Raw genomic sequence first — 461,373 nt, 5'->3', positions numbered from 1 at the left:
TTCACACGCTTTATCAGATGCAGCAGCTATTAACTTAGTGCCTTGAGAGATCCCTGTTACATCCGATGCTTGTTTATTTATCAAGCCTAGTAGTTCACCAGGTTTTACAAGTTCTGGTAGCATGGATGGTTTTATATCTAATGCATGCCATTTCCAATCTTTTTTGTTCGCCCATTGTTGTTTTTTATAATCAAATGGTAAGTAACCAACAATAGAACCGATAGAATCTTTAAATTCTCCAGTTAATTTATGTGTTAAATATCCAGATAATAATAAATACTTGTCTGTTTTATGCCAAATATCAGCTTGGTTTTGTTTAATCCAATTTATTTGTGCTTTTTGTCTAAAATAGTCAATTGCTTTTGACTGTCTAATACATTTGAAAGCGGCAGACCAATACCATGGCATTTTTTTATTTAAATTTGCTAGACGTTGATCTAACCATAAAATACAAGGTCTTAAAGGTTTATTATATTTATCTAAGTTAATAACAGAACCACGTTGTGTGGTGAGTGATACTGCACTGATCTTCTTTTGATAGTTATGCTTTATTACATCAGCTTGTTGCCATAGCTGCTGGCAACAGAGCGCTAAGTTTTGCCAAAAAGATTCTACTTTTTGCTCAGCCCAACCAGGTTTATCCGAGAAATAAGGTTCAAATTCAATTTTACTTTTAGCTAATAGATTTCCTTTTAAATCAAATATTAAAGCACGAACACTTTGCGTACCATTATCTATTGTGAGAATATACTTGTCATCATGCTGGTTCATCTAGTTTAATCCCTTTATCATAAATTAAGTGATTAAAACTATAATGTGAGTTGTAAATATCTATGTATCGGTTTAATTCTTCAAGCCACTTATTATCATCCCAATTTAGATATTTCATACACCAAGGCTTGATTGTTTCTAAATGTTCAATTGCGCCATTTGGTAATACATTACCGATGCGTGTACGTCTTAATAATAAGTCATCTAAGTGCACCACTTGTTCGTGCTTAATTGACCACAAAAGTTCAGCCCATAAAGTTAGGCTATAAGATATTGGTTTTACAAGCTCAGAATTTGACTCAATAATAAATTGATTAACTAAACGACCATAAACCCCTGTTAAACGATCAGAGATTTGTTTTGATAAGTTATTTTCAATTAATGAAATTTGTTCATCAAAAGCTAAAAAATTATAATTATTAAAGCGCCGATTTAATAATCCACAGGCAGTTTCTATTACTTGCCTTGCTATCACTCTAAATGTAGTTAATTTACCACCAGCAATATTAATGTAGTTAATTTACCACCAGCAATATTTATGACACCTTTTTCATGCCATATACTATGATCTCTTTTCTCTTTTGAGGGATCAATTCCTCCCCCTTTAGTAACCACAGGTCGAACACCTGAAAATGTTGAAATCAAATCGAGATCATTTAATTTGATACCCTCAAATTGATGTTTTACACACTCAATTAGATAATCGAATTCATTTTGACTTATATTGGGTTCAACATTTAAATCATATTTATGTTCAACATCTGTTGTGCCAACAATTGTGGTATTTTGCCAAGGATATATTTGTACAGGTCGTTTATCTTTTGGATGCCTGACAGAGATTGCACTGGCAACCGGTAAACTCCAATTTGATACCACTAAGTGACTACCGCGTAATGCTCTGAGTTTAACTATTGGCTTTGATAAGTTAAATTGACTCGCTTGGGCACCAGTCGCATTAATAACAACTTTTGATTTTATAGGTATATTTTGCCCATCAAGTTGAACTTGAACGCCTTTAACACCATTATGCTGATAATTGACCTTTGTTACCTTTGTATAATTAATAGCTAAGGTTTTATTGTTATCTGTTTGTGCTTCTTGTAGTAATCTCAATACTAATCTGCAGTCATCTGTCATCGCATCAACAAATTGACTGCCTCCCTTTGAATATTTTGTTTTTACTTTAGGAACGTAATAGCTGTATTGCGCTTTAGGTAAATAATTGTGTTGTTTTATACCAGCGATAAAATCATAAACCGATAGTAAGCTATTAAATATCCAAGGCTGTGGGAATTGTTTTTTATAGTGACTCATTAAAAAACTTTGATTAAAAACCAAACCATTAGAATGTTCTACCAAATGTTGACGCTCTTTTACAGATTCAACAGTTAATTTTATTTGGCCGTCAGCAATATAGCGTAAACCACCATGTACCATTTTTGAAGAACGACTAGAACTGCCCCACGAAAAATCCCTTTGCTCAACTAATAATGCCCTTAAACCTAATTGACTCGCCAGTTTTAATATTCCAGCACCGGTGATCCCACCGCCAATAATGATAATATCCCAATTATCTTGTTGGCGTATTATATTGATTCTTTGGCTGCGAGATAAATTAAAGTTATCAATCATTTATTAAAGTGCCCGGATTAAGCTGTTTGTCGGGATCAAAGTGCTCACATAAGCTTTTGATGACTTTTATACCCAAACGCCCCTTTTCTACTTCTAAATATGGCGCATGATCTTTACCTACACCGTGTTGATGGCTGATAGTGCCTTTATTATTGACGATTTTGTTACTGGTGCTATTTTTCAGTAATTGCCAACTTTTATATGTTTCATCAAAAGTAGTGTCATTAGCAAATACATACGTGGTATATAAACTACAACCTTGACCATAAACGTGGGAAAGATGGGTAAATACATGTACTTTTTTACCATCGATGCCTGTAAGTAAGTTGTTTTCTACTTTATCCAATAATGAATCCACATTTTGCCAATCTGTAGCTGTTTCTAATGTATCTACACTATAACCTTGTTGCCAAAGAGCATCTCTTAGATATGGAAATTTAAAACGGTTTTGAGCCCACCGATTACCTAAGAAAGTACCTGTAGATATACCTTTATATTTTTTAACGAGAGATTTTATTTGAGATTGCGTCGCTTTAACTTGTTTTTTACTTCCTGTAATACCAAAGGTAAGCATGCATTTATCATTTTTGCAGTGCCTTAAACTTAAATATTGTTCTAAATAGGCTATGGATTTTTCATGCCCAGCTAGTTTCAGCTGTGTTTGTGTTTCTATAGCGTTACTTACTCTTAGCATAGATAGGGAAATTTTTTCTTGAACTGCTTGTTGGCAAAACTCAGTAGCTAATTGCCAGTTTGGGAAAAAGATAACGGAGAATTTTTCTTTATCAGGAAGCTTTGTAACACGTACTTTAACTTCGCTAATGATGCCGAAACGTCCTTCACTACCAAGAATTATCTCTCGTAGATCTGGGCCTGCCGACGATGCTGGAAATGTTGGTATTTCAAGCGTACCATTGAAAGTTTCAATGCTACCGCCTGCAAACATTTGTTCTATGCGGCCATATCTAAGAGATTGTTGACCACTTGAGCGACTGGCAACCCAACCACCTACCGTTGATAATTCGAATGATTGTGGGAAGTGTCCTAATGTATATCCCTTAGCACGTAATTGGGCTTCTACCATAGGTCCAGGAGTACCAGCACCAAAAGTGGCGATATGACTTTTAACATCTAAGTCAACTAAGCGGTTCATGCGAGACATATCGACAGTGATCACCGCGCGTTTAGAGTCTTTTACATTAATATGCCCAGCGACACTCGTGCCGCCTCCATACGGAATTAGTTCAAGATTATGTAATTTAGCTAATGCTAAAATATCTTTAACCTCCTGATTATTTGTTGGATAACAAACACCATCAGGAAAGTATTTGATATTACCACTGCGGGTAGATAAATAATCAGCTAGAGATTGACCTTTAGCATGACGTACGCGATCTTCTAGATCTATACAAATAAGTTTATGATTTGGTGCTTTTGATTTTGGTACTTTTGCGATCACCTCTTTAAGGCTCGCATCTATAAGTTTTTGACCTGAACCGAGTATATTTTGTAAAAATACACCAGCTGAATCAGGTAAATCCATACTATTACTTTCATCACCCCAACCATTCCAACGTCTCATTCTATAACCAAATATTAAAAACAATATCTATAGCTTAATTAGATTGAGATGTTAATAGTATGTCATTAAAAGACATTTACAGGGTCATAAATGGACATAATTACAATTAAATGCCCTTTTTTAGTTCAACTGTATATACATACAGTACCTTGCAATTTTTACCATTTGCACCATGTAATTTAACAAAATCGCTTTATTAATGGTAACTGATTTGTAACTATATTAATCAATTAAACGAATAGCTAAACAATTGTATTGGAACATAGCTTTAAGGATTTTTATGATTGATGGTTTAAGCTTGATAGCAGTTAAAATAAAATGGGCTAAGCCACTTATTAATACAATTTTATTAATCTCGTTGTGCATATTTGTTTTTATCATTTTTGGCAACACTTCATTTGCAGCTGATGATACCTATCTGATACCCAGCTTAACTGCCTTAATTTGGTCTCTTTTTGCATGTTCTTTTCTCTATACTTTTCCATATGTACCAAATAAAACAACAAAAAATGATAGTTTTATTAGACGTTTGAAAAATAGATTCATGAGAAGTTATTATTATGTATTAGCAATTATTGCAGCTTCATCCTGCTTTGCAGTGTTGATATTATCATTTCGAATGATCACAATATGGCTCAGAACCTACCTTTAGTATCATTCAACTAAAATAATTGGCTTATCGTGTTAACCCCTCCGACTATTTCATATAATCGGTAGCGGAAACAAATTTAGGTAATCTAAATGTAGGATAGATTGCCTGTTAATAATGTTCTTATATTATTTTTACTATTGCAGTGATGTTCTTTAGGATCTAAATCAGGTTCAGATACACGAATATTGTTAAAATCTACGTTTTTGAAATTATCAGTTATTGAATTTGAAAATTCTCGGCTAATTTATCAATTTTTAGCCCTTGCTGTCCTACAGCATCAAAGTCTTTCTGATGAGTCGATATTAGTTGGTTTAATTTTGTTACCGCTTACTTTTGTTGATTAATATGTTTTTTATTTATATGGAAGGTATCATCTTTATACTGACAAGCGAGTTCTGAAGGTTGTAAATTTAATAAGATCTTTAGAAATGAATTTAAATAATAAGTTTTAACCTCAGTTAAAACTTATTAATAGTAAGGGGACTAATTATTTAACCTGAACAGCCTTAAATCTAGGATTTAATTTACAGATCACATTCATTATTTATTTCCTAATTGACCAAATCGTTTATTAAATTGTGCGACACGGCCATCACTTTGACTAACTCTTTGTTTACCAGTATAAAAAGGGTGAGATTCACTTGAAATATCGATCGTGACATAAGGCATCTTTTTACCTTGGTATTCGATTGTTCTTGATGTTTTTATGGTTGAACCAACAACAAAATAACTATCAGCTGCTGTATCGTGAAATACGACTTTTTGATATGGAGGGTGTATATTTGCTTTCATGGATAATTCACATTGTTATAATATAACACAACTTTTACTGTTATATTATAACATTGCAAGTTTAATTGGTAATTATTATCATTTCGATAGTTGAATTTTAATAATTGATGTTTTCCCTCTCTAACTTTTCAATTCTTAATAGTTTTTGTAAAACATGATTATTAAGTAATAAATGGTCGCTGGCTGTAAAGGAAACAATCGGCACGGTAGCATACACTTCAAGTAATCAGCTAGATTCATACTCTTGCCTTAATTGCTTTGCGGTTTTTAACCGCTTTGTTTAATAATAAAGTATATTTATCTAGTGCTCTGTCTGGATATGATAAATCATCTATGCTTTCCATGACTTCATATAATTCTTGTAAACTATAATTATCTCTTGAAAATTTATTCTCTGACATAACTTTCCTTAATTTATACTTTTCATAAAAATATTTAGATCTGAAATAGTCTTGATATTTATTTAATTCTGTTTTTTATCCTCTTACTCAAGAGGATAAGTTATTTTTTATAATATGTGCACACAAAGTTCTTAACCACTGCTGTGCAGGATCTTTATGTACTGTAGGTGGCCAAACTAAAACATACTTTAGTTTTTCTTGTGAAAATGGTAACGGTTTGCTTATGATATTGAAAAGGTTACTAAACCTTTTTGGTACAAATGAACTTGATGTAAATAACATAGGTGTTTTACTCATTACCTCCAATGCACCTAAGTAATGTGGTACACGCATGCCTACTTTACGTACGCGCCCTAATTTACTCAGTTTATTTTCAATTGGGACATTAGGTCCGCCTCCAAGAGACACCATGATATGAGAGTAAGATAAATAATTATCTAAGGTTAACTCTTGATTATGCAAAGGATGGTTGCTAGACATAAAACAGACCATCTGCTCAGTGCCAACTGCGATAGTATGATAGTACTCAGGGATCCTCATTGCTTGACTACAAATAGCAATATCTATGTTTTGCGCACTTTCTTGTAATAAGGATTTTTCACTAAGATTTACTATCTCTAATTGTGCATGAGGAGCTGCTTTGTAAAATGCTTCAGCAATATCAGGTAAATGCGCTTGTGTAATGTAGCTGCTCATATGCAATCGAAAATTTCTTTGACAAGTCTCTGGTGCAAAAGCCTTATTTGTAAGTAATAAGTTTAACTGATTAAGGGTATTTTCTAGCGGTTGGACTAAAGACAACGCTCTATTGGTCGGCTCCATGCCTTTTGCTGTTCGTACAAATAAAGGATCATTAAAAATATTTCTTAACTTTGATAAATTACGGCTCATGGCAGGTTGTGTCATATTCATATCATCTGCAGCTAAGCTCACATTTTTATACTTTATTAGGCTACTTAAACATTGAAGTAATTTAAAATCGACTTGTGAAATAGATGACATAGCTATATACATTTATTGCATAATGATTAAACCAATTATGCATTGGTTTAAATAATATTAAAAGCGCACACTATAGGTAATTCAAAATAGTTATGTGGTTTTAAAGTGGTTTTAAATTTCAGGTTAGGTTTATTTTTTATATCAATAGCAGTGCTATCTTGGGGGGTATTACCAATTGCGTTAAAATTATCAGCTAATTTTATCGACCCGGTTACACTAACTTGGTTCAGATTTCTTGTTGCTTTAATAGTAAGCTTGGCGATTCAATTCTTTGGCAATAAATTATCTCAGTTTCTCAAGCTTACAAAGTGTGATTGGTTTAAACTCAGTATCGCTGCAGTATTTTCTATTTTTAATTATGTGTCCTTTGTTTACTGTTTAGATTATTTGACTCCTGGCCAAGCACAACTTAACTTTCAAACAGCCCCGTTTTTTTTAGCATTTGGCGGTTTGTTATTCTTTAAAGAAAAATTAAGACCTATTCAAATGATGTGTTTTGCCACATTAGCTTTAGGTATGATGTTATTTTTTAATCCCTATTTAGATTTATCAAGTTCAAAAAATGCAGATATTTGGTTAGGCATACTAATTGTTCAGTTCTCCGCATTATCATGGACAACTTATGCATTAATCCAAAAGTCATTAATTAATAAATTATCTCCAAATAATATCTTATTATTTATATACGGTTTTGGCTTATTTGCGATGTTACCTTTTAGCAATTTTGAATACTTTGAAGTAATGAAAATGAATGATTGGTGGGTGGCATTATTTTGTGCTGTAAATACCTTAGTTGCCTACGGTTGTTTTGCACAATCTATGAAGTATTGGCCAACATCTCAAGTTGGACCTATGGTAGCACTTACTCCAGTACTAAGTTTATCAAGTACAGCCTTCGTTGCTTATCTAGGTTGGTGGCCAGATCAAATATCAAGTACACCATTAGACTTGATATCTATTATTGGCATTGTACTTGTGATTTCATCTGTATTTGGTATTCAAGCTTTACCGCGTATAATAGATAAACGTAAATATAAAAAAGCTTTATTATCTTGATTTTATTGGATTGGTAAATTTATGTAATTTACCAATCCAGTGTGGAGAGAATAATTAACTTTAGGAATAAATATTAAATCCTAATACCACCATCAATCTCAATCATGCGGCCAGTGAAAAAATCATTTTCAATAATATATTGTGCCGTATGTGCGATTTCATTTACTGAACCAAAGCGCCCTACTGAAGTACCTTGTATCATACGCTCTTGGGCTTGTGGTTTCATCGCTCTGGTCATTTGTGTATCTATCACACCTGGTGCGATTGCGCCGACACGAATATTAAATCTGCCTAGCTCTTTAGCCCAAGTCGTAGTTAAAGCAACAACGCCCGCTTTTGATGCCGCATAATTTGTTTGCCCAACATTACCTACATGACAAATACTCGACATATTTATTATGAGACCCTCTGACGTATGCTCATTTTCTATCATATAGGTTGACGCTTCGCGTCCACATAAAAATACACCGGTTAAGTTAACATCAATAACGGACTGAAATTGTTTTAATGACATACGTTCAACTACGTTTTTATCTTTTACTTTAACTAACATCGCATCTTGGGTAATGCCTGCGTTATTAATTAAAATATCTATAGAGCCAAAGTCATTATTAATCATTTTAAAGGTTTCAATGACTTGGTCTTCATTAGTGACATCTGCGATGTAAGATATTATTTTATTTGTATCTGAGGTTAAATCGCTTACTGCTTCATGAAGTTGTTGGGCACACATATCGATCAGAGCAATGTTTGCTCCATGTTTAACAAATGACTTTGCCATAGCAAAACCTAAACCTTGTGCACCGCCTGTAATTACAATCGTTTTATTTTTTATATACATGTTTATGCTTTTACTATTACTTTTTAGTTATATATTCAATGTATCTTTTTGTTGATTTTAATGCAAAAAAGCCTTATAAAAATATAAGGCTTTTAAACTTAACAATTTGTTTAACTGGTAATTAATTGATGAATTGTTTAGATACTTTTAAGTCTTTCATACCGTTTGACCAATCGTAAAAACCATTACCTGATTTAGCACCCATATGCCCTGCTGTTACCATATTAACAAGTAAGGGTGCCGGTGCATATTTATCATCACCTAAGCCATCTTGTAATACACGCATTATGTATAAACACACATCTAATCCAATAAAGTCGGCTAGCTGTAATGGCCCCATAGGATGTGCCATACCTAGCTTCATTATTTGGTCTATTTCATTAACACCAGCAACGCCATTTTGAAGTGATAAAATCGCTTCATTGATCATTGGCATTAATATACGGTTAGCAACAAAACCAGGGTAATCATTAGCAGGTACTGCCTTTTTATTTAACTGTGCACACAATGCAATAATGCAATCTGTTGTTTCTTTCGAAGTTAAGTAACCATTGATCACTTCAACTAATTTCATTACTGGTACTGGATTCATAAAGTGCATGCCAATCACTTTTTCTGGGCGATTAGTGACACTGGCAATTTTTGTAATTGAAATAGAAGATGTATTAGATGCTAAAATTGCTCCCTCTTTACAATAAGTATCTAGGTCTTTAAAAATGTTTAGCTTAATTTCTGGGTTTTCTGTTGCAGCTTCAACAACCAAATCAGCAGATTTAACACCTTCTTCCATTTGTGTGAAAGTAGTAATATTATTTAAGGTATCTAGTTTAATTTGTGCGGTTATTGCTTCTTTTTTAACTTGGCGGTCTAAATTTTTACCAATAGTTAATAGCGCTTTATCAAGTGCGTCTTGTGAAATATCAACTAAGTTAACTTGAAAACCATTTTGAGCAAATACATGAGCAATGCCATTGCCCATAGTGCCTGAACCGATTACTGAGATTTGTTTCATTTTATTCTGCTTTTGAAAAAAGTTTAAAAATCGAAGAGAAGTCTTGTGAGCCCATATCTTGATTTTGCATTAAGTTGTAAAGGTTTTTAGCCAGTGCGCCCATAGGTGTACTTGAATTACTATGATTTGCTGCATCCATCGCGAGACCTAAATCTTTAGCCATTAAGTCAACCATAAAACCACCTTGGTAATCATTAGATGAAGGTACATTTTCTAATACATCAGGACATGGATTATATAGCTCTAATGTCCAGTTACGACCAGAACTTTGTAACATAATTTCTGATAGTACTTTAGGATCTAAGCCATTATCTATGCCCATTTGAAGCGCTTCACTAGTACCTGCCATTAATACACTTAACAACATGTTATTACAGATTTTAGCGACTTGGCCTGCACCAATATCACCTGCATGGAAGATATTTTTACCCATGTCTTTTAAAACACTTTCAGCTTTTGAAAAATGGTCTTTATGTGCTCCTACAATAAAAGTTAACGTGCCATTTGTTGCGCCCGCTGTACCACCTGAAACAGGTGCATCTACAAAACTAATGCCCGCTTTGCTTAAGCCTTCACCAACAATTCGAGCAGATTGGGCGTCAATTGTACTACAATCAATTACTTGAGTTTGTTTATCTAATACAGAAATTAATCCTGACTCACCTAGGTATAAACCTTTCACATGTTTGCCAGCAGGTAACATGCTAATCACATAATCTTTATCAATCGCACAATCATTTACATGCTTAGCAATTATAGCGCCTGCATCAGCTAAAGTATTCATAGCATCAGCACTTAAATCAAAAACAGTGACTGTATGACCCGCTTTAACTAAATTCGCAGCCATAGGGCCGCCCATATTACCTAAACCAATAAATCCGATATTTGCCATGTGATTATTCCTTTCCTAATTTTGCTAATGGATGTGCTTCTGTATCCCACAAAGATTCAAAAAATGGTGCTATGCTCTCTTGTGGTACAGAGTTTAAATCTGAGAATTGCCAATTTGGTTTGCCATCTTTATCAATTAATAAAGCGCGTACACCCTCTTTAAATTCACCGAAACGTCCACATTGCACAGACATAGATAATTCTTGTCTGAAACAATCACCTAAACTGAAACCTTGCGCGTGTTTTAATTGTTGAAATACAAGATGAGCACTTAATGGACTACCATGACTTAAACCTTTTTGAGCACGATTAAACCATTTATCTTCAATTTCAATATTTAATAAATAATTTACTTTATCTGTTAAACTTTCAAAATCAGACATGTTTGATATAGATTCAATATGATTTTTAACTTCTGAAACAGGAGGTTTGCCTGAAGTATTCTGAAAACCTTGTATAACTTCACTTAATTTATCATGATTAAGTGACTTGGTTTTACCCCATTTAGTAATAAGCAGTTTTTCAATTATGTCAGCTTTAAAGCTCTGTTTAACATAATAGTCCGCCAAACCGACATAACGTGCATCTTCACAATTCATTGAAGCGCCGGTTAATCCTAAAAATAAACCAACTTGATCTGGCATTTTATTTAAGAAAAAACTACCGCCAACATCTGGGTATAATCCAATTGTGATTTCAGGCATTGCAATACGGGCTGTTTCAGTCACCACTTTATGACTAGCACCTGCCATTAACCCTAAACCACCGCCCATTATGATCCCATTACCCCATAATAAGATTGGCTTTTCAAAGCGGTGAATTAAATAATCTAATTTATATTCCGCTGTAAAAAAGCTTTCTATATAATTAGTTGGATCGCTTTTACCATCTACTTCAGTTGCCATTGCTTTATACAAGCTAACGACATCTCCTCCGGCACAAAATGATTTTTCTCCTGCGCCTTCTAATAATACTAACGCAATTGAATCATCTTCTTTCCAAGCCTGAAGCTGAGGCGTTAATAACTCAATCATTTCCATATTTAACGCATTAAGGGATTTTTCAGAATTTAGCGTGGCTATACCTATCTTTTGACCTGATATTGACTCAAGTTCTTTAAATAAAACGCAGCTCATTAGCCATTCACCCAATTTGCTTTACGTTTTTCTAAAAATGCTTGTACGCCTTCTTTTTGATCTTTGGTATCAAATAAAGTTACAAACATTTCACGCTCAAGTGGGAGTGCACCACGTGTTGAACCTGTGCGACCTTGTTGTATTAATGTTTTACAAGCAGATACAGCTACAGGGCTTTGATCTTCAACTTTTTTAGCCAGTGCTAAAGCATGTTCTAGTGCAGTACCTGTCTCTACTACTTCTTCAACTAAGCCGATTTGCAATGCTTTATCAGCTTTTAATCTTTCACCACATAAAATCATGCGCTTAGCCCAACCTTCGCCAACTAGCGTTGCTAGGTTTTGTGTTCCGCCAGCACATGGTAATAAACCAACTTTTGCTTCTGGTAATGCAACTTGGGCTTGGTGTTCTAAAATTCGAATATCACAGGCCAAAGCAACTTCTAAACCACCGCCCATTGCAAAGCCATTAATAGCAGCAATTGAAACACCTCTAAAATCAGATAAAGTTTCAAATGCTTGGCCAAATACAAACGACATATCTGCTGCTACACCTTTATCACCAGAAGCAAAAACATTTAAATCAGCACCGGCACTGAAAAACTTTTCGCCTTCACCTGTTATAACCAGAGAATATATATTTTTATCTGCGTTTAGTTCTAATACTAATTCTTTTAAAGCAACTAAAGTATCGCGCGTCCAAGTATTTGCTGGTGGGTTAGACATCGTTAAAATTGCGATATGATCTTGTTTTTCTAATTTGATTTGAGCTGACATACTTTTATCCTTAATCTTATCTAGGCATTGATGATATCAATGCCAAATGGGCACAATTAATTGACCTATAAATAGTTATAAAATATCACCTGCACCATCAGCCAATAAGCGACGGGCAATGATCAAACGCATGATTTCATTAGTACCTTCTAGAATCTTATGCACTCGTACATCTCGAACATGGCGCTCTAATGGATATTCTTTAATGTAACCATAACCACCGTGCAGCTGTAATGCTTCATCACATACTGTAAAACCGATATCTGTAGCAAAGCGTTTAGCCATAGCACAATAAGCTGTTTTTTCAGGGTCTTGTGTATCTAATTTAAATGCTGCTAAGCGCACCATTTGGCGTGCAGCTACAAGCTCCGTTGCCATATCAGCAAGTTTAAATTGTAGCGCTTGGAATGCAGCAAGCGGTTTACCAAATTGTTCTCGCTCTTTCATATATTCAGTTGCTGTATTTAAAGCTTGCTGAGCGGTACCAATTGAACAGGTTGCGATATTGATTCTGCCACCGTCTAAACCTTGCATTGCAAACGTAAAACCGTCACCCTCATTGCCTAATAGGTGTGATTTTGGAATTCTGACATTTTCAAAAGTAACTAATCGTGTAGGTTGTGCATTCCATCCCATTTTTTCTTCTGCTTTACCGTAAATGATACCTTCAGCATCAGCAGGTACAACAATCGCTGATATACCTTTAGGGCCAGCTTCGCCTGTGCGTACCATAACAACTAATACTTCTGTCTCGCCTGCACCAGAAATAAACATTTTTGAACCATTAATAATGTAATCATCACCATCAGATACTGCTTTTGTTCTTAAAGATGCAGCATCTGAACCTGAGCCTGGTTCTGTTAAACAATATGAAGCTAGTTTCGTACCCATCACAAGGTCATCACATAGCTGAGCTTTTATTTCTTGTGTGCCAAAACTTGCAATCATCCACGTAGCCATATTGTGAATTGTTAACATTGCCGTAGTACCTGTACATCCCATTGCAAGTTGTTCAAATATGATGCTTGAATCTAAACGAGATAAACCTAGGCCACCTGCTTCCTCAGGTGTATAAAGGCCACAAAACCCAAGTTCACCTGCAGCTTGAATCACATCTTTTGGAAAAATATGTTCCGCGTCCCATTTTGCTGCATTTGGTAGCATTTCAGTTAATGCAAATTGGCGTGCTGTTTCTGCAAATGCAATTTGATCTTCAGATAAGTTGAAATTCATAAGGTTCTCATTTTTTTATACTTTTAAAACTAATATGTTTTACAATTAGTGAATACGGCCAATTTAAGTTTGTTATTATTGCTTAAATTGGTTTCCCCAAATATCTATATGTAAATATTGATTACTTACATATAGAAACTAATAAGTACACAAAATAAAAGGCGCTAAAAAGCGCCTTTTAAAAATTAAATTACTTCAACTGCCATTGCGACAGCTTCACCGCCACCAATGCATAAAGTAGCTACACCTTTGCTTAAACCTTTATTACGTAAAGCATGGATCAGCGTAACTAAAATACGCGCACCACTGGCACCAATTGGATGACCTAATGCACAAGCGCCACCGTTTACATTAACTTTGCTTTCGTCAAGTTTAAGTTCATTAATTGCAAGCATAGTTACCATGGCAAATGCTTCGTTTATTTCCCATAAATCAACGTCATTTAACTCCCAACCGGATTTTTCAAGTACAGTATTTATCGCGCCAATTGGTGCAACCGTAAATTCTGCTGGTGCTTGAGAATGCGTTGAATGTGCTTTAATGCGACATAAAGGTATTAACCCTTTAGCTTTTGCAGTTGATTCTTTCATTAATATTAAAGCTGCAGCACCATCTGAAATTGATGATGAATTAGCTGCAGTAATAGTACCGTCTTTTGCAAATGCAGCTCTTAGGCTAGGAATTTTATCAATACGTGCACTACCTGGGCCTTCATCTGTTGTTACTGTTGTATCTCCACGACGGCTTTTAAGAATAAAAGGTTCTATTTCTTCGTCAAAACTACCAGCATCAATCGCTGCTTGTGCTTTTTTAAGGGAAGAGATAGCAAATGTATCCATATCTTCACGAGTTAATTTATAGTCATTAGCTGTTTTTTGTGCAAAAACACCCATGGCTTTGTTTTCATACGCATCTTCTAGACCATCAGCCATCATGTGATCTTTAATTTCACCGTGGCCCATTCTAAAACCACCACGTGCTTTAGGTAAAAAGTATGGTGCATTTGACATGCTTTCCATGCCGCCAGCGATTGCAACCTCAATACTGCCTGCTTTTATGAGGTCATGCGCTAACATCGTAGCTTTTATACCTGAACCACACACTTTATTAATAGTTGTTGCGCCAGTTTTTTGTTCTAAGCCTGCTTTTAAAGTTGCTTGGCGTGCAGGCGCTTGGCCTAACCCAGCGGGAAGAACACAGCCCATAACAACTTCATCTATATCATTTGATGCTAATCCAGAATTTGCAAAAGCACTTTTAATCGCAGTCGCACCTAGATCAGTCGCATCTGCGCCACTTAAAGCACCCATAAAGCCACCCATAGGGGTACGTTTAGCACTTACAATAACAATAGGATCTTCAAAAGACATATATTCGCTCTCTATAAATCGAGTTTAATAAAATTAATATTCTATGAGCATACACAAAATTGACGTTTACGCCAACGTCAACTAAATAATTCTTTAATCATTATTTTTTAAAATGTAAATTTTACTGACAACTTATGTTTCCAGTTTTCTTTGATTTTAGAAAACCCCTTACCTGTCACTTATGTCAAACTAGCAATAACAAATATATTTTACTTTCTATAATAAATTCTAGAACAGTAATAATTATGCGTATATAGAGATATCTTTAGCTTACTTTTTTACATTTACATAACACCACAGCTTTACCTTTACGTAAACTTCACTTATATTGTATTGAAATACAAGGTGCTAAATCAGGGTACATTTAATGAACGAAGACATCTACGAACAGAACTCAGAAGAAACATATAGCATCAGTGATCTCTCAAAAGAATTTGATATTACAACTCGTAGTATTCGTTTTTATGAAGACCAAGGCCTTATCTCTCCGACCAGAAATGGTCAAACCCGAATTTATACTAAAAGAGACAAAGTACGTCTTAAATTAATATTACGCGGTAAAAGACTTGGTTTCACATTGGCTGAAACTGGCCGTTTATTTGAGTTATATGATGCGGATAAATCGAGCGCAAAGCAGCTAAACATAATGCTTGAACTGATACAAGATAAAAAAGTACACCTTACACAGCAAATGGATGACATTAAAGTTGTACTTATGGAATTAGTTACAGCCGAAAAACGCTGTCACGATACTTTAAAGAATTTAGAAGACTAAACCAAATACTTAATATTTTAAGCTATTAATACATTACAGGACATATCATGAGCACTATATCTCTATATAAAGAACTTAACTTTGGTTTAGGCGAAACCGCGGACATGATCAAAGATCACGTTAACTCATTCGCTGCTACTGAAATCGCCCCTATAGCTGAAAAAACAGATTTAGATAATGCGTTTCCAAATGAACTTTGGCCGAAACTTGGTGAAATGGGTCTATTAGGTATAACAGTAAGTGAAGAGTTTGGTGGTTCAGGTTTAGGTTATTTAGAGCATGTTTTAGCTGTAGAAGAAATCAGCCGTGCAAGTGCGTCTATTGGTTTAAGCTACGGTGCACATTCTAATTTATGTGTAAACCAAATTTTCCGTAATGGTAACCAAGCACAAAAAGAGCAGTATTTACCAAAATTAATTAGTGGCGAACATATTGGTGCACTTGCTATGAGTGAACCAAATGCAGGCTCAGATGTCGTATCAATGAAACTTAAAGCTGAGAAAAAAGGCGATAAGTACATTTTAAACGGTAATAAAATGTGGATCACCAATGGTCCAGATGCAAGTACGTATGTTGTGTATGCTAAAACAGATATGGAAGCACATTCTAAAGGTATTACTGCATTTATTGTTGAACGTGACTTCCCAGGTTTCACTCAAGCACAAAAACTAGATAAATTAGGTATGCGTGGTTCAAATACATGTGAACTTGTTTTTGTTGATTGTGAAGTACCAGAAGAAAATATTTTAGGTGAACTAAACCAAGGCGTTAAAGTATTAATGAGTGGTTTAGATTACGAACGTGTTGTTCTGTCAGGTGGGTGTTTAGGCATAATGCAAGCATGTATGGACTTAGTAGTACCTTATATACATGAGCGTAAGCAGTTTGATACAGAAATTGGTAAGTTCCAACTTATCCAAGGAAAAATTGCTGACATGTATTCACAAATGAATGCTGCACGTAGTTATGTATACACAGTTGCAAAATCATGTGATCGTGGTGAAACCACACGTAAAGATGCTGCGGGTGTTATTTTATATGCTGCAGAACTTGCGACAAAAATGGCATTAGACGCCATTCAAATCCTAGGTGGCAATGGTTACATCAATGAATTTGCAGCAGGTCGTTTATTACGTGATGCAAAATTATATGAAATTGGCGCTGGTACTTCTGAAATCCGTCGTATGCTAATTGGTCGTGAATTATTTAGTGAAAGTTGTTAGAGAATACATTCACATAACTAATAAAAGCGTATAAGTTCAGGGGGAAATATGACAATTTTAAAATCTCAAATTAACAGTCACGATCCAGCTTTTGTTGAAAAACAAGCTGCAATGAATGAATTAGTAAAAGATTTGCACAAACAAACAGCAAAATTTATTAAAGGTGGCGGTGATGCATTAATCGAAAGGCATCAAGGTCGAGGTAAAATGTTTGTGCGTGATCGCATTGATACATTAATTGATGAAGGCTCACCATTTTTAGAGATCTCACAATTTGCAGCACACGGCGTATATGAACAAGATATTGCATGTGCAGGCATTGTAGCGGGTATTGGTCGTGTTAAAGGCATTGAATGTATGATCATAGCCAATGATGCAACTGTTAAAGGTGGGACATATTTTCCGCTAACTGTTAAGAAACATTTAAGAGCACAAGATATTGCAGAGCAATGTCATTTGCCTTGTATTTATCTTGTTGATTCAGGTGGTGCAAATTTACCTGAGCAAGATGAAGTTTTCCCTGATAAATTACATTTTGGTCGCATTTTTTATAACCAAGCACGTATGTCAGGCAAAGGTATTCCCCAAATTGCTGTGGTAATGGGTTTATGTACTGCAGGTGGTGCATATGTACCTGCTATGGCTGACGAAAGTATCATAGTAAAAGATCAAGGAACTATCTTTTTAGCTGGTCCACCATTAGTTAAAGCTGCAACAGGTGAAGTTGTATCTGCAGAAGATTTAGGTGGTGCTGATGTGCATTGTAAAGTATCGGGTGTGGCCGATCATTATGCAGACAATGACGAACATGCATTATCAATTGCACGCCAATGTATTGAACGTGTTAATCATAACCGCCCTACTGCACCTTTATTAGATGAGGTAAAACCACCAAGATATGACGCTTCAGAAATATATGGTATTGTGGGAACAGACCTTAAAAAACCTTTTGATGTTCGTGATGTCATCGCCCGTACTGTTGATGACTCTGCATTTGATGAATTCAAAAAATATTTTGGCGAAACATTAGTATGTGGTTTTGCTAAAATTTATGGCATGCCTGTAGGTATAGTTGCAAATAATGGCATTTTATTTTCAGAATCAGCACAAAAAGGTGCGCATTTTATTCAGTTATGTGCTCAAAGAAAAATTCCATTAGTGTTTTTACAAAATATTACTGGCTTTATGGTTGGTCAAAAATATGAAGCTGAAGGCATCGCAAAGCATGGCGCAAAAATGGTAATGGCTGTGTCATGTGCTGATGTACCTAAATTTACAGTCCTTATTGGTGGCTCTTACGGTGCTGGTAACTATGGTATGTGTGGTCGTGCATTCGAACCGACTATGATGTGGATGTGGCCAAACTCTCGTATCTCAGTAATGGGTGGGGAGCAAGCAGCAGGCGTATTAACACAAGTTAAACAAGACGGTTTAGCACGTAAAGGTGCTTCTATGTCAGGTGAAGAAGTGGCTGACTTTAAAAAACCAATTATTGATCAATATGAAGAACAAGGTCACCCTTATTATGCCAGCGCCCGTTTATGGGATGACGGTATAATCGACCCTGCCCAAACACGGCATGTATTAGGTTTAGCTTTAAGTGCCTCTAAAAACGCACCTGAAAAAGAATCTAACTTTGGTGTATTTCGTATGTAAGTAAAACTGCAATACAGTTTTACTTAAACCACGATGTGGTTATCAATTTTAGCCACTTTGTGGCATTAAAATAGAGGTTGTAACACCTCTAAAACTGACAGGAAATCTCATGTCTGTAAATTTAACGATTTCAAACAAAGTTGCTACAGTCACTTTAAATCGCGCCCAAGTTCACAATGCATTTGATGACATCACAATAATACAACTAATAGATGTTATTACACAGGCATGTGAGCATGATGTACGTGTTTTAGTGTTAAAAAGTGAAGGCCGCCATTTCTCTGCTGGTGCAGATTTAGGCTGGATGAAATCAATGGCTGATAATGACTTTGATGATAATTTTGCTGACTCTCAACAATTAGCAAAATTAATGCATACACTTGCAAGCTGCCCTATGCCAACGATTTGTCAAGTTCAAGGTGCTGCATTTGGTGGTGCTCTAGGCTTAATTGCCTGTTGTGACATCGCTTTTGCAAGCCCAGATGCTAAGTTTTGTTTAAGTGAAGTTAAGCTTGGTTTAATTCCTGCTGTGATCAGCCCTTATGTGATTAAAGCGATTGGTGAAAGACAATCACGTCGTTATTTTTTAACAGCTGAAATATTTAAAGCAGATAAAGCGTTAGAACTGGGTTTGATCCACGATATTACTGACGAACTAGAGTCAACAGTTAATGATGCAATAAAAAACATACTTAATAACAGCCCAAAAGCAGTGATTGCTGCAAAAGAGTTAATTGAAGATGTTGCAAACAAAGAAATTAATCAAACATTACAAGATTTAACAGCTGAACGTATTGCGTCAATTCGTGTATCAGTTGAAGGCCAAGAAGGCTTAAGTGCTTTTTTTGAAAAACGCGCGCCAAATTGGCAACAATAATACTTAAACGATTGAGCATAAAGGGTAATAAACAATGTTAAAAAAAATACTTATTGCAAACCGTGGTGAGATTGCTTGCCGCGTAATGAAAACAGCCAAGCGTTTAGGTTTAAAAACAGTTGCTGTTTACTCAGATGCAGATAAAAACTCTCTTCACGTGCAACAAGCTGATGAAGCGTATCATATTGGTCCAGCACCAAGTAAAGATTCTTATTTAGTTGCAAGTAAAATAATTGAAGTAGCAAAACGTGCCGGTGCTGATTGCATTCATCCAGGTTACGGATTTTTATCTGAAAACTGTGAGTTTTCTCGTTTATGTAAAGATAATGATATCGCTTTTGTCGGACCTCCTGAGTCTGCCATTGAAGCAATGGGCTCTAAATCTCGTTCTAAAGAAATCATGGCAGAGGCGAATGTACCATTAGTGCCAGGTTATTATGGCCATAACCAAGATGAGTCATTCTTATTTGATGAAGCAAATAAGATGGGTTATCCAATTTTACTTAAAGCGGCATTTGGCGGTGGCGGTAAAGGCATGCGTATTGTAAATTCTGAAGATGAATTTATGACTATGTTATCATCAGCAAAACGTGAAGCGATTTCTGGTTTTGGTAACGATCAAATGTTGCTTGAAAGATACGTTACTAAGCCACGTCATGTTGAAGTGCAAGTTTTTGCAGATAATCATGGTAACTGTGTTTATTTAGGCGATAGAGATTGTTCTTTACAACGCCGTCATCAAAAAGTAATTGAAGAAGCTCCTGCACCGCAACTATCAGATGCACTTAGAAAAGAAATGGGTGAAGCTGCAGTAAGGTGTGCACAAGCAATTAATTACCAAGGTGCTGGTACAGTTGAGTTTTTATTGTGTGGTGATGAATTCTTCTTTATGGAAATGAATACACGTCTTCAAGTTGAACATCCAGTAACAGAAATGGTAACAGGTGTTGACTTAGTTGAGTGGCAAATTCGAGTTGCATCAAATGAAACTTTAGCTTTAGCGCAAAATGACATTACTTTGACAGGTCATTCTTTAGAAGCACGAATATATGCAGAAGACCCATCAGCTGATTTTATGCCATGCTCAGGTATAATTAAATTACTTGCCACACCAGAAAATTCAAAGCACATCCGTATAGATACTGGTGTAAATACTGGCAGTGAGATCAGTAGTTTCTACGACCCTATGATTGCTAAATTAATTGTATGGGATGAAACTCGTGATTTAGCAATTAAAAGATTACAGTCTTCCTTAGAAGAATTTCATTTAGCTGGTTTTCATTGTAATGTTGCTTTTTTACATAACTTAGCCAGCCATGATGGGTTTGTTAAAACGCAACCCGATACACATTTTATAGATGAAAACCAAGATGAGCTAGTAAAAGTAGACAATGCTGATTTAAAAATCTGTAATATCCTTGCAAGTCTTGTATACCTAGATTCAATCAAAAATCAAAAATGTGGTTCTGCTTGGAACAAGCAACAAGGTTTTAGATTAAACCAAGCTAACAACATCAAAATACCGTTTACTGAATTATCTGATATATCAGCAGTATGTAATGGTTCAAGCTACAGTTTAATTCTTGATGGTCAAACTATAACAGCTGATATATTTATCGATAATACACATATCAACGCTAATATTGACGGTATTAAATACACAGCTGATTTTGTATTAGATCAAAATCAAATTGAATTAATGTATTTAGCAACGACACACAGATATCAGTTAAAAGACAAACATTATGTCAGTGATGTCGAAAATGATGATGCATCACTAGCTGCACCATTAAATGGCACAGTTGTTAAACATTTATTAGCGCTTGGCAGTAAAGTCGAAAAAGGTGATGCGATTGTTGTGATTGAAGCCATGAAAATGGAATATACACTCACAGCGCCTTATGATGGCACTCTAACTAGCTTCTGCTTTGATGAAGGTGAATTAGTATCACACGGCGACCTACTCGCCATAGTTGAGCAAGAAGGCGCTTAATCATGACAGACTCCTTATTGCCTTCTTTTGTTAAGGTCGTTGAAGTGGGTGCACGTGATGGCCTACAGAATGAATCTAAGGTTACAACTGAAGACAAAGTAACTTTAATACAAAACTTAGTAGACGCAGGTGTAAAACACATCGAAGCAGGTGCATTTGTATCACCCAAGTGGGTGCCTCAAATGGCAGACTCTAAGCTTGTTATTGAGTCATTAAATCATAATAGTGCTGAATTTAGCGCTTTAACACCTAACTTAAAAGGCGCACATCTGGCTTTTGAAGCAGGTATTAAAGAGTTTGCTATTTTCACAGCTGCCAGTGAAGCGTTTTGCCAAAAGAATATTAATTGCTCTATTGACGAAAGCATAGAACGTTTTAAAGAAATCATGTCTTTTGCCAATGAACATAACATCAAAGTACGTGGTTATGTCAGTTGCGTAATGGGTTGTCCATATCAAGGTGATGTTGAAGTATCTGAAGTAGTTCGTGTATCTAAAATGCTGCTAGATATGGGCTGTTATGAGATCAGCCTAGGTGATACTGTAGGTGTTGGTACACCAGGCAAAACAGAAGCATTAATATCGTCACTACTTCAGGAAATTCCAGCAAATAAGCTAGCTGTACATTTTCATGACACTTATGGGCAAGCGTTGACAAATATTTACGCTGCTCTAAAACTCGGTATCGCCACTGTTGACGCGGCTGTAGCAGGTTTAGGAGGCTGTCCTTACGCTAAAGGTGCGTCAGGAAATGTTGCCACTGAAGACTTAATTTATATGCTTGATGGACTTGGCATTGATACTAATATTGATATAAAAAGGCTTTCGAAAGCGGGTTGGCAAATATCTAATGCACTCAATAAAGTACCAGCCAGTAAAGTATCCCTTGCCATGCAAGCGGATCTGAGCGAGTAAATTGAGTATTTACTATGCTCAAAATTCGAATTTAAGTATTATTTTTTAGAAGTATTTAGCTGTATTTTTTAAGTACAAGTAAAACATCAAACAATTAAGGGAGCAAGCCCAAATGGCAGGTTTCGATAAAGTAGTTTCGAGTTATGCAGAGGCCATGAAAGGTCTAAAAGATGGCGATACAGTAATTGCCGGTGGTTTTGGTTTATGTGGTATTCCTGAAGGTTTAATTGCAGAAATTAAAAAACAAGGCACACAGGATTTAACTGTTGTTTCAAATAACTGTGGCGTTGATGATTTTGGTTTAGGTATTTTATTACAAGACAAACAAATCAAAAAAATTATTGCTTCTTATGTAGGTGAAAATGCCCTTTTTGAACAGCAATTATTAAGTGGTGAAATTGATGTTGAATTGACACCTCAAGGTACTTTAGCCGAGAAAATGCGGGCCGGTGGTGCTGGTATTCCTGGTTTCTATACTGCAACGGGTTATGGTACGCCTATTGCGGAAGGTAAAGAAGTAAAAGAGTTTAATGGCCGCCCTTATATTCTAGAAGAGTCGATTACAGGCGAATTCGCAATTGTTAAAGCATGGAAAGCTGACACATACGGTAATTTAGTTTTTCGTCATACTGCAATGAACTTTAACCCGATGGCAGCAACAGCAGGTAAAATTACAGTTGTAGAAGTCGAAGAAATTGTAGAGCCTGGTGAATTATCACCAAGTGAAATACATACACCGGGTATTTATGTAAACCGTGTTATCAAAGGCACATTTGAAAAACGTATCGAGCGTGTTACTACACGTCCATCTGAATAAGCAATACGGAGAATTATAATGTCTTTATCAAGAGAACAAGTTGCTAAACGTGTTGCACAAGAGCTACAAGATGGTTATTACGTTAATTTAGGAATAGGGATCCCTACCCTAGTTGCTAATTACGTACCTGATGATATAGAAGTAATGTTACAGTCAGAAAACGGACTTTTAGGTATGGGTCAATTCCCTACTGAAAACGAAGTTGATGCAGATATGATCAACGCGGGTAAAGAAACCGTTACAGCAGCCACAGGTGCGGCAATATTTAATAGTGCCGAAAGCTTTGCAATGATACGGGGTGGTCACGTAGACTTAACAGTACTAGGTGCTTTTGAAGTTGACCAAAATGGGTCTATTGCTTCCTGGATGATCCCAAAAAAGTTAATTAAAGGTATGGGCGGCGCAATGGACTTAGTTGCAGGCGCACAAAATATCATAGTAACGATGACTCACGCCAATAAACATGGTGAATCTAAATTATTAGAATCTTGTACTTTACCTCTAACGGGTGTTAATTGTGTAAAGAAGATAGTGACTGATTTAGCTGTATTAGAAGTAAAAAATGGCGCATTTCATTTATTAGAGCGTGCACCAGGTGTACCTGTTGATGAAATCATCGCAAAAACTGCTGGTAAGTTAATTGTTGAGGGCGAGATCCCTGAAATGACTTTTGAGTAAACCCTAAACAGAATTTATTGATCTGTTGATAACAGTTTAATATACCGACCTCATTCCCAACGTCAAAGATGTTGAGAAACCCCCAAAATCCCTCTAGCGAGGGATTTTTTATTCGCTCTTATTATACCACTTGTGTTAATTAACTGATCACGCAGTGGAAATTGCTATTACTCAAAACTCAAGCAAATTGAATTGATACAATATCTAGTCCCTTCAGGTGTCGGACCATCATCAAAAACATGGCCTAGATGTGAATCACATTTATTACAGCGCACTTCAGTGCGTTTCATACCATGCGATTCATCATGTAAGTACCTCACAGCATTATCAAAGGGTTTTATAAAAGCAGGCCAACCACAACCCGTTTGAAACTTGTTACTACCATCAAATAATGGCTGCGCACAGCATACACACTTATAAACACCATTTTCAAAATGGTTATTATATTCACCTGTATGTGGGTATTCAGTACCGCCATATTCGCACACCGCTTTTTGTTCATCAGTTAAATGTTTAGTCCAACATGTTTTCATCGGCTTCTCTTTATAGATATTTTTGCATGTCGATTACGACCATGAATTGGCAATAATTGAAAATGGAATATTAGGATAGAATAATAGAATGTAATGAGTGAGAAGTTAATAAATATTTGATCCTATAAGCAGATAGAATCAAATATTCTAATAAGATAAAGTGGGGTTAATTTTTTACTACACACCTTGTTTATTAAACTGTGTAGTAATTTAATTATCTTACTTTTGCGTCGATATCCACAAGATCAGTTAAGTGACATGTGCCATCGTTATGCGTTTTGATACCATGCTCACCAAAGTAATCTCTTTGAGCTTGCACTAAGTGACCATTACTTTGTGTTGTTAATGTTGCAAGATAAGTTTGACTCGCTGTTAATACAGGAAAAGCTAAACCTGAAGCGATTGCTAAACCAGACACTTTGCGTAATGCATCTGACTCACTTGTTAACGTATCAATAAAGTCAACACCTTGTGCTATTTGATCTAGGTAATCTGCACGTATGATACAACCAGCACGCCAAGTTTGTAGCGTTTTGCCAAGGTCAACTTTCCACTGATGTGAACGAGATGCACCTTTGATTAATGCCAAACCTTGGCGATAAGCTAATAAACTCGCTAAATGGAATGCTTGTTTCAACTCTTCTAAATCGATTTTAACTTTAGCAGTTGTTTTTGATGCGTAAGTCATCTCTTTAGCTGCATGCGTTTCTTTAGTATTAGTCAGATGACGCGCTTGTACTGCGGCTACTAAAGATGGTACTGCAATACCAAGCTCTAACGCATTTTGCGCTGTCCAAAGTCCTGTTCCTTTAGCGCCTACTCTATTATCAATTAAATCAACTAAAGATTCGTTGTTGTTTGTCTCTAATTTAAGAATATGGCTAGAAATTGATAATAAGTAACTCTGTAATTCGCCTTCTGACCAAGTATCAAATATTTCTGATATTTCTTTAGGTGATTTACCACAGCCATCACGCAATAATTGGTACATTTCAGCAATTAACTGCATTAATGCATACTCAATACCGTTGTGAACCATTTTTACAAAGTGACCGCTTGCAGAGTGACCTACGCGTGCGAAACAAGATTCATTGTTAAAGTTGGCAGCAATTTTTTCAAAAGAAGGTTCTATGCGTTCCCAGCCACCTTCTGAGCCACTTGCCATCATTGCAGGGCCGTGACGTGCGCCTTCAGCACCGCCTGATATACCCATAGTGGCAAATTCAAATTTGTTTTGGTATTTAAGTTTACGAGAAATTCCATCTTTATAATTACTGTTACCACAATCAATGATCATATCATTGATTTCAACACCTGCCTCCACAAGCTCTAGACATACACGATCTACTAACTCGCCAGCTGGTACTAATAATAAAATAGAACGCGGTGCTTCTAGTCTGCGAACCATATCACCGATATCTGAAACGATATGTAAACGCTCAGCAGTACCTTCAGATTTTGCTAAACGTAATAAATCTTCTCCTGCATCTGGATTTTTGTCATATGCAACTAAAGTGACACCTTTTTCTATTAAATTTAGAGCAAGGTTTTTACCCATAACGCCTAAACCAATTAATGCAACCTGCATGTATTTCTCCCGAAGAGCGAAAGTATTAATTTATATAAGTGTATTTCAAAATTAAAATATCATTCATAAAAATTTGAATGATAAAGTCGCGCATTATAGGGTATTATATATACCTTTCAATGCTTGATTAAAATTAACCTAAATTTATCGTTCTTTTTACCCAAATTTTCACAGTTTTTACAAATCTATTGACGAAGCATGACACCGGTGTCATACTTTTGTCACAATCGTCATTCAGTATGATAATATGACTAGCCATTAGTCAGCATTATAATTTTATACATTCAGGAGCATAAGATGCCTAGACGCACTAAAATCGTTGCAACACTTGGACCCGCTACAGATAGAGATAATAACCTAGAAAAAATTATCAAAGCTGGTGCAAATGTTGTTCGTTTGAATTTTTCCCATGGTGTAGCTCAAGATCATAAAGACCGCGCAGAACAAACCCGTACAATCGCTAAAAAATTAGGTTGCCATGTTGCTATTCTTGCCGATTTACAAGGCCCTAAAATCCGAGTTTCTACTTTTAAAGACTCTAAAGTTACTTTAGAAGTTGGTGCTAAATTTATTCTAGATGCTGATTTAGGTTTAGGCGAAGGCGATATCAATGGCGTTGGTATTGACTATAAAGAATTACCAAATGATGTTTCACCATCAGACTTATTATTATTAAACGATGGTTTAATTCAATTGGTTGTTGATTCTATTGAAGGTAACAAGGTTTTCACAACAGTTACTGTTGGCGGTGTGTTATCTAACAATAAAGGCATTAATCGTTTAGGTGGCGGTTTAACTGCCCCTGCTTTTACTGAAAAAGATGAAGCTGATTTAATAACGGCTGCTGAAATTGAAGTTGACTATATTGCAGTATCTTTCCCGCGTAGCGGTGATGATATGCGTCACGTACGTAATTTAGCAAACCAAGCTGGCAGCAAAGCACAGCTTTTAGCTAAAATTGAACGTGCTGAAGCTGTTGAGTCAGTAGAAGCTATCGATGATATTGTACTTGCATCAGATGCAGTTATGGTAGCACGTGGTGATTTAGGTGTAGAAATCGGTGATGCTGAATTAGTGGGTAAACAAAAACTGATTATACAACGTGCTCGCACATTAAACCGCATTGTAGTTACTGCGACACAAATGATGGAATCTATGATCGATAACCCTATGCCAACTCGTGCAGAGGTTATGGATGTTGCTAATGCAGTACTAGATGGTACTGATGCGGTAATGCTTTCAGCAGAAACAGCTGCGGGTGACTACCCAGAAGAAACAGTTGCAACGATGGCACGTGTTTGTAAAGGTGCAGAATCACAACCAGAAACACAAGTTTCTAAGCACAGACTTGAGTGCATGTTTGAAAACGCATCAGAGACTGTAGCACTAGCAGCTATGTATGCAGCTAACCATTTAGACAGCATTAAAGCGATTGTTGCATTAACTGAGTCAGGTAGTACTGCTAAGCTAATGTCACGTATTACGTCTTCATTACCAATTTACTCTTTATCTCGTCATTCAATGACTTTAGGTCAAACAGCACTTTACCGTGGTGTTTACCCAGTTGAGTTTGATTCAACGCAGTTTGAAGCAAATGATTTAACTAAAGAAGCATTAAATACGCTTGTCGAAAAAGGGATTTTAGAGTCAGGTGATAAAGTGATTTTAACTCACGGTGACGCAATGGAAACTGTTGGCGCGAGTAATACAATGAAGATTCTAACAGTCGCTTAATAACTAGTTAAGTTTATTTCATTTTAAAGACCAGATCTTTGATCTGGTTTTTTTACTTCTTTTTTCATCCTTACCACACCTGCTTTCTACTAATCATAAGAGTCAATGAACAATAGATATAATGTTGTCCATCAAACAATAAAATGAGCTCAATTGAATATCTATTTTCTATAAGTAAACATATAACCTAAAAATAACTTAATAAGTGTTGAGGTTTAAGTGATATATCGATACAGATTAGCTCTTTGATAAATTTGAATGATAAGAAAAAACTAAATGACAAAAAGAAAGAAAGCCACACAAGGTGGCTTTAGGGAATGAGGTGGCGGAGAGATAGGGATTTGAACCCTAGATGGGCTATAAACCCATGCCGGTTTTCAAGACCGGTGCATTCGACCACTCTGCCATCTCTCCGTCATTAACTCGTGCATATTAGCAAAAATTTATATATATGCAAAAAAATCACATAATAAAAAATGTAATAATTCAACGTCATCCCATCTCTTTTGTATTGTTATCTTTACAAAATTTAGATTCAATAATTATTTTTTCTTACTAGGTGTAATTTCTTTAAAATAAACAACATTGTCGCATTTATGCCTATTTTTCATAAAAGGAACTGAATTTGTATAGTTAAAATGTAATATGTCTTCAATTTGTTCTGGTTGTTCTAGTTTATCTAAATTTACAACACAAACGGTACATTTATTTTTGGAGATTTTCACTTCGAAACTATCAGTTTCTGACTCTTTAACTAGCTTTGTTTTCATATCTATAAAGTCGACATATTTACCAGAACTACCTGTAATGTGAGAGACAAAATAATCATCACCAAACTCTTTTAGCATTACTTTTCCAGCATTTTCAGTTTCATGCACTAAGTTTTTATACATGGAAAGTATGGCCCCAAATTAAAACTTTTTTACCTGGGTATTGGTTTGCTATCCGCCCAAGATTATTACCTATTTCTTTACTACGTAAATCTTCTATTTGCCATTGTCGATATGTCTGGGCTTTAATTCCCGCTATAATTCGAAGCCAAAAAGGCCGCTTTCAATTATAAATGCATCGAAATTATGTTTTTGATGCATATACTGTACAAATTGAGCCTTAAAATCAAAAACATTGCCTGCTCCATGGCTTTTCTCACCTAATGCGACATAACTTTTATCAGATATTTGTTTTGATAATTTATTGAATTGTACTTTATAGTTTACTGCTCCAATAGCTTTACCTGAGAAAACTACGACCAGAAATACGACGCAAGCAACTACTTTTATTATTGTCATTGTTATAGTTCCTAAAATATAGTCAAAGGAACTTATAATAAAAACATTTCTGCTTGCATTATACCTAAGTATAAAAAACTTCAATCAATTAGTAATTATGTTTAAACCCTTTAAATCCGGTTGTAATGTATTATTTTTAGGCATAAAAAAACCTCTAAATAGAGGTTTTTAATTTACTTGCATATCTATTAAACAGTTACTTGGCTTTGCCAATCTTTTCTGCCCAAAAATCATTTAATTCTTTTGATTTATCAATATTAATTTCTACACCTAAGCCATTTTTATAACATAGCGCTAAAGTTAAGGCAGTGTATGGTGCTTCTAAATAAATAGATTCAAGTAAAGGTACAGCTGCTTCGTAGTCTTTATTTTCAAAATAATGCATTGCTAATGCTGAAATAGCCAGTTCAGACCCTTTAACTGCACTTTCTTGAGCGGCTTGCCAATATTTAATGACTTCTTGCCAGTCAGTATTATCTTCTCCGCCAATTAACTTGGTTAATAGCCCGACTCTAAAATTTGATAAACATCTAAGCTCTGCATCTATATCATCTCTGTCTAATAAAGATAAATACCAAGTTTTAGCTTGTTTATAATTAGCAAAAACAACTGTACTGCCAAATGGACCTGGCGTAACACGAGTTGAAAAGTGCATATCAGCAGCTTCAATTAAACTAGCTAAATGGCCTTTTTCAGCGCCTGTTATGATACAATCTTCAGCATCTTTTTTTAATTTATCTTTGGCTTCCTTTTTCTTCATCCCTTCTGGGATAGGTGCTTTATATGCATCATTAAATACAAGTTTTGCGGCAAATAGACCAGCATCAAAATCACCATCATTATACAAAGCGAATAACTCTTCACCTTTACGCTTGGTATATAATTCTTGTAAATCCATTGGTATTCCTAAGTTTACTGGTTTTTATTTTATAACACCGTAATTTAACACAAAATACAGTAACGATATTAGTTTTTAATCTGTTATTTTTGCCAGTTTTAATTTGTTTATCGTTTTCTGGGCAAGCTTGAAAGCCCCTGTTGATGAAAGCCTTTGACGACATCGTAATTTAAATTCGGGTTCATCTATGATGTCTGCTTCAAAAATATATTCTAGCTCACTAATAATGTTTGCTTCATATACTGCTTGTGCAATTTCACACGTTGCTGATTTAACTTTTGTTTGATTAGCAATAGCATTTATTATTTCCGTTGGTAATTGCCAGTGCTTAGCAATTGCATATGTTAATCTTGTTGAAAATGTAGAAATTAAGTTTTTAAATGCTTGTGAGTTAGGTGGTACATTTGGGTCTACATGACTAAATGCTTCGATCATTATTTGGAAAATAACCATTTTTCCTAAATTTCTTATAAGACCTACTAAATATGCAGTAGAACCATCTTTATTATCATTTGAGTTTATATATATATCTTTAGAATAAATTGCTGTTTTAAGGCTATGTTGCCATATTTTCTCACCAAATTTTTTAAAATATATACTACTACTAGGTGATAATTTCTTGGTATAACTTATCAAAACACTTTCGTATAAACCTTGAGAACCCAGGTTCATAAATGCAGATTTAAGATCCGTAACTTGCTTTTCACACCGTTTATAAAAAGCACTGTTTGCCGTTTTTATAACATCAGCTGCAATACTAGGCTCTTGTTCGATAATCTTTAATATTTCATTAAGATTAAAATCATCTTCTTTCATTGTAGACATCAAAATGGTGACTGTAGATGGGAGAACAGGCAGTTGAGCTATCAATGTTTTAGGTGAAAGTAATAATAGCTCAATTTTTGATGAGACAAATACACTAAATGGGTCTAGTTTATTTTGCTTTTCGGATTGACCAAATAAATAATGATGAAAATCAGCATCGTGTTGGTTGATTGGTTTTATAGTAATACCAGTAGAAGTAACAGATGAGGATTGGGTAAAATCGATGGTTTGGGGCTGGATTTTTGAATCTACACTATTACGTGTTCTTTCAAAATACTCTAAATCTGGCGTATTTTTTACTTTTTTTGAAAATAACGCTTTTAATAATTTTTTAAACAACTGATGGACCTCAAGCAAATAACATAAATATCCTTATCAGTATGGTTCTACTTCCATGTGTTTAAATACTCCTTACAAAGATAAGGGATATTTAAAGGTCGCGAGTATATCAGGTTTAGTTTTCAGTTATAGACTTTTAGGTCTAATACCAATTGTATTAATTAACTTCCAATTCAGCGGGAGTTAAAAGCGCTTTAGACAAGGCAAATAATTGAAGCCATAGTTATTCTATTTCAAAATTATTTAACGCAGTATAAAACGCTTTTAAACCCGCCTTAAAGGAGCCTCTGGGGATTTACACTTCGTTGTTATGTTATCTTTTAAGGGAATGACCATTACTGCGATAACATGCCTAGAAATGAAAACCCCCAAAGGCTCTGAGTGGGAACTTACTTGATACAATTGGTATAAAAACCCATAATTAGCTATATACGGGGCAAGATGAAAACAGTTTAGAAACAGATCCTAGTATCCCATTTATATTTTTATACCATATCTTTTCATAAGGAATTTTTTGATGTGCAAATACAGACCCTTTATTATCGTAAATACTAAATGTAATATCAGTAGAACATTCAGTATCTTTTGCAGCCGATGATAAACCAAAGCTCAGCATCGCTGTTCCTCTGCCCTTTTTCACACCAGAAGGTCTACAAGACCAGTCACCTCTTTTTCCTTCAAAAGATACGCCACCGCATGTAGTTGCAACATCTCCATGATCGCCAGAATACAAATATTCAATTTTTAAGATAAGTCGGTCATCAATATCGGATACAACCTGAGCCTTAATAACTGACATCGTTTCCCAATTACGGATGAATTGTTCGACTGGAATATCATTTTGAGGCTGATTATAAATGATCAACCCTTCATTTTTTGAAGTTGCAGGTTTAAGGCTAATTAAAAGGATTATTATTAACAATACTGAGTAAACGATGATCCTTGTTTTCATTTTAGTTCCTTAATACTGTTAATTATAACCGCTTTATAAATGTGACTTTATTTCTTCTAGTGTCGTGTTAAAGTTTTTGTAATCTATTCTTATTGGATAATATTGTTCATCGAGATGTAAAACAAGGGAAGGAAAGCCTTGTATTGGCATTTTTTGTATCAAATTAATTTCTGATATCAATTTATTATTAATCTCATCACTTTTTAACTTTTGTTCGAATTCAATCTTATCTATTCCCAAGCATTTCGCTAACTGGATTAGGACGTCATTATTTGATGGGTTTTGTGCTTCTAGGTAATAAGCTTTTTGAATAGCTTCAAGCATTTGGGTTTCTAGCTGATAGTCTCTTGCAATGATCACTGCACGACATGATGGATAAGTTGAACGTTTCGGAGTGCTATTACGCCAAAAATCATGATTGAACTCAGTACCTAGATCTTTTTCTATTTTTTGCCATGTAGATTGTAAAAACCCTTGCATAGGCATTGGCATAGCCGCATCAGAATCGGGCGCCAATCCGCCAACTTTATATTCGATATCAACTAATGGGTCTAAAAACTGTTGTAATTTTTGCCATGTAATCTTATACCCCCAGCACCAGCTACACATAGGATCATATATATAAAATAAAGTAGGTCTATTCATAATAGTTACAACATCAAAAAGGTAAATCTGTACACTAAAGATTTACCTATAAATGTCTACTATTTTCTATGTTATTAAAGCTTATAACTCAATTGCATGCCAACTAAATATACATCGCCACTGGCTTCACCAGAAAAGTCAACTTGTGCTATATCCATTAAGTTGAGTGATTCATCTATTTCAGCATCACCATGGGCTTTTATATAAGTAACTGAGAAATCTAAAGTAAGATCTTCACTTGCTTGATAACCTAAACCAGAGCTAAACCATAAACGATCTGAGTCTGGAATACTTAATGTACGATGTTCATTATCAACTGCAGTTTGATCTAGCGCGATACCCGCTCTATATAACAAATCATCATTAATTTGATAGGTAGAACCAATTGCAAAACGCCAGTTATCTTTAAAGTTTTCTTCTTTAACTAAATCTGAGTCAATACCACCTATTGGTTTTGTTTCACCTGGGAAATAAGCAACGAGTTCGTCAAATACACTCCACTGTGTCCAGTTTATACTGGCATGCATAGCAAAGTTATCTGATAGTTGATGGTATGATGAAAGTTCTGCAAAAGCTGGTAATTCAATAGGTAGATTCCCTTCTACACTTATATTTTCACTACCTGTGTACAATAATCCAGATGCAGCCCCATCTAGTTTTAATTTAACTTTACTGTGATAGGCAAAACCAAGTCTGTGAATGGATGATAGCTGCCAAGTCGTTCCTATATTCCAACCATGGCTAATATCATCGCCTTCCATACTTTTCAGTTCTGTACCACCATCAGGTAATTTTCCTGCGATTGGCTCAGGTAACTTAGTCTTTAAACCATCTATCCAACTAGGTACCGATGCACTAATACTACCTTCACCATATACAAGTCTTAATCCAACGCCTACACTAAACTTAGAATTGATTTTATAAGCAATATTTGGGTTAAATTCAACAGTTGTAATTGACGTATGGTTACCAAAAATGGCAGCGGTATGCGTATCTGAAATATTGGTTTCTAAACCAAAATTTGAATTAATGCCCAATCCCCATGTCCATCTATCATTTAATTGTTCAGCAAAAAACATATTAGGCACAATCGCATTAGGTGCAACATCTTTCATGTCAGCATTCATGACAATGGCCTCAGGACCAAATAAGGGTGAAGATAATGAAACATCACCTAAAACATCAACATTAGGCATAACGTATACTGCACCACCGCTAAAATGAGTCCCTTCAAGGTAAGTCAACATAGCAGGGTTTCGCGCTTGAGTTGCTGCATTATCAGCTATCGCTGCTTCACCTGCATAAGCACGACCTAAACCTGTTGCTGAAGATTCTGCTAGTTTAAAACTTGCCGCTGATACTTGAGATGCACAGCCAAATAATGCTGTAGATACAGCAATAGTTAAAATACCTTTGTTCATTAATTCTCTCTTAATCTTAAAAAACCACAAATAGAGTTATCACTCTATTTTTTTTGTTCGAGAGTTTACTCAGGCAATAACGCATTGCAAGTAAATGAAGGTGAATTTAAAGATTAATCAGTCAAACTGGAGATTTCCTTTAAAAATGATAAACTCATCAGACCAGATAATAAAAACAATAAAATTATGAATACAGTAAAGCCTACAAAATTGATGTCTATTTATGAAAAAATTTCTAAATTCCCCTTCGGCAATAAGATTTTTTCTATGATAGTTGCTAAGAAAGCCCCCTATTTTGGTACCATAAATCCAAAAATCACAGAACTTAAAACAAACTATTGTGAATGTTTAATTAAAAAAAAGAATGCAGTTCATAACCATATTAAAACGGTTCATGTTATCGCTATATGTAATGGTTTAGAGATGGCGATGGGCGTGATGGCAGAGTCTTCAATACCAAATCATTTAAGATGGATCCCTAAAGGTATGTCTCTAGACTATACTGCCAAAGCAGGAACTGACATATTATGTACCGCACAAGTCACACCTGAACAATGGCAACCAGGAGATATGAACGTAGCCGTTACAGCTTACGATACAAATGGTGTAGTAGTCGTAAAAGGGGAAATTAAGTTGTGGATCTCACAAAAGAAATAGTCCGCTAAATTCATGTTCAAATTTAACACACTTTTTAATTTATAATTATTTTATTTCAGATAGAAGCTTAGGGTTCATAACTAAGTTTCTCACACCATGTGCATGATCTTCGTTAAACGTATTCCCTTTAAGCCATTTACCTACTTTACGAATATCTACTTTTGCTACTTTAGGACGTACACTCCAGTTAACTTGAAATGGTGAACCTTTTTCATTGTAGCTAGGCCCTGTTGTAGAACCTTCATATTGAACAGGTGCACCCGTGTTTGTTGGAGTTTTAATCGCTTGATGATAACCATCTACGACTTTATGTCGTGTCAATGTATTAAAATCTCGCATTTTTGTCATTAACAATAACATATGCTTGAGTTTAAACTCTCAATTGTGGATTCCCAATCGCATCACTTAAACATGCTCCAAGAGTTGGACCTGGTTTAATTTTCGCAGTTGCATGCACATAATCTACTTCAATTGTATCGCCTGGATATAAGTTACCGTGTGTACTAGCATCAGTTTGTTTACCAAAAGGTTTTAATTCAGATTGAGATAATTCACCAGAATATTCAAAACCAGTTTCAAAACACTTAGCATCACCATGTCCGGCATATTCAGTAAATTCACCACCTTTATGTTCAGCATTTTTATGAAAATGAATGTTACATAAATTCATTTCTTTTAAAGCAGGAGATTCACTGAAAGCACGATTATTTTCACCTAATAAAGAATCAATATCACGTGGCGATTGTGGACCTAAGCCTTGCCCTTTAGTAGATTTAGCAAGTGCAGATTTTTGCTTAGCAATTACCTTGTCAAATACAGTTTTATGCGCATCTTTATGACTGCTATCAGCACTTGCACATAAAGGTAACAAAGCAGCTGAAGCAAACAACATAATTTTATTTGTTTTCATGGTTAAACTCTCATCAATAAATCAAACAATATGGTAATTTAAATTTACATTGTAGATAAAATGAATAGAGGTATATTTAGATAAACAAAGCGGGTTTATTTATTACTGTTGTTTATCACCCAACTATGGCAGGATTTGAATTATAATTAACAGCATATTTTAGATAAAAATGAACCTTAAATTTAGCGAGTTTTCTCCAAGCCAACGTTATCACTTAATGACACAAACCTTAATACCCCGTCCTATCGCTTGGGCGTTAACCGACTCAGGAAATGATTCTTTTAATTTAGCGCCTTTCTCATATTTCACCGCAGTATCGAGTGATCCAGCACTGATCATGATTTCTGTTGGTTTAAAGCCAAATGGCGATAAAAAAGATACTTTAGTTAATGTTCTAAAAAACAGACAAATGGTGATACATATTGCATCAGAACAAGATGCACCTTTAGTGACACAAACAGCTGCAAGCCTAGAACATGGGATCTCTGAATTAGAGGCATCTAAATTGAAGACTACAAAATTTGAAGGGTTTTCATTACCACGTTTGACACAATGTGATGTCGCTTATGCATGTGAGCTTTATGAAATAAAAGAACTCGGAGATATACCACAAACTTTAATATTTTTAGAAATAAAACAGTTATATGTCAATGATAAAGTTTCTGAATTGGATGGTAAAAAAAGAATAAAAGTGCACTCAGATCGCATAAATCCACTGGCACGACTTGGAGGCGGAGAATACACTGCAATTACAACCCCATTTAGCATGCAAAGACCGAAATAGTTATATTCAGCAACTTAGTATTGTACTTTAAATAAAAAAGCACAACTAATAAAGTTGTGCTTTTAAATGGATAGCATAATCAAAATTAAACTATGTCGTTATAAAGAAGACTCTAACTCAGGTAATACATCAAATAAATCTGAAACTAAACCATAATCTGCAACTTGGAAGATTGGTGCATCAGGGTCTTTATTGATAGCAACAATCACTTTAGAATCTTTCATGCCTGCTAAGTGTTGAATTGCACCACTTACACCAACAGCGATATATAAGTTTGGTGCAACAATTTTACCTGTTTGGCCAACCTGCATATCATTTGGAACGAAACCAGCATCAACAGCGGCACGTGAAGCACCGATTGCAGCTCCAAGTTTATCAGCTATACCTTCTAGTAATTTGAAGTTTTCACCGTTTTGCATACCACGACCACCAGAAATGATAACTTCTGCAGCAGTGAGTTCAGGGCGCTCAGATTCAGCTTGTTCTTTAGAAACGAACTCACTTCCAGTAGCTGCAGTGTCTGTTGCGTTATTGATAATATCAACACCGGCTTGTTCACCTTGCAAATCAAACGCACTTGCACGTACAGTGATAAGTTTTTTATCTTCTAATGACTTAACTGTAGCGATTGCATTACCTGCATAAATAGGACGTTTAAATGTATCAGCGTCAACTACAGTTACAATTTCAGATATTTGGTTTTTGTCTAAAAGCGCAGCAACACGTGGCATAAAGTTTTTGCCTGTCGTTGTTGCAGCAGCTAAGATATGACTGTAATCATTACTTAAAGAAATAACTAGATCAGCCATGTTTTCAGCTTGTTGATGCTCAAATGCAGCATTATCTACTAGTATTACTTGATTAACACCTTCAATACTTGCAACTGTAGTAGCAGCATCACTTACATTTAAACCTGCAACTAAAACATCAATTGAATTACCTAGTTTAGAAGCTGCATTAATCGTTTTTGATGTTTCAGGTTTTAAAACACCGTATTCGTGGTCTGCTATGATCAATGTTTTCATTTAAATCACCTTCGCTTCATTTTTTAATTTTTCAATTAGCTGAGCAACGTCATCAACAATGATCCCTGCTTCTCTTACAGCTGGTTCTTCAACTTTTACAAGTTCAATACGCGGCGCTAAATCAACACCTAAAGAATCTGCAGAAATAACAGCTAATGGTTTACGCTTAGCTTTCATAATATTTGGTAAAGATGCGTAGCGTGGTTCGTTCAAGCGTAAATCTGTCGTTACGATTGCTGGTAAATTTAGTGCAACTGTTTGCAATCCACCATCAACTTCACGTGTTACATTTACTTTTGAATCATTTAATTCTACTTTTGAAGCGAATGTACCTTGAGGTCGATTAGACAATGCAGCTAGCATTTGACCTGTTTGGTTATTGTCTGAGTCAATCGCTTGTTTACCTAAAATAACTAATTCTGCAGGCTCTTGCTCTAAAAGCTTATTTAACAGTTTAGCAATTTGAAGAGATTCTAGTTTTTCTTCAGTTTCAATATGAATAGCACGATCAGCACCTAGCGCCAGTGCCGTTCTTAATTGCTCTTGTACTGCTTTAACACCAATAGATACAACAATAACTTCTTCTGCATTACCCGCCTCTTTTATACGGATAGCTTCTTCTACAGCAATTTCACAAAACGGGTTTAAAGCCATTTTTACATTGGCTAGATCAACATCAGTCTGATCTGCTTTAACTCTAGCCTTTACATTATAATCAATTACTCTCTTGACCGGCACGAGGATTTTCATAGTCGCTCCATTATTGTTGACCTAAACGTCAATTTACGATTTTTATTTGTAATTAAGGCTACTTCCTGTTGACGTAAACGTCAACCTAAAATACTCTTAACGACATATTAACTTAATATTTTTTGATTTATGCCTAAAATAAGGTGTAATTAATCACAAACCGTCACAGAAAAAGGGGTAGTTATGGTTGAACGTGAAACCATGGAGTTTGATGTTGTTATTGTTGGTGCAGGTCCTTCTGGGCTTAGTGCAGCAATAAAACTGGCACAGCAAGCCCAAGAAAAACAAAAAGAACTTATGATCTGTGTAGTTGAAAAAGGCTCTGAGGTGGGTGCACACATTCTATCTGGTGCAGTATTTGAAACCAAAGCGCTAGATGAACTTATTCCTGATTGGGCTAATAAAGGTGCACCTGTCACCACAGCAGTAAAGCAAGATGATATTTATTGGCTTAACAATGAATCTAAAGGTACTAAGGTGCCTAACTTTGCAGTACCAAAAACATTCCACAATGACGGTAATTATATTGTCTCAATGGGTAATGTATGTCGCTGGTTAAGTGAACAAGCAGAGCAATTAGGAATAGAAATTTTCCCAGGTTTCAGTGCACACTCACTTATTATTGAAGATGATGCTGTAAAAGGTATTATCACTGGCGATATGGGTGTAGATGAAAATGGTAATAAAAAAGATGGTTATATGCCAGGTATGGAACTTCGCGCAAAATACACTATTTTTGCAGAAGGCTGTCGTGGACATTTAGGTAAAGAAATCATCAACAGCTTTAATTTAGATGAAGGTAAATCTCCACAACACTATGGTTTAGGTTTTAAAGAAATCTGGCAAATAGACGAAGATAAACATGTTGAAGGTACAGTGGTACATACAACAGGTTGGCCTTTAACGGGTGATACGAATGGAGGTTCATTTATGTATCATAGTGGTGATAACCAAATTGTCGTTGGCCTAATTATCGACCTTAATTACGCTAATCCACACCTCAGTCCATATGATGAATTTCAAAGAATGAAACATCACCCTGTTTTTGCTGAAACTTTAAAAGGTGGTAAACGTATTTCTTATGGTGCAAGAGCAATCGCAAAAGGCGGATTAAACTCTTTACCGAAAATGAGTTTTCCTGGTGGTATTTTAGCAGGTTGTGATGCAGGTACTTTAAACTTTGCTAAAATCAAGGGCAATCATACAGCAATGAAGTCAGGCATGTTGGCTGCTGAAGCTGTTTTTGAAGCAATAGAACAAGAACAAGCTAATACTGATATCACAAGTTACCAAAGTAAATTTGAGGCTTCTTGGTTGTATGATGAGTTATACAGCTCTAGGAATTTTGGTCCAGCAATGCATAAACTCGGTAAATTTTTTGGTGGAGCATACAATACTTTAGATCAAAACTTCTTTGGTGGTAAGTTACCTATTCAATTTAAAGACAACACACCAGATCATGCCACTTTATTGCCGGCAAGTAGTTGCGATAAAATTGAATACCCTAAATATGATAATGAAATAAGCTTTGATAAATTATCATCAGTATTTTTATCTAACACTAATCATGAAGAGTCTCAGCCTTGTCATTTAAAATTAACTGATGCGAGTATTCCTGTGAAAGTGAACTTAACTGATTTTGATGAACCTGCGCAACGTTACTGTCCTGCAGGTGTTTATGAGATAGACAATACTGATGAACAACCTAAGTTTGTAATTAATTCGCAAAACTGTGTACACTGTAAAACATGTGATATAAAAGATCCAAGCCAAAATATCACTTGGGTTACACCTGAAGGTGCCGGTGGCCCAAATTATCCAAATATGTAATATCCTTACTTTATATACAAAAGCCCTCAAATTGAGGGCTTTTTGCATTTTGATAAACGCTAGTTAGTCGCTAACAACGTCTCTTCAACATATATAGGGAGTGATATCTTAAATTTTGTACCATCAGAGTTTGATTCTACTGTAAGCAAACCTTGATGCTCTTCTTTAATAATTTGGTAACTAATTGATAAACCAAGTCCAGTGCCCTGTCCTACAGGTTTTGTTGTAAAAAATGGCAAGAAGATATCTGATAGATGCTCTTTTGGTATACCTTTGCCATTATCTGATATTTCAATGCAAACTGATCCATTAGTATCATAGGTATCTATTTCAATCACACCATTATCATCACATGCTTGACTAGCATTAAGAATAATGTTCATAAATACCTGATTTAACTTACCAATATTTCCATGTACTTCGGGTAACGGGTTTAAATTTAGCTTTATTTTACAATGATTTTTTAATTGGCTATTTACAACATTAAGGGTTGTTTTTATGCCTTCGTTTATATCTAATGCACAAAACTCTCCATCTTTTGAATGCGCAAAGCCACGTAAATCTGCCACAATATTTTTAGCGACTTTCAAACCATTTAGAGTAACACTGGTTAAATCATTTAAATCCTCTAAAACATAGGAATAATCTGTATCTGTTAAGCACGATTTTGTATGATCAGATATATTTGGATCACTTAATATTTTATCATTACAAGTTTTTATATCTTTCACATATTCTTGAAGCATACAAAGATTGCTTATTGAATACCCTAGGGGATTATTAATTTCATGCGCTATTCCAGCTGCTAATGTGCCAACAGATGCCATTTTCTCAGATTGAATTAAAGATTGTTGATTGTGCTTTAAATCTTCCATGCGTTCATGTAATTGATGATTCGCACGTTTCAACTTAATTTGAGCTGTTTGTAAGCTTCTTTCATATAAAGCGCTTGCGATGCGGGGAGAGACGATATTTGCGATTACTTGTAAAAGCTCTTTGTCTGAGTTTGTATAATGGTTTTTAAAAGCTGATTCAGAATCTATAACAGCTATCGTTTCGCCTTCATAAACAACTGGAACAGCAAGCTCTGAGCGACCAGAAAATTGGTCAAATATGTATCTTTTGTCAACATGCGTATCAGTCACAATTTCTGCATTTTTTGTTTTAGCGACAGTACCAACAATGCCCTTACCCACAGGTATCTCTAATCTTTCAAATACTTGCCTATCTTTTTGGTTTTTAATCCCATAAGCAGCCATTTGAACAAGCTTCTCATCTACTCTAAGGTAAATAACGCAGTCTTCAAAATCCATAATTTCGCCTACACCTTGAGCAGCAGACCAGAGCAGATCGTCTAAACTTGCTTGTTCTAGCATCGCCAAAGCAAAATCATTAATTTTTTTAACATCTACGAACAAAATTAAACCTCCAAAACGTATTTAGAGTTCATATTATTTTAGAATACAACTCTAGAACTCGCCAATAAGGCTCCGTATAATTAAAAACGATATTTGGGATTTATGAGTTGGTAATATTTTGCGGTAATATCACCAATGCAAATATAGTCTAAATGTTTACGTGATAGTTGTGTAAGCAATTCATTTTCTGACTTATTTTCAACTTTAACAATTTTTCTTTTACCAAAATGATCATCAAGCATTTGATAACGATAGCCTCTGACGACACCTACCATGTTACCGTATAAATCAGAGGCAGTAATAATGTCTTTGTTCTTGAGCCCCAAAAGCACTTCAACAGAAGATGCATACGGTATTGTGTAAAGTCCAACTTCATTTTGATATAACCGCCATTTTTTGTTTATACTTGGCTCTATATCAATATTTCCTAAATCAAACTCCATTAACCCTCGAGCAACTGGTAATTGAATAAAATTATATTCATACCCAGCCAATTGAGATAACCTTTTGAAAATATAAATAAAAAACCTGATTCCTCATTATCTTAAATCATGCTGTGTGGTGGATTTGCGCCATTGTAAAGTACGACATTAAAGGTTGAAGCTAAACTGGCGGATAAGAATAGTGACAGAATTAAAGAACATAAAATATATTTAATTTTAGATAAAGTTATTAGCATATCTAATACTCAGATTATTTACCTAATTACAATAACCGTTCGTTTTAATGCTTTTTACAATATTTATTAGTACTTTTTGCACCCAATAAGGGTAAGTATGTCTAAGTTATGTCAAAAGTAGGCCTAATCATTTCAACCTACTTTTGATAATAAACCAATATAAACTTATTCTGTTAAAATTTTATATTTGTTAATTTCTGACTCTGTCATCCAATGAATACTATCGGCATCAGCTGAATCTAATGTGTACCAATAAAACTCAGTATCTATTCCCATTTCATTGTAATACTCAATATATTTAGCATGTACTTCGTGATCTCGAGGGTATTCATTACCACCCTTTTCACCATCACTCCAAGAATGAACACCTAATTTGGCACCAATCTCTATTGTACGTTTCGCTCCTGCAAGAAACATATCTGTTCCACCCGATGCTACCATGCCATCTTTTGCTATATGTGTTGCTATACCACGATTTCGTATTTCTCTTGACGCTAATAAATTTACATCATCATCCATAGAACCAGGTACATTTTGCATTACCACTAATTTAATTTGAGGATGTTCATTAAACAACTTTCTCATAACATCTAGTGTGTCAGAGCCAATTACGCCATTCATATAAATAGTATCAGAACTTGCATCATTATCTTTAAAAGTAAACTTTGCCGACTGCTCTACTTCACCCTCATCTCCTGCGAATATTTCATTTAATACAGCATAACCTAATGGGTTTTCATTTATTAACTCTTCTGTCGTTGTTAAAGTGAATTCACCCGCAATGCTATTTTGATCACCAAATGCAACCTTAGCTAAGTTATATAAATAACTACCATATTTAAGTGCATTCTTATCAGAAGCATTTTGATGTATTTCATCAATATAACCGTCTTGATATGCATCGTCAGGATCAAATAATCCTTTACTATTTGCCTCTTGATACGCATTTTGTAATGCTGAATATTTTTCTGATAGCTCTGGTTGAGTTAAAAGGGAGTAATAAACAATAAGATACATCATTTCTAATTTTGTATTAGATAATCCAGCACGTTCATCGCTGGTCAAAGTCTCATCTTCGCCATCAATATTGGTAAATACTGCTTCTAAAGGTAAAAACGACATAAAGTAGTCTAAATTTGACTCCAATTCATCTTCATTTTCAACCACCAGCATTTTTACGCCTGAGTTAAATAGTCCTTGGCGTACATCTTCGTTCAAAAACTCTATAACATCTTTTACATCTGATAAAGCACGTTGGTAAGAAGCTTCATCTATTAATTTTGAACCATAAACAGCAATTGACTCTCCGCTTTGCTCTGTTATGTAGCTAAATGTATCTGTTTTTGTTGTATCAACAACAGCACCTGCCACTTCAAAATCAAGTGCGTCATATTGTCCATCGGGTAAAATAGTTGCTAAACCATAGCTTTCATTAGTTAGAATATTAAATACCGAAGGATCAGTAGTTTGTACTTTGTCTTTAGTATTAAGTAACCATTCATGTTTAATTTCATCTAATCGGCTATCTGACTTTTGTGCCCCAAGTATCGATGTTAAAGCCCAGTAGGTGTATTCGGTTACCATACAATCATATTCACAAGTTTCGTCATCATATTTATACCATGCAGACTCAGGATAATGTGTTGGGATTGTTTCAAAGTATCCCCCTCGTGCAATGTCCATAGCATTAGCAATAGATGACCCTTTAAATTCACCAAATACTTCCGGATAGACATCCGCATACCCTTCATGAGTAATCAAATGTAAAACTTCTTCTAAAGTCGCATCAAAGTTCCCAGTTGCATAACCATTTGGGTGTATTTCACTAATATATAAATCCTGTAATGCCGCATCTGCTATCAGGCTTTCAGATAAATGTTCATTAATGACCTGTTCTATGTCTTGCTCTGTAGACCCAATAACCAGTGTTGCATTTTTTGATACTAGCTTATCAACTATGGCTTGGTTATCAGGCATGCCATCTTCATCATTATCTAAATATTGAGCCATTATATTGGCTGCATGTGTGATCCCCATAACTGTCGCATTCGATGTACCTCGAATACTAATGCCAAACACTGTAGTCGATTGTGGGAATGCTATTTTCAGCTTAGCTTGAATATCAGTTACTTCTGGGGTTGTTGGTTTAGTTGGCTCTGTTACTTTCTTTTTATCACTGCTACCACAGCCTGATAAAATTACACTGATCACAAGTGCAATCGCACCTACCTTAAAGTTTTTAATACGTGCTAAGTTCATACATTCTCCAATATCGTTACATCAATTTTACTAAGAATGTATTATCCCTGAATTGGATTATATTTAGGGTAAGCCAAAGTAAGGCTATGTAAGTAAATGTAAGTGCAACAACACAAATAAAAACACCTCAAAATTTTTAATTGTAGGTGTTTTTATTTAGATAGGAAGGTTTAATAATCTGAAGTTTTAAGAACTGAATCAGTGAATTTTAAATTTTCTATACCTGTAACTGTATTTGTTCCATCTCTATCATCTTGCAAGTCTTGAATTGTCAAAACACCGTCATTTTTGAATATATTATAATGTGTTGATGGACCAGAAAATATAACAGTATTAGTCCCAGTACTTCCCGTAATATCATTATCCATTTGATTAACAATGACATTGCTATTATTACTGCCAGTTAGGGTGATATCTTTGAGATATTGAGCATGATACGTATAAGATAAACTACTATTGAATTTCAGACTAAAATTCCCCTCAAAGCTGTCATCAATACGTGCGTTATACGTAAGGTATGAGTGAAAAAATTGATTGTTCATCAAAGCTGCGGCTTGTGGATCTTTTACTACTAAATCTTCTCGAGTTTTCGCAATGTACATGCCCCACATGCCATATTCACTATCAAATGCGCCCCAAAGACCATAATAACTATCTATTACAGAAGCTAAATACTCTTGTGATAAACTATTTTCGGCTGTCAATTCAGTTATCCAACTTGCTTGTTCTTGTGGCCATGCCCATAATTTATATGCTAAGCCATTAACCTGTGCTGCTCTTATTTCAGCTTGAAAATTTGGTAGAGCACCTTCGAATTGCACATTCTGCTCTACACCTATGCCATAGTCATGCACTAAATGAAGAATTTCTTCAAAGCTTGCATCTCTATGTTCATAGTTTTGATTAATATACCAAGAATGACCTTCAACTTGCATTTCGCCATAATATAAAGGCTGACCATCTAATTCTGCTCCTGCATTACTTCCATCATCAACACCATTCAGTAACAAAAGAATTGCGCCGTTCTCTGCCATTTTATTTGCAACTTCACTTTTGTCTTCTCCATAAATAGAATCAGGTAAGTTTTTCAAATAATGCTCAAGTATGCCCCGTGACCGTATTATTTGATTATCCATAATATCTGTTTGTGCAATGATATGTATGGCATTCCCATTTGGGGTCTCAACTTTTGTATACCGATTAAACTTTAATGCTGTTGTATATGTTTTTTTAAGTTCGACCGGAATATCTGAAATACCTAACCCGCTTACTTCTGGGTTAGTCGTTGAGGTATTTCCCGTTGTTTGAGTTGAACCCGCTGTTTGTGTGCTATCAGTCGAACTTGCATTATTTGAGTTACCACCACACCCAGTAAGCAAAACCGCTAATAATATTAAATTGATGTTCTTAACCTGGTTATTGTATTTATTTAAATTCATTATTTCTCCAAGATACATATTTGTTTGTAAACTTGAAAATAATAATGCGCTAAAACTGACGTACAGTTTGTAAGGTCCTGTAAGCTAGGTGAGTCTAAAGTAAATAAATAAATCTAAACAGAACTTCAATAAACTGTATTTTCTCACTTTTTTAGAAGTTTAATATCGCTTACATAGGCTTACTTATTTGTGTTTATTCATTCTTTATATTTCACAGAAAATTATTATTCTCATGAAGTATTTAACAGATAAGCAGATATATAACTCTATGAAATTAATACGTTAGTATTTTCAATATTTAATGATAAAAAACCTCCCTTTAATGAACTAAATAAAACACAAAGACTTTTATCATTATCAAATGAGATTATGATCACATTATATTTGATTTATCTTATGTAAGCGTTTGTAAGCCTCACTTATATTTTTAAAAAGATACAAGTAAACTAAACTTATAGTTGGAGGACTAATGAACAAAACAAAAATATTAATCATTGAAGATGACGCTGAAATTTCTCGTTTAACGTCTTTATATTTACAAGCTGAAGGATACGATACTTATATTATTTCTGACGGCTTGGAAGCGATAGATGGAATCAAAACATTTCAACCTGATTTAATGATCTTAGATTTAATGTTGCCAGGTTTAAGTGGCATTGAAGTATGTAAACAATCTAGAGAATTTTATCAGAATCCTATACTTGTTTTAACCGCATGTGATGATGATGTCAGTGAAGTAAGTTTATTAAAACTAGGCGCCGACGATTTTTTAACAAAACCTCTAAAACCACTTGTTTTAGTTGCAAGAATTGAAGCGTTACTTAGAAGAGTTCAAAACCAAAAAACTCCTTCTCGATCAAAACATAGTAAACTTAAAATAGATGAAAATAAACAAGTCGCTTTTTTCAATGACAAACAGCTAGCCTTAACAGGTGCAGAGTTAGAGTTGTTAATATTGCTTGAACAAAATATTGGTAGTCCGGTTTCAAGGGATGGTTGTAGTAAGGCTTTCAGAGGTATAGATCATGACTTTAATGATAGATCTATCGATATGAGAATATGCGGTTTAAGAAAAAAATTAAATGATGACCAATTGCCCTACAAAATAATTACAACCGTCAGAAATAAAGGTTACATGCTACTCCATGGTTAATATGTCAAGAGTCTCTTTATTTACCCGTTTATATATTAGTATTGCAATGGCCGTTGTAATTAGTGCAACAGTTACCTTTATTGTCATTGATGATTACTTTATTCAGAGTGATATTGAAGAGTTTGTAAAGCATACAGATTCAGTTTATCAAGACTTATTAAGCGCGTTTGAAGCTGCACCTAATAAAGAAAATCAAAGCTTATCAAATTATCAATATAACTCTCAAGAAATAGAGGTTCACTGGCTTCCACTATCTGAAGATTTTGCATGTACTACGTGCGAGTATCTAGGTTCTGTAGATTCAGTCCTTATTTATACGAGTGATATGTATGAATTTATTGCTGTTTATACATTAGAGGAATATAAATTAATCATCAAATTTATTGATAATGAAAATGATGCAGATCACCAACCAAAAATAATAGCAAATTATGACTTAGATGATCTTGCCCCATTTATATTACTGTTCACCGTTTTAACCAGCATAGGTTTCACTATCTACTGGCCTGTAAGATCAATGCAAAAACAAATAAATCAACTTATCCAAACCCAAAAGGATTTTGGTGATGGCAATATGAAAGTAAGATCAAATCATAAATTAACAAAACCATTAAATAAGTTAGCTGACAGTTTTAATACAATGGCAGACTCTATCACTGACACTGTCAATGAAAACCAAATATTTGCGCAAGCTGTACCACATGAAGTAAGAACACCACTCAGTCGGATTCAATTAGCAACAGGACTTTTAAGGCAAAACAGTGCAAATTATTTTCAACATGATCTTCTACACAATATAGATACTTATATCGATGATATAGATGAACTCATAAGTCAAATGGTAGAATTTTCGAAACTGAACAATGTTACAAGAGATGAAGACTATGATTATTACCAAACAATAAATTTTGTTGCATTTATACATTCTCGCGTCAAAGTACTAAAACCAAATAAGAAGCTCGATTTTTCTCTCAATGTTGATGACAATCTTGAAATTACAACAAACCCGGTATATTTAAGATTACTAATAGACAATTTAGTCAAAAATGCAATGGCATACGCAAAATACGAAATAATAATCTCGTTAAAGCTAAATAACAATGGTAGTACTATTTTCTCTGTTGAAGATGATGGTCCAGGCATTCCAAATCAAGATTACAAAACTATTTTTATACCATTCTCCCGATTAGATAAAAGTCGCAGTAGAAAAACAGGGGGCCTTGGATTAGGACTAGCAATATCTAAAGCTGCATGTAAAAAGATGAATGGCGATATTTCCGTTATAAATAATCATATTGGAGGTGCAAAGTTTACATGCATTTTAACAAAAAAAGTGACGTGATTTATAAACTCCTTCATTGAATTATAAGATTCTTGTTATGATATTCCTTATTATATAAAACTCTTAAATAAGAGACTAAGATATGAATAACAATAAAAAGAGTCCATGGAATCAATCACAATTTGATAATTGGTATCAACAACGTCCAGTACTACCTTCTCGTGATTATAAAAAAACAATTGAGCCAAGAATTGTTTCAATTAATGGCCTGCCTGATTATAGAGTCGAGAAATACGGTAACGTTGATTACAAAACCAATGATTCAAATAATACAGCCATTCGAACAACACATAATCTTTACCGAATATTAATCGGAGATTTTACACAAGATAAGCCCTGTTATATTGTGATCGGTGGCACACATGGATACGAAAAAAGCGGGCCTTTAGCATGTTTAAAATTTGCTGAAGAAGATGCGAAAAAATTAAAAACTAAGTTTAATATTGTTGTTTACCCTTGTCTGAGCCCAGGCCCTTATGAAAAAGAGTTACGATTTAGTGAAGGTAGAATTGACATTAATAGAGATGCATTTTTAGAAGGCGCTAAAACACAAGAAATGCAAGCATTTGCAGCATCTTTAAAAGAGTTACATGCACGTGTATTCAAGGATGACCTATCTCAAAAATTTACTGCGGCAATTGATTTACACGAAACACCTTTTATGGATATCGCGATAGATAAAGAAAGTGCCCAAGCTGGCGGCGAACTATTTGAACTTGATATATTCCCTAGAGGTATGTTCTTAATTGCATTCGATGAAGACCAAGCGTTAGGCAATAAAATCATACAACAAGTGCGAGCCGAAGGTCATCATGTTGTAGATGATAATACTTTATATGGCTCTCCAAACCATGATGGCATTTTACTTATGAGTGAAATGGGTGCTGTAACGGGTCGTGTGCGTCAATTAGTTAAGCATTATACAACTGCCAGTTTTACAACTGAATACTGTGATGAGAAATTAACTGACAATACTCCTGATAATGAACGCGTAGATCCACAAATGGCTGCAATTCGTGGCATGTTTTTGTAATTTATATCAATTTCATTTAAATAAATCCATAAGCGCTATCTCAAACTTTCAAATATGTGTTCAACATGCGCGGATAAATCTTCGCTTATATTAAATTTGCGTATTATATTTAAAATTAAACGCCTCTAAAACGTGACTGCTCACATGGATGTAAGCAGTAGAGCTGAACAATACAAGGACCCTGTAAATAACTCAGTCCCGTTTACTTAAATCAAATACCCATCGATTTCTTTTTTATATTTTTCAAAAGCGATTAACTGTTTACCTTTTAATTTTATGCTACTAGCTTGCTTTAATTTTAAAGGGTCGATTGCCCTACCATTTTTATGTATCTCATAATGCAAATGGCGCGCTTGTGATAAGCCAGTATTGCCTAAATAACCGATGATCTGACCTTGTTTTACCTTTACTCCTTTTTTAATTCCTTTCGCAAAACCGTTTAAATGTGCATAAAGGGATTGATAGCCATTTTTATGTTTTATACGTATTAAATTACCAAATGAACCACCCCAGCCTGATTTTTCAATAATGCCATTACCTGCCGCCAATATTGGAGTTCCTTTAGGTGCGCCAAAATCGATTCCTTTGTGAATTCTGGTATAACCCAATACAGGATGTTTTCTTTTACCAAAGTGTGATGATAACCGTGCTCCCTCAAGTGGCGTTTTTAATAAAAAACTATTGGCTAACTTGCCTTCATTATCATAAAAATAAGCACCTTTATCGATACTTTCAAATCGATATAAACGTGTCGTTTTGTTTGATAATGTTAATTCTGCATATTTAAGTTTATCGACCTGTTTTATTTCTGAGTCATTTTTTAAAAACTTCTCAGTGTAGATGAGCCTGAAACTATCTCCTTTTCTTATCGACCTTTGAAAATCTACATTATGAGAATACGCTAGCATAAAACGATTAATTACAGACAGAGGTGCGTGTGTTTCTAATGCGCTTTGATAAAAACTTCCCTCTATCCGCCCTGCAACCAGTTTATATTGAGTCTCTGTTTCAAGGTTTGATTTTTGTGCTTGCCAAATGTTTTTAATTTTATTTAAAGTGATCTCTTGATTAAACGCTATAGGAATTATAATACGCTTAATATTATTTCCGTTCATAATGAGATTAATACTCTGACCGACATTCATTTTATTTACTGAAATGTAAGGATTAAGTTTATTACTGATATCTAATATATCAACAGCATTTAAACCATAGGGTTTAAGTAAATGTGCAAGAGTCTCTCCTTGTTTTAATTTTAATACTTTTTGGTTCTCTGAAGTTGCTTTAAAGTCAGCAAAATCAATTTGGTTTTTTTTAATTTTAGATGCTTGTGCGAGCACTTGATTATGTTCATTAAAGTTACAGTCTTTTTTTACTGTTGGGCATCCGAATAAAAAAAGACCACTTAATATTATTATTTTTTTCATACTTTACTCAAATTTTAGACATAAAGATCCCCAAGCAATAATGCCTGTAAATTTACTTAGGGATTGTGATTAAAAGAATTTAAAGATTTAAATATTTATTAGGATTTAAACGTTTATTATGTTTAATCAATTCAAAGTGCAAATGTGGGCCTGTTGCACGACCACTATTACCAACAGTACCTATGAAATCACCCTCTTTTACTCTTTGGCCAGCTATAACATTAAAGCTGTCTAAATGTGCATATAAAGATTGCATCTCGTTATCAGCATGTCTTATTAGAATAACTTTTCCATAGTTTTTGTGTAGACTAGTATCGTTTGCAATCAGTACGACACCACTAAAGCTTGCTGTAATTTCTGTTCCCTTCTTTGCCGCAAAATCAATACCTTGATGAAGTTTCTCACCTCTAAATACATTCACTTCCTCATAGTTAGAGCTGATCCAAGCCTCTTTAACAGGTTTTAATCCTTTAATTTGTAAATCTAATGAAACTAAATCTACCGATTCTTGATTTACATTAGAATAATTTGAAATAGTGAGGGCTTCTTTTATCGGCTTTAAACCTTTTAGATCATTTAAGCCATTAACATCATGTGCTATTTGTTCGATATTTAATGTTGCCTTAGTAATAAAAGAGCTAACACCTAACAATATAAATACCGTCAACAATAAAAGCTTTTGCAATATTTCAAACTTATTTGTGTTATTCGTTGCCATCGCAGCTCGGATCCGAGTCTCGAATATAGACTTATCGTGTTTAGGATCTGAAAAATGCGTCAATGTACTCATATTTAATTGTGTTTGGTATAACTTTAAACTTAAAAGTAAAGCACGTGCATAATCAGATTTTTTATTAGGCAAGGTTTTAAGTACATCAGCATCACAGCTGATCTCCATTGCATTGGTAAATCCTTTTTCAATACCTTTTAAAAAAGGGTTAAACCAAAAGATTGAGCAGCAAAAGCGATATATAAATACAGCAATAGGATCATGTCTTTTCGCATGTGTTAATTCATGTGCTAGTAATAACTTTTGTTGTTCTAATGGCATAGCTGCAAAGTTTTTTGGAATTACTACGGTGTAGCTTAATATTCCAAAAATAAAGGGAGAATGAGATAACTGACTTTGTATTAATTTAATATGATTATTATTTATCCGTTTTAGTTCTTGTGTAGTAAACCAATCAGATACACACACCTTAGTGCATCTATTTGAAAACTGTTTTAGAGTTAAACAGGAGTAAATAAATTTTTGTAGGCTTAAAATGCATCCTAAACCTATAAAAATACTTAGTAATATAAGTCCATACTGACTAAAGTCATGGCTAGTTACCTTCTTAGAAATCGCGTAAGAATTTTCAATAATTTGATTAGAATGCGCAAAATCATTAAGTAATACACTGGGAATAATTGGTTCTGACGACAAATTATTAACGGGTAATAATGGTACCAGTGATAAAAATAATATCCCATGCCAAAACAATGAAAAATTAGATAATTTAGGCGCTGTTTTTTTAAACAAATTTGTTATTGAAACAAGCGCACCAGTAAAAATAACAAATGCGATCAAAGACATCATTAAAGAATATAACATGACGATTTCCTACCCTTTAGATGACTTTTCTAAATCGTTTAATAATTTTTCTAAATCATCGATTTCACCATCATCTATCAGCTTACTATCTGTAAACATTGCTACCGGTAATGGTCCATCAATTTCAAATACACGTTTTGCAAAATCCTGAGCAAAGTTTGCTAAAGTTTTCATTTTATCTAATTTTGCTAAATATATTTTTTTGTTACCTTGAGTTTGAATTTCTATAAACTCCTTATCACCCATTCTCTCTAAAGTTTTACGGGTAGATGAATAACTCCAATCAAAAACTTTCTCAATTTCATCATGGATCTCACGCGCAGTGCGCGGTTCTTCATGCCAAAGTAGTTTCAATATCTCTAACTCTGGTGCTGTAGGCTGTGTTGCAGGTTGCATTATTTTTCTTCTTAAGTGGAAATTATGACTATAGTGCGACAAGAGTCACAGTAATACAAGAATTAATGCGACAATTGTCACAATAAAATAATTTAAAATAAAAACCTGCTTTATGACAGAAATAACATTTATATTTAAAAAAAACTTAATAAAACCCATATTAATCGGTCATTTAATATGTACATCAAGAAAAAACTGTTGTATGTTTAAACTGTCAAATTCACCGAGGTAATATTCGGTATTCACCAAATAAATATAGTGATAAATAAGATTTATAATGGTGTATTTAGATTTGACCAAACGACAACACACTAAATTTTATCTAAAGTACGGCAGGAAATATTATGAAGTTAAATACGACAGTGAATGAAAAAAACCAAAACCAAGACGATGATTGTTTTGAAAGAGGTTATAACTAGACAGTTATTAAATATAAACAATTAGGTTTATATTTAACCTACGTGATCTTTAAGAGTCGCATAGACTCTGATCGCTTCAACTATATTTAATAAATCAATTTCCCAAGTTATCCCTCTTATAAAACCAACTAATTCTCAAACAATACATTAAAATATATAGACACTTTAAATACACCTCGTAAAAACATCAAACAAATAAAATTTAAGACCTTGATTTAATTAAATTTAATTCTATTATTTTTCTATTTAAATAAATAATAGAATTTTAATAAGATCTGATTTACTGCAATTGCTAGATTTGACTTAAAACTAACTAAACTTAACAAATGACGTACCGTCTAGTCAAAATAGAGTTAATAAGGACATATCATATGAAATCAATTAAGCGTCGTAATTTTATAAAGACAGCAATATTAGGTTCTTTAGCAAGTGTAATTACCGCTAAAGCACAAGCGAATATGGCAACGCCGAAAGATGCGCAAGGCCCTTTTTACCCAATCACACCTCAAAAAGATAAAGATGCAGACTTAACACGGGTTAAAGGAAAGAATGGTACAGCCAAAGGCCAAATAATAGAAATTTATGGTCAAGTATTAGATCAAGATTTAAACCCAATCGAAGATGTAACAATTGATTTATGGCAAGCAAATACATTTGGCAAGTATCATCATCCCCATGATGATAGTGAGGCACCTATTGATGAGCACTTTCAATCATGGGCAATTCTACAAAGTGGCAATAAAGGTAAATATCGATTTAAAACCGTCATGCCTGGTGCTTATCCTTTAAATAGCCCAGATCAAAGAACACCGCATATCCACTTTAAAATCAGTAAGCTTGGATATGAATCTCTGCTCACGCAATTGTACTTCCCCGATCAAGCTCTAAACAAAACAGATGGTTTGTACACTAGAAAAAATAAAGAACAACAAGCATTGATGACGGCAAAAAAGACTGAAGTAGAGAATGTACTACAATACGATATTATTTTAGCCAAAGTGTGATTTATTAAAAACAAATAACAAAAATACCGCCCCCTTATTTCTTATCGGGGGCCAAATTTAATGTGTATCGTTCTAATTTCTGATAGTAATTCAATCAAATCATAGTCAATATCTGAACATGATGTAATAATGCAAAAATAACAAACTAACTTTTGTAATTTAGCAATGAATACGAATAACACAAACAACATAAATTCAAAATTACCTAATGTTGGAGTAAGCATATTTAGTGAAATGTCAGGACTCGCGAACCAATATAAAGCAATAAACTTATCACAAGGTTTTCCTGAGTTTGATACACCCGAGTTTATTAAAAATAAGATAAACCATTATATTAGTGATGGGTTAAATCAATATGCGCCCTCTTCTGGTTTACCAAAATTACAAAGCGCCATTGCAGATTTAGCAAATAATAAATATAACGCAAAAATTGACCCTACAAACCAAGTGACTATCACTTCGGGCGCCACTGAAGCATTATTTGTCGCTATTGAGACCTTGGTACAAACCGGTGATGAAGTTATCGTTTTTGATCCGGCTTATGATTCATACGAGCCGGCAATAGAATTAGCAGGTGGTAAAGCGATACATTTACAACTCAAAGCACCGACTTATAGGGTTAACTGGGATGATGTGATTGGAGCCATAACACCTAACACAAAGGCTATAATTGTTAATACTCCGCATAACCCCACTGGCTCGATATTAACTGAATCAGATATTAACAATCTAAGTAAAATTATAACCGAACACAACTTATATTTGATCAGTGATGAAGTATACGAACATATTGTTTTTGATGAACAAACCCATTTAAGTGCTTTAAGTTTTGAAGAATTAAAAAAACGTGCTTTTGTGATCAGTAGCTTTGGTAAAACATTTCACTGTACGGGGTGGAAACTTGGTTATTGTATTGCACCAACAAATCTCACTAAAGAATTTAGAAAAATACATCAATATGTCACCTTTTCTTCTTTTACACCAGCACAAGCTGCCATCGCTGATATGATAAATGAAAATAGCACTCATGTTTATGCACTCAATGATTTCTATCAGCAAAAACGTAATGTATTAATTAATGCACTACAAGATTCTCGTTTTAAATTATTGCCTTGTAACGGTACTTACTTTTTATTATTAGATTACAGTGCAATAAGTGATGCAAATGATGTTGAATTTTGTCACTGGTTAACAAAAGAGCATGGTGTTGCTGCCATCCCATTAAGTGTATTTAATCAATCAGGTCATTGCGATAAAATAATTAGACTATGTTTTGCTAAAAACGATAATACATTAATTAATGCTGCGGAGCGTTTATGTCAACTTTAACAATCACAACGGTTCAAACAGATATAAATTGGTTAAATGTCTCTGAAAATTTATTATCACTCGAAAACAAACTCAAAAATATTAAAAATACAGATTTAATTTTATTACCTGAAACATTCGCAACAGGTTTTGCGATTAACCTTGATGTTGCAGAAGATACAACCGACGGGCCTATAATTACGTGGTTAATAAAGCAATCCTCGATATTAAATACAGTCATTGCAGGCAGTGTTTTAGTAAAACATAACAATAAGAAAATGAACCGTTTTTATTGGGTTTGGCCTGATGGCACGATTAAATTTTATGATAAACGTCACCTATTCCGACTTGGTAATGAAGGTGCTCATGTAATAGCGGGTGAAAAACGAGAAATATTTAAAATTAAGGGTGTAAGAATATTGCCTTTAGTCTGTTATGACTTACGTTTCCCAGTTTGGGCTCGAAGTACAAATGATTATGATGTAATGGTAAATGTCGCTAATTGGCCAGCCGCAAGACGCAATGTTTGGGATACATTATTACAAGCACGCGCGATGGAAAATCAAAGTTATGTTGTAGGTATAAATAGAGTTGGAGATGATGGAAATGGAACTGCTCACACAGGCGGTACTGCAATATATGACTTTACAGGTGAACCATTATTTCAAGCCAAAGACAATGTGTGCGATATTACAACTACAACAATAAATATTGAAAAGCTTGAAGAATTTAAAAAAGCATTTCCTGCTTATTTAGATGCCGATAACTTCAATATAACCTAGCTATCATATGAAGTATCACCTTTTAGCTGTAAACTCTGTATGCGCTTTGCAGTAATTGATAGTTATTACTAAATTTAAACTAATAACTATCTATCTTAACAATCAATAAAAATTAAAGAGTTATGGCCAAAATCACCTTTACCCCTGAGTTACTTGAAGATCATTTTACCAACAACGAATGGCACAAAGGAACCAGAATATTTGACGCTAAAGGCGTAAAGTCCTGCACACTTAACGGTGACACAATTAATGGTGATGTTAAGAGTGAACGCGCGAACCACAAAGGCTATGCAACACGTTTAGTTTACAATAATCAATATAATAGTATTAAAGCATATTGTGATTGCTACGTTGGTCGTGATTGCAAACATAGCGCAGCTTTAGCAATATATTATATAAATGTGCAATTTAACCATAGTATTTTAGCCTCTCCAGAAAGAGAGGTAAATAAATGGCTTGAAAACTTTAAAGTGCAGCCTAGTAGATATCAAATCAATAGCCTACAAAAATCCTTGTTATACTTTCTAAAACCCAATAGTTATGATGAAGATGGTTATTTAACATTAAACATAAAATCTACCCGCTCTAAAAAAAATGGCGGCTGGAGCCGTTCACTCAATAGTGAATATTCATCAAGCGCATTAATAAATAGCCCCTATGCGACTAATGATGATGTTGCGATATTGACTGAACTTATGCGTACAAATCAATATGGCGATTATATAAAGTATTTTGATATCTATGAGCTTGTTATTAAAACTAACCGTTGCTTTTGGCATACTGACGATAACTTAAATACGCCAATTACTTTAGGCGAACCACTAGAAGCACAATGGCAGTGGTTAGCATTAGAGAACAATTTACATACCCTACAACTTGTTTTATTACAGCCATCAGACAGTATTAAAATAATCAAATCACAACCACTTTGTTATTATGATGAACAACAAAACTGTTTTGGTAAAATAAATACTAATACACGATGTGATTTTGAAGCTGATTTACTCAATTCACCAGTATTTGAAGAAGATAAGTTACCATGGATAATGAATAGACTATCATTATCGTTAGGTGAAGCTGTGCAACGGTTTCCAAAACCAAAAACAAAATTCGTACAAGAATTAACTAAGCCGGAAGTATATTTACATTTCACTACGCCTATAAATACAGATCCTCAAGCAGGTCTAGTCAAAGTCGATTTTTCGTATCAAGGAAACTTAGTTAACCCACATGATGAAAATACGAAAATTATACTCTCGAAACAAGATGAAAATGATATAAAACTATATCGCGACTTGGCATACGAGAAAATTGTGATAGATAAACTTACGGATCTAAACTTTTCAGTTCAACCTAAGCGATACAGTTATAATAATTTAGGCTATTTTGATACCGATAAATCAGCTAAATTCACCATGATGATGCCTAGTCGAAAATTATGGTATCACTTTTTAGATAAAGAGTTACCACAACTAATTGCGCGAGGTTGGCATATTAGCTTTGCTGAGGACTTTTATTACAAGTCTCTACCAACAGATAGCGTATTTGATGCAGAAGTTATAGAGACTGATGATCATGACTTCTTCTCTTTAGGGTTGAATTTAAGCATAGATGGTAAAAAAATGCCTGCGTTTCCTATTTTACTCAGTGCAATTGATCAACTGCCAAAATCTGCATTGCTTGACCGAGACAAAGATCAACTAATAGCACCTGATTCTCCAATTTATGTTGATCTAGAAAATGGAAAATTTATCGCGTTACGCTATAAAAGTGTACAGCCAATCTTAAAACAGTTTATTGAACTCTTTATGCCAAATGCTTTAAATAAAGACGGCACACTCGAAGTATCGCGCTTCCAAGCTCATCAAACATTATCAATATTAGATGACGAAGGACTTGTATCAAAGGGTACCAGTAAACTAAGAGCACTGGCTAATAAACTTAAAAACTTTCAACAGGTTGCTTCTGTTAATGTACCAAAAGGTTTAAATGCAAACTTAAGAACATATCAACAACAAGGCTTAAACTGGCTACAGTTTTTAAGAGAATATCAATTAAATGGTATTTTGGCAGACGATATGGGGTTAGGAAAAACCATTCAAACTTTGGCTCACCTATTAATAGAGAAACAACAAGGCAGACTTAATGAACCTGTATTAATAGTCGCGCCTACTAGTGTCATATTTAATTGGGCTAATGAAATAGACAAATTTACGCCTGAGCTTTCATATCAAGTACTACATGGCAGTAAGCGTAAACAGTATTTTGATTGTTTTGAACAAAATGAAAATCAGGTAGATATCATTATCACAAGTTATGCGCTCATTACCAAAGATTTAGCGCATTATAGTGAACAAGACTTTTATTATTTGATACTAGATGAAGCACACTATATTAAAAACTCAAAAACAAAGTTATACCAAGCCTTTTTAACCCTAAAATCTGAGCATAAATTATGTTTGACCGGCACGCCAATGGAAAACCATTTAGGTGAATTTTGGGCGCAATTCAATTTTTTAATGCCTGGATTTTTAGGCGGTCAAAAACAGTTTACTAAACTTTTTAGAACGCCTATTGAAAAACATGGCGACCATGAGCGTAAAACATTATTAAATCAGCGTATAAAGCCGTTTATTCTACGTAGGACCAAAGACAATATCGCCCTTGAGCTCCCGCCGAAAACAGAAATAATACAAACCTTACGGATTGAAGGTAAACAAGCCGAGCTTTACGAATCAGTGCGTTTAGCAATGGATACACGCTTAAAAGATATCATTGCAGATAAAGGATTAAATCGCAGTCAAATAGAAGTATTAGACGCATTGTTAAAGCTTAGGCAAGTATGTAATCACCCCAAATTATTATCACTTAAAGGTACTAAAAAGGTAAATCAGTCGGCCAAACTTAATCATTTAATGGAAACATTACCTGAACAGATTCTTGAAGGACGTAAAATAATAATATTTTCGCAATTTACCAGTATGCTAGCCTTAATTGATGAAGCCCTAACCGCTGCCAGTATTGATTTCGCTAAATTAACGGGGACAACAATCAAAAGACAGCATGAGATTGATAAATTTCAACAAGGCGAAGTGCCTGTATTTCTAATTAGCTTAAAAGCAGGCGGCGTAGGTTTAAACTTAACGGTGGCCGATACAGTTATTCACTTTGATCCTTGGTGGAATCCTGCCGTAGAAAACCAAGCAACAGATAGAGCATATCGTATTGGCCAAGATAAGCCCGTTTTTGTTTACAAGTATATTATTGAAAATTCGATCGAAGAAAAGATTCAAAAAATACAACAAAATAAAGCCGAACTTGCAAATGCCTTATTATCTGAAGAAGTCAGTGAAAACAAACTAAGTTTAACCGATGATGTATTAGGAGCACTACTGGCTCCACTTGAATAAGTCTTACTTTTTGTAAGACTTTACTATAATCGTTAGCTTAAAGGCCGACCTACAAAACAGACATTATTACATGTATGTAATTCATTCACTCTCTAGGCGGGGATTTATCCGCGCTAATTTTATTAAAAAATAAAGTCGATCAAAATTGTTATGAATACTCATACTGTTTAATTTTTAAACAAAACACTTTACTTCACAATCCCATTGTATATAATACGCACAGATTGAAAGCACGCAGTATATTTATGTTATATCATTTCGAAGATACATTTTATGTTCCTCGTTCTGTTTTTTATAAGTAACAGTAAGACTTCCAGCATCATCGCCCTAGGGCAAAATTACTTTTAAAGAATAGGATTATTATTATGTCTAATACAACTACTGGTACAGTAAAATGGTTTAACGAAGCTAAAGGTTTTGGTTTTATCGAACAAGCTTCAGGCCCAGATGTTTTTGCTCACTTTAGTGCAATTCAAGGTGACGGTTTCAAAACGTTAGCTGAAGGTCAAAAAGTAGAGTTTGTAGTTACTGATGGTCAAAAAGGCCCTCAAGCTGAAAATATCGTTGCTCTATAACTGTTAAGTTATACAGTAATATCCCATTAAGATTTAACTAAATGGCCAAAAGGTAAGACTGATGTCTTACCTTTTTTGTTTTTAAAAGTGAAATTTAACTCGAACCACACAGACATTAAATATGTTCATCTTATCTTTATTTTCTACCATAGTTCTATCTGACATCAACATCTAACATAGTTATTTATATTTAACCTATTAAACAAATATTTTTATACATACGTATGCAGTCTATAGCTTTTATTAATCGATTAATTTATCGTCAATACATCGGTGTTGCAAAAATGTAATCACAGGATTGTACTTTATTCAACACCATAATACCGGTTTTAAAACCAACTTACTAAAAAGAGATAATAATTATGAAATGTAAGTATCTATGGCTGAAGTACAATAAATTTTTGTTGGATAACTCTATATTTAAACCATTACTATTAAGTATCAGTTTAATATTTTCTATATCAATTAAAGCTGATGTAATACTGCATGCTTTTAATTGGAACTATTCGCATATCACTGATAAAGCTGATGAAATTTCATCTATTGGATATAAAAAAGTTTTAGTGTCGCCTGCATATAAATCTACTGGAAATCAATGGTGGGCAAGATACCAACCTCAAGATTTAAGATTAATTGATAATCCGTTAGGGAATACTAATGATTTTAGAATCATGGTACAGACTCTTAAAAACAAAGGTATAGAAGTTTATGCCGATATTGTCTTCAACCATATGGCAAATGAGTCATATAAAAGAGCTGATTTAAACTATCCTGGAGATACAATACTGTCACAATATTCCAGTAATTTGAGCTACTATAATAGTATTAAACTGTTCGGTAATTTATCAAATAACTACATTAATGAAAGCGACTTTAATCCAGCAGGATGTATTACAGACTGGGGAAACCCCGGACATGTTCAATATTGGCGTTTATGTGGTGGAAATGGTGATACCGGATTACCAGATTTAGATCCAAACAACAAAATTGTAGAACAACAGAAGTCTTACCTTAAAGCTTTAAAACAAATTGGTGTATCCGGTTTTAGAGTTGACGCTGCAAAACACATGAGCAACTATCATATAAATTCTGTATTTACAGATGAAATTACAAAAAATATGCACATATTCGGTGAAATTATCACTTCTAGTGGTGCTGGTGATGACAGTTATGATAATTTTTTAGCACCATACCTGTCTCAAACTGATCACAGCGCATATGATTTCCCATTATTTGCATCATTAAGAAATGCTTTAGGTTTTGGTGGTTCAATGAATTTATTAGTTGACCCAATTGCTTATGGCCAAGCTTTACCTAAAAACAGATCTATCACTTTTTCAATAACACATGATATACCGACTAACGTTGGATTTAGATATCAAATTTTAGATCCCGTTGATGAAATGCTTGCTAATGCGTACATTCTTGGTAGAGACGGTGGTGTACCGATGATGTATTCAGATCATAATGAAAGTAATGATGGTAATCGCTGGTTAGATTTATATAAACGCGAAGATATTAAAGCTATGGTTAAATTTCATAATGAAGTTAAAGATCATGACATGCAGATAATCGCTTTTAATGACTGTATGATTTTATTTAAACGAGATCATGCTGGAATTGTAGGTATTAATAAATGTGGTTCAGGTCAAGACGTATGGGTAGACACAGCAAACCATAATTTATATTGGTATCGTAATTATATAAATGTGCTAAACCCTACTGAAGTGCAATATGTGACATCGCAATGGCACAAGTTTTACTTACCACCTCGACAAGCTAAAATGTGGTTGATGCAATAGTAATGAATGCAGCCAAAACTAAATTCTAGTTTTGGCTCTAACCAACTAATTTTTTTGTATACCAACTTGGGTAATATCAAAAGCCTTAACAGTTAAACTACTAAAACTTATTTGTGTTGCTAATAAAGAAAGCAAACAATAACCTACAAAATAATAAAACCCTTGCCCTACTGCTGATAAGGTTCGACTAGAGATCATAAGTTCCATCTGAAATCCAAATATAACTAATGCTTGATTGTTAGCCGTTTCAGCATGATTTGTAGAAAGCACAGCTAAAAATATCGCAACAATGAATACATCAGCCATAGACCATTTACCAATTTTACTCACAAATTCATAAATTTTAGCTTCAAGTACTGTATTACGTTTAAAGTAAGCAAAACTCACTAACAAGGTTTTAATTAATGGAATACAAATAGAAAATAACAGAATCAATAACGCTACGAACATTCTGTCGTCTTGATATAACTCTTGAATGGTTTCAATTAATGAGAGTTGTTTATTCACCAAATCTGAAGTTAAGCTCGTATTTGCAACATTAACAGCCATATCCATATTTAATGAGAACATAGGAAAATATATGCCAGGAATAAAAAGTGCTATCGCTAAAATATTAAGTGCAAAGCCAATATGTTTTTTTATCATTGTATTAAATTATCGTTTTTAAATATGCGAGTATTATCTGTTATTTCATAATCAAACTGCAAATCATCATTGCTGAGCTGAACACTAATCACCATATTTAACCCGATGTCATCAATATTTACCGCACATCATAAACTTTAAAACATAACTGTAATACTGCCCTATTATTCATTCAACAGCTAGTTACAACAACGACTAGCATACTGAAAAACATGAAATTTAAGGGATATATTATGAACACTTCAAGCAATAGCGAATTATTAGTAACAAGCGTTTTAGGCGGCATGGTAATGAGCGTTTTAACATTTAATGGTATGGCGTCAGCTGTAGCAATTGGTTCTGTCATCGCAGTTACTATAATGAGTGCAACTTATGCTCTAACAGCAAAATAAAGAAGGCTGAAAATTTGATAAAACTTAATACCAAACTTCAACCATGAAACATCGCGAAATAGCGGTGTTTTTGTTTTTAGCAAATAAATTAATTTATATTTTAGAGTACGCTAATGAACCATTTTTCAACGTAACATTATCTTCTGCATAAATGTGTTGAGTAGGCCAACCTTTATCATTTTTGTAATTCCCTAATAAACAGTCAGGTAAATTTGTAACTGATACTATTTTTAAATTCTCAGGAGCGTCAGCTAAGTGACTGCTAATTGATTTAGTATGTCAGGCAACCATAAATTGTCTATCTAATTTTATAGGTTCACCTGAAGCAGAATATGCTTCAAACATTGCTAATCCATTTTCATCTACAATCGCTACAAATTGGCTTCCCTTTAACTTATTTAAGTCCGTTAACTGCTTTAAAGCTGATTTAACTTCTGATTTTTGTTCTGAAGTAATGGCACTTGTTTTGTAAATCATCAATGACAATAAACATGTTGTTATTTATATTTTTTTATTCATGACTTTTCTCTGTATGTTTTTATTTGTTCGTAAAACTGAAAAAAATAAAACAGAAATCGTGTCAATCAATCTCTATCTGTTAATTATAGATTTATTATAAATGTATACATATGTTTTGATGTGAATAACCAATAAGTGATTAAAAACGTAATAATTAGCAACGTTTGATATTTAAAGGAATCGTTAATTTATAGAATTTCGAACATAAAAAAACCGAGTTCAATGAACTCGGTTTTTAACTTAAATTAAGCTATAAAGCTAATTTAAGATTTATTCTGCTGACTGTACTTCTTCTTGAACTTCTTCAGTCGCTGGGCGATCAATTAGTTCAATGTAAGCCATTGGTGCTTTATCACCTGTACGGAAACCACACTTAAGAATACGAGTGTAGCCACCTGGACGGTTTGCAAAACGAGGACCAAGCTCGTTAAATAAAATACCAACAACTTCTTTATCACGTGTACGAGCAAATGCTAAACGACGATTTGCAACACTGTCAGTTTTAGCTAGCGTGATTAAAGGTTCAATTACACTACGTAACTCTTTTGCTTTAGGCAAAGTTGTTCTGATGATTTGGTGCTTCACCAGTGAACCCGCCATATTGCTGAACATCGCTTTACGATGACTGCTGTTACGGTTTAATTGACGACCACTCTTACGATGGCGCATGACCTATCCTTATATATAAATTTATCCAGTGATTTGGATTATTCAGCTAGACTTGCAGGTGGCCAGTTTTCTAGGCGCATACCTAGAGAAAGACCACGTGAAGCTAATACATCTTTGATTTCAGTTAGAGACTTCTTACCTAAATTAGGCGCTTTAAGAAGTGCAACTTCAGTACATTGTACCAAATCACCAATATATTGAATTTGTTCGGCTTTCAAACAGTTCGCAGAACGAACAGTTAGCTCAAGATCATCAACAGGACGAAGAAGAATTGGATCGAATTCAGGCTTCTCATCTTTCTCTTCTGGTGCAGCTATTTCACGTGCATCAACAAATGCATCTAGCTGATCAGCCATAATGGCTGAAGCACGGCGGATCGCTTCTTCTGGATCCAAAGTACCATTAGTTTCCATGTCGATAATTAACTTATCTAAATCTGTACGCTGTTCTACACGCGCTGATTCAACCGAGTACGCAATACGCTCAACTGGGCTATATGATGCATCAAGCAACAATACACCAGCTGGGCGCTCATCGCCTTCAGAGGATAAACGGCTTGCCGCTGGTACATAACCACGACCACGTTCAACATGAATTCTCATGTTAACCGAACTGCTATCTGTTGTTAAATTACAAATAACATGATCAGGATTAGCAATAACTACTGTACCATCGTGCTGAATATCTGCCGCAGTTACAGGACCTTTGCCTGATTTAGTCAACGTAATAAACACATCATTTACTTCATCTTCTAAAGTAACCGCTAGGCCTTTTAGATTAAGTAAAATGTCGATGATGTCTTCTTGAACGTCTTCTTTTGTACTGTTTTCGTGCAATACGCCATCAATTTCAACTTCAGTAGCTGCACATCCTGGCATGGATGATAACAATATACGACGTAAAGCATTACCAAGTGTATGACCAAAGCCACGCTCTAATGGCTCTAATGCTACTTTAGAACGCGTTGGGCTAACTGCTTCAATAGCAACTAGTTTTGGCTTTAGAAATTCGGTTACAGAACCCTGCATTTTTATCCTCTCTTAACTCTTAACTTTACTTCGAGTAAAGTTCGACGATTAGCTGTTCATTTATTTCTGCAGACAGATCAGAACGCTCAGGTAGACGTTTAAATACGCCTTCAAGTGCTTTATTGTCTACTTCAACCCAAGTTGGTTTTTCACGTTGTGAAGCCAACTCTAGCGCAGCGATGATACGTGATTGTTTTTTCGACTTCTCACGGATCACAACAGTGTCTTCTGCAGTGATACGAAATGAAGGAATGTTAACAACACGACCATTAACCATAATCGCTTTGTGAGATACAAGTTGACGTGCTTCAGCGCGTGTACTTGCAAAACCCATGCGATATACAACATTATCAAGACGTTGCTCAAGAAGTTGTAACAAGTTTTCACCTGTATTACCCTTGATACGTGCAGCATCTTTGTAGTAATTACGGAATTGCTTTTCTAATACACCGTACATACGACGTACTTTTTGCTTTTCACGTAATTGTAAACCGTAATCAGATAGACGACCCTTACGAGCGCCATGCTGACCAGGTGCAGTCTCTAATTTACACTTAGAGTCGATAGCTCTAACGCCGCTCTTAAGGAACAGGTCAGTACCTTCACGACGACTTAGCTTGAGCGTAGGGCCCAAATATCTAGCCATGTTCTTTCTCCTAACCTATTGTTATACGCGACGTTTCTTCGGTGGACGACAACCATTGTGTGGTATCGGCGTCACGTCAGTAATGTTTGTAATTCTAAAACCAGCAGCATTTAATGCACGAACAGCAGACTCACGGCCTGGACCTGGACCTTTAATAAATACTTCAAGGTTTTTCAAACCGTATTCTTTAGCGGCATTACCTGCACGCTCAGCAGCAACCTGTGCAGCGAATGGCGTAGATTTACGTGAACCACGGAAACCTGAACCACCTGCAGTTGCCCAAGATAAAGCATTACCTTGACGATCTGAAATAGTTACAATAGTGTTGTTGAAAGAAGCATGAACATGAGCCATACCATCAGCAACTTGTTTTTTTACCTTCTTACGACGAACTGGTGCTTTAGCCATAATCTATATCCCTTATCGCTTGATAGGCTTACGTGGACCCTTACGAGTACGCGCGTTAGTCTTAGTTCTTTGACCACGTAGTGGTAAAGAGCGACGGTGACGAAGACCACGATAACAACCAAGGTCCATAAGACGTTTGATATTTAAAGTAACTTCACGGCGAAGATCACCTTCAACAGTGTACTTACCTACTTCTTCACGAAGTTGATCAAGTGTTTCTTCATTTAGTTCACTGATCTTTGTAGATTCAGCGATTCCTGTCGCAGCTAAAATTGATTTAGCGCGAGTTGTACCAACACCATAAATGGCAGTAATAGCTACTACTGCGTGTTTATGATCAGGAACGTTAATGCCAGCAATACGGGCCACTAACACATCTCCTAATTTGGATCTGGTAATCAATTTGTTGGAAAGCCCGTTAGGATACCCAACTAATGACCAAATCATCTAAATAAACAGACCAAGCTACTTATATATAAATAGTTAGCTTAGACTGCACGATTTCTTAATTAACCTTGCCTTTGCTTATGCTTAGGCTCTATGCAAATTACACGTACAACACCGGCACGTTTAATAACTTTACAATTACGGCAAATCTTTTTAACGGATGCACGTACTTTCATGAGTCATCTCCGTAGCTATCTAAAAGTGCCAGTTGGCTATACTTTTAGATTAACTTTTTTAAATATAGAATCATATTGATGAGCCTACCGATTTGTTCCAGCGATATTAAAACAGTTTGAATTAAATCAGTGTTTTTAGTTCGACCTAGAAAAATCAGCCCTGTATTCTACTCGGTAATAGTTCAACTCCACTACTAAAAATTGGTGGAATAACACTATATAAGATGATTTTATATGATTTAAGTGAGCTTTACACTACAAAAATAACTAAGCTGCACATTTAAAATACTGATTTGTATATATATCATTCAAAATAAAAGTTATCCCTATCAAAAATAATCATAGATTCAGCCTCGCTTGTAAAAAAATCAGCCTAAAGGCCAACCTACAAATAAATCTCAAAACCTGTAGGAGAAGCTTTAGCTTTTCAGAGGCCATCAAAATTCACCCAGTCAGCCTAAAGGCCAACCTACAAATAAATCTCAAAACCTGTAGGAGAAGCTTTAGCTTTTCAAGGGCCATCAAAATTCACCCAGTCAGCCTAAAGGCCAACCTACAAATAAACCTCAAAACCTGTAGGAGAAGCTTTAGCTTTTCAAGGGCCATCAAAATTCGCCCAGTCAGCCTAAAGGTCAACCTACAAATAAACAAAAACAATATTTAACCGGAAACACTAAACTTGTAGGAGAGGCTTTAGCCTTTCAAAAGTAAACATAAAAACAAAATATTGTAAGCAAGGCTAAAAAGTATATATTTCATTACAATAACAACGTAGGAGCAGTTATCGGTAGCTTTTCAAGGGCAATCAAAATTCACCCAGTCAGCCTAAAGGCCAACCTACAAATAAACAAAAACAATATTTAACCGGAAACACTAAACTTGTAGGAGAGGCTTTAGCCTTTCAAAAGTAAACATAAAAACAAAATATTGTAAGCAAGGCTAAAAAGTATATATTTCATTACAATAACAACGTAGGAGCAGTTATCGGTAGCTTTTCAAGGGCCATCAAAATTCACCCAGTCAGCCTAAAGGCCAACCTACAAATAAATCTCAAAACCTGTAGGAGAAGCTTTAGCTTTTCAAGGGCCATCAAAATTCGCCCAGTCAGCCTAAAGGCCAACCAACAAAACTTCACTATTTAACTATTAACTCATAACCCTAATTATTCCGACATATAAAAAAATGTAACTGCCAAACGCTTATCTCTTTTATCGGTTCCAAAATAACTACTCGCGCTATGTACCATATTACCTTTAAACAAAATTAATCTATTAAATTTATTTTCAATACTGTGATCTACATACCAGGCATCAGATGGTAATGCTTGAGTATGTAAAGCATCAACTAAATTTTTATAGGGATCTTGTACTAAATTTCCACCAGCAGCACCATTTGCATATTTTAATCTATAAAATGAAGTGCCAGAATCTGGTGCGGGATTTTGATTCAAATATAAAACAGCGCCATATTTACATAACTTACGATTATCTACGTGTGGCCGCGATTTCCCCTCTTTCGCACCTACTAAAATTGCAGTGTTTGAATCAACAATAACATCGTCACTTTCGACTACCCATATTTTGTCTTTATTGATTTTACTTTTTATCCAAGCCTCTACTTTTTCTAGTTGTGCCTTTTTAAGTGCTTTAGCTGCACGCATACCAGGCCAAAGTTCATTGGTATATGGGCTGCCTAACTTCCATTTCTTTTTATCTTTGTTTAAACATTGATTCGCAATTGCAATGGCATCTTTATGACTAAAGAAATCATCAATAATCCAATAGTTTTTATTAAGTTCAGGTGTTTCATGAGTTAATGTAGGTACATTATAAGGAACGGGGATGTCTAATAAATCTTCTGTAAACAGTGTATGACGCATATACAACACTCAAAAAAGGTATATGTATTAAATAAAAGCATTTATTTCGTCAAAATCAAATTCAACTCGAAAGTTATAGTCATTTATTACAAACAACAAATTCAACTAAAGCAATTTTATGACTTTACTTATAGCTGGTTGTTTATGTGGAAACTAAAAAGCACAATCCAATTTTAATACTTATTCATACATATGTTTTAGATCAATAAACAACCAATTATTTTATAAAATTAAACATATCGGTATAAAAAGTAATTTTAAAATTGCATTTATTGTCCTTTAATTCACTCTTTTGCTAAAATTTACCAATAAGCTTAATTTAATCAGGTGAGAGTTAATGCAGGTAAATCCATTAAGCGTTGTTTTAATACTCTATATAACCTCATTAACAAGCTCGCATGTTAGCGCTACTATCAATGACCCTTTAATAACTAACCAAACTCAACCAATTCAAGTTCGCTATTATCAAAGAACAGTAAAAAATAAATTATCTGCCGATGAAGATTATTGGATAGGGTTATTAAAACTAGCTTTAAATAAAAGTGGCTATCCATATAAAATGAATGCAGTTATTGAAAAAGATATGTCTCATGCGCGATTAATTAACAGTTTAAATAAAAATGGCCCTGTTAATTTAGCATTTATGGGCACTTCAAAATACAAAGAGGACCAATTGTTAGCGATTTACATCCCGGTATTTCGTGGTTTAATGGGCTATAGAGTAATGATGACAACTAAAACTTCTATGTTGTCGTTCGCAAATGTAACTAAAGTACAGCAATTAACAAACATTAACTTTGGGCTAGGTTTTGATTGGGCAGATGAACCTATAATGAGAGATGCTGATCTTAGAGTAATTACAGCTGCTTATCATGACCTATTTACAATGTTAGCAGGTGGCCGTTTTGATGCGATATCGCGTGCAGCACACGAAATACAAGCAGAGCATGACATAGTAGTAAAATCACACCCCTCACTTATCATTGAACCAAATTTATTATTTTCTTATCGATTACCTTCGTTTTTCTTTGTTGGACAACATAATACAAAACTTGCCAAGATTATTAATTTGGGATTAGAAAACGCATATAATGATGGCAGTTTTTTAAACTATTTTAATCATCACCCTGTAATTATTAGTGGATTAAAATTTATTAACCAACCAAATAGAAATTGGATTAACTTAGAAAACAATCATTTATCCGAAAAATCAAACCAGATTGAATCTAAGTACTGGTTAAAATAAATATTAATAAAATAGTCACGTTATAAAATACATTTAGTTTTATAAAAATATTAGCCTAAGGCAAATCTTCAACCCTCTCCTCTATTAATAATATTGTTTAAATTAAACCAGGTTTTAAAACAAAAAAATCCGGCATATAGCCGGATTTTGACGGGAACCTTAATCTAAAAATTACTCAACAATATCCATTTCTTCAATTAGGTTAGTTGCGCCATCAATGTGCTCCATAACCCAAAGCATATAACGAACATCAACATGAATTGAACGGTTTAACTTAGGATCGTAATCCCAATCACCAATAATACTTTCGTAAACACCATCAAAAACCAGACCAACAAATTCAGCTTTGTCGTTAAGTGTTGGTGAACCAGAGTTACCACCTGTAATATCTAAAGTACCTAGGTAGTTAACTGGTACTGAACCAATTGCAGGTTTAGCGTACTCACCGTACTGTTTTTTGTTGATTAAGTCTAATTGCTTTTTAGGTGCATCAAATGGAGCGATGCCCGTATCTTTAGCAACAATACCTTCAAGCGTTGTATAAGGTGTAGCAGTTAAACCATCTTGTGGAGAATACCCTTTAACATTACCGTATGTGATACGTAGTGTGCTGTTTGCATCAGCGTATACTGGTAGGTTTTTATCATTAAAGTAAGCAATTAATGCTTCCATATATTTAGGACGGTAAGCTTGAATATTACCCGCTAACTCTTTTGAAGCATCTTCAATCGCTTTACGCTCTTTAAAGCTAGATACAGCTAACTGAACAAATGGGTCATTACTGTTTTTGAAATCAGAAACAGAGTTACCCATCAATGCTAAACGTTGCTCTTGAGAATTAAGTGTCGTTTTCTTATAAATTTTGCTTAACTTTTTGCGAAGCTTTTTCTCGTTAAAGTTTTCAGCTGTAACATTATTTAAACCAAAGAATTTATCGTAAGACTTAAGGCGATCTGCTTTAGGTAAAGTAACATAGTGCTTTAACATAGCCACAAGGATTTCTTGGTCGATATTTTCGTCATAACGACGGTCAACTGATTTCATGCCTTGCTCAAAACGGGCTAAATCACGCTCTTGATAACCACGTTCACGCTCAAGATTTGGTTTTTGTTTTTCAATAGCTAAACGGTGTAACTTATTAGCAGTAGATAACATTTTGCTATAACGCATGTAACCTAAGATTAAGTCGCGAGCTTGTTGCTTGTCATCTTGTTTAATAAGTTTATTTAAACCAGATAAAGCTTCACCATATTGTGCATTACGTTTAGAGCTACTCTTTAACCACTTAGCTAGATTTTCTTCTAAGTCTTGCTTACGTTGTAAAAAAGTACCTTTGTTATAACTGTGGATCATAGAGCCATAGTTTTTTGCATAGTTAGCAAGGCTTGCTAATGTACTTTCGTACTTAATGCGTGCTTCACTACCTACTTCAGAATGTGTATGAATTAAATCAATAATTTCTTCACGGTATGCTTTAGCTTGCGGGTAAGTCCACGAAAAAGTATTTTCTACTTCATAAGCTGTGCGGTAACGGTTTGTTCTACCAGGGTAACCAAGTACCATGATGTAATCACCGTCATCAACACTGCTCTTATTTACTTTTAAGTGGTGTTTTGGTTCGTAAGGTACATTGTCTTTATGAAAATCTGCCGGTTGACCATCTTTTCCAACGTAAGCACGGTAAAAACCGTAATCACCCGTATGACGTGGCCACATCCAGTTATCAATATCACCGCCGTATTTACCAACACTGCTTGCTGGCGCATGTACTAAACGTACATCACGAATAGTTAATTGTTTAAATAAGTAATACTCTAAACCACCATGAAAGTTAACAACACTACAACGGTATCTGTCATCATTTTCACATTCAGCTACTAGTTTTTTAGAATTTGTATCAATTGCTTTATAACGATCGCTACCTGGCATATTGTCAGTAATACCAGCTTTTACCGACTTAGTTACTTCAGTAATTTCTTCAGTAACATAAATACGGCTACCAGGTGTTGCAGGTAATTCTTCGTTAAAACTTTTAGCTAAAAAACCATTTTTAAGTAAGTTATTTTCAGCAGTTGAGTTGTATTGAACTGAGCCATAAACACAGTGATGGTTACTGGCAACTAATCCTTTATCTGAAACAAAAGAAGCAGTACAACCACCAAGGCTAACAATTGCGCCCATAGGAAAGCCAGTTAAGTCTGTTAAATCATTTGGATTTAACTTTAAACCTGCGTTAGTTAACTCTTTTGCAATTGTAGGTAATTGGTTTGGTTGCCACATACCTTCATCGGCTAATACAGCCGTACTGCTTAATGCCACAACTGGCAACATTAAGAGTTTTTTAAATTTATTCATAGTATCCCTAATAAAATATTCTTGTTTTTAATGTGACTCATAAAAATGTTATAATGTATCAAAACGCGGCTATTCTGCGCTACTAAAGCATCTTAGTCAAAAAAAATAGCCAAAATAAAATTTTCGTAGATGTAAAACGGCAGGACTATCGTACATTAGCTTTTACAATTATGACATTATAATGAAACTAATTGTCTAAATAGGTATAAACCTAAAGGAAAACTACAAAACCAAATGCAATATTAACCTGTCAACACCGAACTTGCAGGAGAAGCTTTGCATGCATAGATGCCGATACTAGAGTAATATAGAAACAGTTATCGGAAAATTATTTACAGGCTCAAGCACACTTAAAACGGTGTTGAATCAAACGCCATGCTTTCAAACATTTCCATCTCATATTTCTGCCTACGTAATCTTAGTGTATGTTTAATATCTTTAACTGTTCGATAACTTGCTATATCAGCGCTTATTTGTGTGCATTCATCTTCTAGCACCTGTATATGTTGCTGAATATTTTTAGCTATTATTGCCTTACTTCGGCCATTAAACTTATGCCATACAACGGTTTGTATATCTTCTTGCTCTTTAATATCAGTATACTCTTCATTAAGTTCAGCCACTTTAGCACGTAATAAAGGCAATAAATTGTCTAAAGTAACACTGTCAAAAACAACATCGTCATCAAAATTCTGTAAATATATCTGCACAATAGTAAACCCGTCTTTATCTTTACGAGCTTGTGACAATTGCTGCATTAATTGATGCTTAAACTGTTTTTTATCAGGATCTTGTTCTTTGTCTGGGTGAAGTTTAGCTGCTAGCCGTTTATACATTTTACTTAATTGGCTACCTTTAAATAATCGTTCTAGTGTGGCTTGATGCTGATTATTTTTTTCGTTTTCTTGCGTAAAATACTCTTGCTGTTGGTTATAAAAATCATTAAAAAAAGACGATTCAAATTCATCTTCATCATCAAAAAGCTCATCATTATCATCAAAAAACTCATCATTATCATTTTCTGATTGCGTATCTAGCTTTTCTAAAAAATCCATTAGTTTTTCTGGGTCGGCTGCAATTGCGCGTAAGTCGTCATCAGACAACTCTAAATCAGGAGACACATTAAAGGATATCGTTTGGCGTAAATCATCAAGGTCTTCAGCTGTTAACTTATTAATTTTGTGGTTATTGATTACCCCTATTTCTTTATCTAAATTAATCTCTAACAACCTAATATCAATATCAGCAGAAAAAGGATTTTGGCTTAAATAATCAAGGTCTTGATGTAGCCAATTGATCAACTCTTCTCTTTCATAACCTGAAAGGGTTTTACGGCTAACAAAAGGCGTTAAAACACGGATCTGCTCTGCGATTGCTAATGATTGCTTTTGTTCAACTGGCGTAACCTCAAGGGAAAACTGTTCGTACAATTTTTTAATTTTAGTTTTTAAGTTAGCATTGCGCTTTTGATGTTTTTCAATTTTTTGCCACAATTTAAATAAAGGATCTTTATCTTTTGCGTCAGACGAAGCCATCTTCACACTTTTTAGAAATTGATTATCTGACATAATATTTGTTAGTTAATAATTGACTGCATTAATTATTACTTTTAATTAGCGATAAATAAATAGTATTGACTAATAATTTTTTACGATCATACATTTAGAATTCTCATTAAATTTTCGAATTTTAAATGTGTCACCAAAACCATATAAAACAATAAGCACAGCAAAAACTTAGTCAGCCTAAAGGCCAACATACAACAATCAAATGTTGAATTACAATTAAACACTCAACTTGTAGGTGAGGCTTTAGCCTTTCTTTTGTTATCAAAAATTTATCAACCTAGTCAGCCTAAAGGCCAACCTACAACAATCAAATGTTGAATTACAATTAAACACTCAACTTGTAGGAGAGGCTTTAGCCTTTCTTTTGTTATGAAAAATTTATCAATCTAGTCTGCCTAAAGGCCAACCTACAACAATCAAATGTTGAATTACATTAAACACTCAACTTGTAGGTGAGGCTTTAGCCTTTCTTTTGTTTTGAAAAATTTATCAATCTAGTCTGCCTAAAGGCCAACCTACAACAATCAAATGTTGAATTACATTAAACAATCAACTTGTAGGAGAGGCTTTAGCCTTTCTTTTGTTATCAAAAATTTATCAACATAGTCAGCCTAAAGGCCAACCTACAACAATCAAATGTTGAATTACATTAAACACTCAACTTGTAGGTGAGGCTTTAGCCTTTCTTTTGTTATCAAAAATTTATCAACCTAGTCTGCCTAAAGGTCAACCTACAACAATCAAATGTTGAATTACATTAAACACTCAACTTGTAGGTGAGGCTTTAGTATTTCTTTTGTTATGAAAAATTTATCAATCTAGTCTGCCTAAAGGCCAACCTACAACAATCAAATGTTGAATTACATTAAACACCCAACTTGTAGGTGAGGCTTTAGCCTTTCTTTTGTTATCAAAAATTTATCACCCTAGTCAGTCTAAAGGCCAACCTACAACAATCAAATGTTGAATTACATTAAACACTCAACTTGTAGGTGAGGCTTTAGCCTTTCTTTTGTTATCAAAAATTTATCAATCTAGTCTGCCTAAAGGCCAACATACAACAATCAAATGTTGAATTACATTAAACACTCAACTTGTAGGAGAGGCTTTAGCCTTTCTTTTTGTTATGAAAAATTTATCAATCTAGTCAGCCTAAAGGCCAACCTAAAACAATCAAATGTTGAATTACATTAAACACTCAACTTGTAGGAGAGGCTTTAGCCTTTCTTTTTGTTATGAAAAATTTATCAATCTAGTCAGCCTAAAGGCCAACCTAAAACAATCAAATGTTGAATTACATTAAACACTCAACTTGTAGGTGAGGCTTTAGCCTTTCTTTTTGTTATGAAAAATTTATCAATGTAGTCAGCCTAAAGGCCAACCTACAAAAATCAAATGTTGAATTACATTAAACACTGAACTTGTAGGAGAGGCTTTAGCCTTTCTTTTGTTATCAAAAATTTATCACCCTAGTCAGTCTAAAGGCCAACCTACAACAATCAAATGTTGAATTACATTAAACACTCAACTTGTAGGTGAGGCTTTAGCCTTTCTTTTGTTATCAAAAATTTATCAACCTAGTCAGCCTAAAGGCCAACCTGCAAAACTGCACCTGCAGGAGGCACGATCAAATTAGATTTAATTATCTAGCACATCTATTGAAAGGTAATCATTGCCATAAATTTAAAACTCAAAAGACAGTTTCATCAGCTGACATAGATTAATTTTACCTTATGAATTTTTTTGAATCACCTGAATGCCAGATAATCACATCGATCATGTTAATAACTTTTTGTGAACTTTACCCTGTAATTAAATTAGTTATAAATAAATCCTGTGAATGTAACCTATCACCTGCTTTAAAGTCTAAAAACACATGTGGATCTGGTATATCAATCGGCATATTAGGAAAATTCCGTGATTAGTTTAACTGAACTACATGCACCTCAAGAAATAGACTATCCATCTTAGGGAAAAAATAATGACCGTTCTCATCAATCATTTTCCAATCCAAACGACAAGAACCGGGAATTTTAGGAGTTATAAATGTCGCAGAAATATTAACCATATTACCTGGGAGTGTTTCGGCTATTTTAATTTTGTCTTGTGATTGACATCCATTAGTAGAGCCTGGCGTAATGCGTTTTAAATATCGATTAACCCAAGGAACACTGCCTGTATTTTTAATTTTCCATATTTTATGATATTCAAAATTAGGACTTACCAACATACCATCTGGAATAGTCACATCCATAATAAAAGTCGAATTATCCCCCTTCAGCAATGGTTGCTTTGGTTTTTCTCTTTCACTATCTAAAATATTTATCTGATTGATATCTGTTAAATTACCCCAAAAACGCATACTCACAATAATTCCAATTAAGCAGATTAGAATAAAAGAATATGAGGCAAACTTTAAACGTTGCTTTGTTAACTTATGAGTTTTAATTTTGTCATTTTTATGTGCAAGATCTAATTCCATATAGGTTTTTATGTGTTCATAAGACTCCTGAAATCCTTCAGCAAACAATGGAATTTTTTTTGTCGGTAAATTTTTATGTTTTACGTTAAGCACATCGTAAAAAGAGGAATCACCTTTAGTACCAATTACATTCATAATGATATTTTTTTTAGGAACTTTTAACTTTTCTTGAGCACGCTCAAATGCTTTCCACATATGTGTATTTTTCTCCATCAACAACCTCACTCCCTGAAAAATCAATAAAACAAAAAAAATAAACATGGATTTTACATCAAAATCCTCTGATTTGGACTTTTTCGGAGTGACTTCATGTTTTTAGTAACAAAATCACAATGTAATAACCACTCTTGAAAAAGATACTTAATGACAAATTAATCCGGTCACTCAGTGAGAGATAAAATTGAAATCAATGAAATACCTTTATCTATCTATATTTTTTATCATTGCGAATCAAATTAAGGCAAGCCCATTACTGCAATGTCCCAGTTTATATTATCAATCAGATGGTTCATCTGTATGCAAATATCACGGGACAACAGCTATGATTTATTCCGCAATTAATTATGATGTCGAAAATTTAAATGATGGTACTTTTGCAAGATACGATCATAACTGTACTCATTTTGCTAGCCAAGTGATCCTTGCTGGGTTTACTGAGAGAACCACCAGATCTGAACTTTATGCCCTAAAAGAACAATATTCAGCCGATAAAGATGATATTTATTCTTGGTTTTATCAAACAAAATGGCAAACCGGTAATGCCTGGAAAGAAGCCCACAGCTTATATCTTTATGCTAAATATAGCGCTGAGTATGATCCAGGTCCTGTATACCTAGAGGCTGGTCCTAAATTTAAATATGTCACTGAAGATTCCCAAACTACTTACATGGATCATGAAAAAATTAAGGTGGGAGACATTATATTTGCCGATTATGAACAGCCGCAATATGCAAAAACAATCGATGGCCATATGGATCATGTTTATATCGTTACCAAGCTGCAGCTTTGGCGAAGTGGATACAGTGCGATACGAGTAAGTGCAAATTCAGAAGATCACTTTGATAAAAGTCTGGGTGAAATCAACCTTAAATATAAAACAAAAATTAATTTCACTGTTTTTAGGCCTTTGGCGTATGTCAGTAAAGTACCAAATTAATCCCCATTTAAATATAAAGGAAATATAATGATAAAATCTAAATTAACAAAAAATTTAACCCTACTTTCACTTTCAGTCATTTCATCCTTGGCTCTGGCCAATAATGAACTTAGCTTATTGGCTGAAATTAATGACCAAAAATCAACTCAACTGACAATAGATACACAGGTGGCACAACTCAATAGTATATCAACGCTAAGTGCACCTTATGTTGGCCAAATGAATAAAACTCTGTCTGCCAATAGCTGGAAATATTATTATATTAAAGTTCCAAAAGGTCGAAAATCTTTAAGCATTGATATTAGTCATTTAAGTGGAGATCTCAATTTATATTTACGAAAAGGGATCAAACCAAGTGATGGTGTCTATGATAGTAGTTCAAATAATTTAGCTACCAATGCGGATGCCGTATCCGTAACAACACAAGATAATGAGCGTTGGTATATCGGCATTCATAATACGACTGATAGATCTCAAAACTATAAATTAACCTTAGTATTACGTGATAACAGTATTGCAGGCTGGAGTTCCGATACCCACTTTAGAAAAGCCGATACCATTTTAAGAGAAAATATTACTTCGCGTGCCACACGAGCGATAGGTCAATCTTCCGGCAGTTCAACTTTAAATAGTGCCAGTGATGTTTATTATACTGATGTATTTGGGGGAGACGGCAGCAGAATGAGAAGTGCCATGAGTATATTTGTAAACTCAGGTAAAAGCGCTTCTGTAACCACAAAAGAAAATATGAGAACAGCTTTAACAGGCAGTGGTTATTCATATCAAACTGTCACTTTATTAATTAATAAAATAATAGATGTCTTTACTGATAGCTCTACAACCGTTCCAACAACTGAACAGGCGACATTAGATATCTTAAATATCAGAAAACAATGCTTAGAATGGGTGGTGTCAGTAGTGACAGATTCTGGTGGCAATAAATCTGTCGGTTATATACTTGAGGAACAAGACAAACAACTCGCCAGACCAGGAATGGGTTTTTATAAAAATAATAGAGGTCATTCTGCCATTATAATCGATGTAAAATCTGATGAAACTGGCAAAGTTACAGATGTTAAATTAGCTTCAGCCAATAATGGTAGTGGTTGGACAAAACCTATCGGTGAAGTTGCTTGGTCACGTATGGTAAGTCAAAATAACCTTTCACTGAATGACTGGCAATATAAGTTAGTCGACCTCTCTCAAAACTAAATAGATGATTGAACATAAAAACAATTTAACATGGGTTTAATATTAATTTTTTCTATAGTGCTTTATATGAAATGAATTATCTTTGTGCCCATAACAATACTCGGTATCTTTTATTAATTAAGCGAAGTTTATAATGAAAATGTTTAAAGTGTTAACTTATAGTTCTTTACTGTGTTCAATGGCTGCTTCTATGCCACTGCTAGCAGATAATCAATGTGGAGATCAAATCACAACAGCTTCAGGTGGAAATCCTAATTTATGTTGCGATAATTCAGGAACTTGGAATGGTAGAAAATATACAGGAAATGGGAGTAAAATTGATAGTGTAGATGGTAACTGCGTTTGGTTCGCGTGGGAGCAAGCAAATCGAAACTGGAATGGTCATCGACTCCCCATGATAAACAATGCAAATACATGGGCAGAAAATAGGTTCAAAGCAATAAATAAGAAATCAGGTTATATTTACTCTAATAACCCTAGAGTTGACTCAATTGCCATAAAAAAAACTGGAACATATGGTCATGTAGCTTATGTTGAAAACGTATTAGCAAATAATGTTGAAGTATCAGAACAAAATTGCTACATACCTAACGAACAAAACCCTAATGGTGGGGCTGAGTATTCCCACAATAGCTTCCAAAAATACATGATAGGGATGACTGTAGAAAACTTTGAAGTAGTTAAAAATGTAACCGCTTCAGAAACTTCTACTTCAAAACGACCAAATTTTTTAGCTCGCTTTAAATTAAAAAATATATCAGAACAAGATATACGAGTTAGAGCTGTAAAAATGCACATAAGAGCGAATCAGAGCAATGGAGATGTTTTAAATGATTCTATGGGAAAAGTACTCAATGGTGCTATTCAAAGTGGCTCGGCTAATTACTCATATACAGATTTAGGACTTATTGATGGCTATTTATTAGCTGGTGAGGAAACTGATCGAATTTTCGGAACTTACAGTTTTAAAAACCCTAGAACTGATGATACTGAAGCCTATATTGAATTAGTAATGTGGGACAATGAAGTGATAGAAATCGGATATCATGATTTTACAGTTCAATAAATACAGCGATATTATTGTTTAAACTCCATAGCTACCTAATGCCGTTCACTTAAGGTGAGCGGCATATATTTTTTGAATATCAATTTTAGAACTCTTAAATTCTTATGAATAACTGAGTTTTTACAATTTAAGTAATTTAAACTTTGACACTGTTTATATCGATTAAATCTAAGAACGTTACATGATGAGAAAATTTGCAACATATTCAGTTGATAAATAATATGCTTGTAGTTACTCATTACTGAATAAGCACACACATCAATACAAAATATACTTGCTAGGTCCAGTGATTTATCTTCAACCCAAGCCCTAGTATATTCATAAAACTTACCTGACACATTATCTTCAGCACATAAATACAGTAACAAAACCCCCAATAGATACACCAGGTAGCGCTAATAATAACTGGCTATCATTTAAGCCATTAGCTAGCGCAGCACCTATTCCCATGCAAATGCCTGCCAGTAAATGTTTAAAGCACACTTGCCATTTATCTATTATTAATTTGAATGTTTTAGCCCTTAATGCAGCTAATAACATACCTAATATTAAAAAACAGATTAAAATATAACGCGACATATTTGGCCAAAGAGAATAATCATTTAACCAATAGCTATAGCTCATATCTTTTAATAATGAGCTTGGCGTCCATTTCGGCTCAATCAAAAAAACCAAGCTGCCTAATAAACCAATGCCAAGCATAGTAAAAAATATTTTTTTATTTTCAGAGCTTATTCTTAAAGTAAAGCCAACGACAATTAGGCTTAATAGAAATAAGACAGTAAAGTGATATATTGGTTTAATAATAAAGCCAATTAAAGGCGGTTCAAATCTAAATTTGGTTAAAAGTAACCAACCTATAAACCAGCCCAAAACTGTAATTAACATAGTTAAATGACCGCGAGATAATTTACTTATTGTAGATACCCCACATCTATTATTAAAAGCAGCACCTAAACCAAATAAAAAACCACCAATCATCGATAAAACAGTTACTTGATAATTAACTAAAGCAATTTGAATATTAAAAATATATGAAAATACGCCCGCCACCCAAGCAGTACAACCACTCAACAAAATGGATTTAAAAATAGAGGTTTACCTGCTTTAGCCTCATTAACCCCACGAACTAAACACAAACCGAACGATTGAGATAAATAGCCTATGATACAAATCAATATTAAAAATGTTAACTCTACAATCATACGCCTTCACAAAATATAAGTAATTAATCTGACTATAGTTCATACTCAACTTTTTTAACTACTACTAAACCTTTATCATGACATATTTCAAAAGAACCAAGAGCGTTTACCTTTGATAACGCAGTGGCAGTAGCTTTTCTTTTGTTGTGGTACAGACATCAACTGAGTCAGCCTAAAGGCAACCTACAACAACCAAATGCGATATTACATTGAACATCTAACCTGTAGGAGAAGCTTTAGCTTTTCATGGTTCAGCACGCAGAAGCAGTTGTTGGTAGTTTTTTGGTTATGGAACAGTCGTCAACTCAGTCAGCCTCTTATTTACACAGTTTGAGTTTTACCAATATTTAAATGTAGCTATCAATCTGGATTATTAGAATAATTACAAGTAAGGCAAATTTATAATGATTTTTCACTTTAAATACCCCTCATTGAATAATGCTAGAACAACATTCATTTGGCTATTGTGCTGCATTGGTGTTTTGTTATTTATAACAAGTTCCATAATTCCTTATTTTCTAAATTTGAATCTTGTTTCAAAAAAACTTAAAGGATCTTCAGCATATTTTTTATTATCAACTGAACTTGTATATTTACCTTTAGCAACCCCTTTTACTGTACCTAGTTCACATAAACCTAAAAATGCAGATTTAGGGCAGCCTTTTACTCTAGAGCTTGATTGAGTTGGAAATACAGTCAACGCTTCACTTGCCCATGCATATTGTGGAGTTGTTTCTGTTTGTTGCTCAACTGCAAAAGCATAGTTACTAAAAAAAAATACTAAAAAAATCCATTTCATATTGATTCAATCACTAATAACTTAAACAGTCATATCATCAGGCCATATAAAGTATGCGCCAAAGCGTTTACTATACTTTGCCTCACCACCAATGTTTTCGCCTTTACTTGTTAACGTATGCTTATTATCAGATAAGTCTAATACACCATCTTTAGTTAACTTATCAATAAAGTCGGCTGTTTTTAAACCAAGTTTTTTAGCGATTTTAGATGAACTTAATTTTTGACTACCTTCAGTCGATTTCTGCTCAACTTTTTCTTCAACTACTGTTGTTTCAACTTTCTCCATTGAAATTCGTACTTCATCACTGATTCGTATAATTCGTTGAGCTTCTTCATAAGCGTCACGGTACATTTGAGGGTCGTCATCACGAGTCATGAATACGCCCATTTCATTATTATTAACTTGGCTGAATTCATACAGATTCAAACTGCTTATAATACAACTAGATTCATTCATGTAACATTTAGCGTGTAGGTTTTTGCAAAAACTTGTACGAACAAAACTTAATTCTTTTAACCAATTGATTTCTTCAGGTTGAAGTTCGCTTTTACCATAAACAATACGTACATCAATTTTAAGACGATCTTTGTCTTCAAGTAATTCTTTAATACGGTCGTTTAATTTTAAGAAAGGGCTAATAAGGATTAGACGATCAGAAGCATTTTTAATTAATTCTTCTAAATAATAATTAGTGGCACTGGTATTTAAAAATTTAGCCATTTTCATTCCTTGATGATATTTATAGCAATATTATATTCTGTGATTAAATAGATGGTTGCTCTTCCCACCTTGTAACTATTTAAAATAACTAATGTTAGTAAGGTTATTTATTTTTAAATTGCGCTATAAACTGGTTATAGCATTTTTGATCTTTCATATGTGCATGGTTTGGTTGTTCCGCATGGCAGCTAATACACAATACCCGACAATTTGCCGGAGTATTCCAGTAATGGCTATGATTAATATGATGAACATGCAAAAACTGTCTGTATTTAAAAAGGTTAATACCACACTCTTCACAAGTCCAATTGTTTTTAGCTCTCAGATCTCTACTAAATTGATACCAATCTCTTTCACCCACAAAACGATTCAATGCTCCATATTCATTAAATGCAATGTTGCTTAACAATCTTCCTTCAACAACAAAATCTGAAAAATTAAAACTATTTGCCAATTCAGTGCTTTTTATTGCGTCTTGTCCTACTGGCGGTAAAAAATCAGGAAATAATTCCCTTATACAATATTGGCAGGCACCCATGGGTAGTAATATATCATCACTACCAATAACCTTATTGCTTGACCTAATATTTACGTTAAAAAAACCGTCTGCACGGCTCGTAACATGATATTTACCAGGTGACTCTTGAATTTTTTTACAATATGTTAAATGCACTTTGTGTGTTTTCGCTATCGCATTGTTGTGTGTTATTTCATCATAAACTGCTTTATCTAACACTTTTTGGTACGCAAACACGGGAGTACCTTTTATTGCAAAGCCATTGGGACTTATATGTTTGTGTAATATTTTATGCTCAAAATCTCTTTCAATATTATAAAGTTGAAACAACCACGAAGCACGAAACCCTGTAAATGTGACCAAAATAATTAATCCGAATTGTGTTTATAGTTAAATAATATCTCGACACGTCGCTGTAAATCCCCTTTTCCCTGAGTAATTTCATTATTGGCCTGTGAGAAAGAAAATCCCTGAGCAACAAACTTAGTAGCTACAGCTGTTTCATTCTTACCTAACGATTGTAAACAATGATCCATTGTATTCATCGCACGCTCATATGAAACCCGCATATTGCCAACAAATGCGTTGCCTTTACCACTCCAACTAGTATCGGTATGACCACGAATCACAATATTATAAATTTTGTTTTTTTCACGCCTAACCATCTCAATTAATTTTGGACAAATACTGTTTAATGTGTTTTTTGCTTCAATTGATAGCGTGGCCTTAGCGCTTTCAAACTTAAACCACGTTGTTAATATATTACGTTCTTCATCCCATTGCAGACTAGAATCTTGTTTGGCTAAATCATATAAATGCGAAAACAATACATTTTCAACTTTAGAGTACTTATGAGGTGTATTAACTTGTGAGTTACCTATGTGCTGACTAATAAAATCACGCTTTTCAAGTGCTAATAAAGTACCCAGTAAAAATAGCGCCATGAGTGCAGTCATTAAATCAGAAATTGCTAGTCCAGATTCTTCATCATCTTGTATATTGAACAACATTGTTAGCTCACTTCATCTAATTTAGCTTCAGATGTATGCTTTTTAGCTAACAACAGCTCTTTTTGTTTATCTTCTAAGATACTTGCCAACCCAGATGTATAAACTGTTGCAACTTCCTGCAAACCTTGCTCAACCGATAAATCTAACTTTTCAAAAAAAGTATGCGCTTGTTTAATTTGCGATTGATTCAATTCATCAAACGCTTTACTGACATTTTGATATTGTACTTTGAAGTCAACAACAGCTGCCACAATATTGCTTTTATGGTCTTTCTCTAAAGTTTGTTGAATAACTTGCAAGTCACTTACTAATTTTGACAACGATTTCATTGAAGGTTGAACCTGTTTAATATCATTAATCAAAGATTGATAAAGTTGCTGAGTGCTTGCAAAGTCATTTACAATTGAATTTGAAGTACTAGCTAAGCTTTTATTCAAAGATTCACTGTGTGATTTAAGGTCAACTATCGAGCTATTTGAATTTTCTAATATTGAATTAACATGCTTAACACATTTATGTAAAAGATTTGAAATGTCTCGCATCGCATCAATATTACTATTATTGAGACCTTGTGATGTAGTAACCATTGACGTCAATAATGTTTGGTTTTTATTGACAGATTCATTTGCATCTTTCAATAACGATTTAGACTGTTTTATTAATGTACTAATACTATTAGCAAACTGATTTAGCACCTGATCCGTTTTTTCATTAAATTGTTCACTAATATTTTTAGAGTCTTTTAGTAATTGCTCTGACAACAGCCTTGCAACTGTTTTACTATTATTATTTACCGCACTCACCACGCTGTTACTATTTTCACGAACAGCTACAACTATATTATTAGTCTGTTTAGCATATTCATCATAAGGATCAGGTAGCCGCTTAGCAAGGCGTTTCTTGCATAATATAGAACCAGCTAGACCAAATACACTTGACCAAAAAGCACTTTTTAAACCCATTAATAATGCATCAAAAGCGTGTTGACTGGTCGCAGTTGAATCTAAAGAATTGAGTGAAAGCGCAATACCTAAAAAAGTAAAAAAAATACCAACCGTCACACATAAAGACGGTGTTATATTTGACACACCCACTTCAGGCTTACCTGAAACATATACATAATAAACAATAATAATCAACGAAATAGGAATTAAAAAAAATGTCACCCCTGATATATCCTTATAATATTCAATTATGTATATTGTACTTAAAATGGATACATATATACAGCACATTACCCCTCATAAATGCTAAAAATACAACACAAGGTAGAGTTATTTGTCGTTTTTATTAATGGGAGAAATTTAGTTAACCATGCTCCTTTACCACTACTATTTAAAAAGCTCACAAAATAGTAAAACAGGCCGAACCATAGACCTGTGGTTTTGGTGACTTTGCATATTTATGACTACTAAAGTTCAAATCCATTATCTACTCAAAATAAAGATTATTTTAATTCGTAAATCGCATTAATGGTTGCAGTTAACTTTATTGTTTCAGGTACAGTCATTACTAAATTTTTAGAAGGCATTCCAAATGACAAACTACGTCGATCTTTTAAAGCAAAACGTGCATAAAATGCCTGTAGATCAGCATCTAAGCTCATACCATAGACATTCAAAACCTCACGACCTTGAGCCAGGGCTAATAAATCAGCTGTTTTACGAGCTTTATCACTTACAAGCTTAACTAACTGACTTTTATATTTATCTTCTTTTGTTATTTTAAAATCAGGATAAATATCAGATACATAATCAAGGGAATTGAGTGTTGCCACTATATAAGAGTACTTTTTCAACTGTTTGAGTTTTATAGAAAATCTTGAGTTATTTCATAACCCTGAATTCCAAATTTTTCATTCTTATTATGAAAGTTTCTTATAATGTTTTTATCTATACGATATGACTCTAATTGTGAATTAGGTACTTTAAATAAAGCTAGGGCGTCTAATATTTTAATTCTTGTATCTGATAATGCTGCTTGAGCCATTACAGATTGAGCATTAAATACTTTAATTGAAAAGCTTAGGACAGCTAAATCCGGTTTTACATCTATCTCATGTTTTTCATATACAGCAACAAATGGAAATTGAGGTAAAGGATTAGCAATAGCTAACGAAGATAGACACATAAAAACAATGACAAAAAAACTACTTTTCATACTTTCCACTAAATAATTATTTAAAACATTAGTTTATATAATTTCTAGTATAAATATAGTTAAATCAGAAAATTAGTTTACTATAGGTTCATATATAAATTACTTCATGAAGCAGTAATATCCCCATTTCAATTTAAAGGTATTTTATACCATATAATTCTTCCTTACCATCTGATATATTTATAAAAAATGGATTTACTCTGATTTAATAAAATCAGCAAGGCATAACAAAAACATGCAACAAATTGGCATTTACGAGCAGTTAATAACTCAGTATATTATCGCCAACTAACATCAGCTGATTCTTTGGCTAAAGATCAGACTTTTCTATTAAAATCATCGATTTCGGTCATAAAATGTCATATAAGAATAATTAACAAGCAATCAATCATAAATAAAAAAATATACATTGACGAATACATAAGTCGTAAGCATAATGCGCTCAACTTAATGAGAGTGAAAACTTTCTTTATGTTAATAGTTGGAATATCGCCAAGCGGTAAGGCACCGGGTTTTGATCTCGGCATTCCCAGGTTCAAATCCTGGTATTCCAGCCATTTTTTAAAGAATGAAAAAATATATATGCGGAAGTGGCGGAATTGGTAGACGCGCTGGATTTAGGTTCCAGTATCGCAAGATGTGAGAGTTCAAGTCTCTCTTTCCGCACCATATATTAAAGTTGGGATATCGCCAAGCGGTAAGGCACCGGGTTTTGATCTAGGCATTCCCAGGTTCAAATCCCGTAGTAGCCATCATTTAATAAAATCTCATGACCTCTTTTAATCCAATTATTTTATTTCTGATATAAACTAACTGTATAACTATTGATTTTAACTAAGGTACTGCTCTAATTTTTTATAAAATTAAAATCATTATCTGCAATGTCCCTGTTACCGAATTGATACGTGGCCAATAACTTTATCGCCAATCTAACAACCAGCTTGTATTTTTACACCTATAAAGTTGTGATATTGAAAATATGCAGTACATTATTTGAACTTTCAACCTAAATCGCCTAAGTTCAAATAATTTACACGAATACATTTCATCACTAAATCAGAGTAACCTCTTTATACGGTTTGAATTCATATGTAAGAAGCTCGTTGTATACAAATATAATCTCGCCCTACTACACTCTTAGGCGTTATTTGGGCACCTCAGCACCCAACTAAACAACACAATTTAAATAAACACGTTCTAAAGCATTAAAATCACTAGTACACTTTAGCATAGGAAGAGTTGTTAACTTTAATGATTGTCTGAAACCTCCAGTATTTGGATTGATTAATTTGTGGGGGAGCGTAAGTACCTCTCCTAATTCAAATAGCCAGTATTCATCGTCTCCAACCTGCGTTTCCATAACACCAGCTTGAATTCCACTAATTTCACTACGGGATTTAAGTTTTACACTTCTAACTCTGTAAGCTTTGTCTGTCTTCAATACGCCTGAGTCTTCATAGCTTATTGCGATATAACAAATTTCAGCAGCTATATGATGACCGAATTGAACATCAAAAACAGGCATTGGCATGTGATACCATTTTGCATGGCCACTTTTAAAACCCTCAATATATTCATGAGTTCTATTTTCGCCTAGCTTAGCTGTTAACACTAAATCACTGTGTAGAACTTGTTTCATACCATAATAAGGGATGCGTGAAGCTTCATTAACATATAAAGAGTCACTAATACTTGATACTGGGAAAGTGGTTGTTAGTGAGCCTAGTTGCTCAATAAGAAAACTTTCAAGCCAATTATTATTATCGCCGTTATCACTAGGTAATAAGGCAAATGCACCAATACCAACTTCTTTTATTGTCTCATCGTAAGGGTTTATCTCTACTTTTTGATCATAAAAGCCAGGATACAATGCAAAAGCACCAAAAACAGGTCGACTCTTAGTTGTTTTTTCATCTGCCAAATTAATATGGATTAACGCATCACGGTAGCGATGCATCTGATTAATGGCGTCATCAGGAACAAAATCCTTACGTTCAATATCATCATCATCATAACGGTTATTTATGGTCTTAATACGATACTTGGCATCAAACAACCAAATACACTTTTTACCATCAGGAAAGGTTATTTCAAGTAATATATCAGGTTTTTGAGTCACCCCAAATGAACGGATATTTTTACCATTTTTCCGAAAAATAGGCTCGTGAGCTAAACGAGCTTTTAAGCCGTCAGTACGTTTAAAGGTAAAAGCCCCAGCTCCACTTAAGCCATCTTCAAGCTGCAACTCAAAATAATCATTCAATTTCAGTTTTGATTTTTCACTTTGGACCTCTTCAAAACCAAGGTTCGTAATTAACATCTGCCTCACGGTTAAAAAACACCAAACTTCGTAAGTTTCAGCAACAGACTTCATTGATATAGTTGAATGCCGAGAAAAAATATCTAAATAATATTTAAGCTCTTGCCACGTTTTATAGACCGCGCTATATCCCGTTTTTTGTTGCAATACCAAGGACTCGCGATGTAAGCCAACGTACTCACCAACTTCTTTTAGAAAACTTTGCTTTTGTACTCTTGCAAGAGGCTTTTGCCAATCTCTAAGTTCGGTTATAAAGTGCACGGATAGGCGTTGACTAGTGTCTCTGCTTTCATTATTTTTTTTCTCTAACTTCTGTGTTAATTGCTCTAATTGCTGCTTGCATTTTATCACCACCATTTTAATAAAACGGTTTTCAGGGGTATCTACGCTTAAATATTTTTTATCTTGCTGATAACGTTTATCATATTGCTTATTCTTAATGTCTTCCCTTACTCGCTCAGCTAATTTATTACCTAACTTCCCTTTTAATCTGTCGGCTTTTATATGGCTTTCTTGACGCTTTAAGCGGCTATGGGGTGAATTTGAAATTACCTTTAAAGCAGATTCTAGTTGCTCGCGTAGCACTTTAAATTGCGCCAACCACAACAATGGAAAATTACCTCTATGCTGGCTTTTGGCTGCATCTTGTTCTGTTTTTTCAGCTAAGCTAAAGCGCCACAATGGAAAAGACTTATCTATACACCGATACATTGCGGGTAAATCGCTATGTAATTGCATTTTAGTCGGTAGCACTTCTAATATAAGGTGCGCTGATTTTGTTTCGCTTTCAACTTGGTAGGTTAATGGCAAACTTAACTTGCCTATATCGTTACCGGTATTAATGGTACCTATTAAACTGGCTGCACTGTGTTTTCGCTTTGCCGCAAAGCGAAAAGAGTTTGCTATGGTTTTTAACGGATGTGCAATAGAGGCTTGGTCAACGTTATCATTGAAAAATACCCACTCAAATTGATATTGCGTATTTTCAAAAAATATTGGTCGAGGTAACGACAGCTCTTCAACTAGAGGGGTGGCAATATTTTCACTTTCTTGAATAAAAATACTATTAGGTCTTACACTTTGTAAATTTATTTCAGGCTTGAAGTACAGAGCATTAGGGATATGTTTATCCCCTCTGCGCTTTAACATTTCGAAATAAGTTTTCTGTCGTATGTCTAAATTTTGACAACTTATAGTCAACTCCCAATCGGAAGTCTCTATACAGATAAGCTCTTGCATCCTTTCTACCTACTCTTTTTAGGGCCAGAAACTGGTGAATCCATTATCTAACTGTCCACTCATCCACTTAAGTTTAGCTTTGCTGCGACATTCAATGTCAATAGCCTCCTCTTTATCAAGATATTTTCGATAAAGATCTGGGCGAATTTTACCATCCCAAATATTGTTCAGTTGTTTACTTAACACTACATTGAGCTGTTCAATAATATGCGTATTTTCACCACCTTTGGTCAGCTTATCAATGTCGCCTTCAATACGTGGCAACACCTTACACATTAAAAAGTCATCCCATACAGCTTGTAACTCAATTTCAGTCGTTGGCTTATTGGTCATCACACTTAGCAACAATTCATTCAGGGCACGGTAGGCTAATTTAAATGGGGTGTTAATTAAAATAGCATTAATACTTTTTAATAATTCAATGGATAAAGAGCCCTCTGAATCGAAAGTATCATTTAATTCGACGGTATTACGTCCATCAGACCATACCGGGTAACTAAGTACTTTAGGCTCTTTAGTCGGTTTGAAAAACTCGTCTAAGTCATTAGGAAAAAACTCACCAAAATCGAAAGTTAATGCGCGGTCAATTACCTTACGAGAAAAGCCATGTGTGGTTTCATCCATATTTACAGTGCCGGCTACAATCAAGTTGAACGGAATGCTTATGCCATTTGTAACAAAGTGCTGCCACAGATCATCATGATCCGCTAATCCTAGCGTTTTTTTGAGCTTATCTTGGTCAATACTATCAAAAAGTGATGGCTTTAAGAGAGGTTCACACTTGTATTCAAATTCGTTATTTTCCCAAAGCCACTCACGTGTTTCTAGCACTGAAAGATAATCAGCAAAATACTGCTCAACAGGTGCTAAATTCATCTCATCTAAACAAAGCCAAAAAGTTCTAACTTGCTGTTGTTGATCTTGATTACCTGTCGCTAAATTACCATTGAGGGTAATACCAAACTTTTCTATTTCAAGCCAAGCTTTAACAATAAAGGCAAGTACATCAGTAACTACATATTCAGCTTGTCCACTTAAGCGTGATACATAACCCAACAAATCAGAAGGCTCATGCCAATCAGGGCGAACAGAAGTTAAACAATAGGTTACCTCACCACGACATTCAGCTTGCTTTTTAACAAAGCGAGTTTTACCTGTACCAGAGATACCGGCTAATAATAAAAATGGTTTAGATAGCCCTAATTCTGCCACTTTTTTTGCAGACGTTAGCACATATAATCCATCTAACGAAAGAATCTGATATTCTGTATATATACTATTAAAAATTGAGCATAACGTTTGAATATCTAATCTTGATGAGGTGCCATCAGTCCATTGATTCGATAGATAGTGGTATTGAGATCCAACGAGAAATGGCTCTTTAAAAAATCTAATTTTTTCACCACTTGTTAAGCCTTGAATTTCAATCTCTTTATCAGATATTTTGAAAAAAGTAGTTAAACGATGAGCTTCATACTCAAGGTTATAATTACCATGTTCACTACTTTTTTCAATCAAGCATTCAAACAAGGGCGTTTGCTTTTTTTCTTTAATTAAAAATGAGATTAAGCTAAAAACAAACTGAGATCGTGAAGACTCTTCCAAAATGTGGCTAGTTTTATGACTGTCTGCTTCTTTAACCTTTTTTGTAACAAATTCAGGATGAAATAGATTCCTTAAGGTTACCTCTTCTGAAAATTGCTTAGCTAGTTCAGCTACAGCTCCTTGAGTTTCAGCTAAAAGGTTACCTGCTTTCAGAAGAGGAGAGACATAAAAATCGCCACGGTCAATCGTTTTACCACCTCCCCAGCTATCATAATCAGAAATAAAGGAAGAAAAATAGTCGTAGTCTTGGTGTGAAAACCCGTTAGTTTCAAGGTACCTCTTGATACGAGTCTCGTTATCATTGCTAATTTCTTTTCTTAGTGTAGTCGCTACCTCATTCAGAACTTCACCTTTAAATATATTTTCAAACAGTTCTTTTTGCTTATTTAAGCCTTCTAAATATCCAGCTAATTCAAGTGCTATATAAAACCAATAATTGGTTAAAAATATGGATTTCCCCGTAGAAGTTATAATCTTTGTAGAAAATTCCGCCCATTCGACCTCTGAATAACCATTAGCTTTATTATTAGCAATGTACTTTTCATATTCTGATTTGAAGTTTTGAGGCAAACTCACATCAGTGAATTCAGCCTTAGCCATAGCAGTTTTTATAGCCAAAAACTTCTCTGATAAGTTAACCAATTCCATTTAATTTTCCTTCTACTTTTTCCGCCAAGGCTTCAATTACTGACACTGACACACTGTTACCAAACTGTTTATATGCCTGAGTATTGGATTTGTTAGGCATAAATTCTTTTGGAAAACCTTGTAATCGAGCGGCTTCCCTAGTACTTATTTTTCTTGGGTTTTTACCGTCCTGCGCCAGTAATATTTCACTACCATCTTTGTAATATCGCGCAGAAAGAGTATTCGTATATTGACTCTCCGGCGTAACTAATCCGTAACCAAAACCTTTACCATTTATCTTGTTTTGAATCTTTCGGCGTTGATGCCCAGCCCAAAGTCGATCTGATATTGTGAGTTTTTCACATGGATTATCCTCCAATATATCACTGACTTTTGTTTCTTTGCCCAATGCAGTAGGGTAATCAAAATGTTCTATAAGACCATCTTTCCATAAAACAATGTAAATGCGCTGCCTATTTTGTGGTACGCCAAAATCAATTGACTTCATCACCATTTTTTTAGCTTCGGTCTGAATGGCTTTGGCACTACCATTTTCAATAAGATCTTTTGATATATTACAGCTATAACCTATATCAGTTAGCGTTTTTAGAATAACTTTTAATGTATGCCCTTTATCATGACTTACCAGCCCTTTTACATTTTCAAGCATTGCTATTTTAGGTTTTTTTTCTTCGATAATACGAGCGATATTATGAAATAAAGTACCTCGGGTATCTGCAATTCCCAGCTTTAACCCAGCATGTGAGAACGGTTGGCATGGAAACCCTGCTAGTAGCACATCATGTTCTGGTATATGAGTAGGGTTTATGAATGTAATATCACCAAATGGAAACTCACCATGGTTACTTTTATAAGTCGCTTGGGCATGCTTATCGAATTCTGATGAAAAAACACAGCTTCCATTATTATTTTGAAAGCCTAAACGAACACCACCTATACCAGCAAACAGATCAATAAATTTAAAAGTACCATCTTTAACTGGCTTCAAAGGCATACTGTCAAAAACTAAATTGTAGAAAATATCTCGATCACTGAACAGCTGCTTATCTATAAGCAGATCGAGTACTTCTTTTTTAAGCTCATTAGCTGATTTTAAGTCTGTATTACAAAAAAACTGACTGTCAGTCGCGATTGCATGCACCCATTGATCAACCACGGCGATACTCTCTGTCCCATCAGGCTTATGCTGCTCTGCAATTGGGGATAATAACTCTTCAATTTCTACTAACAATTTACTGTACATATATTTCAATTAAAACCTAATATTTATTAATGCTATTCATATAAATTAAACCTTGAGAGCCAATATTTTGTTACTAAAGAAAGGCTCTTCTTTGAAGTTTTATTATATTTCTACTGCTTACCTGAGAGGGTATTTGAAAACGAAGAGAGCAGCAATGTTTTAAAGTATATTTATTGAAATTACAGTAGTAAATAGAGCCATAATAATTCTAACGCTTAACAACCCCTTAATTGCTTCAATTATTTAAATCGACACAGTTTCATAACCATTACTACAAATAAAACATCAACAAATGTGTTTTTTCGAACTTAATCTAGCTAAAACAACATTCATTTAAACAAAAAAATATTCTTATTCGTTTAGTATGGGATTTTCTACTAGTCTTTCTAGTTCAGCTCTTAGAAAAAGGCTTAAAGATCTGATTTAACGTTGCATCTTCAATCCAAGCTGTCTGTCACCAGACTAACCCTATATTCGAGCTCTTTTAGTTTCTATTCTGATTACAATATTTTAAGTACATTCCTAATTATCTTAAAACCGAAATAACTCAACCCCAAACTTCCCAAAATAATCCTTCCCATCCTGCTTCATTTGCTTTTTGATCAGCTCAAAACAATCAGGTGTTAGCTTTTCCCAAAGTACAGGATCAAATGCGACTAAGTTGAGGTCTTTTGCATGATAAACAAAGCGTTTGCGCTCAAATTTTTCGAACGGATTAGCGAGTAAGCTTCTGGTGATATAGGCAGTATCGTTTAGGCGATCTAAATCGTTTAATGGGTTGTTTGGTTTTTCAGCTTTACCGTGTTTTTGGTGTAGCTGCTGGTAAAAGTTTTGATACTTTGTAGCAAGCTTGGTTAGTTCAACTTCGCCTTGGGCATTACATTCGCTAATAAAACTCAGTAAAAATACAATTTTGTATGAAAAGGCGTAATCGCGTTTTTCTAAAAATTCAAAAAAGTCATCGCGGCGGGTATCGTCTGTTCGCTCTTTTATGTTTTTACTTTTTTTTATTTCACTTAATTGATTTTGGCTAAAGTAATGTAGCTTTTGTTTACCAAAGTCGTGGCTTTTTGCGGGTATCATATCGCCTTTTTTCACCCAGTTTTTAACAGTACTGGTTGATATAAATAGCTCGCGGGCAAGTTGTTCTTCATTTAGTAAGTCACCAAATTCTTTTTCGAAATTGAATATGTTTATTTTTTCTATTCGGCGCTCTCCTTCCCATAAATGATCTAGTGCGAGTATTTCGTGTGCAGGTGCTGCAAATTCGGTTTTGACTAAATTGGCAAAAGGCTGGTAACTGGTAAAGTTAAATAAACCGTGTACTGACCAAGGTTGCAGTGCTGCACCATAGCTGTCGACTACGTCAATTACGATTAATGCTTCTTTACCTTGGTATTGTCGTGTGCCACGGCCTAATTGTTGGGTATACAGTACCTTTGACATGGTTGGCCGTGCCATTACCAAAATTTCGGTTTGCGGTGCATCCCAACCTTCGTTTAATAAATCACAGGCACATAAAAAACGTATTTTACCTTGCTGGTAGGCATCGAGTCCTTTTCGGTCGGTACCGTGTACGGCTTGTGCACTTATGCCATGCTGATTCATTAATTTTGCCATACGTTTTGCATGTTTTACGTCAGTACAAAAAATAACACCTTGTTTTAAGTTTTGCCCGCTAATGAGCGGCTCTGCAAAGTATTTATTAAGTAAATCTACAATAAGTTGATCGCGCGATGGCACTAATATTGTTTTGTTTAAATCAGCTTTTACAAAGTCTTTACCGTTAAAGCGCACTTTTGATAAATCGAGATTCGATTCAAGCCGATAAGCACGTATTTGTGGTGCTAAGCCTTTGTTAATTGCTTGCTCTAGTGTTAAGTCAACTTGATAACTGCCAAAAATATTTTGTAGTTTTTGCTCGTCTAGGCGCTCATCGGTTGCAGTTAACCCTAATAAAGTTTTAGGTGCAAAATGTTCTATCACTTTGCGTAAACCAACAGCAGCGGCGCGATGTGCTTCGTCTACTAAAATATAGTCAAACTGATTGGTTGTTAATGTATGGTAATGGCGTAACAAATAGGCACTGGTTTGTACTACTACATTGTAATTTTTATTATGTATTGCCTCACCCACACTTAAGTTTGGCAATCTTTGGGTCAAGCGTGTTTGTAACTGATCTTTTAATGCGGTGCTTGGCACAATGGCTAAGGCATTTTGGCATTCGCCCTGCGCTATTTGTGCTGCTAAGTCTTGAATAAATACTTCGGTTTTGCCTGTGCCTGTGGGTAATACCACTAAAAAAGTATTTTTACCGATTTGGCGTTGCTGATTTATTTTATTTACGGCATCTTCTTGATGAAGCATTGGCTGATACGATACGGCACGTTGGGCTAGGTAGTTAGGTGAAGCTGCAAAGTTTTTTGCATCACCAAAGTAATTACGTATTTGGTCGCTAAATTTGTATTCGTCTTGCATGCCCCTGAGTGACCAGCGATAAACTAAATAGCCGTCGTAAATCAGTGAATTTTGTTTAAATAGCTGTGAGCGGTATTGTTTTATACCTGTTATTAATGGGTGATGGTAGCGTTCACCGTTTAGTTCTATGGCAATATTATTGGTCGCTTGGCTGTTTTCGCCTTGGCATGCACGCTTATGGCGACTAAGCATAAAATCGATATAACGTAAGTGCCCTTTGCTATCTATATATTTACTTTCGGCTTGAAGTGCGTATAAATATTTAGAGCCAAATACTTGTTCAAACAAAGTTGAGAAATTGTATTCAGGTTTTGTTGGTTCGCTATGTGTTTCGCTGCGATCACTACCAAAACGTTTTATGTTATCACTGTGGTGTTCTTCTGAGCCTAAAAATATTTCGATATCTTGTTTAAATTGGTTTTGTGCAACTACAACTGATGCATTGGTTTCATATACAAATCGATATAAACCTTGGTATTTATGCATTTGTTGATTTTGATAGCTCGTATAATCAACATATTGATAAGTATCAGCACTTAAATCGAACAATGTGAGGTCTACAAATACGGCTGGACTACCTTGTTTTATATACAAACGCCCTGCATTTGTTTGATCAACAAATATATAGTTGTATTGATTTAATTGTGCATCGCAAAACGCTTCTGGGTTGAGTTGCGTGAGAGTGTTTAGACTCATGGTTATTTATTTTGTAAGACTGAAGTCTCACCTACAAGATTTGTGTTTTGCTGTTTTGGTTTTTTAACAATTATCGCATTTACCCACTGTTCGCCTTCTCGCTCTGCTCGTCTATCGCCTGTGATCCACGTTTTATTGAGTTGTAGGCTTTGTTGATTGACTAATAAATTTTTTAAGCTTGTCTCATTAAGATCAGTGAATTGACGGCCATTGTGTTCGCGGGGTGTTGTTTTCGGCTCTCCATATTTAAACGATACATATAAAACACCGTTAGATTTTAATGCAGTGGAAAGTTTGGTAAATACAGAACCTAATTCATCAAAAGGAACATGTAATAAACTAGCGCAACACCAAATGCCGTCAAAAAGATTTATATCGTTAATTTGCTGAAAGGTTTTCAGCTCTACTGGCTGACCTAGATATTGGGTTGCTATTTTTACAAGTTCACTACTTGCATCTGTTGCGGTTATTTCAAAACCTTTGTCTTTAAATGCTTTAGCATCGCGAGCACTACCGCAACCCGCATCTAAAATATGGCCATTGGCTGGAATTAAAGGTAAAAACTCATCGTATATAGGTTGCATATCAATGCTAAAGGTTAAATCGCAAAAAGCTTGGGCGTTTTGGTTGTAATATGTATTGTTGGTATTCAAGCTTTATCCTTTAACTACGGTCAGCAATTTAATTCTGCTGAGTTTAATTCCATTTTACACTTTGGTGTATTTACTCAAGAATCTAATTTATCACATCATTAAATTTATAACTAGCCGTTTTTATTAGAGTTATTATAAAAAACATTAAATTGCATACAAAAAGTAATATTTTATTGCGTTAGATCATGTTTTTAAAATGATTACAGAACTTAATTCTACATATAAGGTTGTTAGTTATATATGCTGATGATGTTATTGGGTATTTTAAATTGTTATTTTATTTAACTTAATTTAGAAAGGATCAGATTTTACAAAGTGATTATTTATATATAAGGTTAAAAACAACTTATCGTCATAAAGATAAAGGACTATCTATGAACATAATACATCATGGTGCAGTTAATGGCGTTACAGGTTCTTGTCATCAATTAAACATAAATGATGATTCTGCTGTTTTAATAGATTGCGGGCTTTTTCAAGGAGATGAAAAGGCATCAAGTAGTGATGGTAACTCTTTAGAAATAGAATTTGATATTACTAATGTAACCGCTTTAATTGTTACCCATTGCCACATTGACCACGTTGGTCGCATTCCTTATTTATTAGCTGCTGGTTTTAAAGGCCCTATATTTTGTACAACTGCTACTGCCAGTTTATTGCCTATGGTGATTGAAGATGCCTTAAAGGTGGGTGTTACGCGCAATAGCCAAATGATTAACGCGTGTTTAAAATTGTTAAAACGCCAAATAGTCGCTGTAGATTATAAAAAGTGGTTTGAACTTCCTGTTAAACATTCAAAAAATAACGCTGATGGTTTTAAAAGTGCTAAAGCTAAGTTTCAGGTTGCAGGGCATATTTTAGGTAGTGCTTATGTTGAAATAGAGCTAGGTAAACGCCCACATAATCATCGTGTAGTGTTTAGTGGAGATTTAGGTGCGCCCTACGCGCCTTTATTACCTGCACCCAAAGCGCCCTATCGCGCTGATACGTTAGTGATTGAATCTACCTATGGCGATAAAAACCATGCAAAACGTAAAGAGCGTAGTAAACAGTTAAAGCAACTGATTGAAAAAGCAGTAAGCGATAATGGTGTGGTGCTTATACCTGCTTTTAGTATTGGCAGAACCCAAGAGTTACTATACGAGTTAGAGCAAATTATATATGCACAACGTAATGTGAGTTCTGTTTGGCAATCAATTGAGGTGATTGTTGATTCGCCTATGGCAGCTAATTTTACTGAGTCGTATTTAAAATTTAAGGATTTATGGGATAAAGAGGCCCGTCGTAAAGTGCATTCTGGGCGTCACCCTTTAGACTTTAGTCAGCTTTATACAATAGATGGCCACCAGCAACATATTCAAACCATTGAATATTTGGCTAAGCGGAATAAACCAGCCATAATTTTAGCTGCAAGTGGCATGTGTGCAGGTGGGCGAATTGTTAATTATCTTGAGGCATTTTTACCAGATAAAACAGCAGATGTTATTTTTGTAGGTTATCAGGCCAAAGGCACACCTGGTCGTGATATTCAAAAGTACGGACCTCGTGGTGGTTATGTGTTTTTAAATCATGAAAAAATTAAAATTAATGCGGGTGTACATACAATATCGGGCTATTCAGCCCATGCAGATCAAGCTGGGTTAATTAATTTTGTAAAACGCATGCGCCATAAACCACAACATATTCGTATTGTGCATGGTGATGATTATGCAAAACAGGCGTTGCAGCGTGAGTATTTAAAATTATTGCCTGAATGTGATGTGGTGATTGGGTAGGTTTAATCATGAAGAAATATGTTTGTGAGGGTATTGCGAATTGCGTAAGGCTAAAGCCTCACCTACAGGAGTTAGGGTTTTATTGTAGGTTGGCCTTTAGGTTGACGGTTTTAATATTTTCATGTCAGGTTGTTGCTAAAAATAGAAAGGCTAAAGCCTCTCCTACAGGAGTTTGTATTTAAACTTTAAAAGCTACCGATAATTGTTCCTGCATTTCTTTATTATCATCATTTACAAAGATTTATGCTTGTGAAAACGCGGCTGAAGCCCCGCCTACTGGCATTAACATACGCATTTATGAAAGCAAAGCCCCTTTGTAAGGCTAAAGCCTCTCCTACAGGAGTTAGGGTTTTATTGTAGGTTGGCCTTTAGGCTGACGGTTTTAACATTTTCATGTCAGGTTGTTGTTAAAAAAGAAAGGCTAACGGCAATTGCTCCCTGCATTGCTCTAGTCCCTGCATCCATGCAGACAAAGCCTCACCCACAGGACTTAGTTTTTTTATGTAGGTTGGCCTTTAGGCTGACGATTTAAATTTTTTCTTTCAGGTTGTTGCTAAAAATAGAAAGGCTACCGGCAATTGCTCCCTGCATTGCTCTAGTAGCTGCATCCATGCAGGCAAAGCGTCACCTACAGGAGTTAGGGTTTAATTGTAGGTTGGCCTTCAGGCTTACAGTTTTTTGTTGTGAGTTATGACGTAATTAAATAAAACCGTATTCATTTGGCTGAACACGGTTTTTTTAGTTTTAAAGGTTATTATTTTCTAAAAAGTGATCTATTGCTTGTTTGATTACCATAGGGTTTTCAAATGGTACTAAGTGTTTAGCATTAGGTAGTGGTATGTATTGACCACCTGTTTGTTGTGCAACTTTTTTAGACCATTCAGTGCCTTCTTGTTGCCATTTAATGAGATTTTCTACGTTCTCTTCTGCATTATCGATATCAGTTTGTTCAAAATCAGAATCTATTACGGTTATTGGAATGTTGGTATTAATCGCAATATCACGCACTGAATCTAAATCGGCTGAATAATTTGCAATTTCCGTCGCCCTTATTTTTTGGCCAGTAATGGTCAACCTTCGATTTGCAATATTGTGGTAAAACTCCCAATCCATTTTATCTGCAAGTTCTGGTGGTATCATTTCTTCTATTTCTACGATTTCAGCTGCTATTTTTGTCGTTGAACGTTCAGTAAAATAATTTTCTTCGTAATAAGGCATTAAATCCACTATATATTCTTTATACCAATCAACCGGATAACCTTTATAATGTTCAATTGAGTGCGGTAATAAAATATCAGGATCTACCCACACCATGTTATTAATTTTTATATCTTCAATACTATATTTATCTTGAAATAACTGAGCAGTAATATTGCTACTAGCAAAAGACACTAAGCTTATATCAGTTTCGTTGAGGGATTTTAAAATAGCGTATAAATCATCAACAAAATATTGATACGATGCTTTTTCGTTATAGTCTCCCCATGCATTTCCTGCTCTATCTATGCTGTAAACCCGGTAGTTTTCTGCAAGTAAAGGTTGCAGTAACGCATACCATGCAGAATCACTGTGAAAGTTTTTATTAAATCCAGATATTAACACAACTGCAGGGCCGTTATTATTCAACCCCATAGCACGTACATGATTTAAACCACTTGGTGTTTTTATCATAAAAGAGTGTTTGGGTAATTGTACACTGGTAGCTTGATCAAAAAAATTAAGAATATATTGTGAGGTATCTAAATTATTTAAAGACCAAGTATGGCCACCATTTACCGCAGTTAATAATTGCGTGGTATTTGTATCATTTTTATATTGGGTTTCAATTAAACCTTCTTTTACTGTCGTGCTTGTTGGTTCAGTGTTTATTTGGTTAAGATCGGCTATAAGAGAAATCGCATCAGGGCTTGATATCAAACCCCAATTATTATGATATCGACCTAGATAGGGTAAAACTTTATCATTTTTTCCATGAATAGATAAATAATCAGTTGGATCACTGATATTACACGCCTCTGAAAGTTGAACTGACATAGGGGCCGCAACTGATGCTATCGCTTTAAATTTATCGCTTCTATTACATAATAAATTTTGGCTAAATAACGCGCCTTGTGAATATCCAGTTCCATAAATTTCGTCTTCTAAAATATGATGTTCAGATTGTATTTGTTCAATAATTTGATCTACAAATTCTAAATCATTAATCCCAAGCCTGTTTGGTTTATTACAATTACACCCTTCATTCCATTCTTCTACTTTTGACTGAGGGTAAGCAATTAAATAATCATCGCTATATTGTTCGAATCTCGCTAAGTTTCTCATTTGTTCTGAGCTACCACCTGAACCATGAAAAGCTAATAGTAACTTATATGCTTTATCGGCTTTATAATTATCTGGTTTTATTAAATAATATTCACGGTCATCAATTACTTTTTTATTTTGTTCAAAGGCTGGTTGTTTTTCGAGTGTCTGTCCTGGTGAATCGGTATTATTACATGCCATCAATGAAAGCATCGCTGTAACTGCAAAAGTTTTATATACGTTTAAGTCTATTTTTGTCATTGTTTTCTCCTGTTAACACCTCTAGGTTAAACAACAACTTGTTAACTAAAACACTTTAGGTACGAAATTACCTTATTTTTAGCTTATGTTTTTGTTATCATGATTTTAAGTATTAAAATACAGTGAGTTACACATTGAAAGTTCAAGTACACTTGATGAATATTTTTGTTGATATAACAAATCGTCAACTCATTTTAGGTGAGAACACACGTCAACTTGAACCAAAAGTGAGTCTTTTACTGCAAACTTTAATTAATGTTGATGGCGATGTGATTAGTCGTGAACAGTTAATAGAACAAGTATGGCAAGGGCGTATCGTAGGCGATGGTGCGATTAACAGAACCGTATCTCTGTTAAGACAACATTTAGCTGCCTTAGATTCTGAAAATAATTATGTTGTTACTGTGTCAAAAGCTGGATATAAATTATTACATATTAATAAGTCACACTCAGCGCCTACTATAAACCTTAACCCTTTAGATGTTAAAAAATTACCGCTAATTTATATTTTTAGCATTATTAGTGTTATTTTTTTGGCTGTTTTGTTTTATTGGTTAAATGTACAATCAGCATTGGTTAGTTTTAAAAAAAAATCTCGTATAACAGCACAATTTGGGGCTGAGTATGGTTTATCTGTTGATAACAAAGCTAACAATTTGTTGTATCAGCAATTTGATAATAATTCGCTATCAAAACACCTTTATTTAGTTACAAAAGGCGTAAATACACAAAAATTAAACATAGATCATCAAATATATAACGCGGCAATTAGTCCAAATAGCGAATTAGTTGCAATGAGTTATAAAGTTGATGAACAATGCTATTTAGGGTTTTATGAGTTTTCAACACAGTTAATTCATAATATTCAAAAGTGCGCATCAGATAGCTTTTCAAAATTTACTTGGCATTGGAATTCCGAAACGATTTATTTTAGAGATCGCGTAGATAAAACCCAAGCTTATATTATTAATAAATATAATATTAAAACTAAACGTAAGTCGGTAATTAGTTTACCGCCAAGCCATAGTAATTTAAAAGGTGATTATTTGCTTGATCATCATCCTAATAAAAATTGGTTACTCATAGCACGATATATTGACGAAAATAATACACAGCTATTAATTTTAGATAGTTTTACAAATGAAACTAAATTTAGCCATAAACTCAATTACCATATTGATTCTTTTGCATGGTTAGATAAGCAATATGCAAGCTTTGCTGATAATGGCGCTGTTTATTTAATTAATGTACTTACAGGTGAACTGCAACTTAAATTTGAAAATAGGCACGCTATTAACTCTATGGACAGCACAGTTAATCAATTATTTTTTAGCACTTTAGAGCATTCAAGCCATATATTTTCACAAAATATCGTAACTAGATCTCGTATTGCAATTAATACTGACAATGCAATCAACCAATTACCAAAGACTAAACCCAATGGCCAATTGTCTTATCTTTCAAATAAGCAATCTGTATTCCAATGGCAAATAAGTGATGATAATAATATATCTTCACTCTCTATTAATTTACCATTTAAACTCGGGTTTGATCGTTATGAATGGTCTCACGATGGCCGCTATATTTTATTAACTAAGCAAGGGGCTATTTATCAGATAGATGTAAATAATGATAAACCCCAACAATTAACTAATAATGAAATAGGTGCGTTTGTTGTTAATTATGATCCAAATAGCAATATAATTTATAGCAGTAGTCGCTCTGGGCAATGGCAACTATGGTTATATAAAGTAAAAGATAAAACACATGAACAATTAACGCAGTTCGGTGGTTATAGCGGAAGAATAAAAGGCAATTATTTATATTTTACAAAATTCAATACAAACGGATTATGGCAACTTGATTTAATAACCGGTGAAGAACAACTTTTGATAGCTGATGTTGATATAATTAACTGGCTAAACTGGCAGTTAATCAATAACAACATATATTTTTATCGTCCTGAATCTGGTGTTTGGAAATATGAATTAGATACTGAGGAACAATCACTTATTTTATCGCCTGAAAAACGATTTTTACATCAGTTTTCGGTTTCAGCAGATGAAAAAATAATTTATTTTGTTGAAAATCAAAATATTGAAGGTGATATTTACAAAGTACCCTATTCTATCACCAACTAGTTATTGTGAGCTTCATAAAATAGACAACCACTTTCAATATATTCACACAATTATTTTGCCATCGGGTAGGTAAATAATAATAAGTGGTCAATATTTAAAATGAAGTGACTGCTATTGCTGCACTTAATCTGCCTGTATATAAATAAGTAAAGCCATATAACGCACCCGCTATTGTTGCTACAAATATGTAAGCTAGGCCTCCTGAAAAATGTGCAACACCAAACAAACAACTTGTTATTATAACGGCCCAAATTGGGTTAAGTTTTTTAGTTAACTTTTTTTGTATAAAGCCTCTAAAAAATGCTTCTTCTATTACACAGGTGATTATTAAGTTGTTTAATGCAAATACCCATAGCCATGTTGGTACACTTGCCTCAAATTTTAATAGCCCAAAACCATAAGCAAGTGCATATACACTTAATATGGTTGAGGTAATGCTAGTTTTAGTTTACCTTGAGTTAATGCTTGTTGCTTTGCAACAGCCAAGCCCGCGCAAATAATAACCCCACCAATAATAGTGATGTGATCTAACCAAAATGCCATTGATAAACTTATTGAGAGTAGCACAAAGCTTATTTTTGAGTGATAAAATGCACTGATAATTGCAGCAGCGAGTAAAAGCCAAATTATGCCACTGTTTTGAAGTTGCTCTAAATAAAACATTGTTTGTCATCATTATTATTTTTGCGCAGCATGCTGTAATTTGTACCTTAATGCAATGAGATTTGTACCTTTTTAAATTAAAATCACTAATTGCGCGGCTGAAGCCTCATCTACAAGATTACATACTTATTTGTAGGTTGGCCTTTAGGCTGACATTTTTTATTGATGTAAAATTTCAAGTGATTAATAGATAGCTTTTCCAATAGGTGGGCACCATGAAAAGCTAAAGCATCTCCTACAGGTACACTATACATCATGTTATGTAGGTTGGCCTTTAGGCTGACATTTTTTATTGATGTAAAATTTCAAGTGATTAATAGATAGCTTTTCCAATAGGTGGGCACCATGAAAAGCTAAAGCATCTCCTACAGGTACACTATACATCATGTTATGTAGGTTGGCCTTTAGGCTGACTAGGTTGATAAATTTATGATAACAAAAGAAAAGCTAAAGCTTCTCCTACAAGTGCAAGTTTAGATTTTAGTTCTCTGCTTTATACACCATGTCGGAAAATCTTCTCTCACAGGTTTAACATTCATTTTTGTAGGTTGGCCTTTAGGCTGACTCGGTTGATAAATTTTTGATAACAAAAGAAAGGCTAAAGCCTCTCCTACAATTCGAGTGTTTAATGTAATTCAACATTTGATTGTTGTAGGTTGGCCTTTAGGCTGAATTTTTTAAATGATAAGCTAGCCGCAATCGCTCCCTACATTGATCTAGTACCTGCATGCAGGCAAAGCTTCTCCCACAAGTGCGGCGTTGAATTGAATTTTGTAGATCGGCCTTTAGGCTGAATTTTAATGTTCTGTTACTTGTTAGGTTACCCCTCGCCCACACAGACTGTGCCGATAGGAGCTATTGAACATTTTTTGTAGGTTTGTTTAAAATTATCGGTGTATAATTATATCTATAAAAGAATTACTTGGCTTTTTAATGCATCAAAAAATAGTTAATTTAATTACGCAACATTATCCAAACACAAAGTTGATTTATTTATTTGGCTCACAAGCCAATGGTCAATCAATAAAAAGTAGTGATTGGGATATTGCGGTTTTAAATAATGAAAAGCTAAAACCTTTATCTCGTTGGGATTTAAGCGAGTCATTATGCAATTTAATAAATTCAGAAGTAGATTTAGTTGATTTACTGCAAGCCTCAACTGTTTTACAAATGCAAATTGTATCTACTGGCAAGCTACTTTTTGACGCTGAAAATTATGCAGACTCATTTGAAATGCAAGTATTCAGTATGTATGGCCATTTACAAGAAAGCCGTAGTGAAATTATAGAATCATTTATAAGTGAAGCAAAAAATGCATGATGTTGTTTTAAATAAAATAGCTACAATAAAACGCTGTTTATCTCGGATCAATGAAGAATATACAGACGAGGCCTCTTTTAAGAATAGTTATACAAAACAAGACTCAGTGATTTTAAATATTCAGCGAGCATGTGAAGCCTCTATAGATTTAGCGAATCACCTTATTAAAAAAAATAATCTAGGGATCCCACAATCTTCAAGAGACAGCTTTGAATTGATAGCCCGTGAAAAGATTATTACGTTACATATCGCCAATAACTTAAAAAAAATGGTTGGTTTAAGGAATATTGCCGTACACGATTATCAATCGTTAAATATTGATATTTTAATTGCAGTGATCCAGAAACACTTAACCGATTTTGATGATTATTGTGCTCAACTGGTTGCATATTTAAAAATTTAAATTAGATGATAAATTTTTCATATAAAAAAAACACCGCTATTTAGCGGTGTTAAATACTAAAGCTTATTTATTGTTTGTGTAATTTGTTTATGTTTCTTTTATTAGATTGATGCCATTTTAAATAAAAATACTGCAAAAGCTGTATATAGAGCAAGCCATGCTATAACCAAACATACTAATGTTTTAGATTTTTCCATAGAACTTATTAAAGCAAACTCAGGTTTCATTTTTATTACATCTTTCCATTCATGTTGATCATTTAATTTATATGCTGATTTATTTTTAGATTTAGCCATAAATTCCTCGCTTTCAAACCTGTTTCCCATCTTTGATGTTTAAACTATTTATTAGATAAAAAGTATGTTGCTGCAACTACTGATACTGCAATGGCAGTACCTATAACTACTGCCGATGCCATACCATTTATCGCCAATACACTTAATACCATAGCGCCAAATACTGACGTTGAAATTAGTTCGCTATTGCTAGATACATTCATAATTTTCACCTTACTATTTAAATTCGTTTGCTGTTTATCAGCTGTTGAAATAGATAATAGGTCAGGTTTTGTTTTTTAATTTCTGTTTAGTGATGTGTGGTAGTGTTTGGTGATTTTTGGTTAATATTAGTGATGAGTGATTTTGGGTCTTTACCCTACCTCTTGTAAGTTGGCCTTTAGGCTGACAAAATTGAAAGGCTAAAGCCTCACCTACTGAAATTGAGGCTACTTAAGACTATAAGTTAGTATTTTGTAGGTCGGCCTTTAGGCTGACAAGGTTGTTGATTATGCTACAACAAAAGAAAAGCTGAAGCTTCTCCTACAAGCCTGGTGTCATACAATGCTACCGTAAATTACTCCCTGCATTGTGGTATAACATTGATATTGTGGATATTTTGTAGGTCGGCCTTTAGGCTGACTTTTAAAATCCTCATAACCATACAGCATCCCAATGTGAGTAATTGCCAATATGTGTTACTAATTTCGCTCTTAATGGATTTGCAACGATATACCTGGCGATTTGTTTGCGATCATCTTCACATCTTAAACCCCGTTCATAATAACCTCTTTGCCAAACCTTACCTTTGGTTCCCATTCTAAGATTAATATTTTTTGATACTCTTCCTTTAATATCTCTCATCAAGGTACTTAATGATGCGTTTTTTAACGAGATTAATATATGAAAGTGATCTGGCATTATTACCCATGTTAACCAATGTGCATTATTATTTAAATGTTGATATTTAAATTCATTAACTAAAATTCTAGCGTTGTAAAAATCGTTAAATATTGGTCTTCTATTATAGGTGGTAGCCGTTATTAAATATTCATAATTTTCACCAGAGTAGCGACCCTTTGTAAGGTTTGAATATGGCATAATTAAAATCTGTTAAATTACTATCATTTTAGTTTAGTACCTATTTAGTATTGTGGGTTTAATGTAGAACAAATTTAATAATTTTATGTTTTGAAAAGCTAAAAGTTATATGTCATGAAAAGCTAAAGCATCTCCTACAGGTGTGTTCATGAAAGCTACCGGAAATTGCTCCCTATATTGTGGTATAACATTGATATTGTGAATATTTTGTAGGTCGGCCTTCAGGCTGACAAGGTTGTTGATTATGCTACAACAAAAGAAAAGCTGAAGCTTCTCCTACAAGCCTGGTGTCATACAATGCTACCGTAAATTATTCCCTGCATTGTGGTATAACATTGATATTGTGGATATTTTGTAGGTCGGCCTTTAGGCTGACAAGGTTGTTGATTATGCTACAACAAAAGAAAAGCTGAAGCTTCTCCTACAAGCCTGGTGTCATACAATGCTACCGTAAATTATTCCCTGCATTGTGGTATAACATTGATATTGTAGATATTTTGTAGGTCGGCCTTTAGGCTGACAAGGTTGTTGATTATGCTACAACAAAAGAAAAGCTGAAGCTTCTCCTACAAGCCTGGTGTCATACAATGCTACCGTAAATTATTCCCTGCATTGTGGTATAACATTGATATTGTAGATATTTTGTAGGTCGGCCTTTAGGCTGACTAGGTTGTTGATTATGCTACAACAAAAGAAAGGCTGAAGCCTCTCCTAAAGTTTAATATACATTCATATTGACCATTTATTTGTAGGTTAAGCTTCAGAAAATTTAAATTAACTCACTTCAATCACAATGTTACCTATTGCGCATGCACTTTCGCTTTTGATCATATCTTGTTTTGCGTAATCTAAGCCATATACCGAATCTATTGTTACTTTTAATTGACTTGATTCAACTAAGTCGGTTATTTGGTTTAACCCTGCTTTTGATGGCTCAACTAACATACGTGCATAATTGACGTTTTTATCTTTTGCAAACTGCTCATCAATTTCATCTAATAGAGAAATTAATCTGCCGTTTGGTTTTATTACTGCTAAAGAGCGTTCTACTATATTGTTACCACTGACTGCTGCAAATACTAAATCAACATCTTTAACATGCTGCTCAAAGTAGTTTTGTGTATATAACAAAAAACACCGTTATATAACGGTGTTTCAGGGTTGTAACTTTGTATTTAGCTTAATCAAATTATAGTCCTTTTACTTACTTGTTAGTGCATATGTTGCGCTCATTACTGTTACAGCAATTACAGAGCCAACTGCAACGGCTGACGCCATGCCATTAAATGTTAAAACGCTCATTACCATACCGCCAAAAATGCTTGTTACTAATAATTCACCGTTGCTTGAAGTATTCATAATTTATCCCTTTGTATCTATTAAGTTGTTGATTTAGTTTTGCTAGTGGTTGTTGTCACTAGCTGTTGATATGAATAATAGAAGAGTAATTAGATATTTTTGTTACCTTTGTGATATTTGGCAAAATTCGGTGATTTTAGGTTAATTTTAGTGATAAATGATTTTGCAGATTTGTTGTTGGGAGATTCATTATTATATTTACATTACTTTGCGCGGCTAAAGCCCCCCTTACAAGTTGAGTGTTTAATGTAATTCAACATTTCATTGTTGTAGGTTGGCCTTTAGGCTGACTAGGTTGATAAATTTTTGATAACAAAAGAAAGGCTGTAGCCTCTCCTACAAGTTGAGTGTTTAATGTAATTCAACATTTGATTGTTTTAGGTTGGCCTTTAGGCTGACTAGATTGATAAATTTTTCATAACAAAAAGAAAGGCTAAAGCCTCTCCTACAAGTTGAGTGTTTAATGTAATTCAACATTTGATTGTTTTAGGTTGGCCTTTAGGCTGACTAGATTGATAAATTTTTCATAACAAAAAGAAAGGCTAAAGCCTCTCCTACAATTCAAGTGTTTAATGTAATTCAACATTTGATTGTTGTAGGTTGGCCTTTAGGCTAACTAGATTGATAAATTTTTGATAACAAAAGAAAGGCTAAAGCCTCAGCTACAAGTTGAGTGTTTAATGTAATTCAACATTTGATTGTTGTAGGTTGGCCTTTAGGCTGACTAGATTGATAAATTTTTGATAACAAAAGAAAGGCTAAAGCCTCAGCTACAAGTTGAGTGTTTAATGTAATTCAACATTTGATTGTTGTAGGTTGGCCTTTAGGCTGACTTATTTGATGACTGTGCCACAATTAAAATATGATTGTTATATTCAAGAATTGGTTTACATCAAACATTCTTATTTTGATTAAAATCAATCATAAACCCTACAAATAAGCTATATATTAATTATGTGATTATTGCTGTAGTAAATACATGTTTCTATTATGTCTTTATCTTTTTATTGCTTTGTTTTTCTCCTTTTTATGCTCAATTGCAGAATCTGTTTTGCTGAGTATTACTTGGGTGCATATTGCCTTTATGGAAAACAATAAAAAGAAATCAGGTAAGATCTTTAGGATTTTAAAAGAAGATATAAACAAACCGCTTGCTGCTATTTTAACGTTAAATACCATAGCACATACTGTTGGTGCGGCAGGTGTTGGCGCACAAGCGAGTATTGTGTTCGGAGAATCATATTTAGGATTAATTTCAGCAGTTTTAACCCTCTTAATTTTATTTTTTTCTGAGATCATACCTAAAACACTCGGTGCAACGCATTGGAAGGCCCTCGCACCTATAACAGCTTATGTACTTAAATTTTTAGTGTGGGCTTTATATCCCATGATAAAAATATCTGAATTAATGACACAACGCATGGTTAAAAAAAGCGAACCCATTGGTTTTAACCGCAACGAATTTTTTGTCATGGCACAATTGAGTGCACGTAATGGTCATTTGTCTGAAGAAGAAGCCACTATTTTACAAAACTTGTTATTACTGCAAGGTATTAAAATTGAAGATGCTATGACACCTAGCACTGTGATGTTTGCTCATGCACAATCTATGAAAGTAGAAGCATTTTTTCATAAACATCATAAAAATCGATTTTCAAGGATCCCCGTATACGACAATAATCCAGATGAAATTATAGGTTTTGTATTGAGAACTGATTTATTGCTCGCACAAGCGCGTGGTAATAAACAGTCGCCTTTATTCAATTATGTTAGGTTAATGCCAACCTTGCTTGATGTGATGACCATATCACACGCTATGAAAGAGTTACTGAGAGTTAAATCTCATATCGCGCTCATCGTTAACGAATACGGTACTGTGCGAGGCATCTTAACCTTAGAAGATATTTTAGAAACCTTGATTGGTCATGAAATTGTAGATGAAGGTGATAAAGAAATTGATATGCAAAAATTAGCTAAACGTTTATGGAAATCTAAAGCTAAAAAATATGGCATAGATATTAAATCCGATGAATAAGCCTCTCAATTAAAAAGGCTTAAATCACATCACACAATCACTTTTTCAATTAAGCGTTGTGCATTAGGTAATACACTTTTAAGCTGATTAGGTGTTAAACCCCAATGTTGTTCTAATACATTTGCTATCCACGAAAATGTATTTGATGTGGGCATTAAGTCTCTTTGTTCAAATAACTGCTCTGATTTTAATCCTGGCCACTTACCTAATACTTGACCACCATTTACTGCGCCACCAGCTAAAAATAATGCACTGCCAGTACCATGATCAGTGCCCGAAGTACCATTTTGTTCCACTGTTCTGCCAAATTCTGATGCTACTATCACGACTGTATCTTGCCATTGCTTGCCTAAAGCTGTTTTTAATTCAGATAACCCATCATCTAATAATGTCAGTTGTCTTGCTAACCTCGCATTTTGATTATTATGTGTGTCCCAACCACCAAGCTCTAACATGGCACAATCAATTGAATTATCTTTGACCATTAAATTTGCACACGATTTAGCTAAATCACTAAAACGGCCTCTTTTACTATTAGATTTACCAACTTTATTTTGTAACTCAATGCCACTTTGTAAGCGAGACATCAGTAATTCATCATATTGATACAATTTTAGTAATGCATCATAGGTATCTGCATGGCTTTCTTTAAATTTAGTAGGAAACCATGTATTAACTTTATTTGATGATCTTAAGCTGATGGGAGTTGAACGTGCAATTGCTAAGGCCTGTGTGTGTTTTGCATCTATTGCTCTGGCTAACCAACCTGAATCAGCGTCAGTCGTATTAAGTCCACTTTCTAAAAAGTCCTGACCATCAAAGTGAGAGCGGTTTGTAAAACCTGTGCCTACACACGTTATTGGTAATAGCTCTTTATTTTTATACCACTGATGCATGTTTTTAAGAGATGGATGTAAACCAAATTCATTATTAAGTACTAATAAGTGGTTTTTAATATGATTGTATAGATTAGGCCTTAACTTAGTTAAATCTGCATTTTTCCTTGGTACTAAAGTATGCAACGAATCATAAGCACCTCTTAAAACAATCCAAATTATTTTTTTATTCGAATGATTAGATTTAATGTTCGCATATGATGCAGATTGAAATAATACTAAACTACCCGCTAAGGATTTTATAAATTCTCTACGTAGCATATTTATCTCCTTATAAACTCAGGGCTTAATATCAATAATGTAGCAGCTTGTTTTTTACTTTCGGCACGAGTAACCATTTGTTTAGTGTGCTCAGATATACTCTCTCCTAATGCTGATTTCATAATGCTTTTAGTATCACCATTAAACTTAGCTGATATTTTTGACGCCCAATCTATTCTTGTCATTAACGCACTGGCACCATTCCAATCTTGTTGAAAATCACTATAACCTGTTGGTGAGCCCGCATTTAGGGGTTTATGCCCTAAGTTAAATAACGAAGAATATAATGATCGGTCATTAAATTTATTTTTTCCTAATGCCCGATAGGTAGATACTAAATGTTCTCTTGGAGTTTTAAATTTTTGAGGTGTGTTTTGCCATGACTCTGGCGCATTTATCATGCTAATAATAACCTGCTTAATATCACCTTGGGTTTTCATCCAAGTCTTTACCATTTTATCAACCAGCTTTGGTTCTGGTATATCTTGTATAAAATGAGATACTAGCTTATTACACAAATGAGCGGCTGTTTCTGGTCTACGCGCTAAATCTAACAACATGGCTTCGCCTTGCTCTAAACCATTATTTTTATAGGTTTTATTTAACAATTTTCTAGCACCTGGTTCATGGCCATAAGCGCGGAATTTAAAACCCGAATGCTTATCTTTTTTAGGTCTTGCAACACTCCATCCAGTTATCCCTTTTGCTAATTCAATAACATCTGTTTGGCTATATCCAGAATTGATCCCCATAGTATGAAGTTCTAAAATTTCACGAGCGAGGTTTTCATTAAGTCCTTTGCCTTTTTTACCTGCTCGAGAGTTTTCTCCAAATGACTTTTCATTATTTAAATAAATTATCATTGCAGGATGTTTAACTACAGCCAATAACATATCTTCAAATTTACCAAGCAAATTATCTGCAATTGCTTCGCGCTCAAGTGTTGGCCCTATTGCTGCCATTATTGGGCTTTTAGTACTCACACTAAAGTGATTAGAGAAAAAGTCTAATAAACGCCAATTTAAGCTGTTATCGGATAGTATTGACTGTTTTAGCGTATCTGTTGTGAGCTTACGCATAATTTGTCTATGATATTTTTTACCCGCTGGTTGGCTTTGTGTTTTAGATAAATTAGTTTTTGATTGTTTTTTTAATGCTCTTTTTTCTTTTCTTAATTCTTCTAATTTAAAGCCGATTTTTTCTGAGTTAGGTAAGCTGTTGTCGAATTCTAAAAGTGGTTTAGTATTAAGTTGTGCTAATAACCAGTTTTTAGGATCTAATGTCGCATGTGCGATTTCATTAGGTTTTGCCCCCAAACCAAAACGATTTGTTGCTATGCTTGCTTGAATTGACATGTACAGGATCCACTTTTGATTATTATTTAAAACATTGTTTAAAATTAAGCGATAATTATCAATAATACGATTTTATTTACCGAACTTTACAAAACGCAGTTATTTCCTTGCGCTTTCACTATTTGAGATAAAAGTATGAAACAGCCTATTGTTGGTTATCACCAAGATGATGAAAATCATTGGGTCGCTAAATTGGCTTGCGGACATAATCAACATGTTCGTCATAATCCACCTTGGACCCTAAGACCTTGGGTTATCACTACTGATGGACGAAAAGAAATGCTGGGTTATAAATTAGGTTGCGTAAAATGTGATGATAATGCACCCCGTGATTGGTTTAAACTCTATAATTGTGCTCTGCAATAAAGTCGGGCACATAAGCTAAAGCAAGGTTTTGCTTAACTAAAGACATTAAAACAGAAAAATCATTACATCTAAACCCAATCGTTCTCGGATACTGAGCATCTTGCCATCCATCTGAACCTTCTCCTCGTTTAAATAACGCCATAGCTATTTTTCTCATGACGCTAAAAACAAGTGGCCCTTGCTTCTTACGTATTCTTGATTCATCACACAGTGGTTACTTTTAAGCGCGAGAATATAATCCGCTTTGTGCTTAATTATTTGTTTAGCGATTTCTTGTTGGCACCCCAGAGCATCAAGCGTAATAATGCTATTTTCTATATCCAACAAAGTGAGTAATTCTGGTATCGCTGTGATTTCATTAGTTTTACTATCAACAGTTGTTTGTCCTAGCACTAATTGATGCTGGCAACTCCATGCATTAACGGTATGCAAGGCACTTTTTCTATCTTTTGTTGTAATCGAACGACGTGCAGTTTTTCCATCAATAGCAATGATATCAGCACCTGTGGTTTCAATAAGTGATGATATCCAAGATTGAAAGGCATGCTCTATTTCATCTGCTTTTAACCGAAAAATAACACGAGCAATAGTGTCATTTTTTGGGATTACTGCATTGAAAGTACCGTCTTTTTTAACCTATCAAGTTTTAAGCGCCCAAAGTCTTCAATGTCCTCCCATCCTTCTGCACCAGATAATACAGCGCTAATAGCTAGCAAAAGAATATCGATAAGTGCATGCTGTTTACAGCGTTCAATGCAAGGGTCGGTAATTGAATTAAAGTGTTTCAGAAAAGTTGTGCTCATATTAAGTGACCAAGGTGATTATTATGCCTTGATCTGATCGCAACTTGTTCTATAAGTTCAATTTATAATGATCTTGCCGTGTTTTGAACAGCCTCATTAATATGCCTTTCTTGACCAAAGAAGAAAACGGCGATAAATGGTATTTTACAACCCAAAATATTCAGGGAAATCTCGCCACGGACAACCAACACGTAAACGATAAAGTATTCATTCTAGCGTTTGTCGATGTTCAAGCTTGTTATAAACTCTATATTTAAGCAATATAACTTTTAGTTTCGACCACAGTTCATCAGTGAGCATTAATTGTTACTTACGCTCAAAATTCAAACAAAGATCAACAGCCCCTAAGTATTTAATCTCAATTGCTAGCGAATTAATCCTTATTTTAATTAAGCAATTTGGTCGAGTAAGAGCAAAATCTTCCCAATTTCTTATATTAAAATTTATGAATAACTCTAACATTATCTGGAATGTCTTTAGCATTGATATAACCTATTGTGTTGAGGTTAGAAGACACTATTGAGATGACTTTTTTGTTATTACTTAACTCTTTAGGGGATGTTCCTTGACCCGTGAAGACTAATTTTGACCAGTAAGCTTGAACTTGACTATATGTTTTTTTGAGTACTTTTTTAGTAAATTCATTGGCTATGGGAGTTTTTGATTTTTGTACCAAAGGAATCGCTTCCAGACCATTTGGAAACGTGTTGATTTTACCTAAGAAAATACCTTTAATTTCTTCTGCATTAATCGTCACTGAATTATTTTTGTTTACTATCACAGCAATTTCAGCTTGCGATAAAACGGGGCTTAAAGTCATTATAAAACAAAACGCCGGTATTAATTTATTCATCATTATCTCCCTAAAATACAAAATCTAATGAAATACTTGCTGTTGTTACATCACCGTCATCTGTTGCTTTGTGATATACCGGATTACTTTGACCTGTAAATGGATTAAAGCCATTATCGTTCATAGTACTAATATCAAATTTAATAGCGTAACTACTAAAATCATATCTTAGACCGACACTTATGGTGTCATGTTCTTCAAAAGGCGTGTCCAGATCAAACTTAGACAAAGAAAGGTAATAACTTATATCGTCAACTTGATAAATAATAGAGCCAAAATAAGATTCATAAAATGGCTTATATTTGTTGTATTCAGCCATAACAGAAATACCTGTTTCGAAGTCATATTTTAAAAATATATCGTAAAATTCTATGTCAAATTTAACATCAGCATCACTGCCATCTCCATATGTTTGTGTTTCTATCATATCTGACTGTGTGTAAGTTGCTCTAAGTGTCACATTATTGATACTAGTGTCTAATACTACGCCAAATATATTATCAAACTGGCGATCTATATTTGTTGTAAAACTTTCAAACAAATAGCTCATTAACTCGTTATTTTGATTTTTTTCTTGGCCTGTATATAAGGTCGTTTTTACAAACAAATCACCAAATTTTGTTTTGGTGTTAATCTTAATACCGTTAAAGTTCGTGATGTCAAGAGAGTAAGTATCAGCGGGTATTCTAAGCCAAGGATAGGCATAACCAACATCCATAAAATCGGAGTAGTAGTAGACCGGCATTCTCATTCGACCTATTTGAAAGTAATTATCACTGTTAATTTTATACGAAGCATATAACCATTCAACTTCTGGATCATAGTCATTTGCTGACCGAGTCATAACTTGTACTGTCGCAGCTAATTTGTCATCTATTTGAGCTTTTGCTTGAAGCCCTAATCTTGTTTCTTGAGAAACATCAAATTTATTTTCGTATACTCCTAAGTTAGGGTAATCTGCAATATAGCCATCTCCTTTTATAACAGATCCGGCAACGATTGAACCAAAACCTTTAATTTGAAGATCAGCGAGCGCCTCATTGGTAGTTAAACTGATTATAAAAAATGTGAGTAGCAAACTTTTTTTCATTTTTATTCCTTAACATTAGAAGCAAAATTTTGAAATTATCTTTATTTACTAAATCATCGAAGTACTGGCATTACATATTTTTTAATCATAGTGCGACTTTTAGGTATATCAAGGTTGTTTTTAAACTTAGTTGGTGTGAGAGATGTTCTGCTTTAATTAAATTGGACTCTTTAAGAATTGAAAATTAATACAGAATTCCTTCTTAAAGAGTGAGTAAAAAGGGACAGACACAAATCTGTAAATTATTTAAAATTTCTTATCTTTTTTAAATTGGCAGCAGTCTTAACCATGAATCCTTATATTAATTATTTATAATTTCAATAAGTATTTATTCAATGTTATTTTGTGTGGTTAAATCACACTCAAACATTCATCAACTGCCCTCTGGTAGCCGCATAGGAATTCATGGCATGGTGTTTTTTTAATGTTAAAAAGAGTCTGTGGCAGCAATTAAATATTGGCTTAGCTCAAGATAAACTCTATGTTCATATCATAAAATCAGCCCCTTCATTTGATGGCATTATTTTAGCTAATGATTGTGGTTTAACCACGAAAAAAATTTATTATTTACCCCATAGATTAAACTCTGATAAAAATGGCGTTTTAAACATAAGTTTTTTATAAAAGCACATTTAACAATGTGCTTTTTAATGCTTAGATTTATTTAGCTGCGTCTAAAATCCCCCCTACAATGTGACATAATTGGTAAGGGGTTATTAAGAGAGATATATTTTCATATGTTAACTGGCCCTCAAGCGGCACCTTTATTTGCTTTGGTCTCTCATAATACCTATCTGTCTAAAATGGAACGTATTCTAAAACACCTACATAATAACTTTAATAGTCGTTTAGATGTAGAGCAACTTGCAGATATGGCTAATATGAGTTCATCTACTTTTCACCGAAACTTTAAACAAATCACAGCATCATCTCCTATTCAATACGTTAAAAAAATACGTTTAAGTCGTGCAAGAGAATTACTTCAAGATCAAGGTTTAAAAGTAAAACAAGCCGCAGCGCAAGTTGGCTATGAAAGTCCGACACAGTTTAGTAGAGAGTTTACGCGATATTATGGCTTAAGCCCTAGTGAATCCGCTAAATCAGCCGTATAGCATTTGGATTAATAAACAACAAAAGCAGCTACTCACATAGCTGCTTTTTGGTTATTAACTGATACTAATCACGTTATTTTAAAACTGTGATTGATGAATCTGTATGGTCCCATTTAATTTTTATTGTGAGAGTATTATTGTTTACGTTATAAACAAGCCCTTCATCTACCAGTGATAGTGATTTTAATGTAGCCTGCTGTTTTAGCATGTTTTCATTAAATAAAACTTTATTATTATCTTTACGCCAATTGTGTATCACCAACTCAACACTACGTTGCTGTGGCATTGTGCTATAACCAGTGCCTTTTTCACTTCGACTTAAAGCTATGGTCAATTGATCAGTATGAAATAACGTACTAGCTTCAAAATTTAGTAATTCAAATTGTTTATTTTTTATTGGATCAGCACTATTGCCATCATCTTCATACATATGACCTTTAGATGATTTAATTGTTTTATCAAAGTAATAATCTAGTTTTAACACTTCACTTGAATAATATTGTGTGCTGGATACTGCTTTAACTGATGGAATAATTGAACCTGCCTTTACCAATACAGGAATAGTATTTAAAGTTAACGGATAAGATATTGTTTGATTACCTTGATATATATTATCACTAAAATAATCAAACCAATTTCCTTTTGGTAAATCTACTTCAATTGAATTAATAGCAGCTTCTGTAACTGGTTTTACTAAAAAGCTATCTCCCCAAAAATATTGTTCTTTTTCATCGATCAATGCTGAGTTTCTTTCATCATTAAAAAACATAGGACGCATTAATGGCATACCAGTGATTGCGTTTTCATAAGCTAACGTATAATTATATGGCAACATTTTATAACGCAGCTTTATAAATTTACGTATGATATTTTTGGTTTCTGCATCATGAAAAATTGGCTCTGGGGCAATATTATCTTGCCCATGAGGACGATAAATTGGCTGAAATACGCCATACTGCAACCAACGAATATACATCTCTTTATCAAATGACTCACCACCGGCAAAACCACCTAAATCAGAATGGGTATAGGCCATACCAAGTAAACTCATTTGCAGCGATAACTCTACTTGTGGTTTTAATCCATCCCACGAACGACTTACATCACCGGTCCAAGGGATCATGCCGTATTTTTGTGATCCAGCAAAACCAGAACGCATTATCATAAAAGGTCTTTGCTCTGGCGCATGTGCAGTTAAAGTATTTTTTACAAGTTTTGCCCACTCATGACCATATGTATTATGGATTTCATCACCAGTAGAAATTAAATCGTTATGATCTGATAATTTATGTTGTATATCTGCAGGGTGTACTTCAGGCTCTCCTAAATCCCCCCATACACCTGCCACACCTTGATCAGCTAATCTTTTATAAACTGATGCGAACCAGTGTTTAGCATCATTATTAAATACATCGATTAAAGCTGTATGACCAAAATAAAAATCATATGTTTTTGCTTCACCTGTTATCGCGTCTATGGCTAACACACCATTACCAACGGCTGATTGCCACATTTTTGACCCTTTTAAAATAAATGGCTCGGTGATCAGCACCGTATTTACTCCATTTGACTTCAGATCTTTGATCATTTTTTCAGGGTCAGGAAAAGTATTGTGATCCCAATCTAAATTGCCCATATGGCCTTTAATGTCTTTACCAAACCAATAAAGGTCTAAAATAATTGAATCAACTGGGATATCTTCTTCTTGGTATTTATTAATTGTGTCTATGACTTCTGCTTGAGATTTATAACCAAAACGCGAGGCATGATTACCTAAAGCCCATCGCGGTGGTAATGGCTGTTTACCGGTTATATTTACATAATTATTAATGAGTTTTGGGTATGTTTCTCCGGCGATAATCAAATAAGCGTTTCGACCACCCATAGCCTCGAACTGTAGCGTATTTGCTTGCGTTTTTCCGGTATCAACCCAACCATTTGCTGTGTTATCAAATAAAATAAGGTATTTTTTATCTGATATAACAGCAGGAATTGAAAAGTTCATTTGCTCAGAATATGTTGTATAACCATAATGTGCCCGATTGTATAAAGGTAAACGTTGACCACGTCTATCCATACCAAGTACACGTTCACCTGTACCTAATAACTTTTCAGTGTCTGTTAATGTAAACCTAAAGTCAGGTGTTGATTTTTTGTTTTTAAAAGTGCTTTTCTCACTAGTAAGTAATTGATCTTTATTAAAGTATGAAATATCAAACGGTACTTTATTAATAACAGCAGTTAAATTTCCATTTTTAAATGTCAGCTTATTTAATGAGTTTGATACAGTTACAAAATTTTGTTTATTTTTACTAATAGACTGCATATCAATTGCGAAGGAAGGAAATGGTTTTTTATCTTGGTTAAAATATAAAACCTCAAAAGCGTGTTCTGAAATTGCCCAAAGTCTTACTTTGCCTTCAGTTGTGGTTATATTTAATTCCTGACCATTGAGCTGGTGGCTTATATAATCTCTTGCATTAACTTGCCAACTTAAAATGCTGATTAAAACAAGCACCATCGCTGGCAACTTAAAGATAAAAACTGTTTTGAGCATAACTTTAAATTCTATTTATTATATGAAATTTAAAGTTAACTTATGGCTATGGTGAATAAAAGTTAATTGGTATTGAATACGTATTCATAAGTTTTCTCTGCTAACGTTCACATTTTAAAATTAAAACTTATTCTACTATTTAAACTCCTTTTCATCTCTCGCTTACATACGCTTACATACGCTTACATACGCAATTATTTTTTTTGTTTAAAGTATATAATGGTTGACAAGGAGTAATTACCAATAACTTTTATAAGATTAGTAATTTTTTAATCTAATCGTTCTTCTATTTTCCTCTAATTTAATAACTTATATAGGCCCAAGCATAATGCCAATAGACATAAAAGAAACACTCAAAAAAGGCCCTGCTATTCCAAGTGTGATTGGAGACCCAATCGGTGCAGAGCTAGATAGCATAGTAATTAGCAAATTAGAACAAACTATGATTTTTAAAAACGCAAAAACAAAGTTTGCTTCTTCTATTAGCCAAGTTGTCGCACAAAAAATAAATGCGAGGGTAATTCCAAAAATGAATTTTGAAAATTCATTTGAATCTTCTTTAAAGTTTGATGCGAAAACCAATCAAATGACGCAACGCTCCTTCATGGAAACGTCTAAATCTACTTATGATGCGACTACTAGGACCACAGGATACAAAATAAAGAAAAAATTATTACATCTTGTAAGGGAACAAAAGAAAAGGCCTTTAAAAATTATTACATTACCTTTTAACCTTATTCCTTATGGAAAGTTAGTTTCCAATAGTGTGAATGCAATTGCCAACGGCGTTGATAAAGCAAGAAAAGAACGTAAAAAGAAGAAATACGGACATGATCAATTATCAAGTTTAGCAATCGATTTAGGACAAGCTGAAGCTCTTAGAAAAGTTGCTAAATGGCAAGCCAAAGATATAGCTGAATTGGGCCCTAAAATTCAAAGAAACTTACAAAAATTAAAACACGCTTCTTCATTACTAAATCAGCGTCAGAATAAATTACAGTTGTTGGTAGAAAGGCAATTTTCTATTAATGATTCGACTCAATCTAATGCGAGTTCGTTTGATAGAATGATTCAATCAGCAAGAAATGATCTTGCCATGAGCTATCATGAAGTTAGACATTATAACGATAAAATTAAAGATATGAGTAAAACAATGCAAACAACTATGGTCGATATTAATGCGCACTTATCGTATTTAGATACATTAGTAGATGAATGCGAAGAGGTAATTGAATGGTCGCTTGATTATTAACAGATGAGGTTAAAACTTGCCTTATAAAAAAGAACCAAATGTACAAGATTTAAATAACAAAGCGGCCACATTTTATAGTGATATTTCAAAGATACATGGAAGATAAATATCAAGCCAGTAGGTGTATAAAAATAGCGATGTAATGATGAGTAAAACCAACCTTATTTTTAGTAAAAATACAGAAACACAACAAATAAATAATATAATAATTCAATATCTGACTTTTGAACAAATGAGTGAATTATTTGATATCAATACATCTTTACATAATATATTAAGTAACAATCCAACTTATATCGAATTAAAAAATGCACAATGCCTTTTATCAAGCTCTAATAAGATATTAGGCCTAGCACTACAAAAGGTATCATTAAAGGAAAAGTTAAAAATTGATATGGTTTTACTAGCACAGTTTAATAAATTAGACACATCAAAAAAATATAAGTATATGAATTCTTTTATTTAATAATTTTATATAAAGACGTAAATCTTATTATTCTTAATGATTACTTGATAGGTTACTTAGATCTTCTGGTCGGTCGATATCAAACTTAGCTTCTGGCATTTCAATGATAATAAGATTTTCTTTATGTGTAATTAATACTTTTTTACCACCTTTATCTCCCTCTAGCCCTAACAAGTCTTTATAATATTTCTTAGGAAAAATACTTGGTATTGTTATTTCATTATCAAATTTTGCGGTTATTAATTTTGTTGGTTGATTTTGCCAACTTTGTATTAATTCGGTTAACTGAAAATGCTCAATAAGCACTTGATCGGCCGCGAGGAACATTATTGAATCATAGTGTTTCGCTAATTTTTGCGTTGCTATGATAATTGAACTGGCCATGCCTGATTTCCAAGCTGTATTGTGAATTATTTTGCTTGTTTTAAATTCAGTTGATTTAATAATATCTTGATAAGCAGCACCTAACACCACATAAGTATCAAATTCATTAAACTCGCAGCAGGTGTCTATTTTTTGTTGTAATAGCGTTTTATTTTTATAAATTGCTAACTGCTTAGCAGATCCAAAACGTGTTGCAGCGCCCGCAGCGAGTATAACGATAGCTAATGATTTGTTTACCTGTTGATTCATATATTTTATTGATTGATCTACATTAGCAAAATAATACGTCAAAAACTTAGATAAACAAACATACAACGTTAGCTGTTTATTGTTAAACAATAACATCTGAGGGTTTAATTATTACAAAATTCAATGCCATTAACATTAGAAAAACCTTCATTTTTTTCTACAGGCTCATAAATAGATAACATACTTTTAATAACATGCTCATCGATTAGCTTACCATGTTGCTTAAAACGTAGCTTGTTACGTTCAAGTATCGCTTTTTCATGACCTATAAAGTTAAAAACAACGGCTTGGAAGTTAGCGCCTGGGTAATGTTTGAATATTGTCTTTCTCGCTTTCTTGGTTAAATTTGTTAAATCCCAAACAACATGAGCGAAACTCTTACTTTCGACTATTAAATGGTTAAATATCTGGTTATGTTGTTTTCTTATTTTACTATTCATTGGTAACTTAAAAAATTGATGATATTGAATTTCAGCCTGAGAGCTTAGTAAATCAACAATATCGTCAGACGAAATTACAAAGTCATAATCAATGTTTTTAAGGTAGGTTGATTTTCCAACACATGGTGGACCAACTAAAATAGTGACAAGCTCAGTAATCAAAATAATTCCTCATTTTATTTAGCATGCTTCCAGCTAATCAGGGACTTAAGGGTTTTAATATATAGAGATTTAAACCCTTGAATTCGACCTGTGCTATAAACCCATTACCAATATTAAATTTCAGGCAATAAAAAAGCCTAATCTAATGATTAGGCTCTTAAATGTAAATAGTGGCACAGGGTAGACATTTAAACCCTTGAATTTTACCTGTGCTATAAATACGATATTCTTTAAATTTCAGATATAAAAAAAGCTTAGTATAAACCAAGCTTTTTTTAAGAATTAAGTGGCGGAGAGATAGGGATTTGAACCCTAGATGGGCTATAAACCCATGCCGGTTTTCAAGACCGGTGCATTCGACCACTCTGCCATCTCTCCGCATTGTTCTTTATTTGTTTTATATCAGTTAAATCTGATAGCACTTCCATTACAATAAAGTAAAGAAGTGGCGGAGAGATAGGGATTTGAACCCTAGATGGGCTATAAACCCATGCCGGTTTTCAAGACCGGTGCATTCGACCACTCTGCCATCTCTCCGCAGCGGCGCGAATATTATTAAACTAATGGCTGTTTGTGAAGTCTTTTTTTTACTTTTTTGTTTAAGTGCCTAAAAAATAGTTAATTCGTTTAAATATCTATCGTTTGTGATGTTTTTTCATTCGATTAAATAATCTAGGTTTTGCTGTTCGCTTAAGAAGTATTTAATTAAATAATTAACATTTACAAATAAAAAAGCCGACTTATTACAGTCGGCTCTAAAAGTTTATTTTTCATTAAACTTTAAATTTACTTATAATGGCAGTTAATCGGTGGTTTATATCATCAATGCTATTAATTTCTTCTACCGCTTGTTTACCATTTGAATCTAATTTTCCAACTATTGAGTTAATGGCAACCATGTTTTTACTCACTTCATGTGTTACATTGCTTTGCTCATCTCACTCACACTTTGCACTGAATTTTCAACGTCAGATACTAATTCTGATATAGTGCCCTGCGCCTGAATTGCTGTACCTTTTGAGTCTCGCCCGGCATTGTTAGTGCTATCGGTAAGCTGCGCGGCATTAGCAATGTCTTGTGCCATAGATTCAGCTGTTGCATTCATTTCTTCTATTGCTGTTACAACCTGCTCGGTTTCTTGCACATGGCCATCAAGAATTATTGTATTAGCTTCAGATTGCTCTTTTAATTTATAAACATTACCGTTTAACGCTTCAGTTTAACGTTTAATTTCTAATATCATTGTTTGTAAACTGGCTATAAATTGATTTACACCTTCGGAAATTTCGCCTAGATCATCATTTGTTTCTATTTTAAGCCTTTGTGTTAAATCACCATTCCCTTGCGAAAGTGCCATTATTGTTTCTTTTAACACTAATATTGGACGATAAAGCATTTGTAATAAAATAAAAACAAAGCCAACGCTAATAAGTGTAGCAACAAGCGTACTAATAAATGCGCTTGTTTTAGCTTTTGCAAGACTGGCATAGGCTACTTCTGTATCTAGGCTTAAAGTGTAATACCAATTTTTATCTGCTATTTTTACTCTATGTGAAAATAATAATTTTTCTACACCATCTACTTGATATGTTTGTATACTATTATTTTTGGTGACTGCATTTAACACAGCACCTTTAAACCAATGATAGTCAGATGCTAATTTCTTTGTTTCAACATTTGCACTTGTTGAAGCAAGAACGGTTGTATCATGATTTAAAATCAATGCGACAGCACCTGGGATTTGAGATGACTCACTTACGAGCTCATTCAAAAAATCCAATTTCATATCAACAGTAATTATACCGTTTTTAATACTATGAACGATACTGATCTAATAATCGATTGAATCAAAGTATGGCTCAGTTACTGCAGCACCTGAGCTATTACGCGCTAATTTATAATATGACTCCTTACGTACATCTCCTGCAAAGATATGATCAGGCCATACCTCACTACTTTGATTCCAATAACCTACACCACTTTCAAACCCAATTGCAGAACTGTTCAATTCATTGCAAAAGCAATTGTATTTGTCAGTTTAATAAAATCTTCAGTTGCGCCTATTTCTCGTTGTTCATTATATAAAGATGCGATCCTTGATAATCCAAGTGCCTTTTCATTTAATTGCTTTTCTATAATTTTTGCTTGTTGTTGAACAAATTCAGTATTTTCTCTGATGACAAGGGCTGTTAATACTTCCTCTTCTTTAACATAAGAAAAGTAGCTCGTTAAAGATACCGACATTCCGACCAAAATAGCGATCGAAATAAGTAATAGTTTTTTAAATCCAAACTGCATCATAAGTAAAAATACCCTTTCATTGTAGCTAGATAAGCCATTCGTTTATGAGTTTAAATAAGTGATAAGGTTTCAGAGTACGTTTTATCTAAATATATGTATGGTATTAGCGGTCCATCATACAGTTATCTATATTAAGGAATGTAAAATGAAACAGATATGTAATTTAGGCAAAATAAATTGAAACTGTGTTTTTAAACCTAAAAAATAAATTTGTTATTTAAGTGTAAAAATACCCCTTTATTAATTAAACTTTTCATAAACTTAGGTTAAATTCACATATTTATCTTTAAAAGTCATTAGAAGACTGAACGAAAGCTTTAAAATCGTATCTAACCTGTTATCATCTATATTGTTATAATTTAATTTTTAGTTATTTTGGGGAAGTTATTATGAATCAATCATATACTAATAGCGCTTCAGCAAGCAGCGTATTAGAAACAAACAAAGTATTAAGAAATACTTACATGCTTTTAGGAATGACACTATTAGCAAGCGCCGTTACTGCCGGCATTTCTATGGCTTTAGCATTTCCACGTATTATGGGATTAGTTTTCACTTTAATTTCATTTGGCTTAATTTTTGTTGTAAACAAAAAAGCTGACTCTTCATCAGGTATCTTTTGGATATTCGCTTTTACTGGTTGTATGGGTTTAGGTTTAGGTCCAATGCTTAATCATTATGCTGGTATGCCGGGCGGCCCTATGCTTATTATGCAAGCATTAGGTTCTACTGCACTAGTATTCTTTGGTTTATCAGCTTATGCACTTACAACTAAAAAAGACTTCTCGTTTATGGGTGGTTTTTTAACTGTTGGTTTATTAGTGGTAATCGTTGCTAGTATCGTAAATATCTTTATCGGTAGCTCTGTTACTTTTATGGTGATTAATGCTGCTGTAGTATTGATTATGTCTGGTTTTATCTTGTTTGATACTAGCCGTATCATCAACGGTGGCGAAACTAACTATATACGTGCAACAGTAGGTTTATACTTAAACATCTATAACTTATTCACGTCTATTTTGGCTTTATTAGGTATGTCAGACGATTAATAACATGCTTTAAGTACGTTATTTCACGTATAATAAAAGCCTCGCTAATTAGCGAGGCTTTTTTATAACTAAAATTCATGAGGATAATGTGGCTAAATTTGTTTTATCTTTACATGCATCACCTAGCGACAGCGATGCGTGTTTGTCTTTATTAAACTTTGCTAAAGCGGCACTCAGAGGTGGGCATACTATAGATGCTATTTTTTTGTATCAAGAAGCAATTTGGCATGCAAGCGAGCATTTTGTAATTGCAAAAGATGAAGTGCAACTCAATGATCAATGGCAATCCTTTGTAGATGATGAAAAAACACCTTTATTATTGTGTATAACAGCAGCAGAAAAACGTGGTTTAGATATAAAAAATACAGGTCCGTTTACTGTTGCTGGCTTAGCTGAGTTTGCTATGTCGGTGGCAAAAGCTGATAAGTGGCTTCAGTTTAAATAAGGAAATGGATATGAAAAATATTTTAGTAATGCAAACCTCTAGTCCATTTGACGGGGTTAAATGTAGAGAAGCACTTGATACTGCACTTATTTTTGCTGCTATTGATCAAAATGTCAGTATATTGTTTAAAGATGATGCTGTATTTTGCCTACATGAAAATCAAAACCCTGCTTTAGTAAGTTTAAAAGATTACTTTAAAACGTTAAAAATGCTTGAGCTATACGACGTTGAAAACATTTATGCTTGTAAGCAGTCTCTCGAAGTAAGAGGCATTGATATAAATAGCTTACATTTAGAGTGTGAGCTTGTAGATAATAACCAAATAAAAACTCTTTTAAATGCTAACGAGCATTTGGTGACGATGTAATGACTGATTTAACACATACGAATGCAACTTTACATATTTTATCTAAGCCTGTTACACAAACCCAATTCCAAGAGTTACTAGATTTAAAAAACGAATCTGATAGCGTTCTATTCACGCGTGACGCTTGTTACTCTTTATTAGCGCCTTATATAGATTTAGATATAGTTATAGCCATACAAGCTGATTGTGAAGCTCGAGGAATAAACAACAAAGCGATAAATGGCATTAGTTATGAGAAATGGGTTGAATTAGCCTTAGAATATAAGAATACATTAAGTTGGTAATATGATTGAATTTAATCAAAAAGAAATTGAAACAGACAAACAAGGTTATTTACTTAACCCAAGTGATTGGAGCAAAGAGCTAGCCCTAGTAATTGCTCAAGAAGAAAATATTGAATTAAGTGAATCACATTGGGAAGTTGTTCATTTTGTTCGTGATTTTTATGTAGAGTTTAATACTAGCCCTGCTATCAGAATGCTAGTTAAAGCGATGGCTAAAAAGTTAGGTGAAGATAAAGGCAATAGTATTTATCTTTATACTTTATTTCCTAAAGGTCCTGCTAAGCAAGCAACTAAAATTGCGGGTTTGCCAAAACCAGCTAGGTGTATTTAATATTTATTCTCCACTTTAGCTCTGCTGAACCTGATGTGTATTACTATAAACTGTTGTAAAAGCTTCAAAACCAACATAAGCTGCCACTAACAATAGTGATACCATTAACAACCTATAAAACCAACGCAGCGCAAGGTTGATTCCATTAACCCTTGTTTTTTTCTTTGTCATTTTTAATTCCTATTAATACATTTTGCAATATTGATTCTTTTTATTTCCCGATAAATGTTTCGGGCTGACGTCCTGTTGTTTTTACGCGTTATTGCTTATGTGTTTATACTGCGAGGATTAACCCCTCGCCTACAATTAAATTATGAAAATGTTTAAATCATCTTTGTAGACCGGACTTCAGTACCGTTTTTTATTAAATTACTCTGTGGCAACAGTGTTTATCACTGCGAGAATTAACCTCGCCTACATAAATCAATCTAACAGAGCTTATTTCTGGGTGATGTTTTTATTATAGGGCCATTTTTTATAAATGGATTTTGTAATCGACAAAGTAACAAAATTTAGCGATAAATTTATATTTCGGGTACAAAAAAAGGCCTCAGTGGCCTTTTTATAATAAGGTGATTGTCCTAAATAAGTTTGACTATTTACCTAATACTTCAATACCAGCCATGTATGACTTAAGTACTTCTGGTACTACAACTGAACCATCTGCTTGTTGGTAGTTTTCAAGTACGGCAACAAGTGTACGCCCTACTGCTAAACCAGAACCATTTAGTGTATGTAATAATTCTGGCTTTTTGCTGCCTTTACGTTTAAAACGCGCTTGCATACGACGTGCTTGGAAATCATTCATTGTTGAACAAGATGAGATCTCACGATATGTATCTTGTGCTGGTAACCATACTTCTAAGTCGTATGTTTTGCTTGAACCGAAACCCATATCGCCAGTACATAAAATTACTTTACGGTAAGGTAATTCTAATGCTTGTAAGATTTGCTCTGCGTGACCAGTTAACTCTTCTAATGCTCCAATTGAATCTTCAGGCTTAACAAGTTGTACTAATTCTACTTTATCAAATTGATGCTGGCGAATAAGACCACGTGTATCACGACCATAACTACCTGCTTCACTTCTAAAACACGGTGTATGCGCAGTTAATTTAACTGGTAGCTCTGCTTCTTCAAAAATCTCGTCACGCGCAAGATTTGTAAGGGGTACTTCAGCAGTAGGGATTAAGCTAAATGTATTTTGATCTTCTTCCAATGCTTCAGTATGGAATAAATCAGCAGCAAATTTAGGTAATTGTCCTGTGCCGTATAAACTGTCTCTGTTTACTAAATAAGGCACATACATTTCTGTATAACCATTTTTTAGTGTATGTGTATCTAACATAAACTGCGCTAGTGCACGGTGTAAACGTGCCATTTGACCACGCATAACAGTGAAACGTGCGCCACTTAATTTAACGCCAGCTTCAAAGTCTAAGCCTTTATCTAGACCTTCACCTAAATCAACATGATCTTTTACTTCAAAGTCATATGCTTTTGGCTCGCCCCATTTTAAGATTTCAACATTTTCGTCTTCATCTTTACCTTGAGGTACAGACTCATCATGTAAGTTAGGTAACGTTAGTGCAATATCTTTTAACTTAGCCAGAACTTCATCTTGCTCAGCTTTTATTGCATCAAGTTCTGCACCTAATTGACCAACAGACTCAAGTAATGGCTGAATGTCTTCGCCACGTGCTTTTGCTTGGCCAATTGACTTGGAACGTGAATTACGCTCACTTTGTAATTCTTGGGTTTTTACTTGTAGTGCTTTACGGCTTTCTTCTAAAGCATTAATTGTATCAACATCAAGCGTAAAACCTCTTTGTGCTAAACGCTCTGCTGTTTCGTTTATGTCCTGACGTAAATATTTTGAATCTAACATATTCTTCTTTTAACCTTTTGGGCACTACAAGTGCTATTTTTGTACAAACTGTATTACTAATTGCATCCCTAACCAAGTAACAAAGATACAACAGACTAAATTTAATGTGATATTTAACGCTACCTTTAGCCAATCTCCCTGCTGCATAAGCAATAAGGTATCTAAAGAAAAGGTAGAAAATGTTGTTAGCGCACCTAAAAAACCAATACCTAAAATGGTTTTAGCTGGGCTGCCAACTAAGAATTCTTTTTCTAATAAGGCAAATAAAATACCCATTAATAACGAACCCAGAATATTAACCGCCAAAGTGCCAAAAGGGAATCCCCTACCCAGTAGTTTTACCATGGTTTCGCTAATAAAAAACCTTAAGCAAGCACCACTGGCCCCGCCTAAGGCTACAAAAAGGTATAATTTGAATGAACTCATACTATTTTATTCATATCTTTTAAGTGTGCTTTGTTGATCAAGCGCTGTTAAATAATCCAGTTTTTCTTTTATTTTCTTCTCTAATCCACGATCTACTGGATGGTAATATTGCGTATCTTTTAATGCTTCTGGAAAATAATTTTCGCCTGCTGCAAAAGCGCCCGCCTCATCATGTGCATATCGGTATTCACTGCCATAACCTAAATCTTTCATTAAATCAGTAGGTGCATTTCTTAAATGCTCTGGCACTGGGAAGCTAGGTAATTCACTCGCTTGCTGTTTAGCTTGATTAAAAGCAGTATAAACCGCATTACTTTTTGCTGCACTAGCTAAATATAATGTGGCTTGTGCAATGGCGCGTTCGCCTTCACCTGGCCCAACTCTTTGATATATATCCCATGCATTTAATGCGACTTGCATTGCACGAGGATCAGCATTGCCTATGTCTTCAGTTGCAATTGCAAGTAAACGTCGCGCAACATAAAGTGCATCTCCGCCGCCTGCTAATATTCTACAATACCAATAAAGTGCAGCATCAGGTGCTGAACCACGCACTGATTTATGAAACGCAGAGATTAAATCGTAGTATTCATCTCCGCCATTATCATATTTTGCAATATGACTAGGTAATATTTGCTCTAAGACTGATTTATCGATTAAAGATACATCCCCTTTTTCAATCGCTAAATCGGCTGCTTGTTCTAGCAAATTTAAGAGTTTTCGAGCATCGCCATCGGCCGCTAAACATAATGCTTTTTTAGCGTTATCCGGAATATCAAACGCTTGCTTACCTAAGCCTTTATCACTTGAAAGCGCTTGCGCTAATACGTCGGTTAAATCTGTCTCAGTTAAAGATTTAAGCACGTATACTCGCGCACGAGATAGTATTGCGTTATTAAGTGCAAACGAGGGATTTTCTGTGGTTGCACCAACAAATATAAATGTGCCATCTTCTATATGCGGTAAAAAAGCATCTTGCTGAGATTTATTAAATCTGTGTACTTCATCAACAAATAATAATGTGCGTTGACCGTTAGACGCTAAATGATTTTTAGCATCTTGTACTGACTGTCTTATTTCTTTAACACCCGCAGATACTGCTGATATGCGAATTAAATTAGCATTGGCATGATGTGCTATGATTTCTGCTAACGTTGTTTTACCAACACCTGGCGGACCCCATAATATTAAAGAGTGGCATCGCCCTTCAATAATTGCGCGATAAAGTGGTTTATCAGGTGCCAATAAATGACCTTGTCCGAAATAATCATCCAAGGTCTCAGGGCGCATTCTTGCAGCGAGAGGTCGCACATCTGGTGCAAAATCTAAATTAAAATTTGACACTTATATTTAGTTACCCGTTTGGTCGTCTACTTCAATGTCAGCAGGGATATCAAATTTGAACACCTCTGCTTTAAGTTCTGGATTTACAGTTGCATTGCTAAAATTAAAGTAGGATGTTTGCCCTGAAATATCTTTTATCTCTAGTCCTTTTAAGCCCTTGGTTTTATCTTCAAAACGAATTACAAGGGCACTTACTTGTGCGTTTTCTAAAGACTTAGGGCTTACTGTATAAGCACCTTTACTCATTTTAACTGTGTATTTCTGCCAAAGGTTTTCATCATTACTGGTAAGTAAGATAAAAGGCGTACTTTGAATTAATTTTTCTGACTTAAATATAGAAACCTGCTCAGCAAAACTATCAAAATAATAGGTTTTATCTCCATCCGAGATTAATAGTGTATCTTCTTGTTGCCAGCTGATTTTATTTGGCTGTTGTAAGGCTATCTCGCCTTGACCTTGTTGTAATATATCACCTTGATCATCTTTTACTACTTGATCAAATTTCGCAGTAAAGCTATTTAATAGATTTAACTGACTACGTAATTGTTCTAAATCACCGGCTAATGTTGAAAAGCTCATAGTGAACATTAAACTTAAAATGCTTTTTTTTATCATTCTTTTAATACCTAAATTCTTTTATTTATCTTGTTATAACGAAACAAAACTGAACCTGAGTTTAACAAACAGATCAATTTAAATAAATTTACCTGTCTAAGTGCTGTATTAAGCGCGTCATCTACAAAGTGTTTTATCAAAGTTCTATCTTTTTATGCATTTATAGATTCCCGATATAAACAATTCGGGCATGACGATATAAAATGCACAAATTAATCTTAATAACCAAAGCTGTTAGCATATAAATTAATTGGCATTGGCGTTTGGTACTAATAATTCGCGAGCACCATTATGACCAGGAGCACTAACAATACCTGATGTTTCCATTTGCTCAACTAAACGTGCGGCTCTGTTATAACCGACTCTTAATTTACGCTGTACGCTTGATATTGATACTCTCCCTCCTTCTATTACAAAGCTAACCGCTTCATCGTATAATGGGTCTTGCTCAGTATCTTCGCCTTCAGGCGCTTCACCAGGTAATAATATATCTTCTGTCGCATCACCATTTAAGATTTCATCAATATAATTTGGTTTACCGCGTTTTTTCCAATCATCAACGACAGCATGCACTTCATGATCGTCAATGAATGCGCCATGAACACGTACTGATACACTTGTGCCAGGTGGTAGGTATAACATATCACCCATACCGAGTAAGTTTTCAGCACCTTGTTGATCTAATATGGTGCGTGAATCTATTTTTGATGATACTTGGAAAGCCATTCGTGTTGGGATGTTCGCTTTAATTAAACCTGTAATGACATCGACTGAAGGTCTTTGTGTTGCTAATACTAAATGAATACCCGCTGCACGTGCTTTTTGTGCGATACGTGCAATTAACTCTTCAACTTTTTTACCTACTATCATCATCATGTCGGCGAATTCATCTATCACAACCACGATATTTGGTAATTTATCTAAGTCTTCAGGCTCATTAGCCATACCATCAGTATCTTTAAATAAAGGATCCTTTATCGGCATGCCTAACTCTTTTGCCGCTAGTACTTTTTGGTTATAACCATTTAGGTTACGTACACCCAGAGCCGACATTAATTTATAACGACGTTCCATTTCACCCACACACCAACGCAATGCGTTTGATGCTTCTTTCATATCGGTGACTACTTCACATAATAAATGTGGAATGCCTTCGTAAACAGAAAGTTCAAGCATTTTTGGATCTATCATGATTAAGCGCACATCATCAGGACCTGATTTATACAGTAAACTGATGATCATTACATTCACACCAACAGACTTACCAGAACCTGTCGTACCTGCCACTAATAAATGCGGCATTTTACCAAGATCAACCACAACTGGTTGCCCTGCAATATCTTTACCTAACACCATAGCTAATGGAGATGCACTTTGTCTGAATTTTTCTGCATCAATTACTTCAGATAAACGTACTATTTCACGGTGTTTATTTGGTAATTCTAAACCAATATAAGTTTTGCCCGGTATAACCTCTACCACACGCACACTCACTGCTGATAAAGCACGAGCTAAATCTTTTGCCAAACCTGTTATTTTAGCGACTTTGATACCTGGCGCTAAATCAAGCTCAAAACGCGTTACTACAGGGCCTGGATACACACCTACAACTGTTGCTTGTATGCCAAAATCTAATAGTTTTACTTCTACTAAACGAGATACTGCTTCAAGTTCATCTTTAGAAATTGGATTTTTTTGTTTGTCTGGGCGATCCAATAAATCTAAAGTCGGTAATGGTGGCATATTGGCGCTATTTGTTTTTTCAGCCAACAGGTCTTCAAATTTTTCTTTTGCTGTTTGTGGTTGCAAATGCATAGGTATAACTGGCTTTGCCACTTCTTGAGGTACCAAAGGTGCACTAATTTCACTTTCTAGCGGTTCGCTTATGTCTTGTGTTTGCGAATAAGCATTTTGATCTAAAGAGTTTAACGCACTAGCAGTATCAATTGGCTCATCTTCAATGGCACTAAAGCTCATATCTTGATCTAAAATACTGTTAATATCATCAAATTCTGAACCTACTGGAGCAAAGTTCTCTTCAATATGATGGTCTAATACAGGCTCATTAATTGGTTCAAAATCATTATCAGTATTATGTATCGGCTCTGTAGATTCTATTTCTATATTAAATTCTGTTTCGTCTATTTGAGGAGACTCAGTTTCAGCAAATTTAGCCTCAGACACTTTTGATTCAGCCCCTGATGGTTCTGCCAATAAGGGATCATTTAACAATTCATCTGGCTCAATTTGAACTGCAGTGCTTTTAGTCATATTAAGTGCTGGTTTTGCTTGTCGACTATCAACCCATTTTTGCGGTAACTGGTGCAGGTATGTGCCAAATTTTACGGCATATTCACCTAACACATCAACAAATTGAACCCAAGACACACCGGTTAATAAAGTAAGACCTGCAAAAAAGAAACACAATAAAAATATTGAAGTACCCGTAAAGTTAAATGCCGGCATCATGGCATTTGCAATGACATCCCCTACTACCCCGCCTGAAGGAAAATAAAATATATCGTCAAAATTGATACTACTGATAGCTGCTGCTGTTGTTACAAAGAACACTAAACCAACTACACGTAGGCCTAATGTTAAATAATCTAGTTGTAAGATCTTGTGTGGTTTTTTAAAAAAGATATAACCAAAAGCCTGAATGGCAACAGGTATAAAAAATGCTAGCCAGCCAAAACTAAATAATAAAATGTCAGCTATCCAAGCACCTGTTGAGCCAGTTATATTTTTTACATGTAAAAACTCACCTGTTTGAGACCATGAAGGATCTGCTGGATGAAAACTAACTAAAGCACATAAAATGAAAATAGCAGAAAAGGTACTAATTATTAGACCGGTTTCAAGTAAGCGTTGCACACCATTTAGGCGCATATTAATAAATCCTTTGCTTATTATATAAATATTTATTCATGTTGAACTTTATCAGGAATTTACTTTTAGTGGTAACATTTCATCACTTTTGACCTCTTCCATTACAACATATGTACGACTTTCACTCACTGAAGGTAATCTTAAGAGTACATCTCCAAGAACGAGTCTATATGCAGACATATCTGCTACACGTGTTTTAAGTAAAAAATCAAAATTACCTGATACTAGATGGCACTCTAATATTTCATCGTGAAGCTTTACAGCTTGGCTAAAGTCTTCAAATACATCTGGAGAGGTTTTTGTTAAGGTGATTTCAACATAAACTAATAAAGCAGCTCCAACTTTAGCAGGGTCAATCACCGCTCTATAACCCATTATGAAACCATCCCTTTCAAGTTTTTTAACTCTTTCTAGACAAGGAGTAGCACTTAAACCAATTCTTCTGGCAAGTTCTACATTAGAAATGCGACCATCTTTTTGTAATTCGACTAAAATCTTATGATCAATTCTATCTAATGTGTAAGATGCTTTATTATGAACCATATAAATCACTACCAATTAAAATAATCTAGTTTAATAAACTTAATTATACACAAACTTTAGTGAGTAAAACTACAAATTTACACATACAATAGAATAAAACATAACCTCGTTCAAAAAGGCTAATTATTATGATTATCGGTGTTCCTAAAGAAATTAAAAACCATGAGTATCGTGTAGGTATGGTACCAGGTAGTGTTCGTGAACTTATTAACCACGGCCACCAAGTATTTGTAGAAACTAATGCTGGTATTGGCATCGGTTTTTCTGATGCAGATTATGTAACTGCTGGTGCAGAGATTTTAAATACTGCTGCTGACGTTTTTGCTCAAGCTGATATGATCGTTAAAGTAAAAGAGCCACAAGCTGTTGAACGTGCAATGTTACGTGAAGATCAAATTTTATTCACTTACCTTCACTTAGCACCTGATCTTCCACAAACTGAAGACCTAGTTAAAAGTAAAGCAATTTGTATTGCATACGAAACTGTTATTGACGGCCGTGGTGGTTTACCACTTCTTGCGCCTATGTCTGAAGTTGCTGGTCGTATGTCTATTCAAGCAGGCGCACAAGCACTTGAGAAATCAAATGCAGGTCGTGGCATGTTATTAGGTGGCGTACCAGGTGTTGAGCCAGCTAAAGTAGTTGTTATTGGTGGTGGTATGGTTGGTAACAACGCTGCACAAATGGCAATTGGTATGGGTGCTGAAGTTGTAATTTTAGACCGTAACATTGACGTACTACGTCGTTTAGACGCTCAGTTTGGTAATAAAGTTAAAGCTATCTACTCAACTGCTGATGCATTAGAAAAGCATGTTTTAGAAGCTGATTTAGTGATCGGTGGTGTATTAATTCCAGGTGCAGCAGCGCCTAAATTAGTAACTGCAGATCATATTAAACGCATGAAGCCTGGTTCTGCAATTGTTGATGTTGCAATTGACCAAGGTGGTTGTATTGAAACTTCTAAAGCAACAACGCACGCTGAACCAACTTACATTGTTGATGACGTTGTACATTACTGTGTTGCAAACATGCCAGGTGCTGTGCCACTTACTTCTACATTTGCACTTAACAATGCAACATTGCCTTATATCATTAACCTTGCAAACAAAGGTTACAAGCAAGCATTATTAGATGATGCTAACTTCCTTGAAGGCTTAAATGTTTATAAAGGTAAAGTAACTTATAAAGAAGTTGCTGAAGGTTTCAACATGGAATATGTTGCACCAATTGATGCTTTAAACGCATAGTTTATCGCTAAAATAAAAAAAGCAGCTAATTAGCTGCTTTTTTTATGCTTATATTTTAACTAGTCTAACATGTTCATTAACTTTAAAGGATTAACATTATTACTTATCCTTTTTATTCATAATTACAATCATCGCTAGAAACATTCCTAAAATTATAGCAGCCTCAAAATAAGCCATAATCTACAGCATTTTATTAGATAAAACGTTTAAGAATGACATCACCCTTCACTCTTTTTATTTTACCTAATATTTTTTGTACTGGCGCAGGATAATCAGGCATAGTTTCAAGTTCATCGTAATTCATAATTTGAGTACAATGCTTTAAAACTTGTGCTTTTTCATCTTCGATTCTTTGCTTTAATGTTTTATTAGGATCATCTAACAAAATGCCATTTTCAATATCTAAACTCCATGCTCTAGGGTTTAAATTATGGCCCGATAATAAATGACGCTTTCCATCTGAACATACACCTTTCAAATGAAATGAGTTGTCGTTATCTTTCCAAAGGTAAACTTTAAGTAGACCTTGCTCTAGATACTTATTTTGACTTTTAAGAAATTTTTGTAAAATCGTTTCATAAAGGTAAGGCAAACCACCGATTGTATTAAACGGTTTTTCTGGAGAAATATAAAAGTCATTAGCAGTTTTATCGCCAACAACGATTGTTACCTTTTTACCATGTTTTAATAATTTTCTTAAGGAGCGCATTAAAGGTGCTGGAAAATTAAAATATGGCGTATATAGCACTAACTCTTCTTTAGTTTGATCAAATAAGTTTTTAATTAATTTATTAAGATCATTGCCTCTGCGACCAAAACCTAAAAACATTCTCGCATTAAGTGAGTTTTTATTAATACCACTTGGCTCTTTGTATTTAGTTTTCTTCAAAGTTCGCATTAACTGCTTATGCGCTAATTTAATTTCATTGTAATCTGCAATAGGTCTACTATCAATTCGAGGTGTTGCTTCAGAAACTAGCATAATTTCATTCATAAATGATTCAATACTGTCACAAATACCCTTTTGATTTAAAACAAAATAGCGATCCAACCTATATCTGTCGTGTTGCTGTAAATACACGTCATTAATGCTTGCGCCTGTATAAAGTAAAATATCGTCAAACACTAAACCTTTTAAATGTAAAACACCAAAGATCTCTCTTGCCTTAATCGGCACGCCAAATACTTTTACATTTGAATTGTATTTTTCATTATATTCGCAATAAAGTTTTGCGTTGCCTTCACTTTTACTTTCGCCAATGCGTCCTCGACGAGCTCTATGATAATCAACCAAAACGGTTACTTTTAGATTTGGCTTATTTAGAGAGGCTTGGTGTAATGCGGCTAAAATCTCGCGTCCAGCGTCATCATCTTCAAGGTAAAGTGCTGTAATAACAATTCTGTTTTCTGCTTTTGCGATCTGCTCTAAAACTTGAGTCTTATAATCTGCTGCATTAGATAATATGTTTACTTCATTATCTTTAAGTCCAAAAGCAGCTGTATTTTTCCAAAAATCCGTACGCACTAACTGTACCCTTTTATCAGGATTAATATATTTATCCTTAGAACATATCAAAAAATAACACTAAGGTCATGGATTTAAGTCAAACTATCATGACAAATGAGTGATTTTAACGCTGTTTGTGCATTATACATGCAATACTGACCAATAATTTATATAAGACTTTTTGCTAAAATTGAAGCAAAAAAGGCTTTCTGTTTAAAGAAAGCCTTTTATAAATTCGGATTTACACTAGTTTAAAGTCTTACGCCTTCAATATGTAGAGCCATTTCTACATGCGTAGATGCCGGACCTAAATTATAGTTAATACCATAATCAGTTAATTTTAAACTGGTATTACCCGAAAAGCCCACACGATAACCGCCCCATGGGTCTTGTCCTTCGCCAATTTTGCTGATCGGGAATGAAATTGTTTTGGTAATACCCTTTAAAGTTAAGTCTCCTGTGACTATCGCATTTGTTTCATCAGAGAATTTAATCTCTTTACTTTTGAAGTTTGCTTTAGGAAACTTATCAACATTTAAAAAATCATTTCCCTTTAAGTGCTTATCACGCTCTGCATGATTTGAATCTAAACTTTTTGTATCTATTTCGATATTTATTTTAGCTTGATTTGGTTGCTTTGAATCATAATCAAAATTACCATCAAAAGTATTAAATTCACCCAATAACCAACTGTAACCTAGATGTTTTATTTTAAATTGTACTGGCTCTAATATGCCACTTTAAAATAGGAAACTATCAAAACGTAAATTGCAAGAAAGCTTTAAGTACAAAAAAGTTACCATCAGATTTTTCACTTAAAACACCTATAGGTAACAATTTAAGTCTTACGTTTGTACCAGTACCATTCTGATCAAAGCTTTATAATAAAACATGGAAGGTAACTTTTAATATCTGAAATTGCCTACTCATCAATTCTATTATTTAGTAGTAAAGGACAAGAAACTAGAAAACCTAGCTTTAGACTCTACTGTAACGGTAATAACTTAAAGTGACTGATAGTGATTTGTTAGACGCAGATCGCCGGACGTTTACAATGATTTAGTATCAGTGCCCTCACCAAGATTCAATGCTTTTAAATAACGCCTGAGTGCATAAGCTTGATAGTTATTTGATTGGTTCTTTTTCAGCTTGAACGGCTCATCTTTATTATTCAGAAAAAACGACTTTCTGGTTCTAAACCACAATAAAAACCTGTGTTTTTGATAACACCAAATCCGTTCGCTTTTCTATGTTCAATAATATTGTTGATCACATCAATAATAAAACCACGTTTACCAATGCTAACTAACTGACCTTTGCCGCCAGTGATGCGTTTAGGCATAACAAAGTCAGTAACTAACTTGCCACGTTATGTTATTAAATCCTCTACATAAGCAATGATAATTCAACTATTTTTGTTTAATATAATTGGACTAATACAGTGCAACTTTAAAGTTACCTTAAATGTTTTACTAAAACTTAAGGTAACTAGCAACTTTTTATCTACAAACTGAAGAATTGACTTTATTCAAACTTAAACCCAAAGTCATCACAGTAGTAACCATGACTTTTAATGAGTTGACAAGCCAAAAACTGCTTAACTTCTTTAGCTTCTTGTAAGTTAATTATAGCCTGATACTGATTATCAAAATCTTCAAGTTTACGAAGGTTAGCAATGTTATAAATGCCTATATCTGCATTTGATGTTAAAACTCTATTAGCTGGCATATACTTGGTAAACTCTTTGTTATAATAATAAATAGTTTCAATTCCTGAACAATTGAAACCTTCATCATGACATAACTGATATGTAAATCTACAGTTATCCGAAATACTAAAGCTTTCAGAGGCTGAAATTAACATAGATGAATCATACTCAGTATTTTCACATGCTGTTTTGATACTAAAAAAGGCCCCATCAACACTTTCGTAAAGATAGTCCTGAACTTTCATATCAACATATGTACTGCTATGTTGTATCAATTCGAAAGGCCAAATCTTCTTACTTTCACCTAAAGCTTGTAAAAATAATGCATACGCACTTAAATTACTATTTTGGCTTAATTTATTAAGGATCATAGAACCTTTGGGAGACGAATGGAATCCAGAATCAAACAAACCAATATCGGCTTCAGTTACTTTAGTATCATTGTTTAAATCAGACAGGTCTAAATAATTTAAATACTCAGTTACAATTTCACTTTTTATAGATGAATTTTCATATATGCTTTCAACAACCTGAGAAAATACACTAGTATACTGATTCACATAAACAAACCTCTTATTGTTATCATTCCTTGTAAAAATACTTTTCAGTACACGCTCACCATATGCTGTTAGCTTTAATGGTAATGAACTAAGTTTTTCAGTTTGAAAGCTATCTAATTTAGATATATCCACTTTAATAATTGGATAAGTCTCACTACGAACAAAGTCTAGTCCATTAATTTTCTCCCACCTTTGATCAAAGTAAGATAGCTGATAATCATTTAAGTTATTGTCCGCCAACTCTTTAGAATCAAGATAAAAGTAAACATATTCTGGCGGTTTTTCATCGACTACAGGTGTGGGTAGAGGTTCTGAAGAACGTTTGCCGTCACTCCCTCCACATCCTGAAAAAAGTAACATCGTCAAGATAATAGGTAATAGCGCTTTCATAATCATTCCTTATTACTTTTGCTTGGAAAATAGTTGCGGGCATGTTCATTATATTTGTTCAAAAAGTTAACTAAGCTTTTCGCATTGCGTCCGAACCTTGATTTCTTAAGGTCTATCTTATCATTCTCATGTTTAGGTAAATCGTGTGATTTCTCTAACGGAAACAACCCATTACCTTTAGATAGCAATACTCTTAAGGTATTAATCAAATACATATATTTTTCCGGTTTCAATCCACTTTGACCAGCTAACCACTCAGACAAAACAGCTTTAACAAATTTGTTATATACTCGATGCGGCCCTCTATGAAGTGCTGCTCGTTCATTATTCGAACAGTACTTATTATTGTTTTTTTCTGGCAAAACAATAAGGTTAGATTGATCGTGAGCAAAATATTGGTAATTAGTATCCTCCTTTAATATTCCGTTCTGGAAAAACAAACTCTTAGGTAGTATGTGATGAACCTGACATTGACTTTTTGAAGGCAGGTTTATTACTTTTTCAATATAGCTTCGCTGGGTATTTTTTTGACCTCCCGTTGGCACTACATTATTTTTAAGAAGTGAGTATTTATAACTAAGCTTTCTGCCAAAACGGTTATTCTCGTTAAATACATGGCATTTATCACTATAAATAGCTGGTGTAGGCCACTGATCAAAAAGTTTACATTCAGTTAGAAATTTTTGACTCGATTGATTGAAAGCATATTCTCTATCGGTATTAATTTTCGCATCATTCGTTGATTTTAGCCCCTCCAATACACGTCTCAAAGCCAAGAATTTGTTTATTCCACTATCTTTTAGCCGCGCGATGCCCTCTACTTCCACTCCGTTTGAAAGTCGGTCTAATACTTTAGCAGCTTTAAAAATCGACTTTGCAGCATTTTTAGCAACACTTTTTGCCATTCCATGAACTAACTTATTCTTCAGGTTTTTTAACTTTATAAGGTGAACTGTTTCAGTTATTAATTGCCCGCCGTAAAAACCTATTAAATAACCAAATTCATCTGAGTTAACTAACTCTGTATCCGCTATGTCATGTAGTCCTAGCCCTTTAATGAATATCGACTTAAAAGCTTTGTTTTTAACCAGGTCATTTAGTTTTGTACTCGCAACCCAAAGGCCTTCTGGATCAATCTCAGCTTGCTGCACAAGTTCATCCAATAATAACTCAAAATTCTTGAAATCATTATCCGTTAAAGACATTGACCCTTTTAATGCATTAAGCTTTTCAACAGCTACATCAAGATGCATTATTGTTTCATCAATATTGATTATTTCAGCAGCATCATTTATAAAAAAGTCGCTAAAGCTTCTGCGGATCGCATAATTTAAAGTATCTCGAGTTTTCATAATAGTATTGATGTGCTCTAATTCATCAGCAAGTGCAGCACTCAATCCTATAGAAATATTGCTTTTAAATTTATTATCACCAAGCTGTAGCTCTTTCTCTAGCTCTTGTACTTGAGCATTGTTCCTAGAAACAGTCTCTTTATAAGCACTTTCATAGACTTTACTCAGCAAATTCATTTTCACTTGAGCGGTACATGCAAACTTAGCTGGGTTTACACCTTCACTTGGGTCATACAATGTATACTCGGGCAAATAATGAACAACATTATTTAACTCACTAACAAACCTTTTAACATCATCATTCAAAGACTCAGTAAGCAGTGACGATTTAAACTGTGGTTGCAGTAACCATCTATTATTTGGCAATTTTTCTATGTTAAAATCGATTTCATTATGTGCGACCACGGTAAGATTTTTAAGCTTAAAGTTAATATTAGAATCTGTAACAGCTTCACATAGTTTAATACCTTCATTATATGATTCACTTATTATAAATACAGCTTCATCTGTACAATTTAATGATGTACTTTCTTTACACACTTCCTCAGCAATATCTCTAGCTTTAACCACATAATCCACCCAAATATGCTCTAGATTTAGCTGATTTGTCACTAATACATCATTACTGTCAAAAAGCCTAAAGTATTTTCTATAATTACCTTCAGCTTTATCAGCAGTAATACTGACATCGAGACGCTTTCTCTCACCTTGCTTCGCACTTATAGAGGTAATTACTTCCTCACAAATATTTCCTTGTTGGTCACATGCTTTTAATTTAAACTGCTCCCAATTATAATCCCCTACATTAGTTAACCAATACGTTTTAACAAACTTCTCTTGTGGTCTAAGCTCAACACCATCATCATAGTTTTCATCAATACCATCTTGCATAAACCAATAATTTGCATAAGCTTTAATTTCTTTCTTTAATAGTATTTTATCGTTAGCTTTTAATTCAAATAACTTTGATTTATTGTCAGCTAATCCGTTTGATAACTCTCCACTCCAATTCACTCCATCAACAGAACTAAGCCCTAGAATCTCATCTGAAGCTGGGAGTTCAATTTGTAAAGCGCTTTCTGTTCGTTGCTTTAATTGAATATTAAACTCAATTTTTTCATTAATCTTTGGTTCTAATGGCTTCCAATATAACGATTTAACAACTGGCAAATTTGGGTCTAATATAGCTGTTAGAGATTGACTATATGATGCACTAGATTGATCATTCACATATAATTTAAAGCTTGTTTCTTCTAATGATTGCAACCCCTCATCTAAAGTATATTCCCAGGCAATTAAATTAGTTGAATGCGCCATTGTAATTTTTTCAGCCTCACCGACAGACATAGACACATTCAGCGCTGGTTTATTCATAACCACCTTTAACGTTAAAGGCTGATACAGTAATGGAATTTCTGGCGTTAAACGAACAGACAATACATTTGCTGGTTCAGAGTTATCTACAGATTGCTCAAATTGAACAAATTCAGTATTTACTGACTCAGTACCATTAGATGCATAAAACATCACATAATAAGTACCTTTAGGTAATTGATTAATATCTATTTCCCATTCAGATAATTCAACATTCGTCGCCGGTGAATAACCCCAAGAAAAAACATCTTTATTTGCATTGTAATTCACATTCGCCGGACTATTTACTGTAATTAATGAAGATGTATCAATGACTGTTTTATCTTCTTTAAATATTGCAAATGAAACTCGCTCCAACGCCACATCATCTGTACTTCTTACTTTTGCACTGAGCACATTATCATTGACTGCAACTGACTCTGTAACTGCAACGACAGGTGCAGAATCCGCTGGTATTGTTTTTGTGAAAGCAATATGGCTTGTATCAACAACCGTTGTGCCGTCCGATCCATAGAAAACAATGTAGTAGTTACCTGCATCTAAACCTGATATGTCAATTAACCACGCTGTTTCTTCATCTTTGCCTGCCGGTTGATACCCCCAAGATAGTGCGGACGGGTCGCTATTAAATGTGACGTCTTTTGGTTGTGTTACGACCACAGAGTCTTGTATATCTAATTTCGTACCATCTTTGTCATGCAATGTGAATGAAACTCGCTCCAACGCCACATCATCTGTACTTCTTACTTTTGCACTGAGCACATTATCATTGACTGCAACTGACTCTGTAACTGCAACGACAGGTGCAGAATCCGCTGGTATTGTTTTTGTGAAAGCAATATGGCTTGTATCAACAACCGTTGTGCCGTCCGATCCATAGAAAACAATGTAGTAGTTACCTGCATCTAAACCTGATATGTCAATTAACCACGCTGTTTCTTCATCTTTGCCTGCCGGTTGATACCCCCAAGATAGTGCGGACGGGTCGCTATTAAATGTGACGTCTTTTGGTTGTGTTACCACAACAGAGTCTTGTATATCTAATTTCGTACCATCTTTGTCATGCAATGTGAATGAAACTCGCTCCAGCGCCACATCATCTGTACTTCTTACTTTTGCACTGAGCACATTATCATTGACTGCAACTGACTCTGTAACTGCAACGACAGGTGCTGAGTCCGCTGGTATTGTTTTTGTGAAAGCAATATGGCTTGTATCAACAACCGTTGTGCCGTCCGATCCATAGAAAACAATGTAGTAGTTACCTGCATCTAAACCTGATATGTCAATTAACCACGCTGTTTCTTCATCTTTGCCTGCCGGTTGATACCCCCAAGATAGTGCGGACGGGTCGCTATTAAATGTGACGTCTTTTGGTTGTGTTACGACCACAGAGTCTTGTATATCTAATTTCGTACCATCTTTGTCATGCAATGTGAATGAAACTCGCTCCAGCGCCACATCATCTGTACTTCTTACTTTTGCACTGAGCACATTATCATTGACTGCAACTGACTCTGTAACTGCAACGACAGGTGCTGAGTCCGCTGGTATTGTTTTTGTGAAAGCAATATGGCTTGTATCAACAACCGTTGTGCCGTCCGATCCATAGAAAACAATGTAGTAGTTACCTGCATCTAAACCTGATATGTCAATTAACCACGCTGTTTCTTCATCTTTGCCTGCCGGTTGATACCCCCAAGATAGTGCGGACGGGTCGCTATTAAATCTGACGTCTTTTGGTTGTGTTACGACCACAGAGTCTTGTATATCTAATTTCGTACCATCTTTGTCATGCAATGTGAATGAAACTCGCTCCAACGTCACATCATCTGTACTTCTTACTTTTGCACTGAGCACATTATCATTGACTGCAACTGACTCTGTAACTGCAACGACAGGTGCTGAGTCCGCTGGTATTGTTTTTGTGAAAGCAATATGGCTTGTATCAACAACCGTTGTGCCGTCCGATCCATAGAAAACAATGTAGTAGTTACCTGCATCTAAACCTGATATGTCAATTAACCACGCTGTTTCTTCATCTTTGCCTGCCGGTTGATACCCCCAAGATAGTGCGGACGGGTCGCTATTAAATCTGACGTCTTTTGGTTGTGTTACGACCACAGAGTCTTGTATATCTAATTTCGTACCATCTTTGTCATGCAATGTGAATGAAACTCGCTCCAACGTCACATCATCTGTACTTCTTACTTTTGCACTGAGCACATTATCATTGACTGCAACTGACTCTGTAACTGCAACGACAGGTGCAGAATCCGCTGGTATTGTTTTTGTGAAAGCAATATGGCTTGTATCAACAACCGTTGTGCCGTCCGATCCATAGAAAACAATGTAGTAGTTACCTGCATCTAAACCTGATATGTCAATTAACCACGCTGTTTCTTCATCTTTGCCTGCCGGTTGATACCCCCAAGATAGTGCGGACGGGTCGCTATTAAATGTGACGTCTTTTGGTTGTGTTACGACCACAGAGTCTTGTATATCTAATTTCGTACCATCTTTGTCATGCAATGTGAATGAAACTCGCTCCAACGCCACATCATCTGTACTTCTTACTTTTGCACTGAGCACATTATCATTGACTGCAACTGACTCTGTAACTGCAACGACAGGTGCAGAATCCGCTGGTATTGTTTTTGTGAAAGCAATATGGCTTGTATCAACAACCGTTGTGCCGTCCGATCCATAGAAAACAATGTAGTAGTTACCTGCATCTAAACCTGATATGTCAATTAACCACGCTGTTTCTTCATCTTTGCCTGCCGGTTGATACCCCCAAGATAGTGCGGACGGGTCGCTATTAAATGTGACGTCTTTTGGTTGTGTTACCACAACAGAGTCTTGTATATCTAATTTCGTACCATCTTTGTCATGCAATGTGAATGAAACTCGCTCCAGCGCCACATCATCTGTACTTCTTACTTTTGCACTGAGCACATTGTCATTTACAGCAACTGATTCTACGAACGTTACTTCTGGCGCTTCATTTCTAAATACATTTATAAACCAGTCCTCTGAACCAGGTAGACGCTCACCACCAGACTGCGCTTTTACATTAAACTGTTTCTCGCCCGTAGTATTTGCCGTACATGCAAAGGTAACCTGTGAAGCGGTATAACTTTTTCTTGTGCAAAGCTCTTCCATACCTTCTATATTCGCAATCACACTACTTGGGATATTGCTGCCGATTATCGTAAAGGTGGTGGATTTTCCTTTTATTGTTGAGTCTGGGCTAAAAGATGAAAGACTTGCAGTCTTAACTTTGTAACTGCCAAAATACTCTTTGGACACAGCTACCTCATCTTGAAATGCTTGATATTTAAAGACGCGATCACCTGGTTGAGAGATGACTCTGTCATAATAGAACTCAGTTCTCTTAGCATTAGGAGTCATTAGTTCAAAATCAAGCCAATTTCCCTCCCCATTGCCAAGAGATATTTTTAACTCATACTCACTATTTAGCGAACCTCCTAAATCAACTACAAAATTATACCTATCATATTGAAGACCAGGGTTTGGGGATACACTAGGTACATTTGGATACACATTTATCGAAGCTAATAAGCATGTCCCCCATAAAACAGAGTGAAATTTTTTCATTATATTCAGCCTCTTAAATTAATATCCAGGGTAGATTTGTGAGCGAGTATCAAAAAGCAATTTTCATTTAAGTTTATAAAAACTGACTTATCAGCCAGTATAAAAAGGGGTTCAAAAGCAAATATCTTACTTATGGAGCTCATTACTATAAATATTGTCTTCGTAGCTTTGTTCAATTGAAAAATTTGCATAATAACTCCTTTAAGTTCTATGCCAATTTATAGCAACTAATTTTATTCAAATGAATTAAAGCCTTGGTTTGCCCCCCAGAGTAAAATTAGCTCGATAGATAACCCAAATAAAAATAAGAAGTTGAATTGAATCGCAGCAGCGCTCATACAGCTCGCCTAAAAAGTAAGAAGACTGCAGGCATGAACAAAGTAGTTGAGTTAATCACTGATGAAAATGACTTTTGTAAAGTGACTATTTCGTAATGGTTTAACATAAAACAAGAAAGGCATTATTAAGAAAATAAGCCATCAACTGATATTGAAAAAATGATGGCTTAAACCGAACACAAATCTATTAATACAAACTTCACCCATAAAGTATTTTGGGTAATTAAAGTCCTAAGCATAAAGCGAATATCAATGACTGATAAATCTAAGTCATCACTTGCAAACATTCGTCTTTTGCACAACAGATTTACAATTTTTTGGTAACTCAGGGGGAGTCACATAACAGTGACGGTTGCTTTCCTTATAAACTAGACTGCAGCTATATCTTGGAATAGCATCATCTGCATTATTATCAGAGTTGAACTTTTGAGTCATTCTTGTAAATTGTTTCAATAATGTACTAAAAAACTCTTTTTGAGAGCCAGTATCAATACCAAATTTATTAGCCAGTATTTCCTCAAATTCATGTTTTTTCATAAAATAAGGTGCTATAAATACAGCTGAATCAAAGTCAAGGGTTTTGTTCCCCCCCTGTTTAGAGTCATTTCCATATAATAAATAATCACCATTGTTAGAGAAATTAATAAACTTGTCTTCATCACCCTTCGAGGTTAGTTTCACCATGTTCCCTAGATTAGAGCTATAAACAAAACTATCAGAGACAAAATTATTATGCAGGTAATCTAATAAGAATCTCTTATTATCAAGGTTATATGATAAATTCACCGTCCCTCCGATTATATTAATGCCACTCGGTTTATCAATTTTTAATTGATTCATTTCAACAAAATAATAAGGACTTAAGTATCCATAATTTCCATAGACTGCAAATTTACTATCTGAAGTTAAACCAATGAAAAATAATCTGTCACCATCTTGTTTTATTGACTTGTTAGATTTCAAATTATAAAAAATGATGCCTGTTTTTAATTCCAGGACAATTTTGTCAAAGTCCGATGATAAATGTATCGCTTTAAAGTCTTCTAATCTAAATTCGGGTAAAGTAATGCTTTTTCTTATTAAGTTTTTCCTATCGAGCAAGTTAAATTTAGCAGCTCCACCTATGGATGGGCTAACTTGTTCAAGTGAAAACCTTTTAGACCTAATTTTTAAGAGACTTTCAGATTCATTGAAAAAATTGACCTTAAATGATGGGGCTAAATTTAATCCATGCGAATTTCTATGTTCTAATACAACACTTGGCTTATCAAGCTTATATTGAGTTATTGTTTGATTCAGAACACCAAACGCGCTATTTTCATTAATAAAGTCATAGTTACTGGAGTCTAAAGAGTTGTTGTAAAACTTATCATCTGCGATGCTCCAATAAAATACATTCTTAGGTGTTAATTTTCTTTGTTTTTCATCAACCTTAACCTTGTGACTTGAATAGCCATTTAAGCCATAAATGACTTTATCGTTAGCACTAAAATGGAAAGCAGTGATTATCTTCTTAGGTATGTTAATACTAGTTATTTTCTTTAATGGTAATTCACAACATTCATATACTATTAATTGTTTGCTATCTTGCGTTTCTTCTGTCGCTAGAAGCCTCTTTCTACTTGGAGATAAGGTGAAGCCTCTTTTGTTATCACTGTTATCACTGTTATCACTGTTATCACTGTTATCACTGTTATCACTGTTATCACTGTTATCACTGTTATCACTGTTATCAAGTATGATCTTCATTTTTCCTGTATCTAATGAAATTTTAACTAAGCGACTGAAGTTCGAACTTATTTCGACAAAGCTTTCTTTTCCACCCGAGTCTAGCAATAAGTTATCATCTGATTTAACTTTTTGTTCTAGCTTTTTAGTAAACAACTCACCATTATTTAAATTTTTTACAAATAGTTCTGACTGATTGTGTATTAAAACATAATATTTTCCATCATCACTAAAATAATGAAAACCCTTCGGTAAATCATGATTGTCTATTCTTTGCTTTTCCCCTGTGACAATATTATAAATAAAAGCATCTCTTGATTGATAAAGAGCAATCAACCGATTGTCTTTAAGATCTTTAATTTTTCTGATTTCATCACCTTTACCTCTTAGTACAGTAACTAATTGCCCCTTTGTACTGTATACCTCAACCTCTGTACCCGCTTTAATTGCGAAATACTTTTCATTTTTTGATAACAATCGAAGGCTGCTCTTTGTAATATAAGCGCTTGAAATAATTCCATTGTTATATTCATAGCGCAATTCCCCGTCTAGTTTGCTATAAAGTGGGCTCGCTATGTTTTCAATTGTATCTTGCCTATATATACTGAAGCCTGTTTTCTCATCACTGGTTTCATTTTTTATTGCAAAACCCCCACTATGGTGAAAAATACGTTGACTTATATCATTCAGAATATATGTCTGTTTACTAATTTTTCCCTTATATTCTTGTTCTTCATTATTAAGGTAGTTATAAATCTTAGGGATCAAATCCCTTGTAAAAACAATGCTTTCATTTGATAAGAAAATAGGTGCTATTGAGCTATTGGTAGACCATTTTGTATTTAGTCTGTTTTGCGAAGATATAGAGTAGACAATAGGAAAGTTATTTTTGTCTCGCCCAGCGAGGTAATTGCCATTATCTGAAATCGCGCTCACTTCAGTTAATAGTGGTGTTGTTATAGCTTTAGACTCAATAATTTGATTTGACAGGTTTATTAATTGACTAGATTCTTCATTATCTAAAATCAAAAGTTTTGTTTTATCATTTGATACAATCAGCCTCTTACTAAAATCAGTTAACTGAGCACGACTTTGATATTTGAGTTGTTTATCATCGAGTAAGTAAATCGCATACTCTGAATTATTATACTCAACTAATAAGTACCTATTTTTATCACCTAATAATCTTAGACCTATAATCTGATCTTTTACTGTTATTTGAAATGGTTTAAAAGCGCTATAGTTATGCTCTATTTGAATGATATTTTCTGATTTTAAATAAGCAATGGCATCATTATTTACATCGAAGACATTATTATAGGTCAAAAACTTTTTTCCGCCTCGAGTCGGAATATTATCACGTTCAATTGGATTAACCCCTAATCGAGAAAGAACTTGCTGGGCGTACTTATTTATGCTATTCAGCGGGTTCTCTGCTGTAGCTAAAGAGATAAGTGCACTTTTTCTCGCTTGTTCCTCATCCCTTAGGTCTAAAGAGTTTTTAGACAACATTTGGGATAAATTTGAGATTAACAAGCTTGCTAGTTTATTTGCCTGTTTTTCTGCTGTTAAAGCCTGTTTAGCTTTAACTATGGCTTGGTCTCTTTCGGATAATAAAGACCAAGTGTAAAGGCCCCATAAGACTACAGCTATAAGTGACGCAGCTCCACCGTAAACCATCCATTGAAGTCGTTTAGCTTTCTTGTTTTGATTTTCAATTTTCTTTTTTTGATTTTCAATTTTCTTTTTGTCATAAAAGTTTACAGATAAGCTCACTATAGTTTTTATCCGCTCTTCTCTAATACTATTTTGGCTAAGTAACGATTCACCTTCTATAGCTGCATGTTCAGCTAATATAGGCTGCTCATTATCTCCTCGATATTTTAAGCATTCAAAGTTTTTCATCCTCCACAACAAAAAAGGCTTAGATTGTTCAAACCACTTTTTATAATTAACACTCCAAAGGGACTCAGTGATCTGCTTGGACTCTTTGCTTTTATTGATATCCACCAGAAAATCATGGACGATTTTATAAGCTTTTTCGCCTGTTGCATTTATCGTTTCAGTTACGAGTTTAACCTCTACTAAATCCGTAATTAATTCGACTAAGTTATTTTGTTCAACTATTGCCAAATTAATGGTGGTGGTTAGTAAGAAGTCTTTTAAATCTTGACCGTGCAGTTCCTGAGAATAGTGAACAAATAAATCCCAAAATAAAAAAAGTTGTTGTTCAGAATATTTATTTACGATTTTATCAGCTTTAGATGTTATATATGTTGAAAGGTCACCACCGTTTAACACTTCATTAAAAATATCTTGATTAAGCTGTCTTTTTTCCTCTAACTTATTGCCATCTCCATCTGTGCTAGCAATGTGCACCATTTCCTTTAACACGCTTCCCAAATGACAAAGCGCAGCATGTTTACTATAAGTTTGATCAATTAAACTTGTTTTTAAACTCGGTTCAATGGAAATATTGAAATATTCAAGTTGCTTAGTAATCATCTCTTCGATATCAGTAGGGTTCGGAGCATTCAAAGAAATTGATAATTCACTTAAACCTCTAAAGACCGCAACAACCTCAGTTCTCAAAACGAGAACAACCTTAAGTTGAGGAATAGAGTTACATAGATCATCTAACAATTTGGCAAAATTAACAGCTTTATTTTGATCACTTAAAAACACTTCATATTGATCAATAACCCAAATAACTTTATCTAACTTTGTTTTATTAAAGGCTTCGATGAATCCATTCTTGTCTGTTGTAACTGATTCAGGAACGTCAAATTTATTGTCAGCTTTTAATTTTGAGAAAAAGTGAGATAACAAGCCGTAAGGTGTATTTATTTTTTCATCATCAACTTTTGAAATAGAGTAACCAAGCTTTTTATTTGAACCTTCAGTCAAATAAAAGTGATTTATTAAAGCACAACGGGCTAAACTCGATTTACCTACACCGGTGCGCCCCTCTAATATAGTTAACCTCTTGCTGTCGATAATTTTAGGATACTTTTCTTTTATGAAATCATCTCGGCCAAAATAAAAATTTCGATGTTCAAACTCGAATACTTCACTACCTCGAAGACTTGCAGGTTTATATTTGTTGTTGCAAATACCTAAATGCTCTAAAGCCTCATTCAATGAGTTGACAGCAACAAGTTCCCCTCCTAAATCTTCGAATTTCTTGATTAAACTTTCATTCAAGTCATCAATGTTATCTTTAGGGTAAAAGACAACGAATTTAGGATTCGTATGAGTTTGAGTTTGAGTTTGAGTTTCCTGATAAGCTAACACTCCTTTTAATTTTTGATCTAAAGCATTTATTTTTATTATTTCATTATTGTGAATTTCACCGGTAGCATAAATCTTAGGAAGTTGACCCGCTGCTATGCCAAAAACCTCGTTTCTTATTTTTAGATAGATGGCGATACTATAGGCTAAGCCTGAGCTTTTACCTTTAATTGGAGTTAAAAAATTGTTTTCTTCAGGTGTATAAACTACTTTCAAAGAAAACTTAGCAAGTGTCACATCCTGTTTTTTACTTAGTTCTGCGGCATTAAAACATGACCATGCACTTTCGTAGGCATGCTTAAATACCTCTTTTTGAACCTTAATAGATTCCTGCAACCCCTCTTGTGTCGATAAATCGGTTTTAAGTTTATACTTAATTGGAAAGTCAGGTGTAATTACTAAAATTATCTCAATTGAACATATGCTTCCATCTGAGAGTAAAATATGCATTTTTAATTCCTTATCACGCTTATACCAGTATGAACATCACCGACTAGTACTTAATTTCTGACAGTTTAAGAAAGGAAGTAAGATCATTACTACATTCTGGCTGTGGCAGTTGAACTGTTACAATTTCACTTTCACCATCTGCATCACCTGTAAATTTATTAAAAGTTATTTTTCCTTGAATAAGCTCAGATTGATTTTTACCTTGGACAGACCTGTAATAGGTCAATTGATAGCTTTTTCCTACACGCTCATTAAAGAACTGTAGATATTCTTCTTCATGATTGGCTATGGGACTGAGTATGTAGTCGAAGCGTTGTTCTGTAATCTTGTAAAACGTAATTTGGAAACTGCCATTAGGTACTGATGCAGAAAATACATTTTGAGGATGTTGGTTTTTCTTGGTTGACGAGGCTGCTCTGTCAATTAACTCAAAAATTTCTTCATTTGCAGATACTTTATCTTTTAATAGTTCACTTTGTTTGATTAACTTTTCAAAATGCGCAAAAACAAGCTGTTTGTCGCTACTGAGATCTTCATTATAGTAGGTATATAACTTGTTAACTTTTACTAAAAAACACTCTTTAAAGTCATAACCCCCATTAGGGCTCAACAATATTTGCACTAACATATCCATCGTTTTTGCATCAAATAATTCTACATATCTTCCCGCAGCTTTTATGTTCACAGAGCCACCTTTATCGAATTTAATTAAAAAGTGATCTTCAATTGGATGAAACTCAAAATCAGGATACAACTTAAAAGCGTTCTGCTTTTTCAAGTATGAAGACTCAAATTGCTTTTGTGCTGAATTGATCTTTTCTAGAGGTATAGTTTGATAATCTAATTGTGCCTTTTGAGTATCTACCATAAGTTCAAAATCAGAAAAGATCGTGTTTATCTGGCTGAATTTAGATATCTCAACTTCATGCATATTTTTAATCTTTGATAACTCACGCCTTAAATCAAACAGAGCTAAGTGTTTTTTTATCTTTCGCATCAAACTATCTTGAAATTGCGAATAAGATAAAGAGATATAATAAATAGCGTATCTGTCAGCCGGAAAACCATCAAGAAGAAGCAGGCTATCTTGAGCGTCTTCTTCATCTACACCAAAGATAAGCATTTCATTTGAAACAGCAGTTTCTTCATTTGAAGTTTCCTCAAAATATTGTAAGAGTACTTCGCTTAATTCAACATTTTGCTTTGCTATAAACTCAGCAACAAATAATTCTGAAAAAGTAAATTTCAAAAAGTTATATTTATAAATAGGCATTAATTATTCACCTCAATCAAATCACACCAGTCTTTATACAAATGCTCTACAAAATATCTATTTAGAAATTGCGCGCTCTGCTTTTTCGATTCACTTGAAATCTCTTGCAATTTAAGGTCTTCACAGAAAAAGGTATTTATAGTCTTTCCTGTAATGGATTTTGTTGAAGCCAATAAAACAATTCCCTTAGTTATGAGCCGCTCAAAGGCTCTGCGCATTGTTTTTTCCTCATTTTCAGCTAATGATTTTAAAGGAATGTCATTTTTTAAATAATCTCGATAAAGTGAATATGCATTTTTGGAAGGCGCGTAATGGCACGTAACTAACGCTTTTTTGTTACCTTGTTGATCCTTTACTTTAAAAAGCCAATCATCAATTACTCGATTAAAATCATATTTACTACCAATAGATGGTATACGGGATATAACCCTTTCAATTATCGCTGAATTTTCCTTATGCTGTAGCAGGATTTTATTCAATAAATTTTCACTTTTATGTTTTTCACCAGTCGTTGCATAAAAATGATTGTTATCTGATTGATAACTACCTTCTGAGTCTACTAATCCGATCTTATAAGATGCGGCTAAGGCAGAGAATATATATATCTGTTGGAGTAGTTCGTTATACCTTTCAACACTATGTTTTTCCAAAAATACGGACTCGTCTAGTTTTGTTTTAAACAATACTGTACCTAATGATTTTGCTGTTTTTTTTGCTTCGTCATTGATTCTATTTGCTTGTTCACCATGAGGTAACGTTACACCCATAATATTTAATTGTGTTAAGCCGAGGCTCTTTTTAGACAGGTAATAAAGAATAAATAAAAATAAAATTGAAAAAAGAGGTGACTTTATATTACTAAAATTGTCACGATGCGTTTTCCCTACACTAGTATCACAAGATAAAATAAAACGGTCCAAGTAAACCTTTAAAATGTTGCTTCTGTTTATATCCCTTATTTTCAATAATGCTGTTAAGTCTATATCTTCAGTGGTTGCTAACTCTTTATTCAAACGTTTAAAAACACCTTGAATATCATTATTTTTTTTCATACTTTGATAAATATTTATAAGGTTTTGGCACACATCCTTCTTATTCATTTTTATACCATTACTTATCAATATAAAATACAAGGTATCAAAGCTATATACTTCTGACTCATTCATTATATTTCCTCGTGAAAAAACTTTATGCCAACTATATATCTACGTATTACGCTATGACGTTATGCAAGCCTTAGTAATTTATCTTGAGTAAAGACCAAATAATCTCCTTCTATAGCAATACCTTTGTCTTCAGCTAAAACAAGTAATAAAGGTTTAAGAGCACCCAAACCAAAATAGCCCTTACTTTTTATATCGAAGTACTTAATTAAAATTGCACCAACAGTCGCTAGATTAACCTTTTTATCTTTATTAACATACTGAAAAATAGAAAATTTTAATATAGCTTTAGTATGTTCATCAAAAATAAATTTATCCGTATAGAGTGAGTTCAAATTTTGGATAAAAGGTTCAATAGATATTTCAGAGCAAAAAACCTCTTTCAAAGTTTTCGCATTAGCAGTAGGTGAAATAAGCTGACTCGTTATACCATGGGTTCGTAAACGTTGTGGAACAATAGAAAAGTCAGAATCAGCACTAATTATAACGACATTTGTAATACGTACTTTGAATAGCAACTCATCAAAAAGAAATGACACCAACTCAAGATCTGCTCCATTTTTTCCTAGTTTTCCTACTGTATGAACTTGCGCCTCTAAATGAATATTGTCTAATCCTAACTTTGATAGAACTTGTTTATCGCCAAAAATTATATGCTCATGTTGTCCAGTAACTTGTTCTTTTATCCAACTATTAAACAGGTCGTTTCGTCGGTTTAACAGATAACCTAACCCACTTTGATTGGTGTTCAAGTGTTTTACCAAATTCTCTCGATCGTCTAAGACTAATGTTAATTGAAGCTGAGGAAACCATTGTTTAATAATTTGACGAATCAAGGAAGTAATTCTTTTAATCATTTGCAACCCTCTTTTTAAATAAATAATGAAATTTGATTGGTTTAAAAAATTAAAGTTTCACTTTGCTCTTTGTTAATCATTAAATCAGATAATTTGATAGGTTTACCACTTAGTTAAAAATTTGCCCCCCTAAACATTAAAATGATCTTCATTCAATTTTAACATTGGTGGTAAACCATAAATCGTTTATCTGATTTTTGGCTGACAGATTTTATTTTTTAAAATTGAAGCAAGAGTGTTCTGCTTTTCTAAATCAAGACACTTTGTTAGACCCAGATCGCCGGACGTTTACAATATATTTAACCGATTCGCTTTCGTGCTCAAAAAGACCTAAATACCCAATTAGAATGTAGTTCCCTTTACCATCTAAGAAATAATTACCTTTCAAGTAATAAATATTCACCTGGCTTATAAGTTTAATGACGAGGGGATTAAGAGACAGATTCAATAAGTGGATCATAAAAAGTTAGCTGGTTTTGAGTGAAAATTAAAAAATTTCCAATTTAAAGTACCTAGTAGTTATAAATAAACGAACATTGACAGTAAAGTATGCTTTTATAAACGACTACCTGTACTAGTTTTAACATGTGTATTTTGAAAGGAATATTAATTAATGCTGCAGTAAGCAAATGGTAAATGAACACCCTTTTAACAGTAAAAGCTAAAACTCAATTACACTAAAAACTAAAACTCAGTTACATTAAAAGCTAACTTTCAGCCTTATTCATTAATTGCTGTACATTTCTGTATTGACGGCAGATCCACACTCATTGATTCGTGTAATTTTCATGCAAACAACCATGAATAATCATAGTATTGGCACTCTCATTCAGATTGGTTATTCTAATCACTTTTCTTATTTATTAGAGATTTTAATGATATTGTGAAAGTAAGTTGTGAATAGTCATAATTATCATTTTTATGTCAATATAGACATAATTGTATTTTTTAGCTGATTTTATATCAATATAGACATAATTTAGGTGGCTTATACATTCAAAACGACATGTTGCTATTAAGCATATGTTTACAGCGGATGTTACAAAACAAAAAGCGATACTGATTTTAAGGGAGGATCACACCATCTGTGTCAGGATAGCAAGTTTACCTTCATTAGTTACCTCAAGTGGATTCTGCTTATTTAAAGTGTACCATTACATAAATTGAAAATTTAGCTGTAACAAGCGCAAGGCAGTCCACATATAATTAGTTAAAAATTCAGGCTAGGGACTTAAATTTACAATTTATGCTAAAAAACTCTAGCAAGCATCTTACAGTCTGTAAGCTTCCTCAAACAAATTAATAATCCCAGCATAGTAGGATTATTGTTTAATTTTGATTTAATCTGTATATTAATCCTAACATAATAGGATTTAATATCATGGCAAAAAGAGTTATACCAACAAAAGCTCCAAATTTAGACCTTCCAGTAAACATGATACGACTAGGGGAACTTGTGCGCTCTAAAAGAACCTCTCTCGACTTAACAATTGAGAATGCAGCAAGTCTTTGTGGGGTATCTAAGCAAGCTCTTAGCAATATTGAGTTAGGCTTTGAATCAGTAAAGATGGAAACTATGTTCAAAGTCATTAAACAATTAGGTATATCACTATGGTTTGAAAATAAAAAGAAGGAGGCAGACGATGACTGGTTCTAATTCCTTGTATGTAAATTTTGTTGTTAATCAGTAACTTTAGAGCTTTTAAGTCTTGGAACTATATCTTTTTATATAGTGAATTTTGAAGGGTAAATAGATTTATAGCTTCTTCTAATGGTACTTTTTATGAGTTTATTCCATAACTAATTGGTACTTTTTATGAGTTAATTTCATAACTATTTGGTACTTTTTATGAGTTTATTCCATAACTAATTGGTACTTTTTATGAGTTTATTCCATAACTAATTGGTACTTTTTATGTGTTTATTTCATAACTAATTGGTATTTTTATGGGTTTATTCCATAGCTAATTGGTATTTATTTTTGTTCACTCAAACCCACCCAGTTCTTTATGCTCAATATACTCAAGCAAAGTATCTATGCCTTTGCCGTTAAATTTTTTAATCACATCTGACGGTGTTATTTCACCCAACGCAGGGATTTTTTCACTAGTAAACCACTCCCATATTTGGTGTTTATTTTCAAACCTATTTTCCAGTTTTTTTAATAATCTTTTAATACGCTTTATATCATGACTATTAAGCTCAAGCCCTTCTTTGCTAGTTTTCAATAGCATGGACGGTTTGAAGCCTAATGACAAAACTAGACTTTCAACACTGATGTTTAATTCTTCAGCCCAAGTTTCTATAACTTTTTCAAGATCTTTATTTTCAAGATTTTTTTGCATAATCAACCTATTTATTTAAACTATATTCAGATCTAAAAATATATTAACCCTATCAGCTTTGGAAACTAAAAATAGACTCGCTAAACTAAGCTTTCGCATTTGGGACATTTTATATTTAATGGTTCCATTGGCATCTGTGAATGATAAGACCAATAATCACCGTTTTTTATCAATCGAGTATCACATCGATGACAGTGGTTGTAGGTTGCAAAGTGCTTGCAGTTATTACATTCATACCAACTAGATCTTGGGTTACTATTACTTTTAGGGACATGTTTAAGGTCATGAGATCCGCAGGCTATACAAAAGTTTATTGACTCAACATCATCAGGCCTACCCTGTAAGTTATTATCCTCTATTCCATATTGTAAAAACATTCCAAGTAATCGCTGAAGTTCATCTAAATAACTAAGTCTTAGTACTGGATTCGCGCATACAGCACCATACTGGTGAAACTTATCACTTCTCATTGGTTGATCCCACTCAAACATTTTCAGCTCACCAAGATACGTATTGCTCCCCCAAGCTTGAGGTGATACTTTCTCAGGAATTGAATTCTTTGCTGGATGTAACATAAATACAGCATTTCTCTCTCCTTCACTATAACCTTTAGTATGATAGAGCTCAGTAATAACTTTAGAAATCCCACCAATTCTCCTTAATAGATCATCAGAATAAAATTTAGCATCCATTACTAGTCGTTTTGTATATTGATTCCCTTGTTTTTGTTGAAAAAATACATCTAAAACAAAGTCTGGCGTACGACCATTTTCAAGAGTTGGCTCATACCAAATTTTAATATTTCGTTTTAGATCATTATTTACAAATTCTATGCTTTTGTTGTGTTTACCAGTCTCGACAATTCTTAAAAGCTTACGTTTCCAATCTTCGGTTGGGACATAATTATAATTATGTACTAGCACTTTGATAATTTGCAATAAACACCAACGCTCATACAAAAGTGGCATATTAATCAAACCGATCTCCTCTATCTTTTCTAAAGATAATAAAAGGTCATCGTCACTAAGATTTGCAAATACACGTACTTTTTTATATCCCGAGTGGATAGCTTGATAATCGGGGTTTTGAACAAAAGTCATAGAGTTAGGGAAAGTAGACAATGGCTTAACGCCCATTTGTTTTAGGTCTGCCAGAAGAGATTTATACTTTGTAAGCTTTGGTGATAATAAACCAGAAACATGTATCGCTTTTTCATAACTATTTTGATAAAAATTAATTTGATTTTGTACTGAAACTTTTTCTCGTTGCTGCTCAGTTAATTCTTTAGGTGTTAACCTCTTAACCCAACCTTCTGCTTTAAGTGACAATGCTTTATCTCTTTCTCGCATAAACTTAACTTGTAAGTCTTGAATCCCTTTACCACCAATAATTTTAACATTTGTTATTTTGTGCAACTTATACGTATACCAAGCGGTGCCATAATCAAGATTTCCTGATAAACAGCTAATTTCAGCTTCAACTTCATATTCAAAGTCTTTTTTAAATAAGTCTTTATGGCATTCATCTTGAAACTTAAGGAATACATTTTGAACATTTTTCAGTCCTTCAAACCATTGATCCGAAAATTGTGTTTTTATCCCTACAAAATTAGAATCACCATTGCGAGTTAGCCCACCAAATTTAATATACCATATTGGTAATTCTTCAAGCTTATGTATATCCGTATCTAAAGCTTTAACCTGCTGTGTTAATGACCGATTCAATTTTTCTAAATTATATGAATGCTTAAGTTTTTCTAGATCCTTACGAACTAAGTTTTTATCAATCAACCGCTCTTGACTAAAAGACTCATAACGTTCATTCAGTTTTTGAACTGTATTCTCAAATCGATTTATTTTACTATTTGAGATTTTTATTAACTGGTTTAATATCTTATAAATCTTTTCTAGTGCGAAGTGCAGTGGTACAGTAGTTTTGGCCACCTAATAAGAAATGTTATGATTATTTCATAACCAATTTAGGTGACATATGACAAAGAAAAACCGTGTAACATATTCTGCAGCGATCAAACTTGAAACAGCTCAGTTAGTAATTGACCAAGGCTACACTCAAGAAGAAGCAGCAAAAGCTATGAATGTGGGTAAATCAACTGTGAGTAAATGGGTTGCCCAGTTAAAGGTTGAGCGAAGCGGAAAATCACCTTCAGCATCACCTATGACGCCTGAAAAAATTGAAATTCGAGAACTGAAAAAGCGTATACAGCGAATTGAATTAGAAAAGGATATATTAAAAAAGGCTACAGCTCTATTGATGTCGGACTCTCTGAACAATTCTCGATAATCGAGAAACTCAATAAGAGCAATAGTCACCCAGTTAAAACATTATGTGATGTATTTGGCGTACATCGCAGTAGTTATAAATATTGGGTTAACAGAGATAAATCAGTATCAACTGATGATTTAAGGTTATCTATTGAAATCAAAGCAATACATAAAAAAAGTAATGGCTCTGCGGGTGCCAGAACTATCTCTGATATTGCATCTTATCGTGGTTTTAATTTAAGTCGGTATCGAGCGGCTAAATTTATGAAAAAATTAGGACTGGTTAGCTCTCAACCGCCAAATCATAAGTACAAAAAAGCAAAGAAAGAGCATATTTCAATACCCAATTTATTAAACAGACAGTTTGATGTAATTGAACCCAATCAGTATTGGTGTGGTGATGTGACCTATGTTTGGATTGGTCACAGGTGGGCATATTTAGCCGTTGTAATTGATTTATTTGCAAGGAAGCCAATTGGTTGGGCTATCTCCTTGTCTCCAGATAGTGAATTAACAATAGCCGCTTTAGATATGGCTTATGAAAGCAGAGGAAAACCTAAAGGTATCATGTTTCACTCAGATCAAGGCTGTCATTACACAAGCTTAAAGTATCGTCAGAGGCTATGGAAATATCAAATAAAGCAAAGTATGAGTCGACGAGGAAATTGTTGGGATAATGCGCCAATGGAAAGGTTTTTTAGGAGCTTTAAAACTGAATGGATGCCGAAAAAGGGTTACATCGATTTTAAAGAAGCCAAAGGTGCAATTACTGATTACGTAATAGGTTATTACAGCGAGATCAGGCCTCATCACTATAATGCAGGCTTAAGTCCAAATGAATCAGAGCGAAGGTTCTGGTTAAATTCTAAAACTGTGGCCAAATTTAGTTGACCACTACAAATTTGATATAAAAACAAAAAGACGTTTAATTAATATGGAAATTCTTGCGATTCTTGATTTTATTGCTGGGTATTGTTTTATTATCATACGAGCAAAGGTTTTTGCAAACTCTTCACCAACCAACTTTTTGCCATCCGATACAATTTTAAATGTTTTGTTTAAACCACAATAATTTGTTTTTTTATGTTGGTCATCCTCAGGCGTTTTATTTTCAAAAAAAAAGTAAAAATTTTCAGCTTTTAATATTCGCTGATACGGAGGCAGGCTTTCTTTTGAGTGTGCAGTCGAAACATTTGATGTGTTCGCTGCTTTAGAGGAGGTTACTCGTTGTGATTTTTTCTTTGCCATTAAACTTATCTTTTTTAAAAGTGACCACTTAAAACATAGATAAGGATACTGTTTTCGTCAAAGAAGAATGTTACCTTTTTTGAAAAGTGTCGTATTTAAAGGCATGCGCACCTTCTACATCTACTTTATACTGAGCTGCTTGTGTCGGTAATACTGATGAAGCTAAAGCAATGCTTGATGCTAATATTAATTTTGAAATCATATTATTTTTCATTTTTAAACCTTAATAATTCTTATCAAATGTAACTAATTAACTATTTGAGTGAGATACTTTCAACATACGCTTTAAAGTATCGTTTTTGTTTATGAAGTGATGTTTTATTGCAGCAGCTCCATGAGCCAAAGCTAAAAGTACTAAACTCCAAGCTAAAATATTGTGTATGCTACCAGCTATGTCTTCTTGATTTTGAATAGCGATTGAAGATGCAGGAATAGAAACCAAGCCAAATACACTGATATCTCTGCCATCAGCTGTTGATATTAAATAACCACTGAGCATTAAAGCTGTCATTAATATATACAAAGCGATATGTGCAAAGTGTGCTGAGTTAACCTCTAATTTACTTGCATTATTCACTGCTGATTTAGGTTTAATATTAAATACAGTCCAACATACTCGTGCAAATAACAGTGCCACCAGCACCATGCCGATACTTTTATGTAAATCTAGTGAACCTTTGTACCAAGCATCGTAATAGCTTAATTCAACCATATATAATCCTAAGCCAAATAATCCAAAAATGATGAGTGCCATTAACCAATGCATTATGATTGAAATATAGCCATAAGCTGTTTCTGTATTCTTTAACATTTTCTATTCCTCATTTCGTTGAAAGAATATTAGAGTAATTCTATCTATTAAAAAACATCAATAAATGCGAAACTATTGTGCAAATATGAACAACTGGTAAGTTAATAATGAAAGGAATATCTTGGGATGACTATAAAGTTGCTTATCAAGTTGCTTTAGATGGCAGTTTAAGCCAGGCGGGGAAAACTTTAGAAATAAACCATGCGACTGTTTTAAGGCATGTAAATAGGCTAGAGCAAGCGTTAGAAGTTAAGTTATTTATCAGACACCAAAGGGGTTATCAGCTCACTGATGCTGGCAGTGTTTTAATGGATGAGTTACCTGATTTAATCGCGCATTTTGCAAGATTAGAAAATAAACTTCATAATGTTGAAGGTCAGATATCTGGTGAGCTTAGGATCACAAGCTTAAGTTCATTTTCTTCACAACTAACACCTGCCTTAAAGACTTTTAGGGATGAATATCCTGGGATCAGAATCAAGTTACTCTCTACAGATGATATTGTACCTTTAGAATCTGGCGCGGCTCATATCTCATTACGTGCGGGACCAAAACCAAACGGACCAGATTTAATCGTTAAAAATTTAACAAAGTTGGCAACGCAATATTATGTAGCGCAATCTTATATAGATAAATTTGGCATGCCACAATCATCGAATGAATTAAATGATCATTATTGGGCGCTACCTACATCAGATAAATATAGGATCCCGTTTATTCGTCATATTGTAGATAAAATCGATAAAGATAAAATCATCTTTCAAAGCTCACATTTTCCTGATGTTAACCAAGCAGTAATTGAAGGTATGGGAATTGGCCCTGTAAGTGTATTTCAAGCGAGTCAGATTAAAAACTTAGTAAAAGTACCAATAGACTTGCCCCAATCTCAAGAAGCTATGTGGTTTGTGTATCACAAAGATTTAAAGCACAGTGCTCGTGTTCAATGCTTTTATGAATGTTTAAGTGAACATTTATCTGATTTATAGACTTTTCGGTGCCGTAACTTCACTTATAGTTAAGTATTTCTATTAAGAAGTAATATATTAAAATAAATTACAACAAGTTCTTAGCTGGGGGAAAAATTACATAAACTTTAAATTAAACTATACTTTTTAGATAATTATATCATTTGTGTTAGTTAACTAGTCACACATTGAGAATTGATTTTATTATAAAAAAGTTACCTTTTGATTTAACTTTCCTAAAATTCAGTTTGCATTAAGTTACTGATGATTATACTGAACAGCATAAAATATATTTTTAGTCATATGGTAAATACATGGTATATTTTTTTATTTGCTTTTTATTAGTGAACATTATTTGTGCTTTTGTAAAAGGAGCCAAATCTGAAAAAAGACTAAAGTTATAATAAACTTTATTTCCTATTTCCTATTTCCTATTTCCTATTTCCTATTTCCTATTTCCTATTTCCTATTTCCTATTTCCTATTTCCTATTTCCTATTTCCTATTTCCTATTTCCTATCAGTTAAGACCAAAACAAATAAATCATTTCATTATTTATTATCTACTCAACAGGTTAGAGTCATTATGACATGAAAGTGTCTTTTTATTACTTGCACATACTGGAGTCTAAATGACTCAATCATTCCATTAAAAACTATAAGTCATTGTATTATATTGATTATAAATACTGGCACTGCTATTGCTATATAGAAGTTATATATAAATAAAAATAAGTAGTGATTATGTACTCTCAATTTTTCATCAATAATCGTTATAAGTTTGATCAATCACAGATTAATTTTCAAAAATGCATCATTGGCGGAAACTGGTTAATGCTTGTCTCTCTCATTATTACCCTACTTTGTCTAACAATGACCTTTGGTTTTGATCATTTGTTTAATATGTATTTGCAGATCGCAGGTCACATTTTAACAATTGTATTTGCTGGAATTTTCAAGCTTGGTTACGTAATTCGTTGCGTAGGTGTACACGGCTTAGGTTATAAGGTTTTTTAATATGATGGAAATAAACGACCCAGAGTTAATGATGTTGAAATATAAACAAGATAATCAATATCAGTTAAATAGCCCAAACAAATATTCTTTGTCTAAGCTTTTTAAACATGATTTTTTTGAGTTAGCGTTTAGACCATTTTTTATTTTAGGCACAGTTGCATCAGTTATAAGTATGCTCCTTTGGTCTTTACAGTTAAATTCATTAATTGAACTTAACAATTCAGGACTTAGCCCAACTATATGGCACATTCATGAAATGATATTTGGTTTCGCTGCAACGATAGCTGTAGGTTTTATATTAACAGCAGGCAAGACCTGGACAAAACAATCTAGTATTACAGGGAAATACCTTTGTATATTAACTCTAATTTGGCTAACCGTTAGATTTTCAATTTATATAAATTCAAATTTATCAATTAAAGTTGCACTAATATTTCAAACAATTTGGTGGTTAATTGTTATTTCCTGTTTTTTTAACATGGTATATCAGGCTAAAAATAAACGTAATTACTTATTTGTACCTTTACTTAGCATCATGATGCTCATCAATATCAGTATTATTTTAACCGATATGCTCAGTAATACTGCGCTTGCCATGCATTTAGCCCGAGCGAGTATTTTATTATTCACAATATTAATGTCGATAATTGGTGGTCGAGTGATCCCATTTTTCACACAAAACGGTGCTAAAACTGACACAATTAATACCCCATTTTGGATTGAAACATTAATTTTACCTATTGGTATAGCTGGTATAGCGATATTTATTTTAGGTTACTTCATACAGTTACCTTTTACACCCGCAGCTATCATGATTTTGTCTGGATTTTTACATTTATTAAGGTTCAGCTTTTGGAAAACCATAAAAACCTACAAAGTGCCATTACTTTGGTCATTACATATCTCTTATCTTTTTATGGGGCTAGGTTTAATTCTATTAGGTTTAAGTTATTTTGATTTATCAGTAATCAATATCAGCATTCCCTTTAGTAATGCACTTCATATGATCACGATTGGTGCGATTGGGTTGATGATTTTTGCAATGATGAGCCGCGTTTCTCTTGGTCATACAGGACGTGTACTTGTGTTAAATAAGGCATTGGTTTTATCTTTTATTTTAATAATTTTAACTGTTTTTATACGGGTTCTTTTACCTTTATTCAATTTTACCCAACTCGCTTGGGATCTCAGTGCCCTACTTTGGGTCTGTTCAAGTCTGATTTTTATTTTTGTCTATTCACCGATCTTATTTGCAAAGCGCATTGATCAATAATTATTTATTAGGAAATTTTATGTTAACTGAAAAAGATATCTCTTTAGTAAAAAGCACCATCCCATTATTAGAGCAAGCAGGTTCAGCGATCACTGAATATTTTTATAATCGTATGTTTAAACATAACCCTGAACTTAAAGATATATTCAATATGAGTAATCAAAAAACAGGAAAACAAAAAGTCGCTTTATTTGAAGCTATTGCGGCTTATGCTAAGAATATTGAAAACCTAGCTGCTTTAACTACTGCAGTTGAGCGCATTGCACAAAAACATACTAGTTTTAATATCCAACCAGCCCATTATCAAATTGTTGGCCATCATTTACTTGCTACTCTACGCGAGTTAGCACCAGATGCATTTACGACTGAAATTGAAGAAGCATGGGCAAATGCTTATCAATTTTTAGCTCAAATATTTATTGCCCGAGAAGAAGAGCTATACACACAAAGAGCTAGCACAAAAGGAGGTTGGCGTGGTAAACGTCGATTCAAAGTTGTTAATAAAGTAAAAGAATCAGCATTAGTAACAAGCTTTACATTTGCACCAGTTGATAATGAACCTGTTATTGATTTCAATGTTGGACAATACCTAGGGGTAGAAGTACAGCCTAACGGTTCAGATAACGTAGAAATTAGACAATATTCATTATCGGATCTACCAAATACTGAAACTTACCGCATTTCAGTTAAGCGAGAGCAAGGTGAATACCCTGGCTTAGTATCTAATTATTTACATGATCATGTAGAAATAGGTGGTCTAGTAGATTTATATGCCCCTGCAGGTGATTTTTTCTTTATAGATAGACAAGCCCCTGTTGTTTTAATTTCAGCAGGTGTGGGTGTCACGCCTATGCAAGCAATGCTTGAGAAACTATCAAACGATCGATATAAAGATAATGTTCACTATATTCATGCATGTGAAAATAACGAACAGCATTCATTTAAAAATCGCGTAGTTGACTTATGTCATACCAACTCTTGGCAACATAATACTTGGTATAATGAAAAGCATGACAATGATGATAATGATGATAATGATGACAATATTCACCAAGGTTTTATTAACTTCAGTCAATTAGAACTGCCTAAAGATAATGGCAATTTTTATATGTGTGGTCCAGTCGGATTTATGCAATTTGCTAAATCTGCTTTATTAGATATGGGCGTATGTGAATCACGTATTCATTATGAAGTATTTGGTCCTCACGCTAATTTATAAAACACTAAAATATTACAGCCCTTAATTAAGTAAAGCTTTTTATTTACTTAATTAAGAGCAAATGAGATATTAGCTGTATTCTTAATCGATAACAGTTTTTATGAGCAATCTTTCTAGTAACAAGCTCGACATAATTAACTCGCCTTTAGTTGAAGACGAAAATAAAGCTAAGCAAATTTTATACATTACTTTGCTTGTTACATTAATTAGTGTCGCGGGCATTGCTTTACCTTACCCTGTTTTAGCACCTTTATTTTCTGAAGGCGAATCAGCATTAACACAATTCATGAATTTACCTTCTGAGATATTATTAGGAGTTGTACTTGGTATATATCCCTTAGGTATTATTTTAGGTAGTAGTGTTATTGGTGCAATTTCAGATAATTATGGTCGAAAAAAATTACTTAGTATTACGCTCTTTGGCAGCGCCATCGGTTATAGTTTAACTGCAATAGCTGCTATCAATGAAAACTTTTTATTATTTGCAATATCTAGACTGTTAACAGGTTTATGTGAAGGTAATATTGCAATTGCACGCGCTATTGCAGCCGATTTACACCCTGTAATAGATAAAACACGTAGCTTTTCATTAGTCAGCTCCATGGGGTATGGCGGTTATTTGTTAGGTCCTCTTGCCGGTGGTTATTTGATTTTTTATGGGATTGATTCTGTCTTTTGGGCTGCAGCAATTGCTTGTTTAATATGTGCTTTTTTAAGTCATACACTTTTACCTAACGCACTCAATAAAAAAGATGACAATGCAGAAACTGGTTCAAGTTTAACTTTATTAAAACAGCCTGATTTAAGACGGTTTTTTGTACTTTATTTATTTTTAACTATGGGTGTAAATTTGTATTATGAATATTACCCGTTACATCTAGTACGCCAATTTGATTACGTACCCGTTGATATTAGCTGGGCAACGGTATATTTAACAGCGTGTATGATCTGTACAAGCATATTTATCAATCCTCACATTCAAAAACGACTTTCTCATGCCTCAGCTGGAATTTTAGGAATAATATTATATGGACTTTCTTTAGCAGTCCTTCCTTGGCTCACTGACAATTCATACTTAATCACTTTTGCGTTAATGGGAGCCGGTATTGCAATTTATAATGGATTTCTTCCCTCTTATTTATCTCATTGCTATGAAAATAGGCCGCAAGGTAAGTTAATGGGTATGCTTGTTACTATTTTTTGTTTAGGTAATTTATTTGCCGCGTTAATTGGTGGCGTTTTATCTATGTTTGATGTTTCTTGGGCATTATTGTTAGGTTCAGCAATGAGCTTTGTAGCAGGTTTAATATTCTATCATGGTCATTATATAAAAAATATTTGGCCACAATCTTCTAACGAATAAAAGCCAAGTACTCTCACTTTGGCTTTCGTATTAATACTTTCTTACAGATTATAAAAGTTTCTGACATTTACTTATGTAAAATATATGTATATTAAATTAATCATATAGATTAGTGAGAAAGAGATGTTCAAAATTAATAAAAAAATAATAATTTACTCAGTTGCACTTGCTGCTGTTTTTAATACATCCTATTTATCTGCTGCTAGCAAAAATACAAAACACACTAAAGTTGATTTTAACGAAATGTTAATTGATGCGCCTTATAAGTTGATCCAACCAGTTTTAGTTGCTGACATAATTGAAAATAATGCAAAAGAACTCATTGTATTGGGCGTTGATGAAAATAAAGATAAATGGCTGATCACATATCTTTATAACGATAAAGAAAATGAATATGCCATCGCTAATAAGATACCGATCCCCAAGAAATTTTATAGTTATGATTTAAGTGATGATAAATCAGGCTTATTACAAAGCTTGTATTTTATGTCTAGTAACGAACTAGTCAAATACGATGCTACAAAAAATCAATTTGATACCATATCAGCTATAAATACGATTTTCTTAAAAGATAAACCAGAACATATTAATAGAGCGCATTTTATTAAAGACTTTAATCAAGATAATATTGATGATGTACTACTGAGTGACTTTTCATCAACGCATATTTTAATTGGGCAAAATGATGGGAAATTTAAGACTCAAACACTGCCTATTCCAGCTGAAGTAAACTTACTTTCTGATGGCGCCACTTATAAACAAGCAAAGCTATATTTCGAAGATGTCAATTTTGATAGTGCGATTGATATAATTCAAGTGGGTGAGGGAGAAATGCAAGTCTACCATCAATCTAAAAATAGCATATTTAATACACAATCAAATAAGGTTGAAATTAATAAAGCCATCAGTGGCACTGAGTGGTGGGATAAAAGAGATGAAACTGGAGAGAGCTTAGATCAAAGTGAACTGGTATATAGAAAACTAGAAGAATTACGAGATTTAAACTCTGATGGTATAACAGATATGATAGTTCGTTACACACAGGTTTCAGGTGTATTAGACCGCGTTAACGATTATGAAATATACTTAGGAACAAATATCAAAGGACAACTCTCCTACCCTGAAAAGCCCAATAGTACGATACGTGCAGATGGAACATTAACCGGTTTAGAATTTGTAGATATAGATAATGATGATAAATCAGAAGTACTGCTTGCAGGATTTGATATTGGCATGTCTCAGATTATTGGAGCGCTTTTAGCGGGAAGCATAGATCAAGATGTTTATTTGTTTAAAATGAACGATGAAGATAATTATCAAAAAGCACAGGTTACTAAAGAAGTAGATCTAAACTTTAGCCTCTCGTCAGGTCAATCTGGCAGTGCGGTAGTTAAACTTGCTGATTTAAACGGTGACGGCTTAAAAGATTTAATATTATCGGATGGCGATGATGAGCTTAAAATTTATTTAGGTGATACCAGTAAACGTTTATTTAAAAGACGCGCTCAAGATTATGATACCCAATTACCACAAGATGGAAACTTAGTTTATATAAATGATTTAAACCACGATGGTAAAGATGATCTACTTATTAAATTCAGTAAAAAGGATGAAAACTCTACTGGTAAAAACTTTAAAGTATTAATGTCTTTATAAGCTATCTTGTTTTGCGGCTTATTTGATTTTAAGCCGCTCATATCCTACCTCAAGCGCCTCACCTTACTTTTAATTTACAATTACAAAGTTATCATTTTTAAATATAAGGTATATAAATCAAACTTTGTATGCAATTCGTATATTTTAAGCAAAGTTAACCTTGTTATTTAACCTTTTTGTAGAATATATGCATATTTTGTTAAATTTAAGTGTGACTTAAATGGTTTTATTTGGTACATATAGAAGTTCATTATTTTTAAAACTTATTATCGAATTGGGGAATGAGGTATGTGTTCTATTTTTGGCGTGCTGGATATAAAAACAGATCCAAAGCAGTTGCGCAGCCAAGCAATTGAGATGTCTAAATTACTAAGACATCGTGGTCCAGATTGGTCAGGGGTTTATTCATCAGATAAAGCTATTTTGGTGCATGAACGTTTAGCTATTGTAGGTGTATCGAGTGGTGCTCAGCCATTATATAATCCTGAAAAAACACATTTTTTAGCTGTAAATGGTGAGATTTATAATCATAAACAACTCGCAAAAGAGCTTAATACAGATTTTGAATTTCAAACAGAGTCAGACTGTGAAGTTATCCTAGCACTGTATAAAGAAAAAGGTGCTGCATTTTTAGATGATTTAAACGGTATTTTTGCTTTTTGTTTATATGATGAAGAAAAAGATTCTTATCTTATTGGACGTGATCACATTGGTATCATTCCACTTTATACTGGTACGGATGAACATGGTAACTTTTATGTTGCTTCTGAGTTAAAAGCGCTTGCTCCTATTTGTAAAACAATTGAAGAATTTCCGCCAGGTCATTACCTAGATAGTAATGATGGTGAACTAAAACCATATTATAAGCGTGATTGGCAAGCTTTTGATGCCGTAAAAGACAATGCTTCAAATGTGATAGATGTTAAAAATGGCCTTGAAGATGCTGTAAAACGTCAACTTATGTGTGATGTACCTTATGGAGTATTATTATCAGGCGGTTTAGACTCCTCTGTTATATCAGCAATAGTACAAAAATTTGCCGCAAAACGAATCGAAGACAATGACGAATCAAATGCTTGGTGGCCACAACTTCATTCATTTTCGGTCGGTCTTGAAGGCTCACCAGATTTAGCCGCTGCGCAAAAAGTTGCGGATATGATTGGCACTGTTCATCACCCTATTCACTTTACAGTTCAACAGGGTATCGATGCGTTACGTGAAGTAATTTATCATTTAGAAACCTATGATGTAACCACTATTCGTGCATCAACCCCTATGTATTTAATGTCTCGTCAAATCAAAGCGATGGGGATAAAAATGGTGTTATCTGGTGAAGGTGCTGATGAACTATTTGGCGGTTATTTATATTTCCATAAAGCACCAAACGCACAAGAATTTCATGAAGAACTAAATCGTAAAGTATCTAAACTACATATGTTTGATTGTTTACGTGCAAATAAGTCTATGGCTGCTTGGGGTGTAGAAGCACGTGTACCCTTCCTTGATAAAGAATTTGTTGATATCGCGATGCGTATTAACCCTATTGCCAAAGAGTGTAAAGACGGCAAGATTGAAAAACATATTTTAAGAGAAGCGTTTGAAGGCTATTTACCAGAAGAAGTATTATGGCGTCAAAAAGAGCAATTCTCTGATGGTGTGGGTTATAACTGGATAGATTCATTAAAAGAATTTGTTAATGAGCAAGTATCAGATTCTATGCTTGAAAATGCGCAGTTTAAATTTCCAATTAATACGCCAGATTCAAAAGAAGCTTATTTTTATCGTAGTATTTTTGAAGAGCACTTCCCTGGTGATGCAGTTGCTAAGTGTGTTCCACATGGAAAATCTGTAGCCTGCTCTACACCAGAGGCACTGGCATGGGATGAAGCATTTATGAAAAATGCAGATCCATCAGGCCGCGCTGCTGGCAGCCACAATGAAGCTTACATACAAAAATAGTATTTCGAACTAAATACTTTAATAGCGCACTAAGTTTAATCTTAGTGCGACTTCCCTACCGTTTGTTATTCTTTTCTAAAATACGTCTAAATTTCCGTTATTTGATTAATATTTCTATCTGCATACAGCCAGATATTGTATAATGCTGCGCTTTTTTTAATTATTTATACTATTTTTATGTGATGGTTTAATACATCAGGTAATTACCTCCGGAGAATCAATTTGCAATTTGAAACACTAGGTATTGATATACGTTTAGCTAAACAGCTGGCTCATCAAGCAATCACTGAACCAACTGAAATTCAACAAAAATCAATTCCTGTTGTTATTGCAGGCAAAGATTTATTTGCCCAATCAAAAACCGGTTCAGGTAAAACACTTGCGTTTTTATTACCTGCTTTACAGCGCGTACTTAAACAAAAGCCGTTAAGTAAACGTGATCCTCGCGTTTTAATTATTACGCCAACTCGAGAACTTGCTAATCAAGTTTTCACGCAATTGCGCATGCTGATTGCAGGTACTAATTTATTAGCAACAAAAGTACTTGGCGGTGATAACTTTAACGATCAAATTAAAGCGCTTAGAAAAGAGCCTCAATTTATTGTTGCAACTCCAGGACGCCTTGCTGATCACTTAAAACAAAAATCATTTTATTTAAGTGGACTTGAGATGCTTATCCTCGATGAAGCTGATCGTATGATGGATCTTGGTTTTAAAGATGAAATCAATTTAATCAATGAAAGTGCCGATCATAGATTACGTCAAACTTTAATGTTTTCTGCAACGCTTGAACATGCTGAGCTTGATACGCTTTCTAGTAATCTACTAACTAAACCTAAAAAGGTTATAGTTGGTTCTGCTATTGAAAAACATGAAGATATTACACAGAGCTTATTTTTAGCAGATCATTTAGATCATAAAGAATCGCTATTAAATCACTTTGTTTCTCAAAAAAGTGTTGGCCAGTGCATTATATTTACTGCAACACGTCACGATGCACAAAGATTAAGTGAAATCCTGATAAATAAAGGTATTAATTCAGCAGCCCTTTCAGGTGATATGAGTCAAAATAAACGACTTAAAATCATGGATGCTTTTAGTAAAGAACAATATCAGATATTGGTTACTACTGATGTTGCTTCTCGTGGTTTAGATTTATTAAGTGTTACCCATGTTATTAATTTTGACTTACCTAAGAATTCTGAAGAATATGTTCACCGAATAGGCAGAACAGGTCGTGCTGGATTTAAAGGACAAGCAATTTCATTTGTTGGCCCTAAAGACTGGGATAATTTCATAGCGCTTAAAAAATATTTACAACAAGAACTCACATTTTTGACTGTAGACGGTTTAAAAGGCAAATTTAAAGGCCTTAAAGATAAAACAGCTAAAAAGCCAAGTTTCAAAGGTAAAAAACCAGTTAAAAAATCGATTAAAAAGCCAGTTAAGTCAGCTAAAAAGCTTGTTAAAAAACCAATTCCGGCACCATTTGATATAGATGGTCAAAGCCCGCTTAAACGTAAACCAAGAGTCAATAAAGAGACTCCAATACAGGATATTGATGAATGATCACTTTAGGACGCTTCCATACACTGACGATCACAGAACGCTCGGGCGAAGGCGCTTACTTAGATGGTAAAAATCTAGGTGAAGTATTTTTACCATCTAATGAGCTTGAAGAGCAAGATGTTGCAGATTCACAGATCAGTGTTTTTGTATATTTAGACTCTGATGGTCTTACAACTGCAACAAAAAAAACACCTAATGCACAACTTGGTGACTTTGCTTTAATGCGTGTAAAAGAAATAAATAACATAGGTGCATTTTTAGATTGGGGTATTGATAAAGATTTATTAGTACCTTATGGCGAACAAAACCCTAAAATGGAACAAGGTATGTCATACCTTGTAGGTGTTTACTTAGATAACGCAAGTGAAAGGCTGTGTGCTTCAAACAGGTATAATAAGTTTGTAGGTAAAGCACAAGCAAATTATAACTTTAAAGATAAAGTAGAGTTAATTGTCGCTGGTCGTACAGATCTTGGCTATAAAGTAATTGTAGATAAATTACATTGGGGTATTGTCTATTATGATACCGCTTTTAAATCATTATTTGTTGGCCAAACTATGCCTGGTTATATCAAGAAAGTACGCGAAGATAATAAGTTAGATATCGTATTAGAACCAATCGGCATGGCTAAAGTACATACTTTAGCTGATAAAATTGTTGAAGAACTTAATAAGAATAATGGCTTTTTACCATTAGGCGATAAATCAGATCCTGAACTGATTAAAAAGACGTTTTCTTGTAGTAAAGCTAATTTCAAAAAAGCGATTGGCGGCTTATTCAAAAAAGGCATAATTGCAATTGAAGCAAAAAGTATAAAACTTAATTAACGATTAATTATGCTATAGAAAAGGCGTTTTATTAAGCGCCTTTTTAATGTCTATTGTGATGTTAATTAAGTATTTATAAATACTGTTTTAGCTCTATTTGAGAAAAACCCGTAGGCATAATACATCTGTGAAATCTTTTAGAATAATCTAATAACTCTTCAGTATCACTGAACTCAATTGGTGCAAGTCTAAATATTTTTTCATCACACTGAGATTTGAACGATTCTTGATATTCTAAACATTCAGAAACAGACGAACCTCTCGCTTCTAACCTTTCTTTAGATTCTTGACAACTCAGTTGTACTAATAGCATGATAGCCTTTTTAACATCAAATAAGCTGACATTACTTTGTGAGATTTCTTTTACAAGATCAGGAAAAGCGGCTCTTTTATTTTCAATATCTAACCAATTATTATAATAAACGCCAAGTGCTATAACGGCGATCAAAATTACTGCGTACTTCATTTGTTACTCTTCATTATTTTTATTTTGTTACATTAATTGTGACATAAATATCACTAATGAAAAGTTAAATATAATAAAACTAGAGAAATAAATGAAAAGGCATTGTTAATACAATGCCTTGAATTGAAGTAAATTGAAAGCTATACCGCTAACGACTGATTAATTTCAGCTAAAGTATTAACTGGGTCCGTAGACTGCGTAATTGGTCTGCCTATTACTAAATAATCACTGCCACTGTCAATTGCTTTTTTAGGCGTCATGATACGTTTTTGATCTCCTGCATCACTTCCCTCAGGGCGAATACCTGGTGTTATTAATTTGAAATCTTCACCAAGTTGTTGCTTTAAACCTTCAGCTTCCTGCGCAGAACAAACAACACCATCTAATCCTGATTCTCTAGCCAATGCTGCTAAATATGATACCTGCTCTGCAGGTGTTTTGTTTACACCTAGACGTGACAACTCTTGTGCATCCATACTGGTCAATACAGTCACAGCAATTAGTAAAGGTGCTTTATCACCAAATTGTACTAAAGCTTCTTTTGCTTTAGCCATCATTTGTGGACCACCACTGGCATGAACATTTACCATCCATACGCCCATTTTAGCTGCTGCTGTTACCGCTTTTGCTACTGTATTTGGGATATCATGAAATTTTAAATCTAAGAAAACATCAAAGCCTAAATCAATTAGTTTTTTTACAAATTGCGGACCAAAATAAGTAAACATTTCTTTACCTACTTTTAATCTACACTGGCTCGGAGATAGCTGTTTAACAAAATTAATTGCATCGTCTTCGCAAGCGTAATCTAAAGCAATTAATACCTTAGGATCGTTTAATTGATTCATTATTTTTACTCTATATAAATCTGATATTAATGGGATAAACCCTAAACACAGAAAACTTAATATGTAAGCTATTAAATTATCTGTTCGTAACGGTAATTACCAAAGTGTGGTATTACGCTATTTTATGTACTTTATTATATTTAAAATTAACTTTGCTTTAATAATCAATTTTAAAAACCATCTAATCCACGGCTTGGGATGATAGTTTCCCAATGTTTACATGAAGGACAAGACCAATAAATTGTATGGCTATTGAACCCACAGTGAGTACATTGAAACTCTGATTTTGTAGCGATATAGGATTGTACTAATTCATTTACCTGGTGAATTATAGTTTTAATATCAGTATTTTGAGAAGTGATCAACTCAAGTAAATAACTAAAACCTCGAATATTGGGCTCTTTCTTTAAACTTTTAGTTAAAAATTTAACGGCTTCATCTAAACGATTGTTTTTAACTAAAATGCGGCAATATTTTATTTTAATTAAAACACCGCCTCTCGACACCTCTTGCTCTAATAAAGCTTCATATTGGTCGTTTAAACCTAACTGATAATAGCATAATTCTAGATTGTCGATAAATAGAGGCACATAGTTTGGTGATTGAATAAGCAAATCACGCCAATAAGAAATTGCTTTCACATAATCTTCGCGATTAAATGCTGCTTTGCCAAGTTCATATAATGGCCTTATTACACCGCTTTCTAAACCGAGCACTTTACGCATCAATTTAGGTTTTTCGATTATTATTGATTGTTCACAATAAAAATTTGCAACAGCAACTTTTAATTTATGTTTAGTAAATAGACTGCCATTTTGTTCATAAAGCGAGATGCCTTTTTGCCATTCTTTAGTTTGTAAATATAAGTCAAAAAGGAGTTCTATGGCTTTTGGTTCTGCACGAACAACGAGTTCTAATAAATGTTTTTCTGCGCAATCAAGTAAACCCGCCATAATATAATCTTGTGCTAACTCAATTAGTATAGAAGTTGTGACTTTTGGATTTAAATTTGCTTGTTCAAGTAGTAACTCATGAATTTTGATTGCACGGTCAAACTCACCTCTGCGTCTAAACATGATGGCTAATGTGAGATAATGCTCTACTGAATCAGCTGAAACTTCGAGTAAATTTATTAAATGTTCTAAACCTTGATCTTCTTCACGATCAAGTAAGAACTTTAAACCTTTACTATATTCGGAGGTTATTTGTCGGTTTTGTTCATGGGCTTTAGATCTGGCACTATTTTTACCCATAATATAACCGTAGCCTGCAGCAACGGGCAAGAGTAAAAATAATAGCTCTATCATATTAAATTTCTTTTTCTGAGATGAGCTTTTTATTGCTAGATTTCAAACGGAAATTTTGCCATTTTAAAGTTGTAAACAACTTAAAGCTGATAAGTGTACCAGCAGCAACGCCTGTTATAAAACAAATACTAATTACAACGGCTAAAGGCAGTTTAGCACTAGCTAGAATATAATTTATCTTTATTAATTGTGGATTTTGGGAACCCAGTACAAATGCTAAAAACAAAAAGCTTAATAAAGAGAGTATTTTTACTACTCGAAACAATTAACTACTCCAGCTATAATTTACTACTATACTAAGACGCAATGCTTGCATTAACACGGTCTCTTAATTCTTTACCCGGTTTAAAATGGGGTACGTACTTTCCATCTAAATCTACAGTATCACCCGTTTTAGGATTACGTCCTAAGCGAGGTGCACGGTAATGAAGAGAAAAACTACCAAAGCCACGGATTTCAATTCTATCAGACTCAGCTAATGAATCAGCCATAAGCTCTAAAATTTCTTTAACTGAATTTTCTACGTCTTTTACAGGTAAATGTGCATGCTGCTCTGACAATTGCTCAATAAGTTCAGACTTAGTCATATTAATTCCTTAGTTAAATTAAGGAAGGGCTTTCACCCTTCCTTGAGATATATTTTAGAAATATATACTAATTAAGATTTAGCATTTTTAAATGCTGCAGCCATAGCGTTTTCGAACTCTGGCTCTTCTTTCTTAAGTTTTTCTAAAACTTCTTTCTCTTCAGCTTGAGTAAGCGCTTTAACTGAAAGGCTGATTGTACGGTTCTTACGATCAACGCCCATTAGTTTAGTTTCTAACTCAGCGCCTACAGAAACAACTGTAGTTGCATCTTCAACACGCTCAACAGCGATATCAGCAACACGTACATAACCTTCTACGCCTTCAACAAGCTCAACAGTAGCACCTTTAGCGTCTACAGCTGTTACTTTACCAGTAAGGATAGCACCTTTCTTGTTTAGATCCAGGAAGTTATTGAACGGGTCAGCATCAATTTGCTTAACGCCTAATGAAATACGCTCACGCTCAGGGTCAACTTGTAGTACTACAGCTGAAATCTCATCGCCTTTCTTGTAATCACGAACTGCTTCTTCACCAGGTACATTCCAAGAAATGTCAGATAAGTGAACAAGACCGTCGATGCCACCGTCAAGACCGATAAAGATACCGAAATCAGTGATAGATTTGATCTTACCAGTAACTTGATCGCCTTTAACTTGTAGACGAGCAAATTCTTGCCAAGGGTTAGCTTTACACTGTTTAAGGCCTAAAGAAATACGACGACGTTCTTCGTCAATTTCAAGAACCATAACTTCAACAACGTCTTCTAAGCTTACAACTTTAGAAGGGTGGATGTTTTTGTTAGTCCAATCCATTTCAGAAACGTGTACTAAACCTTCAACGCCTTCTTGGATTTCAACGAAACAACCGTAATCAGTTAGGTTAGTTACACGACCAGTAAGTTTAGAACCTTCTGGGTAACGACCAGCGATTGCTGACCATGGATCTTCGCCAAGTTGCTTAAGACCTAGAGAAACACGAGTTTTCTCTTTATCAAACTTAAGTACTTTAACTAAGATTTCATCACCAACGTTAACGATTTCTGATGGGTGTTTAACACGTTTCCAAGCCATATCTGTGATATGTAAAAGACCGTCAACACCACCAAGATCTACGAATGCACCGTAATCTGTAAGGTTCTTAACGATACCTTTAACTTCTTGGCCTTCAACAAGGTTAGCTAGAAGCTCTTCACGCTCATGAGAATTTTCAGACTCAATAACTGCGCGACGAGATACAACAACGTTATTACGTTTTTGATCAAGTTTGATAACTTTAAATTCTAGTTCTTTATGCTCAAGGTGAGTAGTATCACGTACTGGACGCACATCAACTAATGAACCAGGTAGGAATGCACGAATAGTGTCAACTTCAACAGTGAAACCACCTTTAACTTTACCGTTGATAATACCAGTAACAGTTTCTTGCTCTTCACATGCTTTTTCTAGACGGATCCAAGCTTCATGACGTTTCGCTTTCTCACGAGAAAGGATTGTCTCACCGAAGCCATCTTCAATTGCGTCTAACGCTACATCTACTTCGTCGCCAACAGCAACTTCTAATTCACCAGCATTGTTTTTGAATTGCTCGGCAGGAATTGCGCTTTCAGATTTAAGACCAGCGTCAACAAGTACGATGTTATTTTCAATTGAAATAACTGTACCTTTAACGATAGAACCCTGTTGAGCTTCAAAACCTTGTAAGCTTTCTTCAAATAACTGTGCAAAATTTTCTGACATACTTAATACGTCTCTAATGTTTATATCACCAATTGGCTTGCCTGCCGCATGGGGTTATTAATTTAGCGAATAACATCCATATTTTTCGCTCTTTAGACGAAAATACAAAATTGTATTTCCTATCCGGAATTATTTTAGTCTAAACAACCTAAAAATGCACTAAAAAACAACTAACTTAATCGTTAATTGTTATCGTGCAATAAGTGCTTGAGTATATAAATCATATACATGTTCGAATACTTGTTTTGCATTCATTTTAGTTGTATCAACTACAATTGCATCTTCAGATGGAACCAAAGGTGCAATACTGCGATTCATATCGCGCTCATCACGTGCTTTGATATCGGCTAATATAGCATCAATTTTAACACTATCATCAGTTCGCTTCAACTCTAGAAAACGGCGATTTGCACGTTCTTCGGCTGAAGCTGTGATATAAAGTTTAAATTGTGCATCTGGAAACACAACAGTGCCCATATCTCGACCATCAGCGATTAAACCATTTTCAGTTTTAAAAGCGCGTTGACGTCTTAATAGTGCTTCTCTTACACGAGGCAATGCTGCTATTTTAGAGGCGACAGCCCCTACTTCTTCATTTCTGATACGTTTAGTAACATCTTCGCCTTCTAGTACGATTTTACTAGAACTCGTTTCACTATCAATTAAAAATTGTACATCTAAATTTGCAGCTAATGGTACTAATGCATCTTCGTTATCTTCTGAAATTTGATGATGAATTGCAGCAAGTGCTAAAACACGATAAATCGCACCACTATCCAATACATCCCAACCAAGTTTTTCCGCTAACAAACGGCAAACTGTTCCTTTTCCTGCGCCACTTGGACCATCTACTGTGACGACTGGTGAGACTGGTTGCATTTCAACCTCCATCTATGCATACAAAATAATCGGCGCATTATAAGCGAAAATTAATAAGTTTTCGCTTTTTTATATCAATTATTTTAGTGTTTCATATCGAGTTTACGTTAACTGATGCTCGATAATGTTTGAAAATAGCTTGGAAAAGTTTTATCAACACACTTAGGGTCGTTGATTATTATAGGGTGTCCCCCTACCGCAACCATAGAGAAACACATTGCGATTCTGTGGTCATTATAGGTGTCTATGTCGGTTAAATTAATTGTAACCGGAGGTGTAATTTCGATAAAATCTTCCCCTTCGACTACTTCTGCACCCACTTTTCTAAGTTCAGTTGCCATAGCATAAAGACGATCTGTTTCTTTTACACGCCAATTGTAGATGTTTCTAATAGCCGTTTTGCCTTTAGCAAACAAGGCAACAGTGGCTAATGTCATGGCAGCATCAGGAATTTCATTAGCGTCAATATCAACGCCTTTAATTTCACCTTTACTAACCACTATTTTTTCGTCAAACCACTGTACATTTGCACCAACTTGTTCCATCACATTGGCAAAACCAATATCACCTTGAACACTCTTGCTACCAACACCTTTTATTTCAATTGTGCCGCCATTAATTGCAGCTGCAGCCATAAAGTAAGACGCTGAAGAAGCATCACCTTCAACCATAATACGACCAGGTGAGGCATATTGCTGCCCAGCTTTGATCACAAAACTTTCATAATTATTATTAACAACACTGATACCAAATCGAGACATCACATCTAATGTAATATCAATATAAGGTTTAGAAACAAGCTCACCAATTATTGTAATAGTTGTATCATTTTTAAATAAAGGCGCAGACATTAATAGCGCAGTTAAAAACTGGCTAGAGATACTGCCATCAATACTCACCTCGCCACCATCAAGTTTTTTTCCTGAAATATTGAGCGGTGGGTACCCTGCATTTTTCAAACAAGTCACATCTGCGTTTAAATCTGATAGTGCATCAACTAAATGCCCGATAGGACGCTCTTCCATTCTAGGCTCACCGGTTAACTCAAAGTTACCTTCTACTGCTGCAAGGGCTGCTGTTAAAGGCCTAAATGCAGTCCCAGCGTTACCTAAAAATAAAGACTTAGTAGGTTGAGCAAATTGCCCATTAACACCATGAACTATCGCAGTTGTTTTATCATCACTTAGCTCTACTTCTACGCCTAATTCATTTAAAGCACCTAACATATAACGAATATCATCGCTATCAAGTAGGTTTTCAACTTGAGTCGTGCCTTTAGAAAGTGCAGCTAATAATAAAATTCGATTAGATAGGCTTTTTGAACCTGGTAGTACGACCGTGCCATTGACTTGTGAAATTGGATCTAGTTTTAGCTGCTGCATTACTTGTGCTCCTTTGAGAACTTATGCATAAAATCAACTAAGGCTTCAACGCCCGCTTTTGGCATCGCATTGTATATGCTTGCTCTCATGCCACCCACACTACGATGACCTTCTAAAGCTAATAAACCTGCGTTTTGTGATTGTGCCAAAAATGCTTTATTTAAAGACTCATCTTTTAATAAAAAAGGCACATTCATTAATGAACGACAATTTGTATTAATATTATTTTGATAAAAGTCATTGTTATCAATGAAATCATATAAGAGCGCTGCTTTATCTCTATTGTGTGCTTCCATTGCCGCTACACCACCATTTGCTTCTAACCAAGCAAATACTTCAGCAGCTAAATACCATGCAAATGTAGGCGGGGTATTAAACATGCTTTGTTGTTTTGATTCTAATGCATAATCAAAAACCCCTGGCTTAGCAAGGCCTGGACGAGCCAATAAGTCTTTTTTCACAATAACGATGGCAAGGCCTGACGGACCAATATTTTTTTGCGCACCAGCATAAATTAAATCAAATTGATTTACGTCGATCTCTCTCGATAATATATTTGATGACATATCGGCAACGATTGGCGCACTGGCATGTTTAGGCACATCAAATAACTCAATGCCATCTACGGTTTCATTTGTACAGTAATGAATGTATGACGCTTCTTTAGGAAGCTGCCATTGTTCCACAGGGATCACAGATGCTACTGAGTTTTGATCATTTCTAATTTGAAAAGTCTGTGTCTGTGTAAATTTATTTGCTTCATCTAAGGCACTAGAAGACCAAGTGCCTGTTTGGCAATAAACAGCTTGTTTGCCCTCTTGGTGCAAATTTAAAGGCACAGCTGAAAACTGACCACGACCACCGCCATGCATAAATAATACAGAATACTCATCAGAGATATTCATTAAGCGACGTAAACTTTCTTCACTTTTTTGAGCCAGCTCAAGAAATGGCGGACTTCTATGACTTATTTCCATTACAGAAACGCCCAAGTTTTGCCAATCGATAAATTCTTTTTGTGCTTTTTTCATCACATCTGGTGGGAGCATTGCCGGCCCAGCACAAAAATTGTAAACACTCATTCTCGTTAATCCTCATTCCAAGATAAAACTTTCTGACAGAAGTTTTAATAGTCACAGCTTTGCTGTTAAAAATATTTTGCTAATAATAATTGAATCAAAAAATGCGTCTAAGTCACTTCGCACTTTTCAATCTAATATAATTCGGTCCTATAACATACCACACAGCGGTTTTAATAAGTTACATTGGAGGTTTATTAATTTACCTAATTTTCAAAGTAAAAAAAAGCGGCCTATGGCCGCTTTTTATGATTATTCTTCGTCTTGAGGTGAAGAATTTTCAGGTTCAACTACATCCGGCGAATTCGCCTCAGTGCTAGCCTCTCTTGAAGTATCAGTTTGCTCAGTAGTTTCCGCATCTGCTTCAGGGTAAACAATAGCTTCTTCTATTTCGTCTATTCGTTGTAAACCAACAACTAGTTCATCTTCTGCTGTACGGATCAATATAACACCTTGGGTATTACGACCTACAGTTGAAACCTCATGAACACGTGTACGTACTAAAGTACTGCGGTTAGTGATTAGCATGATTTCATCGTTATCAAGTACCTGTACAGCACCAACAACTTTACCATTTCTTTCACTTACCTTGATTGATACAACACCTTGCGTTGCACGACTCTTAGATGGGTAATCTTCAAGTATTGTACGCTTACCGTAACCATTTTCAGTTACTGTTAAAATGTCACCATCAGTTTTTGGTACGATAAGTGAAATTACTTTATCATCTTCTTTAAGTTTAATACCACGAACACCCGTAGCAGTACGCCCCATAGGTCTTACACCTTTAAACTTAATTTCTTGCTCGCCGTTTTCATCTAAAACAGGGTTGCCATCTTCATCAATTGCTGAAATTTCTTCCGCTTCTTTGAATCTTACAACTTTACCCGCATCCGAGAACAACATGATTTCATTGCTGCCGTCTGTGATATCAACACCAATTAAGCTATCGCCATCATTTAGGTTGATTGCAATAATACCGCTTGCGCGTTGTCTGCTATATGCTGTTAAAGGTGTTTTCTTAACGGTACCATTTGATGTTGCCATGAATATGTATTTATCTTCTTCATATTCACGTACAGGTAGAATAGCGGTAATACGCTCATCTTCTTCAAGAGGTAGTAAGTTTACAATTGGCTTACCACGAGCAGCACGACTCGCTAATGGTAATTGGTATACTTTCAACCAATATAAGCGACCTGCAGTAGAGAAACATAAAATTGTATCGTGTGTATTGGCAACTAATAAACGTTCAATGAAATCTTCATCTTTCATTTTAGTTGCTGACTTACCTTTACCACCACGACGCTGTGCTTCGTAGTCGCTTAATGGCTGGTACTTCACATAACCTTCATGAGATAATGTTACAACAACATCTTCTTCATTGATTAAATCTTCAAGGTTAATATCATGCGCTGAAGCACTTATTACTGTTCGACGCTCATCGCCGTATTGCTCTTTAATTTCAAGTAATTCTTCACGAATAACTTCTAATAAACGCGCAGGGCTTGAAAGAATAAATAATAATTCGGCGATAACTTCTAATAAACCTTGGTATTCAGCAATGATTTTCTCATGCTCAAGACCAGTTAGTTTATGTAGACGTAAATCTAAGATAGCTTGTGCTTGTTGTAATGATAAGTAATATTCACCATCACGTATGCCAAGACCTTCTTCTAACCATTCAGGGCGAGCAACATCATCTTCACCGGCTTTTTCAAGCATAGCTTGTACATTACCTAGCTGCCATGGGCGTGCTAGTAAAGCTTCTTTCGCTTCTGCAGGTGTAGGTGAATTACGTATCAATTCAATGATAGGGTCTATATTTGCTAATGCAATTGCTAAACCTTCTAGCATATGTGCACGATCACGCGCTTTGCGTAATTCAAATACTGTACGACGTGTTACTACTTCACGACGGTGAACAATAAAGGCTTCAAGCATTTCTTTAAGTGTTAAACACTTAGGCTGGCCATTATCTAGTGCAACCATATTCATACCGAATACAGTTTGCATTTGTGTTTGTGAGTAAAGGTTATTTAATACAACCTCACCCACTTCACCACGTTTGATTTCAATTACAATACGCATGCCGTCTTTATCCGACTCATCACGTAATGCACTGATCCCTTCAATTTTTTTGTCTTTAACTAACTCAGCAATTTTTTCGATTAATCGTGCTTTATTAACTTGGTACGGTAACTCATCAACAATGATAGTTTCGCGACCTGTTTTTTCGTTAGTTTGTACTTCAGCTTTAGCACGGATATGAACTTTACCACGGCCAGTGCTATAGGCAGATTCAATTCCTTTAATACCGCTGATAATACCTGCAGTTGGGAAATCTGGCCCAGGAATGTATTCCATTAATTGCTCAACAGATAAATCTGAATCAGCCATTAATGCTAAACAACCATTAATTACTTCAGTAAGGTTATGAGGCGGTATATTTGTTGCCATACCTACTGCGATACCTGATGAACCGTTAACTAATAGCGCTGGAATTCTTGTTGGCATAACAGCTGGAATTAATTCAGTACCGTCATAGTTTTCTACAAAATCAACAGTTTCTTTATCAAGATCTGATAATAACTCATGAGATAGTTTAGTCATACGGATTTCGGTATAACGCATTGCTGCTGCCGAGTCACCATCAACAGAACCAAAGTTACCTTGTCCATCTACTAATAAATAACGCATTGAAAATGGTTGTGCCATACGTACGATAGTATCGTATACAGCTGTATCACCGTGAGGGTGATATTTACCAATTACATCGCCCACAACACGGGCTGATTTTTTATAAGGCTTGTTCCAGTCATTTTTAAGTTCATTCATCGCAAATAAAACACGACGGTGAACAGGCTTAAGACCATCACGTACATCTGGTAATGCACGACCTACGATTACGCTCATTGCATAATCTAGGTATGAGTTCTTAAGTTCATCCTCAATATTAACTGGAACGATTTGATTATTGGTATCAGTCATTCGTTGCCATTTCCTTCAGTCTACTTAACTTAAATAACATATTCTTTTTATTAACCAGACGATACTATCATACATTTTATTAATGTACATGATGTAAACCTGTGTGATTTTATAAAATTACCCTTTATAATGCCCTCAGATTAATCAGGAGGCTTTTTATGACCGAACATCAAAATGTAGATCCATCAGAAATAGCAAAATTTGAATCAATTGCTCAAAGATGGTGGGATCTCGATGGTGAGTTCAAACCTTTACACGAAATAAATCCACTGAGATTAGATTTCATTAATAATAGATGTAGTGGCTTATTTAATATGACAACATTAGATCTAGGCTGTGGTGGCGGTATTCTAACTGAAAGCATGGCGAAGTTAGGCGCTAATGTGACTGGCATTGATATGGGTGCTGAACCGCTCAATGTAGCTAAATTACATAGTTTAGAATCTGGTATTAAAGTTGATTATATTCAATCAACTGCTGAAGAGTTTGCACAAAACAACCCTGAATCATTTGATGTTGTTACTTGTATGGAAATGCTTGAACATGTACCAGATCCTGCTTCAGTAATAGCAGCGGTATCAAAATTAGTTAAACCAGGCGGAAAAGTATTCTTTTCAACTTTAAACAAAACTGTTAAGTCTTATTTATTTGCCATATTAGGTGCTGAGCACTTATTAAAATTAGTTCCAAAAGGCACACATGATCATAAAAAATTTATTAAACCTTCTACCTTAATCAATTGGGCAGAGCAAAATGGCTTAAAAGTAAAATCTAGCGCAGGTTTAAATTACAACCCACTTTCAGGTCAATATACCCTGGATCAAGATGTCAGCGTAAATTACATATTATACTTTGAAAAAATTGATTAATTTCTAGTGATACTTATATAGTTTGTTCAAATATCTTTGGGCAAACTATTTTCATACCCGACCGGTATCAATCTACTTTACTTATATAGGCAGTTTTATAAAGGTTTAATACCAAAGTTATAATAGAAACCCCTTATTTCCAGCTTAATCATTTCTTTAAATTAAGATGCTAGTTAAGATCTGTTCAATTTACGTCTACAAAGCAGTCAACTATATGTAGTAACAAGTTTGAATAATGAACACTATATATTGTGTTAATTACCATTTTCAACACGAGCGTGCTCAGTTTGCAGACAAACAGTTTAAAAAAATAAAATAATTTATTTTATGTAAATCTTAGTTGATTTTTAGATATTTCTAATAAATCAAAAGATAAAAGGTTAATGAGCACTAACCAGTTAAAGCTATACCCTAGTTATCCACATTTACAGCTAATTCTGTCCCTTGCAAATCATGCCGTAGACCTCTATCTTGTTCCTTATACTTTATCAGCCAACAGTATTTTTAAGCGCCAGCGCTATGCATTGCTGATAATTTTAACCTAATAATAAAGCTTTCAATATTTAATTTTTGTTGAGAATTTTTCGGCAACAATCAAGGAACTCAGGCAAACTATGAACCAACAGCTATCTGTGAGCAAACGTGACGGTATAAAGGAATCTCTTGATCTCGATAAGATCCATCGTGTTATAGAATGGGCCGCAGAGGGTCTTGACAATGTTTCGGTATCTCAAGTTGAGTTAAAGTCACATATTCAATTTTATGATGGTATTCGCACATCTGATATTCATGAAACGATTATTAAATCAGCTGCTGATTTAATATCTAAAGAAACTCCTGACTATCAATACCTTGCAGCACGTTTAGCAGTCTTCCATCTTCGTAAAAAAGCATATGGAAAATTTGAACCACCACGCTTATACGATCATATTGTAAAACTTGTTTCTGAAAACCGTTACGATGAACATCTATTAGCTGACTATACGAAAAACGAAATCGAGCAGTTAGATGAATTTTTAGATCACAGCCGTGATATGAATTTCAGCTATGCTGCAGTAAAACAGCTTGAAGGTAAGTATTTAGTTCAAAACCGTGTAACAGGCGAAATTTATGAAAGTGCTCAGTTTTTATATATCTTAGTAGCTGCAAGTTTATTTGCTAAATACCCTGTTGAAACACGCCTTGATTACATTAAACGTTTTTATGATGCAGTTTCTACATTTAAGATTTCTTTACCTACGCCAATTATGGCTGGTGTTCGTACACCAACAAGACAGTTCAGCTCTTGTGTATTAATTGAATGTGGTGATAGCTTAGATTCAATTAATGCAACTTCTTCAAGTATCGTTAAATATGTAAGCCAACGTGCAGGTATTGGTATTAATGCAGGCAGAATTCGTGCTTTAGGTAGCTCAATTAGAAACGGTGAAGCATTCCATACTGGCTGTATTCCTTTTTACAAACATTTCCAAACAGCTGTTAAAAGCTGTTCTCAAGGCGGTGTTCGTGGTGGTGCAGCAACTTTATTCTACCCGCTTTGGCATTTAGAAGTTGAAAACTTACTCGTACTTAAAAATAACCGTGGTGTTGAAGATAACCGTGTTAGACATTTAGATTATGGTGTTCAATTTAACAAAGTAATGTATAGCCGATTAATCAAAGATGATTACATTACATTATTTAGCCCGTCAGATGTACCTGGTCTTTATGATGCTTTCTTTGAAGATCAAGAAAAGTTTGACAAGCTGTATACTCAGTATGAGCAAGATGACTCTATTCGTAAAAAGCGTATTAAAGCAATTGAATTGTTCTCTGTATTTGCTCAAGAACGAGCAAGCACAGGTCGTATCTATTTACAAAATGTAGACCATTGTAATACCCATAGCCCATTTATTTCAACTGTGGCACCAATTCGTCAATCTAACTTATGTTTGGAAATTGCATTACCGACTAAGCCATTACAACATGTAATGGATGAAGAAGGTGAAATCGCTTTATGTACATTATCAGCGCTAAATCTTGGTGCAATTGATTCTTTAGATGAATTAGAAGAACTTGCTGAATTAGCTGTTCGTGCTTTAGATGATTTATTAGATTATCAAGACTATCCTGTTCCTGCTGCTAAAAATGCATCAATGGGTCGTCGTACGTTAGGTATAGGTGTAATAAACTACGCATATTACTTGGCTAAAAACGGTGTTAAATATTCTGACGGTAGTGCAAATGCCCTTACCCATAGAACGTTTGAAGCATTACAATTCTACTTGATGAAAGCGTCAAATGTATTAGCCAAAGAGAAAGGTGCTTGTCCTAAGTTTAATGAAACAACTTATTCTCAAGGTATCATGCCAATTGATACTTACAAAAAAGATCTTGATAAAGTATGCGATGAAGCACTGCATTTAGATTGGGATGGTTTACGTGAAAGCATCAAAACACACGGTATGCGTAACTCAACTGTTTCTGCATTGATGCCGTCTGAAACATCATCACAAATATCAAATGCAACAAATGGTATAGAGCCGCCACGTGGACATATCAGTATCAAAGCAAGTAAAGATGGTATATTGAAACAAGTTGTTCCTGAATATAAACGTCTTAAAAATAACTATGAATTATTATGGGATATTTCATCTAATGATGGTTATTTACAACTTGTAGGTATTATGCAGAAGTTTATTGACCAGACTATCTCAGCAAATACAAACTATGATCCAAATAAATTTGATGGTGGTAAAGTACCTCTTAAATTACTATTAAAAGATTTATTAACGGCTTATAAATTAGGTGTTAAAACACTTTATTATCACAATACCCGTGATGGTGCAGCTGATGCACAAGAAGATATAATCGAAGAAGAAGATGATGGTTGTGCAGGCGGTGCTTGTAAAATATAGCCATTACGTTTAAGCTGCATTATTTGCGGCTTTTACCTATCCATTGACCGTTAAATATTAAAAGTACCTTTAAAATGACTTATACAACTTTTAACCAAACCCCAAATAATGCCCTTCTTGAGCCTATGTTTATGGGAAACAGCGTTAATGTTTCTAGATATGACATACAAAAACATGCTTCTTTTGAAAAGCTAATAGAAAAACAATTATCATTTTTCTGGCGCCCAGAAGAAATTGATGTTTCAAAAGACAGATCTGATTGGCAAGGGCTATCAGATCCAGAAAAGCATATTTTCATATCTAATTTAAAGTATCAAACGTTATTAGATAGTATGGCTGCACGTTCAGTTAATGCTGTACTATTGCCGTTAGTATCTTTACCAGAGATTGAAACTTGGGTTGAAACTTGGGCATTCAGTGAAACGATTCACTCTCGCTCTTATACACATATTTTAAGAAACTTGTTCACTGAACCAGGTGAAGTTTTTGATGATATTGTTGTAAACCCGGCCATTTTAAAGCGTGCAAGTAGTATTGCTAGGTATTTTGATGACGTGATTTTAACAACACAGTTATTACAATCTCAAGGTGAAGGTACTTACGAAGTTGAAGGTAAATCAATTGAAGTCAGTAGACGTAAATTAAAAGAGCGTTTATTTTTAGCGATTTGTTCGGTAAATGCGCTTGAAGCGATTAGATTCTATGTAAGTTTTGCATGTAGCTTTGCATTTGCAGAACGTGAATTACTCGAAGGTAATGCTAAAATTATAAAATTAATTGCACGTGATGAAGCATTACACCTTACTGGCACACAACATATTTTAAATAACTGGATGAACGGCAACGATGATCCGGAAATGACTGAAATATGTAAAGAGTTACACAGTGAAGGCCGCCAAATTTTCTTAGATGTTGTAGAACAAGAAAAAGAATGGGCTGACTATTTATTTAAAGGTGGCTCAATGATTGGCTTGAATGCTCAGATCTTAAAGCAATATGTTGAATACATCAGTAACCACCGTATGCAAGCGATTGGCTACGATGCACCTTTTGAAGTTAAAAGTAATCCATTACCTTGGATCAACTCTTATTTATCAAGTGATAATGTTCAGGTTGCGCCACAAGAATCTGAAATTACGAGTTACCTTGTTGGGCAAGTAGACGCTGCCGTTGACGTATCTGATTTTGATGATTTTGATTTATAAGGCTTCATATATAAATGACAGATAAAGTATCTGTTAATGGAAAGCTTATTGGTTCGCACTTTGATAAGCTTTCTGACAACACCCTACTAGATTACCTAGAAAAACAAAAAGTTGAAGTACACTATCATTGCCGCGAAGGTTATTGCGGTGCATGTCGTTGTAAGCTTGTAAAAGGTAAAACTGATTATAAAATAGAGCCGATTGCCTTCATACGCCCAGGTGAAATTTTGCTATGTTGTGCAACACCAGACGGTGATGTTGAATTAGAACTCGATTAATTATCTTCATGCTATGTATATTTGATATATTTATGACATAGCATATACAATATTCAAGTTGATTTGCAAATTCCCTTTTTAAAAACCTTAAATATTATATTAATGCCATTTCGTTTAAGTTTGTCTCATAAAACCCGTTATTATCTGAAATAGAAATTTTTTTATTGTCTAATATGACAGACCAATCAAGTTTTCTTTCAATGTTGTCTTCTATTTCATTGATAAAACAATTATCTAAAGAAATAAGCTTTAAGTTTTCAATCAAACGTAATTTACTTATATTTTCATCCAACCATTCACTGTAAGTCGGTGTTAATATAATTACCTGCTCTGCCTTATGGGACGCTTTATCGATTCGTTTTATTGATGGAAAACCCGCATCTAACCATATTTCAAAATGTTCGTCTAATGATTGGATCCCTACATCTGGATTAAAAGAGTGCGCTTTTGGGCTATAAATATTGGCCTCATTTAGTGGTAATAAACTATAACCTATTAATTTTAACAAAAAATGTGTCGTGTCTTCATTTGGTAATAAAGCCAAAGTAAAATCTTTGTGTTCATATCGATTGTGATCAATATCTGAAACATCAATATGTGCTTTAAATAATCTGCTTTTATCAGCCATCTTTGCGCTCCAAATAATAAATTATACTTAATATTATAGACAATGGATCACTATTAAAATTGCAGTAACAATTGTTGATATATTATCACGTAACAATTAAAATAGACCCTGCGTTACAATATAACAAAACATTAAGGTTTTAAATTCAATGAAAAAGTCATTATTAGCCAGTGCTGTTTTAACTTCTTTAGTAAGTAGTTATGCAATTGCTGAACCAGTTTCAGGTGTAGTTTTAGATAATAATAACCAACCTATTAGTAATGCACGGATTCATTACCATGGCAAAAAACAAAGTGTATTAACAAATAACAATGGCGAATTCACCATTGATGTTGATGCCAGTGGCCAACTGCATATCAGCAAAGATAATTATTTAGACAAAAGAATAAATGTTGACCCAAAACAATCTAATTTAAATGTAATTTTAGACGCCTCTGCTATCGAATCAGTTGTGGTTTATGCCTCTGGATTACATAAAAATAATATGGAAATGGCTTCACCTGTTTCTGTACTAACAGGTGATCACCTTAAAAATAAAGCCCAAGCTACTTTAGGTGAAACGCTAAAAGGCATACCTGGCGTAAACTCTAGTTATTTTGGCCCAGTATCCTCTTCTCCAATTATTCGTGGAATGGACGGCCCACGAGTAAGAATTATGCAAAATGGTCTTGATACCAGTGATGCCTCTCGAATCGGTCCTGATCATGCGACAACTACTGAGTCGTTAACTGCAGAACAAATTGAAGTTCTTAGAGGTCCAGTCACATTATTATATGGTTCAGGTGCGATTGGCGGTGTGGTTAATGTTGTAGATGAGCGTATTCCTTCAACTCAACTAGAAGATATTTCTGGTGGCTTTGATGTGAGATATGATTCAGCTTCTAATGCTCAATCACAAGCTTTTGTTTTAAAAGGCGGACAATCAGGCTTTAATGTTCATTTGGATGCATCAAATCGAAATAGCGACAATACTCAAACACCTGATTTTAATTTTGAACATGAAGATGGTGATAATGAAGTTTTAACTGAAATCGAAAATACTTTTTTAGAAGCAACTACTTTCAATTTTGGCACTAGCTATATTAGTGATCATTTCACAGCCGGATTCTCTTACAGTAAATTAGATTCTGACTATGGTATTCCTGGCCACGACCACGATCATGGCCACGAAGATGATCATGATGATGAACATGATCACGAAGACGAGCACGATCATGAAGATGAGCACGAAGAAGAAGAACATGAAGAGCACAATGTTTTTGCTAGATTAAAACAAGAACGTACTCAAGCAATGTTTATTTGGACTCCACATCACAATATTATCGAGAAAGTAGAAGCTAAATTTGGTTATACCAATTATGAACATGGCGAAATTGAAGGTGATGAAGTAGGCACATTATTCAAAAATGACAGCCTTGAATCACGTATTACAGTTGAGCACAATATTAACAAATGGCATGGTGTTTTAGGTTTCCATAGTTTACATTCTGATTATGAGGCGCAAGGCGCAGAAGCATTTACGCCAGCTTCTGAGACTGAGCAATATGCATTATTCCTGCTTGAAGAACGCAAGTTTAATGATGTGACAATTGAACTTGGTGCCCGTTTTGAAGATTATAGTTTAACAGCTGGTGATTTAGAAACTGGACATGACGATCATGACCATGAAGAACACGATCATGACGAAGATCACGGTGAAGAAGCACATCATGGAGAAGAAAGTTTCTCTGACTCATTTACCAATTTCAGCTTTTCAGCTGGCGCAGTATATAATTTTGCCGATGGATATTCTGCCTCAGTGAGTTTAACACATTCCAAAAGAGCCCCCTCTTCTGCTGAGCTGCTATCTAATGGTATTCATATCGCAACTGGCACTTATGATTTAGGCGCTGCATATGAAATCGAAACAGAAGATGATGGTCATACTGAGATCCATTTTGAGCCTGAAGATTTACAGCAAGAAACGGCAAACAATATTGATATCACTTTCAGAAAATTTAAAGGTGATTTTGGTTTTACAGCTAATATCTTTTATAACGACATAAATGACTATTATCATCAACAAAATACTGGTTTTGTTTTTGATGAGCATACTCATGAACTAGTTAAAGATGAGCACGAAGATTATGAGGAACATGACGATCATGAAGGCCATGAAGATGAGCATGAGGAAGGTCTAAAGGTTTATCAGTTTAATACTGCTGATGCTAAATTATATGGTTTCGAAATTGACTCACATTATCAGTTTAATAATAATATGATGATAAAAGTATTTGCTGATTCAATCACAGCAAAGTTAGACGATGATTCATATATCCCTAGAATTCCAGCAAATAAAATTGGATCAAGTTTTGAATTTCAAAATCAAAACTGGGATTTTGATATGACAGTTACTCATCATTTAGCGCAAGATAAGCTAGCACAATTTGAAACTAAAACAGATTCATATACTTTAGTCGATTTTGGCTTTAGCTACTATTTAGAAGCTCTAGGCACTGATAGTACTTTATTTATCAGGGCAAATAACCTAACTGATGAATTAGGCTTTGTACATAATTCATTTATTAAGGAGCAAGCACCGCTTCCAGGTCGAAACTTTACTTTAGGCATTAGGGGTTATTTCTAAGGTCTTATAAAGCACAGTAGATACAAAAAACCCCGCATTTAGCGGGGTTTTTATTATCTTTGCAATAAAAAGATAATTATACGATTTCAAGTAACTCGATATCGAAGATAAGCGTAGAGTAAGGAGCAATTGAAGCACCTGCGCCACGTTCACCATATGCTAAATCTTGTGGAATGTGTAAACGCCACTTTGAACCAACTGGCATGATTTGTAATGCTTCAGTCCAACCTTTGATAACACCGCTTACTGGGAACTCAGCAGGTTCGCCACGCTCAACAGAACTATCAAAAACAGTACCATTGATTAAAGAACCGTGGTAATGCGTACGTACTGTAGACTCAGCAGTTGGGATCTCACCTTCACCAGCAGTTAAAATTTCGTACTGTAAACCAGACTCAGTAACTGTGATTTCTGAACGCTTAGCATTATCTTCTAAGTAAGCATTACCTTCAGCTGCTAATTCTTTAGCTTCGCTATCGCGACGCTTTTGAATTTCAGCATTGATTTCTTCGAAAGCAGCTTGAATTTCAGGAATTTCAACTTGGAATTCACCACCAGTGAAAGCATCTTTCATGCCTTCAAAAACAAGATTAAGATTTAAACCTTCGAATGGGTTACCTTTAAGTTGCTCACCCATTTGTAAACCAATACCGTAGCTTGCTTTATCAGCATTTACTTTAAATTTTTCAGACATAACTTTTCAAATAACCTTTAAAAGTATTTATAAAAAAATAATGTAATCACGTTACATTATTTCAGGATTTTATCATTTTTATTTCTTTTGTTCAGAATTAATCGGCATTTTTTTAGCTAAGAAACGAATTAACTCATAACAGATAGGCAATGCGACATATAGAGATAAATAAAAGAATGAGTAAACAGTATCTAATGGCTGATTTTGTTTAAGTAATACAATAATACTCATTAAACCTAAGCCTAATATTGATACAAACCAACTACATATTCTTGGATATTGCTTTTCATACTTATTTATTAAATGCGCTATTAGTGCGATATAAATTAAACTATAAAATTGAGCACCTGGATTTTGTGCAATTGAATCATCTATCATTTTAAAAACATTGGTAAAACCCAAATAATAAAAGACGCTAAAAGCAGTCCAAAGCAATAATTTAACACTCATTTTATTTTGCATTTAACTCTGTTGACCCTAGAACATAAAAATAGGGATTTTACGCTAGACTTTACATGCGCTCAAATACTTTATGTAATTATTATTTATCAGTAGATTATGGCAATCATTAACTCTAGTTAATGATTTTTCTTAAAATGCGATTTAAAATTAGCAAAAAATACAACGATTTCCTTTAAAAATTCCAATTGTCATCAATAATAAATATTCAAATGATATATGTAGCACGTGACTTAATATTTTTATATATTACACTAGATACTGTATAAAAATACAGTATAATAAGAGCCTTATTTATATATTTAAAAAATCACTAAAAGGGATTCGAAATGGATACAAATGATGAGCTAAAAGATCTAATGGCATACGTTCCTTTAACACAATTAACAGTTGCAAATTACACAGAATCTTCAATTGATGTCGTTAAAGATTGGTGCTCTCCTAAACAAGCTAAAAGGTATAACAATATGCCATTAAATAAACTTAAATTATTAAAGTTTGAAATCATAAATAGGAGGTAGTATTTAAATTTTAAAATACTACCGTTTAAAAACATTGATTTTCATTTCTAACCTAGTAATTAACTCATTTAAAAAATACCTGCATTTCTTCGCCGATTTGTTTTCGCATTTCCATTAATTTTATTGTTGCTTCGTGCTGCTGTTTATCAATATCATTTTGAGGCTTCCATTGAGGTACACTTTCAGATTGCCCATTTTGATCAACTGCAGCCATGATTACGATGCAATGAGTTGTTAACCTATGATTTAATGATTTTGGATCGCTCGCATTAACTTCTAAGGCAATATGCATTGAAGAATTACGAGTATAAATAACTTTAGCAACTACTTCGACTGAACTACCAACATGTATTGGAGCTACAAAAAGAATTCCTCCGGCATAGGCTGTCACACAATACCAACTACTCCAGCCAGCAGCACAGGCATAAGCGGCTAAATCAATCCACTTCATAACAGCACCGCCATCTACTTTGCCACCATAATTAACATATTGGGGCTAAGATAAAAATCTCAGGGTGATTTCTCTATTTCACTTATCCATTCTCTCTCTAATCATGTTTGATTTAATTCTAAAGCAACTCTTAGTAGCAGATAACATTACAAAATAAATATTACCGAATTATCAGTGAGTTAATTATTAACAAGAGAGCTTTTATGGTTAAAATGAGTGCAGAGTACATTTTGTAATAGGCTTTAGGGAAAAGGGAGCAATAATTATATTGATTCTGGCTAATCTAAATAAACATTAGCACTAAAAATTTTCCATCCCAAATCAGTTAAGTGACAAATATATAAACATTTAAACTCTATGTTTGATGCTGTCGTGTGAACTAACCAAGAGATATCAACAGCTGTAGCACCTTCTCCCATTGGCATAGTTTTTATGATTTTGTATTTTGCGGATTGGTATCCTAAAGTTTTTAAAGATTCCATGTTAACGGTGAATTTTTCTTTTAAATACTCATAGGATGTATACACTTGTTTGCCATCAGAATCATTTATGGCACAAGGAATGACATAATTATCAGCTATTGCGGTACTATCTAAGTGATTAAATGCACTAGTATAATTATCGAATAAATTTTTCAATATAACCTCTGTTAAATTTAATTATTTTTAATACGTAAATCAGGATGTTCTTTAATAAAGTTTATAAGAGGCAGAAATAATGGTTTAGGTAGCTCATTTAATTCAAACCATTGCCATTGTTTGCATTTATTTGGTTCTTTAACTTCAACTTCGCCACTAAAGTCGTAAGCACAAACGAAAATCGTTACATAATGCTTATTTTCATTTGCAAATATATCATTTGTAAAACCAAGTTTTTTAATAGACTTTAAATTTAAACCCGTTTCTTCCAATCCTTCTCTTTTTGCACATTCCTCTATACTTTCACCTACTTCTAAATGGCCTCCTGGTGTGGCCCAAGTATTAGCACCATGTGCACCAATTCTTTCACCTAAAAGTATTTTATTTTCTTTAAAAATAATGACACCAACACCGATCCGTACAGTTTGTTCCATTTAAAGTTAATCTCCTACTAATTTTAATATAATAAGCTTATATGTCTTCACATATAAAAATAAAGGGCGCTAATAGCGCCCTTATTTAATTGATATTATTAAATTTTATTCAATTGATTCTAACTCTTCAATTCTTTTATCGTATGTTTGTGCTTCATTGATAAACCTTTCATATTCTTCATTATTTTCCAATGCGACACGGGCTCTTTCATAATACTCGGCACTTTTCTTTTTATAATAGTCGATCATATATCCCTCGTTTTCTTCCTGATAACAAGCCAACAAATTACAGAAAAATTAGATGCTTTACAATAGAAAATATTACAAAAATGAAATAAAAATATGAGTAGTATAAAATGAAAATTATGCATTATTTTTAGACATAAAAGTGAAATTAAATAATTAACTTCTTATCTATTAAAGTTGTGTATAAATAAGCGCTACATAAATCAGAATATTAGATTTACTCTTTAAGAGTGCGGTACAAACTTGGCTTTATGATTTATTATTCAAATGATAAAAATTAAATGGCAGAAAGATTGAAATATGAACTGTACTATAAACACGTTCTAAGTATTTAGTTTCATGCAATAAAAAAGCCTAATCAATGATTAGGCTTTTTTATATAAATTAAGTGGCGGAGAGATAGGGATTTGAACCCTAGATGGGCTATAAACCCATGCCGGTTTTCAAGACCGGTGCATTCGACCACTCTGCCATCTCTCCGCTATGAGGCGCATAATAGTCAGTTAATAAATTATTGTAAAGCACTAATTTATCATTTTATTTTAACTGCTGTTTTTTACATCATTAAGTCTATAAAAAACAGCTGTTAATAATATTGTTTTGGGGATTTAGCAATTAATGAACTTACTAAACTCAAAATTATTCCTGCTACTGCAGCAAACAATAAACCAAAAGCTAAATCAACGTCACCAAAGATAATTTGTTTTATTGGTTTAGTTAATATTAATGGCATGCTGCTAAAGCTAAATACAAAAAAACTAATTTTAAACGCGCGTATAAAACTAAACCTTTTTGTAAAATGCATTCGCCAAGTTAATAAAGTTATTACGCCAAATAAAGAGCCAAAAATATACTCTTCACTCTGTGTCGTTGTAGCAATGTAGTAAGTTACTAAAGCACCTAATACACCCCAAATTAACCATTGCCACCAAGTTTCTTTTTCGCGATAAAATAAATGATTCACTTTCGCGGGCCTCTTTTTTATTCTTATTATTGTTTTAGTTTAAATTATGTCAAAGCTATTTTGCTTTGTACTTAATAACCATACCAAAAATAACAAGAATAAAAAACCATCAAACTGGTGTTTTTTTGTATGTTCCTTTATTTATTTTCCTAATAAATAGAAACACACTAAGCTAATGATAATAGCTAATAAAACATTTAATATTGCACCTTGTTTTACCATGTCAATCACCTTTATTTCGCCTGTAGCAAAAACGATTGAATTAGGTGCAGTAGCGACAGGTAAACAAAACGCACAAGAACAGCTTATTACCACAGGGATCATTAATAATTCGATGGGTAAACCTAAGGCGATTGCTGCTGATGCGATCACTGGCATAAGCAATGTTGCAGTTGCTGTATTAGATGTGATTTCAGTTAAAAAGGAAACTGATATACATAATGCAAACAACATAAGCAATAAAGGTAATGTACCTAGACTTACTAAGAATTGACCTAGCATTTCACTTAAACCACTGCTTACAAATGCTTTAGCAATACAAATACCACCCGCAAACAGTAATAACATCCCCCACGGGATATCTTTTGCTTTTTCCCACTCAAGTAATTTCTTGCCTTTACCATTTGGTGTTAAAGCCATCGCTATCACACCTAAAAGTGCAATGCTCGAATCACCAATGGTAGTATTACCTATAATGCCAGACCATCCACCAAAAGGTTCTTTTCTAAAAATCCAAGCAAGTGCCACTAATCCGAAGATTATTAATACACGTTTTTCAGCTACTTGCCACTTTCCCATTTCTGGTAATTCTATTACTGCATTTAGTTTAATATTGCGCCCAAGCCAAAGCGCAGCGAGTGGGATTGAAATTACAACAATTGGCACAGCTATTTTCATCCAACTTATAAAGCCATATTCTTTTTGTGCAAACTGCTCATATACAGATGCAAATATTAAGTTTGGCGGTGTGCCTATAATTGTGCCTATACCGCCTATAGATGCTGAATAAGCTAATCCTAATAATAATGCGATTTTAAACTTGGTATTATCTGTGTTGGCACACAGCGCTATAACTACAGGTAATAACGCAACGACAGTTGCTGTATTTGAAATCCACATTGATAACACTGCACTTGTTGCCATAATTGCAAATAAAATCTTAGATGCACTACCCCCTCCTATTTTATTAATGATCATAAATGCAATTCGTTTATGGACTTGTGATTGTTCTATCGCAACCGCAAGCATAAATGCGCCCATTAATAATAAAATAACATGACTACCAATCGAGCTAGCCGCTTGTTTATGTGTTAACACCCCTACCAATGGAAACGATGCTATTGGTAGAAGTGACGTTAAAGGGATGGGCAAGGCTTCTGTTATCCACCAATAACCGGTCAAACTCGTGATTGTGAGTGTTAAAGTAATTTCATGGGCTAGTTCAAATATACTACCAAGTGAATAAACGATGGCAGCAAAAATAAGTCCCATTAAAATATGAGATTTAATAATTTTCATTATATGCTTCTTCTTTTTGTTATTTTTTGACTTAATATCAAAGCCTTTGATCACACTGAATTTAAATATTCATTTGAAGGTGTGACCAAAGAATAGATAGTTTTGCAAAAAGTATTTAGCGCTATTTCAATAATGTGATCTTACATGACAAATATGGATAAATTGTGAAGTTAAATTAAACCCTATTCTGTTTTTTATCAGTAAATGCTTTATTTTAGTTCTGAGAAAAATGCGTTAACGTCATGCCTATGAGGTTTGACAAAATCACTTGCCGCTGTACCTAAATACAAATAACCCACAATTTCATCTAGTTCATTTAAACCAAGCGCTGTTTTTACATGCTCACAACTGGCATATGATCCTGTTCTCCAAACACCCGCAAGGCCTTGCGCATATGCAGCTTGTTGCATTGCCATTACAGCACAGCCTGCTGACTGAACTTGTTCAATACGAGGGACTTTTGCATGTTCGATGTATTTAGCGATGGCGATGATGATCATAGGCGCACGTAATGGCATTTCTTTTGACCTTTGTATCGCTTTAGCGTCAACTGGATTTTCAGGGTTTAAATTTTTAATAGCTGATTGGTAGTATATTTCACCCAATTTATGGCGTTTTTCACCTTCAACAATGATAAATTCCCATGGTTTTAATGCAGCATGATCAGGCACTTTTAATGCAGCTTGTTGAATAATGCTTAATTGTTCTTTTGTAGGACCTGGTGCTTGTAGTTTACTATCTGATTGGCGGTTTAAAAGGAGATCTATTGCATTCATAACTTTGTTATTTCACACTAATTTTATTTGAATTAATATGAGAATAACAAAGTTAAACTAAATTATGCAGTTATTTCGCTGCTTTGTTATTACGAGTAAGCCAATAATCAACACTCGTTATGCGACCACCACCTGTAAAAAATAAACTTAATAACATCACAAAGTAAGTGAAAGAAAATTCTATACCGTTATTTAAAATGACCGGTCTGCCAGTTTCATATAAATATTCAGTGAAACCATTTTCCTCAACAATTTCTTTAATTTTATCTAAACGCTCTTTTGTATCTATACTATTTTGTAAGCTTTTCTGAGCCCCAGGGATCTCAAACCAAGTTAATACTTTAGCTGCACTGGTATCTGGATTAGTAGGCGTTACAGCAAACCAACCATTATTCCAATGAACTGTTGTTGCAGCGATGAACATGGTAAACATTAATGGAATTGCCGCAACCCTGGTAAATAAACCTATCAGTAAAAACCAACCTCCTAAAAACTCACTCCATCCGGCTAAAAGTGCTAATAAATCAGGAAAGGGTAATCCCAAACCCCACTCACTATTACCAAACCATGCAACGACATTTGCATCAGCTGAGATTGCATTAATTAATCCGTTCCATTCGCCGCTTAATCCTAATTTATTAAAACCTGCAATGATCATCACTGGCGCTAAAATCAATCTGAAAAGCAGCGGCGCTAGACCCGATGCAATTTGTGTTTTATCTATACTGGCGTTATAAAATTGAAATAGTTTTTGAAGCATATTAGAAACCTTATTTTTTCTCTTAATGATGTAACGACTATTTATCAAGACCAAGGTTATTCATTATTTATTTCAAATTATAAATGAAAGAAGCCCACTAAATATTAGTGGGCTTTGAGTGTAAAATACATTTTTATAAAGAATTAAATGCGCCGTGCAAGTTCTAATGCTTCAAAGATAGCGCGTTTTGCGTCTATTGCTTGTGCTAATTTAGCACCGCCTATCACATGTACGTTTGAACTTTCTTTTTCTGCATCATAATTTTTTGTATTTGATACTTGGCCAATACACGCAATCACAGTATCAACATCAAGAAAACGGGTTGTTTCATTTTCTTTTATTTCTAAGCCTTTATTACTAAAGCTGACATATGAACATCCTGATATTTGTTCAACTTTTTGCTGTTTGGCAACACTACGGTGGATCCAACCTGTTGTTTTGCCCAGATCAGAACCAAAACGACCAGGGCTACGTTTTAACATATACAGTTTATCTTGCGCTTGATGATTTGATTGTTCAACTTCTATGCCCCATTGGGTTTGAAACTCATCAATTGATTTATTTGTAGATTCAGCTAAAAAAGCCACCATATCAAAGCCAATACCACCAGCACCCAGTATCGCAACACGTTTGCCTATTTTTACTTCACCACGAATGACTTCATCGTAAGCTAATACACGTTTATCATCGCTACATGTTATATTTGCAAGTCTAGGGCTAACGCCTGTAGAAAAAACGATATCATCATAATTTGATTTCATATCTGATGCGAAAGCAGTATTGAGTTCAATATTAACGTTTAGTCTAGCAAGTTCACTTTTAAAGTAAGTTAAAGTGTAATTAAAGTCTTCTTTACCAGGTACACGCATTGCCAAGTTAAATTGCCCCCCCATACCTGATGACTTTTCAATTAAAGTTACTTTATGGCCTCGCTGTGCTAAGTAACACGCACATGCCATACCAGCAGGTCCTGCACCAACAACTAATACGTTTTTAGATTTAGGTGCTTTTTCTATTGCGTATTCTAATTCATATCCAGCTTGTGGATTAACTAAACAAGTGGCTCTTTTACCTTTAAATACGTTATCTAAACAGCCCTGATTACAAGCTATACATATATTAATATTATCGCTTTGTTTTTGTTGGTATTTAATAAAAAAATCTGGATCGGCTAATAATGGCCTTGCCATAGAAATTAAGTCAGCTTGATTATCATTTAATATTTGGTTTGCGATATCAGGGGTATTTATCCGGTTGACTGCAATAACAGGAACAGACACCATATTTTTTAGTTGTTCTGATGAGCGCTTAAATGCACCTTGCGGTACCATACTCGCTATTGTTGGAACGCGTGCTTCATGCCAACCTATACCAGTATTAAATATATCAACGCCCGCTTTTTCAAGTGACTTAGCTTGTTGTTCGACCTCATCTATGTTTGAGCCATCATCCACTAAATCTAACATTGAAAGTCTAAAAACTATCATAAATTTTTTAGAAACCACACTGCGGACTGATTTTACAACTTCACATGCAAATCGCATTCGATTTTCTGGTGTACCACCCCATTCATCTTTTCTTTTATTTGTACGAGGTGCCATAAATTCATTAATCAAATATCCTTCTGAACCCATTATTTCTACACCATCATATCCCGCTTTTTCGGCTAATAAAGCTGAGCGTGCAAATGATTTAATCGTAGACTTTATCGCACTATGGGACATTTCTTTTGGTTTAAATGGATTGATTGGCGCCTTTATAGCACTTGGTGCAGTATTTAACGGATGGTATGCATAACGACCTGCATGTAATAACTGCAAACAAATTTTACCATCGTGTTTATGAACAGCTTGTGTAATAGATTTATGTTTTAGTACATCTATCCAAGAATTGAAAGATGATGAAAACGGAGTTAACTTGCCTCTCAAGTTCGGGCTATAACCCCCAGTGATTATAAGTCCAACACCACCTTTTGCACGGGCTTCGTAAAAGGCACGTAATTTACTGTGGTTACGCAAACCTTCTTCTAATCCGGTGTGCATAGACCCCATTACTAAACGATTCTTAAGCTCATTATTTTTTAATTTTAGTTTTTGTTCTAACATTTCGCTTCTTCTAACTGGTCATACCTGATTGCACATTAACGATTTTTATCACTTTTTTCAAGATAAACAATTCGTAACTATTTTAATTTAAGTTTGTCTAAGAAATACGGTACTATATGAAATATAGCTTTACATTTTGTAAATACTCACCATTTAAGGATTTAATTTTGATTAAGAAGTTTTTTATTGGGCTGTGGGATACATTAAATTTTTCCAGAAGACTCATAGTAAATTTTTTATTTTTATTTATCGTAATTGCACTCATAGTTGCAGCAGGATCAGATGAAGATGAAATTATTGTTGAGCCAGGCTCTGCATTGGTATTAAACATCTCTGGTTTAATAGTTGAACAAAAAACATATGTAGACCCATTTGAGGCTGCTGTTAGTGACTCTATGGGTAAAAGTGATGAGCCACCAGAAATTCTACTAGACGATATCATAGACGTAATAGATAGCGCTGCAAAAGACGATCGTATTAAAGTAATGGTGCTTGATTTACGTAACATGCGTAACGCCCATTTAAATAAATTAAAAGAAGTCAGTAATGCTCTAAACAGATTTAAAGCAACTGAAAAGCAAATCATCGCTGCAGGCGATTATTACTCTCAAGCTCAGTATTATTTAGCTGCACACGCAAATGAAGTGTCTATGCACCCTTACGGTTGGATGGGTGTTGAAGGTTACGCTATGTATCCAATGTACTTCAAAGATGCAATTGAAAAATTGTCTGTTACTCAACATATTTTCCGTGTAGGTACTTATAAGTCAGCAGTAGAACCTTTTATTAGAAATGATATGTCAGAGCCTGCAAAATCTTCAGCACAAGCTTGGTTGGGTGCGTTATGGTCTGAATATAAAACAGATATCGCGACACTGCGTGGATTTGATGTTGAAAACTTTGATGAGAAGATGGATGACTTTTTAGTTAAATTTAAAACAGCCAAAGGTGACTCAGGTCAATACGCATTAGATAACGGTTGGGTTGATTCTTTAAAAACGAAAGAGGAAGTTCGTCAACAACTTATCTCCTTAGTTGGTAAAGATGTAAAAGGTAAAAGCTTTAAACGCATCTCACTTAAAGATTACTTATCAATAATTAAGCCTCCTATCCCTTTTGTTAACCCATTAACTGAAAAAGTAGCGGTTGTTGTTGCTAAAGGCAATATTGTCGATGGTAAACGTAAAGCTGGTCAAATTGGTGGCGACTCTACTGCTGCGCTACTTCGCAAAGCTCGCCTAGACGAAAAAGTTAAAGCGGTTGTATTACGCATCGACTCTGGTGGCGGTAGTATGTTTGCGTCTGAAGTGATTCGTGCTGAAGTTTTAGCATTAAAAGATTCAGGTAAGCCAGTTATCGCGTCAATGAGTTCAGTTGCAGCATCTGGCGGTTATTGGATTGCATCTGCTGCCAATGAAATTTGGGCAGCACCAAGTACCATCACAGGCTCTATTGGTATTTTTGGTACAGTAATGACATTTGATAAATCACTGGCTAAATTAGGTGTTTACTCTGATGGCGTTTCAACAACTGAAATGGCTGGCTTTTCTCCTATGAGAGAATTAAACCCACAACTTGGTGAAATGATTCAGATGAGCATCGAACGTGGTTACGAAAGGTTTTTAACTATCGTAGCAGAAGCACGCGGTTTAACAATTGAAGAAGTTGATGCAATCGCACAAGGCCGAGTATGGATTGCCAGTAAAGCTAAAGAGCTTGGATTGGTTGATAAGCTAGGTAACAAAAAAGATGCAATTGAAGCTGCAGCAAAACTTGCTAGCCTTGAATATTACGATGTAATCACAGTTGAGCAAGATTTATCAACTAAAGATAAATTCATTCAAGAGTTATTAAGCAATGCACATGTTCAAAGCTTTTTAGAAATAGATCAAAATAACGATGTATTTGAAGCGGGCCTGCAAAGCCAAATTAATTCTGTTATTTACAAACTTCAGTCTGAAGTAAGTTCTCTAAAAGACTACAACGATCCTAATGCAGTATATGCACGTTGTTTAGTTTGTAATATTCAGTAATATTTTAGCTCATTTACTTGAGCTAATAGGATATTAAGTATATAAAGAGCCCAGTAATTTACTGGGCTTTTTGTTTCAATAAATAACTTAGAAAAAATCAAATCCAACATTTATTTTTGAGCAATCTATGAAAAGAAAACGTATTTATATTGCCTATACAGGCGGTACTATCGGTATGAAGAAGTCAGCAAGGGGATATATTCCTGCTGATGGTTACCTCACTGAAACTGTTAAAGCTAGTGCAGAGTTTAATCGTGATGAAATGCCTTTATTTGATATTCATGAATACCAGCCATTGATTGACTCATCAGATATGTCTCCTGCTCATTGGCAAATGATAGCTGACGATATTAAAAGTAAATATCAAGATTATGATGGTTTTGTTGTATTACATGGTACAGATACCATGGCGTATACCGCAGCTGCATTATCTTTTATGTTCGAGAATTTAACTAAGCCAGTAATTGTAACAGGTTCACAAATACCACTTTCACAATTACGATCTGATGGTCAAGTTAACCTGCTCAATGCAATGTTTTTAGCAGCTAACTACCCTATTGCCGAAGTCAGCTTATTTTTTAACAATCAGTTATTTAGGGGTAATCGTGCAACTAAAGTTCATGCTGATGGCTTTAATGCCTTTGGTTCACCCAATTTAGAGCCGCTTGCACTATCTGGTATTAACATCGAATTGGTCAAAGGCACTTTAAGCCCTTATATCGAAAATGAACTTGAAGTATGTTCGATTACACCACAAAATATTGGTGTTTTACATTTATATCCTGGGATCAGTAATGATGTTATTCAAAGCATATTAAATGGCAAGCTAAAAGCATTAGTACTATTAAGTTTTGGTGTAGGTAATGCACCACAAGAACCTGAATTTTTAAAGCTTTTAGAAGACGCGAGCAACCGTGGCGTGGTGATTGTTAACCTAACGCAATGTTTAAAAGGCAGTGTCAACATGGGCGGTTATGCAACAGGTAATGCATTATTAAATGTAGGTGTGATCAGTGGTTATGATATGACACTAGAAGCGTGTTTAACTAAACTTCACTATTTATTAAGTCAGAAGCTTGAAACAGAAACTATTAGACACTTAATGCAAGATAACCTAAGAGGTGAGTTAGAAAGATAGGTGCTAAGTGCTAAGTGCTAAGTGCTAAGTGCTAAGTGCTAAGTGCTAAGTGCTAAGTGCTAAGTGCTAAGTGCTAAGTGCTAACAAAAATAATAAAGGCTTAATGTTTTACATCAAGCCTTTATTTTATATTAAAACCAAAATTAAGCAGACTGGTTTAATATACATTTTTTAAGGCAGTCATCCCCGAAGTCTTTTATCGGGGATCTTGTTTAAAAGCTTAATATCAGTGTATGAGATCTGGGATAAAACAACTCGAAGATGACATTTGTGAGTCACTGAAGTATCACTAAAACAATATTAAGTTATTCAATACCTGTACTGCCCAAAACAAGTTAAACCCAGTCATCCCGGAAGTCTTTTATCGGGGATCTTGTTTAAAAGCTTAATATCAGTGTATGAGATCTGGGATAAAACAACTCGAAGATGACACCTGATTACTACGAAGTTATCGCTAATTAATTTTTAGATATAACGAACTCTAAAATTTATCGCTAAAGACTAATTACTTATGCTTTTTAGTGCTATTTTTCCACACATCTTGTGAAGCACTTTTGTTATCTGTACTTTTCTTAGATTGGGATTTATGCCCAGAAGAACGTTTTTTTGTTGCTTGTGGCGCTTTATTACTATGTCGACGCTTTGCTTTTTGTTCGCCTTGATTATCACCCGGTTTGTTTTGCTTTTGCTTTGGCTTTTTAAGTTTTTTTGCCTTGATAGGTTTCATATTTAAAGTTGTTTCAGGCACTTTATTAATTGGTTCAAACCCTTCAACAATTTCACGGCGTAATAATTTTTGCGTTAAGCACTCAATATCAGATAATTCTTTAAGGTCATCAGCAGTAACTAATGAGATGGCTTCACCACTTGCGCCAGCACGCCCAGTACGCCCTATTCTATGAACATAATCTTCTGATACATTAGGTAAATCGTAATTAACAACTTGTGGTAGTTGATCGATATCTAAACCACGCGCAACAATATCTGTCGCCACTAAAATACGGATCTCACCACTTTTAAATCCAGCAAGCGCTTTTGTACGTGCACTTTGGCTCTTATTACCATGAATCGCTGCAGCTTCAATTTTACTTTTGTCTAACTGCTTAACTAATCGATTCGCACCATGCTTCGTTCTCGTGAAAACTAATACTTGTCGCCAATTATTTTTTTCAATCAAGTGTGTTAGTAATGCAGGCTTTTTAGTTTTATCTACTGGATGAATCCAATGTTCAATTGTTTTAGCTGCTTTATTAGATTCTACTGATACTTCAACAGGATTGTGGATCAAACCTTTTGCTAATTGACGAATATCATCAGAAAAAGTCGCTGAAAACATTAAATTCTGGCGTTTAGCAGGCAGCGTTTTAAGGATGCGTTTAATATCATGAATAAAGCCCATATCTAACATACGGTCTGCTTCATCTAATACTAATACTTCAAGGTTTTTAAATTTAACAGCACCTTGGCCCATTAAATCAATTAATCGACCCGGTGTTGCTACTAATACATCTACGCCTTTACGAAGTCGCATCATTTGTGGGTTAATTTTAACGCCACCAAAAACAACGGTTGAAGTTAAAGGCAAGTTTTTGCTGTACAGCTCAACACTCTCAGCAACCTGAGCAGCAAGCTCTCTTGTTGGTGCTAAGATAAGTGCCCTAGCCTGATTTGGGCCAGCTTTTTGACCTTTTGATAATTTTTCTAATAAGGGTAAAGTGAATCCTGCAGTTTTACCTGTACCTGTTTGTGCTGCGGCCATGATGTCTCGGCCTTCAATTATTGCAGGTATTGCTTTTTCCTGAATGGGTGTTGGGGTGTCATAACCTTGTTCACTGACCGCTGTTAAAATAGGGGCAGATAAACCCAATTTGGTAAAGCTCATAAATTCACTCTTATCATAATAAAATACGCCAAAGCGTTAAGGAGGAGCACCTTACAATATAAGCACTAATCAAGCAAGAATACAGGCTATATAGGAGATACATTTCAATTAAAATGGGGCTTTACTTTGTTATTTTAAGCTTTGCATTTACAATACGAACATAGAAATTTGTATGAATGAGATAAACAATGAACAGACAGAAAAAAATTAACGGCATTTTTAAGAAAAAACTGAAGAAATTCAAATCTAAACTACACACAAGCAACAAACCAGCTTATGTATCTAAAGCAGAACGTGAAAAGATTGCAGCTCAAGAAACTGAAGAATACAAAGTAGAAGATTAATTTATAACTACCATTTTAAATGGCTGTTATACCAATTCTATAAAGTTAATGATCTAATATTTTTGAAATTGGTATTTTTAAAGCAAAAAAAAAGCGACTCAATGAGTCGCCTTTTTGATCTAATTGGTTGAATTAGAATTTAACATTTACACTTGCATGTAAGTAACGACCTAATACGTCATAAGTATAAGGGCTAGTGTTTGAATCTTGGTTACCAGTGAAGTACGGCGGCTCTTTATCAAACAAGTTATTGATTCCAGCTGCAACAGTCACCGTTTCGCTCATCATGTAAGAACCACTGATGTCATGGTAAACCATAGATGGCACTGTTGGTGCGTAACAATCACTTGGGTTTTCTAAACAAGTGAAGCTATCCATACCAGCAATGTAGCGTATTTTGTAGCTAGCATCCCAATCATTTCCACGAACAGAAACAGTTAGGTTAGATTTAACATCAGCATAACCACCCGAGTTTGCAGTGATAGTACCTGAATAATCAGTTTCGTTACCTTCAACATCAACAATAGAAGACTCTGTTAGGAAACTTGTATCTAATGCAGTTGACCAATCAAGACCTGCAGCTTCAAATTTGTAAGTTAGGTTTAAATCAATACCTTTAGTTGTTTCAGAACCAACATTTTGTAGTTGGTTATTGAACGCAATACGACCCGTCGATTGGTTGAATTCAATATCCGCTGATTTACAAATAGCAGTATTTTCATTTATCTTATTACCAGTATTAGCATCTAAACAGTTATCAACGATGTACTGATTGTCAATTGTGCCAATTGAGTTTGTGATAGCAATATCATAGTAATCAACTGTCATTGAAAGACCGTCAAACCAGCTTGGCTCATATACTAAACCAGCAGTTAAAGTATCCGCTTCTTCTGGTGTAAGTTGATCATTACCACCAACTGTTACTTCAGCCTGATCTTGAGCACCAGGGAAAGTAATTTGGTTATAAGATGGTGAGTCACCTGAGTAAAGCTCGTTTACTGTTGGTGCGCGGAAAGCTGTAGATGCAACACCGCGGAACATGATTTCATCATTCATTTTCCAAGTTAAACCAAGTTTCCAAGTTGTATCGCTACCAAATGTACTGTAATCAAATGCACGGATAGCTGCACTTAAATCTACTTGCTCAGCAAGGAATTTATCAGCTAATAATGGTACTGCGATTTCAACAAATGCTTCGTTTACGTCAAAAGAGCCGCCAGTTGCTTCAACTTTAGGATCATTTGCAAGACCTTGAGAAGTCAATGAATCTGGAACAAACCAAGCTTTTTCTGAACGTGATTCAACACCTGCAGCAATACCTACGAAACCAGCTGGTACTTCCATTATCTCACCTGCAACCGATGCAGAGATCATAAACAATTGGCTACCACCCGTGTTTTGTTCTGTGTAGATGTAGTCGTTCATGTTCACTGATACCCAAGAGTCTTGGTCTAGCGGGTTAAAGCTACCGTTTTCGATATCATCTTGAATAGAACCCATGTTATGTAGGTTTGATAAACGGTCAACTGAATCATTACGACCAAAGTTTACTGCTGCATCCCAAGACCAATCGTTATCAAATATACCTTCAGCACCGATAACTGTTCTTACTGTATCAACGACTTGTGAGTAATCACGAGTACCAGTATCTGTCATACGACGACCGTAAGAGATAGCATCACCAGTCTCATAACCATGCTCAACTAAAGAATCACCCATAGTTTCTTCATCATAAGTGAAGTCAAACCATACTGGTTGTGGTGCCATTTGCTGACCAGACCAACGTTTTGAATAAGTAAACTCAGAGAAAAGGTTTGTATCATCTGAGTATTCAAAGTTTGCTAAACCTGTTAGGTTTAAACGTTTCATAGGTGTGAAAAGGTAGCTATCCGTTGAGTAATTGAATTTATCTTCATCAGTAAATTCATCAAAAGAACTATCTGGATTACCTTGAAGACTTTCACCTGGAGTATAAGTGTTATTATCACCATCTAAATCACCCCAAACATGACCACCAGCTGAGTAGCTAGAACCACCACAGTAAAGCTCTATGTCACCATTTGCAGTTTTACGTTCAGAAATAGGACAGCTTGAAAAGTCACGATCTGCTTGGCTTGCTTCACCACGGTCAGTATATTGCACACCTAAAACAATGTTACCACGGTCAAAAGAAGTACCTACTGTAAAATCGATAGATGACTCTTCTGCATCGCCTTGACCAGAAATACCAGACTGAAAATTCATGTCTAGGCCTTCAAAGTCTTTCTTAAGAATGATGTTAACAACACCCGCTACTGCATCTGTACCATATACAGCTGAAGCACCATCTTTAAGCACTTCGATTTGCTTGATCATAGATACAGGTATTGTATTTAAATCTACTGTTGAAGCAGCACCCGTACCTGAGTTGATCATACGACGACCATTTAACAGTACTAAAGTACGTTGTGAACCTAAACCACGTAAGTTGATGCTAGCATTACCGCCAGAACCATTGTTTACGCCCGGGTTAGTCATCGCACCACCAGTCGCAGTCATTTTTTGTAAAACACCATCGATGCTTGTTGCACCAGATGCTTTAATATCGTCAGCACCAATAATAGTTACTGGGCTAGCTGTTTCCATGTCAGCACGCTTAATACGAGAACCAGTGATTTCGATTTTTTCGATTTCATTAGCTGAAGTGTCAGCAGCAACGGCTTGCATACTTGAGAATAATGGAACGGCAGCAATGATTGCTAAACCTAGTTGTGTTTTTTTCATTTTATAACCCTACTTGTTGTAATTATTTACCAATTTGAACGGAGGCAAACAGTTATTAGCTGTCTTGCTGCTCCCCGGCTGAGATGCAACTTAGAGCTTTGAAACTGAACGGTAACTGAACATCTGAACAACTAATATTCAAATGATAATTCCAAGCACAAGGTGAGTTTGAGTTGTGAAGAATTGTTATAGTAGTTAAGGGTTATTACATTTTAAAAACAGTGAGTTAAACACACTCAACAACAAAAAAAAAACAGATGCAATTGTTTGTGCGCAAAATGTTATCATATGTAACCGAACGCATATAAACAAGTATTTATCTCATATTTACAAATACCTAACAGGGTTAACCTTATTAACCAAGATGCTAGCTAGGTTATTTACCAAGCAATAAAAATTTAATATGTTTCTGAGCTTAAATTTTATTTTCTGTAATACAAATTTAACTTTAACTTGCTAGCATCTTGAGATACTAGCCTAATGTTGTAAGTAATTATTACACGTCATGCTTATAGGTATAAAAAAGGCAGCTAACGCTGCCTTGGTTTAGTTTGTTAAACTTTTATACATTTAGAACTTAACATTTACACCTGCTGCTAATGTAACAGTTTCGCTCATCATGTATGAACAGCTGATATCATGGTAAACTATAGATGGTACTGTTGGTGCGTAACAATCACTTGGGTCGCTTAAACATGTAAAGCTATCCATTCCTCAGATATAACGAATTTTGTAATTAGCATCCCAGTTATTTCAGATTGGTCTTGTGCGTCTGGAAACGTAATCTACTGGTAAGATTCTGATTTTCATGAATGTATCTCTGAAACTGTTGGTGCACGGAATGCTGTTGATGCCACACTACGTAACATAATTTCATCATTCATTTTCCATGTTAAACCTAGCTTCCAAGTTGTATCACTACCAAAAGTGCTGTAATCAAATGCACGAACTGCTGCACTTAAATCTACTTGTTCAGCTAAAAACTTATCAGCAAGTAAAGATACTGCTACTTCTACAAAAACTTCATTTAGATCAAAAGAACCTGCTGTAGGTTAGATAAACGTGATACTGAGTCATTACGACAAAAGTTTAACGCTGCATCCCAAGACCAATCGTTATCAAATACACCTCAGCACCAATAACTGTAAGTACTGTATCTACTACTTGTGAGAAATCACGAGTACCCGTATCTGACATACGACGACCGTAAGAAACGCTATCACGATAATTAATGCCATGCTCTACTAATGAATCACCCATAGATTCTTCATAAGTAAAATCAAACCATACTGGTTGTAGTGCCATTTGTTGACCTGAGCAACGCTTAGCGTATGTAAATTCAGAAAAAAGGTTAGTATCATCTGAGTATTCAAAGTTAGCGATACCTTTTAGGTTTAAACGCTTCATTGGTGTAGAAAGGTAGCTTTCTTCTGAGTAGTTGTATTTATCTTCATCTATGAAGTCATCAAATGAATTATCTCGGTTACTTTGTAAAGACTCTCCATTTGGACCCCATACATGACCACCTGGTGTATAGCTAGAACCACCACAGTAAAGTTCAATAGAACCATCTTCTAATTTACGTTCTGAAACTGAACAATTAAAGAAGTCACGATCAGATCTCAATATAATACATTGAGATAATTAACATGAGCGCGACTTTTTTGACACACTTTGATTCGATTTCAGATCCACGCATAGAGCGTTGTAAAAAGCATAACCTGATGGACATCTTATCACTCGCGATAAGTACTGTTATGTCTGGCTCTGAAGGCTGGGAAGACATTGAAAATTTTGGACATGTAAAGCTTGATTGGCTGCGACAATATGGTTCTTTTGAGGCGGGCATTCCGCGTCATGACACCATCGCTCGTGTAATGTGCAGATTAAAAAGTGATGAAATTGAGAACGCATTTCAGTCTTAGATATCCTCACTTGCAAAAAATACTGGCTGCAATGTGATTGCAATTGACGGTAAAACGGCTAGAGGTTCTTTTTCCGCCAAAGATAGAAAAAGTGCCCTTCATACAGTTAGCGCCTGGAGCTGTCAGCATCAGCTAGTTTTAGGGCAGTGGCTGTAGGTAATAAAACAAATGAAATTACAGCAATCCCAGAGCTATTAACGATGTTAGATATTGAAAATAGTATAATTACACTTGATGCCATGGGCTGCCAAAAAGAAAAGGCAGGGCTAGACGATGAATATCGCTCAACCCAGTTAGAGTCTGGGATTAAAATGTGCTAGCCGTGGCTCTATCCCAATATATTGACTCTTGAGTTAATTGATATAATTGAGTATTAAAATCTTCAAAACTGTTTAGTTTTACTATTCTACCTATAATGCATGACAAAGTATGGGTATAACAATTACATTCAAATATGTGATAATCATAATATTTATAGGCCTCTTGCTGCGCTCTTTCTATCGCATCATAAAATGTAAATGCTTCCCCTACTTTGTTACAGGCTATAAAAATAGTTTCACCGCTTCTGCTAGATAAAAATCGTTTGGCTGATACAGCTTTAACCAAACCTGAACCATGTAGCTCAATAATTAAGTTATCATCAATAACGATACCTGTATGCTCAAAACCGCCATAAACATGGCAACAAACAATAGTACCAGGGGTCATTTTTTGGCTTTTACTACTTGGTAGTAAATCAGAGGGCGATCTGGCTATTATGTTATTTTTAGTTATGTATTCTAATCTATCACTATCTAGTTTTTTCAGATATTTTTTATGTTGATCATTTATCAGTAATCCACCTACGATACTGGCTCCAATTATAAATATAGGTAAAGGCATTGTTACCTCCTTATGATTTGCATACACTAAGTTTATGATATAAATCTTGAAAACGTAAAATGTTAATTGTTACAAATAAATATGGAATATTGTGATGAACTCTTGGTTTCAAAGACGTAGTACAGAAGATAAAAATAGACCAAATGATCATCGAACTGCTTTTCAAAAAGATAGGTCACGGATCATTCACGCTGCTGCATTTAGGCGTTTGCAGGCTAAAACTCAAATAATGGGAATAGGAGTTGATGATTTTTATCGCACAAGACTTACCCACTCTTTAGAAGTTGCTCAAATTGGTAGTGGCATCTTAGGACAACTTAGAAGCACACTTCAAAATACAGATTTTCTACCATGTCGTAGTCAAATAGAAACATTATGTTTAGCGCATGATATTGGTCATCCACCCTTCGGACATGGCGGAGAAATTGCGTTAAACTACATGATGAGAAACAGTGGCGGTTTTGAGGGCAATGCCCAAACACTTAGAATTGTTTCTAAACTTGAGCCTTATACGCAAGATTTTGGCATGAACTTGACCAGAAGAACTTTATTAGGATTTATTAAATATCCTGAGTTCATTGATAAATTATGGATCAAGCAGCCTGAAATTGATCCGAACTTACCTTACATTAAAGCTGATTTATGGAAGCCTGCTAAAGGGTTATATACAGCTGATACAGCTGTTTTTGATTGGATCCTAGCGCCTTTTAACGATTCTGACCAAGCCTTAATTAGACAATATAAGCCACAGGATGAATTTCGTAATAAAACAATTCACAAGTCTTTAGATGCTTCTATCATGGAACTTGCTGATGATATTGCTTATGCAGTCCATGATTTAGAAGATGCTATTGCGACAGGCATTATTAGTTTGTCTCAATGGCAAGATGTGGCATTAAATGAATTTAAAATAATATCGAGCCCTTGGATCAAAAAGAATATCTCAAGGATCACACAAAAGTTATTTTCTAAACACCATTGTGACCGTAAAGACGCCATTGGTGAGTTCGTTAATTTATTTATTACCAAAAATAAGATAGCAAAAAATAACCATGGTTTTTCATCTCCATTATTATCTTATAGTTTATATTTACCTGAAGAATATAAGGAGATTTTACAAGTGCTCAAACGATTCATAAATAAACTTTTAATACGTCAATCACAAATGCAGCAAATTGAATTTAAAGGTCAAAAGCTTATTATAGAAATGTTTGGTGCCTTTGCTAGTGATCCTATGAGGTTATTACCTGAAAATACCCAAGTTAGATGGCAGGAATTATACGAATCTACTGGCTGTGGTAATAGAGTAATATGTGATTATATTGCTGGTATGTCAGATGAATATGCTTATAAAGTACATAACAGATTATTTTCATCGCAAGTTGAATAATTTAAAAAGTATATTCAACCTAAACGTTCAAATAAAAAAGCCAGCTTTATTATCAGCTGGCTTTTATCTATAAAGATGGTTTATTAATTAAGCTGTGAATATTGGCTTAATACGCGCGATAAACGTAACATCATTTTCAGTAAACTCAGATACATTTAACCACTGTGCTAGTAAGTCATTCAATTGATTCTGCTCACCTAACATTTTTTCACTTAACATCGCTATTTGTTCATCCATTTTTAACTTAGCATCACAAACTGGTGTTTCAACTTGAGCTAAAATTTCCATACGAACCGTTAGCTGTGCTCTTGATAACTTAATACCTTTAACTGTTTTAAGCCAATTATCAGGCACAGTATATTCATTTATTAAAGAATCAAATAATGAAGTATATTGCGCGATTTGAGCATCACTTTCCAGTTGTGATAATTTAGAGACGATATTACTTATTAATTCATTCGTTTGAGATTTAATCTCTTTTAATGGATGTGGTATTAATAGTGCAAAAGTATTAACTTCTTTTAATAAAGCATTTATAGCTTGTACGTTAACTGCTTGGGGTAACTGTGATGTTAGTAGTGATAAAGTCTCTTCAAGTGCGATACTCTGTGCATTCATTTGCTTTTCTTGCTGCTGTTTAACCGTTTCTCTTTGAGAAAAAACATCATCATTGCACTTTCTAAAGGCTTGCCATAAATCATTTTCTGCTTTATTTCCGGCAAAACCAATTTGTTTCCACTGATCTTGCAATTGCTTTAATTGATCACATGCTTGAACAATATCCTCACTAGAAGTCAGTTCAGTTGCTTGCTCTAATAAAACGGTTTTAAGTTCAGCATTAGATTTATGTTTTGATCTGATTTGAGATACTATCGATTTTTCAGCATTTTTGTAATTGCTCAATAACCCTTGATAAACTTGAGAATCAACTGATCCAGCTTGACGCCAAGATTTTGATAGTTTGTTATACTCAGTTTCAAGCGCTTTAAATTCAATAATACTGTCAGTAGGTAAAGAATTTAATGCGATCATTTTTTCGATTATTTGTTCACGTTCGATCAAATGTGTTTTTCTTTGTGCTTCTTGTTCTGCAAAAAATGCTCTACAAGGGCTAAAAGCTTGCTCAAGTAATAAGTCAAATTCATTCGCTTTTAACTTAGCATCATCACTATTTACACGGCCTAACTCATTCCAACGTTTTCTAAATAATTTAACCAAAGTTGAGCGCGATATTGCATCATCACACTCTTGGGCAATCAATTCTTTTAATTCAGTGATAATTTCATCACGTTTTGGTTCAGCAACATATTGCTGCCACTCTTGTGCTTTTGCTAATGCTTTTTCAATTTGCTCATAATCATTAACTAAACTCACCTTATAGTTTTCAGTTAAAGTTTGGTAGATTTCATCCATACCTTTAAATACACCAAATGCGATATTATATCGACCTTGATCAAGCAGCCTTTTTAAATCTCTCAATTTCTTTTTAGACTGCTTACGTGTATTTTCTAGTGTGTTTTTTAACTCTTTAGTTGCATCTTGCCACTGCGTTACTAACTCATTAAATGCATTGGTATTGGCTTGTTTAACAGAAGCAGGCATTTTAGGGAGTAATGCTTTGATGTCTTTTTTCCAAACAGTAAAAGCAGATAAAGCGTCGTCAAATTGCGCTATCTCTGTCGGAATAGTCAGTGTACTAAAGCGAGCAAGGACTTCATTAAATGCTTCTGTGCAACGAATTAACTCTGGTAAAGTATTAATTTGTTTTGAGAAGTTATCTAATGATTTTTGTAAGCCGCTATGCTCCGCTAGTTTTGGTGTATGATCATTAATTTCTTTTCGAGCGTTATTTACTTGAGCTGTTAACTCAGCTGTACTCTCTGATGATGGTGTTAATAAACTGACCGTCAGTTGTTCGTCAATTTTATGTATTAAACCATTAAAATGTGCCAAAGCAGCTTTTGCTTTTTCTTGTGCAGCTCTTATAGCTAACTTTTCATTATGCTCATACTCAAGTTTCGCTAAAGCAGTTTCTAGCTTTGTTTCTAATGCCAAGTATTTTACGCTTGCTGTATTTAATTTATCTTCCGATAACCATTTTAGCTCTAGGGCTTGCCAGCTTTTAGATAATGCCTCTGATTGAGATTTAACAAGTGCATAATCTGTTTTTTCACGCAGGGCATTAAGCTTGGCTAAAATAAGTTTTACTTCTTTTTCTACAACTATCGGCATTTCTTTAGCTAGTTTTTGCTGTGCTAAGATATCTGCAATTTTAGTTGTTACTTCACCTAGAGCTTTGCTTTGACAAATTTTTAATAACTTATACTGTTCAACTAAATCAAGGATCGCCAACTGAAATGATTCATCACCTTGTTTAAATGCAGTTTCTATTAAAGTTGCTTTTGCTAAGCGTTTTAGCAATTTAATCCTTAAACTCTGGCATTTATCACCCAATGCGAGTTTCTCTAATAAAGAATTCTTATTACAAGTATCAATATATTCTGACTTGATTTGTGATGGTAGACTTTCGTCACTTCTTAATACAGCTTTAGAAACATGCTGCTCAGCCAAATCTTTTATGCCATTTGACTGATCTTTTTTAAATGCTTTATACCAAATGCTAATATCATTAAGCTTATTTAGTGCTTCTTTTCTTACTTCTACAGCTTCATCAGAAAATGCGAGCGTATCTAATATTTTTGCGTCTTTTTCATCGCTAATATTTAATTTATCTACAGCACCTAATCTTACTGAAAGTTTAGGGTGTTTCCATTTAGGGGTGAATAACTGCTTAAATATCATTTTCATTAAACCTTGCTATCTCTTTTTGTTCTGCAAATTGTGACTTTAGTTCGCGTTTTGATTTCATAACCATTTCACCATCACTTGAAATAGTAAACTGTTCGTTTGATTGTTCTACTTTTGCTTGATAAAGCATGACTAACTGCACTGTTTGTTCTTTTTGTGCATCGGATAAAGCAACACCATCAGGCCAACGCCCTGTTGCAGCACCATATTTTAAACGCTCGAATAATTCTGGGGTGATATTACTAATCAGGTGTTCTAAATTCATTTATTTAGTCTTCTTTACAAATAAAAGGCGAATGCGATTAATCAAATACCAAATAAAACCAATTGCGATGGCTGATTGACTGATCAATAACTCTACTGAATCTTGCTCTGGGGCACGCGTATATAAAACTAAAAAACCTGATAAAAAGATAATCAAAGCAAGAAAAGAATGATTCATAATTTGCTGTTTTTTCTTAAGTTTAACTTCTGAAGCAATTCTTTTTTTCTCTTCGTTATCTAAGTTATTTATATTAATTTCACAATGTGGGCACTGCTGATGTTTATCTGAAATTTGCTTAGCACAACTTGGGCAGGCGATAATTGCCATCTATAAAGCTCCTTTATATGCATATCAGCACTTGAATAAAATAAAAAGAATAAAAAAGCGCTCTATTGAGCGCTGTTTATTCTATCAGGCTTAGTCGCCTTTGTCTTTTAAACTAGTGCATTTAAATGCAAGGTCTTTATCTTAGCTCATCAACAACATTTACGATTGCAGCTAATGTATCTTGACCAAATGAATATGAACGTCTATCAGACCAACCGTAATCTGCATCTGGTAAATTGATATTATCTTTAAAAGGCATCTCAATTGTGTAAGATAAACATTTAAATTCTTCTGCAACCCAACAAGAACCCACAGTTAAATTTGCTTTACCAGGCTCGTCTTTATCGTAACCAAACTCATCCTGAAATTCTGGGGTAATTGTAAGCAATGCAGACTTAAATGACTCTTCTAATGACTTCATTTTATCATCATAACTAGGGATCCCTTCAGAGCCAGCTACGAAATTATATGGTAATGCTTCATCACCATGAATATCTAAGAACATATCAACTCCCGTAGAAAACATTTTTTCACGTACTAAAAATACTTCTGGGCTGTTTTCCATCGTAGGTGTTTGCCATTCACGGTTTAAGTTAACACCTTTGGCATTAGTACGTAAATGACCACGAACACTGCCATCAGGGTTCATATTTGGTACTATATAAAACACAGCTTTAGATAACAGTGCAGCAGCATGGCTATCTTCATCATCTAATAATTTATGTAATAACCCTTCTGCGAACCATTCAGCCATCGTCTCACCTGGATGTTGACGTGCAGTGATCCAAATGTTCTTTTTATCTTCAGCAGGCTCACCAATACGTAAAACTGTCATATCGCGATTATCTAATGTTTGACCCAGTGTTTCTATCTCACAAATCTCATGTCCTTGTGCCCAGTAAACAAGATCTAAATGACGCTCATAACTGTAAGGTGCGAAATAAGCAATATATAAATGTGAACATTCTGGCTGACATTCAATTGTTAATGTGCCGTTTTCATATGAAGTCGGTAATCTAAACCAGGTTTGACGATCGTATGACGCAACTGCTTGGTAGTTATCCCAACCCTCTGGGTAAGCAGAGTTTTCTAGGTTACTGATATTTATTTTATGAAGTTGGTCTTGTTGTGTCTCTAAACGAAAATGAAACCATTGAAAAAAATCTGACTCATGGTCTTTTTGTATCTCTAATTGAATATCTAACGGATTCTGGGCCGCTTTAACAACAATGTTACCACTATCAAATTGACTTGATATTTTCATTTTAAATAACCTTTAACTGTTCTTTTATAATGTGTGAAAATCGATTTTAGCATAAATAGGAAATTAAAAAGCCATCTTACGATGGCTTTTAAAAGAATTATTGCTCGTTCTATTTATTTTTAATTCGTTCTTCCCAGAAATCTGCTTTTTCTATTCCTAAAGCTTTAGGATCGAATGTATAAGTTTCTACACCTGCTTTTCTTTGTGCTTCATAATCCTTAAGCGCTTTAATTGCAGGCTTTGCCATAAAGAAGATAATTAGAATACCGATTATATTTAACCATGCCATCATACCTACGCCAATATCGCCTAGTGCCCAAGCTAAATCAGCTGCTTTAACCGTACCGTAGAAAGTAGCAAGCATAATTAAAACTTTTAAAGCAAACGTTAAGCCCGGAAGTTTTAAAGTGCGTTTAATATAATAAACATTGTTTTCTGCAATAAAGTAATAAGCCAATATTGTAGTGAAAGCAAAGAAGAATAGCGCTAGTGCGATAAATGGCTTACCCACACCTGTAAAGACACTTTCAACGGCAATTTGTGTATAAGCGGGGCTATTTGCAGCAACATCAGCTGCTACATTTTGAATAATAAATGTTTCTTCAGCGCCTGGCACATGCACGTTATACATACCTGTGATAAGGATCATAAATGCTGTCGCTGAACAGACAAAAATTGTATCTATATATACAGAGAAAGCTTGAACTAAACCTTGTTGTGCTGGGTGCTCTACTTCTGCGGCAGCAGCTGCGTGAGGGCCTGTCCCTTGACCTGCTTCATTAGAGTAAACACCGCGTTTTACACCCCAACCAATCGCAGCACCAACACCAGCCATAGGCGTAAATGCATCTCCAATTATTAACATAAAGATTTCTGGAACTCGGTCTATATTTAATACAATAATTACAACTGAAATAATGATGTAAGCCAAAGCCATAAATGGTACAACTACTTGTGTAAAGTTTGCAATACGTTTAACACCACCAAAAATGATAAAACCTAGTAACATTACAATACCAGTAGCGACATATACTTTTACCATGCTCACTGAACCTAGCGCGGTGTCTATTGTGCTACCTTGACCAAAGACTTGAACAACAGCTTCACCAATACCATTAGACTGTACCATAGGCAAAAGCAATCCAGTTGCTATAATAGTTGCGATTGCAAAGAACCAAGCATACCATTTTTGCCCCATCGCTTTTTCAATATAATAAGCTGGACCACCACGGTATTGACCGTCTGTTTCTTCTTTATAAATTTGGGCAAGTGTTGATTCGATGTATGCAGTAGAAGATCCTAAAAACGCAACCACCCACATCCAAAATACGGCACCTGGGCCACCAAAACCAATTGCTGCTGCAACACCTGCAATGTTACCCGTACCAACACGGCCAGATAATGAGACCGCTAAAGCTTGAAAAGAAGAGATCCCCTTTTCTGAACTTTTACCAGACAATAACAAGCGGAACATTTCTTTGAATAATCTCAATTGCACAAAACGTGTCATAACAGAGAAAAATAAACCAGTGCCTAGGCATAGATAAATTAAAACCGGGCTCCAGATAATACTATTTAAAAAAGTGACTATTTCTTGCACTTGTATACTCCGTTTTTATTATAATTATGTTAATTGCGGGTAAAGTATCACACCCAGTTAGGTGTGATCAATAAACGAGATGACATCTCTGATAAATGAGATAAATTAAAATTTAGATAAAAAAAAAGCTGTTCAATTAATTGAACAGCATTTATATCTTATTTACTATCTATCTTGGTAAGCTTGGGTGAGTAACTTCAGCCATATCACGCATTACACGTACTACCTGACAGCTATAACCAAACTCATTATCATACCAAACGTAAAGTACTACACGTTTACCATCAACAATTGTTGCTTGTGAATCTACAACTCCTGCGTAACGGCTGCCAACTAAATCTGTAGAAACGATTTCAGTTGAAGCAGTGTAATCAATCTGATCACGTAGATCAGAGTAAAGTGCTGTTTCACGTAAATATTCATTTAGCTCTTCAACCGTTGTTTCATTTTTAAGGTTGATGTTTAAAATAGCCATTGAAACATTAGGTGTAGGTACACGGATAGCATTACCCGTTAATTTACCTTCTAATTCAGGTAAAGCTTTTGATACTGCTTTTGCAGCACCGGTAGATGTAATTACCATATTTAATGCAGCAGCACGTCCTCGACGCTCAGCTGAATGATAATTATCAATTAGGTTTTGATCATTTGTGTAAGAGTGAACCGTTTCAACATGACCGTTTTCAATACCAAACTTGTCATTTAATGCTTTTAAAGTTGGAGTGATAGCATTTGTTGTACAGCTTGCTGCTGATACTATTTTATCTTCATTTAAGATATCTTTGTTATTTACGCCGTAAACAACATTTTTAATAGCGCCTTTAGCAGGAGCTGTTAATAATACTTTTGAAGTACCTTTAGATTTAAGGTGTAGACCTAGGCCATCTTCATCTTTCCAGATACCTGTATTATCAACAACTAATGCGTTTTCAATACCGTATGCGGTGTAATCCACTTCACCTGGTGAATTTGCATAAATTACTTGAATGTAAGCGCCGTTAGCTTTGATTACTTTTAATTCTTCATCAACAGTTATTGAACCATTAAAAGGACCGTGGATTGAATCACGACGCAGTAAACTTGCACGTTTTTCTAAATCACCTTTACGGCCACCACGTACAACAATTGCACGTAAATTTAAGTTAGCGTGAGGACCACCTTGCTCAATTAATAAACGCGCTAATAAGCGACCAATACGGCCAAAACCATAAAGTACAACGTCACGTGGTTTTTCGTTGTGAGAAGTTTCATTGATTTCAGTTAATTCGTCAGTTAGGTATTGTTCAATAGAGCGTCCTGCCGCTACATTTTTATAAATATATGCATAAGCTAATTTACCGATATCGATTCTAGCTGATGCTAAATCCATTTTGCTGATAGCTTCTAGGAATGGAAAGCTTTCACGTAAACGAAGCTTATTTTCTTCAAACTGAGCAACTGTTTTATGTGCTTTAATCACGTCAATTGTACTAGCGCTAACTAGTGGACGACCATATACGGCAATTTCTATGCCTGATTTACGGTAAAGTTTACCTATGATTGGCTGCATGCTTTCAGCGTAATCTTGGCGTTCCTGCCAACTATTCTGATAATCTTGTTCGTGAGATGAAGTCATTTTTTCTGCCTAATATAAACAAATTTTGAACGGATTGCCCCTATGGGCGCGCATATTATAATTGAAAATTCATTTTTTCTCTAGCCCTGTCATCATTGATTTGATTACGCTAAACTAAATGCATAAAACAAATAAGGGAATTACAATTAGGATGAAGATCAAATACGCATTAATTTTTGCACCGTTATTGCTAATTGGTTGCGAAAGGCAAATAACAGTGCGTGAAGTATGTGATGTAAATGAAAGCTTTTGTAGTGACTTAAATACTGATGGACACTGTAATGCAATTCGCTCTGAAGTCATTGTTAAACGCCATTTAGAAAATAAAGACCCATCAGATGAAAACAAATATAATTTGTTGCTAGATTTTGAAGAATACTCCAGTTGTATACATTTAGCGTCCCAAATTGAACATATTAAATTAAAAGAAAAGAAAAACTCGCGAATAAAAGGCTATATGACCAGCTTAAGAGAAATAAAGCGCCTTATTGCTGAAACAAAAGATACCTCCCATCCGGGCATACTCTATTATCAATGGTCTCAAACAAATGATGAAGCAGCTTTAAATAAGTTTTTGAGTTTAGAAAACACTGAGTCAATGAAAAATACCCAAATGCAATTTTTATTAGCGACCTATTATATTAAATTTGATTTAGAAAAAACCGTAAATTTATTATACCGTGCTTTAGAACTAAATCCCGAACATGGCACTCCAAACAATGAAATTTATAAAACGCTAGTGAATATATTTTATAAACAAAAAAAGTATAAACATGCTTATATTTGGGCCTTGATAGCAAAAGAGTCCTGTATTGAAAATATTGAGATTACACCGTTAGAACATATGTTGGAGACACAAGGAAAGTCTTTAGGCAATTTAGAGAAACTAGCCAATAAGACACTAGAGCAAATAGAGAGTGGTACTTTTTTCTCTCCTAGGTAATTTTAACTTTAAGAATTTAACCCAATAAAAAAGGTAGCTAATAGCTACCTTTTTTACTTTTGAAACACACAATTACTTATTGCTAGTTCCAACTTCTACCCTTGTTTTGAGCTTTTGCCCAGGGCGGAAGGTTACAACACGACGAGCCGCAATAGGAATATCTTCACCCGTTTTAGGGTTTCTACCCGGTCGTTCACTTTTATCACGAAGATCAAAGTTGCCGAAACCTGAAAGCTTAATTTGTTCACCATTCTCTAGAGCAGAGCGAATTTTCTCAAAAAAAGTTTCAACTATTTCTTTGGCATCTTTCTTATTGATCCCCAATTTTACAAAAAGGTGTTCTGCTATGTCGGCTTTTGTAAGCGCCATATTTAGTCCCTCAAGGAAGCATTAAATTTTTCGGCCAATGAGGCCACCACTTGGTCAACCACTAAGTTGATATCTTTCTCTTCAAGAGTCCGCTCAACATTTTGTAGTGTTAGGGCAATTGCAAGACTCTTATAACCAGAGTCAATTCCTTTCCCCTTGTACACATCGAACAAGTTTAGCTCAACCAGTTGATTTCCGCCAACATTTTCTATCATTGTTAGAATTTCACCTGAATTTACCTCTTCTTTGACTACAATTGCGATATCTCGGCGGTTCGCAGGGAACTTTGAGATGTCTTGAGCCAATGGTAATTTACGCGTTTCTAACCCTAACATTTCGATTTCAAAGACAAAAGTTTGGTTATTGATATCTAGTTTAGTTTGAATTTGTGGATGTAGGGCACCTAAAAATCCAACTTTTTTATTATTTCTGTAAATCGCTGCTGATTGGCCTGGATGTAACCCTTCAACTTGCTCAGCTTTGATCTCAAACGATGATTTATCCGCTGTTAATGCTAATAGCGATTCAACATCACCTTTAAGGTCAAAAAAGTCAACTGAACGTGTTGCAATATCCCAATGTTCACCAACTGTTGAACCTGAGATAACACCACTGATCACCGGCGTTTGCAATACGCCATTTTCAGCACTTACATCTTTTATAAATTTTAAGCCATGTTCAAACAAACGAATACGCGCTTGTTGACGATTTTGGTTATAAACTTGAGATGATAATAAGCCAGGAAGCATACTGACACGCATCACTGACATTTCGATTGAAATTGGATGTGGTAATACAAGCGGATCTGCACTTGGGTGTAAGATACTTTGTACCTTAGGATCTACAAAGCTATATGTGATTGCTTCTTGATAACCTAATGTTACTAAAGTGTTTCTTACTTTATTCGTACTTAAATCAGCTTCATTATGACGTGTCATTTTTAATGCTGCTTTTGGTGCAACATTTGGGATATTATTATATCCGTAAACACGTGCTACTTCTTCTATTAAGTCTTCTTCTATGCTTATATCGAATCTGTAACTCGGAATATCCGCTTGCCACTGTTCATTATCAAATGAAACAGTTAAACCTAAACGAGTTAGGATATCAGTTACTTGCTCTTGAGAAATAACATGACCAATTACTTTATTTAAACGTGATTGACGTAAAGTAACTGTTTTTGACTTTGGTAGTTTTTCATTTGCAACAGCTTCAACAACTGGCCCTGCAGCACCACCAACAACATCTAATAAAAGCGCTGTTGCACGTTCTATAGCGTCATGCTGCAATTGATGATCAACACCACGTTCGTAGCGATGTGATGCATCAGTGTGCAAACCGTACTTACGTGCTTGACCAGCTATTGCAAGCGGGCTGAAAAATGCACTTTCTAATAAGATATCTTTAGTTTCTGTTGTTACACCAGATTTTTCGCCACCAAAAATGCCAGCCATAGCTAATGATTTTTCGTGATCCGCGATCACTAAAGTAGATACATCTAACTTAACTGTATTACCATCTAGTAATACTAGTTCTTCGTTTTGCTCAGCACTGCGAACTTTGATACCGCCTTTAATTGATGCTAAGTCAAACGCGTGCATAGGATGACCAAGTTCTAGCAATACGTAATTTGTTACATCTACGATTGCATCAATTGAACGAATGCCACTTCTACGTAATTTTTCAACCATCCATAATGGTGTTTGCGCATCTAGATTAACATTCTTAATCACACGACCTAAATAACGTGGACAAGCATCAGAATTTACAAGTTCAATATCAATTATATCGTCTATTGTTGGTACAACCGGTTCGATAACTAATTCTTGAACGTCAAGGCTATTTAATACACCGACTTCTCGGGCAATACCTTTAAGCCCAAGACAATCACTTCTGTTAGCCGTTAAATCAACATCAATAATTTTATCATCAAGGTCGAAGTATTCACGGATATCTTGGCCGATAGCAACATCTTGTGGTAATTCAAGAATTCCATCTGAACTTTCGCTCATACCTAATTCTTCAAAAGCACATAACATGCCCATAGAAGGTTGACCACGTAGTTTCGCTTTTTTGATTTTAAAGTTACCAGGAAGGATTGCGCCTACTTTTGCTACAGCTACTTTAAGACCAACACGACAATTTGCTGCACCACATACGATATCTAAAGGTTCCGCTTCACCAACATTTACTTTTGTAACTTTTAACTTATCAGCATCTGGGTGCTGCTCAGCTGAAATCACTTCACCGATAACAACACCAGTGAAATCACCTGCAACAGGATCAATACCATCAACTTCTAGTCCAGCCATTGAAAGTTGTTCCGATAGAGCATTGGTATCCATATTTGGACTAACCCATTCTCTTAACCACTTTTCACTAAATTTCATCTATTTTTCTCTCTTTTTGGTTAAGAAATTCTAACGGAATTGATTTAAGAATTTTAAATCGTTTTCAAAGAATGCACGTAAATCATTTACGCCATAACGCAGCATAGTTAAACGCTCAACACCCATGCCAAAAGCAAAACCGGTGTATTTTTCTGGATCGATACCAACTGAACGTAAAACATTTGGGTGAACCATGCCACAACCCAATACTTCTAACCACTTACCATTTTTGCCCATTACATCAACTTCAGCCGATGGTTCTGTAAATGGGAAGTAAGAAGGTCTAAAACGAATTTCCATGTCTTCTTCGAAAAAGTTTCTTAAGAAGTCATGTAAAATACCTTTTAATTCGGTAAAACTCACATCAGTATCAACCATCAAACCTTCAACTTGATGGAACATAGGAGTATGTGTTTGGTCGTAATCATTACGGTAAACTTTACCTGGAGAAATAATACGTAAAGGTGGTTTTTCATTTTCCATAGTACGGATCTGAACACCACTTGTTTGTGTACGTAATACTAATTTAGGGTTAAAATAAAAAGTATCATGATCAGCACGCGCCGGATGGTGCTCTGGAATATTCAAAGCATCAAAGTTATGAAAATCATCTTCAATTTCAGGGCCTGACTTCACTTCAAAACCAAGCTCACCAAAAAAGCTTTCAATACGTTGTATTGTACGTGTTACTGGATGCAGACCTGCTATAGGCATTGCTCTACCAGGTAGCGTCACATCAATCGTTTCAGCAGCTAGTTTAGCTTCTAAAGCAGCTGAAACTAATTGCTCACGTTTTTCATTAATTTTTTCCTGAACTTCTTGTTTTGCTTGGTTAATAACTTGACCAGCATTTTTACGTTCAGCAGGGTCCATTTTACCTAAACTTTTAAGTAAACTGGTGATATCACCTTTTTTACCTAGGTAATTTACGCGCGCATCTTCTAAATGGGCGATTTCACTTGCATTCTCAACCGCACTCAGCGCTTGAGATAAGATATTTTCTAAATTCATTAGACTTTGATCTCTTTAAAGAGGCAGATATTTTTTCAGGGCAATATGATAACTGATATTAGCAAGAAGATGCTAGCTTAGAGCATAAAAACTATAAGTTAAGTGTTGTTTTTATAAAAGGAATGGTAATTTTTCGTTGTTGAACGATTGAGGCATGATCTAATTTATTTAAAACTTCTACTAAAGCACGCATATCCCGACTTAATCTTGTTAATAGAAATCTCGCACATTCTAAAGATAATTCAAGTCCACGCATTTTGGCTCTTTTAACAAGAGCTTCAGCTTTATCATCATCACTCATAGATCGGATTTGAAATGTGGTGCCCCATTTTAGACGAGACTCTAAATCAGGCAATGCAATATTTAGCATGTCTGGCAGTAAATCTGCAGCAAAAATTAAAACTTTGCCACTTTCATTAAAACGATTATAAAAATTAAAAAGTGCTTTTTCCCATTTTGGTTTTTGAGCAACAAGCTGTAAGTCATCGATACATAAAACATCCATGGACTCTAGACCAAAAAGAAGATCTGGCGATAGATCAATTATATCACTCATTGTCAGTAAAATAGTTGATAGACCAAGTTCCTGCGCTTTAACACAACTAGCATACAATAAATGTGATTTACCTGATTCAGCTAAGCCACATAAATAAGTAAATTGAAATTTATTATCTTGCTTTGATTTTTCAAGAACAGATTCTAAATGTATTACTACCTGTGAGTTTTCCCCCCCAAAGTAACTCGAGAAAGTTTCATCGTCGGGTAAAGTAACGGGTAAGGCCATTTGCATTGGTTCAATAGTCATTATTGTAAACCAACCCAGCGATAAGAATTTTTAGGGTTTTCTTTAACAGAAGCCAAAGGATCAAATAATTTAACAAATGAGCTATCTAGCTCAAGTGCTTTAGCGAGATCTAAAGGGCTCCCTGAGAGCCTTAGTTGCATATGAAACTTGTTATCTTTGACAACTTTAAGTAATACAGAGTCAACGACAGAAAAACTTAATAATTGTCTTTTAGCTAACTCAACATTTGTGAAACTATTTAACCCAGTTAATGTTATATCAAAAAGGCCATTTACATTAAAACTCAAAGCTTCTACTGCATATTGAATTGCGATTTTGTCTGAAACATCATCAATCATTTGACCAACGATGTGTTGTTTGTCACCTACAAGTTCATTTAAGGAAAACTGAGACGCATCACTAAAACGCCAGTCGAGTTTCCATAAATTATTATCAACATCTTGATATAGTCTTGCTGTTACAATTCTTTCTGAATTATATTTTTCTGATGCTTTAATAATAGGATCGGAGAAGTTTGCCCAAACATCTGTAACAGATACCAATTGTCTGTCTTCTAGGTCAAGTAAAGGTATGACAATTGGCAGTCCACGCCTTGATGCCTTATCAATCAGTAACTGCTCTAATTGAGGATAACTCTCTTGTGTAACTAATTCGCGTCGATATTCATCTTCTGTGGCGAGCCACAATGCAACTAAAGGTCTTCGATTACCCCAAATTGGTAACTTTTCAGATTCTAGCAGTTTATCTACCTTGCTCGCTTCAAATTGCACAACCAAAAATTGTTGATCATTATTCCCGTCAAAATATTCATATTTAAGCATATAAGAAGGAATATTTCGCTTTGCTTTCCTAATTGAACTGCTTGTCATATCAATATTTTGACCACTGACCTTTAAAAGTACCTTGCCTAAAGCATCTTTACTTGCAGCTAAACGAGATGTTCTTGTTTTGTCGTTAACTAAGATTTTATATTGATACAGATCTTGTACTTCTACCCCTTTAGAGATAGAAGTAAAAAATATTAGAAATATAATTAGTAGAGTTTTATACACAGAAATCAAAGTTATAATTCAAAGACAATTAGATCCTAAAGCAAACAAACCAACAAATCAAAAGTATTTTTAAAGGCAATACTTTGAAGGAACAGCAAATGCTGAAAGCTTTAGGAAAGCTTTAGGAAAGCTCAGGGTATATGATGATTAAAATGACTGTTTTATAAAAATGACAATTCTTAAAATATAAAAGATACATTTCTGTATCGGCTTTCTTGTGATTATGAGAGTGGAGCCTGATGTATTGGCATCTTTAGCCTGAATAATATTAGACGCTAAAACGCAAAAATCCCAACTCAATGAGTTGGGATTTTTACTGAAATTATGAGGGTAAGCCTGGCGATGCCAGCTAACACAATATTTATAAATTATAAAAAGCAAAAAAGCCGATACATTTCTGTATCGGCTTTCTTGTGATTATGAGAGTGGAGCCTGATGTATTGGCATCTTTAGACTGAATAATATTAGACGCTAAAACGCAAAAATCCCAACTCAATGAGTTGGGATTTTTACTAATTAGGAGCCTGGCGATGTCCTACTTTCACATGGGAAACCCCACACTATCATCGGCGCTGTTTCGTTTCACTTCTGAGTTCGGCATGGGATCAGGTGGGTCCAAAACGCTATTGTCACCAAGCAAAATTTGTCTGGAACAATTTTTAACGCACTTTAGTGCGCCCCGCTAGGGTAAATTACATGGATGTAATTTATAAAATCATTCCTAATTCGCTTTGTTCTTGTTTTATTTAATAAATTCGGTCTGCTGATACAGATATCATAAAAGTATTCTACTTTAGTTAACACCAACTTCTTGCTTGTTTCTATCACACACAAAACCACTTTGGCGTTGTATGGTTAAGCCTCACGGGTAATTAGTACAAGTTAGCTCAAGGCCTCACAACCCTTACACACCTTGCCTATCAACGTTGTAGTCTCCAACGGCCCTTCAGAGTGCTTATAGCACTAGTGAGAAATCATCTCGAGGCCTGCTTCGCGCTTAGATGCTTTCAGCGCTTATCAGTTCCGAACGTAGCTACCGGGCAATGCCATTGGCATGACAACCCGAACACCAGCGGTTCGTTCACTCCGGTCCTCTCGTACTAGGAGCAACCCCTCTCAATTCTCAAACGCCCACGGCAGATAGGGACCGAACTGTCTCACGACGTTCTAAACCCAGCTCGCGTACCACTTTAAATGGCGAACAGCCATACCCTTGGGACCGACTTCAGCCCCAGGATGTGATGAGCCGACATCGAGGTGCCAAACACCGCCGTCGATATGAACTCTTGGGCGGTATCAGCCTGTTATCCCCGGAGTACCTTTTATCCGTTGAGCGATGGCCCTTCCATTCAGAACCACCGGATCACTATGACCTACTTTCGTACCTGCTCGACGTGTCTGTCTCGCAGTTAAGCTTGCTTCTACCATTACACTAACCGTACGATGTCCGACCGTACTTAGCAAACCTTCGTGCTCCTCCGTTACTCTTTGGGAGGAGACCGCCCCAGTCAAACTACCCACCAGGCACTGTCCGCAATCCCGCTTAGGGACCTACGTTAGAACATCAAAACTACAAGGGTGGTATTTCAAGGACGACTCCATAACATCTAGCGACGCTACTTCAAAGTCTCCCACCTATCCTACACATGTAGGTTCAATGTTCAGTGCCAAGCTGTAGTAAAGGTTCACGGGGTCTTTCCGTCTAGCCGCGGGTACACAGCATCTTCACTGCGATTTCAATTTCACTGAGTCTCGGGTGGAGACAGCGTGGCCATGGTTACACCATTCGTGCAGGTCGGAACTTACCCGACAAGGAATTTCGCTACCTTAGGACCGTTATAGTTACGGCCGCCGTTTACCGGGGCTTCGATCAAGAGCTTCTCCGAAGATAACCCCATCAATTAACCTTCCGGCACCGGGCAGGTGTCACACCGTATACGTCATCTTTCGATTTTGCACAGTGCTGTGTTTTTAATAAACAGTCCCAGCCACCTAGTTTCTGAGACCAACTTCAGCTCCACACGTAAAGCGCTTCACCTAATGTTGGCGTACCTTCTCCCGAAGTTACGGTACAATTTTGCCTAGTTCCTTCACCCGAGTTCTCTCAAGCGCCTTAGTATTCTCTACCTGACCACCTGTGTCGGTTTGGGGTACGATTCATTATGAACTGAAGCTTAGAGGCTTTTCCTGGAAGTATGGCACCAACAACTTCATCACCGTAGTGACTCGTCTCGTGTCTCAGCCTTAATGACAACCCGGATTTACCTAAGTCATCAGCCTACGCACTTTCACATGGACAACCAACGCCATGCTTGTTTAGCCTGCTCCGTCCCCCCTTCGCATTCATAATAAGTACGGGAATATTAACCCGTTTCCCATCGACTACGCCTTTCGGCCTCGCCTTAGGAGTCGACTCACCCTACCCTGATTAACATGGGATAGGAACCCTTGGTCTTCCGGCGTGGGGGTTTTTCACCCCCATTATCGTTACTCATGTCAGCATTCGCACTTCTGATACCTCCAGCATACCTCCCGGTACACCTTCAACGGCTTACAGAACGCTCCCCTACCCCGCATACAAAGTACGCAGGCGCATCTTCGGTGGTATGTTTAGCCCCGTTACATCTTCCGCGCAGACCGACTCGACCAGTGAGCTATTACGCTTTCTTTAAAGGGTGGCTGCTTCTAAGCCAACCTCCTGGCTGTCTGGGCCTTTCCACATCGTTTCCCACTTAACATACACTTTGGGACCTTAGATGGCGCTCTGGGTTGTTTCCCTCTTCACGACGGACGTTAGCACCCGCCGTGTGTCTCCCGGATATTACTTAACGGTATTCGGAGTTTGCATGGGGTTGGTAAGTCGGGATGACCCCCTAGCCCAAACAGTGCTCTACCCCCGTCAGTATTCATCCGAGGCTCTACCTAAATAGATTTCGGGGAGAACCAGCTATCTCCCGGTTTGATTAGCCTTTCACTCCTAGCCACAAGTCATCCCCTCACTTTTCAACGTAAGTGGGTTCGGTCCTCCAGTTGATGTTACTCAACCTTCAACCTGCCCATGGCTAGATCACCGGGTTTCGGGTCTATACCCTGCAACTAGTCGCCCAGTTAAGACTCGGTTTCCCTACGGCTCCCCTATTCGGTTAACCTCGCTACAAAATATAAGTCGCTGACCCATTATACAAAAGGTACGCAGTCACAAAGCAAAGCTTTGCTCCTACTGCTTGTACGTACACGGTTTCAGGTTCTATTTCACTCCCCTCACAGGGGTTCTTTTCGCCTTTCCCTCACGGTACTGGTTCACTATCGGTCAGTTGGGAGTATTTAGCCTTGGAGGATGGTCCCCCCATATTCAGTCAGGATATCACGTGTCCCGACCTACTCGATTTCACTTTATATAAGTTTTCATATACAGGACTATCACCTTGTATCGTTGCACTTTCCAGAGCATTCTACTAACTACAATAAAGCTTAAGGGCTGTTTCGATTTCGCTCGCCGCTACTTTCGAAATCTCGGTTGATTTCTGTTCCTACGGGTACTTAGATGTTTCAGTTCTCCGCGTTCGCCTCGTTAACCTATGTATTCAGTTAACGATACCTATAAATAGGTGGGTTTCCCCATTCGGAAATCTAAGTCTCAAGTGCTTTTTACTAGCTCGACTTAGCTTATCGCAAGTTAATACGTCCTTCATCGCCTCCAACTGCCAAGGCATCCACCGTGTACGCTTATTCACTTAACCATACAACCCAAAATAGTCTTACAACTACAATGTGCTGTATTATTTCGTGACAGTTAACTTCGCCAGAAGTTAATGTTTTGAATACTAAAGTAGATGCCAATCACTAATTACTTATAAATAAGTAAACAATAAATTGGCAAGAATGCATCACCATATAACATGGCTATCATTCGTTTCTTTTACTTTTTGAAAACTCTTAATAAATGTTTAATAAACATTTATTAGAATTTTTATATCAGCTTTCCAAATTTTTAAAGAGCATGAGAAAAACTTCTCATAAGTAACCAAGCTTGTAAAAGCATGTTTATTTATGAAAAGTACTTAGAAGTGGTGGAGCTATGCGGGATCGAACCGCAGACCTCCTGCGTGCAAGGCAGGCGCTCTCCCAGCTGAGCTATAACCCCACTAAAAGATCTCAATATTGTGTGCCACTTCGTTGCGAAGAAGTGGTGGGTCTGAGTAGATTTGAACTACCGACCTCACCCTTATCAGGGGTGCGCTCTAACCAGCTGAGCTACAGACCCACAATATTTTTATACATTCTCATTTACGTAATCATCTGTGTGGACACTGGCATGCAAACCAGTTCTTTCGTATAAGGAGGTGATCCAGCCCCAGGTTCCCCTAGGGCTACCTTGTTACGACTTCACCCCAGTCATGAATCACTCCGTGGTGACCGTCCTCTGCAAGCAGTTAGACTAGCCACTTCTGGAGCAACCCACTCCCATGGTGTGACGGGCGGTGTGTACAAGGCCCGGGAACGTATTCACCGCGGCATTCTGATCCGCGATTACTAGCGATTCCGACTTCATGGAGTCGAGTTGCAGACTCCAATCCGGACTACGACAGGCTTTAAGTGATTCGCTTACCCTCGCGAGCTCGCAGCACTCTGTACCTGCCATTGTAGCACGTGTGTAGCCCTACACGTAAGGGCCATGATGACTTGACGTCGTCCCCACCTTCCTCCGGTTTATCACCGGCAGTCTCCCTAGAGTTCTCAGCATTACCTGCTAGCAACTAAGGATAGGGGTTGCGCTCGTTGCGGGACTTAACCCAACATCTCACAACACGAGCTGACGACAGCCATGCAGCACCTGTCTCAGAGTTCCCGAAGGCACAAGTCTATCTCTAGTCTCTTCTCTGGATGTCAAGTGTAGGTAAGGTTCTTCGCGTTGCATCGAATTAAACCACATGCTCCACCGCTTGTGCGGGCCCCCGTCAATTCATTTGAGTTTTAACCTTGCGGCCGTACTCCCCAGGCGGTCTACTTAATGCGTTAGCTTTGGAAAAGTCATCCGAAGATTCCAGCTCCTAGTAGACATCGTTTACGGCGTGGACTACCGGGGTATCTAATCCCGTTTGCTCCCCACGCTTTCGTACATGAGCGTCAGTATTGACCCAGGTGGCTGCCTTCGCCATCGGTATTCCTTCAGATCTCTACGCATTTCACCGCTACACCTGAAATTCTACCACCCTCTATCATACTCTAGTCTGCCAGTTCGAAATGCAGTTCCCAGGTTGAGCCCGGGGCTTTCACATCTCGCTTAACAAACCGCCTGCGTACGCTTTACGCCCAGTAATTCCGATTAACGCTTGCACCCCTCGTATTACCGCGGCTGCTGGCACGAAGTTAGCCGGTGCTTCTTCTGCGAGTAACGTCACAGCTATAGTCTATTAAACTATAACCTTTCCTCCTCGCTGAAAGTGCTTTACAACCCTAGGGCCTTCTTCACACACGCGGCATGGCTGCATCAGGCTTGCGCCCATTGTGCAATATTCCCCACTGCTGCCTCCCGTAGGAGTCTGGACCGTGTCTCAGTTCCAGTGTGGCTGATCATCCTCTCAAACCAGCTAGGGATCGTTGCCTTGGTGAGCCTTTACCTCAACCAACTAGCTAATCCCACTTGGGCTAATCTTTAGGCGTGAGGCCCGAAGGTCCCCCACTTTGGTCCGTAGACATCATGCGGTATTAGCAGTCGTTTCCAACTGTTGTCCCCCACCTAAAGGCATATTCCCAAGCATTACTCACCCGTCCGCCGCTCGTCAGCAGATAGCAAGCTATCTCTGTTACCGCTCGACTTGCATGTGTTAGGCCTGCCGCCAGCGTTCAATCTGAGCCATGATCAAACTCTTCAATTAAAAAGTTTTTTGTCTTTGTCTATAAAATAGATGAGACAGCTCAATGAATTCTGTTTTTGATATTAAATTTAACAAAGTTAAACTTAACGTCGCATATGACTGTGTAGTCACTCGCTCTTTCCTAAAAGGATTAAGTGAACAGATTTTAATGAGACTCTAATTTTGTGTCACTTCAAAAAGTGACTTTAGAACTCAATCTGCAAGAGTGCCCACACAGATGATTACTTATTGTTAAAGAACGTTGCTTTGAAGCTATGCTTCGAAGCGGAGGTGCATAATACACCTTAAAAATTTTGAGTCAATGGTTAATTTAAAATTAATATTTAACTTTAAATCTGATTCAAAATTTTTTGAGATAAATCTCAATCAAACATCATTCGATATCGCTACATCCCTTTAGTCTCTAACTTAAAGTCTGTTGCTTGCCGTCTGTGTCGGTGGAGGCGCAGTATAGAGAGATTCTATTTCAGCGCAAGTGTTTTTTTATCTTTTTTCAATTTAAAACTTCACAGCTCCTTTAACTACAAATTACATACAAGATACTCACAAAATCCTGTGCATAATTTAGTGTAAATGTCTTTCAATAAGGTATTTGCTTCATATAATCATAATTTCTATTTCCTCTACTCTATATAATGCTAATATTCTCTTGATATAAATGTACTCAATATTCAAGAATTAGCTAATTGCTTATTTAAATTTTCTAAATAATGAATTCACGGAATTAATATAAGATGAAAATCATCAGTTTTAATATAAACGGCTTGCGTGCTCGCCTTCATCAATTACAAGCAATCATAGATAAACATCAACCAGACATCATCGGTTTGCAAGAAATAAAGGTTCATAATGCTGCTTTTCCCGTAGCTGACGTTGAAGCTATGGGCTATCACGTTTATTTTCATGGTCAAAAAGCGCATTACGGTGTTGCTATGTTATGTAAAAAAGAAGCTGATGTAGTTCAAATGGGCTTCCCGACTGATGACGACGAAGCTCAAAAACGTATGATCATGGTTACCACAACAAACAATGCAGGTGAAAAAGTTACTGTATTAAATGGCTATTTCCCTCAAGGAGATAATATTAGCCATGAAACTAAGTTTCCATATAAGAGACAATTTTATACAGATCTGATGGGCTATTTAAATGAACATCATACTAGTGATGAAAATATTGTTGTTATGGGCGATATTAATATCTCTCCTACAGACTTAGATATCGGTATTGGTGAACCAAACGCAAAACGTTGGTTAAAAACAGGTAAGTGTTCATTCCAACCTGAAGAAAGGCAGTGGTTAGCAACATTGATGGATTGGGGCTTCAAAGATACTTTTAGAGAGCAAAATCCTGATGTATCTGACCGCTACTCTTGGTTTGATTATCGTTCAAAAGGTTTTGTTGATAATCGGGGTTTAAGAATTGATGTTGTATTGGCTACTAATTCATTAGCACAACAGTGTATTGATACAGGTATTGATTATGAATTAAGAGGTATTGAAAAGCCATCTGATCACGCACCAATTTGGTCAGAGTTTAAATAATATGTCTTTAGATTATATTTGCCCTATTTGCTCTTTGGCGCTGACATTAAACGATCGTACTCTCAAGTGTGGTAAAAATCATAGTTTTGACTTTGCTAAAGAGGGATATGTAAACCTGTTACCTGTACAAAATAAAAAAAGTAAAGATCCTGGCGATAATCTTGAGATGGTACAAGCACGTCGCAACTTTTTAGCTAAAGGTCACTATGCTTTTTTACAAAGTGCAGTTGCACAAAAAGTTAAAGACTTAGGCACTGAAAAGACAATCATCGATTTTGGCTGCGGTGAAGGATTTTATACGCATGCTCTACAGAAGTCAGCACTCAATAGTAAAGTTTATGGCATAGATATCTCAAAACCTGCTGTAAAATATGCAGCAAAACGCTACCCTGACTGCCACTTTAGTGTTGCTTCCATCGCACAAGCTCCTTTTAATGATTTGCAAGCTGATGCCATAGTCAGTATTTTTGCACCATTATTTGATGATGAATTATCGCGTTTATGTAAAGATAAACTCATTGTTGCTAGCCCTGGACCGAAACATCTTTTTGAACTTAAACAGCAAATATACCAAGATGTTAATTTACATACGCCAGTTCCGTGCCCAAATGGATTTGAAAGTTTTAGTGAAGAGATTTTAACGGCAACTGTAATACTTGATATTCCTACAGCAAATGATTTAGTTATGATGACACCCTTTGCATGGAAGTTTAGACCTGAGCATTGGCAGGCTTTAGAGCAAAAAAAGAATATTGAAGTCACATTAGAATTTTACTTATCAACATTTAAAAAAATCATTTAGTTTATTTTCATTTTTAACAAAAAGGGCTTCCCTGGGTAAATCAGGAAAGCCTTTTTTAATTGTTAATAGTTGCTTAACTATTTAATAATAAATGAGCATAAATACTTGCTGCATATCCTAGTGCAATAACAGGTGTCCATTTTAAATGACTAAAGAATGTATAATACCCTCTTGCCTGCCCCATTAATGCAACACCTGCAGCTGAGCCAATCGAAAGTAAACTACCGCCAACACCTGCAGTTAAAGTCACAAGTAACCATTGTGAGTGTGGCATTTCTGGTTGCATTGTTAATACCGCAAACATGACCGGAATGTTATCTACAATAGCCGAAAGAATTCCAACCAAAATATTAGCATTGGTAGCACCAAGTTCTCCGTACATAAATTCTGAAATTAAACCTAAGTAACCAATATAACCTAAACCACCAACTGCTAAAATCACACCATAGAAAAAGAATAAGGTGTCCCACTCTGCTTTGGCTATTTTATCAAAGATATCAAAATCATCTGTTCTTGTTCTACCAGCAGGAACGTCTGATGTATTCAACTTACCTTGACCAGATTTTTTAATATAGAAACCAAACAGTTTTAAATAAGCTAAACCTAACATCATGCCAAATACAGGCGGTAAATGTAGGAAGTTATGGAATGATACTGCAGTGATGATAGTTAAAATAAATAAGCCAACTATGGTTAAGCCGCCATTTTTAATTTGAGTCACGTCACCTGTTCCAGTTTTAGGGCTGCCTTTAGGAAGGAAAAATTGCATTATAAACGCAGGGATCACATAGTTAACGATTGATGGAATAAATAACGCGAAAAACTCCGTGAATTGTACTATCCCTTTTTGCCATACCATTAAGGTTGTTATATCGCCAAACGGACTAAATGCACCACCGGCATTAGCACCAACAACAATATTTACACAACTCATGGCAACAAATTTAGGTTCATCTTTACCGACTGCAAGTACAACAGCACACATGATCAGGGCTGTTGTTAAATTATCTGCAATTGGAGAAATAAAGAAAGCAAGGATACCTGTAAGCCAAAACAACGCTCTATAGCTATAACCTTTTAATATTAAAACATCACGTAGCGCATCAAATACATTACGTTCAAGCATTGCATTTATATAAGTCATCGCAACTAATAGGAAAAAGAAAAGTTCAGCGTACTCTAGGAAGTTATGACGAATTGCTACTTCTGCTGAGTGCGGCATACCTTGAGAGTTATAGAAGGCAGCTATCAGAATCCATATAAGACCTGCGGCTAATAAAACTGGCTTTGATTTACGTAAGTGTAGTTTTTCTTCAAGAATTACTAAAGCATATGAAAGTACAAAGATTGCTAGGGCTGTATACCCTATCCAATGTGATGTTAAATCTATGCTATCGCCTCCTCCTGAAGCAAAAGTTGAACCTGAAAAGACAAGTGCGACCAGAGTGATTAAAAGATGTTTCATGTAGTTTAGCGTCCCCAAATGTTGCGATTATAATATCGAGCGATAGCACCAATAATTATGCCCACAGTAGATTGAATCTATGCGGGGTAAAGTAGCACTATTTAACTTATTTTTATTGATTTAAAACAAAAAAACGATACACAGAATGATTATTACGATTTTAAGTTTGTTTTATGATTTAAATTTCACCAATGTTAATTATTTTTCTCTTCTCGTATGTTCGAGTCTCGAAAGTAAGCTTGATGTATCATGGCGACCGCCACCTAATGATTGTACTTCGCTATAGAACTGATCAACTAATGAAGTAACAGGTAAGCTTGATTGATTACTTCTTGCTTCGTTTAATGCTATGCCTAAATCTTTTCTCATCCAATCTACAGCAAATCCGAAATCATACTCACCTTGACACATCGTTTTGTAACGGTTTTCCATTTGCCAAGATCCAGCGGCTCCTTTTGAAATAGTTTCAATCACTTTTTCAGCATCCAGACCTGCGTTGCGTGCAAAGTGTAAGCCTTCTGCTAATCCCTGTACTAAACCTGCAATACAAATTTGATTCACCATCTTGGTTAATTGACCTGAACCAATTGGACCTAATAATTGACTAAATCTCGAGTAGCAGTCCATTACAGGTTGCACTTTATCAAAAATGGCTTGTTCACCACCTGTCATCACAGTTAAAACGCCATTTTCGGCGCCAGCTTGGCCTCCTGAAACAGGTGCATCTAAAAATGAGATCCCTTTGTTTTGTGCCGCTTGTGCAACTTCTCTGGCAACTTCGGCTGATGTCGTAGTATGATCAACTAAAATACTCCCTTGCGCCAAACCCGCAAGCACGCCTGATGATCCCAATGTTACTTCCCGTAAATCATCATCATTACCAACACATACAAAAACAAACTCCGCTTCAAGCGCAGCTTCTGATGGTGTAGATGCCATAGCGCCACCATATTGTTCAACCCACTTTTTTGCTTTGGTTTCAGTTCTATTAAATACAGTTACGTCAAAACCTGCATTTTTCAAATGGCCAGCCATAGGATATCCCATAACACCTAAACCGATAAAAGCGACTTTAGTTGACATTTTTTTACCTTTTTATTAAGCACTTATACGAAAAACCATTTATCTGTTGAAAAAGACAAACGGTTTTAGAATTTCATTAATTAATATTTATTATTTGAATGCTACATTAGCAAAAACTGCGGTCATTAATATTGGACAAACGTAGCGTACATACTGTGCAAACCAATAATGAAGCCCTTTTGAAACCGCTAATAACTTATTACCTTTTTTCCATAACCAGCCAACAGTTATAAAATAAAACAGTCCCATTAATGGCAGCTGATACTGGGTAAATACTTGGATCACTAAACCAAATAGCCAATCAAAATTTAAAATGATGATGCTAGATGCTAAAATAATTATAAGTGTCACTAACCATGTTGCTTTTTTTCTAGAAACGTTTTTATTTTCAACTAAAAAGGCTACTGGGATTTCAGTTGAAGAAATAGTTGAGGTGATAGATGCAATTGACATTAAAACAAAAAAGATAAAACCAATATACAAACCAACTTGGCCCATAGAGCTGAATAATTCTGGTAAAACAGCAAAAATCAACTGCCCTTCACCAATTAGCTTTCCATTTTGAAATACATCTACGCCATGATTTTGAGCCACATATAACGCAGGGATTATTAATAGGCCAGCAAGAAAGGCCACACTGGTATCCAATAAAGCGACCGATAAAGTGAGTTTAGGTAAATTAGCATCAGGTTTGAGATATGAACCATAAATCATCATACAGCCAACACCAAGTGATAACGAGAAAAACGCTTGGCCCATAGCTGCGATTATAAGTTCAGGATCAGTGATCTGATTAAAATCAGGCTTTAAATAGGCACTAAAACCGGCCATCGCACCATCTAACGTAGCAATATAAGCAATAAGTAAAACCAGCAATATTAACAGTAAAGGCATTAATCTGCGCGACCAAGTTTCAATACCCGACTTCACTCCTTTTAGAATGATACTGGCACTTAATACCAGCATGAAAGGTGTGAAAATAAAGTTACGTAGCGTTGAGTCACCTTTTAAAAACTCACTCACTCGCGTAAAGTTAAGTAAAGTTGCTATTGGTTCTAAACTATATGCAAGCATCCAACCAGCTACAATTGAATAAAAACTCAACATAACAATTGCACCTGATAAACCGATATATCCAGCTGCAGCGCCCATGTTTTCTGATTTTTCTTTACATGCTTGTTTTAAGGCCTCGACTGGGTTGGCTTGCGCACTGTGCCCTAAATATAATTCGGTATACAGTGCTGGTAAGGCAAGTAGAAAAATAACAAGAAAATATACCAGTAGAAAAGCACCACCACCATGATTTGCAGCTTGAGTAGGGAAACCCCAAATATTGCCAAGTCCAACAGCTGCGCCGGCCGCTGCCAGTACAAAACCTAAACGACTTTGAAAGCCATCACGTAATTCTGCCATTTTATTATTATCTCTTATTATTATTATGTATCATGCACCCCACCAGTATCGAATTTTACAGGCTTATCGGCCTATATAGCAAGTAACATAAGACAGGAACCATGATATTTAGTCCCTTTTTTAAAAATGAACTTAAAATAGAAAATAAACAAGGTAAAAAGGTCCTAATCTCAGGAATAAACCTATTCATTTTATCATCACAACAAGTTGAGATTGATAAGTTTCCCTATGAAAAAATATTTTCAGAATTTGAAATTTCCACTATCGATAAACGAAAAAAGTATTCTGCAAAACAAGAGTACTTAGCTAGCCGTTATATTATAAAAAAATTAATAAGTACTTTGATAAACTGTGAATTTACTCAAATAGAAACTAAGTTCAATCAAAAACACAGTCGTTTAGAAGCACTTTATAATAATAAACCTTTACCGATATCTATCTCCATTTCACATAGTAAAGGCATGGTTTGTGTTGCGCTAAGTCAGATGTGTCTATCATTTGGCGTTGATTTAGAACATATCAATCAAAAGCGGTCTTTTATAAAATTAGCGAATCATTTTTATCATGAACATGAAGTGCAGTTTATTTCAACTGCACAGCAGCCCCATAACATTTTTTATAGAATTTGGACTTTAAAAGAGGCGCTTGCCAAAACGATTCGATTACCCATATCGCAATTATTAAGTAAAAACGTTTTTGAAGAAATCCAAAAACGGCAATTATATACAGCATCATGTCATTATGATGGTTTTGATATTACCTTGATAAATAACACGCCATTAAATAATGTTGTTCTCAAAACCATAAATATGCCTTTAAGCCTCTAACAATCTACTATGGATTGATTGAACAATATGATCTGAACGAGATTGCTCAACTAAAAAACATAGATTATGTTTACTTGCACCGTGGCAGATCATACGAATATCAAAATCAGATAATACTTGCATCAAATTAACTTCCTGTTGCTGTAATTGAATTTGGGAACCAATTAAAGCAATAAGCGTTAGGTTATTTTCAACTGTCACATGACAAAATTCAGAAAGTAAGTCTAAACATGCTTGCTCTAATTCAGGTCGACTGGCATTTGGCGCATTATCTAGTGTAAGTGCAACACTTATTTCCGAAGTCGTTACTAAATCAACTGAAATATTATATTGCGCTAAAATCGTAAATACTTTTGCTAAAAAACCGCTAGCCAATAACATTTCAGGGCTTTTTAACGTTAATAAAATTTGATTTTTACGTTGTGTAACAGCACGAATGCCACTGTGTCTTGATTTTTCTTTTTCAATCCAAGTACCACCTTCATTAGGCTCACGACTAGAGCCTACAAATACAGGTATACCCGCCCGACTTGCCGGTAAAATAGTTGCAGGATGAAGTACTTTAGCACCAAAAGTTGCCATTTCCGCAGCTTCATCAAAACTCAATTTAGCGATCGGCGTTGCTTTAGTACACAATCTAGGATCTGTAGAGAAAATACCGACAACATCTGTCCAAATATGAATTGCCGATGCATCAATTGCTTCAGCAAATAAAGCAGCACTATAATCAGAACCGCCACGCCCTAAAGTTGTGGTATTGCCCTCGAGATCAGATCCTATGAATCCTTGTGTTACAACTACATTTGATTCTAATAATGGGTATAATTCTGTTAATGCCGCATCTTTTGTTGCTGAAATATTCGGTGTAGCTTTACCATGTTGACTGTCGGTTTTAAGTACGTCTCTTGCGTCAAAACGCACCGCATTTATATCCATGCCTCGTAAAACTTGAGTAAATAAATATGATGATAACCTTTCACCAAAGCTCAATAAAGCATCTTTGTTTTTTTCACTTGGGTTATCATTTTTAGCAAGCTCTTTAAATTGATTAAGCGTTTGATTAAAACCATCAGTTAAATCTAAATCTAAAGTGATATTTTTCAATATCGTATTTTGAATGTCACATACTTGTGCAATATTTTGATTTCGCTCAACCTGAGTTAAATCATTTTGACATAATGCAACTAAATGATTGGTCACACCAGCACTGGCACTAACTGCAACTAAGCGCACTTGTGTGTTATTTTGAATAATTTGAGCGCAACGTCTCATAGCGTCGAAATCGGCAACACTTGTGCCACCAAACTTTGCTACAACATAAGATGAATTCATGGGATCTCCTAATACTTATAAGGAGAACTTGGCAGGACTAAAATCTAGATACTAAAAGTATTAAGGCTATAAAATGTCTCAGCCAGAAGCTCTCCACCTTATTAAAACTTAAATTTAAGCTTTAATACTCGGTGACAATTTTTGAGGATTCAGCCTCAAAAACCGAAAAGCAATTTCACGGCGAAATCATTTCTCTCGGCGAAAGTCCCCCTCATTAGTGATCTCTGGATACCGCTCCTCACACTAATATACCTGGCTTCCGCTCCTCTTCTGTTATTTGAAGTATTAAATGCTTCAAATAAAACCCTACTAAATAGTAGGGACTTGAAATTTACATTTTAGACGTCTAGCTGTCAATAATTAATTTGGCTGAAATTAAATTAAACGTTTGGCATTAAGAATCCGGCTAAATATGCACCAGTGTAACCTACTGTATATGCGATTAATAAATGGAAGCTCATTTTCAAATAACTTAGGAATGTAAGCTCTTTAATCTTGCTCATAGCAATAATTCCAGCCGCTGAGCCAATTATCAGCATAGAGCCACCTACACCTGTAGCATAAGTAAATGCAAGCCACTGTCTTGGATCCATCGCGATATCAGCTTTTAATAGTGCAGCGGTTAATGGCACATTATCTACTGCTGCAGATAAAATTCCCATTAAGTAGTTTGCATACTCAGGTGCTAAGATTTCATATAAATGCGTAAACTGATTTAATACCCCAACTTCTTTCATTGCGCCAACAAGTAATAAAACACCTACAAAAAACAGTAAAGTATCGTATTCAATTTCACGTATATAATCGATAATTTTTTTATTCACATCTTTCTTGCGCATTAAAAATTGTGCAACTAAAAACATTAAAGATAAACCAAATAAGAAAGTCAGAACAGGCGGTACTTGATACATTACGCTTAAAAGCAAAGTTGCTGTAATCGTAGATAAGAATATTACCGCAATTGTAATATCTGTTTTTTCGATTCTTCTATGTGATTGCGCCTCAAATGTTAAAGTGCCATTCATGTTCAATGACAGTAATCCCGCTAAGATCAGCACACTGAAAGCTGATGGCACGACTAATAAAAGTAAATGCCCTATTGTTACTTTGTCAGCTAAAAATATCATTAACGTTGTTACATCACCTGTGATCAATGATACTCCACCCGAATTTACAGCAAAGATAATTAAAGTTGCGTATTTGATGCGTTTTTTAGCTTCTAATTTGAGTGAAAGAACAACAGCAAGAGAAATAAGTGTTGCAGTAATATTATCTGATATAGAAGAGAATAAAAAAGCTGCTAAACCAATTAAAAACATCAGCTTTCTTTCTGTGATCTGTTTTGGCATCACTCTATGTACTAAGTTTTGTATAAACCCTTTCGAGTTTAAATACGCGACAAATGTCATCGCTGACATTAAAAATAGCCATAAAGTCGCTATTTCTAAGATGTTATGATCTAACTGGTGCTGTACTGCTTCAGTAGTTTGACCGTTAATAGGTGAGATAAAGGCAATAATCCAACATAAAGTACCAAAAAATAATGTTGTTTTTGCTTTATTTACATGAATGATATCTTCAATCACAATCAAAATAAATGCGATTGCGACCAGAGCCAATATAATGCCAGTTACCATTGGATTTTTAACCTTTTTCTATAAATGAAATAATTACGGTACAAATTTGGCGCGCAGTCTAACACTTAAATTCAGATAAAACTATGCGCCTTTTTGATCTAGATTAAGGTTAAAAATTTATAAAAGATACATATGAAATTAAGGTGAATATTTATTAAATATTTAAGTTAAGTTTAATGCTAGTCCTATAGGATTCGGCTAATTAATCAATTAAAAGAACTGTAAAAACAGACAAATAGGAAGTTAATGCACGTCAAACACGTCAGGGGGAAAATATTTCAGTTATATATATCAAATTTAATTGTGTTATAACTATATAAAAAACCAACCTAATAAACTTAGATTGGTTTTTTCAATTATAATGTTTGAATCATGAAATGATTATTTTTGAGTATGTTTTTTCATCCAATCAAAAACTTCACCGTACCAATGAACTCTATTATCTTTATTTAAGATCCAATGGTTTTCATCTGGGTAAATAACCAACTTAGATTCTATGCCCATACGTTGCAGTGTTGTATAAGCACCTAAACCTTGCGCATATGGTACACGGTAATCTTTCAAACCGTGGATCACTAACATAGGTGTTTTCCAATTTTTAGTAAAAGAAGCAGGATTGAATTTCTTATAATCATGGGTATCAGCCCAAAACGCACCGCCCATATCATGCTCTGGGAACCAAAGTTCTTCTGTGCTTTGATAAAAGCTATCCATATCAAATAAGCCTGCATGATTGATCAAACAGTTAAAACCTTCAGTCCAGTTACCTGCTATCCAATTCATCATATAACCGCCGTAAGAAGCCCCTAATGCACAGGCATTGTCTGCATCTAACCAAGCTTGTTGTTTTGTGATGAACTCAAATCCTTTTTGTAAGTCTTCTAGCGGTTTGCCACCCCAATCTCTTGAGATTGAATCTGTAAAATCTTGTCCATAACCCGTTGAACCATGAAAATCTATCATCACAACGCCATAACCTTGCGCTGCCCATAATTGTGCATTCCAACGAGAGCTAAACAAATTACCAAATGAACCTTGAGGTCCACCGTGTACTAAAAATGCAATTGGATATTTTTCACCTTGTTGAACTTTATCAGCATCATAGTTCCATGGTTTAACAAAATAACCATGTACTTTTTCATCATTCCAACCCGGGAAGTTAAACTGTTCAAACTCACCAAATTGAACATTAGCTAATTTATCTTTATTAATATCAGTTAACTGATGTAAATCTGAACCATCTCGGTTAATTGAGAATATATTTTTTGGTGAATTTAAAGCATGGCGACTAAATATTATTTTACTGCCTGCTAAATGTAAGTCTCCAACACTACCATCTGAATATATTTTTCTCACATCGCCAAAATTAGTACTGATCTCATAAATACTTTTTTGACCTATATCTTGTGCAACAACATATACAGCACGATTATTTGGTGCAAAAGTAAAGCTAGAAACACTACGATCCCAAAGAGGCGCGATTTCTTTTAATTCAGAGGTTTTTAAATCTTTTAGCATTAAAGAGAATTTATCAGCTTCAAAACCTTGTTTTTTCATGGCGAGATAAACCATAAAACGACCATCAGCAGAAAATGCAGGTTGAGAATCCCATGCTTTATTCTCTGGAGTCAAATTTTCAACTTCACCACCTTCAATCGATACTTTGAATAAATCATAGTTTGTTGTCCAAGCTTGATCTTTACTGGGTGCTTTAGCAGAAAATACAACATTCAGACTGTCTTGTGTAAAAGTGACCTCTTCCATACCCGCAAAAGGTTTGGCTGGAATATCGGTATCCCAGTCAGGTGTTAAGTCTATTGCTTGAACTGCTGCTTTAGCTGATATATCGGTAACAAATATATGACTTCTAAATTCAGTTTTCCAAGTGTCCCAATGACGTACAGGTAATTGTTTATACACTTTTGCTGTATGTTTTACATTTTCAAGTTCGTGCTTTTTATCAACAGAACACTTGATTGTTTTACAAGTTGGGAATACTTCTAATGCCAATGCTAACTTTTTATTATCAGGTGACAGCTTATAGCCATTTACACTTAAAGCTAAATCAGTCAAAGCTTGTGCTTCGCCACCATTTAATTTTAATTGCCAAACCTGAGTCGACTCAGCTCTATTAGCTAAAAATATAATACTATTATTGTCATTAGTCCAAATGACATCTGATTCTGTTGCAGGATGCGATGTTAGCTTTTTATCTTTTGTACTGGATACTAAGTCTTTTAAATATAAATCACTGCCTGATTGTGTTTTTAAAGCATAAACTAGCTTAGAACCATCAGGAGAAACACTCATACTATGAACAGAATTTAATGAGTTTAACTTTTCAACTGTGAATGCTTCTTTTGTTGTCTCTTGTGCCTGAGCAACAGTGATAACTGTGCCAGTAAGCAGTGATAAAGCGAATACTTTTTTCATTTTTATCCCTTTTTTATTTCGCATAAAATAAAAGCGCCGTAGCGCTTTTATTTTTCATATATTAAATCTTTAATTAAGACTTAAGTTTAGAGTCTAACTCTTCAATTTTAGCCTTCCAAATTGCAGGGCCTTGGGTATGCGCATTAGAGCCTTCACTATCTACAGCCACTGTAACTGGCATGTCTTCAACTTCAAACTCATAAATAGCTTCCATACCTAAGTCTTCAAATGCAACAACACGCGCTTTTTTGATTGCTTTAGATACTAAGTAAGCAGCGCCGCCTACAGCCATTAAGTAAACTGATTTATTTTGCTTAATAGACTCAACTGTCGCAGGACCACGTTCTGCTTTACCTATCATGCCAACAATGCCGGTTTTTTCTAGCATTAAGTCAGTAAATTTATCCATACGTGTTGCAGTTGTAGGGCCCGCAGGACCTACTGCTTCATCACCAACAGCATCTACTGGGCCTACGTAATAAATAAATTTATTATCAAAGTCTACGCCTTCAGGTAAACCTTTACCTGAATTGATCATATCTTGTAAACGCTTATGTGCTGCATCACGACCTGTTAAAATAGTACCTGATAACAATACTGTTTCACCCATTTTCCATTCTTGGGTATCTTCTTTGGTCAATGTATTTAAATTAACACGGCGCGTATCTTCACCTACTTCAAAAGTCACTTCAGGCCAATCTTCTAACTTAGGCGCTTTTAAATCAGCGGCACCTGAACCGTCTAATGTGAAATGCACATGACGCGTCGCAGCACAGTTAGGGATCATCACAACTGGTTTTGAAGCAGCATGTGTTGGTGCTGTTTTGATTTTAATATCAACAACTGTCGTTAAACCACCAAGACCTTGAGCGCCTATACCTAGTTTATTAGCACGTTCAAAAATGTCTAAACGCATTTCTTCTTCCGTTGTTTGTGCACCACGTTCCATAAGCTCATGAATATCAACAGGATCCATTAATGACTCTTTTGCCAATACAGCTGCTTTTTCAGCAGTACCGCCAATGCCTATACCTAACATACCTGGTGGACACCAACCTGCGCCCATCGTTGGTAATGTTTTTTCAACCCAAGCAGCAACATCATCTGAAGGGTTAAGCATAACCATTTTTGTTTTATTTTCTGAACCGCCGCCTTTAGCAGCGATCATAACTTCTACTTCAGAACCAGCAACTAAATCTACATGCACAACAGATGGTGTATTATCTTTTGTATTTTTACGTGCGCCAGCAGGATCTGCAACAATAGAAGCACGTAAAGGGTTATCAGGATTTAAATATGCGCGACGTGTACCTTCATCAACCATTTGCTGAACTGTTAAATCAGTTTTATCCCACTTAACATCCATACCAACTTTAACAAAACACGTTACTATGCCAGTATCTTGACATAATGGACGTTTACCTTCAGCTGACATACGAGAGTTAATCAAAATTTGTGCTATCGCATCTTTTGCCGCTTTACTTTCTTCACGGTGATATGCTTTTTCAAGTGCTTGAACAAAATCTAAAGGGTGGTAAAAAGAGATATATTGTAAAGCGTCTTCAATACTATCGATTAAATCTTGCTGACGAATAATGGTCATACTGTATCCTTTGTTGGCCAGTGACGGTGGCTTGTTTTTCAATTTTCTATATTTTAACTTAACTTAGGCCAAGGTGTAATAAATTTTAGAAAAATCTCTTTGAAATTAATTAATGACAAAAGCGCAAGAGACTAAACTCGCATCTTTTACTTCTATCAGTATAATACCCCTCCATCTTATTTACGCTATATATTTAAAGTAAAAGACTGTTAATGAATAAAGAACAATTAATCTGTAGAGAATTACACATCTCAGATACAAGCTGTGAAGTTTTTTCAAAATTTAGTGCACAGCCTTGGGCCGTTTTTTTAGATTCAGCCAATCCTAACCACATTAACAATCGATTTGATGTGATTGCTTTCAGTCCGCTGAAAACAATTGAAGCGCGTAATGGTCAATGTTTTGTCAATAATGAATTATGCCAGTCTTCGCCTTTTAAATTACTTAAAACACAATTACAAAGCTTCTCAGCACTGAAGGCGCCTTTTGATTTACCTTTTAGTGGTGGTTTATTAGGTCATTTTTCTTATGACTTAGGTCGATACATCGAAAATATTGACAATGATGCAATTAATGACATTTCATTACCAGATATGGCTGTTGGTCTATATCCTGATGCACTTATCTTTGACCACAAAACTAATAAATGGTTTTTTATATCCCAGCCTGATTTTAATCGCTTTGCTTTATATGAATCATTTTTATCAACAACTGTTCCGGTTAAGAGTTTTAAATTAGCGTCACAATGGCAAGCTAATATGAGTAAAAGCCAATACACAAAAAACTTTGACTGCGTACAAAATTACCTAAAATCAGGTGATTGCTATCAAATTAATTTAGCGCAAAGGTTCAGTGCTCAGTATCAAGGTGAGCCTTGGGATGCATACTTAAAACTAAGGGAAGAAAACAAAGCGCCTTTTTCTGCCTATTTAAATCACCCTAAAGGCAGTATTTTGTCAGTATCTCCTGAGCGTTTTATTCAAATCAAAGATAGATTAATTGAAACTAAACCGATTAAAGGCACATTGCCAAGAAGTAATGATCCTGTTATTGATCACAATAATGCACTTCAGCTTGAAAACTCTGAAAAAGATCGCGCAGAGAATGTGATGATAGTTGACTTATTGCGTAATGATTTAGGAAAGGTCGCCTCCCCTGGCAGCGTGAAGGTTCCGGCTATTTTTCAAATAGAAAGTTTTGCTGCAGTTCATCATTTAGTAAGCACAGTTACTGCAAAATTAGCCGAAGACAAAACCGCTATAGATCAATTAGAAGCTGCATTTCCTGGTGGTTCAATTACAGGCGCCCCTAAAATACGCGCTATGCAGATTATTGAAGAACTCGAACCTCATAGACGTTCAATATACTGTGGGTCGATCGGATATATAAGTGCCTGTGGCAACATGGATACCAGTATTACCATACGTACTTTAATATGCGATAAAGAATCTAATCAAATTCACTGTTGGGCTGGCGGCGGCATAGTTGCTGATTCTACCGCTGATGCTGAATATCAAGAAACCTTTGATAAAGTGCATAAAATATTACCTGTATTAAGTAGCATAAACGCTTAAATTACTTTGAATTAACTCTTGTTATATAGATAACCGCATTACATTTAGCTTACTAATATGTGATACTGATTATTAAAAGCAACGGTTTAATGCTCAAAAATTTAAGGCTAAATGTGAATATTCAGAAGTTTATACCCCAGTTTCAACTAAACGCGTTAGTGGGCGATCATGGATATCCACATAATGCAGTTAAAAGCTCAGTACTTGTTCCCCTTTGTGATATTGATGGAAAACTACATGTATTATTATGTAAGCGCCCAAGTTATTTAAAACATCACCCAGGGCAAATTTGTTTTCCTGGCGGTAAATTTGAGCAACAAGATACTTCACTTAAAGCCACGGCATTTAGAGAAACCAAAGAAGAACTCGGGATCCCTGAACATGAAATTAATTTAATTGGTCAAATGAATAGCTATTGGACATTAACAGGTTTTGAGATAAAACCTTATGTTGGACAGATAGACTCTAACTTCTCTTTGAAACCACAGTTAACTGAGGTGTCCGATACTTTTTTCTTACCTTTTCATAAACTCACCCAAAGAGCTAATTGGGTTGACCTTAATTTCACAAGAAACCAACAACCCATTGTTTTAAAAGGCTATATGACTGAGTATGGCCTTTTATGGGGTGCTACAGCTCAAATCATATTAAACCTTATAGAACAAGTATCCTCTACAAATACTGACTTCTATTCCTCTGTTGTATAGTAAAGCCCAAATTATTTCTTTAATATTTTTTATGATATTGATAAATAAATACAATCGGTTTATATGAATATAATTCAATTTAATACGTTATAATTATTAATCCGTTCTAGGTATTAAGAGAATTTTTATGATCAGTGCATTCGATATGTTTAGCATTGGAATAGGTCCGTCATCTTCTCACACAGTGGGACCTATGCGTGCATCACGCTTATTTGTGAAGTCATTACAACAACAAGATTTAATTAGCAAAGTAACAGAAGTAAAAGTAGAGTTATTTGGCTCTTTAGGACAAACAGGTATTGGCCATGGCTCTGGTAAAGCAGTCATTTTAGGTCTAGCAGGTTTTGATCCTGATACAATTGATACAGATAAAGTATCTGAAATATTATCTAAAATTGAACAAGATGAAGTAATTCATCTTGATCAAACATTCCCTGTAAAGTTCCCTAAAAAAGGTGCAGTGATATTTCATAGAAGAAAAACGTTACCTAAGCACTCTAATGCGATGAAGCTACTTGCTTTTGATGGAGAAACTCAGATCCATAGCCAAGTCTACTACTCTATTGGCGGTGGGTTTATTGTTTTAGAAGAAGATTTCGATAATCAAAAACAACTTGAATTAGCAAAACGTGAAGAACAACCTGCTCCATTTCTATTTGATTCAGCTGATCAACTTGTTTCTTTATGTAAAGAGCAAGGCTATAGCGTATCGACACTGATGATGGCTAATGAGAAAACACTTAGATCCGTAGATGAGATAAAAGATGAGCTTTATAATATCTGGCTAGTGATGGAAGCTTGTATCACTAAAGGTATTGAGACTGAAGGTATTTTACCTGGTGGCTTAAAAGTTAAACGTCGTGCACCAAGTTTATATCTACAAATAAATGTAGAAAGTAATGATGATCCGCTGCGGGCTATGGACTGGGTTGATTTATTTGCAATGGCTGTCAATGAAGAAAATGCTGCAGGGGGTCGTGTTGTAACAGCTCCGACTAACGGCGCAGCCGGAATTCTACCTGCTGTTTTGATGTATTATAATAAATTTATTAAAACCGTTGATCGTGATATTGCAACCCGTTATTTATTAACAGCAGCTGCTATTGGCATTTTATATAAAAAGAATGCTTCAATCTCTGGCGCTGAAGTAGGATGTCAGGGTGAAGTCGGTGTTGCATGTTCAATGGCAGCTGGTGCACTTGCTGAAATCATGGGCGGCAATGTAGAGCATGTTGAAAACGCTGCTGAAATTGGTATGGAACATAATTTAGGTTTAACCTGCGACCCTGTTGGCGGCCTTGTACAGGTTCCTTGTATCGAAAGAAATGCAATGGGTTCAGTGAAAGCGATTAATGCAGCACGTTTAGCGCTTCGTGGTTCTGGAGAGCAAAAGGTATCCTTAGATAAAGTTATCAAAACCATGTTAGATACTGGTAATGATATGAAAACTAAATATAAAGAAACCGCTCGAGGTGGACTGGCAGTAAATATTATTGAGTGTTAGCTTTTCATTGCTAGTCAGTACATAAATTAAAAAAGGCTTGATAATTCAAGCCTTTTTTATTGGTTTTGACCTCAATAATAAGTTATCTGACAGGTAATTCTATATTTTTAAACAAGGCATCCACTTCATCTTGATTTCTTAGTAAACTCGCTCTTTCAACTAACTCTTTTGTTAGATGTGGTGCAAATCGCTCAATAAAATCATACATATAAGTACGTAAGAAAGTACCTTTTCTAAATCCTATTTTTGTTGTACTAGCAGCAAATAAATGGCTTGCATTAATACATACTAAATCAGTATCTGTCACTTGGTCTATCGCCATAGATGCTACAACACCCACTCCGAGGCCTAGACGCACATAAGTTTTAATTACATCCGCATCTGTTGCTGTGAATACAATATGAGGTTCTAAACCTTGCTCATTAAAGGCTTTATCGAGCTCAGAGCGGCCGGTAAAGCCAAAAACATAAGTGATCAAAGGATATTGTGCGATATCTTCAATCGTTAAATTATGGCGTTTTTTAGCTAATGGATGAGTTTTAGCTACAACAATACTTCGTGTCCAGTGATAACATGGCAACATTACTAAGTCAGAATAAAGATGAAGAGCTTCAGTTGCAATTGCAAAGTCTGCATCGCCCCTGGCTGCTGCTTCTGATATCTGTGTTGGCGTTCCTTGATGCATATGCAAAGATACTTTTGGAAATTTTTGCATAAAACCCTGAATCACTTGAGGCAGTGCATATCTTGCTTGCGTATGTGTCGTAGCAATATTTAACTTACCTTGATCTGGTAAAGTATGCTCATTAGCAACCGCTTTAATGCTTTCAACTTTTGAGTGGATTTCTCGAGCTAAATTAATAATCTCTTTACCGGCAGAAGTGACGTGCGTTAAGTGCTTGCCGCTTCTTCCAAAAATTTGTACACCTAATTCATCTTCAAGCATACGTACTTGTTTAGAGATCCCAGGTTGAGATGTATACAAATTTTCAGCTGTTGCTGAAACATTTAGGTTATTATTTAGTACTTCAACGATGTATTTTAATTGCTGTAATTTCATTATATTTAATTCTCTTATTATTGCTTACAGTTATAATCCTTTGTGCTTATTATTCCAAGTTCTAAATTGATTATTTTGCAATTATTTATGCATTCCCTTTAAACTTTAACTAAATACACCTAAATTTAAACTATGTTAAGATTTTATACGACAATATGAACAATTCACTCAACAGATATTCTGACATTTCTTTTTTAATAATCGATGACTTCTCAGAGTTTAGGTTATCACTTAAAAATATGGTAGAAAGCTTTGACGCACGCGATGTAGATACCTGTACAAATGCTGAGGATGCGCTTGAAATATACGCCGAACATTATCATAAAATTATACTTGTTGATTATAACTAAGGCGAAGGTTTGAGCGGGTTGCAATTGCTAGAAGAATTAAATCATAGAAATTTACTTAAAGCTGATACTATTTTGGTATTGATCACCGGCGAAACCGCAATGGACTTGGTTATGGGAGGACTTGAATACAGACCTGATGATTATTTAGCAAAACCTTTTACGCGTAATTCGTTAAAAGCACAATTAGATAAATTAATGAAACAAAATCAATTATTACAGCCTATCTATGCTAGTATAAATGAAAACAAACCAAATCAAGTCCTCTCTTTATGTGATGTGCTGCCATTAAAAAATAAACGCGCAGCAATGCCTTGTATCAAAATAAAAGGCGATATTATATTAAAGTCGGGTAAGTATGCAAAAGCGGCTAATATTTATAACAGTGTTATTGAACAAAAGAAACTGAACTGGGCACTTATGGGCTTAGCAAAATCTTACGCCGGTTTAGATATGTTACCAAAAGTAAAAGACTTATCAGAGCGGATTATTTGTAAAAATAAATACGCGCCCGCTGCATATGATTTGTTGTGGGAAACTTATTGTAATTTGGGTGATTATGAACAAGCTTTTAATTTATTAAAAACAGCCATAGAAATCTCCCCGAACTCATTAATAAGGCAAATGCAATTAGGTTATTTAGCTCTCAGGTATCTAGATATTGAAAATAATGAAATAAAAAACATTATCGAGCAGACGATAGGTATAGAACAATCAGAACTATTTACCCAAGAAAATGCAAAGAAGTCTCAGAATTATAATAAACTAGGCATGCTTAAATTTAAGAAAAAAGACTATGTAACAGCTAATAATGCATTTAGAACCGCTTTATTGAATGCGCCAAGCAACGCAAATATCGCATTAAACTTACTACAATGTTTATACAATCTTGCTTTATGTGTACAATCTTTAGAAAACTTAGAGCCATCAGATCACAGATATACCCATAGCCAAAATTTATTCAATCATATACAAGCACAGTTAGCGACACAAACTGGAAAAGTACAATAATGAAAGAAACCGAAATTGATTTTTCTACCGTACTAGGTGCTAGCATGCATGATATGAAAAACTCATTATGTATGCTGCTACAATCCATTGATTTAATAAATGAAAAAATTGATCACGATAATCAAACCCGTGCAGAACTTGCTCAAATACATTATGAGATAGCCAAAGTAAATTCCAACCTATTACAATTACTGGCGTTATATAAAAACAATAATAAAAATTTTCCTCTCAATGTTGAAGAGCATTATATTGATGAATTAGTCGATGAGCTTTGGGCAAAAAATGAAATGTACATAGATAATAAACAAGTAACATGTACCTGTGATGTTGAAGAAGAGCTTGCTTGGTTTTTTGATTTAGATTTAGTCAGCAATTTACTCAATGATATTTTAGTTAATGCTTTAAGGTATACAAAATCAAAAATATTAATCACAGCTAAAATCGTAGATAAAGTACTCGAAATTAATATTTATGATGATGGTAATGGTTATCCTGATCTAATGCTAAACTCACCAACTGATAAAATGAGTTCAACCAATTTAATTAATAACCGCACAGGTTTAGGGTTATATTTTGCAAATTTAATTGCAAATGCCCATGAAACAAACAATTTAAGAGGCAGTATCGAACTCAACAATGGTGGTTTATTAGGTGGTAGTATTTTCACTTTAAAAATACCTTAGAATTAAATTAAAAATTTATCGTCATAATTGGTATAAGTTACTATATTTATGTAAGATTAAGTTTGAATATCCGTTTTAATTAAAGAGATGCACTTATGATAGTTTCTATCATCATTGTTTTGATTGTTGCTTTAGTGGTAGTTGCCGTTTGGGTAAATGCTATGCAACAGTACAAAGTAAAACAAGAAGTTGAACGTAGACAAGACTTGGCAAAACACAAAAGAATAATTGAAGAAACTGAATCTGTGTTAATGAATTCTTCAAATATACCAATGTCAAAGTCAATCATTGCTGTGATGCAAAAGAGAATTTATGATTCTTTGAAATCAATGTCTGAGCTATCTCCTACGTCTAAAGAGATAAAAAATCGCTTAAGTGAAGCGACAGAAAGAGTTTCTAATCCACAGACGGGTGACAGCCCTAGTTCAGAAAAAATTGTAATACCTGATAACGAAAAACAAATAATAGGCCTAGTGCAAGGCATTAAAAAGTTACGGAACTTGCTTCGTTCTGAGCACTCTAAGGCTAGAGTCGATACGCAAATCTTCTTATCAGAGGATAAAAGATTGGAAAAAATACAGTTAAAAATAAATATAGATAGCCAAGTTAAGCGTGGTAATGCAGCACGCGCTGCAAATATGCTAGGCTCAGCTCGACAATATTTTGAAAAAGCACTTAATACTCTTAATTCCGTCTCCTATACAGATGAATACATAAGTGCAAAAAAAGCTGAATTAGAAGGTTTTCTTTCAGAAATAACAACAGATTTAAAAGCAACTAATGCAACTGATGCTAAGAAAAAGGCAGAGCAAGAGAAAGATGATCTAGATGTATTATTTGCACCTAAAAAGAAATGGTAGTTTGAGTATTTAAATTTTCATTATCCTACTAGGAACCTGATTATTTATACAATAAAAATAATTTAACTTAAAGACCGTGAGTTCTGCTTTTGGTCTTTTTTATGTGAATGATGAACACATCTATAAATTTTTGCCACTGAACACCCTAAAAATCAATTTTTAAGCGCACCATTAAAAACAAAGTACACCTCATAAATATCCAACTACGGTAAACCTGTACGCCCTATATTTTAATCCTCAATTAATTGTTAATACCTGATATCTCACTTATACAAATCTTGGATTAACTATTAAGTTAGTGATCTAATATAAATTAGAATAAATTTTCAAGAGCACAGGTTATATCTCCAGGCTAAAACTAAGTACCTGCATCCATTGAGGCACAACACAGCTATTGTATATTTAGACCATTTAGATTGCTCACATATTTATTGGAATTGGTATTATAAAAAACTCCGATATTTCACCATTAGAATAGAGCGTAATCCATATTAGTCGATTTAGATTGTGATCAAAAAAGCCATATTGATTTAAGCAATATGGCTTTTATACAACAAAGTTAAAGGTATTTTAACTCTCTTTTTTAGCAGCTTCTTTTTTCTTAGCCGGTGCTTTTTTCTTTGCTGAGGTTTTCTTTTTAGCCGGAGCTTTTTTAGCTTTGGCTTCTTCTACCCATTTATCATCAACAAATTTGGCAGTCCATCCTGTCGCTTTACCATCAATTTCAGTCATTACATACTGAGATTTAGCTTTACGACTAAAGCGTACTACAGCTTCATTTCCATCAGGATCTTTAGCTGGCGCATCAGCCAAATAATAGAATTTAGGAGAAATACGATCTCTAAACCTTTGAAGTTCACAAACTTTTGGAGCTCTTGTTTCTCTTGATTTAGGGAAGCTAGATGCTGCCATAAATATACCTGCGGCACCATCTCGTAAAACAAAATAAGCATCTGATTTTTCACATGGTAATTCAGTTAAATGAACAGGATCTTCTTTAGGTGGCGCTGCTTCACCACTTTTAAGCAATTTACGAGTATTTTTACACTCTTCATTAGTACAACCGAAATACTTACCAAATCGACCTGATTTCAATTGCATATCATTGCCACATTTATCACATTCAATTAAAGGGCCATCATAGCCTTTAATCTTAAATGTACCTAGCTCTACAATAACACCATCACATCCTGGGTTATTACCACAAACGTGTAACTTTCGAGTCTCATCTATTAAATATGAGTCCATTGCAGTTCCACATTTAGGACAACGCTTCATTTGACGTAAACTTTCAGTTTCAGCTTCATCAGAGTCGACAGCAATTGCCTCATCACCAGAAACTAAATTCATGGTTTGTGTACAGCGTTCTTTTGGTGGCAAACTATAACCCGTACAACCTAAAAATACACCTGTTGAAGCGGTACGTATGCCCATTTTACGTTCACAAGTTGGACAGTCGATATCGGTTTCAACCATTTCATTCAATCTCATGCCACCTTCATCCTCTTCTTTTGAAGCGACTGAAAGTTGCTCTGAGAAATTAGCATAAAACTTATCAAGTACTTGAGTCCAAATACGCTCACCCTCAGCGATGTCATCAAGTCTACCTTCCATTTTAGCTGTGAAATCAAAGTTAAGTAAATCAGTGAAATTCTCAACTAATCTATCATTAACAATCTCACCCATTTTCTCAGCAAAGAAACGTTTGTTCTCTACTCGAACATAACCACGGTCTTGAATTGTAGAGATGATAGCAGCGTAAGTTGAAGGACGTCCAATCCCACGTTTTTCAAGTTCTTTAACTAAACTTGCTTCACCAAATCTGGCAGTAGGTTTAGTGAAATGTTGAACAGGATCAAGTTCAGTTAAATTTAACTTATCTCCAATCTCAACTGCAGGTAAGGCTTGTTCTTCTTCATTCTTTTTACGTACTGAAGGCTGAACTTGTGTCCACCCAGCAAATTTAAGTACGCGACCTTTTACTTTCAGCTCATATCCTGCAGCTTCTACTGTAATAGTCGTTAAATCATATTGTGCAGGTGTCATTTGACAAGCTACAAATTGTCGCCAGATCAGTTCATAAAGTCTTTTTGCATCGGCTTCCATACCATCTAAATGTCCAGAAAGTACTTCAACATTTGACGGACGAACAGCTTCATGCGCTTCTTGTGCATTGCCTTTAGAGCTATAATTAATTGCATCTTCAGGTAAGTAATTAGAACCAAAATTCGATTCTATATATTCACGACACTTACCAACTGCTTCTTGAGATAAATTTGTAGAGTCGGTACGCATATAGGTAATATGGCCCGCTTCGTATAATCTCTGAGCCATCATCATGGTCTTTTTAACACCAAAGCCTAAGCGTGTACTTGCAGCTTGTTGCATAGTAGATGTAATAAATGGCGCGCTTGGTTTACTTTTGCTAGGCTTTTTATCATTAGCTTTAACAATAAAGTCAGCTTTTTTAAGTGCATCAACTGCGATTTGCGTTTGTGCTTCTGTTACTGGTTTAAATGCTTTTGCATTAAATTTAGTAACAGCTAAACGTAATGCATCTTCTTTTGCTGTTACATCAGCATGTAAATCCCAAAACTCCTCAGGAATAAAAGCTTTAATTTCACGCTCTCGCTCTACCAATAAACGCACTGCTACTGATTGCACACGACCTGCTGATAATCCTCGAGCTACTTTCTGCCAAAGTAAAGGAGATACCATAAAACCAACCACACGGTCTAAAAACCTTCTGGCTTGTTGAGCGTATACCATATCGGTATTGAGCTCTCCAGGGGCTTCAAAAGCTTGTTGTATGGCATTTTTTGTTATTTCATTAAATACAACACGTTTATATTTTTCTGGCTCACCACCAATAATTTCTTGCAGATGCCATGCAATAGCTTCCCCTTCTCTATCCAAATCGGTTGCGAGATAGATAGTGTCGGCGGTTTCAGCTAGTTTTTGTAATTCTTGTACTACTTTTTCTTTACCTGGTAATACTTCGTAATGCGGCTTCCATCCTTTTTCAGGATCAATCCCCATTCTTGCTACCAAGTTTTTATAATCTCTTTTCTTTTTATAGGCTGCTTTTTCTTCTGCACCCATTTTGCGAACCTCAGCAGGCGTTTTTGTAGCAGTAGTTTTCTTTTTGCCTGAACCTGAAGTAGGAAGATCGCGAACATGCCCAACACTGGACTTAACAACAAAGTTCTTGCCTAAATATTTATTTATTGTTTTAGCCTTTGCTGGAGACTCTACAATTACTAACGATTTGCCCATGAGAACCTATATGTGAACAATAATTATTCAAAAGTTAAATTAATACCCTATTAGGGCTGTATTATTAAAGGTATATCCATAAAGTGCCAGTGTTACAAGAAAAAAATTAAAAAAAATTGAATAAGCCCCTTAATTTGTTAGTTTTTTAAGCAATTAATCGATAAACGCTCATACTTCTGCTGACAAGGAATTTTCAATACAAACAAAAATGCCGCTTTAATAAGCGGCATTTCTTAATCTATAAATTGATTAATTAATATTTATTGTAAATGGAGAAAATGATATCCCAACGCCTGAAGGTGTGGTAATTTCTACAGTTAACGGGCCTGATTTAGCTTCTTTTTCACCTTTAATTGTTACAGGGAAAAGCAAACCGCCATTGTGGTTATCATTGGGCCAAGTATAAGTGCTGCCGGCTATTACAGAACCAACAGCAGCTGTAAATGTTATTGTAGTACCCGCAGGCATAGGTTGATTATGTAAATCACTGATAATTACACTTGCGCTTGCAGAACCTTCGCCAGATATATTTATTTGACCATCAGCTGGTGCAACTCTCGTTAGCTGTGGATGACTACCAGACATAACAAGAGTAAGTTGTGCTCGAACATTAGTCGACTTTTTATTATCTGTACCATTTGCACAACCATCATGTGCAGGTATTGAACATAAAACACCATTGTATTTACCATCCTCAGCACTAAATTCACCATCGTTATTAAAATCAGCAAATGTTTCTAGTGCACCACTGTCGTTTACATCGCTTCCTTCTGCTGGGTTGTATAAACCATCTTCATTATGATCAACAAATGCTTCTTTTTGATCATAAGGTCTACCACTAATGTCATTACCTAAAAAGGCATCCATTTCACTAGCATCAAACCTTGCATTACCATTTAAATCAGGGAATGACTCTTCACCAATTACTGTGGCTAAAATATTTGCACGCCCACCAAACTTTTGACCCATAGTATTAATCTCTTCAGGCAAATGAGTCTCATCTGGCGAATCACTCCAATTATAATCATCTCCCGTTTTGTGCTGTAACACATGTCCTTCAGGACGAGGGTTTTGGCTGGTCCAAATAACTTGGCATACGCCATTAACAGTAGTACACGAAGGTTCAATCGAGCCACCTTCAGTTGTAAAACTTACTGCTGTGCCATCTGGAGCAGGGTTATTAAAAGCATCTGCTAATCTTGCAGTTACTTTAACTTCAGTACCATCAATATCCCAACCTTCAGGATTTAAGATATCAGCTGATAAACTAAAACTATCCTGATCTGGTATACCTGTTGATACAACTAATAAACTTGATTGCGAAGATATTTGAGGAGAACTGCCGTCAATCGTAGCTTGAACTCTAACACTAGTCGCAACAGTACCCGAGTTGATTACTGTTTGAACTAAGCCGTTATTATCAGTTGTACCTGAAGTAGGAATGATTTTAATACCACCCACATCCGTATTTAGTTCAAAGTTAACCAATTGATTATTTACAGGGTTATTATTTGTATCTAATACTTTGAACACAACTGTAGAACTTTCGCCACCACCTTGACTACCAGTACCTAGAATATTGATTCTATCAGGCGAGGCAGAGACAAATTCAATACTACCCACATCAGCAGGCAATACATTAACAGTACCAGAAGCTGATAGGTTAATGCCACCAGCATTAGCAGTCACATTAATCGGATCATCGCCAACACATCCTTTCGCTAAATATGTACTAGTAGCAATACCATTTGATGTTGTGATTGGCGAACTTAATGTTGCACTTGGTGTTGGTAAACTACTACAACCTGATGAAAAGTTTACTGTAACAGCTTCTTTAAAAAAGTTATTTTGATCATCAAGTATTTGTACTGATACAACTGTCGTCCCACCTGCCGAGATTTATTCTAAACTAATATCAGCTTTCCCTTCTACAAATGGTTCACCACTACCCATAATTACAGTCGAAGAACCTACTACTAATAATATTTCGCCTGTTTCACCGCTAACAATGGACGCAGTTATTGTTCCTGCGCCTAAACTGCCCCCAGCTAAGATATCAACTGTTGCTTTATTACTTTCATCTGTGATTGCTGTCGCAATTGGAATTTCACCTACAGTATTTGTAAAAGTGACTATAACTGGCGAGCTGATACCATTTACCGTTGCAATGACTTTGCCAGGTTTTGACGCAGTAATGGTATCTGTTTCATTACCGTCAGCACTAACTAATTGCATTTCGATATTAATATCACCTACAACACCTGTGTCATCACCAGCTGTATTAAAGCTAACGAAACTAGATTCGCCCGTCGAAAGGCTCGCAGTTACTTCACCAGCTCCTCGAACAGTGCCGGCTGTTAAAATAATACTTGCAATACCATCGGCGTTAGTAAGTGCAGTACCACTTACAGGAGAGAAAACACCTAGAGTAGAGCTAAAAGTCACTACTTTATTAGCAACTTTAGTTCCGTCTTGCGTTAACGTCGCTATGATTGTTGCTGGGTTTTCTTTTGATATTTCAGTGTTTGAAATTGCAAGGGATATATCAATGACGCCAATGGTATCCTCTTCTTCATCACCTTTGCTGGAAAATACATGTGTCACAGTAACGGTATCGTTATCTGCAGTTGTATAACTTGCTGAAACAGTGCCACCACCTGCAACTGTACCTGCTAGTAGAGCAATTTCAGCATTACCATTGTTATTTGTTTGGGCTGTACCTGATGTTGGATTTAGTACACCTATGCCTTGCTCACCGATAGTAAAAGTGATTAATTGATTGCCAAATACGCTGCCATTTTTGGTTAAGTTAGCAATAAGCTTCCCTGGTACCGCTTTTGATACCTCACTAATACCGTCACCGCCATCCGCACTGACTAAGGTCACTACCAATTCATATTTATCTGAAGAACCGCCTCCTGGACTTTCTAGACTACCACCACCGCCACATGCGGTTATTGCAATGCTTATCAGCATGATGCAAAAAAATCGGATTAAAGGCATTTACCTCTCCCTAGCTTGTTATAATTAGAATTATTCACCATATATTAACCTATAAATTACAGATTTCCATTAAGTAATTGGTGCAAAACACATATTAATTACATATTTTAAAAAAAATTATCTATATTAACTGTAATAAATCTCATTGACTGGTAGTCTATAAGGCTTTTAACACGATTGAGTTTTCACGACATGACAAATGAGTTACAAAATAATAAGTCACTCTCTCTCACCTCTCGTATTCTAATAGGCTTAGTCCTAGGTTTACTCGTTGGTTCCATTTTTAAATGGATCATTGGTGATCAAGATGATGTATATATTTCTTTAGGCTTTTTTGATTTAGCAATTAAAGGGTTCTTTGTTGATGGTTTATTAACCATAGGCGGAGCGATATTCGTTGCAAGTTTAAAAATGTTAGTTGTACCTTTAGTTTTTGTATCCTTAGTATGTGGTACTTGTAACTTAAGCGACCCTAGCAAATTAGGACGATTAGGCGGTAAATCAATTGGGCTTTATTTATTAACAACTGCAATTGCTATTACGATTGCAATTAGCTTAGCTAGCTTAGCTAGCTTAGTAAATTTTGATAAAATACCTGGCCTTCAAACATCTGCTGAATATACAGCAAAAGAAGCGCCTTCATTGGCTAATGTAATTATTAATATGTTTCCAACCAATCCTATTTCAGCAATGGCTGAAGGCAATATGCTTCAAGTAATTGTATTTGCATTATTGTTTGGTATTGCTATGACATTAAGTGGTGAACCGGGAAAACGTTTAACAAATACATTTAATGATTTAAACGATGTAATTTTAAAATTAGTCACGATTTTAATGAACTTAGCGCCTATTGGTGTTTTCTGTCTGATTGCTAAACTATTTTCATCTATTGATTACGATGCTATTTATGAGCTTGTAAAATATTTCTTTGTTGTACTGATTGCCTTATTTATTCATGCACTTGTTGTATACCCTACTTTGTTAAAATCAATTACAGGGTTAAGCCCGATCACTTTCCTAACAAAAATGAAAGCGAATGCTTTATTTGCATTTAGTACTTCTAGCTCAAGTGCCACTATGCCAGTTACTTTAGAAACGGCGACTAAAAAACTAGGCGCTAAAAATTCAGTTGCTTCATTTACGGTACCTTTAGGTGCCACTATCAATATGGACGGTACTGCAATTATGCAAGGTGTTGCTACAGTATTTATTGCACAAATATTCGCAGTAGATTTAACAACTTCTGATTATTTAATGGTAATACTCACAGCGACGTTAGCATCTGTAGGCACAGCAGGTGTGCCAGGTGTTGGTTTGATCATGCTAGCTATGGTACTTAATCAAGTTGGTTTACCAGTTGAAGGCATAGCGATCATTATGGGTGTTGATAGATTATTAGATATGACAAGAACCGCAGTTAATGTAACGGGTGATTGTATGGTAACTTGTGTTGTCGCAAAAACAGAAGGTGAACTTGATGAAGACATTTTCTACGATAAACACGCTGGTGAAAAGCTTGAAGAAATGAACTTTCAGAAGAAGTAATTCTTTTTAGAGACAAGTAAATTATCTTCATAAATAAAGGCCTAGTTAAAAAACTAGGCTTTTTTTATATCTAGAATCTGCATCTTATTTTGCAATAAAAGAGGTTCTAACTTTTGAATAAATTGCAATAAAAGCGCGCTCTAATGAACTACTTAATCCAATTGCAAGCTTTTCACTTAATGGTTTTTTGATTGCAAATTTCACTTTATAAATTTGGTTATCTTTATTGTGTGATAATAGAATATCATCACTAGTCGATAGCTCATCAACTAAACCTTTTTCAAGTGCCGTAGTACCAAACCAATGTTCACCTGTCGCTACTGATGGTAAATCAAGGCTCGGTCTTTGAACATTTATAAAGTCTTTAAATAACTCATGAGTCTCTTCAATTTCTTCGGAAAACTTCTCTCTGGCTTTATCTGTATTTTCACCAAATAGTGTGAGTGTACGTTTAAATTCTCCAGCTGTGATTTGCTCAAAATCAATATCATTTTTCTTTAATATTTTATTAAAGTTAGGTATTTGTGCAATCACGCCAATAGAGCCTATAATCGCAAATGGTGCACTAACGAGCCTATCTGCAATACATGCCATCATATAACCACCACTGGCAGCAATTTTATCAACACAGATTGTTAAATTTAAATTAGCATCTTTTATTCTTTGTAATTGTGATGCAGCTAAACCATAGCCGTGAACAACGCCACCGCCACTCTCAAGTCTGAGTAACACTTTGTCTTCTTTTGGCTTAGCTATCATTAAAATAGCGGTAATTTCTTCTCTTAAGCTATCAACTTCATGGGCATCCATACTGCCATTAAAATCTAAAACATATAAATTAGGCTTATTAGCATCTTCATTTTCTTTAGCGAGTTTTTTTTGTTCTTTGTTGTATTTCTTTAAATCATCTTTATTTAATGTATCTTGTAAAAATTGATCTTTAAAAGTATCTAATTGCTCTGATAAATCATCTAATTCAATTTCACCACGCTTAGCTTTCGGCTTATGAGCTGCACCTGCAATTAATGCGATAATCGCACCAACAGCGACAACAAATGTTGAAGCTTTGGCAAAAAACAAACCGTATTCGTATAAAAATTCCAAAATTAAAATCCTACTTTTTTAAATTACCGTGAATTTATCATGTTATTCAAAGATAACAAATAGTAAGGCTTATATATTAAATTTCAGGCATAAAAAAACCCGGATAAATCCGAGTTTTTTACTAAAACTAAATATTAGTCTTGTTTTACTATTTCAGTGTCTTTTATGTAAATCATATGACCATTAGATGAAATGTAATTAACCATTTGAGATTGCATCTCACTGAATGCTCTTAGTGCTGTCATTGCATCTGGTGAATCACTTTGACCTGGGTTTATTAAAGATGAATGATGACCTGCTGTCATACGTACAACACCAGATACCGGCATTTGTTGATCAACAAGTGTTGAACTAACTCCTTCTAAGCCTAATAAAGCAATTAAAGGCTCTGTACCAGAAACAGGAGAAGATGGTACAACATTAGGTAAAACTTGGTCTGGTAAGTTATCACCACCATCACCTACCACTTCTTGTAAAAGTAATGGCGTTTGAGTCGCTTTTAAAATCGCAGCATAATTCATTGGATCACCATCATCTACAGCCATTTGGAATGCAGTAGCGGCTTCTACCATTAGACCAGCTAACGCAGCTGCATCTTCAGGAGATAAAGTTGTTTGATAAGTACCATAAGTTTGAATTAAGAAGCCTAAGAAAACAGCACCGTTAGCAGGTGTTAGTTCACCCGCATTTTGTTCTGCAAAATAAGCTTGGAAACCAGCGTCACCGCCATAGGCTAATACGGATTGTAATAATGGTGCAAAGGTATTAGATTCAATAATTGCACCAAAACCTAAACCTTGCATTGGCACAGACAAAGTCGCAGCTTGCACTTTGAACATATCGTTGACTTGATCTGGCTGACCTGCAACAGGAGAGTTTGCCATTGCTAAGAATGGTGCCCCACCGATAGAGCCTAATGAAATACCTGTAAAGTAAACCTTAGATTTGTCGATATCTGCGCCATTTAAGAAATTTAAACCAAAACGTAAACCTAATAAGTCAATAATTGCTTGCTTACCATTTGATGACGTAGTCGTATAACTTTGAAGATTTATATAATCTAATGGGTTAACAGATGCATCAATATCTTTAGTTCCATCATTATCGTAATCAAATCCACGAGAATTAAACAACGGATAATCAATAGCTACACTTGCAATACCAAATAAAGAAAGCATTGCAGTCGTAGTTAACATATCTTCTTTTTTAGATGGAATCCCATGCTGTAAAATAACAACAGGCCAACCACCTTCTGGTTTAACTAAAGGCGGTAAACCTAACCCGGGTCTAATAGCATTGGCAACATTAACATCTGGTGTTGTCATCTGAACATCAATGTCTTGAAAGGTATTTATTTTTGGAATTGGATTAAATTTAGTTAAATTACGTTCAGTATCTAAGTTTGCCAATACCGGGTTTTCAGAAGTACTGAAATCACGTAAACCAAAAGACATACAAATCGCATCATTAGTATTAATTGGTGCTTCAGGAATTAATTCTGGATAAGCAGCAGTTAACCCTGCAAGCGCAGCTCCTGAATCACATAATGCATTCATCCAAGTATTTAATGGAGCTAACTTATTCTCAGGACTAGGTGTATGCAAGTAATACGGTAAACTTACACTGCCTCGTAAATAATTAGCAGAGCTGTATAAAGCAATACTTTGAGCATCATTCGGATCAAGCGCTCCAGCATCCACTAATACATCAGCAACTGACATAGTCGTATCTTGTACATTTATCACAGGCATTGGCACAATCGGAGTAGCTGAAAGGCCAGATAGTAAAAGTTGCTTAGCAACACTTGTCACTTGACCTACAGATTGCGTTGTCATTGCCATAGAATAAATGATGTTTTCTTTAGCAATTCCTTGAGTCGAAATCACTGATTCAAAGCTGTTAATTAACCCTTGTAACTGTAATTGCGCATCTGTAATTAAAGGTAAAGTATTGATATCTTGCTTAACTAAATTATAACTTGATGAACCGTCTACCGAACTACCCGTACTATCTTTTAAATTATTTGTAAGCGTCAATAAGTACGTTGTAGCTGCTTTAAGTGGTTTAAGCGGAATAACAGCAACATTGTCACCACTTACTTTAGTGACATAATCAACACCAAATGTTAACTCACCAACAATTTTACAACCAGCCCCTTGTGGTAAAGGGTTACAATCAGCATCTTTTAAGTCTCCACCCATGATAGCTTCGTAAATATGTATAGAATCAGGGCTCTGTACACTTGCAGCATCTAAAGTCACACCTTGTGGTAAATCAATAGCAAGTGTAAAAGCTGTATTTGTTGACCAACCATCTAAACGACTTATTGCAGTTAAAGGATCCGCAATATTAGCAGGATCTTTTACTGGGATATTTAAAGTGCCATCAGTAGTACCCTGAAACAATAAATCATTTGGGATTGATAATGCACCAGCTGATGGATCAAAAATAACAGTAGATGCGGGAATGACAACTACAGCGTCTTTTTTAACTTCTTCTAGACTTTCTCCACCACACCCTAACAATGCAGCTGAGATAGCCATTCCGAGTAGCATTTTTTTCATTTTTAGCTCCGTTTTCACTTTTTTCTTTTTATTTGAATTCTTGCAATTACACTTGTAAATAAGTTGTATAAATTCATTAATGAGACATTAGACCAGTTAAATTTAACGTAAACAATCTTTTTTCGCTACTTAAATTTGAATAAAAACTTCAACTTCACGTTTTATCAACAAATTCCTATGGTAAAATAGCCATAATTTAATATTTTATGTCCAGTAATGGCTCAGTTGTATCAAGGATTTTTCAATGAAAGACTACCAAGCAAATGTAAACGCACTAAAAGATAAAGTAATTTTAGTTACTGGAGCGGGCGATGGTATTGGCCGTGTTGCAGCCATCAACTATGCAAAACATGGTGCTACAGTTATTTTACTTGGTAAAACAGTTGCTAAACTAGAATGTGTTTATGATGAAATCGTTTCATTAGGCGGCCCGAAACCTGCAATCGTACCGCTTGACTTAAAAGGTGCAATTAAGCAAAACTACCGTGACTTAGCATCTACAATCGAAAATGAATTTGGTCAATTAGATGGTTTATTAAATAATGCTGGCGTTTTAGGTTCGCTAGGTCCACTAGAGTTTTTCTGTGTATCAACATTTGAAAAAATAATGAAAGTAAATGTCACTGCACAAGCTGTACTGACTAAATACATGTTCCCTATATTACGTAAATCAGATAATGCTTCTATCATCTTCACAACATCAAGTGTTGGACGCAAAGGTCGTGCACATTGGGGGCCATATGCAATATCAAAATTTGCAGTTGAAGGCATGATGCAAACTTGGGCTGATGAAGTTGAAAAAACAAATATTAGAGTAAATTGCATTAATCCTGGTGCAACATTAACGCAAATGCGTGATGCTGCTTATCCAGGTGAAGATAAATCAAAATTAGCCACGCCAGAATCATTAATGCCAACATACCTATATATGATGAGCGATGATTCGGTAGGTACTAATGGTCAATCGGTAGATGCCCAGTAATTCTAATCCCATTTATTAATAGCAAAAAGCCCGAACAATGTCGGGCTTTAAAATAACTCATATTCAATACTTAAAATATATTATTTCTTTCTTTTCTTCTGTACTTGCTTAGCACGTGTTTGATGTTTTTTAACTGCTTTTCTAATACGCTGATTTTTAGCACGCTTTTCGCTGCGTTTTTCAGGCATTACAGATAATTTAGTTTCAGTTTCGTTTGGTAATTGAACTGACTTTCTAAAATAGTTTACATCTTCTAACGCTAACTCTTCCCAACCACCTTGTGGTAACTTAGGGTTAAGAGACAAACTACCGTAACGAACACGGATCAATCGTGATACGTCAACGCCTTGAGATTGCCATAAGCGTCTTACTTCACGGTTACGACCTTCTGTTAGTAATACATTATACCAACGGTTTATGCCTTCACCTGGACGAGGCGTAATTTTTAAAAACTTCGCCATGCCATCTTCAAGTTCAACACCCGTTGTTAATGTTTTTAATGTCGTTGTTTCAACTTCACCAAATACACGCACCGCATATTCACGTTCAATTTCATAGCTTGGGCGCATTAAACGATTAGCTAATTCTCCATCATTAGTGAACAATAATAAACCCGATGTATTTACATCTAATCGACCAACTGCAATCCAACGTTCGCCATCTAATCGTGGTAAACGATCAAATACAGTTGGACGCCCTTCAGGATCTTTGCGCGTACATAACTCACCTTCAGGTTTGTTATACATTAAAACACGGCAAACACGGTTTTCTTCAGCTTCAATTTTTACGACATGACCATCAAGTCTAATTTGTTGATTAGGACCAACACGATCACCTAATTTTGAAACTTTACCATCAACACTTACACGGCCCGCTTCAATTACTTTTTCCATCTCGCGTCGTGAGCCTTTTCCGGCACGGGCTAATACTTTTTGTAACTTTTCATCGCTTACGATTGATTCACTCATTTACTATTCGCTCTTTATTTAATAGGGTTTACCCTATTGGTTGTATCTTCTCAGATAGATTTATACGTTTATTATATCAGGTAACAGATTAAGATATCATTTGATTTATTTTACTTTCTTGCTACTCAGGCAACGATGGCAAATTATCTAAGCCCTCAAGAGAGAAATAATCTAAAAATGCAGCTGTTGTTGCATATAACGCCGGACGGCCAGGCACTTCTTTATGACCAACGCCCTTAACCCAGCCCCGCTCTAATAATGTTTTAATAATATGACTGCTAACTGCCACGCCTCTCACCTGCTCAATTTCTCCACGGGTAATAGGTTGCCTATAAGCAATTAAACTTAACGTCTCTAACAATGCCCTTGAATATTTAGGCGTTTTATCTTGAAATAACTTACCTAACCAGGGACTTAAATTTTTACTTGCTTGAAACCGATATCCAGAACCCACTTTTATAAGCTGAATACCTCTGGTTGAGTAATGTTCCTCTATCACCTCCAAGCATTCTTTAATTCTTTTCAGAGAAACATTAAACTCTTCTAAAACTGTTTCTTTTAATACCATGCGCGATACAGGTTTTCCTGCAACAAATATAGCAGCTTCAATAATTTCGACCAATTGCTCATCAGAAATTCTTTTCTCACCCAATTTAAGCTACTCATTCATGACATAATTATAGCGGCGTATTATGCCTGCTTTATCTTAGATAATCGAAATATTTATATTAATTTTATCTGATCAATTGCACATGAATATGTGCTCTAGGTTCTGACTGTATACATTCAATTAAACGTTCTTTAATTAACTCTAAAATAGCGATAAAACTCACAACAACGCCACTACGCCCTTCACTCAACTCAAACAGTTCACTAAACTCCACAAACTCAGTTGTTTCAGTTAGTTGCTGCAAAATTTTACTCATTCTTTCACGCGTTGATAACGTTTCAGCTGATATATGATGATGCGTATAGTTTTTAGCCCTAGCCATAATATCCCCTAATGCCAGTAATATATCTTTCATATCAACATTGGGTAATAAAGTGTCAGGTATCTTTTTTTGAGGTATTAAAGCTTTAGCAACAAAAATATCACGCTCTAATCTGGGAATTTCATCAAGGTTTTCTGCTGCGGTTTTAAATTGCTTATATTCTTTTAAGCGTTTTATAAGCTCAACTCTTGGATCAACATCTTCATCTTCAAGTTCTTTATGAACAGGTAACAGTAATCTAGATTTAATTTGTGTGAGCAAAGCTGCCATTACTAAATATTCTGCCGCCAGCTCCAGTTTCAAATCTTTCATTAGCTCAACATAGGCAACATATTGCTTAGTGATGGTATGAACCGATAACTCTAAAATATCTAGTTTATGTTTTTTGATCAAATACAATAATAAATCTAACGGGCCCTCAAAAGTTTCTAAAATCACTTCAAGGGCATCAGGAGGAATATATAAATCGGCTGGTTTTTTAACCATAGCCTTACCATTTAATAAGGCTAATGGTTGGATTTGTACTTCAGATGTCACTCAAAAACACTCACATCACCTGAGCCTTCACGGATAATATTCACCGTATCTTCAGAAAAATCAATCACACTTGTTGGGTGCTCAGATAAAAAGCCACCATGAATAATCAAATCCACATGCTTTTCTAATTTAAAACGTATCTCTTCAGGGTCTGACTCAGTATGATCTTGTCCAGGTAAAATAAGTGAACAAGACATCAAAGGCTCACCTAACTCTTCAAGCAAAGCTAGCGTTATTTCACATTGTGGAACACGTATACCAATTGTTTTTTTCTTATCATTTAATAAACGTTTAGGGACCTCTTTAGTGCCTTTAAAAATAAAGGTATAAGGCCCTGGTGTATTGTTTTTGATGACTCTAAACAATGAATTATCTACTCTTGCATAGCTTGCAAGTTCTGATAAATCACGACACATCAAAGTAAAGTTATGATGCTTTTCTAATGCACGAATTTTTTCAATTCGTTCCATTGATTTTTTATTACCTATACAACACCCTATTGCATAGCCAGAATCGGTTGGGTAAATAATAACCCCACCTTGGTGTATTATTTCAATTGCTTGACGTATCAATCTAGCTTGCGGATTTTCTGGATGTATATGAAAAAACTGACTCATAATATTCCTTATTTTTACTAACAAAGCGTCATAAAACGCTGCTATATTATACTGCCCAGTCTTGCCATACTGGTGTACAATCCTTTGGTAAATATAGGTTCTTTCCAAGCTCAAGCCAAGTCATAGGGAAATGAAAATCAGATCCTTGTGAACATAACAGGCCATACTCTCGGCTTAAAGCACCTAAAAACTGGCGTTCTGTTGGCGCTTGTTGCGGTTGAGCGACTTCCATACCATCGCCACCATCAGCTTTAAAATCAGATAATAACTGTCGTAACCATTTATTAGACATTTTGTATCGCCCAGGATGTGCAACAACAGCCTCACCACCAGCTGCTTGTATAGCTTCAATTGCAGTTTTCATATCACACCAAGTACTTGGTGTGTAACCTGTCTTACCTCGAGCTAAATACTTTTTAAATACCCCTTGGATATTTTTAGCCTTACCCTGATTAACTAAATACTGAGCAAAGTGCGCTCTGGTAATGTGTGCATCACCTGCTAAATCTTTTGCGCCTTGGTAGGCATCAACAATACCTGCTTTTTCTAGACGTCGCCCTATTTCAAGTGCTCTGGCGTCTCTTTTTTGCTTTTGTTCATTGACTATGTTTAATAACTCAGACGATTGAACATTCAAATTAAGACCCACAATATGGATCTCGAAACTGTGCCAGCGAGTTGATATTTCAATACCATTAATAAGTTTTATATCTAAGTTATTTTGATTAATATGTTCATGAGCAATAGGTAGTGCATCTAATGTATCGTGATCTGTGATCGCAAATATATCGATTCCTTTTTCTACGGCTCTGTCTATTAATTCTTCTGGAGATAGTCGGCCATCAGAACATGTTGTATGGCTATGTAAATCGTACTTCATTTGAGCTACTTTAAATTTAGCGCTGGGATATGCCCAAAGTATAACAATTTCAGCATTATAAAACGAACATACATATGATATTTACAGCATTTATAACAATATATTTTTGTTATCTACAATCGGTTATATAAATTCAAGATAAAATTCTTGACAAGAATATACAATTTGAGCTTTACTATAGCTACTCAAATAAAGGTACATATTAATGACAAACTCAGTTCATACATTTAAAGTAAATACACTAAATATCATTTGGTGGTGGCACTCGTAATTTTCGGGTGATGAACTGTTGTACCTAACAGATTCTAAGACCCGCAGCTAGCGGGTTTTTTTATGTCCAAACCCGCATTCAAAATGCGGGTTTTTTGTTTTCTAAATAAATTACTAATACAAAATACTAGAGGAATGAGGTTTTGATATTTAGGCATATAACAAAAGCGCCAGGTGCTGTTTCAAGCATCACTTTGGCTCGGGAATATATCCAAAGTCCACTTTCGCTTTATGCGAAATTAGATAAAGAAAATAGCTTATTATTAGAGTCGGCTGAAGTTGATTCTAAAGACTGTTTAAAAAGTCTTATTTTAGTAGATGCAGCTATTCGAATCGAATGTAATGGTCAGCAGGTTAAGTTAGTTGCTTTATCAAATAATGGCATGCAGTTGCTGCCTTATTTAAAAGAAAAAGTCGCTAATTGTGATGCTGTTTTACATGACAATACGCTCACTTTAACTTATCAGCCATACCAAGCTGATTTAGATGAGTTCTCTCGATTAAAAGCAGATAACGCATTTAGTGCGCTGCGTAATTGCATTAACAATATAAAATCAACTGCTGATAACGCTTTTTCATTATTTTTAGGCGGTGTATTTGCTTATGACATGGTTGCTAACTTTGAGCAATTACCTGATGTCGAAAATAAAGATAATACCTGTCCAGATTATGTTTTTTACTTAGCTGAAACATTAGTAGTTATTGACCATAAAGAAAAAACAACTGATTTAATTGGTAATGTATTTAACGGTCCTGATGTGCATGCTAATTGTTTTGAAGTTGGACAAAAACTAGAAGAACTTAATCAGTTATGTGAACAAGTAACACCTTACACAGGTAAAGACAGTAAAATAACTAAAGCGCCTGATGTCAGTGTTGATATTAGTGATGAAGCATACTGCAAACAGGTTTTAGCACTTAAAAAGAATATAGTTGATGGTGATATTTTCCAAGTAGTGCCTTCGCGTAGCTTTAGTTTACCTTGCCCAGATGCGCTTTCTGCTTATCAGCATTTAAAACAGCAAAACCCTAGTCCATATATGTTTTATATGAAAGATCAAGATTTCACCTTATTTGGCGCTTCGCCTGAGTCTGCATTAAAGTTTTGTGCACTAAGCCGTCAAGTAGAAGTTTATCCAATTGCAGGCACACGCCAGCGAGGTAAACATCAAGATGGCAGTATAAATCCAGATTTAGATAGCCGGATTGAACTCAATTTACGAAATGATCAAAAAGAACGTGCTGAACATTTAATGTTGGTTGATTTAGCACGTAATGATGTTGCGCGTATTTCTATTGCAGGTACTCGCCATGTTAAAGAGCTGCTAAAAGTAGACAGGTATTCTCAAGTTATGCATTTGGTCTCTCGTGTTGTTGGGCAATTAAAACCAGAGCTTGATGCCCTACACGCATATCAAGCCTGTATGAACATGGGCACCTTAGTTGGCGCGCCAAAAGTAAAAGCCGCACAACTGGTACGTGAAGTAGAACAAAAACGCCGTGGTAGTTATGGCGGTGCAGTGGGTTATTTAACTGGTGACGGCACTATGGATAGTTGTATTGTGATCCGCAGCGCATTCGTAAAAAATAATATCGCTTATGTTCAATCTGGTGCAGGCGTAGTTCATGATTCTGAACCGCAATTAGAAGCCGATGAAACTCGTGCAAAAGCACAAGCGGTGATCAAAGCGATTACTTCTAGTTTCGAGGAGCAAAATCATGTCTAATAAAACTGATTATAAAATCTACTTTTTAGATAACTTTGACTCTTTTAGTTATAACTTAGTAGATGAATTTGAACAAATGGGCGCTGACTTAGTTGTATATCGTAACAACTTAGATGCACAGGCCATATTTGAGCAAATGTCATCAGAAACTAAACCTGTGATCCTTGTTCTATCTCCAGGTCCTGGTACGCCTCAAAGCGCAGGGTGTTTAATGGATTTAACACAGCTATGTAAAGGTAAGTTTCCGATTCTTGGTATTTGTTTAGGACATCAAGCCCTTACTCAAAGCTACGGTGGCACGGTAGGCCATGCAGGCGAAACTGTACATGGAAAATCATCAACCATTGAACTTGCACAACATGCAATATTTGAAGGGTTAGGTACCCGTATGCCCGTTGCTCGCTATCATTCTTTAATGGCAACTAAGGTCCCTGATTCACTTGCTATTATTGCCCATTACCAAGATATCCCAATGGCGATATTAAATGAGCAAGATAAAATACTCGGTTTTCAATTTCACCCAGAATCTATTTTAACACCTGATGGCGCCCAGTTATTAAGACAAAGCCTTGCCTATTTAAGCAATTCAACTGTAAAAGGAATTTCGTAATGAAAGACATAATCAATACTCTAATTGCACAAAAAGACTTAGACAAAACGCAATCAGAACAATTATTCAGTACAGTGATGCAAGGTGAATTATCTGAAATCGAATTAACCGCAGCTTTAATTGCACTCAAAATTAAAGGTGAAACGGCTTCTGAAATTGCAGGTGCTGCTGCGGCCATGCGCAAACATGCAGTCCCTTTTAATACTGTTCTTGATATTACAGCTGATAGCTGTGGCACAGGAGGCGACGGGTCAAACACAATCAATGTATCAACAACTGCAGCTATTGTAGCTGCAGCCTGTGGCATTAATATGGTTAAACATGGCAATAAAAGCGTATCGAGTAATTCAGGCTCTGCTGATTTATTAGTGGCGCTTGGTATTAATATCAATATGCCTGTATCACTTGCCCAGCAATGCCTAGAGCAAACTGGATTTACTTTTATGTTTGCACCTAATTACCATAAGGGCGTAAAACATGCGATGCCAGTACGCACAACATTAAAAACCAGAACCTTATTTAATATTTTAGGCCCATTAGCAAATCCGGCTGCACCAAAAGTACAATTACTTGGCGTATATGATCCTGATTTATGTATGCCTATGGCACAAACGCTTAATATGCTTGGAACCCAACGCGCATTAGTGGTACATGGTTCTGGTACAGATGAAATTGCCTTACATGGCTCAACAAAGGTAGTTGAATTAAATAATGGTGAAATTACTGAATCAACACTCACTCCGAGCGACTTTGGTTTAGTTGAGTATCCGCTTGAAGCAATTGCAGGTGAAGGCCCAGAATATAACGCACAAGCGACTTTGGCTATTTTAAAAGGCGAAGGCAAACCAGCCCACAATGCCGCTATTATCGCAAATGTTGCGGGCCTTTTATATTTAACAAACAAAGCTGATAACTTTAAGCAAGCCGCTAAAATAGTCGCTGATAAACTAGCATCAGGTACTGTGATGCAAACACTTGAAAAAATAGTCACATTAAGTAATTCAGAGGTTTAACATGGCTAACGTATTAGAAAAAATAGTTGCAGATAAAGCCATTGAGCTAAAACAACGTAAAATTGAACGTCCGTTATCAGGCTTTATTGATGACGTTAAACCTTCGACACGTAATTTTTATGAAGCATTAAAAAGCACTGATAATGGCGGCACACATTTTATTTTAGAATGTAAAAAAGCATCGCCGTCTAAAGGTTTAATACGTCCTAATTTTGATTTAGATGAAATTACGTCAGTTTATAAAAACTATGCAACGTGTATTAGTGTACTTACCGACGAAAAATACTTTCAAGGCAATTTTGATTACTTACAAACAGTGAGAAATAAAGTAGAACAACCACTAATAGGTAAAGATTTTTATATCGATGAATATCAAGTCTATTTCGCCCGTTTGCATGGTGCCGATGCTATTTTATTAATGCTTTCGGTATTAGACAATCAAGAATACAAAGCGTTAGAATCAGTAGCAAAATCATTAAATATGAGCATATTAACTGAAGTCAGCAACGAAGAAGAAGTACATCGTGCACTTGAGCTAAACGCCGAACTTATTGGTATTAATAACCGTAACTTACGAGATTTGAGTACTGATTTAGCAACGACAGAAACATTACGTAAATTAATACCTGATAATAAAGTGGTTATCTCTGAGTCTGGCATTTATACCTATGATGATGTTAAACGTCTATCACCATTATGTAATGGCTTTTTAGTAGGTAGTTCTATCATGGCGCAAGATGATATGGAACTCGCCTGTCGAAAAATGACATTAGGTGAAAATAAAGTATGTGGATTAATGCGTTGTGATGATGCCTTAGCAGCATATAATGCCGGTGCGATTTATGGTGGTTTAATATTTTATCCTAAATCTCCACGCTTTGTTGATTTAGACTGTGCGAAAGCAATTGTAGATAGCGCGCCACTTTCTTTTGTAGGTGTATTTGTAAATGCTGATATTGACCATATAGCAGAATACGCGCATCAATTAAAACTTAGCGTTGTTCAACTACACGGCTCTGAAGATGCACAATTTATTTGTGCATTAAAAGCTAAGCTACCTAAAACATGTAAAGTATGGAAAGCTGTCGCGATTAAAGATGAAATCCCTGAGCTTACACTAAAAGTAGATCGTTACTTATTTGATACCCATAGCGATAATTTACTCGGTGGTACTGGCAAAGCATTTAATTGGTCAGTATTAAAAAGTTGCAACGATGAGTTTATGCTTGCAGGTGGGTTAAGTAGCGATAACATTAAACAAGCAAGTAATTTAGGCGCTACAGGTTTAGATATCAATTCAGGTGTGGAAATTGAATCTGGCAAAAAATGTCAAACTAAAATCAATGATGTTTTCACCAAGCTAAGACAGTACTAATTTTGGGGTTTTCAAGCCCCAGATACCAAAACAGAATTAATGAATGAGGAATGAACAGTGGAATCTTTTAACAATAATACAGATAACAAACCCGGTTATTTTGGTCAATTTGGTGGCATGTTTGTACCAGAGCTATTAGTACCGGCACTAAAACAACTTGAGCAAGAATTTAACAATGCACAGCTAGATCCTGAATTTCAGACTGAATTTACGACCTTGTTAAATGAATATGCAGGTCGCCCTACTCCATTAACATTAACCCGAAACATGGTTAAAAACCCTAAAGTAAAACTTTACTTAAAGCGTGAAGATTTATTACATGGCGGTGCTCACAAAACTAACCAAGTTTTAGGCCAAGCTTTATTAACTAAACGCATGGGTAAAAAAGAAGTTATCGCTGAAACTGGCGCTGGTCAACATGGTGTTGCAACTGCGCTTGCATGTGCTTTATTAGGTTTGAAATGTAAAATTTACATGGGTGCAAAAGATGTTGAACGTCAGCAACCAAATGTATTTAGAATGAAATTAATGGGCGCTGAAGTGATACCTGTAACCGCTGGTTCTGGCACATTAAAAGATGCCGTAAACGAAGCATTAAGAGACTGGTCTGCAAACTATAAAACAGCGCATTATTTATTAGGCACGGCAGCAGGCCCTCACCCATTCCCGACAATAGTACGTGAATTTCAAAAAATGATTGGTGAAGAAGCTAAAATTCAAATCCAAGAAGCTGAAGGTAGATTACCAGATGCAGTGATTGCCTGTGTAGGAGGTGGTTCAAATGCCATTGGTATGTTTAATGATTTCATTAAAGAAGAGTCAGTTAAATTAATCGGTGTAGAACCAGCAGGTAAAGGCCTCGATAGTAAAGAACATGGTGCCACTTTATGTAAAGGTACTAAAGGCTTATTACACGGTGCTTATACTTATATTATGCAAGATGAAAGCGGCCAAATTGAAGAGTCTTACTCTGTTTCAGCTGGCCTTGATTACCCTGCCGTTGGTCCGCAACATGCACATTTACATGAAACAGGTCGTGCACAATATGTCGGTATTGAAGATGATGAAGCACTTGAGGCATTTCAAACTCTTGCAAAAAATGAAGGTATTATTCCAGCATTAGAATCAAGCCATGCACTTGCATACGCTTTAAAATATGCAGAAGAACAAACTGAAGAAACCGTAGTAGTTGTCAACTTAAGCGGCCGTGGCGATAAGGATTTAGCGCACGTTCAAGACGTATTGGCAGAAAAGACAGCTAAAAAAGGAGCTAAATAATGACAACTCAAAATAGATACCAAGCAAAATTCGAAACTTTAGCTGCTAATAATCAAGGTGCATTTGTACCATTTGTAACCATTGGGGATCCAAATAAAGAATTGAGCTTTGATATCATTAAAAGCTTAATTGATGGTGGTGCAGATGCACTAGAATTAGGCATTCCTTTTTCAGATCCAGTTGCCGATGGCCCAGTTATTCAAAAGGCTAATATTCGTGCACTTGAAGCGAATTCAAATACAGATGTGTGTTTTGAAATTCTAAAAAAAGTACGTGAGTATAATGCCGATATTCCAATTGGCTTACTTTTATATTCTAATTTAGTGTTTGCACGCGGTTTAGATAAGTTTTATCAAGACGCTAAAGGTGCTGGCGTAGACTCTATTTTAGTTGCAGATGTACCTTTGCACGAATCTCAGTTATTTAGAGTTTCAGCTAAAAAAGCAGGTGTAGATCCTATCTTTATCGCAACACCGAATGCTGACGACCATACATTAAAAACCTGTGCATCTTATGGCCGAGGGTATACTTATTTATTATCAAGGGCAGGTGTTACGGGTACTGAAACTAAAGTAACAATGCCAGCAAGTTCAATTGTCAGTAAGCTTCGCGAATATAACGCAGCGCCATCTTTATTAGGTTTTGGTATTTCTAAGCCTGAACATGTTAAAGAAGCACTTGATTCTGGTGCCGCCGGTGCAATATCTGGCTCAGCTGTTGTAAAAATCATTGAAGATAACTTAAATGATTCAAGTACTATGCTAAGCCAATTAAAGGCTTTTACTGAGAATATGAAAGCAGCAACTTTATAGTTCGTTTAATCTCTATTCGTAAATGTTAAAGGTATGGCTGACTTATTATTAGTTTCTGAAAAACACTTTAATATAAGAAGGTTTATACCTGCTCTATAGCAAAGTGTTTATTTCATAGAGAATGGTCGATTTTATCAGTAACTATTTAAATTAACTGAAGCTACTTATCATACTTACGTTGGTAACGAGGCAGCATGGTTTCGTTACCTAACAAACCGCCTTGATGAATATATAAAATAGGATAATCGGTTGGGATATTTTGAGATTCAATATAATCAATTAATGTTAGCCAACCTAATGGGTCGTAAAGTAGCTCAAACTCAATGCTTGCCTGGGCATTTAAATCCTGCCAAATATCATAAAACTTTCGATACAGCTTACCAAAATGATATTTTTTGGCGCTTGGTATAATTGTAGGGTGAAAACTTTCATCTGCACACAATTCAAAAAACTGCTTTTTTAAATATGAGTCACCACCAACACAAGCGCACGTAAGCACTTCAACGTTACTGCCCTGCTGTATAAAAGATTGCTGTAAAAATAAAGCAGTTGTGCCCGTACCTGCGGGTAAAGCAACTTTAAATGCTGTTATATTGTTAACTTCTGCCCAAGAGATGATTTCTTGAGCTAAAAGCTCTATACCCTTTTTAGCATACTGGCAGCGTCCGCCTTCAGGCACAAATAAGTGTTCTTTCTCATTGGGTAATATTTCACTATCAAGATAGTGTTCAAGTGTTTCATCAGATTCAACTTCAATAATATTTGCGCCATTTTTAAGTGCTGCGTGATAATTCCCCTTAGGATTTTGTTTCATAAAATCAGATATATGAGACACATAAAAATCAAATTTCCAACCTTTCAACTTTGCTAATGCTGATAATGAAAATAAAGAGTTTGCTTGTGCGGAGCCGTAACTAATCAACTTTTCACACTCACTAAAATCATTTTCTAAAAAAGAATAAAATTTTCGCGCTTTATTTCCCGAAAAAGACGCATGTAATAAATCATCTCTTTTAATAAAAAAAGTACGATTATTGAATGTAACTTTATCAACAGGAGATGAGTTTAATAACATAGTATGAAGTTAGATTTAAATAATAAATTAACTATTATTTTATCAACCTTAAAGATCATTTGATAATACTAATCAATTTTTCAAAGATTAATTCATTCATTTTATCTTGTCGTACTTGTGCCTCTCATAACTTACTGGTAAAAAACGCATCTTCCATTTAAAAAGTTAATTATGAAGGGTTTAATAGAATATATTCCTCTGTTCTTATTTTTCGCGACATTTAAACTAGTCGATATTTTTTGGGCAACAGGTGTCTTAATTGGCACATCTATATTACAAGTTGCTTATTTCTAGATACGCTTTAAACAAAAATTTGATGCAAAAAATGCTGACATCAATTTTAAAAGGTGCTTCTGATACAGATCAAGAGATTGATATTTCTAAAGCTGTTTGGGATAAAATAAATTTAATGTGCAGTGCAATCACACTTTTCATTGCAGGTTTAAATATTTATATCGCTTACAATTTCCCTTTGAATTTTTTGGGTTAACTTTAAAGTATTTGGTTTAACCGGTATGACCTTTGTATTTATCTTCATTACTATCATGATGCTATTTAAATACATACCAGACGAAGAGCAAAAAGATTAAGCTCTTGCAGAGATAGTATGCCATAGAAAGTAAAAAGGGAGCCCATAGGCTCCCTTTTTGTTATCTGCTTATTTAAATTAAAAACCTAACAAGCTATATGCGAAAAACTTACTTGAAACCGTATTTACAAATATTAGTAATAAGATCACAGGAATAAATGTAGATAAAGAGAAGTTAACGTATTTCTCAGTCCAACTACCAATATAAGAGTCACAACCTTGGCTTAGCTCTTCAGACAGTTTGGCTTTTTTCCATCGATACATAACAAATAAACATACCATCAAACCATTTAATGGCAGAATCGTATCATAAAAAACATCATATACTAGGTCAAATAAGCTCTTGCTACCGCCACCATAATTCATGAATGACGTTAACCATTCCACCATGCCAAATGATAATGTACATAACACGGTTAATAAGCCCATAGTAAATGACATCATTATAAGTGCTTTTTTACGACTTACTTTCTTTTCTTCAATATATGTCGCTGTGGGTACTTCTATGATAGATACAAGTGACGTAATCGCAGCAAAAAATACTAATAAAAAGAAGATAAAGGCGATAGCAGATGCACCGAAGTAACCAATATCCGCCTGCATCGCTAAAAAGATTTTAGGTAAATAAACAAAAATCATTGATACTGATGAAGATGAAAGCTCATCGATTTTCACATCTGGATTAAAGCTGAATATTGCTGGTATAACCATAAGGCCGGCAATTAATGCAACTAGTGAATCTGCAAGTGCGACCATTTTTGAAGCGCCAACAATATCTTCTTTTTTAGATATATAAGATGCATAAGTCATTAATATGCCCATACCTAAAGAAAGCGAGAAGAAAGCTTGAGATAGGGCAATATTTAATACTTTACCTGTGATCTGTGAAAAATCTGGAACCAAGTAATACTCTACACCTACCATTGCATTATCTAAAGTCAGTACATAGATCACTAATCCCACTAATAATACAAACAAGGTTGGCATTAATACTTTAGCCGCCTTTTCAATGCCTTTTTTAACACCACCTAATAGAATTAAATTTACAATTATGGCTACAACGCCCATATAAACAAATAAACTATTTTGATTAATAAAAGTGCCAAAATTATCTGCATCAGCTAATTGCTCTAAATTACCAAAAGCTGTTTGCGCCAAATAACCGAATATCCAAACTGTGATCACCATGTAAAATACAGCAATCATAAAAGGAGTGAAAACCCCAAGTAAACCAGCGAAACTCCATTTACCGTCATTACCTGACAGCTTTTTATACGCACCTAATGGATCTTTTTGTGCGTTACGGCCCATTGCCATTTCAGCCATCATCACGGGTAAACATAAAAAGATAACAAACAAAGCATAAATGACTAAAAAAGCACCGCCACCACTTTTTGCGGCAGAAACAGGAAAACCAACTAAATTACCGATACCAACAGCTGAGCCTGCTGCTGCAAGAATAAATCCTAAACGTGAACTAAAATGCTCGCGACTTGCACTCATATACAACCTTACTTTTATTATTATAACTTTCGACTGATGCTAGCAGCCTTGCAGTGCCCCTTTCAAGCTTTTAGGTTAATTCTTCTATAACAATTCTATAAAAGTGTCACAATAATGTTACTATTTAGCTTTATTATTTAATTTTGTGGAATTTTTATGTGGTACATGATCTGCTCAACAGATGTTGAAAATAGTTTAGAATTGAGAAAGCAAGTTCGCCCTGCACATATTGCACGATTAGAAGCCTTAAAAAATGAAGACAGGCTATTTGCAGCAGGCCCTTTACCAGCAATCGACTCTGAAGATCCTGGTGAAGCAGGTTTTACAGGTTCATTAGTGATTGCAAAATTCGACTCGTTAGAAGATGCACGCGAATGGGCTGCTGCCGATCCATATGTTGAGACCAACATATACAAAGACTCAATTGTTAAGCCTTTCAAAAAAGTTTTACCTTAATTAAAGTGGCGGCTCCACTGTCGCCCCATTCAGTTTAAATTCACCCTTAACTGTTATTCTAAGTGATAAAATTTGAATCATGCTTTAAACTTAAACAATGCGGTATTAATTTCAAATTTAATAATCGTTAAGACCTTAAAAGCACTTGGTTTCATTAAGACTCTTTATTAAACTGTTGTTCTGGAGATTTAGGCATGCGCCACATAATTTATACATTTTTAGCTTTCACTTTTATTTTTTCTACAGTAGCAGATGCTAAAGATAGAAGTGTTAAAAAGTCAATTGGAAAAAACCGAGCAGCGCATCTCGTTAAAAAGCAGTATCCAGGTAAAGTATTAAAAGTTAAAGACGCCAACAAGCATTATAAAGTACGAGTATTACAGCCAAAAGGCCGCGTGCTAGATGTGACAGTTAATAAAAAAAGTGGTTTAGTTAAAAAAGGTAAAAATTAATGCGAATTTTAGTAATAGAAGATGATTTACATTTAGCTGATAATTTAAGAGGGGCATTAGAAAAAGAGCGTTACAGTGTAGATTTAGTTCACGATGGTGAAACTGGATTATTTCACTTAACTGAATACCCGTTAGATTTAGCTGTTGTAGATTTAGGCCTCCCAAAACTGGATGGCATTTCCGTTATTAAAAAAGCACGTGAAGCAGGCTTAGATATCCCTATTTTAATTTTAACTGCGCGTGATCGCTGGCAAGATAAAGTGGAAGGTTTAGATGCAGGTGCAGATGACTACTTAACAAAACCATTTCATGGTGAAGAGCTAATAGCACGCTGTAACGCCCTTATTCGTCGTAGTGCAGGACAAGCTAATCCAGAAATGATGGCTGGACCTATTCGTATTCATACGCGCTCACAACAAGTTTGGGTAAACGATAAAGAGCTAACGCTAACAGCATACGAATATAAAGTACTTGAGTACTTAATGGTAAACCCGCAAAAAGTAATTTCAAAGTCAGAATTAACTGAACACATTTACGATCAAGACTTTGACTTAGATTCAAATGTAATTGAAGTTTTTGTATTACGTTTACGTAAAAAACTAGACCCTGAAAATATATTTAAACCAATTGAAACGCTACGTGGCCGAGGATACAGGTTACAAAGTCAATGGTAACAGGTGAAATATCACTAAAAATTAGGCAAGGGTTTATACTTATATTTTTATTAGTAGTTGCCTTGCCAATTTTATTCTTTTCAATAGGTAAAGCCTACTACTCTTCACTGGTTGAAGCCACTGAAAACACACTAGAAGCACACTTATACTCAATTTTAGCAGAAGTAGACTTTCAAGAAGACGGCATCGGCATGCCAGCCGTATTATTAACACCTGAGCTTAATCGTTTAAACTCTGATACGGTTGCCTTTATTTATTTAAATGAAGATAAGCAGTGGCAATCTGAATCTGCAATCAGCAAAGAAATTCTGCCTAACATCATGCCGCTTCATGCTGGTGAAACCCAATTTAAAAAAATCACTTACCAAGATAGGGATTATTGGCAACTGAGCTTTTCTGTTATTAGTGAAATAAATAATACCTCACATAATGTTGCCTTTTATTTATTAAAAGATGATTTAGCCCTACGAGACATGATGCTAGGTTTTAGGCATACGTTACGAGATTGGCTGATCATAATGGCATTTGCGATAACTGTCTTATTAATCTTAGGGTTTATATGGAGTGCAAGACCATTACAAAGATTAGACAAAGAAATTATCGCAATCGAATCAGGTAATAGTGATGAAATAAAGGGAACCTACCCTGTAGAACTTCAAAAAATCACGCAAGATTTAAATCTGTTATTAAACTCACAACAAAGACAAAAAGATCGATATCGTTCATCATTGAGTGATTTAGCCCATGCGTTAAAAACACCGTTAGCAGTTTTAAAATCAAGCCCTTTAGCCACTGATGCCGATGCAAGTGAACAATTAGATCGCATTAATGTCATGATTGAGCATCAACTAAAACGCGCAGCAACTGGCGGCACAGATACTTGGAAAAAACAAACACCAATCAAACCTGTGGTAGATTCTATACTTAACGCAATGAAAAAAGTATATCGGGATAAAGATATTCACTTTATCGCTAACGTATCGAACAAAAGTTACTTTTTAGGCGATAAAACAGATTTAATGGAATTAATTGGCAACATAATAGATAATGCATGTAAAGCCTGTGATGCAATTGTACAAATTGAAGTAACTGAAAAACAAAATACATCTATGCATATGCTCTCAATTAAAGTTTCAGATGATGGGTCTGGCATTCCAGAAGAGTCAATCAAATTACTGACTCAAAGAGGCGCCAGACTAGACACTTATGAAAAAGGTCATGGTGTTGGCATGGCAATTGTTAATGATTTAGTACAATCGTATCAAGGTATGCTAAAAATATCAGATAGTGACCTAGGGGGCGCTCTGTTTAATGTTCAATTTAATTACAAGCAAAACTAAAGCCTGCTGTATTTTAGTGTTAGGATTTACAAGTTTTGTAAGCCAAGCACAATTTAATGATGGCTGCGATAATGAAAAAACAACTAATTTAAGCTATTTACGCTGTTTAGATAGTAAAATTGTATTAGAAAAGCGCACAGTAGAAATGTGGACAAATAAAATACTGATAGATTTAGAAAAAAAACAAAATGAAACTGGAAACTTACAGTTATTAAGAGTATTTAAGCGTGCAGAGCAAGAGTTCGATAAATATGTTGAAGACAATTGTAGATGGCGTTATTTAAATCGGTTACCAGATACCATAGCCGCAGCGATTGCATTTAAACGATGTGAGGTGTATTCAGTGCAAAAGCATATTGAGATATTACAGCTTCAGTAACAAAAAGTGTAATATAAAAACGGAAGCCTGCCCCGTTTTTTTAATACAATCTATAGCCATTAAAATTAGCTTTAATTTATGCGTTTTTTGTAGGTTTAGCTTCAGCCTTACTTTGTTATGACTTTTGATTGACACAGTACGCCAGAAGGCGAACCTACAAGCGTTTTGGCTTAACACAAGCACGATGTTATCACCTGTTTTACTCTACTACTTACATCCATGCTAACAAAATTTCGCCTACGAGCATCTACATAAGCACGATTCAGCCACCGGACACACATATTACAGCAGTCATTCCCGAGGTGTTTTATCGGGGATCTTGTTAGTTTATATTTTACAATCTTCGCGGATGGCTCCCCGCCTACGAAACATCTAAAATTATTAAAGGTTAATTCGTCTTTTTTTCTTCAATATTTCCTAACAATACAGCTAACCAAAGCCCTTCATCACTGGCTTCTAGTGCAATTTTTACTATCATTGTCAAAGGTACTGATAACAACATACCAACAGTTCCTAGCAACCAACCCCAAAAAATTAATGATAAAAACACCACTAAGGTAGATAATCCTAAGCCTTTACCCATAAACTTTGGTTCAACAACATTACCCATAACAGTATTTATTGTCATATAACCCATGACAACAATACCGGCTATTGCTGGGCCTTGTAATACTAAAGCTAGTAATACCGCAGGAATAGCGGCAATCATAGAACCGATATTTGGAATATAATTCAGTATAAAAGCTAAAACGCCCCACAATACAAAATAATCAACATCTAAAATCCAAAGGAATATACCGGCTAAAACACCTGTTCCTAAACTTACTAATGTTTTGATGGCTAAATAAGAATTCACTGAATCTAAAAATCTGTCTATATGTTTCATTTTCATTTGTGGATCAGCCAATGCTAAATGCACTTTTTTGCTTACGACAGGTGCTTCAAACAGCATAAAAATAGCAGTTAATACAATCAGAAATAAATTTGCCATTACAGAGCCTAACCCTGATAGCGTATTAGCTGCAACATCAATTACTTTTGATGGATCAAAGAAAGATAAAATCTGCTCTTTATCTATCAAAATATTATATTTAGCTGCGATATCAACTAACCATACAAATTTTGCTTGTAGCAAAACTTTATATTCTGGCAAACTTTGCGAAAAATCGTTAAGAGACTGGCCCACTAAACCTGCGACAGACATACCTACTAATAAAATAAGTATAAAAACAACAACAATAGCCAAAGACTTTGGTACTTTAAACTTCGCTAAATAATTAATAAGCGGATTACAAATAATCGCAACAAATAATGCTAACAACATAGGCACTATTATATCGCTAGACATTTTTATCCCAGCTAATATCACAACCAATGCTGCAAACATCACAAATGCTTTATTAGCACCCAACAGCTTAGACATTCTATTTCCTTATACTTAAAATTTGATAAAAGTGATTTCTAGCTATACTTATACCCGTAGCCTATGCCTAATACAATCTATTTATTAGGCATAAAGTTAACTATCAATTAACTACATTTAAAACAGAGGACCTAATGAACATATTAATTACGGGTGGCACGGGGCTCATTGGCAGTGCATTGATCCCATTTTTAGATAATCATCATAAAGTAACTGTATTGTCACGAAATGCAACTAAAGTATATCTAAATATTGGCTCTCATATTCATGCAATTCATAAATTATCTGAAATAGACTTTAATCAACTAGATGTTGTAATTAATCTTGCAGGCGAAGCCATAGTAGAAAAACGCTGGAGCAAAAAACAAAAACAAAAAATTGAACAAAGCCGTTGGCAATTAACCCAAGATATCGTTGATAGCATGAATAATGCAAACTCTCCTCCTCATACTTTTATTTCTGGTAGCGCAATTGGCTTTTATGGCCGACAAAACAACCAACCAATTGATGAATCTTTTGATCAATGTAACCAAGAGTTTAGCCATACATTATGTAAAGAATGGGAATCTATTGCGCTAAATGCACAATCAGATACAACCCGTGTGTGTATAATACGAACCGGAATTGTTTTATCTTCTCATGGTGGTGCTTTATGTAAAATGATACCCGCTTATAAATTTGCTTTAGGTGGGCCCATTACTGATGGTAGCCAAATGATGTCTTGGATACATATTGACGATATTATTGGCATGATAATGTATTTAGTTGAAGAGCAATCTTTAAAAGGTGTATTTAATGCAACTGCACCTAACCCTGTTTCAAATGCAGAGTTTTCAAGTATGTTGGCAGAATCACTAAACAGACCTAATTTTTTTAGAGTGCCTGCAAAAATTCTCACATTATTACTTGGGGAAATGGCCGAACTTTTAATTTATGGTCAAAATGTACGGCCAAACAATATTACTAAAGCAGGTTACCGCTTCCATTATCCTGAGCTAAAAGAAGCGTTTAACCACTTATTAAGACATCACTCGAAGTAAGTCTGAGGTATTTTTCTTTAACGTTTTAGCTATCATAAAATAACCTAATATTGATACAAAACTGGCACCAACAACAGGCCCTACAAGCCAAATGAATGGGTGTAGTTTACCACTTAGTTCAAATAACTGTTGCTGTACTAATAACAAGGCAATATCACTAAATATTGCAGCAACTAACCCCGCAACTAAGCCAAGTAAAAAGAACTCATATAAAGTCGCTAACTTAATTAAGCGCCCTTTAGCGCCTAAGGTACGTAATATAACTACTTCTTGCATTCTTTCTTGTAGGCTTGCTTGTACTTGAGAAATAAGCACTAAACCACCACAAAACATCACGATAATTAATACAAAGCCAATCGCAATAGATACTTGCTCTATGGTAGAACGTATTTGCTTAATAAAACTATCTACATCTATCATAGTGATAGTTGAATAAGTTTTCAATAGCGCATTAAGTGACTTTTTACTTTCTTTGGGTACATGTAACGCAGTGATATACGTTGAAGGAAAGCGACTTAACAGATCAGGACTTAATATCACAAAAAAGTTAGGTTTTAAGCTAGACCAGTTTACTTTTCTAAAGCTGGTGACTTTAGCATTAAACTTTTCTGAGCCAATTAATATACCAATTGTATCACCTAATTTAATTTCTAAACGCTCTGCCATGCCTTCTTCAATAGATGCTTCGCCTTTAACATCTTTATCAAACCATTTACCTTGCGTAATTTCATTTTGAGAAGGCACTTCCATTAACCAAGTTAGATTGAGTTCTCGGCCAATTCCTGCTTTCGCTTCTTCATCTTTTTTCTCATTATCTTGTTCAGAAAAATCTCGGGCTAACAACTCATTATTAATTTCATTTAAACGCCCTCTTACTGTTGGGTAAAAACCAGTTGTTGAGATCCCCTCTTTTGCTAACATGGTTTCAATTGGGTTTAATTGATCTTCTGTTACATTAACTAAAAATGCATTTGGTGCATCAACAGGTAACTGCGACTGCCAATCATTAATAATGTCGTTTTTTAGTACCAGTAAAAACAATAATAATTTAATAGCTAATGCAAAGCTCACAAGCTGTACTGAATTAGCGCTCGCACGTTTTTGTAATGATGCAATTGCCAAAGACCAACTAGAGCCGGGGCTTAAACCTACACCTCTACCCGCTTTAAATAATAAGCGACTTATGCCATACAAAATACCAACCAAAGCAGCAGATGATAAAAACAAAATACTAGATATCATTAACTGACCACTAAATAGCAACATTAAGCCAAAAATAGTTATTGCTGAAACTAACAAGTGAATACGGCTTACTGCAATTGAATCACCTAAATTGCGTCTTAAAACTCTTAAAGGAGGAATATCAAATAAATCTAGTAGCGGCTTTAACGAAAACATAAACGCACAAGTTGCACCTGTTACAATTGAAATCAACCAAGGTCGCATTGACGCTTCTGGTAAAGCTTGATCCATATTTTGTGCTAAATAATCTATCGCTATAAGTTGCAAACCAAAGCCAAAAATTAGTCCAAGTGCAATTGCAAAAATAGTCACTAAAGATAAATGCAGCATAAATATTTTACGAACACTTGAGCGGCTTCCGCCTAAAGTTTTAATCATGGCAACTGGATCATATTGGTTTTCACAATAACGTTTTGCCGATACAGCAATAGCAACTGCTGCTAGCATAATACCTAATAGACCCGCTAATAATAAAAACTTTTCAGCGCGGTTTACAGAACCAGATAACCAAGATTGCCTATCTTTTACGCCCCACCAGCTTTGGTTTTCAGATAAATTGGGTTTTAACCATTCGTAATAAGAAACAATATCAGCTTCTGCACCGGCAAATAACATTGCATAATAAACTCGGCTACCAGGTTGTACCACTTGTGTAGCAGGCACATCATTAATATTAATTAGCACACGTTTACTGGCTGAAAAAATATTAAAAGGTGCATCGGGTTCTTCAACCAATACTTTTTCTGCAATTAAATTAATCGCACCGACTTCTACTGATTCACCAATTTCAATATCTAAAGCGTAAAGTACAGATTCACTTAGCCAAATATTGCCAGGTGTTGGCCCTGTATTAACAGAGTAATCACTGACTGATCCTGTTAGTGCATCTTTAATAACGATTTCGCCACGTAATGGATATTCTTTTGATACAGCCTTTACGGAGCTTAATTGCATTTCATCATTAGCAAACAACATGGTATCAAAATATAATTGTTCCGCTGTTTTTAAAGAATATTTTAAAGATTCTTCTTTGTATTCTTGAGGTAATGGATGTGCACTGCCAAGCTTACGATCGGCTGCAATAAAAGTGTTACTTTTTTGCTCAATAGATTGCCCAATACGATCAGTAACTGAAGACAGCGTTAAAACGGTTAATACCGCCAGCGCAATTGCCGCAGATATTATGGTTAACTCACCTCTTTTTAGCTCTCTAAAAAAAAGCCTAAAAGCAAGTTTTACCCATAGCGCATTATTATTTTCACTTTTATCCTGCATGGGCACGCGCCCCATTACTATCGTTAATAAGATTGCCGCCATCAATATGTAAAATACGATTACAGCGTTCAGCTAGGTGTTCATCATGGGTTACCAATAATAAAGTTGTTCCTTGCTCTTGGTTTAATTCAAATAATAGTGATTCTATTAATTGACCGTTTTTAGTATCTAAGTTTGCAGAAGGTTCATCGGCAAATAATATTTTTGGTGAACCAACAAATGCTCTGGCAATTGCAACTCTTTGTTGCTCACCACCAGATAACTGCGATGGGTAATGGTCTAATCTATGCTCTAACCCCACTTTTGTTAGTAAGTCCATGGCTTGTTGTTTAGCATCTTTATGCCCAGCTAATTCTGATGGCAGCATTACATTTTCAATGGCAGTTAAACTTTGTACCAGCATAAAAGACTGGAAAACAAAACCGATAGATTTTGCTCTAAGGGCTGCTCTTTGCTCTTCATCTAAATCGTGTAAAGGTTCAGAGTCTAGGTAGATTTCCCCTTCGTTGGTGGCATCAAGTCCTGCAAGTAAACCAAGCAAAGTTGATTTACCAGAACCAGATGCACCAACAATCGCAACTGATTCACCGGGCTTGACATTGAAGCTAATGTCGCTAAGGATAGGTAACTCGCCAGCAAGGGTATTTACCTTTTTAGATAATGCCCTTACCTGAATAATATTTAATTGTGAAAGTTCAGTCATATGATTTACTCAAAATTCCATCGTACTTATAGTCGTATTTTAGTTCGTTTTTTATGTTTATTCTGTCTTGGGACGCTTAGCACTCAAGCTACTTCAGCATCAAAAGTACTTATTCTAGGTGATAGCTTAAGTGCAGGCTATGGTCTAAAGCAAGAGCAAGGTTGGGTGCATTTGTTACAATATACGTATGAAAACAAAAAACAGCCCATAAAATTAATAAATGCCAGTATTAGTGGCGAAACCAGTGGCGGCGCATTACGCCGTTTAGACACTATTTTAAAGGCGCAACAACCAGATTTCGTACTCATTGAAATTGGCGGCAATGATGGCTTACGTGGTTTCCCAATTAAAGCGCTAGAAAATAATTTATTACAATTAATTGAAAAAACCCGAAACTTTGGTGCTATTCCTGCTGTAATGACCATTCAAATCCCCCCAAATTATGGTCCTAGATACAGTAAAATGTTTATAAATTCATTTAAAAAAGTAACAGATCAAAGTAATACAACTCTACTTCCATTTTTTATGAATGATATCGCCATTGAAAAAAAGTTTATGCAACAAGATGGTATACACCCAAATAAAGAAGCTCAGCCTTTTATTCGAGATAAAATGGAAAAAGAAATTAATAACTGGATTAATTCATCCAAAAGTTAAACAATTTCGGTATATGAGTACGCTAATCGACAACCAGTTAACCCTTGTTTAGATTAGCTTTATATCAAAAAGTGAATAAATGCTTATATTATCGGCAAACAAATTGATTAATAAGTTAATGTGTTGATTTTCAGTATAAGGTAAGTAATATAACAGCCAGATGTCAGCATCACCCAATGCTAAGGTAGTATAAAACATCTAATCTAAAGTCGGGGTATAGCGCAGTTTGGTAGCGCACTTGTCTGGGGGACAAGGGGTCACAGGTTCAAATCCTGTTACTCCGACCATTTCTAAAATGTTTCATTAATTAAAACCAGACATAATATTCAACCTATAGTATTTCGATAACCCTAAAACATTCCAATCCAAATTTTGATCTTTTATGATTCTCACCTCTTTTATATTTCTTTTGATTTATATCATAATGTTATTAAACTAAATTAATGGCTTGTCAGTTTTTCTATTAATAACAGAGCAGCTTATAAACAAATGCAAAATACAAACAGGCGATCAGATGAACAAATTTAGTGTATGGTTCTTAATGACATTCATGTCATTAGTGCATGCTGATCAAGCTAGTGCTTTCGATTTAGAAGCTAAGAAAAACATTACAAAAGGTGAGCAGTTTTTAAGTAAAAATCGAAAAGACAAAAGTGTTATTGAAAAAATATCAGGACTACAATATCAAATTATTGTTAAAGGTAATGGTACCATACACCCTAAAAATAATGACCGAGTGACAGCGCATTATCACGGTTCATTTCTAAATGGTGATATTTTTGATAGTTCAATGGCGCGAGGTCGACCTATTACTTTTAACTTGAATCAAGTGATTAAAGGCTGGGAAAAAGGCATCAAACTTATGGTTGTTGGTGATAAATTTAGATTTTTTATCCCCTCTCATTTAGCTTATGGTAATCAAAAAGTAGGACAAGTTCCACCTGGCTCATTACTCATTTTTGAAATTGAACTTTTAGCCATTAATCCATAGTTTATATGAACATAATTCTAAATCTTATACCTTATTAAATATCCCTACCTTCCCTTCTTTAAATTTGTATACAATACGTCTTTAAATCTATATGACCTGAGTATTTCAATATTTAACAATTGATTGCGCTTAGTTAATAACAATTAAAGAGAAAATAATGAATGCTGTAATATTAGGCGTATTACTCATGTTATTACTCACTTTAGTGAGAATAAATGTGATTGTTGCTATGACTGTCAGTGCGATTGTTTCTGGATTAGTTGCGGGCTTAGGTTTAACGCAAACATTAGATGCTTTTAACCAAGGTTTATCTGGCGGAGCACAAATTGCTTTAAGTTATGCTATGTTAGGTGCTTTTGCAGTTGCTATTTCAAAGTCTGGTTTAACGTCTATTTTAGCAGATAAATTATTATCTAAAGTACAGATTTCTCATTCTGAGCAATCTAAAACATTGCTGAGTTTTACATTGTTAACTGTGATTTTATTATGCTCTGTTGCAGCACAAAATATCAGTGGTTCTATGATTTTAGGCGGTTTAACTGGTGTAATAGTATTCACGCTTTTTTGCACAGTAAAATGGGACGAAAGCTCAGACCTTTTCACTAAAGGCGTTGCTATGATGGCAATGATTGGTTTTATAATGATATCGGCCCAAGGTTTTGCTTCTGTGATGAAAGCCAATGGTAATGTTGCAAGCTTAGTGCAAAGTGCTGCAAGCTTTATGGAAGGTAACAAACCATTGGCGGCAGCAGTTATTTTATTAGTTGGGTTATTAATAACGATGGGCATTAGCAGTTCGTTCTCTACAGTGCCAATTATTGCAACTTTATTTGTGCCTTTATGTTTATTTCTGTCATGGCGACTACTGCATTAGTGGGCACTGCTGGTGCATTAGGTGATGCGGGCTCTCCGACTTCTGATTCAACTTTAGGGCCAACATCAGGTTTAAATGTTGATGGTCAACACGACCATATTTGGGACTCAGTAGTACCAACCTTTATCCACTTTAATATAGCACTGCTTATTTTTGGCTGGATTGCCGCTATGGTGCTGTAAAAATAAATAAAAGACTACTTATAAAAATAAGCAGTCTTTTTTATTGTTACCAATTCATTAAAATCGTAATCACCCCTTTGAAGGTAATTATCTCCATAGGTCACAACGTAATATGAATCACTACTAGGGTAATATACCCATGCATCAACAGGGTTATTTATTTGGTTTTGCGCTATCACTAATGGTGCTTTATCTTCTCGAGGGGCAAGAATCGTTAAATATGATGCATCTTCTTGCGTAATATTAGCGATATCTTCAGGACCATTTGAAGAACAGAAAAATAAATAATCTCATAATACTATCTCCCCAGTAGATTGCTCTTCTGTCGTAACTGGTGAAATAAATCAAAATAAATCCTGTCAACAGAAGAAGGTAAGTGCAAACTGAAAGCCTTCATACTGGCGACTTTACCTAAAAATAAAACCTTTTGATTTAGATAAAACTCAAAATCCTTTAATTAATAAAAATGGATTAAACCTCAATGTATATTACCCATTAGCAAAATATGATTTATCTGCGCCTTTAGGTTATGTAGTGCGAACAATATTAACAGATAAAAATGTATTAAGTTCGTTAAACCTCACTCCCATACAAGGTCTTAAATTTGTTGCAAATGGCAAGTTGGATGGGTTTGTTATCGATAGGCAGATAGGCACGTATTTAAGTAAAGAATTAAATTTAGAACATAAACTTACTGCAACTAAATATAGTCTTTTACAAACAAAATGGCATGCTGCATTTAATAAAGAGTTTTATCAAACAAACCAAAAGAAAATAGATGAACTTTGGAATGCATTTGAAAAACATCGAATTCATTTAGTAAATGGTCTTTAAATTAACTCAAGACCACATAATCACAATAAACTAATAACTAATTTAGTTTATTTATTAAATTACATTTTACAGCAGGCCATTCAGTAGAAATGATGGAATAAACAACAGTATCTCTTAGTGATCCATCTTTCATTATTTTATGATTTCTTAAAATACCATCTTGTTTAGCACCTAATCTTTCAATGGCATTTCTAGATGCTTGATTAAAAAAGTGAGTTCTAAATTCAACAGCATAAGCATGGTGATTTTCAAATAAGTTTTGCAATAATAGATATTTACATTCTGAATTTATGGCTGTTCTTCTCACAGAATTACTATACCAAGTATAACCAAGCAAAGCCCTTTTATGCTGACTTTCAACGTTATAGTACCGAGTTGTTCCGACAATATCCCCCGTTGTTTTGCACCTTACTGCATATGCGATATTACCCGTTTCACTTGCTTTTAGCTTGGTTAACATATTCAGCCATTTCTTCAAAATGAGGTACATTAGCAAACCAAATATTCCACGCCTCACCATATATTTTAAGGCACTTAATGTGCACTAAAAATAAAGTAACTAAATCATTTTTAAAAAGCATTATTTTGATGAGCTGTGAATTCAATATAACTAAATAATCAGCGTTACCTCGTCGGCAACGCTAAAAAAATTAGCAAAAACGTATTAAGGTGTACTAAATAAGCTCTGCCAACATGCTGTCATCATATTCAGTTAATACTTTTGAAGTTTTAACTTTCTCGATGTAATCTGGATTAGCAATTAATGGTCGACCAATTGCAATTAAATCAGCATCGCCACGTAATATAGCTTGCTCACCGGTTTGAGCTGTATAACCCCCACTCGCAATGACTGTTCCGTGATAATTTCTGCGAATATACTGGGTTACAGAGCCATCTAAATAATCTATATGGCTATCTTCAAACATACCTGTGTGTACGTAAGCGAGTTCAAGTGAATTTAATTTATCTAATACATAATCGAATACAGCAACATCTTTTGAATCATGTGCCATATTAAAATAGGCTGCTGGAGATAAACGAACACCTACATGCCCTATCTCTTTTTTAACTACATTTATTACATCAAACAATAAACGACTCATATTTTCTGGCGTTTGGCCCCACTCATCTTCTCTTTCATTCGCTGCATAATGTAAAAATTGATCTATTAAATAGCCATTTGCGCCATGAATTTCAACGCCATCAAAGCCTGCCTTTTTAGCATTGGCCGCAGCTAGTGCAAAATCAGTTATCACTTGCTTTATATGCTCAGGAGTTATTTCTTGCGGCTCACCGTAATGCATGTCTTCCATGCGAGGCACATGACCTTCAATAGCTAACGCCGATGGTGCCATAGGCTTTTCGCCATTTAAAAAGTAGGGGTGAGATACCCTGCCTGTATGCCACAATTGCGCAAAAATTTTACCACCATTTTGATGTACTCTTTGTGTAACTTTTTTCCAAGCATCTACTTGTTGCTGATTATATAAACCAGGTGTATTTGGATAACCCTGTGCAGATTGAGAAATCAACGTTGCTTCAGTTATAATTAAGCCTGTATCAGCACGCCTTGCGTAATATTCTGCCATTGCCTGCGTTGGTACTAGTTCATTATCCGCCATGCATCGCGTTAACGGAGCCATTACTACTCTATTGTTTAGTATTAAACCTGCACCGAGATCTACTTGTTTAAATAATGTGTCAATTGTCATGTCCTTTCTCCTAAATCTCTATCTCAAATTTCAACAAATTCATTATTGCAGTTATTAAAATCTTTACTAGATTGACTATTTATATAACACTGTTCTCATTAAGAGAACAATCAAGGTAAATATGGATGAGTTAAAACGCATTGGCGTGTTTACAAAAGTAGTGCAGACAAAAAGCTTTTCGCAGGCAGCTCGCCAGTTGGGCATTGCTAAATCAGCGGTAAGTAAACAAGTGAGTTTATTAGAGCAAGAAGTAGGTGTACGTCTACTTAATAGATCTACTCGTAAGCTCAGCTTAACCGAAGCTGGCGATATTTATTTTAAACACTGCGAGCAAATCGTTGATCGTGCTGAAATTGCCATTAATGAACTACGCCAATATCAGCATCAACCAACAGGTACATTAAGAATAGCCAGTCCAATCGCCTTTGGTCGAGATCAGCTTATTCCTGTTATTAAAGAATTACGCTGCCTTTATCCCTTACTTAAAATTGAGTTATTACTAGAAGATCGTGTCGTAAATATGGTGGAAGAAGGCATAGATTTAACAATTCGTATAGGATGGTTACAAGACTCTAATTTAATTGCTAAAAAACTATGTTCCAGCCCTACTTTGGTATTTGCATCAAATGATTATTTAGCACGTTATGGTACGCCAAAAATACCTGAAGATTTAGTGCATCATCAATGGATTAACCTGTCTATATTGCCCTCTCCTTTAAAATGGTTATTTACTCATAAAACCACTAGAAATAAGACTCAGGTTCAAATTAATAGCAGTTTAAAAACAAATTCTGTTGATGCTGTAGTATCCGCTGCTCAAAGTGGTTTAGGGATTTCTGCACTTGCTAAGCTAGGAATTTGTGAACAAATATATACAGGTAAACTAACACCAATTTTAACAGACTATGAACTCGACCCCGTTGGTGTTTATGCTGTTTACCCTCATAAAGAACATTTGCCGCCTAAGGTCAGAATATTTTTAGACTTTTTAGAAAAACGATGTAGAAATGCAGCTTGGTGTAAAACATAATTGTATTATATTAGTAACCACACTAAGTGGTTACTAATCTTATTATTTAAACTAATTCCATAGCCTCAAAATCAGGCCGTTTTAACTTATCACTTGTTTGGTATAAAAATATGGTTACTACACTCAATCCAGATGCGATCAAAAATAATGTAGGCCCACCCCACACATCTAATACTATGCCACCAAGCAAAGGCGCAAAAGAAAAACCAAGTGAACATAATCCAGCAGCACCAAAATAACTGCCCTTTAACTTTTTAGGTGCGAGTCTATCTAAATGTACATTCATATTTGAGAATAAAATGGCCTCGCCTAAGCTTAAAATAAAGGTGCCAATCAACCAGCCAAAAAAATAATCTATGGGATTAAAAGCAAATACTAATTGTGAAAATGCCAATAATATAATGCCGATATATATCCTGTTTTTTATATCAATGTTTTCCATCAATTTTAATAATGGGAATTGAAATATCACAATTACTAATGAATTCAAAACAATGATAAATGAAATCAGGGTAACTAATTCTGGTATTTCAGCGCGAGTTAAATATTGAATTAAGCTTGAATCGCCCTGTGCGTATATAAATAAAATGAGCATATTAGCGAGCATAATCAGCAAAAATACATGGTCTTTAGATAACAAAGCGATGATCTGCTTAAAATTATGAGACGTTTTATGTTGATTTTGTTTGCTCTTCTTTTTATTTTTGAAAGTTAGTACCACTGCTGATAATAAACCAGCATAGGCAAAAGCAGTAAACAAAAAGCTAGATTGATCTCCGGTTAAGCCTGCCCATAAACCGATTAATGGGCCAATAGCTGCACCTGCATTGACTAAAAAATATAGCATTTGCATGGCCAACTCTCTGTCTTTAGCATCATGTAACTCATCGGTTAATACCCCTTTACTCGGGGCATCCCACAGTGATCGCGGTAAGGTCGCTAAAAACACGGCAGTACAAAATGTAAATAATGTATCTGCTACGGCCAACCAAGCAAAGGCTATGACTCCTAATAATGCAGCTACTAACATCACAGGATTACGACCAAACCTATCTGATAAATTACCTGTATAAAAGCCTAATACCACTGAGAAAACCGATGAACCTGTAAGCAATAAGCCAACTTCAGATGCCGATAAATTAAATTTTTGATATAAAATAACAGCCAAAAATGGCCAAACCATGTAATAAGTACCACGAATAAAAAAATTACCAATTTGCATTATCCAAATTAAATTTGAAAAACGTTTTAATCTTGCAATAGAGATAACAGTTGACATAAATAGTCCTTTAAAAGTGTTGATGAAAAGGACTATAAAACCTCAAGTTAACTTAAGGTCAATAAGATTTAATGAATAAAATATGAATTAAACAACATCTGAATTGATTTTAATTAATAATTGTTTAAGCTCAGATAATGTATCAACCACAATATCGGCCTGATCTTGATAAGGTTTTTCTTCAAAATGAGAGATTAAACACGATTGCATTTTTGCATTTTGAGCCGCTTGTATGTCATATAAATAATCACCTACGTATAGCACTTCTTTATTTTGAAGCTGCCATTGATTGGCAATGTGATTTAAAGCAGTCGGATCGGGCTTTGGAGGAAACATTTCTCTGGTTATGACATTTTCGATATTTATACTGTGTTTTTTTATTTTATGCTCACTTGATTGTTTACTATTACGCGTCACTATTGCAGTAGGAATGTTGCATAAGTTTAAGTGAGCAATTAAATCATGCGCGCCGGTTAGAATTTCTGAACTCATTGCATCATCGTATTCATGGGCTAAAATTTTTGCATCAGCTTGTTGTCTATGCTCTTTGGATTCTATTTTATTTACAAACTCTAAAATATCCTCACCACTGCAACAGCCTATGCTTTGCTTCAAGGTTTTAAAATCAAGAGAAGAAGACACTAAAGTATTATCTAAGTCAAAGATAACACCTTTGATCTCATTAATTCGTTGTAAATTCATTCTATCTACCTTTATTTATCTGCAATACTTTTTTAATGAAGCTTTCCAGTAAGCCTTCATTTTTATAATCGAGTAAATATTTGCCATGAAACATTAAAGTCATCTCAACTTTATTGTATGAAATATAACAACAATATCCATCATAATCATGCCAAGCTTTTACATCATCGAGTAGGTAATAACCTTGCTCTTTGTGTCCTTTATCTATGATAGTATTGAATGCTTCTAAAAAAATTTTTTGATCTAAGTGATTTTGCATTGCTAGTATCCTAGATTCTATCTGTTACTTCTTTATACGATTAAAAACTCAAACAGATCAATTAATCACAAAGCGATCGAAATCACTGTTAGGCACGTATTATCAGATATAATTTGATATGAAAGTTGCATTTATGGAATTAGGTATATTCCCATTACCCATATTTATTTTACCTGGTGGTAAATTAAAGTTGCGTATTTTTGAGCCCAAATACATTCGGTTGGTCAAAGAGTCTTTTTCTTCAAATGGTTTCGTTTTGAGTATGTACAATGAGGAAACTACTTTTAACAGCGCTGATGTAGGGATGATTGTAGAGATAGTGAATTTTGATACACTCAAGGATGGTCTGTTATCTATAGATGTACAAGCTAAAGGTTTTGTTAAATTATCTAACATGTATCTAGAATCTGATGGATTATTAAAAGCAGATACACAACCAATAAATCATTGGGCTAACGATACAAAGTACGATCCGCTTCACAAAGATGACGAAATAACCCAGTTTCTAAATCAAGCATTTAATAATTCAAAGCAATTAAACACTCTTTATTCTGAAACAAAGTTTGAAGATAAAGTATGGGTTTGTGCCCGGATTTTAGAGATATTACCTATTACCACCTTCAATAAAGTAAAAATAAGCACACTTAACTTTGAGCAATGTGAAAATTTCTTGCATACTGTGATTAAAGGCAAATAAATTAATTTTTAATTATTTGATCTTTTTATCTAACAACGTCGTATTGGCTACTATGATGACAAATAATTAAGTAGCTTTTATGCAGCATTCATTAAATGATACAAGAAACATTGCTGATATGAGTATAAATAAAACATTGCTTGAGCAAGATAATAAAGAGCAATTAAAAGGCTGGCTGTGTTCAATTTCAGACACCAGAGACAAACAAGCCTTCTCGAACATATTTAGTTGGTTTGCACCCAAAATTATACGCTTTGGCATAAAGCAATTGAATAATGAGGCCTCTGCTAACGTACTTTTGCAAGAAACGATGACAAACGTTTGGAAAAAAGCCCACATGTACAACGCCGACAAAGGTGCAGTCACTACTTGGGTGTACACCATTATGCGAAACGTTTCTTTTGATATGCTCAGAAAAGTTAAATCTAATCGAGAGGATATGCTAAGCGAAGATATTTGGCCCTTAGTAGAGTCTGAGAATCTTGACACTGCAGATTTTGAGGATCACCTTCTAAATAAAAATCTAATGAAGCACGTTGATAAGCTCCCGCAAGCTCAAAAGCAGATAATCAAAGGCGTATATTTTCAGGAACTATCTCAAGAACAAATTGCAGTACAACTGGGCATACCGGTTGGTACTGTTAAATCAAGATTAAGAACAGCATTAAGTAAGCTTAAATCACACCTAGGAGACGATTCATGATCACACACCACCCAAAACATGAATTACTTGAACTACATGTCAAAGGTCAGCTACCAGCATCTATCAGTGCAGCTATCTCAATGCATGCTGAAATGTGTCCCCTTTGTAAGGATAAACTTGAAGAACTAACACTAAGCCAATCTACAACGGTATTTGAATCAACTAGCTCGCAAATTAACACAGCTGATAATTTCGATATGGACTTTTCGAACATGATTGACAGCATCACATCAAGCGATAAAGTTTATATAGAAAAGCCTGTAGCACCTAAATCAGTCAATGTTAGAGGTCATGAGTATATTATCCCTAGGGCAATTGACAAAGTAGCCCAATCACAATGGCAGAATTTAGGTAAGTTATCTCGTGCTAGGTTAGATTTAAATGAAGGTGACCTTCATACAAGTTTATTACACATAGATCCAACTGGGACTGTGCCTGCACATACTCACAAAGGCTTTGAGCTAACATTATTACTTGATGGTAGTTTTGAAGATGAGTTAGGTGCATATACAAAAGGTGATTTCATATGGCTAACTAAGAGCCACACCCACAAGCCAGAAACTAAAGATGGTTGTTTATGTTATACAGTGTCTAGCAATGCATTGCAGTTTACTAAAGGGCTCGCACGTATTTTAAACCCTATTGGCAATTTTATTTATTAATCAGTATGTGGAGCATATTATGAAGATACCACAATCAGGCATCACATTAGGTATAAGCGCTTGTGTAAAAGGTGAACAGGTACGTTTTGACAAAGGCCATAAAAAATCACATTTTTGTACTGAAGAACTTGGCAAACATGTACAGTACAAAGCCTATTGTCCTGAGGTGGCAATTGGTTTGCCAATTCCGAGAAAGACCATAAGGCAAGTAAAAAAAGATGATGTGATTATCGTTAGCAGACCTGATGGGTCAGGTGATGTCACTGAGGCGCTTACAAATTTTGGTAGTAAGGTTGCAGATAACGTAGACGAGCTCAGTGGATTTATTTTTTGCCAAAAAAGCCCTAGTTGCGGTATGGAAAGAGTAAAAGTTTATTATGACCATGGTAAAGGTAGTGAATCAAACGGCATAGGTCTGTTTGCAAAGCAAATCATGGAGAAAAACCCTTTGTTACCTTGCGAGGAAAATGGCCGCTTAAATGACATGCCATTAAGAGAAAACTTCATTATAAGGGTTTATACATATAAACATTGGCAAGAATTGGTTGCCTCTGGTTTAACTAAACACAAGTTAATTCAGTTCCATACGCAACATAAATATCTTTTAATGAGCCATCATTTACAATCGTATAAATCTTTAGGTAAGCTATTGGCAAGAGCAGACATTGGTCTTGATGAACTATCACAACAATATATTGCGGGTTTAATGGCTGGTTTAAAACATTTATCTAATAGAAAGAGCCATTCTAATACTTTGCAACACTTACAAGGTTATTTCAAAAAGCAGCTTAACAAAATACAAAAGCAAGAACTCTCTGAAAAAATATCTGAATTCAGAGAAGGGTTAGTGCCGTTATTAGTGCCGCTTACATTGATAAATCATTATCTAAGAGAGCACACTAAAGAATACTTGAACTCGCAAGTGTACTTATCACCCTATCCTGATGACCTAAAACTAAGGTATGGTTACTAATGAATTTAGTCTGGTTTAGAAAAGACCTGAGAATTGTTGATAATCCAGCATTAACCACAGCAAGTAAAAATGGCCCTTATAAGGCCATTTTTATTTCTACACCTCAACAGTGGCATAATCACGATATGGCACCAATACAAGTTGATTTTATAGAACGTCACCTTAACTTACTAAAAAATCAACTAAACACACTAGGTGTTGAACTTGTTCATATAGAAGCTAGTAATTTTGACAATCAAATAAGTAGCCTTTTATCCTATGTAAAAGCCAATGATATTGAAAATGTATATGCGAATAGCGAAGTTGAATTCAATGAACAGCTACGAGATAAAACAATCATTGATCTAGGTGTATCGCTTAATTTGACTGAGTCAGATGTCATTGTTCCTAAAGGAAAAGTACTTAATGGCAGTGGTGAAATGTATAAGGTATTTACGCCATTTAGAAATAGCTGGCTAAAGTACTTAGTGGCAAATGGTTGTTCCATTTGTGATTACCCTCACCTTTTGCAACAAAATACATCTGCTCCTCAATATATACATTTTAATGCAAATAAATCTTGCTCAAAAAAATGGCCGCTTGTTAATGTGGTTTACGACTCAATTATTGAAAACTTTATTTCTAATAAATTATTCAGTTACTCAGAGCAACGTGATATTCCTTCTGTTAAGGGCACTTCGGGTTTATCTCCCTATATCGCCATAGGCGCAATTAGTCCTAAATATTTATTGTCGCAAGTATTAGCGCATCACCCTCATATTTTAGATAATTCAGCTGCTAGCGAATTTACTTGGATAAATGAACTGGCATGGCGTGATTTCTATAAGCACTTGCTTTTTCATTTTCCTGATTTATGTAAAAGTCAGACTTTTGTACAAAAATACAATGATTTACCATGGAAAAATAATGACGTACACTTTAAATTATGGTGTCAGGGAAATACAGGATATCCGATAGTTGATGCAGCAATGAGGCAACTAATAAACACTGGTTGGATGCATAATAGATTGCGTATGATAGTAGCGAGTTTTTTAACTAAGCATTTGTTAATTGATTGGCGTTGGGGAGAGCGTTTTTTTATGCAACACCTACTCGATGGCGACTTGTCAGCAAATAATGGTGGTTGGCAATGGGCTGCCAGCACAGGTTGTGACGCGCAACCTTATTTTAGAATTTTTAATCCAATCACTCAGAGTAAAAAGTTTGATCCCAAAGGAGAGTTCATTCGTATGTATGTACCTGAGCTGAAAGATATTCCTGATAAAGAAATACACTTTCCACATGAATATTTATCACGCAATGGGTTATCAAAAAAATACGTTGAGCCTGTTGTTAATCACAAAGACGCTAGAGAGGAAGCTTTAGCGTTTTATAGAGTTTGATTTACTAAAATTAAGGCAATTTAATGAATAGTCACTCCGAAAAAATTCATGATTTTAATGATGTTTTTATGCCTCATCATGGCTGGGTAGATGAGTTTATTGAAGCTTATAACAAACTTAATGTAAATAATTTGAAGTCATTGGAAGAGATTTATCACAATGATATCCATTTTCAAGATCCATTGCATACCGTAAACGGTCGAAAAAACCTGATTCAGTACTTTGAAAAAATGTATACAAATATTATATATTGCCATTTCGATATTACTCATAGCTTTAATAGCGAAAATGAAGCTGCTTTGTACTGGGATATGACATATCAACATCCAGGCCTTAACAAAGGAAAAAAGATCTTAGTACATGGCCACTCTAGGTTAAAAGTTGTAGATAGAAAGGTGATTTTTCATAGAGATTATTTTGATGTTGGTAATTTAATTTATCAGCATGTTCCTTTATTAGGTGGTTTGATTAATTGGATAAATAACCGAGCTGCAAAATGAAACATATTTTAATAACAGGTGCCTCTTCAGGCATTGGCCACGCTCTGGCTTTACAATATGCAACTAAAGGCAATATTGTATATGCTGGAGGTAGGAATAAAAATAAGTTAGATAAAGCATTTGCCAGCCATCATAATATTATTTCTTTTGTGTGTGATGTGACAATTTTAGAAGATATAGAACAAGCATCGGTAAACTTGCCTAAACTAGATATCATCATTCTTAATGCAGGTGATTGTGAGTATATAGATGACCCAATCAAGTTTGATGGTCATTTATTTGCTCGAATTGTCACTAATAACTTAATTTCTGTTGGCTATTGCTTACAGGTATTGCTTAAAAATTTAAGGCCTCATGGCAATTTAGCATTCACTAGTTCAAGTGCAGCTTTTTTACCATTAACTAGAACACAAGCTTATGGCGCCTCAAAAGCTGGACTCAATTATTTAGCCAAATCATTAAGCATTGATTTAAAGCCTCATGACATTAATGTCAGTGTAATAAACCCCGGGTTCGTTCGCACACCACTAACAGATAAAAACACCTTTACTATGCCAGGTATTATTTCAAGTGAACTCGCTGCAAATTCTATTATTGCTGGTATAGATAAAAATAAATCAGAAATTAATATCCCTTTCTTTTTTACCTTCGTAATGAAGCTTTTTTCACTTTTTCCCTTTTATATTTGGCAAAAGTTAGCGTTAAGGATGATTCAAAAATGACAAAAATAGCGATTATTGGCACTGGTATATCAGGCCTAACTGCTGCACATTTAATTAATCAAAAACATGAAATAACTGTATTTGAAAAGAACGATTATATTGGCGGACATACCGCGACAAAACCAATAAGATACAATAATAAAGATTATAATATAGATACTGGTTTTATTGTTTGCAACGATAGAACATATCCCAACTTTTTAAAGTTACTCAACAAATTAGGTGTTTCAAAGCAAGAAACGCAAATGAGTTTTAGCGTAAAAAATAATGCCAACGGATTAGAGTATAACGGCCACGATTTAAATACCTTATTTGCGCAAAGGCGTAATCTTTTCAGACCTTCGTTTTGGTTATTAATCAAAGAAATTTTAAAGTTTAACAAACTCGCAACCAGTTTATATGAAAACAAAATCGACAGCGATGAAACATTAGGTGACTTTTTAAAAGAGAATCAGTTTTCTGACAACTTTAACGAAAATTATATTTTGCCTATGGGCGCTGCAATCTGGTCATCTAGTCTAAAAGATATGTTGGTTTTCCCATTACAGTTTTTTATTCAGTTTTTTTACAATCACGGTTTATTAAACATTACTAACAGACCACAATGGTATGTGATCACTGGTGGCTCATATAAATATATTACACCTATGATAGCGAAGTTTAAAGATTCTATTGTGCTCAATTCAAAAATTAAATATGTAGATAGAACTGATAATGGCATAGAGATCCACTTTGAAGATAATGCAGTGTCTCATTTTGATGAAGTTATTTTTGCTTGTCATTCTGATGAAGCATTAAAACTGCTAAAGTCACCAACGGATCAAGAAAAAGATATTCTATCCAGTATTGCCTATACCCCTAATGAAGTAGTCCTACATACAGATACCGACTTACTACCGAAAAGAAAAAATGCATGGGCAAGTTGGAACTATTTATTAGATGAAGACAAAGATGCACGACTCAATAAACCTTCTTGCGTCACCTATAATATGAACATATTACAAGGTATTTGCTCAGATGATACTTTTTGTGTGACACTCAATCAAACACAGTTAATTGATAAAGATAAAATAATTTCAAAGTTCATCTATCATCACCCTGTTTTTAACAGTACCAGTTTTGCAGCACAAAAAAGGCGAGATGAAATATGCGGTAAGAACCACACGCATTTTGTTGGTGCATACTGGAGAAATGGCTTTCATGAAGATGGCGTTCATAGTGCTTTAAGTGTTGCCAAACGTTTTGGAGTCAGTTTATGACTTTAAATAGTGGTATTTTTAGCGGCCATGTATTACATCGACGTTTTGCGCCTGTGTTACATAAATTCAAATATAAAATGTCTATGTTTGGTATTGACCTTGATGAAATAAATCAGATATCTCAACGCTTTAGTATATTTGGTACAACTAAATTTAGCCCAATTAAATTTAATCAAAAAGATTACATAATAAATGAACTAGGCGATCTAAAACAACGTATCGCAAGTAAAGTACAGGCTCTTGGTGGTAATTGGGACGGTTCAAAAGTATATATGTTGATCCAGTGCCGTTGTTTAGGTATCTATTTTAGCCCAGTTAATTTCTTTTATTGTTATAACGAAAATGATGAATGCGAATTAATGTTAGCTGAAGTAAGTAATACTCCTTGGAACGAAAGACATTATTATCTAATTAATATTTTAAAAAGTGATATGACAAAAAAAACCTTTCATGTGTCACCTTTTATGCAATTAGACATGAAGTACAAATGGCGCGTTTCCACGCCAAAGGACAAAGTTGTTGTTTCAATAGCTAATCATTTTGAAGGTGAAACCAAGCCGACATTTGATGCACATTTAGCACTGATGAAACAGCCTTTATCGTCTGTTAACCTGATAAAAAATTGGATTAAATTACCTTTAATGGTTTTTAAAATTTTAACTTTAATATATTGGCAAGCACTTAAATTATTTTTTAAACGTGTGCCGTTTATCCCTTATTCTAAAAGCTGAGGCAAACATGGAAATTACGCAAACATTAAGTAATGAGGTCAACCTAAGTTGGTTTAATAAAAAATGCAGACAGATTGTATTCAAGGCATTAAATTCAATTACAAATGCTAAAATTGAAATCCATGAAGGTAAAAATGTCACACTGCTAGGCGACAAAAATGCGTCATTACAAGCACATATTAATGTTCATGACATGAGTTTATATAAAGATTTTATTAGAGGTGGCAGTATAGAGGTTGCTCAAGCTTATATAGATAAAAAATGGACATCAAACAACTTAACTCAGCTTGTCAGAGTAATGGCAAGAAGTCAGCAAACTTTAGATAGCGTTGAAAACAACAAAGGCATACTAGCAAAAATAAAAAGCAAGTTACTACATTTTCAAAATGCTAATACTCAACAAGGCTCAAAAAAGAATATCTTAGCCCATTATGACCTAGGAAATGATTTATATACGCGTTTTCTTGACCCTACTATGATGTATTCGTGTGCTGTTTATGATGAAAATCATCAATCTATAGACAAAGCACAAACTAATAAGCTGGATATTATTTGCAAAAAATTAGATTTAAAACCTGACGAGCATTTAATTGAAATTGGCACTGGTTGGGGTGGACTGGCTATTCATGCTGCACAAAACTATGGTTGTAAAGTCACGACAACAACCATATCTGATGAACAATATAAATATGCTCAAACAAAAATTAAAGAACTAGGCTTAGAAAACCAAATTACTTTACTTAAGCAAGATTACAGATTACTTGAGGGCCAATTTGATAAGTTAGTGTCAATTGAAATGATTGAAGCTGTAGGACACGATTTTATGACTAGTTTTTTTAGTCAATGCAATGATCTACTAAAACCCAGTGGAAAGATGTTGATCCAAGCAATTACTATTGCCGATCAAAGATATGATGAGTACCGCAAGAATATCGATTTCATCCAAAAATATATTTTCCCTGGCGGTTGTTTACCTTCAATTAGTATTATGAGTGAACACATCAAGCAATCTACCGATATGATGATAGATAAAATAGATGATATTGGCTTGCACTACGCTAGAACGCTTAACGATTGGCGCGTTAATTTCGATAATAACTGGCAGCAAATACAGCAATTTGGCTTTGATGATACCTTCCAAAGACTTTGGCACTATTATTTTGCATATTGTGAAGGTGCTTTTTTAGAAAGGGTAATTAGTACACATCATATCGTTGCCAGAAAGCCTCACTATTATGATGCCAACGACCAAAAAGTAATGAATTACCTTTAATCTAGCAAGCAGCGAAATATTTGAGTAGTCTATGAAATACTTTCTTTTTGTTAACTTTGCTATTTATCAGGCAACTTGGTTTTTAGCTGCTTTGTATCCAGATAGCGCATCATTGTTGATAACAGGACTTATCATTATTCATTTTATTTTAAGTCCAACTAAAATCGCTGATTTTAGGTTGCTCAATATTGCATTAATTGGCTGTGTTGTTGATGGTGTATTAATTTTATATGATGTTATTCAAACAACCAATGGTACGTTACCGACCACTTTAATTTTACTATGGTGCGTCTTTTCGTTTACTTTTAATCACTGCCTCAATTGGTTGCAAACCATAGATCCAAAATATGTTTGTCTCATTGGTTTAGTACTTGGGCCAAGCAGTTATTTTGCAGCTTTAAAGTTAAATACCTTTGATACAACATTATCATCAATTGAATTTATAGCTATTTATGCTTTTATTTGGGCACTATTGTTGCCCCTATTTGTTAAATATACAACTTCAGTAAAAATATTATTTGAACAAAATGCACAGGAAGCAGAACAATGATGAAAACACTACTATTTATACTCACGCTTTATATTTTTAGCTTTAATTCTAATGCCAGTGAATTAAACAAAATGCATCTCATAGGTAAAGCGCAAATGTCAGTGCTTTTTTTCGACATTTACGATATTGAACTGCTAAGTAATACAAAAGATTGGCAACAAAATACCTATCCACAAGCTCTGAAAATCAGTTATTTAAGAGATATTTCTAAAGAAGATTTAATAAAAGCGACTCAAGAGCAATGGCAGCACATTAAGTTAACCAACCCAAATCAAACCAAATGGTTAGAAAAATTAAATGACATTTGGCCTCAAATACAAGAAGGCAATGGTCTGACTATCATAGTAGATAGCAATCAAAGCAGTAAATTCTACTTTAATGATGAAGCGCAGACACATCAGTTCATAGGTGAACTGGCCGATCCCGATTTTGGGCCTGCTTTTTTAGCAATATGGCTTTCAAACAATACCTCGGAACCAAAATTACGTGCCAAATTATTAGGGAAAAAATAATGAAAAAGATCTTGCTTATTTTATTTAGCTTTTTACTTTGCTCATGTTCAAGTCCACAACTATCTGATTATGCTAATACAACCCCTGTTTTTAAGTTTGAGGATTTTTTTAACGATAAACTTGTCGCATACGGTATTGTATTTGACCGTTCAGGTACTATGACACGGCATTTTTCAGTTGATATCAATGCAACATGGCAAGGTAACAAGGGCACTATTGATGAGCAATTTATTTTTAATGACGGTGAAAAATCTGAGCGTATATGGCACATTACTAAGCGTGATAATGGTATCTATGAAGGTACAGCTTCCGACGTCGTTGGCATAGCACAAGGTAAGATTAATGGTAGTGTTTTGACTTGGCAATATCAGTTAATGATCACAGTAGACGGTACAGAATATGAAGTAACCTTAGATGATTGGATGTACATGCTCGATTCTAATCGGTTATTTAACAAAACAGATATTATTAAATTCGGTTTGAAAATGGGTGAGGTCATTTTATACATCGAAAAGCAGTAATTAATACCACTTGTATTAAGTCATTCACTGCTAAGTTATTCTGGGGGGTCAATTCTAGGCATGTATCGCAGAAATTGTTACTCCCATAAAAAATAGTGTAACACCCAATGTAAATCTCCAAAGGTTGTCGCAAAGCCAACTTAAACTTCCTAAATAATTTTACAACAGAATAACTATCACATCAATTAATTGCCTTTTCTAAAGCATTTTATCATTCGCTGAATGGGAACTTAATTATTACAATATGTATAAATTATCACCTAAAATAAAAATTTATTTCAGCTTAATATGAAAGATAAGTAATTTTATTGAAATATAGGTATAATGCCCGCCATTATTTGTTACAAGTTGATCAAAATGACGATATTCGCTGAGTTAGGCCTAAACAAGACCCTACAAGCAAACATAAAACGCTTGGGTTATAAAACACCTACCATTATACAAAAGAAGTCTATTGGCGCTGTTTTATCTGGCGCTGATACATATGCTATTGCCCCTACTGGTACAGGTAAAACTGCTGCATATTTATTGCCTACATTACAAGAATTAAGTCAGGTTGATCATAGTCAAGATGAAGTACGCCCTGTACGTGCTATTTACTTAGTACCAACACGCGAACTTGCTCAACAACTTGAGTTATCAATTGCTAACTATGGTAAAGATTTAAACTTACGTACTATCAGTATTTTTGGTGGCGTAAGATTTGAATCCCAAGTTAAGCGTTTTAAACGTGGTGCTGATATTGTTATCGCTACACCTAAGCGTTTAGTTGATCTTTTAAAACTAAGCACTTTTTCGCTTGATAACTTAAAACATTTTGTAATGGATGAAGCTGACAGATTAGTGAGTATGGGCATTCAACAAGAGTTAAGAACAATTCTTACAGCCCTGCCAAAGAAAAGACAAATTGTTTTATTCTCTGCAACTGATAGCAAAACATTAGCTAAATTCAGTAAAGACAATTTATCACACCAAAAAGAAATTAAAACGGAACAACTACAGCCTGCACAATCAAAAATTGTACATACCATGTATCGTTGTTACAGAAAACATAAAGAGTCACACTTAATCAAGCTATTACAAATGCTGAGATGTGATCAAGCGCTTATTTTCACACGTACAAAACAAGATGTGAAAGACCTAATTGAGTTATTAACTGAAAATGGTTTTTCAAACCAAGGCATTCATAACGAAGTACAACAAAAAAGACGTAAAGAACGCTTAGACAGCTTCAAAAATAAAGAGTTTAAGTTTTTAGTCGCGACTGATATTGCTTCTCGCGGTATTGATTTTGATAACCTTTATTACGTCATTAACTTTGATTTGCCAGTAAACAGCAATGATTACATTCACAGAGCAGGCCGAACAGCACGTAAGACTGTGAAAAAAGTTGAAAACAAAGCGAAAGCGATGAAGCAAGAGTTATCTAAAGATGTATTAACTACAAAACAATTTGAGTTTGCTGATGCGCCAAAAGTAACTGTTGATGATATACAAGGTCATGTATTTTCATTAGTAAGCCCTGAACAAGAACGTTTAGTACCAAAGATTGCAAATTTATTAGGCACAGAAGTAAAACTTGATAAAATTCCTTGGTAAAGTTTTATAACAAATTTTGAACACTAAAAAGGCTGTTTTATAACAGCCTTTTTTGATGTTTGATTTTGAATAACCTTAACCCATTTTAATAAATTTTTAGTTAAATTGACATTAGTTAAACAATGCCTTTAAGCTATCTGCAAACTTAAGCCATTTCTCTTTTATTGGCTGTTTTATTTTAATATCTAAGCTACCTAATATGACTTTTCCTTCAATCGAAATTGTAGGCGCATCAGCACTAAAAAGGGCTGTAGAGTCATTTTCAATACTCCCAAGAATACAATTTACATTTGAATGAGTATTCACATCTTCTGGTACTAAAATATCAACACTACCAAAAATACTGAGTACTTCTATTTGCGTATTTGGGTGTGTAAATCTGGCTTGGGTAAAATCGAGAGTATCACTTGCTAGAAAATTAATTATCGTGATTTTTTTTGGTACGTGCCATTGGCCATTGCGCTTACTTGAGCCTAGTACATTAACCAATTTATCTAACTCTTTAGTCTTACCTTGTTGATAATGTGCCCCTAGCGCGATTTTTTTCTTATCTTGATATTTTGTATCAACATTTAAGTTTAAATCTTTTGTTAGATCCTTAATCTCTTGAGGATCAGTACCATTCATCGCTTTATCTAAACGCGACTCAAATGCTTCTAACGATATTTCACCATGGCTATAATTCATTATTAGCTGATCGATTACTTCTTGTCGAACACTTTCAATGGGTCTATCTTGTGTGGCTACTGACATTATTTATCCCTATAATTTTTCAATATATTTAAAATGTTTGACTATTAAACAGCAAATCACATGCCAAATATAAAAACCTTATATTTCAACAGGTAACAATTAAAAGTTTATCAAATAGACTAAGTTATGCTTAATATAACCAATATTAAGCATAACTGGCTAACTTAGACTTTAAATTTTAATAACATTTTTTCTAGTTCATAAAACTCATTTTTAAGTAGCGTACACTCTTCTAAAGTTCTATTTAAATTTGATTGACCTGTACTATATAACTCACTGATATTATTAATTTCTTTATCTAATGAGCCTATTACATTATTTTGCTCATGGGTGGCATTTGCAACACTTAAATTAACCTGATCAATTTCTAAAATAGTGCTGGTAACTTTAGCCATTTGCTCACCCGCTAAACGCGCTGATTGCACACTATTTTCTGAATCCTTTTGACTTTGCGTGATCACAGTCACAGCTTTGGAAGAGCCTTCTTGCAATTGCGCGATGGTAATTTCAATTTCTTTTGTTGAATCTTGTGTTCTTTGCGCTAACTGCCTTACTTCATCAGCAACAACAGCAAAACCTCTACCCGCTTCTCCTGCACGAGCCGCTTCAATTGCTGCATTAAGAGCAAGCAAGTTAGTCTGTTCACTCACCCCTTTAATCACTTCTAAAATTTGGCCAATGCTTGCGGTATGTTGGCTTAAACTTGTAATAGAGTTTTGTGCAGATATCATTTTTTGTGATAAATGGTCTATTTCTTTAATGTTATCATTTAAGCTATTTTGGCTGTGCTCTGATTCACTATTAGCTGTATTAGCTAAGCTTGCTGCATTTTTCGCATTGTCAGAAATATCAGCTGCGCTTGAAGTGAGCTCATTAACCGCATTTGCAACACTATTTGTACAGTCTGTTTGCTCACTATACATATTGAGCGTTGATTCTGTACTGTTTACTAAACTTTCCACTGACTTCTCTAACGCAACAGTTGTATCTTTGACTTGAGTAATCGAGCTATGTATTTTCTCAATGAAATCATTAAAATAGCTAGAAAGAACACCAAATTCATCGTTTGATTCTACAACTAACCTTCGTGTTAAATCGCCCTCACCTTGTGCGATATCTTTAATGGCATCTGATACACGGTTCATAGGTTTCATTAAATAACGCAATAAGAACTGCATCATAAGTACGATGGCAAAAACACCTAAAACCATATAAATCGCTGCTACATTTCTAAATGAATCAACTGATGAGAATGCGATATCTTTGTCTATTACAACTGCTAAATACCAAGACACATTTTTAATGCCTTTGATCTCGATAAACGAGACCAGTTTAGCGTCATCATTAATATCTTGTTCAACAAAATCACTATTTAATGCGAGTTTTTGGCCAAAAATATCTGTAATAGATTTATCATTATATTTATTATCTGGATGACTTAAAATTTTAGCTTCTTTATTGACTAAAAAAGCATAGCCATAACCTAAAAAGTCGATGCCATTAACAATTTCTGTAATGGTACCCATATCAATATCGCCACCAGCAACACCCGAGAACTGACCATTGATTAAAATGGGCGCAACGGCTGATATCGTAAATTCATTGGTAGTAACATCTATATAAGGTGCAGTAAAAGCCGTAGTATTTTGCTTTTTAGCTAATTGGTACCACGGACGTTGCCTTGCATCATAATCACTGGGTAGTTCAATGCTTGGATCATTTAAAACAAATGCGCCATCTAACTTACCAATGTAAGTATTTTTAAAGTCACCAGATTTATTAGCCTGTTTAATTTGCATTAAAGTCACTGACTCTGGATCTTGAGTTTGATAAGTATCAGCAATTGATACTACGATGTTAAGTTTGCCATTTAACCAGTTTGCAATATTTTGCGATACTGATTGTGATATTTCTTTTAAAACAAGTTCTAATTGTTGCTCTGTTTGTGAGCGCATGGAAATGAAGTTATTTACGGTGAATAGTCCTAATACAAGTACTAATACTAAAGAGGCGGCGATGGTAATTTTGGTGGTGAATTTAAGCGAATGAAACATAAACATCCTGCGTTACTTTATAGTTATTATTGATGCTACTCAGTTAAACTTCTAACCTTAGTAACATAATTAACACTAGATTAACTGATTTTAGATGCAATTTGAATGTGACTTTCTTAAAATAATAAGGCAGGGTGTAAATATATCTGTGCAAAAAGGCAATCAGGCAATCAGGCAAAATACGAAACTATATTTTGCCTGATTGTTTTTAGCGTTAACTTAATGAAGTTTCATTCTTGGGCGTACTACTTTCATTAACTTTTCAATTAGCCATAAAGCAAATGTTTTCAAGCTGCCGTGAATGGCTCTTTGATGCATACGATATAATGACATATACATAAGCCTAGCAATTTTACCTTCAATAAACATAGAGTTATTAGTTAAGTTACCCATTAAGCTCCCAACAGTACTAAAGCGAGACAAATTCACTAATGAGCCATGATCTTTATAAACAAAATTATCTAAAGGTTGATGATTTACTTCATTGATAATATTTTTAGCAATACATGATGCCATTTGATGCGCAGCTTGCGCTCTCGGTGGTACAAATGAGCCATCGCTTTGTTTAAAAGCACATGCATCACCTAATACAAAAATTGCATCATCTGCTGTAGATTGTAATGTATTGTTAACTAATATTTGATTTGATTTATTTAACTCAAAAATGTTGAGGTCTTTTATAAAGTCAGCGACTTTAACACCTGCGGCCCATAATTGAATATCCGCTTCAATTAAAACGCCTTCACTGGTTAATAAACCTTGTTCATTAGCGCTGGCTACCCGGGTATTTTCTAAAACATCTACGCCTAATTTAATGAGTTCACGTTTTGCCGAATGAGCGATACGATTAGATAAAGCTGGCAAAATACTTGGCCCTGCTTCTACTAAGTATATTTTTAGCTTTTTAGCCGTCATGTTATTTAAACCATAACTTTTGAGCAATTGGGCAACATGGTAAAGCTCTGCTGAGAGTTCAACACCTGTTGCACCTGCACCAACAATCGCAATTCTTAATTCATCTAAATCTGTATTTTGATGAAGTTGCGTAAAGTGATTTAATAATGCGCTTTGAAACCGCTCTGCTTGTTTATGAGAATCTAAGAAGTAACAATGTTCTTTGACCCCAGGCGTATAAAAATCATTGGATATGCTGCCAATAGCAATAACTAAATGATCATATTTCACAACACAGTCATTTAAATTAGAGGTGGTTTCATCATTTAAACGTATTGTAAGTTGCTTGTTATCTTTATCTAAACTGCAAAATTCACCTAACTGAAAATTAAAACCATGTTTAGCTGCATGTGCCGAATAAACAACGCCATCAATACTTGTATCTAAAGACCCTGTTGCCACTTCATGCAGTAAAGGTTTCCAAATATGAGTTCGGCTTTTATCAATTAATACAATATTTGCTTTATTGGTTTTCCCTAACTTATGACCTAGCTTTGTGACTAATTCCAGACCACCAGCTCCACCACCTACAATGACGATACTTGGTTTATTGATTTGCATACTTGCTTCCTTAATATTATTAAAGAGCTAACCACTCAAGAGTATTTAGATCTTTAACAACAACTTGGAATATAACGCTAAGAAAGTCTTAAAATGGTATTTTTATATATTAAATCTATCGTAAATTATGTTTAAATATTTTACCGTTTTTCGATACTTAGGTGAATGATTAGCTTGTTTTTTTGGGGGGGTAATTTGTAACAAGAAATGAAGGATTTAAAGATGGTTTATTCAGAAAAATGAAAGACTTTATGCGTATATAAAACATCAATAAAAGTAGTTAATTTAAAGATTTGTAACTATCAGCACAGGAGATAGCTTCTGTGTAATATTTTACAAGCTCGGCCTCATCTAGATTAACCTTTTCACAAAAAAGGTTTCATTGCCCACCAACTTGCTTTTTCATATGATTTTTCAACTTCTAATACATGAAAAAGGATATTGCTTTTTCCGATCAATGCATCTTCCATAGATTTATCTAAAATGGCATCTATTAATGAAAACTGCCCCATCATAAATGAGTTATTATTCATACCTGGTGATACTTTTTTGCAATCAACTCACAAAATCTTGCCCTAATAATTGATAATTGCGTTAGTTCAGAGGATTTATTTTGTTTTAATTTATTTACTAAAAGACCAATAGTATCTAAGGGTGTTGCCATAATATCGAATTTAATTAGCCGACAAATTTTAATGAAAGGTGCCCAAGGTTTACTGTAAATAAAATCATCAAGCGCTAGATTATATCCTTTATAAAACAACTGCCTGCATACTTCTGGGTAGGTTTTACGTCTTCTAAGATTTCAATAATCACTTGTTCTACGGGTAATAAACTGGGAATTAAGTCTAATAAATCTCTTTCAGGAAAGTTGATCAACGCTTTTTTACCCGAAGTGATCTCTTTTAAGCCTTGATTAAATTGACTATCAAGTAAAAGTTTAGCTGTAACTTGATTACTCCCTACATTAGGAAAGGCGTTATTTAAACCATCCCTAAACAATAATTCATAAGCAACAACTTGCTTTTTACGGTTTAAAATGGCCTGCCTAGCAGTATAAACTTTCACTCAAACTCCTTGTGAACATATAAATTAACTACTTGAATCATAGTTATTACATGGCATTTTTGCTAAGATTTTAAAAAAATAAAACACAATATACCAATTATATTGTGTTTTACTTCAACAAGGTTTTATTCAATAATTAACTTCACCACTGATGATTTACCATCATAAGATACTGTTAAAATCACTTCCCCTGTTGTACTTGAAGTACTCTTAACTTTATATTTGGCGGTGCCTGTACCTGTAGATAAAATCTCACTGGTTAATAAATCATTTTCACTAAACTTTAGCGTACTAAATTCAGTGACATTAAGATCAGATGTCGCTTCTTCAAATTGTGCCATAACAGTAATTTCGATAGACTCTTTAGCATTAAAGGTAATTGACTCCTCTCCTTGATTTATCATCAACGAGTCTAAAGTCGCATCACCCTTAATTTCTAAAGTTGCAGCTCCAACAACACCACCACAAGTTGCATATACCTCAGTAACACCAGGTTTAAGCGCTAATAAACTACCCTTTGTTGTACCAGATAATGTGAGACCTGCTAAAGATTGATCTTTAGATTGCCAAGTTACATTATTATCAATCGATATAGGATCATCAGATACTGAGCTATCAACATTGGCCTGTGATTTAATTGTTACTCTATAACCTACATTAAGTGGGATAATATTCACTTTTTCTTCAGCTAACATCACGTCTATACTATCTAAATTTTTTGGATTCGATGTCACATTTAATTGATTTGAAATGCTATTAACTGTACCTGTTATAGTTGTGTTTTCTATTTCAGAATTAGATGTATATAAAACACCTAAACTATCTATGGATGCGGTTGTGTCAGCATCAACTGAAAAAGTAATATCTTTTGTCACATTCAAAGAAGTATAGTTATCCTGATATGTCACATCAGCAACAATAATGGCATCAATACACGTATTAATATCACCTGAACTGGGATTTATTTGTTTTAAAGTTAATGCAGATACCTGTTCATCACTTACGGAGATCTCTCCCTGAGCAAAAATATCATTAATTGTAGTACCAGTAATAGTCACTATGCCTTGCAACTCAGTTGAATTTGCAATTGCAGTGACTAAACCTTTATTGGTAACAGTTGCAATATTGGTATCACTCGATGACCATGTAAGCTCTGTCGTCACATCTCTTTCATCAAGATTTGTATCAATACCTAATGCGGATAGTTGATGCGTTTCACCCACTTTTAAACGTGTTGTTGCGCCAATAATAGTAACCGATTCTATAATGGTACCTTTCGCACGTTGAGATTCTAATTCTACCGCTTTTGCTAGCGCTTTAGCGTTATTATCAGAATCACACCCTAAAATAACAATACTTGAACCTAAACAGATGCCTAAAGTAAATTTTGTCAAATAGCACTTTATAACTGATTTCATTTTATGAGCCTTTACTTTTAGAAATGATAATTAAAACCAAGTGAAATTCCGGTAATGCTTAAATCACTGTCATTATACAAAGACTGGTATCCTAATTTTACGCGTGCATTTTTAAATGAAGGTATCTCTTGATATAAAGATACTCCCCAAGCAAAACCGTTATATTCATCTGTGCCATTAAAGGTATTTTCAGGCCCACTCGCTGTCATTTGGGTACTTGCATAACCCAAGGAAACATCAAGGCTAAAGCCATTCACTGCATAAGATTGCAATAAGATAAAAGCAGCTTTGCTATTTTCTAAATCAAATTCCATATTGTAGATATTGTCAGTTTGATTACCCGATATATATTGTCCTTTAATTGCTATCTGTTTATAAATACTTGTACCTAATCTAAAGGCTGCCATACCCGTATTTGCAGACTCATCTGAAATTTCAATATCAGAGTGAAAATAATCAACACCAATAAAACTAGAGTTTGCAAAACAAGGCAATGTTGTAAATAGGCATAAAAGAGGGAGAGATTTCATCATATGTAACAGCTAAGTTCCTTTTTAAGTCAAATCAAATTTTATATTGATATTTAACTGATTTCTATTGTTTTAATGTAACTATGACGCTTTTTTAGTATTTTTCTTAAGTAAGCTTTGATAACTGTGTATTTAAACTATAATAATATTTTTTAAATGTGAGGTTTCGTATTAAGTAACGTGTGTCTTTATCTATTCTTGAGACAACAAGGTGATTTACAAATGCCGCTTGCTCATGTTCATGACTATAAAAGTGAGATATGTCACAATCTGTTTCAGTCGCTTATGATAAATCTAAACGATATAAAGTGACAGGTTTTAACTCATTGGTTTTTATAATGCGATAGGTATTTCGAGCATCTAATTCAATTTGATACTGTGCAAAAGGCAAAATGGTATTATCACTTTGAGAAAGCGCAATCAAACCTCTCGGACTAATCACACCAAAACCAACATCAATAATATACTGTTAATTATTTAAAGTCAGCAAAGTCAACCTATGGTTTCTGCCATTTTCTGGATCGTTTTTAAGCATCACCCGCGCTATTAAGGGCCTGACTTCAAAACCTATACCCAAGCCACTTCAAGATAAAAAATTTTATTGTGTTCAAAGCAATAACCCCCGTACCTTGCTGAATAACTCGTTCAAAAAGAGGTTTTGGTTCTAAACTTAAATCTTTGTTTAAAATAACATTCACGCTACTAAAGCTAAACAATGAAATATGTTTATTGATCATAGTTTCAATTAAATCATGCTCTTTTAAGTTAAAAGGTATAAAATATAATACCTTTTATTATTAGTAGTTAACATTAAGGTATTTTTATGAGCGGCCAAACAAACAAGCAAATAGGCACTGCAGGTATTAAATGGGGTGTTGACGAAAAAAAAATTTGGCTTTCTATGCAAAGTATTAAACGCTCATATCAAGATGAAGTTGTAAGTAAAATCAAAGCTCTTAAGTCAGACTTTGATATCACACAGTATGGTGCACTTTCTTATGATGAAGCTCAATACCCTTTGTTTGTTGTTAAAAGTCGTAATTGGGACACAAATAAGCCGACTATTTTAGTGACAGGCGGCGTACACGGTTATGAAACGAGTGGTGTACATGGTGCGTTAGCATTCTTAGAGTCTAAAGCTTTAAATTATACAAATCATTTTAATATTGTTGTTACTCCATGTATTAGCCCTTGGGGATACGAAACTATTAATAGATGGAACCCAAATGCTGATGATCCTAATCGTTCTTTTTATGAAAATAGCCCGGCAGAAGAGTCAGCGGCTTTAATGCAATGCATTGCATCTCTTGATACTCAAATTACCGCACATATTGATTTACATGAAACAACAGATACAGATAATACACGTTTTAGACCCGCTTTAGCTGCTCGTGATGCGGTAGAACACACAAACTGGAATATTCCTGATGGTTTCTATCTTGTTGGCGATACAATAAACCCTGCTGTAGACTTTCAAACAGCCATTATAAAATCTGTTGAAAAAGTAACGCATATTGCACCTGCAGATAAGCAAGGCAATATTATTGGCGCACCATTAGAACAATTCGGTGTAATAAACTACGCTACAACTGAATTAAGTTTATGTATTGGCTTTACTCATGCTCCTTACTCAACTACCACAGAAGTTTACCCTGATAGCCCTAAAGTAACAGATGAAGATTGTATCAATGCACAAGTTGCAGCTATAACAGGTGGTTTAGATTACATTATTGAAAATACATAAGTTAATTTTGCATTCTAAATTTTTTTATTTAAATTTATCTAACAATTACCTAAATTAAATACAAGTGTAGTTGTAATTTAATTTAATCTGCAAGATGAAATTAAACAAAATTCATATATTAACACCTGCGTTCTATATGAATACCATTCTTAACTTAGAATGGTATTCACCTTACAGGATTTACATTATGATTTTTTCTTTTAAAAAGCACTCCTAACAGCAGCTATATTTAGTGTTTTTCCAGCAACAGCCTCGCAAAACACTTATCTAGAAACCCTTAAAAATATGAACTTTTACGAGCTTGCTGCCCAATATAATATTGCATTTAAAGGTGTTCAAATATTTTTTAAAGGAAATGTGGTTTCAATACTCAATACCTGCATGGCTGATCCACAAACCATACGCACTAAGTTCAAAGTCGTCATTGAAACACTAGATGATGAAGACTTTATTGTTATAGGTCATGACTACCTTTATAAATCAGCCAATGGTTTGAAAGCTATGGTTGATGGTGTCAGCGTTAAATATATTAACCACACTATTGCTACAGAAAAACATATTCATATTGTCACCAATGATGATGATTTGGACTTTGATCATTTATTTAGTAAAAGGTATAAAATCAAAAAGTGTTAATCACAAAAAGCATGGCGTAAAAAATCATTTTTACATTGATTATAATTTTCTTCAGAACAATTAATATAATTTATCGCTAATAAATACTGGGCTTGCAGACATTTTTCTTCTTGTGCTAGCTCATATTCATTCATAACAATATGCATTGCCTCAACAGTGCACTCATCTTCACCTTGACCAATCTCGACCTCATCAGGCTCAAAGTTATCCAACATCCAAATTTGTAATTTTTCTATTGAAATTTTTTCTTCACCCCAAGATTGTATTATCTCTAATAATTGCAACTTGGTGATCTGTTTTTTATTCATTAATATCTCTTTTATAAATTTTATTTTCTTTGATGATTGAGCTTTAATAATTCATTTTTAAAGTTATTAACTAAGCTTTGATCTGTCGCTAAGCTAAAAGCCATACAAATAGCATTATTAGAATAATTTTTTAATTCTAATACCATAGTTAAGCTATTTTCGGGTTTATTTAATGAGCGTAATAATTGGTTAGCAGTAAATTCTGTTTGAACAAGAAAGTCGACTCTATTCAAAAAGAGTTTATTGATACTAACCTCATCACTAGAGGTGACATCTAAATTAATACCAGACTCAAAACCAACTGAGCGTAAATACTCATTTGAGCTATCACCACGATTGATGCTAATTGTATGGTGTTTTACTTGCTCTAAATTATTAACTTTCAAGTCATATCTATTTTTAAGCTTGAATAAATACACTTTAACTGGTGGCAGAAAAGAGCAAACCCATTGAAATTTATCAACTCTTTCAGGTGTTTTAAAAATTGAATAAATTAAAGTATTATCATTTTTCTGAGCTATCATTATGGCTCTAGCCCAAGGGTCGCTTTTTATTGTATAGCTTAACTTTAACTTATCTAATATTGTTTTACTTTATCAGTAGAACGGCCGATTACTTGCCCTTTTTAATTATGGTAATTAATTGAGTTAGACAAGATAATTCTGTTAATCAAAGTTAAAGTTAAAGTTTGTAACTATAACAAGCACGGTTATTTAAAATAATTACCGTTTCTTTATATTAGTGTTTAATAATACGAGATCCCGTTGTTATAGTCATTTTGTCTCTATTGGGTTTAACAAAAGAGAACAATTTTGTTTCTCGCATTACCGCCTCATTGCCATTAACTGTACCAGGTGAAAACTCCCATTTCTTTATTGCTTTTCTAACAGCCCTTTTTAAATGTCTTTTAGTTTCTCCAACAAACTCAATATCTGTTGCTTTACCAGTTAAGTCAACTGTAAACTCAATCACTACGTCCCCTTTATAGCCTCGCCGTTGTGCAGATTCAGTATATATTGGATTGACCATTTTTAATGTCTTTGGTGGGATCACTAATGGCGCATATTCTTCAATGACTTTTTTTGTCGCTAATGTAATATTATCTTTTTTATCTAATTGATCATTAGTGAGCATTGCCATATTTTGTATAACATCTTCTTTTATAGCACTGACATTTAAAGGTAAGTGTCCATAATTGTTGCGACTCTCTGGTTGTTTAATTAATTCATCTATTAGCTTTTTGTTTGGTTTTATTCTTAACTCATTAAGTTTTATTGCTACCTTGTCCTTATCTAAATTAGGCGTATCGGCTTTGTCTACTGATGATTTATTATTTTTAATTGTTTTATCATCATTGATTTTTTTATTCTTCTTACTAAGCTCAGCTACTGGAAGTTGCTTTTTTATATCATGGTTTTTTTTAGTTTTAGCATTAATGTGTGACGCGATAACTTTTACGACTTGTTTAGGTTGCGATTTTACTAAACTTATATTTTTAAGGGGTGCTAGTTCAGTAATGTCTTTACTCTGCACCATACCTACAACTTTATATGAACTAAAAATTAAGCTCACAACGAATAAACCTAATAAGCCTGCAAGCCCACTTTTCGCATATTTTGGAGTACAGGTATGCTCACCTACAACTCTTGATACTCTACTTTTTAAATCTCCCCCTGTTGCAGCCATCGCCATTGAAGGAATTGTATTTGGCCTGAGCTCTTCAGCATTTAGAAGCGCTTTAGCATAATCTATTTTTATATTTTGATTTTTAACAGCTATATCATCACAGCAATATTCTCGATCTATCCTGATCTGTTTAGAAATCCATTTAACTGCTGGATGATAAAACAAAAATACCTCCACCAAGGATTGTATTAAGTTTATAAAATAATCATATCTTTTAACATGTGCTAATTCATGTGCGATTAATAGCTTTAATTGTTCATTAGTAAGCCCTGAAACCATATTTACTGGCACTAAAATAACAGGTTTAAGCCACCCAATTACCATAGGTACATCGACTAATTTAGATACTAACAAACGCACATTTTGAGACACATATAATGACTGTTTTATTGAGATAAATAATTCATTTAGCCATTGTTCAGGTTCACTTACTTGCGTTTTAGGTAATTTATAAATGGACAGTAATGCTTTGCAATAACCCATACTTAAATAGCTAACACCCATCAACCAAATAATTGATAATAAAGGAAGATAGCTAACAGTGCTTAATTCTAAGTTTGATAATAGATTATTACCACTGACGAGCACTGGGGTATGAGTTAATTGTGTTTTATAAACAATAAAATATGTAATAATTGGAGTAATTAAACATAGCATGAGAGTTAATATACTTAGGTTATATCTAAGATTAGCGTATTTATTACTTATGAGTTTAAGCGCGGCACTTAAAAATAAGGCTAACACCGTACCTTGCCATAGAAAATGGAGCAAAGTAATTGATAAAGAATTAAAAACAGGGCTGTTGATAAAAGTATTTAGAAAATCCATTTAGCTGTCTCTATTATTTATTTTGCTTTTCTAATGTATTTAGTAACTTTCTGATCTCATTGATTTCATCTGAACTTGCCTTTTTTCCTAAAGCGCTTACAACAAGATCATACTTTGAACCGCTGAAAACTTTGGCTATCACATCTTTAACAACAGAGTTTTGTGTATTACCGGCAGATTCTTTTGCTTTATATAAATGCGCTCGTGAAGATTCATCTCGTTCAACTAAGCCTTTTTCATGCATAACCTGTAATGTTTTTAATGTTGTTGTATAACCGGTTGATTGCTCTGCACTGAGTACTTCATGAACTTGGCGTACTGAAGCAGGCTGAACTTTCCACAAAATATTAAGTATATTTAGCTCCGATCTGGTTGGTACCACTTTTTTACAAATCATTATACACTCGAATTTAAATTAGATACTAACAGGACCAATATACGAGTTTCATCGTAAATCGCAACATATATTTAACTTTTTAATTGAATTAATTTCACAATACTAAATGTAGATTATAAAAAGATTCAGAGCTAAAAAATTGATTTTGTAACTTTAATATTTAATCTTTTAGATAAACGGTTCAAATTTGCACGATCAGTTTCTAACCTTCTTGCTGTTGCAGCCCAATTGCCGTTTTCTTCAGTCAGAATCTGTTTTATTAGCTTTTTCTGAAAATTATCGGTTTCATTTCGTAAGTTTAAATGTAGTTTATCAGTGTGCAGATCAGTCTCAGAAATAATGCCGTGTTTGATCTCACTTTTCAAATAATCCGAAGACAGTTGACCACAATTCTCAACTTCAATTGTAATTATCTCTTTATGTTTTTGTCTAGATCGTGCTTTTAATGCCGCTCGACTGATCACATGCTCTAACTCTCTCACATTACCAGGCCAATTATACTGGTTTAAATATGTTAACGCATTATGGCTCATTTTTATTTGGCCAATACCTAGTTTTCTCCCTACTTGTTCAACAAAATAACCTGCTAATAATTGAATATCTCCCGCCCTTTCTTTTAATGAAGGTACTCTAACCGGATAAACACTTAATCTGTGGTATAGGTCAGCTCTAAATCTATTACCGTCAACTTCTTCTTTAAGATTTCGATTTGTTGCTGCAAAGATACGCACGTTTACTTCTTCAACATTATCTTGGCCTAAAGGCTGGATCTCGTTATTTTGAATTGCGCGTAAAATTTTACTTTGTGCGGCTAATGGCAGTTCACCAATTTCATCTAAAAATAATGTGCCATTATCTGCAATAGAAAACTTACCAGCTCTACTTTTATCTGCTCCTGTAAATGCGCCCTTAACATGACCAAATAACTCACTTTCTATTAAATTTTCAGGTAAAGCTGCACAGTTTACATAAACTAAGGGACCATTTGAACGAAATGATTTTTGATGCAACTTACGTGCTACAAGCTCCTTACCTACGCCAGTTTCACCATAAATCAAAATATTGAAATCAGAAGCCGCAACAATATCAATTTCTTGTTTTAGCTTATTCATAATTGAACTTTGGCCTATGAGCTCACCACCATCGCGCATTAAAGCTTCTTCAGTTAATTCGGCAACAACTTTTTGTGAATGCAATGCTTGTGATTCTAATAAGTCAATCATTAAGGCCGTATTTAATGTTGTCGCTGCAATTGCAGCTATTACTTCTAAAGTACGATTAGGAATATCATCAAATGCATGTGACGTTAAACTGTCTATGGTCAATAAACCAAGTAATTTATCATCAAAAAATAAAGGTAAGCCCATACATGCATGAACAGGTAAATCTCCTTCTTTATCGATCAACAAACCATCGTATGGGTCAGGTAATTCGCTCTCAGCTGAAAATCTAACGGGTATTTTTGACTTACATAATATATCAAACCTTGGATGTTCATTTATTTTAAACCGTCGCCCTAAAGTATCTCTGCTTAAACCTTGCAGTGCGAGCGGTTTTAGCAAGTCTTGGTGATAAGATAATAAAGCAACCGCATCACATTGAATTGTCTTTCGAACGGTATCTAATAAGCGATCAAATCGGTCTTTGGAACTAAGGCTATTTGCTAAGTCTAGAGCAAGTTCAATTAAGGCTGTAGATGTTATATTATTCATTTTTAGACACATTTTAGAAATTAATATAAACATACAGCATAGTCATAATGACTACAATCAAATTTATTTAGAACTGATTTTTTTAGCCTAAGAAATAAATTTTTTGTATTTTCTTCTAGTTAATTTAGTTTATGAAACATCCAACAAACTCACTAGCTGAAGTCGTACTACTAGCATAATTAAAATTTTATCGATTTAATAAATACTTCTAGGTAAAATAGTTAAAATTCATTTTTGATATAGTTAAATGCCAACAGAATTTATTTTTTCTACAAGTTACGTTTTAGATAAAACACATTTTAGTGAGTGCTATGATGAATCTGTTACAACAGATACCAGTATACGAGCGTATTACAAATCCATTGGTTTATTCATCGCTGGCGTAATTTTAATTTTTAGCCCAATTGATAAATATTTAGCTTGGTTTATTTTGTCTCTTGGTGTGATAGAAGCATTAAATGTTTATTACAACAAAGCTTGGTGGTTAATGCGTCAAAGACTCAGTAAAGCATCAGGAAATACTGTTAATTTGATCATTAATGATGATGGTGTATTTGTAAAATCAGATTTTGTAGATGCTAAAACATTATGGTCTCAAATAAACAAAATAGAACAGACTGAAAAAGGCTTTTTATTAACATTAGATAAAAGCACCAGTTATATTTCAAATAGATGTTTATCTGAAGAAGCTAAGTTATTTATAATTGATAAAGTAAATAAATAAAATTATCCAATAGCGCTATTTCTGTACTATCAATTATTGCAGGCAATGGCGATTTTCTATATTTAAAAATAGATTGTTAATATATTTATCTAAAATTATATATTTTTAATTAAATGGGATACTTAAAAGCAATTAAATTTTATATAAGGAAGTATTATTTGAATTAACCATATAGAAATGGTGCCCGAGGCCGGACTTGAACCGGCACACTCTAAGAGCGAGGGATTTTAAATCCCTTGTGTCTACCAATTCCACCACTCGGGCATCGAGTTGTATCACTTAAAGTGATCGTGTGGAGCATCTACAAATACTAAATTAACAATGGTGCCCGAGGCCGGACTTGAACCGGCACACTCTAAGAGCGAGGGATTTTAAATCCCTTGTGTCTACCAATTCCACCACTCGGGCATCGAGTTGCTAATTAAAGCTTTGTGGATTATTTATAGCTTGCATTGGTGAGCAATAAAAATGGAGGCGGAACCCGGAGTCGAACCGAGGTGGACGGATTTGCAATCCGCTGCATAGCCACTCTGCCATTCCGCCATTTTTTGCCATAAATACTAAGTTTTAATTCGATAGTAAGAATTTTTGGAGCGGTACACGAGGCTCGAACTCGTGACCTCGACCTTGGCAAGGTCGCGCTCTACCAGCTGAGCTAGTACCGCATCACATTTAGAACATATTTTAAGAGCTTGCGCGACTTTGTCGCAACTAACGCTTTAGCAGCTTAACTAAAACCGCATTACATTTAGTATATTTACAGTTTAACTATTCTGTTTTCAAGTTTTAAATAAGCCATTATTTAAAATGGTGCCCGAGGCCGGACTTGAACCGGCACACTCTAAGAGCGAGGGATTTTAAATCCCTTGTGTCTACCAATTCCACCACTCGGGCATCGAGCTGCAATCAAATAGATGAATGCGTGTGGAAACTACAAATCATTTATAAATATAAATGGAGGCGGAACCCGGAGTCGAACCGAGGTGGACGGATTTGCAATCCGCTGCATGGCCACTCTGCCATTCCGCCATAACGATTAAATCATTGCATGCTAAGTTTTAACTTTTTAGCAACAAGTTGGAGCGGTACACGAGGCTCGAACTCGTGACCTCGACCTTGGCAAGGTCGCGCTCTACCAGCTGAGCTAGTACCGCATCACATTTAGAAATTTACCGTTTTTCTAAAAACGTTTTCCACTTTTAAATAAGCCATTATTTAAAATGGTGCCCGAGGCCGGACTTGAACCGGCACACTCTAAGAGCGAGGGATTTTAAATCCCTTGTGTCTACCAATTCCACCACTCGGGCATCGAGTTGCTATCATTATTAATGATAAGCATGTGGAATATTAATTTATCATTGAGCAACAATTAATATTTGGAGCGGTACACGAGGCTCGAACTCGTGACCTCGACCTTGGCAAGGTCGCGCTCTACCAGCTGAGCTAGTACCGCATCACATTTAGTATATTTACAGTTTAACTATTCTGTTTTCCACTTTTAAATAAGCCATTATTTAAAATGGTGCCCGAGGCCGGACTTGAACCGGCACACTCTAAGAGCGAGGGATTTTAAATCCCTTGTGTCTACCAATTCCACCACTCGGGCATCGAGTTGCTATCATTATTAATGAAAGCGTGTGGAATATTAAATGTTCATTGAGGAACAATTAATATTTGGAGCGGTACACGAGGCTCGAACTCGTGACCTCGACCTTGGCAAGGTCGCGCTCTACCAGCTGAGCTAGTACCGCACCACATAAGAACATATTTCAAGAGTTAACTCTTTAGCAGCTGAACTTAAGCCGCTTTTTTTTGATGTTTAGGAGTTACCCCCCTCTCAACACGAACGCATTCTACAGAGATTATATTACGCGTCAACACTAAAATGACACTTTTAAACTGTTTGCTCATTTTTCAGCTAAAGCGTTGTAAAAATGCACACTTAACCAGCTTTTTTGCTCAAATCAGACCATGCTGCTTGTAAATATTGCACCATAGACCACAAAGTAAGGACCGTTGCTAAGTATAAACAGGCATAACTTAAATAAGTCATCCAAGTATCGAACTGCCAAGTAAGACCCATTATGGATAACATTTGTGCAGCAGTTTTTATTTTACCCAATTGTGATACAGCAACAGAGCCTCTTTTGCCTTGTTCTGCCATCCACTCTCTCAAAGCTGAAATAATAACTTCTCTACTTATTATTAAAACTGCAGGTATGGTGATATAAATACTTTGGTAATGTTCAACTAATACGATTAATGCGACTGAAACCATTACTTTATCAGCAACAGGATCTAAAAAAGCACCAAATGGAGTTGATTGCTTGAGTTTACGAGCGAGATATCCATCTAACACATCAGTTACGGCAGCTAACCAAAAAACAAATGCAGCGCCAAAAAAGGCCCATGAATAAGGTAAATAAAATATCACCAAAAAGATTGGGATAAGGAAAATTCTGAAGGCTGTTATAATATTAGGTATATTCCACATAACTACTTGTGTTTACTTTTTTTTTGTATATTCGCATGAAGCATAATCTTTTACCATGCAAATGATTAAAATTAAATTGAACTCTTTGTTTATTGGTAACGTAAAGTCAAATCAGCTAATAAGCTTATAGCTCACTTATTCTCTTTTTTTATTAAAATCTCCTATCCCATATTGCTGCTTAATCTATTTATCATGTAGGTGATTATAAATTTTTTCTGCTATTGTAGGGCTGATCCCTGGTACCTTATTTAGCTGTTCGATATTTGCAGCTAATACACCTTGAATTCCGCCCAAATACTTTAATACTGCTTGTCTTCTTTTTAGTCCTACACCTGATATTTCTTCTAATACAGACTGGTTACGTTGTTTTTGTCTTTTATTTCTATGTCCAGCAATCGCAAATCGATGAGATTCATCTCGAATATGTTGAATTAAATGCAGTGCAGGAGAATGTGAGTCTAAATTTATAGTTTTTCTACCAGCATCCATTAATAAGGTCTCTAAACCCGGCTTTCTGCTTATTCCTTTTGCTACCCCTATTAATAAAGGTAACTTTTCCAGATGCCAATCTTTAAAAAACGTTTCCGCTTGAGATAACTGCCCTTTACCACCATCTATAAATATTACATCAGGTACTTTAGATTCATCGATCATTTTGCTATATCGTTTTTTTAATGCAAAGGCCATAGCGGCATAATCATCACCGCCTGTGATCCCTACTACATTAAAACGTCTATATTCTTTTTTATTTGGCCCATTAGAATCAAATACAACACATGAAGCCACCGTATTTTCTCCCATTGTATGGCTAATATCAAAACACTCCATGCGATTAATATTATCTAACTGTAATGTTTCTTTTAATAAATCATATCTTTTAGTTATTGAATCTTGTGCACTTTGTTTTATTACTATGCTATTTAAAGCGTTTTTATTAGCAAGTTGCAGATATTTATATTTCTCCCCTCTGGCGACAGTCTGTAGCTTTATCTTTCTTTCACTCACTTGTGTTAATGCTATTTCTAATTCTGCTTGCTCAGGATAAATAAAAGGTAAAATCACCTCTTTTGGGATCCGTGAGCCATTCTTCACTGATAAGTAATATTGGGAAAGAAAAGACGATAAAACTTCAGCATCCATTGAATCTTTCGGTATCTTAGGATAAAAAGTTTTACTCCCTAAAATTTTATGATCCCGAATAATCAAAATATGAATCGCTGTTAAACCATTTTTTGATTCAAAGCCGATAACATCTAATTCTGCATGTGTACCAGAAACTGATTGCTGTTCTTGCATTTTTGTTAATACAAGTATTTGATCTCTAAAAGTTGCTGCTTTTTCAAAGTTAAGCGCAATACTTGCCGCTTCCATTTTATTCACTAGCTCAGAAATAACTTGAGAGGATTTACCGCTTAAAAATAAACGAACAAAGTCTACTTGCTCTTTATAATCACTTGCATTTATTTCGTTCACGCAAGGCGCAGAGCATCTTTTTAGTTGGTATTGTAAACAAGGTCGACTTCGCGCGCGATAATAAGCATCTTCACACTGACGAACGGGGAAAATTTTCTGCATCAAGCGCAAACTTTGAGAAACAGCACCAGAACTTGGATATGGTCCAAAATACTCGCCTTTGATTTTTTGCGCGCCGCGATGAAATGTTAACCTTGGATGGGTATGATCAGTTAATAGTATATAAGGATAAGATTTATCATCTCTTAGTAATATATTGTACCTAGGTTGGTACTGTTTTATTAGATTATTTTCTAATAAAAGCGCTTCAGTTTCTGTATTGGTCAGTGTGACTTCGATTGCACAAATATTTTTAACCAGAGCCCTAGTTTTACTTTCAGGAATATTCTCCCGAAAGTAACTCGTAACACGATTTCTTAAATTTTTTGCTTTACCAACATAGATAACTTGCTGTTCTTTATCTAACATCCTGTAGACACCAGGTTCTTCTGATAAAGACTTTAAAAACGTTTTTGGATCAAATGACTGCATTAATATACTCAAACTATTTTAACTTCAGGTTAAAACTAATTAAAAACCTTCAGAATCAATATCAATCATTTTATGGCGAATTGCTAAATGTGTTAATTCAACATCTCCACCTATATTTAATTTTTCAAACATGCGATAGCGATAACTATTAACCGTTTTTGACGTTAAATTTAATTGCTCTGCTATATTTTGTACTTTTTCACCTTTAGTGATCATCAACATGATTTGTAATTCACGATCCGATAAACTTTTAAAAGGGTTTTCATCAGTTCGACCACTAAATTGCGCTAAAGCAATTTGTTGTGCTATTTCAGGTGCGATATACCTTTGACCTGATTTCACTGCTTTTATCGCATGAACCATCTCGTTAGAGCCTGCACTCTTGGTTAAATAACCATGGGCACCCATTTGCATCACTTTGCTTGGGAATGGGTCTTCACAATGTACCGTTAATACGATTACTTTAACATCGGGGCAAAAACGACATATTTTTTTAGTTGCCTCTAATCCACCTATACCTGGCATATTCATATCCATCAATACGATATCGGGATGGTTTTGACGGCAAAATTGAACTGCTTCTTCACCTGTTTTAGCTTCACCAACAACTTTAAAACCGCGAACATCATCAAGAATACGCTTGATCCCCGTTCTAACAAGTTCATGATCATCAACTAACAGCACGTTTATCAAAGGTTTTTCCTTATAGGATAAAATATTAATCATACGATATAACTATGCGAGAATAATCAATACTAGGCCTTGTGTAAACAAAGATATGTCTGATTTTTTATAATTCTTATGGCATTCATCACAAAAAATGCACTTTAATTTATTGTTTTGATATATCTTATAGCCAAACTTTACTTTTGTTTTAGCTAATACCTTGTATCGTTAAAACATTAACTTCCTACTTTTATTGATTAAAGGAATACCATGTCTAACATTTTTGAAGATAACTCACTAAGCATTGGCAATACACCATTAGTGAAATTAAACCGCGTAACAACAGGCAATGTATTTGCTAAAGTAGAAGCTCGTAATCCAAGTTTCAGCGTCAAATGTCGTATTGGCGCATCTATGATTTGGGAAGCTGAAAAGTCAGGTGAATTAACAACTGATAAAGAACTGATTGAACCAACATCTGGTAATACGGGTATCGCGTTAGCATTTGTTGCAGCTTCTCGCGGTTATAAGTTAACACTTACCATGCCTAATACAATGAGTTTAGAACGTCGTAAACTATTAAAAGCATTAGGTGCTAATGTTGTTCTAACTGAAGGCGCAAAAGGCATGAAAGGCGCAATTGAAAAAGCGCAAGAAATTCAACAAAGCGCCCCTGATAAATTCATTCTTTTACAACAGTTTGAAAATCCAGCAAATCCTAAAATTCACTTTGAAACTACGGGTCCTGAAATCTTTGATGCGACTGACGGTAAAGTAGACTATTTTGTAGCTGGTGTTGGTACTGGTGGTACTATCACAGGTGTTAGCCGTTACCTTAAAGTAGAGAAAAAGCTTGATATGAAATCTGTTGCAGTAGAGCCAGCTGACTCTCCTGTAATTAAACAAAAACTTGCGGGGGAAGATTTAACACCTGGTCCTCATAAAATTCAAGGGATCGGTGCAGGTTTCATTCCTGGTAACTTAGATTTAGAAATGATTGATGAAGTTGCGCTTGTAACAAACGAAGAAGCAATTGAAATGTCTCATAGACTTATGAAAGAAGAAGGTATTTTAGCAGGCATTTCATCTGGTGCTGCAGTTGTTGCCGCTTCTCGCATTGCAGAAAAACCTGAAAATGCAGATAAAAATATTGTTGTTATCTTACCAAGTTCTGCAGAGCGTTACTTATCAAGCCCATTATTTGCAGATAAATTCAGCGATGATGAATTAGTACAATAATCTAAATTTTTTAGATTTCATATCCATTAAAACCAGCTTAATTATTTTAGCTGGTTTTTTTATCTCTCCTTATAAATACCTTTTCGATTCACATCATCACTTTACAACTCTTTATTTAGCATTAAACTAAAATACATAAATATAAATAACTGCAAATTTTCGCAAGGTTCTATTCATGTACCCTTTACGTATTGTTTTTACATTTTTCATTCTGACGTTTTTAACTGCCTGTTCAGATGATGGTCCTGAAGTGTCTGGTGATAATGACTCTCCAGAATATGCGGCAACTGTTTTTTTCTATGCGATTTATGAAGAAAAAGATTTGAAAAAAACCATGTCTATGGCAACGCCTAAACTAGCAAGGATCATTAAGTCTTATGGTAGTACCAGACAGTTTGCAAGAAACTTGATAAATATGCAATTTGATACTGTGAACATTGAAATAGATAGAACAAGTAAAAGTATAAGAAAACGTTATGGTGATAAAGCTACAATAACGCTAATTTTTTCTGGTACTCATCTAGGCAAAAAAGTAGACGATATGCGAAGTGTTAAACTAATCAATAAAAAAGGTAAGTGGTTTATTGAAAAAATTGTAGATGACCCTTACGCAAGGTAGTTACTAAAGAAAGTTATAAAAGCAGTATGAAAGGATCATACTGCTTTTTTATTTTATAACTCATTCTTTTTAAAGTTATCAACTGAAATTGCAGCCAATCTTAATGCATTCGCTTTATTCATGTCATTAGCTTGTTCTTGTGTAAATAACTTAGCTTTCTGACCTTCCTTAATCGCTTCTTCCAATGATAATTCAGAGCTTAAGCTGCCATCTTTTTTGGCTAAATGTAGCTTGATAAATAAACCTTCGCATTTATGCATCTCAATAAATGCTGACTCCATGATATGCGTTCCACCCGAATCACCTTCATGACATAAGTGAGATAAACGATTTCGCATCACACCTGGTTGTAGCATATGAGCACACACAGATTTAGATACTTCGTCTGGCACTTGTTTATAATGATTGCCTAACGGAAAAACTAATCGTCTTAAAATCAAAGCAAAAGGTCTTGAAGGGAAATTATCAAACAGCCCTTCAAAAGCTTGGCCCATTTGATATAGGCTGTGATCTAAAGAATAACAAACAAAAGGCAAATCTGACTGTTGTCTTCCTTCATCTTCAAACCTTTTTAGGACTGATGAGGATATATATAATTGACTTAACACATCTCCAAGCCTAGCTGAAATCATTTCTTTACGTTTAAGATCGCCGCCTAAAGTAAGCATGGCAACATCTGAACAGATAGCCAAAGAACGACTCATGCGTGTAAGTTGTTTGTAATATTTAGCTGTTGTGCCACTAACGGGAGATTTACTGAATATCGCGCGTGTTAGACCATGCCCTAAAGCGGCACCCGCATTAGTCATCGCAAATAAAATATGTTTGATCAGCAAATCATCAAAATCTTGTAATCCTTTATCAAAATCGGGCTCAGCCGCTGCAGCCATTTCTTTTAAAACATAGGGATGGCAACGTGTCGCACCTTGCCCAAAAATCATTAAATTTCGGGTTAATATATTAGCACCTTCAACTGTAATCGATATTGGCATGCCCATATAAGCATGACCTAAATAGTTATTGGGCCCTAACTGTATTCCTTTACCCCCATGTATATCTAATGCATCATTGATAACAGTACGGCTCATTTCTGTCATATGATATTTAGCAATCGCTGTTACTACTGAAGGGCTTACTTTTAAATCTAGTGCCCCTGCGGTCATAGTACGCATCGCTTCTAAACTATAAGTAAACCCACCTATACGTGCTAAAGATTGTTGTACCCCTTCAAATTGGCCAATTGATAAACCAAACTGTTTACGCACATAAGCATATGCCCCTGTCATTTTAGAGCACCCGTGGCCTGCCGCTGTTGCCAATGCCGGAAGGGAAATACCACGGCCTGCACTTAAACATTCAACTAACATGCGCCAGCCTTTACCGCGGAATTCGGGGCCACCTATAATCCAATCTACGGGTATAAATACATCTTTGCCGTATGTAGTACCATTCATAAATGCCATTGCCATAGGGTTATGACGCTCCCCTGTTTCAACGCCTTCATGATCAGTTGGAATTAAAGCACATGTAATACCAATTTCTTTTTTGTCTCCTAATAAACCATCAGGATCAAACATTTTAAATGCTAATCCTAAAACACTGGCGACTGGTGCTAAAGTAATATATCGCTTTGACCAATTTAGGCGAATACCTACGACTGTTTTTCCTTCAAATTCATCTTCACATACAACACCTGTATCAGGAATACTGCCAGCATCAGAGCCTGCTTCTGGCCCTGTCAGTGCAAAACAAGGTACTTCTGTGCCATTTGCTAATTTGGGAAGCCAAAAATCCTTTTGTTCTTGTGTTCCATAATGCATTAACAGCTCACCCGGACCTAAACTATTAGGTACCATCACAGTCACTGCTGCACTTAAACTACGTGTTGCAATACGCGATACAATTGTAGAATTAGCAATGGCAGAAAAGTCTCGACCGCCGAATGACTCAGGAATAATTAAAGAGAAAAAACCTTCATCTTTTAAGTATTGCCACACATCTTCAGGCAAATCTTTATCTTCATGTACAATTTTGTAATCATCTAACATATTACACAAAGTATTTACTTGGTTATTCAAAAACGCATTTTCTTTATCAGATAAAGCAGGTTTAGGGTAGGAATGTAATACACTCCAATCTGGCGAACCTTTAAATAACTCACCATCCCACCAAATGTCGCCTGCTTCCATTGCTTCACGTTCAGTTTGAGATAGAGGCGGTAACACCTTTTTAAACATTTTAAATGCAGGTCGTGTGATCAAGCTTATTCTTATATCTTTGACCAAAAAAATAATAGTGACAGTAACTATTAATAATAACAAAATGGACATTTATAATTTCCTTTTGAAAACAGTGTCTTTAAAAAATCATTGTTTAAGTTTAGCAAGAATTTATAACTTTATGATTTATTTATTAGTTCAAAGCTATCATTTTATTTAAATTACCTTTTATTAAAAACGAAAGAGATTTTACCAAGCCTTTTCTCACTGTTATGATAAGCGTGGGTAAAAACACACATAACTAGGGTTAATAATGAAAACAAAAATATTTAAGCCAAGCATAACTGCTTTAGTTGTTGCAGGTGCTTTAATGCTAACTGCATGTAACAACGAAGAAAAAATAAAACCTGCAGCAAGTATTGTTCAACAAGTCACTGCAGCTGATGCAAAACAATTCCTTGAATCAACTGAAACAGAGTTAGTTGCTTTATATCTTGAAGCCAGCCGTGCTGAATGGATTTATGCAAACTTTATAACAGAAGATACCTCTCAGCTTTCAGCTGAAGTAAACCGTAAAATGACTGAAACAGTTGTCCGATTAGCAAATGAAGCAACTAAATTTAATAAAGTGACATTAGATGCTGATAGCCGTCGTAAATTAGATAAATTAAAACTTGCACTGACATTGCCTGCGCCACAAGATGCAGATAAAACAGCGCAACTGTCACAACTTGTGGCTAAGTTAGGTGGTCTTTATGGAAAAGGAAAATACTGTAAAGAAGGTGAGCAATGCCTAAGCTTAGGTGATATGACAGCTAAAATGGCCAGTAGTCGTGATTACGACGAATTATTAGATTTATGGCAAGGTTGGCGACAAATAGCTAAACCTATGCGCCCTTTATACGAGCAACAAGTCGCACTGACAAATGAAGGAGCTAAAGAGTTTGGTTATGCAGATACTGGCGCGATGTGGCGTAGTAAATATGATATGCCTGCAGATGATTTTGCTAAAGAATTAGATCGCGTTTGGGGTCAAGTAAAGCCATTATATGACTCACTACATTGTCATGTTCGTGCTAAATTAGGCGATAAATACGGCACAGATAAAGTACCACAAGACCAGCCTATTCCTGCACATTTATTAGGTAATATGTGGGCGCAAACATGGGGCAACATCTATGAATTAGTTGCACCTGAAAATGCAGATCCAGGTTATGATGTAACAGAATTATTAGCGAAACATAACTACGATGAAATTCAAATGGTTCGTGGTGCAGAGAAGTTCTTTACGTCTATGGGTTTTGATCCATTACCAGAAACTTTCTACGAGCGCTCTTTATTCACTAAACCTAAAGACAGAGACGTACAATGTCACGCATCGGCTTGGAATATCGATTCAAAAGACGATTTACGTATTAAAATGTGTATTCAACGCACTGGTGAAGAGTTTTCGGTGATTCATCACGAGCTAGGTCATAACTTCTACCAACGCGCTTATAATACACAACCTCTTTATTATCAAGAAAGTGCCAATGATGGCTTTCACGAAGCAATTGGCGATACAATTGCATTATCTGTAACGCCTGGTTACTTAAAAGAGATTGGTTTATTAGATAAAGTACCTGATGAATCTAAAGATCTTGGTTTATTAATGAAAATGGCAATGGATAAAATTGCATTTATTCCATTTGGTTTAATGGTTGATCAATGGCGTTGGCAAGTATTCTCTGGTGAAGTAACACCAGAGAATTACAATAAAGCATGGTGGGATTTACGTCAAAAATACCAAGGTGTGATGGCACCAATTGAACGTACTGAAAACGACTTTGATCCAGGCGCTAAATACCATGTACCAGGTAATACACCTTACACACGTTACTTTTTAGCTCATATATTACAATTTCAATTCCATAAATCTTTATGTGAGATTGCGGGTAATAAAGAAGCGATACATAGATGTTCTGTATATAACTCTAAAGAAGCTGGTGAACGTTTAAATACCATGTTAGAAATGGGCTCAAGCAAAACGTGGCAAGAAGCGTTAGAAGTTGTAACAGGCAAACCTGAAATGGATGCAACTGCAATTTTAGAGTATTTTGCACCGCTTAAAACATACTTAGATGAGCAAAATAAAGGCCGTCAATGTGGTTGGTAAACAATAAGTAAAATCAAATGTTAGGCTGAAAAGCCTGACATTTTGTATAGTTTAGCACCTGTTCTCCCCTAAAAACTCCCTAATTTTAACCTGTTAACAATTATATCTATTAAATAGAACAAATATTCTATAAAATACCCTCCCAACCAGTTACATATGATCACACTGTGTAACAATATATTCGATATCAAGAATAACTCTTTGCTATATAGACGTATAAATTAAAAGCTTCTATGCATTTGCAATCTGAAACTTGTGATTTAAATAAATTAAATTACAAAAACACGCTTAAATTTAAACAACTTATACAATTTGCGACTATTATTCTTAAAACTGTCATAAAAGTTTGACAAGCTAAATCGAATAAAAGAAATCAACAACATTTAGTTATTACGGGAAACTAACAAAATGAAAATGCAATTGCGTAAAAAATTTCTACCTTTGGCTATCGCAGCAAGTTTAGGCTCAGTGAATGCCTTTGCTAACGATACTGCTTCAGCGTTAAAGGGCTCAATCGTTGGCCCTAATGGAAATCCTGCAACGGGTACTAAAATTACCATTATCCATATTCCATCAGGATCTACTAAAACAACCCTTATTGGTGAATCTGGCGGTTTTAGTACTAAAGGCCTTCGTGTTGGTGGACCATATAAAATTGAAGTTGAATCAGAGCAATTTGAAGACACAGTAGTAGACAACATCTTTTTAACTTTAGGTAAAACCTACCCTATTTCTGTACAACTCAATTCAAAAACAAATATGGAGCAGATTGAAGTAACAGGTCGTCCGTTATCAATGCAATCTGGCGGCACTGGACCTGCAACGCATTTTACTTTAAGTGACATAGAAAACCGCCCTGCCATTAATCGTGACATCAAAGATATTGTAAGAACTGATCCGCGTATCTACATTGACGAGTCAAGTAGCGGTGCGATTCAATGTGCCGGTGGTAACCCAAGATTTAATAGTCTCACGCTAGATGGCGTTCGAATGAACGATAATTTTGGTCTAAATAGTAATGGTTACCCTACTGAACGTATGCCTTTTTCTTTTGATTCAATTGAGCAAGTTGCTGTAGAGTTAGCTCCATTTGATGTGCAATATGGGGGTTTTACTTCATGTAATATCAATGCAGTGTCAAAATCTGGTACTAATGACATTCGTGGCGGGGTATTTATTGATTATACTAGCGATTCATTATCTGGCGATAAAGCTGATGGTGTATCTAAAGATATTGGCAGTTATGATGAAAAACGCTACGGTTTTAACGTAGGTTTACCACTGATAAAAGATACTTTGTTTTTATTCACCTCGTATGAAAAATTAGATGGTGCGCAGGTATTTGAATATAACGCTTTTGGTACTGGTGATAATGATATTGATCAAGCCACTGTTGACCGTATTATTGATATAGCAAAAACTAATTACGATTATGATCCCGGTTCATTAGTACCTAGTATGCCAGTTGATGATGAAAAATTATTAATTAAACTCGATTGGAATATCAATGATGATCATCGTGCTAGCTTCGTTTATAACTACAATGATGGTTTCACTTTAAGCCAATCTGATGCTAGCTCAAGCCGCCTATCTTTATCTAATCATTTCTATGAACGTGGTGCTGAACTACAGTCTTATGTGACATCTATCTACTCAAACTGGACAGATGATTTTTCTACTGAAGTCAGAGTAGGTTATTCAAAATTAGATAATCGTCAGATTTCCCTTGATGGCAATTCTGGTTTTGGCGAATTTAGAGTAAAAACAGGAAATGGAGATGTGTATTTAGGACCTGATGACTCTCGCCAAGCAAACAAACTAAAATACGATAATTTATCATTAAAACTCTCTGGTAATTACTACATGGGAGATCATGAACTTTCATTTGGCTATGAGATGGAAGAACTTGATGTATTTAATATGTTTGTACAACATAATGAAGGTGAATATCGCTTTGGCTCAATTGAAGATTTTGAAAATGGTATTGCCCGCGTTTATTATGGCAATGCGAGCTCTCATAACCCTGAAGATGCCGCAGGTGAGTTTAAATACGCTTTAAATACACTTTACGCACAGGATAAGTTTGATTTAATTGACTACGACATGACGATTACTATGGGTTTACGTTATGACTGGTATACGAGTGATGACGTGCCTAACCAAAATGATGCGTTTGAAGCACGTTATGGTTATTCAAACCAACAAAACTTAGATGGCGTGAGTTTATTACAACCAAGACTGGGTTTAAATTGGCGTTATGATGACCAATTAGAAATTCGAGGTGGTATCGGTTTATACTCTGGTGGTAATCCAAATGTTTGGATTTCTAATAGCTATTCAAATGATGGTATTCGTAACATTCAAGTAAATCAAAAGAACATGCAAATTCTTGGTCCTGATGCAGTTGCATTTAACGGCACAGGCCGCCCAGGTTATGATATCCCATTAGATTTATATAATGAGGTTGGCTCAGGTAGTGCTGATGACAGTACTAATGTAACAGATCCTGATTTTGAAATTCCATCAGAATGGAAAGTATCATTAGGTGCTACTTATATTACAGAATCTGATTACGTATTAAGTGTTGATTACCTATTTACTGATAAGCAAGATTCAGCTGTTGTTTATAACCTAGCTGATGAGCAAGTTGGTTTAGCACCAGATGGCCGTCCTGTTTATGATAGTGTTAACCACAAGTACAAATCTGACTTTTTATTAACGAATGTGAAAGGTGATGACGCGTTTTCACATGTTTTATCATTTGCAGTAAATAAATCGTTTGATAATGGGATTGATGTAGCTGCGTCTTATGCTTTTACTGAAGCAAAAGAAATTCATCCAATGACTAGCTCAGTTGCATTCTCTAACTATCATAATATTGCTGTTTGGGACCCTCAAGACCCAGAACAAAGCACGTCAAATTATGAAATCCCCCATAGATTTACGCTTAGCCTAGGGTATAGTCATGAATTTATGGCTGGATATAAAACACGTTTTAACTTATTTGGGCAAGCTAGCCAGACTAACCCATATTCGTATACTTTTTCAAGAGATACAGATGGTCTAGGCTTTAACGATAATGACCGTCAATTACTGTATGTACCAACTGAAGGTGACTCTAAAGTTGTTTATAACTTCAGTAACGATGCTAATGAAAATGCACAAATCATAGAAGACTTCAATAATTGGATAGATAGCGAAGGCTTAAAACGTGGTGAAATAGCTGGACGCAATGAAATCGACGGTGATTGGTGGGTAACCTTTGACTTAAAAGTTGAGCAAGAATTTGCAGGCTATACTGATGGCCATAAAGGATCTGCATACTTTGTCGTTAAGAATGTTGGCAATCTATTAAATTCTGATTGGGGTGTGCTTAAAAATGGTGATAGCTTGCAAGCAGCGGTAACAGCTGAAGTTGTAGACGGTCAATACCACTTTACTGAGTTCAATAAACCAGCAGGCACAAGTGTACAATTTAAACCTTCTGTTTGGGAAATTAGATTAGGTGTGAAATACACTTTCTAAATAGCAATTTATTAAATTCTTAAATTAAAAACCAGTCAATTGACTGGTTTTTTTTACAAACTAAAACTGTGCTGATAAATCAATATTTAACTGGTTATAGTCATTAGAATCTATGTTTGAACTATACCTGGCTTGGACTGAATAGTTATCATTAAAATAATACCGAGATCCAACACTATATGCTTTGTCATCATTATAAGTCACAGACAAAGAAGTAAATTTGTCAAAGTAATAACTAGCACTCCCACCTATTCTATTCTCTATATTATCATTATTGTGATAATATATGCCTACAGTTAAATATTGACCAGCAGTTAATTTTTTAAAATATTTTGAAGATACGTTTTTTCGTTTTTCTTTAGGATCTTCTGTATATGAAAAACCAATGTAATCATCTGAATTTATGTAATGGTTATAAGACGAAGAAAAGTTGAATTCAATATCTTGATCTTCATTTTTGCTTCCACTGATATTAATCACAAAGTTATCTGATAATAAATACCCTAAATTCAAAGAATAAAAATCTGAGCTAACCTCTTTATAACCGAGATCATCTAGTGAATAAGCGTATAAGCCACCGACAATAAAATTATTAACGAAGTAATTCCCTCCTACAGAATAATGATCATGATTATCAGTGAAACTATAGCTGGATAATATATGGGATATTTTGTTAATATATTCAAACTCATTTAAAGGCCCTGTAATTTCTTTTTTATCAAAAAAATAAGAGCCAGAAATAGCGTAAGAGTTTTGATAAAAATCATATTTTTTAATAGTTTCTATATCAGATTCATTAACTATATATTCCCCTTTCATTTGAGTTCTATTAGCGCTTACATCTAAAAACGTTTGGTATTCCTGTGCTGAAACTATGCTTGGTATTGATGAGGATATAGTAGTAATGAATAAAACTGATTTTACTTTCAATGTTAACTTTCCCAATATGATTAATTATTATTTAGGTACATCAAAAGTATAACTTAATGAAATATAAATGTTTATGATTAATGACATCAAATTTTCTTAATAACAAAAACCCTGAGAATAATTCTCAAGGGTTTAATTTTGTATTTTAAATCTACGAATTAAAACTGCGCAGAAAAATTAACTGAATATATATCATTATCTGACCAAGCATCGTCTGACGCATTTGATTGATAACCCACACTTAAAGCATAATTTTGGTTAAAGAAATGCTTAGCACCGATATGATAATCATCATCGTCATCGTAGCTCGCCGAGATTGACGTTTTATCATTAAAGTAAAAAGCGACATTACCCGATAAATCGTTGTCGTAGTCATCATTATGCTGATAACTCAGACCTGCCACTAAATACTGACCGCCATCTAAGGCTCTAAAATATTTAGATGATAGTGTTTGATGATCAAAGTCATCGTCCGAGCTATAAGTAAAACCAATGTAATCTTTACCAGCTAATTGATGATTATATGAAGCTGACAAACTGTAATCAGTATCAACACCTTCTGATTTATCTGCATATACATTTACGATAAAATCATCTGAGATTAAATAACCCAGTCTCGCACTATAGTGATCTGAGCTACCTGAGTTATAATCTGAATATGAGTATGAACCGCCAATTACAAAGTTATCTTTAAATAAACTACCGCCGGTTGCAAAGTTGTCAGAATTATCTGTATGTAAGTAATTTCCAAATACATTAGTTGATGTATTAATATATTTAAATTGATCTAATGGTCCTAATGTTTGTTGTTTTTCGAAAAAGTATCTTGTATCAACACCTGTACTATCATAAGAACGTTTAGAGTCATAATTGGTATATCCGATTGAAGAAAAAGATTGATATTCCTGTGCCATAACAGATGAAGCAGATAATAAAAGGCTTGGGATGATGATTGCTAATTGTTTCAATTTCATTTTTACATTCCTAATTGTACGTGCACCTTTATTTAGGTACATCCTGAAGTTGGAATGAATAATAGCTGAGATTATATTTAAGGGTAAGTTATTAAGTGTTTGAATATGTAATATAATGTAGTAAATATTTCCACATGCTAATAATGAATATTTATAGGGAAGTTAAATTATTTGGCTTCCCTATAAAATTTAGTATGTGTATTTTATAAAACAAACTGACTTAATATTTTATAAACATCATTAATATTATCGCCTGCTTTAAACTCTTTGGTTAAAGGTTCAAGCTCTGAACCAATCCAGATTTTTAATTCTGCATCTAAATCAAAGTGCCCTGCACTTTCTTTGCTAAATTTGGTGACTTTAGAATAAGGAATTGACAATAACTCCACTTTAGAGCCTGTTACGCCTTGCTTGTCAATTAGAATTAAACGTTTATTCGTAAATACAAACATATCTCTGATTACTTTATATGCTTTTTGTATTGCTTCGCCATCTATTAAACAATCACCTAGTACTTTGTCTAAATCATCACTATCGACTTCACTGGCATTGCCCAATAAACCACTTAAAAGACCCATTTAAACTTCCTTTTATCATTATTTATAAATTAAGAAGAAACAGCTTAAATTCGGCTTGTTTCCAATTACTTATTTGTATTACATTTTTACTGTTTTGATAATATAGTAAAATTCACCCACATTACGAAGTAATGACAATAAATGCATTGTTATAATCAATTAAAAAGTTGATTCTCAAGTGTTTTTCCATTAATCATTTGTTTGTATTGCCAATTATTATCATGACATAATTGTAAAATTTGAATATCAATTGGCAAAGTATTATCGTCTGGTTCGATACTGATTAAATATTCTTTATCTTGGGTATTTGTTACTTGTGTAACTTGTGAGATAGCTTTTAATTTTTGCTCAAATTCAGGAATTGTATTTGCCATTCTTAAAGTAATATAAGATAAATCGGCTTCATTGGTTAAAGTTTGATGCTCTTTTAAAACACCATTTTCTAAATATAATACTTGTTCGCATAATCGCTCTAATTCACTTAGATCATGAGAACTTAATATAAAGGTCGTTTCACCCGATAAGTTAGCCACAAGCTCTCTAATTTCTCTGGCATGTAATGGGTCTAAACCTGCTGTTGCTTCATCTAGCATGACTATTTTAGGCTCACCAATTAAAGCTTGGGCTATTGTTACACGCTTGCGCATACCATGAGATAACGCCTCAGGCTTTTCATTTAAAACCTCTTTTAAGCCAACTAAATCTAGGGTACGTTCAGCTTCATATTTACTTTTTTTAGTATTAAAACCTTGTAACTGACCATAAAACTTAAGTTGATGAGCAATTGAAAATCGAGGATCTAATTGTGCATCTTGTGGCAAAGCGGCTAAATTACCAAAAGTGGCTGCGCTACCTGGTTTGTTGCCCATAATTGACACATCACCAGAGGTTTGCTGAATATAGCCACATAAAATACTAAATAAAGTGGTTTTACCCGCACCATTTGGACCAACAAGCGCAACTGGCTCTCCTTTATTAATTTCGAATGAAACATTATTAAGTGCTTGTTTCGCTCCAAACATTTTATTGATATTAGAGACTTTAATTAAAGGCTGATTTTGTGAATAACTCATAGTGCACTCCTTTTCATAAAGATACTGGCTAACGCTAAATATGCCGATGTTTGAACTAGAGGAATGATATAATGACTCAAACCTAACCCTTGTTGACCAACCACGTCACCTAATTGCATACCTGGAAACACATAATTAAGGTGAGATGCCATAGGAATTTTATATTCTAAAATACCCACAAATATTGAGCCCAAACCAAAAAATAACAATGTCATCACTGCTGCTAGTTTTGAAGATTTAACAAAACTATTAAAAAATGCCATTAAAGCAATAAAAGGTAAGACAGCAATAAATAGTTCTTTAAACAAGTAAAGTGATTTTGTTACAGCAGGCATAAATAAGCTTGAATCACGCCAAATTGCCATTATAGTTGTGGCGATTAAAGTCAGTAAAATTAGTGCTGATATAATCATTACTTGCCCTAAAAATCGACCAAATAATATCTCATTACGACTCGCCCGCAAAGAGATAAACCTCAGTGTGCCCCGAGTGCGATCTGCACAGGTTTGATCGCTTGAAGCAATGACAGAAAATATCGGAAACGAATAAATGGCAATTAACCAATAAAGAGACAATTCAGAAACAGGCCAATCAAGTAATTCAGACAAACCTAATACACCAAACATTTGTTTGGCCATATCTTTAAAGTTTTCTGAAGAAACGATGCTAACAGCTGAGTTAACTGGATAATACAAAATGATAAACCAAGCGGTTGCAAAAGCGAGCACCGCTAACATGCCGCGTTTGGTAAAAAATAAACGTATTAATTCAAATTTGATCAGGGCCCAAATGCGCCAAAAACTAGATTGTAAATGTTGTGCTGATAGCAAAATAAAAGCTCACTATTTTATTGTTTTGCTTACCCTAATATTGGCGCAATAAAATAGCGAGCTTTCTTTTGTAAATATTAATGAAATTTATAATAACCTAAGCTATTTCAACCTTTTTGACTTCAACAGCTTCAGAAGCGGTTTCTTTAATAAACAATACTGAAACGGCACCTAATACCATAGAGCCACCAGCCAGCATCATAATATTAATCGCCTGATTATCAAAAACACTACTCAATATCCAACCAGCAAAAATACCCGATATGATTTGTGGTGCAGCAATCGTAAAGTTAAATATACCCATGTAAACACCCGTTTTATGGATTGGTAATGAACCCGCTAAAATAGCATATGGCAAGGCTAAAATTGCCGCCCAAGCAATACCAACTCCTATCATTGGAATAAAGAGTGTCACAGCCCCTTTAGGTACTGTAATTTCAGTGATAAATAAATTCACTAAGGTAGGCTCACTGTTTGAAATCAGCATAAAGCTTAAATAACCTAAGCCACCCGCTAATAATGAAAGTGAATACACCAATTTACGGCCAAAAGTATTCGCCAATTTAGCTAAAAAGATAGAGAAGAAAGCAGCAAATAAAGAATATGCAGCGAATAAGATACCGACCCAATCACCTGCGGCACCTTTTGCTTGTGCAATATGCTCTGGCACACCGCCAACAGACTGAATATATGTTGGATCAAACCATTTTACGTCTATGCCCCAAACATGCTGCGCAATAGCTGGCATGGTATAGACCCACATTATGAACAACGCAAACCATGAGAAAAACTGCACTAAAGCTAAGCGCTTCATAACAACTGGCATAGATTTCATTAAACCCAAAAAGCCTTTTAGCTTTTCAAGCAGGCTTTTATCTTGTGCCTGCTCTTTTGCTATTTCGTCACTGTCCATGCCTTTAAAAGCATAATATTCTTTTGGTGCATATTCTTTTGTTCTAAAAACAGTCCATAAAACAGTACCTAATAACACTGTTGCACCAATATAAAATGCCCATACTACTGATGGCGCAATGCTGCCTGCTTTAGAGGTGTTTTCCAAGCCTACAACATTTGTTAATACAAAAGGTAAAATTGAACCAACAACAGCACCGATATTAATTAGAAAAGCTTGAATAGAATACCCTTGATTCATTTGCTGATCTGGCACCATATCTGATACTAAGGCGCGAAATGGCTGAAATGCGATATTAAATGATGCATCCATAACGGCTAACATCATGGCACCAAATAACATAGGGGTAATAAATGCGACAAATAACGGTGCATTCGGCATTAATAACATGCCAACAGTGGCTGATATTGCACCTATTAGTATATAGGGATTACGTCGACCAAAACGATTCCAAGTACGATCTGATGCAGAACCAACCAAAGGTTGAATTAATAACCCCATAATAGGCGCAACTAACCAAAACAAGGATAGCGAATGTAAATCTGCCCCTAAATCTGATAAAATTCGACTGACATTGGCATTTTGTAATGCAAAGCCAAATTGCACCCCTAAAAAGCCAAAACTCACATTCCAAATCTGCCAAAAGCTTAACTTAGGTTTATTGTTCATTATTTTTCCTCACTTTATAAACTAATGACCCTAGTGATGGTATTTTCAATTTGATCACCCCTTGACCACCTTTCACTATCAGCTCATTGGTCGCACCTGATAACGCATCAACTAACACATATTTCCCATCGTTCAGTTGCCATTTTTTAATTAAATTTTTAACGATAGATACCTCAAGTTTAGCTTCAGATGTATCAAATTGATTGATCACAATATAATGCTGATTATCATCAAATCGTGCAAACGCTAATACAGAAGAATTTGTTTTATCTTTATTTATTTCAAGGGCTAAAAATTCACCATGAGCAAATACACTATCCTGAGATAAGTTTAATAAACGACTGTAAAACTCCCGTAAAGTGTGTTCTTGTTCCGTTAATAAAGCACCATCAAACTTACCATGATTCATCCATCTTTGATGTGCTGGTACGCCTACATAATCAAAAATACTGGTACGGCTTGGTTTACCAAAGCCCGCATCTTCAGATCCATCCTCGCCGACTTCCTGTCCAAAGTATAACAAATTCGGCGCTGTACTTATTAAGCTAGAAACCACCATAGCAGGTTTGCCTTTATTAGCATCACTTGCAAATCCTGGGCTGGCAATACGTTGCTCATCATGATTTTCTAAAAAGTGCAGCATGTGCTCTGAAATATCTGAAGATTTTTCAAATGCGTTAAATAAAGTATTAGCGGGTTGTTTGCCTTGCATAATAAGCTTTAAAGTATCGTAAAAGTCCACCTTATCATACAGGTAATCCATTTTTCCTAAATGGATAAATGGACGGTATAAACTAGGGTTATAAACTTCTGCAAGAATAAAAGCGTTTGGATTTTTAACTTTGATAGATGAATTTAAAAAACTCCAAAACTCAACAGGCACCATTTCAGCCATATCATATCTAAAGCCATCAACACCTTTATCTATCCAGTAAAGTGCAATGTCACGAAACTTATACCAACTATCAGGTAATGCTTTTTCTTGCCAAAAATCGTAATGTGCTTGGTAACCTAATTTATCGTAGCCTTCAGGCAGACTTGGGAAGTCATAAGATCCATCAGGTTTAACACCATAATTTACTTTTACTGTTTCATACCAATCATTAAAGTGAGGCTGTGCTTTACGACTGCCATTGCCTGTCCATTTGGCTGGCGACTCTTTAAACTCTCCATCCGCTAAAATATGTTTGTCGCCTCCTAAAGTATGATAACTATTAAGTGATTTAGGTACTTTAAAATCTTCACCTACAACATAATAAAAGTTATTATTTTTTGCATACGCGAGGCTAGTATCATCATTAGCACCAAAATCTGTTACGCCTTTTGGATTAGTCAAAGACTGATAATTTCGTGCAATATGATTAGGAACGATATCTATGATCACCTTCATATCATGTTGATGTGTACGTGTTATAAGAGATTCAAATTCTGCTAAGCGATTTTTTGGATTGATAGCAAGATCTGGATTAACATTGTAATAATCTTTTATGGCATAAGGAGAACCTGCTCGCCCTTTAACAATATCAGGGTCGTCCTGACTGATACCAAACTGAGAATAGTCAGTTATCACATCATGATGTAATACACCTGTATACCAAACATGACTTATACCAAGCGCTTTTATCTCTGTTAAAGCGACGTCAGTAAAATCATTAAATTTACCTACGCCATTTTCATTGAGTGTACCCCATGGCTTATTATTTGTATTTTTGTTACCAAATAAACGCGTAAACACTTGGTATACAACAGGTTTAGTTTTTATTGATTCTTCTGAGAGTTCTTGTTTTTGCGCGCTTTCGCAAGATGCTAATGTGCTAACACCTATAACTAAGCATGATAGCAGTGCAAGTTTTGATTGTTTAAATGTTTTTTGATACGTCACTTTATAAACCTTTAGTTGCCCGTATCAAAATACTAATCTGAACCTTTGCTGACTAACATGCCTTGCATACGTATTCAGTGAAAATAACTGCCAAATTAAGCTAACAATTATTCATCCTCTTGTAATGCACTTAGCATATTAACCAGTCTAGATAGGTGACTAAATTTCATAATAATTGCTGATTCTTGATTCTCATATTGCTCTGCATATTGCTGAAAGTTGTTTTGTGATGTGTTTATTTGTGATTGCAGAAAGTCTAATAAAGGGTAGCTACTCTCTTGTTTATCCGTTGGAATTTGTGCATCTGTAAACTGAGTTAAACTGAATTCTTGATTTTCTATTTTTTCAATAAGTTGATCTATATCTTCTAAAGCATTGTCAGATTCAAACCATGATGTAAATGACGCTAATGTTTGAGTTTGATTTATAACTCGATTATCAAATGCCACATCATCCAACTTACTTTTTAAACCAAGATTCAAATCATCCTGCTGAGCCAAATCAAATTGGCTAATAGAAGATACTTCGCCGTTTTCTTTTAAGTAAACACCTGATTTTTGTATCGTACCTAGGGCGTTATTATGTTGATCTTTCAAAGTGTAATTATTATTTTCACTGCCTAAATATATCGCTCCAACGCCTGCATCTTTTAAAGATGTTAATTGTTTTTCGCCATTGTCATTCAAATGCCAAATCTGTAGTTTTTCGAATATGGCATCATTTTCATCAATCCACATATTACCGTCATCATCATGCACTGCTAGCTCTTTAAAGCCTTTTCCTGTCACGCCACCAAACATTTCAGATCCATTATTTATAGCGCCATCTTGATTTTTATCGAAGACTAAAAAACCTGAGCCTGGACCAATAAAGGCTAAGTTTTCAATCTCGCCATTATTATCTATATCAAAATCAAATTTAACCTGACTAAACTCAGGCCCATTGCCTGCTAAATCCAATACTAAGGGATCATAAACTAAAGGATTTGTTGCACTAGAAATACTAAGTTGCTCTTGTTTGAAATATTCTCGCTCCATAGATAAAGCCAAATCAAAATGAATGCTTCTGCCATCAGCTAAAGTAACTTCCCCTTGCGCTTGAAAAGACATCATTTCTTGTTCATGTTCAATAAATTGAGATAAAACGGAAAACTGACCAATTTGAAGCGCTACAGCCTCTTGTAGTTCTGAAGATTGAACTGAATTTTGATTTACACTTAATGATTGGTTATTTGTATTTTCGCTCAAAGGCTCTGAATTTACCCGCAATGAAGTAAGAGATACATTCTGCCCTACAAAGTCAGATACTAAACTTTGAATATCACTTTCATGGCTAAGTACAATTTTCTCTGAGTCTTCATTGGTTATCGTGGACGAAGATAATTGCTGGTTTCGATTTGCAGCCATTTCTCTAGCAGTATAAGTTAATTGGCTATCTTCAAATAAAAGGGGCGAGCTAGGTCTAATACCTTGTTGGTTATCAGTATTATTAGCAGAACTTTCAACATCTAGTTGCTGAGAGTTCTTTACAACACGAGAATGTTCAACTGTCATATCAAGCCGATAATTATCAATTTTCATTTCAATACTCACCTATGTGAATGAGCTTTAATGTATAGATTTATATCGGCCGTCAACCTGATTCTATGAGTCATATTTTCCTCTAAAGCTAAAGCCGTAAAGTTTCTAATTATAAAGTTTTAAAACAATCATTATGTGGGGGTAAGCTATCTACGGTACGATCTATTAATATATTTAAATTTATCATCAAATCAGATATTTGCTCATCAGATAACGAGTTAGCGATAGGATGATAATCTTGCGGTATTAAATTTTGGCCTATCATCACTTGTTGCCAAGCTATTTCTGTAAAAAGCTCATTCTGCTCGCGAAAAACTTTACCTGATTGCTCAAACAATGCCATTTTTTTTGTCAGAGTCTCAGGTACTTCCATTCGCTGACATGCTCGCCAAAAGTCACTATCATCTCTTTGATTTAATTTGTAATGTAAAATGATAAAATCTCGCATCATTTGAGACTCTTTCTTAGATTGGCGATTAAACTCGATGACTTCTGCTGATTTAATCCCATTATGAGGAAAGAACTTTAATAAACGAATTGCTGCGGTTTGAATTAAATGAATATTAGTTGATTCTAAGGGTTCAAAAAAGCCACTAGACAATCCAATAGCAATCACATTCTTATGCCATTGTTTTCGACGAACACCTGTTTTAAAGGAGATCACTTTAGGCTCGCTCAAAGGTTTGCCATCTAACTGAGACAATAATTTATCTTTCGCTTGCTCATCTGTCATATATTTACTTGAATACACTAAGCCATTTCCAGTTCTATGTTGTAACGGTATACGCCATTGCCAACCTGATTCATGTGCAGTTGAACGGGTGTAAGGTATTAACGGCTCAACTGACTCACACGGCACAGCGATAGCCCTATCACAAGGTAACCAATGGGAATAATCTTCAAATCCTGTGCTTAATGCACCTTCAATTAACAATGCTTTTAGACCTGTGCAATCTATAAATAAGTCACTATTTATTATTTGACCATTTTCAAGACCAATACTTTGTACATAACCATTTTCATTATTTAAATTAACGTGATTTATAATACCTTCTATACGGGTTACCCCCATATTTTGGCTCAATTTACTTAATAACTTGGCATATAAACCTGCATCAAAATGATAGGCATATTCAACACCAGGTAAATTTGTCCCTTCTATATTTGCTAATTTTTTAAATTTATTTTTTTTAGCGGCCTGATAATTAAGTGAATAATCCCAATAACTTGATGTATCTCCATTTTGTTTGGCTTTTAACCAAAAGTGATGAAAATCACAAAAAGGAAAATTTTTACCTATACCACCAAATGCATGCATATAGCTATCGCCTAGCTTGCCCCAATTATCAAATTCAATACCCAGTTTAATTGTCGCTTTTGTTTCTTTTATAAATGTTTTTTCATCTAAGCCAATGGCATTATTTAAATGAATAATAGGTGGAATTGTCGCTTCCCCAACGCCTATAGTGCCGATTTCATCTGATTCAACAAGTGTGATATCAACTGTTTTACTTAATGTTTTTGCCATTAAAGCTGCAGTGATCCAACCAGCAGTACCGCCACCTACAATTACAACTTTTTGAATTTTATTGTTATGCATTGCACTCTCCACACTAACAAAAACAAAAAAGCCCCTGAAATAATCATTTCAAGGGCTTATGTTTATAAACTTAAATTAAAATTTGTAGCTAAGGCCAAGTAAATAGGTACGACCATAATCTTGGTAATCACGTACTTGTAACTTGTTATCCCCACTTAAAGAAGTGAAAGGTTCTTCAGTTAAGTTTTGAACTTGTAATGATAAAGATAAACCTTTTAGGTTCTCGTTATCAAACTCTTCAAAGCTATAGCCAATTTGCGCATCCCAAATTGTTTCACCTAGAATATTAACTTGTTGTGAATCAAAACCTATGCCGTATACATCACCTTTAAAATCACTACGTTTGCGCATACTTGCACGGGCTTGGAAACCTGACTTTTCATAGTAAAAGGTAAAGCTTTGAATGGTATCTGATAAGCCTGGTAACTCATACTCTTCACCATTTTGGTCTTCCATATCAGACTCAATACCAGTGTGGCTAGCCATGAAACCAAAACCATCTAGAGAATCATTAAATAAGTTCAATGGTAAAGTGACTGCTAGCTCATAGCCCCATAAACTACCACCACCGCCATTGACTTTACCACTACCTGTCGCAGTTGAATGCTCAGGAATAATACCTGTTGCAGGATCTGCGACCCCAGTCATATCTACTTCGTAGTTACCATCAAAAACCCACTGATTTAAGTCTTTGTGGAATAATGCAACAGAGAAATAACCTTCATCATCAAAGTAGTTTTCATACGATAAATCGATACCCGTTGCTTCTTTTGGTTCAAGCTCAGGATTACCACCACTGACACTCCAGTAATTCCCATTATCATCAGGTTTAGTTTGGCTATAAGTAGCACTTATAGATGCATTCATATCATCCATTTTTGCACGAGATATCGTTTTAGCAATACCAAAGCGTAAAGATTGTGCTTCATCAATTTTTAAGTTTAAGTTTAAGCTAGGTAATAAATGAGAATAGCTATGGCTAATATCTGTAGGTGATGCAACGACTAACCCATCGCTATTTGTACTAAATGCAGAACCTTGTGATGACTGTTGTGTATGGACATAACGTAAACCGGCACCACCTGTTAGCGCCATATCAGCAATTTCAGTATCAATATCAGCCTGTACATAGGCAGAGGTAATTTCTTCTTTTACTGTCCATGATCTAGTTGCATGCTTAGAGTCTGTTAGGCTTTCAGCTAATAATGAATAATACCCATCATCAATAAGGCCTTTAGAATCATAGGCTATCATGTCACCCATGCCAATAAAGTCGAGTGATACTGACCCTTTACGATATTGCTCTGGCACGACTAAAGTGCCAGGAAATGCATTTACAGTCATAAAGTAACCTTCAGACTCTTTTTGCTTTTCTCTCTCTCTACGTGATACACCATAAGTAAGTTTAGATACAAAGTCAGACTCAATGTTTTGTGTTGCGGCAAATTTTAATGCTTTTAATTCATCTTCTATTGTTGGCGTATTAATAAAGCCATCTTGACCTGTATTTTCAAGTGGTGTGCCAGTAATGCCTAAACTATCGTTTAACGCACCACTCCAACCCCAAGTAAGTGGTCCACCTAATTGAATTAAGCTGTAGTCACTGTAATCCAGTTCATGTGAGAATGTTGCACCTGTATTCCCTGAGTTAAACTCATAACCAATATTGTCAGCTACACCTTCGCTATCACCACGACCAGTACCTGAGTAGCTTTCCATACTCCAAATTTTACGCTCAACATTTGAATAACTCGCATCAACTTCTAATGACCAGTTATCATTTAAGTCATATTGCGTATTAAAACCAAATGAAGTTAATTCTGCTTTACGCTCTTCATGGTCATTACGTACAACAACACGCTGACCCTCTGTCATACCTTTTGTGATGAAACCTGACGCTTCATCAACTTCTAAAGCTGAAACGTTACCTTGACCCCAAGCAAATGGTACTTCTATACCTCGTAGGATTTTCGTATCTAAAAAATCAACATATAAAGCATCAAACGTCATACGTAATTGATCATTAGGCGCTGCTTCAATCACTAACATAGTTGAATCACGTTCTAATTCAGAAGAACGTACAAATGGCTTAGCACCACCCAAAATTGAATATGTTTTACCATCATTAGCAGTTGCTTCTGGGTAGCCCCAAGCATTCCAACGTTTCTCTTGATTTGGTGAACTCATACTAGAATGTGCAAATGCAACGCCAATTGTATCGTCAGCGAATTGATCTAAATATGAAAAAGTGCCTCTAAAACCAGAGTCTTCACCATCTGGATTTAATTTATCAAAGCTAGTTTTTTCAAATTGAGTATTGATTTGAATAACTTGACCATCTTGAGATAAAGGTTTGATAGTTTGCATATCAATCACACCCGCAATACCTTCACCTTCCAGTGTTGCATTAGGCGTTTTATAAACTGTTACACCACTCATGATTTACGAAGGATATAAATCAAACTCAACACCACGGTTATCACTAATTGAAACTTGTTCACGGCCATTAAATGTAGTGCCGCTTTCATTTTCACCAAAACCACGAATGCTTACGCGGCTTGCACGACCATCAAGACGTTGTGCTGCTAAGCCTGGTAAACGGGCAATTGATTCAGCAATAGATGAATCAGGTAATTTACCAATATCTTCAGCTGAAATTGATTCAACTACATTTGATGAAAAACGTTTTGTATTGATAGATTCAACAATACTACGGCGAAACCCGCGTACTTCTATTACTTCTACTTCTTTAGCAGCTGCTTCTTTTTCTTTTTGTGTTTCTTCTGCTGCGTATGCTGAAACTGAACCGACTCCAGCACTTAATAAAGCGAGTGTTAATATACTTGGTTTGAATACTGACATTTTATTACCCCGAATAACCATTTATTAGTTCCAATTTAAGTGCCATTACAAACTAGCCTTGCACCAAAATGGGTTGCATTTGTTGTCATAAAAATCATAACGGACACATTGCAACTGAGACAACTCACTGCATACGTATTCAGTAAAATTTAGTTACACTTTTATTTACAAGTTAATTACAAACTATACTGCAAAGCTCTTAAAAACAAAGCGTAAGCGTTCATTAGTTGCATTTTGATACATTTAGACATCGCTAACAGCATTTTACGATAGGTTATATATAGCTTGCTGTTACATTTAATTAATTATAAATCACAAGTCAAAATAGAAACAATAACTCATAACTTGGTAATTATAAAAACACAGTATTTAATTTATTGTTAATTGGTAATACCAATTGTTAAATTTTAATAAAGCCATAAAAGTCAGTACAAATAGCATTTACATACAATTTCAGAACTAATAAATACAATATTTAAATTCCACTTTCGTAAATTGGTCAATATCACTTTAAAAAATAATACTCCTGTTAAAAACCCCTTTCTTAATATCTTGGCAGCAAGTTTTAAAAATTAATTTTTATGCATACGTATGTAGGGTTTTTACAGGAAAAATTGGATCACGTATGCTTTTTACAAAATCAAATTATTTAATAAAAAATAAATTAACCGCGATATAAATATGCCTTTGGTTAATGAGGTTTTGGAGAAGAGTATGGCTAAGCAAGATTGGTGGCAGGGAGCCGTTATATATCAAATTTATCCTCGTAGTTTTCAAGATACTAATAATGATGGTATAGGTGATATTCCTGGAATTATAAGCCGTTTAGACTATATAAAAAGCCTAGGTGTTGATGCGATATGGGTTTCTCCTTTCTTTAAATCTCCAATGAAAGATTTCGGTTACGATATTAGTGATTATAGAGATATAGACCCTTTATTTGGCAATATTGCCGATTTTGATGATTTAATAGCGCAAGCTCATCAACGCGATATAAAAATAATTATTGATCAAGTACTCAGTCACACATCAGATCAACACGCATGGTTCACTGAAAGTCGAACTGATTTAACAAATACCAAAACTGATTGGTATGTATGGGCAAATGCAAAACAAGATGGTACAGCGCCCAATAACTGGCTATCTATATTTGGCGGCCCTGCTTGGCAATGGGAGCCAAGACGTAAACAGTACTACTTACATAATTTTTTAACTGAGCAGCCTGATTTAAACTTCCATAATCCAGAAGTACGTCAACATGTATTAGATAATATCGAGTTTTGGCTTAAAAAAGGCGTTGATGGTTTTAGATTAGACGCGATTAATTTTTGTTATCATGATGCACAGCTAAGAGATAACCCAGCAAAACCAGAAGACAAACGTGAGGGTCGTGGTTTTAGTGAAGATAACCCATACGCTTTTCAATATCACTATTACAATAATACCCAGCCTGAAAATTTAGGTTTTATGAAAGAAATACGTGATTTATTAAATAAATACCCAGGCACTGTATCTCTTGGAGAAATATCTTCAGAAGATTCACTTGCAACTATGGCTGAATACACAGCAGATGGTGACAAGCTACATATGGGTTATAGCTTTGAATTATTAACCGATGATTATAGCGCTAAGTACATTCGTGAAACAGTACAAGGGTTAGAATCACAAATGCTTGAAGGCTGGCCATGCTGGGCGTTTAGCAACCATGATGTGCAACGTGTTGCAAGTCGTTGGAATAAATCAGGTGTTAACCCTGTACAAGTAAAAATGCTCACTGCAATGCTAGCATCATTACGTGGCAGTGTGTGTATGTATCAAGGTGAAGAGTTAGGTCTAGGTGAAGCCGATGTGAAGTTTGAAGATCTACAAGATCCTTATGGCATTACTTTTTGGCCAAACTTTAAAGGACGAGATGGTTGTAGAACACCTATGCCTTGGACTAACACATTCCATGGTGACTTTTCAGAAAATAAACCTTGGCTGCCGTTATCAGAGCAACATTTAGAAAAATGCGCCAGCTCACAAGAACTAGATGAAAACTCTATGCTTAATGCATATAGAGAATTCTTAAATTGGCGAAAAGATTACCCTCCTTTGGTGGTTGGTACAATTGAATTTATAGAAACACAAGAGCCGATTCTTGCATTTTGGCGCCAAACAGATGAACAAAAAATACTATGTTGTTTTAATTTAAGCAATCAAAGTGCTGAACTTAAAATACACGATAAAATTAAAAGTACCCAATTGAATCCTTTGTCTCACAACAAAGGTCAATACAAAGCAAATAAGATCACCTTGCCCGGTTTTAGTTGTTTTTATGCTATTGGCTAATACCAATTCTATTAAGTTAGTGATCTAATATAAATTAGGATAAATTTTCAAGAGCAAGGCGCTTGATTGAGCAATAGCTAGCTATTGGGATTGAAAGCAACGCAGCTATTGTATATTTAGACCATTTAGATTGGTCACATATTTAGTGGAATTGGTATCATCCATAGCAGTTTCCCCCATACAGGCGAGCTTAATGCTCGCCTTTTTTAATTGCCTCGATATTGTTTTTTTGTTACTGTTTTTAAAAGTTTACCTTTCTAAATTTATAAATTAATTCATGATAAAAAGATATCTATTTTTTGTACAACAACCATACAGTTTTGCAATTTTAAGACCCCTTCAAACCGAAATTTTATCTCGTGGTGATGAGGTTGCATGGTATCTAAATGGTAAAAACGTTTCTATTGATAGCTTAAATAATGATGAAAAATATTTAACAAGTGTAGAAGAGGTAAAAAGCTATAATCCAATTGCTGTTTTTGTGCCAGGTAATATCGTTCCAGATTTCTTTCCTGGTATTAAAGTACAAGTATTTCATGGTTTAGAATATAAAAAACAAGGACATTTTGTGATCCGTGATTTTTATGATTTATATTGTACCCATGGACCACTCACAACGATCCCTTTTAATAAATTAAAAGAAAAGCATAAGCACTTTGAAGTCATTGAAACAGGTTGGCCCAAGTTAGATCCTTATGTGAATTATCAAAAAGTAAATAATAAAAAACCGATATTATTATATGCTCCTACCTTTTCACCTAGTCTGACTTCTGCAACAGATTTAGTTGATGAAATTAAAAAGCTTGCTTTAGGGGGTGAGTATCAAATAAAAATTAAATTTCACCCTAAAATGAAACCTGAGTGGATAAAGCCTTATTCTGATTTTAAAAACGAAAACTTTGAAATATGTGATGCAGATAATATAGTGCCTTTGATACAAGAAGCAGATATTGTTATCTCTGATACATCAAGCGTTGTTGACGAATCACTTATTATGGGAAAATGTGTAATTACCTATAAAAACAGCCAACCACAAGCATGTTTATTAGATTTCGATAAACCAGAAAACTTGCACAAAATAGTAAAACAAGCATTAAATTTAACACCTACCGAAATTCAATCTATTCAAGATTATGTGTCTCAAGTACACCCTTATCAAGATGGAAAAAGCGCTAGCCGAATCTTAGATGCCGTTGATGAAGTGATAACGCAAGGCGTAAAGAAAAAGCCTTTAAATCTTATTAGAAAGTACAAGATTAGAAAGGCTTTAAATTATATGAAGTTGAGTTAAGATTTTCTAAGCCAAATAAGTAATATTTTTTACTTATTTGGAATTGATTTAACCACTTCTATTATTTCTGTTGTTGAAATGGATGGTGTTCTAGGGAAGTATTTAACTTCGCATATATTTTTAAATTCATCAAAACGCCCCTCCCAGTCGTTACCCATTACAAGTACATCAGCATCATACTGTTTAATGTACTGACCTTTAAGCTCAAGTGAATGCTCAAAAAACACTTCATCAACACAACTTAGCGCTTTAATGATATGCATACGATCATCTTCACTGTAGATAGGGTTACGGCCTTTTTTAGACATATTCAATTGATCTGAAGAGACACCAACAATTAAATAATCGCCCATAGCTTTAGCACGCTCTAAAATATTCACATGCCCAACATGAAATACATCAAAAGTGCCAAATGTTATAATTTTTCTCATTTATGTTCCAATAAATAGTTAGCGATTCTGAACGAACAACAGCCGTCTGTTTGACCTGCTAATTGCTCAGTTAATTCAATTCTTTTTTCAGATTTCAATTCTGGATTTTTTATTACTTTATCAAGGGCTGATTGTAATACTTGATAGCTAGAAACTTGCTCCGATAATTGATGAAAAAAATCAATATCAGAATCTAAGCGTTGTTTAAATCGATAGCTAAATATACCTCTATAAGTCCAGCGTAACTTGTAGAAATCACACCAAATTACAGATTTATTCAAAGCTGCGAATTCAAAAATTGCCGAAGATGCATCTGAAATCATAACATCTGATATAGCCATAAAAGGCAGTAAATTATATGATGATGTTGGTGCTAAATACACATTATCATATTGATTCCATAGATGGAGTAACTTGTTTTGCCTTATATATTTCTTTTTAGTAACAGAGAAAAAATGAGGCTTTAAGATTATGTTATAATCTTCAAAATCTTTCGGGAATTTTTTATCAAAACACTCTAAAGAACTTGGATAAAAAGTAGGCGCATATAAAATGGTTTTTTTATTTGGATCTAAACCAAAGTTTTCTAAAGAAAGTTGATTTGCAAAATTGTTGTTTTTTGAAAAAATAGGGTCTAGTTTAGCATATCCTGTGTCAACAAAGTTTCCCTTGGGATATAAGTCTTTTAATCTCTTTAGTCTATGCTGCCCTTCAACAAACCGTACAGTTGTTAAATTTTGAGATACATCATAGTAGCAACTTTTAGGACCTATACCGTGCTGCATGAGTGCTGTTTTACTAAAGGGATGCAACTTATCAATATCACCTACAGCATTACCAAAGATAATCCAATCAGCCTTTATGTTTTGATAATATTCAAAGGCACTTTCCCAACAACTTATCCACTTCACAGGTAGCTTCTCTTTTGCTTCAATTTCTGTACAAATTTGTTGTAAAGCTTCATCGTCCTGATGATAAAATATAAATTCGCAATCAATGCTTCTTTTTAATAATTCTTGATATACAGGTATGTATTGCGGTAAATAATATAAGTGTTTAACATCAAAAAGGATTTTCATAATAAATTATTAAGTCTTATTGGGGCTTTATTAGAACGATATATTGATAGCAAGACCAAATGCTAACATAGTTCCATCATCAATTTAATAAAACAAAAGAGAAACGCGGCGTTCTACCGCGTTAAAAAACAATTATAAGAATGCAAATTTACCAACAAACATAATTGTTAAAATCCAAACACTCATACTGACCTGCTCTTTTTTACCACATAATACCTTAACTGCGGTGTACGATATAAAGCCTAATGAAATACCATGGGCAATTGAAAAAGTCAGTGGAGTCATAAGTAATACAACACATACTGGTATCGCATCTGTCATATCATCCCAATTAACAAGTTTAAGGTTAGAAAGCATTAATACTGATACATACAAAATTGCACCAGCTGTTGCATAAGCTGGCACCAAAGCAGCAAGCGGAGCAAAAAACAACATTAATAAAAAACAAAAACCAACAACAACAGCTGTTAACCCCGTTCTACCACCAACAGATACCCCTGCAACAGATTCTACATAAGAAGTGGTAGTTGATGTACCAAGCATTGAACCAGCAACTGTAGCTGTACTGTCAGCACTTAATGCACGGCCTAATCGAGGTATATTCCCTTTATCGTCTGTTAAACCTGCTTTTTGAGTAACAGCGACTAAAGTACCTGAGGTATCAAATAAATCGACAAACAAAAAAGCAAAAATCACACTTAACATTGAAATATCAAATGCTGCAGCGAAATCTAATTGCATCAAAGTAGGCTCCAAAGATGGTGGCATAGATACAATACCTTGATACTCAACTAAACCAAATCCAACAGCAATAAGAGTCACTATAAATATACTAAATAAAACACCACTTTTTATATCTCTATGTAATAAAGCTGCGATCACAAAAAAGCTTAGAATAGCTAATAAAGGCCCTGATGAAGTTAAATCACCCAGCTGAACAAAAGTTGCCGGACTTGCAACTATAATACCTGCATTTTTCAAAGCAATTAACGCCAAAAATGCCCCTATACCTGTTGCAATAGCTTGTTTTAAAACAACTGGTATCGCATTGATGATCCATTCTCTAATTTTAAAAAGACTTAGTAATAAAAATATACAACCTGAAATAAATACAGCACCTAAAGCAGACTCCCAAGAGTAGCCCATGCCCAATACAACGCCGTATGTAAAAAATGCATTTAATCCCATGCCTGGTGCCAGTCCTAATGGGTAATTAGCCCACAAACCCATAATAAAACACCCAATTGCTGCAGCAAGACAGGTCGCAACAAATGCAGCACCTTGATCCATACCTGTTTCAGCTAACATTGCAGGGTTAACAAATACAATATAAACCATAGTGATAAAGGTTGTTAAACCCGCGATGCATTCTCGTTTTACCGAAGAGCCCTGTGATTTTATTTTAAATATAGATTCAAGCATGAAGTTATTTCTTTTGGTTGTGAAGCATAATTAGATGTGTCGCTATTGTAACTTACGTAACACTCGGAGTAAAAATTCTAATAAACACAGCGTTATTAAAGATCTCAATAATGCTTATATTGATTAGTAAACTAGAATCATAGTATAAAAATAAACTGTGGATATAGCATTATGGACAACATTGAAATAGATTCAGCTAAATTAGAAAATTCTCAATTAGATAATAGTGAGATAGACAGTATTGAAATAGATAACCCTGAATTAGATAGTCCTGAATTAGATAACCCTGAATTAGATAACCCTGAAATAGATAGTCCTGAATTAGATAACCCTGAATTAGATAACCCTGAATTAGATAACCCTGAATTAGATAACCCTGAATTAGATAACCCTGAATTAGACAGTCCTGAATTAGATAACACTGAATTAGATAGCCCTGAAATAGATAGCTCTGAAATAGATAGCTCTGAAATAGATAGCTCTGAAATAGATAGCCCTGAAATAGATAGCTCTGAAATAGATAGCTCTGAAATAGATAGTCCTGAATTAGATAGTCCTGAACTAAATAGCCCTGAATTAGACAGTCCTGAATTAGATAGCTCTGAATTAGACAATTCTGCAATTGCTAACACAAAAATAGATACAACTGAAATACTTGCTACTGAAGAAACGACGGATAAAAACCAAGCAGCTCTAAAAGAATTAACCTTATTTGAATTAGAAGAGCAACTTTTAAATACATTTTCAAAATTGATCGACATAATAGATTCTAATCATAAAACACTTACCTCTCCAGCTAAACTGCAACCAAGTAAAGAGCAATTATTTGCCACATCAATACATATGGCAAAAAGTAAAAATGACGTCGGTGCAGCAAAATGGATGCGCCGAGCAGCAATTTCCGGCCATGTTAAAGCACAATATTACTTAGGTTTAATGTTTGCAAAAGGCAATGGATTACCACAAAGCGAGTATCACGCAGTTACTTGGCTTACATTAGCTGAGTCACAAGGCATGATTGAAGCTGTAGAAGCTAAAGGTAAACTCCAAAGGCTGTTATGTGCAAAACAAATTAAAGATGCACAAACCCAAGCTGCTAATCTTTATGAACAAATTCAAGATGAAGAGTATAAATTTTATATTGAATCACAAAATAAAAGTGAATAATTGATTAAAAAATTATCAAAAAGTACTTGCATCAACCCACTGTATAAACTACTGTATACAACAACTACTGTATAAATCACCAGTGAGATAATTTATGTTGCAAACAATTGATATTAGAACTGTAAAAAGCTACGACTTAAATCAAACGCAATCTTCTATTCAGCTAATAGAAATTGAAGATGATATTTCAGCTACTTTTGAGCTAATGAAAATATTGCATCAATATAACAGCCAAAGCGGTTGGACACTGTTAATTGCACCAGATCAAGTGCCAAGTAAATCACTGTTAGACTCTTGTTCAATTGATAAATCAAAATTATTAGTGATCAGGCAAAAACATTTATCAAATTTAGATTACGTGCTTAATTCTGCATTAAATAATGGCAATTTCTCTGCTGTGATCACTTGGACAAACATGCTAAATGATTATCAACTAGATTTATTAACCAAGGCCAAAATATCTTCAAATACAAACCTATACTGCTTCAGCGATAAAAAACAAACAATTAACAGCCATTACCTTAGTTAAAAATTTAATATTCAAAAATTTTTGTTAAACTTGCAGAAATTTTTTAAAGGTAGATTGAATAAAGTATGTGTATTTGTGGTCATGAACAGATCTTTGAAAGTTGCTGTAAACCTTATATTGACGGTGATAAAATAGCGCAATCATCAGAAACCTTAATGCGCTCTCGCTACAGTGCATATGCCCAAGGTAATGCAAAGTATATATTCAATACCTATGCAAAAGATAAACAAGCTGAAAATCCAGTAAAAGAAATCGCTGAATTTGCTAATAGCTGTCAATTTATAAAGCTAGAAATAATTGATTCACAAGACCAATCCGATACAGGTTACGTTCAATTCAAAGCCCATTATTTATTTGGTAACCTTTACTGTACGTTACATGAAAAATCTGAATTTATAAAAGTAGAGGGTGCGTGGTTTTACTTAGACGGTGATATTAAAGATACACCAGAAGTAAAACTAAATAGGAATGATGTATGTCCTTGTGGAAGCAATAAAAAATTCAAAAAGTGTCATTACCAGTAAAGATATAAATGATAAATTTACTTCAGGTGATAATTTACGCCTGAAGTAATGTTAAAGGTTCGTATAACTTAGGCTCTTGTAACTGATTATAAAAATCTACCGCATTCATTTGGTTTTGACTTAACTGAATATCATTAGACTGTATTCTCTTTCTAACAGACAATTCACAATTATCTATAATTTGGCTATTTATATGACTCAGATCATCTCTAATAGCCAAAGGTTCAGGTGATAAACAATTCATCAGTTTAAACTGATCTATTCCTTGATTTTGAATAATTTTAGCGTTTTCCTTACCAATTAACATATTATACTCTGATGGTGCCAACTTTTGCTCAGCAGCAGCCCCTAATAATAATCTAAGGTTTGTATCTTTATTATCAAAACTTTGAGGGTCACTTTGCGGTAAGTGAAACTGAGAAAAATCTAGAGCATCTTTTGATAACATAGCCAAAAGAATTGAAAAATCATTTCGACGATTCTGCGCAACACAAAGAGACAATTGATTGCCTAGTTGCATTTCATTAGTCAAAATATTTTCAAGTTGCATCAAATTACTCTTGGTAAGGTAGATAAAACCCTATCGGCCTAACCATTAATATCTTAAATTAAATTGCGCTCTTTTTATAAAATAAATGGCGTTCCTTAATCAAAGCGCCATATAAAGAAACAACTTCTTAAACACCTTAAGTCCCCCGCTGAATGACCACTTTATTAAAAGTCAGGGGATAAGTATTGAAATTGAAACCTCAGGTTTAGTTCAAGACTAAACCTAACACAATATAAATAAAGCTACATTGATTGCATTTCAAGCTAAATGAGCAGTATTCAAGCAAACAGTCATAAATTTAAAAAAATAACTTTACAGCCGTGATAATTTTGATAATATCCGCTTCGTGTTCTGGAGGGGTTCCCGAGTGGCCAAAGGGATCAGATTGTAAATCTGACGGCTCAGCCTTCGGTGGTTCGAATCCACCTCCCTCCACCACTTTTTTCTTGGCCGAGTAAAGTGTGAATACAAGCTTTAATAATTCAATATTATTATTCGCCGCATACTGCGGAGGGGTTCCCGAGTGGCCAAAGGGATCAGATTGTAAATCTGACGGCTCAGCCTTCGGTGGTTCGAATCCACCTCCCTCCACCAGTTTCAAATTACCTACTATTCTAAATAATTAAAATTTTATTTAATATCTTCATTATACAGCTATGCCTTTATCTACTCATCTTATAATTTTCGTATAAAACACCAATTCCAGTTCAAATATCTAAACTCATTGCATTTATTTTCAACCAAGATTCAGCCTCCGTTACATTTGAATAATGACTGTTTACTAATCGCCAAAAACGCTTGCTATGATCTAAGTATTTTAGATGGGAGATTTCATGCACGATCACATAATCAATCACCCACTTAGGTGCGCCAGCTAATAAAACATTAAAAGTTAATTCTTTCTTTGAGTTACATGACCCCCATCTTCTCTTATAAGTTTTTATTTGATAGTTCGTAAAACTCAATTCCATATAATTAGATACTTCAGGCAATTTAATATCTAAGTATGAATCAAGACTTTGTTTTAAAAAAACCTTTAATTGTTTTTGATAATGCGCTTGTAAATTTTTGACTCTACTTGCTGCAGATAAAAATAAGGTTTTACCATCAAACTCAATACTAGATACATTTGAGCGCAGCAATTGTATTGAAATCGTTTCACCAAATAATTTAAATGATTGTGTTTCCAACGGTGATTTTTTATTTTTAATTGCATCGGTATTTAATTGTTGCTCAGCAATTTTATTATTTATCCATTGGTGTTTCTTTATAATCAAATCATCTATATATGACTTTGGAACAAAATGAGGTGCTAATACGGTTACTTCAGAGTTTTTTATATTAATGGCAATTGTTTTACGTTTTTGGCTTTTTTTTAACTGATAATCTATATGCAAAGTCATCTCTAATTAAATTTCTAACGCAGTTTTAAGCTAAATAGTTTACTATTCATAATAGTGAAAGGCTAAACATATGAGTAAAATGCCAAAAAAAGAAATGATTAACTTTAAAGAAAAGAAAGTTTTGATTGTAGACGATCAACGCTCTTTTCAAACTTTACTTAAAGGCATGTTATTTGGCTTAGGCGCCAGAAATATTCATTTCGCAGATACGGGTGAATCTGCCATTCAGCAATGTATGGAAGTAAAATTTGACTTACTATTTATAGATTATAATTTAGGTTTAGGTAAAAATGGAAGGCAGTTATTAGAAGAACTCAGGGCAAAAGACTGCCTAGTTGTTGATGCTATCTATATGATTATTTCTGGAGAAACAACGAGACCTATGGTGTTAGGTGCTGTGGAAGCCGAACCCGATGACTATTTAGTAAAACCTTTCTCTCAAGGAGTTTTAAAAAAGCGAATTGATAAAGTTCATAGTAGAAAGTTAACGCTAAAACCTGCGTTAGTCGCATTATCTAAAAATGATAATGATTGTGCGATAGAAGAAGTGAAAAAAATTATCGACCAAAAAAATCGGTATAGACAATACTGTTCAAAACTATTATCAAATTTATATATAGAGCAAAAAAACTTTAATGAAGCTGAGAAAATTTTAGTGAATGAACTCAGCAATAAGCGTGTCCCTTGGGCTTTAACTTCTTTAGCAAGTATATTATATCAACAAGATTTATTTGATGACGCATTAGAACTATGTGAAGAAGTCTTAGAACAAAATAGATTTCATGTAGAGGCACATGATATAAAAGCTAAATGCTTATTAGCGAAAGGTAAAAAAACACAAGCTTTAAATGCCATCAAGAAAAGTTCTTCAATTTCCCCATATTCATTTTCTAGACAATATTTATTGGCTGATATTGCTAGACAGAATAATGCTTACAACAGTTTAGTTAATGCATGTCAGTCATTATTGAGTATGAGCAAAAAATCAATACATCAATCAATTGACCATCAATTAAATTATATTCGTTCTTTACTCGATGCAGCCCACAATTGCGATAACGTTCCCGATAAAGAGCATTATTTAAAAGAAACAAAATTAGCAATTCAACAAGCTAAAAATGAGAAAAAGCTATTTGAAAAAACATCATTTTCATCTTTTGAAACTTTATGCAAAGCAAGGATCCATGCAGTTCAAGGTGAATTTTTAAACGCAAAAAAAGACCTTGCGAATCTACAAGTTAAATTAGATGAAAACAATGAAGACCTATCTTTTGATTTATATCCTGAATCGATTCTCACGTTAATGCAAATTGGTGAGTTTGAAGCCGCATCAGAGCAGCAAGCACGCTTAAGTGATAAAAATTCAAACACAGTTTTTGTTGATGGTATGTTAAAGGATCAAATCACAAAGTCACAAGAAAGCATAAGTTTATTCGAAGAACATAATAAAAAGGGCATTGGAGAGTATAAAAAAGGCAATTTCAGTTTAGCAATAGAGTCTTTTGAAAAAGCATTAGAATATGCAGCTGTAAACACAGGTAGTGCTTTAAATTTAATTCAAGCCCTATTACAAGTACTTCAACATTCAGAAAATGATCAACAACAAATACATCAAAAATGTATAAACACTTTCAAATTAGTTGATGGCATAAAGTTGCCTCATTTGCATGAAGAACGTTACATTAATTTACGGAATGACTTCAAAAGGATTTCATCTGGATTCAAAAAAAATTGATTCATTAGTTGATTTTTTAGCAAGCTGTAAGATTCCTGCTACCATTATATAAATATAAAACACCCAATTTCTGATGATTATGACAGAAAAACCAAAATGTAAATTCCACTCTTCTGATGGGCAGCGTTGTCAGGAAATAGATATGGGCACCGGATTTTGTTTCTGGCATGATGAAAAATTTGATAAAAGTGGACTAGATCTGAAAGATAAACTGGAAAGATACGCTAAATCAGGAGGACTTTTAAGAGGATTAAAGTTAAAACGTGCTAATTTAGATGGCTTAAACTTAGTTAAACGAGGCTCTAAAGAAGGGTATGATTTAAGTGAGAGTGATTTTTATCGTGCAAGTTTAAAAGGCGCTCACCTTTTCAATACAAAAATTGAAGACGCTTCTTTAATGAAAGCCAATTTAGAAAGTGCTAATTTACATTGTTGCAGCTTAATAAATACTAATTTATTAGGTATTAAGCTACTTAACACTAAAATTGATAACATAGATATCGGGTCACAAATATTACAGCAACAACAAGCCCATAACGCAATTAAAAAAGGTAAATTAGATGTCGCTTTAGATTATTACGAGCAATCTGAAGAAATTTACAGAGATTTACGTAAGGTAGCAGAATTTGAAGGGTTATTTGAGTTATCAGGCAAGTTTACCCATCAAGAGCACATTATGCGTCGTTATCAGTATCCTAAGTGGTCAAAACGACGTATATTCTCTAAGTTTATTGATTTATTGTGTGGCTATGGTGAAAAACCATTAAATGTCATATTTTTTTCATTATCTTTAATATTTTGCTGTGCACTATTATATTTTATTTTTGGTGTTAGCTATACCAACGATATTATTAGATTCAGTTTTGAAAACTCTTCATCTGAGAATCTATCAGCATTATTAAATAGTCTCTATTTCAGCATAGTCACTTTTACAACATTAGGCTACGGCGACATTACACCTGTAGGTTTCTCAAGACTCATAGCAGCTTTTGAGGCCTTCTCAGGAAGCTTTACTTTAGCTTTATTTGTTGTTGTCTTTGTCAAAAAACTTACGCGTTAAAATGCAATTTAAGTTGGAATTTGCATTTGACTAACAAAAAACAAACACACAAATGTAAAACTGATAATTTTCAAGAAAAATATCTGAGATCTTAACTTATGAATCTCTTTGCTTTTTTTAAACATTCTTAATTCTAATGCTCGACAATATTCTTTACTAAACATAATAAAATTCCTTAAAACGATTAATATAGTGTTTATTTTAAATTGCATATTAATTAAGCATATTAGATGCCATAAATTGATTTTTAGTATTAAGAATAGCGTTTCTGGTGAAAGTATTTTGAGAATTGATTGTAATAATGATGATTAATAAAAACTTAAAACCTAAGATAACTTAGGCTTTAAGTTTTATTTTTGACACAGTTTAAGCTTGTACAGACTTTAAGCGTGCTAAACGATTAACTTGGTGCATTGAAGTTAAGAATGAGTAAATCGGACCTAAGTAGCCACGCTTACGAATATCTAAGAAATCTTCATCAGATAACTCATTTAGTTTCTTTTCATCAATTAAATGAATACCGTTGATATCACGCTTCTCGCCTTTAATCTCTAGAGTAAGTGTTTGCGCTGTTAACAATTCTTTTTCTGCTAAGAACTTAGAGAATGCAGCTGTTACTTGTGAGAATTCAACAAAAGAAATTAAAGAGTCTTTACGACGCTTAAGGTAATCAGTTTCTTCGCCTTTGTCGTCAAATAATGCTTGGCCTTCTGCTTCGCCAACTAAATCACTTGATTCTACAATACCTACGATTAGTTTTGTTTTATCTTCTGGTGTCGCTGATAATACTAATGGGTAACGTGTCAGAGCGTGTGGTACGTAAGCACCTTGCCATTGGTCATCTTTAACCATTAGGTTTTCATTTGGCTCTAAGCCTAGCATAGCAACTGGTTGAAACTCACCTGATTCTGAATTTTTAACAAAAACAATTGGGTACTCATTTGCAATACGTGAAAACTCATGTGCAACAATTGGCACTAAATGCTGAGTTTTAATAAATTCGACATTGATGCCATTTTTTATTTTTGTATTAGCATGTGTTTGATTGTGTAAAGGTTGGATATTATCCGCCATGGGTACTACTCTCCGTTTAACAAATAGCCACTAAAGAATTTAAATTGCTGTGACCTATAAAATAATGACTCCATATTACATAACTTAATATGTCAGTCAATTAATTAGTGATTCCAGGATGTAAACTTATTCAGAATAAATATTAACAAAACATAAACTCCACATAGCATTTATTTAAAGTTAGTTCTATTTCCTTTATTCAATGTAGTTGTCAAAGCCAACTACAATTATGCAAAGTAACGTTTTACAACAAATTGACAGCGCTATCACTAGTGGCTAATATTCATATATATTTAACAAGATAATAATACCAAGCTAAAATATGAACCTTTATAGCACCTCTGTTCTACTATCTTGGAAAGCATTTTCATAAACAATTTCGATGTTTTATCAAAAAACCATTTTACAGTCCGATTTAAAATTAGAGCATTGAGTTTTAATCTAAATCCTCTAAAGGAATACAAAGAAATTATGAACAATAAGCCAAAAGAAATCATTATAATCGGTGGTGGTACTGCAGGATGGATGACAGCAAACAGCTTGCTAAAAGCTTGGGGATCTGACACAAGTGTAACATTAATTGAATCAAAAAGTATTGAGATTATAGGCGTCGGAGAAGGCTCAACACCCTATTTAAAACAGTATTTCTCCTCTTTAGGTATTGCAGAATCTGAGTGGATGCCTCAATGTGATGCAACATACAAGGCGGGTATTGATTTCCAGAACTGGTCTTCAGTTCAAGGATATGAAAGTTATTTTCATCCTTTTTTCTCTCAATTAGACTTAAAGTCCGCAGAACTATTTTTCCATAATAGCGGGCGTCGAAGACGAGGTGAGTCAGTTAATGCATTACCAAACCACTATTTTGTTTCAGCGCATATAGCATCACAAAACCTCTCTCCGGTCCCAAACGAAAATCTTCAGTTAGATGTTGATTATGGTTATCATTTTGATTCTGTAAAGCTGGGAGCTTTTCTTAAAAATAAAGCAATTGAGCAGGGGCTAGCACATATAACTGACCAGGTATTAGAAGTTAAGCAAGATCATAACGGAAGTATATTATCAATTATCACTAAAGATAATTTTGAATTAACAGCAGACTTTTTCATTGACTGTACAGGCTTTACAGGTGTGCTTGTAAATAAAACACTTAAAAGAGAATTTTATAGTTATAAAGATTGCCTATTTAATGACAGTGCTGTTGCAATACAAACCCCAATAGATAAGAGTCAAGATATATCAGCGCAAACTATTTCAAAAGCACTAAAAAACGGATGGTCTTGGAAAATCCCTTTATCAACTCGAACGGGGAATGGTTATGTATATAGTTCGGACTTTATTAGCTCTGATAATGCTGAGTTTGAACTTAGAGAGCAACTTAATGTTCTGGATGAAGATATAAAAGTAAAACATTTAAAAATGAGAATTGGGCGCCTTAAAAAACATTGGGATAAAAACTGTCTTGCAGTAGGCCTTTCTCAAGGATTTATTGAGCCGTTAGAAGCAACTGCACTTATGCTAATTCAATTTACGGTTGAGAATTTCATCAGTTCTTTCGATAAAAAAGATCAAATAATTGATAAGACAATAAAAGATTATAATCTGACGCTTAACACTACATTTGATGGCGTTCGTGATTATATTGTAGCTCACTATAAACTTAATAGCAGAACTGATACAGAGTATTGGAATGCTTGCCGAAATGAAATTAAAACACCCGTGAATTTACAAAATATAATTTCAGTTTGGGATAAAGGGATAGATCTTGAGCAAGAATTAGCCAAGCAAAAAGAAAGCTTAATTTATCTTCGGCCTTCATGGTACTGTATTTTATCAGGTATGGGCCGATTCCCGAAAAATCTGCAGTCAACAAATACCCCATCAAGGGTATCTGAAGCGAATCTTTATTGTGAACAAATGGCTAGAAAATATTTTTCTAACCATAAAGTCCAATTACAAAAAATTTATAATAATTACATGTAAATCTTTTCGATTTGCTTAGCATGATCCACAAAGCTTTTAGCTTGTGAGCTAACAGCTTCTTTTGATTGCTTATGTTTATCTACACTAGCAATCGAACCTTCTTTTTCCGGTACGGGAAAATGTCCCATACCAGCTAATAAGCAATACCATGATGTTTTTAAATATGCATTACTTTTTAAGTGAGTACGTAATACTTGATTAAAACAACCTGTTTGTTCCCACCCCTCTAAAATACCTTTTAGACTTTTTGACATTTCAGTGTTATTTCGACTATCGCGCCAATATGCTGAATCAGATCTGCTATTGAGTTTATAATGTGCTTGCAAATAGTCTCTTGTACCATCTATCAATGAATTAATTTCCGAATTAAACACCTTCTGATACTTATTTGTAAACCCTCCTTTCTCAAAACAGCTGACAAATCCTTCACAAGTCGACTGAATTATATTTAACATAGGTGCTTCTAATGGCTCTAAGAACCCCTGAGATAACCCAACAGCTAAGCAGTTTCTCTTCCAATGCTGGCTAATTCGTCCTGGTTTCCACTTTAAATGAAGTGCTTTTGCATTTCTAGAAGGTACACCTAAATGCTCTCTTAGCTCTTCTTCTGCATTTTCTGAAGAGAGGTATTTAGAACTATATACGTAACCGTTGCCAAATCGGTTACCTAAAGGTATTTTCCAGACCCAGCCATGCTTGATAGCTTGAGATACTGTATCAGAAGGTAGTTTCTTTGATAAATTCGTGGGAGTCTGAATGGCGACAGCGCTGTCATTGTATAGATATTTATCTGATGAAATTAAGCTTTCACCCAAAGTTTCTTGGATTAAAAGACCTTTAAATCCAGAACAATCTACAAAAAAATCAGCACTAATTCTCCCTGAATTTAAAGTATCTACAGCTAAAATATCACCCTCTGGGCTCTTTTCTATTTTAGTAACTTTATCTGTTATATGTTTAACACCACGCGCAATCCCCTCCCCCTTTAAAAAGTGGCCTAATAACTCAGCATCAAAGTGATAACCATAATCCAATTTATTATTGCTACCCGTATTTGAAATAGGCGAGCGACTTTGAGCGATGAGTTCAGATGTAACAAAATAATCATCTGGATGGGCGTTTATATTTATGCCAGCACGACGAAAGTCAGCATTATCAAAAAAAAGAGGTACATGTGGGCTATCTATCTGAGAGTAAAATGGATGTACATAATTTTCAAAACCTTTTTTGGTTGACCAATCAGGAAAACTTATACCGCATTTATAAGTTGCATTAGCTGCTTTCATCCACTTAGCTTCTGAAATACCTAATCTAGCAAAAAAATCTTGTATAAATGGTGTTGATCCTTCTCCGACGCCAACGGTGCCAATTACCTCAGATTCTATTAAAGAAATTTTTATTCCTTGTTTAGACCATTGATGAGCCATTAGGTTTGCAATCATCCAGCCCGCGTTCCCACCACCAAGGATTAAAATATGTTTAGGTGTATCAATCATAGAACCTCATAATTAAATTTTCTAATTGTGATAGGAGATAATTAACAGAAATGTTTAAAACTCCAACACTGACAACTTTCTAGTCACATCATCCTAGCATATATAACAAAAAAAACTTTATTCAAATTTGATAAAAGATTCATCTAATTCCCAACAAAGGTATCAAGTTAATTAAAGTTAAATATAAAAAAACTAAAATCAATTTTAATGGTTTTTTATAATGCTTTAATTATCCAATTACCTGAGTGGGTAATTATGATCTTTTTGTACAATAAACTGCGCACTTTCCTGATCATTAAATATTTCTGGATAAGTATCATTAAGTGCTTTAAGTTTTTCTGAAGCTTTTAAACAAAATAATGCATCTTCACTTTTAAACTCCCACAAAGAAAGGGCGTTCGCCGTTGCTGGTGCCACCCCCATAAATTTACTTCTGATCTGATAAGACGAAAATGGGACCAAACCACATTCTTTTCTTATTAATAATCTTTTTCGTTCGTATTGTTTAACCTGAGCATCACTATATACTTTTGTTGGCACTATTAATTCAGCCATTAATGGTGATAATACTCTCTTTCTTTTATTTCTTTTTACTGTAGAAAAATAAATAGTGTGCTCAGCCATATTATGGATTTCATCTCTGAATTCAGCATTTTTTAAATATTCAGAATCACCTAAAACTGTATAAAATGTTTGCTCATTTTCCATATGATATAAATTAATCATTTGAACTTGTGACAACGAACCTGAAATAATGTCTTTTACAACGTAAGACTGCTCCAAACCCATCTTATAAGAAGAAAGTGAAGGTGCTATTCTTTGCTCATAATCTCGGCGCTCTGTTAATGTATACCCTGAATCTAATACAACCATAGATACCACATACCAATCACGCTCTTTATTTATTAATGATGATTGATTTTCATTTTTAGCAATTGCAACAAATGTAAATAGTGTCAAACCTAGTAATATTGCGACTTTATTAATTATTTTATTAAACATATTTTTTCCTTTCTTAGTAATATTTTTTGATATTATGTCTTTAGTTAATTAGTTCATAAATTTTTTGATGTGAAGTTTTAATCGTTAGCTTCTTAATCAAATCTAGCCATGAAGGATGTTTCAACATCATTCTTGTTTCTTCACATGCATGCTTGCGATAAATATACTTTATATTATTTATCGCAGTTGTCGTTTTTGCTGATGCATCACGTAAGTGAGGATAATTTAATGACTGCATGCTAGGCAAAACAATAAAAGGGCATCCCGATTTATAAAGTCTTATACCTAATTCAACATCTTCTCCTCCCCATGATGAAAACCACTCATCGAAACCGCCAAGTTGTAATAACAACTCTGTATTTGAAGAAACATGACCAGTCCAAAAAATACACCAAGGTGCAGGCATATTCCTCAATTCAAAATTGATTGATTTTAAATATTGATATCGGCAGTCCCACAATTCAGGATGAGTCGAAAAGTTACTAAAACTAGCATCAATATCCTGCTCAATTAATAATGATTTTATTTTTTTTGCATTAGTAGATGAATACTCTTCAACTCCATAAGATAATCCAATAATAGTAACGTCAGGTGCTGCTAGATGATGACTCAAATGAGATTCTAATAAATTTGATGCTACTAACATCCCGGTATCTAAAAACAAAGTCCTCGAAAATGTCGCATAAGATAATCCTAAATTACGAACATGTGCAACTCTGAAACCTTTATCACTTTGAAAGCAATATTTTAGGTTTAAAATATCACTATATTTTTGAACGACTTCTTTTGTCTCATCAGAAGAGCCATCATCAGCAACTATGACTTCGAACAATGCAAAATCTAAAGTTTGCTTTGTTAAAGTTGCTAAAGTTTTTTCTAAAATTGTTGCATCATTGTAAGTAGGAATAACTATGGATATTCCTGTTTTAAATTGATTTTTCATATTAGTTCCTAAACGATCAATGCTTCAGGTTGGTTGATTTCAAGATTTAAGATTTGATTAATATTTTTTAAAATAAGATATTCCTCTTCTAAAAAAAAGTGCCCTCCAATAAACATTTTCCTTGTCATTTTTTGATTGAAATGTTTTTGCCACTGATTCAAATCATGACTCCTAGCGATACGGTCTGTTAAACCACCGAATACTGTTAAATTACAGTCCAAGTTAGGTTTCTCTTGATATGTATATGTACGCGCCATTTCAAAATCAGCTTTCAATACTGGCAATAACATTTCCATTAATTCATCATTATTTATCACTGACTCAGGCGTCCCTTCTAAAAGCCTGATTTCCTGAATAAATTCAGTATCAGGTAAGAGATGGATTAAAACCTCTTTTCTTTTCACACATGGGGCTTGCCTAGCAGATGCTATAAAATGTCTAGGCAATTTTAGAGCACGAGCTTTAAGTTCATGGATAAGTTCAAAGGCAACCTGACTACCTAAACTATGACCAAATACAACATATGGCATATCCAATAAAGGCTCAATTTCATTTGCTAGATCCATAACCAATTCAGCTGTATCTGTATATGCTTTATCTGCAATTCGATTTGAACGACCAGGCGGTTGTATAGCTACCAACTCAACGTCCTCATTTAGTCCTTTAGCCCAAGAGATAAAGCTAGAAGCATTACCTCCAGCAAAGGGAAAGCAAAACAACCTCATTGTTGCATTTAATTTTGGTTGTGGGATCACAAACCAATTTGAATTTTTCATAAATAACTCAATTTTTAAGTAATCTCAGAAGTTGAAATCACAGCAGAAAACTGTTTATTACAACATCCCATAGTTCGAATTTTTGGATGTATCAAACCCGTGATAGAACACAAAACGATCACGATTCCTGAATAAGCTAGTACGTGAGAAATAGATAAACGGTCTATTAACAAACCAGTTAATGCCGAGGAGATTGGTACAAGGCCAAAGATAGTGAATAGTAAAATACTCATTACTCGACCCATAAAAATATCTGGTGTTCTTTTTTGAAACCAAGTGATACCAGATATAGTAATAAAACCAGAACATGACCCTATTATTAATAACAATAAAGCAATTGACCAAATATCAATTTGATAGCTCATAAAATACAAAGCTAATCCAGCAATACAATCACAAATAAGAACTGCAACACCCAATAACTTATCGCTTGGCGTTTTTAAAATTGCTAACCCAGCACCAATAACAGTTCCAATACCTATCATGGCATAAAGATTTCCATAATCAGCTTCAGACAACCCTAATTTCACTTTGATCAATACCGGTAAAACTGTCATTAAAGGACCATGAATAAAAAACGAAATCAATATCAGATAAAGCAATACAATGCGGATATTTCGATGTTCCCAACAGAAACGGAGTCCCTGTGATACCATATTCAATATATTTTGATTACGCTCATTATGAGTTGTGACTATTTTAATAGATGTCATTAAACAAATTGCCACTAAAATCAAACAAGCATCAAGTATAAAAGCATATGAGATACTGATTAAATCTGACTGGCCTTGTGCAATACCTCTTATACTTCGTATAAACCAAATTAGCCAACCAGCGAATAATGGTCCTAATATTTGAGCTAAATAAGTTGTTCCCATTAAAATACTGTTTCCCTTACCTAAACGTGTGGCAGGTAAAATCACGGGTAAAATAGATTGAGAAGCAGGCGTTGCAACTGAACTTAAAGTGCCAATACATAATGCATATATATATAACAGCACCATTGAAGTGATATTAAAGTAGACTATTAAACCTAAGCTAAATACGACAAAGAACATGCTTATCCTAGCAATAATTAATACTTTAAATGGAGAATATCTATCAGCTAAAGCCCCTCCAAATAAAATAAAAAAACCATGGGGTAAGCTAATACAAGCCATTACCGTAGACATTAAAATAGGATTATTATTTGAAATTGATAGCACTAACCAAGGTAACGCTAATAAGGTGAAAAACCCCCCTATATGTGACATACCACTACTTAGCCAATGCAGTAAAAAATTTTTATTTTTGAACAAATTCATTTTAAAACCATTTTTTCATATATAAAAAAGCGTATCCTGCGCAATTTAATAATTAAAAGCGCAAGATATTAATTTAATTATCGAAATTTTAATTTTTCTTAGTTGCAAACCAAGTTGTGGTAATTAAAGGCCAATTACCTATTGTTGGCACAGATCCGTTATCCGGTAATTGAATTGTATTAATGTCATCTTCACTCCAAATACGACTTTGTGCCTGATGACATGTTTGACAAGTAATGGTATTTGGACCCCATTTATGACTTTTTAACTGAAAGTGTGTTGGATCATCATTAGGGTCTTGATTTATATATAATTCAGCTATTTGATCAAAATTTTCTTCTCTATGCTTCCATGCCGCACGACCTAAATCCCAATTATTGAATTCGAAAGAAGGTAAATAACGATATGTTAGAAATGTTTTTGCTTTATTTAATTCTCCATTTTTCATAAAGAAATCAATAGCGCCTAGCAAATAGCCAATTCGATTAAATGATAGTCTAGGCCTATCAATACAACTACGGAAATTAGGCTTCTCTGAACAATGATCTAATGCAGCCATCCAGGCATCATAGCCTTCTGTAAAGTTTTTATTTTCATCGAATAACATTAGTCCTACAGTAAACGAATGAAATGCCCTATTTATTTTCAACCATTGCCTATGCTCTTCATCTAATAAGTTCACTACAGATTCATCACCATGTAATTTAGCTAACCATCGCCTTGCTGGCACAGCAAATCCACCTAAAATATTTGATAATCTAAATTTCTTACCTGTATTAGGATTATTGCTCCAATCGATTTCCATCTTTTCAGCCATTTCAACAGCCCTAATTGAGAAAAAACTACTTACAATAAAGCTATAAATAATATTAGGGTCTTCGTACTCAGCCTCGCCTCCAATCCAGATATTTGAAGAAGTTAAATATGTATTAGTTAAAATATTATTAGGCGTTTGTGTAAATTCCGTTAATAATCCATCAATGACACTGTATCTATCACTTTCTTCATAATTAAATGATTTTATAAACGCAAGATGTGCGTCAGTTTCTTCCGAAAAAGGTACTTCATCACTGTTCAGGTACGGATCAAATCTATGATCAAGTAAAACAATTAAGCTTTGAGCCCAAGTTTTTTCTTGTCCTAGATGAATTGCACGATTTAGAAAGTATTTAGCTAAAATAGTATGCTTAACCGCTTGCCCCTTTTCAGCACTATAATCAAGTAAAGATCTATTCAAATGATATATGGCAAGGACTTCAGCAAAATACAGCTCATTTGGGTTTTCTAGATATAGGCTTAAAACTGATTTTTCGAACGAAGAAAATACAACTTTAGTCTTATTTGGTATAAACGTCTCATATACTGTTAAATCTGAGTTTATTATTTCACTATTTGTATTTTGGGAAATTTTTTGACATCCAGATAATTCTTTCTTAAGAGTATTGGACAGTTGCGCTTGTTCGCTTAAGCTCAATGTATGATCAGAATTATAATTATTATCTAACATAATAGTTTCACTTAGGCGACATTGAACATCACTCCATAATTCTTCTGCAATATCACATTCTTGTGATAGAACTTTCGAAAAAAATCCAGCTCTTTTTGGTAATGATAGAAGCTCAGAAGTATTAAATCCAAGTTCCTGCATCACATCTTTATTTTGGTCACAAGTTGCATTAGCTGCTAAAGATATAAAATAGCAACAGGCAATAGGTAAGACTTTAAATATCTTCATATTTTTCACTTTTATTATTTATTTAAGGTTGGTAACTTAAGGGGTATTAAACCCCCTAAGTTAAATGGTTAACTTATATCACAAGCTGATTTTGGTTTTCCAAAACAATGTTGTGTATATGCTCTAACCATTGTTCTTTTATTGCTTTTACTGTTTGTAAATCTCTGGTGTCTTTCCAATACGATAACGTAATTGATAAACCATTATCCTTGAGGACTCCTTTCATATGCAGCTCATAACTATGCTCTTGCTCCACAATCAAAGTAGCCATTTCACCAGTGTTTTCTGATGCCACAGCAAACCAATCAGGTAACCTTTGACTTGAATAATCATTAAGGTCAAAATTTAATAATATTTTAGGGCTAATTAATTTAGGTATTACATGTGAAAGTTCTTCATTGCTATTTAAATACCGTAAAGCTTTCAAACCTATAGCACTATTAGGCACTTTTTGTCTGTGTTCACTAATTCCTTTCAATTGTTGTTCAAAAGTATTGTTTTCATTGGCTTCAAATAAAATACTTGAATATTCAGTAACCTGACCAAAAAGTTCAGAAATATCAACCTCATCAAAGATTTTATTTCGGCCATGAAAAACAAGATCGAGCCATAAACTAGAATCCAAAGTAACACTTGACATAGCTTTTATTAACCCTTGAATAGCCACATCAATAACTTCTATTTGAAGCTCTTTACAAACATTTGTTAAACCTTGATATGTGCGCTCATCTAATTTGAATTCAACAGATGAAAGGTCTTGAGGTAACCGAGGTCTATCGAGATGAAAATCATTAGGCAATTGACATTGCTTACTTTTATCAACTTGCTTTAACCAATAGTCAATTTGTTCTTGAGCACCAGAATGTGCAAACTGATCTAATCGATTTGTCCAGTCATGTAACGAATAAGATTTTGCAGGAAAAATAACTGTTTCAGAATTAAACACTTTAACGTATGTTTCTCCAAAATCCTTCATTAGTAAATTTAAAGAAACACCGTCAGTAATAAAGTGATGAAAGATCAGAAATATACGATGAGGGTCCTGATCATTAAGTTTAAAATGAGCTACTTTAAACAATGGGCATTCTTTAGAAAACTCAAAACCATGTTGTAATGCATTAATCTCTTTCTGCATTAATTGAACACCTTGGCTATAATCTAAATGACTAAAATCATGCTGTTCAATGACAAAATCCTTATCTAACGGAAGAATCTCTTGCTCATACTGCTCTACTCTTTTAAATATCCTGATACGAGCACCATCATGAAAACTTAGTAAAATTTTCATTGTCGTTTTCAAAGTTTCAATATCAAACTTGTCTGCTCCAACACTCAATAATCCACCCATATTAAAATGAGAAGACTGCCCTTGTGCAATCATATTTGCTGTAGTAGTTGCAAATTTAAGAGGGCCATTTACTTGATGCTCATTGCTAACAACATTTGTTTCTGGTGACCACATTACAATGTCTGATTCCAGTAAAGCATCGCCAGAAATAGCCGTTTGTAATACTGAATCAAGAATGTGTGTAACCATTAGATTTATGGTTGGATATTTCATGACTAGTGACGCCGGTAATTTAACCTTCAAAATCGTTTGCATACGGTTTTTAAAGTCCATAGACATCAATGAATCTAGTCCATATTCAAAAATATTTCGGTCATGATCTATACCATCTACATCTGATAAACCTAGTACTTCGGAAAATACTTCTGAGATCTTTCGTGCCAGTAAGTTTTTATGTGTCTTTTCGTGGGAAACTAGTAATTCATCTATAAAGTTGTTTTCATTAACACCATCACTTAAAGCAACAAAATTCTTAAATAAAGTCTTTTTTTCAGGCTCAGCATACTGCTTAATGATCAAAGACCAATCCAAATCAAAAACACCTGATTGCGGTACTCTATAATGTAATAGTGTTGTCATTGCCGACAAACCATTTTCAGGAGAAATTGCAGACATTCCGGCATTATTCATTCGTTGAATATCTTCATCAGCAAGATTTGCAGCCATACCAGAACCACTCCATGGGCCCCAATTGATTGATAATGCTGGTTTACCTAAAGAGTGTCTGTAATGTGCTAAACCATCCATAAATGAATTCGCAGCAGCATAGTTACTTTGGCCTGCCCAGCCAACAATTGATGCTATTGATGAAAAACAAACAAAAAAGTCTAAATCAATATGGTCAGTTGCTTGATGTAATAACCAGCTACCTTTTATTTTTGGACTCAGTACTTTGTTAAATTTATCAGTAGTTTGTTGATCTACAGTACCATCTTCTAACACACCTGCAGAATGAATAACACCAGCCAATGGAAGCAATCTATCTGATATTTCATGAATGATATTAGTTACTTGAATTGAATCTGTTACGTCGGCTTGCATAACTATTACGTCAGTTCCAGAGCTTCTAACTTTTTCAATTTCTTTAAGTGCATTGCTTGAAGGATTACTGCGACCAGTTAGCACAATGGAACGTGCACCAGATCTTGATAACCAATGCATTATTTCTAAGCCTAGCCCTCCTAACCCACCTGTAACTAAATAGCTACTACTTTCATTAACAATTACCTCGTCAATCCCTTGAATAACAGAAATATCTTCCATATTAAAATCAATCAGAGTTTTTAAATCATTATCAGCCTTATTATATAATTCAGCCGCATGTTTAATTTCATTGACAGAAAGCTCACGCGCAGGCAAAGGCAGTAATTTCCCTATTGATAATAACTCAGTCACTTTAAATAATATGTCTTTACATAATTTAGGACGTACAAAGATAAGATCAGATAAGCTAATATTATGATATGAAATTGAATTTTTAAGTGTATTTTTAAATGGCTTAGAATCAATAGACAGCTCTATAAACCTCGCAAAAGAGTTCATAACATCAATCGATTTATCTATAAACTGCCCGCCTAACCTATTTAAAACAACATCAACCTTGATATTTTCTTTTTTAAGATGCGAGGAGAATTCAAAATCAGTTGAGTTATATACTTTTTGTACTCCAAGTGATTTTAAATAATCTCTTTGCTCTGCAGTACTTGCAGTTGCAACTATTGTAGCTCCTTTTAGTTGAGCTATTTCAATCGCAGCTATACCAAAACTATCATTGGCTTGATGGATCAAAACTTTTTCACCTTGCTGTAAATTTGCTAATTGAATTAGCGAATAATATGCAGTGATATAAGCTGTAGGAATCGTTGCAGCTTCAGAAAAACTTATTGAATCTGGTTTTTTTATCAATAAGCTCGGACATACATGAACACGTGAAGCGGGAGAACCCTCAATGATGCCCATTACTTTGTCTCCAACTTCAAAGTCTTTAATCCCATCTCCAGTCTTGGTAATCGTGCCTGAACATTCAACCCCATCAAAACCTATGATATTATGCAAGCTAGCAATATCTAATTTGATTTCAACTTCATCCTTAGCTAGTTCAGATAACTTAAGTATTTCCAACTGATTGTTAACATTTATTCTAAAATCTTTATTCTCAGGTAGCTGCTTTTGGATATTGGTAAATTCAATTAAATGGTTTTTAGAAATCTTTTTTAAACGATTTACATAGCGAACATTCGACCTAAATGCGACTTCTTGTTCATATTGTGATGAAAATAATTCATCACTTAACATTTGAACCCAATTTCCATCCATAGTTTCAGGCAGATCAAGTAAAGTAAGATTATATTCTGGATGTTCATTTGACACGACACGGCCAAAGCCCCACATGCTATTTTGTATCGGTTGTGGTGTACTTGGCTGCACAAACAAGTTATGTGCTGTTCGAGTTGTTAAAAATACTTTTTGATTTTTTTCCCATTGCACTTTATTCAAAGCTTGAACTAAATACATAGGCGCTAACGTAGTTAATTCATGACTATTATAAAGGTCATCTACTGCTAGCAAATTGCAGGGTTCACAATCTAAAGCCGATAAATAAATAACCCCATTTGCAGTGGATGAGAATTGCTGAAAAAGATTGACAAGTTTTTTTACTTCATTTATTTTTACAATATAATGCTCATCACTTTCCTTTTTGAAACTATTACCGATAGTGAATACAATCAATTTTTGATTTCTAATTTTTAGCTCTTTTTCTAATTGTCTCGAATACCCTTTATTATCTGCAAAAATCAGCCATTGTCCCATTTTGGGTTCATCGATTTGATCTATTAATGCTTCATTATTCCATTCAAAATCATATAAGAAATCAGTTTTTTCAATTTCTGATTGCTGAGAATTAGCTTTTAATTCAACACCAAAAATTTCAACTAATATATTTCCTGATCCATCAAAAATGACTAAATCCCCATGAATCTCATTTGCATCTTTGAATTTAGTTTCTAAATAACAATAACAGCGTTGGTCCGGCTTTTGATAATAGTGGAGTTCTCTAATTTTTACCGGTAAATAACTACTCGCTATTGTTGGGAATAAACTTTGAAATGCACCATCTAAAATTGAGGGGTGTAAGAAATAATGTTCATTTTGCGATAAAATACTATCCTCAAGTTCTATTTCAACTAAAGACTTATCATGACTAAACCAAGCCTGCTCTACCATTTGGAAACTGTACTGATAAGTAAGTCCCAACTTATGGCAGTGAGTATAAAACTCTCCTTTATCCATATGATGATTTAATTCGCCTCTGAGTTTTGATAATTCCATTTTAGATATTGGCTTACTTTTACCAATCTCACTAATAGAACCTTCACTAAATACTTCCCAACTTTCAGAAGAAGGCGCTTGAGCACTAATTTGATAATGATTATTGTCTAAGGAAGTTTCTATTAATGGTGGATTATTTTGCTCTAAATAAAATGCACGTTTGAAGTCAACATTTTCTAATGTAATTGTCTGCTCTGGGTTTAATTGATTAGCTAAAAATAACCCCATTTCAACATAAGCAGCTCCAGGATAGACAATTTCATCTCCTACTTGATGATCTTCTAAATACTCTAAGTTTTGTAAATCTAGTTGGTTTTGCCATACTTTTGTGAATGAATTAAGCTGTCCTCCAACAAGTGGATGGCGAATTTCAGAAAAGCCTCCTCTCTTACTAATATTTTTTAACCGACAGGCTTCAACTTCTTCTGATTCATGCCAATATCTTTCATGCTGCCATGCATAGTTAGGTAAACTAACTAACTTACCTCCATTTGGATAAAAAGAATTCCACTCCAGTTCAATACCATGACAGAATAATGATGACAACATTTGGCTCATCATTAGAACATCATTCTGCGCTCGCTTTAAAGTGCCAACTACAATTGATTGATTGATATTTTCGACATTACTACTAATTGAACTAGATAAGGCTGTATGAGGTGCTATTTCTAAAAATGAGCTATAGCCTTTTTTTATTATATTATCGATTGCACGTTTAAAAAGTACTGGTTCACGAACATTTTCAGGCCAATATTTTGCTCCCCAATTCCCTTCTTGTGTTAATTCACCCGACACTGTAGAAAACAATGGAATAGTCGCAGTATTAACTTTTATTCCGGCCAAAGATTCAGTTAAAGGCTCTTTTAACTGATCCATCACAGGACTATGATATGGTACTTCAACCTTCAAGAATCGAGAAAAAATACCTTGTTGCTCAAGTTCATTTGAAATATTTGTTAATACCTGTTCATCTCCTGATAGTGTTAACGCTTGCTCACTATTAATTGCCGCCAAAGATATTTTATCTTCTACGCCCTCTAAATAAGGCTGCAGTTGGGATTGGGTAAGGGAAACAGCTAGCATTTTCCCCATACCTTCTGTTGTATGCTGTAATTGACTTCTGTGATAAATAACTTTAATAGCATCATCAAAATTTAAAACACCTGCAACATATGCTGCAGCCACTTCTCCAGCACTGTGTCCTACAATACAACTAGGAGACACGCCCCATGATTTTAGTAATGAAACTAATGATACTTGTGATGCAAAAATTGCGGGCTGGGCTTTATCAGTATTATGGATAATGTATTTATCATCCTCATTTAAAATAATGTCTACTAATGACCAACCGGTATAAAGTGCTAAAGCCTTATCACATTTATCCATCATCTTTTTAAATACGGGCTCTTTTTGGTATAAATATTTCCCCATTCCAGCCCAAGTAGTTCCCATTCCTGAAAAAACAAAACATAGGTTTTGATCACATTTATTCTTTATTGAATTCGATATATATGAAGATGAAACTTCTCCTTCAATAAATGCTTTTAAGGCATTATTGAGTTCACTTTTAGTTGCACCATTTAATACAAGTCTATGTTGGTAATGATCTCTTTTTACAGAAGCGGTATAACATATGTCATGTAAATCAATATCTTTGGAATTACTAAGGTATGCATGAAAGCACTTAGCTTGATCCATCAAGCCTTTTTTTGTTTTAGAACTAATAGGTAAAATGTTCAAATCCCTATTAAATATAGAGGTCTGATCATTTTCTCCTTCCTCTTTGAATGGTGCTTGTTCTAAGACTACATTTGAATTTGTTCCACCAAAACCAAATGAATTAACAATTGCTTTTCGCGTATGTCCATTTACATCAGGCCATGCTCTGTCAATATCAGCGAGTTTTATGTTTAGTTCATCTAAATTTATAGCTGGATTGATATTTTCTAAATGAAGGTTTTTAGGTATGGTGCCCGTATTCATTGCCATTACTGTTTTAATCAAACCTGCAACACCTGCCGCAGCTTCAGTATGACCAATATTACTTTTTACTGAACCGACAATGCATTTCTCTTGCTCATCTTTGCGCTCACCAAATAAAGCTCCTAATGCGTTAACTTCAATTGGATCTCCAACTGGAGTCCCCGTGCCATGAGCCTCTGCATATTGAATATCAGACCGAGAAAAATTAGCCTTAGCTAAAGTTTTATCTAATAATCTCTTCTGTGCAGCACCATTTGGGACTGTAATACCAATTGTTTGACCATCTTGGTTTGTACCACTTGCTTTTATTACAGCTTGGATATTATCGCCATCCTTGAGTGCTTCAGATAGTTTTTTAACTATAACTAAACCAGCTCCCTCACTACGTACATATCCATTAGCTGATGAATCAAAACTTTTACACCTTGCATCAGGAGAAAGCATTGAAGCTTTACATATCGCCATAGTAAGTTCTGGACGTAACAATATATTAACGCCTCCAGCTACAGCAACTTTACTGTCTCCGTTTAATATCGCTTTACATGCCAAGTCCAGAGCAACTAAGGACGATGAACAAGCAGTATCTAAGGTGACACTTGGACCTGTAAAATCAAAAGCATATGATATTCGGTTGGATGTTAAAGTCATAGATGGGCCCGTAGCGGAATGACTAGACATCATATTGTGTGCCATTGAATCCAGTTGTACCTGCTCATAATCATGCATAAATTGCCCTATATAAACAGCTGTATCACTTCCTTTTAGCTCACTCGCTTTCAGCCCTGAGTTTTCTAGAACTTCCTGCGTCAATTCAAGTAACCAGCGATGTTGAGGGTCGATATGAGGAGCTTCTTTAGGAGAAATATTGAAAAATAATGGATCAAATTGATCTATATTTTCTAAAAAGCCACCTTGCTTAATATACATTTTATTATGTTTATTTTTATCAACGTCGTAGTAAGCATCTGATTCCCACCTGTCTGCGGGAATATCAACAATGCCATCACCTTTATTTAAAATAAAATTCCAAAATTCTTGTGGTGTATTAGTATTACCAGGATATCGACAAGCCATTCCAATGATTGCAATGTCCGTTTCTGCATGATTCTTCATAGTCTATTAGTCCAATTTTTCAATAAATAAAACCGATTCACCGATAAATTATTCCAAAAACTTGTTTTTTGAACACCTGATACATCTGACAGCAATTCCATTATTTAAACATTAATAAATTTCAGATACACATTAAAAACACTACTTAACAGATACTTAAGTTTAATTTTAAGAACTTTAATCAAATAAGAATTTGGAAGGTTTTTTAAATATAGATAAAACAAAAAGATACCCTGTAACTTTTTACAGGTTTTGGGTACAAGATAGTTTGTTATAGTGATTTAAAAGAAATGTAAATCAGAATAATTATTAATGAATCTCTATAACAATCAACTCTCATCTATTGATAAAAGTAAAATTATTGCAATGCACCAATTAAGAGAAAAGGCTTTTTATAAACGCTTAAAATGGCAAGTAGATAGTTTTAATGGTATGGAAAAAGATAAATTTGATAATATTTACTCTTCATATTTACTTGTCAAATCTCAATCAAATGAAGTAATAGGTTGTGCTAGATTAATTCCTACTGATCAAGATTACATGTTTAAAAACATATTTTCAGAACTTGCTAGAAATGAAGAAATCCCAGAAAAATCAGATGTATGGGAAATAAGTCGATTTACATTAGATCGTACATTTGAACGAAACTACGATAATGGTGTAAGTAATATTACAAAAGAGATGTTTTCAGCTCTATACGAGTTTGCTATTGCAAATTCAATCAATAATTTTGTCCTTGTAACTACAGTATCCTGTGAACGAATATTACGATTATTAGGTATTCCAACTCGACGCTTTGGGGATGGAATGTCAAGTAAACTAGGAAAAGTAGATTCTGTAGCATTATGGGTTGATATAAATGACTCTTATAAACAAGCCGTAAATTGCAAAAAAATCAGTAATAATCAATATCTTATTGGTTGTTTATAAAAATTTGGACTGAGCCCAAGATAATTTCACAAAAAATATATTAAGCATTCTTTATCGCTAATTTTATATATTTAGAATCGGTGAAAGTACTTTACCGCCTCTTAACTATGATCGCTATGGCTAGATTTGATATTTTAAAAACAGTTAAAATCTAGCACCAAAAATTAAGGCTCAAATGGATAAGCACTTACATTTTATATCGTTATTGATTGATATTCAGCGTGAAAAAAAGCTAAGTTCTGAATTAGCATTACAGGCAATTATATGTGAAAAAAACAATACTATAATTTATAGAGCAATCTATAAATTAGAAGAAAGATGCAAAGAAATAAATAAAACTCCTGAAAATAGTACAGTCTATTTACTAATGTCTCCTGATAAAAATATGATTACAGAACTAAAAAAATTAAGAATCAAAAAAATTGTCTGTGCTGAAAAAGTACAAAACGCAACATTAAAAGCAGCAAAATTAATTGGCCTGAATATTATAGATAATTTATCACCTGAACTCGTAAATCAAATAAATGGAGATTTTTTACATAAAAAAATTTATAAACGCCCATGGATTCATTGTATCAACTTTAAATATCTAGATGAAACTAGTCAAATTAATGTTGAAATGGAAACTTCTGCGCAAGTATTTAATGATATCTTAATTCAAATAACCAACTCTGGTTATCTACTTACAAAGGCGCTAACAGCGCAATTAGCACCTCGAATTAAAAGCTTAAGCCAAGAATCTAAAAATCAGGTTTTCACTTATATAAATAAGGAATTTATTTGGCATCAAATGGATGAATACCTCAATAAAGATTCACTCAATAATATTAAATATAACCGAGTTGTTATTATCGTAGATGATGAAGAGTTAAATCACTTAATTTCACTGAATATAGTTGATCAAATAACAAGCTATCTTGCTACAAAATCAGGACTTACTATCAATGATGCAAGCCCTACTGGTAATGTCTGGAAAATAAATAGTACTAAAGGTATTTTAAATAAAACGATAACAATTCATTAAAACTTAGGCTGAATAAGTCCATTTAAAAGGGCTTTAGCTACACTGTGTTGCCTATTTACACCCCCTACTTTTTGGCTTACATTATTTAAATGAAAAAGCACAGTTCTTTCAGATATACCTATTATTTTAGAAATCTCCCAGCTTGTTTTCCCTTCACAGGCCCACAATAAGCACTCCTCTTCCCTATTAGTTATTTTAACCTCATCATGGCTCAGTATCTCTTTTGCCTTATAATTAATTATTTTAATGGCTTCATGAAGATATGGAGCAATCACTTGCGCTTGTAATTGTATATTTATCTGGCACTCAGTTATCACACACCTTTGAGACGTCGAAGACAAACTAAAAACACTCATTTCACCTGTTGGAGCTTTAAGTGGAATACTGACCCCAGTGCATAACCCATAAGTTTTTGCCTCTTTTAACACCGTTAATTTTTTTGGGGAATTGAAGTCAGTATAGTTAGTTAAGTCACTCCAATTTACTGGAGTTATATGTTGTTGACTATACGCTATAACAGGGTCTAAACTCATAAACTCTTGAGAAAAATAATGTTCTTGCCATAATTGAGGGTAATTAGATAATGTAATAATTTCGGGGCTAAAAAGTGAACTTGGTATCCTAATTACAAACGAATAAAAATCAATTTCTAATGCACGACATATTGCTTCACATTGAGATTTTATATCGTCTATATTTTTACTTTGTTTAATTCCTTCAATAATTCCATTTAACCAACTGTACTGCATTATTTTATATAACCCTTTTATTATCTTCAATATAAGACTAGCGCCACAGAAATGACAGCGCTATCATTATTGTACCTAAAAACGATTTTCTTAACAGTGTTATTTACGTTTAAATAACATTTTAATTACTAATACAATATTTATAATTTATTGATTCTATATAAAATATTAATTCAAAAAAAAGGTATTCTAATTTTATAGAAGTTTTAGATAAGCAAGATGTGATTTATTAATTTAAGTTATGCCAATTGTACTAATTAACTTCCCATTCAACGGGAGTTAAAAGCGCTTTAGACAAGGAAAATAACTGAACCCATAGTTATATTTAATGCAGCATAAATCGTTTTAAACCCACCTTAAAAAGCCATTGGGGGTTTACACTTCGTTGTTATGTTATCTTATTAGAGAGTAACCATTACTACGATAACATATCTAGAATTGCCCACCCAAAGGCTCTGAGTGAAAACTTACTTAATACAACTGGTATAATTTATAACGAAATCAAAAAAAACAGCCTATTAAATAGGCTGTTTTAAATTTAAACTATAGTATTTTAACTTGCTTAGAAGTTAAAGCTTGCGCCTAAGTAATAACGACGACCGTTTGAACTTTGCGTACCACCAACTTGTGTACCATCAGTTTCACGCTCATAGTAATTTTCCCAAACTTCATTAGTAAGGTTTAATGCTTCTAATTTAACAGTCATGTAGTCAGTTACATTCCAGCTAAGCTGTGCATCTACATTTGATTGAGCTTCTCTGTAACGATTACCAAATTCAGTTTGAGCTAAGAAGTATTCACTACGGTAGTTATAGTTTACACGTGCGCTAAACTGCTCATTTTCATAAAATGCGCCTAAGTTATAAGAATCTTTAGATGCATTAGGTAACTTGATAGTACGGTCAGCTAAAGTAGCGCCAGAAATATTTCCATCTTCATCAGAAACTGTAGCAGCTTCGGTAACGATTACATCAGCAACATCAGTATATGTATAGTTAAATGACACACCGAAGCCATTACCAAAGTCATGTTGAAGTTGGAATTCAACACCATCAATTGCAGCATTACCACCATTAACAGGAGTGCTTAATTGATCAATTTGCACACCATTAATTTCTTTAGAAACTGTTGTAGTGTATATAAAGTTACTGATATCTTTTTTGAACGCAGTAAAACCAACTAGAGATGCTTCAGTAAAGTACCATTCACCACCAACCTCATAGTTAGAAGATATTAACGGTGCTAAATCAGGATTACCAGCAGTACCTGAACTTGTTTCGACTGTTAAATTAACCGCGGGTGCTAATTGGAATGCTCCTGGACGTGTTAAACCACGACTAGCTGCTGCACGAATAATAATCTCATCCGTCATATCATATGCAGCATTTATACTTGGTAACCATTCACTGTAATCATTCTTAAATACCACTTTACCTGAACTATCAGTCCCTGATGAAGTCACATCAGTTGTAACATATCTTAAGCCAAAGTTACCTCTAACACCTTCAACATTAAATTTAGCCATGCTATATAATGCAGTGATTTCTTCAGCTACATTAAATGAAGATGTACCTAAGAACTCATTATCAACACGACATAGAGTGTCACTTCCTTCAGTACACTGGGCTGCTCCGCTAAATGCTGAATACATCAGATCACGATCAGGTTTGAAGTATGTTTGACTAGCTAAATCTGTTCCATTGTGACTAACAGAGTTCATGCTACCACTCCAGAAATCACTTGCCGGACCAAAGCTCCCTTCACCTGTTGGTGCACCATTTAGCATGTATGAACGCCAACGATCTTGTGATAAAGAACGATCACGATATTTAGCACCAAATTTTAACTCTGAAATACCACCGAATTCTACATACCATGAATAATCAACTTGTACATAATCTTCTTTATCTTCAGTTTCATTTAACTGTTCAAAAATCTGCGCATCTGTTGCATTTGTACCGTATGAAGAAAACCAGAATTCATTACCTGGATTTTGTAACCATGGGCTAGCAGCCGTAAAGTCAATAGCAGGAGCAGTTCCACCAGGGTTAGTAAAGTTAAATGCAGCTCTTTCATCAGAAGCATCTACCCACATTTCAGTAAAGAAATCTTTATTTGTTCCTTCACCTACAGTCGTACCTATTTGCCAATGTAGCTTTCCTGTTTCTAAAGACAAATCACCTTCAAAATCAATTACATTAGTAGACATTTCACTACCATCACGATAAATATTATCATATGCCATGTGACGTGCCCAACCAGGACGATGTGCAAGACCTGTAACATCTAACGAATCAATTATGTTATCACCGTTCACAGTACCTGAGTTTGTATCTTCACCAAGGAAAGCAACACCTCTAAATGGTATACCTATTAAATTTGAGTTTACATTATCAGCTTTCATTGTTGAGCTGAAATAATGAAGTGACATATCTAAGTTATCTGTAGGTGCCCATTGAGCTGTAATATCGTAACCAATACGTTCACGATCTTGTTCAAATAATGCAGAACCTACTCCCCAAGGTGTAGCGCCTTTTTCATTAGCTCCTTTAGGTGGTTCCATTAAAGGGTCAATTCGCTCTATAGAAGGACCGAACCAACCAAAATCTTCTTTTGTTTCACGACGTACTGTACGGTTTTGTAAAGATGCAGAAACTAAAACACCAAAATTATCGTCTTCGTTTTTCCAACTATATAAACCAGATAAACCAGGGTCCATTTCTTCAGCTAAATCACCATATTGCATTTCAACTGAACCACTAATCGTGTTTGCATCTAAATTTAGCGGTTTACGTGTACGTAAAATAACTGTACCGCCTAGAGCACCTTCATCTATATCAGCTTGCGCTGACTTATAAACTTCAAGCCCTGCTACCATTTCAGATGCTAATAATTCAAAGTTGAAATTACGTGTTGCATCAGACAATACAAACCACTGTGCAGTACCAACGGCTTGGCCGTTAAGTAAAGTTAAATTTTGATCTGGTTGTACACCACGAATCGTAACGCCTTGACCTTCACCAAATGTACGATCTATTGTGATACCAGGTATGCGAGCTAGAGTTTCTGCTACATTTTTGTCTGGAAACTTACCAATGTCTTCAGCTGTTATTGCATCAACAACACCTTCAGCAAAACGTTTTGTATTTAAAGATGCCTCAAGAGAGCGGCGAATACCACGCACTTCAATTACTTCAACATCTTCTTTTACTTTAGCTTCATCAGCAGCATATACAGTACCAGTAAAACCAGCACTCATTGCCAGACCAATATTAACTGCTAATAGATTTCTTTTAAATTTTTTAGCTAACACAGGATTCCCCTCGAATCATTTAGTTGTTTTTAGTTCACTTTCTGCCCAGTGATAATGACAGCGTTGTCACTATTTTACAATAAAATTTTGACAACGCTGTCATCTAGATACAAACGATACACACGTAATTACATCTTGGCTACATTTATTTTATATTTATTGTACAAAATAGCCCTTAAACACAAAATAAATAATATACAGCTCATTAGCATTATATAAACAAAGAGTTTTTAATATTGTGGTATTTCCTTTAATCACGTAGATATTACATAAAGTAACCATGGCGTGTAAAGATGTAACCGTGAGATAAATTGTAACTATAAATATAGTTGAGTATTTACACTACTCAAGAAGTAAATAAAAAAACTATAAATCAGAAGCTTAAAATAAATTTTAAATAAGGGGATTTCAAATTATGGAAGGAAGTATCTGAAATTAATATGAAATAAATTACATTTATTATGAATAAAAACCATAATAAATGTAATTCAAAAAAATTTTATTACTATGGTGCCCAATAAACTTGTACTTCTACATCAGTTTGATTTAAAACTGCGCGTAATGGCATATCTTCAACGTTACCGCTAAGCTTTGCTTGTTTATAAACTGACAGTTTTTCTTCACCACTGATCAGTAACTTAATCACTTTTGATTGCTTAATACCATGAAGGGATAAAGACATTCTTTGTGTAATATCTCCTGTAACTTTACTTGGTATCGCTTCAATTGCACATACTAAGTTATTAGTAGATAGTGCTGTTTCCAGCCCTTGAGCATGCGGAAATAAAGAAGCTGTATGTCCATCCGGTCCCATGCCTAAAATTGTGATATCAAATGGTTGCTTTAATGCTTGAAAAGCATTTTCACATTCAGCTTGGCCTTCAAATGCCGATGACTGCGAATTTTTCATAGGTAAAAAGTTTGCCTTTTCAGCTTCGTTTTGTAGCAATGTTTGTTTTATAAAAGTTTCATTACTTTTATCATGGCTTGGCTCAACCCAGCGCTCATCAACCATAACAACATCAACTTTTTCCCAAGCAAGTGGTAACTCTGATAAATGTTGGTATGCAGGTTTAGGCGATGAACCACCAGAAACACATATAACAGCGCGGTTATCTTTTGTGATACCTGCTACGATACGTTGCTCAATATCTAATGCTAATGCAGCTGTTAACTCTTCTTTAGAGTTAAAAAATTTTTCAGTGATATTCGACATTTATAAATCCTTGATACACTCAATGTTAATTAATAGCATTGTAACTATTTTTATTGGAAACATAGAAGTATTTAATTTTTATTAATGGGGGAATGAAATTCATCATTTGAAGTAAAACAGGAGCAATAAACTGTTAAACCTGCTTTTATAATTATTAGAAACAAATAGTCACATAAAATGAGTAAAGGGAGCCTGCGTTCCTCTCACAAAACCACAGGTCCCAATAGCTCCAGCGCTACCCGTTCAAGGTATTCTTTACGTATTAAATTCTTTTATTTTTAAAGTAACTAATTAAGCCATTTGTTGATGAGTCATGCTCAGCCACAACATCATTATCTTCTAATTCATTTTGAATTTTTGAAGCTAGGCCCTTACCTAATTCAACGCCCCACTGATCAAATGAACAAATTTGTAATAAGATCCCTTGGCAGAATATTTTATGCTCATATAAGGCAATCAATTTACCTAAATGTTTTGCATCAACCTGGTCTAATAAAATAGAGGTTGTTGGTCTATTACCTTTATGTACTTTATGATTAACTAAATTTTCAATCTCTTGCGCACTGTGGCCTTTAGCAGTTAGCTCTTCTCTTACTTGTTCAGCGGATACACCTGTCATTAAAGCTTCTGTTTGAGCAAAAAAGTTTGACATTAAAATTTCGTGATGATTATTTACTTCGACTGTTGGCTTAATTGAACCAATAAAGTCAGCAGGAACAATTGTATTACCTTGATGTAAGTATTGGTAAAATGCATGCTGACCATTAATACCTGTCATGCCCCATAGAAGTGGTACAGTTGTATAAGGTACCGCTTCACCAGAAAATGTAACAGATTTACCATTACTTTCCATTTCAGCTTGCTGTAAATAAGCTGGCAACATATGCATTGTTTGGTCGTAAGGTAATATTGCTTGGGCTTTTGCACCTAAAAATGTGGTATTCCAGATACTCAATAATGCCATTATCACAGGTACGTTTTTAGTTAATGGTGCATTTTTAAAATGTTCATCAACTTCAAAAGCACCTTCTAATAACTCTATAAAAGCATCAAAACCTAAATATAATGCAACTGGTAAGCCGATTGCTGACCACATTGAAAAGCGTCCGCCGACCCAGTCCCACATCGTAAATACATTATCGCTAGAAATACCAAATTCAGCTGTTTTTTCTAGGTTTGTACTGACAGCAACAAAATGTTTTGCAACTGCGGTGTCATCATTAGCTACAGATTTAAGCCAAGCTACAGCCGTTTTTGCATTAGCCATGGTTTCAGAAGTTGTAAATGTTTTAGAAGATACAACAAATAATGTAGATGCAGGGTTAAGTTGTTTTAATACTTTTGATATTTGAACACCATCTGCATTAGAAATATAATGAATACGTAATGTTTCGTCAGCATAATTTTGCAATGCTTCAGTTGCCATTTGAGGTCCTAAGTTAGAACCACCTACGCCGATACTGACAACATCAGTGATCACTCTTCCGGTATAGCCTTTCCACTCTCCGCTACGTACTTTATTTACAAAAGCATGCATTTTTGAAAGTTCGGCAGCAATAGACTGAGATACATCTTCACCATTTACATAAATTGGCGCACAGCTTCGATTACGTAACGCAACATGTAATACAGCACGATTTTCAGTAAAGTTTATCTTTTCGCCTGCAAACATTTTATCACGCCATGCTGTTAGTTCAGTCTGCTGTGCTAATGATTGCAATGCGTTCATTTCATCAGTTGTGATCAGATTTTTAGAGTAATCGAACAATAAACCAGGCATTTGTATTGAAAATTTGTCAAAACGGCTGTTATCTTGAGAGAATAAGTCCTTTAAATGAGTACTTTTCATTTTTTCGGCTAATTTTTGTAAAGACTGCCAACTTGATAATTGAGAACGACAACTCATATCTTATTTCTACCTGTTTAATTTTTCAAATTACGTGCAATCAGATATTTTAACAAAATATTCGACTAAGTGATAATCTGAATTAGGTTCATCCTGACCACGTTTATGATAACAATATGTTAAAATGACAACGCTGTCAATTGGGATTGATGAAAAATTGATACTAAATTGATTATTAATACAAAAATTAATATGCCATAGTTGCATACAATTTAAATAAACTAGGTAAAATGGTTTCTAATTACATTTTACTTTTCAAAAGCTAAAAGAATTAAGATGAAAGTTACAATAAATGATGTCGCCAAATTAGCCAGTGTTTCAATTAAAACTGTTTCTAGAGTTATTAATAATGAACCATCTGTTAGAAAAACAACTTTTGACAAAGTAATGGATGCGGTAAAAGAGCTCAATTACCAACCTAACCTCGCTGCAAGAAATCTAGCAGGTAGTAAATCATTTACCATAGGGTTAGTATACGATAACCCAAATGCATATTACGTATTAGATATGCAAAATGGCATATTATCATGTTGTAAAAATGAAGGTTATGAATTACTTATTCACCCGTGTTCGTATGCTAATAAGGATATGGTTGAAGAATTAAAAACCATGATTAAGCGTGCTCGCATTTCAGGCTTAGTATTAACACCCCCATTATCTGAAATCCCTGAAGTAATTGATATGTTAGATGCTCAGAGCATTCATTATGTACGCATTTTATCAGGCCAAGAATCAGACCCTCAACAAACTGACTGCATTTATGTAAATGATCATAATGCAGCATTTGAAGTTTCAAATCATTTAATCAAACAAGGCCATAAACACATCGCTTTTTTATCTGGAGATAAAGGACATAAATCAACACATGAGCGACTAGCAGGCTATAAAGAGTCCCTTATCGCAAATAACATTGAAATTGATGAATCCATTATTTTAGAGGGTGAATATTCATTTTCATCTGGTGTTGAAAATGCAAAAGCCGTTATTGGCCTTAATAAAAATGTAACAGCAATTATTGCTTGTAATGATGAAATAGCCGCAGGTGCTTTGTTTGCAGCAAGGCTGATGGAAATTAAAATCCCAGAACAGCTTTCTATTTCAGGATTCGAAAACTCGCCGTTTTCTCGTCAAACTTGGCCAAAACTAACAACTGCAAGCCAGTCAATTGAAACAATAGCTCAGCATGCTGCCAAACTGTTATTTTCAAAAACCCGAGGCCAAAGAAATCAAGATAAAGAAATCATTAAAACTTTTACACCTGAACTTGTGATCAGAGACAGTACAGGGCCCATCTCCTAGGCTAAATTTAGCCCTATCCCACACTAGTACAGTGTGGGCCTCTTCTATGTTAACGCTGCAATAATGACAACTAATAAAAGCAATAATTGAGATAATAAGCTTACCGGTGAAAGTGCCCGCAATATTGAAAGGCTCCAAGAATGCTTAATATCTGGATATAGACTGCATCGCTTTAAATTCATTGCTAAAAACATTATTAACATTGAGCATAACGCCAAAATAAACGACAGTTCACTTTTTGCATCAAATGTCGGATCAAAAAAGAAAAAAAGCTGTATTGGTAATAAAAAACCAATAAATGCATGAAGTGAATGCACTAAATTTATTCTCTTGAATTTATTTACTTCACTTAACTCTTTAATACCAAATTCAGTTTCCAATAACAGAGCTATTTTTTTATGCCCTAGTTCAATTGCCAAACCATATGCGGTTAAATCAATATTGTTTTTTAATGTAAAATCAATACTTTGATTTAAAAGAAAACGTATTGCGAGTTCGTTTTTATATTTAATAGCATAATGTAAAACATTATTTCCTTCATTATCAAGCTGAGCAATTAATTCAGGTGTGCTTAGTTCTTCTAAAACATCAAGAAACCCTTGCTGTACAGCCCACATTAGTGATGTTTTACCACTCTCATCTGCGATTAAGCATTTTGCACCTTGCTGTAAAAAACGTTTGCAAATGCTTTGTTTTGGAGAATCATGTTTAAGCTGCTGTAATAAAGCTTGATCTAATATTTCAGATTCAGATATATCACCTTTGAGTTTAACTAAAAACTCAAACCTGTCCTCTCCTTGCAATAGCTGTTCGGTCAATAAATTGATAACTTCAGGTTTATCAATCAAGTTAGATTCAAGGTAAGGCAAAACTAAAGAATGGAGTTCTGAGTGCTCAAGTAAAGACATGACATCTGATGTTGATAGCTTTAAACCAGATTCTAGCAACATTTTTAAAACATTAAAAAACCGCTTTTGTTGCGCTAAATTAACTAGGCTTAATTTAGATTCAATTGACATTTGAGATGGGAAATCACAATAATTTGCCAGTCTTTGCAGTAACAGCGTTGTAATTGCTTCATCAGAATCAAGCTGCTGTTTTAATTCATTAAATACAAACTCGATATATTCTTGTGATGTATCATCAAAATCACTAATATGCTGACAATATAAGTCTTCAAAAGGTTCTGCTGGTTTTTGCCATAAAATATAATATATTGGCGGTAAACTGATACTGCATACTTCTTGAGCATCTACAGATTCATTGCAATTTGGCCAAGCCTCTAATGCATCTAATATAAATGCACCATTTTGTTCTAATAACCCTCTTAAAAGTAAGATATATTCATTTGGCCATATTAAGACATTTTCTGTCTTCAACAGTTTACTCCAGTTAAATTAAGTTCTGTTTCACTAATAAGTAAGTGAATTTAGATATTGCAAAGCATTTAGTTTAACAGGGTTTTACCCTATTTGTACTAAATGCTATCATAGTATTTTTAAGAATAAGTGAAACAAAGTGGAAACTTGGAAAGTTATACTCATAATTGCAATTGTTTTTGGTGTTGTATGGAGCAATATTGCACTCTTAAAATACTCAGCAAAATTTGAAATGAAGAGGTTAAATCAAGATCCAATAGAAAAAGCTAAAGCATCACTAAAAGAAAAAGAATCAACTGAAAACAACGATAATAAAGATAACACAGAAGAAAAAACTAAAAATCCTCACCAATAAAGGTCAGGGTTTTAGTTTTAATTAACAGTAACAGCTAAACTAACAAATGCGCCATTAAAGCAATCACAGGCAGTGTTACTAAAGTACGTAGTAAAAATATTAAAAACAGTTCCCATAAACTTACAGGTATTTTACTTCCTAAAATTAGAGCACCTATCTCAGACATATATATAAGTTGCGTAACACTCATTGCAGCAATCACAAAACGTGTTAAGTCACTTTCAATTGAGTTTGCAGCTAAAATTGAAGGAATAAACATATCTGCAAAACCAACAACAATTGTTTGTGATGCTTGTTGTGCTTCAGGGATCTGTAATAATTCCAATAGAGGAATGAATGGCATACCTAACCATTGAAAAAATGGTGTATATTCAGCAATAATCAATGCAAAAGTACCAATAGCCATCACTACAGGCAATACCGCAAACACCATATCAACCGCATTTTTAATGCCTTCAGTTAATGTACCTTTTACGCCTTGAGATTTATACGCTTTTGTTAGCGCCACATGCAAGCCATGTTTAAATAATGTTTTACCTTCAGGCAAAGCTTCTGATTGACCTTGTTTTAACGTGCCATCAATATATTCGTCTTTTTTGTTTCTCAGTGGTGGTAGCCTAGGAACAACAAGTGCAGCAACTACACCGGCTAAACATACTGTAAGATAAAAAGGTGCAAATAAATGCTCTAACTTTACCTGTCCAATTACAACTAAACTAAATGTAATTGATACTGCAGAAAACGTAGTCCCAATAATAGCAGCTTCTTTTTGGGTATAAAACTTTTCTTCATATTGCTTTGAGGTCATCAATACGCCAACGCTACCATCGCCTAACCAAGATGCAACACAGTTAACTGAGCTACGACCAGGTACTTTAAATAATGGGCGCATTACTTTAGTTAGCAAGGTACCGGCTAGTTCTAGCAAACCAAAATTGAGTAATAAAGGTAATAACAAGCCTGCTAATACAAATACTGAAAATAATACAGGCATTAAGTCATGTAAAACTAAAGTACCGGTATTTGCAGAGTGAACCGCTTCAGGTCCGACTTTAAAAAAGGTGATAAATACAAATACCATGCCCATAAAGCGGGTTGTAAGCCAAATAGGTGATACATCTAATAAATGACGTAAAAAATCACGTTTCATTATAAATTGCGGTTTAAATATTTTTGTAATTAAGCTCAAAAATGCCGTCGTAGATATAACGGCCAATACTATGTGTGTAATATAAGTACTGGTGACGTTTTGAATTTCTTTTGCTAACAGTGCGATGGGGATAGTAAAAGCGTCACCCGTTTGAACGGGAGTCATAAATAAAAACACCCCGATTAATGAAGGTACAATAAAAGTCAAAATTGTACGCCAATGATATAACATCTGATTATCGATTCGTTGTGAATTCATAAATAAACCTATACTGCATCAATTTCATTAATTAAATTTTACATTACAAAATAATTTAATTAATGAAATTGCTTAATAAACTAATACATAAAAGAGCGCAATAAGCGCTCTTTTATGTACTTATTAAATATTAATATTATGTCTAAATTTAAAGATTAATACCTTTTTTTCGTAATACTTTAACCAAGGCTTGCTGTAGATCATTCATAGTACCAGGTTCCAAAGTTTCACCTTCTTCATCCATCCAAGTTATGCTTGTACCACCTGAGTTATTTTTATTTAATAACATCTGATATTGACCTGATTCTAGTGGTAATTCAGCAATTTCATCACCCCAAATAGAATCCCAAACACTTGAATCTGGTTTTTCATAAGTGGCAGTGATCAAACCTTTTTCATCATCTAGTTCATTGATCGTGAAATTTAATTTTTCAATGAATGAAGAAAAACGTTCAAAAATAGCTTCGTAGCTTTGCTCTGTTACCAAAGCAGCATTACCTTGATTATCAAAACCCATTTCCAAAGAAACGATGCCTTGTTGTTTATGCATTTCAACCATCAATTGACGATATTTAAAATCAAATTGGCTTACAAACGCATTTAATGCGCCCGCTTCAAGTTGTTGGCGTAAAATAGGCGTTAAAGTTTCATCTTTACTTTGAAAGTCAAGTAGTTCAGTTTTCATTGAAGCTGTTCTTTGGTGCTCTTTTTGCTCAATGGTAAACTTGAATTTTTGTTTACTGACTTCTTTTTCTTCTTCCCAAAACCAAACGTCTTGTACTTTATGGATTGAATACCAATCAGTAGATAATTCACCTTTTGCTTCATTATTATCTGTTGCAGTTACTTTGTTTTCATCAAGTAACTCATTTAAGGCTATCCACATAAAGCCTTTTAAATCGTCAATACCATCTGATTTATCAAAAAATATACGTGTTTGCTTATCACCTTCTTCAACCCAACTACCACTAGCCACGTTTAAAACCTGCGCTGGCGGTTTTACCATATCACTTGGCATCGCCTTACTATATTGCGCTGGCGTCATCACATATTCAGGGTCTTGATATGGCTTTTGCAGATCCGCGGGCACTTTAATTTGCTCTGATACACGGTAGTTTTTTTCATCATGCGCATTATTTATAAAAACACTACAACCTGATAATGCTGTGATAACACCCAATACCAAACTTTTACGGATCCAATACTGCACTTATTATTCTCCTTAGTATGCCTAATTTATTTCTATTATGAGTAGGCTATACTCTATTTGGTTCAAAATATGATTTAAAAATATTATCTCATTTTATGAATTGGTCATAATTCGAGTTGATTGCTTGAAAATCATTCAGTTATTACTTGAAAGCAATTAAAAATATGAAATTAGAGCCTATATTACTTTCCTAAGCTACTAAAAACAAGAATGCAGAGTGTTTCTATTTTTGATGTGGTAAACTTCGCACCCAACGTAGGGGTACATGGATAAATAAATGCCAGGATTTTCAAATCAACAGCTTGTTTTAACCGCAATCGGGGATGATCGTACCGGGATTGTTGCTGAGTTAACACAGTTAGTGAGTGAATGTAGCTGTAACATTATTGATAGCCGTATTGCAATTTTAGGTAACGAATTCTCGATTATCATGCTTTTATCAGGAGATATGTCAGCGATCAGCCGTATTGAGCATACTATTCCGGTAAAGAGTATGGAAATGGGTTTACTTACCATGATGAAGCGAACCACTAATAGAACTGGCTGTGACTTTTGTGCAGGCTATACACTTGAATATAAAGGTATTGATACTGAAGGTACATTAAGTAAGGTAACCTCATTTCTTGCTGAAGATAATATTGATATTTGCTCATTGAAATCTGACACTTACGAGCAAGACAATCAACTTCATATGTGTTCTACCTTAGAAATCAATGTAGAAGTTGAGACTTCCTTAGATAGTTTCAAACTGAAGTTTGAGCGTTTGTGTACTGAGCTCAACCTTGAATCTATACTGCGACGAATACGCTAATTTTAAAAATACTAGGATATAAACATGAATACATTAGTTGCTGGCGATAAAGCCCCTCTATTTTCTTTACAAGATCAAAATGGTCAGACTGTTGTGCTTTCTGAATTATTAAAAGAAAACCAAGTATTAGTTTACTTTTACCCTAAAGCTATGACACCTGGCTGCATCATTCAAGCTGAAAATCTACGCGACCAAAAAGCAACCTTAGCTAAGCTCAATACAGTTTCTGTAGGTATAAGTCCTGATCCTGTGAAAAAACTCAAAAACTTTGAAACTAAAAAAGAATTAAACTTCACATTATTATCTGATGAAGATCATGCGATAGCTGATGAATTTGGTGTTTGGGGTTTAAAGAAATTTATGGGTAAGGAATATGATGGCATTCATAGATTAAGTTTTTTAGTTGCGCAAGATGGTACAATTAAACATGTATTTAATAAATTCAAAACTAAAGAACATCATCAAGTTGTGATTGATTTTTTAACTGACAACACTTAGTTTTCAAATTCGATTAAAAGGGCGATTTAAAAACATAGCCCTTTTTTACGCTTATTTTAACCTGTTACTTCATCTTTGTGAGCTTCTTCTGTTGTCCATGCATTTAATAAAGCACGTACTAATGATGCTAATGGGATTGCAAAAAACACGCCCCAAAACCCCCATAAACCACCAAAAAACAATACCGCAACTATGATATAAACAGGGTTTAAATCAACAGCTTCAGAGAATAACAAAGGTACTAATACATTACCATCTAACGCTTGAATTACCCCATAAGCGATTAACAAATACCAAAACTCTGGTGCTAACCCAAATTGAAATAGAGCCACTGCTGCTACTGGAATAGTCACAAGTGCTGCACCAACAAAAGGTATTAATACCGATAAACCTACTAATACACCTAGCAGTGCTGCATATCTTAAATCAAAAATTGCAAAAGCGATAAATGAAGCTCCACCAATTATCACAATTTCAATAACCTTGCCACGGATATAGTTCATGATTTGTTGATTCATTTCATGCCATACTTGCCTTATTAAACGTCTTTGTTTTGGTAAAAAGGTTTCAATACCTGAAGTGAGCTCATTTTTATCCTTTAGCATAAAAAATACCAGTAGTGGAACAAGTATCAAATATATCATCCAAGCAACAACGTCTTTTAATGATGTTAAAGAAAAAGAGAGAATTTGCTGACCAAACTCTAATACTTTGTTTTCAACATTAGATACTATTCCTTGTATTTGTTGTGCATTGATTAATTCTGGATAACGCTCGGGTAAGTGCATTAAAAATGATTTTCCCTGCTCTAACATAGAAGGCGCTTCTTGCAATAAATTTGCAGACTGTTGCCAAAGCACAGGCACCATAGTCACAAATGATGCCACCATGACACCTGCAAATAACAACATGACACTCGTACAAGCTGTTAATCTAGCTAATCCTAAATTCTGTAACTTTAAAACTGGCCATTCCAATAAATAGGCTATTACCAAAGCAACAAGTACAGGTATGATCAAAGAGCCAACAAAATACAATGATGCGACTAATGCAATTAATAAAAGAAACAATGTAACTGAATGGGGATCTGAAAATTTACGTTCGTACCAAGATTTTAAAAATTCTAACACTTAATTATTCCCTTTTATTAAACTCACTATAAGTTCATTATTATCCGCGAGACTTACTATTTGATAACTGTATTGATGAGACTTCAAATATCGTTCAATATCTTTAATATCCGATTCGACCGAAATTGAATATTCAATTACCCTCGAATTGTTATTTTGTTCTATGTCGATCATACTTAGTTTTAATTGATACTTAAATTGAACAAATAATTGGGGGCACTGATATTGTGTTAAATCAAATTTAGCCATTAAAGCTACAACTATATTTAAAGATTTAAGAATAATAACGGTAAAGTAAAATAAATGGAATCTAATCTATCGTCTAACTTAATGGGTCCGCTAACTTAAGGGACTTTAGCTATACCAAAACCACACAATGCATTATGCTTATAGAAGATAAGGAATAGGTATAATTTAATGACATCCCAAAATGATAGAGCACAATTACCAGGTAATCCTACGTTAAAGGACATTAACTGGTATAAAAAACAATTAAACTGGGGTGAGTTACCGCCGTTTTATCATTTAGTTGCTTCATCATTAGGTGAATCCGAAGGTATTTTAACTCACGGTTTTGATACAGCAATTAAACGCATAATTGACAAGCGTAATTGGAATCTCAAGATACTTGCGGGCACAGTAGATAATGCTGATGGCATTATTTGCAAAAAAAAACCAAGAATTACGCTTTACCAAGTTTTTACCGATCGCGGTTTTGAACTACAAGCTTTCCCTTTAGCTAAAGATGTAGAAATTAATAAATATGTAAAAGATAATAAAATGATGGAATTCATAGTGTGGGACCCTCATTCAATGAGACTCATTCTAAGAATTAATCAATTACATAAATATATACAATTTTATTTTCAAAGAGGCGATGAAGCTGATAAAGCATTAATCATTCATGCTCACAAGGTTGTGCATAAAATAATAACTTTTTTAAAACAAGAATTGAACATTGTTAAGGTTGATGGAGTCTCAATCAAAAAGTATTACGATGTTTGCGAAAATGAAAGCTCACTTGATCAAGATGAACTCATGCTTGCACAGCTAATTATGAACGGGCAAGCAAACAAGGAATAAAATGAATAAAAAAAAAAAACTGTCACAATTAGTTATCGGTGCATTTTTATTATCTTCTCCCGTATTAGCACAGTCAAGTTTTAAACTGCCTGATTTAGGCACATCCGCATTACAAGTATTGCCGTTAGAAAAAGAAAAAGCGATTGGCGAAATCATGATGATGAAAATAAAAAGTTCATCTCCTGTGATCCAAGACCCTTTATTGGATGAGTACCTGACAAGCATAGGTAACCGCTTAGTTGCCCATGCTGATGATATTCGTTTTCCATTCGAATTTTTTTGGATTAAAAATAACGAAATAAATGCATTTGCCTTTTATGGTGGTCATGTTGGTGTTCATGCCGGTTTGATTGCAAAATCAGATAATGAAAGTCAATTTGCTTCAGTATTGGGTCATGAAATCGCGCACGTAACACAAAGGCATTTAGCGCGCCGATTACAAAAACAGCAAGATAATTCAGGCTTAACATTAGCAGGTATGGTTGCAGGTATATTAACAACCATAGTTAACCCAGAAGCAGGCATGGCAATCATATCTGCCAATCAAACCCAAAACATGTTAAGTCAAATGACACATAGTCGTGGCGCTGAGCAAGAAGCAGATCGCATCGGTATGACGATTTTAAATAATTCAGGATTTGATCCTCGTGCATCAAGTGAGTTTTTAGCCAAGTTATCCGCGCAATTAAGATTCAAGCAAAAACCACCGGTCTTTTTATTATCACATCCATTACCAGATAGCCGTGTATCTGATATCCGTTTAAGAGCACAGCAATACCCTGAAAAATTTATAGATTCTAATCTTGATTTTTTGTTAGCTAAAAGCCGAATTAAAGCCCGCTTTACCACTACATCAGAAAAAGCAGAGCAACTATTTAGAAATGATATAAAAAAGCATCAGTTTTCTGATAGAACTGCAGCTAAATACGGTTTAGCTTTAACACTGATAGATCAAAAAAAGCTTGATGAAGCACAAGAGATTTTAACCAAGTTACTAAAAACAGATCCTGCTAACCTTTTTTATTTAGACAGTAAAACAGATTTATTAATCGCGCAAAAAAATACCCAAGCAGCTTTAACATTATTAAAAGAGCATTATCAATTAAAACCTAATAACCAAGTCATTACCTTAAACTATGCCAATGCCGCCATCGAAGCTAAAGACTACCCATTAGCTGAACGATTATTAAGATACTTTTTACTAGATAAGCCAGATCATCCATTAGGTAAAGATTTAATGGCGCAAACCTATAAGATGCAAAAAAAACAATCTGCCTATCACGAAATTCGTGCCAGTATTATGATCGATTATGGCGCTTACCAGCAGGCATCAGATGAAATTCAAAAGGCATTAAATTTTATTGAAAAAACAGACGATATTAAACGCCAAAGACTCAAAGCATTATTAAAACAATATCGTCAAATGCAAAAAGAACTCGCTAAATTATAAACACTCAGTTTTAGCGATTAAAAACCTGATGAGGTATTTTGTTTCATCAGGTAAGTTTCCAATATAGCAATCTTATGTTGTTTGGGTATAAAATAGCGCTTTAATTTTTTATCATTAAAATGCTTATTTTCATGACAAAAAGTTTCAACTAAAAATTTGCGCTATTTTTATTTAGGATCAAACATGACAATTCAAATTTATCACAACCCAAGATGTTCAAAGTCTCGCCAAACTTTGGCCTTATTAGAAGAAAATAACGTAGCACCTGAAATTGTTGAGTATTTAAAAACAGCGCCTGATGCACAAGAAATCACATCACTTATTAAAAAGCTGGGTTTTGATTCTGCTCGCCAATTAATGCGTACCAAAGAAGACTTATATAAAGCACTCAACCTTAAAGCGCAAAATGATGAATCAGCATTAATTAACGCTATGGCTGAAAATCCAAAGCTCATTGAGCGACCTATTGTTGTAAATGGTGATAAAGCAGCTATCGGCCGTCCACCAGAAAGTGTATTAGACATTATTTAATGTCCTACATACTGGTACTTTATCATTCAAGCCATGGCTCAGTAAAAAGCATGGCGCATGAGATCAGTGACGCTATTTCTAGTAATAATATGGAAGTAAAGTTACGCACTTTCATCAAACAATCTGAATCAGATATTGTGGTAACACAAGATGATTTAATGCATTGTCAAGCACTTGCTTTTGGCAGTCCTACTCGGTTTGGTATGATGGCCTCTCAAGCTAAATCATTTTGGGAGACAACCAGTGAACTCTGGTTAAAAGGTCGCTTAATAGACAAGCCTGCTAGTGTTTTTACATCAAGTAGTAGCATGCATGGTGGGAATGAAAGTACGTTATTGACGTTATCTTTACCCTTATTGCACCATGGTATGATGTTATTAGGCGTACCTTATGATATTCCTGAATTATCAAGTACACAAAGTGGCGGTACACCTTATGGTGCCAGTCATGTTTCAGGTCTTGGTAATAGTACAGAACTGAGTTCTCATGAAATAAAAATATGCCATTCTGTAGGACATCGACTGGCTAAAATTACGCAACAATTGAATAAGTGACATGATCAAAAAACAAGATAAAACAAAGACCTTTCAACGCCTAGCTATTTTTGGTTACGTCGGTTTATTAATATTAATGCCATTATGGCTATTTTACTTAGCAAAGCCTGAAGGCTACAGTAATGGCTTTATATTTATGATTTATATCCTGCCTTTATTACTGCCATTAAAAGGCATTATTCAGGATAACCTTTATACTTATGCTTGGGCTAATTTCATTGTAATGATTTATTTCCTACATTCTTTGACCATGCTTTATGTCTCTTTAGATATTTATGTTGTTTTAGAATTAATATTTGCCACCAGCATGTTTATTGGCTGTACTTATTATTCAAAACACCGAGGCCAAGAGTTAGGTTTAAGAATTAGAAAGCTAAAAGAAGAATTAGCAGAAGAAAAAGCAGCCCACGAACATGATAAACCAGAGTAAGATTTCTATTTTTAAATAAATAGACAAAGCCGGTTTAAAACTGGCTTTATTTTTTACACCAACTTATAAGGAAATTGATTAATAGTGTCTTCATTTGAATTAAAAAAAATTCTTGGCAATCTTTTAATGCCTTTACCCTTGTTGTTCATATTAATTTCATTTGGTTTATTGTTATTGGCATTGAGACAAAAGAACTTGGGGTTATTGTTTTTCATCCCAAGTATGAGTATTTTGTTTTTACTCAGTATGCCAATTGTCACTCAAAATTTAATCAATTCCACGGAAATAAAATACAACGTTTTTAATACTAATAAACATAAAAAGTTACACTATATTTTAGTATTAGGCTGCCAAATTAAACCAAATAAATACCGCCCTGCTAATTCACAACTGGGTGCATGCTCTCTTTCACGTTTAGTTGAAGGCTTAAGAATTGCCAGAAAGTACCCTCAGGCAAAATTGATTGTATCTGGTTACGGTTATGATGGCACAACCAGTAGTGAACTCATGAAAAAGACCGCTTATAGTTTAGGTTTACACCATACAAGGATTTTAACTAACCCTAAAGCCAAAGATACAGCACAAGAAGCGAAGTTATTAGCTTACCGCCTTGTTGATGCTAAAGTTGCTCTAGTGACCTCTGCAGCACATATGAGCCGTTCAATAAATTTATTTAACCAACAGGGTATAGATGTCATTGCTGCACCAACAGACTTCTACGCGCTTAATGAACAGCCCTTATGGCGTCAGTTTGTACCCAGTCCTGAAGCTTTATTAGCAATTACAGCACATCAACATGAACTTTTAGGCACTTTATGGATTAAGCTACTTAGGCTCTACGATCCTGAATCGATTTAAATTAGACTTTAAAATTTATAATAAAATGCTCGCAAGTAAAATAGTGAGCATTTTTTTTGATAATTTTGCTTAGAATTTAAACGGGATTATCTATATCCACAAAAATCACTTCGAGTTTATACTCTGCTGCTAAATGTTCACCTAACGCCTTTACACCATATCTTTCAGTGGCATGATGCCCAGCTGCAAAAAAATCAATATTTTGTTCTCTAGAGCTGTGAATTGTTTGCTCTGATGCTTCACCCGTTAAATATGCATCAATTCCTTGCTCAGCAGCCAAATCAATATACCCTTGCCCGCCACCAGTACACCAAGCGATGGAGTTAATTTTCTCATCTCTCACAATTGAAGTAACAGGCTCTCTATTTAATACTGTTGCAATTTTTTGTGCAAACTCACTGCCGGTCAAAGGCGTATTTAAAATGCCTTTTACGGGAATGCTTTTAGCACTGCCTAATTCAAGTCCTGCTTCATAAGTAATATCTAACAACTTTGCCAATTGTGCATTGTTACCTAAAGTCGGATGAATATCTAAAGGCAAGTGATATGCAATCAAATTTATGTCGTGTTTTATCAAGGCTTCTATACGTTTTTTCTTCATACCAACAATTCGTTGGCTTTCACCTTTCCAAAAAAAGCCATGATGTACTAAAATAGCATCAGCCTTATGATTAATTGCAGCATCAATTAAAGCTTGTGACGCAGTAACACCAGTCACAATTTTTGTAATGTTATCTTTGCCTTCAATCTGCAAACCATTAGGAGAAAAATCCTTAATTGTATGTGGTTCTAGCAAATTGTTTAGATGTGACATTAAATCGGAACGTTTCATAATTTTTCAATATTTTCTTAAAATTTGTAAAATTGTCCCGTTTAGTTGAGCAAAAAGAAAGAAAAACCTGAAAAAATTGATAATTCTTTCAAAAGTCGGTATAAAAGCCGCTGCAACAAATTTAACAAAAAATTAGGAATAATAATGAGCAAACTTGATAAAGCACAAGTTTTAGAAGATTTTGACAAAGCATATCAAGCAGCAAACGGCAAACAACCTGAAGTTGTTGCTAAAGCAGGATGGTACAGTGTAGATGGTGGCAAAAACATGCGCCTAGCTGATCTTGCCGCTTTAACTGAAGAACTTTCATCTGGTACTGCACCTGCAGCTCCTGAGAAAGCTGCTAAGCCTGCTAAAAAGGCTGCCGCTAAACCTGCTAAAAAAGCTGCTGTTAAAACAGTAGAAACTAAAGATAAAGGCATGGTTATCGTTAAGAATAACGAAGACGGTTATACAGCTGAAGAATTCTGGATTGTATACCTAGCAGAAAAAGAGCACGACTGCCGTTTACCACAAGGTATCGTTTAGTCTATTAAATTTAGAGTTGAATAACAAAAAGGCTGCAATTTCATTGCAGCCTTTTTTGTATTTTTTGACTAGTGCTCAATAAAAATAAGAGCTAAATTAATAACCCTATTTATATTTATACCATTTCCGTTAATTAACTGGTCACTCAGCGGGAATTCAAAGCGCTTTGAAACCCGCCTAAAAGGAGCCTCTGAGGATTTACACTTCGTTGTTATGCCAGCTCGAAAGGGAATCACCATTAATTCACTGACATGCCTAGAATTGTAAAACCTCATAAGCTCTGAGTGGTCACTTAATTATCGGAATTGGTATTATCTACTACTTCTCAAAGTACATCAGTTCTCTTTTCTTCTTACCCATTTCTTGCATTTTTGCAGCGTCAAATAAACGGCCGTTGATCATAGTGTAATCAACACTATCTGTAATACGAATATTTTCTAATGGATTACCATCAATGACAATAAGATCAGCAAGTTTTCCGACTTCTAATGAACCAATGTTTTTATCTAGACCTAAGTAACGGGCTGGATCAAGTGTTGATGCGCGTATCGTTTCAAGCCCTGTCATGCCGCCTTGATCAAACATCCACATTTCCCAATGGGCAGCTAAACCTTCACGTTGACCATGCGCACCTAAGTTTACAATAACACCTTCATCCTGAAGCTCCGAAGCAACACGTGCATTACTAAAGTGATTATAATGGTGTTCAGGTGCTTTTGGACGCCTCATAGAGCGCGGTAGAAGCTGATTTTTTGGTACAAACTGAGATAGTCTAGGGTGATCCCAAACATCTGTTTTATCATACCAGTAATTTTCACCCCAAATACCACCATAACCTACAACAAGTGTTGGTGTATAACCGACATCACTTTGACCCCACATTTGTTTAATATCATTATAAATATTAGCAACCGGAATAGAGTGCTCTACACCTGTATGGCCATCAGCAACCATAGATAAATTATGTTGCAATAATGAACCACCTTCAGGCACAACCATCATACCCAATTCACGACCTGCTTGGATAATTTGCTGACGTTGTTCACGGCGAGGTTGGTTATAAGATTTAACACTAAAAGCACCTACTTTTTGTAAACGCTCTAAATGGAATTTAGCATCATCTAACGAATCAACATGTGATGTATAACCTGGACCATTTGCACCATATAAGATAGTACCGGTAGAGAAAATACGCGGACCAACAATCATGCCTGCTTTTTGCATTTCACTGGCAGCAAATATTTCAGTTGTATCGTTTGATGGATCGTGGATTGTTGTTACACCAAGCGATAACCCTGCAAAGTTCTTCCAGTTTTGCTGAGGTACAATCTCATTTGACGCTTGAGAACCGTGGGCATGCGCATCTACGATACCTGGCATAATTGTTTTACCAGATACATCAACTATTTTTGCGTCTTTTGGAATAACGACTTCAGCAGCAGTACCAACAGCTTTAATGTGTTTACCATCTGTCAGTAATACACCGTTTTCTATCACTTTATCGCCATCCATAGTGATAATACGTGCGCCAGTTAACGCTATCATACCCTCTGGTGCATGCATGGTTTGTTTAAAACCAATATTTTCACCACTTTCAACTTTAAAATCACTGTCTGATTCCTTTATGTCAAAAATGCCAGCTAAATCACTATGGTAAAGCTCTGGACCTAATGACCAATATAACTTATCGCTATTAGCACTCCAGCTAATATTTTCACCAGCACGCTCTGATAATTGTTCAATTGGGAATTGAGCCGCTTTAGGCCCAATATTGATTGTTTTACCGTTTTCAACTAATGGCGTTACAAATACTTTGAAACGCTCTGCAAACGCTAAATATTCACCATCTGGCGATACTCTAAATTCAGTTGCTAATTTTGATTCATAAAGCTTACTTACCTTCTTCGAATCAAGCTCAACCATTAATAAACTTGGCTTTGGATAGCTATCTAATAAGTATATTTTATTTGCATCTTTACCGAATTGTGGTTGTGCGCCTTTTTTAGTAATAAACTCTGATTTACCGCCTTTAGCTGATACAGAATAAATACCTGGTTTTAATGACCACTCAGGATTTAAGATTGAACCGCCACGTGCTTTGCGATATACCAGAGTTTTGCCATTAGGGCTAAATACGGGTTCAACATATTTACCAGGAGCCTTTACAACTGTTTTGCCTTTACCATTACGAGCAGATACAACACGAATTGTGCCTTGGTCGTTATCATCCCAAGTTGTGTATGCTATTTTTTTACCATCACGAGAAAACGTTGGGAAAAATTCAAAGTGAGAGCTTTGTTTCGTTAAACGTTTTACTTTTCCTGACTTTAAATCACGTTTATAAATGTGACCCATAGCTTCAAATAAAGCTGTTTTGCCATTTGGCGAAACTTGCACGTTACGTAGCATTTTCACATCAAATTCAGGTGTATCTAAATCTTGTGTAAAACGTAATGCTTTTTGTAATTTTTTACTGGTTTGAACTTTAAAAGGGACTTGCGATACTGATTTATCAGACACATCTAGCTTATGGATTTTACCCGCAGCCCAAAATACAAGTTCATCACTATCTGGTGTCCAAGCGATATTGGTATATACACCATGAATAGCCCAAGTTTCTTGCATATCACGTTCTAACTTATCGTAAACTTGCGTATGCTTACCTGACTCTAAATCATATAGATATAGGCTAGTTTGAAAGTCATCACGTTTGATATAAGCGAGTGTTTTACCATCAGGTGAAGGTGTAGGACGTATTGCACCACCCATACCTGAAATAATTGTTTCTATTTCGCCTGTTTTGCGATCATAACGCTTAATTTTGTAAATACCCGCAGTTGAATCTTTTGAATAATGGAATGTTTTACCTGCTGTGCTGTCCTGTGAGAAATACACATATTTACCATCAGGAGAAAAGGCTGGCTCACCTAAATCTTTTTGATCATTTGGACGTTTAGTTAACTGCATGCCTTTACCACCTGCTTTGTGGTAAATCCATACTTCACCCGCACCTAAAGAACGCGTATCAGTAAAATGCTTACGTGCAACAAGAAAATCGCCATCTGGGCTCCATGCTGGGCTGTTTAATAAACGAAAAGTCTCATTTGTTACCGCTTTTGCATTTTTGCCATCAAGATCCATCACCCAAATGTTATCACCACCACCTTGATCTGATGTAAAGGCAATATGTTTGCCATCAGGACTAAATTTAGGCTGCATTTGCCATGCAATATCTGTTGTTAATAATGTCGCTTTTTGATCAGCTTTGCCATTTAATGGCATAGAATAAATATCACCTAACAGATCAAATACAATCGTTTTACCATCAGGACTCACATCAACGTTCATCCAAGTACCTTGATCTACTGATATTTTAGCGTCAAAGAATTCCCCTTGAGGCGCATCAACATTCCAACTTGGTTTCTCGTCTTTGTTAACATCTTTATTTGCATTTACTTGGCCACTTAACGCCAAAGATATTGACAGCGCAACAGCTGTTTTAATGGTGTTTTTCATTTTAAAAACTCGTTGTTTGTGTGTGTTTTATTTTTCTCATTTTGATTTGAACACCAATAACAGAGAATTTCTATCAATATCGTTGAATCACCTAAAATCAACGATAGATTAGTCAATTATCATAGGCAGGATTTAATGCATTTTTAAAGAGAGTTTAAACTTTGAGGGATTAAGAAAGTAAAGATTTTACTTCTTGATAACGACTACGACTCACAGGGACTTCATTATTATCTTGCATTAATAATTGATAGCTCGCTCCTGAACCAATTTTAAGCGCTACCACTTTATTAATATCAACAATATAAGAGCGATGAACACGAATAAATTGATTTGGTAATAACATAGCTAATTTATCTATCGCTTTGTCATGTAAAGCAATCTCAGCAGAATTCGTATGTAATTGTGTATAATGGCCATCCGCCTTAATAAAATTAATATCAGCTATTTTAATAAAAGATAAACCATCATGTTTTTTTACTGCCAGTTGTTTTAGTTCATTACTGGCATGGCTACTTTTATCGTTAAATCGTATTAACGCAGCCTCCAACCGCTCTTTTTGAAAAGGTTTGGCTACAAAATCAAGTACGCCATATTCAAATGCGGTGATAGCTTGATCACTATATGCAGATACAATAATAGTATGAAAACTTTGCGCTGAAATATCTTTTAATAAATCAAAGCCATTTTCACCATGTAAGTTTAAATCTAATATCAATAAATCTATGCTCTGCTGTGTTAAATATTCATTAGCATCTTCAATATCATCAAACCAATTAATGTTAGGTTTTTCAGCTTCAAGTATTTCCTCTATTTGTCTCTTTAAACGCTGTGCGATAATAGGTTCATCTTCAACAATGACAATATGCATTAACTTTCCTTACCTAATTCAATATTTTTTATCAAAGGGAATCTAATGTTTGTTTGCCAAGTATCATTTTTTGCAACTGATTCGAAAAGCCAATTATGATTAAAACTCTCGATTAATCTAGTATTAATATAATCCTCTCCTATACCTGTGCCTTGATGATTTTTATTTCTAAATGGTGTGATGATTTTTATTTTAACTAAGTTGCTTATACTTATTTTGATATCAAAACAGTCACCATTCTTTATTCGGTTATGAGAAAAAGTATTTTCGATGAGTGTATGAATAATCGCTGGTGGAATAAAAAAGTCATTGTCTGTCACCTCAATATTGAGCTGTATTTGTTTTTGATATCTATATTGCATTATTTTAAAGTGCTTTTGACACAATGCCATCTCTGTGGACCAAGGCACTAACTTTTTATGAGACATAGTATTTAATAAACGAAATTCATCAGCTAAAGCATCTATAAATTTAACTGCAAGTTTTGGCTGTGTTTCAACCCACTCCACAATTAAAGTCAAGCTATTCATTAAGAAATGGGGTTGCAGGTTTCGTCTTAACATTTGCGCTTCTAACCTTAATGATTGCATCGCCTTTGACCTTTCATGAGCAAACTGTACCATTAAACTATATAAGTTAGCCAAAGCGATAAAAGAAAATAAAGCAGCAAACCATTTATCAATAAATGAAAAAGGTAAAATAACCATCAATATAAAACCTGCAATTAATATACTCAAATGCACGAATGAACTTGGTTGCTTTTTTCTATAAGCTTTTAGATTAATTAACAGAGAGATAGCTAGAGCCAAAACAAAAATTGATAAACTTTTAATATCGTAACTAGGTGCTAATACTGCCAAAGCAATAAAACTAAGTAACGTAAAACTAAACCAAATCGCTTTTCTTTTTACTTGATAATAAAACAGGTAATAAGCAATCAAAGTCATAGCTGTTAATAATACATTTAAAATAATAATTCTAAGTCTTAAAATATGAAAGTCCCAAGGATAGTTCCAAAAATACTTTATGACTTCTAAACCAATTAAAGTCCCTGAAAAAAAACATAAACAACCAAAAATGATAAAAGCAGGCCTTTTTTCATATAAAAAATATACTAAAGCAAAAAATACTGCTAATAAAAACATGGCACCGCCAAGCATTAAAGGGATTATTTTTTGTTGGAAATTGATAGCTTGCCGACCATTATTGGATGTTAAAAACATGCCATAGTAAATAGAATGCATATCTTCTAAATGACTATATGTAGACAGTTCAATGCTCAATAAGTGTTGACCTTGTGATAATTCATGTTGAGATAAAGGCACTGACATTTCTATCGGACCAACCTGCTCAGAATTTAAATCAAATCCTGGTATTCCTTTATCTGCTATGTAATTACCATCCCAATAAAAAGTGGCAGAACCTAAAAATAAAGCGCGTAAAACAGTATATCGAGGGATTTTTGGTTGATTAATATTTATAGGTATTCGAATACAGTAATGCTGGTATTCACTCATTTGGGATAAATAAAATTTAGGCCAATGACTATCATCTAAATGTTTATCGTGACAATTTTTAACCGTGCCATTTAAAACGCGCGCTCCCTCACCTAACACCTGAAAGTACTCTGATGCTTGTACTTTAGATTCTTGTGTTTTGATTTCTTGGGCTATGGCTTTTGTACTTAATAACAAAAATACTAAAGTAATTAATAAGTGATATATTTTCATTTTTCTATTGTAACTACTTTATTCCAAAGATAAATGCATTTGGTGATACACCAGTGTCATTGGTGCAATTGTAAATAAAAGCATTCTTTTTAACATTACACTTGACTCAAAATTAACAAACAGAGTCTTTATTATGAAATTACTTTCTCACGTTTTATTACCTATTACTTTAATTGTATCAGCCCAACTAAGTGCCAATTCAGAAGAACTATCACCTTATGAATATACTGGTTACAAACAACAAAAGGTAAATGCCCAAATAGGGTCTTTTAAAGTACCTGAAAATAGAAACAATCCAAATTCAAGAGAGCTTACTTTAACTTATGTAAAATTTCCAACAACCAGTAAAACACCCGGTAAACCCATTGTATATTTATCCGGTGGCCCAGGAGGATCAGCTACAGGTACAGCTAAACGCTCACGGTTTGAACTTTTTAATAAATTACGTGGGGCTTCGGATGTCATTTTATTTGATCAGCGTGGCACTGGACTGTCAAATGATTTAAAAAGCTGTAAAGCGACCTCTTTTGATTTAAAAATACCATCAGATGAAAAAGTACTCATGGTACAAACGGTATCTGATGTTAAAAAATGTGTCACTCAATGGCAAAACCAAAATATAGATTTAGATGGGTACAATACAAAACAAAATGCGGCTGACTTAGTTGATTTAGCCAAAGCGCTCAATACAGATAAGATTAATCTATGGGGCATAAGCTATGGCTCACACTTAGCTTTTACTGCAGCTAAATATCACCCTGAGATAATAAACCAAATGGTTTTAGCATCTTTAGAAGGGTTAGATCATACAATTAAACAGCCTGCTCGAGTACAGGCTTTAATAGAAAAAGTATCTTTAATGTTGAAAACAAACCCAGCGACTAAAGATAGGTATCCTGATTTTATTGGAGATTTAACTGGTGTTTTAAAAAATCTTGAAGCATCACCACAAGTTGTTAATACGCAAGATTTTAGAACTAAAAAACCGTTAATCGTAGGCATAGGTAAAATTGATATGCAGTTTGCTTTAAGCTTTATATTTTTAATGGACCCTAAATATTTAATGCAATTACCACGTATCGTTACTGATATGAAAAACAATCAGTTTGGAGAAATCGCTTCATATATTGCTTATATAAAAGGTATGTCAGCAGAACATACGCCTATGAGTCTAGCAATGGATGCCGCTTCTGGTATTTCTAAAAAACGGTGGTCAAGAGTTCAAGAACAAGCTAAAACAGCTTTAGTTGGCAGAACCACAAACTTCCCATTTCCAGATATTAACGCTGTATTGCCTGTAACTGACTTAGGAAATGAATTTAGAGAAGAGCTTCATTCTGATATTCCAACATTATTTGTATCAGGTACTTTAGATGGCAGAACACTATATCAAAGCCAAGTTGAATTAGCGGCAAACTTTAGCAATGCCAATATGATCACAGTTGAAGGTGGCGGCCATAATGTATTTATGACTGCTCCTGAAATATCAGAACGTGTATTAGCGTTCTTTAAAGGTGAAAAAGTGCAATCGCATACTATTACTTTAGAGCCTATTAAGTTTCAGTAGATAGTAAATACTTAATTGTTTACTTGGCAGTAGATTAAAATCTAAAAAGCTGCCACTTTATCGTTCAAAAAAAGGAAAAAAATGAAACTCACGATTCAGCTATTATTTTTAGTATTACTTTTCTCAACACAATATGCTTTTGCAGAAAATAATCAATACCAAAATAAAATAGAACAATTTATAACTACAGCTAATAAAGATAACAACTTCAATGGTACAGTATTAGTTGCAAAACATGGCGACATCCTATTTCACAAATCATATGGGTATGCTGACAAACACAAAAAGGAGCCTCTTACCAAAGAACATAGATTAAGCCCTGGTTCAATTGCTAAAGAATTTACCACTGCTGTTATTATGCAATTAAAAATGAATGGGAAATTAAGATATGAAGATAAAATATCACAGTATTTAACTTTCCTACCTGAATGGGCGAATGATATATCTATCGAGAACATTCTAACCCACACAAGTGGTATGCCAAAAGTAAAGTGGCACGCTAATATTACAACAACAGATATCATAAAACAGATAGGTGAAATAAAAACACTAGAGTTCAAACCGAACCAAGATTATTTGTATACAAATTTAAATGTAGTTTTAAGAGCATTAATCGTAGAGAGCATCATAAGGTCACCTTTTAAAAGCCATTTGAAAAACACCCTTTTTGTATCTGCAAATATGACGAGTACTTTTAATAAAACCGCTATAAGCCCTAATACTAAATTAATAACTTTTGGTGATTATCCCACAGCAATATCTGGACTAACAATTTATACAACAGCATTAGATTTGTATAAATGGGAAAAAACACTCTGGGGGAATAAACTCATTGATAGAGAGCACTTAAAAAAAGTTATAATAGCACCAGGTTTAAGCGGTAATCCCCACAGAGCATATTTTGATTTTGGAACATTTACAGTCAATAATAAACAGAGATTAACTCAATTAAGCCATAACGGTAGTAATCCAAGCCACCACGCCATTAAGTATAATGATTTCGATAATGACATAATCATCATTCTTATGTCATCAGATGGACGAAAGGCAACTCTTTATGAGCTAAAAGCAGCAATATCTAAAGTTTTAAAGACTTAAACCTTATTTTGATATTTAAAGTTAAACCCACTGCCTAGGATCAAATTCATAATACGCCAACAGAAGCTGATATAACTCTGGGTCTTGATTTTGTAACTGGGCAGGTTTTTCAATAAAGGTTTCAGTTAATACTGCAAAAAACTCAGCTTCATTAGTTGCACCATACCGGTGAATCACATTGGGCATACCATAAGCTAAGTTTGTTTTTAATTGATTAAAAGCGCGATTAAAAACCTGCCCCCATTGTTTATATAAACTCTGAGTTTTTAACTGAGGCGTACCGCTGGTAAAGCCTGTTTGCTGGTCCAACTGATGTGCAAATTCATGAAATACTAAATTATGACCATCTTCAGGTAATCGGTTGCCTTCTAACACATCATGCCACGAAAGCACTAAAGTACCACCTGGCCAAGACTCCCCTTGCCTTACAGTTTCATGAAAACTAACAAGCCCTGCGCCATCTTTTTTATTTTCTTGGGCATAATAAGCACTGGGATATAGCAGCACCTGTTTTACATTTTTATAAATAGGCCAAGTTTTATTTAATACCAATAAACACGCATTCGCTGCAACAACTAAGCGCATACCCGCATTCACTTTTAAGCCATCTCGGCCTAAAAAGCTAATATTGTCTAAAAACCATAAAATATGCTGCTCTAACTTGCTGCGGTCATCATTTGTCATATTTCTATATATGGGCATCACTTTTAATAGCAGTTTTTTTTGGCTTTTTGTTAAAGTTCGACCAATATATTTTTTTTGCCAAAAATGGTTTTTGATTTTATTCCATTGCCAGTAGAGCACTACAAAAATAATTAAAACAAAAGTTAAAAATATATTTATCATTCTCAAATCCTAAATAACTATAATTAATTTATGGGTATTTAATATTTAAAATTCAAGCCAATCTAGCTACCGGACAAAAGTCCTTATACCCTTGTAAAAATTAAGCTAGCGATTACGCTAAAAATACTAGCGAGTGCGAAACAATTAAGGTAAAATGCGCGCCTTTAAAGACCATCCACCACATACTAAATGTTGAGGAATTTCTGTGAGCGAACAAAAACAGTCTCTTAGCTACAAAGACGCGGGCGTTGATATCGATGCTGGTAACGTACTTGTTGAACGTATTAAAGGCGTTGTAAAAAAAACTAAACGTCCTGAAGTAATGGGCGGTATTGGTGGTTTTGGTGCTTTATGCCAAATTCCAGCTGGTTATAAAGAACCTGTATTAGTAGCTGGCACAGATGGTGTAGGTACTAAATTACGCTTAGCAATCGATTTAAAGCAACACCAAGGTGTTGGTATCGATTTAGTTGCTATGTGTGTTAACGATCTAATTGTTCAAGGTGCTGAGCCTTTATTCTTCTTAGATTACTATGCTACGGGTAAATTAGACGTAGATACTGCTGTTGATGTTGTAACTGGCATCGGCGCTGGTTGTGAACTATCTGGTTGTTCTTTAACTGGTGGTGAAACTGCTGAAATGCCAGGTATGTACGAAGGCGAAGATTACGACATCGCAGGTTTCTGTGTTGGTATCGTTGAAAAATCAAAAATCATCGATGGTACTAAAGTTAAATCTGGCGACCAACTAATCGCATTAGGTTCAAGCGGTCCACATTCAAACGGTTACTCTTTAGTACGTAAAGTACTAGAAGTATCTGGTGCTGATACTTCAGCTGAATTTTCTGGTAAAACTTTAGGCGAGCATTTACTTGAGCCGACACGTATTTACGTTAAGCCTGTATTAGAGCTATTAAAGTCTGTTGATGTACATGCACTATCACACATCACTGGCGGCGGTTTCTGGGAAAACATCCCTCGCGTATTGCCTGAATCAGCAAAAGCTGTAGTTAAAGGTGATAGCTGGGAATGGCCTGCAATCTTTGATTGGTTACAAGAGAAAGGTAATATCACAACACACGAAATGTACCGCACATTTAACTGTGGCGTAGGTATGATTTTAGTTGTTCCAGCTAACGAGTTAGAAAACAGCTTAAACATCTTAAAAGAACAAGGTGAAAACGCTTGGCACATTGGTGAAATCCAAGATGCTGTTGAAGGCGAAGAGCAAGTAGATATCGTAGGCGGCACTAAGTAATGAATCGAATGCGCATTGCAGTATTAATTTCTGGTAGCGGATCAAATTTACAAGCTATCATTGATGCGTGTGAGAAACAGCAGATCAACGGCGACATAGTCGCTGTGATCAGCAACCGTCCAAATGTATATGGTCTTGAAAGAGCTGAGAAAGCTTCGATTGAAACTGTGGTCTTAGATCACAAAGAATTTGAGTCTCGCGAAGCTTATGATAGTGCCTTAATGGAAAAAATTGACAACTTTACACCAGATCTAGTTGTATTAGCTGGTTTTATGCGTATTCTAACCCCTGGCTTAGTGCAAAAATATAAAGGAAAAATGTTGAACATTCATCCTTCATTGTTGCCTAAGTACCAAGGGCTGAACACCCACCAGCGTGCAATAGATGCAAATGATAAAGAGCATGGCGTTAGCGTTCACTTCGTAACTGAAGAATTAGACGGTGGTCCCGTTGTACTTCAAGCTAAGATAGATATCTTACCTGAAGATACAGCAGACTCATTAGCGCAGCGTATTCATCAAAAAGAACATATCATCTATCCGTTAGTGGTTCAGTGGTTCAGTGAACAACGACTAAAAATGGAAGAAGAATATGCAGTTTTTGATAATAAAAAACTTCCTGCACACGGTGAAAACTACGCTTAAAAACAGTTTTAAATTCAAAGGTGCTTTACTAAGTTTAAGCACCTTAGTGATTACCCCTAGCTTTGCCAATACCAGTACAGATACTTCATCTACTGCTATCAAAGAGTATACCGCAAAATATGATGTACTTCGCAAAGGCGAACGTTACGGTCAAGCAACTCGCATTTTCAAACAATTAGATGATAAACATTGCCGTATCAGCTACGAAAGCGATATTGAATGGATGATTTTCTCTGATAAACGCACCGAAATATCCACTTTCCCTTGTTTTGATGCCCAAGTATCTCCACTTAAATATCAAATGATCCGTTCAGGTACAGGACGAGATAAAAACTATAAAATCAGTTTTGACCGCCAGAACAAGCAAGTTTTCAGTAACAAAGAAAAATTCCCTTTAAAACTTATTTGGGATGATGCACTGCAAGATGGCATTTCTTATCAAGTACAATTTCGCCGTGATGTTCAAGAAGGTAAAACTGAATTTGATTACCCATTAGTAGATAAAAAAGGCCGTGTTCGTCATTATAAGTTTCAGGTAATAGGTAAAGAGACAATTACGCTACCTATTGGTAATGTTGAAACAATTAAGGTAAAACGCCTATACGATAACGACAAACGCCAAGTAACAGTCTGGTTTGCACCTTCTTTAGATTACATGATGGTAAGAACATGGAAAGGTGAAAAAGGTGTAGAGCAGTTTGATATTCAGTTAAAGTCTTTAAACTAAGAAATCTTGATAAAAAATAAATTCGTAGACGGGACTTCAGTCCCGTTTTTACTCCGTTACATTTCTGAATCAAAATGCGCGGATGATTGGTAATAGCTCCTGCATTACTCTACTACTTTATGTAAATACCCGCCTACCTGATTTAGATTACTCTTAATATGTATTGGACTGATTAAACCAACTCACCTAATTTAAATAATTTAAAATCACCCTCTTCTATTTTATGCCAATCTTCATCTTCAGTCAGTGGCCTAGTTGCAATCACAGTCACTACGTCATTAGGTGTTGTTTCTTTTTGAAAATCAATAATTACATCAGCATCAATTAAAGACGCTTTACCAAATGGCGCTCTACGCGTGATCCAATGTAAATTATTAGTACAATATGCTAAAACATACTCACCATCTGTCAGTAACATATTAAATACACCTTTAGCCTTCAGCTTAGGAGCTAACTGGGCTGCATATCTAAATACTGGCGCCATATCTTTTGGCTTTTCAGTAAACTTTTTACGAATTTCATCTAAAATCCAGCAATATGCCAATTCACTATCAGTATCACCCACTGGTTGATAAAATTCAGGATTTAAATCATCGTAACCAGATAATTGACCATTGTGAGCATAGGTGATTTCTTTACCCCAAAGTTCTCTAGTAAATGGATGAGTATTTTCTAAACATACTTCACCTCGATTACCTTGACGTATATGACTTATTACAGAACGACTTTTAATTGGATAATGCTTTACCAATTTTGCGATTTCAGATTCACAACTAGGCAATGGATCTTTAAATGTACGACAGCCTTTGCCTTCGTAAAAGGTAATACCCCAGCCATCTTTATGAGGTCCTGTATTACCGCCTCTCTCTAAAAGACCAGAGAAACTAAAACAAATGTCTGTTGGTACATTTGCAGACATGCCTAAAAGCTCGCACATAAAACTAAAACCTTCTAAATTACAATTAGTTAAGCTTAAAATAAAATGAAAATCAATTAAATGGTCTCATATGTGGTACCAGTTAAGATTCTTTAAGCATGGAAAAATTAAACTATATTCTGATCTTGTCATACACATAGTTAAATAACAATTTTAGTTTAACCGACAATAGGCCTCAAACTATCTTTTAAACTTTTTGATGCTTCTTTATAACCTTTAAATGCCGCATCTATAATTGGCGGCCCTGCACCTGTTTTGGTGTAGCCGTGGGTTTCAAGTGCGGTTTTACCTTTCTTTACGGACAGGTGAAAATACATGACAATGCTTTAAAGTTATTTAAAGAGAAAATCAGGAAGCTCACCAATCGTAATTGGGGTATATCTATGACACTACAAATTCATAAACTCACACAATTTTTACGTGGTTGGGGGTATTACTTTTTGATAGCCAATGTTAACAACTCGCGGTTGATCTTGATGCTTGGATACGACGTCGATTGCGTATGTGTTATTGGCGTCAATGGCAAAAGGCACGAACAAAGGTGAGAAGTTTAATTAAACTAGGAGTGAGTATTTAGCTATTTCATGTTGCATCACAAGTAAGGGACCTTGTAGAAGCTCAAAAACCAAAGGGATCAATATAGCGATCAACAATGATTTTTTGGCTAAACAAGGACTCGTATCATTAAGAGATGTTTGGATAAAGATTCATTACGGGAGATGAACCGCCCATTGCGGACCCGCATGATGGGTGGTGTGGGGGCTGGAGGTTAGAGACCTCCTTTCTTCTAATGATGAATTTCAAATCGAAGGTGTTGTAACTAAGTCTATTCGTTTTCATAGACAAGCACCCGAGTTAAGTTGAATATTCAATTTTCTTATTGATCACAACTCAAGTTCCATACAATAAAAGTCTTCATTGGCTGTATTAATTATCCTCGAATTATTATTAACATCTGTTAAGTGGATAACCATTCCTTCATAACTCTCAAGTGTATAGCCAAACTCTCTAAGCTCCCCATTAATACCAGTAGAGATTTGGACTTTTTTCCCTAAAAAATCATCGAACATATTCAATCCTTAAATTATGTTTAAATAAAAATAGTATATAAAAAATACAAAAGTTGTAAATAGTCAATATCTCACTTTTGGGTACGAAAATATGCATAAATTAGAAACGTTCCTAGTAATGAATTAGCTATACTTAACTAAGCAGCTAACCAGAAATCTTGTTCTATTTGGTCCATCAATGAAGCTTCACCACTGAGCACCAACATAGCTAAATCTCTATCACCAATGATGTCAGCATGATAAAAATCTTTATGCTCTTTTATTGTTGGTGATATTTTTTCGCGGCCATCAATGTTTGCATAGCTATAACTCAACTCAATCAACTCTTTAGCCTGAGCCCAATCATCTGAATTCATCATGTAAATTGAAAAGCCGGACCTTCTCCATTTGTCATTCAATGTAAATCTATCAATCTTATCTCTTTCAGTATGATCAAATGTCATTACCCTAGGGGGAATTGCTTTCAATGCATTCATTTGGGCTGTCCATTCAATATCTAAGCGTTTTTCTTCATCAATTAATGTTTGACCTTCTAAAATGGTCAATTCTCCATTAACGACCTTTACAATCACATCTTCAAAGATGATCTTTTTACCTTGTTTAAGATCATCAATTTTATCTTTGTTAAAACCTAGCTTAATTAGCTTTAACTCCTCGGCAGCGCCTATAGCCCCTAGCGTACAGTTATTTGATAAGCTAATAATATAATAGCTATCAAAACAGTTACCTCTAAAGCTTTAATAAGCCAGCCAAGTAATACAAAAAAATCAGCATACATATTCTAATTACTCTCTGCTTGAGGTGGCTCAACACCACCGCCATTTTGAGGACTGACTTTTGGTGGTTCAGCTCCCCCGCCATTACCAGCACCGTAAGTTAAAATTTCACTATTTATTTTTTGAGCAGAAACACTCAAAGTTAAAGTGTCATTTTTTAAAACTTGTAGTTTTTCACTTTGATCTTCTTTTGGTTGTTTCTGTTCAACCTTAACAGGTTCGATTTTTTGATACTGTTTAATGTTGTTATTTGAAATTTCCATCTTTACTCGATCCATTTAAATTTTAGTAAAGATACAATTTACTTTTTGTATACCTAAAATGCAAAAAAACTGTATAAATACTCAGTAGTAATATCCTTATTAAACTACTGAGTATTTGATTGGTATGCTTCATGTCCAGGAAACATTTTCATAATGCAGAAATATTGTGTTTTATTTATTGTGATTTAATTGTTATTAAAAATGCAATTATTAATTTGCTCAATATAAAACCAATTAAACGTTTTTTTGTACAAAAAAATTAAATCGTTAATTTTTATTTAATTTTAAAATAATTTCTAAATACTGTGTCCATATATCCATCGCTATTTTTTTTCTTTTATATAATCATATCTATCATAATGTAATGTTGATACGTCACCTTTATCCCGTTGCTGAAGTATGTCTCTTTCTATTTTGCTGATACCTGCTTTACCCATTAATGTTTTACATGTTCTCCGCATATCTCTAGGAGTAAATAATTTAAAGTTATTATTTTTACACCATCTTTGAGTCGCCATTCTTAAAGTTGAAATGTGAGCAGGTTCGTCGGCTTTATCTCTGTGCGGAAATAAATAACCTGTTGTACCAAGATTTAAAATAAGAGATTTAATTATGGGTTCGGCTAAATGGCTTATAGGTATTAAATGTTCACCACGCCTTTTAATTTTTACTCGTGATTTTGGAATAGTAAATGTATTTCCTATTTCTTCGTCAAAAATAAATTCCTCGGCTTTAGAGTGATAAAGCTCCATTACCCTTTGACCAGCTAGGCAAAGTGAGAGCTTTAAAAAGTTATGTGTTTGTAAAGGTATGTTTGTAGCGTGCCATAATTTATAAATTTCTTCTTCATCTAACCAACGATCACATACATTTTCAGGGGTTTTAAATGCAATGTCGCGAACAGGATTTATTTTTACTCCATACACATCGGGTTTTTTATATTGCTCTGGTGAATTATCAAAATCAATTGCGAACTTGAACAATGACATTATGATGCTTCGTAACAATCTTGCTTGCTCTTGCGCCCCTCTATTATAAACCCTGTAAATTATTTCTCTGGCTTGATCAATATCAAAATCAAAAGGAAGTAGTTCATCACTTATATAAGGTAGTAAATTGCGATTTAAGATCAGAACTGACCCTTTGATTGTGGTATCAGCCCAATTTTCATTTATAAAAATATAAAAATCGTCGACCATTTGTTTTTAAGTTTTTTAGGTTTCAAGTATTTCTTTTTGAATTTTTTCTTCTTTGGCTTGTAACTGAGGATCAATATCATTGAGCAGTTTTTCAGATATTTTATTATATTCTGTTCTTGGCATACACATGATTAAATAACAATTTTTGTTTTCTTAATAATAAATACCTTTAATTATAATGTACCTAAACTTATAAACTCGGCTTAAAATTTTTTCTAATACGATTCTCCTATAATCGATTACAGGGCTAGAACTAAGCTTTCTTTAATCATTAATAAATAGTCCCTAAAATCCATTTTAAAGGACTAATGTTTGCCTATGAAGCAATTCAATAATATAAATTTAAAACGAGAAAGTTATTGGATTTACAATGTTATTAAATGTACTAGGTAATTTAAGATTCATTAATAGATTTTAAAATATAATTATTTACTATTAATTAGTTATGTTAGTAACTCAATATATTTACAATGTTTTATTTCTAATTTATATGTTTAAGTTTGAACCTATTTTTATAATTTATTCTTCTATATATGCCATATTCCACTAAATTCACTAGGGGCTGTTGATCTTTCACATTGGAAGCCAAATCATTACACACGCGAGTGCTAACATACTTTCAAACTGCAACTTCAATTTATCATATCTTGTCGCTATAGCACGCAAGTGTTTCAGTCTTGCAAATGCATTTTCAACTAAGTGCCTATATGTATATAAACACCAATCTATATCACCATTACCTGTTTTTAAGTTTTGCTTTCTGGGGATGACAGGGCTTTAATTTCTCTCTCGTACTTTATTTCTAATAGCAGCACTATCATAGCCTTTATCAGCGATAACAAGAGCACTTTGAGGCAATAATTCAATCAACTCATTTGCTACTTTACTATCATGAACATCACCATCTGTAATAATAAATTCAATCGCTAAACCATAACTATCAACAGCTAAATGAATTTTACTGATATTACCACCACGACTTAATGCTATCGCTTGCTCGTGTTTAGATGCAGCACCTGTACTGTGTTGGTGTGCTTTAACATAACTACCATCAATAAATTCCCATTCTGTATCAGTATCTTGTGCTAACATTTTGAACAGTCTCATTAATATGCCTTTTCTTGACCAAAGAAGAAAACGGCGATAAATGGTATTTTACAACCCAAAATATTCAGGAAAAACAGCAGCTCATGTTGAGTTTACTAAAGATGGAAAATACGTTTTATTAAGAATTTGGCACAACGAGGGCGCTATGATCGTGTATGATGCTAATACATTGGAAGAAATTAAACGTTTACCTATGAAAAAACCTTCTGGTAAGTACAATGTATATAACAAAACACATTACGAACGTGGCACTAGCCATTAAAAATATCTCGGTTTGTTGCATTTAAGCAAACCGAGCTAAATTACCAAGGAATTTGTGTGCAATATTTCCCTATTTTTCTAGATGGCGAACAATTAAATGTATTAGTCGTAGGTGGCGGTGAAGTTGCGACTAGAAAAGTTGAGCTTATGCTCAAATGCCCTGCTAAATTAACCGTTGTTTCCCCCGACTTATCAACGAGCCTGACACATTTAGCAAAAACAAATAAAATAGAATACATTAATGGTCTCTATGAAAAATCATTACTAAATGACAAACAATTAGTTTTCGTTGCAACTGAAAATGCGCAACTTAATCAACAAATCAATGAAGATGCTAAAATGGCTAAAGTGTTAGCAAATGTAGTTGATAGTCCAGATCTTTGTCATTTTATTACTCCATCGATTGTTGACAGAACACCAATGACATTTGCGATGTCTAGTGAAGGAAAATCTCCAGTATTGCTGCGTTACTGGCGAGCCAAGTTAGAAACACTGATCCCACAAAATTTAGGTGCAATCGCGTCATTTGCAGGCTCAAAACGCCAACAAGTAAAAGATAAACTTGATAATGTGTCTAAAAGACGCACTTTTTGGGAAAGCTTCTTCTCATCAAGCAAAAGTGAGAATACCAGTTCTCTACCAGAGCTTTTTGAAACTTTGATAGATCAAACAACCAATATCGCCTCTCCTGCTGAGTTATATATTATTAATACACCTGATCACCCAGACAAGCTAACAATGGGCACATTACGACACATGCAAAAGTCAGATATAGCGATTTATGATACTGATATAGGTGATGATATTATCGAGTTAGTTCGCCGTGATGCAGAACGTGAAGTAAGAAATTATAATAATTATGATCAGTTTAAACACTATTTAAATGAAGGATTAAAAGTCTGTTATCTATCCACTCAAAATCAAGAAACGTTAAAACATTTAAAAGATAATATTGACAGTCATATTGAGATCTTAGATTTTTAAATACCACTAAAACACTGGGTCCGCTCTTAAATGTGAACCCAGTGTTGATTTAACTATAAATCAATCATTTCAATTTTAACCACTACATTTTTTAAACCCGCATCTTCTAACTGCTGTTTAACAGTTTGAGTATTTGACTGTTCATTATTTAAAGCGCTTATATTATTAATTAACGGACTTTCATCACCGAAATATATATTGCCAGCAAATTGACTTTGTGCATAAAAATGCCCAGTTAAAGTTGTTTTTTTAGGTCTTAAAACGTTACTTAACCAGTATTGCATTGTTGATAAACTTGTTTGCTCTATCATCCAAGGCCAATCCCACTTTTTATTTTCACCTGGAATATATCTATGCTCCCATTGGTATGGAATACTTTTTTCTTGACCGGCCCAACGACCAATTACAAAGTTCGCATTTTCATTAGGTCTATTATCAGGATGACTTAATAAGCCATTGCCACTCCAACGCATAAACCCATCTATAGATACATCATAGGTAATATCAGCATCAAATTCATACGGATAAGAGATAGAAGATTTAAATAAATCAACTTTTGCATTCAAGCTAGTATTGGCTGGAATATTTGTTCTGGCTTGGACAACAACTCTTTCACTTTCTGATCCGCCATTACTTGTTCCCCATGCTTGATTTGCTGATATCGTCACAGATAATGACGTATCAGATCCACCAGTAACTGAGGGGGATTTCCAAGTATTAGATAAAGTGACAGACTCTGATATGCTGTAATCATTTGTTTTTGACCAATTAGTTGAAGCATCATATTCGATTGTAACCACTGACATTTGTTCAACTGATGTATCGTTAAATGCAGGGACTGTGATTGTGCGTATCAATTCTTTATCTGCAGACACGACATCTCCAGTTATCTTATATGATTCAGTGTCCATTACATATTCAAAATTAGAAACATTAATTGTGCTTTTCTCATCACAACGATATCCAGAACAACTGCCGCCATTATACCCTTTGATCTGCCAACCAGAACCAGATTTTATGACTTCCATATCTTCACCAACATAAATAGAACGGTTGCCACCGACCCATGCGAACCCCATATAATGCGCTAAATATGAAAGAGGCATAATAAGTTGATCTTTTTGATTTACTAAATCCCATTCAATTTGGCTTTGACTACCAGGTGAAACTTTAAGCGCACTCAATACCGGAATTTCATTGATTGGATCTTTAGGGTAACACAAAGAATGCCAAGCCGTGTCACGTTTTATTTCACCAGCATAACCTGAACCCATAATGACCCAGCCATCAGCTAGGCCTGTGATTTGCCATTTTCCCATTTTATTAACGATATCATTTCTGTAGATTTGCGCTTCAGATTGCGTGATTAACCTGTTGTCTGTGGAGCATAATCCCGCCCCTAGATTTTCAAATTGTAATTGGTCAGGATAGATTATTGAAGAATTGGCGCTTACGATACTTGTATGCCCTAATAGCAAGATTGGTATTATTTTTTTCATTTAAAATACTTCCTTTATAAAATCATATATAAACTGCGTCCATTTATTAATTAAAAACCTGTTTAATTTTGGACCAGTTTGATTTTAAATATCTCTCTATTTTTTAATACAGACATAACTGAAAATTGATTTTTCAAAAATATAAGTTGTTTTTAAAGTTCAATAATTAACCATAAAGTTCATATTGACATCAAAAAATGGTTTTTAGAGCCTATATATCAACACCTTTTAACGATTTACTTAAGAAATCAATTAGATTTCTTGTGCTTTTCGGAATAAGTTTATCTGGCCAAATTAAGTTAATATCTCGTTTGATGGGCTTAAAATGCGTTAATATTTTTACTAAACTTTTATCGTTTAAGTGAGGTAATAAACAATATTCAGGACCATAATATACCCCTCTGCCTTCAACAGCAGATAACGCACACATTTCAATATCATTTGACACAAAATCGGTTTGCGGTTTAAACAGTACTTTTTCACCATTCATGGCTTTAAAAGACCAATTATCAAATAGAGAGCAACATATGTGTGGCAATAGTGCTAAGTCTTTAAAACTCTTGGGTAAACCATATTTCTCAATCAAACTAGATGAACATGCCAGTACAAAAGTCATTTGATTTATCACTTTACATATATTTTGTGAACTTTCTAACAAACCAATTCTAATAGCCAAATCAAATTCGGTTTTTTTTAAATCAAGGCGTTCATCAGATAGCATCATATGTATTTTAATATTGGGATATAAAATTGTGAATTGATTGATTACCCCAGAAAAATAAACACTCTTTATAAAGTTTTGTGGGGCAATAAGTTTAATTGTACTGACTTTGTCTTCATTCACATTCATAAAATTACATAAGATATTTTGTAAATTTTCAACATGTGTTAAGCAATGACTATAAAAGCTTTTGCCCGGTTCAGTTAACCGCAAACGCCCTTTCTCTCTGTAAAATAATGCCAATGACAAATTATCTTCGAGTTTTCTGATCCTTCTTTGTAAGGTCGGTAATGGGATATTTAATTTCACAGATGCTTCATGAAATGTTTTATATTGGTTAGTTTTTATAAAAAGCGCAACGATATCAAGCAAGATAAATCTCCTATCAAAATTGAAAATAAGTGGTTTTCTTATTCATATGTTTTCCACTTAAATTAATTTATTAAAACTGAGTATTGATTCAAAATACGCAACAGTCCCTTTAATAGCAACAGAAAGAATTACTAAAATTAATTATTTATTAACCGATATCTCTATGTGCTTCTAAAAGTAGCCCCAAAATAATTGAGTAATCATCACTATTGTGCACCCGTTTATGCGCTAGACTAAAATGATAACTAACACAGTTTTATATAAATCTACGCGCTAGAGGGATTAAAAAATGACAATGTGTTTCATAATTGTTTTATTAATAGGACTTGCTATTGCCAGTTACCACAGATCAAATTTAAATACCTGCTTAGGACTATCGCTTTTAATTTTATTAATAGGCTCTTTTATGGGTGCTTTTTCAACATTGAGTTGGTTGATTTTTATTGTTGTGACTTTACCTTTATGGGTCTCTAGTTTACGTCATCAATATATAATAGGACCTATTTTTAAAGTTTTTAAACGTATTACGCCCACTATGTCTAAAACAGAAAAAGAGGCCATTGCAGCGGGTACCACTTGGTGGGAAGCTGATTTGTTTTGTGGTAATCCAGATTGGAAAAAACTTCATCAATATCCTGTGCCGAGATTAACAGTTCGAGAAAAAACATTTATAGAAGGTCCTGTTGAAACCGTGTGCGCCATGCTAGATGACTGGCATGCAACCCATGAATTGACCGACCTACCACAAAATGTATGGCAATACCTTAAAGATAATCAGTTTTTTGCCATGATAATAAAAAAAGAATACGGAGGCCTTGAATTTTCAGCTTTTGCACAATCCTGTGTTTTGCAAAAGCTCAGTAGCAAATCTATGTTGCTATCCTCTATTGTGGGTGTACCTAACTCTCTTGGACCAGGTGAGTTATTGCAGCACTATGGTACAGATAAACAAAAACAAGAATACTTACCAGGACTTGCTAGCGGACAACATATTCCCTGTTTTGCATTAACCTCACCTGAGGCTGGCTCTGATGCTAGCAGCATTCCTGACTTTGGCATTGTTTGCCATGGAGATTGGCAAGGTAAAGAAATTTTAGGCATAAGACTCACTTGGAATAAGCGATATATAACCCTAGCCCCAGTTGCAACAGTATTAGGCCTGGCATTTAAACTGCAAGATCCAGATTGTTTATTAAGTAAAGATACCGCTCCGGGGATCACTTGCGCATTAATTCCAACAGAGCTAGAGGGCGTTGAGATAGGTCGCCGTCACTTTCCACTAAATGTGCCATTTCAAAATGGTCCAACAAGCGGCAATGACGTATTTGTGCCTATTGATTTTATAATAGGCGGTGAGAAAATGGCAGGACAAGGCTGGCGAATGCTCGTTGAATGTTTATCAGTAGGTAGAGCAATTACCCTGCCCTCAAATTCTGCTGGAGGCATAAAAGCTGCAGCTATCGCCAGTGGCTCTTATAGCCGAATTCGTCGTCAATTTAGATTGCCCATAGGACATATGGAAGGCATAGAAGAGCCTTTAGCAGAACTGGCTGGTTTTGCTTATAGTTCAGATGCTGCAGTGTCTTTATCTACAGGAGCCATAGATTTAGGTGAAAAACCTTCAGTTATATCTGCAATTATTAAATATCACCTTACCGAACAAATGCGTACAGCCATAGATAATGCAATGGATATACATGGTGGTAAAGGCATATGTTTAGGGCCAAATAACTATTTAGGCCGCGCATACCAAGGTGCGCCTGTTGCTATCACAGTGGAAGGCGCTAATATTCTCACTCGTAATATGATTATTTATGGTCAAGGTGCGATACGCTGTCATCCATTTGTTTTAACTGAATTACAAATTTGTGATATTGAAAATAATGATGAAGCAATCAAAGCATTTGATGAAGCATTATTGGGTCATGTCGGTTTTACGATTTCAAACTTTTTTAGAACCTTTTGGTTGTCACTAACAGGCGCAAAATTATCTAGTGCCCCCTATAAAGACGAAACACAGATTTTTTATAAAAGTGCTTCTCGGTTTAGTGCCTCTTTGGCCTTAATGTCTGATGTATGCATGAGTGTATTTGGCGGTTCTTTAAAAAGAAAAGAGCGCATTTCAGCGAGATTAGGTGATTTACTGAGCTACCTTTACTTAGTGAGTGCAACATTAAAACGCTATAACGATGAAGGTCGAAAACGTGAGGATTTTTATTTGCTGCATTGGAGCTGCCAAAATCATTTATATCATTGTCAACGCGCTTTAGCCGATCTAATAAACAATATGCCGTTAGCACCGTTGAGAGGTTTATTAAAAATAATTCTATTTCCTTGGGGGCGTCCTATTAGGAAACCTACCGATAAGCTAGAGCATGCAATTGCACATATTCTTCAAGTACCCAGTGAAACGAGAAGTCGATTAGCTAACTATTTATATTTGGCTGATGAACCAAAAAACCTTATTGGTCGACAAGAACAAATACTTAAAGATATTTTAGCAGTAGAGCCTATATTTGAGAAAGTCTGCTCAGCTAAAGGTAAAAAACTGCCCTTTATGGCTTTGGATAAAATAGCGAAAATAGGGCTAGAGCTTGAAGTTATAACATTAGATGAAGCTCATGCTTTAGAGCAAGCCGAAATAGGTCGATTATTAACAATAAATGTAGATGATTTTGATCATAAGGAACTAGTAGCTAGTAAATCGTAGGTATTAAAAAAGGCAAACCTTCGTTTGCCTTTTTCTAATCTCTTACGAGATTAAAGCTTATAATTTGCAATGCAAATTAAAGAGCTTGGATGTTCTCAGCTTGAGGACCTTTCTGACCAGTAGTTACTGAGAAAGATACACGTTGGCCTTCAGCAAGAGTTTTAAAACCATCGCTTACGATTGCAGAGAAATGTGCAAAAACGTCAGGACCATTTTCTTGCTCAATGAAACCGAAACCTTTAGATTCGTTAAACCATTTTACTGTACCAGTAGTTGTAGTAGACATAATATCTTCCTATTTATTCAAGAGTAATTTAAGCCTTCGTATGAAGACAATTAAAGCTGAAATATGTTGCATTACTTATGTAAACAGGACGAGGTACTACTAAAGACATCGTAATGGTGTAGCATAAATATAAACGTACTTTCAAGCGAGATAAATTATAAAGATTACTGGTTTAGAGTCAACCCTTTTTAAAAATAAAAATCGAATATGTTCAAATATAATCAGCGTTTCAAAGAGATTGATCATGAAGATCTAATTCGATTTTATCAGCTGTGTATTTCATTTCTTGGTGTTTATATGCTTCTGAGGACATGGTTTTTTTAAAATGAATAAATACAAATAAACCCGCCGCTATATGGGCAAAAAATAAGGCAAAATACATATTATTCTGCTGGCCACTAAAAAAAGCTAACAATACAAAGATAGGAATTAAAACCATTCGATGAAGTATCAGTATTATAAACGCCTGATTAGGTTTACCAATTGCATTTAAGCAAGATGGATATAAAACAACCATGCCTAACGCTATATAACCAAAAGGTAAAAGCGCTAAATAGTTCTTTATCATTTTAACTTGTTCGCAATTTGGGCATAAAACATCTATCAATTGCGACATATATACATTAACTAAAACAGCAATAATCAGTTGAAATACCGCTATAAATATAAAAGAGAGTTTTAAAACTTGATAACAGCAGCGCTTGTTACCAGACCAAAAATTTAAACCTACACTGGCGGGCAATGAAGCTGTTAGTACCATAGGCAATACTAATAATAAAGGCTCTAACCTAAACACCAGTGAAAATACACCTAACTGACTTTCATCAACTCTTGCAACAAGTGCCATTAAAAAGGCCAAAGATAAAGGCGGTATTAGCTGTTGTAACATCAAGATCACGCTTGTTTTTTTATCTTTAAATATAATATCGAACTTAATGGTTTGAAAACAAAATTCCTTTTTATGAGCAAGCAATATCAAGCCTAATAATGCAAAAATCATGTCAGATATAATATGAAGTTGACCTAACTGCGTTATCAATTGTGTACTTTTTGGATCGATAATCCAAACTAATATAAATATCTTAAATAACATCCAACCTAACATGAGTGATGCTGAGCGTTTGTGGTAGCCTAATGTTCTTAAAATTGTACAGATCTGCCATATAAAAAATAATGCAATTAAAGCGTAAATTTTAAAATCGAGATATGAGGTTATTTGAGTATGGTATATCGCTTGATCTTGCATTGAAAATTGACTTAACCAAACATCAAAACCCAGTAAAGATAACAAAACCCCTTTAGAAAAATAAAACAAAGTACTTATTAAAATAGCAGTCAAACCAGCCCATAACATCAATGAGGTAATATACTCCCCTTGAGCGTGATGGGATTTAACTAATACCATATTTGAGCGGATCGCGATTGCGATGGCTGTTGCACTTAAATAAGTTGTTACCGGTAAAATAAAACCAAATAAAGCTAAAGAATTATCACCATGTTTAGCAATGATTGCTGACTCAACAACTTCATAAGCCAACAACGCAAAAATAGCTGCAAACAACAGCCAACTTGTTTGAGTGATTAATTTGAAAGGAGAAGCGTTAAGGTACCAATTATATCCATCTTTTTGCATTTTATTTATTCCTTAATAAGCTTCTCAATAAGAGAGTGATATTAAGGAATAAATTTCAATTTAATATTATTTAGATGTAAGGGATTATGTCAAAATTCATATCTTTAACTTTATTACAGGCTATAACTGCCATGCATAGCTAAATTTTGTAAATAAAGTACGTTGATCTCTTTGAATTTTTTGCAAATCATCATCTTGGTATCCTGAATCAGAATAACCTAAGTAAAATAGAGTTTGAGGATTAATTATATAAGAATAAATAAGCTGACTCGAAAAGTTTTTACTTCGCTCATCAATATCATATTCTGTTTGTAAATATTCAGTATTATCGGTTTATGCATGGGCAAACTGATAACTGATATTATCAGTCTCATTTATCCAGTAATGACCATCAACTGACATCAAGGTATTATTATAATTATCTGAATTTCTAGCTGTTGCCAGTACGCCTCCATTATTTCGTTCGCCAACATCCATTTTATAGTGACCTATCATGACTTCAGATTTTTGATCTAAAGTTGCTAAATCTGAACCCTCATTGCCAGGTATTAAAAAAGAGGTATCACTATCATTGGCAGCCATTAAACCATAACTATGCTCGCTGCTTTTTCCTGTTAGCTTTACGCCCACAACAGGAACTGCAATGTTTCGTGTATGGACAAAGTTAAAGCGAGATGTATTAAAGTAAGATGCGCCATCTAAAAAGAAAGGACGTTTTTCTGGGAAAAATAACGAATAAGTACTGTTAACAGCTAATTGCCTGCATCTGATTCAACTTGTGAAAAGTCAGGGTTGATTGTGGCATTGAGTACCATATCTTGAGTAATACCCCAACGCACATCTAATCTGGGTGCATTTTCAACTGAAATCTCTTTCTTTTGATGTGATAACTGATATTGAGTTAGATCTACTTTAGCGGCAAAAGAAGTGCTACTTTGAAATAGCAAACCAATTGCGAGTATTTTTGTTGTTGAAGTCATAATGTTCCATTATTTTATCCGTGACATTTAAATCGAAACCACTTCAATATAATTGAAAGCTGCATTTTGCAGTGGTTTAGATATATATTTAGTCGCAGATAAGTTCAAAAAGGTTTGATTTCAAATGTAAAAATTAATTTAAAAAATTCGTTCCTTTTTTTATAACCACATTTAATTGTTAAAGGTAATAAGACAAGCTTACCCTCTTTATTTTATTACTTAAGCTCACACAGCCTTGCACTAAATTTAAAACCTATATCAGAATTGTCTTTTTCGACTACTAAAATATCATTTTCATTTAATGGCACTGCACGCTCTGTTTTAGAAATTTTACAACGAGAAAATTCAAATGCCTCAAAATGATACACAAAACTTGCAATAGCACGATCAAATAAAGTTAGCTCTGATGAGGACAGGTCAATATCTCCACCTAATCTAAACACCTTAACTTCTTTTGGTGCGATTTCTTTTACAGCTGCAGCAACATCTTCTTCACTCACTTTAACTTGACTCTCAATCACTGTAATTGCACTTTTATCTAATCCAGTTCCAAATTCAGCTTCAAGCTCTGCTGATAATTCTTTTTTTGCATCATTTTTTTCTGCTTCTAAATTTATTTTTTGCTCTTTACTTAATAAATCAGTGATATCAAATGATAGATTTTGAATATGGATTTTTTGACTATACCAAGTTAAACCTTGCGCTAAAGTCATTATAACTAAAGGCAATATAATCAATCTTATCAATAAAAAGAGACCTGAAAAATGCTCTTTATTTTCAGGTTTGATATGGTGTAACCGTAAAAATCTTAATAAACCAAAAAACACGCTTTTAAATTGCGCGCCAACAAAAACAAAAGTAAGTGCTAATACACTCAATAATAAAATCCAAAAAGGTAACATCATTAAAGTTGTTAAACCTTGAGTATAGATTAACTCTGAAGGTGCTACGCCAACAATAATATTAATTTTTTGTGCTGAAAGTGACAGTGTAAAGTTTGCAACTATGGCATACATTACAAGCACAATACTCTTACCAAACATAGTATCCCAGATTTTGGTAAATAAACTCCATAGCTCTCTTGCCATCGCAATTAAAGCGATGCAACCCACAACAGAAATGTAATCTTCTTGACCTGTAAAAATCTCATCTGCATAAGCAATAACTAACCCTAAAGCGACGACATATATTTTTTGATTAGCATGTAATTTATGCCATGCAGTCATGATATTACGTGGACCCGCTAAAACGCGGTCAAACAGATGTAATATTTTTTCGGTAGTGAGCGTTATTTTTTCGCCTAAAAGCTTAAAATGTTTTTGTTGTTTTAAATTTTCTAATAACATTTGAAACCTTTCCTTGTTGTTTTTATTATTATATTTTTTATTATCTGTCAGTCTAACACTGAATTTTTAAATTAGAATAACCTAGATTAAAGATGTTTAATGTTAGATAACAATAATGGGGTATACGTAGCTTAAAAATGCACTACTCCAATTTGATATTGCACACAAAAGCACGTTTGATTTTATCTATAAATGTTTTCTCACTTTGAATATTTTCAGCTCAATATAAATCAACTTCAAACTCTTTAAGCTCATATATAAAAGAAAATAAACCTGAAATCAGGCCTGATTTATTAAATATCGCGTGGTATTTGGTCACGTCGCAAAAAATGCACAAATATCAGGAGTGAAAAAAATGACAGATACAGAAAAACAGCCGGATTGGTTAGTAGGATTATGTTCAAATAATCTTCTACCTCTCCCATGTAATAATGAGTCACAAAATGCGATACTAGCAAATATAAAATATTAACCATAAGAATCAATATGACCATAAAAACATCTTTAATTGCTTTATCTTTATTAAGTCTAAATGCTTTTGCAACACCATTAACGATAGAAGAAGCGCGAATAGAAAAAGCGATGAAGGTCATGCCTGATGTCATGTCTACTTTTACTACTGATATAAATGATTTTAAAAATAAATGGTCAAAAGTAACTAAATATATAGATGCAGAAAAATTAGTTACAGAGTATTCACAGAATATGTGGCTTAAAGCCAAAAGACAAATTACCCAAAGTAACAGCTTTGATGATCGACCATTATATTGGACAAGATTATTAAGCAGTAAAATTTTAAGAGAAACAGCGCCTAGTTTTAAGGTCTCACAATCCCAAAAAACAGCTTTACTTGATATTTTAGAGCAAGGCTCTAGAGGTCGCACAGAGTTAAGTTACACACAAGGCACAATGAAAAAGATTTTATTAACTGGTTTTGACCCTTTTTTATTAGATAAAAATATTAATCAAAGCAATCCTTCTGGCGTAGCAGCGCTGTTAATGGATGGTCAAATAATTCAATATAAAGGCATCACAGCTGAAATAAATACCGTGATGATCCCGGTACGTTATAAAGATTTTGATCAAGGTATTATTGAAGCTTTATTGGCCCCCTATTACGCTCTAAATAATATTGATATGATAGTTACTGTTAGTATGGGTCGCAAAGAGTTTGATCTTGAGAGGTTTCCGGGTAAACGTCGTAGTGTCACAGCGCCGGATAACTTAAATGTTTTGTCAGGTGGTTCAAAGACTGCTCCTATAATCTCACAACTCAATGATAGGCTTTTACCAGGTAACGAGTTTGTTGAATTTAGCTTGCCGGTGCAAGCAATGCAAAAAGCGATAGGTCCTTACAAAGTGATTGATAATAATAAAATAACGACTTTAGAAAAAACTTTTAAGGCTAAAAACCTAACAGAGCTTGAACACCAAACAGCTGTGAGTGGCTCAGGCGGCGGTTATTTATCGAATGAAATATCTTATCGCAGTATTCGACTAAAAAATCAGCTTAACTCTGATATCCCAACAGGACATATCCATACTCCTAGAATTCAACAATTTCAACCTGAAGTCGAAAAAAAAATTATTATGCAAATAAGCTCAATGTTAGAGCATTCATTGGTAGCGCTTTAAGCAAATTGGGCTGGCAATAATTACTCTACCAGCCCTACAACAATCTTAATTTTTTATGAGCACCATCACAAAAAGGCTGTTTTTTACTTAAACCACACGCACACCACATATAAGCTTTTCTCGCTTCAACCTCTACAGCTGTCGGCGAGTCCCCAGCCATCTTAGCTCCAGACATAGTAGCTCCCTTTAATTATTGCTATTTGATGACATGAAACAATTATAAAATTATGGCTGAGATTAAAAACTAATTGCCGATGCACACCATCTTTTATTTTCACTTTTCTCGATTAAGCTCTAACATCATGGCTGTCGCAAGCTTCATCCACTCTTCAAACAATGACTTAGCCAATAAACTTCAACCTGCATTAATGAATTACATACATAAATAAAATTAAAAATAGATTTGAATTAGGATGCACTTTATTATTACTTATAAGTTATGTAGTCAAAAAAGTTAATAATGGAAAAGTTTATAGATATTCAGGATCGTGCGATCCAAAGAAAAGGCAGTCAGCAGATGCTAAATTCATTGCTATCAAAGCCTTTAGCTTCTAAAGATTTAATAGCCTTATCTGATGACATTTGGTTGGAAGAGTTCACTCGTAAAATATTTCAAAGTGGCTTTTACTGGTCTGTTATTAATAATAAATGGTCTGGATTTAGAGAAGTATTTTGGGACTTTAATATTACAAAATTACTTATGATGTCTCCAGAAATGTATGAGCAACGTGCCTCTGATGAACGTATCGTGCGTAACTTTAATAAAGTTAAAACAATTGCAGTTAATACCATGATGATACATTCAACAGCTCAAGAACATGGTAGTTTTAGTCAGTTTATTAATGATTGGTCAAGTGAAGATATTATTGGTTTATGGGCGTGGTTAAAAAAACATGGCGCTCGCTTAGGTGGCAATACTGGCGCTTACAGTCTTAGGGTGATGGGCAAAGATACATTTGTATTATCACGAGATGCCGAATCTTATTTTAGATCTCATAAAATAATAGATGGCGGTCTGCAAACCAAAAAGTCGCTCACTGCCATACAAGCGTTTTTTAACGAAATGCAGCAACAAAGTGGCTTGTCTCTACAAGAAATCAGCCAAACATTATCTTATAGTGTCGGGGATAATACGGTAGGTTTTAGTCAATAATTTTTAAGTACAAAGGCTTTAAACACGTTAAAGCCTTTTTGTTACTAATTTACCTTTTAAGCATGGCTTTTAAATCTGCAAATGGGTTGTAAGTCGCCATCTCCTGATTATTATCTCCGGCTTTTATTTCTGTCGGGTATTCTTCTTGTTTCGTATATTTATCATGTTCGTTATCATGACAATATATACATAAAAGTTCCCAATTAGTGCCATCATTTGGATTATTGGTATGATCATGATCAATATGATGAACTGTTAACTCACTCAATCCTGAGTATTGAAATTCTCTTGCACAACGACCACAGATCCAAGGGAATAACTTTAACGCGCGCTCCCTATAGCCTTTCTCTTGTTGTTTATAATGCTCACTTGCACCAAATCTATCAGCTGACATGACGTATTCTCTAAATTGCTCTTAAACACATTGTATCTAAATTTAGAGAAAAAAGAATCTTATACCTTGAGTATTAATTCCCTTTAAGCATATCTATCTTTCTATTATTTAACTCTAATAACTGTGCGTTAATATTAACTAATTCTAATTCCAAAACCTCGAGTTTAACTTTTGAATTTTCATCATCATGTAATCTAAGCTTTATCATTTCTTGCTGTAATTCTTTTAATTCGTCTTGAAGTTGTGTAATCATTTCATCAAGAATTTCAGCTTCGTTTTTATCTGATTTTTGGTCAACATCTTTATCCGTTAATTTATGCAAGGCTTTATTAATATTATCCTGAACCTCTTTAGAGAGTTCTACTTTGCCAGCTTCAGAGAAACTCACCATATCTGATTTGAGGCTACTTGAATTAATCGAATTAGCTGAATTAACCGTTAGATGATTTTTTGAAAGTGGATGGTGTGAGGTTAGTAAAGTGAATCTCGCTAAGTTTCTGATTGTATTATCCATAATACAACTTACGAACTTTATACATGTACCTGTATCGACAAAGAGGCTAAAAAGTTAATTTGTAATATAGTTTTCAAATAATTTTTTTGTTTTAATATCTTTAATAATGAATTCTTCAATTGATTGCTGCTTCGAGAACTCGCTAAAAACGGCAACTAATTTAGAGGGAAATTGTGTTTTATGTTGTCTCATAGCTTTAACTCTCTTTTCTGAATAATCAGTAACATCAATAAAGTGTGAAATACCATCATCATTTATAGGATGTTTAATTTCAAAAGCTAAGTCATGCGCACTTGCAAAGTCAATAAACCGTGTTGCACGTGTGTTAGAAATCGAAAAGTAAATCACGTTTTGCTTAAAAACATCACTGGTGATTTTACTAACTGCTTGATGATCTTTGTTTCCTGTAATACCTAAAGGCTCAAAAGTAAAAGTTAACACGGGATCATACTGAGCTTTTATTAATTCGAGTTGTTCTGATATCTTTGATGTATGTGATTTTAATTTGCCATCAGGAAAACGTAAAAAAAGAGGAGAAGATAGGCCAAGTACTTTAGCTGCATTAATTGCTTCTAATTCACGCACTTTAGCTAATCCCCCGCCCTTTAAGCCTTGACCTGAACGATCCGTGCCTTTATCCCCAGAAGTAAGATATACAGGCACGATCACTTGTCCCAAATCGACTAATTTAGCCAAAGTACCTGAAAGCCAAGTCTCATCATCAGGATGCGCCATAATAACTAAAATATTATGTGCTTGTTTAATATTATCTTTAACCGAACAAGCCAAAATTAGGCATATTAAAGACAGTAAAATTATCTTTTTCATTAACAAACATCCCTCAACCCCCAATTGCTTTGTTTATCTTTAATTCTAGTTAGATACCGAGTTTCTGCTAGTATAAAAGTACAGTATTTAAGGCATCGACTGCAATGAAAGTGCTCCATATAAAAATACCGATTTTGTTCTTTTCATTCACGGGTTTATTGCTATGCAATAAAATTTGATAATCATATGAATTTGGACCTTGTATCATACGTTATACTTTAATCGCTTCTGGTACACCTTTTAAGCGTCTTTTGCCCACTTCACAAGAGCACCTCTGCTTAATTCATTGCGAGATACACAGACTCTGTAAAGTATATTTCATCTGCCTCAGTGATCTCTTCGATTCTAGCTGCAATATTGACAGATTCGCCAAAGATATCCCCTCTATTTTATTCATAGTTTAGTCGCTAAATGCAAAAAAAAAGCACCTTACAAATGTAAAGTGCTTTTAAAATTGGTTGTTTATCTATTTTGTAAATTTATAAACTAAATTGTGCTGCTAAACGAAAGTTTGTACCTTCGCCTATAGTGACATTTGAATCGCTGCCGCCCGCTAAATATTCAGCATCAAATAAGTTTTCAACATTGAATCTAAAGTTAATATCTTTTTGGCCTAATGACATTTTATAAGTAGCACCAATATCAACTCTGGCATAACCGTCTTTAGTGATTGTATTACTACTATTTGCAAAACGTTCGCCTTCATAAAATACGCCTGCATTTACAGCTAATGCATCATTAAATTCATAACGAGACCATAAAGATGCAGACCAGTTTGGTGCATCTACTGTTCCGTTTGCATCAAGATATGCCGTGGATGCCATTACAAATAATCGATCTGTTGCAGCTCCCTGTGCAGCTAATTCAAAGCCTTTATGCTGCCTTTCTCCTTCTTGAGTTGTAATCGTTTCAAAATCAGGATCATTAGGTAAATCTTCTCTGATCAGCATACCCGTTTTTTTAATATCGAATAACGCTGTTGTAAGCATTAATCGATCATCAAACAGTTGCCATTTCACTCCAATCTCTAACTGCTCAGATGTCATTGCATCTAACTTCATGCCATGATTTTTATCTTCTTCATCATGTAATTTTTCGCTACCTTGAGGTTCAAACCCTTCTGAATAACTTGCATAGAGTGTTGCTGTTTCAAATGGATGGTAAAGCACGCCTAACTTAGGTACGAAAGACTCATTATCCGCTCCCTTTTTATTTTGTTTATCATAACGGCCACCAAATGATACTTGCCATTGCTCATTTACTGTCACTAAATCTTGAACATAAATACCGTAATAATCATATTCACTGGTATATAAAGAGTCATCAGTTTTATATGTAATATCTGGACGTGAAGCTTCATTCATACCTGCTTGGTATTCAAAGCTGTCACCATTTGTTTTTAATTGACCGTAATAATAATCTAGTGAGTTTGCGCCTATTAATAATTGATGCTCCATACCTGCTATCTCAAATTCACCTACAAAATCAGCAAACATGGTTTTAAATTGCCAGTCATCAAATCTATCGTAAGGTTTTGATGTATAGCTATCGCCTTCAACAAAATCGCTTGGCTTTTTAGGTGATGACTCAAAACGCTGACGACTAAATTTTTGTTCGTTATAACCTAATTTTACTTGCCATTGTTCACTTAAAAAGTAGCTAACATCAAAGCCCATATTTTCAACTGTAATATCAGTAAAAGCCCATGACATATCACGAATTGTTTTATCATCGCCAATTACATCGCCATCGCTATTTAACCAAGCACCTGTATCTAGTCCGGCTTTATCGTCGGTACGGTCGTAGTGAAATCTCACTAAAGCATTTTCTGACAAATCGTAATCAACAACAACGGCACCTAAAAAGCGATCACGCTCTCTTTGCTCACCATTTTGATATTCACGCCAGTAGTCAACATCTTGTTTAACTAATACACCACGGTATCTTAAAGATTCATCTTCATTTAGTGCACCGCCCGCATCTAAAACAAAACGTGTAGAACCTTCACCATCAAAATCTGCACCTACATTTAACATGGTTTTAGTTGTTGGCTTTTTAGTGACCATATTAACTAAACCGCCTGGTGCAGACTGACCATATAAAATACTAGATGGGCCTTTAATGACCTCTACACTTTCAAGCGTTTCAATCGGTTGTTGATAATGCGACCAATGCTGATGCCCATCTCTTAAATAACCATTTGAAGAACTTAAAGTAAAACCACGTAAATTAAAAACTTCACGGTTTCTTTGTTTTGAGCCTGCCGTTAAGCTGGCATCATTAAGCAAAACTTCACCTAATGTAGTTGCTAATTGTTCATTTACGATTGTATCTGGGATCACAGTCACTGATTGTGCTGTATTTAATAATGAAGTATTTGTGCGCATGGCACCATTTGCATCATCAATTTTATAATCATTAAAATAAGAGCCTTGAACTTCAATAACTTCAATTTTTTTATCGGTTGCTTGTGCTAAAGGCGCTGATAAGGCAGCGCTAAGCGCTAAAAATAATGTTGAATACTTCATAATAATCCTAGAAAAAGTTCAGTTAAAAACCAACAGGCGAATCATATTGAAAACTATTATCATTTGCAATCACAAAAGTGTTATCAAATGTAATTGTTGATTGCAAAATTACCATAAAATACAGTGAGTTAGGTGCAAATGAATGTTTATTGATTCAGATCAAACAAAGAGTGTGATAGATTTTAATAACTGAGAGATATGAGTTTAAGAAGTGCCTAGGTAGAAATGTTATAAAATGATCATGTGATTCATAATGTCTTATGCTTCATTAAGTTTCTAAAATTGCTACGCCTTGTCGATAGCCAATACCGCCATTACCATGTACCAAGCCATAGTTGATATCTGTGCTTTTTAATTGTTGATACATTTCGATTAAGCCAAATAATGCGGGATTATTCCAAGGTGCTCTTGCTAAGTTCATACCACCACTGAGTGTCAGTAAATGTTTAGATAAAAATTTGGGGATCTGCTCAATCGACTCGACTAATCCAGTATTAAGTAGAAATGCCATAGGTACAACGGGATAGCAGGAATAAACTTTCATTAATGCTTTTTCATCATGAACTAACTGATTAAAGTCTAAGTTAGCTTGGCTACAAGCTGTTTTATAGGCAGATGCTAAATGGTCGTATTTCACTATTTGAGATAAAGCTTTTGGTTCATCAATATCTAATAATCCTAAACCAACACCTTTTACTTTCACGCAATGTTTTTTATCAACCGCTAACTTTGAAATCAACCGGTCACTGCATAAGAGTAATTTGCCTGAAAAATCCACTAAAGGATTTGCACAATCAACACCTCTAAATAAATCAGTTACCTGATTAAACCATTTAGCCTCTGGTGGTTCAAAGTGTGCGCGACCTTCTGACATAGCCAGTTGATGGCTTTTACTATGATTTTGAAATAATAAATCAGCATAATGTAAAAAATCTTCTTTGCTACTATCATGATGATCAATAAATTTATGGGCTAAATCATTATAAAGTTGAGAAATACTTGTTTCATCATTATAAATAGCCATCAAGTTATGACGTTGTTCTTTGCTATAACCTGACTTTAGAGGCTCTTCTCCACTAATAATCACAGCATCTCTACCTGAACCAATTAATTCTTGGGCACGCTTAATAGCAAGGATAGGTGCACAGCCACTTCTAAAGTGGTTTTCCTTTTCAGGGCTGTGCCAGTCAGTAGATAAAGGATCGATTGTTAAGGTAACAATTTCAATATTTTGCTGGTTTATTTTTGTCTCTATTTTCACAAAGTGATCATAAGCAGCACTAAATCGCTCACTGGCAATCTGATTAATTTGTGTAAAACCAGCAACGATATTCATTTAAATCCTTTATAAACTTATCTAAATTAGTGTAAAGCAGCGCGATGCGGTAATTTTGCACATACTTCTGCCTCATAGATTAAAATCTCTTCTAATCTTTCATCTACTTCAGCTTTATCAAAATACTCATAAGCTAATTCTACAAATAAGTTTTTATGTTTTTCTTCAGAGGCCGCGATTTCAACATAAAACTGTTTCTCTTTACCTTCTGGTAATGCTTCACCTACAAGGGCAAAACGTTCACAGCCTCTTGCTTCAATTACAGCACCTAAAAGTAATCTATCTAAAAAGAATTTAAGTGGATCTCCACGAAATACACCGCGCATTTCTTTGATATAGGTGTCTTTTTTATCATTACCTAAAGTAAGACCTTTATGAGTCAACAATTTAAGCACTTCTTTAAAATGAAAAAGCTCCTCAATTGCAAGATCTGTCATTGTTCTTACTAGAGTTTCTCTATCAGGGTAATGAGACAGCATAGATGTTGCCATACCCGAGGCTTTTTTCTCTGCTGATGCATGATCTTGTAAAAAGCTGTCAAAATCAGCAAGAACCGCTTCGGTCCATTCAAAAGGAGTATCGTATTTTAATTCAAACATGTTAAAGCCACAGAAAAATTACTAATATAAAAACGTAATTTTACCTGTGTTTTTTATGCTAAAAAAGAGTTTGTTTAAATTTAATTAAGTTATAGTGTTTATTATTAACTTATATCAAGGAATTTTAAGTTTTACCAATTCTATTAAATTAGTAAGCTAATATAAATATTGGTATTAAGGCCTAACCCTATCCACTTTTCCTTTTTGAGTGGCTTCAATTTTTAATGGGTTTTTTATTTGTTTCCAAGCTGTCACTTTGCCACCAATATTAATTCGTTCAAAGCCTGTTAATTGCGTTTGTATCGTATCAATTTCTAAGAAAGCTAATAAAGAGTCAAAACTATTTTTATCACTGACATCTATTTGAAGTAAATCTTGCTCTCGACCTTTAAAGTATTCATTTATACCCTGTTGATGGCGATCGTAACATGACTGTAAAAAATCATCATTTTCAATATTTTCAAGTGTAAGAGGAGAAAATATATCGTTATAGCAACGTTTTAGTGTTGGATTAAAACCACCATCTGTACGTTGCAAATTTTTATACATACGTATTAATAACTGTCTAATTGAGGGTAACCAAACAGTAGAATCTCGTTGTAAATAAATAAACTTGGCGTTTGGGTATGTTTTATCTAAAAGCTGGTAGTCACAAAATACTGGCGTATCCGCTATCACTTGAGCATCATTCATCGACTGATTTGTATATGCCGTATGGGCTGTTTTAAAACCTAACTCTAGCATTGCCGCACACACACTTGTAGTTGCTGTACGAGGCAAACCAATAATAAATATTTTTTGTTCTGTCACTTCATTCATTTCATTAATATAAAAAAATGATCATAAGTAATTTTTTAACTGATTAATACTTTTAACATGAGATTTGTTTTAATCTTAAGTTTCATTTTTATATAAAGGTAAAGAAATTATCACTTTAAGGCCGCACAAACGGCTATTTTTAGCTTTAATAGAACCATAATGCATATCGATAATACTTTTAGAGATAACTAAGCCTAAACCACTGCCACCTAAATCTTTATTTCGGGACGTTTTTTCTGTATGTAGACGCTCAAAAAGTTTCTTCTGAGACTTATTTTGCACACCAGGTGAGGTATCTGAAACACTTAACACTAATTTATTATGCTTTTGCTTACATGAAAAATGATTCTTCCTGGGGCATCAGTAAATTTTATCGAGTTTGCAGCTAAATTGACTAACACCTGTTGGATTTTCTGCCTACAAGCAAACAACATCACATTATCATTAAGTATTATCTTTTCGGTATAGTCAAAATCACTCGCGAATGCTTTAAATTCATTTGAAAAACCAGAAATAAATAACTTACATTTAAATGGCTCTTTTATTATATTTATTGAATCATCATTCATAAGTGAAAGTTCATTTATATCACTTACCAGTTGATTTAAATCATCAATTTTAACATGCATACTTTTAAATTCAGCTTCTTTATCATTTACTAAATCAAACTCTAAAGATTCTAGCTGTAACTTTAATACTATTAAAGGGGTTCGTAACTCATGAGATAAATCTGAAAATAATGTTTTTTTTCGTTCCATTAACTCGGCTAGTAATCGCTTTTCTAATTTAATTATTTTACGTTTACTCCATAGCTTTAATATTAAACCTAATAACAGTATTACTATGATTGAATAAATTAAAATAGTGACCTTATTTTGTAGTTTTTTTTGGTCTAATAAAATTTGCTTATGATTTTTATCTAGCTCTAACTATTTAATAGCTAAGTCTTTATGAACTGTATCAAGTGAGTGTTGCAATATACCTGATGTGATTGCTCAAAATACTTTTCAGCCAATTTGAATTGTTTATTTTTTGCATAAGCTAATGCGAGACTTTAATTTTAATGTCGTGATGTTTAAAAGCACGTTCTATTTTCTGAGATAGATCATTTTGAGCTAAAACAAAAAAAGAAAATAATAATAAAATTATAAAATAGAGTCGCACTAAGGTAATACCAGTTTATATCCAGCACCATATACAGATTCTATTACCCTTTCTTCGGCACCAGATTGCTTGAAACGTTTTCGAATATTTTTAACATAGCTATCAATGGCACGATCTGTAATACCTCTTAAATCTGGCTAAGCTAAATCGATTATTTGTTCACGGGAGTATATGCGTTCTGGGGAGTTATATAACAATAAAAATAACCCGTACTCTAATGCAGTTAGGTTTACTTTTACATTTTTATACAAAACAAGTTGTTTCTCTTGAGCAACAGATAAGATCTGAGAACTCACTTGGCCTTTGGTGCTTTTTAGAATCGCTTTAACGCACATCACCAATTCTGGCGCACTAAATGACTTACATACATAATCATCAGCCCCAGCTCCTAGACCTATAAGTCGATCAGCTTCATTTACTTTTGCAGTAAGCATGATAATAGGTACTTCAGAAAAAATGCGCTAAGTGATTGGCAATATCATTTGCTTTATTATGCTGTTTAATTTTATTTTCAATTTTATCTCATCATGCTCCAAAGCAAAGCAAAGCAATATCATAGAAATACAAACATCCATGCCAAGCTTAAACTTGAAACATTTAAAATTTGTTGATGGGCTTCTTAGAGGTCAATTTAACTATGCCACTACAAAACACAATAGTGTCTACGCTAAATGCGGTTAATTAGACACAGATGAAAAGTGCTATTTCCCGTAATAACCGATAAAACGTAATGCGATGCCAACTTCAGTTTTATAATCATTTACTTGGTTAAATTCCAAAAACGGCTCTAATTCAAAGTACAGCCAGTTTTTGTAAAAAAGATCTCTAAATCGAATCGAGGCTAAGTAACTTTCCTGTGAATGTCTATTTTTATTGTATTGTAACCCTGTCACAAGTAACTGATCATCTGTAAGGCTTTTTATATGATAAAGGCCAACTTTTTTGCGCGCATACTGCTCTGATTGTACCTTTTGCCAACTTGCCGATAATGATAATCCGCTATTTTCAAGCGGATAAGCAATTGCGCCTTTAACTGAAGGTGCCCAACCATCACTGCTAAAATAGTCAAGTCTGGGTGTTAATTGTATTTGGTAACGATCAAATTGCCATTTTCGTTTTAATTCACTGCGTGCGTATATTTGTGAACGAGATATGCCAATTCTATTTTTGATTTTTAAATTCTCATTGAGATCTTTGATGTATTGCACAGCTAAATTAATATCTTCTTTATCTTTTTCAATGGCATCAGCTTCATAATCTAGCTTTAGATCATCCTCATCATCATTATCTATCACTAGTGCTATTTTATCATTCAAATTAGGCAGCTTTAAACGCACTTTAAATTTAGCCTCGATATCAGCTAAATCAGCGGTTCTGGGTAACCAACCAAGTTGTAAATATCCATTAGCCGATGCTTTATCATTTACTCTTTTATTACTGGCAAAACTATCGAGCCATGAAGCCGTATCTTGCATCATAATATCAACTTTGTTTTGTACAGTATCAACCGTATTTTTTTGTGTAGCCCCAACGGGTTTCAATAGGAAGGCATATCCAATTAAAGCTAATAACAGTATTTTCTTCATAGGTTTATTATTGTTAAATCTCTGGTCTGATAATTAATCATAGCAGTATAATTGGAAGATTATTTAAAACAAAATTGTAAATTCACAACAAATTCCATAATCTATAACAAAAAGAAAAGGATTTTAAATTATGATGATAGTTGGATTGCTCATTTTTCTTATAGGTATTGCTACTGAAGAATATATATATGGAATTATATTCGCGACCCTTATTTATCTACTTGATAGTAATAGAAAACTACAAACTAGAGTCAAGTTATTAGAAAGGGATAATTTAAAGCCTCAAACCATTACTCAGAAAAGTTCAAATGAGACTTCTGCAGTTAATACACACAAAAATGCTCATGTAGAGACCCATTCAGCTAATCCAAAAGAAAATTTAAACCCAGAACAACAAATTAAATTTGAAAGTACGCTTCCTCAAGCAAAAATAATAAATAAAAATCATAATTTAAAAAGCATAAATGATGAAAAGTCAGCAAGCTTAAAAACGGTTGTTGTACATAAAAATACATTTACTCAGAGTATTATTAATAAAATATTAGAACCGCTTATCTCTTCAGTTTTAGGCCCCTTTACTAGCTTACTGAGCTCATTTACAAAAATATATGCCCACTATAAAAAACAAGGAAAAGCACCCGTTTTCTTTTTAACGCTTGCTGGTATCGTCACATTAGTAATGGGATTTGGTTATTTACTACAATATTCATTTAATGAATATCTGCCTCCTTTAGGTAAAGTGAGTATGGGATATTTAAGTGCTTTAGCAATTTTAATCTTTGCCATAAAACTTAATAAATCTCGCAATGATATGTCTGAATATTGTGCAAGCCTAATTGGCTTAAGTGTGATTTTATTGTATTTATGTAGTTATTTTTTAGGCCCTTATTATCAACTTATATCAGACTTAAATACCTTTGTTTTATTAATTATCATTTGTGCTTTCGGTTATGTTTTATCTAAGGTTTATGAAACACGTATCGTCGCTTTTATTAGCTTAATTGGGGGGACATTAGCGCCTATTTTCCTCATATCTATCATCAATAATGCCCCTTTTTTATATCTGAGTTTTTTACTGCTTATTTGCATAGGCGCTGCGGTAATCGCTTTTTCCATACGTTGGCAATTATTAGCTCAAATCAGCTTTATTTTAAGCATCGGCTTAGTAGAATTTGTATTATTACAAGCACACACTAGCCAAGCAATTACGGCGGTTATCTTAGTACATTTGTTTTTCTATAAAATGTGCGTAAATCTTTATTTCCAGTGGTTTACATTTAAATCGAATCGGCAAAATTGTTTAATTCAATTATGTGTATCTTTAGCCTTTATGTTAGTAACACTTGAGCAAGTATCTTCATCGTCACAGCAATATGGCTTTTTACTTTTATTTAATGCTTTTTTAGCCGCGGCTGTATTTTTGTTTTGTCAAATCACACGTTTAAAGTCACTTATAAACAAAGATTTTAAAATCATTGCGCTACTGGTATCAGGATTTTTTACAGGGACTGCTTTATTAATACTAATCTCTACTGACCTGCTTAGTTTAGTGTGGGGGATTGAAGGCCTAATATTGTTATATCTAGGCTTACGCTTCAATTTTTATAACGTACGAATAGAGGCTTATTTATTACTGTTAGTTTCATCCCTGAGCGCTATTTTTAATATATGTATCTGGTTTGTTGATGCTATAGCCCCCTTGCCAATATTGGTGTCGTTTGAATTTAATATGGGGTATTTAAATTTAGTTAGTATTGTTGCTTTAAGTTTTGTGATGCCTATTTTATTAAATATAAATATCAGAATGATTACTTACAAAGAAAAAATATTAAAAAATTATTTAAATCAATTAAGCATTTGCATGCTGTCTTTATTGTTTATGACAAGCATTGCTTGCTTTTATGATAAAGGTTTTTGGCTATTTTCCTTGATACCTTTATTTAGCCTGATTGTTATCAGCCATAAGTTTAATTGGCCTAAATTAGAAAAGATCGCTTTTCTACATTGGTTATTATTATTGATACCTGTGATTACAAGTGGTTTGCATATAGGTGATTTTCATTTTAAAACTCAAACATTAATAGGACAAATTGCCCGAGTAGAAGCATTCATCGCCTTTTGGCTAATAGCTTATTTCTACCGAAAACTATTTACAAAAAGTGCATTGTTTAAAATAGCACAACATCTAGATACGACATTTTTTATTATTCTACCTGTATGCTTTTTACCTTCGGTTTATAGACAGTCACCTGAATTGATGCCGGTAGTTTTATGGGGTTCAGCGTTATTATCCATTTTTATTTATTGTAAATTGCAACGCCCAATATTGTGGCTGATGGCAAAATTAGTATTATTAATAGCTACATCAACCAGTATATTTGCCTGTTATTTAATTCGTTTTGACAATTGGCAAGGCTATGGGTTAAGCGCGTTACTGCTTGGTTGCGCATTACTGCTAACGCTGTTATTGATATCAAAGTCTTTTACGCATCAAATAACGTCATCTTTAGATGTATTTAAAAACAAGGTGACGTCTTTAGTTGCACCAATTTGTATTTTTTGGGGCATAAGTCTTTTCATTTTTATATTTGGCATAACAAATAGTGCTTATTATGGCTTATTCAGTACCATTATTTATTGCTATGCTCTGATCTTATTACCTTATTTTAATATCCGAATGAAGCCTTATTATGGCACTACCCATAAGTATATTTGGCTTGCAAGCTTATGTTTAGCCTTTGGGTTATGGCTATATAACGATATAACTCAGCTTAATAATGCTTCTTCTATTGCTGTTATATATATACCATTAATGTGTAGTCTATTTTTTATCTCTTATACCCATAAACCGCGCTTTGTATTGACCCGCAGATTAGGTGTAAACCAAAAAATCAGCCTATTAATGTCTCACTTATGTTTAACTTCTATTTATTTGAGCATTATTTATCTTTATGAGGCTAAGCTCACAAGCCCATTAATTTCAATTTTACTGGTGATACATGGTACAAATTTATTGTTCCATACTTTAAAAACACAATATTTATGGTTGATGCCTATTTGTATTGGCTATTTTGTTATCGCAACATCAAAAGTTTTATTGTGGGATATTAGTGGCTTTACTGTACTGCAAAAAGTAATCGCATTTATGTTTATAGGCTGTATTTTATTAGGTTCTGCTTTTCAATTTCAGAAACTAAAAACTAAAAACTAAAAATAATTGTTCAAAAAAGCCCTAGCAAAATTTGTTAGGGCATTTCCAGATATCATTTATGAATTAACGAGCAATCTTAAAGTCTAGTTGAACAGTTGATTTAGCCTCTACTGCAACACCATTTTCAAATTTAGGCGCGTAACGCCACTTATCTAAAGCTGCTAACGCTACTTTATGAAATCCTTTTGATTCTTCAGGGTTAATTATTTTTGCATCAGTCACAAATCCAAAATCAGAAATTGTAAATTCAATTTTTACTGAGCCATTTTGCCTAGCTCTTGCCATGCTATTTGGATATTCTGGATTTGCACGATACAAAGGTCTTTGTTCTTGATCGTCATCCCAAGGTCTCATTTTACCAATCGCAATACAATGCTTAGTTGCTTCATCACTTTTACCTGACTTTTCCAATGCATTAATTAAAAAGGCATGGGTATTGAGCTCAAGTGGATGTGTTGGGCCTTTTAAGGCTTCAAATATAGCTAAATTTGATTCAAAATTTTCTACTGACTTACCATAACTCTTACGTGCTAAATAATATTTACCCGCATAAAAATTTGCTTTTACAACACGTTTATCGTTTGCAGGAAACTGCTCAATTAAATATTCTTGTGCATCTAAAATCATTTTACTTTTTCTAGAGCCTATGGCTAATAATTCAATACCCGCATCTAAAGTGATCAATGCTTTTAATAAAGGATCTTTTTCTGATTGCTCATCAATTACTGTCAGTGCTTTTTTATAATAGCGTTCTGCCATATCATTCTTTTTATAAGGCAGAGACTTAGCATAAGCAAAATATAAATCAACAAGTTCAATATGATATTTGCCTAACTGTGTTTTATATATCTCAATTAAAGGCGCTAGTACTTTTCTTGCTTGCTCCGGTTTGTGAGTATTATTATAAATTGACGCTAAGTTAAAGCCTAGGCGCGCTGTATTAATATCTTGCTCACCATACACTTGTTTGCCAAGATCATAAGATAACTTTGCATACTCAAGCTGCTTTTTTTTATCTGTTGTTTTAATCGCTGCTTGATATTGATGATAAGCATCTTTAAATTGTGTATTCACTTCCTTTAAATCATTGGCATTTACTAATAGCGGCAAAGTAAAAGCAAACGCTAAACTTAGTTTTTTAAATTTCATATTCTTCCCTGATAGTATTTTGAATAAAAGCTCAGGTACAATATCAGATTGTACCGATTAATTAAATAGTGTCTTTTTTATAAGCTATTGACATTCTTAGTCCTAAAAAAGCCAATAACAATACTAATACAAGGCCAATAATACCTAAAACTTTGTCAATTGATTTGATACCAGTCCATTGTAAATAATGAATTTTATACATTTGATTTATAAAATCTGTATCTTTTCCTTGTTGATATAAGCTCATATTATTCCAGTTTAAACTGATCCTTACATCTGTATCTGTGATCACTTTCAATCCCTCTATACTTGCTATATTGCCATATCTGAGTGGGTTATGTTTAATTGCATCATTAAGCAAAATTTCGATTTGTTTTTTTGTGGGAGTTTCTATGATATTTAACGTATTTAAATCTCTGTGTTGCCAACCATCATCAGTTTTCACCAGTAAATGAGTGCCTAAAATCGACTTTATAACTCTGGTTTCAAGCCAAGCTTCATTTCCTTTTAGTTCAATAGTGTCAGTAATTGCGTAGGTTTGAATTGGTAGGCTTTCATAGGCACTTTTATATCCAGGTTTAATAAAAAAATACACGCCAGTAACTGCCCAAGCAATAAAGGGCAAGACCATAATAAAACCTAAATATTTATGTAACTTTTTCATTTTAAACCTAATATCCTGTCATTTCTAAAAAACCTATGCCTGTGTGGCTACCTGTAAAATTTACCATGCCTTCAAAATACTCAATGCCAAACCGCATGATTTGATCTTTGTTAATTGTTTTCACATCTATATCAATTTCATGCTTTTTTATTATAATTTTAAAGTGATTTGGATAAGTACTCTGAACTGTACTTATTATTGAAATCAGCTTAACTTCATCTGGAGTGAGTGTTTCAATATCACCATTATCATGCATTAAGCTGGCATAAATAAAATCTTTATTATTAGAACGAATGCGATAAACCATTAATGCTAACTCAGGTTTTAATCTCAGCGAAAACCAATCCCAACCTTGTTGTTCTGGTGCTAACATTTGAGAGCCCCACTCTCTATCAAACCATGCATTTCCTGTTACATTGTGCCATTCACCATCAAGAAATATCCGCCCTGATGCTTTGATAAATGGCTGAGAGTAATAATGACTTGCGATTAGCAGCTGTGCATGTTTTCTATTATAACCTTGAGCACCCTGTAAATAGAATTGGTTAGCACCTTGTAAATCCAGTTTCACTTGCCACTGATTATCATCTTTAAAGTCAGCAAAGTGTAGTTTTGCAGGCAATAACTCAGCTGATGATTGCCATG

At 34.6% G+C, this 461,373-nt stretch carries 390 protein-coding genes, 22 tRNA genes, 3 rRNA genes, 12 pseudogenes and 1 riboswitch (2 of these 428 cut by a window edge); of the genes and pseudogenes, 155 read left to right on the top strand and 272 right to left on the bottom strand.

All coding sequences use genetic code 11. The annotated features are described in order from the left end of the window. The 7 genes from PSA_RS11570 to PSA_RS11540 form a co-directional block, all read right to left on the bottom strand. Nucleotides 1–771: the start of an FGGY-family carbohydrate kinase gene (locus tag PSA_RS11570; RefSeq protein WP_042144378.1), read on the bottom strand. 801 nt of this gene lie to the left of the window's left edge; the window shows 771 of its 1,572 coding nt (coding positions 1–771); it begins with the start codon at nucleotides 769–771; the stop codon falls past the left edge of the window. Further along, a complete protein-coding gene (locus PSA_RS11565; protein WP_052379918.1) occupies nucleotides 758–1,246 on the bottom strand; it encodes a glycerol-3-phosphate dehydrogenase C-terminal domain-containing protein in 489 nt (162 codons plus the stop codon). The genes PSA_RS11570 and PSA_RS11565 overlap by 14 nt, the downstream gene beginning before the upstream one ends. Nucleotides 1,247–1,257: 11 nt before the next feature. After that, nucleotides 1,258–2,403 (bottom strand): glycerol-3-phosphate dehydrogenase/oxidase, encoded by a 1,146-nt coding sequence (locus PSA_RS11560; RefSeq protein ID WP_052379919.1) that lies wholly within the window; start codon nucleotides 2,401–2,403, stop codon nucleotides 1,258–1,260. Then, nucleotides 2,396–3,985 (bottom strand): FAD-binding oxidoreductase, encoded by a 1,590-nt coding sequence (locus PSA_RS11555; RefSeq protein ID WP_042144382.1) that lies wholly within the window; start codon nucleotides 3,983–3,985, stop codon nucleotides 2,396–2,398. The genes PSA_RS11560 and PSA_RS11555 overlap by 8 nt, the downstream gene beginning before the upstream one ends. 1,192 nt (nucleotides 3,986–5,177) lie before the next feature. Continuing rightward, nucleotides 5,178–5,429: a type B 50S ribosomal protein L31 gene (locus PSA_RS11545; protein ID WP_042144387.1), complete on the bottom strand. Its 252-nt coding sequence runs from the start codon at nucleotides 5,427–5,429 to the stop codon at nucleotides 5,178–5,180. Between the two features lie 236 nt (nucleotides 5,430–5,665). Continuing rightward, nucleotides 5,666–5,830 (bottom strand): hypothetical protein, encoded by a 165-nt coding sequence (locus PSA_RS25245; protein ID WP_157575773.1) that lies wholly within the window; start codon nucleotides 5,828–5,830, stop codon nucleotides 5,666–5,668. Nucleotides 5,831–5,917: 87 nt separating this feature from the next. After that, nucleotides 5,918–6,832, bottom strand: a complete 915-nt coding sequence (locus tag PSA_RS11540) for a LysR family transcriptional regulator (protein ID WP_042144389.1) — start codon at nucleotides 6,830–6,832, stop codon at nucleotides 5,918–5,920. A gap of 105 nt (nucleotides 6,833–6,937) precedes the next feature. Between PSA_RS11540 and PSA_RS11535 the strand changes: the two genes are divergently transcribed. Continuing rightward, entirely contained in the window at nucleotides 6,938–7,888 is a 951-nt protein-coding gene (locus tag PSA_RS11535) for a DMT family transporter (RefSeq protein ID WP_042144391.1), read from the top strand. 73 nt (nucleotides 7,889–7,961) lie between these two features. Here the strand turns inward: PSA_RS11535 and PSA_RS11530 are convergent, their stop codons facing one another. The 7 genes from PSA_RS11530 to PSA_RS11500 all read right to left on the bottom strand — a co-directional run bounded on the left by PSA_RS11530 (nucleotide 7,962) and on the right by PSA_RS11500 (nucleotide 15,147). Beyond that, a complete protein-coding gene (locus tag PSA_RS11530) occupies nucleotides 7,962–8,729 on the bottom strand; it encodes an SDR family oxidoreductase (protein ID WP_042144392.1) in 768 nt (255 codons plus the stop codon). A 121-nt stretch (nucleotides 8,730–8,850) separates the two neighbouring features. Next, on the bottom strand, nucleotides 8,851–9,741 hold the full coding sequence (locus PSA_RS11525; protein ID WP_042144394.1) for a 3-hydroxyacyl-CoA dehydrogenase family protein: 891 nt from the start codon (nucleotides 9,739–9,741) through the stop codon (nucleotides 8,851–8,853). A gap of 1 nt (nucleotide 9,742) precedes the next feature. Continuing rightward, nucleotides 9,743–10,633 (bottom strand): 3-hydroxyisobutyrate dehydrogenase, encoded by an 891-nt coding sequence (gene mmsB / locus PSA_RS11520; protein WP_042144396.1) that lies wholly within the window; start codon nucleotides 10,631–10,633, stop codon nucleotides 9,743–9,745. A 4-nt stretch (nucleotides 10,634–10,637) separates the two neighbouring features. Next, nucleotides 10,638–11,768, bottom strand: coding sequence for an enoyl-CoA hydratase/isomerase family protein (locus tag PSA_RS11515; protein ID WP_042144399.1), 1,131 nt, complete (start codon nucleotides 11,766–11,768; stop codon nucleotides 10,638–10,640). Beyond that, the gene (locus PSA_RS11510) at nucleotides 11,768–12,544 is read right to left on the bottom strand and encodes an enoyl-CoA hydratase (RefSeq protein WP_042144401.1); all 777 of its coding nucleotides are present in this window, start codon (nucleotides 12,542–12,544) and stop codon (nucleotides 11,768–11,770) included. The genes PSA_RS11515 and PSA_RS11510 overlap by 1 nt, the downstream gene beginning before the upstream one ends. Nucleotides 12,545–12,619: 75 nt before the next feature. Then, nucleotides 12,620–13,777 (bottom strand): acyl-CoA dehydrogenase family protein, encoded by a 1,158-nt coding sequence (locus tag PSA_RS11505; RefSeq protein WP_042144404.1) that lies wholly within the window; start codon nucleotides 13,775–13,777, stop codon nucleotides 12,620–12,622. A gap of 185 nt (nucleotides 13,778–13,962) precedes the next feature. After that, the gene (locus tag PSA_RS11500) at nucleotides 13,963–15,147 is read right to left on the bottom strand and encodes an acetyl-CoA C-acyltransferase (protein ID WP_042144406.1); all 1,185 of its coding nucleotides are present in this window, start codon (nucleotides 15,145–15,147) and stop codon (nucleotides 13,963–13,965) included. Nucleotides 15,148–15,514: 367 nt separating this feature from the next. On the opposite strand from PSA_RS11500, the gene PSA_RS11495 reads away from it, so the two are divergent. The 8 genes from PSA_RS11495 (at nucleotide 15,515) to PSA_RS11460 (ending at nucleotide 24,080) form a co-directional block, all read left to right on the top strand. Then, nucleotides 15,515–15,922: a MerR family DNA-binding transcriptional regulator gene (locus PSA_RS11495; RefSeq protein ID WP_042144407.1), complete on the top strand. Its 408-nt coding sequence runs from the start codon at nucleotides 15,515–15,517 to the stop codon at nucleotides 15,920–15,922. A 47-nt stretch (nucleotides 15,923–15,969) separates the two neighbouring features. After that, nucleotides 15,970–17,145, top strand: coding sequence for an isovaleryl-CoA dehydrogenase (locus PSA_RS11490; RefSeq protein WP_042144410.1), 1,176 nt, complete (start codon nucleotides 15,970–15,972; stop codon nucleotides 17,143–17,145). Nucleotides 17,146–17,193: 48 nt separating this feature from the next. Continuing rightward, entirely contained in the window at nucleotides 17,194–18,801 is a 1,608-nt protein-coding gene (locus tag PSA_RS11485; protein ID WP_042144412.1) for a carboxyl transferase domain-containing protein, read from the top strand. Nucleotides 18,802–18,910: 109 nt separating this feature from the next. After that, entirely contained in the window at nucleotides 18,911–19,678 is a 768-nt protein-coding gene (locus tag PSA_RS11480; protein ID WP_042144413.1) for an enoyl-CoA hydratase-related protein, read from the top strand. A 34-nt stretch (nucleotides 19,679–19,712) separates the two neighbouring features. Then, complete coding sequence (locus PSA_RS11475) at nucleotides 19,713–21,671, top strand: acetyl/propionyl/methylcrotonyl-CoA carboxylase subunit alpha (RefSeq protein ID WP_042144415.1); 1,959 nt, start codon at nucleotides 19,713–19,715, stop codon at nucleotides 21,669–21,671. 2 nt (nucleotides 21,672–21,673) lie between these two features. Continuing rightward, nucleotides 21,674–22,585, top strand: coding sequence for a hydroxymethylglutaryl-CoA lyase (locus tag PSA_RS11470; RefSeq protein WP_042144417.1), 912 nt, complete (start codon nucleotides 21,674–21,676; stop codon nucleotides 22,583–22,585). Between the two features lie 112 nt (nucleotides 22,586–22,697). Beyond that, nucleotides 22,698–23,402: a CoA transferase subunit A gene (locus PSA_RS11465; RefSeq protein WP_042144420.1), complete on the top strand. Its 705-nt coding sequence runs from the start codon at nucleotides 22,698–22,700 to the stop codon at nucleotides 23,400–23,402. 18 nt (nucleotides 23,403–23,420) lie between these two features. Beyond that, nucleotides 23,421–24,080 (top strand): 3-oxoacid CoA-transferase subunit B, encoded by a 660-nt coding sequence (locus PSA_RS11460; RefSeq protein WP_042144422.1) that lies wholly within the window; start codon nucleotides 23,421–23,423, stop codon nucleotides 24,078–24,080. 167 nt (nucleotides 24,081–24,247) lie between these two features. Here PSA_RS11460 and msrB read toward each other — a convergent pair whose 3' ends face one another. Then, nucleotides 24,248–24,613, bottom strand: coding sequence for a peptide-methionine (R)-S-oxide reductase MsrB (msrB, locus tag PSA_RS11455; RefSeq protein ID WP_042144423.1), 366 nt, complete (start codon nucleotides 24,611–24,613; stop codon nucleotides 24,248–24,250). 214 nt (nucleotides 24,614–24,827) lie between these two features. Beyond that, entirely contained in the window at nucleotides 24,828–26,201 is a 1,374-nt protein-coding gene (gndA, locus tag PSA_RS11450) for an NADP-dependent phosphogluconate dehydrogenase (protein ID WP_042144424.1), read from the bottom strand. Nucleotides 26,202–26,498: 297 nt separating this feature from the next. Here gndA and pyk point away from each other — a divergent pair, with 297 nt between their 5' ends. Continuing rightward, nucleotides 26,499–27,935: a pyruvate kinase gene (gene pyk, locus PSA_RS11445; RefSeq protein ID WP_042144426.1), complete on the top strand. Its 1,437-nt coding sequence runs from the start codon at nucleotides 26,499–26,501 to the stop codon at nucleotides 27,933–27,935. Between the two features lie 323 nt (nucleotides 27,936–28,258). Here the strand turns inward: pyk and PSA_RS11440 are convergent. The 8 genes from PSA_RS11440 to PSA_RS11405 all read right to left on the bottom strand — a co-directional run bounded on the left by PSA_RS11440 (nucleotide 28,259) and on the right by PSA_RS11405 (nucleotide 34,304). Further along, nucleotides 28,259–28,349: transfer RNA gene (locus PSA_RS11440), tRNA-Ser, on the bottom strand. 128 nt (nucleotides 28,350–28,477) lie between these two features. Then, entirely contained in the window at nucleotides 28,478–28,828 is a 351-nt protein-coding gene (locus PSA_RS11435) for a hypothetical protein (protein WP_042144494.1), read from the bottom strand. 132 nt (nucleotides 28,829–28,960) lie between these two features. Then, the gene (locus PSA_RS11430) at nucleotides 28,961–29,224 is read right to left on the bottom strand and encodes a hypothetical protein (protein WP_042144497.1); all 264 of its coding nucleotides are present in this window, start codon (nucleotides 29,222–29,224) and stop codon (nucleotides 28,961–28,963) included. 196 nt (nucleotides 29,225–29,420) lie between these two features. Then, a complete protein-coding gene (locus tag PSA_RS11425) occupies nucleotides 29,421–30,122 on the bottom strand; it encodes a hypothetical protein (RefSeq protein ID WP_042144499.1) in 702 nt (233 codons plus the stop codon). A gap of 75 nt (nucleotides 30,123–30,197) precedes the next feature. Beyond that, the gene (locus PSA_RS11420; protein WP_042144501.1) at nucleotides 30,198–31,286 is read right to left on the bottom strand and encodes an HDOD domain-containing protein; all 1,089 of its coding nucleotides are present in this window, start codon (nucleotides 31,284–31,286) and stop codon (nucleotides 30,198–30,200) included. Nucleotides 31,287–31,707: 421 nt separating this feature from the next. After that, entirely contained in the window at nucleotides 31,708–32,238 is a 531-nt protein-coding gene (locus PSA_RS11415; protein WP_042144505.1) for a hypothetical protein, read from the bottom strand. Nucleotides 32,239–32,271: 33 nt separating this feature from the next. Continuing rightward, entirely contained in the window at nucleotides 32,272–32,883 is a 612-nt protein-coding gene (locus PSA_RS11410; protein ID WP_042144507.1) for a DsbA family protein, read from the bottom strand. 74 nt (nucleotides 32,884–32,957) lie between these two features. Continuing rightward, nucleotides 32,958–34,304 carry an outer membrane protein transport protein gene (locus PSA_RS11405; RefSeq protein ID WP_042144509.1) on the bottom strand — a complete coding sequence of 449 codons (1,347 nt, stop codon included), beginning with the start codon at nucleotides 34,302–34,304 and terminating at the stop codon, nucleotides 32,958–32,960. Between the two features lie 186 nt (nucleotides 34,305–34,490). On the opposite strand from PSA_RS11405, the gene PSA_RS11400 reads away from it, so the two are divergent. Further along, nucleotides 34,491–34,961 (top strand): hotdog fold domain-containing protein, encoded by a 471-nt coding sequence (locus tag PSA_RS11400; protein ID WP_042144512.1) that lies wholly within the window; start codon nucleotides 34,491–34,493, stop codon nucleotides 34,959–34,961. A gap of 45 nt (nucleotides 34,962–35,006) precedes the next feature. Here PSA_RS11400 and PSA_RS11395 read toward each other — a convergent pair. After that, nucleotides 35,007–35,871: pseudogene (locus tag PSA_RS11395) on the bottom strand (delta-class carbonic anhydrase). Nucleotides 35,872–36,040: 169 nt separating this feature from the next. Between PSA_RS11395 and PSA_RS11390 the strand changes: the two are divergent. Then, the gene (locus PSA_RS11390) at nucleotides 36,041–36,655 is read left to right on the top strand and encodes a flavin reductase family protein (RefSeq protein WP_042144514.1); all 615 of its coding nucleotides are present in this window, start codon (nucleotides 36,041–36,043) and stop codon (nucleotides 36,653–36,655) included. A gap of 98 nt (nucleotides 36,656–36,753) precedes the next feature. Here PSA_RS11390 and PSA_RS11385 read toward each other — a convergent pair whose 3' ends face one another. Both PSA_RS11385 and PSA_RS11380 read right to left on the bottom strand, forming a co-directional pair. Then, nucleotides 36,754–37,680 (bottom strand): electron transfer flavoprotein subunit alpha/FixB family protein, encoded by a 927-nt coding sequence (locus tag PSA_RS11385; protein ID WP_042144516.1) that lies wholly within the window; start codon nucleotides 37,678–37,680, stop codon nucleotides 36,754–36,756. Beyond that, on the bottom strand, nucleotides 37,681–38,430 hold the full coding sequence (locus tag PSA_RS11380) for an electron transfer flavoprotein subunit beta/FixA family protein (protein WP_042144518.1): 750 nt from the start codon (nucleotides 38,428–38,430) through the stop codon (nucleotides 37,681–37,683). It abuts the gene before it with no gap. A 183-nt stretch (nucleotides 38,431–38,613) separates the two neighbouring features. Here PSA_RS11380 and PSA_RS11375 point away from each other — a divergent pair, with 183 nt between their 5' ends. Continuing rightward, nucleotides 38,614–40,260: an electron transfer flavoprotein-ubiquinone oxidoreductase gene (locus PSA_RS11375; RefSeq protein WP_042144519.1), complete on the top strand. Its 1,647-nt coding sequence runs from the start codon at nucleotides 38,614–38,616 to the stop codon at nucleotides 40,258–40,260. Between the two features lie 59 nt (nucleotides 40,261–40,319). Here the strand turns inward: PSA_RS11375 and PSA_RS11370 are convergent, their stop codons facing one another. The 4 genes from PSA_RS11370 to PSA_RS11355 form a co-directional block, all read right to left on the bottom strand. After that, nucleotides 40,320–41,678, bottom strand: a complete 1,359-nt coding sequence (locus PSA_RS11370; protein WP_052379921.1) for an ATP-binding protein — start codon at nucleotides 41,676–41,678, stop codon at nucleotides 40,320–40,322. Nucleotides 41,679–41,758: 80 nt separating this feature from the next. Beyond that, a complete protein-coding gene (locus PSA_RS11365) occupies nucleotides 41,759–42,172 on the bottom strand; it encodes a transporter substrate-binding domain-containing protein (protein ID WP_052379922.1) in 414 nt (137 codons plus the stop codon). Nucleotides 42,173–42,522: 350 nt separating this feature from the next. Beyond that, entirely contained in the window at nucleotides 42,523–44,616 is a 2,094-nt protein-coding gene (locus PSA_RS25860; protein ID WP_052379923.1) for a hypothetical protein, read from the bottom strand. A 170-nt stretch (nucleotides 44,617–44,786) separates the two neighbouring features. Further along, entirely contained in the window at nucleotides 44,787–46,055 is a 1,269-nt protein-coding gene (locus tag PSA_RS11355) for a hypothetical protein (RefSeq protein WP_042144521.1), read from the bottom strand. Between the two features lie 469 nt (nucleotides 46,056–46,524). On the opposite strand from PSA_RS11355, the gene PSA_RS11350 reads away from it, so the two are divergent. The 3 genes from PSA_RS11350 (at nucleotide 46,525) to PSA_RS11340 (ending at nucleotide 49,583) form a co-directional block, all read left to right on the top strand. Beyond that, nucleotides 46,525–47,208, top strand: coding sequence for a response regulator transcription factor (locus tag PSA_RS11350; protein ID WP_042144522.1), 684 nt, complete (start codon nucleotides 46,525–46,527; stop codon nucleotides 47,206–47,208). Next, entirely contained in the window at nucleotides 47,201–48,550 is a 1,350-nt protein-coding gene (locus PSA_RS11345; RefSeq protein WP_042144523.1) for a HAMP domain-containing sensor histidine kinase, read from the top strand. The genes PSA_RS11350 and PSA_RS11345 overlap by 8 nt, the downstream gene beginning before the upstream one ends. 82 nt (nucleotides 48,551–48,632) lie before the next feature. Then, nucleotides 48,633–49,583 (top strand): succinylglutamate desuccinylase/aspartoacylase family protein, encoded by a 951-nt coding sequence (locus PSA_RS11340; RefSeq protein WP_042144525.1) that lies wholly within the window; start codon nucleotides 48,633–48,635, stop codon nucleotides 49,581–49,583. 206 nt (nucleotides 49,584–49,789) lie between these two features. On the opposite strand, the gene PSA_RS11335 is transcribed toward PSA_RS11340, so the two are convergent. The 3 genes from PSA_RS11335 to PSA_RS11325 form a co-directional block, all read right to left on the bottom strand. Then, nucleotides 49,790–51,010, bottom strand: coding sequence for a peptidoglycan DD-metalloendopeptidase family protein (locus tag PSA_RS11335; protein ID WP_052379924.1), 1,221 nt, complete (start codon nucleotides 51,008–51,010; stop codon nucleotides 49,790–49,792). Between the two features lie 79 nt (nucleotides 51,011–51,089). Further along, nucleotides 51,090–52,604, bottom strand: coding sequence for a M23/M56 family metallopeptidase (locus PSA_RS11330; RefSeq protein WP_052379925.1), 1,515 nt, complete (start codon nucleotides 52,602–52,604; stop codon nucleotides 51,090–51,092). Between the two features lie 9 nt (nucleotides 52,605–52,613). After that, on the bottom strand, nucleotides 52,614–53,000 hold the full coding sequence (locus PSA_RS11325; protein ID WP_042144527.1) for a BlaI/MecI/CopY family transcriptional regulator: 387 nt from the start codon (nucleotides 52,998–53,000) through the stop codon (nucleotides 52,614–52,616). Between the two features lie 790 nt (nucleotides 53,001–53,790). Between PSA_RS11325 and PSA_RS11320 the strand changes: the two genes are divergently transcribed. From PSA_RS11320 to PSA_RS11295, 6 genes are all read left to right on the top strand, one after another. Beyond that, nucleotides 53,791–54,423: a protocatechuate 3,4-dioxygenase gene (locus tag PSA_RS11320; RefSeq protein ID WP_042144529.1), complete on the top strand. Its 633-nt coding sequence runs from the start codon at nucleotides 53,791–53,793 to the stop codon at nucleotides 54,421–54,423. 165 nt (nucleotides 54,424–54,588) lie between these two features. Further along, entirely contained in the window at nucleotides 54,589–55,752 is a 1,164-nt protein-coding gene (locus tag PSA_RS11315; RefSeq protein ID WP_042144532.1) for a methionine aminotransferase, read from the top strand. Then, entirely contained in the window at nucleotides 55,740–56,513 is a 774-nt protein-coding gene (locus PSA_RS11310) for an amidohydrolase (protein WP_042144534.1), read from the top strand. Before PSA_RS11315 ends, PSA_RS11310 begins: the two co-directional genes overlap by 13 nt. A gap of 122 nt (nucleotides 56,514–56,635) precedes the next feature. Beyond that, complete coding sequence (locus tag PSA_RS11305; protein WP_042144536.1) at nucleotides 56,636–59,923, top strand: DEAD/DEAH box helicase; 3,288 nt, start codon at nucleotides 56,636–56,638, stop codon at nucleotides 59,921–59,923. 365 nt (nucleotides 59,924–60,288) lie between these two features. Then, nucleotides 60,289–60,498 (top strand): cold-shock protein, encoded by a 210-nt coding sequence (locus tag PSA_RS11300; RefSeq protein WP_042144538.1) that lies wholly within the window; start codon nucleotides 60,289–60,291, stop codon nucleotides 60,496–60,498. Between the two features lie 362 nt (nucleotides 60,499–60,860). Then, the gene (locus PSA_RS11295) at nucleotides 60,861–62,300 is read left to right on the top strand and encodes an alpha-amylase family protein (protein ID WP_082305706.1); all 1,440 of its coding nucleotides are present in this window, start codon (nucleotides 60,861–60,863) and stop codon (nucleotides 62,298–62,300) included. Between the two features lie 45 nt (nucleotides 62,301–62,345). Here PSA_RS11295 and PSA_RS11290 read toward each other — a convergent pair whose 3' ends face one another. Beyond that, a complete protein-coding gene (locus PSA_RS11290; RefSeq protein WP_042144541.1) occupies nucleotides 62,346–62,945 on the bottom strand; it encodes a paraquat-inducible protein A in 600 nt (199 codons plus the stop codon). Between the two features lie 233 nt (nucleotides 62,946–63,178). Here PSA_RS11290 and PSA_RS25240 point away from each other — a divergent pair, with 233 nt between their 5' ends. Continuing rightward, on the top strand, nucleotides 63,179–63,337 hold the full coding sequence (locus PSA_RS25240; RefSeq protein ID WP_157575772.1) for a hypothetical protein: 159 nt from the start codon (nucleotides 63,179–63,181) through the stop codon (nucleotides 63,335–63,337). Between the two features lie 279 nt (nucleotides 63,338–63,616). Here the strand turns inward: PSA_RS25240 and PSA_RS11285 are convergent, their stop codons facing one another. From PSA_RS11285 to PSA_RS11250, 8 genes are all read right to left on the bottom strand, one after another. Next, nucleotides 63,617–63,814, bottom strand: coding sequence for a hypothetical protein (locus PSA_RS11285; protein ID WP_042144542.1), 198 nt, complete (start codon nucleotides 63,812–63,814; stop codon nucleotides 63,617–63,619). Between the two features lie 312 nt (nucleotides 63,815–64,126). Further along, nucleotides 64,127–64,525, bottom strand: coding sequence for a 50S ribosomal protein L17 (rplQ, locus tag PSA_RS11280; RefSeq protein WP_059364906.1), 399 nt, complete (start codon nucleotides 64,523–64,525; stop codon nucleotides 64,127–64,129). Nucleotides 64,526–64,563: 38 nt separating this feature from the next. Then, nucleotides 64,564–65,553: a DNA-directed RNA polymerase subunit alpha gene (rpoA, locus tag PSA_RS11275; RefSeq protein ID WP_059364904.1), complete on the bottom strand. Its 990-nt coding sequence runs from the start codon at nucleotides 65,551–65,553 to the stop codon at nucleotides 64,564–64,566. Nucleotides 65,554–65,578: 25 nt separating this feature from the next. Next, nucleotides 65,579–66,199, bottom strand: a complete 621-nt coding sequence (gene rpsD / locus PSA_RS11270; protein ID WP_059364677.1) for a 30S ribosomal protein S4 — start codon at nucleotides 66,197–66,199, stop codon at nucleotides 65,579–65,581. 21 nt (nucleotides 66,200–66,220) lie between these two features. Next, nucleotides 66,221–66,607 (bottom strand): 30S ribosomal protein S11, encoded by a 387-nt coding sequence (gene rpsK / locus PSA_RS11265; protein WP_059364684.1) that lies wholly within the window; start codon nucleotides 66,605–66,607, stop codon nucleotides 66,221–66,223. A gap of 12 nt (nucleotides 66,608–66,619) precedes the next feature. Beyond that, nucleotides 66,620–66,976 carry a 30S ribosomal protein S13 gene (gene rpsM / locus PSA_RS11260; RefSeq protein WP_059364687.1) on the bottom strand — a complete coding sequence of 119 codons (357 nt, stop codon included), beginning with the start codon at nucleotides 66,974–66,976 and terminating at the stop codon, nucleotides 66,620–66,622. Between the two features lie 140 nt (nucleotides 66,977–67,116). Continuing rightward, the gene (rpmJ, locus tag PSA_RS11255) at nucleotides 67,117–67,230 is read right to left on the bottom strand and encodes a 50S ribosomal protein L36 (RefSeq protein WP_059364690.1); all 114 of its coding nucleotides are present in this window, start codon (nucleotides 67,228–67,230) and stop codon (nucleotides 67,117–67,119) included. Nucleotides 67,231–68,392: 1,162 nt separating this feature from the next. Further along, nucleotides 68,393–69,109: a DUF6445 family protein gene (locus tag PSA_RS11250; RefSeq protein WP_042152454.1), complete on the bottom strand. Its 717-nt coding sequence runs from the start codon at nucleotides 69,107–69,109 to the stop codon at nucleotides 68,393–68,395. 337 nt (nucleotides 69,110–69,446) lie between these two features. On the opposite strand from PSA_RS11250, the gene PSA_RS11245 reads away from it, so the two are divergent. Then, nucleotides 69,447–70,355, top strand: a complete 909-nt coding sequence (locus tag PSA_RS11245; protein ID WP_052380250.1) for a hypothetical protein — start codon at nucleotides 69,447–69,449, stop codon at nucleotides 70,353–70,355. A 171-nt stretch (nucleotides 70,356–70,526) separates the two neighbouring features. On the opposite strand, the gene PSA_RS11240 is transcribed toward PSA_RS11245, so the two are convergent. The 3 genes from PSA_RS11240 to PSA_RS11230 form a co-directional block, all read right to left on the bottom strand. Then, nucleotides 70,527–72,710 (bottom strand): S46 family peptidase, encoded by a 2,184-nt coding sequence (locus PSA_RS11240; RefSeq protein WP_193216562.1) that lies wholly within the window; start codon nucleotides 72,708–72,710, stop codon nucleotides 70,527–70,529. Nucleotides 72,711–73,060: 350 nt separating this feature from the next. After that, nucleotides 73,061–74,245 (bottom strand): hypothetical protein, encoded by a 1,185-nt coding sequence (locus tag PSA_RS11235; protein ID WP_042152458.1) that lies wholly within the window; start codon nucleotides 74,243–74,245, stop codon nucleotides 73,061–73,063. A 1,954-nt stretch (nucleotides 74,246–76,199) separates the two neighbouring features. Continuing rightward, nucleotides 76,200–76,973 carry an NBR1-Ig-like domain-containing protein gene (locus PSA_RS11230; protein ID WP_059364902.1) on the bottom strand — a complete coding sequence of 258 codons (774 nt, stop codon included), beginning with the start codon at nucleotides 76,971–76,973 and terminating at the stop codon, nucleotides 76,200–76,202. Between the two features lie 196 nt (nucleotides 76,974–77,169). Between PSA_RS11230 and PSA_RS11225 the strand changes: the two genes are divergently transcribed. The 3 genes from PSA_RS11225 (at nucleotide 77,170) to PSA_RS11215 (ending at nucleotide 80,194) form a co-directional block, all read left to right on the top strand. Then, nucleotides 77,170–77,916 (top strand): amidase domain-containing protein, encoded by a 747-nt coding sequence (locus PSA_RS11225; protein ID WP_042152476.1) that lies wholly within the window; start codon nucleotides 77,170–77,172, stop codon nucleotides 77,914–77,916. A gap of 27 nt (nucleotides 77,917–77,943) precedes the next feature. Then, the gene (locus PSA_RS11220; RefSeq protein ID WP_042152479.1) at nucleotides 77,944–79,128 is read left to right on the top strand and encodes a PPC domain-containing protein; all 1,185 of its coding nucleotides are present in this window, start codon (nucleotides 77,944–77,946) and stop codon (nucleotides 79,126–79,128) included. Nucleotides 79,129–79,261: 133 nt separating this feature from the next. Then, nucleotides 79,262–80,194 carry a CHAP domain-containing protein gene (locus PSA_RS11215; RefSeq protein WP_052380252.1) on the top strand — a complete coding sequence of 311 codons (933 nt, stop codon included), beginning with the start codon at nucleotides 79,262–79,264 and terminating at the stop codon, nucleotides 80,192–80,194. Nucleotides 80,195–80,539: 345 nt separating this feature from the next. On the opposite strand, the gene PSA_RS11210 is transcribed toward PSA_RS11215, so the two are convergent. The 8 genes from PSA_RS11210 to PSA_RS11175 form a co-directional block, all read right to left on the bottom strand. Then, complete coding sequence (locus tag PSA_RS11210; RefSeq protein ID WP_231665246.1) at nucleotides 80,540–81,247, bottom strand: YeeE/YedE thiosulfate transporter family protein; 708 nt, start codon at nucleotides 81,245–81,247, stop codon at nucleotides 80,540–80,542. Nucleotides 81,248–81,910: 663 nt separating this feature from the next. Further along, nucleotides 81,911–82,198, bottom strand: coding sequence for a hypothetical protein (locus tag PSA_RS11205; protein WP_052380253.1), 288 nt, complete (start codon nucleotides 82,196–82,198; stop codon nucleotides 81,911–81,913). Nucleotides 82,199–82,219: 21 nt separating this feature from the next. Next, entirely contained in the window at nucleotides 82,220–82,921 is a 702-nt protein-coding gene (locus tag PSA_RS11200) for a phospholipase D family protein (RefSeq protein WP_042152482.1), read from the bottom strand. Between the two features lie 103 nt (nucleotides 82,922–83,024). Further along, on the bottom strand, nucleotides 83,025–83,675 hold the full coding sequence (locus PSA_RS11195; RefSeq protein ID WP_127924244.1) for an HNH endonuclease: 651 nt from the start codon (nucleotides 83,673–83,675) through the stop codon (nucleotides 83,025–83,027). Nucleotides 83,676–83,806: 131 nt separating this feature from the next. Further along, nucleotides 83,807–84,448: an OmpA family protein gene (locus tag PSA_RS11190; RefSeq protein ID WP_042152489.1), complete on the bottom strand. Its 642-nt coding sequence runs from the start codon at nucleotides 84,446–84,448 to the stop codon at nucleotides 83,807–83,809. 2 nt (nucleotides 84,449–84,450) lie between these two features. Next, nucleotides 84,451–85,614, bottom strand: a complete 1,164-nt coding sequence (locus tag PSA_RS11185) for a hypothetical protein (RefSeq protein ID WP_042152491.1) — start codon at nucleotides 85,612–85,614, stop codon at nucleotides 84,451–84,453. A 281-nt stretch (nucleotides 85,615–85,895) separates the two neighbouring features. Next, nucleotides 85,896–86,225 (bottom strand): hypothetical protein, encoded by a 330-nt coding sequence (locus tag PSA_RS11180; RefSeq protein ID WP_042152494.1) that lies wholly within the window; start codon nucleotides 86,223–86,225, stop codon nucleotides 85,896–85,898. Nucleotides 86,226–86,257: 32 nt separating this feature from the next. Beyond that, nucleotides 86,258–86,608, bottom strand: coding sequence for an SIMPL domain-containing protein (locus PSA_RS11175; RefSeq protein WP_042152497.1), 351 nt, complete (start codon nucleotides 86,606–86,608; stop codon nucleotides 86,258–86,260). 482 nt (nucleotides 86,609–87,090) lie between these two features. Between PSA_RS11175 and PSA_RS11170 the strand changes: the two genes are divergently transcribed. Together PSA_RS11170 and PSA_RS11165 are read left to right on the top strand one after the other, a co-directional pair. Beyond that, nucleotides 87,091–87,165 (top strand) — tRNA-Gln (locus PSA_RS11170). Nucleotides 87,166–87,192: 27 nt separating this feature from the next. Continuing rightward, nucleotides 87,193–87,277, top strand: a tRNA-Leu gene (locus PSA_RS11165). A gap of 499 nt (nucleotides 87,278–87,776) precedes the next feature. On the opposite strand, the gene PSA_RS11160 is transcribed toward PSA_RS11165, so the two are convergent. The 5 genes from PSA_RS11160 to PSA_RS11140 all read right to left on the bottom strand — a co-directional run bounded on the left by PSA_RS11160 (nucleotide 87,777) and on the right by PSA_RS11140 (nucleotide 97,490). Next, nucleotides 87,777–90,167 (bottom strand): restriction endonuclease-like protein, encoded by a 2,391-nt coding sequence (locus PSA_RS11160; RefSeq protein WP_042152500.1) that lies wholly within the window; start codon nucleotides 90,165–90,167, stop codon nucleotides 87,777–87,779. An 18-nt stretch (nucleotides 90,168–90,185) separates the two neighbouring features. Further along, complete coding sequence (locus PSA_RS11155; RefSeq protein WP_042152503.1) at nucleotides 90,186–92,420, bottom strand: McrB family protein; 2,235 nt, start codon at nucleotides 92,418–92,420, stop codon at nucleotides 90,186–90,188. Then, entirely contained in the window at nucleotides 92,407–93,663 is a 1,257-nt protein-coding gene (locus tag PSA_RS11150) for a DNA cytosine methyltransferase (RefSeq protein WP_042152506.1), read from the bottom strand. Before PSA_RS11150 ends, PSA_RS11155 begins: the two co-directional genes overlap by 14 nt. 531 nt (nucleotides 93,664–94,194) lie before the next feature. Next, the gene (locus PSA_RS11145; RefSeq protein ID WP_052380254.1) at nucleotides 94,195–96,837 is read right to left on the bottom strand and encodes a DEAD/DEAH box helicase; all 2,643 of its coding nucleotides are present in this window, start codon (nucleotides 96,835–96,837) and stop codon (nucleotides 94,195–94,197) included. A gap of 2 nt (nucleotides 96,838–96,839) precedes the next feature. Then, nucleotides 96,840–97,490: a bifunctional 2-polyprenyl-6-hydroxyphenol methylase/3-demethylubiquinol 3-O-methyltransferase UbiG gene (locus tag PSA_RS11140; RefSeq protein ID WP_042152509.1), complete on the bottom strand. Its 651-nt coding sequence runs from the start codon at nucleotides 97,488–97,490 to the stop codon at nucleotides 96,840–96,842. 374 nt (nucleotides 97,491–97,864) lie between these two features. On the opposite strand from PSA_RS11140, the gene PSA_RS11135 reads away from it, so the two are divergent. Then, the gene (locus tag PSA_RS11135; RefSeq protein ID WP_042152511.1) at nucleotides 97,865–99,265 is read left to right on the top strand and encodes an MBL fold metallo-hydrolase RNA specificity domain-containing protein; all 1,401 of its coding nucleotides are present in this window, start codon (nucleotides 97,865–97,867) and stop codon (nucleotides 99,263–99,265) included. Between the two features lie 744 nt (nucleotides 99,266–100,009). Here PSA_RS11135 and PSA_RS11130 read toward each other — a convergent pair. Then, nucleotides 100,010–101,827, bottom strand: a complete 1,818-nt coding sequence (locus PSA_RS11130) for an alpha/beta hydrolase (protein ID WP_052380255.1) — start codon at nucleotides 101,825–101,827, stop codon at nucleotides 100,010–100,012. A 155-nt stretch (nucleotides 101,828–101,982) separates the two neighbouring features. Here PSA_RS11130 and PSA_RS11125 point away from each other — a divergent pair, with 155 nt between their 5' ends. Beyond that, nucleotides 101,983–103,968: a winged helix-turn-helix domain-containing protein gene (locus PSA_RS11125; RefSeq protein ID WP_042152514.1), complete on the top strand. Its 1,986-nt coding sequence runs from the start codon at nucleotides 101,983–101,985 to the stop codon at nucleotides 103,966–103,968. Between the two features lie 94 nt (nucleotides 103,969–104,062). Here PSA_RS11125 and PSA_RS27180 read toward each other — a convergent pair whose 3' ends face one another. After that, on the bottom strand, nucleotides 104,063–104,392 hold the full coding sequence (locus PSA_RS27180) for a lysostaphin resistance A-like protein (protein WP_371257855.1): 330 nt from the start codon (nucleotides 104,390–104,392) through the stop codon (nucleotides 104,063–104,065). Then, the gene (locus tag PSA_RS11120) at nucleotides 104,386–104,631 is read right to left on the bottom strand and encodes a hypothetical protein (protein ID WP_042152517.1); all 246 of its coding nucleotides are present in this window, start codon (nucleotides 104,629–104,631) and stop codon (nucleotides 104,386–104,388) included. The genes PSA_RS27180 and PSA_RS11120 overlap by 7 nt, the downstream gene beginning before the upstream one ends. Nucleotides 104,632–105,564: 933 nt before the next feature. Here PSA_RS11120 and PSA_RS11115 point away from each other — a divergent pair. Further along, nucleotides 105,565–105,951 carry a nucleotidyltransferase domain-containing protein gene (locus PSA_RS11115; RefSeq protein ID WP_042152538.1) on the top strand — a complete coding sequence of 129 codons (387 nt, stop codon included), beginning with the start codon at nucleotides 105,565–105,567 and terminating at the stop codon, nucleotides 105,949–105,951. Next, on the top strand, nucleotides 105,932–106,354 hold the full coding sequence (locus tag PSA_RS11110) for a DUF86 domain-containing protein (protein ID WP_269432787.1): 423 nt from the start codon (nucleotides 105,932–105,934) through the stop codon (nucleotides 106,352–106,354). Before PSA_RS11115 ends, PSA_RS11110 begins: the two co-directional genes overlap by 20 nt. Nucleotides 106,355–106,455: 101 nt before the next feature. Here the strand turns inward: PSA_RS11110 and PSA_RS11105 are convergent, their stop codons facing one another. The 5 genes from PSA_RS11105 to PSA_RS25230 all read right to left on the bottom strand — a co-directional run bounded on the left by PSA_RS11105 (nucleotide 106,456) and on the right by PSA_RS25230 (nucleotide 109,089). Further along, nucleotides 106,456–106,650 carry a hypothetical protein gene (locus PSA_RS11105; RefSeq protein ID WP_042152544.1) on the bottom strand — a complete coding sequence of 65 codons (195 nt, stop codon included), beginning with the start codon at nucleotides 106,648–106,650 and terminating at the stop codon, nucleotides 106,456–106,458. 44 nt (nucleotides 106,651–106,694) lie between these two features. Continuing rightward, nucleotides 106,695–106,853 carry a hypothetical protein gene (locus PSA_RS25235; RefSeq protein WP_157575771.1) on the bottom strand — a complete coding sequence of 53 codons (159 nt, stop codon included), beginning with the start codon at nucleotides 106,851–106,853 and terminating at the stop codon, nucleotides 106,695–106,697. Between the two features lie 430 nt (nucleotides 106,854–107,283). Next, the gene (locus tag PSA_RS11100; RefSeq protein ID WP_042152547.1) at nucleotides 107,284–107,730 is read right to left on the bottom strand and encodes a transposase; all 447 of its coding nucleotides are present in this window, start codon (nucleotides 107,728–107,730) and stop codon (nucleotides 107,284–107,286) included. 774 nt (nucleotides 107,731–108,504) lie between these two features. Next, nucleotides 108,505–108,861, bottom strand: coding sequence for a zinc-binding dehydrogenase (locus PSA_RS11095; protein WP_052380265.1), 357 nt, complete (start codon nucleotides 108,859–108,861; stop codon nucleotides 108,505–108,507). Nucleotides 108,862–108,930: 69 nt separating this feature from the next. Further along, nucleotides 108,931–109,089, bottom strand: a complete 159-nt coding sequence (locus tag PSA_RS25230) for a hypothetical protein (RefSeq protein WP_157575770.1) — start codon at nucleotides 109,087–109,089, stop codon at nucleotides 108,931–108,933. 979 nt (nucleotides 109,090–110,068) lie between these two features. On the opposite strand from PSA_RS25230, the gene PSA_RS11090 reads away from it, so the two are divergent. Next, nucleotides 110,069–111,124 carry a CNNM domain-containing protein gene (locus PSA_RS11090; RefSeq protein WP_042152738.1) on the top strand — a complete coding sequence of 352 codons (1,056 nt, stop codon included), beginning with the start codon at nucleotides 110,069–110,071 and terminating at the stop codon, nucleotides 111,122–111,124. Between the two features lie 29 nt (nucleotides 111,125–111,153). Here PSA_RS11090 and PSA_RS11085 read toward each other — a convergent pair whose 3' ends face one another. Together PSA_RS11085 and PSA_RS11080 are read right to left on the bottom strand one after the other, a co-directional pair. Further along, a complete protein-coding gene (locus PSA_RS11085) occupies nucleotides 111,154–112,281 on the bottom strand; it encodes a DUF1501 domain-containing protein (RefSeq protein WP_042152735.1) in 1,128 nt (375 codons plus the stop codon). Between the two features lie 2 nt (nucleotides 112,282–112,283). Then, a complete protein-coding gene (locus PSA_RS11080) occupies nucleotides 112,284–113,636 on the bottom strand; it encodes a DUF1800 family protein (protein ID WP_042152732.1) in 1,353 nt (450 codons plus the stop codon). A 135-nt stretch (nucleotides 113,637–113,771) separates the two neighbouring features. Between PSA_RS11080 and PSA_RS11075 the strand changes: the two genes are divergently transcribed. Then, entirely contained in the window at nucleotides 113,772–114,002 is a 231-nt protein-coding gene (locus PSA_RS11075) for a DUF3565 domain-containing protein (protein ID WP_042152729.1), read from the top strand. Here PSA_RS11075 and PSA_RS11070 read toward each other — a convergent pair. The 5 genes and pseudogenes from PSA_RS11070 to PSA_RS11055 all read right to left on the bottom strand — a co-directional run bounded on the left by PSA_RS11070 (nucleotide 113,974) and on the right by PSA_RS11055 (nucleotide 116,748). Beyond that, a complete protein-coding gene (locus tag PSA_RS11070) occupies nucleotides 113,974–114,144 on the bottom strand; it encodes a hypothetical protein (RefSeq protein WP_157575769.1) in 171 nt (56 codons plus the stop codon). The two genes, PSA_RS11075 and PSA_RS11070, sit on opposite strands and share 29 nt — an antisense overlap. A gap of 50 nt (nucleotides 114,145–114,194) precedes the next feature. After that, nucleotides 114,195–114,805 (bottom strand): annotated as a pseudogene (locus PSA_RS11065) (ISAs1 family transposase); the annotation flags it as partial. An 85-nt stretch (nucleotides 114,806–114,890) separates the two neighbouring features. Continuing rightward, nucleotides 114,891–115,105: pseudogene (locus PSA_RS26305) on the bottom strand (transposase); the annotation flags it as partial. 136 nt (nucleotides 115,106–115,241) lie between these two features. Next, complete coding sequence (locus tag PSA_RS11060; protein WP_042152722.1) at nucleotides 115,242–115,658, bottom strand: hypothetical protein; 417 nt, start codon at nucleotides 115,656–115,658, stop codon at nucleotides 115,242–115,244. A gap of 10 nt (nucleotides 115,659–115,668) precedes the next feature. After that, complete coding sequence (locus PSA_RS11055) at nucleotides 115,669–116,748, bottom strand: hypothetical protein (protein ID WP_042152719.1); 1,080 nt, start codon at nucleotides 116,746–116,748, stop codon at nucleotides 115,669–115,671. Nucleotides 116,749–117,153: 405 nt separating this feature from the next. Here PSA_RS11055 and PSA_RS11050 point away from each other — a divergent pair, with 405 nt between their 5' ends. Continuing rightward, a complete protein-coding gene (locus PSA_RS11050) occupies nucleotides 117,154–117,372 on the top strand; it encodes a hypothetical protein (RefSeq protein WP_052380264.1) in 219 nt (72 codons plus the stop codon). 113 nt (nucleotides 117,373–117,485) lie between these two features. Next, nucleotides 117,486–117,860: a helix-turn-helix domain-containing protein gene (locus tag PSA_RS11045; RefSeq protein WP_052380263.1), complete on the top strand. Its 375-nt coding sequence runs from the start codon at nucleotides 117,486–117,488 to the stop codon at nucleotides 117,858–117,860. Between the two features lie 73 nt (nucleotides 117,861–117,933). Here the strand turns inward: PSA_RS11045 and PSA_RS11040 are convergent, their stop codons facing one another. Beyond that, entirely contained in the window at nucleotides 117,934–120,417 is a 2,484-nt protein-coding gene (locus PSA_RS11040) for a TIM-barrel domain-containing protein (protein WP_042152716.1), read from the bottom strand. 328 nt (nucleotides 120,418–120,745) lie between these two features. On the opposite strand from PSA_RS11040, the gene PSA_RS11035 reads away from it, so the two are divergent. Together PSA_RS11035 and PSA_RS11030 are read left to right on the top strand one after the other, a co-directional pair. Continuing rightward, the gene (locus tag PSA_RS11035; protein ID WP_042152712.1) at nucleotides 120,746–121,669 is read left to right on the top strand and encodes a hypothetical protein; all 924 of its coding nucleotides are present in this window, start codon (nucleotides 120,746–120,748) and stop codon (nucleotides 121,667–121,669) included. Nucleotides 121,670–121,790: 121 nt separating this feature from the next. Continuing rightward, entirely contained in the window at nucleotides 121,791–122,135 is a 345-nt protein-coding gene (locus tag PSA_RS11030) for a hypothetical protein (RefSeq protein WP_127924246.1), read from the top strand. 33 nt (nucleotides 122,136–122,168) lie between these two features. Here the strand turns inward: PSA_RS11030 and PSA_RS11025 are convergent, their stop codons facing one another. From PSA_RS11025 to PSA_RS25835, 9 genes are all read right to left on the bottom strand, one after another. Continuing rightward, nucleotides 122,169–122,768, bottom strand: a complete 600-nt coding sequence (locus tag PSA_RS11025; protein WP_193216564.1) for an NTP transferase domain-containing protein — start codon at nucleotides 122,766–122,768, stop codon at nucleotides 122,169–122,171. Nucleotides 122,769–122,872: 104 nt separating this feature from the next. Beyond that, nucleotides 122,873–123,370, bottom strand: coding sequence for an AAA family ATPase (locus tag PSA_RS11020; RefSeq protein WP_042152699.1), 498 nt, complete (start codon nucleotides 123,368–123,370; stop codon nucleotides 122,873–122,875). A gap of 287 nt (nucleotides 123,371–123,657) precedes the next feature. Further along, a tRNA-Ser gene (locus PSA_RS11015) sits at nucleotides 123,658–123,748 on the bottom strand. A 68-nt stretch (nucleotides 123,749–123,816) separates the two neighbouring features. After that, nucleotides 123,817–123,907, bottom strand: a tRNA-Ser gene (locus PSA_RS11010). Between the two features lie 236 nt (nucleotides 123,908–124,143). Continuing rightward, the gene (locus tag PSA_RS25855) at nucleotides 124,144–124,281 is read right to left on the bottom strand and encodes a hypothetical protein (RefSeq protein WP_197276821.1); all 138 of its coding nucleotides are present in this window, start codon (nucleotides 124,279–124,281) and stop codon (nucleotides 124,144–124,146) included. Nucleotides 124,282–124,289: 8 nt separating this feature from the next. After that, complete coding sequence (locus PSA_RS25850; RefSeq protein ID WP_052380262.1) at nucleotides 124,290–124,514, bottom strand: hypothetical protein; 225 nt, start codon at nucleotides 124,512–124,514, stop codon at nucleotides 124,290–124,292. Nucleotides 124,515–124,589: 75 nt separating this feature from the next. Further along, nucleotides 124,590–125,156 carry a HAMP domain-containing protein gene (locus PSA_RS25845; protein ID WP_052380261.1) on the bottom strand — a complete coding sequence of 189 codons (567 nt, stop codon included), beginning with the start codon at nucleotides 125,154–125,156 and terminating at the stop codon, nucleotides 124,590–124,592. 45 nt (nucleotides 125,157–125,201) lie between these two features. After that, nucleotides 125,202–125,378: a hypothetical protein gene (locus PSA_RS25840; RefSeq protein WP_197276820.1), complete on the bottom strand. Its 177-nt coding sequence runs from the start codon at nucleotides 125,376–125,378 to the stop codon at nucleotides 125,202–125,204. Further along, complete coding sequence (locus tag PSA_RS25835) at nucleotides 125,375–125,671, bottom strand: hypothetical protein (RefSeq protein ID WP_052380260.1); 297 nt, start codon at nucleotides 125,669–125,671, stop codon at nucleotides 125,375–125,377. Before PSA_RS25835 ends, PSA_RS25840 begins: the two co-directional genes overlap by 4 nt. 389 nt (nucleotides 125,672–126,060) lie before the next feature. Here PSA_RS25835 and PSA_RS10990 point away from each other — a divergent pair, with 389 nt between their 5' ends. The 5 genes from PSA_RS10990 to PSA_RS10970 all read left to right on the top strand — a co-directional run bounded on the left by PSA_RS10990 (nucleotide 126,061) and on the right by PSA_RS10970 (nucleotide 128,147). Further along, nucleotides 126,061–126,720: a Bax inhibitor-1/YccA family protein gene (locus tag PSA_RS10990; protein ID WP_042152689.1), complete on the top strand. Its 660-nt coding sequence runs from the start codon at nucleotides 126,061–126,063 to the stop codon at nucleotides 126,718–126,720. Between the two features lie 88 nt (nucleotides 126,721–126,808). Next, nucleotides 126,809–127,165 carry a sulfurtransferase complex subunit TusD gene (tusD, locus tag PSA_RS10985; protein ID WP_042152687.1) on the top strand — a complete coding sequence of 119 codons (357 nt, stop codon included), beginning with the start codon at nucleotides 126,809–126,811 and terminating at the stop codon, nucleotides 127,163–127,165. Between the two features lie 10 nt (nucleotides 127,166–127,175). Next, nucleotides 127,176–127,532 (top strand): sulfurtransferase complex subunit TusC, encoded by a 357-nt coding sequence (gene tusC, locus PSA_RS10980; protein ID WP_042152683.1) that lies wholly within the window; start codon nucleotides 127,176–127,178, stop codon nucleotides 127,530–127,532. Beyond that, a complete protein-coding gene (locus tag PSA_RS10975) occupies nucleotides 127,532–127,816 on the top strand; it encodes a DsrH/TusB family sulfur relay protein (RefSeq protein WP_042152679.1) in 285 nt (94 codons plus the stop codon). Before tusC ends, PSA_RS10975 begins: the two co-directional genes overlap by 1 nt. A gap of 1 nt (nucleotide 127,817) precedes the next feature. Further along, on the top strand, nucleotides 127,818–128,147 hold the full coding sequence (locus tag PSA_RS10970; RefSeq protein ID WP_042152676.1) for a TusE/DsrC/DsvC family sulfur relay protein: 330 nt from the start codon (nucleotides 127,818–127,820) through the stop codon (nucleotides 128,145–128,147). 15 nt (nucleotides 128,148–128,162) lie between these two features. On the opposite strand, the gene PSA_RS25220 is transcribed toward PSA_RS10970, so the two are convergent. The 7 genes from PSA_RS25220 to lrp form a co-directional block, all read right to left on the bottom strand. Next, the gene (locus tag PSA_RS25220) at nucleotides 128,163–128,318 is read right to left on the bottom strand and encodes a hypothetical protein (protein ID WP_157575768.1); all 156 of its coding nucleotides are present in this window, start codon (nucleotides 128,316–128,318) and stop codon (nucleotides 128,163–128,165) included. Nucleotides 128,319–128,742: 424 nt separating this feature from the next. Further along, nucleotides 128,743–130,035: a serine--tRNA ligase gene (gene serS, locus PSA_RS10965; protein WP_042152675.1), complete on the bottom strand. Its 1,293-nt coding sequence runs from the start codon at nucleotides 130,033–130,035 to the stop codon at nucleotides 128,743–128,745. Nucleotides 130,036–130,068: 33 nt separating this feature from the next. Next, on the bottom strand, nucleotides 130,069–130,461 hold the full coding sequence (gene crcB, locus PSA_RS10960; RefSeq protein ID WP_042152672.1) for a fluoride efflux transporter CrcB: 393 nt from the start codon (nucleotides 130,459–130,461) through the stop codon (nucleotides 130,069–130,071). Between the two features lie 6 nt (nucleotides 130,462–130,467). Then, entirely contained in the window at nucleotides 130,468–131,805 is a 1,338-nt protein-coding gene (locus tag PSA_RS10955) for a replication-associated recombination protein A (protein WP_042152669.1), read from the bottom strand. Nucleotides 131,806–131,811: 6 nt separating this feature from the next. Then, nucleotides 131,812–132,420, bottom strand: a complete 609-nt coding sequence (lolA, locus tag PSA_RS10950; RefSeq protein ID WP_042152667.1) for an outer membrane lipoprotein chaperone LolA — start codon at nucleotides 132,418–132,420, stop codon at nucleotides 131,812–131,814. Between the two features lie 246 nt (nucleotides 132,421–132,666). Further along, nucleotides 132,667–135,309, bottom strand: coding sequence for a DNA translocase FtsK (locus PSA_RS10945; protein WP_042152664.1), 2,643 nt, complete (start codon nucleotides 135,307–135,309; stop codon nucleotides 132,667–132,669). Nucleotides 135,310–135,360: 51 nt separating this feature from the next. Continuing rightward, entirely contained in the window at nucleotides 135,361–135,852 is a 492-nt protein-coding gene (gene lrp / locus PSA_RS10940; RefSeq protein ID WP_042152661.1) for a leucine-responsive transcriptional regulator Lrp, read from the bottom strand. Nucleotides 135,853–135,980: 128 nt separating this feature from the next. On the opposite strand from lrp, the gene ald reads away from it, so the two are divergent. After that, nucleotides 135,981–137,099: an alanine dehydrogenase gene (gene ald / locus PSA_RS10935; RefSeq protein WP_042152659.1), complete on the top strand. Its 1,119-nt coding sequence runs from the start codon at nucleotides 135,981–135,983 to the stop codon at nucleotides 137,097–137,099. A gap of 193 nt (nucleotides 137,100–137,292) precedes the next feature. Here the strand turns inward: ald and pssA are convergent, their stop codons facing one another. The 9 genes and pseudogenes from pssA to PSA_RS10890 form a co-directional block, all read right to left on the bottom strand. Further along, nucleotides 137,293–138,624 (bottom strand): CDP-diacylglycerol--serine O-phosphatidyltransferase, encoded by a 1,332-nt coding sequence (pssA, locus tag PSA_RS10930; RefSeq protein WP_042152656.1) that lies wholly within the window; start codon nucleotides 138,622–138,624, stop codon nucleotides 137,293–137,295. A 233-nt stretch (nucleotides 138,625–138,857) separates the two neighbouring features. Beyond that, nucleotides 138,858–139,328: pseudogene (locus tag PSA_RS10925) on the bottom strand (YceI family protein); the annotation flags it as partial. 449 nt (nucleotides 139,329–139,777) lie between these two features. Continuing rightward, entirely contained in the window at nucleotides 139,778–139,948 is a 171-nt protein-coding gene (locus tag PSA_RS25215; RefSeq protein ID WP_157575767.1) for a hypothetical protein, read from the bottom strand. A 182-nt stretch (nucleotides 139,949–140,130) separates the two neighbouring features. After that, a complete protein-coding gene (locus PSA_RS10920; protein WP_042152653.1) occupies nucleotides 140,131–141,264 on the bottom strand; it encodes a hypothetical protein in 1,134 nt (377 codons plus the stop codon). A 2-nt stretch (nucleotides 141,265–141,266) separates the two neighbouring features. Next, nucleotides 141,267–147,611: an AHH domain-containing protein gene (locus PSA_RS10915; protein WP_059364899.1), complete on the bottom strand. Its 6,345-nt coding sequence runs from the start codon at nucleotides 147,609–147,611 to the stop codon at nucleotides 141,267–141,269. Nucleotides 147,612–148,222: 611 nt separating this feature from the next. Continuing rightward, a complete protein-coding gene (locus PSA_RS10905) occupies nucleotides 148,223–153,418 on the bottom strand; it encodes a hypothetical protein (RefSeq protein WP_042153523.1) in 5,196 nt (1,731 codons plus the stop codon). A 43-nt stretch (nucleotides 153,419–153,461) separates the two neighbouring features. Beyond that, nucleotides 153,462–154,691, bottom strand: coding sequence for a hypothetical protein (locus PSA_RS10900; protein ID WP_042153520.1), 1,230 nt, complete (start codon nucleotides 154,689–154,691; stop codon nucleotides 153,462–153,464). Further along, a complete protein-coding gene (locus tag PSA_RS10895) occupies nucleotides 154,691–155,857 on the bottom strand; it encodes a hypothetical protein (RefSeq protein ID WP_042153517.1) in 1,167 nt (388 codons plus the stop codon). Before PSA_RS10895 ends, PSA_RS10900 begins: the two co-directional genes overlap by 1 nt. Nucleotides 155,858–155,916: 59 nt before the next feature. Further along, complete coding sequence (locus PSA_RS10890) at nucleotides 155,917–156,711, bottom strand: NYN domain-containing protein (RefSeq protein WP_042153514.1); 795 nt, start codon at nucleotides 156,709–156,711, stop codon at nucleotides 155,917–155,919. Between the two features lie 1,381 nt (nucleotides 156,712–158,092). Here PSA_RS10890 and PSA_RS10885 point away from each other — a divergent pair. Continuing rightward, nucleotides 158,093–158,368: a helix-turn-helix domain-containing protein gene (locus tag PSA_RS10885; RefSeq protein ID WP_042153511.1), complete on the top strand. Its 276-nt coding sequence runs from the start codon at nucleotides 158,093–158,095 to the stop codon at nucleotides 158,366–158,368. Nucleotides 158,369–158,696: 328 nt separating this feature from the next. Here the strand turns inward: PSA_RS10885 and PSA_RS10880 are convergent, their stop codons facing one another. Next, nucleotides 158,697–159,056: a hypothetical protein gene (locus PSA_RS10880; RefSeq protein ID WP_042153506.1), complete on the bottom strand. Its 360-nt coding sequence runs from the start codon at nucleotides 159,054–159,056 to the stop codon at nucleotides 158,697–158,699. A gap of 80 nt (nucleotides 159,057–159,136) precedes the next feature. Further along, complete coding sequence (locus PSA_RS10875) at nucleotides 159,137–160,999, bottom strand: nuclease domain-containing protein (RefSeq protein WP_052380291.1); 1,863 nt, start codon at nucleotides 160,997–160,999, stop codon at nucleotides 159,137–159,139. A gap of 46 nt (nucleotides 161,000–161,045) precedes the next feature. Between PSA_RS10875 and PSA_RS24540 the strand changes: the two genes are divergently transcribed. Then, a protein-coding gene (locus PSA_RS24540; RefSeq protein ID WP_371257797.1) for an IS3 family transposase occupies nucleotides 161,046–162,229 on the top strand; the annotation gives its coding sequence in 2 pieces (ribosomal slippage) (nucleotides 161,046–161,304 and nucleotides 161,304–162,229; 1,185 coding nt in all). Nucleotides 162,230–162,232: 3 nt separating this feature from the next. Here PSA_RS24540 and PSA_RS10860 read toward each other — a convergent pair. The 3 genes from PSA_RS10860 to PSA_RS10855 form a co-directional block, all read right to left on the bottom strand. After that, nucleotides 162,233–162,586 (bottom strand): hypothetical protein, encoded by a 354-nt coding sequence (locus PSA_RS10860; RefSeq protein ID WP_042150925.1) that lies wholly within the window; start codon nucleotides 162,584–162,586, stop codon nucleotides 162,233–162,235. A 70-nt stretch (nucleotides 162,587–162,656) separates the two neighbouring features. Continuing rightward, nucleotides 162,657–162,800: a hypothetical protein gene (locus PSA_RS25210; protein ID WP_157575765.1), complete on the bottom strand. Its 144-nt coding sequence runs from the start codon at nucleotides 162,798–162,800 to the stop codon at nucleotides 162,657–162,659. 36 nt (nucleotides 162,801–162,836) lie between these two features. After that, complete coding sequence (locus tag PSA_RS10855; RefSeq protein ID WP_042150927.1) at nucleotides 162,837–163,397, bottom strand: cytochrome b; 561 nt, start codon at nucleotides 163,395–163,397, stop codon at nucleotides 162,837–162,839. Between the two features lie 107 nt (nucleotides 163,398–163,504). Between PSA_RS10855 and PSA_RS10850 the strand changes: the two genes are divergently transcribed. From PSA_RS10850 to PSA_RS10810, 8 genes are all read left to right on the top strand, one after another. Beyond that, nucleotides 163,505–164,383: a LysR family transcriptional regulator gene (locus PSA_RS10850; protein ID WP_042150929.1), complete on the top strand. Its 879-nt coding sequence runs from the start codon at nucleotides 163,505–163,507 to the stop codon at nucleotides 164,381–164,383. A gap of 995 nt (nucleotides 164,384–165,378) precedes the next feature. Then, nucleotides 165,379–166,650, top strand: a complete 1,272-nt coding sequence (locus tag PSA_RS10840) for an NnrS family protein (protein ID WP_042150932.1) — start codon at nucleotides 165,379–165,381, stop codon at nucleotides 166,648–166,650. Further along, entirely contained in the window at nucleotides 166,643–167,869 is a 1,227-nt protein-coding gene (hmpA, locus tag PSA_RS10835) for an NO-inducible flavohemoprotein (protein ID WP_269432826.1), read from the top strand. The genes PSA_RS10840 and hmpA overlap by 8 nt, the downstream gene beginning before the upstream one ends. Before the next feature lie 100 nt (nucleotides 167,870–167,969). Then, entirely contained in the window at nucleotides 167,970–169,232 is a 1,263-nt protein-coding gene (locus PSA_RS10830) for an MFS transporter (RefSeq protein WP_042150936.1), read from the top strand. 123 nt (nucleotides 169,233–169,355) lie between these two features. Then, entirely contained in the window at nucleotides 169,356–170,888 is a 1,533-nt protein-coding gene (locus PSA_RS10825) for a VCBS repeat-containing protein (RefSeq protein ID WP_042150939.1), read from the top strand. 288 nt (nucleotides 170,889–171,176) lie between these two features. After that, nucleotides 171,177–172,847 (top strand): asparagine synthase B, encoded by a 1,671-nt coding sequence (asnB, locus tag PSA_RS10820; protein ID WP_042150941.1) that lies wholly within the window; start codon nucleotides 171,177–171,179, stop codon nucleotides 172,845–172,847. 222 nt (nucleotides 172,848–173,069) lie between these two features. Beyond that, the gene (locus PSA_RS10815; protein ID WP_042150943.1) at nucleotides 173,070–174,416 is read left to right on the top strand and encodes a DEAD/DEAH box helicase; all 1,347 of its coding nucleotides are present in this window, start codon (nucleotides 173,070–173,072) and stop codon (nucleotides 174,414–174,416) included. Next, nucleotides 174,413–175,243 carry a S1 RNA-binding domain-containing protein gene (locus PSA_RS10810; RefSeq protein WP_042150945.1) on the top strand — a complete coding sequence of 277 codons (831 nt, stop codon included), beginning with the start codon at nucleotides 174,413–174,415 and terminating at the stop codon, nucleotides 175,241–175,243. The genes PSA_RS10815 and PSA_RS10810 overlap by 4 nt, the downstream gene beginning before the upstream one ends. Before the next feature lie 73 nt (nucleotides 175,244–175,316). On the opposite strand, the gene PSA_RS10805 is transcribed toward PSA_RS10810, so the two are convergent. From PSA_RS10805 to gyrA, 10 genes are all read right to left on the bottom strand, one after another. Continuing rightward, entirely contained in the window at nucleotides 175,317–175,709 is a 393-nt protein-coding gene (locus tag PSA_RS10805) for a hypothetical protein (RefSeq protein ID WP_042150947.1), read from the bottom strand. Between the two features lie 140 nt (nucleotides 175,710–175,849). Then, a complete protein-coding gene (gene pyrF / locus PSA_RS10800; RefSeq protein WP_042150949.1) occupies nucleotides 175,850–176,557 on the bottom strand; it encodes an orotidine-5'-phosphate decarboxylase in 708 nt (235 codons plus the stop codon). A 170-nt stretch (nucleotides 176,558–176,727) separates the two neighbouring features. Further along, the gene (locus tag PSA_RS10795) at nucleotides 176,728–177,864 is read right to left on the bottom strand and encodes a tetratricopeptide repeat protein (RefSeq protein WP_042150950.1); all 1,137 of its coding nucleotides are present in this window, start codon (nucleotides 177,862–177,864) and stop codon (nucleotides 176,728–176,730) included. Between the two features lies 1 nt (nucleotide 177,865). After that, the gene (locus PSA_RS10790; RefSeq protein WP_042150952.1) at nucleotides 177,866–178,129 is read right to left on the bottom strand and encodes a lipopolysaccharide assembly protein LapA domain-containing protein; all 264 of its coding nucleotides are present in this window, start codon (nucleotides 178,127–178,129) and stop codon (nucleotides 177,866–177,868) included. Between the two features lie 31 nt (nucleotides 178,130–178,160). After that, nucleotides 178,161–178,451 carry an integration host factor subunit beta gene (gene ihfB, locus PSA_RS10785; RefSeq protein ID WP_042150953.1) on the bottom strand — a complete coding sequence of 97 codons (291 nt, stop codon included), beginning with the start codon at nucleotides 178,449–178,451 and terminating at the stop codon, nucleotides 178,161–178,163. Between the two features lie 71 nt (nucleotides 178,452–178,522). Next, entirely contained in the window at nucleotides 178,523–180,187 is a 1,665-nt protein-coding gene (rpsA, locus tag PSA_RS10780) for a 30S ribosomal protein S1 (RefSeq protein WP_042150955.1), read from the bottom strand. 189 nt (nucleotides 180,188–180,376) lie between these two features. Then, a complete protein-coding gene (gene cmk, locus PSA_RS10775) occupies nucleotides 180,377–181,066 on the bottom strand; it encodes a (d)CMP kinase (RefSeq protein ID WP_042150957.1) in 690 nt (229 codons plus the stop codon). 107 nt (nucleotides 181,067–181,173) lie between these two features. Then, nucleotides 181,174–182,448: a 3-phosphoshikimate 1-carboxyvinyltransferase gene (aroA, locus tag PSA_RS10770; protein ID WP_042150958.1), complete on the bottom strand. Its 1,275-nt coding sequence runs from the start codon at nucleotides 182,446–182,448 to the stop codon at nucleotides 181,174–181,176. Beyond that, nucleotides 182,448–183,530: a 3-phosphoserine/phosphohydroxythreonine transaminase gene (gene serC, locus PSA_RS10765; protein WP_042150960.1), complete on the bottom strand. Its 1,083-nt coding sequence runs from the start codon at nucleotides 183,528–183,530 to the stop codon at nucleotides 182,448–182,450. The genes aroA and serC overlap by 1 nt, the downstream gene beginning before the upstream one ends. A gap of 249 nt (nucleotides 183,531–183,779) precedes the next feature. Then, nucleotides 183,780–186,518 carry a DNA topoisomerase (ATP-hydrolyzing) subunit A gene (gene gyrA / locus PSA_RS10760; RefSeq protein ID WP_082305702.1) on the bottom strand — a complete coding sequence of 913 codons (2,739 nt, stop codon included), beginning with the start codon at nucleotides 186,516–186,518 and terminating at the stop codon, nucleotides 183,780–183,782. 158 nt (nucleotides 186,519–186,676) lie between these two features. Between gyrA and ubiG the strand changes: the two genes are divergently transcribed. The 4 genes from ubiG to yfaE all read left to right on the top strand — a co-directional run bounded on the left by ubiG (nucleotide 186,677) and on the right by yfaE (nucleotide 191,767). After that, nucleotides 186,677–187,387, top strand: a complete 711-nt coding sequence (ubiG, locus tag PSA_RS10755; RefSeq protein ID WP_042150961.1) for a bifunctional 2-polyprenyl-6-hydroxyphenol methylase/3-demethylubiquinol 3-O-methyltransferase UbiG — start codon at nucleotides 186,677–186,679, stop codon at nucleotides 187,385–187,387. A gap of 614 nt (nucleotides 187,388–188,001) precedes the next feature. Beyond that, nucleotides 188,002–190,284, top strand: coding sequence for a class 1a ribonucleoside-diphosphate reductase subunit alpha (nrdA, locus tag PSA_RS10750; RefSeq protein ID WP_042150963.1), 2,283 nt, complete (start codon nucleotides 188,002–188,004; stop codon nucleotides 190,282–190,284). Between the two features lie 74 nt (nucleotides 190,285–190,358). Further along, nucleotides 190,359–191,489, top strand: a complete 1,131-nt coding sequence (nrdB, locus tag PSA_RS10745; RefSeq protein WP_042150965.1) for a class Ia ribonucleoside-diphosphate reductase subunit beta — start codon at nucleotides 190,359–190,361, stop codon at nucleotides 191,487–191,489. A 14-nt stretch (nucleotides 191,490–191,503) separates the two neighbouring features. After that, the gene (gene yfaE / locus PSA_RS10740) at nucleotides 191,504–191,767 is read left to right on the top strand and encodes a class I ribonucleotide reductase maintenance protein YfaE (protein ID WP_042150967.1); all 264 of its coding nucleotides are present in this window, start codon (nucleotides 191,504–191,506) and stop codon (nucleotides 191,765–191,767) included. A 94-nt stretch (nucleotides 191,768–191,861) separates the two neighbouring features. On the opposite strand, the gene PSA_RS10735 is transcribed toward yfaE, so the two are convergent. Continuing rightward, the gene (locus PSA_RS10735) at nucleotides 191,862–192,395 is read right to left on the bottom strand and encodes a YaeQ family protein (RefSeq protein ID WP_042150969.1); all 534 of its coding nucleotides are present in this window, start codon (nucleotides 192,393–192,395) and stop codon (nucleotides 191,862–191,864) included. 148 nt (nucleotides 192,396–192,543) lie between these two features. Between PSA_RS10735 and PSA_RS10730 the strand changes: the two genes are divergently transcribed. Further along, entirely contained in the window at nucleotides 192,544–195,021 is a 2,478-nt protein-coding gene (locus PSA_RS10730) for a TonB-dependent receptor (RefSeq protein ID WP_042150972.1), read from the top strand. Nucleotides 195,022–195,097: 76 nt separating this feature from the next. On the opposite strand, the gene PSA_RS10725 is transcribed toward PSA_RS10730, so the two are convergent. Continuing rightward, nucleotides 195,098–195,715, bottom strand: a complete 618-nt coding sequence (locus PSA_RS10725) for an FKBP-type peptidyl-prolyl cis-trans isomerase (protein WP_042150973.1) — start codon at nucleotides 195,713–195,715, stop codon at nucleotides 195,098–195,100. A gap of 78 nt (nucleotides 195,716–195,793) precedes the next feature. Continuing rightward, nucleotides 195,794–196,177, bottom strand: a complete 384-nt coding sequence (locus PSA_RS10720; protein ID WP_042150975.1) for a hypothetical protein — start codon at nucleotides 196,175–196,177, stop codon at nucleotides 195,794–195,796. A gap of 326 nt (nucleotides 196,178–196,503) precedes the next feature. Between PSA_RS10720 and PSA_RS10715 the strand changes: the two genes are divergently transcribed. After that, nucleotides 196,504–196,695 carry a hypothetical protein gene (locus tag PSA_RS10715; RefSeq protein ID WP_042150977.1) on the top strand — a complete coding sequence of 64 codons (192 nt, stop codon included), beginning with the start codon at nucleotides 196,504–196,506 and terminating at the stop codon, nucleotides 196,693–196,695. A gap of 64 nt (nucleotides 196,696–196,759) precedes the next feature. Here PSA_RS10715 and PSA_RS10710 read toward each other — a convergent pair. From PSA_RS10710 to PSA_RS10670, 10 genes and pseudogenes are all read right to left on the bottom strand, one after another. Then, a pseudogene (locus PSA_RS10710) lies at nucleotides 196,760–197,215 on the bottom strand (acyl-CoA thioesterase). A gap of 209 nt (nucleotides 197,216–197,424) precedes the next feature. Then, a complete protein-coding gene (locus tag PSA_RS10705) occupies nucleotides 197,425–197,784 on the bottom strand; it encodes a glycogen debranching enzyme N-terminal domain-containing protein (protein WP_042150978.1) in 360 nt (119 codons plus the stop codon). 17 nt (nucleotides 197,785–197,801) lie between these two features. Then, entirely contained in the window at nucleotides 197,802–198,218 is a 417-nt protein-coding gene (locus tag PSA_RS10700; RefSeq protein ID WP_042150980.1) for an NUDIX hydrolase, read from the bottom strand. A 105-nt stretch (nucleotides 198,219–198,323) separates the two neighbouring features. Next, the gene (locus PSA_RS25205) at nucleotides 198,324–198,467 is read right to left on the bottom strand and encodes a hypothetical protein (RefSeq protein WP_157575764.1); all 144 of its coding nucleotides are present in this window, start codon (nucleotides 198,465–198,467) and stop codon (nucleotides 198,324–198,326) included. Nucleotides 198,468–198,853: 386 nt separating this feature from the next. Further along, a tRNA-Ser gene (locus PSA_RS10695) sits at nucleotides 198,854–198,944 on the bottom strand. A gap of 106 nt (nucleotides 198,945–199,050) precedes the next feature. Further along, nucleotides 199,051–199,428: a hypothetical protein gene (locus tag PSA_RS10690; protein WP_042150981.1), complete on the bottom strand. Its 378-nt coding sequence runs from the start codon at nucleotides 199,426–199,428 to the stop codon at nucleotides 199,051–199,053. Nucleotides 199,429–199,569: 141 nt separating this feature from the next. Then, entirely contained in the window at nucleotides 199,570–200,946 is a 1,377-nt protein-coding gene (locus tag PSA_RS10685; protein WP_042150983.1) for a DASS family sodium-coupled anion symporter, read from the bottom strand. Nucleotides 200,947–201,155: 209 nt separating this feature from the next. After that, nucleotides 201,156–201,722: an NAD(P)H nitroreductase gene (locus PSA_RS10680; RefSeq protein WP_042150985.1), complete on the bottom strand. Its 567-nt coding sequence runs from the start codon at nucleotides 201,720–201,722 to the stop codon at nucleotides 201,156–201,158. A gap of 70 nt (nucleotides 201,723–201,792) precedes the next feature. Further along, nucleotides 201,793–202,482, bottom strand: a complete 690-nt coding sequence (locus PSA_RS10675) for a DoxX family protein (RefSeq protein WP_042150986.1) — start codon at nucleotides 202,480–202,482, stop codon at nucleotides 201,793–201,795. A gap of 143 nt (nucleotides 202,483–202,625) precedes the next feature. Continuing rightward, nucleotides 202,626–204,587, bottom strand: coding sequence for an FAD-dependent oxidoreductase (locus PSA_RS10670; protein WP_042150988.1), 1,962 nt, complete (start codon nucleotides 204,585–204,587; stop codon nucleotides 202,626–202,628). Nucleotides 204,588–204,754: 167 nt separating this feature from the next. On the opposite strand from PSA_RS10670, the gene sppA reads away from it, so the two are divergent. Then, entirely contained in the window at nucleotides 204,755–206,620 is a 1,866-nt protein-coding gene (sppA, locus tag PSA_RS10665; protein WP_042150990.1) for a signal peptide peptidase SppA, read from the top strand. Between the two features lie 127 nt (nucleotides 206,621–206,747). Continuing rightward, entirely contained in the window at nucleotides 206,748–207,758 is a 1,011-nt protein-coding gene (gene ansA, locus PSA_RS10660; protein WP_042150992.1) for an asparaginase, read from the top strand. A 505-nt stretch (nucleotides 207,759–208,263) separates the two neighbouring features. Here the strand turns inward: ansA and PSA_RS10655 are convergent. Further along, nucleotides 208,264–209,640, bottom strand: coding sequence for a DEAD/DEAH box helicase (locus PSA_RS10655; protein WP_042150995.1), 1,377 nt, complete (start codon nucleotides 209,638–209,640; stop codon nucleotides 208,264–208,266). A 188-nt stretch (nucleotides 209,641–209,828) separates the two neighbouring features. Here PSA_RS10655 and PSA_RS24535 point away from each other — a divergent pair, with 188 nt between their 5' ends. Then, nucleotides 209,829–209,984, top strand: coding sequence for a DUF2986 domain-containing protein (locus tag PSA_RS24535; RefSeq protein ID WP_082305701.1), 156 nt, complete (start codon nucleotides 209,829–209,831; stop codon nucleotides 209,982–209,984). A gap of 132 nt (nucleotides 209,985–210,116) precedes the next feature. Here the strand turns inward: PSA_RS24535 and PSA_RS10650 are convergent, their stop codons facing one another. The 3 genes and pseudogenes from PSA_RS10650 to PSA_RS27170 all read right to left on the bottom strand — a co-directional run bounded on the left by PSA_RS10650 (nucleotide 210,117) and on the right by PSA_RS27170 (nucleotide 214,373). Continuing rightward, nucleotides 210,117–212,747, bottom strand: coding sequence for a TonB-dependent siderophore receptor (locus PSA_RS10650; RefSeq protein ID WP_042150998.1), 2,631 nt, complete (start codon nucleotides 212,745–212,747; stop codon nucleotides 210,117–210,119). 806 nt (nucleotides 212,748–213,553) lie between these two features. Next, a pseudogene (locus tag PSA_RS27175) lies at nucleotides 213,554–213,709 on the bottom strand (TonB-dependent receptor domain-containing protein); the annotation flags it as partial. Between the two features lie 127 nt (nucleotides 213,710–213,836). Next, the gene (locus PSA_RS27170) at nucleotides 213,837–214,373 is read right to left on the bottom strand and encodes a hypothetical protein (protein WP_052380207.1); all 537 of its coding nucleotides are present in this window, start codon (nucleotides 214,371–214,373) and stop codon (nucleotides 213,837–213,839) included. A gap of 23 nt (nucleotides 214,374–214,396) precedes the next feature. On the opposite strand from PSA_RS27170, the pseudogene PSA_RS10640 reads away from it, so the two are divergent. Beyond that, nucleotides 214,397–214,935 (top strand): annotated as a pseudogene (locus tag PSA_RS10640) (ISAs1 family transposase); the annotation flags it as partial. A 43-nt stretch (nucleotides 214,936–214,978) separates the two neighbouring features. Here the strand turns inward: PSA_RS10640 and PSA_RS10635 are convergent. Next, nucleotides 214,979–215,554 (bottom strand): hypothetical protein, encoded by a 576-nt coding sequence (locus PSA_RS10635; RefSeq protein WP_042151000.1) that lies wholly within the window; start codon nucleotides 215,552–215,554, stop codon nucleotides 214,979–214,981. Between the two features lie 94 nt (nucleotides 215,555–215,648). On the opposite strand from PSA_RS10635, the gene PSA_RS10630 reads away from it, so the two are divergent. Next, nucleotides 215,649–216,944 carry an anti-phage deoxyguanosine triphosphatase gene (locus tag PSA_RS10630; RefSeq protein ID WP_042151001.1) on the top strand — a complete coding sequence of 432 codons (1,296 nt, stop codon included), beginning with the start codon at nucleotides 215,649–215,651 and terminating at the stop codon, nucleotides 216,942–216,944. A gap of 87 nt (nucleotides 216,945–217,031) precedes the next feature. Here the strand turns inward: PSA_RS10630 and PSA_RS10625 are convergent, their stop codons facing one another. From PSA_RS10625 to PSA_RS10600, 6 genes are all read right to left on the bottom strand, one after another. Then, nucleotides 217,032–219,752 carry a DUF349 domain-containing protein gene (locus PSA_RS10625; protein ID WP_052380208.1) on the bottom strand — a complete coding sequence of 907 codons (2,721 nt, stop codon included), beginning with the start codon at nucleotides 219,750–219,752 and terminating at the stop codon, nucleotides 217,032–217,034. Next, nucleotides 219,736–220,017 carry a YeaC family protein gene (locus tag PSA_RS10620; protein WP_042151004.1) on the bottom strand — a complete coding sequence of 94 codons (282 nt, stop codon included), beginning with the start codon at nucleotides 220,015–220,017 and terminating at the stop codon, nucleotides 219,736–219,738. The genes PSA_RS10625 and PSA_RS10620 overlap by 17 nt, the downstream gene beginning before the upstream one ends. Next, nucleotides 220,018–220,344 carry a hypothetical protein gene (locus tag PSA_RS10615; RefSeq protein WP_042151006.1) on the bottom strand — a complete coding sequence of 109 codons (327 nt, stop codon included), beginning with the start codon at nucleotides 220,342–220,344 and terminating at the stop codon, nucleotides 220,018–220,020. 136 nt (nucleotides 220,345–220,480) lie between these two features. Next, nucleotides 220,481–221,608 (bottom strand): M14-type cytosolic carboxypeptidase, encoded by a 1,128-nt coding sequence (locus PSA_RS10610; RefSeq protein WP_042151008.1) that lies wholly within the window; start codon nucleotides 221,606–221,608, stop codon nucleotides 220,481–220,483. Nucleotides 221,609–221,717: 109 nt separating this feature from the next. Beyond that, on the bottom strand, nucleotides 221,718–223,208 hold the full coding sequence (locus PSA_RS10605; RefSeq protein ID WP_042151011.1) for a sodium:alanine symporter family protein: 1,491 nt from the start codon (nucleotides 223,206–223,208) through the stop codon (nucleotides 221,718–221,720). Between the two features lie 169 nt (nucleotides 223,209–223,377). Further along, nucleotides 223,378–224,823 carry a glyceraldehyde-3-phosphate dehydrogenase gene (locus PSA_RS10600; protein WP_042151014.1) on the bottom strand — a complete coding sequence of 482 codons (1,446 nt, stop codon included), beginning with the start codon at nucleotides 224,821–224,823 and terminating at the stop codon, nucleotides 223,378–223,380. Nucleotides 224,824–224,974: 151 nt separating this feature from the next. On the opposite strand from PSA_RS10600, the gene PSA_RS10595 reads away from it, so the two are divergent. Next, on the top strand, nucleotides 224,975–225,766 hold the full coding sequence (locus tag PSA_RS10595; protein ID WP_042151017.1) for a DUF2989 domain-containing protein: 792 nt from the start codon (nucleotides 224,975–224,977) through the stop codon (nucleotides 225,764–225,766). Nucleotides 225,767–225,838: 72 nt separating this feature from the next. On the opposite strand, the gene ihfA is transcribed toward PSA_RS10595, so the two are convergent. From ihfA to PSA_RS10545, 10 genes are all read right to left on the bottom strand, one after another. Further along, nucleotides 225,839–226,135: an integration host factor subunit alpha gene (ihfA, locus tag PSA_RS10590; protein ID WP_042151020.1), complete on the bottom strand. Its 297-nt coding sequence runs from the start codon at nucleotides 226,133–226,135 to the stop codon at nucleotides 225,839–225,841. Between the two features lie 2 nt (nucleotides 226,136–226,137). After that, a complete protein-coding gene (gene pheT, locus PSA_RS10585; RefSeq protein WP_042151022.1) occupies nucleotides 226,138–228,525 on the bottom strand; it encodes a phenylalanine--tRNA ligase subunit beta in 2,388 nt (795 codons plus the stop codon). Between the two features lie 30 nt (nucleotides 228,526–228,555). Next, nucleotides 228,556–229,536 (bottom strand): phenylalanine--tRNA ligase subunit alpha, encoded by a 981-nt coding sequence (gene pheS, locus PSA_RS10580; protein WP_042151025.1) that lies wholly within the window; start codon nucleotides 229,534–229,536, stop codon nucleotides 228,556–228,558. 91 nt (nucleotides 229,537–229,627) lie between these two features. Beyond that, complete coding sequence (gene hda, locus PSA_RS10575) at nucleotides 229,628–230,344, bottom strand: DnaA regulatory inactivator Hda (RefSeq protein ID WP_042151030.1); 717 nt, start codon at nucleotides 230,342–230,344, stop codon at nucleotides 229,628–229,630. Beyond that, entirely contained in the window at nucleotides 230,341–231,393 is a 1,053-nt protein-coding gene (locus tag PSA_RS10570; protein WP_042151033.1) for a DUF2066 domain-containing protein, read from the bottom strand. Before PSA_RS10570 ends, hda begins: the two co-directional genes overlap by 4 nt. A gap of 522 nt (nucleotides 231,394–231,915) precedes the next feature. Further along, nucleotides 231,916–232,030 (bottom strand): 5S ribosomal RNA (gene rrf, locus PSA_RS10565). Nucleotides 232,031–232,244: 214 nt separating this feature from the next. Further along, a 23S ribosomal RNA gene (locus PSA_RS10560) occupies nucleotides 232,245–235,133 on the bottom strand. A 328-nt stretch (nucleotides 235,134–235,461) separates the two neighbouring features. After that, nucleotides 235,462–235,537: transfer RNA gene (locus PSA_RS10555), tRNA-Ala, on the bottom strand. A gap of 43 nt (nucleotides 235,538–235,580) precedes the next feature. Further along, a tRNA-Ile gene (locus PSA_RS10550) sits at nucleotides 235,581–235,657 on the bottom strand. A gap of 72 nt (nucleotides 235,658–235,729) precedes the next feature. Next, a 16S ribosomal RNA gene (locus PSA_RS10545) occupies nucleotides 235,730–237,272 on the bottom strand. The 16S, 23S and 5S rRNA genes sit together here with 2 tRNA genes alongside, the layout of an rRNA operon. Before the next feature lie 734 nt (nucleotides 237,273–238,006). On the opposite strand from PSA_RS10545, the gene xthA reads away from it, so the two are divergent. Both xthA and rlmA read left to right on the top strand, forming a co-directional pair. Continuing rightward, nucleotides 238,007–238,813 (top strand): exodeoxyribonuclease III, encoded by an 807-nt coding sequence (gene xthA / locus PSA_RS10540; RefSeq protein WP_042145190.1) that lies wholly within the window; start codon nucleotides 238,007–238,009, stop codon nucleotides 238,811–238,813. A gap of 1 nt (nucleotide 238,814) precedes the next feature. Next, nucleotides 238,815–239,615: a 23S rRNA (guanine(745)-N(1))-methyltransferase gene (gene rlmA, locus PSA_RS10535; protein WP_042145189.1), complete on the top strand. Its 801-nt coding sequence runs from the start codon at nucleotides 238,815–238,817 to the stop codon at nucleotides 239,613–239,615. A 73-nt stretch (nucleotides 239,616–239,688) separates the two neighbouring features. On the opposite strand, the gene nhaD (PSA_RS10530) is transcribed toward rlmA, so the two are convergent. The 3 genes from nhaD (PSA_RS10530) to PSA_RS10520 form a co-directional block, all read right to left on the bottom strand. Continuing rightward, complete coding sequence (gene nhaD, locus PSA_RS10530; protein WP_042145187.1) at nucleotides 239,689–241,080, bottom strand: sodium:proton antiporter NhaD; 1,392 nt, start codon at nucleotides 241,078–241,080, stop codon at nucleotides 239,689–239,691. Between the two features lie 198 nt (nucleotides 241,081–241,278). After that, nucleotides 241,279–242,163: an NAD(P)-dependent oxidoreductase gene (locus PSA_RS10525; protein ID WP_042145184.1), complete on the bottom strand. Its 885-nt coding sequence runs from the start codon at nucleotides 242,161–242,163 to the stop codon at nucleotides 241,279–241,281. 90 nt (nucleotides 242,164–242,253) lie between these two features. Then, the gene (locus PSA_RS10520; protein WP_042145182.1) at nucleotides 242,254–243,576 is read right to left on the bottom strand and encodes a sodium-dependent transporter; all 1,323 of its coding nucleotides are present in this window, start codon (nucleotides 243,574–243,576) and stop codon (nucleotides 242,254–242,256) included. A 101-nt stretch (nucleotides 243,577–243,677) separates the two neighbouring features. Here PSA_RS10520 and PSA_RS10515 point away from each other — a divergent pair, with 101 nt between their 5' ends. Next, on the top strand, nucleotides 243,678–244,403 hold the full coding sequence (locus PSA_RS10515) for a 4'-phosphopantetheinyl transferase superfamily protein (protein WP_042145180.1): 726 nt from the start codon (nucleotides 243,678–243,680) through the stop codon (nucleotides 244,401–244,403). Here PSA_RS10515 and lysC read toward each other — a convergent pair. The 4 genes from lysC to PSA_RS10495 all read right to left on the bottom strand — a co-directional run bounded on the left by lysC (nucleotide 244,392) and on the right by PSA_RS10495 (nucleotide 251,408). Then, nucleotides 244,392–245,735, bottom strand: coding sequence for a lysine-sensitive aspartokinase 3 (gene lysC, locus PSA_RS10510; protein WP_042145178.1), 1,344 nt, complete (start codon nucleotides 245,733–245,735; stop codon nucleotides 244,392–244,394). The genes PSA_RS10515 and lysC overlap by 12 nt on opposite strands. Before the next feature lie 78 nt (nucleotides 245,736–245,813). Then, a riboswitch (Lysine riboswitch) is annotated at nucleotides 245,814–246,013 on the bottom strand. 102 nt (nucleotides 246,014–246,115) lie between these two features. Further along, on the bottom strand, nucleotides 246,116–247,372 hold the full coding sequence (gene nhaD, locus PSA_RS10505) for a sodium:proton antiporter NhaD (RefSeq protein ID WP_042145177.1): 1,257 nt from the start codon (nucleotides 247,370–247,372) through the stop codon (nucleotides 246,116–246,118). Between the two features lie 381 nt (nucleotides 247,373–247,753). Further along, a complete protein-coding gene (locus PSA_RS10500) occupies nucleotides 247,754–249,805 on the bottom strand; it encodes a S9 family peptidase (RefSeq protein WP_042145175.1) in 2,052 nt (683 codons plus the stop codon). Between the two features lie 73 nt (nucleotides 249,806–249,878). Further along, nucleotides 249,879–251,408 carry a fumarate hydratase gene (locus PSA_RS10495; protein ID WP_042145172.1) on the bottom strand — a complete coding sequence of 510 codons (1,530 nt, stop codon included), beginning with the start codon at nucleotides 251,406–251,408 and terminating at the stop codon, nucleotides 249,879–249,881. A gap of 206 nt (nucleotides 251,409–251,614) precedes the next feature. Between PSA_RS10495 and pabB the strand changes: the two genes are divergently transcribed. From pabB to PSA_RS10480, 3 genes are all read left to right on the top strand, one after another. Continuing rightward, on the top strand, nucleotides 251,615–252,982 hold the full coding sequence (gene pabB, locus PSA_RS10490; protein WP_371257854.1) for an aminodeoxychorismate synthase component I: 1,368 nt from the start codon (nucleotides 251,615–251,617) through the stop codon (nucleotides 252,980–252,982). 113 nt (nucleotides 252,983–253,095) lie between these two features. Then, a complete protein-coding gene (locus PSA_RS10485; protein ID WP_052379968.1) occupies nucleotides 253,096–253,689 on the top strand; it encodes a CoA pyrophosphatase in 594 nt (197 codons plus the stop codon). 127 nt (nucleotides 253,690–253,816) lie between these two features. Further along, a complete protein-coding gene (locus PSA_RS10480) occupies nucleotides 253,817–255,193 on the top strand; it encodes an L-serine ammonia-lyase (RefSeq protein ID WP_042145168.1) in 1,377 nt (458 codons plus the stop codon). Between the two features lie 82 nt (nucleotides 255,194–255,275). On the opposite strand, the gene cysB is transcribed toward PSA_RS10480, so the two are convergent. Continuing rightward, complete coding sequence (gene cysB, locus PSA_RS10475; RefSeq protein ID WP_042145167.1) at nucleotides 255,276–256,253, bottom strand: HTH-type transcriptional regulator CysB; 978 nt, start codon at nucleotides 256,251–256,253, stop codon at nucleotides 255,276–255,278. Nucleotides 256,254–256,408: 155 nt separating this feature from the next. Here cysB and PSA_RS25195 point away from each other — a divergent pair, with 155 nt between their 5' ends. The 4 genes from PSA_RS25195 (at nucleotide 256,409) to PSA_RS10460 (ending at nucleotide 259,154) form a co-directional block, all read left to right on the top strand. Then, nucleotides 256,409–256,603 carry a response regulator gene (locus tag PSA_RS25195; protein ID WP_127924106.1) on the top strand — a complete coding sequence of 65 codons (195 nt, stop codon included), beginning with the start codon at nucleotides 256,409–256,411 and terminating at the stop codon, nucleotides 256,601–256,603. A 9-nt stretch (nucleotides 256,604–256,612) separates the two neighbouring features. Further along, the gene (locus PSA_RS10470; RefSeq protein ID WP_042145165.1) at nucleotides 256,613–257,611 is read left to right on the top strand and encodes a response regulator; all 999 of its coding nucleotides are present in this window, start codon (nucleotides 256,613–256,615) and stop codon (nucleotides 257,609–257,611) included. Continuing rightward, entirely contained in the window at nucleotides 257,611–258,294 is a 684-nt protein-coding gene (locus PSA_RS10465) for a sensor histidine kinase KdpD (protein WP_042145163.1), read from the top strand. Before PSA_RS10470 ends, PSA_RS10465 begins: the two co-directional genes overlap by 1 nt. Nucleotides 258,295–258,389: 95 nt before the next feature. After that, nucleotides 258,390–259,154, top strand: a complete 765-nt coding sequence (locus PSA_RS10460; protein ID WP_042145162.1) for a hypothetical protein — start codon at nucleotides 258,390–258,392, stop codon at nucleotides 259,152–259,154. Nucleotides 259,155–259,724: 570 nt separating this feature from the next. Here PSA_RS10460 and topA read toward each other — a convergent pair. Both topA and PSA_RS10450 read right to left on the bottom strand, forming a co-directional pair. Next, nucleotides 259,725–262,430, bottom strand: coding sequence for a type I DNA topoisomerase (topA, locus tag PSA_RS10455; protein ID WP_042145160.1), 2,706 nt, complete (start codon nucleotides 262,428–262,430; stop codon nucleotides 259,725–259,727). 249 nt (nucleotides 262,431–262,679) lie between these two features. Then, entirely contained in the window at nucleotides 262,680–264,119 is a 1,440-nt protein-coding gene (locus tag PSA_RS10450) for an Ig-like domain-containing protein (protein WP_052379967.1), read from the bottom strand. Between PSA_RS10450 and PSA_RS10445 the strand changes: the two genes are divergently transcribed. Next, nucleotides 264,097–264,282 carry a hypothetical protein gene (locus PSA_RS10445; protein WP_052379966.1) on the top strand — a complete coding sequence of 62 codons (186 nt, stop codon included), beginning with the start codon at nucleotides 264,097–264,099 and terminating at the stop codon, nucleotides 264,280–264,282. The genes PSA_RS10450 and PSA_RS10445 overlap by 23 nt on opposite strands. A 47-nt stretch (nucleotides 264,283–264,329) precedes the next feature. Here the strand turns inward: PSA_RS10445 and PSA_RS10440 are convergent, their stop codons facing one another. Further along, entirely contained in the window at nucleotides 264,330–265,433 is a 1,104-nt protein-coding gene (locus PSA_RS10440; protein WP_052379965.1) for a hypothetical protein, read from the bottom strand. A gap of 192 nt (nucleotides 265,434–265,625) precedes the next feature. Here PSA_RS10440 and PSA_RS10435 point away from each other — a divergent pair, with 192 nt between their 5' ends. After that, a complete protein-coding gene (locus PSA_RS10435) occupies nucleotides 265,626–266,978 on the top strand; it encodes a dicarboxylate/amino acid:cation symporter (RefSeq protein WP_042145158.1) in 1,353 nt (450 codons plus the stop codon). 84 nt (nucleotides 266,979–267,062) lie between these two features. Here PSA_RS10435 and sohB read toward each other — a convergent pair whose 3' ends face one another. Beyond that, nucleotides 267,063–268,082, bottom strand: coding sequence for a protease SohB (gene sohB, locus PSA_RS10430; RefSeq protein ID WP_042145156.1), 1,020 nt, complete (start codon nucleotides 268,080–268,082; stop codon nucleotides 267,063–267,065). A gap of 134 nt (nucleotides 268,083–268,216) precedes the next feature. After that, nucleotides 268,217–270,646 (bottom strand): VolA/Pla-1 family phospholipase, encoded by a 2,430-nt coding sequence (locus PSA_RS10425; RefSeq protein ID WP_042145154.1) that lies wholly within the window; start codon nucleotides 270,644–270,646, stop codon nucleotides 268,217–268,219. Nucleotides 270,647–270,890: 244 nt separating this feature from the next. Between PSA_RS10425 and PSA_RS10420 the strand changes: the two genes are divergently transcribed. Next, on the top strand, nucleotides 270,891–271,628 hold the full coding sequence (locus PSA_RS10420) for a YciK family oxidoreductase (RefSeq protein WP_042145152.1): 738 nt from the start codon (nucleotides 270,891–270,893) through the stop codon (nucleotides 271,626–271,628). A gap of 80 nt (nucleotides 271,629–271,708) precedes the next feature. Here the strand turns inward: PSA_RS10420 and rluB are convergent, their stop codons facing one another. From rluB to PSA_RS10395, 5 genes are all read right to left on the bottom strand, one after another. After that, complete coding sequence (rluB, locus tag PSA_RS10415; protein ID WP_042145149.1) at nucleotides 271,709–272,596, bottom strand: 23S rRNA pseudouridine(2605) synthase RluB; 888 nt, start codon at nucleotides 272,594–272,596, stop codon at nucleotides 271,709–271,711. A 121-nt stretch (nucleotides 272,597–272,717) separates the two neighbouring features. Next, on the bottom strand, nucleotides 272,718–273,248 hold the full coding sequence (gene scpB / locus PSA_RS10410; protein ID WP_042145147.1) for an SMC-Scp complex subunit ScpB: 531 nt from the start codon (nucleotides 273,246–273,248) through the stop codon (nucleotides 272,718–272,720). A gap of 82 nt (nucleotides 273,249–273,330) precedes the next feature. Next, nucleotides 273,331–274,074: a ScpA family protein gene (locus tag PSA_RS10405; RefSeq protein ID WP_082305808.1), complete on the bottom strand. Its 744-nt coding sequence runs from the start codon at nucleotides 274,072–274,074 to the stop codon at nucleotides 273,331–273,333. Between the two features lie 47 nt (nucleotides 274,075–274,121). After that, nucleotides 274,122–274,742: an L-threonylcarbamoyladenylate synthase gene (locus tag PSA_RS10400; RefSeq protein ID WP_042145143.1), complete on the bottom strand. Its 621-nt coding sequence runs from the start codon at nucleotides 274,740–274,742 to the stop codon at nucleotides 274,122–274,124. A 46-nt stretch (nucleotides 274,743–274,788) separates the two neighbouring features. Further along, the gene (locus tag PSA_RS10395) at nucleotides 274,789–275,622 is read right to left on the bottom strand and encodes a PHP domain-containing protein (RefSeq protein ID WP_042145141.1); all 834 of its coding nucleotides are present in this window, start codon (nucleotides 275,620–275,622) and stop codon (nucleotides 274,789–274,791) included. Nucleotides 275,623–276,035: 413 nt separating this feature from the next. Between PSA_RS10395 and PSA_RS10390 the strand changes: the two genes are divergently transcribed. Genes PSA_RS10390 through trpA form a run of 6 tightly spaced genes read left to right on the top strand, consistent with a single transcriptional unit; the run spans nucleotide 276,036 to nucleotide 282,707 of the window. After that, complete coding sequence (locus tag PSA_RS10390; RefSeq protein ID WP_042145139.1) at nucleotides 276,036–277,619, top strand: anthranilate synthase component 1; 1,584 nt, start codon at nucleotides 276,036–276,038, stop codon at nucleotides 277,617–277,619. After that, on the top strand, nucleotides 277,612–278,229 hold the full coding sequence (locus PSA_RS10385) for an aminodeoxychorismate/anthranilate synthase component II (protein ID WP_042145137.1): 618 nt from the start codon (nucleotides 277,612–277,614) through the stop codon (nucleotides 278,227–278,229). The genes PSA_RS10390 and PSA_RS10385 overlap by 8 nt, the downstream gene beginning before the upstream one ends. Then, the gene (gene trpD / locus PSA_RS10380) at nucleotides 278,229–279,242 is read left to right on the top strand and encodes an anthranilate phosphoribosyltransferase (RefSeq protein WP_042145135.1); all 1,014 of its coding nucleotides are present in this window, start codon (nucleotides 278,229–278,231) and stop codon (nucleotides 279,240–279,242) included. Before PSA_RS10385 ends, trpD begins: the two co-directional genes overlap by 1 nt. Before the next feature lies 1 nt (nucleotide 279,243). Continuing rightward, nucleotides 279,244–280,617, top strand: coding sequence for a bifunctional indole-3-glycerol-phosphate synthase TrpC/phosphoribosylanthranilate isomerase TrpF (gene trpCF / locus PSA_RS10375; protein WP_042145133.1), 1,374 nt, complete (start codon nucleotides 279,244–279,246; stop codon nucleotides 280,615–280,617). 57 nt (nucleotides 280,618–280,674) lie between these two features. Continuing rightward, nucleotides 280,675–281,895 carry a tryptophan synthase subunit beta gene (gene trpB / locus PSA_RS10370; protein ID WP_269432786.1) on the top strand — a complete coding sequence of 407 codons (1,221 nt, stop codon included), beginning with the start codon at nucleotides 280,675–280,677 and terminating at the stop codon, nucleotides 281,893–281,895. Next, on the top strand, nucleotides 281,895–282,707 hold the full coding sequence (trpA, locus tag PSA_RS10365; RefSeq protein WP_042145131.1) for a tryptophan synthase subunit alpha: 813 nt from the start codon (nucleotides 281,895–281,897) through the stop codon (nucleotides 282,705–282,707). The genes trpB and trpA overlap by 1 nt, the downstream gene beginning before the upstream one ends. 160 nt (nucleotides 282,708–282,867) lie before the next feature. On the opposite strand, the gene PSA_RS10360 is transcribed toward trpA, so the two are convergent. After that, nucleotides 282,868–283,782 (bottom strand): 1-aminocyclopropane-1-carboxylate deaminase/D-cysteine desulfhydrase, encoded by a 915-nt coding sequence (locus PSA_RS10360; protein ID WP_042145129.1) that lies wholly within the window; start codon nucleotides 283,780–283,782, stop codon nucleotides 282,868–282,870. 171 nt (nucleotides 283,783–283,953) lie between these two features. Here PSA_RS10360 and PSA_RS24530 point away from each other — a divergent pair. Further along, nucleotides 283,954–284,372: pseudogene (locus PSA_RS24530) on the top strand (septation protein IspZ). A gap of 77 nt (nucleotides 284,373–284,449) precedes the next feature. Here the strand turns inward: PSA_RS24530 and PSA_RS10355 are convergent. Next, on the bottom strand, nucleotides 284,450–285,874 hold the full coding sequence (locus PSA_RS10355; protein ID WP_042145127.1) for a sodium-dependent transporter: 1,425 nt from the start codon (nucleotides 285,872–285,874) through the stop codon (nucleotides 284,450–284,452). A gap of 156 nt (nucleotides 285,875–286,030) precedes the next feature. Here PSA_RS10355 and PSA_RS10350 point away from each other — a divergent pair, with 156 nt between their 5' ends. From PSA_RS10350 to PSA_RS10330, 5 genes are all read left to right on the top strand, one after another. Next, nucleotides 286,031–286,330, top strand: a complete 300-nt coding sequence (locus PSA_RS10350; RefSeq protein ID WP_042145125.1) for a YciI family protein — start codon at nucleotides 286,031–286,033, stop codon at nucleotides 286,328–286,330. A 194-nt stretch (nucleotides 286,331–286,524) separates the two neighbouring features. Further along, nucleotides 286,525–286,782 carry a PepSY domain-containing protein gene (locus tag PSA_RS10345; protein WP_052379963.1) on the top strand — a complete coding sequence of 86 codons (258 nt, stop codon included), beginning with the start codon at nucleotides 286,525–286,527 and terminating at the stop codon, nucleotides 286,780–286,782. Next, the gene (locus tag PSA_RS10340) at nucleotides 286,782–287,456 is read left to right on the top strand and encodes a response regulator transcription factor (RefSeq protein WP_042145123.1); all 675 of its coding nucleotides are present in this window, start codon (nucleotides 286,782–286,784) and stop codon (nucleotides 287,454–287,456) included. Before PSA_RS10345 ends, PSA_RS10340 begins: the two co-directional genes overlap by 1 nt. After that, the gene (locus tag PSA_RS10335) at nucleotides 287,450–288,796 is read left to right on the top strand and encodes an ATP-binding protein (RefSeq protein WP_042145120.1); all 1,347 of its coding nucleotides are present in this window, start codon (nucleotides 287,450–287,452) and stop codon (nucleotides 288,794–288,796) included. The genes PSA_RS10340 and PSA_RS10335 overlap by 7 nt, the downstream gene beginning before the upstream one ends. Next, nucleotides 288,768–289,175 (top strand): hypothetical protein, encoded by a 408-nt coding sequence (locus PSA_RS10330; RefSeq protein ID WP_052379962.1) that lies wholly within the window; start codon nucleotides 288,768–288,770, stop codon nucleotides 289,173–289,175. Before PSA_RS10335 ends, PSA_RS10330 begins: the two co-directional genes overlap by 29 nt. 388 nt (nucleotides 289,176–289,563) lie before the next feature. On the opposite strand, the gene PSA_RS10325 is transcribed toward PSA_RS10330, so the two are convergent. After that, a complete protein-coding gene (locus PSA_RS10325; RefSeq protein ID WP_042145118.1) occupies nucleotides 289,564–290,598 on the bottom strand; it encodes an AI-2E family transporter in 1,035 nt (344 codons plus the stop codon). A gap of 134 nt (nucleotides 290,599–290,732) precedes the next feature. Here PSA_RS10325 and PSA_RS10320 point away from each other — a divergent pair, with 134 nt between their 5' ends. Then, nucleotides 290,733–291,638, top strand: a complete 906-nt coding sequence (locus tag PSA_RS10320; protein ID WP_042145115.1) for a TIGR01777 family oxidoreductase — start codon at nucleotides 290,733–290,735, stop codon at nucleotides 291,636–291,638. On the opposite strand, the gene PSA_RS10315 is transcribed toward PSA_RS10320, so the two are convergent. Both PSA_RS10315 and PSA_RS10310 read right to left on the bottom strand, forming a co-directional pair. After that, nucleotides 291,618–294,155: an ABC transporter permease gene (locus tag PSA_RS10315; RefSeq protein ID WP_042145113.1), complete on the bottom strand. Its 2,538-nt coding sequence runs from the start codon at nucleotides 294,153–294,155 to the stop codon at nucleotides 291,618–291,620. The two genes, PSA_RS10320 and PSA_RS10315, sit on opposite strands and share 21 nt — an antisense overlap. Further along, the gene (locus PSA_RS10310; RefSeq protein ID WP_042145112.1) at nucleotides 294,145–294,858 is read right to left on the bottom strand and encodes an ABC transporter ATP-binding protein; all 714 of its coding nucleotides are present in this window, start codon (nucleotides 294,856–294,858) and stop codon (nucleotides 294,145–294,147) included. The genes PSA_RS10315 and PSA_RS10310 overlap by 11 nt, the downstream gene beginning before the upstream one ends. On the opposite strand from PSA_RS10310, the gene PSA_RS10305 reads away from it, so the two are divergent. The 5 genes and pseudogenes from PSA_RS10305 to PSA_RS10285 all read left to right on the top strand — a co-directional run bounded on the left by PSA_RS10305 (nucleotide 294,859) and on the right by PSA_RS10285 (nucleotide 298,396). Continuing rightward, nucleotides 294,859–295,515 (top strand): arylesterase, encoded by a 657-nt coding sequence (locus PSA_RS10305; RefSeq protein WP_082305700.1) that lies wholly within the window; start codon nucleotides 294,859–294,861, stop codon nucleotides 295,513–295,515. 210 nt (nucleotides 295,516–295,725) lie between these two features. Then, nucleotides 295,726–295,802 (top strand) — tRNA-Pro (locus tag PSA_RS10300). A gap of 227 nt (nucleotides 295,803–296,029) precedes the next feature. Further along, on the top strand, nucleotides 296,030–296,506 hold the full coding sequence (locus PSA_RS10295; protein ID WP_052379961.1) for an FKBP-type peptidyl-prolyl cis-trans isomerase: 477 nt from the start codon (nucleotides 296,030–296,032) through the stop codon (nucleotides 296,504–296,506). A gap of 157 nt (nucleotides 296,507–296,663) precedes the next feature. Beyond that, a pseudogene (locus PSA_RS10290) lies at nucleotides 296,664–297,562 on the top strand (Na+/H+ antiporter NhaC family protein). A 534-nt stretch (nucleotides 297,563–298,096) separates the two neighbouring features. Continuing rightward, the gene (locus tag PSA_RS10285; protein WP_042145110.1) at nucleotides 298,097–298,396 is read left to right on the top strand and encodes a hypothetical protein; all 300 of its coding nucleotides are present in this window, start codon (nucleotides 298,097–298,099) and stop codon (nucleotides 298,394–298,396) included. A 37-nt stretch (nucleotides 298,397–298,433) separates the two neighbouring features. Here the strand turns inward: PSA_RS10285 and PSA_RS10280 are convergent. Beyond that, nucleotides 298,434–298,977: pseudogene (locus tag PSA_RS10280) on the bottom strand (GNAT family N-acetyltransferase). A gap of 93 nt (nucleotides 298,978–299,070) precedes the next feature. Further along, nucleotides 299,071–300,108: an alkene reductase gene (locus PSA_RS10275; protein ID WP_042145108.1), complete on the bottom strand. Its 1,038-nt coding sequence runs from the start codon at nucleotides 300,106–300,108 to the stop codon at nucleotides 299,071–299,073. Nucleotides 300,109–300,229: 121 nt separating this feature from the next. On the opposite strand from PSA_RS10275, the gene PSA_RS10270 reads away from it, so the two are divergent. Beyond that, the gene (locus PSA_RS10270; protein ID WP_042145107.1) at nucleotides 300,230–301,138 is read left to right on the top strand and encodes a LysR family transcriptional regulator; all 909 of its coding nucleotides are present in this window, start codon (nucleotides 300,230–300,232) and stop codon (nucleotides 301,136–301,138) included. A 46-nt stretch (nucleotides 301,139–301,184) separates the two neighbouring features. Here the strand turns inward: PSA_RS10270 and PSA_RS10265 are convergent, their stop codons facing one another. From PSA_RS10265 to PSA_RS10255, 3 genes are all read right to left on the bottom strand, one after another. Further along, on the bottom strand, nucleotides 301,185–302,417 hold the full coding sequence (locus PSA_RS10265) for an MFS transporter (protein ID WP_042145105.1): 1,233 nt from the start codon (nucleotides 302,415–302,417) through the stop codon (nucleotides 301,185–301,187). 87 nt (nucleotides 302,418–302,504) lie between these two features. Further along, complete coding sequence (locus PSA_RS10260; protein ID WP_042145103.1) at nucleotides 302,505–303,119, bottom strand: HAD family hydrolase; 615 nt, start codon at nucleotides 303,117–303,119, stop codon at nucleotides 302,505–302,507. Nucleotide 303,120: 1 nt separating this feature from the next. Next, on the bottom strand, nucleotides 303,121–303,378 hold the full coding sequence (locus tag PSA_RS10255) for a DUF3081 family protein (protein WP_042145101.1): 258 nt from the start codon (nucleotides 303,376–303,378) through the stop codon (nucleotides 303,121–303,123). A gap of 133 nt (nucleotides 303,379–303,511) precedes the next feature. Here PSA_RS10255 and PSA_RS10250 point away from each other — a divergent pair, with 133 nt between their 5' ends. From PSA_RS10250 to PSA_RS10185, 14 genes are all read left to right on the top strand, one after another. Then, entirely contained in the window at nucleotides 303,512–304,075 is a 564-nt protein-coding gene (locus PSA_RS10250) for an LON peptidase substrate-binding domain-containing protein (RefSeq protein WP_042145199.1), read from the top strand. A gap of 79 nt (nucleotides 304,076–304,154) precedes the next feature. Beyond that, complete coding sequence (locus tag PSA_RS10245) at nucleotides 304,155–304,778, top strand: sigma-70 family RNA polymerase sigma factor (protein ID WP_082305699.1); 624 nt, start codon at nucleotides 304,155–304,157, stop codon at nucleotides 304,776–304,778. After that, nucleotides 304,775–305,440 carry a ChrR family anti-sigma-E factor gene (locus PSA_RS10240; RefSeq protein WP_042145099.1) on the top strand — a complete coding sequence of 222 codons (666 nt, stop codon included), beginning with the start codon at nucleotides 304,775–304,777 and terminating at the stop codon, nucleotides 305,438–305,440. Before PSA_RS10245 ends, PSA_RS10240 begins: the two co-directional genes overlap by 4 nt. Nucleotides 305,441–305,459: 19 nt before the next feature. After that, nucleotides 305,460–306,413 carry a DUF523 and DUF1722 domain-containing protein gene (locus tag PSA_RS10235; protein WP_042145097.1) on the top strand — a complete coding sequence of 318 codons (954 nt, stop codon included), beginning with the start codon at nucleotides 305,460–305,462 and terminating at the stop codon, nucleotides 306,411–306,413. After that, nucleotides 306,413–307,795, top strand: coding sequence for a deoxyribodipyrimidine photo-lyase (phrB, locus tag PSA_RS10230; protein WP_042145095.1), 1,383 nt, complete (start codon nucleotides 306,413–306,415; stop codon nucleotides 307,793–307,795). Before PSA_RS10235 ends, phrB begins: the two co-directional genes overlap by 1 nt. Before the next feature lie 23 nt (nucleotides 307,796–307,818). After that, nucleotides 307,819–308,295, top strand: a complete 477-nt coding sequence (locus PSA_RS10225) for a nuclear transport factor 2 family protein (RefSeq protein WP_231665244.1) — start codon at nucleotides 307,819–307,821, stop codon at nucleotides 308,293–308,295. Continuing rightward, nucleotides 308,292–309,017: an SDR family NAD(P)-dependent oxidoreductase gene (locus tag PSA_RS10220; protein ID WP_042145093.1), complete on the top strand. Its 726-nt coding sequence runs from the start codon at nucleotides 308,292–308,294 to the stop codon at nucleotides 309,015–309,017. Before PSA_RS10225 ends, PSA_RS10220 begins: the two co-directional genes overlap by 4 nt. After that, the gene (locus PSA_RS10215; protein ID WP_042145091.1) at nucleotides 309,014–310,276 is read left to right on the top strand and encodes an NAD(P)/FAD-dependent oxidoreductase; all 1,263 of its coding nucleotides are present in this window, start codon (nucleotides 309,014–309,016) and stop codon (nucleotides 310,274–310,276) included. The genes PSA_RS10220 and PSA_RS10215 overlap by 4 nt, the downstream gene beginning before the upstream one ends. Further along, nucleotides 310,273–311,007, top strand: a complete 735-nt coding sequence (locus PSA_RS10210; protein WP_042145089.1) for a DUF1365 domain-containing protein — start codon at nucleotides 310,273–310,275, stop codon at nucleotides 311,005–311,007. The genes PSA_RS10215 and PSA_RS10210 overlap by 4 nt, the downstream gene beginning before the upstream one ends. 7 nt (nucleotides 311,008–311,014) lie before the next feature. Then, nucleotides 311,015–312,280: a cyclopropane-fatty-acyl-phospholipid synthase family protein gene (locus PSA_RS10205; RefSeq protein ID WP_042145087.1), complete on the top strand. Its 1,266-nt coding sequence runs from the start codon at nucleotides 311,015–311,017 to the stop codon at nucleotides 312,278–312,280. 31 nt (nucleotides 312,281–312,311) lie between these two features. Then, a complete protein-coding gene (locus PSA_RS10200) occupies nucleotides 312,312–312,830 on the top strand; it encodes a DUF2878 domain-containing protein (protein WP_052379959.1) in 519 nt (172 codons plus the stop codon). Then, nucleotides 312,827–313,342, top strand: a complete 516-nt coding sequence (locus PSA_RS10195; protein ID WP_042145084.1) for a chalcone isomerase family protein — start codon at nucleotides 312,827–312,829, stop codon at nucleotides 313,340–313,342. Before PSA_RS10200 ends, PSA_RS10195 begins: the two co-directional genes overlap by 4 nt. After that, nucleotides 313,342–313,863, top strand: a complete 522-nt coding sequence (locus tag PSA_RS10190; protein ID WP_042145082.1) for a DUF3833 domain-containing protein — start codon at nucleotides 313,342–313,344, stop codon at nucleotides 313,861–313,863. Before PSA_RS10195 ends, PSA_RS10190 begins: the two co-directional genes overlap by 1 nt. 357 nt (nucleotides 313,864–314,220) lie before the next feature. Beyond that, a complete protein-coding gene (locus PSA_RS10185) occupies nucleotides 314,221–315,462 on the top strand; it encodes a DEAD/DEAH box helicase (RefSeq protein WP_042145080.1) in 1,242 nt (413 codons plus the stop codon). 111 nt (nucleotides 315,463–315,573) lie between these two features. Here PSA_RS10185 and PSA_RS10180 read toward each other — a convergent pair whose 3' ends face one another. The 8 genes from PSA_RS10180 to PSA_RS25190 all read right to left on the bottom strand — a co-directional run bounded on the left by PSA_RS10180 (nucleotide 315,574) and on the right by PSA_RS25190 (nucleotide 323,242). Continuing rightward, nucleotides 315,574–316,215, bottom strand: coding sequence for a LiaF domain-containing protein (locus tag PSA_RS10180; protein WP_042145079.1), 642 nt, complete (start codon nucleotides 316,213–316,215; stop codon nucleotides 315,574–315,576). Nucleotides 316,216–316,379: 164 nt separating this feature from the next. Next, nucleotides 316,380–318,269: a methyl-accepting chemotaxis protein gene (locus PSA_RS10175; RefSeq protein ID WP_042145077.1), complete on the bottom strand. Its 1,890-nt coding sequence runs from the start codon at nucleotides 318,267–318,269 to the stop codon at nucleotides 316,380–316,382. Nucleotides 318,270–318,488: 219 nt separating this feature from the next. Continuing rightward, nucleotides 318,489–319,784, bottom strand: coding sequence for an NAD(P)/FAD-dependent oxidoreductase (locus PSA_RS10170; protein ID WP_042145075.1), 1,296 nt, complete (start codon nucleotides 319,782–319,784; stop codon nucleotides 318,489–318,491). A 365-nt stretch (nucleotides 319,785–320,149) separates the two neighbouring features. After that, nucleotides 320,150–320,317 (bottom strand): hypothetical protein, encoded by a 168-nt coding sequence (locus PSA_RS27165; protein WP_371257796.1) that lies wholly within the window; start codon nucleotides 320,315–320,317, stop codon nucleotides 320,150–320,152. Between the two features lie 205 nt (nucleotides 320,318–320,522). Further along, a complete protein-coding gene (locus tag PSA_RS27160; RefSeq protein WP_042145069.1) occupies nucleotides 320,523–320,852 on the bottom strand; it encodes a hypothetical protein in 330 nt (109 codons plus the stop codon). A 125-nt stretch (nucleotides 320,853–320,977) separates the two neighbouring features. Continuing rightward, nucleotides 320,978–322,270, bottom strand: a complete 1,293-nt coding sequence (locus tag PSA_RS10155) for an Ig-like domain-containing protein (protein ID WP_042145068.1) — start codon at nucleotides 322,268–322,270, stop codon at nucleotides 320,978–320,980. A gap of 17 nt (nucleotides 322,271–322,287) precedes the next feature. Beyond that, nucleotides 322,288–322,803 (bottom strand): outer membrane beta-barrel protein, encoded by a 516-nt coding sequence (locus PSA_RS10150; RefSeq protein WP_127924105.1) that lies wholly within the window; start codon nucleotides 322,801–322,803, stop codon nucleotides 322,288–322,290. Nucleotides 322,804–323,083: 280 nt separating this feature from the next. Then, nucleotides 323,084–323,242, bottom strand: a complete 159-nt coding sequence (locus tag PSA_RS25190) for a hypothetical protein (protein WP_157575763.1) — start codon at nucleotides 323,240–323,242, stop codon at nucleotides 323,084–323,086. 381 nt (nucleotides 323,243–323,623) lie between these two features. Between PSA_RS25190 and PSA_RS10145 the strand changes: the two genes are divergently transcribed. After that, entirely contained in the window at nucleotides 323,624–324,544 is a 921-nt protein-coding gene (locus tag PSA_RS10145; protein WP_042145064.1) for a M14 family metallocarboxypeptidase, read from the top strand. Between the two features lie 285 nt (nucleotides 324,545–324,829). Further along, nucleotides 324,830–325,180 (top strand): hypothetical protein, encoded by a 351-nt coding sequence (locus tag PSA_RS10140; RefSeq protein WP_042145061.1) that lies wholly within the window; start codon nucleotides 324,830–324,832, stop codon nucleotides 325,178–325,180. On the opposite strand, the gene PSA_RS10135 is transcribed toward PSA_RS10140, so the two are convergent. From PSA_RS10135 to norR, 5 genes are all read right to left on the bottom strand, one after another. Further along, nucleotides 325,177–325,488 (bottom strand): hypothetical protein, encoded by a 312-nt coding sequence (locus tag PSA_RS10135; RefSeq protein ID WP_042145059.1) that lies wholly within the window; start codon nucleotides 325,486–325,488, stop codon nucleotides 325,177–325,179. The two genes, PSA_RS10140 and PSA_RS10135, sit on opposite strands and share 4 nt — an antisense overlap. 20 nt (nucleotides 325,489–325,508) lie before the next feature. Further along, complete coding sequence (locus PSA_RS10130) at nucleotides 325,509–326,012, bottom strand: ABC transporter substrate-binding protein (protein WP_052379958.1); 504 nt, start codon at nucleotides 326,010–326,012, stop codon at nucleotides 325,509–325,511. Between the two features lie 214 nt (nucleotides 326,013–326,226). Then, nucleotides 326,227–328,002, bottom strand: a complete 1,776-nt coding sequence (locus PSA_RS10125) for a M56 family metallopeptidase (RefSeq protein WP_042145056.1) — start codon at nucleotides 328,000–328,002, stop codon at nucleotides 326,227–326,229. Between the two features lie 13 nt (nucleotides 328,003–328,015). Then, nucleotides 328,016–328,399 carry a BlaI/MecI/CopY family transcriptional regulator gene (locus PSA_RS10120; protein ID WP_042145054.1) on the bottom strand — a complete coding sequence of 128 codons (384 nt, stop codon included), beginning with the start codon at nucleotides 328,397–328,399 and terminating at the stop codon, nucleotides 328,016–328,018. Nucleotides 328,400–328,530: 131 nt separating this feature from the next. Next, nucleotides 328,531–330,111, bottom strand: coding sequence for a nitric oxide reductase transcriptional regulator NorR (gene norR, locus PSA_RS10115; RefSeq protein WP_042145051.1), 1,581 nt, complete (start codon nucleotides 330,109–330,111; stop codon nucleotides 328,531–328,533). A gap of 247 nt (nucleotides 330,112–330,358) precedes the next feature. Here norR and PSA_RS10110 point away from each other — a divergent pair, with 247 nt between their 5' ends. Next, on the top strand, nucleotides 330,359–330,835 hold the full coding sequence (locus PSA_RS10110; protein ID WP_042145048.1) for a YcxB family protein: 477 nt from the start codon (nucleotides 330,359–330,361) through the stop codon (nucleotides 330,833–330,835). A 178-nt stretch (nucleotides 330,836–331,013) separates the two neighbouring features. On the opposite strand, the gene PSA_RS10105 is transcribed toward PSA_RS10110, so the two are convergent. The 14 genes from PSA_RS10105 to uvrY all read right to left on the bottom strand — a co-directional run bounded on the left by PSA_RS10105 (nucleotide 331,014) and on the right by uvrY (nucleotide 336,026). Next, nucleotides 331,014–331,099, bottom strand: a tRNA-Leu gene (locus PSA_RS10105). 58 nt (nucleotides 331,100–331,157) lie between these two features. Beyond that, a tRNA-Leu gene (locus PSA_RS10100) sits at nucleotides 331,158–331,243 on the bottom strand. A gap of 61 nt (nucleotides 331,244–331,304) precedes the next feature. After that, nucleotides 331,305–331,378, bottom strand: a tRNA-Cys gene (locus PSA_RS10095). Nucleotides 331,379–331,424: 46 nt separating this feature from the next. After that, nucleotides 331,425–331,500 (bottom strand) — tRNA-Gly (locus tag PSA_RS10090). A 143-nt stretch (nucleotides 331,501–331,643) separates the two neighbouring features. After that, nucleotides 331,644–331,729: transfer RNA gene (locus tag PSA_RS10085), tRNA-Leu, on the bottom strand. 61 nt (nucleotides 331,730–331,790) lie between these two features. Further along, nucleotides 331,791–331,864 (bottom strand) — tRNA-Cys (locus PSA_RS10080). A gap of 49 nt (nucleotides 331,865–331,913) precedes the next feature. Then, nucleotides 331,914–331,989, bottom strand: a tRNA-Gly gene (locus PSA_RS10075). Between the two features lie 67 nt (nucleotides 331,990–332,056). Next, a tRNA-Leu gene (locus tag PSA_RS10070) sits at nucleotides 332,057–332,142 on the bottom strand. A 70-nt stretch (nucleotides 332,143–332,212) separates the two neighbouring features. Then, nucleotides 332,213–332,288, bottom strand: a tRNA-Gly gene (locus tag PSA_RS10065). A gap of 67 nt (nucleotides 332,289–332,355) precedes the next feature. Then, nucleotides 332,356–332,441: transfer RNA gene (locus PSA_RS10060), tRNA-Leu, on the bottom strand. A 69-nt stretch (nucleotides 332,442–332,510) separates the two neighbouring features. After that, nucleotides 332,511–332,586, bottom strand: a tRNA-Gly gene (locus tag PSA_RS10055). Between the two features lie 191 nt (nucleotides 332,587–332,777). Beyond that, the gene (gene pgsA / locus PSA_RS10050) at nucleotides 332,778–333,329 is read right to left on the bottom strand and encodes a CDP-diacylglycerol--glycerol-3-phosphate 3-phosphatidyltransferase (RefSeq protein WP_042145029.1); all 552 of its coding nucleotides are present in this window, start codon (nucleotides 333,327–333,329) and stop codon (nucleotides 332,778–332,780) included. 183 nt (nucleotides 333,330–333,512) lie between these two features. Next, the gene (uvrC, locus tag PSA_RS10045; RefSeq protein WP_042145027.1) at nucleotides 333,513–335,333 is read right to left on the bottom strand and encodes an excinuclease ABC subunit UvrC; all 1,821 of its coding nucleotides are present in this window, start codon (nucleotides 335,331–335,333) and stop codon (nucleotides 333,513–333,515) included. A gap of 39 nt (nucleotides 335,334–335,372) precedes the next feature. Next, nucleotides 335,373–336,026, bottom strand: coding sequence for a UvrY/SirA/GacA family response regulator transcription factor (uvrY, locus tag PSA_RS10040; RefSeq protein WP_042145024.1), 654 nt, complete (start codon nucleotides 336,024–336,026; stop codon nucleotides 335,373–335,375). A 243-nt stretch (nucleotides 336,027–336,269) separates the two neighbouring features. On the opposite strand from uvrY, the gene cysK reads away from it, so the two are divergent. Together cysK and PSA_RS10030 are read left to right on the top strand one after the other, a co-directional pair. Further along, nucleotides 336,270–337,238, top strand: a complete 969-nt coding sequence (gene cysK, locus PSA_RS10035; RefSeq protein WP_042145023.1) for a cysteine synthase A — start codon at nucleotides 336,270–336,272, stop codon at nucleotides 337,236–337,238. A gap of 175 nt (nucleotides 337,239–337,413) precedes the next feature. Beyond that, complete coding sequence (locus tag PSA_RS10030) at nucleotides 337,414–337,857, top strand: hypothetical protein (protein ID WP_042145020.1); 444 nt, start codon at nucleotides 337,414–337,416, stop codon at nucleotides 337,855–337,857. Nucleotides 337,858–337,910: 53 nt separating this feature from the next. Here PSA_RS10030 and PSA_RS10025 read toward each other — a convergent pair whose 3' ends face one another. Then, nucleotides 337,911–340,187, bottom strand: coding sequence for an acyl-CoA dehydrogenase (locus PSA_RS10025; RefSeq protein ID WP_042145018.1), 2,277 nt, complete (start codon nucleotides 340,185–340,187; stop codon nucleotides 337,911–337,913). 202 nt (nucleotides 340,188–340,389) lie between these two features. Between PSA_RS10025 and PSA_RS10020 the strand changes: the two genes are divergently transcribed. After that, complete coding sequence (locus PSA_RS10020) at nucleotides 340,390–342,231, top strand: M2 family metallopeptidase (RefSeq protein ID WP_042145016.1); 1,842 nt, start codon at nucleotides 340,390–340,392, stop codon at nucleotides 342,229–342,231. Between the two features lie 408 nt (nucleotides 342,232–342,639). Beyond that, the gene (locus PSA_RS10015; protein ID WP_042145014.1) at nucleotides 342,640–345,756 is read left to right on the top strand and encodes a TonB-dependent receptor; all 3,117 of its coding nucleotides are present in this window, start codon (nucleotides 342,640–342,642) and stop codon (nucleotides 345,754–345,756) included. A 60-nt stretch (nucleotides 345,757–345,816) separates the two neighbouring features. Here PSA_RS10015 and PSA_RS10010 read toward each other — a convergent pair whose 3' ends face one another. The 10 genes and pseudogenes from PSA_RS10010 to PSA_RS09965 form a co-directional block, all read right to left on the bottom strand. Beyond that, complete coding sequence (locus tag PSA_RS10010) at nucleotides 345,817–346,686, bottom strand: putative porin (protein WP_042145011.1); 870 nt, start codon at nucleotides 346,684–346,686, stop codon at nucleotides 345,817–345,819. Nucleotides 346,687–346,844: 158 nt separating this feature from the next. Then, nucleotides 346,845–347,660, bottom strand: coding sequence for a putative porin (locus PSA_RS10005; protein WP_052379956.1), 816 nt, complete (start codon nucleotides 347,658–347,660; stop codon nucleotides 346,845–346,847). A 203-nt stretch (nucleotides 347,661–347,863) separates the two neighbouring features. Further along, nucleotides 347,864–348,238 (bottom strand): PH domain-containing protein, encoded by a 375-nt coding sequence (locus PSA_RS10000; protein ID WP_042145009.1) that lies wholly within the window; start codon nucleotides 348,236–348,238, stop codon nucleotides 347,864–347,866. 155 nt (nucleotides 348,239–348,393) lie between these two features. After that, a complete protein-coding gene (locus PSA_RS09995) occupies nucleotides 348,394–349,311 on the bottom strand; it encodes an ABC transporter ATP-binding protein (protein ID WP_042145007.1) in 918 nt (305 codons plus the stop codon). After that, nucleotides 349,308–350,141 (bottom strand): ABC transporter permease subunit, encoded by an 834-nt coding sequence (locus tag PSA_RS09990; RefSeq protein WP_042145005.1) that lies wholly within the window; start codon nucleotides 350,139–350,141, stop codon nucleotides 349,308–349,310. Before PSA_RS09990 ends, PSA_RS09995 begins: the two co-directional genes overlap by 4 nt. 97 nt (nucleotides 350,142–350,238) lie before the next feature. Then, nucleotides 350,239–351,723, bottom strand: a complete 1,485-nt coding sequence (locus PSA_RS09985; RefSeq protein WP_042145003.1) for an MFS transporter — start codon at nucleotides 351,721–351,723, stop codon at nucleotides 350,239–350,241. Further along, on the bottom strand, nucleotides 351,713–353,605 hold the full coding sequence (locus PSA_RS09980; RefSeq protein WP_127924103.1) for an alpha-amylase family glycosyl hydrolase: 1,893 nt from the start codon (nucleotides 353,603–353,605) through the stop codon (nucleotides 351,713–351,715). Before PSA_RS09980 ends, PSA_RS09985 begins: the two co-directional genes overlap by 11 nt. Nucleotides 353,606–353,712: 107 nt before the next feature. Beyond that, nucleotides 353,713–355,185 carry a hypothetical protein gene (locus PSA_RS09975; protein WP_052379955.1) on the bottom strand — a complete coding sequence of 491 codons (1,473 nt, stop codon included), beginning with the start codon at nucleotides 355,183–355,185 and terminating at the stop codon, nucleotides 353,713–353,715. A gap of 109 nt (nucleotides 355,186–355,294) precedes the next feature. Then, nucleotides 355,295–356,785 carry a tryptophan halogenase family protein gene (locus tag PSA_RS09970; protein WP_042145001.1) on the bottom strand — a complete coding sequence of 497 codons (1,491 nt, stop codon included), beginning with the start codon at nucleotides 356,783–356,785 and terminating at the stop codon, nucleotides 355,295–355,297. Nucleotides 356,786–356,860: 75 nt separating this feature from the next. Continuing rightward, a pseudogene (locus PSA_RS09965) lies at nucleotides 356,861–359,647 on the bottom strand (TonB-dependent receptor). Between the two features lie 714 nt (nucleotides 359,648–360,361). Here PSA_RS09965 and PSA_RS09960 point away from each other — a divergent pair. Continuing rightward, entirely contained in the window at nucleotides 360,362–361,978 is a 1,617-nt protein-coding gene (locus PSA_RS09960; RefSeq protein WP_042144999.1) for an alpha-glucosidase family protein, read from the top strand. A gap of 277 nt (nucleotides 361,979–362,255) precedes the next feature. Continuing rightward, a complete protein-coding gene (locus tag PSA_RS09955; protein ID WP_042144997.1) occupies nucleotides 362,256–363,269 on the top strand; it encodes a CDP-glycerol--glycerophosphate glycerophosphotransferase in 1,014 nt (337 codons plus the stop codon). 29 nt (nucleotides 363,270–363,298) lie between these two features. Here the strand turns inward: PSA_RS09955 and PSA_RS09950 are convergent, their stop codons facing one another. From PSA_RS09950 to PSA_RS09940, 3 genes are all read right to left on the bottom strand, one after another. Further along, entirely contained in the window at nucleotides 363,299–363,700 is a 402-nt protein-coding gene (locus PSA_RS09950) for an adenylyltransferase/cytidyltransferase family protein (protein ID WP_042144995.1), read from the bottom strand. Continuing rightward, the gene (locus PSA_RS09945; RefSeq protein ID WP_042144993.1) at nucleotides 363,697–364,779 is read right to left on the bottom strand and encodes a CDP-glycerol glycerophosphotransferase family protein; all 1,083 of its coding nucleotides are present in this window, start codon (nucleotides 364,777–364,779) and stop codon (nucleotides 363,697–363,699) included. Before PSA_RS09945 ends, PSA_RS09950 begins: the two co-directional genes overlap by 4 nt. Nucleotides 364,780–364,911: 132 nt before the next feature. Next, nucleotides 364,912–366,201: an NCS2 family permease gene (locus tag PSA_RS09940; RefSeq protein ID WP_042144991.1), complete on the bottom strand. Its 1,290-nt coding sequence runs from the start codon at nucleotides 366,199–366,201 to the stop codon at nucleotides 364,912–364,914. Nucleotides 366,202–366,372: 171 nt separating this feature from the next. Between PSA_RS09940 and PSA_RS09935 the strand changes: the two genes are divergently transcribed. From PSA_RS09935 to PSA_RS09925, 3 genes are all read left to right on the top strand, one after another. Next, a complete protein-coding gene (locus PSA_RS09935) occupies nucleotides 366,373–367,368 on the top strand; it encodes a tetratricopeptide repeat protein (protein WP_052379954.1) in 996 nt (331 codons plus the stop codon). A 94-nt stretch (nucleotides 367,369–367,462) separates the two neighbouring features. After that, nucleotides 367,463–367,897, top strand: a complete 435-nt coding sequence (locus tag PSA_RS09930; RefSeq protein WP_042144989.1) for a SulA-like leucine-rich domain-containing protein — start codon at nucleotides 367,463–367,465, stop codon at nucleotides 367,895–367,897. Nucleotides 367,898–367,962: 65 nt separating this feature from the next. Then, nucleotides 367,963–368,421 carry a YchJ family protein gene (locus tag PSA_RS09925; protein ID WP_042144986.1) on the top strand — a complete coding sequence of 153 codons (459 nt, stop codon included), beginning with the start codon at nucleotides 367,963–367,965 and terminating at the stop codon, nucleotides 368,419–368,421. Between the two features lie 34 nt (nucleotides 368,422–368,455). Here the strand turns inward: PSA_RS09925 and PSA_RS09920 are convergent, their stop codons facing one another. Next, the gene (locus PSA_RS09920; protein ID WP_042144985.1) at nucleotides 368,456–368,971 is read right to left on the bottom strand and encodes a VC2046/SO_2500 family protein; all 516 of its coding nucleotides are present in this window, start codon (nucleotides 368,969–368,971) and stop codon (nucleotides 368,456–368,458) included. 353 nt (nucleotides 368,972–369,324) lie between these two features. Between PSA_RS09920 and PSA_RS09915 the strand changes: the two genes are divergently transcribed. Beyond that, nucleotides 369,325–369,409: transfer RNA gene (locus PSA_RS09915), tRNA-Tyr, on the top strand. A 71-nt stretch (nucleotides 369,410–369,480) separates the two neighbouring features. Continuing rightward, nucleotides 369,481–369,565, top strand: a tRNA-Tyr gene (locus PSA_RS09910). A 113-nt stretch (nucleotides 369,566–369,678) separates the two neighbouring features. On the opposite strand, the gene PSA_RS09905 is transcribed toward PSA_RS09910, so the two are convergent. Continuing rightward, nucleotides 369,679–370,374 carry a M48 family metallopeptidase gene (locus PSA_RS09905; protein WP_082305695.1) on the bottom strand — a complete coding sequence of 232 codons (696 nt, stop codon included), beginning with the start codon at nucleotides 370,372–370,374 and terminating at the stop codon, nucleotides 369,679–369,681. 70 nt (nucleotides 370,375–370,444) lie between these two features. On the opposite strand from PSA_RS09905, the gene PSA_RS09900 reads away from it, so the two are divergent. Both PSA_RS09900 and PSA_RS09895 read left to right on the top strand, forming a co-directional pair. Then, a complete protein-coding gene (locus PSA_RS09900; RefSeq protein ID WP_052379952.1) occupies nucleotides 370,445–372,109 on the top strand; it encodes a response regulator in 1,665 nt (554 codons plus the stop codon). A 79-nt stretch (nucleotides 372,110–372,188) separates the two neighbouring features. Beyond that, nucleotides 372,189–373,169, top strand: a complete 981-nt coding sequence (locus tag PSA_RS09895; RefSeq protein ID WP_042144964.1) for an ion channel — start codon at nucleotides 372,189–372,191, stop codon at nucleotides 373,167–373,169. Nucleotides 373,170–373,535: 366 nt separating this feature from the next. On the opposite strand, the gene PSA_RS09890 is transcribed toward PSA_RS09895, so the two are convergent. Continuing rightward, nucleotides 373,536–374,243 carry a SapC family protein gene (locus PSA_RS09890; protein ID WP_042144963.1) on the bottom strand — a complete coding sequence of 236 codons (708 nt, stop codon included), beginning with the start codon at nucleotides 374,241–374,243 and terminating at the stop codon, nucleotides 373,536–373,538. Nucleotides 374,244–374,672: 429 nt separating this feature from the next. On the opposite strand from PSA_RS09890, the gene PSA_RS09885 reads away from it, so the two are divergent. Further along, on the top strand, nucleotides 374,673–376,226 hold the full coding sequence (locus PSA_RS09885) for a tryptophan halogenase family protein (RefSeq protein WP_127924102.1): 1,554 nt from the start codon (nucleotides 374,673–374,675) through the stop codon (nucleotides 376,224–376,226). On the opposite strand, the gene PSA_RS09880 is transcribed toward PSA_RS09885, so the two are convergent. The 7 genes from PSA_RS09880 to PSA_RS09850 all read right to left on the bottom strand — a co-directional run bounded on the left by PSA_RS09880 (nucleotide 376,217) and on the right by PSA_RS09850 (nucleotide 391,256). After that, nucleotides 376,217–377,722, bottom strand: a complete 1,506-nt coding sequence (locus PSA_RS09880; RefSeq protein ID WP_042144959.1) for a tryptophan halogenase family protein — start codon at nucleotides 377,720–377,722, stop codon at nucleotides 376,217–376,219. The two genes, PSA_RS09885 and PSA_RS09880, sit on opposite strands and share 10 nt — an antisense overlap. Before the next feature lie 237 nt (nucleotides 377,723–377,959). Beyond that, nucleotides 377,960–378,724, bottom strand: a complete 765-nt coding sequence (locus tag PSA_RS09875) for a hypothetical protein (RefSeq protein ID WP_042144958.1) — start codon at nucleotides 378,722–378,724, stop codon at nucleotides 377,960–377,962. Between the two features lie 40 nt (nucleotides 378,725–378,764). Further along, complete coding sequence (locus PSA_RS09870; RefSeq protein WP_042144956.1) at nucleotides 378,765–379,667, bottom strand: glycosyltransferase; 903 nt, start codon at nucleotides 379,665–379,667, stop codon at nucleotides 378,765–378,767. An 8-nt stretch (nucleotides 379,668–379,675) separates the two neighbouring features. Continuing rightward, a complete protein-coding gene (locus PSA_RS09865; protein WP_042144954.1) occupies nucleotides 379,676–380,443 on the bottom strand; it encodes a thioesterase II family protein in 768 nt (255 codons plus the stop codon). A gap of 14 nt (nucleotides 380,444–380,457) precedes the next feature. Beyond that, the gene (locus PSA_RS09860) at nucleotides 380,458–381,747 is read right to left on the bottom strand and encodes an MFS transporter (RefSeq protein ID WP_042144951.1); all 1,290 of its coding nucleotides are present in this window, start codon (nucleotides 381,745–381,747) and stop codon (nucleotides 380,458–380,460) included. Between the two features lie 88 nt (nucleotides 381,748–381,835). Next, on the bottom strand, nucleotides 381,836–383,482 hold the full coding sequence (locus PSA_RS09855) for a hypothetical protein (protein WP_042144948.1): 1,647 nt from the start codon (nucleotides 383,480–383,482) through the stop codon (nucleotides 381,836–381,838). Between the two features lie 73 nt (nucleotides 383,483–383,555). Continuing rightward, nucleotides 383,556–391,256, bottom strand: coding sequence for a type I polyketide synthase (locus tag PSA_RS09850; RefSeq protein ID WP_042144945.1), 7,701 nt, complete (start codon nucleotides 391,254–391,256; stop codon nucleotides 383,556–383,558). A gap of 312 nt (nucleotides 391,257–391,568) precedes the next feature. On the opposite strand from PSA_RS09850, the gene PSA_RS09845 reads away from it, so the two are divergent. Both PSA_RS09845 and PSA_RS09840 read left to right on the top strand, forming a co-directional pair. After that, nucleotides 391,569–392,186, top strand: a complete 618-nt coding sequence (locus PSA_RS09845) for an acyl-homoserine-lactone synthase (RefSeq protein ID WP_042144943.1) — start codon at nucleotides 391,569–391,571, stop codon at nucleotides 392,184–392,186. A gap of 175 nt (nucleotides 392,187–392,361) precedes the next feature. Then, the gene (locus PSA_RS09840) at nucleotides 392,362–393,210 is read left to right on the top strand and encodes a hypothetical protein (protein WP_042144941.1); all 849 of its coding nucleotides are present in this window, start codon (nucleotides 392,362–392,364) and stop codon (nucleotides 393,208–393,210) included. Here PSA_RS09840 and PSA_RS26300 read toward each other — a convergent pair. From PSA_RS26300 to pgi, 4 genes are all read right to left on the bottom strand, one after another. Beyond that, entirely contained in the window at nucleotides 393,207–393,989 is a 783-nt protein-coding gene (locus tag PSA_RS26300) for a LuxR family transcriptional regulator (protein ID WP_127924101.1), read from the bottom strand. The genes PSA_RS09840 and PSA_RS26300 overlap by 4 nt on opposite strands. Nucleotides 393,990–394,521: 532 nt before the next feature. Continuing rightward, nucleotides 394,522–397,272 (bottom strand): TonB-dependent receptor, encoded by a 2,751-nt coding sequence (locus PSA_RS09830; protein ID WP_231665243.1) that lies wholly within the window; start codon nucleotides 397,270–397,272, stop codon nucleotides 394,522–394,524. A gap of 505 nt (nucleotides 397,273–397,777) precedes the next feature. Continuing rightward, on the bottom strand, nucleotides 397,778–398,488 hold the full coding sequence (gene pgl / locus PSA_RS09825) for a 6-phosphogluconolactonase (protein WP_042144938.1): 711 nt from the start codon (nucleotides 398,486–398,488) through the stop codon (nucleotides 397,778–397,780). Between the two features lie 262 nt (nucleotides 398,489–398,750). Then, nucleotides 398,751–400,394 carry a glucose-6-phosphate isomerase gene (gene pgi / locus PSA_RS09820; RefSeq protein WP_042144937.1) on the bottom strand — a complete coding sequence of 548 codons (1,644 nt, stop codon included), beginning with the start codon at nucleotides 400,392–400,394 and terminating at the stop codon, nucleotides 398,751–398,753. A gap of 276 nt (nucleotides 400,395–400,670) precedes the next feature. On the opposite strand from pgi, the gene PSA_RS09815 reads away from it, so the two are divergent. Continuing rightward, nucleotides 400,671–401,693 (top strand): LacI family DNA-binding transcriptional regulator, encoded by a 1,023-nt coding sequence (locus PSA_RS09815; protein WP_042144935.1) that lies wholly within the window; start codon nucleotides 400,671–400,673, stop codon nucleotides 401,691–401,693. A gap of 44 nt (nucleotides 401,694–401,737) precedes the next feature. On the opposite strand, the gene PSA_RS09810 is transcribed toward PSA_RS09815, so the two are convergent. Next, entirely contained in the window at nucleotides 401,738–403,072 is a 1,335-nt protein-coding gene (locus PSA_RS09810) for an ankyrin repeat domain-containing protein (RefSeq protein WP_042144933.1), read from the bottom strand. 139 nt (nucleotides 403,073–403,211) lie between these two features. Here PSA_RS09810 and PSA_RS09805 point away from each other — a divergent pair, with 139 nt between their 5' ends. Then, on the top strand, nucleotides 403,212–403,427 hold the full coding sequence (locus tag PSA_RS09805) for a DUF2897 family protein (protein WP_042144931.1): 216 nt from the start codon (nucleotides 403,212–403,214) through the stop codon (nucleotides 403,425–403,427). Nucleotides 403,428–403,461: 34 nt separating this feature from the next. Here PSA_RS09805 and PSA_RS09800 read toward each other — a convergent pair whose 3' ends face one another. Continuing rightward, nucleotides 403,462–404,835, bottom strand: a complete 1,374-nt coding sequence (locus PSA_RS09800) for a YjiH family protein (RefSeq protein ID WP_042144928.1) — start codon at nucleotides 404,833–404,835, stop codon at nucleotides 403,462–403,464. A gap of 148 nt (nucleotides 404,836–404,983) precedes the next feature. Continuing rightward, nucleotides 404,984–406,045 (bottom strand): outer membrane protein assembly factor BamC, encoded by a 1,062-nt coding sequence (gene bamC / locus PSA_RS09795; RefSeq protein ID WP_042144926.1) that lies wholly within the window; start codon nucleotides 406,043–406,045, stop codon nucleotides 404,984–404,986. 277 nt (nucleotides 406,046–406,322) lie between these two features. Here bamC and PSA_RS09790 point away from each other — a divergent pair, with 277 nt between their 5' ends. Both PSA_RS09790 and bcp read left to right on the top strand, forming a co-directional pair. Then, on the top strand, nucleotides 406,323–406,856 hold the full coding sequence (locus PSA_RS09790; protein WP_042144923.1) for a glycine cleavage system protein R: 534 nt from the start codon (nucleotides 406,323–406,325) through the stop codon (nucleotides 406,854–406,856). Between the two features lie 24 nt (nucleotides 406,857–406,880). Beyond that, nucleotides 406,881–407,354, top strand: a complete 474-nt coding sequence (gene bcp / locus PSA_RS09785; RefSeq protein ID WP_042144920.1) for a thioredoxin-dependent thiol peroxidase — start codon at nucleotides 406,881–406,883, stop codon at nucleotides 407,352–407,354. Nucleotides 407,355–407,410: 56 nt separating this feature from the next. Here bcp and PSA_RS09780 read toward each other — a convergent pair whose 3' ends face one another. Beyond that, nucleotides 407,411–408,484, bottom strand: coding sequence for an AI-2E family transporter (locus PSA_RS09780; protein WP_042144918.1), 1,074 nt, complete (start codon nucleotides 408,482–408,484; stop codon nucleotides 407,411–407,413). 417 nt (nucleotides 408,485–408,901) lie between these two features. Between PSA_RS09780 and PSA_RS09770 the strand changes: the two genes are divergently transcribed. From PSA_RS09770 to PSA_RS09745, 6 genes are all read left to right on the top strand, one after another. Beyond that, nucleotides 408,902–409,567: a hypothetical protein gene (locus PSA_RS09770; protein WP_042144915.1), complete on the top strand. Its 666-nt coding sequence runs from the start codon at nucleotides 408,902–408,904 to the stop codon at nucleotides 409,565–409,567. A 1-nt stretch (nucleotide 409,568) separates the two neighbouring features. Beyond that, nucleotides 409,569–411,017 (top strand): M48 family metalloprotease, encoded by a 1,449-nt coding sequence (locus PSA_RS09765; RefSeq protein WP_042144913.1) that lies wholly within the window; start codon nucleotides 409,569–409,571, stop codon nucleotides 411,015–411,017. Nucleotides 411,018–411,200: 183 nt separating this feature from the next. Continuing rightward, complete coding sequence (gene arsC, locus PSA_RS09760) at nucleotides 411,201–411,548, top strand: arsenate reductase (glutaredoxin) (protein WP_042144911.1); 348 nt, start codon at nucleotides 411,201–411,203, stop codon at nucleotides 411,546–411,548. Further along, complete coding sequence (wrbA, locus tag PSA_RS09755; RefSeq protein ID WP_042144909.1) at nucleotides 411,548–412,102, top strand: NAD(P)H:quinone oxidoreductase; 555 nt, start codon at nucleotides 411,548–411,550, stop codon at nucleotides 412,100–412,102. Before arsC ends, wrbA begins: the two co-directional genes overlap by 1 nt. 1 nt (nucleotide 412,103) lies before the next feature. Then, the gene (locus tag PSA_RS09750; RefSeq protein WP_042144907.1) at nucleotides 412,104–412,532 is read left to right on the top strand and encodes a DUF2069 domain-containing protein; all 429 of its coding nucleotides are present in this window, start codon (nucleotides 412,104–412,106) and stop codon (nucleotides 412,530–412,532) included. Between the two features lie 84 nt (nucleotides 412,533–412,616). Beyond that, nucleotides 412,617–413,390: an ElyC/SanA/YdcF family protein gene (locus PSA_RS09745; protein ID WP_231665242.1), complete on the top strand. Its 774-nt coding sequence runs from the start codon at nucleotides 412,617–412,619 to the stop codon at nucleotides 413,388–413,390. Between the two features lie 76 nt (nucleotides 413,391–413,466). On the opposite strand, the gene PSA_RS09740 is transcribed toward PSA_RS09745, so the two are convergent. Next, nucleotides 413,467–414,222, bottom strand: coding sequence for a Nif3-like dinuclear metal center hexameric protein (locus PSA_RS09740; RefSeq protein WP_042144905.1), 756 nt, complete (start codon nucleotides 414,220–414,222; stop codon nucleotides 413,467–413,469). 144 nt (nucleotides 414,223–414,366) lie between these two features. Here PSA_RS09740 and PSA_RS09735 point away from each other — a divergent pair, with 144 nt between their 5' ends. Then, a complete protein-coding gene (locus PSA_RS09735; RefSeq protein WP_042144903.1) occupies nucleotides 414,367–414,750 on the top strand; it encodes a hypothetical protein in 384 nt (127 codons plus the stop codon). A 318-nt stretch (nucleotides 414,751–415,068) separates the two neighbouring features. Here PSA_RS09735 and PSA_RS09730 read toward each other — a convergent pair whose 3' ends face one another. The 3 genes from PSA_RS09730 to PSA_RS09720 all read right to left on the bottom strand — a co-directional run bounded on the left by PSA_RS09730 (nucleotide 415,069) and on the right by PSA_RS09720 (nucleotide 420,864). Beyond that, nucleotides 415,069–418,266 (bottom strand): amidohydrolase family protein, encoded by a 3,198-nt coding sequence (locus PSA_RS09730; RefSeq protein WP_042144902.1) that lies wholly within the window; start codon nucleotides 418,264–418,266, stop codon nucleotides 415,069–415,071. 169 nt (nucleotides 418,267–418,435) lie between these two features. Next, nucleotides 418,436–419,134, bottom strand: coding sequence for a LytTR family DNA-binding domain-containing protein (locus PSA_RS09725; protein WP_042144900.1), 699 nt, complete (start codon nucleotides 419,132–419,134; stop codon nucleotides 418,436–418,438). After that, nucleotides 419,134–420,864 carry a sensor histidine kinase gene (locus PSA_RS09720; RefSeq protein ID WP_042144898.1) on the bottom strand — a complete coding sequence of 577 codons (1,731 nt, stop codon included), beginning with the start codon at nucleotides 420,862–420,864 and terminating at the stop codon, nucleotides 419,134–419,136. The genes PSA_RS09725 and PSA_RS09720 overlap by 1 nt, the downstream gene beginning before the upstream one ends. Nucleotides 420,865–420,997: 133 nt before the next feature. On the opposite strand from PSA_RS09720, the gene PSA_RS09715 reads away from it, so the two are divergent. Both PSA_RS09715 and PSA_RS09710 read left to right on the top strand, forming a co-directional pair. Continuing rightward, nucleotides 420,998–422,431: an alpha/beta fold hydrolase gene (locus tag PSA_RS09715; RefSeq protein ID WP_052379951.1), complete on the top strand. Its 1,434-nt coding sequence runs from the start codon at nucleotides 420,998–421,000 to the stop codon at nucleotides 422,429–422,431. Nucleotides 422,432–422,512: 81 nt separating this feature from the next. Next, entirely contained in the window at nucleotides 422,513–423,529 is a 1,017-nt protein-coding gene (locus PSA_RS09710) for a serine hydrolase (protein WP_052379950.1), read from the top strand. 21 nt (nucleotides 423,530–423,550) lie between these two features. On the opposite strand, the gene PSA_RS09705 is transcribed toward PSA_RS09710, so the two are convergent. Beyond that, the gene (locus PSA_RS09705; protein ID WP_042144896.1) at nucleotides 423,551–424,375 is read right to left on the bottom strand and encodes a M90 family metallopeptidase; all 825 of its coding nucleotides are present in this window, start codon (nucleotides 424,373–424,375) and stop codon (nucleotides 423,551–423,553) included. A gap of 205 nt (nucleotides 424,376–424,580) precedes the next feature. Here PSA_RS09705 and purM point away from each other — a divergent pair, with 205 nt between their 5' ends. From purM to PSA_RS09690, 3 genes are read left to right on the top strand one after another with little or no spacing between them, the layout of a single operon-like run. Next, entirely contained in the window at nucleotides 424,581–425,633 is a 1,053-nt protein-coding gene (gene purM / locus PSA_RS09700; protein WP_042144894.1) for a phosphoribosylformylglycinamidine cyclo-ligase, read from the top strand. Continuing rightward, nucleotides 425,633–426,277, top strand: coding sequence for a phosphoribosylglycinamide formyltransferase (gene purN, locus PSA_RS09695; RefSeq protein WP_042144892.1), 645 nt, complete (start codon nucleotides 425,633–425,635; stop codon nucleotides 426,275–426,277). Before purM ends, purN begins: the two co-directional genes overlap by 1 nt. A gap of 46 nt (nucleotides 426,278–426,323) precedes the next feature. Next, nucleotides 426,324–427,004 carry a DUF3108 domain-containing protein gene (locus PSA_RS09690; protein WP_231665241.1) on the top strand — a complete coding sequence of 227 codons (681 nt, stop codon included), beginning with the start codon at nucleotides 426,324–426,326 and terminating at the stop codon, nucleotides 427,002–427,004. Nucleotides 427,005–427,176: 172 nt separating this feature from the next. Here the strand turns inward: PSA_RS09690 and PSA_RS09685 are convergent, their stop codons facing one another. Together PSA_RS09685 and PSA_RS25185 are read right to left on the bottom strand one after the other, a co-directional pair. Further along, entirely contained in the window at nucleotides 427,177–427,941 is a 765-nt protein-coding gene (locus PSA_RS09685; RefSeq protein ID WP_042144890.1) for a class II glutamine amidotransferase, read from the bottom strand. 158 nt (nucleotides 427,942–428,099) lie between these two features. Beyond that, the gene (locus PSA_RS25185; RefSeq protein WP_157575762.1) at nucleotides 428,100–428,258 is read right to left on the bottom strand and encodes a hypothetical protein; all 159 of its coding nucleotides are present in this window, start codon (nucleotides 428,256–428,258) and stop codon (nucleotides 428,100–428,102) included. A 185-nt stretch (nucleotides 428,259–428,443) separates the two neighbouring features. Here PSA_RS25185 and PSA_RS26845 point away from each other — a divergent pair, with 185 nt between their 5' ends. After that, nucleotides 428,444–428,518 carry a hypothetical protein gene (locus PSA_RS26845; protein WP_337589993.1) on the top strand — a complete coding sequence of 25 codons (75 nt, stop codon included), beginning with the start codon at nucleotides 428,444–428,446 and terminating at the stop codon, nucleotides 428,516–428,518. Between the two features lie 307 nt (nucleotides 428,519–428,825). Here the strand turns inward: PSA_RS26845 and PSA_RS09680 are convergent, their stop codons facing one another. The 5 genes and pseudogenes from PSA_RS09680 to PSA_RS26295 all read right to left on the bottom strand — a co-directional run. After that, nucleotides 428,826–429,011 (bottom strand): hypothetical protein, encoded by a 186-nt coding sequence (locus tag PSA_RS09680; RefSeq protein WP_042144884.1) that lies wholly within the window; start codon nucleotides 429,009–429,011, stop codon nucleotides 428,826–428,828. Nucleotides 429,012–429,148: 137 nt separating this feature from the next. Then, complete coding sequence (locus PSA_RS09675) at nucleotides 429,149–429,556, bottom strand: hypothetical protein (protein ID WP_127924100.1); 408 nt, start codon at nucleotides 429,554–429,556, stop codon at nucleotides 429,149–429,151. 236 nt (nucleotides 429,557–429,792) lie between these two features. Then, entirely contained in the window at nucleotides 429,793–430,050 is a 258-nt protein-coding gene (locus tag PSA_RS09670) for a hypothetical protein (RefSeq protein WP_059364897.1), read from the bottom strand. 323 nt (nucleotides 430,051–430,373) lie between these two features. Next, nucleotides 430,374–431,249, bottom strand: coding sequence for a site-specific integrase (locus PSA_RS09665; RefSeq protein WP_052379949.1), 876 nt, complete (start codon nucleotides 431,247–431,249; stop codon nucleotides 430,374–430,376). Nucleotides 431,250–431,822: 573 nt separating this feature from the next. Then, a pseudogene (locus tag PSA_RS26295) lies at nucleotides 431,823–432,404 on the bottom strand (IS5 family transposase); the annotation flags it as partial. Here PSA_RS26295 and PSA_RS27155 point away from each other — a divergent pair. Together PSA_RS27155 and PSA_RS09650 are read left to right on the top strand one after the other, a co-directional pair. After that, nucleotides 432,397–432,618 carry a cytochrome D1 domain-containing protein gene (locus tag PSA_RS27155; RefSeq protein WP_042144873.1) on the top strand — a complete coding sequence of 74 codons (222 nt, stop codon included), beginning with the start codon at nucleotides 432,397–432,399 and terminating at the stop codon, nucleotides 432,616–432,618. The pseudogene PSA_RS26295 and the gene PSA_RS27155 sit on opposite strands and share 8 nt — an antisense overlap. Nucleotides 432,619–432,674: 56 nt before the next feature. After that, nucleotides 432,675–433,601, top strand: coding sequence for a bifunctional precorrin-2 dehydrogenase/sirohydrochlorin ferrochelatase (locus tag PSA_RS09650; protein ID WP_042144871.1), 927 nt, complete (start codon nucleotides 432,675–432,677; stop codon nucleotides 433,599–433,601). A 53-nt stretch (nucleotides 433,602–433,654) separates the two neighbouring features. Here the strand turns inward: PSA_RS09650 and PSA_RS09645 are convergent, their stop codons facing one another. Both PSA_RS09645 and PSA_RS09640 read right to left on the bottom strand, forming a co-directional pair. Then, the gene (locus PSA_RS09645; RefSeq protein WP_042144869.1) at nucleotides 433,655–435,100 is read right to left on the bottom strand and encodes an aerolysin family beta-barrel pore-forming toxin; all 1,446 of its coding nucleotides are present in this window, start codon (nucleotides 435,098–435,100) and stop codon (nucleotides 433,655–433,657) included. A 211-nt stretch (nucleotides 435,101–435,311) separates the two neighbouring features. Then, entirely contained in the window at nucleotides 435,312–436,193 is an 882-nt protein-coding gene (locus PSA_RS09640) for a LysR family transcriptional regulator (protein WP_042144867.1), read from the bottom strand. A gap of 289 nt (nucleotides 436,194–436,482) precedes the next feature. Between PSA_RS09640 and fadE the strand changes: the two genes are divergently transcribed. Next, a complete protein-coding gene (gene fadE / locus PSA_RS09635) occupies nucleotides 436,483–438,903 on the top strand; it encodes an acyl-CoA dehydrogenase FadE (protein ID WP_042144864.1) in 2,421 nt (806 codons plus the stop codon). A gap of 76 nt (nucleotides 438,904–438,979) precedes the next feature. On the opposite strand, the gene PSA_RS09630 is transcribed toward fadE, so the two are convergent. The 5 genes from PSA_RS09630 to PSA_RS09610 form a co-directional block, all read right to left on the bottom strand. Then, nucleotides 438,980–439,189, bottom strand: coding sequence for a cold-shock protein (locus tag PSA_RS09630; protein WP_042144863.1), 210 nt, complete (start codon nucleotides 439,187–439,189; stop codon nucleotides 438,980–438,982). 229 nt (nucleotides 439,190–439,418) lie between these two features. Next, complete coding sequence (locus PSA_RS09625) at nucleotides 439,419–440,822, bottom strand: MATE family efflux transporter (RefSeq protein WP_042144860.1); 1,404 nt, start codon at nucleotides 440,820–440,822, stop codon at nucleotides 439,419–439,421. A 333-nt stretch (nucleotides 440,823–441,155) separates the two neighbouring features. Further along, the gene (locus PSA_RS09620) at nucleotides 441,156–441,452 is read right to left on the bottom strand and encodes a hypothetical protein (protein ID WP_042144858.1); all 297 of its coding nucleotides are present in this window, start codon (nucleotides 441,450–441,452) and stop codon (nucleotides 441,156–441,158) included. Nucleotides 441,453–441,574: 122 nt separating this feature from the next. Then, nucleotides 441,575–441,802, bottom strand: coding sequence for a DUF5916 domain-containing protein (locus tag PSA_RS09615; RefSeq protein ID WP_042144856.1), 228 nt, complete (start codon nucleotides 441,800–441,802; stop codon nucleotides 441,575–441,577). 215 nt (nucleotides 441,803–442,017) lie between these two features. Then, the gene (locus PSA_RS09610; RefSeq protein ID WP_042144854.1) at nucleotides 442,018–443,148 is read right to left on the bottom strand and encodes a hypothetical protein; all 1,131 of its coding nucleotides are present in this window, start codon (nucleotides 443,146–443,148) and stop codon (nucleotides 442,018–442,020) included. A gap of 486 nt (nucleotides 443,149–443,634) precedes the next feature. On the opposite strand from PSA_RS09610, the gene PSA_RS09605 reads away from it, so the two are divergent. Further along, nucleotides 443,635–444,783, top strand: a complete 1,149-nt coding sequence (locus PSA_RS09605; protein WP_042144853.1) for a hypothetical protein — start codon at nucleotides 443,635–443,637, stop codon at nucleotides 444,781–444,783. A gap of 34 nt (nucleotides 444,784–444,817) precedes the next feature. Here the strand turns inward: PSA_RS09605 and PSA_RS09600 are convergent, their stop codons facing one another. Further along, a complete protein-coding gene (locus tag PSA_RS09600) occupies nucleotides 444,818–444,958 on the bottom strand; it encodes a CDGSH iron-sulfur domain-containing protein (protein ID WP_082305690.1) in 141 nt (46 codons plus the stop codon). Nucleotides 444,959–445,243: 285 nt separating this feature from the next. Here PSA_RS09600 and PSA_RS09595 point away from each other — a divergent pair, with 285 nt between their 5' ends. Further along, on the top strand, nucleotides 445,244–445,936 hold the full coding sequence (locus tag PSA_RS09595; RefSeq protein WP_042144851.1) for a DNA-3-methyladenine glycosylase I: 693 nt from the start codon (nucleotides 445,244–445,246) through the stop codon (nucleotides 445,934–445,936). A gap of 49 nt (nucleotides 445,937–445,985) precedes the next feature. Here the strand turns inward: PSA_RS09595 and PSA_RS09590 are convergent, their stop codons facing one another. The 13 genes from PSA_RS09590 to PSA_RS09540 all read right to left on the bottom strand — a co-directional run bounded on the left by PSA_RS09590 (nucleotide 445,986) and on the right by PSA_RS09540 (nucleotide 455,704). After that, a complete protein-coding gene (locus tag PSA_RS09590) occupies nucleotides 445,986–446,330 on the bottom strand; it encodes a YajD family HNH nuclease (protein WP_042144849.1) in 345 nt (114 codons plus the stop codon). 73 nt (nucleotides 446,331–446,403) lie between these two features. Next, on the bottom strand, nucleotides 446,404–446,844 hold the full coding sequence (locus PSA_RS09585; protein ID WP_042144847.1) for a hypothetical protein: 441 nt from the start codon (nucleotides 446,842–446,844) through the stop codon (nucleotides 446,404–446,406). A gap of 54 nt (nucleotides 446,845–446,898) precedes the next feature. Beyond that, nucleotides 446,899–447,672, bottom strand: a complete 774-nt coding sequence (locus PSA_RS09580; RefSeq protein ID WP_042144845.1) for a PIG-L deacetylase family protein — start codon at nucleotides 447,670–447,672, stop codon at nucleotides 446,899–446,901. A 278-nt stretch (nucleotides 447,673–447,950) separates the two neighbouring features. Then, the gene (locus PSA_RS27150; RefSeq protein ID WP_197276845.1) at nucleotides 447,951–448,049 is read right to left on the bottom strand and encodes a hypothetical protein; all 99 of its coding nucleotides are present in this window, start codon (nucleotides 448,047–448,049) and stop codon (nucleotides 447,951–447,953) included. Nucleotides 448,050–448,151: 102 nt separating this feature from the next. Continuing rightward, nucleotides 448,152–450,200, bottom strand: coding sequence for a TonB-dependent siderophore receptor (locus PSA_RS09575; RefSeq protein ID WP_042144843.1), 2,049 nt, complete (start codon nucleotides 450,198–450,200; stop codon nucleotides 448,152–448,154). A 268-nt stretch (nucleotides 450,201–450,468) separates the two neighbouring features. Beyond that, the gene (locus PSA_RS09570) at nucleotides 450,469–451,536 is read right to left on the bottom strand and encodes a hypothetical protein (protein WP_042144840.1); all 1,068 of its coding nucleotides are present in this window, start codon (nucleotides 451,534–451,536) and stop codon (nucleotides 450,469–450,471) included. A 26-nt stretch (nucleotides 451,537–451,562) separates the two neighbouring features. Further along, the gene (locus PSA_RS09565) at nucleotides 451,563–452,135 is read right to left on the bottom strand and encodes a tRNA-(ms[2]io[6]A)-hydroxylase (protein ID WP_042144837.1); all 573 of its coding nucleotides are present in this window, start codon (nucleotides 452,133–452,135) and stop codon (nucleotides 451,563–451,565) included. A 174-nt stretch (nucleotides 452,136–452,309) separates the two neighbouring features. Next, nucleotides 452,310–452,945 (bottom strand): sulfotransferase, encoded by a 636-nt coding sequence (locus PSA_RS09560; RefSeq protein ID WP_371257794.1) that lies wholly within the window; start codon nucleotides 452,943–452,945, stop codon nucleotides 452,310–452,312. 84 nt (nucleotides 452,946–453,029) lie between these two features. Beyond that, complete coding sequence (locus PSA_RS09555; RefSeq protein ID WP_042144833.1) at nucleotides 453,030–453,266, bottom strand: ATP-binding protein; 237 nt, start codon at nucleotides 453,264–453,266, stop codon at nucleotides 453,030–453,032. After that, nucleotides 453,266–453,712, bottom strand: a complete 447-nt coding sequence (locus PSA_RS09550; RefSeq protein WP_042144831.1) for a HAMP domain-containing sensor histidine kinase — start codon at nucleotides 453,710–453,712, stop codon at nucleotides 453,266–453,268. The genes PSA_RS09555 and PSA_RS09550 overlap by 1 nt, the downstream gene beginning before the upstream one ends. A 405-nt stretch (nucleotides 453,713–454,117) precedes the next feature. After that, a complete protein-coding gene (locus PSA_RS27145; RefSeq protein ID WP_082305804.1) occupies nucleotides 454,118–454,240 on the bottom strand; it encodes a winged helix-turn-helix domain-containing protein in 123 nt (40 codons plus the stop codon). A 15-nt stretch (nucleotides 454,241–454,255) separates the two neighbouring features. Further along, entirely contained in the window at nucleotides 454,256–454,552 is a 297-nt protein-coding gene (locus tag PSA_RS09545) for a DNA-binding response regulator (RefSeq protein ID WP_052379948.1), read from the bottom strand. 267 nt (nucleotides 454,553–454,819) lie between these two features. Beyond that, the gene (locus tag PSA_RS09540; protein WP_042144829.1) at nucleotides 454,820–455,704 is read right to left on the bottom strand and encodes a hypothetical protein; all 885 of its coding nucleotides are present in this window, start codon (nucleotides 455,702–455,704) and stop codon (nucleotides 454,820–454,822) included. 130 nt (nucleotides 455,705–455,834) lie between these two features. Between PSA_RS09540 and PSA_RS09535 the strand changes: the two genes are divergently transcribed. Continuing rightward, a complete protein-coding gene (locus tag PSA_RS09535; protein ID WP_042144826.1) occupies nucleotides 455,835–458,915 on the top strand; it encodes a DUF2339 domain-containing protein in 3,081 nt (1,026 codons plus the stop codon). Between the two features lie 63 nt (nucleotides 458,916–458,978). On the opposite strand, the gene PSA_RS09530 is transcribed toward PSA_RS09535, so the two are convergent. The 3 genes from PSA_RS09530 to PSA_RS09520 form a co-directional block, all read right to left on the bottom strand. Beyond that, nucleotides 458,979–460,064, bottom strand: a complete 1,086-nt coding sequence (locus PSA_RS09530) for a TonB family protein (protein WP_052379947.1) — start codon at nucleotides 460,062–460,064, stop codon at nucleotides 458,979–458,981. A gap of 61 nt (nucleotides 460,065–460,125) precedes the next feature. Beyond that, the gene (locus PSA_RS09525; RefSeq protein ID WP_042144824.1) at nucleotides 460,126–460,728 is read right to left on the bottom strand and encodes a hypothetical protein; all 603 of its coding nucleotides are present in this window, start codon (nucleotides 460,726–460,728) and stop codon (nucleotides 460,126–460,128) included. Between the two features lie 7 nt (nucleotides 460,729–460,735). After that, on the bottom strand, nucleotides 460,736–461,373 hold the 3' portion of the coding sequence (locus PSA_RS09520) for a lipocalin-like domain-containing protein (RefSeq protein WP_042144821.1). It continues 433 nt past the right edge of the window; 638 of the gene's 1,071 nt are visible here — the last part of the coding sequence; the start codon falls outside the window, past its right edge — the gene reads right to left on this strand; it ends in the stop codon at nucleotides 460,736–460,738.

The organism is Pseudoalteromonas sp. '520P1 No. 423', from assembly GCF_001269985.1.
Classification (GTDB): Bacteria; Pseudomonadota; Gammaproteobacteria; order Enterobacterales; family Alteromonadaceae; genus Pseudoalteromonas.
Note: the sequence above shows the minus strand (reverse complement) of the source record. Positions and strands in the feature narration are given on the sequence as shown.

Bases quoted from the DNA above. Each gene is read 5' to 3' on its own strand.
- PSA_RS09685 (WP_042144890.1), bottom strand. From the start codon at position 427,941: ATGTGCGAGCTTTTAGGCATGTCTGCAAATGTACCAACAGACATTTGT.
- pgl (WP_042144938.1), bottom strand. From the start codon at position 398,488: ATGTCGAATATCACTGAAAAATTTTTTAACTCTAAAGAAGAGTTAACA.
- PSA_RS10135 (WP_042145059.1), bottom strand. From the start codon at position 325,488: ATGAATAAAAAACAGATCACCAAGTTGCAATTATTAGAGATAATACAA.
- PSA_RS10395 (WP_042145141.1), bottom strand. From the start codon at position 275,622: ATGAAGTACGATTTACATAGCCATACAACATGTTCTGATGGCCGACTA.
- PSA_RS09625 (WP_042144860.1), bottom strand. From the start codon at position 440,822: ATGCAAAAAGATGGATATAATTGGTACCTTAACGCTTCTCCTTTCAAA.
- PSA_RS11060 (WP_042152722.1), bottom strand. From the start codon at position 115,658: ATGAATAAATTAATACCGGCGTTTTGTTTTATAATGACTTTAAGCCCC.
- PSA_RS09925 (WP_042144986.1), top strand. From the start codon at position 367,963: ATGTGTATTTGTGGTCATGAACAGATCTTTGAAAGTTGCTGTAAACCT.
- PSA_RS10445 (WP_052379966.1), top strand. From the start codon at position 264,097: ATGCCACCAGCATTAGCAGTCACATTAATCGGATCATCGCCAACACAT.
- PSA_RS10315 (WP_042145113.1), bottom strand. From the start codon at position 294,155: ATGCAGGATAAAAGTGAAAATAATAATGCGCTATGGGTAAAACTTGCT.
- rpsA (WP_042150955.1), bottom strand. From the start codon at position 180,187: ATGTCAGAAAATTTTGCACAGTTATTTGAAGAAAGCTTACAAGGTTTT.
- PSA_RS09530 (WP_052379947.1), bottom strand. From the start codon at position 460,064: ATGAAATTTAAAAAACTAAGTTTAGCGTTTGCTTTTACTTTGCCGCTA.
- PSA_RS11500 (WP_042144406.1), bottom strand. From the start codon at position 15,147: ATGTCTTTTGAAGATCCTATTGTTATTGTAAGTGCTAAACGTACCCCT.
- PSA_RS10635 (WP_042151000.1), bottom strand. From the start codon at position 215,554: ATGCCTTTACCTATATTTATAATTGGAGCCAGTATCGTAGGTGGATTA.
- PSA_RS10270 (WP_042145107.1), top strand. From the start codon at position 300,230: ATGGATGAGTTAAAACGCATTGGCGTGTTTACAAAAGTAGTGCAGACA.
- PSA_RS11035 (WP_042152712.1), top strand. From the start codon at position 120,746: ATGCCAATAGACATAAAAGAAACACTCAAAAAAGGCCCTGCTATTCCA.
- PSA_RS09860 (WP_042144951.1), bottom strand. From the start codon at position 381,747: ATGAATTTGTTCAAAAATAAAAATTTTTTACTGCATTGGCTAAGTAGT.
- PSA_RS11050 (WP_052380264.1), top strand. From the start codon at position 117,154: ATGGCATGGTGTTTTTTTAATGTTAAAAAGAGTCTGTGGCAGCAATTA.
- trpCF (WP_042145133.1), top strand. From the start codon at position 279,244: ATGGCTAACGTATTAGAAAAAATAGTTGCAGATAAAGCCATTGAGCTA.
- PSA_RS25210 (WP_157575765.1), bottom strand. From the start codon at position 162,800: ATGAAAAATAATATGATTTCAAAATTAATATTAGCATCAAGCATTGCT.
- PSA_RS10670 (WP_042150988.1), bottom strand. From the start codon at position 204,587: ATGTTAGAACAAAAACTAAAATTAAAAAATAATGAGCTTAAGAATCGT.
- PSA_RS10170 (WP_042145075.1), bottom strand. From the start codon at position 319,784: ATGCAAATCAATAAACCAAGTATCGTCATTGTAGGTGGTGGAGCTGGT.
- PSA_RS10650 (WP_042150998.1), bottom strand. From the start codon at position 212,747: ATGAAAAAAACACAACTAGGTTTAGCAATCATTGCTGCCGTTCCATTA.
- ihfA (WP_042151020.1), bottom strand. From the start codon at position 226,135: ATGGCGCTTACAAAAGCCGACATAGCAGAACACCTTTTTGTAAAATTG.
- PSA_RS09730 (WP_042144902.1), bottom strand. From the start codon at position 418,266: ATGAAAAACACCATTAAAACAGCTGTTGCGCTGTCAATATCTTTGGCG.
- PSA_RS09540 (WP_042144829.1), bottom strand. From the start codon at position 455,704: ATGAAGAAAATACTGTTATTAGCTTTAATTGGATATGCCTTCCTATTG.
- xthA (WP_042145190.1), top strand. From the start codon at position 238,007: ATGAAAATCATCAGTTTTAATATAAACGGCTTGCGTGCTCGCCTTCAT.
- nhaD (WP_042145177.1), bottom strand. From the start codon at position 247,372: ATGGTAACTGGCATTATATTGGCTCTGGTCGCAATCGCATTTATTTTG.
- crcB (WP_042152672.1), bottom strand. From the start codon at position 130,461: ATGAGTTCATTCAAATTATACCTTTTTGTAGCCTTAGGCGGGGCCAGT.
- PSA_RS09970 (WP_042145001.1), bottom strand. From the start codon at position 356,785: ATGCATAACAATAAAATTCAAAAAGTTGTAATTGTAGGTGGCGGTACT.
- PSA_RS10220 (WP_042145093.1), top strand. From the start codon at position 308,292: ATGAAACATATTTTAATAACAGGTGCCTCTTCAGGCATTGGCCACGCT.
- PSA_RS25195 (WP_127924106.1), top strand. From the start codon at position 256,409: ATGAACAATTCACTCAACAGATATTCTGACATTTCTTTTTTAATAATC.
- PSA_RS09895 (WP_042144964.1), top strand. From the start codon at position 372,189: ATGACAGAAAAACCAAAATGTAAATTCCACTCTTCTGATGGGCAGCGT.
- PSA_RS25245 (WP_157575773.1), bottom strand. From the start codon at position 5,830: ATGTCAGAGAATAAATTTTCAAGAGATAATTATAGTTTACAAGAATTA.
- PSA_RS10520 (WP_042145182.1), bottom strand. From the start codon at position 243,576: ATGGCAGAATTACGTGATGGCTTTCAAAGTCGTTTAGGTTTTGTACTG.
- PSA_RS11305 (WP_042144536.1), top strand. From the start codon at position 56,636: ATGGCCAAAATCACCTTTACCCCTGAGTTACTTGAAGATCATTTTACC.
- PSA_RS11320 (WP_042144529.1), top strand. From the start codon at position 53,791: ATGAAATCAATTAAGCGTCGTAATTTTATAAAGACAGCAATATTAGGT.
- PSA_RS11505 (WP_042144404.1), bottom strand. From the start codon at position 13,777: ATGAATTTCAACTTATCTGAAGATCAAATTGCATTTGCAGAAACAGCA.
- rpsD (WP_059364677.1), bottom strand. From the start codon at position 66,199: ATGGCTAGATATTTGGGCCCTACGCTCAAGCTAAGTCGTCGTGAAGGT.
- PSA_RS10615 (WP_042151006.1), bottom strand. From the start codon at position 220,344: ATGGCAATTATCGCCTGCCCAAGTTGTGCTAAGCAAATTTCAGATAAA.
- PSA_RS10735 (WP_042150969.1), bottom strand. From the start codon at position 192,395: ATGGCTGATAAAAGCAGATTATTTAAAGCACATATTGATGTTTCAGAT.
- PSA_RS10480 (WP_042145168.1), top strand. From the start codon at position 253,817: ATGATCAGTGCATTCGATATGTTTAGCATTGGAATAGGTCCGTCATCT.
- PSA_RS09725 (WP_042144900.1), bottom strand. From the start codon at position 419,134: ATGCATATTGTCATTGTTGAAGATGAACCTATTATCGCACAGCGTTTA.
- rluB (WP_042145149.1), bottom strand. From the start codon at position 272,596: ATGAGTGAATCAATCGTAAGCGATGAAAAGTTACAAAAAGTATTAGCC.
- mmsB (WP_042144396.1), bottom strand. From the start codon at position 10,633: ATGGCAAATATCGGATTTATTGGTTTAGGTAATATGGGCGGCCCTATG.
- PSA_RS11070 (WP_157575769.1), bottom strand. From the start codon at position 114,144: ATGGCGTTATTTAAACGAGGAGAAGGTTCAGATGGATGGCAAGATGCT.
- PSA_RS10255 (WP_042145101.1), bottom strand. From the start codon at position 303,378: ATGCAAAATCACTTAGATCAAAAAATTTTTTTAGAAGCATTCAATACT.
- PSA_RS25230 (WP_157575770.1), bottom strand. From the start codon at position 109,089: ATGAATACTTCAAGCAACGGTGAATTATTAGTAACAAGCATTTTTGGC.
- PSA_RS09550 (WP_042144831.1), bottom strand. From the start codon at position 453,712: ATGGAACGAAAAAAAACATTATTTTCAGATTTATCTCATGAGTTACGA.
- PSA_RS10005 (WP_052379956.1), bottom strand. From the start codon at position 347,660: ATGAAATTGAAACAATTAGCAATCATCATCCCAAGCCTTTTATTATCT.
- rpoA (WP_059364904.1), bottom strand. From the start codon at position 65,553: ATGCAGGGTTCTGTAACCGAATTTCTAAAGCCAAAACTAGTTGCTATT.
- PSA_RS11345 (WP_042144523.1), top strand. From the start codon at position 47,201: ATGGTTAATATGTCAAGAGTCTCTTTATTTACCCGTTTATATATTAGT.
- PSA_RS09680 (WP_042144884.1), bottom strand. From the start codon at position 429,011: ATGTTCGATGATTTTTTAGGGAAAAAAGTCCAAATCTCTACTGGTATT.
- PSA_RS11055 (WP_042152719.1), bottom strand. From the start codon at position 116,748: ATGAAAAAAAGTTTGCTACTCACATTTTTTATAATCAGTTTAACTACC.
- PSA_RS10180 (WP_042145079.1), bottom strand. From the start codon at position 316,215: ATGTCAGTAGCCACACAAGATAGACCCATTGAAAGTGTTCGACAAGAA.
- PSA_RS09610 (WP_042144854.1), bottom strand. From the start codon at position 443,148: ATGTTATTAGAAAATTTAAAACAACAAAAACATTTTAAGCTTTTAGGC.
- PSA_RS11310 (WP_042144534.1), top strand. From the start codon at position 55,740: ATGTCAACTTTAACAATCACAACGGTTCAAACAGATATAAATTGGTTA.
- PSA_RS10920 (WP_042152653.1), bottom strand. From the start codon at position 141,264: ATGAAAGCGCTATTACCTATTATCTTGACGATGTTACTTTTTTCAGGA.
- PSA_RS09890 (WP_042144963.1), bottom strand. From the start codon at position 374,243: ATGGCGGATAATATCCAACCTTTACACAATCAAACACATGCTAATACA.
- PSA_RS10400 (WP_042145143.1), bottom strand. From the start codon at position 274,742: ATGAGTCAGTTTTTTCATATACATCCAGAAAATCCGCAAGCTAGATTG.
- PSA_RS11495 (WP_042144407.1), top strand. From the start codon at position 15,515: ATGAACGAAGACATCTACGAACAGAACTCAGAAGAAACATATAGCATC.
- PSA_RS25835 (WP_052380260.1), bottom strand. From the start codon at position 125,671: ATGATGCAGTTTGGATTTAAAAAACTATTACTTATTTCGATCGCTATT.
- PSA_RS10855 (WP_042150927.1), bottom strand. From the start codon at position 163,397: ATGTTAAAGAATACAGAAACAGCTTATGGCTATATTTCAATCATAATG.
- PSA_RS10945 (WP_042152664.1), bottom strand. From the start codon at position 135,309: ATGCGCCTAAATGGTGTGCAACGCTTACTTGAAACCGGTCTAATAATT.
- PSA_RS25220 (WP_157575768.1), bottom strand. From the start codon at position 128,318: ATGACAAAGAAAAAAACAAGGGTTAATGGAATCAACCTTGCGCTGCGT.
- PSA_RS10025 (WP_042145018.1), bottom strand. From the start codon at position 340,187: ATGTCCATTTTGTTATTATTAATAGTTACTGTCACTATTATTTTTTTG.
- serS (WP_042152675.1), bottom strand. From the start codon at position 130,035: ATGTTAGATTCAAAATATTTACGTCAGGACATAAACGAAACAGCAGAG.
- PSA_RS10215 (WP_042145091.1), top strand. From the start codon at position 309,014: ATGACAAAAATAGCGATTATTGGCACTGGTATATCAGGCCTAACTGCT.
- PSA_RS09975 (WP_052379955.1), bottom strand. From the start codon at position 355,185: ATGAAAATTGATAATTATCGGCTTGATATGACAGTTGAACATTCTCGT.
- pyrF (WP_042150949.1), bottom strand. From the start codon at position 176,557: ATGAATCAATTAAACGATCCTAAGGTATTAATTGCTTTAGATTACGCT.
- PSA_RS11430 (WP_042144497.1), bottom strand. From the start codon at position 29,224: ATGACAATAATAAAAGTAGTTGCTTGCGTCGTATTTCTGGTCGTAGTT.
- PSA_RS11215 (WP_052380252.1), top strand. From the start codon at position 79,262: ATGAAAATGTTTAAAGTGTTAACTTATAGTTCTTTACTGTGTTCAATG.
- PSA_RS25205 (WP_157575764.1), bottom strand. From the start codon at position 198,467: ATGATCGACTATTATAAAAAGAAAAGTGCCGAGTATTATGAAAGAGCC.
- PSA_RS11510 (WP_042144401.1), bottom strand. From the start codon at position 12,544: ATGTCAGCTCAAATCAAATTAGAAAAACAAGATCATATCGCAATTTTA.
- PSA_RS10840 (WP_042150932.1), top strand. From the start codon at position 165,379: ATGATGGAAATAAACGACCCAGAGTTAATGATGTTGAAATATAAACAA.
- PSA_RS25845 (WP_052380261.1), bottom strand. From the start codon at position 125,156: ATGAAATTGGATTTTTTGAATGAGCTCGTAAGTGAGTCATCTCAAATC.
- PSA_RS10225 (WP_231665244.1), top strand. From the start codon at position 307,819: ATGAATAGTCACTCCGAAAAAATTCATGATTTTAATGATGTTTTTATG.
- PSA_RS09790 (WP_042144923.1), top strand. From the start codon at position 406,323: ATGCCAGGATTTTCAAATCAACAGCTTGTTTTAACCGCAATCGGGGAT.
- asnB (WP_042150941.1), top strand. From the start codon at position 171,177: ATGTGTTCTATTTTTGGCGTGCTGGATATAAAAACAGATCCAAAGCAG.
- PSA_RS11135 (WP_042152511.1), top strand. From the start codon at position 97,865: ATGAACATAATACATCATGGTGCAGTTAATGGCGTTACAGGTTCTTGT.
- PSA_RS24535 (WP_082305701.1), top strand. From the start codon at position 209,829: ATGAACAGACAGAAAAAAATTAACGGCATTTTTAAGAAAAAACTGAAG.
- PSA_RS25240 (WP_157575772.1), top strand. From the start codon at position 63,179: ATGAACACTTCAAGCAATAGCGAATTATTAGTAACAAGCGTTTTAGGC.
- trpA (WP_042145131.1), top strand. From the start codon at position 281,895: ATGACAACTCAAAATAGATACCAAGCAAAATTCGAAACTTTAGCTGCT.
- PSA_RS10330 (WP_052379962.1), top strand. From the start codon at position 288,768: ATGTTCAATTTAATTACAAGCAAAACTAAAGCCTGCTGTATTTTAGTG.
- PSA_RS11490 (WP_042144410.1), top strand. From the start codon at position 15,970: ATGAGCACTATATCTCTATATAAAGAACTTAACTTTGGTTTAGGCGAA.
- PSA_RS10240 (WP_042145099.1), top strand. From the start codon at position 304,775: ATGATCACACACCACCCAAAACATGAATTACTTGAACTACATGTCAAA.
- PSA_RS11240 (WP_193216562.1), bottom strand. From the start codon at position 72,710: ATGAATAAATTTAAAAAACTCTTAATGTTGCCAGTTGTGGCATTAAGC.
- pheT (WP_042151022.1), bottom strand. From the start codon at position 228,525: ATGAAATTTAGTGAAAAGTGGTTAAGAGAATGGGTTAGTCCAAATATG.
- PSA_RS10305 (WP_082305700.1), top strand. From the start codon at position 294,859: ATGATTTACTCAAAATTCCATCGTACTTATAGTCGTATTTTAGTTCGT.
- PSA_RS10185 (WP_042145080.1), top strand. From the start codon at position 314,221: ATGACGATATTCGCTGAGTTAGGCCTAAACAAGACCCTACAAGCAAAC.
- PSA_RS09715 (WP_052379951.1), top strand. From the start codon at position 420,998: ATGAAATTACTTTCTCACGTTTTATTACCTATTACTTTAATTGTATCA.
- PSA_RS11350 (WP_042144522.1), top strand. From the start codon at position 46,525: ATGAACAAAACAAAAATATTAATCATTGAAGATGACGCTGAAATTTCT.
- PSA_RS09955 (WP_042144997.1), top strand. From the start codon at position 362,256: ATGATAAAAAGATATCTATTTTTTGTACAACAACCATACAGTTTTGCA.
- wrbA (WP_042144909.1), top strand. From the start codon at position 411,548: ATGTCCTACATACTGGTACTTTATCATTCAAGCCATGGCTCAGTAAAA.
- PSA_RS10795 (WP_042150950.1), bottom strand. From the start codon at position 177,864: ATGATAGAGCTATTATTTTTACTCTTGCCCGTTGCTGCAGGCTACGGT.
- PSA_RS09945 (WP_042144993.1), bottom strand. From the start codon at position 364,779: ATGAAAATCCTTTTTGATGTTAAACACTTATATTATTTACCGCAATAC.
- PSA_RS11045 (WP_052380263.1), top strand. From the start codon at position 117,486: ATGTTAACTGGCCCTCAAGCGGCACCTTTATTTGCTTTGGTCTCTCAT.
- PSA_RS11130 (WP_052380255.1), bottom strand. From the start codon at position 101,827: ATGACAAAAATAGACTTAAACGTATATAAAACTTTTGCAGTTACAGCG.
- PSA_RS27155 (WP_042144873.1), top strand. From the start codon at position 432,397: ATGGTATTTTACAACCCAAAATATTCAGGAAAAACAGCAGCTCATGTT.
- PSA_RS10625 (WP_052380208.1), bottom strand. From the start codon at position 219,752: ATGAAAATGATATTTAAGCAGTTATTCACCCCTAAATGGAAACACCCT.
- pgi (WP_042144937.1), bottom strand. From the start codon at position 400,394: ATGAGTTGTCGTTCTCAATTATCAAGTTGGCAGTCTTTACAAAAATTA.
- PSA_RS11375 (WP_042144519.1), top strand. From the start codon at position 38,614: ATGGTTGAACGTGAAACCATGGAGTTTGATGTTGTTATTGTTGGTGCA.
- PSA_RS09605 (WP_042144853.1), top strand. From the start codon at position 443,635: ATGACCATAAAAACATCTTTAATTGCTTTATCTTTATTAAGTCTAAAT.
- topA (WP_042145160.1), bottom strand. From the start codon at position 262,430: ATGGGCAAATCGTTAGTAATTGTAGAGTCTCCAGCAAAGGCTAAAACA.
- PSA_RS09535 (WP_042144826.1), top strand. From the start codon at position 455,835: ATGATGATAGTTGGATTGCTCATTTTTCTTATAGGTATTGCTACTGAA.
- PSA_RS10600 (WP_042151014.1), bottom strand. From the start codon at position 224,823: ATGACTTCATCTCACGAACAAGATTATCAGAATAGTTGGCAGGAACGC.
- PSA_RS10725 (WP_042150973.1), bottom strand. From the start codon at position 195,715: ATGTCTGAAAAATTTAAAGTAAATGCTGATAAAGCAAGCTACGGTATT.
- lolA (WP_042152667.1), bottom strand. From the start codon at position 132,420: ATGATAAAAAAAAGCATTTTAAGTTTAATGTTCACTATGAGCTTTTCA.
- PSA_RS10245 (WP_082305699.1), top strand. From the start codon at position 304,155: ATGCAGCATTCATTAAATGATACAAGAAACATTGCTGATATGAGTATA.
- yfaE (WP_042150967.1), top strand. From the start codon at position 191,504: ATGACAGATAAAGTATCTGTTAATGGAAAGCTTATTGGTTCGCACTTT.
- PSA_RS09865 (WP_042144954.1), bottom strand. From the start codon at position 380,443: ATGAAAAATTCAAATTGGTTTGTGATCCCACAACCAAAATTAAATGCA.
- PSA_RS09900 (WP_052379952.1), top strand. From the start codon at position 370,445: ATGAGTAAAATGCCAAAAAAAGAAATGATTAACTTTAAAGAAAAGAAA.
- PSA_RS10830 (WP_042150936.1), top strand. From the start codon at position 167,970: ATGAGCAATCTTTCTAGTAACAAGCTCGACATAATTAACTCGCCTTTA.
- arsC (WP_042144911.1), top strand. From the start codon at position 411,201: ATGACAATTCAAATTTATCACAACCCAAGATGTTCAAAGTCTCGCCAA.
- PSA_RS10715 (WP_042150977.1), top strand. From the start codon at position 196,504: ATGGATACAAATGATGAGCTAAAAGATCTAATGGCATACGTTCCTTTA.
- PSA_RS10355 (WP_042145127.1), bottom strand. From the start codon at position 285,874: ATGAGTGCAAGTCGCGAGCATTTTAGTTCACGTTTAGGATTTATTCTT.
- PSA_RS10335 (WP_042145120.1), top strand. From the start codon at position 287,450: ATGGTAACAGGTGAAATATCACTAAAAATTAGGCAAGGGTTTATACTT.
- PSA_RS11340 (WP_042144525.1), top strand. From the start codon at position 48,633: ATGAATAACAATAAAAAGAGTCCATGGAATCAATCACAATTTGATAAT.
- PSA_RS10700 (WP_042150980.1), bottom strand. From the start codon at position 198,218: ATGGAACAAACTGTACGGATCGGTGTTGGTGTCATTATTTTTAAAGAA.
- PSA_RS10630 (WP_042151001.1), top strand. From the start codon at position 215,649: ATGAACTCTTGGTTTCAAAGACGTAGTACAGAAGATAAAAATAGACCA.
- PSA_RS09705 (WP_042144896.1), bottom strand. From the start codon at position 424,375: ATGATAAATATATTTTTAACTTTTGTTTTAATTATTTTTGTAGTGCTC.
- PSA_RS09950 (WP_042144995.1), bottom strand. From the start codon at position 363,700: ATGAGAAAAATTATAACATTTGGCACTTTTGATGTATTTCATGTTGGG.
- PSA_RS09630 (WP_042144863.1), bottom strand. From the start codon at position 439,189: ATGTCTACTACAACTACTGGTACAGTAAAATGGTTTAACGAATCTAAA.
- PSA_RS09600 (WP_082305690.1), bottom strand. From the start codon at position 444,958: ATGTCTGGAGCTAAGATGGCTGGGGACTCGCCGACAGCTGTAGAGGTT.
- PSA_RS09585 (WP_042144847.1), bottom strand. From the start codon at position 446,844: ATGGATAATACAATCAGAAACTTAGCGAGATTCACTTTACTAACCTCA.
- PSA_RS11175 (WP_042152497.1), bottom strand. From the start codon at position 86,608: ATGAAAAGTAGTTTTTTTGTCATTGTTTTTATGTGTCTATCTTCGTTA.
- PSA_RS09770 (WP_042144915.1), top strand. From the start codon at position 408,902: ATGACATCCCAAAATGATAGAGCACAATTACCAGGTAATCCTACGTTA.
- PSA_RS09850 (WP_042144945.1), bottom strand. From the start codon at position 391,256: ATGAAGAATCATGCAGAAACGGACATTGCAATCATTGGAATGGCTTGT.
- pyk (WP_042144426.1), top strand. From the start codon at position 26,499: ATGCCTAGACGCACTAAAATCGTTGCAACACTTGGACCCGCTACAGAT.
- PSA_RS11025 (WP_193216564.1), bottom strand. From the start codon at position 122,768: ATGAATCAACAGGTAAACAAATCATTAGCTATCGTTATACTCGCTGCG.
- PSA_RS09595 (WP_042144851.1), top strand. From the start codon at position 445,244: ATGGAAAAGTTTATAGATATTCAGGATCGTGCGATCCAAAGAAAAGGC.
- PSA_RS09995 (WP_042145007.1), bottom strand. From the start codon at position 349,311: ATGAGTTATTCACAAAATCAGCCTTTAATTAAAGTCTCTAATATCAAT.
- PSA_RS11335 (WP_052379924.1), bottom strand. From the start codon at position 51,010: ATGAAAAAAATAATAATATTAAGTGGTCTTTTTTTATTCGGATGCCCA.
- PSA_RS09740 (WP_042144905.1), bottom strand. From the start codon at position 414,222: ATGAAACGTTCCGATTTAATGTCACATCTAAACAATTTGCTAGAACCA.
- PSA_RS11290 (WP_042144541.1), bottom strand. From the start codon at position 62,945: ATGATAAAAAAACATATTGGCTTTGCACTTAATATTTTAGCGATAGCA.
- PSA_RS10515 (WP_042145180.1), top strand. From the start codon at position 243,678: ATGATATTTAGTCCCTTTTTTAAAAATGAACTTAAAATAGAAAATAAA.
- PSA_RS10015 (WP_042145014.1), top strand. From the start codon at position 342,640: ATGAAAATGCAATTGCGTAAAAAATTTCTACCTTTGGCTATCGCAGCA.
- PSA_RS09985 (WP_042145003.1), bottom strand. From the start codon at position 351,723: ATGAACAATAAACCTAAGTTAAGCTTTTGGCAGATTTGGAATGTGAGT.
- PSA_RS09750 (WP_042144907.1), top strand. From the start codon at position 412,104: ATGATCAAAAAACAAGATAAAACAAAGACCTTTCAACGCCTAGCTATT.
- PSA_RS10145 (WP_042145064.1), top strand. From the start codon at position 323,624: ATGAGCGGCCAAACAAACAAGCAAATAGGCACTGCAGGTATTAAATGG.
- PSA_RS10350 (WP_042145125.1), top strand. From the start codon at position 286,031: ATGTGGTACATGATCTGCTCAACAGATGTTGAAAATAGTTTAGAATTG.
- PSA_RS11245 (WP_052380250.1), top strand. From the start codon at position 69,447: ATGCAGGTAAATCCATTAAGCGTTGTTTTAATACTCTATATAACCTCA.
- PSA_RS11525 (WP_042144394.1), bottom strand. From the start codon at position 9,741: ATGAAACAAATCTCAGTAATCGGTTCAGGCACTATGGGCAATGGCATT.
- PSA_RS10110 (WP_042145048.1), top strand. From the start codon at position 330,359: ATGCCAACAGAATTTATTTTTTCTACAAGTTACGTTTTAGATAAAACA.
- PSA_RS11200 (WP_042152482.1), bottom strand. From the start codon at position 82,921: ATGGCTAAATTTTTAAATACCAGTGCCACTAATTATTATTTAGAAGAA.
- PSA_RS10275 (WP_042145108.1), bottom strand. From the start codon at position 300,108: ATGACAATTGACACATTATTTAAACAAGTAGATCTCGGTGCAGGTTTA.
- PSA_RS11205 (WP_052380253.1), bottom strand. From the start codon at position 82,198: ATGAAATGGATTTTTTTAGTATTTTTTTTTAGTAACTATGCTTTTGCA.
- PSA_RS11150 (WP_042152506.1), bottom strand. From the start codon at position 93,663: ATGTACAGTAAATTGTTAGTAGAAATTGAAGAGTTATTATCCCCAATT.
- PSA_RS10500 (WP_042145175.1), bottom strand. From the start codon at position 249,805: ATGAAAAAAGTATTCGCTTTATCACTGCTTACTGGCACAGTTATCACT.
- PSA_RS27165 (WP_371257796.1), bottom strand. From the start codon at position 320,317: ATGAATAATAACTCATTTATGATGGGGCAGTTTTCATTAATAGATGCC.
- rlmA (WP_042145189.1), top strand. From the start codon at position 238,815: ATGTCTTTAGATTATATTTGCCCTATTTGCTCTTTGGCGCTGACATTA.
- PSA_RS10595 (WP_042151017.1), top strand. From the start codon at position 224,975: ATGAAGATCAAATACGCATTAATTTTTGCACCGTTATTGCTAATTGGT.
- PSA_RS09935 (WP_052379954.1), top strand. From the start codon at position 366,373: ATGGACAACATTGAAATAGATTCAGCTAAATTAGAAAATTCTCAATTA.
- PSA_RS10975 (WP_042152679.1), top strand. From the start codon at position 127,532: ATGACTGATTTAACACATACGAATGCAACTTTACATATTTTATCTAAG.
- PSA_RS10130 (WP_052379958.1), bottom strand. From the start codon at position 326,012: ATGATAGCTCAGAAAAATGATAATACTTTAATTTATTCAATTTTTAAA.
- PSA_RS11285 (WP_042144542.1), bottom strand. From the start codon at position 63,814: ATGATTTACAAAACAAGTGCCATTACTTCAGAACAAAAATCAGAAGTT.
- PSA_RS10460 (WP_042145162.1), top strand. From the start codon at position 258,390: ATGATAGTTTCTATCATCATTGTTTTGATTGTTGCTTTAGTGGTAGTT.
- PSA_RS11385 (WP_042144516.1), bottom strand. From the start codon at position 37,680: ATGAAAACATTGATCATAGCAGACCACGAATACGGTGTTTTAAAACCT.
- PSA_RS10805 (WP_042150947.1), bottom strand. From the start codon at position 175,709: ATGAAGTACGCAGTAATTTTGATCGCCGTTATAGCACTTGGCGTTTAT.
- fadE (WP_042144864.1), top strand. From the start codon at position 436,483: ATGACAATGTGTTTCATAATTGTTTTATTAATAGGACTTGCTATTGCC.
- PSA_RS09615 (WP_042144856.1), bottom strand. From the start codon at position 441,802: ATGACTTCAACAACAAAAATACTCGCAATTGGTTTGCTATTTCAAAGT.
- PSA_RS11220 (WP_042152479.1), top strand. From the start codon at position 77,944: ATGATAAAATCTAAATTAACAAAAAATTTAACCCTACTTTCACTTTCA.
- PSA_RS11325 (WP_042144527.1), bottom strand. From the start codon at position 53,000: ATGCAACCTGCAACACAGCCTACAGCACCAGAGTTAGAGATATTGAAA.
- PSA_RS10880 (WP_042153506.1), bottom strand. From the start codon at position 159,056: ATGCAAAAAAATCTTGAAAATAAAGATCTTGAAAAAGTTATAGAAACT.
- phrB (WP_042145095.1), top strand. From the start codon at position 306,413: ATGAATTTAGTCTGGTTTAGAAAAGACCTGAGAATTGTTGATAATCCA.
- serC (WP_042150960.1), bottom strand. From the start codon at position 183,530: ATGAGTGTTTACAATTTTTGTGCTGGGCCGGCAATGCTCCCACCAGAT.
- PSA_RS10620 (WP_042151004.1), bottom strand. From the start codon at position 220,017: ATGAATTTAGAACACCTGATTAGTAATATCACCCCAGAATTATTCGAG.
- PSA_RS10155 (WP_042145068.1), bottom strand. From the start codon at position 322,270: ATGAAATCAGTTATAAAGTGCTATTTGACAAAATTTACTTTAGGCATC.
- ubiG (WP_042150961.1), top strand. From the start codon at position 186,677: ATGACCGAACATCAAAATGTAGATCCATCAGAAATAGCAAAATTTGAA.
- PSA_RS11540 (WP_042144389.1), bottom strand. From the start codon at position 6,832: ATGTCATCTATTTCACAAGTCGATTTTAAATTACTTCAATGTTTAAGT.
- PSA_RS11390 (WP_042144514.1), top strand. From the start codon at position 36,041: ATGAACCTTAAATTTAGCGAGTTTTCTCCAAGCCAACGTTATCACTTA.
- PSA_RS10125 (WP_042145056.1), bottom strand. From the start codon at position 328,002: ATGGATTTTCTAAATACTTTTATCAACAGCCCTGTTTTTAATTCTTTA.
- PSA_RS10730 (WP_042150972.1), top strand. From the start codon at position 192,544: ATGAAAAAGTCATTATTAGCCAGTGCTGTTTTAACTTCTTTAGTAAGT.
- PSA_RS11300 (WP_042144538.1), top strand. From the start codon at position 60,289: ATGTCTAATACAACTACTGGTACAGTAAAATGGTTTAACGAAGCTAAA.
- PSA_RS09875 (WP_042144958.1), bottom strand. From the start codon at position 378,724: ATGTTTAATAAAATAATTAATAAAGTCGCAATATTACTAGGTTTGACA.
- PSA_RS25215 (WP_157575767.1), bottom strand. From the start codon at position 139,948: ATGCCTAAACGCATCACTGGCGGCAAAGGTCAGTTAGTTAGCATTGGT.
- PSA_RS10465 (WP_042145163.1), top strand. From the start codon at position 257,611: ATGAAAGAAACCGAAATTGATTTTTCTACCGTACTAGGTGCTAGCATG.
- PSA_RS10905 (WP_042153523.1), bottom strand. From the start codon at position 153,418: ATGCATATTTTACTCTCAGATGGAAGCATATGTTCAATTGAGATAATT.
- PSA_RS10210 (WP_042145089.1), top strand. From the start codon at position 310,273: ATGACTTTAAATAGTGGTATTTTTAGCGGCCATGTATTACATCGACGT.
- PSA_RS10020 (WP_042145016.1), top strand. From the start codon at position 340,390: ATGAAAACAAAAATATTTAAGCCAAGCATAACTGCTTTAGTTGTTGCA.
- PSA_RS11470 (WP_042144417.1), top strand. From the start codon at position 21,674: ATGACAGACTCCTTATTGCCTTCTTTTGTTAAGGTCGTTGAAGTGGGT.
- pgsA (WP_042145029.1), bottom strand. From the start codon at position 333,329: ATGTGGAATATACCTAATATTATAACAGCCTTCAGAATTTTCCTTATC.
- PSA_RS10420 (WP_042145152.1), top strand. From the start codon at position 270,891: ATGAAAGACTACCAAGCAAATGTAAACGCACTAAAAGATAAAGTAATT.
- PSA_RS10340 (WP_042145123.1), top strand. From the start codon at position 286,782: ATGCGAATTTTAGTAATAGAAGATGATTTACATTTAGCTGATAATTTA.
- PSA_RS11355 (WP_042144521.1), bottom strand. From the start codon at position 46,055: ATGAATTTAAATAAATACAATAACCAGGTTAAGAACATCAATTTAATA.
- PSA_RS10120 (WP_042145054.1), bottom strand. From the start codon at position 328,399: ATGATTTGTAAAAAAGTGGTACCAACCAGATCGGAGCTAAATATACTT.
- PSA_RS09565 (WP_042144837.1), bottom strand. From the start codon at position 452,135: ATGTTTGAATTAAAATACGATACTCCTTTTGAATGGACCGAAGCGGTT.
- PSA_RS11225 (WP_042152476.1), top strand. From the start codon at position 77,170: ATGAAATACCTTTATCTATCTATATTTTTTATCATTGCGAATCAAATT.
- PSA_RS11425 (WP_042144499.1), bottom strand. From the start codon at position 30,122: ATGGATTTACAAGAATTATATACCAAGCGTAAAGGTGAAGAGTTATTC.
- PSA_RS25185 (WP_157575762.1), bottom strand. From the start codon at position 428,258: ATGTATTTTCACCTGTCCGTAAAGAAAGGTAAAACCGCACTTGAAACC.
- PSA_RS11080 (WP_042152732.1), bottom strand. From the start codon at position 113,636: ATGTCAATTCAAGCAAGCATAGCAACAAATCGTTTTGGTTTGGGGGCA.
- nhaD (WP_042145187.1), bottom strand. From the start codon at position 241,080: ATGAAACATCTTTTAATCACTCTGGTCGCACTTGTCTTTTCAGGTTCA.
- PSA_RS09940 (WP_042144991.1), bottom strand. From the start codon at position 366,201: ATGCTTGAATCTATATTTAAAATAAAATCACAGGGCTCTTCGGTAAAA.
- PSA_RS11435 (WP_042144494.1), bottom strand. From the start codon at position 28,828: ATGTATAAAAACTTAGTGCATGAAACTGAAAATGCTGGAAAAGTAATG.
- PSA_RS11145 (WP_052380254.1), bottom strand. From the start codon at position 96,837: ATGAGTCTAAACACTCTCACGCAACTCAACCCAGAAGCGTTTTGCGAT.
- PSA_RS10175 (WP_042145077.1), bottom strand. From the start codon at position 318,269: ATGTTTCATTCGCTTAAATTCACCACCAAAATTACCATCGCCGCCTCT.
- PSA_RS10435 (WP_042145158.1), top strand. From the start codon at position 265,626: ATGACAAATGAGTTACAAAATAATAAGTCACTCTCTCTCACCTCTCGT.
- cysK (WP_042145023.1), top strand. From the start codon at position 336,270: ATGTCTAACATTTTTGAAGATAACTCACTAAGCATTGGCAATACACCA.
- PSA_RS11235 (WP_042152458.1), bottom strand. From the start codon at position 74,245: ATGGCTTCGTCTGACGCAAAAGATAAAGATCCTTTATTTAAATTGTGG.
- PSA_RS09930 (WP_042144989.1), top strand. From the start codon at position 367,463: ATGTTGCAAACAATTGATATTAGAACTGTAAAAAGCTACGACTTAAAT.
- PSA_RS10720 (WP_042150975.1), bottom strand. From the start codon at position 196,177: ATGCAAAATAAAATGAGTGTTAAATTATTGCTTTGGACTGCTTTTAGC.
- ald (WP_042152659.1), top strand. From the start codon at position 135,981: ATGATTATCGGTGTTCCTAAAGAAATTAAAAACCATGAGTATCGTGTA.
- PSA_RS10250 (WP_042145199.1), top strand. From the start codon at position 303,512: ATGGAATTAGGTATATTCCCATTACCCATATTTATTTTACCTGGTGGT.
- PSA_RS10140 (WP_042145061.1), top strand. From the start codon at position 324,830: ATGAACTTTTACGAGCTTGCTGCCCAATATAATATTGCATTTAAAGGT.
- PSA_RS09645 (WP_042144869.1), bottom strand. From the start codon at position 435,100: ATGAAAAAAATAATACCAATCTTGCTATTAGGGCATACAAGTATCGTA.
- nrdA (WP_042150963.1), top strand. From the start codon at position 188,002: ATGAACCAACAGCTATCTGTGAGCAAACGTGACGGTATAAAGGAATCT.
- PSA_RS10885 (WP_042153511.1), top strand. From the start codon at position 158,093: ATGGCAAAAAGAGTTATACCAACAAAAGCTCCAAATTTAGACCTTCCA.
- PSA_RS09720 (WP_042144898.1), bottom strand. From the start codon at position 420,864: ATGAAAATATATCACTTATTAATTACTTTAGTATTTTTGTTATTAAGT.
- cysB (WP_042145167.1), bottom strand. From the start codon at position 256,253: ATGAAATTACAGCAATTAAAATACATCGTTGAAGTACTAAATAATAAC.
- PSA_RS11075 (WP_042152729.1), top strand. From the start codon at position 113,772: ATGAAACAGCCTATTGTTGGTTATCACCAAGATGATGAAAATCATTGG.
- PSA_RS09960 (WP_042144999.1), top strand. From the start codon at position 360,362: ATGGCTAAGCAAGATTGGTGGCAGGGAGCCGTTATATATCAAATTTAT.
- PSA_RS10190 (WP_042145082.1), top strand. From the start codon at position 313,342: ATGAAAAAGATCTTGCTTATTTTATTTAGCTTTTTACTTTGCTCATGT.
- PSA_RS10325 (WP_042145118.1), bottom strand. From the start codon at position 290,598: ATGTCTAAGCTGTTGGGTGCTAATAAAGCATTTGTGATGTTTGCAGCA.
- PSA_RS10200 (WP_052379959.1), top strand. From the start codon at position 312,312: ATGAAATACTTTCTTTTTGTTAACTTTGCTATTTATCAGGCAACTTGG.
- PSA_RS11410 (WP_042144507.1), bottom strand. From the start codon at position 32,883: ATGAATAGACCTACTTTATTTTATATATATGATCCTATGTGTAGCTGG.
- PSA_RS10345 (WP_052379963.1), top strand. From the start codon at position 286,525: ATGCGCCACATAATTTATACATTTTTAGCTTTCACTTTTATTTTTTCT.
- PSA_RS11040 (WP_042152716.1), bottom strand. From the start codon at position 120,417: ATGCTCAAAACAGTTTTTATCTTTAAGTTGCCAGCGATGGTGCTTGTT.
- PSA_RS11460 (WP_042144422.1), top strand. From the start codon at position 23,421: ATGTCTTTATCAAGAGAACAAGTTGCTAAACGTGTTGCACAAGAGCTA.
- PSA_RS09880 (WP_042144959.1), bottom strand. From the start codon at position 377,722: ATGATTGATACACCTAAACATATTTTAATCCTTGGTGGTGGGAACGCG.
- PSA_RS10030 (WP_042145020.1), top strand. From the start codon at position 337,414: ATGTACCCTTTACGTATTGTTTTTACATTTTTCATTCTGACGTTTTTA.
- PSA_RS09665 (WP_052379949.1), bottom strand. From the start codon at position 431,249: ATGGTCGACGATTTTTATATTTTTATAAATGAAAATTGGGCTGATACC.
- PSA_RS11230 (WP_059364902.1), bottom strand. From the start codon at position 76,973: ATGGAGAAAAATACACATATGTGGAAAGCATTTGAGCGTGCTCAAGAA.
- PSA_RS11155 (WP_042152503.1), bottom strand. From the start codon at position 92,420: ATGGAATTGGTTAACTTATCAGAGAAGTTTTTGGCTATAAAAACTGCT.
- PSA_RS09800 (WP_042144928.1), bottom strand. From the start codon at position 404,835: ATGAATTCACAACGAATCGATAATCAGATGTTATATCATTGGCGTACA.
- PSA_RS10685 (WP_042150983.1), bottom strand. From the start codon at position 200,946: ATGAAAATTATTAAATCTCATATTTTAATGGGACTTATTTTTGCTGCC.
- PSA_RS11415 (WP_042144505.1), bottom strand. From the start codon at position 32,238: ATGAAAACAAGGATCATCGTTTACTCAGTATTGTTAATAATAATCCTT.
- lrp (WP_042152661.1), bottom strand. From the start codon at position 135,852: ATGGTTCATAATAAAGCATCTTACACATTAGATAGAATTGATCATAAG.
- PSA_RS11465 (WP_042144420.1), top strand. From the start codon at position 22,698: ATGGCAGGTTTCGATAAAGTAGTTTCGAGTTATGCAGAGGCCATGAAA.
- PSA_RS11315 (WP_042144532.1), top strand. From the start codon at position 54,589: ATGAATACGAATAACACAAACAACATAAATTCAAAATTACCTAATGTT.
- PSA_RS09545 (WP_052379948.1), bottom strand. From the start codon at position 454,552: ATGCTTACTGCAAAAGTAAATGAAGCTGATCGACTTATAGGTCTAGGA.
- PSA_RS09525 (WP_042144824.1), bottom strand. From the start codon at position 460,728: ATGAAAAAGTTACATAAATATTTAGGTTTTATTATGGTCTTGCCCTTT.
- PSA_RS09765 (WP_042144913.1), top strand. From the start codon at position 409,569: ATGAATAAAAAAAAAAAACTGTCACAATTAGTTATCGGTGCATTTTTA.
- PSA_RS10675 (WP_042150986.1), bottom strand. From the start codon at position 202,482: ATGCTTCAAAAACTATTTCAATTTTATAACGCCAGTATAGATAAAACA.
- PSA_RS10265 (WP_042145105.1), bottom strand. From the start codon at position 302,417: ATGTCAACTGTTATCTCTATTGCAAGATTAAAACGTTTTTCAAATTTA.
- rpsK (WP_059364684.1), bottom strand. From the start codon at position 66,607: ATGGCTAAAGCACCAGTTCGTCGTAAGAAGGTAAAAAAACAAGTTGCT.
- PSA_RS10495 (WP_042145172.1), bottom strand. From the start codon at position 251,408: ATGACCATTATTCGTCAGCAAGATTTAATCGATAGTATTGAAGACGCT.
- PSA_RS09905 (WP_082305695.1), bottom strand. From the start codon at position 370,374: ATGACTTTGCATATAGATTATCAGTTAAAAAAAAGCCAAAAACGTAAA.
- PSA_RS10150 (WP_127924105.1), bottom strand. From the start codon at position 322,803: ATGATGAAATCTCTCCCTCTTTTATGCCTATTTACAACATTGCCTTGT.
- gyrA (WP_082305702.1), bottom strand. From the start codon at position 186,518: ATGACTGATACCAATAATCAAATCGTTCCAGTTAATATTGAGGATGAA.
- PSA_RS11530 (WP_042144392.1), bottom strand. From the start codon at position 8,729: ATGTATATAAAAAATAAAACGATTGTAATTACAGGCGGTGCACAAGGT.
- msrB (WP_042144423.1), bottom strand. From the start codon at position 24,613: ATGAAAACATGTTGGACTAAACATTTAACTGATGAACAAAAAGCGGTG.
- PSA_RS10655 (WP_042150995.1), bottom strand. From the start codon at position 209,640: ATGAGCTTTACCAAATTGGGTTTATCTGCCCCTATTTTAACAGCGGTC.
- PSA_RS09840 (WP_042144941.1), top strand. From the start codon at position 392,362: ATGGATAAGCACTTACATTTTATATCGTTATTGATTGATATTCAGCGT.
- PSA_RS11090 (WP_042152738.1), top strand. From the start codon at position 110,069: ATGTTTCTATTATGTCTTTATCTTTTTATTGCTTTGTTTTTCTCCTTT.
- PSA_RS11190 (WP_042152489.1), bottom strand. From the start codon at position 84,448: ATGTTGTTCAATATACAAGATGATGAAGAATCTGGACTAGCAATTTCT.
- PSA_RS10915 (WP_059364899.1), bottom strand. From the start codon at position 147,611: ATGAAAAAATTTCACTCTGTTTTATGGGGGACATGCTTATTAGCTTCG.
- PSA_RS10440 (WP_052379965.1), bottom strand. From the start codon at position 265,433: ATGCCTTTAATCCGATTTTTTTGCATCATGCTGATAAGCATTGCAATA.
- PSA_RS09735 (WP_042144903.1), top strand. From the start codon at position 414,367: ATGAGCAAACTTGATAAAGCACAAGTTTTAGAAGATTTTGACAAAGCA.
- PSA_RS09920 (WP_042144985.1), bottom strand. From the start codon at position 368,971: ATGCAACTTGAAAATATTTTGACTAATGAAATGCAACTAGGCAATCAA.
- uvrC (WP_042145027.1), bottom strand. From the start codon at position 335,333: ATGCAGTCATTTGATCCAAAAACGTTTTTAAAGTCTTTATCAGAAGAA.
- PSA_RS09815 (WP_042144935.1), top strand. From the start codon at position 400,671: ATGAAAGTTACAATAAATGATGTCGCCAAATTAGCCAGTGTTTCAATT.
- PSA_RS11405 (WP_042144509.1), bottom strand. From the start codon at position 34,304: ATGAACAAAGGTATTTTAACTATTGCTGTATCTACAGCATTATTTGGC.
- PSA_RS11100 (WP_042152547.1), bottom strand. From the start codon at position 107,730: ATGCCATATTCAAACCTTACAAAGGGTCGCTACTCTGGTGAAAATTAT.
- PSA_RS10235 (WP_042145097.1), top strand. From the start codon at position 305,460: ATGAAGATACCACAATCAGGCATCACATTAGGTATAAGCGCTTGTGTA.
- PSA_RS11120 (WP_042152517.1), bottom strand. From the start codon at position 104,631: ATGTTTTATTTAGAGCAACTTCAAAACAGTGGCATAATTTGGCTTTTA.
- PSA_RS10680 (WP_042150985.1), bottom strand. From the start codon at position 201,722: ATGAATGCAATAGATCTCCTTTTAAACCGCCAATCAGATAGTAAACTA.
- gndA (WP_042144424.1), bottom strand. From the start codon at position 26,201: ATGCAGGTTGCATTAATTGGTTTAGGCGTTATGGGTAAAAACCTTGCT.
- bcp (WP_042144920.1), top strand. From the start codon at position 406,881: ATGAATACATTAGTTGCTGGCGATAAAGCCCCTCTATTTTCTTTACAA.
- cmk (WP_042150957.1), bottom strand. From the start codon at position 181,066: ATGCAACCAGTCTCACCAGTCGTCACAGTAGATGGTCCAAGTGGCGCA.
- PSA_RS10990 (WP_042152689.1), top strand. From the start codon at position 126,061: ATGAATCAATCATATACTAATAGCGCTTCAGCAAGCAGCGTATTAGAA.
- PSA_RS11085 (WP_042152735.1), bottom strand. From the start codon at position 112,281: ATGCTACGTAGAGAATTTATAAAATCCTTAGCGGGTAGTTTAGTATTA.
- PSA_RS10825 (WP_042150939.1), top strand. From the start codon at position 169,356: ATGTTCAAAATTAATAAAAAAATAATAATTTACTCAGTTGCACTTGCT.
- PSA_RS10195 (WP_042145084.1), top strand. From the start codon at position 312,827: ATGATGAAAACACTACTATTTATACTCACGCTTTATATTTTTAGCTTT.
- PSA_RS10405 (WP_082305808.1), bottom strand. From the start codon at position 274,074: ATGGTTAAAAAACCAGCCGATTTATATATTCCTCCTGATGCCCTTGAA.
- PSA_RS11380 (WP_042144518.1), bottom strand. From the start codon at position 38,430: ATGAAAATCCTCGTGCCGGTCAAGAGAGTAATTGATTATAATGTAAAG.
- PSA_RS09710 (WP_052379950.1), top strand. From the start codon at position 422,513: ATGAAACTCACGATTCAGCTATTATTTTTAGTATTACTTTTCTCAACA.
- PSA_RS10295 (WP_052379961.1), top strand. From the start codon at position 296,030: ATGAACAAATTTAGTGTATGGTTCTTAATGACATTCATGTCATTAGTG.
- norR (WP_042145051.1), bottom strand. From the start codon at position 330,111: ATGAATAATATAACATCTACAGCCTTAATTGAACTTGCTCTAGACTTA.
- PSA_RS11475 (WP_042144415.1), top strand. From the start codon at position 19,713: ATGTTAAAAAAAATACTTATTGCAAACCGTGGTGAGATTGCTTGCCGC.
- PSA_RS11480 (WP_042144413.1), top strand. From the start codon at position 18,911: ATGTCTGTAAATTTAACGATTTCAAACAAAGTTGCTACAGTCACTTTA.
- rpmJ (WP_059364690.1), bottom strand. From the start codon at position 67,230: ATGAAAGTACGTGCATCCGTTAAAAAGATTTGCCGTAATTGTAAAGTT.
- PSA_RS10360 (WP_042145129.1), bottom strand. From the start codon at position 283,782: ATGTTATTAAACTCATCTCCTGTTGATAAAGTTACATTCAATAATCGT.
- PSA_RS09575 (WP_042144843.1), bottom strand. From the start codon at position 450,200: ATGAAGTATTCAACATTATTTTTAGCGCTTAGCGCTGCCTTATCAGCG.
- PSA_RS10385 (WP_042145137.1), top strand. From the start codon at position 277,612: ATGTCTAATAAAACTGATTATAAAATCTACTTTTTAGATAACTTTGAC.
- PSA_RS10890 (WP_042153514.1), bottom strand. From the start codon at position 156,711: ATGATTAAAAGAATTACTTCCTTGATTCGTCAAATTATTAAACAATGG.
- PSA_RS09855 (WP_042144948.1), bottom strand. From the start codon at position 383,482: ATGAAGATATTTAAAGTCTTACCTATTGCCTGTTGCTATTTTATATCT.
- PSA_RS10000 (WP_042145009.1), bottom strand. From the start codon at position 348,238: ATGGGTCTTTTAAGTGGTTTATTGGGCAATGCCAGTGAAGTCGATAGT.
- PSA_RS11555 (WP_042144382.1), bottom strand. From the start codon at position 3,985: ATGAGACGTTGGAATGGTTGGGGTGATGAAAGTAATAGTATGGATTTA.
- PSA_RS09670 (WP_059364897.1), bottom strand. From the start codon at position 430,050: ATGGAAATTTCAAATAACAACATTAAACAGTATCAAAAAATCGAACCT.
- PSA_RS09570 (WP_042144840.1), bottom strand. From the start codon at position 451,536: ATGAATATCGTTGCTGGTTTTACACAAATTAATCAGATTGCCAGTGAG.
- PSA_RS10610 (WP_042151008.1), bottom strand. From the start codon at position 221,608: ATGAAAATATCAAGTCAATTTGATAGTGGTAACATTGTTGTTAAAGCG.
- PSA_RS10320 (WP_042145115.1), top strand. From the start codon at position 290,733: ATGAACATATTAATTACGGGTGGCACGGGGCTCATTGGCAGTGCATTG.
- PSA_RS11485 (WP_042144412.1), top strand. From the start codon at position 17,194: ATGACAATTTTAAAATCTCAAATTAACAGTCACGATCCAGCTTTTGTT.
- PSA_RS11560 (WP_052379919.1), bottom strand. From the start codon at position 2,403: ATGATTGATAACTTTAATTTATCTCGCAGCCAAAGAATCAATATAATA.
- tusC (WP_042152683.1), top strand. From the start codon at position 127,176: ATGAAAAATATTTTAGTAATGCAAACCTCTAGTCCATTTGACGGGGTT.
- PSA_RS11115 (WP_042152538.1), top strand. From the start codon at position 105,565: ATGCATCAAAAAATAGTTAATTTAATTACGCAACATTATCCAAACACA.
- PSA_RS10260 (WP_042145103.1), bottom strand. From the start codon at position 303,119: ATGAATTTACAACGAATTAATGAGATCAAAGGTGTTATCTTTGACTTA.
- PSA_RS11160 (WP_042152500.1), bottom strand. From the start codon at position 90,167: ATGCAAGAGCTTATCTGTATAGAGACTTCCGATTGGGAGTTGACTATA.
- PSA_RS11330 (WP_052379925.1), bottom strand. From the start codon at position 52,604: ATGTTATATTCTTTAATGATGTCTTTGATCGCATTTGTTATTTTTACT.
- PSA_RS10970 (WP_042152676.1), top strand. From the start codon at position 127,818: ATGATTGAATTTAATCAAAAAGAAATTGAAACAGACAAACAAGGTTAT.
- ihfB (WP_042150953.1), bottom strand. From the start codon at position 178,451: ATGACTAAGTCTGAACTTATTGAGCAATTGTCAGAGCAGCATGCACAT.
- PSA_RS11250 (WP_042152454.1), bottom strand. From the start codon at position 69,109: ATGCGTCATACACTGTTTACAGAAGATTTATTAGACATCCCCGTTCCT.
- PSA_RS11515 (WP_042144399.1), bottom strand. From the start codon at position 11,768: ATGAGCTGCGTTTTATTTAAAGAACTTGAGTCAATATCAGGTCAAAAG.
- PSA_RS09590 (WP_042144849.1), bottom strand. From the start codon at position 446,330: ATGTCAGCTGATAGATTTGGTGCAAGTGAGCATTATAAACAACAAGAG.
- PSA_RS25860 (WP_052379923.1), bottom strand. From the start codon at position 44,616: ATGAACTTAGCACGTATTAAAAACTTTAAGGTAGGTGCGATTGCACTT.
- PSA_RS11400 (WP_042144512.1), top strand. From the start codon at position 34,491: ATGAATACAGTAAAGCCTACAAAATTGATGTCTATTTATGAAAAAATT.
- PSA_RS09580 (WP_042144845.1), bottom strand. From the start codon at position 447,672: ATGAAAAAGATAATTTTACTGTCTTTAATATGCCTAATTTTGGCTTGT.
- PSA_RS10860 (WP_042150925.1), bottom strand. From the start codon at position 162,586: ATGGCAAAGAAAAAATCACAACGAGTAACCTCCTCTAAAGCAGCGAAC.
- PSA_RS10810 (WP_042150945.1), top strand. From the start codon at position 174,413: ATGATCACTTTAGGACGCTTCCATACACTGACGATCACAGAACGCTCG.
- PSA_RS25235 (WP_157575771.1), bottom strand. From the start codon at position 106,853: ATGAATGTATCTAGCAATAGCGAACTAATTTCAACGTCAGTATTTGGC.
- PSA_RS11105 (WP_042152544.1), bottom strand. From the start codon at position 106,650: ATGGCTAAATCTAAAAATAAATCAGCATATAAATTAAATGATCAACAT.
- rplQ (WP_059364906.1), bottom strand. From the start codon at position 64,525: ATGCGCCATCGTAAGAGTGGTCGTCAATTAAACCGTAACAGCAGTCAT.
- PSA_RS10310 (WP_042145112.1), bottom strand. From the start codon at position 294,858: ATGACTGAACTTTCACAATTAAATATTATTCAGGTAAGGGCATTATCT.
- PSA_RS10850 (WP_042150929.1), top strand. From the start codon at position 163,505: ATGAAAGGAATATCTTGGGATGACTATAAAGTTGCTTATCAAGTTGCT.
- PSA_RS10425 (WP_042145154.1), bottom strand. From the start codon at position 270,646: ATGAAAAAAATGCTACTCGGAATGGCTATCTCAGCTGCATTGTTAGGG.
- lysC (WP_042145178.1), bottom strand. From the start codon at position 245,735: ATGAATTCATCTTATGTTGTAGCAAAGTTTGGTGGCACAAGTGTTGCC.
- trpD (WP_042145135.1), top strand. From the start codon at position 278,229: ATGAAAGACATAATCAATACTCTAATTGCACAAAAAGACTTAGACAAA.
- purN (WP_042144892.1), top strand. From the start codon at position 425,633: ATGAATCGAATGCGCATTGCAGTATTAATTTCTGGTAGCGGATCAAAT.
- pheS (WP_042151025.1), bottom strand. From the start codon at position 229,536: ATGAATTTAGAAAATATCTTATCTCAAGCGCTGAGTGCGGTTGAGAAT.
- PSA_RS10895 (WP_042153517.1), bottom strand. From the start codon at position 155,857: ATGAATGAGTCAGAAGTATATAGCTTTGATACCTTGTATTTTATATTG.
- PSA_RS10525 (WP_042145184.1), bottom strand. From the start codon at position 242,163: ATGTCAACTAAAGTCGCTTTTATCGGTTTAGGTGTTATGGGATATCCT.
- PSA_RS11295 (WP_082305706.1), top strand. From the start codon at position 60,861: ATGAAATGTAAGTATCTATGGCTGAAGTACAATAAATTTTTGTTGGAT.
- PSA_RS10900 (WP_042153520.1), bottom strand. From the start codon at position 154,691: ATGCCTATTTATAAATATAACTTTTTGAAATTTACTTTTTCAGAATTA.
- aroA (WP_042150958.1), bottom strand. From the start codon at position 182,448: ATGCAGCAGCTAAAACTAGATCCAATTTCACAAGTCAATGGCACGGTC.
- PSA_RS09845 (WP_042144943.1), top strand. From the start codon at position 391,569: ATGAATCTCTATAACAATCAACTCTCATCTATTGATAAAAGTAAAATT.
- PSA_RS10205 (WP_042145087.1), top strand. From the start codon at position 311,015: ATGGAAATTACGCAAACATTAAGTAATGAGGTCAACCTAAGTTGGTTT.
- PSA_RS11125 (WP_042152514.1), top strand. From the start codon at position 101,983: ATGAATATTTTTGTTGATATAACAAATCGTCAACTCATTTTAGGTGAG.
- PSA_RS09870 (WP_042144956.1), bottom strand. From the start codon at position 379,667: ATGAAAAATCAATTTAAAACAGGAATATCCATAGTTATTCCTACTTAC.
- ansA (WP_042150992.1), top strand. From the start codon at position 206,748: ATGAAAAGAAAACGTATTTATATTGCCTATACAGGCGGTACTATCGGT.
- PSA_RS11545 (WP_042144387.1), bottom strand. From the start codon at position 5,429: ATGAAAGCAAATATACACCCTCCATATCAAAAAGTCGTATTTCACGAT.
- nrdB (WP_042150965.1), top strand. From the start codon at position 190,359: ATGACTTATACAACTTTTAACCAAACCCCAAATAATGCCCTTCTTGAG.